This window comes from Rhodococcus (subgen. Prescottella) equi, from assembly GCF_003013675.1.
Classification (GTDB): Bacteria; Actinomycetota; Actinomycetes; order Mycobacteriales; family Mycobacteriaceae; genus Prescottella; species Prescottella equi.
On sequence record NZ_CP027793.1, the window covers coordinates 3,943,156 to 4,404,528 of the forward strand.

The window sequence follows — 461,373 nt, forward strand, 5'->3', positions numbered from 1 at the left end:
TCATCGGCTCCATCATCACCTGGCCACCGGCCTTCGAAACGGCCTCGGCTGTCGCGTCCGCATCGGCCGTTGCCAGGTAGGTCGTCCACACGTCCACGTACGGGTTCCCGGCCTGCCCGGGCATCGCTCCGGCCACCGGCTTCCCGCCGGCGAGGAACATCACGTAGCCGCCGTACTCCTCGGAAGACCCCTCGTGGGTCCATCCGAACAGAGCGTCGTAGAAGGCGGTGGCGCGGTCGATGTCGGACGACTGCAGGTCGATCCAGCAAGGGGCGCCGAGCGGCGCGGATTCACGGGCAGGCATGGCAACTCCTCGTGCGATTCGAGGTCGGTACAGGTGTGGGAGGACACACTCGCCGTCAGACTACGCTGAATTGCATGAAAGCACGGGCAACCGCGATGGCCATCGGAATCGCTTTGGCTGCAACCCTTTCCGGGTGCAGCTCCGACGCGGGAGGTGGTGCTCCGGTAGACCTTCCGGGCGGCACGGCCAAAGCACTCACCGTCGAGGTGAAGAACATGACCTACTCGCCCGCGTCGATCACGATCCAGGCCGGCCAGACCGTGACCTGGGTGTTCGACGACCGCGGCGTCCCGCACGACGTCGTCGGACTGGGAAGCGCCGAGTCCGTCCTGCGCAGCCCGCTGCTGAAGACCGGCACGTGGCAGTTCACGTTCACCGAGCCGGGGACGTACGACTACACGTGCTCTCTGCACCCGGACATGCTCGGTGTGGTCGTGGTGGTCTGACGACCACACCGAGCAGGCGTCGGACTATTCGACGGTGACGGACTTCGCGAGGTTGCGCGGCTTGTCCACGTCCAGCCCGCGGGCGACCGCGACCTCCGCCGCGAAAACCTGCAGCGGAATCGTGGACAGCAGCGGCTGCAGCAGCGTCGGCGCCGCCGGGATCTCGATGAGATGGTCGGCATGCGCCCGCACCGCCTCGTCGCCCTCCTCCGCGATGACGATCGTCGTCGCGCCGCGCGCCTTGATCTCCTGGATGTTCGACACCAGCTTCGAGTGCAGCACCGCACGCCCCTTCGGCGACGGCATCACGACGATGACCGGCAGGCCCTCCTCGATCAACGCGATCGGGCCGTGCTTGAGCTCACCGGCCGCGAAGCCCTCCGCGTGCATGTACGCCAGCTCCTTGAGCTTGAGCGCACCCTCGAGCGCCACCGGGTAGCCCACGTGGCGGCCCAGGAACAGCACCGCCGACGAATCGGCGAACTGCCGGGCCAGCGCACGCACCGGCTCGACCGTCTCGAGGACACGGGACACCAGGCCCGGCATCGCCGCGAGATCGGCGTACTCCCGGGCCACCTCGTCCGGGTACTTCGTGCCGCGCGCCTGCGCCAACGCCAGCCCCACCAGGTAGTTCGCGGTCACCTGGGCGAGGAAGGCCTTGGTGGAGGCCACGGCGATCTCCGGACCGGCCCGCGTGTAGAGGACGGCGTCGGCCTCACGGGGAATCTGCGCACCGTTGGTGTTGCAGACCGCCAGCACCCGGGCCTTCTGGTCCTTCGCGTGCTTGACGGCCTCGAGCGTGTCCGCCGTCTCACCCGACTGCGAGATCGCGACGACGAGCGTGGAGCGATCCAGCACCGGGTCGCGGTAGCGGAACTCGCTCGCGAGCTCGACCTCGACGGGAAGCCGCGTCCAGTGTTCGATCGCGTACTTCGCGAGCAGACCCGAGTGGTACGCGCTGCCGCACGCCACGACGAACACCTTGTCGACGTCGCGCAGCTCCTGATCGGACAGCCGCTGCTCGTCGAGCACGATCGTGCGATCGACGAAGTGGCCACGCAGGGTGTCGGCGACGGCCTGCGGCTGCTCCTGGATCTCTTTGAGCATGAAGTAGTCGTGGCCACCCTTCTCGGCGGCCTGCAGGTCCCAGTCGATCCGGAAGGGACGGCCCTGCTGCTCGTTGCCCGCGAAGTCGCTGATCGAGTAGCCGTCCGCGGTGATCACCACCACCTGGTCCTGGCCGAGCTCGACCGCGTCCCGGGTGTGCTCGATGAACGCCGCGACGTCGGAGCCGACGAAGGTCTCGCCGTCGCCGACACCGACGACGAGCGGAGTCGACCGACGCGCCGCAATGATCATGTCGGGGTGGTCGGCGTGCGTGAACACCAGCGTGAACGCACCCTCGAGCCGGCGCAGCACCGCCAGCGCGCTCTGCAGGAAGTCACCCGCGGTGGGTCCCGACTCGTACGCCTTGGCGACGAGATGGACGGCAACCTCGGAGTCGGTGTCACTGAGCAGATCGACGCCCGCGGCCTCGAGTTCACCGCGCAAAGGAGCGAAGTTCTCGATGATGCCGTTGTGCACGACGGCGAACCGACCGCTGGCATCCCGATGCGGATGCGCATTGCGGTCGGTGGGCTTGCCGTGCGTCGCCCACCGCGTGTGCCCCATGCCGGTGGTGCCGACGAACGAGTCCCGACCGATCTCGTCGAGCTCTGCCTTCAGATTGTCGAGACGTCCTGCCTTGCGCTCGGTCGCCAAGCCCCCCTTGCCGTCCAGGATCGCGACGCCGGCGGAGTCGTAGCCGCGGTATTCCATCCGCTGCAACGCCTTCTCCACGACATCCAGAGCCTGGCGGTGGCCCACGTACCCCACGATTCCGCACATGGTTCACCAGGGTACTTGGGCGACCGTGTGGAGCGAACTCGGTCTGCGATCGGATAACGTCACACCCGTGGCGCAGACACCTAAATCCCTGGTATCCAAGCTGTCCAAGCGTGGCCCGCACAAGGTGCTGCGCGGCGACCTCGCGCTCGCAGGACAGCCCGGCGTCGTCTACACACCCGCCGAGGGATTCAACCTGCCCGCCGTCGCCTTCGGTCACGACTGGATGGTGGGTGCCGACAACTACGCCGGCACCTTCGAACACCTCGCGTCGTGGGGAATCGTCGTCGCCGCACCGGGCACCGAACGTGGGCCGGTTCCCTCGCATCTCGGACTCGCCGCCGATCTCGTCACAGCCCTCGACATCTGCACCGGTGTCCGGCTGGGCTCCGGCCGGATCAGCGTGCAACCGGAACGCCTCGCCGTCGCCGGGCACGGCATGGGGGCCGGGGCCGCCGTCCTCGCGGCGGCGCAGCACACGACGATCAAAGCCGTCGCCGCGCTGTTCCCCTCGCCGACGGCACCGTCCTCGGCGGTCGCCGCGGGCCGGGTCTCCGCCGCGGGACTGATCCTCGCCGGCGCGAAGGACGTCGACTCCCTGAACAGCGACGCCCTCGCTCTCGACGACGCCTGGCGAGGATCGACGCTGCTGCGCGTCGTCGACAAGGCATCCGACTCCGGACTCGTCGAGGGGCGCCGCCTGCTCGGTTTCCTCGGAGTCGGCGGATCGGAGCGGCGGACGCAGCGCGTGACGCGCGCCATGCTGACCGGCTTCCTGCTGCACCGGCTCACCGGCGACAAGGCGTACTCCGCGTTCGCCGACACCGACGCCCACTTCCCCGGCACGCATCCCGCCGTCCGCGAGGACGCCGAGCACGACGGTCACCCTCTCGATCCGCGTGAACTCGCCGCGCACCGCGCGGGCACCCAGGCCGGACGACTGCTCGGCGGCTGATCCCGGCCTCACATCGCGCCGGCCTCGGCGAGCGCGACTCCCTGATCATCGCCTTCGGGGGCCGGTGGGCCCACCTCGGCGAGGGTCGGTTCGACGGCGCCGGCGACGACGGGCGCCGGTGCCGGTGTCCTGCTGCCGCGGACCGGATTGGATCCCGCTCCAGGAACGGTCCCGCCGGAGTCGGATTGCCCTGCCGCCTGTTCCGGGGCCGCCTGTTCGGGGGCCGACGGTTCGGGCCCCGACTGTTCCGGCCCCGGTACGCAGTAGGCGGCCGGCGCGGGCGGCTCGGGTTCGGGTTCGCATTCCGGCTCGGGTTCGCATTCCGGCTCCGGTGCCGGCTCAGCGACCGTCTCGGCAGGAGCAGCAGCCGTGGGTTCGGGACACTGAGGTTCCGGTGCCGGCTCCGGACTCGTCGACGCTGGTTCCGAGGTCGTCGGCCCTGGTTCCGGTGCCGGCGCAGGCGGTTCGGGTTCGGGTGTCCCGGTGCCGCAACTGCACTCGCAATCGCACCCGCACCCGTCCTGTCGCTCCGGGCCCGGCTCCGGGACACTCCCGGTCTCGCATACCGACTCCGACAGCTCGACCACCACGTCACCCACGATGCCGAGTGCCATCTCGGCCACCGCGCCGACGATCGCACCCGCAGCACGGACCGCGCCGTCGATCGCGAGCGAGCCGCCCGTTCCGACCGATACCCCCGTCTCGGCCGCTCTGATCGTGACGCCGGGAGTGGGCATCGACGGCAGGACGCCGGCAGGTGCAGTCGGCGCCGTTCCGGCCGTCCGGGCTGCGGCGACTCCCGTCCCGGCGCACGTCAGGCCGGCCAGACTACTGGTGGGCGATGGCACGGAGGGCGTAGAGGGCTCGGAGACTGTGGCGCACGCCGGGGTCGTGGTGGGTGTCGACGACGGCTGCGGGCACGGCTGTGGCGCAGGCGCCGCGATGCCGGTACAGATCTCTTCGAATCCCGCCGGCGCCCGGAACGCGCTGTCGTCGACAGCGCAGAATGCAGCGTCGAGGTTCCGGAACACCGCGTCGACCGTGGATTCCGTGGCATCGCACAGGTCGACGAATTCCGCTGTGGTGTCGCGGATCCGGGCGAGGAACACTTCCACCGCCCAGTTCGCGGCATCGTCCGCCGCCGTGCCGAAGCTCGCGGCGTTCTCGACGATTCGGTCGACCTCCGCGACGGTGCGGCCACAGGCACGAGTCGGGTCGAGACTCGCGACCCACTCCGCCTTGCGTGCAGCCGCTTCCCGCAGCACACGGTCGGCCTCGGCCAGCGCACATCGCAAGTCGGCCAGGTCCTGCTGCAGGCGGGCCGCCCGCTCGAGGTGTCCGGCGAAATGCGCGTCGACGGCATCGGACGTGTGCCCCTGCCATGCCTCGGCGACGGCGGTACGCACCCGCTCCTGGTCGTCGCACCGCTGGTCGATGTCTGCCGCCACCTGTGTCACGACATCGATGTCGGCGGCCAGGGCGTCGAGTCGGATGTCGTTCTGCTCGAAGTAGCGTGCCTCGATCTCGTCGTAGGCCGGGAACGTGTCCCCCGTGCCCGCCCGCTCGGCCACGAAAGCCGCCCGGGGAACGAAGGTCGCGAAGAACTGCAGCCCGTCAGCGGCGGCCCTCGACAGGGCTTCCATCACAGCGCCCCGAGCGACACGACGTTGCCGGCGTTCGCGGTGTCCCGGCCGTCGTAGGCGTCGACCGTTTCGACGAGTCCTCGCGCAAGGGCCGACGACCCCGTCGAGAACGCGCCGATCGCCCGGGCAAGCCTCAGGTAGCCCTCACGGATCGCGCGTTCCCTGCCCGGATCACCCAAACCGTTGCCGAACCGGCACTGGCCGACCTGCCAGACGAGACCGCTGGATCCCTCCGCACTCGCCTGCAGCGACCGAGCCGCTGCCCGTACCCTCGCGACGTCGATCGAGACCACGTCTGCCATCGGTTCCACCTTCCGCGCTGTCGATCTGGACTCTTATGCCCAGTTCGACGCAGGAGGTGGCCGTACGGTTCCGTCAGACCGACGCCACGTGCCCCGCGAGGGTCTCCGCGATCCTCTGCGCCACATCCAGATCCGCAGCCTCGACCATGACCCGCACCAGCTGCTCGGTGCCGGACGGACGCAACAGGACCCGGCCCGTGTCACCGAGTTCGGTCTCGGCAGTCTCGATCGCCGACAGCACCTGCGGGGCGGCGGCGACGGCAGCCTTGTCCGCGACCCGGACATTGATCAGAACCTGAGGCAGCGAGGTCATCGCCCCCGCGAGCGCTGCGAGGGGCTCACCCGTGCTCGCCATCCGTCCCATCAACCGCAGACCGGTCAGGACCCCGTCCCCCGTGGTTCCGTGGCCCGGGAGCACGACGTGCCCCGACTGCTCGCCGCCGAGGCTGAAGCCCCCCGCGCGCAGTTCCTCGAGCACGTAGCGATCGCCGACCGCGGTGGTCCGCAACTCGATTCCGGCCTCACGCATCGCGATGTGCAGACCGAGGTTGCTCATGACGGTGGCGACGAGAGTGTTCCGCACGAGTTCGCCGGATTCGTGCATGCCGATCGCCAAGACGGTCATGATCGCGTCACCGTCGACGACGGCCCCCGACGCGTCGACGGCCAGGCAGCGGTCGGCATCGCCGTCGTGGGCCAGGCCGAGGTCGGCACCGTGTTCGACGACTGCCCGCTGCAGCCCCTCCAGGTGGGTCGAACCACAGCCGTCGTTGATGTTCACACCGTCGGGTTCACCGTTGATCACGATCACCGTCGCGCCGGCGGCGCGGTACGCCTCGGGGGCGACCGTCGATGCGGCGCCGTGCGCGCAGTCGACGACCACGGTCAGTCCGTCGAGGCGGATGTCGAGCGCATCGGCGAGATGGGCGAGGTACCGACTGGTGGCGTCGAACGCTACGTCGACGCGGCCGATACCGGCGCCGATGGGCCGACGGCGGGGCCCGGCAGCGATCGCGGCCTCGATCCGGTCCTCGATCTCGTCGTCGAGTTTGTGGCCGCCGGCAGCGAAGATCTTGATGCCGTTGTCGGGCATCGGGTTGTGCGACGCCGAGATCATCACCCCGAGCGCGGCGCCGTATTCACCGGTCAGGTACGCAACGGCCGGCGTCGGGAGGATTCCGACGAGCACGACGTCGACACCGGCTGCGGTGAGTCCGGCGGTGACCGCGGCCTCGAGCATTTCACCGCTGGCGCGCGGGTCGCGGCCGACGACCGCGACAGGTCGCTCCGACGCCGGTCCGGGGGGCGCGAGAACCTCCGCTGCTGCGGCGGCAACCTTCAACGCCAACTCGGCGGTCAACTCGGCGTTCGCCAAGCCCCGCACACCGTCCGTGCCGAACATACGACCCATAGATTCCGACCCCTCCAGATCCCGGCGAGCATTCAGGTGAAACACGAAAGCAGGCGTCCGGAAGCGAATGAGCTCTTCGAACGCCTGCTCTCGTGGAAGAACAGGTGCCGGAGCCGGCACGAATGCCGGCTCCGGCGACACATCAGCGCTTGGAGTACTGAGATGCCTTGCGGGCCTTCTTCAGGCCGTACTTCTTGCGCTCGACCGCGCGAGCGTCACGCGTCAGGAAGCCGGCGCGCTTGAGCGCGGGGCGATCCTCGGCGGTGACCTCGATCAGGGCACGGGAGATGGCGAGACGCAGCGCGCCGGCCTGACCCGAGGGGCCGCCACCGGTCAGCAGTGCGGTGATGTCGAACGACTCGGCGCGCTCGACCAGAACCAGCGGAGCCTTGATCAGCTGCTGGTGCACCTTGTTCGGGAAGTAGTCCTCGAGGGTGCGGCCGTTGAGCTTGAACTCACCGGTGCCGGGGGTCAGGCGGACGCGGACGACCGCCTCCTTGCGACGACCGACGGTCTGGACCGGGCGATCGATCACGATCGGAGCCTGCGGAGCAGCCTCGTAGACCTCGGCGGCCTCGGACTCCGAGGTGTACTCGGTGATCTCGTCAGCCGCGACCTCGACGGCCTCGTTGAAGTCTTCGTTGCTCACTGGGCGACCTGCTTGATCTCGAACGGAACCGGCTGCTGCGCGGCGTGGGGATGAGTCGGGCCTGCGTAGACCTTCAGCTTGCCCGCGATGGCGCGGCCCAGCTTGTTCTTGGGGAGCATGCCGGTGACGGCCTTCTCCACGAGGCGATCCGGGTTCTTCTCGAGAACCTCGCCGACCGAACGGGACTTCAGGCCACCCGGATGTCCGGAGTGGTGGTACAGGAACTTGTCCGTACGCTTGTTGCCGCTGATGGCAACCTTGTCGGCGTTGATGATGACGACGAAGTCGCCGCCGTCAACGTGGGGTGCAAAGGTGGGCTTGTGCTTGCCGCGGAGCAGGTTGGCTGCCTGCACGGCAAGGCGACCGAGCACCACGTCAGTGGCGTCGATGACGTGCCAGGTACGGGTCACGTCTCCGGCCTTCGGGGAATACGTAGGCACAGAACTTCCTCGTCTGTTCGTTTCTGCTGCTGGCCTGGCGTGCCTCGTGCAAAGGCACGGGTGGTCCTCGGCGGCCAGTTGAGACCCGGGGACCATTTCTCTCCGCACACGGATGCGCAGCGAGAGATGACACGCCGACGTAGAAGACTACCGGCTCGGGACCGGCAGGGTCAAAAAGCCCTCGCGTCAGCCGAGCGCATCGGCCAGCCGGTCCACCGCCCAGGTGAGGTCGGCCCGAGAGACGACCAGGGGCGGCGCGATCCGAATCGTTCCCTCGTGCGCATCCTTCGCCAGCACACGCCGGGCCAGCAGACGCTCGCAGATCACTCGCGCGGACGGCTGCCCGGGCGCCAACTGCACACCCGCCCACAGTCCGCGTCCTCGCACCTCGGACACCCGGTCCGCGGGCAACGCCGACAGCAACCGGTGCAGGTACTCCCCCAGCTCGCGGCTGCGCTGCTGGTACTCCCCCGTCTCGAGCAGTCGCACCACCGCGCTGCCGACCGCGCACGCGAGGGCGTTGCCGCCGAACGTGCTGCCGTGCTGACCCGGACGGATCACCCCCATGACGTCCCGGTTCGCGACGACCGCCGACACCGGCACGAGCCCACCACCGAGTGCCTTGCCGAGCACGTAGACGTCCGGCACGACCGATTCGTGATCGCACGCGAACGTGAGCCCCGTTCGCCCGAGACCGCTCTGGATCTCGTCGGCAATCATCAGCAGGCGGTGTTCGTCGCACAGCTTCCGGACCGCGGCCAGGAAGCCGTCGGGTGGAACCAGGACTCCGGCCTCGCCCTGGATCGGCTCCACGAGGACCGCGACGGTGTTCTCGGTGATCGCGTCCGCCAGCGCGACGCTGTTGCCGTACTCGACCGAGGGGAACCCCGCAGGAAAGGGGCCGAATCCGTCGCGTGCGTCGGGATCGGTCGAGAATCCGACGATTCCGATGGTGCGGCCGTGGAAGTTGCCGCGGAACGTGATGATCTCCGCACGATCGTGCTCGACGCCCTTGACTTCGTAACCCCACTTACGCGCGAGCTTGAGCGCCGTCTCGACGGCCTCCGCGCCGGTGTTCATGGGCAACACCGCGTCCTTCCGGCACAGCCGCGCGACGTCGGAGCAGAAGTCGGCGAACCGATCGTGCTGGAACGCGCGACTGGTGAGAGTGAGGCGACCGAGCTGCTCGCGGGCCACCGCGACGAGAGCGGGGTGCGCGTGCCCGAAGTTCAACGCCGAATACCCCGCCAGTACGTCGAGGTAGTCGACACCGTCGATGCCCCGCACCCAGGCGCCGGAACCGGATTCGATCACCACCGGGAGGGGGCTGTAGTTGTGGGCGCTGTGCGCGTCGGCTCGGGCGAGCGCGGCGCGTGTCTCCTCGGTCACCGGTACCAGCCCGGCTTCGGTCTCTCGTCCTACCGTCATGATCCGCCTCCCGGTCCGGCGCGACGCGCCACCGCATTCGGATCACGTCAGTATCCGCCGACTGGGCTACGGCGGCAATGGTTCTCGACGGAAAATGCCGGGTACGCACGTGTGCCCCGACGTCTCTCCTACGTCGGGGCACACGATTCAGGCGTAGTGCGGAGGCTACGCCCAGCTGTTGGCAGCGGCGGTGTTCACCTGCTGCATGTCCGCGTTGCCCTGGCCGACGACACGGCCCACGGCGTCGAGGATCTGGTTGAGCTCGTCGGCGGCCGCGTCCCACTTGGCCTGGTGCTCCTGGTACGCGGCGGACGCAGCGCCGTCCCACTCCGCGACCATCGGGGCGATCGAACTCTTGAGATCGCCCAGCTTCCCGTTCATCTCCTTCTGGAGGGCGTCGATTCGAAGCTGGAGCGCCTCGATCTGACCGAACGAATAACGCATCATGTGCTGCTGCTCCTCTGTGACTGTGATCCGGGGATCGAAAATCAGATGTTCAGGCTGCCGGCGACGTTGTTGAGCGACGCCGTGTGGTCCTGCTGCGTCGTATCGAACGTGACGCTGTTGGACTTGATGTTCTCGCCGATCGCCTGGAGCGCATCGTTGAGCTTCTTGGCGCTGCCGTCCCAGCGCTCCATGAGGCTGTGGAACGCGATCGCTGCCGACCCCTCCCATGCCCCGCGAATCCCGTCCACCTCCGACCGGAGGTTCCCGAGGAGCCCGGCGATCTCCTCGCGCACGTCGCCGACGCGACGCGACGTGTCCTCCATGGTCGAGACTGTGGTCTTCATCTGATCGCTCACTCTGACTCCTTCGGAATCGTTTTCGCGTTTCCGCGCCCCGGCCCGGGTCAGCCCCCCGTGAAACAACCACAGCCGGCCTCGGCCTCTACCAGTTCGCGCCTACATATGGTTCGACGCAGCGACAGGTGAATTCGGTTCCATTCGTCCCGAGACTTTTTCGAACGCCTTCGCCGGACACGGATTCACCGCGCGGAAGCGACCGTCACGGCGCGAACCGCCTGCTCGCAATCGTCGGCGATCGCCTCCCACCCGGCGTCGCGGTACTGGCAACCCACGCTCACCTGCACGTCGTCTTCCAACAGCACGTACCAACGCACCCGCGATCCGTCGGCGGGTGCCTCGACGTACGCGGCGGACCGCCGCCCGCCGAACTCGACGTCCGCGGCGAAATCGGAGAATGGTCCCGCGGCCCCACGCTCGCCGATCTTGCGTTCGAGCCCGCGCACCACCGAATCCCAGGCGGTGCCGACGGCGAGTTCGGTGGGCAACACCACGATCCGGCCGTCGCGGCCGTCGTCCGGCACCAGGTCCAGCCGACCGGATCGGTCACCCCGAACCTGCCACGAATCGGGCAGTTCGGTACTCGCCCTGCCGATCTCGACGCGCTGCAGAGGCGCGGCGGCGGGTTGAGACTCCGATCCGCGTGTGTACCGCACGGCGAGCATCGACCCCACCGCGAGCAGCAGTGCCACCGCCGCTAGTGACGCCCCGATGACGACGGACCTACCGGTCGGGCGCACCGGCTCCGGACGCGGCACCTGATCGACCCACGATCGCCGTGCCGGCTCGGACGCATCTGAGCCAGAACCTGAACCTGCACCCGACTGGGAGGACGCGGTGCGGCAGGCGACGAGCGCTGGTTCCGGCACCACCCGCACGTCGCGGCCGGCGTCGGTCGACAGCAGACGGGCGACCGTCTCGGCGGATGGGCCGACGACGCACACGGGCCCGGCGCCCTCGTCCCCACTCACCTCGTCGATCAGTTCGTTCACCACCGCGATCCACGCCGAACCGACCTCGATTCCGGTATCGGGAGCGGCGTCGGTACCGGCGCTGGCACTGGCACTGGCATCGGCCCCGGGTTCGAGATCGAGCACTCCGGTGCTCGGCGCGAACGCGCAGGCCGTGATCTCAGACGTGCCCTGTGGGCCCGGGCGAACGGCAACGGCGGTGGTGGTCGTCTCGGCACACTCGACGACGATCCATGCCCCCGAACTGGTCGGCGCGGGAACCGCGAGCGCGATCGGCAGGGTCTCCACGTCGTTCGCGGATCGTCGCGCAGCGGCGCCGAGCACGCCACAACGGGTCCGTCCCCAGTGCGCCGGATGGAGAATCGTCATCACGTCGACGAATCCGTCTCGCTCCGATACCTTCCTGACAGCCCGCGCGATCACGGATGCGAGCGCCTCGACGGTCGGCCGAACGTGTTGTGCCGAGTCGACGAACTCGTCGTCGATCGCATCCACGCACCCGCGCAGCTCCTCGTCCGCAGACGCGTCGACGCCGGCGGCCGTCCCGACCCACACGGTGTCGACGCCGAGGTGAACCACGACGGACCGTGACGTCACAACGGGGGCAACCATGCGACCTGGACGAGCGAGGTTCCGCGGCGGGTCACGAAGGTGCCGCGACCGGGTGGCATCTCGGACGGACGAACCGCTCCGACGAGGTTGCCTTCGTCGCGGTTCCCGCTCATGACGATGCCGGCGGGTATCAGGTCTCGGATCCGGGCGATGACAGGTTCGTACAGTGCCCGGGACGCACCGCCGGATCGACGCGCGATGATCACGTGCAAACCGAGGTCCTTGGCGTGCGCGAGGTAGTCGATCAGCGGTGTGAGCGGATTCCCGCTGGACGTAGCCACGAGGTCGTAGTCGTCCACCACGACGTAGATCTCCGGACCCGACCACCACGACCGTTCACGCAGCTGTTGCTGCGTGGTGTCCGGGCCCGGCATCCGGCTCGCAAGGATTCCGGCGAGGTCGTTCATCATCGTGGTGAAAGTCGTTGCGGAAGCCGCGTATCCCGCGAGGTGATCGCCTTCCACGACGCCGAGCAACGTTCGGCGATAGTCGCCGATGATCAGCTTCGCCTGCTGCGGAGTGTTCGATTCCATCAGTCCGAGGCAGATTCCGCGCAACAACGTCGTCTTGCCGCACGAGCTGTCGCCGAACACCAGGAAATGTGGTTGCTCGGAGAGGTCGAGACGTACGGGAGCGAGTTCCGCCTCGTCGATGCCGATCGGAACGGACAGGCACGGCCCCTCCTCGGGCCAGCGCCCGGCCGACGCCGACAGCAGATCGGTACGCGGAACCCGTTCCGGCAGCATGCGGACGGGCGGAGCCGACTCACCGGGATGCAGCGCCTCGATCCGCGCCACCGCGTCGGCAACGCCCACGCCGAGGTCCTCGCTCCGGGCCACACCGTCCAGTCGCGGTAGCGCCGCCAGCAGATGCAGCCCGTCGCGCGTCATGCCGCGTCCCGGGCGTCCCGCGGGAACCAGCATCGCCTTCGCCCGCCCGATGTCGGAGTCCGTCGGATCTCCCAGACGCAGTTCGATCCTCGTGCCGAGCTGATCCTTGAGCGCCGGCCTGATGTCGGCCCACCGCGGCGTCGCCAGTACGACGTGGACTCCGAACGAGAGCCCCTGCCCGGCGAGCGCGGCGATCTGCGCCTCGAGCGCCTCGAAGTCCTGGCGGATACTCGGCCAGCCGTCCACGACCAGAAAGACGTCCCCGAACGGATCCCGGGAGAGCCCGTCCGGACCGTCACTGCCGTCCCTGCGTCGACGGCGGAACTCCGCCATCGACTCGATACCCAGTTCGCGGAACCGGCGTTCACGTCTGCGGACCACGGTCGCGATCTCGGCGACCGTGCGCCGCACGAGGTCCACGTCGAGACGGTTCGCCACGGACCCGACGTGCGGCAGCCCGGACAGCCCGGCGAGGGTGCCACCACCGAAGTCGAGGCAGTAGAACTGAACCTCGCGCGGCGAATGCGTCGCGGCCATCGACAGGATCAGCGTCCGCAGCAAGGTCGACTTGCCCGACTGCGGTCCACCGACGACCGCGACATTGCCGGTCGATCCGGCGAGATCGGCGAACAGCACGTCGCGGCGTTGATCGAACGGACGGTCGACGATGCCGATCGGCGCCCGCAGCGCCTCGGCGGCGGGAGCCGGAAGCCCGGACTCGGTGTGCGGCAACAACCGGTCGAGCGTGGGTGAAGTGTCGAGCGGCGGCAGCCACACCTCGTGCGCGGCCGGACCGCAGTTCCGGATCCTGTCGACCAGCACTTCGAGCAGCGACCTCGTGTCGGATTCCGCCTCGGGCGGCGCGTCCGGGATGGCCTGGACGACGGGTGCGTCGGAGGCAGGCAGCGCGACAGGTTCCGCGGTGAACAATCGGGGCCGTAGGTCCTCGGTCGGCGCCGCACTGCCTGTTGTGCCGAGCGTCCGCTCCCGCTCGTACGGCCCGGACACGTACGACGCCTGGAACCGCACGATCTCCGCGGAGTCGCACTTGAGGTAGCCGGCGCCCGGCGTCGCCGGCAGATGGTAGGCGTCCGGGACGCCCAGGACGGTGCGTGATTCGTTGGCCGAGAACGTCTTCAGTCCGATTCGATAGGACAGGTGGCTGTCCAGGCCGCGAAGCTTGCCCTCCTCGAGTCGCTGACTCGCGAGTAGCAGATGCATCTGCAGAGATCGCCCGAGTCGACCGATCGCAACGAAGAGGTCGGCGAACTCGGGTTGCTGACTCAACAACTCGGAGAACTCGTCGACCACGATGAACAGGGCGGGCAGCGGCGCCAGGTCGGCACCTGCGGCGCGGGCCTTCTCGTAATCGGTGACGTTCGCGAAATTGCCTGCCGCCCGCAGCAACTCCTGCCGGCGATTCATCTCGCCCGCGAGCGCATCCCGCATCCGGTCGACCATCGCGATCTCCTCGGAGAGATTCGTGATGACCGCGGCGACGTGTGGGGCCTTGTCCAGCCCCAGGAAGGTGGCGCCGCCCTTGAAGTCGACCAGAACCAGGTTCAGCGCCTCCGGCGAATGGGTCGCGAGGAGGCCCAGCACGAGTGTGCGCAGGAACTCGGATTTGCCCGAACCCGTTGCGCCGATGCACAGTCCGTGCGGACCCATTCCGTTCTGGGCAGCTTCCTTGAGGTCGAGTTCGACAGGGCTGCCGTCCACGCCGACGCCGATCGGCACTCGGAGCCGGTCCCGTCCCTGACGGGGTGTCCAAGCCCGGGCGGGATCGAATCGATCCACGTCGCCGAGTCCGAGGAGTCGACTCCATCCGGCCGCGACCGGACCGTCGCCGTCACCGCTCCCGTCTGCCACGGCGACCGCCGCGAGCCGATAGGGCGCGAGGCGTCGCGCGGCGGACAGAGCCTCACGCGCGGTGAGTGCGTCCGCGACCGCGAAGGTTTCCACGCCCGCGGCGCTGCGGGCTCCGAGCGCACCGTCCTGTATGACCAACTGCAGTCCACGCGTGGCCGTCAGTCGGGGGCAGTAGCCGCTGAGGTCCAGGACGGTCACCGAGTCGAGCCCACCGTCGGTGACCATCGCGATGTCGCCCGCGAGGATGCCGCCGTCGACCACGACCACGAGCTGCGGAACGCCCTGCACCGGTGACGCCGTTCGGGAGAATCGTCCGCGCATCGCCAGCTGCCCGCCCAGGGCGGCATCGAGTTCCAGGACGGAGCCGTAGATCATGCGGGACGGGCCGAGCCCGTCGACGCTGTCGGAGTGCTGCGCGTGCGGAAGCCATTTCACCCAGTCCCACTCGCTGCGGGTGTCGGGTCCACACACCACGGCGACCTGCAGCAGATCCGGACCGTGGAACGTGCACAGCTGCAGCAGCATCGCGCGCGCGAGGTCCCGCGCTGCCGCCTGGTCCCCGTCGATGCCGATCGCCGCGAATCCGCGCAGCGACACCGCGGTAGGCAACTCGGCGACCACCGAGTGAGCCCGAACGAAGCGTCTGAGCGCGACCGCCGAGACGGGTTCGAGATCCTCTACCGGCCCCGTCTCCGGCGGAATGAGACGGGTGGCAAGCCGCTGGCTGCCGCGGCCCACCCGGACGTGGCAGAAGTCCGTGTCGGCGATCCTGCGCTCCCACATCCGCGAGGCGCCCGACAGCGTCCAGAGCATGTCGGGATCGGGATGGCTCCACTCGAGCGCCTCACGCTGTTGTCTGCCCGTGTCGAGAGCGTCGCGCCGCAACTGGTCGAGGTAGCGCAGGTAGTCCTTGCGGTCCTCGTTGGTCTCACCGGCTTTCGCTCCCCCGCCCCGTCCGGATCCGGCAAGCATGCCGAGTGTCGACACGAGCATCATCACCGGGAAGAGCAGCGACATCGGACTCGCCGCCATCCCCGACGTGAACATCAGGGCGACCATTCCCACCATCGCCGCGACCATGACCAGCGGAAGCAGCTTGGTCATCAGATTGCCGGGGGTGGTCCGGGGGATCTCGGGAGGCGTCTGCAGACTCACCTCGCCGCCCGGTGCGCGCGGCGACTCCCGACGCGCCTTGCGCACGAAACGTACAGTGCCCATGCTTCCACCCCTAGAAGACTGCGCATCCCCCGCCCGGCGCGACGCTTCCATCGCACCGGGTAACCCCCCACGGGCTCCGGACTCGCGAACAGGAAACTACCGCACGACCCCGACAGGTGGCGCAGAGGTGTGGTCGAGCCGGTCCGGCGCAGCCGGTACAGTGCGGGTGTTCGCGAAAAGAGCTGTTCGGATGGGGATCCGAATCGCAGATTCCGGGGGGGAACGATCGTGACTGTGCTGCGCGCCGACCAGACGACCGGCGGTACGACAGGCGCCCGACCACGTGGCGGCGCCGACCTGTGCCGGCTGACGATCCTCACACCGCACAGCCAGATCGACCTCGCGCTTCCCAACTCGGTGCCGGTCGAGCTGCTGGTACCCGGGATCGCCGACCTGGTGGAGAAGCACAGTGCCGCCAACGACTTCGACGTCGCCGGCGACCGTCTCCACCCGACCCGATGGGTGCTCTCCAGGGTGGGCAGCCCGCCGCTGTCACCGGCCTCGACCCTCCAGGAACACGGTGTCCTCGACGGCGAACTCCTCGTCTTCGACTCGGTGGAGGCCAGCCCGCCACCGCCACTGTTCGACGACGTCATGTACAACGTCGCAGTCGCCGAGACCGGCCACGCACATCCCTGGACACCGCGGATCGCGCGCCTGACGGGCTCCGCGATCGCCGTCGCCGCCGCCACGGCCGGGGCGTTCGTGCTGCTCCGCACCGAGGGCGCCACCGCGTCGGTGATCGGGGCCGTTGCCGCATTCGCGATGGTCGTGGCGTTCCTCGTCGCCGGAGCGGTGGCCGGCCGGGTGTACGGCGACGCGGGCGCGGCACTCACTCTCGGCGCGGCGGCGCTGCCGATCGCGTTCGCGGCCGGCGCCCTCTTCGTCCCCGGCGACGACCTGCCACCGGACACGCTGCTCGGGCTCGTCATGGTCGGCGCCTGCGCGGTGGTGGCCCTGCGTGCCGCAGGTGTCGGGCACGCCGTGTTCACGACGGCCGCGTCCGTCTCCCTGCTCGGGTCGCTCGCCGCGCTCGTCGCTGTCCTCACCGAGCAGTCGACGCGGTCGGTCGGAGCGATGCTCGTCGGCGGGGCCCTGTTCGGACTCGTCTTCGCACCGCGGATCGCGATGATGCTCGCGAAACTGCCGCTGCCTCCGGTGCCGGCACCGGGCACATCGCTGGACCCCACCGAGGAAGACCCGGACGACGCCCGGAGCCTGCCCTCGTTCGCGACGGTCGAGCGGCGCGCCGAGCACGCCCGGCGCTACCTCACCGGCCTGGTCGCGGGATGGACTCTGCTGACCGTGACCGGGGCCCTGCTGGCGTCGGCTCCGAGCATGTCCGACGGAATATACTGGCCCGGAACGTCTCTGGCTGTTGCTGCGGCCACAGTACTCATGTTCCGAGGACGGACCTACAGTTCCGCCGAACAAGCCGTCCCTCTCATCTCCGGGGGCAGCGCGGTGCTGATGCTGCTGGCGGTCGCGACGGCAGTGGTCGTCCCGAGCGCGGCCCTCCCGCTGTTCGCGACGACCGCACTGCTGGTCGTCGCGGCTCTCGTGCTCGGGGTCGTCGTCCCGCAACGGACGTTCTCTCCGGTGCAGCGCCGCGCCGCCGAGATCGTCGACTACGCGGCCATCTCCGCCGTGGTACCGCTCGCGTGCTGGGTGTCCGGACTCTTCGTCGCCGTTCGCGGGCTGTGATGCGGATGCGCTCCGCCGCGCGCCCGGCGACGATCGTCTCCCTCCTCGCCGTCGCCACGCTTTCTCTCGGCGGAGTCGGGTCCGCGGTGGTCCCGTCGCCGATCGACCCGGGCAGGCTTCCGGGTGCTGCGCGCCCCGCTCCCCTCGCGCCAACCGAGCAGCGCAACGCGTGCGCGGCGGCGACGGTGTCGGCCGACGAACCGAATGTTCCTCTGCCGCAGCGCACGATGAGCTTCGACACGGTGTGGCCGCTCACCCGCGGGGCAGGTCAGACCGTGGCGGTGATCGACACCGGCGTGGCTCGGCATCCCCGTCTACCCGGCCTGATTCCGGGCGGCGACTACGTGTCGACGGGCGACGGTACCGGCGACTGTGACGCACATGGAACCATCGTGGCCGGTCTCATCGCCGCCGCACCCACACCGACGACGGGGTTCGCGGGCGGCGCCCCCGACGCCCGGGTCATGACGATCCGCCAGTCGAGCGCCAACTTCTCGGAAACCCGCCGACGGGACGATCCGAACGACGTCCAGAACACATCCGGATACGGCAACACCCAGACCATGGCGATGGCGATCCGGCAGGCGGTCGACAACGGCGCCACGGTCGTCAACATTTCCGAAGTGGCGTGCCGGTCGGCCTCCGACGGCATCGCCGACCAGTCGCTCGGCGCCGCGGTGCACTACGCGGCCACCGTGAAGAATGCGGTGGTCGTCGCGGCAGCGGGGAACTTCCGCTCCGGCGGCTGCATGGCCCAGAATCCTGGTGCCGACCCACTCGATCCCGGCGCGGACCCGTGGGATTCGGTGGCCACCATCGCGACTCCAGCGTGGTACGACGACTACGTACTCACGGTCGGATCCGTCGACCCGGACGGCGCGGCATCCGAATTCACTCTCGGTGGCCCGTGGGTGGACGTGGCGGCGCCCGGCACCGGCATCGTCTCGCTCTCACCCGACGGCGCCGGCGAGACGCGCAGCTGGTCCAACGGTCAAGGGCAGCAGATGCCCTTCGTCGGAACCAGTTTCGCGGCGCCTCTCGTGTCCGCGACGGTGGCACTCGTGCGTGCCAGGTATCCGCAACTGACCGCGCAGCAGGTGATCGCCCGGATCGAGGCCACCGCGCACGCTCCGGCCGAGGGCTGGAATCCGTTCGTCGGACGCGGTGTCGTCGACCCGGTTGCCGCGGTCACGGCCGATCTGCCCGACGACGCCGCCACGGAACCGGCGTTCGCGTCGGCACAGCTCCCGGCACCGCAGCCGCCGCGACCACCCGACAGTCGGCCCCGCACGGTGGCGCTGGCCGCGACCGGTGGGATCGTCACACTCGCCGTCCTCTGCGTGCTCGCGTCGCTGCCGCTCCGCCGTCGGGCGTCACGACACGACTAGTTGCCCGCAGCCACCGGCGCCGGATCGGTGTCGGCCGACACGCCGTCGTGCGCGACCAGCGCCGCGGACTTGCCGAGAGCGGGACCGGGAGCGAGCAATTCGACGATCCGCCACGGCGCCGGAGCACCTGGAACCTCGAACCCCAGTGCCTTCGCTGCATCGGCGTTCTCGACCCCGTACCGGACGCCCGTGTCGGCGACGAAGAACAGTCCGCCCTTTCGCGCGCTGCCGGACTCGAGGCCCGTCGTCTGCACGAACCCGCCGGCACCCGAACGCAGGTAGGCGAAATCAGCGTGATCGCCGGACCCGTCGGCCTGCGCCAACCGGACCGTGCGGGCATCGTCGGGGATCGGCAGCGAGCGTCCCGCCGCCAGCGTGAGAGCCGCTTCGACGCGGCCGGAGTCGTCGCCCTGGGCTGCGCCCTGCGGAGTCCAGGTCAGGCAGCCGACCGGGTCGGCAGCCGGGTCCGCGAGCCGCGGCGGGACAGCTGGGAAGGTCGACACGTCGAGCACGTCCGCCAAAGGAGCCCTGGCCAGCGCGTCGGGGCTGATCGTCGCCATTTCCGACTGCCCCTGGGAAGCGGCGAACTGGATGAGAAGTGCTGTGGCGGAACTGATCTCCTGCACTCCGTCCCGGAGAACCACGTAGTAGCGGACGTCGTCGCCGCGCATCAGTTCGACGACGGATCCGACGGTCCGCCCGGCGATCTGATAGTTCGGTGCAGATCCCCGGGACTCGATCTGCGGTGGCGTGATCGGGAGCGTCTCCGGAATCGCGTTGAGCAGTCCCCGACCGATCGGGCGGGGCTGCGCGCTTTCGAGTCCGAGTGCGCGGGTCACTGCGCGGTCCCGCAGGTCGATCGGTGCGCGACGGCCGTCGTACACGAGGTAGGTGTCGGCGCCGTGCGAGACGAGCAGCGCACGATCGGATCCGAGCGGTCCGACCCGATCACTCCACGACGGCTCACCGACGACTACCGTGGTTGTGACAGAGCCGGTCCCGTCGGCGGTCACCGTGTCGCACACCGTCCACGGCTGCCCGTCCGGCGAACCGGCGGGGAGCGCCGACGGGGCGCCCGGGATGCCGACCAACGCGCCTCGCGGCCGGGACTCGATCTCCGACTCCGACACCGTCACCGGCTTCGCCGCCTCACCGACGATCAGCCGCGCGGACGCCAGGTTCAGCACGGGATGGAGCGCATCGTTCACCGCGACGAACATTGCGCCCGAGTCCTTTCCGACGACGATCGTCGCGTTGCCGATCTTGTCCTGCGGGCGGAACAGTGCCAGGGCCGCGCATCCGGCCAGCACCAGACACGCCACGACGATCCCCACCCCCAGGGCGCGCGACTGCGACCGCATCGGATCGGACAGCATGCGTACGTCCTTGCGGACGAGCGCATGCTCCATACGGCGGACCAGGAATCGGTATCCGCTCACCTGCCATCGAGTAGTCGGCTGTGCAGCCATGTTTCCTCCCCCACGAGGCGCACGCTTCGGGTCCACACAGTACAGTTCGCTCGAAAGCACTCTTCGGCGGACGACCGATCGCTCCGTCTGGTTCAGGTATCGGGGAGGAACCGTGGACCATTTCCGTGCCGGACGCCGTCCGTACACGGCTGCCGCAGCACTGATGACGACCGTCGTGGTCGCGCAGTCGGTCGGCGGGGCCGTGTGTCTGCTCGCACTGCTCGCGGGGGTTCCGTTGTGGGCCGCGGTCGTCGCAGCCGCCGTGGTCGGCGGCGCACTGTTCACTCGCGTCGGTGGCCGGTTCGCGGTGGCGTGGATCGGGACTGTGCTGGGCCTGATCGACACCCGCAGACCGACGATCGGACGCACCACCGACTTCCACGCCGCGAGCGAGACAGTCGGCCTGCACTGGATCGCCGGCCAGGTCGTCGCTGTCGTCGAACTGCTTCCCCCGTCGGGCCATTGGACCCGGGTGACGCGTGAGCGCGTCGACTCTCCCGACCACCTCCCCGTCGCGGCGCTGGCATCGTGCCTGAATCAGCACGACGTCACGCTCGGCGGAATCGACATCGTGGCCCACGGGAGTCGCGCCGTCACCGGCACTCCGGCCGCCGAGGTGTACGACAACCTGGTCGGGCCGCTTCCCGCCGTCGCCCGCCGCACCGTGTGGGTGGCGCTCCGGTTCGACGCCGCCGCCGACGGCGCATCGGTGGCGCGCCGCGGCGGCGGTGAGGAGGGTGCCGCACGCACCGTCGCCGTCGCCGCACGACGCGTCGTCCGGGCGCTCGGCGACGCCGGCTACGCCTCGCGCATCCTGCCCGCGGCCGACGTGGAGTCGGCGGCCGCGCTCATCTGTCGCGGCGTCCACCCCGACGCGATGGACCAGCAGTGGTCCCATGTCCCGCTCCAGGGCCTGTGCAACACCGGCAACGCGATCGATCCCCGGCATCTCAGCCGCGAACTGCTCACCGCGGTGTGGGCGCACCCCGGCGTCGGGACGACCGTCACGGTGCGCCTGCGTCCCGCCGCAGACAAGGATTCGGTACTCGTCGGTGCCGCGTTCCGGACCACCACCCGTGCGGTGCCGTCCCGAGGTCTGCGGCACCCGGGCCTGATCTCGATGCAGGGCCGGCACCGCGACGCTCTCGTCGCGCAATTGCCGGTCTCGTCCCCGGATCTCGACCACCTCACTCCCCTGCGCGCAACCGACCCGGCCCACCTCGACCGCCTGCACCTGCCGGTGGCCGGTTGCGGGCAACTCGTCGGTTCGGACGCCCAGGGCCACGCCGTCGCCATCCGGCTGTCCGGTCCAGGTGTGCGCGACGTACTGGTCGACGGCGAGCTGTACCTGGCGCAGCAGGTGGTGTTCCGGGCCGTGGGGACCGGTGCGCGGGTACTGGTCCACACCGACAGACCTCATGCGTGGACGACACTGGTAGAGGCGATCGGCGCGCCCAAACGACTTCGGCTCGCTCACGGATCCGCCTGGGCCGAGACCGGATTCGACACTCTCGTCGTCGACGGCCCCCCGGCTCCGCCCGCCCGGCCGGGCGTAACGACCGTCCATGTCCAGCCCACCGCTGCGCCCGCGTCGGCAACGGCCCCAACGGTCGACGTATCGATACTGCAACCCGGCGCGTCCGGTGACCGCGTGATCCTCACGACGGGAGGCCGCAGCATCGACCTGGCGCTCGTGACGATCTCGTCCGAGACCGCCTTCCTCGGACGTCCGCGCCCGTCACGGCTCGTCGGCGCGCACTGAGACTCAGCCCGGATAGGGCACGTGCCCGCGCCGCGTGCGTAGCGCATCCCCCCACCACGCCAACTGTGTGAGCATCCGCCCGGCGGCATCGTTCGCAGCGCCGTCCGCCGGGTCGAAGTGCTTGCGCGCCTGATGGAAACTGACGGCTTCGCGGACCGAGACCATGTGCAGTTCCGCCACCACCTGACGCAGTTGCTCCACTGCCCGCAGCCCTCCCGACATGCCTCCGTACGCGACGAAACCGATGGGCTTGGCGCGCCACTCGTACTTGACGGTGTCGAGTGCGGTCTTGAGCGCCGCCGAATAGCCGTGGTTGTACTCGCTCGTCACGACGACGAAGGCGTCCGCGTTCCCGATACGCTCGGTGAAGTCGTCGACTTCGCGGGTGCGCGAAAGATCCTGTGGGAGCGACGCTTCGGCGAGATCGAGCACCGCCGTGTCGAACTCCCCGCGAGCCCGGGCCCGCTCCACGAACCAGTCGGCGACGACGGGGGCGAACCGCTGGACGCGGACACTACCGACGATCACCTCGAGTCGTAGCGGATGTTCCCATTCCATCGGATCGCTCCCTTCCGGGTTCGATCCTAGAGCGCCCGATCAGAGTCCACAGGTCAGCAGGATCGCCAATTCCTCGTACGCCTGGGCGTCGTCCAGACCGGTCGCGGCAGCCACCTGGCGCTGCTGAATCCGCACCATCGCGGCGGCGGCGACGTCCCCGACGAAGGCGGCGTGCGCGTCCCGCAACTCCCCCGCCGCAACCCCCTCGGTGATGAGTTCCTGGACGCGCCTGGCCGCGAACCGCGTGTTGCGCTCGTACACCTCACGCACTGCTGGATCGGCGGCGAGGTCCTCCATGAACCGCGGCGACGCCGGACGTAGCTGCTCGCCCACCGCTTCGAGGTACCTGCGGATGCGGTCCCGGGCGTCCACCGCACCGGCCACGCTCGCCTCGACCTGTTCGGTGGCTCCGCGAAAGAAATGGACCGTGGCAGCGCGGACCAACTGTTCCTTGCTGTCCGCAAGGCGGTACAGCGTGGACTTCGAGCAGTGCAGCCGCGCCGCCAGGTCGTCGAGCGTGAGATGCGCGAACCCCTCGTCGAGGATCAGGGCCACCAGCGCGTCGAACAGCGCGAGGCGTCTGGCCGTCATCTTCACCGGGGTTGCCATACGCCAGACGGTACTGCAGTATCGCTTTCAGTACTACTTTTCGAAGCTGAGTCAATCCGCGAGGAGACCACCGTGCCCGTCGAACGCCTGCTGCCCACCCAGGAAGCCCACGACCTGATCGACCTCACCCGTGACGTCGCGGACAAGGTGCTGGCGCCGATCGTGGACGAGCACGAGAAGACCGAGACGTTCCCCGACGGCGTCTTCCCCGCACTCGGGCGTGCCGGACTGCTGAGCCTCCCCTACCCCGAGGAGTTCGGCGGCGGCGCGCAGCCCTACGAGGTCTACCTCCAGGTTCTCGAGGAGATCGCGGCACGCTGGGCCGCCGTGGCCGTCGCCACCAGCGTGCACAGCCTGTCGTGCTTCGCGCTCGCGACCCACGGCACCGACGAGCAGAAGTCGAAGTGGCTGCCCGACATGCTCGGCGGCGAGACCATCGGCGCCTACAGCCTGTCCGAACCGCAGGCCGGCTCCGACGCCGCGGCGCTCTCGTGCCGGGCCACCGAGGTGGACGGCGGCTTCCGCATCAACGGCAGCAAGGCGTGGATCACCAACGGTGGCCGTGCCGACTTCTACACCCTGTTCGCCCGCACCAGCGACGACGGGGCTCGCGGCATCTCGTGCTTCCTGGTCCCGAAGGACACCGAGGGACTCGGCTTCGGCAAACCCGAGGAAAAGATGGGACTGCGCGCCGTACCGACGACGGCCGCGCACTACGACGACGCGTTCGTCCCGGCCGAGCGGCTCATCGGCAAGACCGGGCAGGGCCTGCCCATCGCATTCAGCGCCCTCGATTCCGGGCGTCTGGGTATCGCCGCCGTCGCCGTCGGCCTGGCGCAGGGCGCGCTCGTCGATGCCGTCGCATACGCCAAGGAGCGCAAGGCATTCGGCAAGCGCATCATCGACCATCAGGGGCTCGGTTTCGTCCTGGCCGACATGGCCGCCGCGGTCGACTCGGCCCGCGCCACGTACATCGATGCCGCCCGCCGGCGCGACGCCGGACTCCCCTACTCCCGCAACGCGTCCGTCGCGAAGCTTGTCGCGACGGACGCAGCCATGAAGGTCACCACGGACGCTGTCCAGGTGTTCGGCGGATACGGCTACACGCAGGACTTCCCCGTCGAGAGGTACATGCGCGAAGCCAAGATCACCCAGATCTTCGAGGGCACCAATCAGATTCAGCGACTCGTCATCGCCCGCCAACTCGCGGGCTGACGGACGTCAGTCGCCGCAACAGCCGGAGCCGCCCGGATCGATCGCAGTACGCATCTCCCGGGTGGCTTCGTTGCGGGCGGCGAGGTCCTCGTCGGCCGGGTAGTCGACGCGGATCAGCGAAAGCCCGTGTGCCGGAGCGACCGCGACGGCACTCGCCCGCTCGCGCTCGGCGAGCAGCCCCGCCATCCACTCGACTGTGCGGCGGCCCTCGCCGACCGCGAGCGCGGCACCGACCAGACTCCGCACCATCGACCAACAGAAGGCGTCCGCGCTCACGAAGGCAGTGAGTTCGTGACCCGACTGCTCCCAGTCGAAGCGCTGCAGTTCGCGAACCGTCGTCGCACCCTCGCGACGCTTGCAGAACGCCGCGAAATCGTGCAGACCCAGCAACCGCGACGACGCCTCCCGCATCGCGTCGACGTCGACGTCCTTGGGCCACGCGACGGTGTCCCGGGCGCGCAACGGCTCGGCGCCGTACGGCGCCGTGGTCAACCTGTACTCGTAGTGCCGCCGGATGGCCGAGAACCGTGCGTCGAAATGCTCCGGGGCGAATGAAACGGCTTTGACCCGAACGTCTCTGGGCAGGAACCGGGCCAGCCGGCGAACGAGCCGCGACGGCTCCTCGGGAATCATGTCGGCCGGCACGTCGACGTGCGCCACCTGACCACTCGCGTGGACACCCGCGTCGGTGCGTCCGGCCACCGTCAGCAGCACCGGGGTGCGGACGATCGCACTCAGCTTCTCCTCGATCTCGCCGCACACCGTGCGGCGGCCGGGCTGACGCGCCCAGCCCGAGAAGTCCGTGCCGTCGTAAGAGATGTCGAGCCGCAATCGAACGAACCCGCCGTCCCCGGAGGGAGCGGCGGGTTCGTTCGATTCAGCATGTGCCGAAACCAAGAGGACTAGTCCTTCTTGGCCTCGTCGGCGTCTGCTGCAGTCGCGGTCTCGTTCTCGACACCCTCGACCACGGCGTCGGCGTTCTCGACCTCGGCCTCGGTGGCGTCGGCCTCGACGGCCTCCACCACGTTCTCCTCGGCAGCCTGCGAAGCGGCAACGCGGCGAGCGCGATCCGCCTCGGAGGTGACGGTCTTCTCCTTGACGAGCTCGATGATCGCCATCGGAGCGTTGTCACCCTTGCGGGGGACGGTCTTGATGATGCGGGTGTAGCCACCATCGCGGTCGGCGTAGAACGGGCCGATCTCCGCGAACAGGCCGTGCACGACGTCCTTGTTGCGGATGACCTTGAGAACCTCGCGACGGTCGGCGAGGGTTCCACCCTTGGCCTTGGTCACGAGCTTCTCGGCGTACGGACGCAGGGCCTTGGCCTTGGCCTCCGTGGTGGTGATTCGGCCGTGCTCGAAGAGAGCAGTCGCCAGGTTGGCGAAGATCGCCTTCTGGTGCGACGCCGACCCGCCGAAGCGGGCACCCTTCTTGGGCTTGGGCATTGGAGCTCCTCTGAGGCTCGCCCAGCACATTTGCCCATGTGCCGGGTGATACGGGTTACAGCTGTTCGGTCTCGGCGTAGTCCTGGTCGGTGCCGTCAGCGTCGCTGAAGGAACCGGCATCCGTGTCACTCCACGTCCCGGTGGCGGCGTCGTAGCCGGCAACGGTGGTGGGATCGAAGGATGCAGGGCTGTCCTTGAGGGCGAGGCCGAGCGAATGCAGCTTGACCTTCACCTCGTCGATGGACTTCTGTCCGAAATTGCGGATGTCCAGCAGGTCGGACTCGGTACGACCAACCAACTCGCCGACGGTGTGAACACCCTCGCGCTTGAGGCAGTTGTAGGAACGAACCGTCAGGTCCAGATCCTCGATGGGGAGTCCGAAGGAAGCGATGTGATCGGCCTCGGCAGGCGAGGGTCCGATCTCGATACCTTCTGCTTCGACGTTCAGCTCACGGGCCAGGCCGAAGAGCTCAACCAGGGTCTTGCCCGCCGAAGCGAGCGCGTCCCGAGCGGTGATGGAGTTCTTGGTCTCCACGTCGAGAATCAACCGATCGAAGTCGGTGCGCTGCTCGACGCGAGTCGCCTCCACCTTGTAGGTGACCTTGAGCACCGGCGAGTAGATCGAGTCGACCGGGATACGGCCGATCTCGGCGCCGGACGCCTTGTTCTGGACGGCGGGGACATAGCCGCGACCGCGCTCGACGACGAGCTCGATCTCCAGCTTGCCCTTGTCGTTCAGGGTGGCGATGTGCAGATCCGGGTTGTTGACCGTGACGCCCGCCGGCGGAACGATGTCACCCGCAGTCACGACCCCGGGGCCCTGCTTGCGGACGTACATGGTGACCGGCTCGTCCTCTTCGGAGCTCACGACCAGGCCCTTGAGGTTCAGGATGATGTCGGTGACATCCTCCTTCACACCGGGAACGGTGGTGAACTCGTGCAGGACGCCGTCGATGCGGATGCTGGTGACAGCAGCGCCGGGAATCGACGACAGCAGGGTGCGGCGCAGCGAATTGCCGAGGGTGTACCCGAAGCCTGGCTCGAGGGGCTCGATGACGAACTTCGAGCGGTTTTCAGCGATGACCTCTTCGGTCAGCGTGGGTCGCTGAGAAATGAGCATTGGATTTCCTCCTGTACGGGCGTCCGCTATATGACGCCCACGATGGGAAAGGCTTGGGACCCGGGAGCGGCCGTTACCGACCGCTCCCGGGTAACACGCCTTACTTCGAGTAGTACTCGACGATCAGCTGTTCCTGCAGCGGAACCTCGATCTGCGCACGCTCGGGGAGCTGGTGCACCAGGATGCGGAGGCGTCCACCGACGACCTGCAGCCAACCCGGGATCGGGCGATCGCCCTGGGTCTCACGAGCAACCTGGAACGGCAGGGTCGCCAGCGACTTCTCGCGGACATCGATGATGTCGTACTGCGAGACGCGGTAGCTGGGGATGTCGACCTTCTTGTTGTTCACGAGAAGGTGACCGTGCGTGACCAGCTGACGCGCCTGGCGGCGGGTACGGGCGAGGCCGGCGCGGTACACGACGTTGTCGAGACGCGACTCCAGGATCTGGAGCAGGTTCTCACCGGTCTTGCCGGGGCGGTTGACCGCCTCCTGGTAGTAGCGGCGGAACTGCTTCTCCATGACGCCGTAGGTGAAGCGTGCCTTCTGCTTCTCCTGCAGCTGGAGCAGGTACTCGCTCTCCTTGATGCGCGCGCGGCCGTGCTGGCCCGGCGGGTAAGGACGCCGCTCGAATGCCTGGTCGCCTCCGACGAGGTCGACGCGCAGACGACGCGACTTGCGGGTGATGGGTCCGGTATAACGTGCCATGTTCTTTTACCTATCCTTCCCGCTACTTAAACCCGACGCCGCTTGGGCGGACGGCAGCCGTTGTGCGGCTGGGGGGTGACATCGGAGATGGTGCCGACCTCGAGGCCGGCAGCCTGCAGCGAGCGGATCGCGGTCTCGCGGCCCGAGCCCGGGCCCTTCACGAAGACGTCGACCTTCTTGACGCCGTGCTCCTGCGCCTTGCGGGCAGCGTTCTCGGCGGCGAGCTGAGCAGCGAACGGCGTCGACTTGCGCGAGCCCTTGAAGCCCACGTGGCCCGACGACGCCCAGGAGATGACGTTGCCGGCCGGGTCGGTGATCGACACGATCGTGTTGTTGAAGGTGCTCTTGATGTGAGCGGCACCGTGCGGGACGTTCTTCTTGTCCCTGCGACGCGCCTTCTGGGTCTTCTTCGGACCGGTGCTACGTGACTTGGGAGGCATTACTTCTTCTTTCCTGCGACGGTGCGCTTCGGACCCTTACGGGTGCGAGCGTTGGTCTTGGTGCGCTGTCCACGCACGGGCAGACCACGGCGGTGGCGCAGGCCCTGGTAGCAGCCGATCTCGATCTTGCGGCGGATGTCCGCCTGCACCTCGCGGCGCAGGTCACCCTCGACCTTCACCGACTCCTCGATGTACTCGCGGAGCTTGGCGAGATCCTCGTCCGTGAGGTCCTTGCTGCGCAGGTCCGGGTTGACACCCGTGGCAGCCAGGATCTCCTTGGAGGTGGTACGGCCGATGCCGTAGATGTAGGTCAGTGCGATCTCCATGCGCTTTTCGCGGGGAAGATCAACACCTGCGAGACGTGCCATGTGGCATTCCTATCGGTGTGCGGAGGTCTGCTCCCAGTCCGTCCCCTGCGCATAAGACTCTGCGTTCCGATCGCAGTGGGGCCCCGGCCTCCGTGCCGGGGGTGGACCGGTACCTGCCCGTGAACGTGCTGAGCCCGGGTACCGGTTGGTGCTGAGAGGTCTTCTTTTGCTTGTTGCCAAGCAGATCTCGAAGAAGCTGTGCTGCTGGGACTAGCCCTGACGCTGCTTGTGACGCAGGTTCTCGCAGATCACCATGACGCGCCCGTTGCGGCGGATCACCTTGCACTTCTCGCAGATCTTCTTGACGCTAGGCTGAACCTTCACGTGCGTCTGATCTCCTGTTGTCTGTCCACCCGAGGGCAGACATAGTTCTCCCCGGCCGGGTGTGGCCGGGGAAGCTTTTACTTGTAGCGGTAAACGATGCGTCCACGCGACAGGTCGTAGGGCGAAAGCTCCACGACCACGCGGTCCTCGGGAAGGATGCGAATGTAGTGCTGACGCATCTTGCCGCTGATGTGCGCGAGGACCTTGTGGCCGTTCTCCAGCTCAATGCGGAACATCGCATTGGGCAGCGGCTCGACAACTCGTCCCTCGACCTCGATGGCCCCGTCCTTCTTAGCCATGTCCTCCGCGATCCGTTGAGTGGCGTATGGGTGCATCGGTTACCGTCACCGGTATCCGCTACAGCGGTGGCTCCAATTGCCGGCCGAGAACGCCACTCCGACGCGAGGTCGGACACGCAAACAACCGATACGCAGGGCGCACCGTTTTTCCATCCTACCGGCATTTGCCGACCAGGCCAAATGCGACCCCGAGTCGCCTCGGCCTCGACCGAAGGAGTGACCCCCTCACATGCGCGCCCTCGTCCAGCGAGTCACGTCGGCAGCCGTCGCGGTGGACGGCGACGAAGTCGCCCGGATCTCACCAGCCGACGACGGGCAGGGTCTGCTCGTCCTTCTCGGCGTCGGCCACGACGACGATCCTGTCGCCGCCGCGAACCTCGCCCGACGGGTGTGGCGGCTGCGCATCCTCGACGGCGAGAAGTCCGCGTCCGACGTCGACGCGCCGATTCTCGTGGTCAGCCAGTTCACCCTCCTTGCAGACACCCGCAAGAGCCGGCGGCCGTCGTGGTCCGCAGCCGCGCCCCGCGCCGTCGCCGAACCACTCGTCGCCGCATTCGGCGACGCACTGCGCGAGCTCGGCGCCACCGTCGAGGTCGGCCGGTTCGGCGAACACATGCAGGTGAGCCTCGTCAACGACGGACCGGTGACAGTCCTGTTGGAGGGATGACCCCGGGACACGAAAAAGCCGAGCGGGCAGCGACTGCTCGCTGCCCGCTCGGTGCTCTTGCTCGGTGTTCTGTGGGTGAGCTCTGCTCAGTTGTCCCCGGGCCGAAGCGTGAGGATCCTTGGACCGTCCTCGGTCACCGCGACCGTGTGCTCCCAGTGCGCGGCGCGGCTGCCGTCCGTGGTCACCACGGTCCAGTCGTCGCCGAGCACCTCGGTCTCGTACGTGCCGAGCGTGAGCATCGGCTCGATCGCGAGAACCGACCCGATGACGAGGTGCGGACCCTTACCGGGCGCTCCCTCGTTCGGCAGGAACGGATCCATGTGCATCTCGCGGCCGATCGCGTGCCCCCCGTAGCCGTCGACGATCCCGTAGGACCTGCCGTGCAGCTTCTCCGCGGCATGCGTGCCGAGCTCGATGGCGTGGGAGACATCGGTGAGGCGGTTGCCCTCGACCATCGCCGCGATCCCCGCCTCCATCGACAGCCGCGTCGCCTCACTCAGCTGCGCATCCGCCTCACTGAGTTCGCCGACACCGAACGTCCATGCCGAGTCGCCGTGCCAACCGTCGAGGATCGCTCCGCAGTCGATCGACACGAGGTCACCCTCGACCAGGATGTCGTCCGCCGACGGGATGCCGTGCACGACGCGATCGTTGACCGACGAGCAGATCGAGCCGCTGAAACCGTGGTAACCGAGGAACGACGGCACAGCGCCGGCGTCCCGGATCACCGATTCCGCGACCCGGTCCAACTCGAGGGTGCTGACACCGGGCTTGGCCGCGTCCCGCACCGCCACGAGGGCGGCGCCGACGATCGCGCCCGCCGCCGCCATGGCGTCGAGCTCACCCGCCGTGCGGAACGGAACAACCTTGCGCTTGCGGCCGAAAGCCATTACTTCCCCAGCGCGGCCAGGGCGCGGGCGTTGACCTCTTCGACAGCGCCGACGGCGTCGACGGTGACGATCTGGCCGGCGTAGTAATCGAGCAGCGGTGCCGTCTCCTCGCGGTAGACGCGCATGCGGTTACGGATCACGTCTTCGGTGTCGTCGGCGCGACCGCGGGCGAGCATCCGTTCGACGACGACCTCGTCGTCGACGTCGAACGCCAGCACACCGTCGAGCTTGGCGCCGAGCCCCTCGAGGATGCCCTCGAGCGCCTTCGCCTGATCGACCGTGCGCGGGAAACCGTCCAGCAGGAAGCCGTTGGCGGCATCCGGTTCGGCGACGCGGGCCTTCACCATGTTGTTCGTGATCTCGCTCGGGACGAGATCGCCCGCATCGAGGTACTTCTTGGCCTCGAGCCCCAGCGGCGTCTCCTGCCCGATGTTCGCACGGAAGAGATCTCCGGTGGAGATGTGCGGAACACCCAACTTCTCGGACAGAATCGCGGCCTGGGTGCCCTTACCGGCACCGGGAGGACCAAGGAGGACAAGTCTCACTTGAGGAACCCTTCATAGTTTCGCTGCATGAGCTGGCTCTCGATCTGCTTCACGGTATCGAGGCCCACACTGACCATAATCAGCACCGCGGTGCCACCGAACGGCAGGTTCTGCACCCCACCCGAATTGCCGATGTCGAGGAACAGATTCGGCAGGACCGCGATGGTGCCGAGATAGATCGCACCCGGCAGAGTGATACGGCTCAGTACGTAGTTCAAGTAGTCGGCGGTCGGGCGACCCGGACGGATGCCCGGGATGAAGCCGCCGAACTTCTTCATCTCGTCCGCGCGTTCCTCCGGATTGAAGGTGATCGCGACGTAGAAGTAGGTGAAGAAGACGATCATGCCGAAGTAGATCAGGATGTAGACCGGGTTGGCCGGGTTCACCAGGTACTCGTTGATGAACCGCTGCCACCAGCTCGGATCCGTGCTCGTGTTGGCGCCGGTGAGCTGCGCGATGAGGTTCGGCAGGTACAGCAGCGACGACGCGAAGATCACCGGGATGACGCCGGCCTGGTTGACCTTGAGCGGCAGGTACGTGGACGATCCGCCGTACATGCGGCGACCGACCATGCGCTTGGCGTACTGCACCGGGATCCGGCGCTGACCCTGCTCGACGAACACGACGCCCGCGATGATCGCCAGCGCCGCGACACACACGAGTGCGAAGGTGAGGCCGCCACGGCTGTCGAGGATGGCCTTGCCCTCGGACGGGATGCGCGAGGCGATACCGGCGAAGATCAGCAGCGACATGCCGTTGCCGACTCCGCGTTCGGTGATGAGCTCACCGAACCACATGACGAGCGCAGCGCCGGCCGTCATCACCAACACGATGATGATCAACCCGAAGACGCTCTCGTCCGCGATGATCGGTTGGCTACAGCCCTGCAGCAACTGGCCGCGCGCAGCGAGCGCAACGATGCCGGTCGACTGCAGGATCGCGAGCGCGATCGAGAGGTAGCGCGTGTACTGCGTCATCTTCGCCTGGCCCGACTGGCCCTCCTTGCGGAGTTCCTCGAACTTGGGGATGACGACAGTGAGGAGCTGGACGATGATGCTCGCCGTGATGTACGGCATGATGCCGATCGCGAACACCGACAGCTGCAGGAGCGCGCCGCCGGAGAACAGGTTGATCAGCGAGTAGATGCCGGCCGACTCACCGCCGGAGACCTGGTCGATACAGGCACGGACGTTTCCGTAGTCGACGCCCGGGGACGGCAGCGTCGCGCCGAGGCGATACAGGGCGACCAGACCGAGTGTGAAGAGGATCTTCCGCCTCAGGTCTACCGTCCTGAGGGCCGAGACAAAGGCGGAAAGCAAAGATCCTCCTGGGCGCACGACTGGCAGGGAAGCGAACCTATTGGTCCGTCCGGTGGGATTGCAGAACTCTAGAACTCTAACAGTGACACATGAAATTACAGCCCAGTCCCGGGCTGTCCGGCCACCAGTATGCCTCGCCGAGAAGGCCGCTGAACGAAGAATGGCCGCAGCACCACCCCGAGGGACGGTGTTGCGGCCATTCTTGCGATCAGACGAGCGAGATCACAGCTCGGTGGTGGTACCACCGGCAGCGGCGATCTTCTCCTTGGCAGCGCCCGAGAACTTGTTCGCGGTGACCTGGACGGCAACCGCGATCTCGCCCTCGGCGAGCACCTTCACGAGCTGGTTCTTGCGAACCGCGCCCGCGGCGACGAGCTCGGCAACGCCGATCTGTCCACCCTCGGGGAACAGACGGGCGATGTCGCCGACGTTGACGACCTGGTACTCGGTGCGGAACGCATTCTTGAAGCCCTTGAGCTTGGGCAGACGCATGTGAAGCGGCATCTGTCCACCCTCGAAGGCGGCCGAGACGTTCTTGCGAGCCTTGGTGCCCTTGGTACCGCGACCGGCGGTCTTGCCCTTCGAGCCCTCACCGCGACCGACGCGAGTCTTGTCGGTCTTGGCTCCGGCAGCAGGACGCAGGTGGTGCAACTTGATGGTCATGGTTAGACCTCCTCAACCGTGACGAGGTGGCGCACCACGTTGATCAGACCACGGTTCTGCGCGTTGTCCTCGCGGACGACGGACTGACGGATGCCCTTCAGTCCGAGGGTGCGCATGCTGTCCCGCTGGTTCTGCTTGGTGCCGATGGTGCTCTTGACCTGGGTGACCTTGAGCTGTGCCATTACTTCACGCTCCCAGCCTGTGCACGAGCGCGGAGCATGCCGGCAGGGGCAACGTCCTCGAGGGGCAGGCCACGACGGGCTGCAACCTCTTCCGGACGCTGCAGACCCTTGAGGGCGGCAACCGTCGCGTGCACAACATTGATGGCGTTGTCGCTACCCAGCGACTTGGCGAGGATGTCGGAGACACCCGCGCACTCCAGCACGGCACGCACCGCGCCACCGGCGATGACACCGGTACCGGGGCTGGCCGGACGCAGCATGACGACGCCGGCAGCCGCCTCACCCTGGACGGGGTGAGTGATGGTGCTACCGATCAGCGGCACGCGGAAGAAGTTCTTGCGAGCTTCCTCGACGCCCTTCTGGATGGCCGCGGGAACTTCCTTGGCCTTGCCGTAGCCGACACCGACGAGTCCGTTGCCGTCGCCGACGATCACGAGAGCGGTGAAGCTGAAGCGACGACCACCCTTGACGACCTTCGAGACGCGGTTGATGGAGACGACGCGCTCGATGTGGTTCGACTTCTCGGCGGCGTTGTCACGACGGTTGTCCCGACGATCACGGCCACCGCGGTTGTCGCCCTGGTTCGGGCCATTCTGTCCGGCGGGTCCGCTTCCGCCGTCACGCCTTTGACGTCCCGGCATCAGGCATTCCTTCCGTTAGTAATGTTGGTCATCAGAACTTCAACCCGCCTTCGCGTGCGGCGTCCGCCAGGGCCGCGATGCGGCCGCTGTAGGTGTGGCCACCGCGGTCGAAGACCACGGCCTCCACGCCGGCAGCCTTGGCACGCTCGGCGATCAGCTGACCGACCTTGGCACCGCGAGCCTTCTTGTCGCCCTCCAGCGCACGCACGTCGGCCTCGATGGTCGACGCAGCGGCCAGGGTCTTGCCGGCCAGGTCGTCCACCAGCTGCACGTGGATGTGCCGCGACGAACGGTTCACCACGAGACGGGGACGCTCGGGGGTGCCGGAGACCTTCTTGCGGAGACGGAAGTGACGACGCGCCTTCGACAGACGACGCGTGGTGGACACGTCCTTGCCCAGCGGGATCCGCTTGGCTTTCTGATTTGCAGTCTGGCTCATATCACTTACCCGTCTTTCCGACCTTGCGACGGACCTGCTCACCCTCGTAGCGGATGCCCTTGCCCTTGTACGGGTCGGACTTGCGCAGGCGGCGGATGTTGGCCGCGATCTGGCCGACCTTCTGCTTGTCGATGCCGGAGATCGAGAACTTGGTCGGCGACTCGACAGCGAAGGTGATGCCCTCCGGAGCCTCGATCGGGACCGGGTGGCTGTAGCCGAGGGCGAACTCGAGGTCCTGACCCTTCAGCGCCACACGGTAACCGACACCGTGGATCTCCATCTTGGTGGTGTAACCAGCGGTGACACCGGTGATCATGTTCTGCACCAGGGTGCGCGACAGACCGTGCAGCGCACGGCTGCGACGCTCGTCGTCGGGACGGGTGACCAGCAGGGCACCGTCCTCACCCTTGGCGACCGAGATCGGCTCGGACACGGTCAGCGACAGCGAACCCTTGGGTCCCTTGATCGCGACGTCCTGGCCGTCGATGGTCACGTCGACGCCCGCGGGGACGGCGACCGGAATCTTTCCAATACGCGACATAGTGGTGGCCTCTCTTACCAGACGTAGGCGAGGACTTCCCCGCCCACACCCTGATTGGCCGCCTGACGATCGGTGAGCAGACCGGACGACGTGGAGATGATGGCCACGCCGAGGCCGCCCAGGACCTTGGGCAGGTTGGTGGACTTCGCGTACACGCGCAGACCGGGCTTCGAGACTCGGCGCAGGCCGGCGAGGCTGCGCTCGCGGCTCGGGCCGTACTTGAGGTCGACGATCAGCGTCTTGCCGACCTCGGCATCCTCGGTGCGGTAGTCGGCGATGTAGCCCTCGCGCTTGAGGATCTCGGCGATGTTCGCCTTGATCTTCGAGTGCGGCAGCTTCACCTCGTCGTGGTACGCCGAGTTGGCATTACGCAGACGCGTCAAGAAGTCTGCGATCGGATCAGTCATGGTCATGAGTTGACCTGTGCACCTTTCTCGTTGGGGTTCCCATGCAACACCGGAGTCCGGGCCCGCTCCCCCGATCACTCGGAGGAACGGGCCCGGCCCGATCGTGGGCCTACAACGAAGTGGTTCTTTACTTCACCGTTCCCGCGGGTGCGGGACGGAAGTCTTCGTTGGTTCGCTTACCAGGAGCTCTTGTGAACGCCCGGCAGCTCGCCGGCGTGCGCCATCTCGCGAACGCAGATTCGGCACAGGCCGAACTTGCGGAACACGGAGTGCGGACGTCCGCACTTCTGGCAGCGGGTGTACGCGCGCACCGCGAACTTCGGCTTCTTGTTGGCCTTGTTGACCAGTGCCTTCTTAGCCATGGGCTCAGTTCTCCTTGAACGGGAAGCCGAGGTGCTTGAGCAGCGCACGGCCTTCTTCGTTGTTGGTGGCGGTGGTCACGACGGTGATGTCCATACCGCGCGGACGATCGATCTTGTCCACGTCGATCTCGTGGAACATCGACTGCTCGTTGAGGCCGAACGTGTAGTTGCCGTTGCCGTCGAACTGGTTGCCCGACAGGCCGCGGAAGTCGCGGATACGGGGCAGCGCGATGGACACGAGACGGTCCAGGAACTCCCACATGCGGTCGCCGCGCAGCGTCACGCGCGCGCCGATCGGCATGCCCTCACGCAGCTTGAACTGCGCGATGGACTTGCGGGCCTTCCGGATCTCCGGCTTCTGACCGGTGATCAGGGTCAGGTCGGCAACCGCGCCGTTGATCAGCTTGGCGTCACGGGCGGCGTCGCCGACACCCATGTTGACGACAACCTTGACCAGGCCGGGGATCTGCATGACGTTCGCGTAATCGAACTCAGCGTTCAGCGCGTCCTTGATCTCCGCACGGTAGCGGGCCTTCAGGCGCGGCTGGGTCTTGTTCTCGGTGGAGGTCATGTCAGATGTCCTTCCCGTTCTTCCGGGAAATGCGAACGCGCTTGCCGGTCTCCTCGTCGGTGCGGTAGCCGACGCGAGTCGGGTTCCCGTCCGAGTCGACGACCATGACGTTCGAGACGTTGATCGGAGCTTCCTGCGTCACGATGCCGCCCGAGGAGGCGCCACGCTCGTTCGCAGAAACCGCGGTGTGCTTCTTGATGCGGTTGACGCCCTCGACGAGGACCTTGTTGGTCGCGGGGTAGGCCTGGATGACCTTGCCCTTCGCGCCCTTGTCCTTGCCGGCGATGACCAGCACGGTGTCACCCTTGTGCACCTTCATCACAGCACCTCCGGGGCGAGCGAGACGATCTTCATGAACTTCTTCTCGCGCAGCTCACGGCCGACGGGGCCGAAGATGCGAGTGCCGCGAGGATCGTTGTCCGCCTTGATGATGACGGCAGCGTTCTCGTCGAACTTGATGTAGGAACCGTCCGGACGACGACGCTCCTTGGCGGTGCGGACGACGACGGCCTTGACGACGTCACCCTTCTTCACGTTTCCACCCGGGGTTGCGTCCTTGACGGTGGCGACGATGATGTCGCCGATCCCGGCGTAGCGACGAGACGAGCCACCGAGAACGCGGATGCAGAGAATCTCCTTGGCACCCGTGTTGTCGGCGACGCGCAGTCGCGACTCCTGCTGAATCACTTACTTCTCCTTGACCTGGCTTGTTTCGACCTGGTGGTTCACACGCGAATCACCGGGTCGTGCGCGGCAGATTTCCGACCCGACGCGCGCGGTCCGTACCCGCCGATGGTGGGGCCACCACTGCTTTCACAGGGCAACCCCACCATCGTACTGGATACACTCTTCGGCTCTTACTTGGCCTTCTCGAGGACCTCGACCAGACGCCAGCGCTTGGTGGCCGACAACGGACGGGTCTCCATCAGCTGCACGCGATCGCCGATGCCGGCGGTGCCGTTCTCGTCGTGCGCCTTGACCTTGGTGGTCCGACGGATGATCTTGCCGTAGAGCGGGTGCTTCACCCGGTCCTCCAGCTCGACCACGATGGTCTTCTCCATCTTGTCGGAGACCACGTAACCGGTGCGGACCTTGCGGCTGCCGCGATCTTCGGTGCTGTTGGTGCTCACTGCCTTATCCTCGCTCATGCGGCGTCACCTGCGTCCGGACCAGCGGCCAGGCCGAGCTCGCGCTCACGCAGGACGGTGTAGATGCGCGCAATCTCGTGACGGACCGTGCGCAGCCGGCGGTTGTTGTCCAGCTGGCCGGTTGCCATCTGGAAGCGAAGGTTGAACAGTTCTTCCTTCGCCTCGCGGAGCTTGGTGACCAGTTCTTCGTCGGTCAGCTCGCGGAGCTCTGCAGCAGGGCTGGTGGTTGCCATCAGAACTGCTCCTCCCTCGTCACGATCCGGCACTTGCACGGGAGCTTGTGCATCGCGCGGCGCAGGGCCTCGCGGGCGATCTCCTCGTTCGGGTAGCTCATCTCGAACATGACCCGTCCGGGCTTGATGTTCGCGACCCACCACTCCGGCGAACCCTTACCGGAACCCATGCGGGTCTCGGCAGGCTTCTTGGTGAGCGGGCGATCCGGGAAGATGTTGATCCAGATCTTGCCGCCACGCTTGATGTGGCGAGTCATGGCGATACGAGCGGACTCGATCTGCCGGTTGGTGATGTAGGCGGGCTCGAGAGCCTGGATGCCGTACTCACCGAAGGCCACCTGGGTACCGCCCTTGGCGGCACCCGAACGGCTCGGGTGGTGCTGCTTGCGGTGCTTGACCCGGCGCGGGATCAACATGCGTCAGCCCTCCTTCTGCTCGGTAGAAGCGGGAGCATCGGCGGTTGCGGTCGCAGCGCGACCGGCCTCGGTGCTGGTCGCCGTGGTGCCGGCGGCACCGGAGCGACGCGGACGGCTCGGGCGCTCGCGACGCGGGCGCTCGGCCGGGGCGGCGGCGGACAGCTCACGCTTGCCACCGACGATGTCGCCCTTGTAGATCCAGACCTTCACGCCGATGCGACCGAAGGTGGTCTTGGCCTCGTAGAGGCCGTAGTCGATGTCCGCACGCAGCGTGTGCAGCGGAACGCGACCCTCACGGTAGAACTCCGAGCGGCTCATCTCGGCGCCGCCGAGGCGGCCCGAGCACTGCACGCGGATGCCCTTGACGTTCGGCTGACGCATGGCCGACTGGATGGCCTTGCGCATCGCACGACGGAACGCGACACGGTTCGAGAGCTGCTCGGCGACACCCTGTGCCACGAGCTGAGCCTCGGCCTCGGCGTTCTTGACCTCGAGGATGTTCAGCTGGACCTGCTTGCCGGTCAGCTTCTCGAGCTCGGCGCGGATGCGATCGGCCTCGGCGCCACGGCGACCGATGACGATGCCCGGACGCGCGGTGTGGATGTCCACACGCACACGGTCACGGGTGCGCTCGATCTCGACCTTCGCGATGCCCGCGCGCTCCATGCCGGTGGCGAGGAGCTTACGGATCGCGACGTCTTCCTTGACGTACTCCGCGTACTGCTTGTCTGCGTACCAGCGCGACTTCCAGTCGGTCGTGATGCCGAGACGGAAGCCGTGCGGGTTGATCTTCTGGCCCACTACTGACCACTTCCCTTCCGGCGGTTACGACCCGAGGCGGCACCCCGGTTCGCCACACTTTCCACAATGACGGTGATGTGGCTCGAACGCTTGCGGATCCGGAAGGCCCGGCCCTGGGCGCGCGGCTGGAACCGCTTGAGGGTCGCACCCTCGTCCACGAACGCCGTCGAGACGACGAGGGTGGCGGGATCCAGATTCAGGTTGTTCTGCGCGTTGGCAGCGGCGCTGGCGATCACCTTCGCGACCGGCTCAGCCGCGGCCTGCGGTGCGAACTTGAGGATCGCGAGAGCCTCGTCGACCGACTTGCCGCGGACGATGTCCACGACACGGCGCGCCTTCATGGGGGTCACGCGCACGTGGCGCGCGACCGCCTTCGCGGTGGGGTTCTGGGTTTCAGTACTCATCGACGCTTGCTCTTCCGGTCGTCCTTGATGTGGCCCTTGAACGTCCTGGTCGGTGCAAACTCTCCGAGCTTGTGGCCAACCATCGAATCCGAAACGAACACCGGAACGTGCTTGCGTCCGTCGTGGACGGCAAACGTGTGACCGATGAAGTCCGGAATGATCGTGGAACGACGGCTCCAGGTCTTGATGACCTGCTTGGTGCCCTTCTCGTTCTGCACGTCCACCTTCGCAAGGAGGTGGTCATCGACGAACGGGCCCTTCTTCAGGCTGCGTGGCATCCTTCACTCCCTCCTTGACTAGCGCTTCTTGCCGGTACGGCGACGACGGACGATGAGCTTGTCGCTCGCCTTGTTCTTGCGGGTGCGGCCCTCGGGCTTGCCCCAGGGGCTGACCGGGTGGCGACCACCGGAGGTCTTACCCTCACCACCACCGTGCGGGTGGTCGACCGGGTTCATGACGACACCACGGACGGTCGGGCGGACGCCCTTCCAGCGCATGCGGCCGGCCTTGCCCCAGTTGATGTTCGACTGCTCGGCGTTGCCGACCTCGCCGACGGTGGCGCGGCAGCGCACGTCGACGCGACGGATCTCACCGGACGGCATACGCAGCGTGGCGTAGGTGCCTTCCTTGCCCAGCAGCTGGATGCTGGCGCCGGCGGAGCGGGCCATCTTGGCACCGCCGCCCGGACGCAGCTCCACAGCGTGGATCGTGGTACCGGTGGGGATGTTGCGCAGCGGCAGGTTGTTGCCCGGCTTGATGTCGGCGCCTGCGCCGGACTCGATCGGAGCGCCCTGCACCAGGCCCTTGGGGGCGATGATGTAGCGCTTCTCGCCGTCTGCGTAGTGCAGCAGCGCGATGCGAGCGGTGCGGTTGGGGTCGTACTCGATGTGAGCGACCTTGGCCGGCACGCCGTCCTTGTCGTTGCGACGGAAGTCGATCAACCGGTAGGCGCGCTTGTGACCGCCACCCTTGTGACGGGTGGTGATGCGACCGTGGGCGTTACGACCACCGCGACCGTGCAGCGGGCGAATGAGCGACTTCTCGGGCGTCGACCGAGTGATCTCGGCGAAGTCCGAGACGCTCGAGCCGCGGCGGCCCGGGGTAGTCGGCTTGTACTTACGGATTGCCATGAGTCTTCTCGTCCTCTATATCTCGTCAAGTCCCAGACGCTTACGCGACCGGGCCTCCGAAGATCTCGATGGGCTTGCTGTCGGCCGAGAGGGTCACGAGCGCGCGCTTGGTGTCCTTGCGCTTGCCGTAACCGAAGCGGGTCCGCTTGCGCTTGCCCTGACGGTTGGCGGTGTTGACGCTGGTCACGGTGACGCCGAAGACCTTCTCGACGGCAATCTTGATCTGCGTCTTGTTCGAGTCCGGGTGCACCAGGAAGGTGTAGGTGCCTTCCTCGATCAGTCCGTAGGACTTCTCGGAGATGACCGGGGCCAGCAAGATGTCGCGGGGGTCGGCGATGGTGGTCACTTGCTCTCCTCCTCGTTCTTGGCCGGGCCCGCGATGAAGGTGTTCAGAGCCTCGAGGCTGAACACGACGTCATCGCTGTTGAGCACGTCGTAGGTGTTGAGCTGGTCGGGTGCGATGGGGTGCACGCCGTCCAGGTTCTGGACGCTCTTCCACGCGGCGATGTCCTCGCGGCCGACGACCAGCAGGAACTTCTTGCGGTCGGACAGCTCGCCCAGGAACGACTTCGCCGTCTTGGTGGACGGGACCTGCCCGGCGACCAGTTCGGTGATGACGTGGATGCGCTCGTTGCGGGCCCGGTCGGAGAGGGCGCCACGCAGAGCGGCAGCCTTCATCTTCTTGGGGGTGCGCTGCGAGTAGTCGCGCGGCTGCGGGCCGTGGACGGTGCCACCGCCGGCGAACTGCGGCGCACGGGTCGAGCCCTGACGTGCGCGGCCGGTGCCCTTCTGGCGGTACGGCTTCTTGCCACCACCGCGGACCTCGCCGCGGGTCTTGGTGGAGTGCGTGCCCTGACGTGCCGCAGCGAGCTGCGCGACGACGACCTGGTGCATCAGAGCGATGTTCGCGGTCGCGTCGAAGATCTCGGAGGGGAGATCGACGGTGCCGTTGGTCTTGCCACCGGCGGCCTTGACGTCGAGGGTCAGCTTGGTTGCGGTCTCGGTCATGCCGAAGCACCACCCTTCACTGCGGTCTTGACGATCACGAGGCCACCCTTGCGGCCCGGGATCGCACCCTTGATCAGCAGCAGACCGTTCTCGGCATCCACCTTGTGGACCGAGAGGTTCTGCGTCGTGATGCGGTCGGAGCCCATACGGCCCGACATGCGCATGCCCTTGAACACGCGACCGGGGGTGGCACAGCCACCGATGGAACCCGGGCGACGGTGGACAGCCTGTGCGCCGTGGGAGGCGCCCTGGCCGGCGAAGCCGTGACGCTTCATGGTGCCGGCGAAGCCCTTGCCCTTGCTGGTGCCGGTGACGTCGACGTATGCGCCGTCCTCGAACACCTCGGCCGTCAGCTCCTGGCCGACCTCGTACTCCGAGGTGTCGGCGACGCGGAGCTCGACGACGTGGCGACGCGGGGTGACGCCGGCCTTGGCGAACTGGCCCGAGGTGGGCTTGTTCACCTTGCGCGGGTCGATGGCGCCGAACGCCAGCTGCACGGCGCTGTAGCCGTCACGCTCTTCGGTACGGATCTGGGTGACGACGTTCGGCCCGGCCTTGACGACGGTGACCGGAACGACCCGGTTGTTCTCGTCGAAGACCTGGGTCATGCCGAGCTTGGTGCCCAGGATTCCCTTGATCTGATTAGTCATTTGATATCTCCGCTGCGTCTTCCCAAGCTCACTGGATGTTCACGTCGACGCTGGCCGGAAGGTCGATGCGCATGAGCGCGTCGACCGTCTTCGGCGTCGGGTCGAGGATGTCGATCAGCCGCTTGTGAGTACGCATCTCGAAGTGCTCGCGCGAGTCCTTGTACTTGTGCGGCGAGCGGATGACGCAGTACACGTTCTTCTCGGTAGGCAACGGCACCGGGCCGACCACGCGTGCCCCGGTACGGGTCACCGTCTCGACGATCTTGCGCGCTGACGCGTCGATCGCCTCGTGGTCATAGGCCTTGAGCCTGATGCGGATCTTCTGTCCCGCCACGCTTGTGTCCTTTTCTTGCCGCGTTTCGTAGAACCCGAACGAGCCGGGGACTACCTCGTCTGCACAGCCCTCGGCTGAAACACGACACGAACAACACACACTCGCGATCGAGACATCACTCGATCCGCTGCCGCTGTTCATGTGTCATGGTTCTCCGGTCCACGCGGTCGGGCGTGTCGCCCTGTCGCTCATTCCCCGGCCCCGGAAATCCCTTCCCAGGAGCCGCGAGAACCGCACCGGATGCACCCGCGAGGGGCGCAAACTTTGGGTACTGCTTCCGTCTTGCATCGTCGTGACCAGGCACTTCGTCCCGATACTCGACTTTCATCCAGCCCGACTCGGGTCGCAACGGAGCGCGTCCCAGTCAAGGCAACCCGATCAGTATGCCGTAGCCGACCCTCGAGATCAAATCGCAGTCGCTCGGACTTCCGAGGTCAGCGGGCGAATCCGACCAAGCCATCTTACTCGTGAGTAAGATCTCCGCCATGACATCGACCCCCACCGCCACGTACCGAAGCTGGCAGAAGTTGCCCGCCAACGGATTCGGGCGCGCGCTGTTCTCCCTCGGCATGTGTGTGCGAGTGCCGTACTTCGCGACGGTGCTTCCGACCGTCGACCGGCTCGAGCCCGGACACTGCGAGGTGACCGCGCCGAAATGGTGGGGTGTGCACAACCACATCGGCACCTTCCACGCGATCGCGGCCTGCAATCTCGCCGAGGCGGCCATGGGGATGCTCGCGGAGGCGACCGTGCCGGTCGGTCATCGGTGGATCCCCAAGGCGATGAACGTCCGCTACCTCGCGAAGGCACAGTCCCGGCTGCGCGCGACTGCGACCCTCGACCGGATCCCCGACTTCGACACCGTCACCGAGGGAACGGAACTGACCATCCCGGTGTCGATCCGCGACCGCGCCGGCACGGAGGTCGTGCACGCCGACATCACCGTCTGGGTGACGCCCGCCTGACCGAGCGCCTCGCCGTGAGGGCGAGCGAACCCGGACCCGATATATTTGATCCGATCCGATTTTGTTGCACGCATCACACCAGCGGCCCCTGCCGGCCCCGGCCGGGACCCGCGGACGAAGCGGGCACGCGTCCTGCCGAGGAGAAGTCATGGCCCCGCCCGCAGCCCGGTCGACGGGAAATCTCCGACGCCGTCCCCAGTTGTCCGACGACGTCGCGGTGCACGTGCGCAATGTGATCATGTCGGGCGGCGTGCGCCCGGGCGAGTTCATCCGCCTCGACGAGACCGCGGCCGAACTCGGCGTGAGCGTCACCCCCGTCCGCGAGGCTCTGTTGACCTTGCGGGGCGAGGGACTCGTGGAGCTGGTCCCCCACCGCGGCTACGTCGTCGCCCCGCTGAGCCGCGACGACGTCAACGACGTCTTCTGGCTGCAGGGCCGGATCGCCGAGGAGTTGGCCGGACGGGCCGTCGACCACGTCGACGACGAGGCGCTCGCCGAGCTGACCGCGATCAACGATCGGCTGCGGCAGGCCGTCGAACTCGGGGACGCTCTCCGGATCGAGGAACTCGAGTTCGCCTTCCACCGGATCATCAATCGTTTGGCAGGGGCCCGGAAGTTGTCGTGGTTCCTGCTCGGCGCCACTCGCTACACCCCGGTCCATTTCTATTCGGCCGATCGCGAGTGGGGAGACGAGGCCGTGGCCAGCCACGCGCGACTCGTCGCGGCCCTCGCCGCTCGGGACCACGCCGGCGTCGCGGACGAGACCCGCGCCCATTTCGACGACGGCGCGAAGCGTCTGGTTCGACACCTGGAAACGATCGGAATCTGGGACTGATCGCCTGGTCAGGCAGGTCGCCGGCCGGGAACTCGGACGCGGCGGACGAACGGTGCGCCGGTCCGTGGACGGCTTGTGGCGGCCGCCACGCGGGTAACATTCCCCGGCAGCGGCGGGAATACACGTCGACGGAGGACGGCCCCTTGGCCCCCGAATGGCGGAGAGCCATCCAACCCAGGTGAACTAGCGGAGTGTCGATGCCAATATTCCAGGACGCAGCCGTGCTCGTCGACGACGTCCACAAGTCCTTCGGCGAGGTGAAGGCTCTGCAGGGCGTCAGCTTCGAAGCCAAGCGCGGGACGGTTCTGGGCATCCTCGGCCCCAACGGCGCCGGCAAGACGACCACCGTGAAGGTTCTGTCGACGCTGCTGCGACCGGACCGGGGCCGTGCGCTGGTCGCGGGACACGACGTCGTCACGCACGCCGCCGACGTCCGCCGTTCGATCATGATGACGGGCCAGTACGCAGCGCTCGACGAGACGCTGTCGGGCCGGGAGAACATCGAACTGTTCGGGCGTCTGATGGGCCTGGATCGCGCCTCCGCGAAGCAGCGGGCGCAGGATCTGCTCACCGAGTTCGATCTGCTCGACACGGGCAAGCGCCCGGTCCGCGGCTATTCCGGCGGCATGCGCCGGCGCATCGACATCGCGTGCGGACTGGTCGTGCGCCCGGAGGTCGTGTTCCTGGACGAGCCGACGACCGGACTCGATCCGCGCAGCCGCCAGGGTGTGTGGGCGCTCGTCGACACCCTCAAGGAACAGGGCATCACGGTGCTGCTGACCACGCAGTACCTGGAGGAGGCGGACCTGCTCAGCGACAACATCATCGTCATCGACCGCGGCACCGTCATCGCGGAGGGCACCGCCGATCAGCTCAAGGAGCGCACGGGCGGCAGCTACTGCGAGGTCGTCCCCCTGGATCCGCAGAAGTTGCCGTGGGCGATCCACGCGCTCGGCAATCTGGTTCCGCACGAGATCCGCACCGAGATCGCCGAAGGCGCCGATCGCGTGTCCGTGCCGGCCCCCGACGGCGCCGCCACGCTGTCCGAGGCGCTGCGCCGCCTGGACGCGGCGGGCATCGAGCTCGCCGACATCGCGCTGCGCCGGCCGTCCCTCGACGACGTCTTCCTCTCCCTGACCGGTCATTCCGCTCCGGGGGCCGAGCGATGACCTCTGGGGCCAACAGCGCGGCGGAGAGGCTGGCGGTTTCCGCGGCCTCCGAGCGGGCTTCGGTGGCGGTTCCGGCCAAGCGCGTCGGCTCGCACCGGCGTCCGGACCCCAACGGGTTCCAGCAGTGGCTCGCGCTCACCGGCCGCAGCCTCAAGACGATGGTGAAGACCGGCGAGCTCGCGGTCGCGGTGATCGCGCCGCTGATCTTCACCGTCGGCTTCTATCTGCCGCTGCGGTTCGTGATGAAGCTCCAGGGCGTCGACTACGCGCAGTTCCTCATGCCGATCATCGTGTTGCAGGCGATGGCCTTCACGGCCATCTCAGCGTCGCAGGTCGCCTCGGTGGAGTCGCTGCTCGGCCTGACGACGAGACTCAAGACGATGCCCGTCGCGGGACCCGTGCCACTGCTCTCGCGCATGACCCGCGCCCTCGTCCGGTCTGTGATCACCCTCGTGGCGGCGTTGGCGTACGGCTACGCCATCGGTTTCCGGTTCAGCGCGGGCGCGGCGCAGGCAGCGCTGTTCTGCGCGTTGGCGCTGTCCATCAGTGTGGCGCTGTCGCTGGGTGCGGACGCGATCGGCACCCTGGCGAAGTCCCCCGAGGCGACGTCCCAGGCGCTCGCGCTGCCGCAGCTGATCCTCGGCATGCTGTCGTGCGGCTTCGTCCCGGAGACCGGGTTCCCCGAATGGATCCGGCCGTTCGTGCGCAACCAGCCGATCTCGCAGTTCTCGTTCGCGATGCGGGACATGGCCGAGGGCGGGGTCACCGCGTCGTCGCTCTTTCCGGCCGTCGCGTGGTGTGTGGGTCTGGTCGTGGTCTTCGCGCCACTGGCCGTGTGGGCGAGTATGAGGCGCAAATGAGTGAATCCCCGGAACGCACGATGACGTCGAGCCGAGCGGCGCGGGCGTCTGCTTCCTCCATCGATTTCCCGCCGCCCACCGAGGCGTGGCCGGAGTCGTCCCCCAAGGCGTTGTGGGTGCACAGCACCGTCCAGTGCCGACGTCTCCTCAAGCGCTGGTCGCGGGATCCTTCCACGATGATCCAGGCGCTGCTCTATCCGGCCCTCACCCTCGTGATGTTCCGGATCGTCATCGGCAACACCGTGACGGCAGCGACGGGACAACCCGCCGTCTACGGTCAGGTTCCGATGATCATCCTGATCGGTGCCATGTTCGGTTCCATCGTCAGCGCCGTCGGATTGCGGGCCGAACGCAAGAACGGCCTACTGTCGCGCTTCTGGACGCTGCCGATCCATCGGGCCGCCGGTCTGGTGGGCCGCATGATGGCGGAAGCCGTGCGCGTGACCATCACCACGATCGTCATCCTCGTGGTGGGTGTCTTCCTCGGATTCCGGCTGACGCAGGGATTCCTGCCGAGTGTGTTCCTGGTGATCCTGCCGGTGATCTTCGGCATGGGCTTCGCGATGATGGTGACCGCGCTGGCCACCGTGTCGGGCGACGCGCCGCTGGTCGAACTCGTGTCGATCGGCTGCACCCTGTTGATGTTCTTCAACTCGGGTTTCGTGCCGGTCATGGCGTATCCGACCTGGTTGCAGCCGGTGGTGGCGGCGCAGCCGATGTCGTGCGCGATCGATGCGATGCGCGGGCTGGCGATGGGTGGTCCGATCCTCGAACCCGTGCTGCAGACCCTGGCATGGTCGTTCGGCATGATGGCCGTGTTCGTGTATCCGGCGATCAAGGGCTACCGGCGCGCGGCCGCAACCGGCTGAGCGCGTTCGCCTCCGGCTCGGTACGGGCCGTCCGCAATACATCTCACGTTCACCCTCCCCGGAGGGTGAATGTGCGCTTCGTCTGATATTTGTTTCAGTGAGTTCAGAGGGTTGGGTTTCCGTCCGCTGTGCTTCATCCCTCCCCTTTTTCTGTTCTCCAGGAGCATCCGCATGGCTTTTCGGCGGCGCCCGGCAGCGAAATTCCTCGCCGCCGCGGCCGTGGTCCTCTTCGGCGCACTCGGTTTCCCACCGCCCGCCGCGACAGCAGATCCCGGACCGGGCCGGGCCGACCTGCCGGGGGCGTTGACGTCCGCCCCTCCCCCCGGCGCCAACGACTGGAACTGCCGCCCCGGCGCAAGGCACCCACGCCCGGTGATCCTCGTCCACGGCACCGGCATGGACATGGGCAGCTGGGGCGCACTGTCCCCCGCACTGCAACGCGAGGGATACTGCGTCTTCGCCCTGGACTACGGCCTGGCGACGGGCGCGTGGGGTCGCGGTGACATCCGTGCCTCGGCCCGTGAGCTGGCGGGCTTCGTCGATGCGGTGCGGGCCCGGACCGGCGCCGCACAGGTGGACGTCGTCGGCCATTCCCAGGGCGGGACGATGACGCGGCAGTACCTGCGGTTCGAGGGCGGCGCGGATCCGAGCGATCCGTCACGCAACAAGATCCGCAGGCTGGTGATGCTCGGCCCCACGACGCACGGAACGACGTTCGGCGGTCTGCAGGCCTTCGTCGACGCCTTCACGTCGCTTCGACTCACCGACGAGCCGACCAACGAATGGCTCGCCGGTCTGGGTTTCGGGCTCGCCTCGTACCAGCAGATGATCGGATCGAAGTTCCTCGCCGCCCTCAACGCCGGCCACGAAACCGTGCCGGGTGTCGACTACCGGGTCATCGCGTCCCGAAGCGACACGGTCGTCACGCCGCCCGAAGGGTCGTTCCTGGTCCCGGGCCCCGGGTCGTCCGTCCTCAACGAGTGGATCCAGGACAGTTGCCCGGCGGCGAACGTCTCGCACGTGGGACTGCTCGACGATCCGCGTTCGATCTTCCTGGTCAGGCGCGCGCTCGACCCGAGCCTGCCCGGCGCGGTCCCCTGCTGACGGGTCCCCGGCCGCCGTCGACGGCGTGAACACACCGGTGGCCGCTCCTTCCTCGGGAGGAGCGGCCACCGGTGTCCGTTCAGCGACGCAGGTACCGGTCGAGTGCCGGTCCGACCACTTCGAGCGCGGTCGGTGACAGCAGCTGCCGGTGTCCGGCCGCGACCGGTACGACCTCGACCGATCCACCGACGGAATCGCGCCAGCCCGCCGCGCCGTCGGCCTCTCCCATGTCTGCGCTGAAGTACAGCAGATCTCCGTCGAAGTCACCCGGACGGTAGCGGTCGAGGAGACCGAACGAGTGCGCGATGCTCTCGACGATGCGTTCCCAGTCCGCGCCGGTGATGCGGTCGAACGGTGCCGGCAGTCTGCGCAGGATGGTGTCGACGCGCTCGGGATCCAGCTGTCGGAGCGCGACGTCGCCACCGGCGAGTTCGGCCGCGAAATCACCGAGTAGGTCGGCCAGCGAGGGGTCCTCGTACTCGGCGACGCCCGTCTCCGGATCGGCGACATGGCTGTCGAGCATGGCGAGGGTCTGCACCGTCTCGCCCATGTCCCGCAGCTGTACCGCCATGGCGTGGGCGATCGATCCGCCGAGGGACCAGCCGACGAGGTGGTAGGGGCCGCTCGGCTGGATCCGCCGGATCCGGTCGACGTACAGCGCCGCCCATTCCTCGATGCTGGCGGGAAAATCGACGTCCTCGCTCAGGGCGGGCGACTGGATGCCGTAGATCGGACGGTCCTCGTCGACGTACCCGGCCAGACCGGCGAAGCTCCACGACAGGCCGGTGACCGGGTGGAGGCAGAACAGTGGCTCCGACGTTCCCGAGGCCCGCAACGGCAGCACCACACCGAGGCCGGCGGTCTCGTCGTCGCCGCGGTCCGCGTCGGCGTGTGCACCGGATTCGATCCGCGCCGCGATGCTCTCGACCGTGGGCTCGACGAACATCCACTGCAGCGGCAGCGGGACGCCGAGAGCGTCGCGCAGCGCGGCCACGACGGTCACCGCGACGAGCGAGTTGCCGCCGAGGTCGAAGAACTCGTCGTCCAGACCGACGTCGTCGACCCCGAGGGCATCGGCGAAGGCACGGGCCACGGCCTTCTCGACCGGCGTCTCCGGAGCCCGGAACTGCCGCGGCTCGACCGCAGGGGCCGGCAGCGCCTTGCGGTCGATCTTGCCGTTCACGTTCAACGGGAGGGCCTCGAGTTCGACGAACACCGACGGCACCATGTACGACGGCAGGCCGCTCGCGAGGTCGGCCGCAAGTGCGGCGGTGCCGATCGGCGCGGTGCCCGCCGGCACGATGTACGCCACCAGCCGGTCGCCGGATCGGCCGTCGTTACGCACGATGACGGCCGCTTCGGCAACGTCGGGGTGCGCCCGCAACGCGGCCTCGATCTCGCCGAGTTCGATGCGGAATCCGCGCACCTTGACCTGGAAGTCGGCGCGACCGACATAGTCGAGGGTGCCGTCGGTGCGCCATGCGACGACGTCACCGGTGCGGTACATCCGCTCCCCCGCCGGACCGTAGGGGTCGGCGACGAATCGGTCGGCGGTCAGCGCCGGGCGACCGAAGTAGCCGCGCGCCAACTGGGCGCCGGCGAGGTACAGCTCACCGGGCACACCGACGGGGACGGGCCGCAGTCTGTCGTCGAGGACGAGCAGTCGCGTGTTCCATTCGGGGCCGCCGATCGGTACCGCGGAGCCGGTGGTGTCCGCGACGCGCTGCGCCGTGACCGACACCGCGGCCTCGGTGGGCCCGTAGAGGTTGAACAGCTCGGCGGTGCCCGCCGCCACGAAGCGGGCGGCGGTGTCGGCAGGCAGCACCTCGCCGATCGCGAGGACCCGGCGCAGCGACTCGGGCAGCCGGTCTCCGGACTCGACCAGCAGCGCCTGCAGCATCGAGGGCACCGCGTGCAGCGTGGTCACCTTCTCGCGGCGCATCAACGAATCGAGGTAGCCGGGGTCGCGGTGGCCGTCCGCGGTGGCGACGACTAGTCGTCCACCGGACGTCAGCGCCGACCAGAACTCCCACACCGACAGGTCGAACGTCGCCGCGGTCTTGAGCAACGCGGCATCCGAGGCGTCCAGGCCGTATTCGGCGCGCTTCCATTCCAATTGGTTGACGATCGCCGCGTGGCTGACGGCGACGCCCTTGGGCCGACCCGTCGAACCCGACGTGAAGATCACGTAGGCGGTGTTCGCAGGTCGCAGCGGCGACGTGCGTTCGCGATCGGTGATCGGACGGCCGTCGTGCTCCGTGCCGTCGATCAGGTCGACGTGCAGCACGGGCAGGTGTGCAGGCGTCTCGACATCCTCGCGGGAGGTGGCCAGCACGCAGACCGGCTGCGCCGTGTCGAGGATGTAGGCGGTGCGGTCCGCGGGATGGTCCGGGTCGATCGGCACGTAGGCGCCACCGGCCTTGGCGACGGCGTACATGCCGACGATCAGGTCGGCCGAGCGCCGCATTGCCAGCGCGACACGGGATTCCGGTCCGACGCCCATCCCGATCAGGCGACGCGCCAAGCGGTTGACCCGCGCGTCGAACTCCGCGTAGGACAGTCGTTCCCCCTCGGCCACGACGGCCGGGGCGTGGGGGGCGGCCGCGACCTGGGCGTCGAACAGGTCGACCAGTGTGAGGTCGTCGGCGACCGGATGCCGGGTCGAATTCCACCGGTCGAGTACCTGGTCGCGCTCGTCGGCGTCGATCATCTCGAGGTCACCGACCGAGACCGACGCATCGGCGACGACACCGCGCAGGATGCGGGCGTACATCTGCGCGAACCGGTGGGCCGTCGCCTCGGTGAACAGGTCCGTCGCATACGTGAAGTCGACGCTGAAATCGGCCGGTTCGCCGTTCGCGTCCACGTTGTCGACGATCGTGGCGTGCAGATCGAACTTGGCGAGTTCGAAGTCGACGTCGACCGGGGCGACCGCGAGTCCCGGAAGTTCGAGGACCTCGTTCTTCATGTTCTGGAAGGAGAAGCCCACCTGGAAGAGTGGGTGCCGGGCCCGGGAGCGGACCGGGTTGAGGACCTCGACGAGACGCTCGAACGGAACATCGTCGTTCGCGAAGGCGTCGAGGTCGGCTGTGCGCACGCGTTCGAGCAGATCGCCGAACGACTCCGCGAGGTCGACCTCGACCCTCAGGGCGAGGGTGTTGACGAACATGCCGATCAGGTCGTCGAGCGCGGACTCACCGCGGCCCCCCACCGGGGTGCCGACCACGATGTCGCCGCTGCGCGACAGCCGCGCCAGCAACACCGCCAAGGCCGCGTGCATGACCATGAACGAGCTCGCACCGTGCTCGCGGCCCAATTCCACCAGGCCGCGATGTGTTTCGGCGTCGACCGAGGCACCGACGGTGGCGCCGGTGTACGACTGCACGGCCGGCCGCGGCATATCCGTGGGCAGATCGAGCTGATCCGGGATGCCGGCCAGTCTCTCCTTCCAGAAGGCGATCTGCTTCGCGATCACCGAATCCGGATCGTCCTCGGAACCGAGAGTCTCGCGCTGCCAGACGGCGTAGTCCGCGTACTGCACGTCCAGCGGAGCCCATCCGGGCGCGGCATCGGACGCTCGCGCAACGTACGCGGTCATGACGTCTCGAACCAGTGGCCCCATCGACACGCCGTCCGCGGAGATGTGGTGCACCACGAGCGCCAGCACGTACGACGACGGCGACAGTTCCAACAGACGCACCCGCAGCGGCACTTCGGCCGTGACGTCGAACGCGGTCAGCGCGATCGCGCTCAGCCGCTCTGCCAACGAATCGGCGCCCACCTTCTCCGGACCGAAGTCCCAGTCGGCCACCACATCCTCGACGGGGAGCACCGACTGGTACCCGACGCCGTCGTGCTCGGGATACCGGGTGCGCAGCGCGTCGTGCCGCGACACGACGTCGACGACCGCCTGGCGAAGGGCCTCGACGTCGAGGTCTCCGGTGAGCCGGACGGCGATCGGAATGTTGTTCACCGCAGACTCGGGCTCGAGGCGGTTGAGGAACCACATGCGCTGCTGCGCGAGCGACAGCGGGATCCGGCCGTCGTGGGTGCGGGCCACGAGTGCGTGCCGGACCGCTCCGGTGAACGATTCCAGGCGTGCCGCAAGGGCTTCCACGGTGGAAGCATCGAACAACTCGCGGACGGGGACCCGGGTGCCGAGGGCCGCCCCGAGCCGGGCCACGAGCTTGGTCGCGACGAGCGAGTTTCCGCCGAGATCGAAGAAGTCGTCGTCGAGGCCTGCCCGGTCGACTCCCAGGACGTCCACGAACGCCCGCGCGACGAGCTCCTCCGTCGGGGACGCCGGGGCCCGGAAGTCGCGTGCCTCGAAGTTCGGTGCCGGCAGGGCCTGGCGATCGAGCTTGCCGACCGCGGTGAGCGGTACCTCGTCCAGGACGATGATCGACGCGGGCACCATGTACGACGGCAGCAACGACGCCACATGAGCGGCCATCGTGTCGGCGTCGACCCCGTCGGCGAGAACGTACGACACCAACGCGGTCTGCCCGGACGGCATGGGGTGGCCCACGGTCGTCGCGAACGAGACGTCGGGGCAGTCCGTCAATGCGGCGTCGATCTCGCCCAGTTCGATTCGAAAGCCCCGGACCTTGACCTGGAAGTCCGAGCGGCCGACGTACTCGATCGACATGTCGGTGGCGCCCACCGCTTCTCCACTCGGCGACGCGGTCCACCGGACGACGTCACCGGTGCGGTACATCCGTTCTCCCGCAACGCCGTACGGGTTGGCCACGAAGCGGTCCGCCGTCAGCGCGGAGCGACCGTGGTAGCCGCGTGCCAGCGCGCCGCCCGACAGGTACAGCTCACCGGCGACGCCGCGGGGCACCGGACGCAACCGGGTGTCGAGGACGAGGGCTCCCACACCGGGTACGGGCCCGCCCACCGTGACGGGCTTGCCTGCGAACAACTCTCCTCGCGTCGAGATGATCGTGGTCTCGGTGGGACCGTACGCGTTGAAGAACTGCCGGTCGGGCGCCCAGTTCCCGACGAGTTCGGTGGTCGACGCGTCGCCACCCACGGACAGCAGACGCAGATCGTCGAGGCCCTCGGGGTTCATCGATCCGAGAACGGCGGGCGTGATGATCGCGACGGTCACCTTGCGCTCGGCGAGCAGAGCATGCAGCTCCTCTCCGCCGAGGATCGTCGGGGGAACGACGACGAGCTCCGCACCCGCCGCCGCAGCGACGGCCCACTCGAACACGGACGGATCGAAACTCGGCGAGCAGATGTGCAGCACACGATCCGATGCGGTCACCGAGTACAGCTCGACGGACTGATCCACCAGACCCGACAGACCACGGTGCGTCACCACGACGCCCTTCGGCCTGCCCGTCGATCCCGACGTGTAGATCACGTAGGCGGCGTGATCGAGCAGCAGGGGCCGGGTCCGGTCTCCGTCGGTGACGGGTGCCGCGGAATGCCCGGCCTCGACGGCGGACCGTTCGAGGTCGTCGAGCGACCACCACGAGACCGCGTCCGGCAGATCGGTGATCGAGTCGGCTACGGCGATACCCAATGCCGCAGCCGAGTCCGTCACCATGTGTTCGATCCGGTCCTCCGGATACGTCGGGTCCACCGGCACGAAGGCGGCGCCCGTCTTCGCGACCGCCCACACGCACAGCACCATCTCCCAGGAGCGAGGGAACGACAGAGCGACGACGCTCTCCGGTCCGATGCCCCGACCGATCAGCTCACGCGCGATGACACTCGAACGCTCGTCGAGGTCCCCGTACGTCAGTGCGATGTCGCCGCAGCCGAGTGCGGGAGCGTCGGGATCGGCGGCCACGTTGCGGCCGAGAATTTCGGTGAGGGTCTCGAGTCGCGCCACCGGCGGTCCGGCGACGGTGGTGAGGGCCGCGAGTTCGCGATCCGAGAGCAGCGCCGCGTCCCCCACCGGGACCGAGGCGTCGGAGACGAGCGAGTCGAGCAGCCGCACGAATCGTTCGCCGATCGAGACGACGGTCGGTGCGTCGAACAGATCGGTGGCGTAGGTCATTCCGATCGACAGTCCTGCGCGATCAGAATCGGCGTCGACGACGTCCGAGACGGTCACCTGCAGATCGAACTTGGCGAGCGCGATATCGAAGTCGACCCCCGACGCGGTGACCCCGGGCAGTTCCAGGGCCTGTCCCGCCACACCGCTCTGGAACGCGAGCGCCACCTGGAACAACGGGTGCCGTGCCTGTGAGCGTTCGGGATCGAGAATCTCGACGAGCCGCTCGAACGGGAGGTCGGCGTGCTCGAAAGCGGCCAGGTCGGTGGACCGAACCTGCGCGAGAAGATCGGCGAAGGACTGCCCGCCGTCGATCTCGGTGCGCAGGACCAGCGTGTTCACGAACATGCCGATCAGGTCGTCGAGCGCGGCCTCGCCGCGGCCGGCGACCGGGGTACCGATCGCCACGTCCGGGGTACCGCTCAGCCGCGCGAGCAGCACCGACAGCGCCGCGTGCACCACCATGAACGGCGACGCCGCGTGGGCCTGTGCGACGTCCTCGATCCGGGACCGGAGATCGGCATCGATCGAGAACGTATGCGTTGCACCGCCGTTGGATGCGACGGCGGGACGCGGACGGTCCGACGGCAGGTCGAGCTGGTCGGGAAGTCCGGCAAGCGCGGACGTCCAGTAGGCGACCTGTCGCGCGATCACCGAGTCCGGGTCGTCCTCGCTGCCGAGGACCTCGCGCTGCCACAGCGCGTAGTCGGCGTACTGCACGTCGAGCGGCGCCCAACCGGGGGCCTCTCCCCGACTGCGGGCCGCGTAGGCCGTCATCACGTCGCGCGCGAGCGGGCCCATCGAGACCCCGTCGGCCGCGATGTGGTGCAGCACCAGGACGAGTACGTACTCGCGGGAGGACAACGCGAAAGCTCTTGCACGGACCGGGATTTCGGCGGTGAGGTCGAATCCCTCGAGCGCCCACTCCTCGATACGGCCGACCAACGTGCCCTCGTCGGCCTGCTCGATCCCGAGATCGAAGTCGACGGTGTCAGGGCTCAGGATCTGCTGGCTTCCCACTCCGTCGACGTCGGGGAACACCGTGCGCAGCGACTCGTGGCGGGCAAGGACGTCCCGCACCGCCAGCGCCAGCGCCTCGGTATCCACATCGCCCGACAGCCGGATAGCGAGCGGAATGTTGTTCACCGCGGACTCGGGATCGAGCCGATTGAGGAACCACATGCGCTGCTGCGCCAACGACAACGGCACCCGCTCCGGCCGCGGACCCGCGACGAGCGCCTTACGCGCACCCGCACCCGCAAGCAACTGCACCCGCGCGGCAAGGGCCTCCACCGTCGACGCATCGAACAACACCCGCACCGGCACCTGCGCATCGAACGCCGCACCGAGACGCGCAGCGACCTGAGTCGCGACCAGAGAGTTACCGCCGAGCGCGAAGAAATCGTCGTCCAGACCCACCCGATCCACACCGAGCACGTCCGCGAACACACCCGCGACAACCTCCTCCGCCGCAGTCGTCGGAGCCCGGAACACCGTCGCCTCGAACACCGGCTCCGGCAACGCCTTCCGATCCAACTTGCCCGACGCATTCAACGGAAACGCATCGAGCACCACGAACATCTGCGGCACCATGTACGACGCCAGCGACGTCGCCAGCTGCGCCTTGACCGCAGTGGTGTCCAGATCCTGGTCCGCCACCACGTACGCGACCAGCTGATCATTCTTGACCAGCACCACCGACTGCGAGATCCCCGGCACCGCCAGCAGCGCCGTCTCGATCTCACCCAACTCGATCCGCAGACCACGCAACTTCACCTGGAAATCCGTGCGGCCGATGTACTCCAACTCACCCGAACTGGTCCACGTCACCAGGTCGCCCGTGCGATACATCCGCTCACCGCTATCGGAGAACGGGTTCGCCACGAAACGATCCGCCGTCAGATCACTGCGCCCCACATACCCGCGGGCCAACTGGGCACCCGCCAGATACAACTCACCCGGAACACCCACCGGCACCGGATTCAGACGCCCATCGAGCACGAACAGCTGCGTGTTCCACACCGGCGCACCGATCGGCACCGACGCCACATCAGCCGCAGTCACCTCGTGGAACGTCACATCCACCGCAGCCTCCGTCGGGCCATACAAATTGTGCAACGCCGCACCCGGCACCACATCACGCAGCCGCGCCGCCGTCGACGCCGGCAACGCCTCACCCGACGCGAACACGTTCCGCAGCGTCGTGACGTTCTTCGCCGCGGGCTCGGCCACGAACACCGACAACATCGACGGCACGAAATGCGCGACCGTCACACCACACTCGACCATCACCCGCACCAAATACGCCGGATCCCGATGCCCATCCGGCAACGCCACCACCAGCCGCGCACCCACCTGCAACGGCCAGAAGAACTCCCACACCGACACATCGAACGTGAACGGCGTCTTCTGCAACACCACATCCGCCGCAGCAAGCCCATACTCGGCCTGCATCCACACCAGACGATTCACGATCGCCCCATGCCCGACAGCCACACCCTTCGGCCGACCCGTCGAACCCGACGTGAAAATCACATACGCAGTGTTCGAACCACGCAGCGGCCCAATGCGATCCGCATCCGACACCGGGGCAGACGAGAACCCGGACACATCCACGTCGTCGAGAAGGACAACAGGGACAGACCTCTGCCCCGCAACCTCGAAACCGTCTCGCGACGTCGACAACACCACCGCCGGCGCAGCCGTGTCCAGGATGTAGCCGTTGCGCTCCGCGGGCTGATCAGGGTCGATCGGCACATACGCACCACCGGCCGCGAGCACCGCATACATGCCCACCAGCAGATCCACCGACCGCCGCATCCCCAGACCCACCAACGAGTCCGGCCCCACACCCTCCGCAATCAGCAACCGCGCAGTACGCCGCACCCGCGACGCGAACTCCGCATACGACAGCGCCTCACCCTCGAACACCACCGCAACCGCATCCGGCGTCCGCGCCACCTGCGCCTCGAACAGATCCACCAACGTTGCGTCCGGCACCGCCCGCGACGTCGCGTTCCACTCCCCCACCACCAACGACCGCTCGACCTCGTCCAGCAGGTCGATGTCGCCGACGACCCCCGACGGACGAGTGACCACCGAGTGGAGGATTCGCGCGAACCGGTCGCCGAAGATGCGCATGGTCGACGCGTCGAACAGGTCCGTCGCGTAGGTGAGTGCAACGGCATAGCCGGACTCGGCCCCGGACTCGAGAACCGTCACCTGCAGATCGAACTTCGCTGCAGCGGAGTCGAACTCGACCTCCGAAACGGCGAGGTCGCCGAGGGTGAACTCGGCATTCCCGAGGTTCTGGAACGTGAGCATCACCTGGAACAGCGGATGCCGCGCCTGCGAGCGCGCCGGGTCCAGAATCTCCACCAGCCGCTCGAACGGCACGTCCGCATGCCCGAACGCGGCCAGATCCGACGACCACACCTGCCCGAGCAACTCCTCGAACGACGCACCCGGTTGCACGTCCGCACGCAGCACCAGGGTGTTGACGAACATGCCGATCACATCGTCGAGAACAGCCTCACCACGACCCGCGACCGGCGTGCCGATCGCGATGTCCGACGTCCCACTCAACCGCGCCAACAGCACCGACAACGCCGCATGCACCACCATGAACGGCGTGACGGAGTGTTGGCGAGCGAACTCGTCGACAGCTCGGGACAGGTCTGCGTCGAGTGCGAACCGATGCGTGGCACCGTGATTGGTCGCGACCGCGGGGCGCGGGCGGTCGGTCGGCAGATCCAACTGGTCGGGAAGCCCGGCGAGCGCCTGCTTCCAGAACGAGATCTGCTGCGCCAGCACCGAGGTGGGATCGTCCTCGGCACCGAGCACTTCCCGCTGCCACAGCGTGTAGTCCGGGTACTGCACCGCGAGTGGTTCCCAACCGGGGGCGACTCCAGCGGAGCGAGCGGCGTACGCCGCCATGACGTCACGGGTCAACGGGCCGATCGAGAAGCCGTCGGCGGCGATGTGGTGCACGACGAAGACGAGCGCGTGTTCGGTGGGCGACACCGCGAACAACGCGGCCCGCAACGGGATGTCGGCGGTGAGGTCGAAACCTGCCCCCGTCAACGCAGCGACCCGCTCGAGAAGATCGTCGGCAGCGACGGTGTCCACCGGCAGCAGCTCGCCGATCTCGGCGGCCGGCTGCACCACCTGGTACCCGACACCGTCGACAGCGGGGAAGACGGTGCGCAGCGACTCGTGGCGTTCCACCACGTCCGCCACAGCCGCCCGCAGGGCCGGTACGTCGAGAGCTCCGGTCAACCGGATCGCGACCGGGATGTTGTTCACCGTCGAGTCGGGCTCGAACCGGTTCAGGAACCACATCCGCTGCTGCGCGAGCGACAGCGGGATCCGGTCCGGGCGCGGCCCGGCCGTGAGTTCCTTGCGCACAGGACCTGCGGAGTCTGCCCGGATCCGGGCGGCGAGCGCCTCGACGGTCGAGGCCTCGAACACCGCCCGCACCGGAATCTGGGCCCGGCCCGCCGCCGACAGGCGGGCGACCACCTGCGTTGCGATCAGCGAATTGCCGCCGAGCTCGAAGAAGTCGTCGTCGCGGCCCACCTGATCGACACCGAGAAGGTCGGCGAACACCGTCGCGACGAGTTCCTCGTCGCGGCCGACCGGCGCGCGGAACTCACGCGCCTCGAACACCGGCGCGGGCAGCGCCTGGCGGTCGAGTTTGCCGACCGGAGTCAGCGGAATCTCGTCGAGCAGCATCACCGTGGCCGGCACCATGTGCCGAGGGAGCGATCGGCCGACGAACTCCGGGAGCGCGGACGTTTCGAGCGTACGCCCGGGGACGGCGCGGACATACGCGACGAGCACCTTGCCACCGGCACCGGATTCGTGCGCGACGACGGCCGCGAAGTCCACGTCCTCGTGCGCCGCGAGGACCGCTTCGATCTCGCCCAGTTCGATGCGGAATCCACGGATCTTGACCTGGAAGTCGGATCGGCCGACGTATTCGATCTGCTGGGAGGCGTTCCACCGCACCACGTCGCCGGTCCGGTACATGCGAGTGCCGGGCTCACCGAACGGGCAGGCGACGAATCGTTCGGCGGTGAGTGCCGGTCGATCGTGGTAGCCGCGGGCGACGCCGGGCCCCCACACGTACAGCTCGCCGGCGACACCGGCGGGGGTGGGCCGCAGCCGGTCGTCGAGCACCGCCAGCGACATGCCTCGGGTGGGCCCACCGATCGTGATCGGTTGCCCGGGGACCAGCGGATCGGAGATGGCCGTCATGATCGTCGTCTCGGTCGGGCCGTACCCGTTGAAGAATCGACGACGCGGGTCGGCCCACCGCGACACCAGGTCCGGCGGGCACGCCTCGCCGCCGACGACGACGTCGAGGAACGTGTCGAGGCCTGTCGGGTCCACCGATGCCAGCGCTGCGGGCGTGACGAATCCGTGCGTGACCCGTTGCGCTGCAATGAGTGCGGCCAGTTCCTCGCCACCGTAGACCGTGGGCGGGGCGATGACCATCGTCGATCCGGAACCGACCGCGAGGAGCAGTTCCAGGACCGAGGCGTCGAAGCTCGGCGAGGCGAAGTGGAGGGTGCGCGATTGCGGCGTGAGATTGTACCGCTGCACCTGCTCGGCGCAGAAATCCGCGAGACCGGCCTGGGTGACGACCACCCCCTTCGGCCGCCCGGTCGAGCCGGAGGTGTAGATCACGTAGGCCGCGTCGGCATCGGTCAGGCTTCGGGTCCGGTCTGCGAACGAGATCGGCTCCGACGAGTGCTCGGCCAGGACACGGTCGAACTCGTCGTCCAGGATCAGCCATTCGACGGAATCGGGGAGAGAGTCACGAGCCTCCGTGGTGGTCAGGCCGAGCACGACCCCGGAATCCGACACCATGTGGGCGACACGGTCGGCCGGATAGTTCGGGTCGATCGGCACGTAGGCTGCGCCCGACTTCGCGACGCCCCACACCGACGACACCGACTCGATCGAGCGCGGTACGGCGACGGCAACGGCGTCTCCTGGTCCGATGCCGCGTTCGATGAGGACCCGGGCGAGACGAGACGACCAGGCGTCGAGGTCCGCGTAGGTGCGGGAGCGGTCCTGGTAGACGAGGGCTGTCGCCGACGGGTCGCGTTCGACCGCCGACGCCAGCAGCTGCGGCAACGTCCGCGATCCGGAACGAGGGCGGCGCGCAGGTCGTTCCCTGCGCGCCGGACGCGGACGCCGCGCCCTCTTGTTCTCGTTGCCGTCAGTTCCCCGCTCCCGACCCAGCTCACTCATGCGTTCGGAACACCTCGGGTATCGCTCGTCGGCATCTCACAACGCATCACCGTGACTCATTCCTCACATCGACATCGCCCAGGACAAACCATCATTATCGCCTCACACCGACCACGAGTCCGCGTCGGCAGCGACCCGCCGGACGTCCGGGCCGCCGACGGAGCGTCCACCGTCGGTGAGGACCAGCACCTCGAGATCCTCGAGTTCTTCCAGGTCGAGTGCCTCTGCAGGGGCGTTCGCGAGGAAGGCGTGGGTCACCCATTCGTCGGCCAGAACGTCGGTGACGTTACTGTCCGAGACCGCCGTGACCACCGTCACCGCGCCCGCAGTGGAGGCCAGCACCAGCTCGATGACGCCCCAGACGGAGGTCGCCGGTTCCAGGCAGACGGTCCTCGATTCGTACGTGATCCCGTACGCGGAGCGGTCCCGCTCGGCCAACGCCACAGCTCGGCCGTGATCGAGCACGAAGGACCCGTCCACCGCGGCGAAGGCGATATCACCTGCGTCGAGCAGGCGGGTCCGCTCGGAGTACGAGACGGGGCGTCCGGACTGCTCGTCGATCCGCGCCCGCGTGGCCACGTCGTCCACGACGATCCACTCGACGCCGTCGTGCGCGGCCGCCCTGTTCTGGGAGTTCGTGATGCCCAGCTTCGCCGGCAGCGCAGCATCGATCGATTCCCAGGCGTCGTCGTTCGCGTCGATCGGGGTGACCGCTGCCCCCGACTTGAGTACCGCCCACGCGGCGATCACGGCATCGACCGAACGGGCCAGCGCGACCGGGACCCGAGTGCCCGGCCCCACTCCTTCCGCGATCAGGACCCGGGCGAGGCGCGACGACCGTTCGTCCAACTCGCCGTATGTGATCTCGGTGCCGTCGTCCGCGATCGCGGGGGCCTCGGGGTCGGCCTCGACGACCGCCGACAGCACCTGAGGCAGGGTGCTGGTGGCGGGCACGATCGTGTTCGAGGCGTCGGCCTCCTCCCGCTCCGAGTCCGCGAAGCCGGGGAGGAGCGCGCGCTCGGCCTCGGTCACGATCTCGATGTCGCCGACCACCGCGTGGGGGTCGGCGGCGACCGCCTCGAGGATTCGGACGAACCGCTCTCCCAGCGTCACCACCGTCGCCTCGTCGAACAGATCGGTGGCGTAGGTGAGGATCGCCTCGACGGTGCCCGAGTCGGTCGGGATCAGCGTGAACTGCAGGTCGAACTTCGCGGCTCGGTCTGTGTCCGGGACACTGCTCACGGTGAGACCGGGCAGCGCGAGGGTGGCCTGTTCCTGGTTCTGGAACGAGAGCACCGTCTGGAACACCGGATGCCGCGCCGAGGAGCGGTCCGACGACACGGCCTCGACGACCCGCTCGAACGGCAGGTCCGCGTTCGCGAAGGCAGACAGGTCGGCCTCCTTGGCCCGAGCCACCACCTCGGTGAACCTCATCGAGGACGTCAGTTCGGTACGCAGAGCGAGGGTGTTCACGAACATGCCGACCAGGTCGTCGAGCGCGGCCTCGCCGCGTCCCGCGACGGGGGTGCCGACCGTGACGTCCCAGGTGCCGCTCAACCTGGCCAGGAGGACCGCCAGGGCGCTGTGCGCAACCATGAACAGCGAGGCCCCCTCGGCCCGCGCCAGTGACTCGAGGGCCGCGTGGAGCTCTGCGGAGAGCGTGAACTCGGTCTCGGCGCCGCGCATCGACGCGACCGCGGGGCGGGGGCGATCGGTCGGCAGATCGAGCTGATCCGGCGCACCGGCGAGGGCACGTACCCAGTGCGCGAGCTGCCCGGCAGCCACGGTTCCCGGTTCGTCGGCGGACCCGAGCACCTCACGCTGCCACAGCGCGTAGTCCGCGTACTGCACCGGAAGCGGCTGCCACTGCGGCGCCTCGCCCTGCGTCCGAGCCGCGTACGCGGTGACGAGGTCGCGGGCCATCGGCGCCATCGAGACACCGTCGGCACTGATGTGGTGCACGACGAACGCGAACACGTGCGTGGTGTCGTCCAGTCGGAACAGGCCCGCCCGCAACGGCACCGCGCTGCGCACGTCGAAGCCCTTGCCGACGAGTTCCGACACCCGGCCGTACACGTCGGCCGGGTCCACCGAAATGGGTGTGAGATCGAACTCGACGTCTGCTGCAGGAACGATCACCTGGTGCGGACCGTCCGCGTCCTCCGGGTAGAAGGTGCGCAACGACTCGTGGCGCGCCAGCACGTCCCGCAGGGCCGCGTGCAGGGCATCGACGTCGAGTGACCCCGTCAACTGCATCGCGAGCGGAATGTTGTAACTCGTCGATTCCGGTTCCAGGCGGTTGAGGAACCACATGCGCTGCTGCGCCAACGACAACGGCACCCGCTCCGGCCGCGGACCCGCGACGAGCGCCTTACGCGCACCCGCACCCGCAAGCAACTGCACCCGCGCGGCAAGGGCCTCCACCGTCGACGCATCGAACAACACCCGCACCGGCACCTGCGCATCGAACGCCGCACCGAGACGCGCAGCGACCTGAGTCGCGACCAGAGAGTTACCGCCGAGCGCGAAGAAATCGTCGTCCAGACCCACCCGATCCACACCGAGCACGTCCGCGAACACACCCGCGACAACCTCCTCCGCCGCAGTCGTCGGAGCCCGGAACACCGTCGCCTCGAACACCGGCTCCGGCAACGCCTTCCGATCCAACTTGCCCGACGCATTCAACGGAAACGCATCGAGCACCACGAACATCTGCGGCACCATGTACGACGCCAGCGACGTCGCCAGCTGCGCCTTGACCGCAGTGGTGTCCAGATCCTGGTCCGCCACCACGTACGCGACCAGCTGATCATTCTTGACCAGCACCACCGACTGCGAGATCCCCGGCACCGCCAGCAGCGCCGTCTCGATCTCACCCAACTCGATCCGCAGACCACGCAACTTCACCTGGAAGTCCGTGCGGCCGATGTACTCCAACTCACCCGAACTGGTCCACGTCACCAGGTCGCCCGTGCGATACATCCGCTCACCGCTATCGGAGAACGGGTTCGCCACGAAACGATCCGCCGTCAGATCACTGCGCCCCACATACCCGCGGGCCAACTGGGCACCCGCCAGATACAACTCACCCGGAACACCCACCGGCACCGGATTCAGACGCCCATCGAGCACGAACAGCTGCGTGTTCCACACCGGCGCACCGATCGGCACCGACGCCACATCAGCCGCAGTCACCTCGTGGAACGTCACATCCACCGCAGCCTCCGTCGGGCCATACAAATTGTGCAACGCCGCACCCGGCACCACATCCCGCAGCCGCGCCGCCGTCGACGCCGGCAACGCCTCACCCGACGCGAACACCAACCGCAACGAACCCACCCGGCCCACAGCCGGCTCCGCCACGAACACCGACAACATCGACGGCACGAAATGCGCCACCGTCACACCACACTCGGCCATCACCCGCACCAAATACGCCGGATCCCGATGCCCATCCGGCAACGCAACCACCAGACGTGCACCCACCTGCAACGGCCAGAAGAACTCCCACACCGACACATCGAACGTGAACGGCGTCTTCTGCAGAACAACGTCCGACTCCGTCAGCCCGTACTCGGCCTGCATCCACACCAGACGATTCACGATCGCCCCATGCCCGACAGCCACACCCTTCGGCCGACCCGTCGAACCCGACGTGAAAATCACATACGCAGTGTTGCCGGACCGCAGCGAAGCATTCCGCTCGACGTCGGCGATCGGACCGTCGGCGAAGTCCGACACGTCGACCGTGTCGATCTCCACGCTACGCAGGCCCGGCACGTCACCCGCGTCACGCGACGTGGTAAGCAGCAGAACGGGATTCGCAGTCGCGAGGATGTACCGGTTGCGCTCGGCCGGCTGATCGGGGTCGATCGGCACATACGCACCACCGGCCGCGAGCACCGCATACATGCCCACCAGCAGATCCACCGACCGCCGCATCCCCAGACCCACCAACGAGTCCGGCCCCACACCCTCCGCAATCAGCAACCGCGCAGTACGCCGCACCCGCGACGCGAACTCCGCATACGACAGCGCCTCACCCTCGAACACCACCGCAACCGCATCCGGCGTCCGCGCCACCTGCGCCTCGAACAGATCCACCAACGTTGCGTCCGGCACCGCCCGCGACGTCGCGTTCCACTCCCCCACCACCAACGACCGCTCGACCTCGTCCAGCAGGTCGATGTCGCCGACGACCGCCGACGGTGTGGCGGTCACGACCGACAGCACGCGAAGACAGCGGTCACCGAGAATACGAATCGTGTCGGCGTCGAACAGTTCCGTCGCATACGTCAGGTCGATGGTCAGCCCACGGTCGGGCGCGCCTTCCGTGACCGTGACTTGCAGATCGAACTTCGCTGTCGTCGAATCGAACTCGACGTCCGAGACCGCGAGCCCACCGAGTTCGAAGCTGGTGAGGCCGAGGTTCTGGAACGTCAGCATCACCTGGAACAGCGGATGCCGCGCCTGCGAGCGCGCCGGGTCCAGAATCTCCACCAGCCGCTCGAACGGCACGTCCGCATGCGCGAACGCCGCCAGATCGGTCTCCCGCGTCCGTGCCAACAGGTCCTCGAACGAGCCGGCGGCGTCGACCTCGGTCCGCAGCACCAAAGTGTTGACGAACATGCCGATCACATCGTCGAGAACAGCCTCACCACGACCCGCGACCGGCGTGCCGATCGCGATGTCCGACGTCCCACTCAACCGCGCCAGCAGCACCGACAACGCCGCATGCATCACCATGAACGGCGTGACGCCGCGGGTGCGGGCGAGCTCGGCGATCGCCGACTGCAGGTCCGCCGGAACCTCGACTGTGTGGCGGTCGCCGCGGTACCCGGCGACGGCGGGCCGCGGCCGGTCCGTCGGCAGGTCCAGCTGATCCGGCAGCCCCGCAAGGGTCCGCTTCCAGTACGCGACCTGCGTCGACATCGGCGATTCCGGATCGTCCTCCGAGCCGAGGACTTCGCGCTGCCACAGCGTGTAGTCGGCGTACTGCACCACGAGCGGAGCCCATGCGGGCAGCGTGCCCGCCGAGCGGGCGGCATACGCGGTCATCACGTCGCGCGTCAGCGGACCCATCGAGAATCCGTCGGCAGCGATGTGGTGCACGACGAGCACCAGCACGTGCTCGGTGGGCGAGACCGCGAACAGACCCACCCGGACCGGGATATCGGCGGTGAGGTCGAACCCGGCGACCACCATTCGCTCGACGAGCGCCGGCAAGTCGGCCTCCGTGATCGCCTCGGCGGTGACCGTGCCCGCAACCTCGGAGGTCGGGCGGATCGACTGGTAGCCGACACCGTCGACGTCGGGGAACACGGTGCGCAGCGATTCGTGCCGGTCCAGCACGTCACCGATTGCGGCAGAGAGCGATTCGACGTCGAGGTCACCCGACAGCCGGATCGCCAGCGGGATGTTGTTCACCGCCGATTCCGGTTCGAACCGGTTCAGGAACCACATCCGCTGCTGCGCGAGCGACAGCGGGATCCGGTCCGGGCGCGGCGCGGCCACGAGGGCCTTCGTCCGCGCACCGGTGGACGCCGACACCCGTGCAGCGAGGGCCTCGACGGTGGAGGCGTCGAACAGGACGCGGACCGGGACCGTGGTGTCGAGCGCCGCGCCGAGGCGGGCGCATACCTGTGTCGCCAGCAGCGAGTTGCCGCCGAGCTCGAAGAAGTCGTCGTCGCGGCCCACCCGGTCGACGTCGAGGACGTCGGCGAAGACCGCGGCGACGGCTTCCTCGACCGGAGTGCTCGGGGCCCGGAATTCCCGCGCCTCGAACTCGGGTTCGGGCAGTGCCTTGCGGTCCAGCTTGCCGCTGCCGGTCAGTGGCAGGCGGTCGAGAACCACGAACACCGCCGGCACCATGTACGCCGTGAGGGAGCGGGCCGCGAACTCCTTCAGTTCGGCCACCTCGATCGACCGATCCGCGGCCGCGACCACGTACGCGACGAGCTGGTCACGCAGCACGACGACGGCGGTCTGGGCCACCGTGTCGTGCCGGGCGAGAACGGATTCGATCTCACCGAGCTCGATGCGGAAGCCGCGCAGCTTCACCTGGTCGTCGGCGCGGCCGACGTATTCGAGCACCCGGTCCGCGGTGGTGCGCACGACGTCACCGGTCCGGTACAGGCGCGAGCCGGGCATGCCGAACGGGTTGGCGACGAACCGTTCCGCCGAGAGCGCGGGACGGCCGAGGTAGCCGCGGGCGACTCCGGCACCGGCGAGGTACAACTCTCCGGGGACGCCGGCCGGGACGGGCCGCAGGCGGCCGTCGAGGACGTACGCGTCGGCGCCGCGGATGGCCCGACCGATCGTGACGGGCTCGCCGGGGACGAGGGCGCCGGAGATGTTGGACGCGACGGTGGCCTCGGTGGGACCGTACGCGTTGAACATCCGGCGGCCCGGCGCCCATCGTGCGACGAGTTCGGCCGAGCAGGCCTCGCCGCCGACGACCACGGTGCGCAGGGCCTCGAGGCCCGTCGGGTCCACCGAGGCCAGGGCGGCCGGCGTGACGAACGCGTGCGTGACGTGCTGGGTGCGCAGGAGGTCGGCCAACTCGTGACCGCCGTAGATCGACGTCGGGGCGATCACCATCGTCGCGCCCGCACCGAAGGCCATCAGCAGTTCGAGGATCGACGCATCGAAGCTGGGCGACGCGAAATGCAGTGTCCGCGAATCGGAATCGATGCCGTACCGCTCCACCTGCTCGGCCGCGAACGCGGCCAGGCCGGTGTGCGTGACTACGACGCCCTTCGGCACACCCGTGGATCCGGACGTGTAGATGACGTACGCGGCGTCGGTGACGCGCAGCGGTGCGGTGCGGTCCGCGTCGCTCACCGGAGCATCCGGCTGCGCGGCCACTTCGTCCGCCGTCGCGGGGTCGTCGAGCACGATCCACGGCACCGCGGCGGGCAGGGCGCCCTCGTGTTCGGTGCGGGTGATGCCGAGGAGCGCCCGGGAATCGGTGACCATGTGCGCGACGCGGTCGGCCGGATAGTGCGGGTCCACCGGCACGAAGGCCGCGCCGCTCTTCGCGACGGCCCACACGGCCACGACCGACTCGATCGAGCGAGTGAGCGCCACCGCGACCACCGTTTCCGGGCCGGCGCCGCGCGCGATCAGTGCGCGCGCCAGTCGCGACGACTGCTCGTCGAGGTCCCGGTACGCGACGGTCCGCTCGCCCGAGACGAGCGCGGCCCGCGCCGGATCCGCGCTTGCGGCAGCGGACAGGATCTGCGGCAGCAGCATCGGGGCCGGGCCGGCGTCGCCGGACGCGGCGGTGAGCGCGGAGCGCTCCGCCGCATCGAGGACGTCGATGTCACCGACGACGACGGACGCGTCGGCGGCGACGGCCTCGAGCACGCGGACGAAGCGGTCGGCGAACACCCGCATCGTCGACGCGTCGAACAGGTCGGTCGCGTACGTGAGGTCCACGTCCAGTGCGCCGGTCGCGGAGTCGCTCTCGGCGACCGTGACGGCCAGATCGAACTTCGCGACAGCGGCGTCGAAGTCGACTCCCGACACTGTCAGATCACCGAGCGCGAGGTCGGTGCGGTCCATGTTCTGGAACGACAGGGCGACCTGGAACAGGGGGTGACGGGACTGCGAGCGGGCCGGGCTCAGTGCCTCGACCAGGCGCTCGAACGGCACGTCCGCATGGCCGAACGCCTCGAGATCGGTGGCGCGCACACCGGTGAGTAGTTCGGTGAAGGGGCGGTCGCCGCGGACGTCGGCCCGCAACACCAGGGTGTTGACGAACATGCCGACCAGGTCGTCCAGCGCTGCCTCGCCGCGGCCCGCGACGGGGGTGCCGATCGCGATGTCCGACGTGCCGCTCAGACGCGCCAGCAGCACCGACAGGGCCGCGTGCACCACCATGAACGTGGACGCCCCGTGGTCGCGGGCGATCGCGTCGAGTCGCGCCGCCGTCTCGGCCCCGATCGAGAAGCGATGCGAGGCACCACTGTTCGAGGCGATGGCGGGACGCGGGCGATCCGCGGGCAGATCCAGGCGGTCGGGCAGATCGGCCAGGGCGCCCCGCCAGAACTGCATCTGCTGGGCGATGACCGACTCCGGGTCGTCCTCGCTGCCGAGCACCTCGCGCTGCCACAGCGCGTAGTCGGCGTACTGCACCGCGAGCGGCGCCCATGACGGGGCCGCACCGGCCGACCGCGCGGCGTACGCGGTGACGATGTCGCGCGTGAGCGGATTCATCGAGAATCCGTCGGCGCTGATGTGGTGCACCACCACCACCAGCACGTGCTCGGTGGGCGTCACCGCGAGCAGCCGCATCCGGAGGGGGACGGCCGCCGTGACGTCGAAGCCCTGCGAGATCGTCCGCGCGACGGCGTCGGCGACGTCGGACTCGCGCACCGGTTCCGCGGCGAGATCCACCTTCACCCGGTCGGCGGGCAGGATCACCTGGCTCGCGGCGCCGTCGATCTCCGGGAACACGGTGCGCAGCGACTCGTGCCGCTCGATCACGTCGGACACGGCCTCGCGGAGAGCGTCGACGTCCAGCGCGCCGGTCAGCCGGATCGCGACGACGATGTTGTTCGCCGCGGATCCTGTGTCGAAGCGGTTGAGGAACCACATCCGCTGCTGTGCCATCGACAGCGGGAGCGTGTCGGGGCGCTCCTGCGCCACGAGCGGGGCCCGGGTGTCGCCGCCCGCGGCCACGGCCGCGTCGACGAGTGCCGCGAGCTGCGCGACGGTGGGGGCGTCGAAGAAGTCGCGCACATCGATGCGGATGCCCAGGTCGGCGTTGATGCGTGCGACGACGCGGGTGGCGCTGAGCGAGTTGCCACCGAGCGCGAAGTAGTCGTCGTCGACGCCGATGCGCTCGGCACCGAGGACCTCCGCGAACGTCGCGGCGAGTGTCTCCTCGGTGGGGGTGGTCGGTGCCCGGTACTCACTCGCGAGCGACGAGAAGTCCGGGGCCGGAAGGGCCTTGCGGTCCAGTTTGCCGCTGGCGTTCAGCGGGAACTCGGCCAGCGCGACGAACAGCGACGGCACCATGTACTCGGGTAGGCGGGCGCTCACCGCGGCGGCCAACTCGTGCCGGTCCACGTCGGCGCCGCCGTCGGTGACGACGTACGCCACGAGGTGGTCGCCCAGGTCGGCGTCGGCGTGCACCACGACGACGGACTGCGACACTGCCGGGTGGTCCAGCAGCGCCGACTCGATCTCGCCGAGTTCGATGCGCAGACCGCGGAGCTTCACCTGGAAGTCGGTCCGACCGATGTACTCCAGCTCACCGGAGAGGCCCAGCTTGACCAGGTCACCGGTCCGGTACATGCGCGCGCCTGGAGCGCCGTACGGGTCGGCGACGAATCGGTCGGCGGTGAGGTCGGGACGCTGCAGGTAGCCGCGGGCCAACTGCACGCCCGCAAGGTACAGCTCACCCTCGGTGCCGGCCGGGACCCGCCGCAGGCCCTCGTCGAGGACGTACAGGGCGGTGTCGGCGACCGCCGCACCGATCGGGACCGTCGTCTCGTCGTCCGCGGTGACCTCGTGGAACGTGACGTCGACGGCGGCCTCGGTGGGCCCGTACAGGTTGTGCAGCGTGGCGCCGGAGATGTCCCGGAATCGGGCCGCCGTCTGCGGCGGCAGCGCCTCACCCGACGCGAAGACGTTCCGCAGCGTCGCGACGTCCTCCGCGCTCGGCTGTGTCGGGTCCCCCGCCGCTCCGCTCGCCAGCGACGCCACGAACACCGACAACATCGAGGGCACGAAGTGCGCGACGGTGACGCCGCGCTCGGCCATGATCCGCGCGAGGTACGCAGGATCCCGGTGCCCGTCGGGCGCCGCGACCACCAGGCGTGCACCGACCTGCAACGGCCAGAAGAACTCCCACACCGACACATCGAACGTGAACGGCGTCTTCTGCAGCACGACGTCGGAGTCGGTCATGGGGTACATGTGCTGGCGCCAGCGCAGGTTAGCCACGATCGCGCCGTGCCCCACCGCGACGCCTTTGGGTCGGCCGGTGGAGCCGGACGTGAAGATGACGTACGCGAGGTTCTCTGCCGACAGCGGCGCCGACCGGTCCGCATCGGTGACCGGCGTGTCCGAGTGGGCCTCCAGATCCAGGGCGTCGACCGCGACGATCGGGGTGTCGGTGTCCAGGGTCAGCTCGTCCCGAGTGGTCGTGAGAATCACGACGGGACGCGCGATGTCGAGGACGTAGCCGAGGCGGTCGGCGGGATGATCGGGGTCGAGGGGCACGTACGCGCCGCCCGCCTTGACGATCGCGTACATGCCGACGAGCAGCTCGAGCGAGCGCCGGATTCCCAGACCCACCAGGCTGTCCGGTCCCACACCGAGTGAGATCAGGTGGCGCGCGAGACGATTGGCACGCGCGTCCAGGTCCGCGTACGTGAGGGTGGCGCCGGCGTACTCGAGCGCGACCGCGTCGGGGGTGCGGGCGACCTGCTCGTCGAACAGCGATGCGAGTGTTACGGCCGATCCGGCCGGCGCGGCGGTCGCCGAGTCGCCGAGCACCTCTACAGCGTCCGCGAACAGTGTGTTCAGCAGCCCGGGCAGTCCCCCGGTCTCGGGGGCCTCGAGCAACCCGGGCGCCACGGTCGACAGCACGACCGGGACGAGCGCATCGATGCCGAGCACGCCGCCCATCGCGGCATCGAGGTTCTCGATCTCCTGCTTCAGCCGGGCGTACGTGACGGTGGTGTCGCCGACGGTCAACGCGATCCGGTCGGCATCGACCTCGACCACACCGGCGAGAAGCCTGGGCAGGTCCTCGATCGTCAACGCGTCGACTCCGAGCTGCTGGGCCGCCATGTACTTGTCCTTCCCGACATCTGAAAACTTCGATCGCTCGATGCGGGGGAGCCGACGGATCGGCTCCCCCGCATCATCCGAGCGCGATCACTCGTGTCCGCCCTCGATGATCGCCGATGCGGCGACGATCATCTCGGCAACCGCCGACCGGTAGCCGTCCGGGCCCAGCGCCGGCAGGATGCCCGGCAGCAGCCCCGTCAGCGCAACGGTCATCAGCGCCTCACCCTTCAGCGCCGCGCCCATCAGGGCGACGATCGCTTCCAGTTTCGCGTGCAACTGCCCGAACGTGACGTCGGTGCCGTCGTGCGCGACGGCCACCGTCTCCGGCGCGATCTGCGCGGCACCCGCGACCAGTTCGGGCAGGTCGTCGACCGTGAGCTGCTTCTTCGGTTCCAGTGCCGCCCGCTCGGCATCCGTGGTGACGTCGATGGCGCGCAGAACCACCGACGGGTTCTCGGTGACGACATCGAGGATCCGCACGAACCGGTCGGCGAAGACCTCGACGGTCTCCCGATCGAACAGTTCGGTGGCGTACGTGAACGATCCGTCGATCCCGGTGAGGGCACCGGACTGGTCGAACTGTTCCACCGCGGTGACCTGGACGTCGAACTTCGACTGGTCGGCACCGAGATCCAGCGCCGACACCTCCAGGCCGGGCAGGGCGAACGTGCCCGTCTGCATGTTCTGGAACGTGAGCATCACCTGGAACAGCGGCGAGTGGGAACTCGCGCGCCGGACACCCACGGCCTCGACCACCTGCTCGAACGGCACGTCGGCGTTCGCGAAGGCCGCGAGATCCTGCGTTCGTGCGTGCGCGAGCAGATCCGCGAACGACGCGCTCGGCTCGACACGGGTGCGCAGCGCGAGCGTGCCCACGAACATGCCGATCAGGTCGTCGAGGGCGGCGTCACCGCGGCCCGCGACCGGGGTGCCGATCGTGATGTCGTTCGACCCACCGAGCCGCGACAGCAGGATCGCGAGCGCCGCATGGAAGACCATGAACGTCGTCGCGCCCTGCTCGCGGGCCGTCTTCTCGACGCGCGCAGCGAGATCCGCGTCGACCGCGAACGGAACCGCGGCCCCCGCGAGCGACGGACGGGCCGGCCGCGGACGGTCGGTCGGCAGCGCCGAAAGTTCCGGCGCCCCCTTCAGTTCGTCCACCCAGTAGGCGATCTGCCGGGCCACGGCCGAGTCCGGATCCGACTCGTCGCCGAGAACCTCGCGCTGCCACAGCGTGTAGTCGGCGTACTGCACGCCCAACGGCTCCCACTGCGGCACACCGCCGTCGACCCGCGCGACGTACGCGAGCACGACGTCGCGGATCAGGGGGCCCATCGAGAACCCGTCGGCCGCGATGTGGTGTGCGACGAAGGCGAGCACGTGCTCGGTCTGCCCCACCGCGAACAGTGCGGCCCGGACCGGCACTTCGGCCGTGACGTCGAATCCACGTCCCAGGAACTCGATCAACCGATCGGTGACGTCCGCCTCGGACACCGCGATCGGCTGCAACCGCGGCACGGCCCGATCGAGCGGGACCAGCACCTGAGCCGGACCGTCGGCGGTGTCCGGGTACGTCGTGTGCAGCACCTCGTGCCGCGCGATCACGTCTGCCACGGCACTCGCCAGGACCCCGGCGTCGAGCGCGCCGGACAGGCGCACGGCGACCGGAATGTTGTAGGCCGCCGAGGCGGTATCGACCTGGTTGAGGGTCCACATCCGCTGCTGCGCGAGCGAGAGCGGAACGTGCGGCGGGCGCGGCCGCGCGGTGAGCGCTGGGCGTCCGCCCTGGCCGACGAGCGGCGTGACCGCGCCCGCGACGCCCGCGACGGTCGAGTCCTCGAACACCACGCGCACCGGCACCTGCGTGTCGAGCGCCGCACCGAGCCGGGCCACCAACTGGGTGGCCACCAGCGAGTTGCCGCCGAGTTCGAAGAAGTCGTCGTCCAGACCCACCCGTTCGATCCCGAGCACGTCGGCGAAGGCACCGGCGACGATTTCCTCGATCGGCGTGGTCGCGGCCCGGAAGTCGCGGGCCTCGAACACCGGCTCCGGGAGAGCCTTTCGATCGAGCTTGCCGTTCGCGTTGAGCGGCAACGCGTCCAGCACCACGTACGCCGACGGCACCATGTACGACGGAAGCGTCCGCGCCAGAGCGTCGTTCACCGTCGCGGTGTCGATGTCGGCGTCCGCCACCAGGTATGCGACCAGTCGCGTGCCGGTGTGAGCGTCGGTGTGCGCCGTGACAGCGGCCTCGCGGATCCCGGACAGTTCCCGCAGCCCGGCCTCGATCTCGCCGAGTTCGATGCGGAAGCCGCGGACCTTGACCTGGAAGTCGGCCCGCTCGACGTACTCGAGTTCGTCCGAGGCGTTCCAGCGCACCACGTCACCGGTGCGGTACATCCGCTCACCGGTGGCCCACGGGTCGGCCACGAAACGGTCGGCCGTGAGGTCCGCTCTGCCGTGGTACCCGCGGGCCAACTGCACGCCCGCCAGGTACAGCTCGCCCGTCACCCCGGCAGGCACCGGGTTCAGCCGCGAGTCCAGCACATACACCCGGGTGTTCCACTCGGGCACACCGATCGGCACGACGACGGTGTCCGCGTCGGTCACCTCGTGGTGGGTCACCGACACCGCGGCCTCGGTGGGTCCGTACAGGTTGTGCAGCACGGCGGTGTTGTCGGCCCGGAACGCCTGCGCGGTCGCGGCCGGCAGCGCCTCGCCGATCGCGAAGATGCGGCGCAGCGACGGGGGCAGCGTCCCCCCTGCGGTCGTGGTGAGCATCGACAGCATCGACGGGACCACGTGCAGTGTGGTGACCTCCTCGTCGCGGAGGACGCCGAGCAGGTAGCCGGGATCGCGGTGGCCGTCCGGCGACGCGATCACGAGCCGTCCGCCGCTCGTGATCGTCGACCAGAACTCCCACACCGACAGGTCGAATGTCGCGGCCGTCTTGAGCAGCGCGGCGTCCGACGCGTCGAGCCCGTACTCGTCACGCATCCAGAGCAACTGGTTGACGATCGCCCCGTGCGGCACCGCCACACCCTTGGGCCGGCCCGTCGAACCCGACGTGAAGATCACGTACGCGGTGTTCCGCGAATCGAGCGGGCGCAATCGATCGGCGTCGACGACCGGGGTGGCTGCGAACGCGTCGAGGTCGACGGTGTCGATCTCGAGCACGGGCCACGACGCGACGGCGGCGCCGTCCCGCGAAGTCGTCAGCACGCAGACCGGTCGGGCCGCGTCCAGGATGTACCCGGTCCGGTCCGCGGGCTGGTCCGGGTCGACCGGAACGTAGGCGCCGCCCGCCTTCGCGACCGCGTACATGCCGACCAGCAGATCGACCGAACGGCGAATCGACAGGGCCACGAGCGACTCCGGTCCGACGCCGTCCGCGATCAACCGCCGTGCGAGACGGTTCACCCGGGCGTCGAACTCCGCGTACGTGACCCGCTCGGCGCCGCTGACGAGGGCGATCCCGTCCGGGGTGGCCTTCACCTGAGCGTCGAACAGGTCGACCAGGGTGGCCCGCTCGGTCGCGGTCGCGGTGTCGTTGCGTTCCACCAGCAGCCGCGCGCGTTCCTCGAGTCCCAGCAGATCGACGTCGCCGACGGGCAGCGTCGGCTTGACGACGACGGCGGCGAGCAGGCGCGCGAAGCGCTCGGCGAACGAACGGACGGTCGACTCGTCGAACAGGTCGAGGGCGTACGTCATCGACGCCTTCATGCCCGTCGGGTCGCCGCCGTCGTCGTAGTGGTCCTCGACGATCATGTGCAGATCGAATTGCGCCACACCCGATTCGATCTCGGCCGCCTCGACGGTGAGGCCGGGCAACTCGAGCGCGCCGGTGTCGTGGTTCTGGAACGAGAAGCCCACCTGGAACAGCGGGTGCCGCGCCGTCGACCGCGTCGGGTTGAGGTGCTCGACGAGCCGTTCGAACGGCACGTCCGCGTGCGCGAACGCCTCGAGGTCCGTGTCGCGGACCTCCGACACCAGGTCGGCGAACGACCGCGCACCGTCCACGCGGGTGCGGAACACGAGGGTGTTGACGAACATGCCGACCAGCGCGTCGAGTTCGGCCTCGCCGCGACCCGCGATGGGGGTGCCGACCGCGATGTCGTCGCTGCCCGACAGCCGCGACAGCAGCACCGCGAACGCCGAATGCACCGCCATGAACAGCGTCGCGTTCTGCTCACGGGCGAGATCACGCAACGCCCGGTGGGTCGGGGCGTCGATCTCGAACTCCACGAGTCCGCCGCGGAACGACTGCACCGCGGGACGCGGATGATCGGTCGGCAGATTCAGCTGGTCCGGCAGTTCGGCGAGGGTCTCGCTCCAGTACCCGAGCTGCTGAGCGGCGAGCGACTCCGGATCGGTCTCGTGGCCGAGGATCTCCCGCTGCCACAGCGCGTAGTCGGCGTACTGCACCGCGAGGGGCGTCCACCCGGGAGCGTGCCCGGCAGTACGCGCGGCGTACGCGGTCATGACGTCACGGGTGAGCGGGGCGAGGGACACACCGTCCGCGCTGATGTGGTGGACGACCATGCCGAGGACGAAATTGTCTGCGCCCGTGCGGTACAACTCCACCCGGATCGGGACGTCGGAGGTCACGTCGAACCGGGTCTCGGCGAGTGCACGCAACCGGCCGGGTAGGTCGTCCGGAGCCACATCGACGATCCGGAGCGGCGTCCGCGCGTCCGCCGCGGGAAGGATGACCTGCGCGGGGCCGTCGTCGGTCGCCGGGAACACCGTGCGCAGCGACTCGTGCCGCTCCGTCACGTCGGCGAGGGCCAGATCGAGGGCCGCCACATCGAGATTCCCGGACATCCGCAGTGCCAGTGGGATGTTGTACGCGGTCGACTCGGTGTCGAACCGGTTGAGGAACCACATGCGCTGCTGCGCGAGCGAAAGTGGGATCCGCTCGGGACGGGGGCGGGCAGTGAGGGCCTTCCGCGTACCGCCGGCCTGCTGCGTCAGCCGCGCCGCGAGCGCCTCGACCGTGGATGCCTCGAACAACTCCCGCACCGGCACCCGGGTGTCCAGGGCCCGGCTCAGGCGGGAGACCACCTGGGTCGCAACCAGCGAGTTGCCGCCCAGGGCGAAGAAGTCGTCGTCGAGCCCCACCCGGTCGACACCCAGGACCTCGGCGAACACACCGGCCACGATCTCCTGGGTCGACGTCGTCGGAGCCCGGAACGCCCTCGTCTCGAAGACCGGCTCGGGCAGTGCCTTCCGATCCAGCTTGCCCGACGCGTTCAGCGGGAAGGAATCGAGAACGACGAACGTCTGCGGCACCATGTACGACGCGAGCGAGGCGGCCAGTTCGGCCTTGATCCCGTCGACGTCGAGGCCGCCGGTCGCGACCACGTAGGCGACCAGCTGATCGGACTTGACGAGCACCACCGACTGCGTGATCTCCGGCCGCGCCAGCAGCGCCGTCTCGATCTCGCCGAGTTCGATCCGCAGACCGCGCAGCTTCACCTGGAAGTCGGTGCGGCCCAGGTACTCCAGCTCGCCCGCAGGAAGATCCCCCGTCGCTTCGCTCGCCCCGACCGTCCACTTCACCAGGTCACCGGTGCGGTACATCCGCTCGCCGGCGGCGGCGAAGGGGTTCGCCACGAAGCGATCCGCCGTCAGGTCGGCCCGACCGAAGTAGCCCCGCGCCAGCTGGGCTCCCGCGAGATACAGCTCGCCCGCAACACCCGCCGGGACCGGACGCAGGCGCCCGTCGAGCACGTACGCCCGGCTGTTCCACACCGGCGACCCCATCGGGACGCTCGCGCCGACGGTGCCCGCCACCGGGCGCGCCGTCGCGTGCACCGTGAACTCCGTGGGTCCGTACAGGTTGTGCAGTTCCGCACCGTTCACCGCGGCGAACCGGGCCGCGGCCGACGTCGGGAACGCCTCACCGGCCACCTGCACCAGCCGCAGCGAATCGCAGTCGCCGGCGGCCAGCTCCGCGGTGAACGCCGTCAGCATCGACGGCACGAACGACGTCGCCGTCACCGCCTGGGCCTCGATCACCCGCTTCAGGTATGCCGGATCCCGATGCCCGTCCGGGGTCGCGATCACCAGACGACCGCCGACCGCCAACGTGCCGAACAGCTCCCACAGCGACACGTCGAACGTGAACGGCGTCTTCTGCAGCACGACGTCGTCCGCCGACAGCGCGTACTCGGCGCACAGCCACTCGATCTGGTTGACGATCGCGGTGTGACCGACGGCCACGCCCTTCGGCCGGCCCGTCGAGCCGGACGTGAAGATCACGTACGCAGTGTTGCCCGGACGCAGCGGTGCACGACGTTCCGCATCGGTGACCGGAGCGTCCGAGAACCGCGAGACGTCCAGCTCGTCGAGAGCCACGACTCGCTGGGCGGCGGGAAGATCGGCGCCGTCCCGTGAGGTGCTCAGCAGCAGAACCGGATTCGCCGTCTCCAGGATGTAGGCATTGCGTTCGGCGGGCTGGTCCGGGTCGATCGGAACGTATCCGCCGCCCGCGGCGAGCACCGCGTACATCCCCACCAGCAGGTCCGGCGAACGGCGCACGCCGAGCCCGACGAGCGAATCGGGGCCGACACCCTCCGCGATCAGCAGCCGTGCGGTACGGCGCACCCGCGCCGCGAACTCCGCGTACGAGAGCGACTCACCCTCGTAGACGAGTGCCGTGGCATCGGGCGTGCGCGTCACCTGCGCGTCGAAGAGGTCCACCAGCGTGGACGCCGTGACGGGGTGATCGGTCGCGTTCCACTCGTCCAGAACCAGGGACCGCTCGCGGTCGTCGAGCAGATCGATGTCACCGACCACGACGGCCGGGTCCGTGACGACCTCGTCGAGTACCCGGACGAAGCGGGCGGCGAACACCCGCATCGACGCTTCGTCGAACAGATCGGTGGCATACGTGAGGTCGACCGTGTACCCGGCTTCGACCGGCTCGACGGTGACCTGGAGATCGAACTTGGCGACGGCCGCGTCGAAGTCCACCGTGGACACGTGTAGTCCGGCCAGCTCGAGCGAGGCACGATCGAGGTTCTGGAACGCGAGCATCACCTGGAACAGCGGGTGCCGGGCCTGCGAGCGCTCGGGATCGAGGATCTCGACCAGGCGCTCGAACGGGAGGTCGGCGTGTTCGAACGCGGCCAGATCGGTCGACCTGATCCGTGCCAGCAACTCCTCGAACGGTTGTCCGCCGTCCACGTCCGTCCGCAGGACCAGGGTGCCGACGAACATGCCGATCACGTCGTCGAGCGCGGCCTCACCGCGTCCGGCGACCGGGGTACCGATCGCGATGTCGGAGGTGCCACTCAACCGGGCCAGGAGAACCGCCAACGCCCCGTGCACCACCATGAACGGAGTGACACCGCGGGCTCGTGCCACCGCATCGATCGCGGCGTGCAACTCCGGACCGATCGAGAAGCGGTACGACGCACCGTGGTTGGACGCCACCACCGGCCGCGGCCGGTCCGAGGGCAGATCCAACTGCTCGGGAAGGTCGGCGAGCTGCTCGGTCCAGTAACTCACCTGGCGCGAGATGACGGACTCGGAATCGTCCTCGCTGCCGAGGACTTCCCGCTGCCACAGCGTGTAGTCGGCGTACTGCACCGCGAGCGGGGCCCACGCCGGCGCCTCGCCCGCCGAGCGCGCGGCGTACGCGGTCATCACGTCGCGGGCCAGCGGAGCCATCGAGAAGCCGTCGGACGCGATGTGGTGAACCACGATCGCGAGGACATGTTCGTCGTCGGCGAGACGGAACAGCGCGGCGCGCACCGGGACGTCGGCAGCCAGGTCAAAGCCGGCTGTGGCCAGCGACTCGATCCGCCCGATCAGCTCGCCGTCGGGCACGGCTTCGGGCTCGAGCTCGATCGTGACCCTCTCCACCGGCAGGACGGCCTGCGTTCCGACGCCGTCGACGTCGGGGAAGACGGTCCGCAGCGACTCGTGGCGCGCGATCACGTCCCGCACGGCGCGGCGCAGGGCCTCGACGTCCAGGCCACCGGACAACCGGATCGCGAGCGGAATGTTGTTCACGGCCGACTCGGGCTCGAACCGGCTGAGGAACCACATGCGCTGCTGAGCGAGCGACAGCGGGATCCGTTCCGGCCGCACGCGACTCGTCAGCGCGGGCCGGGAACCGGAACCTGCGAGCACCTGCACGCGAGCCGCCAGGGACTCCACCGTCGACGCCTCGAACAGTGCCCGCACCGGCACCTCGGTGTCGAGAGCCGCACCCAGGCGCGACACCACCTGCGTCGCGACGAGCGAGTTGCCGCCCAGGGCGAAGAAATCGTCGTCGAGTCCCACCCGGTCCAGGTCCAGGACGTCGGCGAACACGCCGGCCACGATCTCCTGCGTCGGTGTCGTCGGGGCCCGGAACGCCTTCGTCTCGAACTCCGGCTCCGGCAGCGCCTTCCGGTCCAGCTTGCCCGAGGCATTGAGCGGGAACGCGTCGAGTGCGACGAACACCTGCGGAACCATGTACGACGCCAGCGACGTGGCCAGCGCGGCCTTGATCGTGTCGGCATCGAAGTGCGTGCCCGCGACCACGTACGCGACGAGCTGATCGTCCTTGACGACGACGACTGCTCGCGTGATCTCGGGCAGGGCGAGCAATGCGGTCTCGATCTCCTCGAGCTCGATCCGCAGACCACGCAGCTTCACCTGGAAGTCCGTGCGGCCCAGGTACTCCAGACGGCCGTCGCGGGTCCGGCGGACCAGGTCCCCCGTCCGGTACATCCGCTCGCCGCGGTCGGAGAACGGGTTCGCCACGAAGCGATCCGCGGTCAGATCCGTCCGTGCAGCGTAACCGCGCGCCAATTGCACGCCTGCCAGATAGAGCTCACCCGGAACGCCGACCGGCACCGGGTTCAGGCGTTCGTCCAACACGAACGCTCGCGTGTTCCACACCGGTGTTCCGATGGGCACCACGCCGGACTCGGCCCCGGTGGCCTCGTGCCGGGTGGCTTGCACGGTCGCTTCCGTCGGGCCGTACAGGTTGTGCACCGACGCCCCCGCGACTCGTCGCAGACGCGACACCAGGGCTCCGGTCAGTGCCTCACCACCGCTGAACACTCGGGTCAGCGACATCGCTGCGTCCGCGTCGAGGTGGTCGATCGTCGCCTCGAGAACCGACGGTACGAACTGCGCCACGGTGACTGCCCGATCCCCGATGACCCGGGCGAGCGCGAGCGGATCGCGGTGCGCGTCGCGCGGGGCGACGACGATGGCGGCGCCGGCCTGGAGGGGCCAGAACAGTTCCCACACCGAAGCGTCGAACGTGAACACCGTCTTCAGCAGAACACGATCGGCCGCGCTCAGCGTGTACTCGGCCTGCATCCACGCAAGCTGATTGACGATCGACCGATGCGAGACCGTCACGCCCTTCGGCCGGCCCGTCGAACCCGACGTGAAGACGACGTATGCAGCATTGTCCGGACGCAACGGCGCCGGACGCTCCGCCGCCGTGACCGGGGCATCGGAGTAGCCGGACACGTCGACGGTGTCGAGGTGAACCGTGCGACGCACCGCGGGCAGCCCCTCGTGCTCCCGCGAGGTGGTCAGCAGTAGAACGGGATTCGCCGTCTCCAGGATGTAGCCGTTGCGCCGGGCGGGCTGGTCGGGGTCCACCGGCACGTAAGCGCCACCGGCAACGGTCACCGCGTACAGCGCCACGAGCTGATCGAGCGAACGCCCCATGGCGACCGCGACCAGCGACTCGGGGCCCACACCCTCCGAGATCAGGAACCGCGCCACGCGGCGCACGCGGGCCGCGAACTGCGCATAGGTCAGCGACTCGCCCTCGCACACGACCGCCGTCGCGTCCGGGGTCCGGGACACCTGCGCCTCGAACGACTCCGGCAGCGTCGTGCCGTCGACCACTCGGCCGGTCGCGTTCCAGTCCTCGACGACCCGAGACCGCTCGGCGGCGTCCAACAGCGCGACATCGCCCACGGCAACCGACGGATCCGCCAGCACTGCGGACAGGATCCGGACCAGACGCGTCCCGAACTCTGCCATCGTCGCTGCCTCGAACAGGTCCGTCGCGTAGGTCAATTCGACGGTGAGACCGCCGGCGGTGCCGGCGTCGTCGATCGACTCCATGACGCTGACCTGGATGTCGAATTTCGAGAAGACCTCGTCGAAGTCGACCTCCGAGACCGTCACACCGGGGAGTTCGAAGCTCGTCCGACCGAGGTTCTGGAAGGCGAGCATCACCTGGAAGAGAGGGTTCCGGGCCTGGGAGCGCGCCGGCGCGAGGACCTCGACCAGCCGCTCGAAGGGCACGTCCGAGTGCGCGAACGCGCCCAGGTCGGTCTCCCGCACGGATTCGACGAGCGCCTCGAACGACCGATCGCCGTCCACCTCGGTGCGGAGGACGAGTGTGTTGACGAACATTCCCACGAGGTCGTCGATCGCGGATTCGCCGCGTCCCGCGACGGGGGTACCGATCGAGATGTCCGACGTGCCGCTCAGCCGGGCCGCCAACACCGACAGTGCCGCGTGGAACACCATGAAGGGCGTCGTGTTCGTGCGCTTGGCGAACGCGACGACAGCCCGGTGGATCGACGCGGAGACGGTGAACCGGTGGGTGGCGCCGCGACCGGACGCCACCGCGGGCCGCGGCCGGTCGGCGGGCAGGTCGAGCTGGTCCGGGGCGCCCGCGAGCCGATCGCGCCAGTAGGCGATCTGCTGCGCGAACACCGAATCCGGGTCGTCCTCGGCGCCGAGCACCTCGCGCTGCCACAGCGCGTAGTCGGCGTACTGGACGGGCAACGGTTGCCACGCCGGCACGCTGCCCACGCACCGAGCGGTGTAGGCCACCATGATGTCCCGGGTCAGCGGCCCCATCGAGAAGCCGTCGGCCGCGATGTGGTGCACCACGAGGGCGAGGACGTGCTCGGTGGGGCTCAGTTCGTACAGCTCCGCCCGCAGCGGAACCTCCCGCGTGACGTCGAACGTCCAGCGGGCCAGCTCACCGAGGGCCGCCGGCAGTTCGTCGGCGCCGATCGCGACCGGCTCGAGTGCGACCCGCACCTGCGACGCGGGACGGATCACCTGCGTGCCGACACCGTCGATCTCGGGGTAGACCGTCCGCAGCGATTCGTGTCGGACGATCACGTCGCCGACCGCCGCCCGCAACGCGGTGCGGTCGAGCAGCCCGGACAACCGGACTGCCACCGGAATGTTGTTACCCGCGGACGAGACGTCGAATCGGTTGAGGAACCACATCCGCTGCTGGGCGTACGACAGCGGAATCCGCTCGGGCCGCGACTTCGCGACGAGCGGGCGTCGCCCGCTGCCCACCGACTGCTCGATCCGAGCCGCCAACGCCTGCACGGTCGAGGCTTCGAACAACTCGCGCACCGGAATCCGCGTGTCGAGGCCCTCCCCGATCCGGGCGACGACCCGCGTCGCGACGAGCGAGTTGCCGCCGAGCTCGAAGAAGTCGTCGTCGCGTCCCACTCGCGGGGTGTCGAGCAGTTCCGCGAACACCCCGGCGACGATCTCCTCGATCGGAGTCTCCGGAGCCCGGAACTCGCGCACCTCGAACTCCGGCTCCGGCAACGCCTTTCGGTCCAGTTTGCCGCTGCCGCTGATCGGCAGCTCATCGAGCACGACGACGGCCGCGGGGACCATGTACGCCGGCAGCGCCCGCCCCACCGTGTCCTTCACCTCGGCCGGGTCGATCGACGCGCCCGGCGCGGCCACGAGGTACGCGACGAGCTGCTGGTGCCGAACCACGACGACGGCCTGCGCGACGTCGCTCAGGCGGTGCAGGACGGCCTCGATCTCACCGAGCTCGATCCGGAAGCCGCGCAGCTTCACCTGATCGTCGGCGCGGCCGACGTACTCGAGCACCCGGTCCGCGGTCGTGCGCACGACGTCACCGGTCCGGTACAGGCGCGAGCCGGGCATGCCGAACGGGTTGGCCACGAACCGCTCCGCCGTGAGCCCGGCACGTTCGTGGTAGCCGCGAGCCAGTCCAGCGCCCTCGAGGTACAGCTCACCCACGACGCCGGCCGGAACCGGGCGCAGGCGCGCGTCGAGCACGTAGGTGCCCGCCCCACGGATCGCGCGGCCGATCGTCACCGGCTCGCCCGGCACGAGCGGGTCCGAGATGTTGGAAGCGACGGTCGCCTCCGTCGGACCGTACGCGTTGAACATCTTTCGGCCCCCGGTCGCCCAGCGAGCCACCAGGTCCGCCGAGCAGGCCTCGCCACCGACGACGACCACGCCGAGGGCGTCCAGCGCGGACGGATCCACCGACGCCAATGCCGCCGGGGTCACGAACGCGTGGCTGACGTGACGGGACGCCAGCAGCTCCGTGAGCTCCTGACCGCCGTAGATCGAGGTCGGCGCGATCACCATCGTCGCGGCCGCACCGAAGGCCATCAGCAGTTCCAGGATCGACGCATCGAAGCTCGGGGATGCGAAATGCATTGTCCGCGAACCGGAATCGATGCCGTACCGCTCCACCTGCTCGGCCGCGAACGCGGCCAGGCCGGTGTGCGTGACCACGACTCCCTTCGGCACACCCGTGGAACCGGACGTGTAGATGACGTAGGCGGGATGGCCCGGGGTGAGGGGCCGTACGCGATCGGCGTTCGAGAGCCGCTCCACCGACTGTTCCGCGAGGCCGGCCGCCACGGCGGCATCGTCGAGCACCAGCCAGGGCAGGCCGTCGGGCAGGGCGTCGGCATGCTCCGACGTCGTCACACCGAGCACGGCCCCCGAGTCCGAAACCATGTGCGCCACCCGATCACGCGGGTAGTTCGGGTCGACGGGCACGAACGCGGCACCGGACTTCGCGACCGCCCACACGGCGGTCACCGATTCGACCGACCGCGTCAGTGCCACCGCGATGACGTCCTCGGGCCCGGCACCGCGGGACACCAGCAGCCGCGCCAGTCGAGTGGACCGCTCGTCGAGCTCGCGGTAGGTGAGCTCCTCGACACCGGCGATCAGCGCGAGTGCCTCGGGATCGCTGTCCGCCGCCGCGGCCAGCAGATCGGGCAGCGGCGTCGGCGCGGGCGCATCGAGCCCGGCCGGGCCGGTCAGCTGGGCGATCTCCTCGGCGCCGAGCAGGTCGATGTCCCCGACGACGGTGTCCGGGTCGGCGACCACGGCAGCGAGAATGCGCAGGAACCGGTCTGCGAACGCCTGCACGGTCGACGCGTCGAACAGGTCTGTGGCGTAGGTGAACTCGCCCGCCATCCCGTCCGCGAGGCCACCCTCGCCGATCGATTCCCGGAAGGTGAACTGCAGATCGAACTTCGCGACCTCCGCGTCGAGTTCGACCTTGTCGATCGTGAGGTCGGGCAACTCGAGATGGGTCGTGCCCAGGTTCTCGAACGACAGCATCACCTGGATCAGCGGGTGGCGGGCGGTCGACCGCGCGGGGTTGAGGATCTCGACGAGCCGCTCGAACGGGATGTCGGAGTTCGCGAACGCCCCGAGCGCCACGTCCCGCGCGTGCGAGAGCAGATCGGCGAACCGCGTACCGGATTCGACGTGGGTGCGCAGCACGAGCGTGTTGACGAACATGCCGACCAGGTCGTCGAGCGCCTGCTCGCCGCGTCCGGCCACCGGGGTGCCGATCGCGACGTCGTCGGTCGCGGCGGAACGGGACAGCAACACCGACAGCGCCGCGTGCACCACCATGAACAGCGACGCGTTGCGTTCGTGCGCGATCGCGATCAGTGCGCGGTGCACGTCCGCCGGCACCGTGAAGTCGATCTTCGCGCCGCGATAGGACTGCCGCGCCGGGCGCGGACGGTCCGTCGGCAGGTCGAGATGGTCGGGTAGACCGTCGAGGTGCGCCGACCAGTAGCGCGCCTGCTTCGCGACGATCGAGTCCTCGTCGTCCTCCGAGCCGAGGATCTGCCGCTGCCACAGCGCGTAGTCGGCGTACTGGACGGGCAGGGCCTCCCACACGGGCTGCCCCCAACGAACGCGCGCGTCGTACGACGCCATGACGTCACGGGCCAGCGGGCCCATGGACCAGCCGTCGGCGCTGATGTGGTGGACGACGATCGCGAGGACGTGGTCGAACGGATCGATCCGGAACAGTGTGGCGCGAACCGGGGTCTCCGTCGTGACGTCGAACCCGGCCGACGCGAAAGAGACCATCGCACGGTGCAATTCGTCGACTCCGACGTGCACCGGGGTGAGGTTCGGGACGACGCGCACGGCGTCCACCACCACCTGGTGCGGCCCGTCCGGCGAATCGGGGAACACCGTCCGCAGGGACTCGTGTCGGTCGAGCACGTCCACCAGCGCGACCTGCAGGGCCACGACGTCCAGGTCACCCCGCAAGCGGAGACCGAACGCGAGGTTGTAGGTCGCCGATCGGGGGTCGAGCCGGTTGAGGAACCACATGCGCTGCTGCGCCAACGACAACGGGACCCGGTCCGGGCGTTCCTGCGCGACGAGCGGGGCGCGGTTCCCCGCGCCCGCGTGCTGCTCCACCCGCACCGCGAGCTGCTCGACGGTGGACGACTCGAACAGCACCCGCACCGGCACGGAGGTGTCCAGAGCCGCCCCGAGGCGCGCGACCACCTGCGTAGCGATCAGCGAGTTGCCGCCGAGCGCGAAGAACTCGTCGTCCAGGCCGACCGTCTCGACGCCGAGGACGTCCGCGAGGACGTCCGCCACGATCTCCTCGACCGGGGTCCGCGGAATCCGGAACGATTTCGCCTCGAACACCGGGACGGGCAGCGCGCGCCGGTCGATCTTGCCCGACGTCGTCCGCGGCAGGGCGTCGATCGGCAGGAACATCGTCGGCACCATGTACGACGGCAGACGCAACGAGAGGTGTTCCCGCAGATTCGCGGGATCGAACGGGACGGCGCACTCTGCGGACGCGACGACGTACGCGACGAGCTGATCACCGGCACGCGGGTCGTGGTGCAGCGCCACCACGGCCTGGGACACCGATCCGTGCTCGCGGACAGCCGTCTCCACTTCGCCGAGCTCGATACGCAGTCCGCGCAACTTCACCTGGAAGTCGCTGCGTCCCACGTACTCCAATTCGCCCGCGCCGTCGGCGTCGACGATCCACCGCACGAGGTCACCGGTGCGGTACATCCGCTCGCCCGGCGCCCACGGATCGGCGACGAACCGCTCCGACGTCAGATCGGAGCGGCCGCGGTATCCGCGTGCCAGCTGCGCGCCGGAGACGTACAGTTCCCCGACCACACCGGCGGGCACCGGGTTCAAGCGGGAGTCGAGGACCCGCACCTGGCTGTTCCACACCGGGGCACCGATCGGCACGGCCGCGGACTCGGTCCCGGCGACGGTACGACGGGTTACCTGGACCGCGGTCTCGGTGGGGCCGTACAGATTGTGGATCGCGGCGTCGCAGATGCTCCGGACCCGCGAGACGACCGCCGTGGTGAGCGGCTCACCACCGCAGAACACGTGTGTCAACGACACACACCCCTGGCGTTCGAGGTGGTCCGCGACGGCGTCGAGCACCGTCGGAACGAACTGCACCACCGTGATCGCCTGCTCCGCCAGGATCCTCGCCAGGTACGCGGGATCGCGGTGGCCGTCCGGCGCTGCCACCACGATGCGGGCCCCGGATTCCAACGGCCAGAACAGCTCCCACACCGACGCGTCGAACGTGACCGGGGTCTTGAACAGCACCGAGTCGTCGGCGCCGAGGCGGTACTCGTCCTGCATCGACAGCAGCTGGTTGACGACTGCCGAATGCGAGATCGTCACCCCCTTGGGGCGACCGGTCGATCCCGACGTGAACAGCACGTACGCGGCGTTCTCGGGACGCAGCGGGGCACGCCGGGCCGCGTCCGTCAGCGGCGCCGGCGACAGCGCGGACAGATCCAGCGTGTCGACGTCGACACGCCGCACGTCTTCCGGCAGGTCGATGTCGTCACCGGACGTCGTCAGGACGCACGAGGGGCCCGCGGTACCGAGAATGTGGGTGTTCCGCTCGGCGGGCTGCCGGGGATCGATCGGCACGTACGCGCCACCGGCAGCGAGGACGGCGTACACGGCCGTGAGCAATTCGGGCGACCGTTCCATCGCGACCGCGACCACGCTCTCGGGTCCCACGCCCATCCCGACCAGATGGCGCGCGAGCCGGTTGACGCGGGATGCGAACTCCTCGTAGGTCCACGAACCCGTCGCGAAGACCACTGCCGGCGCCGACGGCGTCGCCGCTGCCTGCCGGTCGAACAGTTCGGGAAGCGTCACGGGGGGAAGGTCGTGGCCGGTCCGGTTCCACTCGTGGACCACCCGGCGCTGCTCCGTCTCGTCGAGAAGGCAGACGTCACCCACGGTCACGGTGGTGTCGGAGACGATCGCATCCAGGATGCGCACGAAGCGCTCCGCGAACGTCGCGACGGTGGACTCGTCGAACAGGTCCGTCGCGTACTCGAAGACCGCGCCGATCGATGCGGGCGCGCCGGACTCGTCGAATCCCTCCGAGATCTGCAGCTGCAGATCGAACTTGGAGACGGGGACGTCGAGTTCGGCGGCTGCGGCACGGACCCCGGCGAAACTCAGGTCGCGCACTCCGGCGACCTCGGCGGACAGCATCGCCTGGAACAGCGGATGGCGTGCCGGCGACCGGGTGGGCTCGAGCGCCTCGACCAGCCACTCGAACGGCACGTCCGCGTTGCCGTACGCCTCGAGATCGGTGGTCTTGACGGCGTCGATCAGGTCGGCGAAGGTGATGCCCGGATCCACCTGGGTCCGGAGCACGAGCGTGTTGACGAACATGCCGATCAACCCGTCGAGCGCCTGGTCCCCACGCCCCGCGACGGGGGTGCCGACGGCGATGTCCGACGTGCCGCTCAACCGCGCCAACAGCATCGCGTACGCCGCGTGCACGACCATGAACAACGTCGCGCCGTGCTCGCGCGCGACGTCCAGCAGTCGGGCGTGGGTCTGCGCGGAGATGTCGAAACGCAGCTTGGCTCCGGCGTTGGAGGCCACCGCCGGGCGCGGCCGGTCGGCCGGGAGATCCAGCTGGTCCGGCAGCCCCGCGAGGGCTTCGGTCCAGTACGCGATCTGCTGTCCGGCAATCGAATTCGGATCCGTCTCGGAGCCGAGCATCTCGTGCTGCCACACCGCGTAGTCGGCATACTGCACGGGCAGCGGCTCCCACGCGGGGGCGGCGCCCTCGGACCGGGCGGCGTACGCGATCATCAGATCGCGGGCGAGCGGGCCGAACGACGAGCCGTCGGCCGCGATGTGGTGCAGCACCATGGCGACCACGTACTCGGCGTCGGAGAGCCGCAGCAACTCGATCCGGAACGGCGGTTCCGAGGTGACATCGAAGCCACGGGAGGCGAGACGGAGCAGCGTCGGCTCGAGATCGTCCGCGGCGGTCGCGACCGGTTCGAGGTCCCGCACGACGTCGCGCGCGGGAAGGACGACCTGTCGGGCGACACCGTCGACCTCGGGGTAGACCGTGCGAAGCGACTCGTGGCGCTCGACCACGTCCGCGAAGGCGGCGGAGAAGGCCTGCGGGTCCACCGCACCCGACAACCGGACCGCGAACGGGAGGTTGTACACGGCGGTCGTGGCGTCGAAGCGGTTGAGGAACCACATCCGCTGCTGCGCGAGGGAGAGCGGGATGCTCGCCGGGCGGGCGACCGAACCGAGGGCCGGTACACCGGTGCCGCGCTGGGCGGTGTCCCCGGCACGCGCGGCCAGCGCCGCGACGGTGGACGCCTCGAACAATTCCCGCACGCCGAGGCGGACGTCGAGGGCGGCGCCCACCCGGGTGACGACCTGCGTCGCGACCAGCGAGTTGCCGCCGAGCTCGAAGAAGTCGTCGTCGAGACCCACCCGCTCGATGCCGAGGACCTCCGCGTACACCGCGGCGACCGTCTTCTCGGCGTCGCTGCGCGGAGCACGGAACTCCTTGTTGCTCAGGAACGTCGGCTCCGGAAGCGCCTTGCGGTCGAGCTTGCCGCTGGTGTTCAGCGGGAAGGCGTCGAGCACGGTCACCGACGCCGGAACCATGTACGCCGGCAGCGACCGGCCGGCGAACTCCGCCAGATCCGCCGGGACGAGGGTGCGCCCGGGTGCGGGCACCACGTACGCCACCAACTGGTCGCCGGTCGCGGTCGATACCACGAGGACGACCGTCTGCGACACGTCCTCGTGCGCGAGCAGGACGGTCTCGATCTCGCCCAGCTCGATCCGCTGACCGCGGAACTTGACCTGGAAGTCGGTGCGCCCGATGTAGTCGAGGTTGCCGTCCGCGCGCCAGCGGACGAGGTCACCGGTGCGGTACATCCGCTCACCCGCTCGGCCGACACCGTCGAGTCCGCCGAACGGGTTGGCGACGAACCGATCCGACGTGATGTCGGGTCGGCCGACGTAGCCGCGGGCCAGCTGGTCGCCCGCGAGATAGAGCTCTCCCGGCTGACCGATCGGGGCGGGACGCAGCCGGTGGTCGAGCACGTAGGCGCGAGTGTTCCACTCGGCCAAACCGATCGGAACGGTGGCGGTGTCCTGCGGACCGGATTCGTAGTAGGTCACCGACACCGCGGCCTCGGTGGGTCCGTACAGGTTGTGCAGACCCGCACCGCACAGCTCCCGGAAGTCGGCTGCGGTCTCGGGCGGCAACGCCTCGCCGATGACGAAGCAGTCCCGCAACGAATCACACGACCCGGCAGGGGCGTTCGCGACGAACACCGTCAGCATCGACGGCACGAAGTCGGTCACGGTCACCGAGTGCTCGGCGATCTTGTTCGCCACGTACACCGGGTCGCGGTGCCCGTCCGGCGTGGCGATCACCATGGAGGCACCGACCCGCAGCGGCATGAAGAAGCCCCACAGCGACACGTCGAACGTGGTCGCCGTCTTCTGCAGGTAGGCGTCCGACTCGGTCATCGGGTACTCGTGCAGCATCCACTCGAGCTGGTTGTCGATCGCGGCGTGCGAGACCGCGACACCCTTGGGACGACCCGTCGAACCCGACGTGTAGATCACGTACGCGGTGTTCTCCGGACGCAGCGGCGCCAACCGGTCGGCGTCCGTGACCGTCCGGGTGTCCAGCGCCGGGAGATCGATCGTGTCGATCTCGATCGACACGATGCCCGCGGGCAGGTCCACGGCGTCCCGCGCGGTGGTGAGCACGCAGGCCGGACCGGCGGATTCGAGGATGTACGCGGTGCGATCGGCCGGGTGGTCCGGGTCGATCGGCACCCACGCGCCACCGGACTTCACGATCGCGTACAGGCCGACGATCAGGTCCAGGGAACGCCGGATGGACAGTCCGACAAGCGATTCGGGACCGACGCCGATTCCGATGAGCGTGCGGGCCAGCGCGTTCGCGCGCGCGTCGAGCTCGGCGTACGTGAGCGTCTCGCCCTCGAAGACGAGCGCGGTCGCGCCGGGAGTGCGCGCCACCTGCTCGTCGAACGCCTCCGCGAGGTTGCGCGGCCGGAACTCGTGCCCCGTGCAGAGCCAGTCGCCGAGCACCGTGCGGCGCTCGACATCGGTGCCGAGCGGCAGTTCCCACACCGGCTGCTCGGACCCCGCCGCCACGTAGCGGTCGAGGAACTCGACGAAGCGCTCGTGGTTGCGGCGGGCCTCGTCGTCGCCGTACAGGTTGGGGTTCGACTCGAAGTCCACGTGCGTCGTGGAACCCGCGATGCCCTGGTAGACGTTGACGCCGAGGTCCTCGATGAGACCCGTCGACAGGATGTGCTGCTCACCGACCGTGTCGCCGAACCGCAGTTCCGTGTGGAACATCATGATGTTCACCCACGGACCGAAGAACGACGCCTGGCCGGCCGCGCCGGTGACGTCACGGCGGATGTCCTCGTGCCGGTACCGCTGATGGCGCAGCGCGCCCGACACCTCGGTCGCGACCAGGCCCAGCAACTGCGAGACGGTGGTGTCGGCGGACACGGTGAGGCGGAGCGGCACCACGTTGGAGGTCATGCCGCCGGAGCGGCGCAGGACCGCGTTCGTGCGCGCCGTGACCGGCAGACTCAGCACCACGTCCTCACGCCCGGTCATCTGGGCGAGGTATGCGGCGAAGGCTGCGATGACGGCCGTCGCGACAGTCGTGTCCTCGCGCTCGAGGAACGCATCCATCCGGGCCGCCGTCCCGTCGGAGAGCGCAGCGCTGTCGATCCGGCTCAGCGGCGCGGGCGGCGCGGCCCGGCCGGCGAGACTCGTGGGCTCCTCGACCCCGGCGACGCGTTCGAGCCAGTAGTCGCGGTCCGACGTGAACCGCGTCGACGAGCGATAGGTGCGGTCGGCGTCGTAGACCTTCTCGAGCGGCGATGCCACGTTCGGCGACGGCTCCACCCCGTCGACGTCGGCCGAGTACAACTCGGCCACCCGGTTCACGAACGTGGTGGCCCCGAAGCCGTCCAGCACGACGTGGTGGGCCCGGTTGTACCAGTAGTAGAGACCGTCCTCGACGTGGAGGACCGCGGCCACGACGAGGCGGTCACGCAGGAGGTCGACGGGCGCGCTGTAGTCGGCGCGCATCCACGCCAGCGCTGCCGCCCGCGGATCGGGCTCGGACCGCAGGTCGACGTACTCGGGGGTGTCGTCGAGCGTGGTGTCGACCAGCTGCCGCGGTTCGGCGTCGACCTCGAGGAGACGCACGTAGCCGGACCCGGTCTCGCCCGCCGCCCGGGCGCTGGCCCGATGGAGTCGGGCGATGTCGAGTTCGCCCCGGAGCTCGACGTACTGCGCGATGTTGGCCGGCACGGACGGATCCACGTGTTGCGCGAACCACATGCCGAGCTGTGCCTGGGACAGCGGGAACGGCTGTGCGTCCCCACCGAACGAGCTGTCACCCTCTAGTCCACCGACGCCTAGCGAGTCCAAACCCAGAGCCTCTCTTCTCACCATCACGCGCCCCCGCCCCCGTGTCGCCGAGCGACACCGGTCGGACACCGAAACACATGACCCTTCTCAGCCGCGCCCGACACGGGTCCGGAACGACAGCCGACAAGGCACACACTCGGGATATATCTGCTGATCGGACCTGTTCCGTTACAGCAGTGCGGCGCCGACGGACGCCGGTCACAGAGTTCAGGGAGAGACGGCCGACCGCGTGGATCGCAATCGCGCAGACTCGCCGAACCCCTGTCTTTCCGAGGGGTCACCTATGGCGGTCTGTCACCGATTCACCTGGGTCGAACACACCCGCATCAATCTACAGGGTCGGTCCGTCAGAACCCATTTCCGCCCAGTTCACCGAGCATTCATTCGGTGACGTCGAGGGCGGCGATCACCTTGGTGGGGCGGACCCGCACCACGAGTTCCCCCTGGACAGCGTTGCGGCGTCCGAACTCCTCCGCCCGCTCCTCCCCCATGTAGCGTCGGGCGATCTCGGTCGCGACCCGCAGCAAGTCGTCCGGATCGGTCGAGATCGCGGCCTCACCCTGGATCTGCACGAACGCATACGGCGGCTCCTCGAGGTCGACACACAGGGTCACGCGAGGATCCCGGGCGAGGTATCTCCCCTTGGCCGTCGACGCCCCCGTGTTGAACACCACATCCTCCCCCTCGAGGACGTACCAGACGGGGGCAACCAGAGGGCGGCCGTCTCCGGAGAGAAAGCCGAGCTTGCCGGTCCGGGTCCCTCGCGTGAGGAACTGCCGGACGTCCGGGTCCTGCAAACTGTCATGCAGACTGCTCACGAACCGAACAGTACGCGGGCGGGCCGCCGGGCGCCCGGCTCTCGTCAGGACAGGACTTCGACCAGCGTCGTCGCCGAGTCGCCGACCATGTACTTCTCGATACCGTCCAGGTGCTTGCGCCAGAAGTCCTGGGCCGCGATCGCGTCGCCGCTGCGCAGGTGAGCGAGCAGCTTCGTGTAGGCGCGATGCGCCGCCCGCGCGGCCGGCTTGTCCTGATTGTCCCCGTGCGACGCGATGAACAGCGCGTTGTGCGCCTCGATGATGTGCACGAGCATGCCCGCGAGCACCGCGAGGGTCTCGTTGCCGGCGAGGTCGACCAGGCTCTGGTGCAGCTGCACGTCGTGGTGCGCGAACGCCGCGGCGTCGTCCACGAGGTCGGCACCCTCGTCGATCAATTCGGCGAGGCGATCGAGTTGCTCCGTATGCCCCGGACCCGCCAGGACCCCCACCGCGGACACCTCGAGCGAGGCGCGGGCGCGATAGACGTCGACCAGCGGGGTCCCCTGGTACTGCAGCAACAGGCCGGTGTACCGCGCGGCGACCGATGCGTCCGGTGCCATGACCCGAGCGCCACCGCGTGCTCCCCGGAGCACCGTGATGATCGACTCCGATTCGAGAATCCGGAAGGCCTCCCGGAGAGTGGGACGAGAGACCCCGAACTGCTCCATGAGCACCGACTCGTTCGGCAACGGATCACCCGCGCCGAGTTCGCCGGTGATGATCCGTCGGCGCAGGTTCGCGGCGACGAGCTCACCCGCCTTGGGCACCCGCACCACAGTCGACTTCGATCCGACCGCCACGTTGTCCCTCTCCTCGGCTCCCGTCCCGGCACGCGCCCGGACTCGGTACCGATGAAGAGTACAAGGCTTTAGTTGTTTCCTCGCCTTCCGACGGCGCAATCGGTCGGTGTCACCCCGCACGACGAGCGCAAGCGATGCTACCGATGGGTAATCTCACACCGTCAACGAGATCCGAATCGGGCGAACCAGTCGAGCAGTGCGGGATCGTCGACGGCGCTGCGATCGACGACGCGGGCCGCGTCGCCGCCCTGGAACAGCCGCTTGAGCGGGACCTCGAGTTTCTTGCCGGTGCGGGTATGGGGAATGCCCGGAGCAGCGACGATCTCGTCCGGCACGTGCCGCGGCGACGCCTTCTCCCGGATCTCCGTGCGGATCCGCTCGCGCAGCGCGTCGTCGAGCTCACATCCGTCGGCGAGGACGACGAACAACGGCATCCAGTAGCCGCCGTCACTTCGCTCGGCACCTATGACGAGGGCCTCCACGACCTCCGGCAGCCGTTCGACGGCCTGATAGATGTCGGCGCTGCCCATCCGGATGCCGTTGCGATTGAGGGTCGAATCCGAGCGCCCGTGCATCGCGACGCCACCGCGGTCGGTGATCGAGATCCAGTCGCCGTGCCGCCACACCCCGGGAAACGTCTCGAAGTAGCTCGCCCGGTACCGGGCGCCGTCCGGGTCGTTCCAGAACCGGACCGGCATCGACGGGAGCGGGCGGGTGATCACGAGTTCGCCCACGCCGTCGCGCACCGGCCGACCGGACTCGTCGAACGCGTCGAGAGCGACGCCGAGGTACGGGGCCGACAACTCCCCCGGCCACACGGCGGTGATGCGGGTCCCGCCGACGAACGCCGACACGACGTCCGTACCGCCGCTGATGGACATGACCGGCACGTGCTCACCCACGTTCTCGGACAGCCACCACGACGAGGACGCCGGCAGCGTGGACCCAGTGATCCCCACCGCCCGGAGCGCGCCCAGGTCGTACTCCGCCGCCGGCACGATCCCGGCCTTCTGACAGCCCAGGACGTAGCCGGGGCTGGTTCCGACCACGGTGACGCCGAGCCGGGCCGCCGACTCCCACAACCGGCCCTGTGCCGGGTAGGCGGGGCTGCCGTCGTAACTGACGACCGTGGCGCCCACCAGGAGTCCGGCCACCTGGAAGTTCCACATCATCCAGCTCGGACTCGTGTACCAGAAGAAGGTGTCGTCTCGCCCGATGTCGCTCTGCAGCGCGATCGCCTTGAGGTGTTCGAGGAGGACACCGCCGTGACCGTGCACGATGCCCTTGGGCAGGCCCGTCGTGCCGGACGAGAAGACGATCCACAGGGGGTGGTCGAACGGCACCGGTACCGGTTCGAGCGCGGCGTCGCCCGCAGTGGCCTGCTCCCACCGGATTGCGCCGGGCACTTCGCCGCCTGCGAGTCGCGGGACCACGACGGTCGCTGCGAGCGAGGGCATGCCGGCGCGCAACTGCTCGATCTCGCCGGTACGCGGATGCTCCTTGCCGCCGAACCGGTAGCCGTCGGCGGCCACCAGCACCGTCGGTTCGAGCTGTCCCAGGCGGTCCAGCGCGGCCGGCGCCGAATAGTCCTGCCCGCACGCGGACCACACGGCACCGATGCTCACGGTCGCGAGGAACGCGACGATCGCCTCCGGCACGTTGGGCAGGTAGCCGACGACACGGTCTCCGGGCCCGACGCCGAGCGAGCGCAGGGTCGCGGCGAGCGCCCCGGTCTGCCGCATCAGCTCGGCCCACGACACCGTCTCCCGGTCGCCGGCCTCGCTCTCGTACACCACGGCGGGCCGGTCGGTTCGGGCGTTGCGCATCACGTGGTCGACGTAGTTGAGCCGGGCCTGCGGGAACCAGACGGCCCCGGGCATCGCGTCGACGGCCAGAGCCGGCCCGGGATCCGACACCGAGCCGACCTCGAAGTACTCCCACACCGACTGCCAGAACGCGCCCACGTCGTCCACCGACCACTGCCACAGCGCCCGGTAGTCCGGGAACGTCCGCCCCGTGCGGCGTTCGACCCGGCGCGCGAAGTCGGTGATGCGGGCGCGGGTGACGTCCTCGTCGGTCGGCACCCACTGCGGCCGGGTACCGACGGTTCCTTCACTGGTCACAGGTCACCTCTCCCCTGTCCGGGCGATGCCCGAGCGGCGCACGATCTCCTCCGCGTGCCGTAGCACCGGACCGTCGACCATCTGCCCGTCGAGGGTGAACACCCCGCGTTCCCTCGACGCTGCCGCGAGAACCCGCTCCGCCCAGCCCAATTGCTTCGCGGTCGGCGTGTAGGCGGTGCGGATGACGTCGATCTGACTCGGGTGGATCGCCACCTTCGCATCGAATCCGACCGCGACGGCATCCTCGCACTCGGCGCCGAGCCCGTCGAGGTCGCCGATGTCGAGGAACACCGAGTCGAGCGCGAACCTGCCGTGTGCCTTCGCCGCGAGCAGGGCGGTCGACCGGACGTGCCGGGCCACGTCCCGATAGGAGCCGTCCGGCTTCCGGCTGGACGTGCCGCCGAGGGCCGCGACGAGGTCCTCGGCTCCCCACATCACGCCGACGGCGTTCTCGGCCTGCACCGCCCCTTCGATCGCGAGCGCCCCGAGCGGCGATTCGACGAGAGCGATCACCGACAGCGGCGCGAGGTCGAGCACCTGGTCGACGGACTCGCACTTGGGCAGCATCACCGCGGTGTACGGCGTGCGGTCCAGTGCGGCGCAGTCGAGTGCGTGGTCGTCGGTACCGTGCGCGTTGACGCGGACGACGGTCCGGTCGGGGTCGAGCGGGACGTCGACGAGTGCGCGACGCGCGGCCTCCTTGTCGGCGGGTGCGACGCCGTCCTCGAGGTCGAGGATCACCACGTCGGCCGCGGCGGCCGCCTTCGCGAAGCGTTCCGGGCGGTCGGCGGGACAGAACAGCCACGCAGACCCGGGAATCGTTCCCGCCCAGATGCTCTCGCCGTTCGACGGTTCACTCATGCCGGCCTCTTCCTGACGAGGGTCTTGCGAACGGCGGTCGCCACGACGTCACCGTGCTGATTGCGGCCGGTGTGCTCGAGCGTGACGATGCCCTCCCCCGGCCGGCTGCGGGATTCGCGCAGGTCGGTCACGACGGTCTCGGCGTACAGCGTGTCGCCGTGGAACAGCGGCTTGGGGAACGCGATCTCGGAGAATCCGAGGTTCGCGACGATGGTGCCCTGTGTCAACTGGGCCACCGACAGACCGACCAGCGTCGAGAGCGTGAACATCGAATTGACCAGCCGCTCACCGAACTGCGTCTCGGCGGCGAACGCGGCGTCGAGGTGCAGCGCCTGCGTGTTCATGGTGAGCGTCGTGAACAGGACGTTGTCCGCCTCGGTGATGGTGCGCCCGGGCCGGTGGGCGTACACGACCCCGGTCTCGAATTCCTCGAACCACAGCCCACGCTGGACGATCTTTCGTGCCGTCACTGGTCAGACCCCCAGTTCCCGTGCGATCAGCATCAACTGGACCTCGGTGGTGCCCTCCCCGATCTCGAGGATCTTGCTGTCGCGGTAGTGCCGGGCCACCGGGTACTCGTTCATGAAACCGTATCCGCCGAAGATCTGGGTGGCATCGCGCGCATTGTCCATCGCGGCCTCGCTCGCGACGAGTTTCGCGATCGACGCCTGCTTCTTGAACGGCTTGCCGGACAGCATGAGTGCGGCCGCGTCGTAGTACGCGGCCCGTGCGGTGTGGGCCCGCGCCTCCATGCGCGCGATCTTGAATTCGATGGCCTGATTGGCCCCGATCGGACGCCCGAACGCTTCGCGTTCCTTCGCGTACCGGACGGACTCGTCGACGCAGCCCTGCGCGGCGCCCACCGCCAGAGCTGCGATCGCGATGCGGCCCTCGTCGAGGATGCGCAGGAAGTTCGCGTAGCCCCGGCCGCGTTCGCCGAGCAGGTTCGCCTCGGACACACGCACGTCCTGGAACGTCAGCGGATGGGTGTCGGAGGCGTTCCAGCCGACCTTGTCGTACGCCGGTTCGGCGGTGAAGCCGGGGGTGGAGGTCGGCACGAGGATCGTGGAGATCTCCTTGCGCCCGTTGTCCTTCGTGCCCGTCACCGCGGTCACCGTGACGAGCTTGGTGATGTCGGTTCCCGAGTTGGTGATGAACTGCTTGTTGCCGTTGATCACCCACTCGCCGTCGGCGAGTTCGGCCTTGGTGCGGGTGCCGCCGGCGTCGCTGCCGGCGCCGGGCTCGGTGAGACCGAACGCGGCCAGCGCCTTGCCGCTCGTGAGCTGCGGCAGCCACTCCTGCTTCTGTTCCTCGTTGCCGAAGCGGTACACCGGCATCGCACCCAGCGACACACCGGCCTCGAGCGTGATCGCGACGGACTGGTCGACCTTGCCGAGTTCCTCGAGCGCGAGGCACAGCGCGAAGTAGTCGCCGCCCATGCCGCCGTACTCCTCGGGGAACGGCAGACCGAACAGGCCCATGTCGGCCATCCCGTCGACCACCGCGTACGGGAACGTGTGGTTCGCATCGTGTTCCGCGGACACCGGAGCGACGACGTTCTGCGCGAAGTCCCGAACGGTCTTGGCAAGCTGCTGGTACTCGTCGGGCAGCGATCCGGTGGACAGATATTCGGTCATGACGCGGCATCCTCCGTTGCGAGTTCGGGTGAGGGCTGTGATTCGGTGGCGGGACTGACCCGCGCGAGGGGTTGATCGACCTTGACCTGATCGCCGACGGCGACGAGAACCTCGACGACGCCGCCGATCGGCGCGGACAGGGTGTGTTCCATCTTCATCGCCTCGACGACCACCACGGCGGTCCCGGCGTCGACGGTGTCGCCGGACGCCGCGGCCACCGCGATGACGGTGCCGGGCATCGGGCTGGTCAGTTCGGCGTCGCCGGCGTGGGCGTCGCCGCCGCGGACATTCGCCTCGCGCAGTTGCGAGACGGTCCACGTGCCGGTGGCGCCGGCGAGCCACAGGGTGTCGGCGTCCTCCGCGACGCGATAGCGATCGCTACGCCCGTCGAGCACGACGGTGAGGACGCCGTCGTCGAGTCGTGCTGCGAGCGTGCACTTCTCGCCGCCCTCGACGTGCACGAGGCCGTCGGCGGGAGTGCCGGCGACCAGTACGTGCTCGGTACGGTCACCGGCGCGCAGGCGCAGCGAGACCGGACGAGTCCCGCCGACCCGCCACCCGCTCGGGACGTCCCACGGATTCGAGGTGTCCCGGGCCCAGAGTGCGAGCCAGTGGTAGGCGGCCGCGGCGACGAGGACGTCGTCGTCGACCGGCGGGGTGTGGAAGTCGGCGACCCGGCGATCGAGCAGACCGGTGTCGAGACGTCCGGCGCGAACGTCGTCGTCGGCGAGCAGGAACCTCGCGAAGGCGATGTTGGTGACCACGCCCAGCACCGAGGTGTCGGCGAGCGCCCGGTCGAGCCGTCGCAACGCCTCGGCCCGATCGTCGCCGTGCGCGATCACCTTCGCCAGCATCGGGTCGTAGTCGCTGCCGACGACGGTCCCGTCCTGCAGCCCCGAGTCGACACGCACGCCGGCACCGGTCGCCTCCGCGAGACCGAGGACCGTGCCGCCGGTCGGCAGGAAGCCACGAGACGGATCCTCGGCGTACACGCGCGCCTCGATCGCGTGTCCGGTGAGTGTGACGTCGTCCTGAGTGAATCCCAGCGGCTCGCCGGCGGCGATCCGAACCTGCCACTCGACGAGGTCGAGTCCGGTCACCAACTCCGTCACCGGGTGTTCCACCTGCAGGCGGGTGTTCATCTCCATGAAGAAGAACTCGTCGGGCCGGTCGGCGGACACGATGAACTCCACGGTGCCGGCGCCCGTGTAGTCGACGCTGCGGGCGGTGTCGCACGCAGCGGCGCCGATCCGTGCCCGGGTCGCGGTGTCGAGCAGCGGCGACGGCGCCTCCTCGATCACCTTCTGGTGCCGGCGTTGCAGGCTGCACTCGCGCTCGCCGAGATGCACGACGTTGCCGTGGCCGTCGGCGAGGATCTGCACCTCGATGTGCCGGGGCCGCAACACGAACCGCTCCAGGAACAGCGTGTCGTCCCCGAAGGCCGAGGCCGCCTCACGGCGTGCGCTCACCAGCGCACCGGGCAGATCCGCGGCATCCTCGACCAACCGCATACCCTTGCCGCCGCCGCCCGCGGACGGCTTGACGAGCACCGGGTAGCCGATGTCGTCGGCGGCCGCGATCAGTTCGGCATCGGACAGTCCCGGCCTCGCGATGCCCGGCACCACCGGGACGTCGAACGCGGCCACCGCGTTCTTCGCGGTGATCTTGTCCCCCATCACCTCGATGGCCCGCGCGGACGGGCCGAGGAAGGCGATACCGGCCGCAGCACAAGCCGCGGCGAACGCCGTGTTCTCGGAGAGGAACCCGTACCCGGGATGGATCGCCTGCGCGCCGGTGCGCTTCGCCGCGTCGAGCACCCGGTCGATGTCGAGGTAGCTCTCACGGGCCGCCGCCGGCCCGATCAGTACGGCGGTGTCGGCCTCGCGGACATGCCGGGCGCCGGCGTCGGCCTCGCTGTAGACGGCGACCGAGCGGATCCCCATCTGCCGGAGAGTGCGGATCACCCGGACCGCGATCTCGCCGCGGTTGGCGACAAGGATCGTCTGGAACTGTGTAGTCATATGTGCCCTCACATCCGGAAGACGCCGTAGGAGACCGGCTCGAGCGGCGCGTTCGCACACGCCGACAACGCCAGGCCGACAACGGTTCTGGTATCGGCAGGATCGATCACGCCGTCGTCCCACAGCCGGGCGGTCGAGTAGTAGGGGTTGCCCTGCGCCTCGTACTGGGCACGAATCGCGTCGGGATCCTTCCCGGACCCGACGGCGCCGAGAACGGACGCGGCCTGCTCACCGCCCATGACGGAGATGCGGGCGTTCGGCCACATCCACAGGAATCGCGGCGAGTAGGCGCGGCCACACATCGAGTAGTTACCCGCACCGTACGAGCCGCCGATCACCACGGTCAGTTTCGGCACCCGGGCGCAGGCGACGGCGGTGACCATCTTGGCGCCGTGCTTGGCGATGCCGCCGGCCTCGTACTCGCGGCCGACCATGAAGCCCGTGATGTTCTGCAGGAACAGCAGCGGGATGCTGCGCTTGTCGCACAGTTCGATGAAGTGGGCGCCCTTCATCGCCGACTCGGCGAACAGCACGCCGTTGTTCGCGACGATGCCGACCGGGTGGCCGTGGATGCGGGCGAACCCGGTGACCAGGGTCTTGCCGTACTCGGCCTTGAACTCCTGGAACCGCGGCGCCCCGTCGCCGTCGCCGTCCACGAGGCGGGTGATGACCTCGCGCACGTCGTACGGCATGCGCGGGTCCGTGGGGACCACGTCGTACAACTCGTCCTGGTCCGCAACGGGCGCAACCGGCTCGGCCACGTCCCACGGCCGGGGCGCGCGCGGACCGAGGGTCGCGACGATGTTCCGGACGATGCGCAGGGCATCACGATCGTCCTCGGCGAGGTGGTCGGTGACGCCCGAGACCTTGGAGTGCAGGTCGCCGCCACCGAGTTCCTCGGCCGTGACCACCTCGCCGGTCGCCGCCTTCACCAGCGGCGGACCGCCGAGGAAGATCGTGCCCTGATTGCGCACGATCACCGCCTCGTCACTCATCGCCGGGACGTACGCACCGCCCGCGGTGCACGAGCCGAGCACCGCGGCGATCTGAGGAATCCCCTTGGCGCTCATGGTCGCCTGGTTGTAGAAGATCCGCCCGAAGTGCTCGCGATCGGGGAACACCTCGTCCTGCATCGGCAGGAACGCGCCACCGGAGTCGACGAGGTAGATGCACGGCAGATTGTTCTGCAGCGCGATCTCCTGCGCCCGCAGGTGCTTCTTCACCGTCATCGGGTAGTAGGTGCCGCCCTTGACGGTGGCATCGTTGGCGACGATCACGCACTCCCGGCCGGAGACTCGGCCGATTCCGCCGATCACCCCGGCACCGGGGCACTCGTCGTCGTACATGCCGTTCGCGGCGAGCGGGGCCAGTTCGAGGAACGGGCTACCCGGGTCGAGCAGGGCGTCGACGCGATCGCGGGGCAGCAGCTTGCCGCGAGCGACGTGGCGCTCCCGGGACTTCTCGCTGCCGCCGAGCGCCGCCGCGGCCAGCCTGCCGCGCAACTCGGACACGAGGGCGAGGTGTTGCTCCCGATGGGAGCTGATGGAAGCGGTTCGAGCGGTTGTCACGTCACCGTCCTCGCAGTTGATGGATACGATGAGATTCGGTTAATCCCGACTAACTGAATTTAGGTTATCCGTGATTAACTGAGTTGTCCAGATCACACGAACGGAAATATGTGACCGATGACCGACGTCGATCGTGAAGCGGGTGTCGTCCCCGGCCGGCGCAGCCGCGCCAAGGCCGACCGACGCCGCGAGCTCCTGCATGCCGCGGCACGGCTGATCGCCGAACGCGGCTTCCCCGGTGTGCGCCTCGAAGACCTCGGGTCCGCGGTGGGAATCAGCGGACCCGCCGTGTACCGACACTTTCCCAACAAGGACGCGCTGCTCGTCGAACTGCTCACCGACATCAGCGAGCGGCTGCTCGCGGGTGGAACAGATGTCGTCGAGCGGGTGCCCGACCCCCACCGGGCCCTCGCGGAACTGGTGGACTTCCACCTCGACTTCGCGTTGGGTGAGCCCGACCTGATCCGGGTACAGGACCGCGACCTGCATTCGCTGCCCGACGAAGCCCGCCACCGGGTGCGTCAGACGCAGCGTCGGTACGTCGAGTTGTGGGTGGGGGTACTGCGGAAGATGGATCCGGGTCTCGACAGCACGCAGGCGCGCATCGCCGCCCACGCGGCGTTCGGCCTGATCAACTCGACTCCCTACAGCGCCGTGTCCCCGACCGCCGATGCGGCGGACGGGGATCTGACCCGCTCGGTGCTGCGCCGAATGACGTTGGCGGCGCTCGCCGCCGAGACCCGCTGAGTCCGTCAGCTCCGCTTGGCCGTGACCGACGTGTACGCGAGCGTGAGGACCGCCGCGACCGCGATGCTGATGATCCACCGCCACCAGTCGATGCCGGGCGTGTCTCCCTTGTCGCTGATCAGTCCCCAGATCCAGTAGCCGATCAGCGCGCCGACGATGCCGATCACGATCGTGATGATCCAGCCCATCGCCTGCTTGCCCGGGACCACCAAGCGCGCGAGGACGCCGATGACCGCGCCGAAGATGATCGTGCCGATGATCTCGCCCATGACAGGCTCCTTTCCTACGCCCCCGTCATGCGCGGAACACACTCCCGCCCTGGCTCGACGGTACTTTCTCCGACGAACCAGGGCGGAAGATCACCGAGATCGTTGTGCGAGCGAGTCCATCACGACTCGTGGATGATGACGCCGCGGATGTTCTTGCCGTTGCGCAGGTCCTCGTAGCCCTGATTGACGTCCTCGAGCGAGTAGCGCGTCGTGACCAGTTCGTCGAGTTTGAGCTCACCCTGGTCGTACATCCGCAACAGGCGGACGATGTCGTACTGCGGATTGGCCGAGCCGAACAGCGTCCCCTTGATGGTCTTCTCGTTGAGGGTCAGGTCGGCACCCGAGACGTGCACGGTCAGCTTGGTCGGATCGGCGAGGCCGGTGATGACCACGGTGCCGCCCTTGCCGATGACTGCGGTCGCTGCCGCCACCACCTCCTCGTCCACCGTGCCCACCAGGATCAGTGCCTGATCGGCTCCCTGGCCCCAGCTGAGTTCGTTCACCTTCACCGCGGCCTCCTCCGCTGACGCGAAGGCGTGCGTCGCCCCGAACTTCAGCGCGGTCTCCCGCTTGAACTCGAGCGGATCGACAACCACCACGTATCGGGCGCCGGCCTGCACCGCACCCTGGACGGCGTTGATACCGAGACCACCGATGCCGTAGATGACGACGATGTCGCCGGCGCGGACGCCACCCGCGTACACCGCCGTCCCCCACCCCGAGGGCACACCGCAGCCGACGAGAACGGCGGTCTCGAGCGGCAGCCACTCGTCGACCTTGACGACCGAGTGCTGCGAGATGGTCGCCCGCTCGGAGAACGTGCCGAGCATGCACATCGCACCGAACTCCTTACCGCCGGAGCGGAATCGGAACGTGCCGTCGGGCATCGAGCCCTCGAGGATCGTGGCTCCCATGTCGCACAGGTTCTGCCGCCCGGTGGCACAGTAGCGGCACGTGCCGCAGTTGGGAATGAAGCTGCACACCACGTGGTCACCGGGCTTGACCTTGGTGACGCCCGGACCGACCTCCTCGATGATGCCGGAACCCTCGTGCCCGCCGACGATGGGATAGCGCGGCGGCAGATCGCCGTCGGTGAGATGCAGGTCCGAATGGCACAGTCCCGCAGCGGTGTACTTGATCAGGACCTCACCGGGGCCGGGCCCGTCCAGGTCCAGTTCCATGATCTCGAACGGCTTCCCGGCGTCGAGCAGCACGGCGGCCTTGGTCTTCATGGGTTCTCCTTCGAAGTGTTCTGTCGGGGATGTCGAAGTCAGAGCGCGACGTTGACGGCCTTGGTCTGGGTGTAGAGGTCGATGGCGGAGGCGCCGAGCTCACGGCCCCAGCCGGACTGCTTGTAGCCACCGAACGGCATCGCGGTGTCGAACCCGTTGTACTGGTTGATCCACACCGAGCCGGCCTTCAGGCGGCGCGCGGTGCGATGCGCCTTGGAGATGTCCCGGGTCCAGATGCCCGCGGCGAGTCCGTAGATCGAGTCGTTGGCGGCGGTGACGATCCCCTCGTCGGCATCGAACGGCATGGCCGCGACGACGGGTCCGAAGATCTCCTCCCGGACGACACTGAAGTCGGGTTCGACGTCGACCAGCACCGTGGGCTCGACGAAGTAGCCCGTCTCGCCCCAGCGCTTGCCGCCGGTCAGGGCGCGGGCGCCGTCGGCGAGACCGTCGCGCAGGTATCCGGTGACCCGGTCGAGCTGTTCCTGCGACACCAGCGGGCCGAGTTCGGTGGTGGGGTCGAGCCCGGGCCCGATCTTGACGTTGCTCGCGGCCTCCGCGACGGCCTCGGTGAAACGCTCGAAGATGGAGTTCTCGACGTACAGTCGCGTACCCGCGACACAGCACTGGCCGTGGTTGAACAGCCACGCGTTGAGCGAACCCTGCACGGCCGCATCGAAATCGGCGTCCGCGAAGACGATGTTGGGACTCTTGCCACCGAGCTCGAGAGTCACCTTCTTCAGGTTGCCCTTCGCCGCCTCGACGATCTTCTTGCCCACCTCGGTGGAGCCGGTGAATGCCACCTTGTCGACGTCGTCGTGCGCCGACAGGGCGGCGCCGGCGTCGCCGAACCCCGTGACGACGTTGACGACACCGGGCGGGAAACCGGCCTCCTCGAAGACCTCGGCCAGCATGAGCGCGGTGAGCGGGGTCTGCTCCGCAGGCTTGAGGATCACCGTGTTGCCGGCCGCGAGTGCGGGCGCGAGCTTCCACGACGCCATCAGCAGCGGGAAGTTCCACGGCACGATGAGCCCGCACACCCCGACGGGTTCGCGGAGGGTGTAGGCGTGGAACTCGCCGCCCGGAACGAACGGCATCGACACGTTGACCGTGCTGCCCTCGATCTTGGTGGCCCAGCCCGCGTAGTAGCGGAACACGTCCGCGGCCCACGCGGTGTCGACGGCCGATGCGATGGCGGCGGACTTGCCGTTGTCGAGCGCCTCGAGCTGCCCGAACTCCGCCGCACGCTCGGTGAGCAGGTCGCCGACCCGCCAGATGAGACGCTCACGCTCGTTGGGCTTCATCGCGGCCCACGGCTCGAAAGCCCGTCGTGCCGCGCGCACCGCGCGGTCGACGTCCTCGGCCTCCCCGTGTGCGACGTCGGCGAGGCGCTCGCCCGTCGCGGGGTCGTACGTGACGAACGTCCGCCCCGACGCAGCGTCGACGAACTCGCCGTCGATGTACAACTGCTTGGTGCCGGCGAGGAACTCACGAACTCGCGGCGAAAGGGTCTGCTCGGCAACGACTGTCATGCCCGAACCTCCTGCAGTTCTGTCTGTGATGTGCAACACAGCCATCGTGCTTCGGGAGGTGGGTCGTCAACTGTTCAAGCTTTGGACAGCTCTGCCGATCGCCCGGTCAGACGGTAATGTCGAGCGCGCGGATACGGCTGTAGAGCGTCGTTCGACTGATCCCGAGTCGAGCCGCGGCATGCACCTTGTTGCCACCGCTCTCGCTGAGGGCCTCGACGATCGCGTCACGCTCGGCCCGCTCGCGCCCACCGAGCCGCGCGATACGGCCCGGCGCGCGGTAGTCCTCCGGCAGATCCTCGACCCGGACGACGCCACCGTCCGGTCGGTCCGGCAGCCCGGCGAGCACGGCACGCAACTCGACGAGATTCCCGGGCCAGGCGTGCTCGGACAGCGCGGCCAGTGCGCTGGGCCCGAGCCTGAGATCCGCGCGCCCGAGCTGATCCGCGAGTGCCGCGACCAGTCCGTCGAGTTCGCGGATCCGATGCCGGAGCGCGGGGACGCTCACCTGATTTCCGCAGCGCGCGAGCAGATCACGCGCAGCCGGCGGCACGGTGTCCACCGGGTCGCTGGTCATGACGATCCGCGGTCCTGCCGGATTCGCGACGAGGGACGCGATGAGCGCGAGCACCGAGTCGGGCGCCAGATGCACGTGCTCGATCAGCACGTGCGAGGGCGCCTGCCCGACGACCTCGAGCAGCCCGGCGGACCACTCGCGCTCCCCCTGCCCCACGATCTGCGCGGCGTCCAGCACGTCGACCGCGCCGTCGGCGAACTGCCGGGCCGCCCACGTCCGTCCGCTGCCGGGTTCGCCTACGAGCGCGAGCGAGCCCGTACCCGATCGCAATTCGTGCAACCGGCGTCGCAGCCGCGACGTCGCGTCCTGCGGTACGGCGGTGCGGCGCACCGGTGCCCGCGTCCGACCGGCGTCGAGCAGGAAGAGGGCACCGCTGTCCGCTCCGGCGACCCGGTCGATCTGCAGGGCCGTGCTCCCGCCGGCCGACAACGCGAAGTGCAGCCGACGCGATTCCCCGGCCGGGACGTCCGCCGCGAGGGCGCGCAGCGCCGCGTGGTCACTCGGCGCGAGCATCTCGACCGCGGCCTTGTTGGTGAGCATGATGTCCTGCCCCATCGCGGCGACCGCCAGTCCGCGCTGCCGGGCGGCGCGCTGGAACGCGTCGACGACGCGGCGATCCGACTCGCGCGCCCCCTCGAGCAGGCGCGCCTCGATGTCGCCGACCGCGCGGGCGACGAACGGCGCGAAGAGCGGGTTCGCGGTCTTCTCGGTGGCGGTGATGTCGAGGATGCCCTCGATCCGCCGGGTCACCGGATGGACGATCGGTTGTCCGTAACAACTGAACTGGCGGAACGACTCCAGGAAGTGCTCGTGACCGTGGACGACCACGCCCTGCCGCACCTCGAGCGGTGTGCCGAGCGCGTTGGTGCCGTAGTTCTCCTCGCTGAGCACGACGCCGGTCAGCAGACCGACACCCTCCATCGCGCCTCGCAGCGCGTCCGAATCGAACACGCGCGCCACCACACGGCAGTCGCGGTCGACCAGGAGAACCCCGCAGCCCGTCCCCGCCAACTGGACCCCGAGTTCGTCGAGCACCGGGCGGGCTGCCCGCAACAGACGCTCGGACGAGTCCGACGGATCGAACAGGGTCGGCTCGGGCACCCTGGCCGGGTCGATGCCGCTGAGCTGCGAACGCTTCCAGGACAGTTCGATCTCCGGCCGTAGACCGTGCACCACCGACTCCTCCGATCAGCCGCGATCGATCAGTTCGAGCGACAGCTCCCGCATCTCGACCTTGCGGATCTTTCCGGTCACCGTCATCGGGAACTCGTCGACGAGATGCACGTACCGCGGGATCTTGTAGTGCGCGAGGCGCCCCGTGCAGAACTCGCGAACCTTGTCGACGTCGAGCGGCTGCGCGCCCTCCCGCATCCGGATCCACACCATCAGTTCCTCACCGTACTTCGCGTCCGGCACGCCGATCACCTGGGCGTCGAGGATGTCGGGATGCGTGTAGAGGAACTCCTCGATCTCCCGTGGATACACGTTCTCGCCGCCCCGGATCACCATGTCCTTGATCCGGCCGGTGATCGCGACGTAACCGTCGGAGTCCATCACCCCGATGTCACCGGTGTGCATCCAGCGGGCGGAATCGATTGCCTCGGAAGTCTTCTCCGGGTTGTTCCAGTAACCCAGCATCACCGAGTACCCGCGCGTACACAGTTCCCCCGCTTCGCCGCGCGGCACCGTCAGTCCCGTCGCCGGGTCGACGATCTTGACCTCGAGGTGTGGGCCGACACGACCGACCGTGGACACCCGCTGATCGATGGAGTCGTCCCGACGGGTCTGCAGCGACACCGGCGACGTCTCGGTCATGCCGTAGCAGATCGACACCTCCGCCATGCCCATGCGCTCGATGACCTGCTTCATCACCTCGACCGGGCACGGCGATCCGGCCATGATGCCGGTGCGCAGGCTCGACAGGTCGTAGCTGTCGAAGTCGGGGTCGGCCAGTTCGGCGATGAACATCGTGGGCACCCCGTACAACGATGTGCACCGCTCCGCCTGCACCGCCGCCAGAGTCGCGGCCGGCTCGAACGCCGGACCGGGAATCACCATCGCCGCTCCGTGGCTGGTGCACGCGAGGTTGCCCATCACCATGCCGAAGCAATGATAGAAGGGCACCGGTATGCACACCCGGTCGTGCTCGGTGTATCCGCACAGCTCGCCGACGAAGTAGCCGTTGTTGAGGATGTTGTGGTGACTGAGCGTCGCGCCCTTCGGGAATCCGGTTGTCCCCGAGGTGTACTGGATGTTGATGGGATCGTCGGCGGAGAGCGCCCCCTGCGCCCGGTCCAGGGCTGCGCGGTCGGCCTCGAGAGCGGCCCGTCCGTCGTCGAGCAGCCGGTCCCACTGCTCCGACCCCAGCAGCAGCACGTGCTCCAGGGCGGCACGTCCGGGGCGGACCTGCTCGATCATCGCCGCGTAGTCGGACGTCTTGAACGCCGGTGCGGCGATCAGCATCCGGATTCCCGCCTGATCGAGGACGTACTCCAGCTCGTGGGAGCGGTACGCGGGGTTGATGTTGACCAGGATCGCACCGATCTTCGCCGTCGCGTACTGCACCATCGTCCACTCGGCGCAGTTGGGCGCCCAGATGCCGACCCGGTCGCCCTTCGTGATGCCGGTGCCGAGCAATCCCGTCGCGAGCGCGTCGACCTCGCGGGCGAGCTCACGATAGGTCCAGCGGCGGCCCGAGCCTCGATCGATCAACGCGTCCCGGTCGCCGTGCGCCGCGACGGTGCGGTCGAAGTTGTCGCCGATGGTGTCGCCCAGCATGGGCGCATCCCACGTGCCCGAGGCGTAGCTCGGCACCGATTGCGACAGCGAAGTCGTGGTCATCGCGTTCCTCTCCGGGCGCCTTCCCGGCACCCACGGGGAAAGCCCGGCAATGCGGGCTCCCCCAACGTACTCGCTCGAGTGTGATGTAGGACATAGTCGACGGTCGGGGGTGCCGACAACTGTTCAGTGTTCGAACACCCCCGACCGGTCAAACGTTCGGAGAACGAACGTTCAGAGGGCGCGGTCCTTCGTCTCGACCAGCGCCCTGGTGCACACGAAGCTGACGACGCCGAGCACCGCGAGCATCAGGCCGATCGCGAAGCTGCCGAAGGACGAGGCCAGCGGCGCCGCGATCAGCGGCGGGATCGCGCCGCCGAGCACGCCGGCGAGGTTGTAGCCCAGCCCGGCACCGGTGTAGCGGTAGCGCGTGTGGAACATCTCCGGCAGGAGAGCCCCGCACGGTCCGTAGGCCATGCCGAAGATCGCGAGCGTGACGCACATGCCGATCACGAACGCGGCGGCCGAGCCGGTGTCGAGAAGCGGGAAGAGCACGAGCGCCCAGACGACGGCGAGAACGCAGGAGATCATGATGACCCGGCGGCGGCCGATCCGGTCCGAGTAGAGCGCCGACACGACGATCGCCGCGCCGAAGACGACGGCCGAGACGATGCCGACGGCGAGCACGAACGGGCGGCTGAACCCGAGGGTCTTGGTGCCGTAGCTGGTGAGGAACGCGGTGCCCATGTAGAAGAGCGCGAACAGCGTCGCGAGGGCGCCGCCCGAGAGCAGGATCTCCTTGGACTGGAATCGCCATGCGTCGAGGAACGGCAGCGTCCGCGGAGCCGACGTGTCGTCAGACGCCTGCTGGGCGCGGAACACCGGAGTCTCCTCGATGGCGAGACGCATGTACAGCCCGATGCCGACGAGGACGATCGAGAACACGAACGGCACGCGCCAGCCCCAGTCGAGGAACGCCTCGTTGGTGTCGCCGAAGATCGCCCCGGTGAGGATGAACGTGCTGCTCGAGAGCACGAACGCGATTGCCGGGCCCAGTTGGGGGAACATCGCGTACAGGCCGCGCTTGCCCGGTGGGGCGTACTCCGCGGTGAGCAGGGTCGCGCCGGCCCATTCGCCGCCGACCGCGAAGCCCTGACCGAACCGGAGCAGCACGAGGATGATCGGCGCCGCGACCCCGATGGTCTCCGCCCCCGGCAGCAACCCGATGAGGAGCGTCGAGATGCCCATCAGCAGCAGCGTCGAGACGAGGGTCTTCTTACGTCCGATGCGGTCGCCGTAGTGCCCGAACAACATTGCGCCCACGGGCCGGGCGATGAACGCCACCGCGAATGTCGCGAAGGACGCGACGGTGCCCGCGGTGGAACCGAGCGCCGGGAAGAACACCGTCGGAAAGACCAGTGCGGCAGCGGTTCCGTAGATGAAGAAGTCGTAGAACTCGATCGTCGTTCCGATGCAACTCGCGACTGCCACTCTGCGCACTCCGGTGCGCGGGGTGATCGTCGAGTCGACCGATGGCGACACAGTCGTCATGGATCCCTCTTCTCGAGCCGTGCGTGACGCCCCGATTGGCGTCAGCGACTGCGAGGAAAGGTAGTGATCCACGTCACTGACCGGCCACCCCCGAAAGGGGGTGGAGTGAGCTGGGTCACCCGCGCGCGGGGCGCGGTGGGGGCATCCGGGCGAGGACGACGGCGAGCGCCGCCGCCCACGACGCGGCCGCCCACAGCGCGTTCAATCCGAGGAGATTGTGGGCGAACGCCCCGAGAGCGGCTCCGATCACCATCGCCGCCCAGAGCAGGAAGTGCCGGACCCACCCCCACCGCTCGCCGCCCGTCAGCGCGGTGACCAGGCGCTGGCCCATCTTCACGAGAGTTCCCGTCATGTAGGTGAGGCTGATACTCACCTCTCCCTCGCGTTCGAAGGTCGCGTTCTCCGCCCCCATCGCCAGGACCATCAGCGCGATCGCGACGGGCGTGCCCCCCACGAGGTGGGCCGTCGCGGCGAGGGCGAGGAGCACCGCGACGAGGGTGAGAACCGCCTGGCGGTGACTGCGTCCGGCGGTCCTGCCCGTGAAGGATCCGGCCATCACCCCGATCACGAACAGGACGACGATGCCGGCACCGGTGAACGCGGTGCCGACCAGCCCCTCGCCGAGGGAGACCGCCAGCTTGGTCGAGTTACCGCTCATGAAGGAGACGAAGTATCCACCGAGCGTGATGAATCCCATCGCGTCCACGAACCCCGCCAGGGCGGACAGGAAAACCGCGACGACCGCGACGCCACGGGGATAGTGCAGCACCATGGTTGGAACATAGTCCGGTGCCCCGCCCACCGGCCGTCCGGCCGCCGGGCGGGGATCGCGTCAGGCCGCGGCGTCCTCGTCCAGCCCGCAGGCGCCGCGCAGCTCGCGCGCGATCTCACCCCACACCGTGGCGTACGACGCGATCTCCGGGGCGGCGATCCACGCCGCGTCGCCGGCCTGCGCCTTCCGCAGCGCCTCGGCGAACAGGTCCTGGTAGCGCGACAGCCGCGGCACGAACGCGGAGACGTCGTCGAGGACGTCCTGCGCCTTCCGGTCCAGCGCCGCGAGCGCCTCGACGTTCGGGTCGCCCTCGACGAGTTCGCGCAGCGGACCGTCGAGTTCCAGGAAGCGCTCGTGGATCTCGGCGATCGAATCCTCGTCGATCGACACGCGCTCGGCGTCGAGCTGATCGCCGAGCTCGGCCACACCCGCATCGGTCAGCGCGAACGCGCCGTCACCGGTCTCCTCCGCCTTGCCCTGCGCCAGGAGGGCGTCACGTGCCGCCTCCGCGGATGCGAGTGCGACGCCCAGCTGCGCGGCGAGGACGTCGGCCGTCACCTGCCCCTTCAGCCGGATCGTCTGCAGCAGTGCCAGTTCGTCGACGTTGCCCGCGAAGGCCATCGTGTTCTCCTCGTGTGTGCGGTGGTTCCGACAGGAAACCTACCGCCCGAGGATCCGCGCCGGGTCACCCACGGTGGCCCGGCACCGGGCACGCGTCGGCGGCCTCGGCCACCACGAGCGGGGCCGACGCCGGCCCGGGACGCGCGCCGCGTTCCCAGTCGGCACCGAGCAGCGGGACCTCGCCGTCCAGCGCGGCGAGTTCGGCGGCGTCGAACACCCGCCCCCGGCTGAGCAGGCGCACCCCCTCCGGCGCCTCGAGGCTGAACCCCGCACCGCGGCCGGGGACGACGTCGAGGACCAACTGCGTGTGTTTCCACGCGTCGAACTGCGGACCCGAGATCCACAGCGGCACGGCGTCGTCGTCCTGCGGGGCGATCGTGCCGAGCTCGCCCACCCCCAGACTCAGATCGAACACCCCGAGCAGGACGTCCCGATCGCCGACGGTGAACTCTCCCATCGGGAAACACATCGGTGCCGAGCCGTCGCAGCAGCCCCCGGACTGGTGCAGCATCAGCGGGCCGTGGACGTCCGCGAGGTGGCGCAGCAACGACGCCGCCGCGCCCGTGACGACCGCGCGGGGCGGGGCCGCGCTCATGCGAAGTCCAGGACGACGCGGCCGTCGATCATGCCGCGATCGAGTTCGTCGAAAACATCGTTGATGTCCTCGATTCGCCGCGCGTGGACGGTGGGATGGATCGAGCCGCGGGAGTAGAAGTCGAGCGCCTCCACCATGTCCTGCCGGGTGCCGACGATCGATCCGCGCAGCGTCAACCCCTTCAGCACGGTGTCGAAGATCGGGGTGGGGAACTCGCCGGGCGGCAGGCCCGTGAACGTGACGGTTCCACCCCGTCGGACCATGCCGATCGCCTGCGCGAACGCGGCCGGACTGACCGCGGTCACCAATACCGCGTCGGTGCCGCCGGTGGCCTGCCGCACCTTCTCCACCGGATCCTCCTCGAATGCGTTGACGAGCAGTTCCGCGCCGTGGCGGGCCGCAAGCGCGAGCTTCGAGTCGGCGACGTCGACCGCGGCGACGCGCAACCCCATCGCGGTGGCGTACTGCACCGCGACGTGCCCGAGCCCGCCGATCCCGGAAATGGTCACCCACTGGCCCGGGATGAGGGCACTGACCTTGAGCCCCTTGTAGACGGTGATTCCGGCGCACAGGACCGGCGCCACCTCGATCGGATCGGCTCCCTTCGGCACTCGGGCGGCGAACCTGGAGTCGACCAGCATGTACTCGGCGAACGAGCCGTCGACGGTGTATCCACCGTTGATCTGTCTCTCGCACAGCGTCTCCCAGCCCGTGCGGCAGTAGCGACACTCGAGGCACGTCGACCACAGCCACGCATTGCCCACGAGATCGCCCACCGTCAGTTCGGTGACGCCCTCCCCCACCTCGACGACCTCGCCGTAGCCCTCGTGCCCCGGAACGAAGGGCAGCGTCGGCTTGACGGGCCAATCTCCCTTGGCGGCATGCAGGTCCGTATGGCAGACGCCGCTGGACCGTACCTTCACGAGCGCCTGATCGCGTCCCGGCTTCGGGATCGGGACGTCCTCGATCGAGAGGGGCTTGCCGAACTCACGAACTACCGCGGCCTTCATCGTCTCGGCCATGCGAAACCTCCGGACTCGGTCGTTCGATCAGAAGAAGCCCTGTGCGCCGGGCGCGTAGCTGACGAGCAGGTTCTTCGTCTGCTGGTAGTGATCGAGCATCATGTGGTGGTTCTCGCGCCCGATGCCGGACTGCTTGTAGCCGCCGAACGCCGCGTGCGCGGGGTACTGGTGATAGGTGTTGGTCCACACCCGGCCCGCCTGGATGTCGCGTCCGGCCCGGTACGCGACGCCGCCGTCCCGCGACCACACGCCGGCGCCGAGACCGTAGAGGGTGTCGTTCGCGATCGCGATGGCCTCGTCGTAGTCGGCGAAGGACGTCACGGACACTACCGGACCGAAGATCTCCTCCTGGAAGATCCGCATGTCGTTGGTGCCGGTGAAGATCGTCGGCTGAACGAAGTACCCCTCGGACAGGTCGCCGCCGAGCTCGGCGCGCTCGCCGCCCGTGACGACCCGGGCGCCCTCGTTCTTCCCGATCTCGATGTACGACAGGATCTTCTCGAGCTGGTCGTTCGACGCCTGCGCACCGATCATCGTGTCGGTGTCGAGCGGGTCACCCTGCCGAACGGCCTTGGTGCGCACCGCGGCGAGCGCGAGGAAGTCGTCGAAGATATCGCGCTGGATCAGTGCGCGCGACGGGCACGTGCACACCTCGCCCTGGTTCAGCGCGAACATCGTGAAACCCTCGAGTGCCTTGTCCTGGAAGCTGTCGTTCGCGGCGAGCACGTCGGAGAAGAACACGTTGGGACTCTTGCCGCCGAGTTCGAGCGTGACGGGGATGAGGTTCTGCGACGCGTACTGCATGATCAGCCGGCCGGTCGTGGTCTCACCGGTGAACGCGATCTTCTTGATCCGCGGGCTCGACGCGAGCGGCTTGCCGGCCTCGGTACCGAAACCGTTGACGATGTTGACGACACCGGGCGGCAGCAGGTCGCCGATGAGCGAGAACAGATACAGCACCGACGCCGGTGTCTGCTCGGCCGGCTTGAGGACCACGGCGTTACCCGCCGCGAGCGCGGGCGCGAGCTTCCACGTCGCCATGAGGATCGGGAAGTTCCACGGAATGATCTGCCCCACCACGCCGAGCGGCTCGTGGAAGTGATAGGCGACGGTGTCCGCGTCGATCTCCGACAGCGCACCCTCCTGCGCGCGGATGGCGCCGGCGAAGTAGCGGAAGTGGTCGACCGCGAGCGGGATGTCGGCGTTCAGGGTCTCCCGGATCGGCTTGCCGTTGTCCCACGACTCGGCGAGCGCGATCTTCTCGAGGTTGGCCTCGATCCGGTCGGCGATCCTGTTCAGAACGAGCGCTCGCTGCGCGACCGGCGTCTTCCCCCATGCCGGCGCCGCGGCGTGTGCGGCGTCGAGGGCGAGTTCGATGTCCTCGGCGGTCGACCGTGCGACCTCGCAGAACGGCTGGCCCGTGATCGGTGTCGGATTCTCGAAGTACTGCCCCTTCACCGGAGCCACCCACTCGCCGCCGATCCAGTTGTCGTAGCGCGTTTCGAAGGACATCAGGGCATCGGGAGAACCAGGGCGGGCGTACACGCTCATCGAAGACTCCTTACTCGGACGGGGCGAACACCCCGATCGGGGTGTGACACAGGACACTAAGCACGCGAACATTGCGATTACGACGTAGAAGTGGTCACAACTGGGCGACGGCGCCACTTCGGAGCAACAGCACACTTCGCCTCCGCGCGACGGAGGATGTCCGATTTCGTCACGAAACCGGCATCCGACTGGCTAGTGTGCGGACCAGAGGTGGAACACGTTCCACCGGATGATTCGTTGCTCTGGAAGGAATGCCGATGCAGTTCAACCTGGCCGATATCTTCGAGACCGTCGCGGACGCCGTGCCCGACCGCATCGCGCTGACGTACGAAGGCCAGCACCTGTCGTACAAGAGCCTGAACGCGGAAGCGAACAAGGTTGCACACTTCCTGGCCGAGGCCGGGGTGGCACCGGGCGAGCACGTGGCGCTCTTCCTGAAGAACAGCATCGAGCACGTGACGTCGCTCCTGGGGATCCTCAAGATCCGCGCGGTCCCGATCAACGTGAACTACCGGTACACCCCGTCCGAGCTCGAGTACATCTTCACCAACTCGGACTCGGTCGCGGTGGTCGTCGAACTTCCCGAGCACCAGCGCACCCTCGCCGGCCTCCTCGACAACTGCCCGTTGGTCCGGACGGTGATCGTCGTCGGCGAACCCGAGCAGGAGCTGCTCACCGCGGCCGAGGCACGGTCCGTGACGGTGCTGCCGTTCAGTGACTCGCAGGCGCACTCGGACGCCACCGACTTCCCCGCCCGGTCTGGTGACGACCTGTACGTCCTCTACACGGGCGGCACCACCGGCTATCCGAAGGGCGTCATGTGGCGCCACGACGACTTCTTCCACAAGCCGCTGTCGGGCGGCAACCCCTACGGCGCGGAAGCCCGCAAGGATCTCGCGGAGATCGCGGCCGCCGCCAAGGAGTTCCCCGACATGACGTTCCTGATCGCGGCGCCGCTCATGCACGGCGCCGCGTCGTACTCGCTGTTCACCTTCTTCACCCTCGGGGCCCGCCTCGTGGTGATGCGCGACTTCGATCCCGTCAAGGTCGTCGAAGGCATCGAGAAGGAGAAGCTGCAGGTGATCCTGATCGTCGGTGACGGCATGGGGCTGCCGCTGGTCGACGAGATGGAACGCCGCAAGGGCGAGGTCGACCTCAGCTCGCTGTTCTCGATCACCTCGGGCGGCGCGATCTGGTCACTGAGCGTGCGCGAGCGGATGCTGGCCGTCAAACCGGAACTGTTGCTGCGCGACAACTTCGGTGCGTCGGAGTCCGGCAACGACGGCGCGTTCACGATCGACGACAACGGCAACCTGCGCATGCCCCCCTCCCCCAACCTGATCCTGGTGAACGAACGTCTCGAGCAGATTCCCGCGGGCTCCGACGAGATCGGGTACATCGCGCGCATCGGCAACGTTCCCCTCGGTTACTACAAGGACGAGGAGAAGACCGCCCGCACCTTCCCCACCCGCGCCGACGGCACCCGCATCTCGGTGCTCGGCGACATGGGCACGATCGAGGCGGACGGCACCATCGTCTTCCTCGGCCGCGGTTCGCAGTGCATCAACACCGGCGGCGAGAAGGTCTTCGCGGAGGAGGTCGAGGCGGCACTGCACGCACATCCGTCGATCTCCGACGCCCTCGTCGTACCGGTGCCGGACGAGCGGATGGGGCAGCGCGTCGCCGCCGTCGTCGCGGTGTACCCCGGCTCCGACGAGCTGACCCTCGACGCCGTCCAGGACCACTGCCGCAAGACACTCGCGGGCTACAAGGTGCCGCGCGCGTTCGTTGTCGTCGACGAGGTCAAGCGCACACCGGCCGGCAAGGCCGACTACCGCTGGGCCACCGACGTCGCCGCATCGGACGCCGTCTCGAGCTGATTCACAGGAGGGTGCTCGCACGCTCCGCCACCATCACGGCGGTGGCGTGCGGGCCCCGGCCCGGGATCGCGGGGAAGATCGACGTGTCGACGATGAACAGTCCGTCGACACCGTGGACGCGGCACTCCTCGTCCACCACCGACGTCGCCGGGTCGGCCCCCATCCGGCAACTGCCCGACAGGTGCAACGACGTGCCGAGGTGATCCGACAACCACTCGTCCGACGTGTCGACGTCGTCGGGATCGACGAGGGCACGCATCGCACCGGTGCGCATCAGGTCGGCGGCATGGAGCACCGCGGCCCGCAGCGCGTCCCGATCCGCCGCCGACTCGAGGTAGCGGTACGACACCGAGGGCGGGGCGCCCGGATCGGCCGAGACCAGTCTGATCTCACCGCGGCTGTGCGGCTTCATCAGCACCACACCCAGGCACGGCCGACCGATCCCGGATCCGGGTATGAGGTCACCGAACGACGCTGTGTACGGGCGCATTTCGATGCCGTCGGCGTTGAGGGTCACCTGCAGGGCAGGCACACTCGTGGTCCTGGGCACCGGCACCCGGTAGCTGTACGGCAGCACCACCTCGGGATGGTCACTGAAACCGGACCCCACCGCCGGCAGGTCCGCGACCACCTCGATGCCGAGATCTCGGAGGTGTCGGGCGTCGCCGACCCCGGACAGCATCAGCAGGTGCGGGGTCGCCACTGCGCCGGCAGTGAGGACGACCGTCGACGCACGGATGGTGTGCAGCCCCTCTTCCGTCGCGATCTCGAGGCCGGCCACGCGGGTGCCGTCGAACAGCACCTTGGTGACCGTTGCGCCGGAGCGCACCGTGAGGTTGGGGCGCCCCAGGTTCGGCAGGAGGTAGGCCGACGCCGGACCCACCCTCACGCCGTCCCGGATGTTGAGCGGCACCGGGCCGACGCCGTGCGAACCGGGCGCATTCTTGTCCGGATCCTCGGCGTGCCCCGCGTCGCGGGCAACGTCCACGAAGGCGCTGCTCACCGGGTGCCAGCGATCACGAGGTTCCCGATGCACCGGGATCGGCCCGTCCGAGCCGTGCCACGGTCCGGTGAAGTCCGCGTCGGATTCGATGCGTTTGTAGTACGGCAGCACCTCGTCGAAGGACCACGACCGCGGCCAGTGATCGAAGTCGTCCGTCTGCGCGCGCACGAAGTACCCACCGTTGACGGCCCCCGAACCACCGAGGACCCGGCCGCGAGCGATCCACCCGGACCGTTCGCTGGTGAGGTTCACCTGGTACGGCCACACCCAACGACTGTCGGGCCCCACCGGCAGCACCCCGGCGTCGACGAGCTCGGGGGGATATTCCGAGGGAATCCGATGTCCGGGAGCGGATTCGACGAGCAGCACCCGACGGCTCGGATCCTCACTGAGCCGTCCGGCGAGAACGCTGCCGCACGAGCCGCCGCCGATGACGACGACATCGGCGGACTCGGACGGATGCGGCTGGTCCCGACTCACCGTCAGCTGCCGATACGGGGAGCGAGTGCTCGCAGGTCCCGGGCACGAACCGCGCCCTGCCACAGGCCCGCGCCGTACGCGACGTCGTCGAGTCGCTTGAATGCCGTGTGCCGCAGCGGGTCCAAACCACCCGGCTCACGATGCTTCACCCAGTCGACGACGCCCTCGGCGACGGCCACCGCCACGGCCAGGCGCCGAATGCGCGGCGAACACAGAACCGCCAGGAACGTCACCGGCCAGTAGTGACGGCACATCGCGGACGCGAGTTGCCATGCGCCACCGGCAAAGCCGCGAGCTGCGAGGATCGCTGCGATCCGTGTCGGCTGGTCGAGCTCACGAAACGTGCGCCGCAGTCGCGTCGCAGTCACGAGCAGGGTCGCGAGGCTGCCGAGCAGGCCGATACGCGTTCCCGTCGCCGCCGCGAGCACGGCGAACAGCGTCCATTTCGACATCGCCAGCGGCGGGACCATGCCGTCGTGCCGTGACGCCAGCGGGGCCGCACCGGTGCCGTAGAAGAGCTTGCGGGAAAACCACTTCCGGAAGGTGACGCGGTGGTCGTGCGCTACCTGAGACACCGGTTCGTACCGCAATCGCCAACCCGACTCCTGCAGACGCCAGCACAGATCGACGTCCTCCGCGACGTGCATGGTCTCGTCGAATCCACCGGCCTCCACCAGGACGTCGCGGCGCACGAGCATCGCGGCGCTCGGCACGTACGCCACCGGGCTGCCGGAGCGGACCGCGGCCTCCTTGCGGCCCAGGTCCAGTGAAGAGCGCGTGTGCTCGTACCGGGCGAGCATCGAACCCTCGGGTTCGAGGGCCACGATGCGCGGCGCCACCAGTGCCACCGCGGGGTCGCTGAAATGCCCGAGCATCAGTTCGAGCCACCCGGTCTTCGGTACGACGTCCGAGTCCAGGAAGGCGACGAAAGGTGTTTGCGCCGCATGCAGTCCCGTGTTGCGGGCAGCGGCCGGGCCGCGCGAGGCGTCGTGCCGCAGCAGCGTCACGTGGGCGGTGCACCCGGACAGATCCGGAAGCTCGAGGGGCGTGGCGGAACCGTCGTCGACGACGATGACGTTCAACCCCCGCAGCGCCGGCACCAGGCGCGCGATGCCGTCGACGTTGTCGCGGATCGGCACGACGACCGTCACGTCACTCGGCGACGGCGTACTCATGGGGCGCGGGTTCCCGACGCCCGAGTCCAGCAGGCGACGCGCCACCACAGCGGTCTGCGAGTCCACGACCTCGAGGTAGCCGTCGCCGATCATCTCGGCCGCCGCCGGTGCCAGCTTGAGCATCCGCATCGGTGACCCGCCGATCAGTACCCGGCCTCCCGAATAGGCGCGTACCTGGGGATCGAGGCGGACCCCGAACCCGTCGGGGAGTCGAGCATTGCGCATCAGACGATGTTAAGGGGCGGTGCAGTCACGAGCAGAACTTGCCGCGAAAAACCAGGACAAACCGCCACACCAGTCACACCAGCCTCCCGTCGGGCCGTGGCGCCCAGTTCTCGATCGCCTTTCCGGCCCGGCGAACGAGGTCTGCGAACAGTCGTTCCCCCTCCTCTGCGGTGGCCCCGGTGGGATCGCCGAGGATGCCGTTGGGGGTCGCCGCGAGCATGCCACCCGACCGCAGTTGCGGCATGAGGTCCGCGATGGGCGCGGTGTTGCCGGGCTCGGCGCGGTCCATCGCCACGTCAGCGGGTGAAAGATGCAGCAGCAGGGATGTTTCGGTGCGTCCGGCGTGCGCGTCGGCACCCGGTACCGCGCACGGCAACCAGGCCGCGTCGCGGCCCTCGTAGCGAAGGAGTTCGACGGCCTTCACCAACGCCGGGCCGTTCCCGCCGTGGCCGTTGACGAACACGACACGCCGGGCCCACCGACACGCCGAGCGGCCGCACTCGACGAGCAGCGCCTCGAGCGCCTCGGTGCCGATCGAGATCGTCCCGGCGAAGCCCTCGTGCTCGCCACTCGCCCCGTACGTGATGGCAGGCGCCTTCACGACGCCGGTGAGCGCGCCGGCGACAGCGCCGGTGAGAGCGGTCGCGATGCGCGTGTCGGTGTCCAGCGGCAGGTGCGGGCCGTGCTGCTCGAACGATCCGACCGGGACCGCGACGGTGAGGTCGTCGCGCGGCACATCGGGCCACGGGGTGCGGGCGAGGTCCATCGGTCGATGGTAGAGCGGCCTCCCGCCGCTCACGGGCCCTGCACCTCGACGACCTCGCCGGCAAATGTCGCCGTCACGTTCCCCTTGGCGACGTCGGCGTCCACGACGTAGACCGTGACCTGCGGCTCGGCGACACCCGACGGCGAGCGAAGGGCGCGGATGGCGACCCGATCGACGTGGCCGCTGGGCAGACCCACGAGGCCGGTAGCGCGCCCGACCAGATCGGCGATGGACTCGCTGTCGAGTAGCGCGAGGTCGACCGTATCTTGGTCCTCGTCCCGCATCGTGGGCGGCGTCCACGGCTCGAATCCGGCAGCGCCCGTGAACATCCACCGCTGCATCCGGGTCGGCTGCCGGGGGATCATCTTCGCAACCACCGCGTCATCGCGGTACAGATCGACATCGTCGGCGACCAAATTGCCGAACTTCGACTCGAAGCGGCGCACGAACTCGCGCATGCCGTCGGCGGTGAACAGAGCGATCGACTCGGCCGAGTGGTCGTCGGCGCTCGATTCGGAGGAGGCGGCAGGGCCATTGGAGCCCCCGGCGGACATCACCTGGACCAGGCCGACCACGATCAACGCCACGACGACCACCGCAGCGAGGACCACAAGGAGGTGGCGCGACCGCGGCGAGCCGGAGTCGGATTCAGTCTCGGACTCACCGCCGGTCCCGTCACCGACAAGATGATCGGGTACCTGCAAGTCCTTGGTCAGCGCCCGAAGCGCGCCGAGCGTCGTCGCGCGCATCGCTGCCGCAGTACGGGACTCGTGCTCTTCGACACCCAGCTGACCGTCCGCATATGCGGCGTCGAGCAGGCTGCACGTCTGCGCGCGATCGACGTCGCGCGCCCGGGTCTTGTCAGATCGAGGGTCCGGCACGCCCAGACCCTACTGCGTGGCGTACTCGATACCCATTGACTCGAACATATATTCGAACTACGCTCGGGTCATGAATCCGGGGGGACTCAACAATTCGGGCATCGCAGTCGCTTCGCTGCGGCCTGGCGACGTGGGATCGCTCGCCGAAGCGGCCCTTGTGCAGGGCATGGCCGACGTGTGCCGTGAGATCGAACGGCTCCAAGCGTTGCGGGTAGCGATGGCCGCCGAAGTCGATGCGCGCGCAGTCTCGTTCGACACCCTCGGATTTCGTAGCGTCAAGCAGTGGCTGGCTGCGAACTCACTGTTGGAAGTGCCGGCCGCGGCACGGATCCTCGCATTGGGCAGGATGCTCGCCCGGCAGCCCGAGATCGCCGACGCCTTCAATGCCGGCGATGTATCGGCCGAGCACGCGGCGTTGATCGGGAAGTTCTGCGAGACCCCGCCGCGCGGCATGCCGAACGAAGCGTTGGATTCGTGCCGGAAAGTGTTGCTGGACAGCGCCACCGGACCCACCGCCACCACCACGACGGTCCGCACCTGCATCTCGCGGTTGGAGCGGATCTTCGAATCCGACGAACTCCCACCCAGCGAAGACACCGAGCGCAACGAGTTCCACGCCTCGAAAACTCTGAACGGACGGGTCTCGGTCAAGGGTGACCTCGACGCCGTCACCGGCGAAATGCTCCTGACGGCACTCTCGGCGTTGACCAAACCGAGGAATCTTCTCGACGACCCCGCCGAGAAACGCCCCCCGGCACGGCAGCGCGCGGACGCGTTCGCCGAAATCCTGCGCCGCTACCTCGACTCCGGCGACGCCCCGATCGAGGGCGGCGAGCGACCCCACCTGTCACTACACGTGAACGCCGCCGATCTCGCCCGCAGCAAGTCGGCTCACGAGTGGGTGAATCCAGACGGCGGGTCGGACCTGTTCGGCGACAAAGACATCGCACGCCTGCCCCACACCGGGCCGCTGTCCATCGCGACCGCACGCCGGATCGCGTGCGACTGTCACCTCACCCCCATCGTCATGGACGACGGCGTCCCCCTGAATCTCGGCCGCAGCAGCCGGACGGTGTCGAAGAAACAGCGTCGAGCGTTGATCGCCCGCGATCACGGCTGCGCTTTTCCCGGCTGCGGCACACCACCCGCCCACTGCGAAGGCCACCACATCAAGCACTGGGCCGACGGCGGCCCCACCGACCTCGACAACCTCGTCCTACTCTGCAGCTACCACCACCAACTCCTCCACCACAGTCACTGGGACGTGAGAATCGGCGCCGACCGGCACCCGTGGTTCACACCACCCAGCACCGTCGACCCCTACAAGAAACCCATCCCAGCCAATAGGCGGGCAGGACCACACGCAGCGTAGGACACTGTGTCGGGGGCGTCGTCGTTGCTACAGCGACACCGCCACCCGATGCCCCTCGATCACCGCGGCATGCGAGCGGCGCGGCGTCACGGCGTCACCGATCCGATACACCTCGAACGGAGTGGAGCCACTGTGTGTCAGTACTTTCCACAACTCGTCACAGGGTTCCTGGTGACTCGCGCACACCAGCCAGTCGAACGCCTCGGTCAGAGTGACACCGGAGAGGTGGTTGTCCAGGGTGACCCGCAGACGGCCCGCCGCATCGGCGACACCGCTCACCGCCACATCGGTCCACTGCTCGATGCCTGCACGGTGCGCTCGCTGCTGCCATCGCTCCATGTCGAGTGTGACACCCAGGTCCTGGCCGACGATCATTCCCGGCGTACAGATGGTCACGGCACAACCGCGAGCAGCCAACGTCTCCGCCACGGACGGCCCCTGATGGAAACCCAGCTCGTCCACCACGAGAACTCGCCCGGCCGGGGTCACACTTTCGTCCAGCACGCCCCGGGCATGGACCACACGAGCGCACTCCCCCGCCCACCACGGGCGAACCGGACGCGCCCCCGTCGCGACCACCACCACGTCCGGGGCCAGCGCCCGCAACTGCTCCGCGCTCATCTCGACACCGGTCTCGATCCGCACCCCGCGACGCACGCATTCACCCTCGAGATTCCGTACGAGATCACCCAGCTCGCCGCGCCCCGCTGCAGACGACGCGACCCGGATCTGACCACCCACGACAGGCGAGCGTTCGAACAGTGTCACCCGATGCCCGCGCTCAGCCGCGGTCGCCGCCGCCGACAGCCCCGCCGGCCCGCCCCCGACCACCGCCACCCGTCTGCCGGTCACCCGCGGATCGGGCAGCGGAACCGATTCCTTTCCGGCACGGGGATTCTCGACGCAACCGAGCCAACGACCCAGCCCCATGCGTCCCACACACTCCTGATTGCACGACAGGCAGGTGCGGATCTCGTCCGCGGCGCCGCGCAGCGCCTTCGTCGCGAAATCGGGGTCGGCGATCTGCCCGCGAGTGATACCGACGAGATCGCACCGCCCGTCGGTGAGCGCGCGTTCGGCCTCGGCCGGTTCTTTCAGCCGGCCCACGCCGATCACCGGCAGCGCCACCGCTGCCCGAATCGCCTCCGAGATGTGCAGCGCGTAGCCGCGGGGAGTCGCCATGGACGGCTCCACCAGGTGCAGCGTCTCGGTCGCCACGCCCATCGTGGTGTTGATGTAGTCGACGGCCCCCGAGGCCTCCACGATCCGGGCCACCGCGACGGCCTCGTCGAGCACTGTCCCGCCGGGCACCTGCTCGTCGCCCGAAAGACGCACACCGAGCACCAGATTCGGACCGATCGCGGCTCGGACGGCGGCAATCACCTCGACGAGGAACCGGGCGCGGTTCTCGAGGGATCCGCCGTAACGATCGCTCCGCCGGTTCGTGGCCGAGGACAGGAACCCCCGGATGAGCGACGACTGCGAGCCCTGCAGTTCGACGCCGTCGAATCCGCCGTCGCGGCAACGGCCGGCGACGACGGCGTAGGCGGCCACCAGCTCCGCGATCTCCGCCGCGTCGACCGCCTTGGGCACCTCCCGGAACAAGGGATCCGGAACGGGGCTCGGCGCCCACAGCGGTCGGCGCGAATACATGCCCGACCCCTGCCCGCCGTTGTGGTTGAGCTGCGCGAGGATCACCGCGCCGTGACCGTGCACAGCGTCGGTGATCGCCCGGTACCCGTCCACCGCCTCCGGGCGATAGCCGTGAATCACTTTCTCGTACGGCCAGTCCGACGGATGGACACACTGTTCCTCGGTGATGATCATCCCCGCTCCGCCGGCGGCACGGGCCGCGTAGTACGCGGCGTGCTGTTCGGTGGGCAGACCCCCGTGCGCGTAGTTCGTCAGGTGCGCGGTGAACACGACCCGATTACGCAGGGTCCGCCCGCCGAGGCGAAGCGGGGACGACAACCGTGGATACAGCATGGATCGGTCGCGTCAGACCTTCGTGTTGCCCTGGTCCAGTGCGACCTGGCTGGCCGTCACCGTCTTGGCGCCGTCACCGGCCAGCCACAGCACCGCATCCGAGATGTCGTCGGGATCGGCGATGGGCTTCTCGGTGAGGATCGGCGCGAAGTTCGGGCCGTAGTGCGGGTACTGCTGGAGGATGACGAGGCTGCCCGGGTCGGTGCCCATGTGCGTGTTGACGCCGTACGGATGGATCGAGTTGACGCGGATCTTGTACTCGCCGAGTTCCTTCGCCGCGGCCTGCGTGAGACCGACGAGACCGAACTTCGACGCCGCGTAGTGCGCCTGGCCGGGCAGCGCCTTGATGCCGGCAACCGAACTGACGACGATGATCGAGCCACCGTTGCCGGCCTCGATCATGGCCGGCACTGCGGCCTTGAGGGTCTTGAAGGCGCCGGTGAGGTTGATGTCGATCAGCGTCTCCCACTGGTCGTCGGACATCTCCCAGAAGCGATTCCAGTTGCAGATACCGGCATTGGCGATCACGATGTCGAGCCGGCCGAACTGTTCCACACCCGCGTCGACGACGGCCTTCAGCGCCGCGCTGTCGCGGACGTCCGCCTCGCGGGCGTAGATCTTGGCGCCCTCGGCCTCGACGAGTCGAACGGTCTCCGCGAAGTCGTCGGCCGTCGCGGCGTCGTAGGTGTTGTGGTCGGTGACGCTCTTGCAGACGTCCACCGCGATGATCGCCGCGCCCTCGCGCGCCAACCGCACCGCGTGCGTGCGTCCCTGCCCACGCGCCGCGCCCGTGATGAAGGCGACCTTGCCGTCGAACTGTCCCACCGTGATCTCCTAACCCGTGACTACCTCGTACTGCGACATGGACATTGCCGCGAGTCTTCCCTCGCGGACCGCTTCGAGGACGGTGCGGGGGGCGACACAGTCGCCGACCCTCACCGCACCCTCGCCCACGGCCGACCACTCGTTCGGCAACGGAAGCGAACAGTCGACCAGTACCGAGCACGGTACGCCGAAGCGGACACCCGTGAAGCGGTTCTGCAGCAGCACTTCTCCCGCTGTCCCGGCCATCGGGAGAACCGCAAGAAGCGCCGTCACACCGGCGTCCCGCAGGCGTTTGTTCGCAGCCACCAGATCTCCCGTCGGCCCGAGTCTCGATCCGACCAACTGGTCGGGCGTCGCGATCGTGACGTCCACCCCGCGGTCCGCCAGCAGCAGTGCGACGGACACCGCCACCGGGCCGCCGACCGGGTCGAACACGACGACCGGCCCCGCATCCACCCTGGAACCGGACAGCACCTCGGCCGCGGTGAGCACGCGCATCGCGGCATCCACGGGGCACGGTGCCGGGCGGGGCCTGCTCCCGGTCGCGACGATCAGCGCCCCGTCTCCGCTCCGCCCGTCCGCGACATCGTCCGGCTCGATCTCGGCGGCCGTCCTGATCTCCACACCCAGTCGACGGCACTCCGCCTCGAGCCAATCGGCGAGCATCGACAGTCGTGTCCGGCCCGGTCCAGCTGCGGCGGTGCGGAGCATCCCACCGAGCCGAGTGGTGCGCTCCGTCAACGTCACCCGCAAGCCCCGCGACGCGAGCACGCGCGCCGCTTCGAGCCCGGCAGGTCCTCCGCCCACGACCTGCGCGGAGGCGGGGCCGGCCACTGCGACCGGTTCCGGATCGACAGTCTCGAATCCGGCCGTCGGGTTACCGATGCACGTCACCACCGGGTTGCGAGGATCCCGGACCAGGCAGGTCTGGTTGCACAGCACGCACGGCCGCGGGGCCGACCCGGCCCGCACCCGCGACACGAGGTCCGGCTCGGCAATCTGGGCGCGCGTCATCTCGACGAGATCCGCGACGCCGTCGTCGAGCGCCCGCTGCGCCTGCGCCGCGTCTACGACGCTGCCCTGCAACACCACCGGAACCCGGCCGCCCGCGGCAGCACGCATCGATCTGCACAGCCCGAGATTGAACCCGGGCGCGGTGTGGCCGTCCGGCCGATAGGCGGCGGTGGAGTACGGCCCGCCCCGGACCACCACGAGCAGGTCCAGCGACTCGGCCAACTCAGCGACGTGGTTCGCCGCGTCGTCCGGGGTGATGCCTGCCCACGGCGCCTGCTCGTCGCAGCTGAGCCGCAGCGACAGGATGCGGTCACCGAGTTCCGCCCGGACCGCAGCGAGCACCTCACGCGTGAGGTGCAGCCGATCGACGCCGTAGCCGTCGGTGCGCCGGTTCGTCAGCCCCGAATGAAACTGGCGCAGAAGAGAGGACGGGCCGGCGTCGAGCTCGACACCGTCTACGCCCGCGGCCACCGCGAGCCGGGCAGCCCGACCGAAACCCTCGACGAGCGCGGCGATCTCGCCGGGCTCCATCTCCATCGGCAGCTCCCGCGACACCGGGTCCGGGAAGCGAGACGGCGCCCACAACGCCGACTGCGACCACGCACTCGACCCCTGCAGCCCGGTGTGCCCGAGACCCGCGAGCACGAGCGTCCCGTGCGGGCGGCACGCGTCCGCCACCGCACGCCAACCCGGCTCGCAGTCCGCGGCCAGCGGGGACCGTTCGTACGGCCAGTCACTCCGGTGAACAGACGCGGTCTCGGTGACGATCAGTCCGGCGCCGCCGCGGGCACGACGTTCGTAGTACGCGACGTGCCGAGCGGACAGTGCGCGGGCGTCGCCCAGATTGGTCTCGTGCGGACCGAAGAGCACCCTGGCCGGGGCGATGCGCCCGGCCAGGGTGAACGGTTCGGTGAGGCTGCCGCGCACGCGCGCGGTGTTCTAGCCGACGCCGAGATCGCGGCGGAAGCCCTCGGGGACCACGAGGTCGTTCGGGCTCAGGTCGTGAATCGACTTGTGGCCCAAGCCGAGAACCGCCGAGTCGATGCCCCCGCGGAGGATGTCGAGGACGTTCTCGACACCTGCCTGGCCGTTGGCCGACAGACCCCAGAGGTAGGCACGCCCGATCATGACGGCGCGGGCGCCGAGGGCGAGCGCCTTGACGACGTCGCTGCCGCGGCGGATGCCGCCGTCGAGCACGACCTCGAGCTGATCACCGACCGCCTCGGCGATCGCCGGCAGCGCCCGGATCGGAGCGGGGGTGCCGTCGAGGTTGTTGCCGCCGTGGTTCGACACCGAGATCGCGGAGCAACCGGCGTCGAGTGCCCGCTTGGCGTCGTCGACCCGCATGACGCCCTTGAGCATGAACGGTCCGCCCCACTGCTCACGCAGCCAGGCGACGTCCTCCCACGTGGGCAGCGGCGTGCCCATCCACTGGCCGTACGCCCCGAAGAACGTGGGCGGCTGCTGGCCCGGCGCCGCCAGGTTCGGCGTCGTCAGGTCCGGGACCTTGCCGGTCTTTGCGAACTCCCACAGCCACTTCGGGCGGGTGATGCCCTCCGGCGCGAACTGGAACATCGCCTTGAGATCCATCTTCTCCGGGATCGACGGGCTGCCCCAGTCGCGGCCGTTGGAGAACGACCAGTCCAGCGTGATGATCAGACCGGTCGCACCCGCGGCGCGAGCCCGCTCCATGCGCTGGAGCAGCGTGTCGCGATCGCCGACCCAGTACATCTGGAAGAAGGTCTGCGGATTGGCTGCCGCGACCTCTTCGATGGACTTGCTCGCGAAGGAGCTGAGGCCGATCGCGGTGCCGCGTGCCGCCGCGGCGCGGGCGACCGCGACCTCGCCGTCCGGATGCACGGCCTGCACACCCGTCGGCGAGATCATCACGGGCATCGAAATGGGCTGGCCCATCACGGTGGTCGACAGATCACGCTCCCCGGACAGCCCGGCCACGTGCGGGGCGAAGCCGAGCTCGGAGAAGGCCGCGATGTTGTCGTCGACGGTCAGCCCCTTCTCGGAGCCGGCAACCAGTGCCGCATACACCGACTTGGGCAGACGCTTCTTCGCGCGCCGTTGCGCCTCGGCAACCGTCTCGAACCACGTGTTCTTGGCCATTGAAAAACCTCTCGTACTGCTCGTGAACTACTTCTATTCCATTCCGGCAAGCGGATTTTCGTCGCAGATCTTCGCCGGAGGACGGGTCAGCAGGGTCAGCGGCACCGGCGCCTGCGGCGTGCGCCGCTCGGCGCGCTTGCCGGTCCGTGAATGGTCCTGGCTCGACTTCGGTACCGTGCGATCGGCCTCGAGCGCGGACGTGCCGTAACCCTGGACGCACTCGGGGTCCGGGCCGTCCATCGGCAGGCCCGTGAAGAACTTGGCCGCCATGCAGCCGCCGCGGCACGAGTCGTAGTGGTCGCACTTGCTGCAGGCTCCACCGGTCTGCGGCGACCGCAGGTCCTGGAACAGCTCCGAGTGCTGCCACACCTGCTGGAAACCACCGTCCGAGACGATGTTTCCGGCCAGGAACTGGTCGTGGATCGCGAACGGGCAGGCATACACGTCGCCGATCGGGTCGATCAGGCACACGACGCGTCCGGCGCCGCACAGGTTCAGCCCCGGCAACGCGTCGCCGTACGCCGAGAGGTGGAAGAACGAGTCGCCCGTCAGTACACCCTCGCCGTTCGCGACCAGCCAGTCGTACAGCTCACGCTGCTGCTCCTGGGTGGGGTGCAGTTCGTCCCACACGTCGGCGCCGCGACCCGACGGCCGCAGGCGCGTGATGCGCAGCGTCGCACCGAACCGGTCGGCGAGCTCCTTGAACTCGTCGAGCTGGCTCACGTTCTCGCGGGTGACTACAACGGAGATCTTGGCATCCTTGAACCCCGCCTCGGCGAGATTCTCCAGCGCACGCACGGCCATCGCGAACGAACCCGGCCCGCGCACAGCGTCGTTCACCTCGGCGGTCGCGCCGTCGAGCGAGATCTGGACGTCGACGTAATCGCTGGCCGCCAGGCGCGCGGCGACCTTCTTGTCGATCTTGACGCCGTTGGTGGAGAACTTGACACCGACCTGGTGCTCGGTCGCGTAGTCGACCAGCTCCCAGAAGTCGGAGCGGACGGTGGGCTCACCGCCGCCGATGTTGACGTAGAAGACCTGCATGCGCTGCAGCTCGTCGATGATCGACTTGCACTGTTCGGTGCTGAGCTCGCGCGGGTCCCGGCGTCCCGAGGACGACAGGCAGTGCACGCACGACAGGTTGCACGCGTAGGTGAGTTCCCACGTGAGGCAGATCGGGGCGTCGAGACCGAGTTCGAACTGGTCTACGAGACGACCGACCTTGGGGACGAGCGGAGCGGCGGGAGACGACGTGGTCGCGGGCGGCTCGAGAACTGAGGTCATGGGCTGAGTCCTCAAATCTGAAGAGTCTGGTTGGGTACAGAACGTGAAGAAGAGGCTGGGATCAGGACGGCACGATCATGTGCGAGTCGGCGAGCGTGCCGAGGGCGCGCAGATACGGCCGCGCCGCATCCTCCTCGATGCCGTGCGCTCGCAGGGCTGCCCCGACGTTCGGGTGCTGGGGCAGCGATTCGACGATCTCGACGATGGTCCGGTTCTTCAGGAACGAGAGCTTGCGCGTCCCGAAGTGGTAGAGCAGCGCCCCGAAAGGTTCGGGGCGCAGCGCCACCTGCGGATGGAGCTTCCATGCCGCGTCGAGATCGATCGTGCCGGCCGACGAGCCGGAGCCGAGGGCCTGTTCGGACACGATCAGTACACGCCGCACATGCCGTCGATGGAAACCTCTTCCACGAGGGACTCCTCGACGAGCGAGCTCTCGTTGGCAGAAATGACACTGTCGCGATCGGACATCGATTCCTCCTCCAAATCGGACCCCAGCAGCGGGATCTGCGGTCATAGTGACTTCTTCACTGTGACTCGACTCACCACTGTAATGGCATCGGGTGCACAATGACTAGTGAAGGAGGTCACAGGAGTGTGCAGTCGTAGAAACCCGTCGTCGCGAATCGGCCGGAGGCCGACCACCACACGCGACCGCATCGCGGCGGTGGGCATCGACCTGTTCGCCACTCGCGGGTTCGACGACACCAGCGTCGACGACATCGCGGAGGCAGCGGGGATCGCGCGTCGCACGTTCTTCCGCTACTTCCCGTCGAAGAACGCGGTGCCGTGGGGAGACTTCGACGCGCATCTGGCCGAGATGCGCACCCTGCTCGCGGAGATGCCCGACGACGAGCCGATCCTGGACAACCTCGTCGCGGCGGTTCTCGAGTTCAACACCTTCCCGCCCGAGGTCACCGACGGCCACCGCCGGCGCATGGAACTGATCTTCGTGGTCCCCGCACTGCAGGCGTACTCCGTCGTGATGTACGAGGGATGGCGCAAGGTGATCGCCGAGTACGTGGCCGGTCGGCTCCACCTCCAGGCCACCGATCAGCTGCCCGGAACCGTCGGCTACCTGATGCTCGGCGTCGCGATGGGCGCCTACGAGACGTGGCTGGCCGACGACTCGGCCGACCTGATCGACCTGCTCACGAAGGGCAGTCGGATGCTCTACACCGGACTGTCCGAACTGCACGAGCCGCTACTGAACGGAACCGCCCCATGACGCTCGACTCGCTCGCACCCTGCGCCCCGGGACTGTGGTCGCACGACCACGTCACCGTCGAACGCGTCCCGAGTGGTCCGATCACCCTGACCCGCAGCGGGGACCGCTTGCACGTCCGGCACGCACTCGGCCCCGAAGCGCTGAGCGAGCGGCTGGTCGCCGAGGTGACCGCGTCGATCGGCGACGCCGACTTCGGACAGACGGAGTTCGAACTCACGATGGTCGGACTGGTGCGCTCCACGGTGCCGGGCGCGCTCGAGTCGTGGACCGTCTACTACCGCAATTCGCTCGAGGAACTACTGGACGGCACCGCGGACTTCGCGCCGATCCACGACAAGGCCGCCGCACTGGTCCGCGGCTCGGTGCTCGACCTCGGCTCGTGCTTCGGCTTCCTACCCCTGCGCCTGGCCCGCGCCGGCGTCCCCGTCACCGCGACCGACATCCTGCCGGGCACGATGACCCTGCTCGACGCCGTCGCACCCCGCCTCGGCATCCCGATCAGCACGCTCGTCTGCGATGCCGCGAACGTCCCGGTACCCGACGACAGCGCCGACACCGTGACCGCGGTCCACCTCCTCGAGCACGTCGACGCCCGCACCGGCGCCGACGTCGTCGCCGAGGCCCTGCGCATCGCGCGCGAACGCGTCGTCGTCGCCGTGCCGTACGAGGACGAGGCCACGGCGTGCCACGGACACGTCCGCACCTTCGATGCCGACGCACTGCGGGAGCTCGGCGCATCGACGGGGCGACCGTTCGACGTCTTCGACCACCACGGCGGCTGGCTCGTCCTCGAGGCCTGACGCCTCGAGGATTCGTGCGCGCGCTCGAGAATGCTCCCGATCAGCGGGAGCCGGAAGAGGCGAATTACCATCGCCCCGGTAGCGTCGCTACGCTGCTACGCTGAAACTAGAACACGTTCTAAACGTTCTACACTGATCCACGAGAGGACCAGAGTTCGCATGACCACTATCGACGTGCCGCACAGCTCTCGATCCGCGGTGCTCACCGTGTCCGGGGTGATCGAGGAAACCCCCGACTCGCGGTCGCTGGTCTTCGACGTCCCCGCGGACATGAAGAGCAAGTTCCAGTACAAGCCCGGCCAGTTCCTGACACTGCGCATCCCGAGCGATCAGACCGGCTCGGTCGCGCGCTGCTACTCCCTGGCCAGCTCGCCGTTCACCGACGACGCCCCCAAGGTCACCGTCAAGCGCACCGCCGACGGCTACGGCTCCAACTGGCTGTGCGACAACCTGAAGGTGGGCGACCAGCTCGAGGTGCTGCCTCCGGCCGGCGTCTTCACCCCGAAGTCCCTCGACCACGACTTCCTGCTCTTCGGCGGCGGCAGCGGCATCACGCCCGTCATGTCGATCCTGAAGTCGGCGCTGACCCAGGGCGGCGGCAAGGTCGTCCTCCTGTACGGCAACCGCGACGTCGAGTCGGTGATCTTCGCCGCCGAGCTGCGTGAGCTCGCCGCCAAGTACCCCGACCGCCTGACGATCATCCACTGGATCGAGACGGTGCAGGGACTGCCCAGCGTGACCCAGCTCGCGACGCTGGTGTCTCCGTACACCTCGTACGAGGCCTTCATGTGTGGCCCCGGCCCGTTCATGGACACCATCCACGAGGCCCTGGCCCAGGCCGGGATGCCGCGCTCGCAGGTCCACGCGGAGGTCTTCAACTCGCTGAGCGGCGACCCGTTCGCGGACGTCGAGCTCGAAGAGGTCACCGCCGAGGAGGCTGCCGACGCCGCCACCGTCGAGATCGAGCTGGACGGCGAGAAGCACAACCTCAGCTGGCCGCGGAAGCAGACGCTCGTCGACGTGATGCTGTCGAAGGGCCTGGATGTGCCCTACTCCTGCCAGGAGGGCGAGTGCGGCTCCTGCGCTTGCACCGTCATCGAGGGCGAGGTCTCCATGGAGCACGCCGGCGTCCTCGACGAGGAGGACATCGCCAACGGCTACATCCTGGGCTGCCAGGCCAAGCCGGTGACCGATCACCTCAAGATCGAGTTCTGACACTCGGCACCCGGTCCCAGGAAGGGCCCGACTCCACCGTCCGGTGGGTCGGGCCCTTCCCGCATCCGTACCCGTCGTGGCCGGAACTGCACGAACCCGTGACGTCAGTGCAATCCGGACAACATTGATCGGCCGGTCAGTCAGCGTGACACTGAGGGTGGAGGACACGATCCTTTCCCTAGGAGGCTGGTCATGAAGGCATCAACTCGTTGGCAGGACTACGCGGCCGTCATCATCGGCGCCTACGCAGCCCTCTCCCCACTGTGGCTCGATACCAACAACGCGGCGGTGTGGTCGCTGATCGTGCTCGGTGTGCTGATCGCGGTCGCCGGACTGCTCCACATGGCTCGACCGGAGATGGTCGCGGCGGACTACGCGATGGGCGTGCTCGGCGTGCTGCTGTTCATCTCCCCGTGGGTGATGAACTTCCACACCATGACCGGGGCAGCCTGGACCGCGTGGGTGGTCGGGGCACTCGCGGTCGTGGTGTCCGTCGTCGGAATGCCGGCGATGAGTTCGCGAATGCACGGGCACGGAGGGGTGGCCGCACACTGATCCACTCCGACCGGAAGGCACCCCCATGCCGCCGCGTCCGCGTCGGCGACGAAGCGTGAAGACCGACGGCGACGCCCGCGAGAAGATCCTCGACGCCGCCGAGACGCTGTTCGCCGCCCACGGCTTCGACGCAACGTCCACGGCCGCGGTCGCGGGGGCGGCGGGGGTGCCCAAAGGCCTGATCTTCTACTACTTCCCCACCAAGGCGGACATCCTGACCGCCCTGCTCGCCGAACGACTCCCGGCCGAACCGCTCGACGACCTCGCGCCGCTGGTCGCTCCCGGCGATCCCGCCACGAGCCTGGTGAACCTCGACAACGCGCTCAACCTGCGCGATCACCACTCGTCGGTGATGCGGGTGATCATCTGGCGCGAGGCCGAATCGCACCCCGACGTCCGCGACTACCTGCGCCGCTTCCGGTCGTACCTGCACGACGCCACGGTGCGGATCCTCGAGGCCAGCGCCGCGGTCCCGGTCCGGCCGGGAACTCTGCGGGCGTGCGCGAATGCGTGGGTGGCCGCGATGTTCTCCGCGGCCGGCAACGACCGGCTGCGCGATCTCGACGACATCCCCCGGCAGCACCGTGAGGAACTCGACCCCGTCGCGCAGGTCGTGGCCGCGGGCATGGCGCGCCTGGGCTGACGCCGACGACCCGCGCCGGACCGTCAGCGCGACGGCGCCGCGAGCAGGAGCCGTCCGGCGTCGAAGTTCGCGGCACTGATCGGCAGCTCGCCGCGAGTCCCACTGAGTAGGACCTCCACGGTGCCCTGGCCGGTGGTGTCCCGCCCGAGGGCGTCGATCCGGCGCAGGGTCTGGGCCGCCACGGCCTCAGCGCTGTCGAACAGCGCCACCCCGTCCGGCAGGTGCGCCGCGATCTCGTCGGCGACGAGCGGGTAGTGCGTGCAGCCCAGCACGACACCGGTGACGTCGTCCGGGGTGCGGGCGGCGGCCGCGGCGATGGCAGCCCGCGCGGCCTCGACGTCCCCGAGGTCGATCGCGTCGGCGAGCCCGTGGCACGCCACCCCCACCACCGAACTGCCGTTCGCGAATTCCTTCACGAGATTGGCCTGGTAGTCACTCGCGGTCGTGGCCGCCGTCGCCCAGATCGCCACCGAGTCGCACACCGCCGCGGCGGGCTTGATCGCGGGCACCGTGCCGATCACGGGAATCGAGTCCCCCAGGTCCGCGCGGACGTGCTCGAGCGCCGTGACGCTCGCGGTGTTGCACGGCAGCACGACGACCTCGGCCCCGCGGTCCACCGCACGACGCGCGGTCCCGACCACCCGGTCGATCACCCAGCGTTCGTCGCGCGGACCCCACGGTGCGCCCTCGGGATCGAGCGACAGCATCAGGTCGAGATCGGGCCGCAATCGACGCAGCCACGCAGACGTCGGCAGCAGTCCCAGACCCGAGTCGATGAGCGCAACGATCACCCGACAAATCTAGCCCGCTCAGGCAGGGGCGGACTCGAGCAGTTCCCCGATCGGCGCCCCGGCCGCGATCTTGGCGCGCATCTTCATCACCGCGCCGGCCGATCCCGCACCCACGACGGCGGTGAGGACGCCGTCCCGCGAGTAGTACACGACGAACTTGCGGCCGTCGTCCTTGACGACGTGGACGTCGTCGGTGGCCGACACCGCGCCCAGCGCCTGGATCTTGAGGCCGTACTGGTCGCTCCAGAAGTACGGAACCTGCGTCGGCGCGTTCGGATCGCCAGTGCCGGTGAGCGCGCCGGCCAGGATCTTCGCCTGGTCACCGGCATTGCTCCAGTGCTCGACGCGCTTGCACTCACCCGTTCCCAGGGTCCACGCCGCGACGTCGCCGATCGCCCACACGTGCGGGTCACCGGTTCGGCCGACCGCGTCGCACACCACACCGTTGTCCAGTTCGATACCGGAATCCTCGAGCCACCCGGTGACCGGCGTCGAACCGATACCGATCGCGACGACGTCCACCTCGAGTTCGGTGCCGTCGGTCAGGACGGCACCGACGACGCGTCCCTCGCCGGTGAGTTCGGCCAGCCCGACACCGGCTCGGACGTCGACGCCGGCCTCGACGTGCAGTCGTCCCACGAGCGCGCCGACCTGCGCACCGAGCACCGACGCGAGCGGCGCCGGCTGCGGCTCGACCAGGACGACCTCCATGCCGAGCGCCCGCATGCTCGCCGCCAGCTCGCATCCGATGAACCCGGCACCGACGACCAGCGCACGCTTGCCCTCGCCGAGATCGGCTCGCAGCGCCCGACTTTCGTCGATCGAGCGCAGGACGTGCACGCCCGCGAGGTCGGGCAGGCCGGGGATGCGGCGCGGGGTCAGGCCGGTCGCGACGATCAGTTCGCCGTACTCGACCTCGCTGCCGTCGGCCAACAGCAGCCGTCGTGCCGCCCGGTCCAGTCCGGTCGCGGCGGAGCCGAGGCGCAGCGCGATCCGGTGCTCGTCGTAGAACTCGCGCGGTCGCAGGGTGGTGTCGTCGTTCTCGCCCCGAACGACCTCCTTCGACAGCGGCGGCCGGTCGTACGGCAGGTGCGCCTCGTCGCCGACAATGACCAGTTCGCCGTCGTACCCGGACTGGCGCAGTTCCTCCGCCGCGCGGACGGCCGCCAGGCCGGCCCCGACGATCACGACCGGACCGTCGACCTTCTCGGTGCTGCTCATCCCTGCCATCCCCTCGGACCACTCCGACCACTCGAACACAACTGGAACATGTTCTACCAAATCGCCGTGATGCGCGACACCCCGTCGCCGGGCGCCGCCATCTCCGGCGCCACCCCACCCCGGTCACTACAGTTGATTTCGACCGGCACCGCATCGGGAGGGCGCCGGAAGAGGAGCGACGATGACCACTGATCCGGGTTCGTTCAGTTCGAGCGCGGGCCGCGCTCCGGTGCAGTTCGGGAGCGGCCCCTCGTCCGACCTCGTCAGCTCGCAGGGGCGGACGATCATCGCGGACGCCGTCGTCGCGAAGATCGCCGGCATCGCGACTCGCGAGATCGACGGTGTCTACGACGTCGGCGGTGGCACCGCACGCGTCGTCGGGGCACTGCGCGACCGTATCCCCGGTGCGCGCGTCAACCACGGCCAGGGCGTCGCCGTCGAGGTCGGCGAGAAGCAGGCCGCGATCGACATCGGCATCGTCGCCGAATACGGCGTCGCGCTGCACGAACTCGCGGCCGGGATCCGCCGCAACGTGATCGCCGCCGTCGAGAACATGACCGGGCTCGAGGTCACCGAGGTGAACATCACCGTCTTCGACGTGGTCTTGTTCGACGAGAACGATTCCGGCTCCGAGGTGGACGCCAAGCCGAGGGTCCAGTGACCGAGGCCGATATCCGAGCACCCGACATCGCAGACCTCGCCGCCGCGGCCGCGCTCGCGGTACCCGGCGTCTCGGGCCTGCACGGTGGCGAGTTCGGGACGGTCGCGACCTATCTGCCGGGGCGGCGGATCACCGGGATCAGCATCGGAGCGGACGCGTGCGCGGTCCACGTGATCCTGCGCTATCCGGCAGACCTGATCGCGACCGCCGATCGCGTTCGCGACGCCGTCCGAGCGGTCGTCGGCGTGCCCGTCGACGTGACCATCGAGGACCTGACGGACGAACTTCCCCACGACGAGACAGGACCACGGACATGAGCAGTACGGGTATGGGACTGATCGCAGGCCTGCTCCTCGCCCTCGCCGGAATCCTCGGCGGTTTCAGCGGATTCGTGTTCGCGGTGCTGCTCGGTGCCGTGGGCATGGCGATCGGCGCGCACCGTGACGGCCACCTCGACCTCGGCGCCCTACTGCGGTCCCGCGGCCGTGGCTGAGACCCCGGAAGACGATCCCGGCACCCGCGGAGGCCTCGTCATCAAGGACCGGGCCTACGAGAAGATCGCGACCACCGCGGCGCTCGGGGTACCCGGCGTCGTCGCTCAGGGCGGCGGGCTGACCCGCTTCACCGGACGCGATCTCCCACGTGCCGACGTCTCCGCCGGCGACGCGTCCGTGGCGCTGAACCTGTATCTCGGAGTCCAGTGGCCCTGCGACGTCGCCGAACTCACCCGCCGGGTCCACCGGGAGGTCGGCAAGCAGATCGAGGACCTGACCGGCCGTCCACTGCAGCGCCTCGAGGTCCTCGTCGCGGGCACCGAGGCCCTTCCCGCCGACGAGTCCGACGGCGGCGCGTGCCCGACGCCCGCGCCTGCCGACATCGTGACCCCGCCGCGGCCGCCGACCGCCGCGCCGGCGGCCGTGCCTGCTGCCGTGGTGACGGCGATCGGACTCCTCGCGCTCGCCGCCGTCGCCGCACGAGAACTGCTGATCGCCCGTGGCGTGATCGGCGGCGCGCCCTGGCTGCGAAACACCTTCGAGTGGATCGGACGCCTGCACTGGCAGCAGTGGCTCGTCCCGGCCGCCATCGCCGCACTTGCCGTCGGGATACTGTGCGTCCTGCTCGCGCTCGCTCCGCGGACCCGCACCCACGTCGCGCTCCGCACGGCCACCGGCGCTCCGACCACGTGGATGCGGCCGGTCGACGTCGCGCGCATGTGCAGCGCGCGGGCCAGCACGGTGCCCGGTGTGGCCGTCGCGCACACGACGGTCGATCGCCGACGGTCCACCGTCCACGTGCGTCCGGACGAGACCGTCGCCGGGGAGGCCGTAGCGGCGCTCGAACAGGCCGTCGCCGACTCCGTGCGCGCGAGCCTCGACGTTCTCGACCGCCCGCTGAAACTCCGGGTGAAGATCCGCACGCGCGACCGGCGGCGGGCATGAAGCGCGGACCGGCGGCACTCAACCGCCTCCTCGTCCTGCTGATCGGTCTCGTCCTGGCCGGCCTCGGTGCGGCGGCGCTCGCGTGGGACCGCGATGTCGCGGCCGTGCGCGACGCGGTCGGCCGACTCGACCGCGACCGCGTCGTCGCCGTCCCCGACGAACCGTGGTGGCACTGGGCGCTCGGCGCGACGATCGGCGTCTGCCTCGTGCTCGGGATTGTCGTCCTGGCCGTCGACCTGAGTCGCCGCAGGGCCGCGCCCACCGGCATGCTCGAGAGCGTCACCGACACCCCCGTGTCCATCGATCTGGGCCCGATCGCGACCGGCGTCGCGGCCGAACTGGCCAGGCTGCCGGGGGTGCGCCGGGCCCGCGGACGTGCACTTTCCGACCGCGGGCTCGCCACGATCCAGGTCACTGTCGAGGCCGACCCGCGCACCGACATCGCGGCCCTGACCGACGCCGCGGACCGCGTCGCCGCGACCACGACAGCCGCCCTGGGCGGCTCGGCGATCGCGGACGTGGCGGTCCGGGTGCTGCTCCACCTCGATCGCACCGACCAACCGCCGGTGCCCGCCCCGCGGCCGCAGCCCGAGTCCGAGGGTGGAGGAGACTGACCCCATGCGTGACACGGACTCCGAACTCTCGACCGACGATGCATGCTTCGAGGGGGACGACTTCTCGGACGCCGACTTCTCCGGCGAGAACTGGCAACACCGCTCCTACGTGGGCTGTCTGTTCCGCGACACCGACCTCTCGGGCCTCGTCACCGAATCGGTGACGTTCACCGACTGCGATTTCACGGGCGCCGACCTCACCGGTTCACAACACAGCGGCTCCGCGTTCCGGAACTGCCACTTCGAGTACACCCGCATGTGGGACAGCTCATTCCGCCACTCGAGTTTCCTCGGATCGGTCATCCGGGACTCCCGCATCCGTCCGCTCACCCTCGAGGAAGTCGACTTCACGCTCGCCTCCCTCGGCGAGATCGACCTGCGCGGCGTCGACCTGTCGGGCTGCAGACTGCGGGAGGCGAATCTCGTCAAAGCGGACCTGCGCAAGGCGATCCTGCGCGGGGCCGACCTCACCGGCGCCCGCACGGGCGACCTCCGTCTCGACGACGCCGATCTCGAGGGCGCCCGCGTCGATCCCTCGCTGTGGACGTCGGCGAAGCTCGGCGGTGCCCGCATCGAGATGAACCAGGCCGTGAGCTACGCGGCCGCACACGGGCTGCGCGTCGCCGGCTACTGAGCCGGCCGAACGAACTCCGGCTGATCGAGCACCCGCAGCCAGCTGCCGTCCGGCTGACGCCGCACGACCTGCGCGCGGGCCCCGGCCCCGTCTCGGGGCGGCGTGGACGTCAACGCGAGATCGCCGCTGACGAGCGTCGGCAGCGGCGGCTCCGGCTCGAAGCGCGGCGCGTGCGCGAGCACCTGAGCCCACAGGTCCCGGATCGCCGCGCGACCCACCGTGACGGAACCCGGCGGAAATGCCATCACAGCGTCCTCCTCGTAGAGGGCGGCGACGCCGTCCGCGTCCCCGGCGTTCGACCGCTTCACGAACAACCTCGTGAGGTCCTCGGGGGTCATCGCCTTCTCGACATCCGCTTTCGTCATCGATCTGTCCTCTCGTAGCTACCGAATCCGTCCGTACCAGCCTCGATCACTACAGACCAGAACTCCAACAGATAGTTCTGCTGATATCTAGAATTCACAGTTATGGAGTTGCGTCAGCTGGAGTACTTCGTCGCGGTCGCCGAGGAAGCCAATTTCACCCGCGCCGCCGCGCGCGTACACGTCAGCCAATCGGGTATCAGCGCACAGATCCGACAGCTCGAGAACGATCTGGGCGCCCCGTTGTTCGACCGCTCGACGCGCGTCGCGGCGCTCACCGTGGCCGGAGAAGCCGCCCTCGCACACGCCCGCGCCGCACTGGCCGCCGCCCGCGCGGTCCGTGACGCCGTCGATGACGTCAACCAACTCGTGCGGGGCCGGCTCGAGGTCGGCATGGTCACCGCCTGCACCGTGACGCCGCTGTTCGACGCCCTGTCCTCGTTCCATCGGGCGCATCCGGGGATCGACGTGAGCCTGAGGGAGGACAACTCCGATCGGCTCGTGGACGACGTCCGCGCCGGCGCCGTCGACCTGGCGCTCGTCGGGGTCGCGGGCGCGGAGCCCGCCGGGCTGCACTCGTTCACCGTCGCGCGCGAGAGACTCGTCGCGGCGGTCCCGGGCAACCATCCGCTGGTCCAGCTGTCGTCGGTGACGCTCGCCGACGTGTGCGCGCATCCACTCGTGACGTTGCCGCCCGGCACCGGCATTCGCACGGTCCTGGACCGGGGGTGTGCGGATCTGAACTGCCGGGCCTCCATCGCCCTGCAGGCCAGCGCCCTCGACGCCGTCGCAGACCTCGCGACGCGCGGGCTGGGCGTGGCGATCCTCAGCGAGTCGATGGCCACGTCGTACCCCGATCTGGCGTCGCGGGTGATCGCCGACGTCGACGTCGAGGCGGTGCTTGCCCTCGTCTGGAGGCCGGAGATCTCGCCTGCTCTGCGCGAGTTGCTCTCGTTCACGAAACGCGCGTTCGCCTGACGGGACGGCGTCCGCGCGAAGCCGGTGCCGCACCGGCACCGAAAACGCCGAAGGGCGCCCACTCCCGAAGGAGTGAGCGCCCCAGGCGTCAGTGAGAACTAGCTCACTTGATGATCTTCGTGACGCGACCGGCGCCGACGGTGCGGCCACCCTCACGGATCGCGAAGCGCAGGCCCTCGTCCATGGCGACCGGCTGGATCAGCACGACGGACATCTCGGTGTTGTCACCGGGCATGACCATCTCGGTGCCCTCGGGGAGGGTCACAACGCCCGTCACGTCAGTCGTACGGAAGTAGAACTGCGGACGGTAGTTGTTGAAGAACGGGGTGTGGCGGCCACCCTCGTCCTTCGACAGGATGTACGCCTGGCCCTCGAACTCCGTGTGGGGAGTCGTGGTGCCCGGCTTGACGACGACCTGGCCGCGCTCGACATCCTCGCGCTTGATGCCACGAACCAGCAGACCGACGTTGTCGCCCGCCTGGCCCTGGTCGAGCAGCTTGCGGAACATCTCGATGCCGGTGACCGTGGTCTTGGTCGACTCGGGGCGGATGCCGACGATCTCGACCTCTTCGTTGACGTTGATCACGCCACGCTCGATGCGGCCGGTGACGACGGTGCCACGACCGGTGATCGTGAAGACGTCCTCGACGGGCATCAGGAACGGCTTGTCGGTCTCACGAACCGGGTCCGGGATGGACTCGTCGACCGCAGCCATCAGATCCTCGATGGACTTGACCCACTTGGCGTCGCCCTCGAGAGCCTTCAGAGCCGAGATCGGGATGACCGGAGCCTCTTCGTCGAACTCCTGGCCGGCCAGCAGCTCGCGGACCTCCATCTCGACGAGCTCGAGGATTTCCTCGTCGTCGACCATGTCGGCCTTGTTCAGGGCGACGAGGATGTAGGGCACGCCGACCTGGCGGGCGAGCAGCACGTGCTCACGCGTCTGGGGCATCGGGCCGTCGGTGGCGGCCACGACCAGGATCGCGCCGTCCATCTGAGCAGCGCCGGTGATCATGTTCTTGATGTAGTCGGCGTGACCCGGGGCATCGACGTGAGCGTAGTGACGCTTCTCCGTCTGGTACTCAACATGCGAGATGTTGATCGTGATGCCGCGAGCCTTCTCCTCGGGAGCCTTGTCGATCTGGTCGAACGCGAAGCTCTCGTTGAGGTCCGGGTACTTGTCAGCGAGCACCTTGGTGATGGCCGCGGTCGTCGTGGTCTTGCCGTGGTCGACGTGACCGATGGTGCCGATGTTCACGTGCGGCTTGGTCCGCTCGAACTTCGCCTTCGCCACTGGATGTCCTCCTGGACTGATTGTGCTTGCGGTATGCAGCAGTGCGGTTGGTTATTACTTTGGTCGTGCTTCGGCCGACGAAACCGAGGTTACTCGCCGGTCGCCTTGGCGATGATTTCCTTCGAGACGTTCGCGGGAACCTCTGCGTAGGAATCGAACACCATGGAGAAGTTCGCGCGACCCTGGGTCTTCGACCGCAGGTCACCGATGTAACCGAACATCTCCGAGAGCGGAACCAGCGCCTTCACGACACGGGCACCACTGCGTTCCTCCATGGCCTGGATCTGGCCACGGCGGGAGTTGAGGTCGCCGATCACTTCACCCATGTAGTCCTCGGGCGTGGTGACCTCGACAGCCATGAGGGGCTCGAGAATGACCGGGCCGGCCTTGCGGGCAGCTTCCTTCAGCGCCTGCGAACCGGCGACCTTGAAGGCCATTTCCGAGGAGTCGACGTCGTGGTACGCGCCGTCGAGCAGGGTCAGCTTCAGGTTCACGAGCGGGTAGCCGGCGAGAACACCGTACTGCATCGCGTCCTGCGCACCGGCGTCGACCGAAGGGATGTACTCGCGCGGAACGCGGCCACCGGAGACCTTGTTCTCGAACTCGTAGCTCGCGCCGTCCTCGCCGACGAAGGGCTCGAGGGCGATGATGACCTTTGCGAACTGGCCCGAACCACCCGTCTGCTTCTTGTGGGTGAACTCGTGCTTCTCGACCGGACGCGTGATCGTCTCGCGGTACGCGACCTGCGGCTTGCCGACGTTGGCCTCGACCTTGAACTCGCGACGCATACGGTCGACGAGGATGTCGAGGTGCAGCTCGCCCATGCCGCCGATGACGGTCTGGCCGGTCTCCTCGTCCAGCTCGACCGAGAAGGTCGGGTCCTCTTCCGCGAGCTTCTGGATCGCGGTGCCCAGCTTCTCCTGGTCGGACTTGGTCTTGGGCTCGATCGAGACCTGGATGACCGGATCCGGGAACGTCATCGACTCGAGGACGATCGGGTTCGCCTGGTCGCACAGGGTGTCACCGGTCGTGGTGTCCTTCAGGCCGATCATCGCGTAGATGTGGCCCGCGACGGCCTCGTCGACCGGGTTCTCCTTGTTGGCGTGCATCTGGAAGAGCTTGCCGATGCGCTCCTTCTTGCCCTTGGTCGCGTTGAGGACCTGGGCACCCGGCTCGATACGACCCGAGTAGACGCGCACGAAGGTGAGCTTGCCGAAGAAGGGGTGCGCCGCAATCTTGAAGGCCAGAGCCGAGAACGGCTCCTCCTTGCTGGGCTTGCGGGTCAGCTCCTCTTCCTCGTTGTTCACGGCGTGGCCGTGGACCTCGCCGATGTCCAGCGGGTTCGGGAGGTAGTCGATGACCGCGTCGAGCATGGGCTGAACGCCCTTGTTCTTGAACGCGGAGCCACACAGCACCGGGTACAGCTCGGAGGCGACCGTCATCTTGCGGATGGCGCCCTTGATCTCCTCGACCGTGAGCTCCTCGCCACCGAAGTACTTCTCCATGAGAGCTTCGTCGGACTCGGCAACGGTCTCGAGCAGCTTCTCGCGGTACTCGGCAGCCTTGTCGGCCAGATCCGCGGGGATCTCCTCGATGGTGGGCTCGGCACCGGTCGGGACGACGCCGCGCCACGTGATGGCCTTCATCTCGACGAGGTCGACGACGCCGTCGAAGTCGTCCTCTGCGCCGATCGGCAGCTGGAGAACCAGCGGCTTCGCGCCGAGGCGGTCGATGATGGTCTGCACGGTGAAGTAGAAGTCCGCGCCCATCTTGTCCATCTTGTTGACGAAGCAGATGCGCGGAACGTCGTACTTGGCAGCCTGGCGCCAGACCTGCTCGGACTGGGGCTCGACGCCCTCCTTGCCGTCGAAGACGGCAACGGCGCCGTCGAGGACACGGAGGGAGCGCTCGACCTCCACCGTGAAGTCGACGTGGCCGGGGGTGTCGATGATGTTGATCTGGTTCTTGTTCCAGAAACAGGTCACAGCAGCGGAGGTGATGGTGATACCACGCTCCTTCTCCTGCTCCATCCAGTCGGTGGTCGACGCACCGTCGTGGGTCTCACCGATCTTGTAGTTCACACCGGTGTAGAAGAGGATGCGCTCGGTGGTGGTGGTCTTGCCGGCATCGATGTGCGCCATGATGCCGATGTTGCGGACCTTGTTCAGGTCGGTCAGCACTTCCTGTGCCACAGGATTCTTCCCCGCTCGTTGATCGTGTCGGCCCTTCTGGGGCCACGTCTCTTTTTCTTGTCAGCCGGCCCGGTGACGGAACCGACACAGTAGTGACAACGCCAGGCCGAGGGTTTTCGTGCCCGTAAGGCTCCCTCGGCCTGGCGTGGTATCACCAGCGGTAGTGCGCGAACGCCTTGTTGGCTTCAGCCATCTTGTGGGTGTCCTCGCGACGCTTCACGGAAGCGCCCAGGCCGTTGCTCGCATCCAGAAGCTCGTTGGCGAGACGCTCGACCATGGTCTTCTCACGACGGGCGCGCGAGAAGGTCACCAGCCAGCGCAGCGCCAGCGTGGTGGAACGGCCCGGACGAACCTCGACCGGCACCTGGTAGGTGGCGCCACCGACACGACGGCTGCGGACCTCGAGGGCGGGCTTGACGTTGTCGAGCGCGCGCTTGAGGGTGACGACCGGATCGGTGCCGGTCTTCTCGCGAGCCTGCTCGAGGGCACCGTAGACGATGCGCTCGGCGGTGGACTTCTTACCGTCCAGCAGGATCTTGTTGACGAGCTGGGTGACCAGCGGCGAACCGTAGACCGGATCCGCGACGAGCGGCCGCTTGGGAGCGGGACCCTTACGAGGCATCAGCCCTTCTCCTTCTTCGCGCCGTAGCGGCTACGCGCCTGCTTGCGGTTCTTGACACCCTGGGTGTCGAGCGAGCCGCGGATGATCTTGTAGCGCACACCCGGGAGGTCCTTCACACGACCGCCGCGGACGAGCACCATCGAGTGCTCCTGCAGGTTGTGGCCCTCACCCGGGATGTAAGCGGTGACCTCGACGGAGCTGGTCAGGCGCACACGGGCGACCTTTCGCAGCGCGGAGTTCGGCTTCTTCGGGGTGGTGGTGTACACGCGAGTGCACACGCCACGGCGCTGCGGGCTGCCCTTCAGGGCCGCGGTCTTGACCTTGGCGGCCTTGTCGCGGCGGCCCTTGCGGACCAGCTGGTTGATGGTTGGCATGTACCGGCTTTCTTTCTTCGGTTCCAGACTGCTCAGTCGAGCAACCCTGGCTGTTCTGAAATCAGGGATCCATCGGTTGGGGCAAGGAAGCAACTGCCCCGCACCCATCCTCGTGCACACGAGGTCGGGCGTGTCGCGTACCCCCACACAGGCAGCCGGATGCTCGCACCTGCAGAAACCGCAGAATTACGTGCACGGCAATGCCCCGCATAGGCACACAGATCGGCCCGATCACGCCGGAGAGGAGCCCTGTGGAGCGACCCCAGCGGTCGGACACGACCCCCAACGATACCCGGCGGCGCTGTTGGAGGTCAAAGTGGGTCGGACATGCTATGCCGCGAGGTCCAGCGTGGACTCGACCAGCGTCGATGCGGCCTCGCACGGATCGGCCCCGTCCCCGCCCGGGTACTGGACCCACCATCCGACCACACCACCGGCCGGGAAGCCGGCCGTGATGCCGCAACTGCCGGGGTCGGCAGGAGTCCGCGCGAGCACTGCGCGCCGGCCGCCGACGGTGACGTCCTCGACCGCGTAGCCGAGCTGTTCGGACGTCCGCTTCTCGACCGCGAGCGTTCCCGTCTCGAACCAGTTGAACGTCACCCGCGCCGGGCCGGTGGCCCCGTTCACGGTCCAGCGGCAGATCGCGCCCAGGAAGCCGCGCTCGATCGTCTCCCCACCGACGATCTCGGCGATCCGGTCCGGCGCGACGACGTCGCACTCGGTGAGCAGGGACGCGTAGTTCGACGAGTCCCCGGCGCCGAAGCCCTGCGGCACGGCGGTGCCCGTCACGGACTCGGCGCATCCGCCCAGGAACAGGATCACCGCCGACGCGAAGCCCACGGTTCGCACGAGGCGGCCGAATCGCGCCACCTCCCCGACTCTCGACATCTCGGCTCCCGGCATCCCGGCTCGCTGCATCTCACTGCCCCCTTGCCACGGTCAGTTCGGCGAGACGGCGGGCCGCGACACACGGATCATCGGTGGGATCGGTTTTGCCGTACGAGATCGACCAGTGCACGAAGTCGTCGCCGAACTGCACCCCCAGTTCGCACAGTCGGCTCGACAGCGACGACTCGAACCCGGGGTGTCCGCCGATCTCGACGTCCACTGCGGGACGCCCGATCATCTCGCTGCCCGCCCGCTCGCGTCCGATCGGGCTGCCGCGATACCAGGAGAAGGCGAAGTGCGGCGCGTTTCGATCCTGGTCGGGCGACGTCTGCCATTCGCAGCCGACGGAGTTCCGGACCACGCCAGCGAAACCGGGGACCCCCACCGCCTCGGCCACCTCCTCGTCGGTGACCGAACCGCATTCACCGAAGAAGGGCCCGGAGCCGGCCGCCCCGGATTCCGTCGCGCGGGACTCGTCGGCCGAGTCACCTGGGCTGCAGCCGGCGCCGACCAGCGCAGCCGTCACGAGAACCACAACCGGCCATCCCAGCCTTCTCGCCGCCAGCCTGCTCGCCGCCATGACGCGGAACTGTACCGGCCTCGCCGCGCCGGCAGCGGTGCTCACACCACCGAATCGGTCGCCCCGAGCGGCGCGAGCGCGGCGTCCAGTTGCGCGGCCCAACTGCTCACGATGTCGGCGCGGCGGCGGGAGTCGTCGGTGAGCACATCGGCCAGGCCGAGTCCGCGGGCGAGGTCGAGGGTGGCCTGGACGAGTCGGCGCACCGCGGGGTCCGAGTCGTCGACACCGAGGCTCTCGACGGCCGTGCGATGCGCGATGCGCCCGAAGCGCTCCTCGAGCGGCAGCACGCGATCCCGCAATTCCGGGTCGGCGGCCGCCGCGGTCCACACCTGGAGGGCGGCCTTGAACAGCGTGCCGGTGTAGTAGTCGACGAGGCGCGCGACGACCGCCTCGGTCCGCCCCTCCCCCGTCGGCAATTCGGTGACTTCGCGGCGTGCCTGCTCCATCCGGCTGTCGAACATGAACTCGAGCGCGGCGGTGATGAGGTCCTCCCGCGTCGGGAAGTGGTGCTGCGCGGCTCCGCGGGACACCCCGGCGCGCTGCGCGACGACTGCGACGGTGGTGGCCGACCAGCCGAACTCGGCCAGGCAGTCGACGGTGGCTTCCAGGAGCCGGTGCCGTGTCAGTCGGCTCCGATCCTGTTGTGGTGCGCGCATCGGCGTGGTCCTCTCCGGTGTCTTCCGGCGTCGTGCGGGGTGCGTAGCCCACCTCGTGAGTGGGCGGTCGCGGACATTCAAGTAAACACTGCGCTAGTTAGGGTAACCTTCGTCACATTCGCATTGCGGAAGGGTCTCGGGCACGTTACTAATTCTTCTTAGGGAAGGTTTACCTACCTTCCGAATCGCATCGATCCAAGGAGACCTCATGTCCTCTGCCGAGCTCATTCCCGTTGCCGACTTCCTCGTCGATTTCGTCGGTGCCGCCGGTGACTTCTTCTCCGGCCTCAGCTTCTTCCTGGGCTCGCTCGACGCGGTCTCGGCGCTCTTCCCGGCTGCCTGAGCCGACCTGCCGGACGGCGCCCGTTCCCGCCAGGGGACGGGCGCCGTCCGCGTCTCAGCCTCCGGCCGCCCACGACGGCTGCCGCTTCTGCAGGAACGCCGTCACACCCTCGATGGCCTCCGGACTGCCGAACAGCCGAGCCGACTGCGCCGCAAGGGATTCCCCGAACGTGTCGAAGTCCGCGAGCACCTTCGCGGTGGTGAGCTTCTTGGATTCCGCCAACCCCTGCGGTGAGCACTTGCGCAGCGTCTCGATCAAGTCCTGCACCGCCTCCCCGGAGTCCTGCACCGCTTCGCTGATCAACCCGATCGCCTCGGCCTCGTGCGGGCCGAACTTCTCACCGGTCAGGAAGTACCGGCCGGCCGCGCGCGAGGTGAGCCTGGGAACGACCGTCAGCGAGATGATCGACGCGGCGAGACCCAACCGAGCCTCCGTCAGCGCAAAGGTGCTGTCCGGCCCCGCGACGACGATGTCACACGCGCCCACGAGCCCCATTCCGCCGGCGCGCACGTGGCCGTCCACCCGCGCGATGACCGGTTTCGGCAGCTCGAGGATCGCCCGCAACAGCTCCGTCATCTGGCGGGTCCGCTCCGCCGCGAGCTCGTCGGGGCTCGCGTCGGCGCCGGCCGCACTCGCTTCCGAGAGATCGGCGCCCGCGCAGAAGGTTCCGCCCGTGTGAGCGAGAACGACGGTGCGCACCCCCTCATCGACCTGTGCGTCGGCGAGCCCTTGGCGCAACTGCCCCACGAGCGTGCTGGATATCGCGTTGCGATTGTGTGGCGAGTCGAGCGTGAGCGTCGCGACACCGTCAGCGACTTCGTAGCGAACTTGTCGATTCGTCATCTGCAGCTTCCTCAGTACGACTTGGGTAGGCCCAGGGAGTGCTGGGCGACGAAGTTGAGGATCATTTCGCGGCTGACCGGCGCGACCCGCCCGATGCGCGCGGCGCCGAGCATCGCCGCGAGGCCGTACTCCTTGGTGAGTCCGCCACCGCCGTGCGTCTGAATGGCCTGGTCGAGCGTCTTGATGGCGGCCTCGGCGGCCGCGTACTTGGCCATGTTCGCGGCCTCGGCGGCCCCGAAGTCGTCGCCGCTGTCGTAGAGCGTCGCGGCCTTCTGCATCATCAGCTTCGCCAACTCCAGCTCGATCTTGCACTGTGCGAGCGGGTGGGCGAGTCCCTGGTGTGCGCCGATCGGCGTCTTCCAGACCGTGCGCTCCTTCGCGAACTTCACCCCGGCCTCGAGGGCCCAGCGTCCCATTCCGATCGCCATCGCCGCACCGAGAATGCGTTCGGGATTGAGGCCCGCGAACAGCTGCATCAGTGCAGCGTCCTCGGAACCGACCAGCGCATCCGCCGGGAGCCGCACGTCGTCGAGGAACAGCGTGAACTGGTGATCGGGCTCGATGATGTCCATCTCCATCGGCTGCGCGACGAAGTTCTCGGCATCGGTGGGAACGATGAAGAGAGCCGGCTTCAACTTGCCGGTCCGGTGGTCCTCGGTCCGCGCGACGACGAGCACGGCGTCGGCCTGGTCGACCCCCGAGATGTAGACCTTGTTGCCGCGCAGGATCCAGTCGTCGCCGTCCCTGCGCGCCGTGGTGGTGATCTGATGCGAGTTGGAGCCGGCGTCGGGTTCGGTGATCCCGAAAGCCATGATCTTCGAACCGTCGGCGAGCGCGGTGAGCCACTCCTGCTTCTGGGCATCGGTGCCGTACTTGCCGATGATCGTGCCGCAGATCGCAGGCGAGACGACCACCAGCAACAGCCCGGCGCCCTGCGCGGCGAGTTCCTCCTGCACGAGGGCCAGTTCGTAGATGCCCGCTCCCCCGCCGCCGTACTCTTCCGGCAGGTTCACACCGAGGAAACCGAGTTTGCCGGCCTCGGTCCACAGTTCCGTGAGCGGTTCGCCCTTGCGCGCCTTGGGCAGCACGTAGTCGACGTAGTTGAAGCGCTGCGCGAGCTTGGACACAGCGGCCCGCAGTTCCTTCTGCTCGTCGGTTTCGATGAAGCTGCTCATGCGGACTCTCCTTCTGCGCCGGCCTCGTTCGACACCGGGGCTTCCACTACTGCGAGAACGGAACCGACGTCCACCTGCTGGCCGACGACGACGGGTAGTTCGGTGAGCACACCGGAGACGGGAGCCTTGACGGTGTGCTCCATCTTCATGGCCTCGAGCCACAGGATCGGCTGTCCGGCCTCCACGAGGTCCCCCTCGGCGGCCCCCAGCCGGATCACCGCGCCGGGCATCGGCGCGAGCAGCGAGCCCTCCGCGACGACGGTCGACGGGTCGACGAAGCGCGGAATCACGGTGAGCGACACCGGTCCGAGCGGCGAGTCGACGCAGACGGTGTCGCCGTAGCGTGCGACGTCGAAGCGTCGCTGCAGACCCGCGACGTCGAGCACGACGTGGTCGGGTGCCGACGAGACCAGCGCCACGTCGTCGAATCCGTCGGCTCGCAGACCGGACCGGGTCAGCAGGTAGCGGACGTCGTGGTCGCCGTGGATTCCGCTGTACCGCTTGACCTGCGGCTGCGACGGTAGGTTCCGCCACCCGCTCGGCAGTCCACCGACGACGGGTGCCGTGCTCCGGTTCGCAGCGGCGTCAGCCAGCGCCGCGGCCAACGCGGACAGCGACTCGGCCCTCTCGTCGGCCAGCGGCCGCGCCAGGGCTTCGAGCCCGTGGGTGTCGAAGAACGCCGTGTCGGTGTCGCCCGCGAGGAAGGCGGTGTGGCGCAGGACGTTGACGAGCAGGTCGCGGTTGGTCCGCAGGCCGTGCAGGCGGGTGCGGGCGAGCGCCGACGCGAGAACCTGGGCGGCCAGCGTCCGCGTGGGCGCGTACGAGATCACCTTCGCCAGCATCGGATCGTAGAAGACGCTCACCACGGAGCCGTCCTCGACTCCCGAGTCGAGGCGCACCCCGGTGCGCGCGAGCAGGTCGAATTCGACAGTGTCGCCGGGAAGTTCGATGCGTTCGACGGTGCCACTCTGCGGCCGCCAGTTGTGTGCGGGGTCCTCGGCGTACAGCCGGACCTCGATCGAGTGACCACGGATCGCCGGCGGTTCGGCCGGCAGTGCCGCCCCGGACGCCACCTGCAACTGCAGCTCGACGAGGTCGAGTCCCGTGGTGCACTCGGTGACCGGGTGCTCCACCTGCAGGCGGGTGTTCATCTCCAGGAAGAAGAAGTCCCCGGCTTCGTCGGCGAGGAATTCGACGGTGCCGGCACCCTCGTAGCCGATCGCGTTCGCCGCCAGGCGGGCCGCCTCGAACAACTTCGCGCGCATGGCGGGAATGCGTTCGACGAGCGGCGACGGCGCCTCCTCGACCACCTTCTGGTGACGACGCTGGATCGAGCATTCCCGCTCGCCGACAGCCCACACCGTGCCGTGCCGGTCGGCCATCACCTGGACCTCGATGTGTCGTCCCGTCTCGAGATAGCGCTCGCAGAACACCGTCGGGTCCCCGAACGCCGACTGCGCCTCGCGGCGGGCCGCCTCGAGTTCGCGGGGCAGCGCCGACAGCTCACGAACCACGCGCATGCCACGTCCGCCGCCACCGGCGGACGCCTTGACGAGCACCGGCAGATCGGCCTCGGTCACGGCGCCGGGATCGAGTTCCGCCAGCACCGGCACCCCGGCCTCGGCCATGATTCGCTTGGACTCGACCTTCGAGCCCATCAACTCGATCGACTTGACGGGTGGACCGATCCAGGTGAGACCCGCGGCCTCCACGGCCTGCGCGAAGTCTGCATTCTCGGAGAGGAATCCGTAGCCGGGATGGACGGCATCGGCTCCCGCCGCGTGTGCCGCGGCGATGAGAGCGTCGGCGCGCAGGTACGTCTCGGACGGTGTCGCGCCCGGCAACCGGACCGCGGCGTCCGCCTCGGCGACGTGCGGACTCGCGGAGTCCGGGTCGGAGAAGACCGCGACGGTGCCGACGCCGGCGCGCCGGCACGTCGCGAACACCCGTCGGGCGATCTCGCCGCGATTGGCTACCAACACGGAAGTGATGTCGGAAGTAGTCACAGTCGGCCTCACATCCGGAAGACACCGAAGTTCTCGGTGCCCTCGATCGGGGCGGTGGCGATGGCCGACAGGCACATCCCCACCACCGTGCGGGTGTCGCGGGGGTCGATGACGCCGTCGTCGTAGAGGCGCCCGGAGAGGAACATCGGCAGCGACTCGGCCTCGATCTGGTTCTCGATCATCGCGCGCATGCCGGCGTCGGCTTCCTCGTCGAACGCTTGCCCGCGGGCCTCCGCCGCGGCGCGGCCGACGATCGAGATGACGCCCGCCAACTGGGCGCCGCCCATCACCGCGGACTTGGAACTGGGCCATGCGAACAGGAAGCGGGGATCGAACGCACGCCCGCACATGCCGTAGTGGCCGGCGCCGTACGACGCTCCGAGCAGGATCGAGATGTGCGGCACCGTCGAGTTGGCGACCGCGTTGATCATCATCGATCCGTGCTTGATCATGCCGCCCTCCTCGTACTCTCTACCCACCATGTATCCGGTGGTGTTGTGCAGGAACAGAAGTGGCGTGTTCGACCGGTTCGCGAGCTGGATGAACTGGGTGGCCTTCTGCGACTCCTCGCTGAACAGCACGCCGCGCGCGTTGGCGAGGATGCCGATCGGGTAGCCGTGCAGTTCGGCCCAACCCGTCACGAGCGACGACCCGTACATCGGTTTGAACTCGTCGAAGTCCGAACCGTCGACGATGCGCGCGATCACCTCGCGTGGATCGAACGGGATCTTCAGATCCGACGGGACGATGCCGATCAGTTCCTCGGGATCCTCGAGTGGCTCGATCACCTCGGCCCGCGGCGCCGGCCCCTCCTTACGCCAGTTGAGCCGGCGGACGATGCTGCGGCCGATCCGGATCGCATCCTGCTCGTCCTGGGCGAAGTAGTCGGCCAGACCCGATGTCCGCGCGTGCATCTCGGCGCCGCCGAGGGCTTCGTCGTCGGACTCCTCACCGGTTGCCATCTTCACCAGCGGCGGTCCGGCAAGGAACACCTTCGACCGTTCCTTGATCATCACGACGTGGTCGGACATGCCCGGGATGTAGGCGCCGCCGGCGGTGGAGTTGCCGAACACGAGCGCGATGGTGGGGATCCCGGCCGCCGACAGCTTCGTCAGGTCGCGGAACATCCGCCCGCCCGGGATGAACACCTCCTTCTGCGTCGGCAGGTCGGCGCCGCCGGACTCGACGAGCGAGATCACCGGCAACCGGTTCTGGACGGCGATGTCGTTGGCGCGGAAGCCCTTCTTGAGCGTCCACGGGTTGGACGTGCCACCCCGCACCGTGGGGTCGTTCGCGACGATGAGGCATTCGACGCCGCTGACGACGCCGATACCGACGATCGTCGACGCGCCCACCGGGAACTCGGTGCCCCATGCGGCGAGGGGGGACAGTTCGAGGAACGGCGAGTCCGGGTCGATCAGCAGCTCGATGCGCTCGCGTGCCAGCAGCTTGCCCCGCTTGTGGTGCCGCTCGACGTACTTCTCACCGCCTCCCGCGAGGGCCTTCGCATGCTCTTCCTCGAGTTCGGCGAGCTTGGCCGTCATCGACTCGGCCGCCGCCGCGTACTCGGCCGACTTCGTGTCCAGAGCCGATTTCAGAATCGTCACGACTGATACCCCAATCGCTTGGCCGCCAACGAGGTCAGGATCTCCGTGGTCCCGCCCCCGATACCCAGAATGCGCATGTCCCGGTACTGCCTCTCCACTTCGCTCTCCGCCATGTACCCCATGCCGCCGAACAACTGCACGGCCTGATTCGCCACCCATTCACCGGCCTCGACGGCCGTGTTCTTCGCGAAGCACACCTCGGCGACGAAGTCCTCGTTCGAGACGAGCGAACGTTCGACGAGCGTGCGGGTGTAGACGCGAGCGACATCGACGCGCCGCGTCATCTCGGTGACCGTGTTCTGCACCGCCTGCCGCGAGATCAGCGGTCGCCCGAAGGTCTCGCGATCGCGGCACCACTGCAACGTCAGGTCCAGGCAGCGCTGCGCACTCGCGTACGCCTGCGCCGCCAGAGCGATGCGTTCGGTCAGGAACGCCTGCGCGATCTGCGCGAACCCCGAGTTCTCCTCACCCACCAGGTTCTCCACCGGAACCCGGGCATCGACGAAGGACAACTCCGCTGTGTCCGACGCGCGCCAGCCCATCTTGTCCAGCTTGCGGGCCACCTCGAAGCCCGGCGTGCCCTTCTCGATCACGAGCAGCGACACCCCGCCCGCGCCGGGGCCGCCGGTCCGCACCGCGGTCACGACGAAATCGGCGCGCACCGCCGACGTGATGAACGTCTTGGCGCCGTTGACGACGTAGTGGTCGCCGTCGCGGATCGCGGTGGTCCGCAGGTGTCCGACGTCGGAGCCGCCGCCCGGTTCCGTGATGGCGAGCGAACCGATCTTCTCGCCGGCCAGGGTGGGGCGCACCCAGCGCTCGATCTGTCGGGGGTCACCGGCCGCGATCAGGTGCGGCAGTGCGATGCCGCACGTGAACAGCGACGCGAACAGGCCACCGGACGCGCCGGCCTGGTGCATCTCCTCGCAGATCACGACCGCGTCCACCAGATCGCCGCCGTCGCCGCCGACCTCCTCGGGGAAGCCCGCGCCGAGCAGTCCGAGCGCCGCGGCCCCACGGTGCAGCTCGCGCGGGATCTCGCCGTCGCGCTCCCAGTCGCCCAGGTGCGGGAGGATCTCCTGCTCGACGAAGCCGCGGACCGTCTTGCGGAGCTGTTGTCGCTCCGGGGTGTCCCACACACTCATGCGTGTCCTTCCTGAAGTTCGTCGGCGTACTCGGGGACCAGGCCGATGGGAATGTCGATGTGCCGCGAGCGCAGCCACTCGCCGAGCCCCTTGGCCTGCGGGTCGAAGCGGGCCTGGGACGCCACGCCGCGGCCGAGGATGCCCTCGATCACGAAGTTGACGGCCCGCAGGTGCGGCAGCACGTGCCGCGTGACCGCGAGCGACTTCGCCTCGGGCAGCATCCTTTTCACCTCGTCGACGGTGAGCGCGTGCACGAGCCACCGCCACTGCTCGTCGGTACGCACCCACACCCCGACGTTTGCGTTGCCACCCTTGTCGCCGCTGCGGGCCGCCGCGACCGTGCCGAGCGGAACCGTGACCGTGTCGTCGCCCGCGAGTGGTTGCGGCAGTGCGGGTTCCGGCACGTCCTCGAGCACTCGGGTAACGGCGCTCGGAGCGATGGCGACACGTGTGCCATCCGGCAGTACCGCGACGTGCGGCACCTCGCCGGCGTCGACGTAGCCGGGGGTGAACACCGCGTACGGCTGACCGTTCGACGGCGGGGCGGTGAGCGTGAAGCCCGGGTAGCTCGCGAGCGCCAGCTCGACGGCCACCGACGAGAACGCCCGTCCCACGACGTTCGGATCGGTGTCCCGCACCGTGCAGCGCAGCAGCGCGCTCGCCGCCTCCTCGGTGTCGGCGTCCGGGTGGTCCGTGCGGGCCAGGGTCCAGTCGAGTTCCTGCGGCTTGTCCACGAGCCACGAGTCCATCTGCCGCCGAACCAGTTCGGCCTTGGCCTCGATGTCGAGTCCGGTGAGCACGAACGTCGCCTCGTTACGGAAACCGGCGAGCGCGTTGAGCGACACCTTGTACTGCGGCGGCGGAGCCTCTCCGGTGACGCCGGAGATGCGGACGCGGTCGGGGCCGTCGCCGGTGAGGACCGCCGAGTCCATGCGCGCGGTGACGTCGGGGTTGGCGTAGCGGCCGCCGGTGATCTCGTACAGCAACTGAGCGGTGACGGTGTCGACGGTCACCGCTCCCCCGGTGCCCGGATGCTTGGTGATGACGGACGAGCCGTCGTCCGCGATCTCGGCGATCGGGAAGCCGGGGCGGCCGAGGTCGGGGATCTCGGTGAACCACGAGTAGTTGCCGCCGGTGGCCTGGGTGCCGCACTCGATGACGTGGCCGGCGACGACGGCGCCCGCGAGACGATCGAAATCGTCTCTCGCCCAGCCGAAGTGCGCCGCCGCGGGTCCCACGATCACCGATGCGTCAGTGACCCGGCCGGTGACGACGACGTCGGCGCCCGCGTTAAGGCACTGCACGATGCCCCACGCCCCGAGGTAGGCGTTCGCCGTCAGCGGCGTCTCCGGTCCGGCCTGCCGGTCGAGCCCGAGTTCGGCTACCCGCGCGATCAGATCGTCGCCCTCGACGTGGGCGATCCGCGCATTCAGTCCCAGTCGGTCGTTCACCTCGCGCAGGGCGTCGGCGAGGCCGCTGGGATTGAGCCCGCCCGCGTTGGTCACGATCTTCACGCCGCGGTCGAGAGCGAGCCCCAGACAGTCCTCGGCCTGCCGCAGAAACGTCTTGGCGTAGCCGCGCGCCGGGTCCTTCATCCGGTCCCGCCCGAGGATCAGCATCGTCAGCTCGGCGAGGTAGTCGCCGGTCAGGTAGTCCAGCTCACCGCCCTCGAGCATCTCGCGCATCGCCGAGATCCGGTCGCCGTAGAAGCCGGAACAGTTGCCGATGCGCACCGTGGACGCCGTCATCGGGCCGCCTCCGTCCGAGTGGGTTCACGGCCCGCGCCGGGCGGTCCGGCGAAGGCCTGGGCGATGTCGAGCCAGCGGCGGGCGTCGTCACCCGTGGTCCGCAGTGCGGTGTCCCGGCGGTGCACCCGCTGCGTGACGAGCAAACAGAAGTCCTCGGCCGGGCCGGTCACGCGCTGAGGGGCGTCGTCCGGACCCCACGCCCACGTCCCACCGTCCGGCGCAACCAACTCCACCCGGAACTCCTCGGTGGGCGGCGTGATCTCGTTGACGCTGTACGCGAAGTCCCGCGTACGCACCCCCAGCCGCGCGATGTGCTCGAGCCGGTCCGTCGACGCCGCCGCCACACCGAGCGCCGCGGCGACGTCGCGGCCGTGCGCCCACGTCTCCATCAGCCGCGCGGTCGCCATCGAGGCCGCACTCATCGGCGGCCCGTACCACGGCAGCTTGGTGCCGGGCGGAACGTCTCGCAGGATCTGTGCGAGTCGCGCACGGCACTCGCGCCAGTCGGCCAACAGTTCCCGGGGCGGACGCTGCGCCTCGGCCTCGGCACCCTCGTCCACGAAGCCGTACGGGTTCTTCCACGCCTCGGCGAGCTGGGCGGTGAAGGCGTCCTCGTCGGTGGCCGCCAGCAGCGCGGCCCGGTCGGTCCAGGCGAGATGGCCGATCTGGTGTGCGACGGTCCAACCCTCCGCCGGCGTGGCCACCGCCCACTTCTCGTCCGGCAGATCGGCGACCAGCGCATCGAGTGCCGCGCCCTCCGCACACAGGTCGTCGACGATCTTGTTCAGGTCAGCCACATACCCCTCCTCGGATGCTGAGATCAGCATCACACCGAGGTGAGTAAAAATCAAGCATGAATGATTGTTTAGCGGTTACGGCAGGTCGGCGCCGGCGTGCAGTACTCGTTCACGCCGTCAGATGCCCTGCCACTCCCCAGGCTCGGCGACCACCGCTGAGCGACCACGCCGCGTCGGGCGCGCGCGTGACGGGGTGCTGGCGTTCTACGGTGAAGTTCGTGACGGGCAACCGCTCCACCATCGCGGCATCGGCCAGCATGTGGCCGACGATCCCCTGCTCGAACATCGAGTAGGCCGTGTGATTGACCGCGTGGACGGCGACCTGCAGCGCCGAGAGTGCGGTGGGGTGCGGGCCGAACTCGGCGAGCGTGTGACCACCGCCGATCGTGGTGCCCACCACCGCGTAGTAGTGCCAGTGCGAAGGATTGTCCGGGTTGTGCGTGACGCCAGGCTCTTCAGCCATGATGCGCCCCTTCCCTGCTCGAGGCTCCTGTCGTGACGATAGAACCGGCCACCGACACGTTCGGAGCGACGCGCCGAGTCGAACTCGGACAACACGAAGAGCCCCCGAGCGAAGGATCGCTCGGGGGCTCGTTCCGCGGCGGATGTCAGTGCATCATGACCGGCTGGACGTCCTCGGTCGTCGCGGCCACACGCTTGCGCGGCAGGAAGAACGCGGGGATCAGGGTGACCAGCACGAGGACGAACGCCACCATGAAGGTCGCGCCGAACGAGTCGGCCGAATCGTTGAGCATCTGCGCGACGCTGCTCGGATCGGTCGGCGGGGCAGCGTCCTTGCTGAGGCCGTGCGACGTCATCTGGTTCGTCAGCACCACCGACATCGTGGCGGTACCGATCGAGCCGGCCGTCTGCTGGACGATGTTCATCAGCGTCGAACCGCGGGCGATCATCTCGTGCTTGAGCGTGACCATGGCGGCCGTCATCAGCGGCATCATCGTGCAGCCCATGCCGAGACCCATCACGAACAGCGAGCCCATCAGCAGCGGGTACGACGACGTCGCGGTCAGCTGCGTGAACGTGAACATGCCCAGCGCGATCAGTGGCAGACCCGTCAGGACGATCTTGCCCGGGCCGATCTTGTCGACCAGTCGGCCGGCGATCGGCATCGTCACCATCGCGCCGATGCCCTGCGGCGCCAGCAGCAGACCCGCGGCCATCGCGGACTCACCGCGCACCTGGATGAAGTAGCTCGGGAAGAGCAGGCCCGCACCCATGAACGCGATGATGAACATCGTGGTGGTGAGCACCGCGACCGTGAGCTGACGGTTCTGGAACAGGTGCAGGTCGATCAGCGGATGGTCCTTGCGGAGGGCGTGGAACACGAATCCGATGATCAGGACCAGACCGATTCCGATCGGGATCAGCACCTCCGGGGACAGCCCCTTGCCGTGCTCCGGGATCGACGAGACGCCGTACAGGAACAGCGCCAGGCCGGGCGACAGCAGCAGCATGCCGACGAAGTCGAACGACTGGGAGGGGCTCGGCTCGTCCTTCGGCAGCAGCTTGAACGCCGCGGCGAGGGCGATGATGCCGATCGGCAGGTTGATGAGGAAGATCCAGTGCCAGCTGGCAGCGTCGATCAGCCAGCCGCCGACGATGGGGCCGGCGATGGGCCCGAGCAGCATCGGGATGCCGAGCACGGCCATGACGCGGCCGACCCGCTCGGGGCCGGCGGCCCGGGTCATGATCGTCATGCCCAGCGGCATCAGCATGCCGCCGCCCAGGCCCTGGATCACGCGGAACACGATCAGCGACGTGATGTCCCAGGCGAAGGCACACAGCACGGAACCGATGACGAACAGCACCAGTGCGCCGATGTAGAGGCGTTTGGTACCGAAACGGTCGGCGGCCCAACCCGTCACGGGGATCACTGTCGCGAGGGCGAGCGTGTAGGCGGTCATCGTCCAGGCGACCACCGCGTAGCTGGTCTCGAACGTCTCCGCGAACGTCGGCAGCGCGACACTGACGACGGTGACGTCGAGGATGGACATGATGGCGCCGAGCACCACCACGGAGGCGATCTTGAGAACCGCGCCGTCGATCTTGTCCGACTCCGGCGCCCCGGGTTGGGGTCCGGCCGTCGAGTTTGGCGTCGTCATGTACAGAATTCCTGACTTCGGGCCCGCAGGGCATCGCCCGCGAGTATCGGTTGAAGGGCCTCGAGCAACCGCCTGCGGTCCGGCTGATCCAACCGGCCCGCGAACGCTCGGAGCTCGTCACGCTTGTCCTCGAGGTGACGGGAGACCAGGCTTCGCCCGGACTCCGTCAGCGAGACCCGTTTGATCCGACGATCCTCCGGGTCCTCACGGCGCAGCACAAGTTCCTGACACACCAACTGGTCGATGTTGCGACCCGCGGCCGCCACCGACATCCGCAGGCACTCCGCGACCTCGTTGATCGCGATCGGCTCGCCGTGCTGCGCCAGCACGAAGAGCGCACGAACCTGCGAGAACGACAGGTCCATCGCGACGAGGGTGTCCATGGACTCGGACTCCCCCATACCCAGGAGACGCATGATGAACTCCTCGAGCACGGTGTAGACGTCGTCCGGAGTCACATCAGCCACGGGCTCGAATAGTAGCGATCATGCAACTATTGCGGAAACGCAATTACCCCCACGGCCGCGCGAATCCGCGACCCTTCAACGACACCACGCCGCGACTACCTGCGGCAACACATTTTCCGGACAGGCAGCGGGCAGGTGACGAGGAACACAGTCAGCTCTGGACGAGAACGGCCTTTCCGAGCACCCGGCCGGCCTCGAGGTCGACGAGGGCCTCGGCCGCCGCGGCCAGCGGGTAGCGCGCCTTGACGACGGGACGCAGTCCCGCACGCACGTGTTTCACGAGCGCCGCGTGCGTCTCCGCCAGCGCCGACGGCTCGTGCCGGAGGAACTCACCCCACGCCGCGCCCACGATGCTGATGTTGCGGAACAGGACGCGATTCACCTTGACCGTCGGGATGCCCCCGCCCGCGAAACCGATGACGACCAGGCGCCCCTCGGGAGCGAGGGCGCGGACCGCGTCGTCGAACGCGTCCCCGCCGACCGGATCGATCACGACGTCCGCTCCGCGGCCACCCGTGAGTTCACGAACCTGCGCGGCCCACCCGTCGGCCAGTCGGACGACGTCGTCGGCGCCGATCTCGCGCAGGAAGTCGTCGGCACCGTCCCGGCGCACGACCGCGATCACCCGGGCCCCGTGGGCCTTCGCCAACTGGATCGCCGACGTCCCCACCCCACCGGCGGCGCCGAGGACCGCGACGGTCTCGCCTGGCTGCAGCCGGGCGCGGCGGCCCAGCCCGAACTCCATCGTCTGATAGTTGATGATCAGCGACGCCGCCTCCTCGAACGTCAACTCGTCCGGGATGGGCAGCACCAGATTCCGATGGACGGCGACCCGCTCGGCGTAGCCACCGAGACTCGACACCGCCAGCACCCGCTGTCCCGGTACGAACCCGCTGTCGTCGGGCGCGCTGAGCACGACACCCGCGACCTCGGTGCCCGGCACGAACGGTGGTTCGGGTCGAATCTGGTACTTGCCGTAGCTGATCAGCAGATCCGGGAAGCAGACGCCGCTGGCCTTGACGTCGATCAGCACCAACCCGTCCGCGTCCGGTTCGGCGATGTCCTGGACCACGATCGCCGACGGCCCTGCCAGGTCCGTGACCACCACTGCGCGCACTTTCCACCTCCGAATCCGCCGGGCGGCATCTCCGGTGGACGCTGCACCCTGTGCGTGACGCTACCCCGGACTCACCCGCCGAACAGTGCGCGACGCCGGCGCCCGAGCGCCACCATCTCCGCGGTGTCCGTCATCTTCACCCGCGGTCGGCCCGACGCCGTGCCGCGGTCACGCTCGGCCCGGTCGATCGCTTCCCAGCCGCGGCGCGAGATCCGTTCGGGCTGACGCCGGGCGAGCAACTTGCCGAGTTCCTTCCGCCCGGCGGTCGGCGCGGCGAGTCGCTTCGCCTCGAAGTCCTCGACGATCCGCGCCACGGTTTCCTTGGCGCACGTCTTGTTGGTTCCGATGACGCCGCTCGGGCCGCGCTTGATCCACCCCGTGACGTACACGCCGTCGACGGGTTCGCCGGCGCCGGCCACCACTCGACCGCGATCGTTGGGGACCACCCCGCGCCGCTCGTCGAACGGCACCCCGGCTATCGGACGTCCCCGGTAGCCGATCGAGCGCAGCACCAGGGCGGCGTCGATGTGCTCGGTGCGTCCGGTGGGATGCGCGGAGAGCCCACCGGAGGCGTCCTCCACCAGCTCGTTCGCGACCACCGTCAGTCCCTCGACCCGCTCGGCGCCGAGAATCTCCGTCGGCGACGTCAGGTACCGGAACACGATCCGCTTGTTGCCGGGCGTCGGGGTGCGACGTGCGTACTCCTGTGCGAGCCGCACCTTCATCGCAACCGCCGGTTCGGTCTCGTCCGCGTCGATCAGCGCCCGGGACCGCGAATCGAGTTCCGCCTCGGCCTCGTCGATCACGACGTCCACTCCCGGCAGGTCACCGAGGGCCAGGAACTCGGGGTTGGAGTACGCCGCTTGCGCGGGACCACGCCGACCCAACAGCACGACCTCGCGGATGTTGCTGCTGCGCAGAGCCTTCAGTGCGTGGTCGGCGATATCGGTCTTCGCCAGGTCGTCGGGGTCCATCGTCAGGATGCGCGCGACGTCGAGCGCGACGTTGCCGTTTCCGACGATCACCGCCCGCTCGCCGAAAAGGTCGAAGGTGCGGTCGGCGTAGTCGGGATGCCCGTTGTACCAGGCCACGAACTCGGTCGCGGCATGACTGCCGGGCAGGTCCTCGCCGGGCACACCCAGCGCGCGGTCGCTCGATGCGCCCACCGCGTAGATCACCGCGTGGTGGTGGGCGAGCAGGTCGGCGTGACTGACATGCTTGCCGACCTCGACGTTGAGGTGGAACTGGAACGCATCGCGGCCGAGCGACCACTCGAACATCTCGGTCACCGTCTTGGTGCCCGGATGATCGGGTGCGACGCCGGCGCGCACCAGACCCCACGGCGTCGGCAGCTTCTCGAACATCTCGACCTCGACGTCGGACCGCTTGAGCAGTTCCTCCGCGGCGTAGCAGGCCGCGGGCCCCGCGCCGACGATCGCGACCCGCAACGTTCCGAGGTCCCGTACCGGGGGCGTCGCGGGTGTCAGCGGAATCCAGTCGGGCTGGAGTGGGTGCCGCGTGTAGTAGTCGGCGTTGATCTCGCGATACCGCTGCAGCGACTCGCTCAACTGGTCCTCGGGGAAGATCGCGTTCACCGGGCAGGCGTCGACGCATGCGCCGCAGTCGATGCAGGCCTGCGGTTCGATGTACAGCATCTCGGTGGTCGCGAACTCCGCTTCCTCCGGCGTCGGGTGGATGCAGTTCACCGGGCACGCCGACACACAACTCGCATCGTTGCAGCACGTCTGGGTGATGACGTAGGCCATGTTCGATTTCCCGTCTCGCGTGTCACACGGGGCGTGACGCACGCCCGGCCCGGTCACCGATGTGACAGCCTTCATGTGACGATGAGTTACAGGTATGGGACTGTACTCGGCACCGGGCAATCGAACAAGCACCTCGGTCGTGTCCGGTGACTACGGAGCCGCCAACTGTCACAATCGCTGGCGACAACCGCCGAACCGAGGGAACACCGTGGCTTCCGAGCAGATCGCCCGCCCAACGCAGAGCGTCACCACACCGGAACCGTTGGCACCGGCGCCCCCGCCCGAGCAGTGCTTCGAGACCTCACGCCCGATCCGTACGGGAGACGTCGACATCGAGAATCGGCTACGCCTCGACGGCGTCGCCCGCTACCTCCAGGACATCGGCTCCGACAACCTCGCAGCGTTCGGATACGACGAAACCGACCCACTGTGGATCGTCCGGCGCACCGTCATCGAGGTGCACCGGCCCGCGGTGTGGCCGGACCGGATGACCCTCCGACGCTGGTGCTCCGCGCATTCGACGCGGTGGTCGGCGATGCGGGTCCGACTCACGAGCACGGCGGACGCGCTGATCGAGACCGAGGGCTTCTGGATCGACATCGGCGCCGACACCGGGATGCCGACCCGGATCAGCGACGGCCTCCTCGAGAGCCTGGGCCGGACCACCGACGAGCATCGCCTCCGCTGGAAGCCGTTGCTGCCGGCGACGCCGCCCGACACCGACGACTGGGACGACCGCGAGCGGACGTTCCACCTGCGCACCACCGACATCGATCCGTTCAACCACGTCAACAACACGACGTACTGGCACGCGGTCGAGGAGTGCCTCGCCGACCGACCCGAACTACGCCGCGCGCCGTACCGGGCGGTGGTCGAACACCTCGGCCCGATCTACGCGCGCGATCACGTGCGGCTCCGCACGGACGGCGACGAGACCTCGCTGTCGGTGTGGTTCCTCGTCGGGAGCGAGGTGCGCGCCGTCGCGCGCGTCGAGATGCTCCCCCGCGAAAAGGTCTGAGTCAGAACACCTTCTTCGCGACCACCGCGATACCCGCGATCAGCAGGGTCACCAGTAGCGCCGTGCCGAATCCGGTGAGCCACCACAGCACACCGAAGACGACCAGCGCCGGTGCCGCGACGATTGCCACGATGGCCGGGCTCTCCTTGACGACCTCGAGCGCAGACTCCGCCTTCACCCGATCGATGTTCTTACCGGCCATGATGCCCTCCGCCTGTCCAATTAGTCCGATTACGGGAACATTCTTCCTGTCCCCAGAATGCCCGAAGGTCCCGCCCCCTGTCGGGAACGGGACCTTCGAGTCGAACTTTCTACGGGTCAGCGGTAATCGCTACCGAATCCGTAGTCGTCCAGAGGAACCGCAGCGCCGGTGCCGGTGCCGAAGCCCTCCGGGCTGTAGTACTGGTCGTCGTAGGACGGAACCGCGTACGCAGCCGCGCGTGCCTCCTCGGTGGGCTGAACCTGGATGTTCCGGTACCGGTTGATGCCGGTGCCGGCCGGGATCAGCTTGCCGATGATCACGTTCTCCTTGAGACCGATCAGCTTGTCCGAGCGGCAGTTGATCGCCGCATCGGTCAGCACGCGGGTGGTCTCCTGGAACGAAGCCGCCGACAGCCACGAATCGGTCGCCAGCGACGCCTTCGTGATACCCATCAGCACCGGACGTCCGGCCGCCGGCTCGCCGCCCTCGGCGACGACGCGACGGTTGGACGCCTCGAACTCCGCACGCTCGACCAGCGAGCCGGGCAGGAACTCCGTCGAGCCCGAGTCGATGATCGTGACGCGACGCAGCATCTGGCGCACGATGACCTCGATGTGCTTGTCGTGGATCGACACACCCTGGCTCCGGTACACCTCCTGGACCTCGTTGACGAGGTGGATCTGCACCTGACGCGGGCCCATGACTCGCAGCACGTCGTGCGGGTCGGCAGCACCCTCGAGCAGCTGCTGACCGACGTCCACGTGGTCACCGTCCGACAGCAGCCGCTCGGAGCCGTCGTCGTGCTTGAACACACGCAGACGCTGACGCTTCGACAGCTTGTCGTACACGACCTCTTCGCCACCGTCGTCCGGGACGACCGTGATCTTGTAGAAGCGGTCGTCGTCGTCCAACTGCACCCGGCCGGAGACCTCGGTGATCGGGGCCTTGCCCTTGGGGACGCGGGCCTCGAACAGCTCCTGGACACGCGGCAGACCACCGGTGATGTCGGCCGCGCCGGCCGCACCACCCTGGTGGAAGGTACGCATCGTCAGCTGGGTACCGGGCTCACCGATCGACTGTGCGGCGACGATACCGACGGCCTCGCCGATGTCGACGAGCTTGCCCGTCGCCATCGAGCGGCCGTAGCACGTGGCACACACACCCGTGGCAGTGGTGCAGGTCAGGACCGAACGGACCTTCACCTGCGTGATACCCGCCGCGAGCAGCGCGTCGATCGCCGGATCGCCCAGGTCGTGTCCACGCTCGACGACGACGTTGCCGTTCTCGTCGATCGCGTCCGCGGCCAGGGTGCGGGCGTACGTCGAGGTCTCGACGTGCGCGTCGCGGATCATCGTGCCGTCCGCTGCCTTCTCCGCGATCGTGGTGAGGATGCCGCGCTCGGTGCCACAGTCGACCTCGCGGACGATGACGTCCTGCGAGACGTCCACCAGACGACGGGTCAGGTAACCCGAGTCGGCGGTGCGGAGAGCGGTATCGGCCAGACCCTTACGAGCACCGTGCGTGTTGATGAAGTACTCGAGGACCGTCAGGCCCTCCTTGAAGGAGGACTTGATCGGACGCGGGATGAACTCACCCTTCGGGTTCGTCACCAGGCCCTTCATACCGGCGAGCGAGCGAACCTGAGTCATGTTGCCGGCGGCGCCGGACTTCACGATCATCGGGATCGGGTTGTCGTCGGGGAAGTGGGCCTCCATGGCCTTACCGACCTCGTCGGTGGCCTCGGACCAGATCTTCACCAGAGCACTGTTGCGCTCGGTGTGGTTGAGAGCACCGCGCTGGTACTTCTTCTCGATCTGGTCGGCCTGCGCCTCGAACTGCTCCATGATCTGAGCCTTCTCCGGCGGCACGAGGACGTCGGAGATCGAGACCGTGACGCCGGACCGGGTGGCCCAGTAGAAGCCGGTGTCCTTCATCTTGTCCACCGTCTGCGCAACCACGATCATCGGGTAACGCTCGGCCAGATCGTTGATGATCGTCGCCTGACGCTTCTTCGGCATCTGCTCGTTGATGAACGGGTAGTCCGCGGGGAGCAGATCGTTGAACATCACGCGGCCGAGCGTGGTCTCGACCATCCAGCCGTCGCCGAAGTTCCAGCCCTCGGGGAACAGCTCCGCCTCGATCTCACGCGGCGGGCGCTGATGCGTCAGACGCACCTTGATCTTCGCCTGCACCGACAGCACGCCACGGTCGACGGCCATCTGAGCCTCGGCCGGCGAGCTGTAGACGCCCTGCTCCGGCTGGCCGTCGGCGGCCGGCTGGTAGGCGCCGATCGCACCCTCGACCTCGCGGGTCAGGTGGAACAGACCCGTGACCATGTCCAGACGCGGCATGGCGAGCGGACGGCCCGATGCCGGCGACAGGATGTTGTTCGACGACAGCATCAGGATGCGAGCCTCGGCCTGCGCCTCTGCCGACAGCGGCAGGTGCACGGCCATCTGGTCACCGTCGAAGTCGGCGTTGAACGCCTCACACACGAGCGGGTGCAGCTGGATGGCCTTGCCCTCGACGAGCTGCGGCTCGAACGCCTGGATGCCGAGACGGTGCAGCGTGGGTGCACGGTTCAGCAGCACCGGGTGCTCGTTGATGACCTCTTCGAGGACGTCCCACACCTGCGGACGCTGACGCTCGACCATGCGCTTCGCGGACTTGATGTTCTGCGCGTGGTTGAGGTCGACCAGACGCTTCATGACGAACGGCTTGAACAGCTCGAGCGCCATCAGCTTCGGCAGACCGCACTGGTGCAGCTTGAGCTGCGGGCCGACGACGATGACGGAACGGCCCGAGTAGTCGACACGCTTACCGAGCAGGTTCTGACGGAAGCGGCCCTGCTTGCCCTTGAGCAGATCGGACAGCGACTTCAGCGGACGGTTGCCCGGGCCCGTGACGGGCCGGCCACGACGACCGTTGTCGAACAGCGCGTCGACGGACTCCTGCAGCATCCGCTTCTCGTTGTTGACGATGATCTCGGGAGCACCGAGGTCGATCAGTCGCTTGAGGCGGTTGTTGCGGTTGATGACGCGGCGGTACAGGTCGTTGAGGTCGGACGTCGCGAAACGACCACCGTCGAGCTGGACCATCGGGCGCAGCTCCGGCGGGATCACCGGAACGGCGTCGAGGACCATGCCCATCGGCGAGTTGCCCGACTGCTGGAACGCCGCGACGACCTTGAGGCGCTTGAGAGCACGCAGCTTCTTCTGGCCCTTGCCGCTGCGGATGGTCTCGCGCAGGGACTCGGCCTCGGCCTCGATGTCGAAGTTCTCCATCAGCTTCTGGATGGACTCCGCGCCCATCGCGCCGGTGAAGTACTCGCCGTAGCGGTCGACCAGCTCGCGGTACAGCGACTCGTCGACGATGAGCTGCTTGACGCTCAGCTTCGTGAACGTGGTCCAGATCTCGTCGAGGCGGTCCAGCTCGCGCTGGGCGCGGTCACGCAGCTGACGCATCTCGCGCTCGCCGCCGTCCTTGACCTTGCGGCGGACGTCGGACTTGGCACCCTCGGCCTCGAGCTCGGCGATGTCCGCTTCGAGCTTCTGCGCGCGGGCCTCGAGATCGGCGTCACGCTGGTCGGCGACGGTCTTCTTCTCGACCTCCATCTCGGCCTCGAGCGTGGAGAGCTCGTTGTGACGCAGCTCCTCGTCGACACCGACGATGACGTAGGCGGCGAAGTAGATGATCTTCTCGAGATCCTTCGGAGCCAGATCCAGCAGGTAGCCGAGACGGCTCGGCACACCCTTGAAGTACCAGATGTGGGTGACCGGAGCAGCGAGCTCGATGTGGCCCATGCGCTCACGACGCACCTTGGCGCGAGTCACCTCGACGCCGCAGCGCTCACAGATGATGCCCTTGAACCGGACACGCTTGTACTTGCCGCAGTAGCACTCCCAGTCCCGGGTGGGGCCGAAGATCTTCTCGCAGAAGAGGCCGTCCTTCTCGGGCTTGAGCGTGCGGTAGTTGATGGTCTCCGGCTTCTTGACCTCGCCGTAGGACCAGTTGCGGATGTCCTCCGCGGTCGCGAGACCGATGCGGAGTTCATCGAAGAAGTTGACGTCGAGCACGTAACTTCCTTTCCCCAGAGGGATTGTGGATCAGCGGGTGAGATCCGCTTCTCCTGACTGCCAATTCAAATGTGCTCTAGCGCCCCCGGGCCGTGGGTGCCGTGGGCGTGCCCACGGCCCGGGGACCGTAAAACTAGTTCGCGAGATCGTCCACGGTCGCGGCCTCGTTCCGGGACAGGTTGATGCCCAGGTTCGCGGCGGCACGCTCGAGGTCCTCGTCGTCGCCGTCGGCCATCGCGATGGCTGCGCCGTCCGAGGACAGCACCTCCACGTTGAGGCACAGCGACTGGAGCTCCTTGAGGAGCACCTTGAAGGACTCGGGGATGCCCGGCTCGGGGATGTTCTCGCCCTTGACGATGGCCTCGTACACCTTCACGCGGCCGACGACGTCGTCCGACTTGATGGTGAGCAGCTCCTGCAGGGTGTAGGCGGCGCCGTACGCCTGCATCGCCCAGCACTCCATCTCACCGAAGCGCTGGCCACCGAACTGGGCCTTACCGCCGAGCGGCTGCTGGGTGATCATCGAGTACGGGCCGGTCGAACGCGCGTGGATCTTGTCGTCGACCAGGTGGTGCAGCTTGATGATGTACATGTAGCCGACCGACACCGGGTACGGGAACGGCTCGCCGGAGCGACCGTCGAACAGCGTCGCCTTGCCGTCCGGTCCGACCATGCGCTCGCCGTCACGGTTGGGCAGCGTCGAGCCGAGCAGACCGGTGAGCTCGTCCTCCTTGGCGCCGTCGAACACCGGGGTGGCGATGTTCGAGTCGGCCGGTGCGGACAGCATCTCCTCGGGCAGCGTCGCAGCCCAGTCCGGGCGCGAACCGTCGCCGGCGATCTGCACGTTCCAGCCGGTCTTGCCGATCCAGCCGAGGTGCGTCTCGAGGACCTGGCCGATGTTCATACGACGCGGAACACCGTGGGTGTTCAGGATGATGTCGACCGGGGTGCCGTCGGGCAGGAACGGCATGTCCTCCTGCGGGAGGATCTTGCCGATGACGCCCTTGTTGCCGTGGCGGCCGGCGAGCTTGTCGCCGTCCTGGATCTTGCGCTTCTGGGCAACGTAGACGCGGACCAGCTCGTTGACGCCCGGAGGCAGGTCGTCGTCGTCCTCGCGCGAGAACACGCGGATACCGATGACCTTGCCGGACTCACCGTGCGGAACCTTCAGCGACGTGTCGCGAACCTCGCGGGCCTTCTCACCGAAGATCGCGCGGAGCAGGCGCTCCTCGGGGGTCAGCTCGGTCTCGCCCTTCGGGGTGACCTTGCCGACCAGGATGTCGCCGTCGCGGACCTCGGCACCGATGCGGACGATGCCGCGCTCGTCGAGATCGGCCAGCACCTCGTCGGAGACGTTCGGGATGTCCCGGGTGATCTCCTCGGCACCGAGCTTGGTGTCGCGGGCATCGATCTCGTGCTCCTCGATGTGGATCGAGGTGAGGACGTCCTCTTCCACGAGGCGCTGCGACAGGATGATCGCGTCCTCGTAGTTGTGGCCCTCCCACGGCATGATCGCCACGAGCAGGTTCTTGCCGAGCGCCATCTCACCGTTCTCGGTGCAGGGGCCGTCGGCCAGCACCTGGCCGGCCTCGACCCGCTGACCCTCGTCCACGATCGGACGCTGGTTGGCGCACGTGCCCTGGTTCGAGCGCGCGAACTTGCGCAGGCGGTACGTGGTGCGGCTGCCGTCGTCGGCCATGACCGTCACGTAGTCGGAGGAGACCTCCTCGACCACACCGGTCTTCTCGGTGACGATGACGTCGCCGGCGTCGACCGCGGCACGCAACTCCATGCCGGTACCGACCAGCGGTGCCTCGCTGCGGACCAGCGGAACCGCCTGACGCTGCATGTTCGCGCCCATCAGGGCACGGTTGGCGTCGTCGTGCTCGAGGAACGGAATCATCGCGGTCGCGACGGAGACCATCTGGCGCGGCGAGACGTCCATGTAGTCGACGTCGGAGGACGAGACGAACTCGACCTCGCCGCCCTTACGACGGACCAGGACGCGGTCCTCGGTGAAGCGGCCGTTCGCGTCGACCGGCGAGTTGGCCTGCGCCACGACGTGGCGGTCCTCCTCGTCCGCGGTCAGGTAGTCCACCTGGTCGGTGAGCTGACCGTTCTCGACCTTGCGGTACGGGGTCTCGATGAAGCCGAACGGGTTGACCCGCGCGTACACCGACAGCGAACCGATCAGACCGATGTTCGGACCCTCGGGGGTCTCGATCGGGCACATACGGCCGTAGTGCGACGGGTGGACGTCTCGCACCTCGAGGCCGGCGCGCTCACGGGACAGACCGCCGGGGCCCAGCGCCGACAGACGACGCTTGTGGGTCAGGCCCGACAGCGGGTTGTTCTGGTCCATGAACTGCGACAGCTGGGAGGTTCCGAAGAACTCCTTGATCGCGGCGACGACCGGGCGGATGTTGATCAGGGTCTGCGGCGTGATCGCCTCGACGTCCTGAGTCGTCATGCGCTCGCGGACGACGCGCTCCATGCGGGACAGGCCCACGCGGATCTGGTTCTGGATCAGCTCGCCCACCGTGCGCAGACGACGGTTGCCGAAGTGGTCGATGTCGTCGACCTCGACGGGAACCTCGACGCCGCCCGGAGCGGTCATCATGGTGTCGCCGGCGTGCAGACGCACCAGGTACTCGATCGTGGTGACGATGTCGTCCTCGGTGAGGGTCGACGCCTCGATCGGCAGGCCGGTGTTCAGGCCCAGCTTCTTGTTGATCTTGTAACGGCCCACGCGAGCGAGGTCGTAGCGCTTGTCCTTGAAGAACAGGTTCTCCAGGAGGGTCTGCGCGCTCTCCTTGGTCGGCGGCTCGCCCGGACGCAGCTTGCGGTAGATGTCGAGCAGGGCCTCGTCGGTGTTCTTGGCCGGATCCTTCTCCAGGGTGGCCATCATGATCTCCGAGAAGCCGAACCGCTCGCGGATCTCCTCGTCGGTCATGCCGAGCGCCTTGAGCAGCGTCGTGACCGGCTGGCGGCGCTTGCGGTCGATGCGGACACCGACGGTGTCGCGCTTGTCGACGTCGAACTCGAGCCACGCGCCACGGCCCGGGATGACCTTGACGCTGTGCAGGGTCTTCTCGGTGCTCTTGTCGATGGACTCGTCGAAGTACACGCCCGGCGAACGGACCAGCTGCGACACGACGACGCGCTCGGTGCCGTTGATGATGAACGTGCCCTTGTCGGTCATCATCGGGAAGTCACCCATGAAGACCGTCTGGCTCTTGATCTCACCGGTGTTGTTGTTGATGAACTCGGCGGTGACGAACAGCGGCGCCGCGTAGGTCATGTCCTTGTCTTTGCACTCGTCGACCGAGGCCTTGACCTCGTCGAAGCGCGGGTCCGAGAAGGACAGCGACATCGACCCGGAGAAGTCCTCGATGGGCGAGAGCTCGGCCAGGATCTCTTCGAGACCACCGGTCACCGCTCCGTCGCGGCGTGCGGCCGCGCGCTCGCGCCAACTCGGCGAGCCGACCAACCATTCGAACGAATCAGTCTGTAGATCGAGGAGCCCTGGGACCTCGAGGGGTTCGCGAATTTTCGCGAACGAAACCCTTCGGGGGGCTCCGGGGATTCCGGCTACTGCCTTGGTCTGGCTAGAGACTGCCAAGATGCGTCCTTCCAGCACCTCACGCGGGCCGCTCTTGCTGGTGCGACCGCCGCTGTATCTGCTTCTTCTGTGGGGCGAATTCGCTGGTTACAACCCGAACGAAGCCTCGCCACAGGAGCAGGAAGTAATCACTTCGCCGCAGTGAGGTCGAGAGGTGGACAGGAGGCAGCCAGCGCAACGTCCAAAAGTACACCCAAACTCAGTAGATGTCGAGCCGGGCAGCAGAAAGGACACCCGTCGGGGTGCTGCGCGCGTGTGAGACGCGTGAATGTTCACGGATAGAGTGACGCGAGATCATCGTCGCGTCAAGCCTGGGTCCCGGCGATTCGATCACGGACCGTCCGAGGGGCAGTGCAAGCGAATCGCCGGCCACAGGAGGCGCTGACCGAATCTGTGGGACGCCGGACTATTGATCCGCGATATCAGACAATAGCCACACGCCGCCCACTTTTTCCATCCGAACGATCAACGGGCCCGACGCGCTGTCCTGCGCTACCCCGTTCGATTCCGCGCTCACTGTCACGTTCGTGATCAGTTCGGCCCGGTCACCGTCGAGCACCTTCACGCCGACGTCGGTCACCTGCACGGTCGTGGCCGTGCCGCCCTGCTTCACCGCGGCCACGGTGGGATCGATCGTCTTGTCGAACTCGCCGCGCATGTTCTCGGTGAGCACCTTGCGGGCCTGCTCCGGGTACGCGTCGATGGTGTCCGGGCTGTACGTGTAGAGCGTGTTCAGTGCGGAGCGCGCCGCCTCCGACACCTCCGCGGTGCCGCCGATGTCGACGTACGCGGTGTTCGCGACGTCCGCGCCCGGCTCGAACGCTGCGACCACGGCGAACGCAGCCAGCACCGCCGCCGCCGCTCCGAGGATCGCGAGAAGTCGGCGACTCGGACCGCCGGCCCGCGTCGGGCCGGTTCCGGTCTGGCCCTCCCCCACCGGGGGCGCCGAGTCCACCGGCCGAGCATCGTCGACGACCGCGACCCCGACCGCCGCCGGACCGCCGAGGTTCGAGTCGCCGTCGACCTCGGCCGCGCGGACCTCACTCCCCGGCCGCCCGCCACCCGTACCGGCGATCTTCGGGCGCCGACCGGACGACGCGGGCTTGGTGGTGCGGCGAATGGGAGGCATGACGCAGAACTCCTTCCGTCGGGCGGCGCGATTCCTACCGCCCGGGATGTGCAGTGAGACGTGGTGCGGCTACCGGCCGCCGGCGTCCGACTCCGGGGCGGGGACGCCCTGATCCGGGTCGGAAGCCGCAGGATCCTGCGGCGGGGCCGCGGGCGATTCCTCGAGCACGGCGGCGTTGCCGAGGTTGACGGACTTCGACGCCCGCCACACTCCGTCGTCGCCCTCCTCCATCGTCAGCCGCATCGTCACCCGCACCTTGCGCGACGTCTCGTTGGGCCAGGACGTGTCGGTTGCCAGAACGACGATCGCGTCGGCCGTGCCGTCGTCGGTGTTGAGCGAGGTCAACGACGCCCCCAACACCTCCGATTCACTGCGCGCCCCGGTCTGCTGGGTCTGCTGCGCCAACTGGTCGCGGGTGGCGTTCAGGTCCTCGACCAGCGCGCCGGTGATGGACGACTCGATGTCGGAGAACGACTTGTCGAGATTCGCGGCGTCGAACGAATTGAGGTTGATCGCGGCCTGCCGCGCATCGGCAAGTGCCGATTCCCGGGCCTCGGCGGCGGGCTTCTCCGACAACGCGGCGTGCGCCCACCCGTAGCCGAACCACACCGCCGCCGCGAGCGCGCCGACGAGGAGCACACCGACCGCAACCGTGGCCGCGACGATGGTGTTGTTGTTCTTGGTGGTCTCCGTCACACGGCAACCTTACTCTCGGGTAACGAATGCTTGCCGAACGCTACCGGACCGGCACGACGCCCAACAGGGTCGAGATCTGCGTCGCGATGGGGTTGAGGTTCAGCTTGTCCGGGTCCGTCTTCGGCGTGCTGTCCCACGGCTGCGGGGTCTCCGGATCGGCGTACACGATCCGCTCGGCGCTGCGCACGCCCGTCGGGTTGCCCTGGGGGACGGTGCACCGCGCGTCCGCGTTGAACGGGAAGTTGTCCACAGTGTCGTCGAAGTTCGGGTTCTCCGCCTTCATCTGCGCGAGGATCTCCTGCGTGCCCTCGTAGCCCTGAGTGCAGGGCACCGGGTTGTTGGTCTCGAGGACCAACCCGAAGTGGATCGTGCCGTCGCCCGGCGCAACCGCCGACGCACCCGCGGACAGCGCCGGCAGGAACTGGAAGATCGGCTGCAGCGCGATGAACGTCGGCGACACCTTCGTCAACGTGGTCGACAGGTTCGTCAGGTCGGTCGTGAGGGCGTCGCCGCTCTCGGCCACGAGCTTGCCGACGGTGTCCGACGCGTCCTTGCCCGTACCGATGAGACGACGCACGTCCGGGTCGCTGGACTTCAACTGCGCCGCGATCTGATCGAGTCCGTCGCTGAACGTGCGGATCGCGCCGGCCTGGTCGGCCTGGGTGTCGAACACCGTCCGCCCATCACTGATGAGCGCGAGGGTCTCCGGCAGCGCCTCGTCGGCCGTCTCGGTGAACCGTCCGAGCGAATCGACGAGAACCTGCAGGTCCCCACCCTTGCCGGTGAAGGCCTTGCCGAGTTCGACGACCGTCGTGTGGAGCGAGTCGGTGGGCACCGACCGGGCGAGCCGGTCGACGCTGCCGATCAGGTCCTCCACCGGGATCGGCGTGGCGGTGTTCTTCTCCAGGATCACCGAACCGTCGGTGAGGAAGGGGCCCTCGTCGGTGTCGGGCAGCAGGTCCACGTACTGCTCACCGATCGCCGACCGATTGGCGACGACAGCCTTCGCCGACGCCGGGATCTGCGGTGCGCTGTCGTCGATCATCAGCGCCACCGATACGCCGTCCTGGGTCAGGGTCAGGTCACCGACCCGACCGACCGGCACACCCCGATACGTCACCTCGGCGTTGGTGAAGATCCCGCCGGAGTTCGCGAACCTGGCATCCACCTGGTACTCCCCGAACCCCAACAAAGTGTCGAGGCGGACGTACTTGGCACCGACGTAACCGATGCCGAGGACGGCCACGACCACGAACGCCACGAGCTGCCACTTGGCCAGACGCGAGACCATCACTCACCCACCCCCAACTGCTTCAGGAAAGCGTCGAACGGGTTGACCGCCGCGGGCGCCGACACCGGCGCGGTGCCCGGCTCCGGCACCGGGTTCGGGACGATCGGCGGCAACGGCAGGATCGACACCGTCGGCCAGCCCGGCCGCGCCCCGTTCCCGTTGTAGTAGGGATTGTCCGGGTTCACCGGAACCGGGGGACCGTACTTCGGCGGGTAGTACACGGGGTCCGGCTTACCGACGCCCAGATTCGACAGGGTGTCGCCGATCTGGAGATCGATGGACAGGAACACGTTGGCCTGACCGCCGTGGATGGACGGGATGATCGAGTCCGGGAACGGGAACGTCGGGACCAACGGTGCCGATGTGATGATGTCGGGTGTCGCGGCACCGAGCTCCTGCAGCGTCGGGCGCAGGGCCCGCAGGTCGGCGATCAGATCGTCCTTGGAACGGTTGATCACGTCGGTCCCGACCTGCCCGAGCCGATCGACCTGGCCCAGCATCTGCACCAGCTGCGGGCGCTGCTCGGACAGGATCTCCACGCCCTCGGGCAGCTCGTCGAGGATCTTCTCGAGCTTCACCGTCTGGTCCGCCACCCGGCCGCTCAGCGTGTCGAGGCCGTCGAGAGCTCGCGTGATCGAGTCGCGCTGCTCCTCGAGACCCGCGATGAGTGTGTTCGCCTGCTCCAGCAGTCCGCGGACCTTGGTCTCGCGACCGTCGAGTGCCTTCTCCAGTTCGGAGACGATGGGCTGCAACTGGGCGACACCGCCACCGTTGAGCAGCAGCGACAGGGCGCCGAGGACCTGTTCGATGTCGGTGGCGTGCCGGGTACGGTCCACCGGGATCGTGTCCCCGCTGGCCAACCGGGCGGTGGACGCGTCCTGCGGCGGCGCCGAGATGGCGATGAACTTCTCGCCGAGCAGGTTCGACTGCTGGACTTCGGCGACCGCGTTCGCCGGCAGATCCACCGAACTGTTGACCAGCGTCTCGACCTGCGCGGTCCAGCCGTCGTCGGCCACCGAGATGTTCTCGACGCGCCCGACGGGGACACCGTCGACCTTGACCGTCGACTGCGGCACCAGGTCCAGTACGTCGTCGAACTCGATCTTCACGTGCATCGGATCGCTGCCGATGTCGGCGCCGCCGGGCAGCGGGATCGAGTAGATGCCGTCCGAGCCGCACGCGCCGACGGTCAACGCGACGACGCATGCGCCGGCCGCGGCTGCGGCCGTCCTCCGAAGATGCTTCACGGCGTGCCCCCCTGCAGTTGCGTTTCGCCGCCGAGGCGCGGGGACGGGGTTCCGGGAACCGTCCCCGGAACCGCACCGCGCTGCAGGTTGTCGCCGCTCAGGATGCCGAGGGGCAGGTTGAGCGTCGGCGTCTTCACGCCGGCGGTCAATTGGTCGGTGACGACCTTGCAGTTGTCGATCAGCGGCTTCATCTGCCGACCCAACGCCTCGAACTCGGGATCCCCCGGCTTGAGCTTGGCGATGTCGATGAGCTTGCAGCCGAGACCGAACGGATCCTGTAGATCGGGCAGGTCGACGCGCATCTGCAGCGTCCCCGACTCGGCGTCGTGGGTGTTGACCAGGTTGCTGATCGCCAGTGGCAGCGTCACCAACGCCTCGGCTAGAGAATCTCGCTGGTCGGCGACCGTCTGGGTGACCGTCGTCAGACCCTCGATGTTGCCCTGCAGCAGTTCCCGGTTGTCCTCCACGAACCGCGCCACGTCCCCCAGCGCCAGTGAGAGCTGGTTCAGCGCGAGACCGAGGTTCTCCTTCTCCCCCGCCAGGTAGCCGCTGAAGTCCGCGAGCTGGGTGTTGAACTGGCGCACCTGTGCGTCGTTCGCAGCAAGGGCGCTGACGAACACCTGCAGGTTCTTGACGGTGTCGAAGATGTCGGTCCGGGAGTCCGACAGCGTCCGGGCCGCCGCCGACAGCTGGTTGAACGTGTTGCCGAGCGCGTCGCCGTTACCGTCCAGATTGGCGGCTGCGGTGTCGACCAGGTTGGACAGCGCGCCGTCCTTGTTGGCGCCGTTCGGGCCCAGCGCCTCGGACAGTTCGGTCACGCTCGCGTACAACTGGTCGACCTCGACGGGCGTCGCGGTGCGCTCGCGCGGGATCGTCGCGTCGTTCGCCATCTTCTCGCCGCCCGTGTAGACGGGGGTGAGCTGGATGTACCGGTCGGACACCACCGACGGCGTCACCTGGGCGGCCTTGGCGTCGGCCGGGATGTCGACGCCCCGGTCGACGGTCATCGTGACCTGGACCTGATCGCCCTGCGGCTCCACCGAGCCCACCGTGCCGACCTTGACGCCGAGCACACGTACGTCGGAGCCCTCGTAGATGCCGACGGACTTGTCGAAGTACGCAGTGATCTTCGTGGTGCCGACGTTCTGGAAGAGCCACCACAGGACGCCCACGGCGACGACCACGACCGCGGCGACCAGCGCCACCGGGATCCACTTGCGGGTTGCTGCCCGCTCCTCACTCATGTCAGTTCCCCTCCATGGTGCGCAGCGGCTCGCGGTACCCGGGGATCTCCGGCAGGCCGGGCGGGGTCAGGTTGGTGACGACCGAGTCGAACCACCGGCCGTTGCCGAGCACGTTGGCGTAGATCCGGTAGAACGGCGCGGCCAACTCGAGCGCCTTGCTCACGTTCTGCTGGTTGGCGTTGAGGATGTCGATGACACCCTGCAACTGCGTGAGCGCGGGCGTGATCTGCGCTTCGTTGTCGGCGACCAGTCCGGTCAGCTCGCGCGAGAGGGTCTGGGTGCTGGTGAGCAACTGCCCGATCGCCTGCTGCCTCGTGTTGAGCTCCTCCAGCAGGAGGCCACCGTTCGCCAGGATCTTCTGGAACTGGTCGTTGCGGTCGGCGAGGATCTGCGACGTCTGCTTGGTCGCGTCGAACAGCTTCTTCAGTTCCTGATCACGCTTGGCCACCGTCTCGGACAGCCGGGCGACGCCGTCGAGCGAACCACGGATCTCGTCCGGGGTGCCGGCGAACGACTGCGACAACACCTCGAAGCTGGACGCCAACTGGGTGGTGTCGATGTCCTCGAGGGTCGTGGCGGCATCACTGAAGGCGTCGATGACGTCGTACGGAGACGTGGTGCGCTCGAGCGGGATGCTGGTACCCGGGTCGAGGACTTCGGTGCCCCGCGGGTCCAGCGCCAGGTACTTCTGACCGAGGATGGTCTTGATCTGGATCGATGCGGTCGTCTGGTCGCCGATCCAGGCGTCCTTGGTCTGGAACGTCACCCGGACCCGGTCGCCGTCGAGTGCGACGTCCGACACCTTGCCGACCTTCACTCCCGCGACCCGCACCTCGTTGCCGGGCTTGAGGCCGGCCGCCTCCGTGAACTCGGCGGTGTACCGGTTACCCGCGCCGACGATGGGCAGGCTGTCGAGGAAGAACGCCGACATCGTCGCGAGGAGGACCACGACGATGCCCAGGGCACCGGTGACGGCCGGATTGCGCTTCTTGGTCATCGGGGCTCACCGTCCGCCCAGCAACGCGGCGCCGCGTTGGTGTAGATCGGCTGGTTGATCGTGGGCAGATCGCTCGGAAGGTTGAGTTGGGGCGCCGTACCGGGACCGGCGACGACGTCGATGCCGCACAGGTAGAACTGGAACCACGACCCGTAGCTGCCGGCGCGACCGAGCTTCTCCATCTTCACCGGCAGGTTCGCGAGCACCTGGTTCACCTCGCCGGACCGCTCGTTGACGTGTCCGGCCAACGTGTTGAGGCCCGCGATCGACCCCTGGATCGACGGCCTGGTCGGCACCAGCAGATCCGCGGTGGCGCTCGTCAGTTCGGACAGGGACTGCACCGACTGGCCGATCACACCGCGATCGGCGGACAGGCCGCTCACGAGACGTTCGGTGTTCACGATCAGCTGGTCCACCTGCTCGTCCCGCTTGTTCACCGTTTCGAGGACCCGGTTGAGATTGGTGACCAGGTCACCGATGACCTTGTCCTTGTCGGCGATCGTGTTCGTCAGCGACGCCGTGTTCGCCACGAGCTCCTCGATGGTGCCGCCCTCCCCCTGGAACACCTGGATGATCTGATAGGACAGCTTGTTCACGTCGTCGGCGCTGAGAGTCTGGAACAGCGGCCGGAACCCGTTGAACAGCGTCGTGAGGTTGACCGCGGGCTTGGTGCGGTCGAGCGGAATGGTCTCCCCCGCGCTCATCTTGAAGCCCTGCTGACCGGTCCCCTGTTCGAGCGCGATGTAGCGCTGACCCACCAGATTGCGGAAGCGGATGGTCGCGGTCGTGCTCGCGGGCAACCAGTCGCGGTCGGTGAGCGCGAAGGTGACCTGCGCCTCACGGTCGTCGACTATCTCGATCTTGGTGACCTGACCGACCCGAACACCCGCGATCCGCACCTCGTCGCCCTTGTTGAGAGACGTCACGTCCGTGAACCGGGCGCTGAACTCGGTACCTCCCCGGGACCCCGAGTTCGCGATCGTCAGCGCCAACGCCCCCGTCGCGAGGATCGTCACGAGCGCGAAGATCACCAGTTTGGTGAGCGGTGCAGCCACCCCTCGCAGCTGTCGCTTCACTTGACGCTCACCTCTTTTCCACGGAGCGCGGGTGCGCCGATCGTCGTCGTCCACGCGGGCACGTCCTCGGGCGCCATCCCCGTCGCCTGGCCGTACACCACGGCGAGGGTCTCGCGCTCGAGCGGCGAACCGGCGAGCGTCGCGGTGGACGCCGGCGTCACCGCGTACTGCGGTGCCGCCACCTCGGGGATGTTCTGGTCACCCGGGTTGCGCGTCGGTACCTGGTACGACCCGTCGTGAATCGATCCGCCCGGGTACTGACCGATGTCGGTCCCCAACGGTGGCGGCTCGTAGCAGCGCGGTCCGCGGGTGTCGATCAGGCGGGGCTCGTCCTGGTTGGGTAGGTACCGGCCGCGCGGGTTGACCAGTTCGATCGTGGCCCGGGCCCCCGGATTCGGGGAGTTCTCGCCGGTGATCGCACCGGTCCGCGCCATCACGTCGGCGAAGTTCGCGAACGTGCAGCCGAACGTCCCGGAGAAGCGAGCGAGGATCTCGAGTGCCTCCCGCGAGTCGGCGGCAATGGAGATCAGCGCGTCACGATTCGTCGTCAACAGATCGGCGGTACTCGATCCCGTCGACGTCACCGACGAGATGAGCGCGTCGATCGACGGGCGCTCCTGCACGATCGTCGCGTTGGTGGTGCGCAGGTTGTCGAGGGCGTCGACGAGCTGCGGCGCCGCGTCCGAATAGGTCTGCGTGAACGTCGCGAAGCTCTGCAGGCCTGCCTGCAGGTCCGGCATTCGGGTGTTGACACCCGCGAAGATCGTGTCGAGCTGGTCCAGCGTCACGCCGAGCTGTTCGCCGCGGCCGTCGAGCGCCTGCGACAGCGCGCCGAGCGTCGAGGCCAGGCTCTCGGGCGGAATCGCCTGCAGCAGCGGCAGCAGCCCGTCGAGCATCTTGCCGAGCTCCACCGCGTTGCCACTCTTGTCCTGGTAGATGGTCCCGCCGGCCTCGATCGGGTTGGGGCTGGGATCGGCCGGAATCACCAGATCGACGTACCGCTCGCCGAACAGCGTCTTCGGCAGCAGCCGGGCAGTGGTGTTCGAGGGGATCAGGTCGGCCTTGTCCGGGTCGATCGCCATGACCGAGGTGACCTTGCCGTTCGAGGTCGACGCCTCGCGCACCTCCCCGACGATCAGCCCCCGCATCTTGACGTCGGCGTTGCGGGGCAGGGCGTTGCCGACCGTGTCGGTGACCAGGTCGACCTTGACCACATGCTTGAACGTCTTGTTGTAGCTCGCGATGGTTCCGCCCAGGAACAGAGCCAGGACCAGGAAGAAGGCAACTCCCAGGACCCGGCGACGCAGCTTCGACGGCGACTCGATCATCCGGCCACCCGCACGGTCGTCGTGGTCCCCCAGATCGCCAGGCTCAGGAAGAAGTCGAGCACGGCGATGGTGACGATGGCCGTACGCACGGCGTGGCCGACGGCGACGCCGACGCCGGCCGGACCACCGCGGGCGTGGAAGCCGTAGTAGCAGTGGATGAGGATCAGTACGAACGCGAAGACCAGAACCTTGCCGAAGGACCACAGCACGTCCTCGGGCGGCAGGAACAGGTTGAAGTAGTGGTCGTACGAGCCCGACGACTGTCCGTTGAAGACCGTCGACACCACTCGGGAGGCGAGATACGCGGCGAGCAGACCGACGATGTAGAGCGGAATCACCGCCACGAACCCCGCGATCATGCGCGTGGTGACGAGGAAGGGCACGCTGGGAACGGCCATCACCTCGAGAGCGTCGATCTCCTCGGAGATCCGCATCGCGCCGAGCTGGGCGGTGAAACCACAACCCACCGTGGCGGAGAGCGCCAGCGCCGCGACGATCGGGGCGATCTCGCGGGTGTTGACGTACGCCGACAGGAAGCCGGTGAGGACGGAGCTGCCCAACTGGTCGAGGGCCGCGAAGCCCTGGAGGCCGACGACGACACCCGTGAAACCGGACATCATGACGATGACGCCGATGGTGCCGCCGATGACCGCGAGGGCACCGCTGCCGAATGTGACCTCGGCGAGCAGGCGCAGCATCTCCTTGCGGTACCGCCGCAGCGTACGGGGCGTCCAGGCGATGGCGCGCGAATAGAACGACATCTGCTCGCCCGCGTTGTCGAGCACGTCGAGCGGTTTACGGGCCCAGCGCCGCGCACGCATCAGGGCATAGTCGCCCCGCCCCCTCGCGATCGTCATCGGGTCATGCCCCCTTCGCCGGAACGATCTGGAGATACACCATGGTCAGGATCAGGTTGGCGAAGAACAGCACCAGGAACGTGATCACGACTGCCTGGTTCACGGCCTCGCCGACGCCCTTCGGGCCGCCCTTGGGCGTCAGCCCCTTGTACGCCGCGATCACACCCGCGATGACGCCGAAGATCGCGGCCTTGACCTCCGCGATGTAGAGGTCGGGCAGCTGGGCCAGCGCGGAGAACGACGCCAGGTAGGCACCGGGGGTGCCGCCTTGGAGGATGACGTTGAAGAAGTAGCCACCGGCGATGCCGACGACGGACACGAGCCCGTTGAGGAGCACCGCGACCAGCACCATCGCGAGCACCCGGGGGACGACGAGCCGCTGCACCGGATTGATGCCGAGCACTTCCATGGCATCGATCTCCTCGCGGATGGTCCGCGAACCGAGATCGGCGGTGACGGCGGACCCCGCGGCACCCGCGATCAGCAAGGCCGTCACGATCGGACTGCCCTGCTGGATCACGGCGAGCACGCTGGCGGCGCCCGTGAACGACTCCGCACCCAACTGCTTGATCAGCGAACCGGTCTGCAGCGACACGACCGCGCCGAACGGAATCGCGACGAGCGCGGTCGGCAGGATCGTCACGCTCGCGATGAACCATGCCTGTTCGATGAATTCCTTGAACTGGAACGGCCGCTTGAACGTGTTCCGAACCACGTCGACGAACAGTTGGACGATGTTGCCGGCCTGCGTCAGCGCTCCGTTGACAGGCTTCATCAGCGACGCTCTCGTGCCCCCCATACGCAGGTCCCCTACCCGCGCTCGAACGTGGTCTGCTCGAAGCCGCCCTCGTCGTATGCCGGGATCACCTGCGTGGCAGCGTCGTCGTTCATGCTTGCAAGGATGCCCTGCTGGGCCTCGATCGGCAGGGTATGGAGGATCTCGCGGACGCGGGCCTGACGGCGGGCGACAGCCTGGCGCACGGGGAGCCCGGGCGTTGCCTGCATCTGCGGCACCACACCGTAGACGTCGTCGGTGCCGCCGTGGTGATGACCGGCATCGACGAGGGCCTGCTCGTGCGCCATCTGCGCCTCGTCCTTCTCCTCGGACATGCCGATCGGGCCGATCTTGCTGCCGTTGAGGAACTGGTGGACCACCGGCTCGTCACTGGTGAGCAGCACCTCGCGAGGCCCGAACATGACGAGCTGCTTGCGGAACAGCATGCCCAGGTTGTCGGGCACCGTGCGCGCGAGGTTGATGTTGTGCGTCACGATCAGGATCGTGGCGTCGATCTGCGCATTGATGTCGATCAGCAACTGGCTGAGGTACGTGGTGCGAACGGGGTCGAGGCCCGAGTCGGGCTCGTCGACGAGGATGATCTGGGGGTCGAGGACCAGCGCGCGAGCGAGCCCGGCACGCTTGCGCATACCGCCCGAGATCTCACCGGGAAGCTTGCCCTCGGCCCCGACGAGGCCGTTGAGCTCGAGCTTCTCCATCACGATCTTGCGGATCTCGGACTCGGACTTCTTGGTGTGCTCACGCAGCGGGAAGGCCACGTTGTCGTACAGGTTCATGGACCCGAACAGCGCGCCGTCCTGGAAGAGGACGCCGAACAGCTTGCGGATCTCGTACAGCTCGCGGGACGAGCATTGGAGGATGTCGGTGCCGTCGATGACGATCGAGCCCTCTTCCGGGCGCAGCAGACCGATCAGCGACTTGAGGAAGACCGACTTACCCGTGCCCGAGGGCCCGAGCAGTGCGCTCACCTCTCCGGCCGGCAGCGTCAGCGACACGTCCTGCCAGATCTTCTGAGAGCCGAAAGACTTTGTGAGCCCTTCGACTGCTACCTCGACTCCCACCATTACCTCCTGCGTAAGGAACGTCCCCCCACCGCGCGATCCACTGTGGGTTGCGTCACTCTATCGCATCGAAGTGTTATCCGTGACACCAAATCCTACTCACGAGTAAGTAAGGATCACAACCCTGTCATCAAGATCCGCCCGACGAGTTTTCCGGTGACGAAAGAGGGCCGCCCCATACGGGAACGGCCCTCTTTCTCGATGCTTCGGACAGAAGCAGCGGAGATACGCGTCTTACTTGACGGTGATCTTCGCGCCGGCAGCCTCGAGCTTCTCCTTGGCGGCGTCGGCAGCGTCCTTGGCGACCTTCTCCAGGATCGGCTTCGGAGCACCCTCGACGAGGTCCTTGGCTTCCTTCAGGCCCAGGCCGGAGACGACCTCACGGACGACCTTGATGACCTGGATCTTCTTGTCGCCGGCCGACTCCAGGATGACGTCGAACTCGTCCTGCTCCTCGGCAGCGTCGGCAGCGGCAGCCGGAGCGCCCGCAGCAGCGACGGCGACCGGAGCAGCAGCGGTGACCTCGAAGGTCTCCTCGAACGCCTTCACGAACTCCGAGAGCTCGAGCAGGGTGAGCTCCTTGAACTGGTCCAGCAACTCTTCGGTGGTGAGCTTCGCCATGGTGGCGTCCTTCCTCTTAAGTCCTGTGTCGCCGATCCGCGACCGGACAGGTGGTGATGGTTGTGATGCGCAGGTGCGGATCAGCTATTCGGCAGCGGCGTCGGCGGGAGCCTCGGCGGCTCCACCCTCCGCAGCCTTCTTCTCCTGCAGCGCGGCGGCCAGACGGGCCACCTGCGAAGCGGGAGCATTGAACAGGCCGGCGGCCTTTGCCAAGTTGCCCTTCATCGCGCCGGCGAGCTTGGCCAACAGGATCTCGCGGGACTCGAGGTCCGCGATCTGGTTGACCTGATCCACGGACAGCGCAGCGCCGTCCATGTACCCGCCCTTGATGACGAGTGCCTTGTTGTCCTTCGCGAAGGCCTTGATGGCCTTCGCAGCGTCGACCGGCTCGCCCTTGATGAATGCAATGGCGGTCGGTCCGACGAACAGGTCGTCAAGACCCTCGACGCCCGCCTCAGCGGCGGCACGCTTGACCAGGGTGTTCTTGGCGACGGAGTAGGTGGCACCCTCTCCGAGAGCGCGTCGCAGCTGCGTCAGACTCGTGACCGACAGACCACGGTATTCCGTGATCACGGCGGCGGTCGAATCCTTGAACTGCTCGGTGATCTCTGCAACTGCAGAAACCTTCTCAGGCTTTGCCATACTTCGCCTCCTCTCGTGACAGTCGTTGTTCCACTTGGGGCCGTGACATGCAAAACGCCCCGGTGCAGGGCACACGGGGCGTACACGAGGAGATCCATCCATTCGGCCGAGGCCGAGCGCAGACAATCATCCCCCACCTCGTCCTCCTGCGTGGGCCGCCGGGCAATCCCGGACCTTCAACCGATCTCATCTCTGATCTCGGTGACCAACGGTCTTTGGTAGAACATGTTTCGGGGCGGAATTCGCATCTAGCACCGAACTCCAACGGAGACAGTACTGGAGGAATGCCCAGGACGCAAAACAGATCGATCGCCTCCCCCGGTTGTGCGACTCAGCTCACGTCGCCGACCGGTTGGTCGGCGAAGAACGTGGGACTCGAACGCCGAAGGCCGGCACAGAGAAACTCTGTACCGGCCTTCGATGTCGATCAGGTCGCGAGGAATCGCGACTTACTCGCCGTCCTCGAGGAGGTTGCGGGTACGGTTCGGGTCCACCGGGATGCCCGGTCCGGTGGTGGTCGAAACCGTGACCTTCTTGACGTAGCGGCCCTTCGCCGACGACGGCTTCGCACGCAGGATCTCGTCCAGCGCCGCACCGTAGTTCTCGACCAGCTTGGCCTCGTCGAACGACGCCTTGCCGATCACGAAGTGCAGGTTGGCCTGCTTGTCGACGCGGAAGTTGATCTTGCCGCCCTTGATGTCGGCGACGGCCTTCGCGACGTCCGGCGTAACGGTGCCGGTCTTCGGGTTCGGCATCAGGCCACGCGGTCCGAGGACGCGGGCGATACGGCCGACCTTGGCCATCTGGTCCGGGGTGGCGATCGCGGCGTCGAAGTCGGTCCAGCCGCCCTGGATGCGCTCGATCAGATCCTCGGCGCCCACTGCGTCTGCACCGGCGGCCTCGGCCTCGGCGGCCTTCTCGCCGACGGCGAAGACGACGACGCGGGCGGTCTTACCGGTGCCGTGCGGCAGGTTGACCGTGCCGCGAACCATCTGGTCCGCCTTGCGGGGGTCGACGCCCAGACGAACGGCGACCTCGACGGTCGCGTCCATCTTGCTCGACGACGTCTCCTTGGCCAGCTTCGCAGCCTGCAGGGGGCTGTAGAGCTTGTCCGCGTCGATCTTCTCAGCGGCGGCGAGGTACGCCTTGCTGCGCTTTGCCATTTCTTCTGTCCTTACTTCTCACCAGGGCCTACCCCGGTGAATGGTTCAGTTGTGGTGACGGGCCTGGCCGGCCCTCCCACAGGGAGGAGAAAACTCTGCGTCGCGGCAGAATTTGCTGAGAATCAGCCCTCGACCGTGATACCCATCGAGCGCGCGGTGCCGGCGATGATCTTCGCCGCGGCCTCGATGTCGTTCGCGTTGAGGTCTTCCTGCTTGGTCTTCGCGATCTCGCGCACCTGGTCCATGGTCACGGTCGCGACCTTGGTCTTGTGCGGCTCGCCGGAGCCCTTCTGCACGCCGGCTGCCTTGAGCAGCAGCTTGGCGGCCGGAGGAGTCTTCAGCTTGAAGTCGAAGGTCCGGTCTTCGTAGACCGAGATCTCGACAGGGATCACGTTGCCGCGCTGGGACTCAGTCGCCGCGTTGTAAGCCTTGCAGAACTCCATGATGTTGACGCCGTGCTGACCGAGCGCCGGACCGACGGGCGGGGCAGGGTTGGCCTGACCAGCCTGGATCTGGAGCTTGATGAGCCCTGCGAGCTTCTTCTTCTTGGGGGGCATCTTCGTTCCTTGTTCTTACTGGGTGTGTTTCTTGCGTACTGCGTGCAAGTTTGTGTGGGTACCCGGTTCGGGGACCGCTAGATCTTCTGGACCTGGTTGAACGACAGTTCGACCGGGGTCTCGCGACCGAAGATCGAGACCAGCACCTTGAGCTTCTGCTGCTCGGCGTTGACCTCGCTGATGCTCGCCGGCAGGGTCGCGAACGGACCGTCCATGACGGTGACCGACTCGCCGACCTCGAAGTCGACCTCGATGACCGGCTTCGCGGCGGCGGCGACGGACACGTCGCCGGCTGCGGCGGCAGCGGTGGCCGGCTTCTTCTGGCCCTGCTGCGGCATGAGGAACTTGACGACCTCGTTGAGCGTCAGCGGCGACGGGCGCGAGGTGGCGCCGACGAAACCGGTGACACCGGGGGTGTTCCGGACCGCGCCCCACGACTCGTCGTTGAGCTCCATGCGGACCAGGATGTAGCCCGGCAGAACCTTGCGATTGACCTGCTTGCGCTGGCCGTTCTTGATCTCGGTGACCTCTTCGGTGGGAACTTCCACCTGGAAGATGTAGTCGCCGACGTCCAGGTTCTGGACACGGGTCTCGAGGTTCGTCTTGACCTTGTTCTCGTAACCGGCGTACGAGTGGATGACGTACCAGTCTCCGGGGGCACGGCGCATCGCAGCCTTGAACTCGGCTACGGGATCGACCTCTTCCTCGGCGACCTCAGGAGCCTGCTCCTCCACGGCACCGTCCTCGGCCTGCTCGATCGCGGCGTCGTCCTCGACAGCCACGTCGTCGGCAGCCACGTCTTCCTCGGTTACCGCCTCGGCCGAAACACGCTCCTCGGCCAGAGCCTCGTCAGAGTCGTTCTCGGGGGTGCTCACTGGAGGCACTCTTCCTCTCGTCAATCACATCGTTCGGAAACGCCGACATGCGTTCCCGGCTAGCCGAACAACCAGGAAATGCCCTTGCCGAACCCTATGTCGAGGAGGCTGATGAAGGTCACCATGAAAGCGACGAACACGAGCACGACACTGGTGTACGTGATCATCTGTTTGCGATTGGGCCAGATGACCTTGCGCAGTTCGGCAACGACTTCCCGCAGGAAGCGGCGAATCCGCTTGAAGATGTTCTCCGAGCGGGGCTTGTCTGCCTTGGAGGTCTTCGCGACGGGCTTCGACTCCGGAGACTTCACGGAGGAGGCGGCGACAGCCTTCTTTGCGGGCTGATCTTCGGTGGAGCTGCGGCGCGCAGCGCGCTTGCCACTGGGCTTGCCCGAGGGAACGACGCCCGCAGACGCTGCAGCCTCCGGAGCCTGGGATCCGCTCTGATCGGATCCGGCCGCGGGGCGAGAGCTCGCGCCGGCTTCGGAATCGCCGACGGCGCCTGGGTCCGTGGACCCGGGAGTGCCGTCGTTGCGCTCGTCGCTCACCGTCGTTCCTCTCAGTAGCCAGTCCGGGTGCAGGGGCGACAGGACTTGAACCTGCAACCTGCGGTTTTGGAGACCGCTGCTCTGCCAATTGAGCTACGCCCCTTTGGACGACCGATCGAACTGGTCGACCTATCCAGGATTACATGACTTGCGCGCCACCCCGTGGGCTGTTGCAACAGCACCGTTAGGCAGCGCGCAGCGCCTGAGTAACCCCAGAAACTCTAGTGTACTTCAAAGCCCCGGAACAAACCCAATCCGTCCGACACTCAGGCCAAACGGACCGTTGCGGTGGCCCGTCCGAAGATCTTACGTCCTTCGGATCGCGCCACGATCGCGACTACTGCGGTCTTGCTTTCGGCGTCCACCGACTTGATCTTGCCGGTGAACTCCACTTCGGCAGCCTTGTCGGCCGCCACGTACACCGGACTGGTGAACCGAACGTTGTATTCGGTCACCGCACCCGGATCGCCGAGCCAGGACGAGACGAATCCGCCACCGAGGCCCATCGTGAGCATCCCGTGCGCCACGACGTCCGGCAGGCCGGCGAGTCGGGCTACGTGGTCACTCCAGTGGATCGGGTTGGGATCGCCCGAGACGCCGGCGTAGTTGACGAGATTTCCGCGGGTCAGAGTGACGACGCGCTCGGGCAGTTCGTCGCCGACGGCGACGTCCTCGAACCTACGGAGCGACATGCATCATCACATCCTTGACCGCGTGCGCGATGTTCTCGTCCACCTCACCACCGGAGCGAGCGACGAGCGTGGTCCAGGTGGTCTGGACCAGTTCGCCGTTCACGTCCGTGATGACGTTCTTGGTGACGATGATGTCACTGCCCGCGACCTGGCGGAACGACTCCAGGTACACGTCGCAGATCAATCGGTCGCCAGCCTTCAGCGGCCTGTGGAACACGAGGCGCTGATCGGTCTGCATGATCTGGCTCAGGTCGTAACCGGTCACGACCTCTTCGAACAGCTTGCGCTGCGCGAGCATCCCTACGATCGAGACGAAGGTCGGAGGGGCGATGAGGCCGTCGTAACCGAGGCCCTTGGCCGCTTCCTCGTCGTGATGAGCGGGGTGATTGTCGAGTACCGCGCGGGCGTACTCGCGAACCTTCTCCCGGCCGATCTCGTAGAAATCGGAGACGCGGTAGTGATGTCCGACCATCGAGGCCGCGTGCGCGGCGGGGTCGGAGATCACCTCGGCCTCTCTCACGACTGTCTCTGTCACAGCGAATACCTGCCTGCCCTGTTGACGCGAACCTCGTTAGGGCAGTCTGACAGTGAACCTAACGCGCGAGCGCCGACTCCGAGAAACTACTTGGACTCGCGGTGCGACTGGTGGGTTCCGCAGTTCGGGCAGAACTTCTTCAGCTCGAGGCGGTCGGGGTCGTTGCGGCGGTTCTTCTTGGTGATGTAGTTACGGTGCTTGCACACCTCACAGGCCAAGGTGATCTTCGGCCGAACGTCAGTCGAGGAGGCCACGGGGACGCCTTCTTTCGCGTGAATCTGATCAGAGAGAGATCAGGGTGGATCATTCGTCTTGTGTAGCGATGGCCGGACTTGAACCGGCGACACAACGATTATGAGTCGTTTGCTCTACCAACTGAGCTACACCGCCTCGGTGTCGAGTGTCGCGCGAAGCCGGCGACACCACAATCCAGCGAGCCCCCTGACGGAATCGAACCGTCGACCTTTTCCTTACCATGGAAACGCTCTGCCGACTGAGCTAAGGGGGCGTGGCTGTCCCGCGCATCTCTGCGCGCTGAAGCCTCCAGAAGATTACACAGACCTTCGCCCGAGACACAAATTGCCTGGTCACGTGACATAACGTGGGCCGTGGTGGCGCACGATTCGGTCGCGCGCCACCACGGGCGGGTCAGGTCAGGCTCGGCGGCATCGCGTCGAGCAGGACGGTCTTCGCCTCCAGGTACGGCTGCAGGCCCTCGAGACCGCCCTCGCGCCCCATTCCGGACTGTTTGAAGCCGCCGAAGGCGATCCCGAAGTCGGTCTTGAAGCTGTTGTGCCCCACGGTGCCGGAACGCAGCTGCCGCGACACCGTCCATGCACGTTCGATGTCGTCTGTGAACACGGATGCGTTCAGGCCGTAGACGGTGTCGTTCGCGATGTCGACCGCGTGGTTCTCGTCGTCGGCCGCGATGACGCTCACGACGGGGCCGAAAACCTCCTCGCGCGCGATGGTCGAGTCGTTGTCGACGTTGCCGAAGACCGTGGGTTCGATGAAGAAGCCGCGCTCGAGGTGAGCAGGCCGACGGCCACCGGTGACGAGCGTGGCGCCCTCCTCGCATCCCTTGGCGATCAGTCCTTCGACCTTCTCGAGCTGACGGGACATCGCGAGCGGACCCATCTCGGTCTCCGCGTCGAACGGATCGCCGACGCGGATCGCGGACATCGCGGCGCCGAGGGCGTCGACGAACTCGTCGTGGCGGTGACGGCTGACGACGATGCGGGTCAGCGACGCGCACACCTGGCCGGTCATGATCCGCGCCGACGTCGCGATGGACTGGGCAGCGGTGGCGAGGTCGTAGTCGTCGAGGATGACGCCCGCGGACTTGCCTCCGAGTTCGAGCGTGCAGCGCGCGATCCGTTCGCCGCACAGGGAGGCGATCCGGCGACCGGCGGCGGTGGACCCGGTGAAGGCGACCTTGTCGATGCCGGGGTTACGGACGAGCAGTTCCGACACCTCGCGGTCGGCCGTGACGACGTTGACGACGCCGGCGGGCAGCCCCGCGGCCTCGGCGATCTCGGCGAACGCGTAGACCGCGCCGGGCGCCTCGGGGGACGCCTTGACGACGACGGTGCAGCCCGCGAGGAGCGCGGGAGCGACCTTGTTGGCGAGCAGGCCGAGGGGGCTGTTCCACGGGATGATCGCGGCGACGACGCCGACCGGTTCACGAACGAGCAGGCCAACGCCCTGACCCGAGCTCGGCCGGTGTTCCTCGACCCACTCGTAGGTGTCGGCGAGCCCCGCGTAGTAGTCGAAGACGTCGCCGGAGCCGGCGGAGGCGTACGAGGAGACGGCGGCGAGGATGCCCATCTCGCTGGTCCAGATCGCCCCGAGTTCGGCGCTGCGCTCACGGATGCCGGCGCCGATCGCCCGCAGGTAGGTGGCGCGCTCGGCGTGGGTCATCCGCGGCCACGGGCCCCGGTCGAAGGCGTCACGGGCGGCGTCGACGGCCTGGGCCATGTCCTGCGCGTCGGCCTCCGCGACGGTGAGGAAGACCTCCTCGGTTGCCGGATTGACGACGTCGAAGGTGGCCGCCGTGTTCGGCTCCACCCAGCGTCCGCCGATGAACAACCGGCCGGGGTGCTGCAACTTCGGTGACGTCTCGTTCGCGTTGATCAGACCTGTCATCGCCGATTCGGCTCCTTCGCATGTCCTGCGCACCCGCCCTGTGACGGACGCCACTCAGGTTCGGACGCTAGACAGCCGGGACCAGGAGAAGACCTGCCGGTCTCGATGAGTGGGATGGATCACATCCGGGGGGGGCGGCGGAGCGCAGCGACCGAGCCCCGAAAGCAGTTCAGCCCCGACCTTTTTCGAGGTCGGGGCTGAACGTGTGGCAGATGTAGGATTCGAACCTACGTAGGCATAAGCCGACGGATTTACAGTCCGCTCCCATTGGCCGCTCGGGCAATCTGCCAGGCTGCGCCCAGAGCTTCTTGCTCGCTCTGACGCATATCGAAGAATACAACGAAGTCCCCCCGGATACGCAAACCGGGTGGATAGAGGGGGTTGCGACCCGATAGCGTCCTAGGTAACCCACCCCTGTCCGGGTGGGGTCGACCGCTATGAATTCAGGAGTGTGCAGTGGCTGATTCGTCCTTCGATGTGGTGAGCAAGGTTGATCGTCAAGAGGTGGACAACGCTCTGCATCAGGCCGCGAAGGAGCTGGGCACCCGGTTCGACTTCCGCAACACGGGGGCGAGCATCGAATGGTCCGGCGAGGAGACCATCACGCTGACCGCCGACACCGAGGAGCGTCTCACCGCCGCCCTCGACGTGTTCAAGGAGAAGCTGATCCGTCGCGACATCTCGCTCAAGGCGTTCGACGCCGGCGAGCCGTCGCAGTCCGGCAAGGTCTACAAGCTGAGCGGCTCGCTGGTCCAGGGCATCAGCAGCGAGAACGCCAAGAAGATCTCGAAGAAGATCCGCGACGAGGGCCCCAAGGGCGTCAAGGCGCAGATCCAGGGCGAGGAGCTGCGCGTGAGCAGCAAGAAGCGCGACGACCTGCAGGCCGTCATCTCACTGCTCAAGGGCGAGGATTTCGGGATCGCCCTGCAGTTCGTCAACTACCGCTGACGTCGCCCCCGCTGTCGAAACACAGGCCGCACACCTTCCCGTCGGGAACGTGTGCGGCCTGTGCCGTCTGAAACCTCAGAGCTCCCGGTAGGTCGGGGGCAGTCCCCCGTCGGAGGGGCCACCGCCGGCCATCTTCTCCAGCCGCGCGATCCGGTCGGCCATGGGCGGGTGGGTGGAGAACATCTTGCCGACCCGGTCGCCGGCGCGGAACGGGTTGGCGATCATCATGTGCGACTGCGCGGCGATCTTCGGCTCCGGCGGCAGCGGCGCGGCCTGCGTGCCCCGCTCGAGCTTCCGCAACGCCGACGCGAGGGCCAACGGGTCGCCCGTCAGCTCCGCACCCGACTGGTCGGCCTGGTACTCCCGCGACCGGGAGACGGCGAGCTTGACGACCGTGGCGGCGATCGGCCCCAGCAGCGAGACCAACAGCAGTGCAATGGGGTTGGCTCCCTGCCCGTCGCGACCGCCACCGAACATGTTGGCGAAGATCGCCATGTTGGCCAGGCCGGAGATGACGGCCGCCATCGCGCCGGCCACCGACGAGATCAGGATGTCGCGGTTGTAGACGTGGGACAGTTCGTGACCCAGCACGGCACGCAGTTCGCGTTCGTCGAGGATGTCGAGGATGCCGCTGGTGCAGCACACCGCGGCGTGACGCGGATTGCGTCCGGTCGCGAATGCGTTGGGCGCCGCCGTGGGGCTGATGTACAGCCGCGGCATCGGCTGGTGTGCGGTCGTCGCGAGCTCACGGACGATCTTGTAGATGACGGGGGCCTGGACCTCGGTGATGGGCTGCGCGTGCATGGCCCGCAACGCGAGCTTGTCGCTGTTGAAGTACGCGTAGGCGTTCGCGCCGACGGCCAGCAGGATCGAGAAGACCAGGATCGTCGGGTTCCTGAACAGCGCGCCGATGAAAATGATCAGCGCCGACATTCCGACCAGCAGTCCGAACGTCTTCGCGCCGTTTGCGTAACCGTGCACGACTCGCCTCTTCCCTGTTCACCACCGTGTGGCTTGCTGACCTGACAACGAACCAGCCCGGGAACAAGGTTCCCGGGCTGGTTCGCAGGCTACTTCAGAAGTTGATCAACCGACGCGTTCGACGGTGTAGTCGACGAGTCGCACGAGCGCGTCGTTCGCGGGCCCCTGCGGCAGCTGCGCCAGCTCGGCCCGGGCGCGGTCGGCATACTCGCCGAGCTTCGCCTTCGCGGCGGCCATGCCCGGTGAGCGCTCGAGCAGCGCGAGGGCCTCCGCGACGTCGGCGTCGTCGGTGACCGGGCCGTCGAGCAGGACGCGCAGCCGGTCGGCGTCGGCGCCTTCCTCACGCAGCGCGTACAGCACGGGGAGCGTGTGGACACCCTCGCGCAGGTCGGTGCCGGGGGTCTTGCCGGACTGCTCGGACGCCGACGAGATGTCGATGATGTCGTCGGCGATCTGGAACGCGGTGCCGACGGCGTCGCCGAGGCGCTCGAGGCGCGCGATCTGGTCGGCGTCGGCGCCCGAGAACGTGCCGCCGAAGCGGCCGCTGGCCGCGATGAGCGAGCCGGTCTTCTCCCAGACGACCTTGAGGTAGTGCTCGACCGGGTCCTGCTTCTCGCGGGCGCCGATGGTCTCGCGCATCTGGCCGGTGACCAGTTCGGCGAACGTCTCGGCGATGATGCGGACGGCCTCCGGGCCGAGCGTGGACACCAGACGCGACGCGTGCGCGAACAGATAGTCACCGGCGAGGATCGCAATGCTGTTGCCCCACCGCGCATTCGCGCTGGGCGCACCGCGGCGCATCGCGGCCTCGTCCATGACGTCGTCGTGGTAGAGCGTGGCCAGGTGCACGAGTTCGACGACGGTCGCCGCGGTGACCACCGCCGGGTCCGAGCCCTCCGGCCCGAGCTGGGCGGTCAGGACGGTGAACAGCGGACGGAACCGCTTGCCCCCGGCCTTCGCGAGATGCAACGCAGCCTCGGTGAGGAAGTCCTCACCGTCGGACAGTTCGCTGACGAGAAGCTCCTCGACGCGGGCGAGCCCGTCGCGCACGGCGTCCGCGAGCTGCTGGTCGCCGAGATCGACTCCCGCGACGACAGTGCTCGACCCCTCAGTGCTCACGATGTCAGTACTCATTCCTGTAGTCGGTAACGCCTCGGCAGGCCCGGAAAACGCAGAAACCACGGTAGTGAACCTAGCGTCAGCAACGCTCGTCACCACACCTGCCCTGGCCGCGTCGCGCTACCTCGGCCTGAGAGGATGGTGGGGTGGTGGCCGAACATTTCCCGACCGCTGGGTCCAGCGATGCCCCGAATCCCTCGGCGGAACTGCCCTCGAGCACGGAAGTCCTGGTCGTCGGTGCAGGTCCGGCCGGTTCCGCGGCGGCGACATGGGCGGCGCGCGCCGGCCGCGACGTCCTGCTCCTCGACGCGGCCACCTTCCCGCGCGACAAGACGTGCGGTGACGGGCTGACGCCCCGCGCGGTCGCCGAACTCGATCATCTCGGTCTCGGGGACTGGGTGCGTGAGCGGACGGTCAACCGCGGTCTGCGGCTCACCGGTTGGGGCCGCGAGCTGGAACTGCCGTGGCCGGGCGGCGCGCTGCCCGCCGTCGGTAGCGCGGTCCCCCGCACCGAACTCGACGATCGTCTGCGGCTGACCGCGGTGGACGCCGGTGCCCGCATGGTGCAGGGCGCGAAAGCCGTCGGCGTCGAGCGAGACGGCGACCGGGTGCGAGCCGTGACGGTGAAGACCGCGTCGGGCACGCACACCGTCACCTGCGAGAAGCTGATCGTCGCCGACGGCGTCCGCTCGACGCTCGGCAAGCAGCTGGGCCGGCAGTGGCACCGCGGCACCGCGTACGGCGTCGCGGCCCGCGCGTACGCGACGTCCGGTCGCAGCGCCGACCCGTGGATCACGTCGCACCTGGAGCTGCGCGACGACACCGGTGCCCTGCAGCCGGGCTACGGCTGGGTGTTCCCGCTCGCGACCGGCGAGGTGAACATCGGCGTCGGCACGCTCGCCACCGCGAAACGTCCGGCACCGGGTGCGCTGCGTCCGCTGCTCGACCTGTACGTCGCGCAGCGCCGCGCGGAATGGCGGTTGGACGGCGACGTGCACTCGGTGGCGTCGGCGCTGCTGCCGATGGGTGGCGCCGTCTCGAACGTCGCCGGGCGCAACTGGGCGCTGATCGGTGACGCCGCCGCGTGCGTGAACCCGCTCAACGGCGAGGGCATCGACTACGGACTCGAGGGCGGACGCCTGGTCGCGCGGCTCCTCGACGACGCCGACCTGACCGACGTGTGGCCCGCGATGCTGCGGGACCGGTACGGCCGCGCGTTCTCGATCGCGCGGCGTCTCGCGGGTCTGCTGACCGTGGCCCGGTTCCTGCCGACGGCCGGGCCCGTCGCGATGCGCTCGCGCGCGATGATGACCGTCGCGGTGCGGGTGATGGGCAACCTCGTCACCGACGAGGACGCCGACGTCGTGGCCCGCGCGTGGCGGACGTCGGGTGCCGGGTCGCTACGTCTGGATGCGCGGCCGCCGTTCTCCTGAAGCGGTGTCGGGCGGCCGCGAACGCGCTCAGCGGGTGGCGCGGTGCAGGGCGACGATGCCACCGGTGAGGTTGCGCCACTGCACGTTCTTCCAACCGGCGGCCTCGATGCGCCCGGCGAGCTGCTCCTGCGTGGGCCACGCCCGGATCGACTCGGCGAGGTAGACGTACGCGTCCGGGTTGCTGCTCACGGCACGGGCCACCCGCGGGAGCGCCTTCATGAGGTACTCCATGTAGACCGTGCGGAACGGCCCGAACACGGGTGTGGAGAACTCGCTGACGACGAGGCGTCCGCCGGGCTTGGTGACGCGGGCGATCTCGCGCAGACCGGCGTCGAAGTCGGAGACATTGCGCAGACCGAACGAGATGGTGGCGGCGTCGAACACGGCGTCGCCGTACGGCAGGTGCATCGCGTCACCCGCGACCATCGGGACGCGGCGGTCGATACCGGCCTGCAGCATCCCCTTGGAGAAGTCGGTGGCCACCACCCAGGCACCGGAGCGGCCGAGTTCGACGGTGGAGACACCGGTGCCGGCCGCGAGGTCGAGGACCCGCTCCCCCGGCTCGAGGTCCAACGCGGCCCGGGTGGCTTTGCGCCAACTGCGGTCCTGACCGAACGAGAGCACCGTGTTCGTCAGGTCGTATCGCTTCGCGACCCCGTCGAACATCGACGCGACCTCGTGCGGCTTCTTCTCGAGCGAGGCCCGCGAGCCGTGTGTATCTGCCACGGCGTCAGACGCTACCAACCGCTCACGCGTCGACATCGGCCGCCGGGTTGTCCTCGCTCGTTCGCGCCGGTCGGCGACCGAGTGACCGTGCCTTGGTCTGCGCCCACGGCAGCAGCATCGCGACGACGGCGATCGTGACGGCGGATCCGACGACGGCGCCCGCGAGCACGTCGTGCGGGTAGTGGACCCCCTGCAGGACCCGAGCGAGGCCGATCAGCGCGGCCAGCGCGATCACCAGGCCGCGCTGCAACGACGACAGGATCCGTTCCGTCGCGAGCACGATGGCGGTGGCGAGACCGAAGGCGATGACGGTGTGGTTGCTCGGGAACGACCAGTCCCCGGGGGCCGGGCAGTCGGCGAGGGTGAGTTCGACGCGGCACGGCCGGTCCTCGCTGACGAAGGTTTTGATCACCTCGCTGAGCACGTACGCCACGACCACACCGAAGCCGCCCATCAGCAGCTCCCCCAGGTGCGGGGAGCGGGTGCGCCACATCTGCACGGCGAGCACCGCGAACAGCGCGACGAGCGCGAGCAGTCCGATCTCGGCGATCAGGCCCACACCGGGTAGATCCGACGTGTGCGGCACGATCGCGCGATAGATCGCCGCACCGACGCCGCGCAGCAGGTACAGGGCCACCACGACGACTGCCGCGGCGACGAGCATCATCCCGGCCCGCTCCGAAGTTCTCCGCATTCGGTCGAGGATAGAAACCCTTCCTGAGTGAACTTCTCAGGAACCCTCGGCGCGGGCCCGTCGGCGCAGCACGAGCAGCGCGGGCAGTGCCACGAACCACGTCACGACGATCACCGATCCGGCCGGCACGATCGCGACGCTCGCGTCCCGGCCCGCGACGCGCACCAGATCCGGTTCGCTGCGTGCGTATTCGACGTCGATGCGCTGGCCGGCGGTGAGGTTGGTCGGGTACAGCACCCCCAGCTTCGGGTTGTGCGTGACGCCGTCGGGGGTGACGAAGCTGACCGCCGACCGCAGCGAACCGGCGGACAGGACCTCGGCGGTGGCGGTGCCCATGTCCGATTCGATGGTCCGGTCGTTGCGCCACGCCGCCAGCACCAGCAGCACCGCGAGCACCGAGATCCCGGCGGCGACGACGACCACCGACACCGCCGCACGGTGCGCGACGCGGGGACTCACAGCTGCGCCCGCACCGCGGCGTGCAGCTCCCGCAGGCCCGAACGTTCGGTGGTGACCTCGAGCACACGAATACCGTCGCCGGGCGCCGTGAGCACAACGGTCAGCTCGGCCAGATCGACCCGGCGGTGCGGCACCCGGTAGGCGGCGCACAGTGCGGCCAGGTCCATGCCGTGCGGGGTGCCGAAGACGCGTTCGAACACGCCCGCGTACTGCGGGTCGCCCTGCTCGAGCAGTTCGAAGATGCCGCCGCCGTCGTCGTTGGCGACGACGATCGTCAGATCCGTGGGCCGCGGCTCGCCCGTACCGATGAGCAGTCCGGACGCGTCGTGCAGGAACGTCAGGTCGCCGAGCAACGCGACGGTGCGCCCCTCCGACTCGTAGGCGAGCGCGGCACCGACCGCGGTCGACACGGTGCCGTCGATACCGGCGACACCACGGTTCGAGAGCACCTTCACCCCGGGCCGCGGGTAACTGACTAGCGCGGCGTCGCGGACCGGGTTGGACGCGCCGAGCAGCAACTGGTCGCCGTCGGACAACGCCTCCATGACGGCGGCCGCGACGTGCAGACCGGTGGCGGTCGGGTGCGCGTCGAGCTGCGAGCGGACAGCCTTGTCGGCGTGCTCGGACAGGTGCCGGCACCGCGCGATCCACGCGGGGTCCGGCTCGCCGGTCACGACGGCGCGGGTACCGGTCGCCAGCACGTTGCCGGAGACGTCGGGCCAACGCGGGCCCGTGGTGAGCGCGTACACCGCGACGGACGGGTCGGCGAGAAGCTTCGACACCGGGCGGTGCAGCGTCGGGCGGCCGGTGATGATCACCTGCCGCGGCTTGAGCTGCGGCAACGCGAGCGGATGCAGCGGGATGCCGTGCAGCGGCGCGGTCGGCTCCGCGACGGTCGGCAGGCCCGCGAGCTCGGGCCGGTACGCGGAGCCGTGCCCCGACACGACGACCGTGTCGGCGGTGATGTCGAGGTCCATCGGGACGTCGAGCGTCGCGTGCACTGTGGTGGTCCAGGCGGCGCCGCCGGGACGGCCCTCGGGCACGAGTCCCCGCGGACGAACGTCCGGCACCAGCGGCTCACGCAGCGGAATGTCGAAGTGGACGGGGCCGGCGTTGCCGGAACGGGTGCCGCGGGCGGCGGCGAGCACCCGGCACACCGCGCTGCGCCACTGGCTGTTCTGCTCGTCGAAGCGGATGCCGCGCTGCGACTCGTCCCCGGCCTCCTCGGCGAGACCGAGGCTGATCGCGGCCCGCACCTGACTGCCGAACAGGCCGAACTGCTCGACAGTCTGGTTGGCGCCGGTGCCGAGCATCTCGTAAGGCCGGTTGGCGCTGAGCACGATCAGCGGGATGCGCGCGTAGTTGGCCTCGAGCACCGCGGGGCCGAGGTTCGCGACGGCGGTGCCCGACGTCATCACCACGGGGACCGGCTGCCCGCTCGCGACAGCGAGACCGATCGCGAGGAATCCGGCGGTGCGCTCGTCGATCCGCAGGTGCAGGCGGAGCCGCCCGGCGGCGTCGGCGGCCTGCAGTGCGAACGCGAGCGGTGCGTTGCGCGAACCCGGGCAGAGCACGACCTCACGTACCCCGCCGCGGATCAGTTCGTCGACGACGGCGGTGGCTTGTGCAGTGGACGGATTCACGCCTTCCAGATTGGCAGACGCGGGTCGGGCGCTGCGCACCCGTGCGCCTTTTCGGTAGCCGGGCACACCGGAAGGGCGCACGGGCGGCTCCGCTGCCACGATGGTCGGATGGTGCGCACAGTCTTCGACCCCACCGAGATGGGTCCCGGTCGCTTCTATCCCGTACTGACCGCGTCGGTGGTGCCGCGTCCGATCGCGTGGGTGTCGACGCTGTCGGCCGACGGGGTGCCGAACCTCGCGCCGTACAGCTTCTTCACGGTGTCGAGCGCCGAGCCGCCGGTCGTGCAGTTCACGTCGGTGGGCCGCAAGGACAGCCTCCGCAACGTCGAGGCCACCGGAGAGTTCGTCGTCAACCTCGCGACCGAGCCGATGCTCGACGCCGTCAACACCAGCTCGGCGCCGTACGAGCCGGGCACCGACGAGTTCGCCGCGCTCGACATCGCGGCCGAACCCAGCGAGCGCGTTCGCCCGCCACGGGTCGCGGACTCCCCCGTCGCGATCGAGTGCCGGCTCCGGGAGGTGATCGAGGTGGGGACTTCGTTCGTCGTGATGGGCGATGTACTGGCGGTGGCGGTACGGCCCGAGGCCCTGGCCGACGACGGTCTGCCCGCGTTCGCCACGATCGCCCCGTTGAGCAGGTTGGGCCGCGACGAGTGGGGTATGCCGCCCGCGGTCCGGCGGATCGCCCGCCCGGGGCAGCCTGGCTGAACCACGCCCCCACTCCTCGTATTAGGGTTGGCTAAACTTTCATCGGATTCGCGGGGACGGAACGCCATGGCCAAACGCTCCAAGTTCGTCAAGCCCGAGCAGCGCGAGATCGTCTCGGCGCACGTGCTCGGCAGCAAGCAGATCAGCCCGAACTTCGTGCGGGTCACGATCGGCGGCGAGGAGCTGCGCGGGTTCGTCCCGATGGGCTTCGACCACTGGTTCCGGATGTTCATCCCCGACCGGGAGGTGAGCGGATTCCGACTTCCCACGTCGGGCGGCAACCTCTGGTACGCACAGTTCAAGCTGATCCCCAAGGACGTCCGGCCGGTGTTGCGCAACTACACCGTGCGCGAGTTCCGGCCCGCGGGAGGGCTTTTCGGGGATGGGCCGGAACTCGACATCGACTTCGCGTCGCACGGCGACCTCGGTCCGGCGTCGGCGTGGGCGAACTCGTGCGCGCCGGGCGACCCGCTGGGGCTGCTCGACGAGGGCCTGATCTACAACCCCACCCCGGACGCCCGCTGGCACCTGCTGGTCGGTGACGAGAGCGCGCTGCCGGCGATCGTCGGCATCCTCCGCTCGGTCGATCCGGCGCTGCCGGTGCGCGCGTACATCGAGATCCCACACGACGACGATCGGCAGGACGTCGCGGTGAGCGACAACGCCGAGCTGCACTGGCTGGTGCGCGACGACCCGTCGGCCAAGCCCGGCGAGCTCGCGCTCGCGACGGTGCGGGCCGCCGATCTGCCCAGCGGCCCGTCGTACACGTTCGTCGCCGGTGAGAGCGATCTCGCGACCGGCTTGCGCCGCCACCTGGTGAACGACCGGCGGGTGCCGAAGTCCGACATCGCGTTCACCGGCTACTGGCGTCACGGTCACGCCGCGTACTAGGCAGCGGAGCTGCCCGTGCGCCTTTTCGGTAGTGGGAACTACCAAAAAGGCGCACGGGCGCGAAGCGCCTAGGCTGCGTGCTTCTGCACCAGATCACCGAGACGCGGGAGAGCCTCGATGACGTGCTTCTTCGCCGACGGACGCAGCGTCGAGTAGACCTTCTTGATCGCGCCCTTGTCGGTGCCCTCGATGCGCTCGTCGGTGACGCCCAGCAGCGCGTCGGCGACGGCGTCGCTGCGCGCGGTCAGGAACGCCGAGAAGCTGCTCTCCCCGCTGGTCCCGAAGTCCTGCCAGAACGGCTCGAGCCGCGCGACGAACGCCGGCAGCAGGCCCTCGACGGCATCCGGCACGATCGACGGTCCGACCTTCTTGACGGCGCCGTACCCGCCCTTGAGCGCCAGTCCGGACGCACCCTTCTTGTCCGAGACCTCCGCGTCGACGAGCGCCTGGACGTCCGCGAGGACCGCGGGCATCCGTGCATCGTCCAGCAGGGTGTCGTTCAGTGCTGCAACCACTTCTTGCCTCCGTATCGACTGGTCCGTATCTGACCGGGCACGAGACTATACGAGGTCGGTGTCCCCGCTGGTGGCGAGGATTTGGTGGCAGCGACGCAGCCGTTCGAGCCACCACTGCGTCCGCTCCGGTGGTGCCGCGAGAGCGCTCAGCCTCGCCGGATCCGGAACGACGGGGCTCGCGTCGAGGCTGCCGTCCGACATCTCCCGCGGGTCGGCGACGTCGGCTGCGAACAGTCCGCCGGTGCCGAGCCCGCACGCGTGGTTCAGGTTCGGCAGCGCCGCGGCCGCGGCGAGCCCGGCGCCCATGCCGACCGCGGTGTCGAGTGCGCTCGACACCACCACGGGCACCCCGTGCCCGGCGAGTTCGTCGGCGAGCGCGAGGAGACGGCGCATCCCGCCGAGCGGCGGCACCTTCACGACGGCGACGTCGGCTCCGCCGGCACGCACCACGCGCAACGGGTCCTCGGCGCGGCGGATGCTCTCGTCGGCCGCGATCGGCACGTCCGACAGCCTGCGGCGGACCTCGACGAGCTCGGGCACCGTCGCGCACGGCTGCTCGGCGTATTCGAGCGGGCCGGCGGCGGTCAAGGCGGTGAGCGCGGTGACGGCGTCGTCGACGCTCCAGCCGCCGTTGGCGTCGACCCGCACGTTCGGGATGAACTCGCGCACCGCGGTCACCCGGGCGACGTCGTCGGCGAGGCTCTGCCCCTTCTCGGCGACCTTGACCTTCGCGGTTCGGGCGCCGGGGAAGCGGGCGAGGATCTGCGGCACCTGCTCGGGCCCGATCGCCGGGACGGTCGCGTTGATCGGCACCCGCGTGCGCAGCGGTGTCGGCGGACCGGCCCACGCGGCCTCGATGCCGGCCCGCAGCCAGTGCGCCGCCTCGGCGTCGTCGTACTCGGGGAACGGCGCGAACTCACCCCACCCGGCGGGCCCCTCGAGCAGGAGCGCCTCGCGAGTGGTGATGCCGCGGAAGCGAACCCGCATCGGCAGGCTCACCACGCGGGCGCCGGCCAGGACGTCGGCGAGCGGGGGGAAGGTCACGGCTGCCCCGGCAGGAGTTCGATCATGAGTGCCTCGCAGTCGGCCAGGACGGTGCCGTCCAGGTCGCGCAGTTCCGCGGTGCAGTAGAGCTTGCGGCCCTCGACGCGGTCGACGCGGCCCTCGAGTACGAGTTCGGTCTCGAGCGGCGTCACCTGGCGGTAGTTGACGTGCAGGTAGGCGGTGCGTGCGATGGGATGCCCGGACGCGTACACGATCATCCCGAGCATGTCGTCGAACAGCAGCCCGATGGTGCCGCCGTGCGCGGCGCTGTTGCCGCCCCGGTGGAACAGGCGGAAGACGCCGCGGGACCGGATCCCGTCGGCCTCGACCTTCTCGAACACCCACGGCAACAGCAGCAGGCTGCCGCGGCCCGGCAGCTGCCGGTTGAAGCCGGCCGGGGACTTGCCTTCCGGCACCCGGTAGGGCTCGAGGAGGTCGCTCAACGCGTTCACCCGGGCGATCGCGTCGTCGACCACGTCGTCGGGGAGGTGCGTCGAGACCGCGAGATCCTGGAGTCGGCGCAGCGACTCGACGAACTCCCCGTAGTTCGCCCCCGCCTGCACCGGCGTGAACACCGGGAAACCGCCGTGGTGTTCGTGGACGTCGTCGACGGATCGCACCCCGTCCCCGGGGAGAACTCCGGACTGCACTGACTCGCTCATGCCCTGCACGTTATCGCCGGAAAGGGGCGGTTCGGGCGTGAGGCACTGCCCGACACACCGACGGCCGGGGCATATCCTTCGGTCCGTGACCTTCAATCCGCAGCTCTGGCGTCCCGTCCCCGGCTTCGAGGACCTCACCGACATCACGTACCACCGTCATGTCTCCGAGGGCATCGTCCGCATCGCGTTCGATCGCCCCGAGGTCCGAAATGCCTTCCGCCCGCACACCGTCGACGAGCTGTACCGCACGCTCGACCACGCCCGCACGACCTCCGACGTGGGCTGCGTGTTGCTCACCGGCAACGGCCCCAGCGAGAAGGACGGCGGTTGGGCGTTCTGCTCGGGCGGCGATCAGCGCATCCGTGGCCGCAGCGGCTACCAGTACGCGTCGGGTGAGACCGCGGAGACCGTCGATCCGGCTCGCGCCGGCCGTCTGCACATCCTCGAGGTGCAGCGCCTGATCCGGTTCATGCCCAAGGTCGTCATCGCCCTGGTCAACGGCTGGGCCGCCGGTGGCGGGCACAGCCTGCACGTCACGTGCGACCTGACGCTCGCCTCCCGCGAGCACGCCCGCTTCAAGCAGACCGACGCCGACGTGGGCAGCTTCGACGGCGGCTACGGCAGCGCGTACCTCGCGAAGATGGTGGGCCAGAAGTTCGCCCGCGAGATCTTCTTCCTCGGCGACACCTACACCGCCGAGGAAATGCACCGGATGGGCGCGGTGAACCGGGTCGTCGACCACGACGAGCTCGAGAACGTCGCGATCGAGTGGGGCACCAAGATCAACGGCAAGTCGCCGCAGGCGCAACGCATGCTCAAGTACGCGTTCAACCTGCAGGACGACGGGCTGGTGGGCCAGCAACTGTTCGCCGGCGAGGCCACCCGTCTGGCGTACATGACCGACGAGGCCGTCGAGGGCCGCGACTCGTTCCTGCAGAAGCGCGACCCGGACTGGTCGCCGTACCCCTGGTATTATTGACCTCCCCTTTGCTCGTGAATCGAGCAAAGGTTCCTACGCCGATCGTCGAGAATCGGCTAGGCGGGTTCCCACTTCGTCGGGGCCCGCGAGCGCAAGCACCCGTCTGACATCCCCTCCATGGGCGTTTAGCCTCTCCGCAAGCCCTGCGGCGAGCATGACGTTGACTGCCGCGTTGTAGTCGCGGTCGAGAGTCGCTCCGCACCTGCATGTCCACGTGCGGATGCGGAGCGGCTTCGGACCATCGACGGAGGTTGCGACCTGTCGCCCAGACTTCTGTTTGAACCGCGGCGGGTTCACCCGGGGCCCGCGTCGTGTTCGTGCAACTGATGCGACGAAAGCGCGATATCCCGCCTGTGCGTCTCGCGCCGACTCCTGAAGCGCGACCGCGCTCACCTCGGACAACCAGTGCCGTTCAGGCGTGTGTTTTGCCTGCGCCGTCACGAGCGATTTCACCTCATCGAGATCAGGGACGAAGCCCCGCGTCTCATACGCGTCCCGGCAGTGGGCGACGAAATCATTGAACACGACACGCGCGCATCCAAAGGTCTTGGCGAGCATCAGCGTTTGCGCAGCGGTCGGGTACGCGCGGTAGCTGTAGCGCTGGTGTTCCGCGACGACAACCACCTCACCGTCGAGCACGCCGAAGCCCTCTCCCCCGTGGTCGGCGCTCTCGTCGACCGCGCACTCCCCGGCGGCTGAACGGTCCCGCACCGGATGCGCCGATTCCGGTGGAGTGCTGGTGCGATCGGGTGTGCAATGGACGAGTGAGCACCGAGGTCGAGTTCGACGTCGACGGCGTGCGCCTGTCCGGGGCACTCACCGACCCGGTCGATTCACTGCCGGTGGTCGTGTTCGCGCACGGCAGTGGGAGCGGACGGTTCAGTCCGCGCAACCGACTGGTCGCCGAGTTGTTGCAGGACGCCGGACTGGGCACGCTGCTGTTCGATCTGCTCGCACCGGACGAGGAGGCCGACCGGCGCCTGGTGTTCGACATCCCGCTGCTCGCGTGTCGGCTGCTCGAGGTGACCGCGCAGCTGCGCGAGCGCACCTCGGCCGTCGCGTACTTCGGGGCGAGCACCGGAGCGGCCGCGGCCCTGCACGCGGCCGCCGAGAAGGGCAACGACATCTCGGCGGTCGTCTCGCGCGGCGGCCGTCCGGACCTGGCCGGTTCACGGCTGTCGATGGTGCGAGCGCCGACGCTGTTGCTGGTGGGCTCGCTCGACACCACGGTGATCGACCTGAACCGTCAGGCGGCGAAGCTGCTCGAGTGCGAGCACGAACTCGTCATCGTGCCCGGCGCGACGCACCTGTTCGAGGAGCCCGGCACCCTGGGCGTCGTCGCCGAACACGCCCGCACCTGGTTCGTCGAGCACGGCCGGTGACCGTGACGGCCGCCGACGAGCTCCGCCGGGTGGCCCGCGAGGACTTCGGCTGGCAGCGGCTGCGCCCCGGCCAGGTGGAGGCGATGACGCCGCTGTTGGAGGGCCGCGACGTGGTGGCCGCGATGCCCACCGGTTACGGCAAGTCGGCGGTGTACCAGGTCACGGCCGCACTCCGCGAGGGGATGACGTTGGTGATCTCGCCGCTCATCGCGCTCGAACACGACCAGGTGTCGGGCATCGAGGCCGCCGACGACGCGCCCGTCGCGCTGGCGGTGAACTCCACTCTCGGGCCACGTCGGACCGCGGAGGCCTGGCGAACCGTCGAACGGGCCGGCGCGGAGTACCTCTTCCTCTCCCCCGAGCAACTCGTCGACGAGGCGACGCTCGAGCGGCTCGCGGCCTCGGACGTCTCGCTGGTCGTGGTCGACGAGGCGCACTGCATCAGCGCGTGGGGCCGCGACTTCCGCCCCGACTACCTGCGGTTGGGCGCCGCGATCGATCGGCTCGGGCATCCGCCGGTGCTCGCCCTGACCGCGACCGCGTCGCCGCCGGTCCGGGAGGAGATAGTCGCGCAGTTGCGGATGCGCGACCCGGTGCTCGTGGTCGGCGGCTTCGACCGGCCGAACATCCGGCTCGAAGTGCACCGCGCGACCACCGCGAAGGACAAGACGCGCGAACTCGTCGGTGCCGTGCGGCAGCTGTCGGGCACCGGCCTGCTCTACGTCTCGACGCGCGCCGCGACGCAGCAGTACGCGCGCTCGCTCGCCGAGACCGGGCTGCGCACCGCGGCGTACCACGGCGGGATGCGTGCGGCCGACCGTGCCCGTGTCCACGAGGGCTTCCTCGCCGACCGGTACGACGTGGTGGTCGCGACATCGGCGTTCGGGCTCGGTATCGACAAGCCCGACGTCCGGTTCGTCGTACACGAGTCCGTGCCGGATTCCCTCGACGACTACTACCAGCAGATCGGACGTGCCGGCCGCGACGGCGCGGACGCTCGCGCGGTGCTCTTCTACCGTCCCGAGGACCTGGCGCTGCGCGCGTTCTTCGCTGCGGGCGACCCGCAAGAGGCCACTCTGCACCGGATCTACCGCGCCCTGTCGGAGCAGCCGATATCGCTGCGCGAGTTGCGGTCCCGGACCGATCTGCGGTCCCGCACCGCAACCAACGCGGTCAATCTCCTCGCCCGCGCGGGGGTCGTCGGGGACGGACCGGATGGCGTCACGCGGACCGGCGTCGGGGAGGACGAGGCGGTCGCCGCGGCCGCCCACGTCGCGGCGGTCGACCGGAGGTGGGATCGTTCCCGGGTCGAGATGATGCGCGGGTACGCGGAGACCCGCGGCTGCCGGCGCGTCTTCCTCCTCGACTACTTCGGCGAGCACCCGGACGGCCCGTGCGGGAACTGCGATCGCTGCGACGACAACCCCCGCTCGACGACGCGACCCGGCGCCGATCCGTTCCCGGTGGACAGCCGCGTCGCCCATCGCACTTTCGGTGCGGGCGTGGTGATCCGCACCGAATCCGACCGCGTCACCGTCCTGTTCGACGAGGTGGGATACCGCACGCTGTCCCTGGAGGCACTCGAGGACACGGAGCTGCTCCGTTCGATCGACTGACGAGGCGACCACCCGACCAGGCACACTGGACCCCATGACCGTCGACCGTGAGCAACCCGCACCGCAACACCGCCGCCCGGACGGCGTCACCGACGAGACCGTCGAGGCCGTCGGGAAGCTGTCGGAGGCCCTCGAGACCGTGGAGCAGGCCCGCGGCCATCTGTATGCGTTCCACCAGCTGATGGGCCGGGCCGATCTGCAGCTCGGGGACGCGGTGGAGAAACTGGCCGAGTCCGGGCACTCGGCGGCGGCCGAACGCCTGCGGACTGCGATGGTGGGCCGGAACGTCATCGAGGGGCGGTGGACGTTCCAGGTGGTCGAGGAGTTCGACGACGGCTACTGGTCCGAGCTGCGCGAGCACGAGAAGGCCGTGCGCGGCGTGCTGCTCGACGGCCGCCGGCACCTGTTCGAGGCCGAGATGAAGGAAGCGCGGCGCACGCAGGGCAGGGCCGGGCACGAGGCGCGGCCCGCACCCGAGCAGTGACGCCCCGATCGAGGAGAGGAACGAAGTGGAGATTCTCAGCAGCAGAACGATTCTGCGCCCCCGCGACTACGAGGTGACGCTGGCGTTCTATCGGGACGTGCTGGGGCTGGCGATCGCCCGTGAGTACCCGGGTGGGACCGTGTTCTTCGCCGGTCAGGGCCTGATCGAGGTGAGTGCGCACGGCGGGACCGGGCTGGACAACCGGTTCTCCGGCGCCCTGTGGCTGCAGGTGCGCAACCTGGCGGACGTCCAGGCGGAACTGATCCGCGCCGAGGTGCCGATCGTGCGGGAGGCGCGGCAGGAGCCGTGGGGTCTGCACGAGATGTGGATCGCCGACCCCGACGACATCCCGATCGTTCTGGTGCAGATTCCCGAGGACCATCCGATCCGGCGGGATCTGCGCTGAACGCACCTGTGCGCCTTTCCGGTAGGGCCGGCTACCGAAAAGGCGCACAGGTGCGGAGCGCCTACTTCGACAGCGCCGCCGCGATCTGGTCGGCCTGCGCCTGGCCCTCGTGCAGCTGGCGCAGCAGCCACAGTCGCAGGATCCGGGCGATGGCGCCCGCGAGGTAGAGGGCACCGCCGATCACGGTCAGCGCGAGGAACGCGGTGGCCAGGATCTGGTACGACGCGATGTCGCGCAGGTCGCTCTGTGTGAGCGACGAGATGTACACGACGAATGCGGCGACGACACCGACGACCATGAGTGCGATGCCGGCGATGCGGGCGGCACCGTCACCACGGGACTGGCCGGTCTTGAGCTTCAGATCGTCGACGTCGGACTTGAACTGGGCGCGACGCTCGTCTGCGAGAGTGGTCATCGTCATCCTCCTAGGTAGCTGTTGGAAAGTTCGTTCTCGATTTCGTCGGGTGCCCCGACGCGGACCACTCGTCCGTGGAGCATGAGCGCTGCGCGATCGGCGATCGGCAGCACTGCGCGGGCGAACTGCTCGGCCACCAGGATCGTCAGGCCCTCGTCGACCAGTTGGCCGACGATGTCGTACATCTGCGAGACGATCCGCGGGGCGAGCCCCATCGACAGTTCGTCGAGCAGCAGCACGGTGGGGTTGGTGCCGAGCGCCCGGGACAGTGCCAGCATCTGCTGCTCACCGCCGGACATCGATCCGGCCAGCTGGTTCTTGCGCTTGCCGAGGATCGGGAACCGGTTGTAGGCGACCTCCTCGAGCTTCGCCAGATCCGATCCGGTTCCCGTTGCGATCCACAGGTTCTCGCGGACCGTGAGGTTCGCGAAGATGCCGCGCCCTTCCGGGATCGAGCACACACCGAGCTTGGCCAGGTCGGACGCCTCGGCGCCGTTGACGCACCGGCCGGCCATGCGCAGCTCGCCCTGGGTGATCGGCAGGATCCCGGAACAGATCTTGAGTGTCGAGGTCTTGCCGCCGCCGTTGGGGCCGAGCAGCGCCATGACGGTACCCGGCGCAACCGCCAGGTCCACACCGTGCAGCACCTCGATGGGACCGTAACCCGCTCGGACACCGTCCAATTCGAGCAGTGGCGTGGGAGCCTCGTGGCGGCCGCCCGACGCCTGCGCCGCGTTCGTGGTCACCGTCGACATCACACCGCCTCCTCTGCCGTACCGATGTACGCGGCGATCACGGCCGGATCGTCGCGAACCTGCTCCGCACTGCCCGACGCCAGCACGGCGCCGTAGTCGAGCACGTGAATCTGCTTGCACAGCTTCATCACGAGCGGGATGTCGTGCTCGACCAGGCAGATCGCGAGGCCGTCCGCCGCGAGCTGCAGCAGCAGTTCCGCGAAGTCCTCGGTCTCCTGCTCCGTCTGACCGGACGCCGGTTCGTCGAGCAGGAGCAGTCGCGGCGACGTCATCAGCGCACGGGCCGCCTCGACGACCCGGGCCCGGCCGGTCGGAATGTCGGAGACGTCCTTGTCCGCGACGTCCGTGAGCTTGGTGAGCTCAAGGATCCGGTCGGTCTCGGCGTCCACGTCGATCCGGCTGCGGGTGTTGGACCGATGGATGTCACCGGCCACCCGGATGTTGTCCCGCACCGACAGCGACAGGAACAGTTCCAGTCGCTGGAACGTGCGGGCCAGGCCGCGGTTCGCGCGCTTGGCGGGCGAGAGCCGGGTGACGTCGTGCCCGTCGAGCAGGACCTTGCCCGACGCCGGCTTCTGCAGTCCGGTGATCGTGTTGAACAGCGTCGTCTTGCCGGCGCCGTTGGGACCGATCAGGCCCGTGATGGCGCCGCTCTCGACGGTGATGCTGACGTCGTCGACGGCGACGTTGCCGCCGAACTTGACGGTGATTCCCCGGGTTTCGAGGATGGGGGTGTCAGGCATGGACGATCGCCTCCTTCGGCGTCGCGGCGGGCGACGGCTCACCGAACTGTGCCGACGCGGTGTGCTCGGTGACGTTCGCCGGAAGCCCCAGTTCGCGGTCGAGTTCGGCCAGGCGGTCCTCCGTCCAGGGCTGGTCGACGCCGATCTCCTCGGGCGGCGTACCGCGCTTGGCGGCGGCCGCCTCCGGCCCCAGTACCGCCTCCGGCATGAACATCTGCCCGACGACCGGGAGCATGAACACCGTGACGATCGTGATCGTGGCGAACCACCAGTTGCCGAGGACACCGGTGAGCGCGAGGACGTACGACAGCGCCACGACGGCAGCGCCGCCGACCAGCACCGGCTTGGCGCTGCGCAGATGGCGGTAGCCCTCGAGGACGTCGTGCACCGTGCCGGACGGATTCTTGCCGACCCCCAGACCGATCAGCGCGGGGCTGACGGCGGCGAGGTGCCCCATGAACGTCCACAGCCCCTCGAGTTCGGGCTGCGCCGCGCCGAGGTTGTTGAACGACACCATGATCACGGCGAAGCCGACGCCGGCCATGAGCCCGCCGAACAGTGCGCCCGTCACGTAGCCGATACCGGCGACGACGGTGAGCATCAGCACGGTGAGGCTGATCATGATCGAGAAGTTCTCGTTGGAGACCGCGCCGATCGCGCTCGACATCAGGATGCCGCCGAGTCCGGCGATGCCGGCCGAGAGCATGAAGACGCTGAGCTTGAGCTTGACGAGGTTCTGTCCGAGCATCGCGGCCGCGGCCGGGCTGTCCTTCATGGCCGCGAGGCGGCGTCCGTACCCGCTGTTGCGGAGCGCGACGACACCGATCGCCAGGATCGTGAAGATGGCGGTGACCGTCATGAGGAACGCCGTCTGGTTGCTCAGGTCGAGCGGGCCGACCTTCAGCGGCGGGATCGACAGGCTGCCACCGGTGAACAGCGAGAACTTGACGCCGAACAGTTCGTGTTCGGTGGTGTCGCGCAGCACCATGTTGCTCAGGAACACACCGAACGCCATGGTTGCGAGGGCCAGGTACAGCCCGCGCAGGCGCAGTGCAGGCAGCGCGACGAGGCCGCCGATGACGGCCGCGACCAGGGTGCCGATGATCAAGCCCCACAGCGTCAACCGGGTCGCGAGTCCGCTGCCCGAGGTGCCGAAGTGGTAGGCGACGATCGTCGAGATGGCGCCGAACGAGACCACCGCGAGGTTCATCTCGCCCGCGTAGCCGGTGAGCAGGGTGAGCGAGAGCGCGATGATCGCGAACGACATGCCCAGGGTGAGCGTGGTGATCGCGGACTCGACCATGAGCAGTCGGATCATGTAGACGATCACCAGCAGCGCGGCGCCCCAGGCGACGGCCTTGCGCACCGTCGGGACGGTGTACCGCTCGCGGGTGCGGACCGCGGCGCCGCGCAGGCGGTCCTGCGGCAGCACGATGAGGACGACGAACAGCGCGATCATCGGCAGCGAGACACGCAGGTTGGACGTCCACGTCCACTCCGAGGGGAAGTAGCCGAGCACGTAGGTGCCGGCCAGGCCGAGAACGATCGCGCCGACGAACGTGCGCGGGATGCTGCGCAGTCGGCCGAACATGGCGGCGGCGAACGCGTCGATCACCAGCAGCGTCAGCAGGTTCGCCTCGAGGGTGCCGCCGCTGATCGGGGTGATCAGGATGCCGGCGACCACTGCGAGCGTGGAGCCGAGGGCCCACGAGAAGGCCGCGATCCGCTCGGGGTTGTGACCGTTGAGCCGCAGCAGATCCGGGTCGTCGACTACGCCGCGCATCGAGACACCCAGGCGGGTGCGGGTGAACAGGAAGCGCAGGCCGACCGCGATCAGCACCGCGGCGACGAGGCAGATGACCTCGTGCATGTGCACGGTGGCGCCGAAGAACGAGAAGCGGCTCTCGTCGCCGAAGAACATCTTGACGGTCCGCGGCTCCTCGGGATGCCAGAACCAGTGGGAGAGCGACACGCCACCGAGGAGGATCGACACCGTGACGACGATCTTGGTGACCTCGGCGGTGTCCCGCAGCCCGCGCATGATCAGCGCGTACAGCAGCAGACCCATGAGCGGACCGGCGACGCCGATCGTCAGGAGCAGCGCCAACGGTGTCGGCAGGTCCCAGCCGTAGCGGAACTGCCAGTAGAGGAACGCACCGAGCATCGCCTGCGCACCGTGCGCGAAGTTGAAGATGCCGGACGTGTTGTAGGTGAGTACCAGCCCGGAGGCGGCGATTGCGTACACCGAGCCCAGGACGAGACCCAGGATCGTGAACGTCACGAAAGTGTCCATCTGGAAACCCTCAGTAAGGATGGGCGCGGCGCCCCGGGGCGGTGGCCCGGGGCGCCGCGTTCATCGGTGGGAGTTGGTGCCGGCCGGTCGATCACCTGTGGGCGTCGACCGGGCGGCGTGGCCGGATCAGGCCTTGGGCGTGATCACGTTGGGGTTGAGGTACTTGGTGGCGACGCGGTCGGCGTTGAGCTCGGTGCCCCACGTCGACGGGTCGGTCTTGACCAGGTACTGCGGGTCGCACTTGAACTCGCCCTTGTCGGCGGGGAACGCCTGCGAGTAGTCGGCGCCCTTCAGCGAGACCATCAGGCCGCACTGAGCGGGGATGTTGGCGCCCGGATCCATCGTGGCGTGCAGACCGCCGCCGTCCCACTCGTGGATCTGCGACAGTTCGTCGATCATGCACTGGCGGGTCAGGTCGGAGCCGCACTCCTTGGCCGCGGTGGCCCACAGCAGGAACGACGACGTCGCCTGCATACCGAGCAGCGCGGTCTTGCCGCCGCCCGCGGTGACGAGATCCTTGTACTGCTTCACGGCCGGATCGTTGTCGTTCTCGAGCATCTGGAAGGCCATGCCGGCGTTCAGGTTGTCGAGCAGACCGCTGTCCTTGTTGAACGCCTGCGCCGAGTTGGCGTACCAGGTGGCCTCACCGAAGATGATCGGGTCGAGACCGGCCTGGTCGACGGCCTTGAAGAAGTTGAACTCGTTCGGGACCGGGGACCGCGAGGTCCACATGCCCTTGGCGCCGCACTGCTTGATCTTCTCCGCGAACGGGACGTAGCTGGCCTCGCCCTCGTAGTTGAGGACGACGCCGCAGTCCTTGAGGTTGAAGCCGGCGGCCTTCGCCATCTGCGAGGTCTTTGCGAGCGACGTGATGATCGCGGGCATCGTCGAACCGATGAGCGTGAAGTCGTTCTTCATGTCGGGGTGCATCTCGCCCATCTGGAACCACGCCGAGGCGTTGGCGATGTCGACGGGGAAGGGCACGCCCTGGTAGGACATCGGACCGTTCGCGGCGTCCGGGGAGACCGTGAAGCCCGGCACGGCTGCCATGTTGCAGGCCACGCGCGTCTGCTCGGCGGTCGCGTCCATGGCGAACCCGTGGCCCACCATCATGAACTCGGAACGGCAGGCGTCCTGCATCACGGCGTTCGCCTGCGTCATGGCGGCGTCGTAGTCGGTGCCGACGATCTTGCGGCCGTTGATGCCGCCCTGCTCGTTGCACCACTTGATCATCGCGGAGACGGCGTCGGACATCTCCTTGTTGAGACCCGGGCTCTTCGCGTAGCCGCGGTCGTCGCCGTAGCCGATCTTGATCTCGGTGTCGGAGACGCCCTGATCGGTGGCGCCCTTCGCGTCGCCGTCGCCGCACGGCGAGGCGAGCGTGCCGAACTCGACGTCCGCGGACGAGGTGGACTTGCTGTTGCCCGAGTCGCCGCTGCCCGGAACGACGGCTTCGCCGCCACGGTCGCCGGAACAGGCCGAGACCAGAGCCGCTGTCGCGGCGAGCGCCACGACCAGCTTGGCTGTCTTGTTTCTCTTCACGGTCGGTGTTTCTCCTTCTCAGTGCCCGTGCGACCGGGCCGGGGTCGAACCAACAGAGCGAAAACCGGGCCGGAGCTGCAGCGATGACACCGCTTGCGGGCCCACCCGGGCCTTTCGCAAAAACTAGGTAAGGCAAATACTTTGCTTAGGTAAAGAAGGAGGGCACGGCGCGCCCCGACCGCCACCGTCGTCCCACCACCGACCTCCGCGAACTTCAGTCACCGGGACGATGAGCTCCCGGTGGCGAGGACCGTAACGAGCGTCACACCCCCGCCCTGGAGCCGGTCCCAGTGAGTGAGACCGATGGGTGAGGCCCGACACACCGACATATCGACGTGAGTGTCGCCACAGTCCCGGGACCGTCGTGCGAGGTGATAGCAGAATGTGGTGATGCGCACCGTCTGTTCGCCGGTTGCTCGCTGTACTTTTGCGCTTTCGATACGCACAATTCGGTTGTGACCGCAGAGCTCGTCGTTCTCTTGGTAGTGGTCGTCACTGCCCTCGCTTTCGATTTCACGAACGGCTTCCACGACACCGGAAACGCGATGGCCACCTCCATCGCCACCGGCGCACTTCGACCGAAGGTCGCAGTGGCACTCTCTGCAACCCTGAACCTGGTCGGTGCCTTCCTCTCCGTCGAGGTCGCGGCCACCGTCGCGAAAGGCGTGGTCAACCTCGGATCCGTCAGCGGCGAGGCACTACTTCTGATCGTGTTCGCCGGCCTCGTGGGCGGTATCCTGTGGAACCTCGCGACGTGGTTGTTCGGCATGCCGTCCAGCTCGTCGCACGCCCTCTTCGGCGGCCTCATCGGTGCCGCGATCGCCTCGATCGGCATGAGCGGCGTCGAGTGGGGCGGCGTGATGGGCAAGGTCATCCTGCCCGCGCTGCTCGCGCCCGTCGTCGCGGCGCTCGTCGCCGCTGTCGGCACCAAGCTGATCTACCGCATCACCCGTGAAGTCCCGGACGACACGAAGGGCAAGGGCTTCCGCATCGGCCAGGTCGGTACGGCGTCCCTCGTCTCGCTGGCGCACGGCACCAACGACGCCCAGAAGACGATGGGCGTGATCTTCCTGGCGCTCGTCGCGCACGGGTCCATCTCCGCGGATGCCGAGATGCCGTTCTGGGTGAAGCTGAGCTGCGCCGTCGCGATCGCCCTGGGCACCTATCTCGGCGGATGGCGCATCATCCGCACGCTGGGCAAGGGTCTGGTCGAGATCGCCGCGCCTCAGGGCATGGCCGCCGAGTCGTCGTCGGCCGCGATCATCCTCACCTCCAGCCATCTCGGCCTGCCGCTGTCGACCACCCACGTCGCGACCGGGTCGATCCTCGGTACCGGACTCGGACGCCGGGGCGCCGAGGTCCGCTGGGGAGTGGCCGGACGGATGGCCGTCGCGTGGCTGATCACCCTGCCGTCCGCCGGCATCGTCGGTGCCGTCTGCTGGGCGTTGGCCCACGTCATCGGCGGTCTCCCGGGCGTGCTCGTCGTCTTCGCCCTGCTCGTGGCCCTGTCGGTCTTCATGTACCTGCGCTCGCGCCGTCAGCCGATCGATCCCACCAACGTCAACGCCGAGTGGGAGGACGGACTCGAGCCCGCGACGGACAAGGCAGCCACGGCACCCGATCGCCAGGCCGACGCCGACACCACCACCCGCAGCCACCACTGAGAGGAGACGACCGATGGATCTATTGACGCAGACCGCCAACTCGCTGTGGCAGGTCGTCCTGGTGGGACTTCTCCTCGGTGCGGGCCTGCCCGCGATCTTCGCGCTGGGACTCAAGTCGCTCTCGGTGGGTGCCCGAACGAACTCCGACGGCACCTCGTCTGCGAGCACCACCGGCAAGGTCGGCGCAGCGGCATGCTTCGCCGTCGTGCTGATCGCGATCATCGCTGGGATACTGATGCTGATGCAGGACTTCCTGGCAAGCAGCTTCGGCATCCACGTCTTCTGAGCGGGGCCCCGACCGACCCCACCCCCGCTCCTTCGTGAAAGTGATCGCACCCGTGAACAGCAAGTATTCGCTCCGCTCGGTACTCGACTGGCTACGCGCCGGCTATCCGGAGGGCATTCCTGCCAAAGATCACTTCGCTCTGCTCGCGGTACTCGGACGGCGCCTCACCGACGAGGAGATCGGGGAGATCGTCGAACTGTCCATCGCGACGGCTCACGAGCATCCCGATCGGCACGTCGACTACGACGCGCTCAAGAGCATCATCGCGGGGGTCATCCACGAAGAACCCACCGAGGAAGACATCAGCCGGGTCACCGAGCGTCTGGTTGCAGGCGGTTGGCCCGTCGTCGGCGACGAGGAAACGGACCGGGAAGCACCGGACGCCCGGAGCTGACGGACCGAGTTCAGGAGCACTGTTGAGCCTGCCTCCGTTTCTCTCCTCGATCATCGACTGGCTGCGCGCCGGGTACCCCAACGGCGTGCCCGAGCAGGACTACGTCCCACTGTTCGCGCTCCTCACCCGCCGACTCTCGGAGGACGAGGTCGACCTGGTGACCGCGGCCCTCGTCGAGGACGGCGACCTTCCCATCTCGAAGACCGACATCCAGGTCCTGATCACCAAGATCACGAACGAGATGCCCCTCGAGTCCGACGTCGATCGGGTGCGCTCGCACCTCGCCGCCGGGGGCTGGCCCCTCGCCGGCCCCTCACCGACCTGACCTGCCGGGCCTGCCCCGGTTCTCCGTGAAACGATCGAGGGGTGAGTTCGCTGCTGCACCCGCTCCCGGTACCCACCGGCGCCGCGCTCGAGTCGGTCCTGCCCCGACTCGAGCGCGCGCTACGCGGTGACGGTCCACCCCTGCTCCCGGTACCGGCGAGTGACGCCCGCGAAACCGCCCGCCTGACGGACGCCCTGCGTCCCGGCGAATCCATCGACGACGTTCCCGACGCCGACGACGTGGCGCTCGTGATGGCGACATCCGGAACCACCGGTGTCCCCAAGGGCGCGTTGCTGACCTCACGGGCCCTGCGCGCGAGCGGCGACGCGACGCATCGACGGCTGGGCGGCCCGGGCGCGTGGTTGCTGGCGCTGCCCGCACACCACATCGCCGGAATGCAGGTGCTGCTCCGCAGCCTCCTCGCGGGCACCACCCCGGTCGTCGTCGACGTGACGGGGGGTTTCGACCCGGCCGCGCTACCCTCGGCGATCGCCTCCATGACGGGCGCGCGCCGCTACACGTCGCTCGTTCCCACCCAACTGGTCAAGGCTCTCGACCACCCGGAGGCCACGGCTGCGCTGGCCGACCTCGACGCCGTCATGCTCGGCGGCGCGGCGACACCTGCTCCCCTGCTCCGTCGAGCCGTGGATGCGGGCGTGCGGGTCGTGCGGACCTACGGCATGAGCGAGACGTGCGGCGGATGCGTCTACGACGGCGTCCCGCTCGACGGTGCGCGGGTGCGGATCGGCGACGACGGCCGGGTCCTGCTCGGCGGCACCATGATCGCCTCGGGTTACCGTGGTCTGCCGGAGCACCCCGCGTTCGCGGAGCCGGGCTGGTTCCGGACGGATGACGCCGGCACTCTCGCCGACGGGGTACTCACCATCCGCGGACGCCTCGACGAGGCGATCTCGACCGGCGGACTGACCGTCGTCCCCCAGGTCGTCGAGTCGGTCCTCGTCGAGCACCCGGCGGTTCGCGAGTGCGCCGTCCTGGGCCTGCCGGACGACCGCCTCGGCCAGCGGGTGGTGGCCGCGATCGTTCCCGAGGCCGGGTTCGTGCCGACAGCCGCAGAGCTGCGAACCCACGTGAGCGCCGCACTCGATCCCACAGCGGCGCCGCGCGAGGTCCGGTTGGTCGATGCGCTGCCGCTGCGAGGGCCGGGGAAGATCGATCGCGAGGCCCTCCGATCGGGCTGGAACCGTTAGGCCTCGAAGCGGTAACGACGGGGCACTGCCGAGCCGACCGAACAGGCCGGATTCTCGCTCAGCGCACACCAAAGGGCGTGGTCCGCACAGGTAATTGAACAAGCAATTGAAAAGTCCACCCCCGCCGCAGACTGAGACGAAATCGTTACGTTTGCGGGAAGAAGCTGGGGCACCGGCGGTTTCCGCAGATCAATTGTCGTTACCGACCGGTAAGAACTGTCCTTAGCTACGGCCGACCTCGGGAATCCCTTACCTCCCCACGAGCTATGTGTTGCAGAAAGCCCACGTAGGCCAGATGCTTTCGCAAGTGATCTTGGATGTCGGGGACAAGGCGCCGCGGTCACTCTTCGGACGGACGTTTCCAACAAGGGGTAGTGAATGAACCTTCGAGCACGAAACCTGCTCGGCCGCAGCGCTGTCGGTCTCGTCACCATGGCCGCCGCGGGTATCGCCGGACCGGCTCTGGCCGGCGCGACGCCCGTTGTCGAGGCGCCGATCGTGAACGCGACCGTGGCGGGCAGCACCATCTCGGTGACCGTGCAGAACCCCAACACCGACTCCACGGTGACGTGCGGGGCAGTGGTCGTGGTCGCGACGAAGATCTCCGAACTCGAAGCCGATCCTGCCAAGCTCTTCGAGCCCGGTTTCGCGGCGTACCGCACGCCCACGGCCGAGCGGGTCGCGGCGGCGAGCACCAAGACCTTCACGACGCCGGATCTGACCAACGGCGCGTATGCGGTCTTCGGCGAGTGCGCCTCGAGCGCCGACCCCTCGGACGCCGAGGTCAGCAAGGCGCCGATCGTCTCCGTTCCGGACAATGCCATGTTCGGCAGCCTCCAGAACGGCGCGTTCCAGGACATCCTCGATTTCGTCACCACGGGCGCGTTCGACAGCCTGATCGACGCGATCTCCGCCGGATCCTCGCAGCCGGTTCGGTAGGGGATCACCCAGTCGTGCGCGGCGGTTCGGACACCAGTCGGGGATGTCCGAGCCGCCGCGCATTGTTTCATCTGCTGAACGGTACGTCCGTACCGGAGTGATGCGTTCGGTTTCGCTTGCCAAAATCGGGTTCACAGTCGATGCTGTGCCGCAGGCGATCTCGATCGATCGGTTCCAACGAACCCTTGATCGGGTGGCCGCTCCCCTACCACCCGAAAGGTCACGACCATGCGTACCAACGCCACCGCTGTCCTCACCCGTGCCGCCGCCGGCCTCGCCGTCGCCGCGGCAGCCGCTCTCGCCGCTCCCGCACTCGCGTCCGCCGAGCCCACGACGCTCGTACCGCCGACGCTGGAGACCGCGGTCGACGGCAACGTCGTGACCGTCACGCTCACCAACCCGAATCTCGACCCGCTCAGCGGTTGCACCGCAGTCGCGATCGACTCCGCGAAGGTACCGGCGCTGATGGACGACCCCACCAAGTTCCTCGAGCCCGGATTCGTGTCCTGGACCAGTGGTGTGGACGGCGCGACCGCCGGATCGACCAAGACGTACACGACGCCGGCTCTGAGCGACGGCATCTACGCGTTCATCGGCGGCTGCGTCTCGGCCGGCGATCCCACGCAGCCTGCGCTCGGCGACCCGTCGCTCGTGACGATCGGCAACCCGTTCGGCAGCCTCGGCGACTTCGATCTCGGCAACCTGACCGGCAGCCTCGGCGACCTGGACCTGGGCGGTCTGCTCGGTGGCCTGCTGAAGTAGCCCCCACTTCCCCGTGGAGCCGGGGCCCGGTGACGTACACCTGTCGTACGCCTGGGCCCCGGCTTCCTCCGTGTGAGGGGCGTGCAAGCACGGTGCAAGAACGCTGCAAGCGGGTGTCGGCACTGTGAGGTCATGAACCTCGACACCTCACCCCCGGCCATCGAGGCCGTCGGGCTCGTCAAGACCTTCGGGCAGCAGCGCGCGGTCGACGGCGTCAGCCTCACCGTGCCGACCGGCGCGGTGTACGGCGTGCTCGGCCCCAACGGCGCCGGCAAGACCACCACGGTCCGCATGCTCGCGACCCTCTTGCGTCCCGACGGCGGCGAAGCCCGCATCTTCGGCCGCGACGTCGTCCGCGAATCGACGGCAGTGCGCTCGCTCGTCGGCGTCACCGGGCAGTACGCCTCGGTCGACGAAGACCTCACCGCCACAGAGAATCTCGTCATCTTCTCCCGACTGCTCGGCCTGAGCCGGCGCGACGCCAAGCGCAAGTCGACCGAACTGCTCGAGGAGTTCGGCCTGACGGAGGCGGCGTCCAAACCACTGAAGAACTTCTCCGGCGGCATGCGCCGTCGTCTGGACCTCGCGGCCAGCCTCATCGCTCGTCCCCCACTGTTGTTCCTCGACGAGCCCACCACCGGTCTCGATCCCCGGACCCGCGCCCAGATGTGGGACACGATCCGACGGCTCGTCGCCGAAGGATCGACGGTCCTGCTCACGACCCAGTACCTGGACGAGGCCGACCAGTTGGCCGATCGGATCGCGGTGATCGACCGAGGCAAGGTCATCGCCGACGGCACCGCGGACGAGTTGAAGGCGTCCGTGGGAACCTCGGCGCTGCAACTGACGCTCGCGGACCGCGACCGCATCGACGAGGCCCGCGCCCTCATCTCCACGGTGCTGGGCCTCGAGGCGACCGTGACTCCCGAGTCGGGCCGCATCACGGCGCCGCTCGCGGACCCGTCGATCACCGGGGACCTGCTCGTCCGGCTGCGTGACCGTTCGATCGCCGTGGACGAGATCACCGTCTCCAAGCCCAGCCTCGACGAGGTCTTCCTCACCATCACCGGTCACGAGACCGCCGAGTCCGAAGGGAGCGCCGCATGACGACCACCCTGACCTCGCCTGCGCGGCAGGCGAACACCCGCACGATCGAGGCCACCGATCGCATCGGGCTACGTGAGGCGATCGCGCACAGCCTCACGCTCGCCCACCGTGGTCTGCTGAAGGTCAAGCACAACCCCGAGCAGCTGTTCGACGTGGTGATCCAGCCGATCATCTTCACGTTCATGTTCACGTACATCTTCGGCGGCGCCATCTCCGGTGACGTGGAGTCGTACCTGCCGATCATCATCCCGGGCATCCTGGTGCAGACCGTAATCACGGCGTCGATCGTGACCGGCACCCAGTTGCGCGAGGACATGGACAAGGGCGTGTTCGATCGCTTCAAGTCGCTGCCGATCGCCCGGATCGCGCCACTGTCGGGGGCGCTGATCGCCGATGTCGTCCGGTACCTCATCGCGACGACCATCACGGTCGTCGTCGGCATCGCGATGGGCTACCGCCCGGGCGGCGGGTTCGTCGGGGTCGTGTGCGCCGCGCTGCTGGTGATGGTGTGCGCGTTCGCGATCAGCTGGATCTTCGCACTGATGGGCGTGCTGATGAGCAAGGCCGCCTCGGTGCAGGGCACGTCGATGATGATCCTGTTCCCGCTCACCTTCATGTCCAACGCCTTCGTGCCCGCGGACACGATGCCGGGCTGGATGCAGGCGTTCGTGAACGTCAACCCCGTATCGCACCTGGTCACGGCCGTCCGTGAACTCGCGAACAGCGGACACTTCGGAATCCACGCGGTGTACGCACTTTTCGGCGCCGCCGTGATCGTCGCGATCATGGCACCGCTGACCGTGCGGATCTACATGCGCAAGGCCTGAGCGGTCACGAACCCGAGTCCAGGAGATCGAGGATCTCCCGGCGCGCGGCGGCGCGGGACGTCCCCTGTGCGGACTCCAGCGCCGCCGCGACGACGTCGCCGCCGAGGACGGTGCGTGCCGCGCCGAGGTGGCGGTCGAGGCGCATCGACGGATAGTCCTGCCGTGCATGCACTCTCGTCGCCAGCGCGAGCAGCCGCAGTCCGCGTTCGGGGACACCGCCGGTGGCGATGTGAAAGCTGCCGACGGCACAGGCCACCGCCCCGGTCTGCGGAAGGTCCGGGTATCCCCGAGAACCGAGGCGCGCCGTCGCGACCGCTTCGAGCCGCAGCGCCAGATCGGTGATGCGCTCGGCCCGCCCCGCGAGTACGTGCGCGTCCACGACGCCGGAGACCACCATCAGCTCGAACGGGTCGGCGGGTAGTTCGCCGTCGAGGTCACCGGCGTACCCGGCCGCCCGGCGATACTCGGCCAGCCCCGAATCGACGGCGCCCGAGGCGAGATCGGCCTCTGCTGTGCTCGCCGACAACGCGGCCTGGTTGTGCACGTCGTGGTCGCTGCTCGGGGCGCCGCTCGACGCACCGGCGTGTGCGGGGGCGAGCGACGCGAGTTCGGCTCGCGCGTCGGCGATCCGGCCCGCACCGATCAGGGCCGCGACCAGGAATCCCCGCACCTGCAGGCTCTCGTCGTACAGGTGCATCTCCCAGAGGATCTCGGCCGAGCGCCGGTAGTACCCGACCGCGTCGCCGTAGCTCGCGGACTGCGCGTACAGGCTGCCCAGGTGCTGGCACACCATCGCCAGACCCCAACTGTCGCTGCGCTCCTCCGCGAGGACGAGCGCCAGTCGGGCGTCGGACTCCGACCCGAAGAGGTCCCCGTTGTTCTCCCGGAGGTTTGCCCGCGCCACCAGCGCGGAACTGCGCGCCCCCGGATCGGGTGAGCGCACCGCCCGCGCGAGCATCCGCGCCAGTCCGCGGCCAGAGGCGGGGACCAGCAGCAGAGTGGCGTACATGCGCGACTGCTCACTGATGTCGGTCCGGGTGGCGAGCAGTCGGCGCAGCCGGGTCCTGGCGATCGCGACCGCCCGCAACCTGCCACCCATCGCCATGTGGGAGGCGGCCAGCACGTAGGCCGACGCCAGGAGGTCACCCGGCACGTCCTCGGGTCCGAAACCGGAAGTGTCGAGTTCGAGAAGGCGCGGCACCCACGTGAACACCTCGGAGTGCGCGCCCCGCATCGACCACATGCCGCCGATCACCGGAAAGACCGTGAAGACCGCGCGAGCGAGTTGCTCCGCGTATGCGTAGCGCAGCACCGCGAGCAGGTTGTCGTGCTCGGCTTCGACTCGGTGCGCGGCAGCCACCTGCCGGCCGCCCATGAAGTCGCCGAACGCTTCTCGGGAGAACCGCTCCGCCCATGCCACCGTCCGGGCCGACACCTCCGCGGATTCGCCGGCGTCCGACTGCTCCTCGCCGAACTCCCGCACCGTCTCGAGCATGTGGTAGCGCAGACCACCCACCTCGGGGTTCTCGCTGACCGACAGCATCGACTGGTTCACCAGCCCCTCGAGCGCGTCGGCGACGTCCACGATCTCACCCCACTGCGCGACCGCCCGCGCGGCGTCGGCCGTGAAACCACCGGGGAATCGGCACAGTCGACGCAGCGCGGCCCGTTCCGGGACCGTGAGCAGATTCCAGCTCCACTCGATCACCGCGTGCAGTGTGCGGTGCCGCTCGGGCGACGTGCGGTCCCCCGAACGCAGCAGCGCGAATCTGTCGACGAGACGGGCATTGATCTCCTCGACGCTCATCGTGCGGACGCGGGCGGCGGCGAGTTCGATCGCCAACGGCAGGCCGTCGAGCGTGCGGCACAGCCGCTCCACCTCGGTGCGGTCCAGGCGCACCGAGGGCCGCACCGCGAGGGCCCGCGCCCGGAACAGCTCGATCGCCGGCGACCCGTCGTCGCCGATAGCCAACGGCGGCAACGGATACACCGACTCCGCGGTGATCGCCATGGGTGCCCGGCTGGTGGCGAGGACCGTCAGGTGCGGACTCGCGGAGATCAGGTCCGACACCACGTCCGCGACATCGTCGATGAGGTGCTCGCAGTTGTCGACGATCAACAGCATGGGCCTGGCGGCCAGTGCGTCGCGCAGCCGTTGACGGGCGTCGTGGATGCGGGTGCGGGTGAGGGCGCCGGGGGTCAGATCGTTCTCGCTCAGCCCGAGCGTGCTGCTGATGGCCGCGATCAGGTCCTCGCCGCTGCGCAACGGCGCGAGCTCGACCAGAGCCACCGGCATCCGCGCCGACACCTCGTTGCCGAGCGCGTGCGCCACCCGTGTCTTCCCGGTGCCGCCGGGGCCGAGAACGGTCACCACCCGCGACGACGCCACGAGCAGTTCGAGGGCGGCCAGGTCGCTCGAGCGTCCCAGCAGCGGGTTGGGCGCGGCCCGGAGCCCGATCGTGGAGGGCAGCAGCCGAGTCGTGGGTTCGGCGTTGCCGTCCCGGGTGCCTCCGACCTCCGCCGGCAGTGCCCGTTCCCCGCCGCGCAGAATCGTCGCGTTGAGATCGATCAGACGGGCCGACGGGTCCACGCCGAGCCGGTCCGCGAGACGGCCGCGCAGTCCCGCGAACACCTCGAGCGCCTCGTTGGGCCGGCCCGACCCGTGCAGGCACTCCATGAGCAGCGCGTGCGCCCCCTCGTCCAGGGGAGACGACCCGGCCGCGGCCCGCGCGATCGGCAACGCGTCCTCGTACCGTCCGGCGGCTACCAGCGCCGCGAGTTCCACTGCGTCGAGCGCACTCCGGTGCGCCGCCGCCTCCGTCGCCAGGTCGTCGGCGAGTTCGCCGGCGGGCAGGTCGGCGCCGGGCTCGCCCCGCCACAACACGCGCGCCTCGTGCACCGCCGCGAGCGCGCCGTGCTGGTCCCCGTCCGCGTGCTGCCGATTCGCCCGGCGTGCCAACAACCGGGCGCGGGCAAGGTCGACCTGCTCCGGCGCGAGCGCCAGTCGGTACCCGGCGGGGCCGGCCTCGACGGCGCCGTCGGGCAGCGCCGAGCGCAATCGGGAGATCTGCGTGTGCAGGGCGTTGGCCGGCGACTTCGGCGGGGTGTCACCCCACACGTCCTCCACGAGCGCGGCCGCGCTGCGACTGTGGCCCGGACGTCGGGCGAGCGCCACCAGCAGGCTGCGGGCCCGCGGGCCGGGCAGCGGCACCAGGACACCGTCTCGGCGTGTGGCGACGTCACCCAGCAGGGCCACCTCCACCGGCGGCCGAGTGGGTGCCGGAGTCTCGGAGTCCCTCGTCACTGATTGCACCGGCGTCCAGCCTATGGGAGCGGCCGACCGCGCGGCCACCCGATTCGGCGGGGGTGAAAGGATCGCCACATGGCTTCTGTCTCCCAGTGGATCGAGGGCGCCCGGCCGCGCACCCTCCCGAACGCGATCGCTCCCGTGTTCGCCGGTACCGGAGCGGCGGCGTCCCTCGACGGCGCGGTGTGGTGGAAGGCGCTGCTCGCGCTGGTGGTCTCGCTCGCGTTGATCGTCGGCGTGAACTTCGCCAACGACTACTCGGACGGCATCCGCGGCACGGACGACGAGCGGGTCGGTCCTCTGCGCCTCGTAGGTTCGGGACTGGCGTCACCGGCATCCGTGAAGGGTGCCGCGATGGGGTGTTTCGCGGTGGCCGCGGTCGCCGGTATCGCGCTCGCCCTCGTGTCGGCGTGGTGGCTGATCCTCGTCGGCGCGGTGTGCATCCTCGGCGCCTGGTACTACACGGGCGGCAAGAAGCCGTACGGCTACAGCGGTTTCGGCGAGATCGCGGTGTTCGTGTTCTTCGGACTGGTCGCGGTACTCGGCACTCAGTTCGTGCAGGCCGGCCGGGTCGATTGGGTGGGATTGCTCGCGGCGATCGCGATCGGCTCGTACTCGAGCGCGGTGCTGGTCGCGAACAACCTCCGCGATATCCCCACCGACACCGAATCCGGGAAGATCACGCTCGCAGTCAAACTCGGCGACGCCCGGACCCGGGCCCTGCACCTGGTGCTGCTCGTCGTGCCGTTCGTGGTGACCCTCGCGCTGGTGCCGCGGACGCCGTGGGCCCTCGTCGGGCTCCTCGCGCTTCCGTTGGCGGTCAAGGCCAACGCCCCCGTGCGCAGCGGTGGCCGCGGCCCCGCACTGATCCCCGCCCTGGCCGTCACAGGACAGTCGATGCTGGTGTGGGCTGCGGCCACCGGTCTCGCGCTGGGCCTCGGCTGAGGGACCACCTACCCGATCGTCACGTCACTTCTTGTCCGGGACCAGGGCACTGAGCACGAAGTTCACCACCGAGATGATGAGCGCGCCCCACACCGCGGTCCAGAAGCCGTCCACGCTCAGTCCCCACTCGGTCTGCGAGCTGATCCACGACGTCAGCAGCAGCATCAGGGCGTTGATCACGAGCGTGAACAGGCCCAGTGTGAGGATGAGCAGCGGCAACGACAGCAGCTGGACGATCGGCTTCACGAAGGCGTTCACGACGGTGAACACCAGCGCGATCCCGAGGACGATCAGGATGTCCGTGCCGGTGCCCTCGCCGGAATCGGCAACGGTGATGCCGCTCACCCACTGCGACGCGAGCCAGATGGCGACCGCGTTGATCACCAGGCGTATCAGGAATGTCATTCGTTCATGCTGGCATGGATCGGGTGCGTCCGAGTAGCGGCGGGGGAAGACGTCACGGTCGACGAACCAGGCTGGCGTTCAGGCGCAGACGCTCGTGCAGCAGATGCTCGATCGCCTCGATCTCGTCGGTGGAGCAGTCCAGCAGGATCTTCACCTCGACGTCCCGTTTGGTGAGGTCGGCGGTCAGGACGATGCCGACGATCCCGGCGCCGGACGCCTTGCCCCGAAAGACGTCGACGCCCTCGTTGTCACCCCCGCTGGTGCCCTCGAGATAGCCGTAGTCGACCGGATAGATCACCTCGGGAAATCGCGGATGCGCACTGCCACAGGGCCGATCGATGCGCAGCGACGCCCCGCCGACGAGTCGGTCCAGTGCCGCGAAGAAGGCCTGCATCGTCTGCTCCATCCCACCAGCCTGCCACGGCCACCGCGGGGCGGCGCCCGAACGCGTCGACCTCCACGGGGCCGGAGCCGTCATCGAAACGTGACCAATGCCGGGAACGGAATATCGGGAAGATCCCGCGCAATCCCGACTAGCATCCCCTCATGACCGCGCGCCGCGCCCATTGGCTGGCGGCCGTCTGTGCGGGAGTGTTGCTGCTGGTGGTCGGCGTGGTCGCCGGCCGATCGGCGATCGGCGACGACGCCTCCGTGCGAGCAGGCCGCGAGTACGGCTCCAACCAGGCCGTCATGTACAACCAGATCAACCACGGCGACCCGAGCGACCACGAGCTGGTCCAGTGGTGCAGCGAGGGTGCCGAACTGTCTGCGACAACGCAGATCTGGTACCGCGGCGGCGTCATCCAGGTCGGCGAACTCGACCGGAAACGCTTCGCGGACGGCTGCTTCGAGAGCTACCGCGACGGCGTCCGCTGACCGCTCGCACCCGCTGCGACCGCCCCGTCCACCGCAGCCTGCATCTCCGCCGCGACCGTGCGCGTGATGTTCATCGGCGTGGTCGGTAGCTCGGCGACCGGGCACGCGACGAAGACGTCGGCCGGCCGGTCCGGGTGGTAGCGGATCCCCAGGGCGAGGAGCGCGGGCTCGGACCCGAGTTTGCGGGCCTTCACCGCGATGTGCCCGACGCCGCTGTTGATCTGTCGGATGCGCGCCGGGTCACCGTCGTTGCACGTGCCCTCGGGGAAGATGGCGAGAACGTCTCCGCGGTGCAGGCGTTCGGCGGAGACGTCCATCATCGCGCGGCCCGCGTCGGCCACTGCCCGCAGTCCGTGATCCTTGCCCCGGAACACCGGTATCGAACCCATCATGTCGATCGCGCGCCGCATCCTCGGGCCGGCGAAGAGTTCGTCCTTCGCGAGCACCCGGGTCCGTCCGATCACCGACCGCAACGGCGTCCGCCACGCCGTGGCCGCGAGCGTGTACTGATCGCGATCGGTGAGGTGGTTGGCGACCACGATCAGCCGGCGCCCACTGGAGAGCAGCTCCTGCAACTGCGCCCGGGCGCCGTCGGCGTAGCCGATCCGCGGCCGGAATCGCGCACTCAGCGCGGCGTACGCGGCACGAGCGAGGAATCGGTTCTGCTGGTGGTCCAGATAGAAGCGGTAGACGTCCTCGTAGTTCTCGAGCGTCACTTCCGGCCGGACCATGGCACACCTCTCGTTCGGATGCCCCCGCCCGATCACCCACGGTACACAACCTACGGAACCGTAGGTTGTGTACCGTGGCCACGCGATCAGTACAGGCGCGCCCGGAAGGCCGTGACCAGCGCGGGCAGAGCAGCCTCGGCTGCATCCGGGTCAGGGTCGATCCCGGCGACCGCCATCATCAGGTCCGTCGCGCCGCTCGCGACGAGCGCCTCGGCGCCGTCCATCGTGCGATCGAGGTCGATCGAACCGTCGGGCGAGCGCTCCACGACGAGGCGGCCGCGGACCTGGAGCGACCGCGGGTCGCGTCCGGCGTCCTCGAAGCTGCGGCGGAGCAGCGCTGTGCCGGCCGCGAGATCCTCCTTCGTGGCGCCCATGATCGGGATCCAGCCGTCGCCCCACGTCGTCACCCGGCGCACGACGGGCTTCGACAGCGAACCCGACACCCAGATCGGAATGCTCCGGCCCGCCGGTGGACGGGGCGAGCAGTAGGCGTCGTCGAACGACAGGCTGGGCGTCGACACTGCCGCCGGGGCGCCGGACCACAGCGCTCGACAGGTCGCGAGGGCATCGTCGAGCAGCGGACCGCGCTTCGCGAAGTCCAGGCCGGCGACCTCGTATTCCTTTTCCTGCCAACCCGTCCCGACACCCAGATCGAAACGACCACCCGAGACGAGGTCGAGCGTCGCGGCCGTCTTCGCGAGCACCGCCCCACCGCGGAGGGCCGCGATCACGATGCCGGTGCCCAGACGCACCCGCTCGGTCCTACCGGCCAGCAGCGCCAGCATGGTCAGCGGCTCGAGCCAGACGGCATCGGGCTCGGTGGGAAATGCCGACCACGTGTAACCCGAAGTGTCCGAGCCCATCACCACGTGATCGGTGACCATGACGCGATCGATGCCGGCGCGATCCGCGGCCACGCAGAACTGCACGAACCGGCCGTAGTCATCCTGCGCGAGGAGTGGGCCGAAGTTGGGGACGTTGATGCTCAGCGTGGGCTTGTCCACGGACACGAGCCACCTTTCAGCGAAGTGGGACAGTGGTTTTCGTTCACGGATTGCGGGGCCGGTTGGTCCAGCCGCCCTCGGGCTTCGGGAACCACCCGCCCGCCGCGAACGTGCCGCCGTCGACGTGGACCGTGGTGCCCGTCGTGTAGCGGCCCAGATCCGACGCCAGGAACAGCGCGGAACCGGCGACGTCGTCCGGCTGCCCGGGTCCACCGAGCGGGGCCCACGTCGGCCACTTGGCCCACTCCTCCTCCGACAGCCACTCGCTGTACGGCACCTGGACCGACTCGATGAGGTCGGGGGCGATCGCGTTCACCCGCACCCCGAGGTGCCCCACCTCGACCGCGAGGCTGCGACTGAACTGCGTCACGGCCGCCTTGTACGCCGCGTACACCGAGTGCCCGGGAATCGCCCGATGCGCCTCCACGGTGGTGAGATTGATGATCGAGCCGCCGCGACCGCGCTCGGCCATCCCCGGCAGGACCGCATGCGTGAGCCGCAGGACGTGATCGAGGTTGATACCGCCGATCTCGGCCCAGAACGCGGGTTCGGTCTCCGCGAACGGGCGGGGCGGGCGCAGGAAGTGGCCCGCATTGTTCACCAGGACGTCCGGAGCGAACTCGACGATCCGCGCGGGCACCGCGGCGTCGAGGACGTCGTACGCGAGGACCTCGATCGCGCCGCCGGCCGCCGGATCGAACTCGAGTCCCCGAGCCGCGTCGGCATCGATGTCGGCGACGAGGACCTGCGCCCCGTGCGCCGCGAACGACCGGGCGATCGCGGCGCCGATGCCGTGCGCACCGCCGGTGACGATCGCCCGCTTGCCCGCGAGCAGCGGGCCGGGGCTGAACGCCGGCCGGGACGACGGTGCTTGCTGGGTGTCTTCTGACGACACGGTTCCTCCTCGATTCGCGGGCGGGCGCTCGGCCCGATGGCCATGATCGACGGCGGATTGCGCTGTGCGTAGGCGCTTTCCCGGCCATCGAGAAACAGCCCGCGCGGGTTCTGCCGACAGCGCGGAGGGCGCACTGTCGTAGCCTCGAATCGAACGACCCTCACACCGGAACGGGAGTACCTCACGATGCTGAACAAGACCGCCACCTCCGCCCTCGCCGCAGCCGGACTCGTCGGCGGCTACACCGTCGCACGGCAGACCGGCAACCGTCAGCTCGGCGGCGTGGTTCTCGCGGCGGTCGGCGGTGTCTGCACCTACAGCTGGGCCAAGAGCTCCGGACCGGGTCGGGCCGCAGCCCTGCTCGGCACGTACGTCGGCGCCTTCGGCGGTTCGCACCCGCTGGCCAAGAAGATCGGCGCGTGGCCGTCCGTCGGCGTCGTCGCGGCCGGCACCGCGATCGCGTCGCAGGTCGTCTCCAAGGGCTGAGAGTGATCCGCCTCGCCGAGCCCGCCGACCTGGCGTATCTCCCCGGGATCGACGTCGCCGCCGGCGCCGTCTTTCGCGACGTGGGCATGGCGGCCGTCGCCGACGACGACCCGCCTCCGCTCACGTGGTTCGAGACGCACCTCGCTGCGGGCCGCGTGTGGGTGTGGGGCAAGCGCAAGCAGCCCCCGGTCGCCTTCTGCCTCGTCGAGGTGGTGGACGGCACCGCGCACATCGCACAGATCTCGGTCCACCCCGACCATGCGCGACGCGGGATCGGCGCCGCCCTGATCGCGCACCTCGACCAGTGGGCACGTGATCGCGGGCTGCCCGAGGTGACGCTGACGACCTACCGGGACGTGCCCTGGAACGCGCCGTACTACGCACGACTGGGATTCGAGGCCGTCGCCGACGAGGACCTCGGGCCGGGACTGCGGGCCGTGCGCGAACTCGAGGTCGAACGCGGCCTCGACCGCTGGCCGCGGGTCGTCATGACCCGCCACGTACCCATCGAGGCACCCGCCGGAACGGACCCCGCGGAGGGCTAGGCCGTCCAGCGGCCGGTCGCGGTGAACTCGGCGAGCACCGCGGCCGGCCCGGCCAGGTCTATGCCCTCCGACGCGACCCAGTCGTCGTCGAAGTAGGTTCCGGCGTACCGCTCTCCGCCGTCGCACAACAGCGTGACCACGCTGCCGCTGCGCCCCCGCTCGAGCATCTCGGCGACCAGACCGAACGCGCCCCACAGATTGGTGCCGGTCGAGCCGCCCACCTTCCGCCCCAGCACGTCGCTCGCGTGACGCATCGCGGCGATGGAACCGGCGTCGGGCACCTTCACCATCCGGTCGATCACCTGGCCGATGAACGACGGTTCGACACGGGGGCGGCCGATGCCCTCGATCCGAGAGCCCCGCTCGAAGGTCGGGGCGGTACCGCAGTCGCCGCTACGCCAGGCGTCGAAGAACACCGAGTTCTCCGGATCCACCACGCACAGCCCGGTGTCGAGCTTGCGGTACCTCAGGAAGCGTCCGATGGTCGCGCCCGTTCCACCGGTGCCCGCACCGACCACGATCCACTCCGGGATCGGGTGATCCTCCTGCTGCAGTTGGGTGAAGATGCTCTCGGCGATGTTGTTGTTCCCGCGCCAGTCGGTCGCACGTTCGGCGTGAGTGAACTGGTCCATGTAGTGGCCGCCGGTCTCGACGGCCAGGCGCTGGGATTCGGCATAGATGCTCGACGGGTCGTCGACGAAGTGGCAGCGTCCGCCCTGCGCCTCGATCAGTGCGATCTTGGCGGGGCTGGTACTCGCGGGCATGACGGCCACGAAATCCAGTCCCAGCAGCTTCGCGAAGTACGCCTCGCTCACCGCCGTCGATCCGGACGACGCCTCGATCACCGTCGTGTTCTCACCGACCCAGCCGTTGCAGATCGAGTACAGGAACAGCGACCGCGCGAGGCGGTGCTTGAGGCTGCCGGTGATGTGGGTGGACTCGTCCTTGAGATAGAGCTGGACGTTCCACTCCGGCGGCAGTGGGTAGCGGAGCAGATGCGTGTCGGCGCTGCGCTGTGCGTCGGCCTCGATCAGACGAACGGCGTTGTCGACCCAGGCCCGCGAGCCCCGACGGTCGAGAACGGCCGTCACCGCCGATCCTCACCCCGGAGCTTGGCGTGCAGGTCGGCCTTGTCGGCTCGGCGCTGCGCGTCGACTGCGGCGATGTCCAGGTTGACCCTCTTGCGAAGCTTCGCGAACAGCACCAGCGACAGCGGCAGCGCGATGAGGACCGCGAACAGCGCAGCCACGATCAGCGGTACGTCGACCCCGATCGCCTTGCCGCCGAACAGGATCACGACCGCGAGCACCACCACGAGGCCGAGCCTCGCCACCGAGTAGAGGGCGACGTCACGGACCAGCGTTCCGGTCGTCACGGCACCGGCGGGTCCGGTGCTGTCGCTGCGGGCCTGATCAGGACGGTTCTGCGCTGCTTCACTCACACGACCAGGGTACCGACCCGACCGGCGCCGTCGTCAGAAGACCAGTGGCAGGACTCCCGGCCCCAGATTGTTGAAGGTCGAGCCCCAGTCCACGACTCCGAACGTCGCCATGAGGTTGCCCCAGTTTCCCGTCACCACGGCGTTGCCGATGGTCGCGCCCTGCTGGAAGGCCCAGTAGACGCTGTCGATGACGTTCGTCCCGAGGAGCGGACCGAGGTTCTCCGCGAGCATGCACATCCCCCTCCCGGCCTGTGTGGAGAACGGGCCGCTACCGACGGTTCCGTGAGACGCGATCCCCGACACCCGCGTCCCGCACTGCCACCCCTGAATGTCGACCTCGTCGCGCTCCGATGCCTCATCCGGATGTCCGATCGGCCCCTTTGGCGGCGAGGCAGACAGGGGCCACCATAGGGGCCGGCGGTGGGGTTCGTACCGGATTGCCGATTCCGGAGACCAGCTTGATACCCATGAGCCCGGGTAGTCCGATTTGTCTATTACCTCCGCTTTACCAACTTTAGATCGTTCGAGTACCTGGGGGGTTGAGTGCCACTATGTCGAAGCCGGTCGACAAACGAACCGGTCCCGAATCTCCCCCCGGCCGACCGTCCTGGTGGGCCCCGAACCTTGGAGGATCGATGAGCGCACCCACCTATAACGGCGCCAAGGAAGCCCTGCTGACCCCGGGCCAGGTCGCCGCACTGTTCCATGTCGACCCCAAGACCGTCACCCGTTGGGCGCACGCAGGCCGGCTCGGATCGCTGCGTACCCCCGGAGGCCACCGGAGGTTCCGGGAGGCCGAGGTGATGGCACTCCTCTCGTCCCTGACCACCGAGGCGCACCACAGCTAGTGCCGGGGTCCGGAACTTCGGACACCAGGTGGATGCCGGGAACACCCGGACACGGCTACCCTCGTAACCAGGAGGTGCACCGTGATCTACCTACTGGCGCTCATCGGTCTGGTGACGCTTGCGGTCCTGTTCTGGAAGGCGTTCGGCCCCACACCCACCACCGCGGTACGCGGGGGCGGCAGGGGCGGTAGGGCTGTCGGTCCCGACGACGACCCCGAGTTCCTGTGGCGCGTGGACCGCGAGAACCACCGCCGCCACTCGGACCGGCCCGGTAGCGATACCCCCACCGATCCCGACGCCTAGGCCACGCGAGAACGCAACAAAAGGAATCGGCCGCTGTCTCACAGCGGCCGATTCCTTTTCGCTTTTTCCACCCCTCGCTTGCCGGGGTCCCGCACCCGAGCGGGGTAGATCAGGTGAGACCCGCGTAGGAGTGCAGACCCGAGACCACCATGTTGATGATGAACAGGTTGAAGAGCATCGCGACGAAGCCGGCGACGTTGATCCAGGCCGCCTTGGTGTCGCGCCAGCCCGACGTGGCGCGGGCGTGCAGGTACGCCGCGTAGATGACCCACGCGATGAACGAGACCGTCTCCTTGGGGTCCCAGCCCCAGAAGCGTCCCCATGCCGCCTCGGCCCAGATCGCACCCAGGATGATGCCGGCACCGAACAACGGGAACGCGACGATCGTCGACTTGTAAGCGAGTCGGTCGAGAGTCTCGGCGTTGGGCAGACGCTGCGCGATCTTGCCGAACGGCCCGTCGCCCTCCTCGCCCGCCGGGAACTTCATGCGGTACAGGAACAGGATGCTCGCGACGCCGGAGACCAGGAAGATGCCGCTGCTGACGCTGATGATCGTGACGTGGATCGGCAGCCAGAACGAGCGCAGGGCGGGTACGACGGGTGCCGCGTCGGCGTAGAGAACGGTCGCCGCGAGGAACATCAGGATCAGGACCGGCACCAGCATGAAGACCCAGAGATCGGCCGTCTTGCGCAGTGCGACGAGACCGGCGACGATCGCCGCCGCACACGCCATCGTCACGAACTCGTACATGTTGCCGAGCGGGAACCGCTCGGTGGCGAACCCGCGCAGCACGATCGACGCGATGTGCAGCACCGCGCCGACGACCAGCAGCGCGTAGCCCATGCCGCCGAACTTCTCGGACCACGTCTTGCCGGGCTTCTCGACCACGCGGCCGGGCACGAGATCCGCCGTGGCGACGGCACCACCGGTGGCGCCCGCCGCGACGAGCTCACGGTCCTGGACCGCGCGGGCGCGCATCGAGGCGTACCGGGCGATGAGCAGCACCGTCGCGAGCGCGTAGATCGCGAAAGCCGACTCGAACGACCAGTCGCTGTAGCGAGCGAGTGTCTCGTTGATCGTCATATTCATCTCCTGCGCGTCGCGCGCTCGTCGTCCAGCAGTCGGGTGCACAGTCGATCGAACTCGTCGCCCCAGCCGGCCTGATCGGTCCGGGCGAGTCCACCGAGCTCTACTACGGTACGTCGTTCACCCTCGGCCAATGTAGCCGACACAGTGTCGGCATCCTTGCCGGGGCCGGTCGCGGGATAGATCCGGACCCACACACGACGTCTCTTGATCACCAGGGAGACCAGCAGGCCCGCCATCATCACGATCGACGACACCAGCACCCACTGCTGCGCGGGGTCGTGCGAGACCTGCAGATTCACGAAGTCGACGGCACCGTCGAACCGCACCTGCGTGCCGTCCGCGAGGGTCTTCGACTCGCCCGGGAACAGGTTCACGCGCTCCTGCTTGACCAGCCGACCCTGGTTGATGAGCTCCTTGTTCAGCGAGAACAGACTCTGCGGGTTGCCGGTGTCGAGACCGGTGTCGCCCTTGTAGATGTCGATCGCGACGGCCGGATCGTTCATCGCCGGATAGCCCGACGACAGCAGATTCCCGTGGAACACCGCGGTCGGGGCGAACAGACCCTCGATGGCGATCTGGTTCTTGCGGCGTTCGTCCTCGTCGGCGTACATGCCGCCGGGGGGGTCGAAGCGCATGGCACCGCTGGACAGGAACGTCGTCGCGTCGTCCGGACGCCACTGCAGCGTCTCGGTGCGGGTCTCGCCGTTCGGGAACGTCACGGTGAACGTCGGCGCGTAGCCGTGGCCCTGCAGGTAGACGCGGTCGCCGGCGACCCGCAGCGGGTGGTTGACCTTGAGCTGCGCGTCCCGCCAGGTGTTCGACTCGAGGTCGTCGCCCGACTGGTAGGAGATGTTCGACGTGAACATCTCGGCCTGGCCGTTGTCGAGGTAGTCCGCGGTGAAGTCCTTCACTCGCACACACAGCGGGGTCATTCCGGTGCCGTCGCGCTCGTTGCCGGCGCGGAAGGAATCGAAGACCGCGGGTGAGGTCGTGCAGAGGCCGGCTCCGTCGTTGGCGATGACGATCACGTTGCCCTCGTAGCTGTTGAGCTTGCCGACGGCCAGCGAGACCAGCAGCGCCACGAGCGAGAGGTGGAAGACCAGGTTGCCCGCCTCGCGCAGGAAGCCCTTCTCCGCGGAGAGGGTGATCTCCTCGGGGTGCTTGGCGCGGGCGCCGCCGACGCGCTGGACGACGCGCCATCCGCGCAGTTGCCCCCGCACCCGCTCGGCGACCGCTTCCGGATCCTCGTCGACGGTCTCGCTGCGGTGGTGCGGCAGCCGGCCGAGGTTGCGCGGCGCCGCCACCGGCTGCGTGCGCAGCGCCTTGGCGTACTCGACGCATCGCGGCAGGATGCAGCCGACCAGCGAGATGAACAGCAGCACGTAGATTGCGGTGAACCAGTAGCTGCCGAACACGTCGAACAGCTCCAGCTTGTCCATGATCGGACCGAGGGTGGGCCGGGCCGCGATGTAGTCGTTGACCTTCCCCTCGTTGAGGCTGCGCTGCGGCAGCAGCGCGCCCGGGATGGCCGCGAGCGCCAGCAGGAACAGCAGCACCAGCGCGGTCCGCATCGACGTCAGCCCGCGCCACGTGTTGCGGGCGAGAGCGGCGGCGCGGCCACCGGCCGACTGCCGCGGCGGGCGAGGCGGATTCGTCGGGGCGTCGGCGGGTGTGCCGCCGTCGCTCACTGTGTCTCGAACCGTCATATCGGCAGGGTCACCTCCGAGATAAATGCGTCACGGACCCAGCCGACGAACTGGTCCCACGCTCCGGTGACCAGCGCGATGCCGACAGCCACCAACATGATTCCGCCGATGATCTGGATGGTCCGGGTGTTTCGACGCAGCCAGCCGACGCCGCGCAGCGCGCGCGCCGAACCGAGCGCGACGATCACGAACGGCAGACCCAGACCGAGGCAGTACGCCACGATCAGCGCGACACCCCGGGCCGCGGTCGCGCCCTCGGTGCCGGACGCGACCGAGATGACGCCCGCGAGCGTCGGGCCCAGGCACGGCGTCCAGCCGAGCGCGAACACACCGCCGAGCAGCGGGGCGCCCGCCAGGCTCGAGATGCGGCGCGGCTCCATCCGCGTGTCCTTCTGCAGCGCGGGGACCAGGCCGATGAACACCAGGCCCATCACGATCGTCACGACACCGCCGACCCGCTGCAGCACGTCGCGGTTGAGGGCGAGCGCCTCGATCGCGCCGAACACCGACACCGTGGCCAGCACGAACACGACCGTGAAGCCCGCGACGAACAGTCCCGCAGCTCCGGCCACCCGCAAGCGTCCGTCGCGCAGCGTCCTGGTGCGGGTGGCGGCTTCCGCTTCCGACACGGCGGGAGCGTCGGCGCCGACGACACCGGCCAGGTACGACAGGTAGCCGGGCACGAGCGGGACGACGCACGGTGATGCGAACGACACGAGGCCCGCGAGCACGCAGGCGCCCAACGCGAGCAGGAGCGGTCCACTCGCCGCCGCCGACTGGAAGCTGTCGCCGACACCTGCGAGGAGGACGGTATCGGCGGTCATCCCTGGTCCTGCGGTTCCTGTGCGATCCGCTCCACGACCGGTTGGAGATCCTCGACCAGCAACTCCTTGAGGAACACCGCGGCCACCCGGTGCTCGCGGTCGAGCACGATCGTGGTGGGGATGACGCTGGTCGGGTAGTTCTTACCGAGGGTGAGGAGCGTCCTCATCTCGGGGTCGTAGATGGACGGGTAGCCCACCTTGTTGTTGACGACGAAGTCCTGCGCCTTGTCCTTGGTGTGGTCCCGCACGTTGATTCCGAGGAACTGGACGCCCATGTCCTTGGTGTTCTCGTAGACCTTCTCGAGATCGTCGGCCTCACCACGGCACGGTCCGCACCACTGGCCCCACACGTTGAGCACGACGACCTGGCCCTCGTAGTCGGTGAGCGACGTGGTCTTGCCGTCCGTCATCAGGTCCTCGCCGGACACCTTGCCGACGGCGCCGCGCTCGGACGGCGGATCGTAGAACAGTTCGGTCTTGCCGCCGGGCGAGACGAAGACGAACGTGCCGCCCTGCGCGACGGCGTCGTCACCGGTCGCGCAGCCCGCGACGGTGGCCGCGACAACCAGCGAGCACGCCGCGGCCGCCAGTCGGAGGGACGGGAACTTCATGCTCCGGTCACCCTCGGGTCCGACGATCCGGCCGGCTCGGAGTAGACGATGTCGACGAGGGTGTCGCCCTCGTAGACCAAGGACGTCAGGGATGCGAGACCGCACTGACGGTTGCGGGGGTCGTGCCAGAGGCGCTCGCCCTGCAGGAAACGCCGCAGCGTCCACACCGGCAGCTGGTGGCTCACGCACACGGCCTCGTGGCCGACCGCGGCGACACGCGCGGTGTTGACCGCGGCGAGCATGCGGTGCGCGATCTGCAGGTAGGGCTCGCCCCACGACGGCGTGAACGGGTCGCGCAGCTTCCACCAGTGCCGCGGGCGGCGCAGCGCACCGTCGCCGACGGCCACCTTGAGGCCCTCGAAGTCGTTGGCGGCCTCGATGAGGTTGGCGTCCGTCGCGATCTGCAGGCCGTGCTTCTCCGCGATCGGCGCAGCGGTCTCCTGTGCGCGCTGCAGCGGCGACGCGACGACGTGGGTGATGTCGTGGTCCGCGAGCGCCGACGCGACGGCACGGGCCTGCGACTCGCCGTTCTCCGACAGCCGGAAGTTCGGGAGGCGTCCGTAGAGGATGCCGCTCGGGTTGTGGACCTCGCCGTGCCGGAGCACGTGAACGATGGTCCGGGTCTCGGAGTTGTCGGAGGTGTCGGCAGCGCTCGCGTTGTCGGCGTCGGTCACGGTGGTGGTCCCTGCGTTTCGGTCGGTCGGCCGGTGTCCGGTCGATCCGGGTCTGGTCAGTTCTGGGCTGCGGCGGCGGCCTTCGCCGCGTGCGGTGCGGCGTCGGCGATCTTCGAGAAGGCGTCGTCGTCGAGGGCCGACGAGACGAACCATGCCTCGAACGCGCTCGGCGGCGCGTAGATGCCGCGCGCGAGCAGAGCATGGAAGAAGTCCGGGAAGCGCCACGTGTCCGCGGCCTTGGCCTCGGCGTAGTTGGTGACGGGGTTCTCGGTGAAGAACACGCTGACCAGCGTCCCTGCGTACTGGACCCGGTGCGGGACGCCCTCGGCGGTGAGCGCGTCACCGAGCAGCGTGCCCAGGGTCTGCGCGTTGCGCTCGAGCGCGGCGTAGACGGCGTCGTCGGCGGCGCGCAGGTTCGCCAGGCCCGCGGCGACGGCGACGGGGTTACCGGAGAGCGTGCCGGCCTGGTAGACGGGGCCGGCGGGGGCGAGCTTGGCCATGACGTCGGCGCGACCGCCGAACGCGGCGGCCGGGAGGCCACCGCTCATCACCTTGCCGAACGTGTAGAGGTCACCGGCGACGCCGTCGCGGCCGTACCAACCGGAACGGCTGACGCGGAACCCGGTCATGACCTCGTCCATGATCAGCAGCGCACCGTGCTCGGAGGTGAGTGCGCGCAGGCCCTCGTTGAAGCCGGGCAGCGGCGCCACCGCGCCCATGTTGCCGGCGGCGGCCTCGGTGATGACGCACGCGATCTCGCCGGGATTCGCGGCGAACGCGGCGCGCACCGCCTCGAGGTCGTTGTAGGGCACGACGATGGTGTCCTCGGCCTGCGCGCCGGTCACACCGGGCGACGTGGGCAGCCCGAACGTGGCCAGGCCCGAACCGGCGTCGGCGAGCAGGGCGTCGACGTGGCCGTGGTAGCAGCCGGAGAACTTGACGATCTTGGACCGGCCGGTGAAGCCGCGGGCCAGCCGCACGGCGCTCATGGTGGCCTCGGTGCCGGAGTTGACCAGGCGGACCTGCTCGACGGGCGCGACGCGGGAGACGATCTCCTCCGCGAGCGCGATCTCGCCCTCGGTGGGGGCACCGAACGACAGACCGGTGGTCGCGGCCTTCTGCACGGCCTCGACGACGGCCGGATGCGCGTGTCCCAGGATCATCGGACCCCACGAGCACACCAGGTCGACGTAGTCGTTGCCGTCGACGTCGGTGAGGGTGTAACCGGACGCCTTCTCGATGAACCGGGGTGCGCCGCCGACCGAACCGAACGCCCGAACGGGGGAGTTCACGCCGCCCGGGATCACCCTGGACGCCCGGTCGAAGAGTTGGGCGGAACGGGCGTCACGAAGATCGGGTCCGAGGCCGGACCCGCTGGAGGCAGCAGTCACGGTTTCCAGTGTCCCAGTTCTGTCGAATTTGCCAACGACAGGGTGTAGGAGGTGGCCGGAATCACATCGGCTCGTTGTGTCCGTTCACGCAGGTCGGGTGCCGGGCAGTTCCCGGGCAGGACCCGCCGGAGCGCATTACCGTCGGGTCATGGCGACCACTGCGGATCATCTGCGAAGCACCCTCGACGGCCGATGGGCGGAGGTGCGCGAGAAGGCCCGGATCGACCTGTCGACGGACGAGTTCCGGCCGCACTACACCCCCGACATCGCGCAGGCTCGGGCGAAGACACTCGAACAGATGCGGGTCCTCGCGACCGGCGGCTTCGTCGACCGAGGCTTCGGCGTCGAGATCGGTAGCGGCGCGGACCCGGGCGCGGCGGTGACCGCCATCGAGATGCTCGCGATGTCGGATCTGTCGCTCATGGTGAAAGCCGGCGTGCAGTGGGGTCTGTTCGGCGGCGCGATCGAGAACCTCGGCACCGAGGACCATCACGCCGAGTTCCTGCGCCCGATGATCGACCTCGAGTTACTGGGCTGCTTCGCGATGACCGAGACCGGGCACGGCAGCGACGTGCAGAGCCTCGAGACCACCGCCACCTACGACGCCGCCACCGACGAGTTCGTGGTCCACTCCCCCACCCCGTCGTCGCGCAAGGACTACATCGGCGGCGCGGCCGAGCACGCCCGCGTGGCGGCGGTGTTCGCGCAGTTGGTGGTCGGGGACGAGTCGCACGGCGTGCACTGCCTGCTGGTGCCGATCCGCGACGCCGACGGCAACGACCTGCCTGGGGTGACGACGTCGGACTGCGGCCTCAAGGGCGGTCTGCCCGGAGTCGACAACGGGCGCATCATGTTCGACCACGTCCGGGTGCCGCGGACCAACCTACTGAACCGGTACGGGTCCGTGGACGCCGACGGCGTGTACTCGTCGCCGATCGAGAACGAGAACCGCCGCTTCTTCACGATGCTCGGCACGCTCGTGCGCGGGCGGATCACGGTGGGGGGCTCGGCGGCCGCAGCGGCGCGGGTCGCCCTCACGATCGCCACCCGGTACGCGTTGCAGCGCAAGCAGTTCAGCGCGCCGAGTGGGGACGACGCGACGCCGGATCCCGAGGTGCCGATCATGGACTACCTGGTCCACCAGCAGCGCCTGCTCCCGCACATCGCCCGCGCCTACGCACTCGGGTTCGCGCAGAACGAACTCGTCGCGAAGATGCACGACATCCAGACCGCCGACGAGGTCGACTCCGCCGAGCAGCGCGAACTCGAGTCGCGGGCCGCGGGGCTCAAGGCCGCGAACACGTGGCACGCCACGCGGGCGATCCAGGAGTGCCGGGAGGCGTGCGGCGGTGCCGGTTATCTCGCCGAGAACCGCCTCACGGCCCTCAAGGCCGACACGGACGTGTTCACCACCTTCGAGGGCGACAACACGGTGCTCACCCAGCTGGTCGCGAAGGAGCTGCTCACCAAGTACGCCGACGAGGTGCGCGGGATGAGCCCCGTCGAGTGGATGGCGTTCGCCGCCAGCGCTTTCGGTGACGCGGTCCGCTCTCGCACGGCAGCGCAGCAGATCATCCAGACGATTCTCGACACCCGCCAGGACAACGAGGAGGACGGCAGCCTCTTCAACCGCGGCACCCAGTTGACGATGTTCGAGGACCGCGAGGAGTATCTGCTCGCGACCGCCGCGCGGCGCCTGCAGGCCGCCCGCAAGCGTGAGGACGACCCCTTCGACGCCTTCAACTTCGTGCAGGACCATGTGCTGCACGCGGCCCGCGCCCACATCGACCGGGTGGTGCTCGAGGCGTTCATCGCGGGCATCGACGAGTGCGAGGACGAGGCCGCGCGCGACCTGCTGAGCGAACTGTGCGACCTGTTCGCGCTCACCGTGATCGACGACGACAAGGCGTGGTTCATGGAGCATCGCCTGCTCTCCGTCGAACGCGCCAAGGCGGTCCGCCGCGGCATCAACGAACGCTGCCGGACGCTGCGCCCGCACGCGGCCACCCTCGTCGACGGCCTCGGTGTGCCCGACGCCCTCGCGGGCGCCGCCATGCTCGACGGTCAGTAGTCGGCCGGCCGGGTTCCCACGACCACGGTGGCGTCCAGCTCGTCGGAATGGACGATCTGCGCGAGAAGTCCTGCGCGCGTGAATATCCCGACCGAGCTGGACGCCTGGTGGATGCTGGTCTCCACCAGCAGACGCCCGCCGGGGCTCAGCCAGCGCGGCGCCGCTTCCGCCACGGCCCGCTGAACGTCCAGGCCGTCGGGGCCGCCGTCCAGCGCCGCACGCGGTTCGTGATCGCGCGCCTCCGGCGGCATCAGCGCGATCGCATCGCTGGGCACGTAGGGGACGTTGGCGACCACGACGTCGACGCGCCCCCGCAGTTCCTCGGGCAGTGCGTCGAACAGGTCTCCCTCGTGCACGTGCCCGCCGACCGGTTCCACGTTGCGGCGCGCGCACCTGACTGCGACGGGATCGAGGTCGGCGGAATGGAGTTCGACACCGGGTGAATCGGCAGCGATCGCGACTCCCACCGCGCCGGACCCGCAGCACAGGTCGACGACGACGTCGCCCTGATCCACCAGTGCCGCAGCCTCTTGCACCAGAAGTTCGGTCCGTCGACGCGGCACGAACACGCGCTGTTCGATGTCGATTCGCCGGCCGCAGAACTCGACCCAACCGAGGACGTGCTCGAGGGGCACACCGGCGGAGCGACGTTCGACCATCCCAGCCAGGTCTCCGGCGCGCGCCGCCTCCGCGACCAGAAGGCGCGCCTCGTCTTCGGCGAACACGCATCCGGCCGCGCGCAGCGTCGCAACGACCGTCGCCAGCGCGAGATGCGGAATGTCGGGTTCAGGAGTTCGCACGAAACGCCTTTCGAGATACCGAAGAGGCTCGTCCGGCGAGACTACCGCGGCTCGCGGCGCTTCTCCCAACGATTCGGCCCAGCCCGACCCGCCTCGACCCACCCCTCCCGTCCCGCGTTTTGCGCACTTATCGCGGGATTCCGGGCGCAGGTTCCCGCGTTTCGCGCACTTATCGCGGGATTCCGGGCGCAGGTTCCCGCGTTTTGCGCACTTATCGCGGGATTCCGGGCGGGGTGAGCTACCGGGCCTGCTGCCCGTCCGGTCAGTCCACGAACGCCAGCACCCGGCACGGCCCGCCGGATCCGCCGCGATGCTTGGGCGCCCCGACCACCACGGTCGCCCCTGCCGGCGGCAGCGCGGACAGGTTCGCGAGGGATTCGATGCCGTACTTGCCCGCGCCGAGGGCCGCCACGTGGGCGCCGTAGGTGCGGCTGCGCGCGGCGTCCAGGCTCAGTGTGTCGACGCCGATCGCCACGATGTCGCGTTCCTCGACGAGGAAGGAGACCGCGTCGGGGTCGAATCCCGGCGAGTGCGGGGTCCCGGTCGCATCCAGGCCCACGTACTTACGCGGGTTGGCGACATGCGCCGCCCAACCGGAGTTCATTGCAACCAGTGATCGGGCGGGCAGCCGCCCGTGTGCGCGCTCCCACGCCTCGATGTCGGCAACCGTCAGCACCGCGTCAGCGTCGGTGCGGGCTCGCTCCGAGATGTCCACGACGGCGATGGGCGCGACGAAGTCCTCGATCGGTAGTTCCTCGACCGTGCGACCGCCCACGATCTTGTGGGCAGGCGCGTCGATGTGGGTTCCGACGTGTTCGCAGTACGAGACGCGGTTGACGTGGAACTCGCCGCGCGCCGGGCCGGACGATCCACCCAGTACACCTGCAACGGAGCCGAGGGGGCTCGGATCGATCACGACGACCGGTGCCATCGTGAAGGACTCGCTCCCCGGCCACACCGGGAAATCGGGAGTGAGAGTGTGCGTCAGATCGACCACCGAGCGCGCCCGGATCGAGATCGCAGGCTCTGCGGGCGTGGCCACAGCGGCGCGCGGAGCCAGTACCCCGCCCAGTGCCGCCAGGCCTGCGGCGCCCAGGAGTCCCCGTCGGGTCACCCTCGGCCCGCCCTCCCCGATCGTCCGGTGCACATGCGTCATCACCTCGGGAGCACACACGACCTACTGCTCCTACGACGTGGTGGGAGCGACGCGGAGCACCTTGTCGCCGGTGCCGTTGTCGGTGGTCACGAGCAGGCTGCCGTCGGGCATCCGGGTGGCCGACCGGAGGCGCCCCTGATCGGTGAGCACGGAGTCCGTCTCCGTCACCGCTGTTCCGTCCGCGGTCAGCTTCAACAGCAGCATCTCCCGGCCCTGCTGGGTGGTCACGGCCAGTGCGCCGTCCCACTCCCCCCATGCGGCGCCGGAGACGAAGGTGCCGCCCGGGGTGGCGAGAGTGGGCGCGCCCGAACTCCACACCGCGGCGACCGCGCCGGGAACACGGACCGGATCGGTCATCGGAACGCTCTCGTCGTAGATGAACGGCGCCCGATCGGGTCGATAGCCGTAATTGTTTCCGGCATCGAGCAGGTTCACTTCGTCGTCCCGGCTGGTGCCCTGCTCGATGCCGTAGATACGCCCGGTGCCCGGCTGCAAGGCCAGGCCCTGCACGTTCCGATGCCCGAGCGTGAAGACCGGACTGTCCGGGAACGGGTTCCCCGCCGCGGGTGAGCCGTCGGCGTCGACGTGCAACACCTTGCCGCCCAGCGAGTTCCGATCCTGCGGGACCGTGGGGCTCGCAGTGTCCCCCGTGCCGATGTAGAGCGTGCCGTCCGGATGCGCGAGGATTCGGCACCCGCCGTGGCGGCCGCCCGCACCGGTCGGAATCCCCGTGAGAACATCCCCGGTGCGGGACAGCGTCGTCCACTCCGGGTCTGCCGTCCACGACACGACGCGGATGTCGGTGCCGGCGTCCGCGCTCCCGAGCGAACCGGCCCCGAGCGAACCCCCGCCCGCTTGCCGGTGTCCCTGACACGTGTAGACGGTGCGACTCGTCGCGAAATCCGAGGCGAGCGCGATACCCATCAGCCCGGTCTCGCCCTCCGCGTACAGGTCCGACAGGTCCGCGGTCATCTCCCCGACGGTGCCGTCCGGACGCTTGACGACGAAGCGTCCGGCACGTTCACCCGTGAGGATCGCGCCGTCGGGCGCGACCACCACGTCCCAGGGCTTCGCGAGGCCGTCCATCACCGTGGTGACCTGAAGTGGCGGCGCCGGTTCGGCACACGCTGTCGGCGCGACCCCGATTCCGATGATCGCTGCCGCGACGGCAGCTCCTGCTCCGAGCGTCGACCTGCGCACGAAAGACCCCTCCCTGTCTGCCGGTGATGTGCCGCTCACCCTACGCGGAGTAACCGACGAGTCGGTCCGAAGCCGGCAGACGATCCGACGGCGGCCGCAACGAGCGGGCGATCAGGCACAGGCGGCCACAGCCATGTCGAGGATGCGCGAGGCCTGCTCGTCGGACGGAACCGTCGTGCCGTTGGCCGCGAGACCCTTGACCGCTTCCTTCAATTCGTCGTCGGTCGCACCCTTCTCGCGGAGCGCGCACGTGTCCTCGGTGATCGCCTTGATCGAGTCGTCGTCGCGATCGGTCGCCAGGTCCGAATACGAGGCACGGAAGGTAGCGACGAACGCCGCCTGCTTGGCACTGTCGACGGCGTCACCGGCCTGGGAGGCCACGCTGGACGCAGCACTCGACGCCGAGCTCGCCATCTCGGAAGCCTTGTCTCCGAGGTCGTCCGACGCCGACGAGGCGGTCGTCGTGGCCGACGCCGTCACCGATGCGTCGGTCGAGTCGTTGTCGTCGTTGCTGCACGCTGTGGCGAAACCGACTGTGGCAGCGGCGATCATGATTGCGGAGGCGATCCTGTTCCTGTTCATGACATCGAGTCTCGCACCGCTGGGGCATTTCTGCCGGGCAACGGACCCCGACGCTCGGTCGACCCGTAACGGTCTGCACCGCAACCAATTCCGAACACGGCCGACCGTTCAGCGGGAGGGCAGCAGGAGCGCCGACGCCGCGACGACAAGGGCGGTGAGCGCGACGACGGTGACGGCTTCGAGGACCGAGCGCCCCAGCAGCATCGTCACGGCGCCGGGCACCACCGACGCGGCCACACCGAGCAGCCAGCCCGGCGTGGACGCCGGATCCTCGTCCGTGGCCGAGTCCTCGGCCCACGACAGCCCACGATTCGCGGCAACCTGCGTTCTCACCGAACTCATCGGCGGCAACCTCCCGAACGGACGACGACGGTCCCTGGTGACCACTGCGGTGCGGGACCCTGCACAGGTTCGGTACCCACTGCCGACCGGTTCCATACCTGTGATGTCGTCCGGACCGGTCTCGGTCAGCGGAAACGCCGCAACCGCAGACTGTTGCCGACGACGAACAGCGACGACAGCGCCATCGCCAGGCCTGCGATCATCGGGTTGAGCAGTCCCGTCGCCGCCAACGGGATCGCCGCGACGTTGTAGGCGAACGCCCAGAACAGGTTTCCCTTGATGGTGGCGAGCGTGCGCCGAGACAACCGGATGGCGTCGGGCACCGACCGCAGGTCGCCGCGCACGAGTGTCAGGTCGCTCGCCTCGATCGCCGCATCGGTGCCCGTACCCATCGCGATCCCGACGTCTGCAGTGGCGAGCGCTGCGGCATCGTTGACGCCGTCGCCGACCATCGCCACGGCGCCGTCCTCGCGCAGTCGGGCGATCGTCGCCGCCTTCCGGTCGGGCAGCACCTCGGCGATCACCCGGTCGATGCCGACCTCACGCGCGACGGCGGTCGCGACGGCCTCGCTGTCGCCGGTCAACAGGACCGGCGTCATCCCGAGACCGCGGATCTCGCGGATCGCCTCTGCGCTGGTGGGCTTGACGGCGTCGGCGACGACCAGCGCGCCCCGTACCCGGCCGTCCCACGACACGATCACCGATGTCCGGCCGTCGGGCAGCCGGCTCTGCACCTCCGCGGGAACGGCGCCCTGGGCACGTCCGACACGGACGTCGTGACCGTCGACGACACCCTCGACGCCGACACCGGGGCGGTTCACGAATCCGGTGACGGTCAGCGGTGCCGGCACCGCGCGCACGATCGCCTGCGCGACCGGATGCTCCGATCCGGATTCGACAGCGGCGGCCAGCGCCAGCACCCTGTCCCGATCCTCCCCCCGTGCCGCGATCACGCCCTCGAACTCCATCCGGCCGGTGGTGACGGTGCCGGTCTTGTCGAGGACGACGGTCTCGATGCGTCGGGTCTGCTCGAGCACCTCGGGGCCCTTGATGAGGATTCCCATCTGGGCGCCGCGCCCGGTGCCGACGAGCAGCGCGGTGGGTGTCGCCAGACCGAGCGCGCACGGGCACGCGACGATCAGGACCGCGACCGCGGCGGTGAACGCCTCGGTGGCCTGATGTCCGAGAAGCAGCCACACCGTGAGGGTCGCCGCCGCGATGGTCAGCACTACCGGCACGAACACCGCCGAGACCCGGTCCGCGAGACGCTGCGCGTGCGCCTTGCCGCTCTGCGCCTCGGTCACCAGTTTCGCGATGTGCGCCAATCGGGTGTCGGATCCGACGCGGTCGGCCCGCACCGTGAGCAGGCCGTCGGTGTCGAGCGTGCCCCCGACGACGGTGTCGCCTTCGCCGACCTCGACGGGTACGGACTCGCCCGTGAGCATCGAGGTGTCGACGGCCGCGCGACCGCGCACGACTTGCCCGTCGGTGGCGATCTTCTCCCCCGGCCGCACCACGAACTCGTCGCCGACCCGCAACGCCGACACCGGAATCCGCTGTTCGACGCCGTCGCGCAGCACCGACACGTCCTTGGCGCCCACCTCGAGCAGGGCGCGCAGCGCGGCTCCGGAACGACGTTTGGCCCGCGACTCGGCGTACCTGCCGGCGAGCAGGAAGGTGGTGACCCCGGCGGCGACCTCGAGGTAGATCTGCCCGGAGGGATCGTGCGCGCCGGGCCGGAACGTGAACGCGTGCGTCATCCCGATGCGCCCGGCGGTACCGGACACCAGCGCCCACGTCGACCATCCGTACGCGGCGAGCGTGCCGAGCGAGACGAGGGTGTCCATCGTCGCCATCCCGTGCCGGGCGGTGACGGCGGCGGCACGGTGGAACGGGTAGCCGCACCAGAACACGACCACGGTGGTGAGGGCGAACGCGATCCACTGCCAGTAGTCGAACTGCAGCGACGGGATCATCGACACCACGACCACCGGAACCGATGCGGCGGCCGCGATCGTGAGCCTGGCCCCGAGGCGGTCGCGACCCTCGTCCGTCTCGACCGGCTCCTCGGGAGCCGCCACCGCGGCCGTGTATCCGGTCTTCTCGACGACGTCGATGAGATCCTGCAACGGCATGCCGTCGGGATACTCGACGTGCGCCTGCTCGGTGGCGTAGTTGACGGTGGCGGTGACCCCGTCGAGTTTGCCGAGCTTGCGCTCGATTCGTGCCGCGCACGACGCGCACGTCATGCCCCCGACGTCGAGTTCGACCGTGCGCGGTGCGGTGGTGGTCACTACAGGACCAGGTCGTAGCCCGCCTCGGTCACTGCCGCGGCGACGGCGATGGTGTCCAGCGGGGACTCGCTCTCCACCACGACCCGGCCGGAGTCGACGTCCACGTCGACGCTCGTGACTCCGGACAGTTCGCTGATCTCCTCGGTGACCGCGGCCGCGCAGTGCTGACAGGTCATGCCCTTGACGAGGTACGTGTGTTCCATCGAAGACCTCCCGAAGTTCAGAATCGCATCGGACTCAGGATCGCACCAGGCGCGCGATGGCGTCGGACGCTTCCTTGACCTTGGCGTCCGCCTCCGGGCCGCCCTTCTTCGCGGCCTCGACGACGCAACCCGCCAGGTGCGCCTCGAGCAGCTTGAGCGAGACCGACTGCAGAGCAGACGTCGCGGCCGACACCTGGGTGAGGACGTCGATGCAGTAGCGGTCGTCCGCGATCATCCGCGAGATGCCCTGCACCTGGCCCTCGATGCGCCGCAGGCGCTTGAGCAGGTCTTCCTGCTGCGGGCTGTATCCGTTCATGTCAGCCATGATACCCCCTACGGGTACTCGCGCGGCGGCGACGGCGTGCGACGTCGCACACCAGCAGTCCCGCCACCAGTACCGCGACGAACGCTGCCGCGATCCAGGGACCCGAATAGTCCGTGGAGGTGAAGGCGGGCCCATCCGGCACGACGGGCGCGAACTCGTGGTCCGTCACGCCGCGCGCCCAGCACCACACCGCGACGGCGAGCAGCGCGAGGACCCCCACCGACTCTGCGACCGGCACCAGGGCAGCCCGGTTCACGACCCGGCACCCTTCGCACGCGCGACAGCCGCGGTCAGAGCGGCTCGCAATCCCTCGTCGTCACGCGCCCACGCCTGCGCGAGGCTGCCGTCCCGCAGGCGCAGGCCGATGCCGGTGCGGCGGCGCGGCACCGCCGACAGCTCGCCGAGGCTGCGCGCGCTCTCCCACGGTTGCGGTTCGTCCGCATACGGATCCGCCTCCGGGAGCACCTCGTCGATCTCGTCGAGTGGCACCTCTTCGGCGCCCTGTCGCAGCAGCGAGTCGGTCAAGAGCACGCTCACGTGCCGCCGCGCCGCGGCCACCTGCACCGAGACGATGCCGGCCAGGATCGCGGCGAACAGTGTCAGCGCGAACCAGTGCACCACCGGCCCGGTCGCCAGTTCGATCACGAGCGCGATCACACAGAAGACGGGGCCGTACGCCACCGTCCGCCAGCGGGCGCCCTCCTCGAGGAACAGCGGCGTCACCGCGTCGCCAGCCTCGGGCACTTCGTTCGGCTCAGGCACTCCGTTCGATTCAGGCACTCCGTTCGATTCAGGCACTGTGCTCGAACCACTCACGCGCACCCTCCCGGTAAACCAGCACAGTCGCCACCGTCAGCAGCACCGGAATCGTCAGCAGCACCGGGGCGACGACACCGATCGCCACCATCGCGACGACGGCCAGCGCGAACACGCCACACAACACCGCGACAACCGTCCGCAGGCGGCGATCTCCCGCGCGCACGGGCGCTGCGAGGAACCCGATGGCGACACCGAACACGACGGACCCGATGCCGATGCCGCGCAGCAACCAGACGAACGAGTCGACGTCGGAATCGAGGCGACCGCGGATCGCGTCGGCGGACGTCGTCGCCGCGAGCAGACCGAGCAGCACCATCACGGCGGCGCACAGCACCCAGATCCAGTAGGCGACCGACACCGGGCGCGGGGAACGTTCGATCACGACCCCATCCTGGGGCAGCGCGCAGGCCGGCGCATCACCGAGGTCGCGCGAGCGGCCGAGGACGTCATGCAGCGAGGACGCCCGGCACGATCAACAACAGCAACGTCGCGATTCCGAACAGTGCGACCAACGCGATCCACACCAGTTCCCGTCGCCCACCGGTCCGATGTTCGACGCGCATTCCAACCCCCTGGAGCCTGACCCGACACCCTGTTCATGTGACTCGATTCACATTACAGCGGAGGGGCTGGAAGATCGAATCGGGCGAACCGCTCAGCGCGCGGGCGGAGCGGGCGGCAGGTTCAGGAAGTATGCGTTGGATTCCTTGCGGTGCATCAGCACGATCGCGCCGATCGCGGCCACCGCCTGCAGGATTCCCGCGCCGCCCATCAGCAGCGCGGCGGTCCCGCTCCCCTGCCCGGCGCCGAACACCGTCGGCAACGCGGAGAAGACCGTGAACACGCCGGCCATGGTGAGCAACATGCGGGCCCAGTTCTTGCCCTTGCGCATCTTGAACGCGAACAGAATCGTCAGCCCGCCGAGTACCAGCGTCAGGATGACACCCGTGGCGACCAGGCCCAGCGTCAGGAGTTGGTCGACCTCCGCGCGCGTCGGCAGCGGATCGATCTGCTGCTTGGCGAACTCGTCCATCAGCTGGTCGACGAACGACGCCCGGTCGCTGTGCACGAACAGCAGTGCCGCGACCAGGTACACCACGCCCAGCGCCGCGACGACGAACCACAGCTGGAACGCCGTCAGGACGTCGGCCGGGACCGGGCGCTTCTCCTGCTGGACCGGCGGCATCGGGTACTGCCCCTGCGGCTGTCCCGGGTACTGGGGCGGGCCCGACGGGTACTGCGGGGTGCCGGGCCACTGGTCGGGCTGACCGGGCTGCTGCGGCGGCGGCCACTGTCCGGTCATGCCAGCCACCCCGCGGCCTCGGCCGCCCAGTAGGTGAGCACGATGTCGGCGCCCGCGCGGCGGATGCTCAGCAGCGACTCGAGCACCGCGGCGTCCCGGTCGATCCAGCCGTTCTGCGCGGCAGCCGTGATCATCGCGTACTCGCCGGAGATCTGGTACGCCGCCACCGGGACGGTCGAGCGGTCGGCGACCTCGCGCAGCACGTCGAGATACGACATCGCGGGCTTGACCATCACCAGGTCGGCGCCCTCGGCGAGGTCGAGGTCCACCTCGAGCAGCGACTCGCGGCGGTTCGCCGGATCCTGCTGATAGGTGCGGCGGTCGCCCTCGAGCGAGGAGCCGACGGCCTCCCGGAACGGGCCGTAGAAGGCCGACGCGTACTTCGCCGAGTACGCCAGCTGCCCGACGTCGGTGTGGCCGGCGGCGTCGAGCCCCGCACGGATCGCGGCGACCTGGCCGTCCATCATGCCGCTGGGGCCGAGCAGGTGGGCGCCGGCGTCGGCCTGCGCCACCGCCATGTCGACGTAGCGAGCCAGCGTCGCGTCGTTGTCGACGCGGCCGTCGGAGGTCAGCACACCGCAGTGCCCGTGCGAGGTGAACTCGTCGAGGCACGTGTCCGCCATCAGAACCGTCGCGTCACCGAGCTCGGCCTTCAACGCGGCCAGACCGCGGTTGAGGATCCCGTCCGGATCGGTGGCACCCGAGCCGTCCGGGTCCTTGTCCTCGTCCCGCGGAACGCCGAAGAGCATGAGCCCGCCCACGCCGGCCGCGACCGCGTCGGTCGCCGCGTTCCGCAGCGAGTCCAGCGTGTGCTGGACGACGCCCGGCATCGACGAGATCGGACGCGGCTCGTCGATGCCGTCGGCCACGAACATCGGGAGCACGAGATGCCGTGGCTCGAGCGACGTCTCGGCGACGAGGCGACGCAACGCGGGCGTGCCCCGCAGACGACGAGGACGGTGAACTGGAAACACGGCTCTCCCGAGGTGGATCAGCGGCGGGCGCGGGACTTCTTACGCGGAGGCGGCAGCGCGCCCTCGGCGCGCAGCCGGGCCGCATGCTCGGCCAGTGCCTCGACGAGCGGTCCCATCTGCGCCGTCTCCGGCTGGACGTCGACGCGCAGACCGAACTCGATCGCGGTCTCCGCGGTCTTGGGCCCGATGCACGCGACGATCGTGCGGGCGTGCGGCTTGCCGGCGATGCCGACCAGGTTGCGCACCGTCGACGACGACGTGAAGCACACCGCGTCGAAGCCACCCGTTTTGATCATCTCGCGGGTCTCGGCCGGCGGCGGTGCCGCCCGGACGGTGCGGTACGCGGTGACGTCGTCGATCTCCCAGCCGCGCTCGCGCAGACCCTCGGCGAGCGTCTCGGTGGCGATGTCGGCGCGGGGCAGCAGGACGCGGTTGACCGGGTCGAACACCTCGTCGTACGGGGGGAAGTCGGCCAGCAGGCCCTCGCTGGACTGCTCACCCGACGGGACCAGTTCGGGGGTGATGCCGAACGAGCGCACCTTCTCGGCCGTGGCCTCACCGACGCACGCGATCTTCACGCCCGAGAACGCGCGGGCGTCCAGACCGAACGCCTCGAACTTCTCCCACACCGCGCGGACCGCGTTGGTGGAGGTGAACACCACCCACTGGTAGCGGCCGTCGACCAGACCCTTGACCGAGCGCTCCATCTGCGCCGGGCTGCGGGGCGGCTCGACCGCGATGGTCGGCACCTCGATCGGGATGGCGCCGTGCGTGACGAGGCGGTCGCTCATGTCGGCGGCCTGCTCCTTGGTGCGCGGCACCAGGACGGTCCAGCCGTACAGTGCGCGCGACTCCCACCACGACATCTTGTTGCGCTGCGAGACCACCTTGCCGACCGTGACGATCAGCGGACCCACCAGCTCGGAACCAGCGTCGTTGAGCGTCGCGAGGGTGGCCTCGACGGTGCGCTGCTGACGGGTGGTGCCGCGGACGGTGATCGCGGCCGGGGTCTGCGGGGCGAGGCCGTGTTCGACCAGCGCGCTCGCCGTCTCGGCCAGGTGCGCGGACGTCGCGTGCAGCACCAGCGGGCCGGGGGCGGCGGCCAGCGCGGCCCAGTCGACCTCGCCGCGGACGTCGGCCTCGGTGTGGCCCGAGCCCAGCGCCATGCCGGCGTAGCTGGGGACGGCGGATCCGGACGGCAGACCGGGCAGCACCTCGAACACGACCTGGGTGCGGGCGACGGCCGAAACCTCGGCGATCACCGAGTCGGTGGTCAACGGGTCACCCGAGACGAGCCGGACCACGTCGTGGCCGTTCTTGGCCTCGGCGACGAGGGTCTTGGCGACCTCGGCGGGCTCGCCCAGCGCAGGGCGGACCTCGGCGATCGGCAGATCGGTCTCCGGGTCGCGGCCGAGCGCGGTGCCGACGAGCGCGGTCACGCCCTTGTCCACGTCGGGATCGGTGAACGCCAGCGCGGCCGACGCGAGCACGTCGTGCGCGCGGACGGTGAGCAGCGCCGGATCACCGGGTCCCGATCCCACAAAGAGGATCCGTCCGGGGCTGTTCTTACGGACTCGGCTCATCGGTAGTTCTCCAGTGCGGTCTCATGTCGATAGGTAATAGAAAGCGTGAAATCGGGCCTCGGGGCAACCAGGTCAAGCATCGGCATCACCGTCCTCGGCAATCGTCATCAGATCGCGTGCACCCAGGTCGAGGAGTTCCCGTGCAACCGCACGCCCCAACTCGTCGGCACGCTCGGGCGACCCCACCAGGGACGCCCGAATCACATCGGAGCCGTCGATCGCGGCGGCGCAGCCGCGGATGGACAGTTCCTCGAAAACTCTGCCGTCGTCGTCGAGCGACTCGACGACCTCGGCGATCGCTCCCACCGGGGCGGTGCAGCCGGCCTCCAGCTCGGCGAGCAGCGCACGTTCGGCGACCACCGCGGCACGGGTGGCGTGATCGTCGAGCTCACCGAGAATCGCGATGAGATCCGGGTTGTCGGAGCGGCACTCGACGGCCAGCGCGCCCTGCGACGGCGCGGGCAACATCTGGACCGGCTCGAGCGTCTCGGTGATGCGCTCGGTCCGGCCGATGCGGGACAGGCCGGCGCGGGCGATCACGATCGCGTCGAGCTCTCCCGACGCGACCTTGCCGAGGCGGGTGTCGATGTTGCCGCGCAGCGGCTCGATCTCGAGCCCCAGGCCCATCGCGCGAAGCTGCGCGCGGCGACGGGGCGCCGACGTGCCGATCCGCGATCCGGGCGGCAGCTCGCCGAGCACCAGGCCGTCGCGGGCGACGAGTGCGTCACGCGGATCCTCACGGGTCGGGACCGCGGCGATCGTCAGATCGTCGGGCTGCGCGGTGGGCAGGTCCTTGTAGGAGTGGACCGCGACGTCGACCTCGCCGGCGACGAGCGCCTCGCGGAGTTCGGCGACGAACACGCCGACACCGATGCGCTGCACCGGTCCGGCGGTGACGTCACCCTTGGTCTTGATGATCACCAGCTCGGCGGGGTGTCCGGCGGCGATCAGCGCATCGCGCACGTGGCCGGCCTGCGTGGTCGCGAGCAGACTGCCTCGCGTGCCGATCCGCAGGGTGCGGGAGTCCGGACCGACGTTCAGGTCGGTGGCCGGCGACGCGGCCGCATCGGTGCTCATGCCTGCGCATCCTTTCCTGTGGTGTCGGGTCCGGAGGCGAAATCGCCCAGATCGATCGGCGCGGCAACCGCCTCCGCCGATCCGGGGCGCAGCTCGAACAGTTCGCGCAGCGCCGCAGCGTACGTGTCGCCGCCGGGGGTGGACGCGAGTTGCTTGACCCGCACGGTCGGGGCGTGCAGCAGCTTGTCGACGACGCGCCGGACGGTGCGCGCGACCTCGTCGCGCTGTGGGTCCTCGAGCCCCGGCAGGCGGGAGTCGAGGCGCAGCAGTTCGGCCTCGACGACCTCCGCCGCGCGCTGACGCAGCGCGGTGACGGTCGGGGTGACCTCGGCGAGGCGCTGCGAGGCCAGGTACTGGGACAGCTCGGAGGCGACGATGGCGCGGGCGGCGTCGGCGTCGGATGCGGCGGCACCGGCAGCCGGATCCCGTTGCAGCGCAGCCATGTCGAGCACGACCACCTCGGGCAGTCCGGCGACGGCGGGTTCGACGTCGCGCGGCAGGCCCAGGTCGCAGATCACGAGCGGGCGGTTCGGCTCGCGCTCCGGCGCCGCGAGGGCGCGGTGCGTGTCGGCGAGCGTGACGACGGAACCGACCGCGCCGGTACAGGTGACCAGGACGTCGGACTGGGCCATCGCGTCGGAGAGGTCGTCGAAGTCCATCGCGACCGCGTCGACGCCGTTGCCCACCGCGGTGGCGGCGAGGTGCTCGGCCCGCTCGCGGGTCCGGTTGACGACGAGGATGCGTCCGATGCCGGCGCGGGTGAGGTGCGCGACCGACAGGCTGCCCATCGCACCGGCGCCGAGGACGACGGCGGTGCGGCCGACGAGTCCGCCGTCGCCGAGGATCCCGGCGGCGCGGTCGAGGGCGACGGACACCACGGACGCGCCCGCGGCGTCGATCCCGGTCTCGGAGTGCACACGCTTGCCGACCCGCAGCGCCTGCTGCGCCAACTCGTGCAGCGCGCGGCCCGCGGCCTGCTGCGCGTCGGCGGCCGCGTAGGCGGTACGGATCTGACCGAGGATCTGCTGCTCGCCGATGACCATCGAATCGAGACCACTGGCGACCGCGAAGAGGTGCTCGGCGGCTGCCTCGCTGTACCGGACGTACGCGTGCTTGTGCAGTTCGGTCAGATCGAGTCCGGAATGCGCGGACAGCAGGTCACCGATCTCGGTGAGCGCGCCGTGGAAGGCGTCGACGACGGCATAGATCTCGATGCGGTTGCACGTCGAGACGATCATCGCCTCGGAGATGTGCGCCGAGGCGAGCATCCTGTCGGTCAGCTTCGGACGGTCGGTGTCGGTCACCGCGATCCGCTCGAGGACGGAGACGGGAGCACTGCGGTGCGAGATCCCGACGAGAAGCACACTCACGGCCTGATCACCGATCCGTTTCTGGTCGAAGCGCCAACCGCCACGGATGCAGCGGAGACCTGCTGGGGAGACTGTTCCTCGTTACGCGCCAGGTTGAAGGAGAGCACCTGCATTTCCATCGCGAGATCCACCCGGCGCATCTCGACGTGATCGGGGATCTCCAGCGTGAGCGGGGAGAAGCTGAGGATGCAGCGCAGACCGGCGCCGACGAGCTGGTCGCACACGTCCTGCGCAGCACTGTCCGGGGTCGCGATGACGCCGATCGTCGCGTCGAGTTCGCGGCAGGCGTCGGCCAGCTCGGCGACGTCGCGGACCGTCAGGCCCCCGATGTCGGCGCCGATCAGGGCGGGATCGCGGTCGAACAGACCCACCATCGAGAATCCGCGGCGATCGAAACCGCCGTACCCGGCCAGCGCCCGCCCCAGGTTGCCGACCCCCACCAGCACCACGCGGTGGCCCCGATCCAGCCCGAGCGCCGATTCGATCCGCGCCCGCAGCCGCGTGACGTCGTAGCCGACTCCACGAACGCCGTTGGGCCCCAGGAACGACAGATCCTTGCGGAGCTTGGCCGATCCGACGCCGGACGCGGTGGCGAGTTCCTCGCTGGAGACGATGATGGCGCCCTCGTCCGCGAGCAGTCCGAGGACCCGCAGGTACGTGGCGAGACGCGTCACCGTAGCCTGGGGGATGTCGCGGTGCTGTGCAGCGGCAGGCGTTCCACGCCGGGAGGCGGACGGAGCAGCCCCGGAAACGCCGCGGGTCACTGCCCCCTGCGTCTCGTGCTGTTCACTCACGTCGATGGTTCCTCGTCCGGTCGGCCGTGTACCCCGGCCTTCACGCGAAGGTCCGGGGCGTTTGTTCACACCACGGTAACCGCTTGTGAAGCCATGCACAAAGTTGCTCGACCGCCCTCACACGTGCTCTCACCTGCAAAGCGACCGAACCCGATGGTCCGGCGTGACCCTTCCCACTCGGCGGCGCGAGCGGCGCCCGAGGCCCGGAATCAGCCTGCCGAGAGGTCCGCGCGCAACCGGTCCTCGTCGACCTCCCAGTAGCTGTGCTCCTTGCCGTCGAGGAGGACGACCGGCAAGCGGTCGCCGTACTCGGCGCGCAGATCAGGGTTCTCGGCCGCGGCCTCGTCGACGTCGACGCAGGTCAGTTCCAGTTCGAAGTCGCGGCAGACGACGTCGAGGACCTCGCGCGCCGGCTGACAGGCACCGCAACCGGCGCGAGTGAGCAGAGTGATCCGATGTCGCGACTGATCCATGCGCACCAGTCTTCCTCGAGGCTCGCGGCGGCATTCGGGGAGCGCCCCACCCCGCGGGTTCCGGACCGTTCCGTTTCGAGACGAACATCACACGCCGCAGACAGCCGGACCATCCAGCGGGATCGGCATCGACACGCGGGCTAGGGTGAGCCAGAGGTGAGCCGGAGCTGTCTTCGACACGGGAGGTGCGAGTGCCTGGACGATCACTGCCGAACGGCGCGAGATTCGGTGTGGGTCTGTCCGGGATTCTGCGCCCGGGCCGCCGCAGGATCCGTAACCTGCTGGGCCCGAGCGAGGCCGAGCTGCGCGCCAACCTCGCGGGCGAGGCGAGCGCCGACGCCGCACTCGCGATACAGGAGGCCGAAGCCGCCGAGGCCGCGGAAGCCGCCGAGGCGGCGGCGTCGCTCGAGTCCGTCGAACCTGAAATCACGCCGGACCTCGAGGTCCTCGAACCTCCCACCGCGCCCGTCGTTCCGCGAGATCTCACCGCCGCGGCATTCTTCGACGTCGACAACACGATGGTGCAGGGCGCGTCGATCATCCACTTCGCGCGCGGTCTCGCCGCCCGTAAGTACCTTCGCACCTCCGACCTGGTCGACTTCGCGTGGAAGCAGGTCAAATTCCGCATCACCGGCAAGGAGAACAGCGACGACGTCGCGGAGGGCCGGGAGAAGGCGCTGTCGTTCGTCGCGGGACGGTCCACCGCCGAACTCGCCCGTCTCGGCGAGGAGATCTACGACGAGGTCATCGCCGACAAGATCTGGGCGGGCACCCGTGCTCTCGCGCAGATGCACCTCGACGCCGGGCAGCAGGTGTGGCTCGTGACCGCCACCCCGGTCGAACTGGCGCAGGTGATCGCCAAGCGCCTCGGGCTGACCGGCGCGTTGGGCACCGTCGCGGAGAGCGAGGACGGCGTCTTCACGGGCCGGCTCGTCGGCGACATCCTGCACGGCCTCGGCAAGGCTCACGCCGTCCGTACCCTCGCGGTGCGTGAGGGTCTCAACCTCAAGCGCTGCACCGCGTACTCGGACAGCTACAACGACGTCCCGATGCTGTCGCTGGTGGGAACCGCCGTCGCGGTCAACCCCGACGCGGACCTGCGGGAGCTCGCGAAGAACCGGGGTTGGGACGTCCGCGACTTCCGCACCGGGCGCAAGGCCGCCAAGATCGGCGTGCCGACCGCACTGCTGCTCGGCGCCGTCGGCGGTGCCGTCGGGGCGATCCTCAGCCGCCGTCGCGAACGCGCGCTGCTGGCGCAACTGGTCGCCGACAGGGCCGCGTCGGAGTCCGGGCGTCAGCCCATGAAGATGTTCCGGCGCTGCGCGAGCAGCCGGTAGAGCGTCTGCTGGATGATCTCCCGGACGTGGTCGGTGACCTCGAAGAGCACCATCGGATCGTCGGCCTCCGCCGCGTCGTAGGTGTCGGTGGGAATCGGCGTCCCGAACTCGATGAACCACTTGGACGGTAGCGGCACCAGCCCGAGCGGACCCAGGTGCGGGAACAGTGGCGTCACCGGGAAGTACGGCATGTTCAGCAGCCTCGCGAGCGGTGCGATGTCGCCGATCTTCGGGTAGATCTCCTCGGATCCGACGATCGAGCAGGGAACGATCGGCACACCGGCGCGCATCGCGGCGGAGACGAATCCGCCCCGGCCGAACCGCTGCAGCTTGTACCGCTCGGAGAACGGCTTGCCGATGCCCTTGAAGCCCTCCGGGAACACCGCTGCCACCTCGCCGCTCCGCAGCAGTCGTTCGGCGTCGGGGTGGCACGCGAGCGTGTGACCGGCCTTGCGGGCGATGTTGCCGACGACCGGCATCTCGAACGCCAGGTCTGCGGCGAGCATCCGCAGTGCGCGGTGCCGGGGGTGATGGTCGTGCACCGCGACCGACGTCATGAGGGCGTCGATCGGCACCACCCCGGCGTGGTTGGCGACGACGAGCGCACCCCCGTCGGCCGGGATGTTCTCCACACCGCGGACCTCGACCCGGAACCACTTCTCGAACAGTGGACGCAGCGCCGGGAGGAACACACCGTCGGCGAAGTGCGGGTCGTACCCGAATTCGTCCACCTCGTAGTCGCCGGCCAGCCGACGGCGCGCGAACTCGGCGGCACCGGCCACCTGACCGGCGACGCGGGCCCGCAGGCCGCTGCCCGGCGCCTCGTCCGCCGGTGGTGTGCCGTGGTCGACGTCCTCCGCGAAGGGCGGTTCGGGGAGCGTGCCGGGATCGGCCGCGGGACGGGACGGGCGTGGGTCCACCGGCCGGTCACGCGTCGACCGTGCGCGCGCGTCCGCGTGCAGTGGGATCACCTTGGCCACCTCGTTCACGACACTCCCCTTCGTTCCGACCCCACGGCATTCCGGCCCCCGGCACTCCGACCCTCGGCTTTCCCGCTGTACCGAGCCGTCACCTGCGCCCGCCGCCCGCCCCGACGACGCCGAGCGCCGTGGCCTCGGCACGGTCGACCCACTCCGGTCGGATCACGGGGGTCAACCCGGTGCCCCGCACGAAGTCGTCGAGCGCCTCGACGGTGGTCCAGCGCGGCTCGAATCCGAGTTCCGCACGCATCCGAGTGGTGTCGAGCCCGCACCCGAAGTGGAAGTAGTCGAGTTGCTCGTGGGTGAAGGACCGCATCTGCGATCCCATCAGAGCCCGCCCGGCGCTGCGGAAGAGCGCGAACGGCATCGGGACCTCGACGCGCCCGGCCCGGCGCACGGCCTGCGACATCATGACGATCCCGTCACCGGCGACGTTGAACGTGCCGGTGGGCCCGGTGACCGTGGCGCGGTGCAGCGCCGCCAGCGCGTCCTCCTCGTGCAGCAACTGCATGCGGGCGTCGCGGCCGAGGATTCTCGGCACGATCGGGGAAGACAGGTATCGCGCCACCCATCCGTGCCGGTGCGGGCCCATGAGCGGCGCGAGCCGCAGGATGGAGACCGCGATGTCCGGACGACGTCGGCCCATCGCCCGCGCGTAGCCCTCGATGTCGATGCAGTCACGGGCCCAGGCGCCCCGCGGTGGGCGGCGCGCCCCCATCTCCTCGGTGAACTTCGCCGGGTCGCCGGGGCTGCCGCCGTACACGGCCGACGCCGACCGCAGCACCACCTTGCGCACGCTGGGCGACTTCTGGCACACCGCGAACAACTGCATGGCGCCGATGACGTTCATGTCCTTCATGGCTGCGCGACTGCCCGACCGCGGGGCCTGCGCGACGGTGGCCGCATGGACCACGGTGTCCACCTCGGCGCCCCTGATCACCTTGCCGATCAACGAGTTCCGGATGTCGGCACGCACGAACTCGGCCCGGCCCATCCGCCGCATCATGTCCTTGCTGGGTGAGACGGCGTCGACCGCGACGACGCGCTCGATGCTCGGATCCTGGACCAGCCGTGACACCAGGAATCCTCCCGGGAACCGGCTCGCGCCGGTCACCAGGACCACCCGGGGAGGCTGCACACCCCGATCGTCAGGACTCACCGCTACCCCCGTCCATTCGCCCCTTCGGGGAGCCTAACGAATCCGCGGGGTGGGGCAAGGGTTCCGCGTGAGCCTTTACGTCCCGGCAACACGCCACCCACCGCGCGGGCCGACGCCCGCCCCCGAACACACGGATGCCCGCCACCACGAGGTGACGGGCATCCGTGTGCAAGTTCTTACTTACCGAGCTTCCGACGCTGGACGCGCGTGCGGCGGAGCAGCTTGCGGTGCTTCTTCTTCGACATACGCTTGCGGCGCTTCTTGATCACTGAACCCATGGTGGGTGTCCCTCACAGTCTTCTCTAGCGTTCAGCGCACGCCGGTCACGTACGCCTGTGTCTGCCTCTGGCGCTGAGGCCTCGTTGCCATGGCCGCTTTCACGACCCCAGCGCCTGACGACACCGGCTGGCTGGTACGACGACTAACGATCGTACCGGGACGGATCGCCTCGGCGAAAACCGAGGCCCATCCTTTTCGGCTCCGACGGGTCAGCCGGCGTCGAAATACGAGGTCTGCAGATAGTCGTGCACAGCTTTCGCGTGGACACGGAACGACCGCCCCACACGGACCGCGGGGAGTTCCCCGCTGTGCACCAGGCGGTACACGGTCATCTTCGAGACCCTCATCAAGGCCGCGACCTCCGCGACCGTGAGGAACTGCGTCCCGCCGAGACCGGACTGCCCTTCCTGTTGTCCCCGGAGGGACCTGTCAGGTTTGTCGATGGATCCCATCTCTTCAATTACCTCCGGCACGTGTCGCGCCGCCGGCTTCCCCTCCGGCGGACCAGACACGCACGTGCTGACACGAGCTTAGCGGGACCAGAGGGATTGATGCGACGGGTGTTGCAAACAAGATCGACAATCGCGGTGGTGGCGGCCCCTCGAGGCCCGCCGCCGGATCCGGCCGGTCAGCTCTGGACGGTGGCCGGCGCGGCGCCCGCGTGCCCGGACCGTTCGACGTCCCGCCGCTTGACGAGCAGCAGGATGGCGATCACCGGATAGGCCAGGATGGGCGCGAGGGTTCCGGGGTAGAACGCCTGGTCCAGCAGGATGGCGGCGCCGCTCAACAGCGCGAAGTCGAAGAGGCCGTGCATCACCGAGTTGAGCGCGTTACTGCCCGAGACACGGCGGATGAGGTAGAAGAAGTAGCCGGCCAGGCTGACGACGACGGCCTGCGGGATCGCGGATGCGCCGCCGTGCCCGAAGACGTTGGACAGATGGACCAGGCCGAAGACGATGCTGGACCACAGCGCGACCTGACCCTCGCGGAGACCGTGCCGGCGCAGCACCGTCACCCCGATGCCGCGGAACATCCCCTCCTCACCCCACCCGACGAACTGGGTGGCGACGAGCAGGACGACCACGAACAGCCACCCCTTCTCGGACAGGGCGCTGTAGTCGATTCCGACGAGGATCGCGACCAACAGGATGGCGGGCACGGCCCACACCCACCGGCTGACGGGCCGGTCGTCCTTCAGGACGGGACGCCACCAGCCGAGTGCCGCGACGACGCCGTAGGTGAAGACGAGGGCGATCCCGAGCGGGATCACCATCGTGAAGAACACCCCTCGGGTGGTCAGGGTGTCGCTCTCGTCGGCCCAGTTGCCGATCAGTCGGCCGCCGAACTGGATGATCGCCAGATAGACGACCACGATCACGGCGAACGCCGCATAGGAGAGGCTACGTCCGGTGCTTCGAGGCGAGGCCTCGCGATTGCGTGTGTCCACGGCGCAACAGTAGAACTCCGGCATGCCTGTTCGCGCGTCGTGGACAGGCGCGCGTCACCGCGGCGGGCCGACGCTCACCGCGCCGGCCCGACCCGCAGATCATTCGGGGGCGACGCCCAGTTCCGCCGACCGGTCGCGCGCTGCCGCGAGGGCCTCGTAGAACGCGGTCCGGAGCCCGCACCGCTCGAGTTCGCGTACCGCGGCCGCGGTGGTACCGCCGGGCGAGGTGACGGCGGCGCGCAAGTCGTTCGCGCTCTCGCCCGACTCCGCGAGCATCGCGGCCGAACCGATCATCGTCTGCACGACGAGTTCGCTCGCCGTCGCGCGGGTCAGGCCGAGGGAGACGCCGGCGTCGATCATGGCCTCGGCCGCGAGGAAGAAGTACGCCGGTCCGGAACCGGATACCGCGGTCACGGCGTCGATCTGCGACTCCGGCACGGTGGTGACGGCGCCCACCGTCGCGAGGATCCCGCGGACCAGGTCGAGGTGCTCGGGCTTGACGTGTCGTCCCGGCGCGATGGCACTGGCACCCTGCCCGACGAGCATCGGGGTGTTCGGCATCACCCGCACGACCGGGAAACCGGCCGGCAGCTTCGACTCGTACCGAGCCGTGGAGATACCCGCGGCGAGCGAGACGATGATCTGTTCACGTTCACCGTCGAGGTCGACCTTCGACAGCGCAGCCAGCACCGAGTCGACGTCGGTGGGCTTGACCGCCACGACGATGACGTCCGCACCCTCGGCCGCGTCCTCCGGGGTCGTCACCCGGATCGAGTAGGCCGCGGCCAGTTCCTCGGCGCGAGGCTCGTACTGCTCGGCGACCACCAGGTCACGGGTCGCGTGACCACCCTGCAACAGCCCAGAGACCAGCGCCTCACCGATCTTGCCGCCACCGATCACCGCAATTCTCGTCATGCGGACAGCTTAGGCACTGCGTGCCCGTGCGCCTTTTCGGTAGCCCCCACTACCGAAAAGGCGCACAGGCGCCGAAGGCGCCTACCGCGGGATCATCGCGAGCTGACGGCTCTGCACGACGACCGCGCCGGTGGAGTCGAGCACCGTGTGGTCCTCCTCGAACCACGTGTCCCCCAACACCGTCGAGCTCGCCATGACGCGCAGCCAGCCCGGCGCGGGACGGCGCCGAAGGTACGTCGTCAGCTGGACGGTGGGCGCCCAGCCGAAGATGCCGCGGTTCATGGTGACCGGCGCACAGATGTCGCCGGTCATGATCGCGAACAGCGCCGCGGTGGCCGGGTCCTGCTCGTCGTCGGCCCACGGCCGCGCCCACATCCGGACCTCGGGTTCGCCCTGCCTGCCGCTGAGGAAATGCGCCGACGCGCCGTCGACCCGCAGATCGCAGCCCTGCGAGACGTGCACGATCTGCGCCATCGGATGGTCGGCGACGAGCGCGTGCGCCTCGGCGGGCGGCTCGGCGGGCAGTTGCGCGAGCGCCTGCTCCTGCGCGTAGTGCGGCTCCCCCGCGTCGGGGACGCCCAGCGTCACCGCGGCGTGCACGGCCGGGCGACCGTTCTGGGACAGCTCGACGTCGACGAGCGAGACCTGACGGCCCCGCTTGCGCACGGTTGCGACGATGTCGACGTCGCCGGGGTCGGGTGCGGCGAGATAGTTGGCGCTCACGGCGAGCGACTGGACGGCCGGATCGACGGGCATGTCCGACGGCGCGGTCGCGGTCAGCTCGCGCCGGGCCGCGGCCGCGCAGACGGCCATCATGCAGCCGCCGTGCACCTTGGGTCCGATGGTCCAGATCGGGTCGATGTGGGCCGAGTACCGGCCGTCGGCACCGGTACCGCTCGGGGTGACGGTGGTCAGGTCCCGGAACGGGTGAGTGGTCACGGCTGGTCCTGTCTGTCGGGGGTGTCGAAGTCGTCGAAGGTGCGGCCCGCGAAGCGAGCCGCACCGATGTCCTGGTGGGCGAGCCGGCGCAGCGCGGCCAGCACGGGTTCGTAGATCGCGGTTCCGAGGACGGCGTACTCGATCGCGGATTCCGCAGAGTCCGTGGGCATGAGGTCCAGGTCGATCTCGGCGATACCGCGGACGTGCCGCGCGTAGGCGTCGAGCCGCTCGTCGGTCATCCGGATGCCGACGTCCTCGGCCGCCGCCAGCGCCCGTTCGAGCTGCGCGACAACGGGATACGCCGGTTCGTACACCTGCCCCAGACGTTCGAGCACGGCGCGGGCCCGCGGGTAGTCGCCGGACCGCTCCTCCCCCTCGGCGGGGTACGGCGGAAGCGCGGCGAGCGCCCGCCCGATCGTCTCGAAGACGGTGTCGGCGGGGTGGTCGACGAGTCCGACGATCGTGCGGATCCTGCCGAGCGGCAGTCCGACGCCGGCGAGCGCCTTGACGAGTGCGAGGCGCCGCACGTGCTGCTCACCGTATTCGGCCTGCGTCGCACTGCTCGCCGCGCCGGGCATCAGCAGTCCCTCGCGCAGGTAGTACTTGACGGTCGCGAGCGGCACGCCGCTGACCGCGACCAGTTCGGACACCCGCACGTCGAGCCTCTCCTGCTTGACACCCGGCCGCACCGGGTCGACCATGAAACCCGATTGGATAGTTGAACTATCCAATCTGGGATCGAGCCTACCCCACCCCCAGGAGCTCCCATGATGGATCCCGTTCTCACGATCGTCGTCGGCGTCACCGTGCTCACCGTGGTGGGTATCGCGTCCGGCGGCGCGTTCCTGCTCCGCATCCTCGCGGGCGACCAGGGCGCCAACGCCCTGCAGAAGAGCTTCTTCCGCGCCGGTCACGCCCACGCGGGGGTGCTGGTCACGCTGGGCATCCTGCTGGCGACGCTCACCGCGGTCGTCGACGCCAGTCCCGGGTGGTCCGCGGCCGGCGCGATCGCGGTCCTCGTCGCCGCGATCTTCATCCCTGCCGGGTTCTTCCTGTCGGTCCTCGGCCGGGATCCGGCGAAGCCCGGACCGATGGTCGCGGCGATCTGGCTGGGCGCGGCCTGCCTGGTGACGGGCCTGGTGATCTCGGGGATCACGGTGATCGGCGCGGGCGTGTCCGCGCTGTAGGAACCGGCCGACGTGGGCAGCAGCCGGCCGGAGTCAGCGCAGGTTCGCGCGGGCGAAGCTGAGGGCCTGGCCGAGCATCGACGCCCGCTCCGGTCGGGTCCGAGCGTTCTGGGTGTTGATCTCGACGACCACCTGTCCGCCGAAGCCACTGTCGCGCAAATGCCGGAACACCTCGACGCACGGCTGACTCCCGTGGCCGGGGATGAGGTGTTCGTCGACCGAGGCACCGCGGCCGTCCGCCAGATGCAGGTGCGAGAGCCCGCTGCCCATCCGGTCGGCCAGCTCGAGTGCATCCATACCCGCGGTCGCGGTGTGCGAGAGGTCGAGCGTGTAGTGCCGGTAACCGGAGTCGGTGGGGTCGTACGACGGGCTGAACGCGGACAGGGCCGCACCCGGGCCGCCGCGCCTGCGCAGACGCTCCGCGCTCCGCTCCTTGCCGCCGAAGAAGCTGTCGGCGCGCATCGGGAACATGTTCTCCACGGCCACGATCGCCCCGGTCTTCTCCTCGAGACGCTCGACCTGTTCGGCGAATCCGTCGGCGTACCGACGCTGCCACCGGAACGGTGGGTGCACCACGACGTTCGACGCGCCCAGCGCCTCCGCGGCCTCCACCGACCGGTCCAGCTTCGCGACCGGGTCCGCACCCCACACCCGTTGGGAGATCAACAAGCACGGCACGTGGACGGCCTGTACGGGCACCGCATACTTGCGGACCAGACGCTTGACGGCGGAGATGTCCTGGCTGACGGATTCGGCCCACACCATGAGCTCGACGCCGTCGTAGCCGACCTCCGCCGCGTAGCGGAAGGCCGCCTCGGTGTTCTCCGGGTAGACGGACGCAGTGGACAGTCCGACGAGGACCTTCCGGTCCGACATGCGCGCCCTCCCCACGATCCCGCTCCGCCCGTGTCCGGTCAGCTCGTGCTGAGCAGGAAGGCCAGGGGCCCGAGTGTCACGAACACACCCGCGACGACGGCGATGACCAGGCTCGCGATGTCGTCGGTACGGCGCAGGATCCGCACCATCGCCACCAGTCCGACGATCACCAGGACCGCGAGGATCAGCGCCACCATCGGCAGCATGTCCCACAGCTTCTCGAAGCCCTTGAACATCAGCGCGCCCGCGACGACCGCGACAGCACCCTGCCCCAGCAGCACCGCCCACTGCTTCGCGGCGCTCGCCTCCTCGGGCAGGTCCTCGGGGTCGGCGGGGCTCTCGTCGTCGAGGTCGGTGTCCGCCGCAGCGGCCTCTGCCTGAGCGGGCGCTGCCGCGTCGTTCCGTCGGAGCAGATCGCCGGCGACGCTCTGGCCCGAGAGCAGCCGCGGCTCCGGGTCCACACTGTGCGCGAGGGGCTGCGCCGGGACGGGCTCGAGGACCGTGGTCGCCGCCGACCGCCAACCGGAGTCGAACTTGTGATCGTCGGCCTTGCGGTCGTCGGCCCTGTGATCGTCGGCCTCGACGGCTCGCGAGATCAGGGTCGGGGTCTCTTCGGCCTTCGCGGCGGCGTCCTTGCCGGCCGCGTCGGTGTTCTCGTCCGCCTTGTCGGCAGCGTCCGCGTCCTTACGGGCTGCGACGGCGTCGGCCGACGAGAAGGCGACAGTGGCGTTCGCGTCCTTCGAGTCCTTCGAGTCCTTGGCGCCCTTCTCGTCCGAGGACTCGGGCTTCTCCGACTCGGGCTTCTTCTTCGGCTCGGCGACCGCGGTCGACTCGACGGCAGGAGTCTCGGGGGCGGGAGCGTCGTCGACAGGGGCCTCCGCCGCCGGCGCCTTCGTCTCTGGAGTCGTCGCCTCGGGAGCCTGCGTGTCGGGAGCCTGCGTGTCGGGGGTCTCCGCGTCGGGCGTCTCCGGCGTCGCGGCACGGACGGCCTGGAACTCGCCGGTCAGCTCCGCGACGGAGATGCCGCCCTTCACACCGCGACGACGGCGTCCGCCGCCACCGGCACCGACGCGCTGGCCGTTGCGGGCCAGCAGTTCTGCAACCGAGATTGCTTGGCTGTCGCCTTCGGGCTCAGTCATCGAGCGCTCACCACCAGTTCTCCACCCATGTCCGTATCGAGCTTGCGAAGAATCAGACCCTCACGCAGTGCCCACGGGCAAATCTCGAGAGTGTCGATCCCCAGCGCGCGCATGCTGGCCTCCGCAACGAGAGCCCCGGCGACGATCTGCTGGGAACGGTCGGAGCTCACGCCCTCCAATTCTGCACGGTCCGCCGTCGTCATCCGTGAGATGAACGCGATCAGCTGCCGCAGCCCGCTCGCGGTGAGGGTGCGCTTGACGCGCGGACCTGCACCGGAAGGCGCTGCGCCGGTGAGGCGGGCGAGGGATCGGAAGGTCTTGGAGGTGCCGACGCGCAGGTCCGCGGCGCCCGCGGCGCGCAACTCCTTCGCGGGGGTGGCCAGTTCGGCGTCGAGCCAGTCGCGCAGCACGGCGACACGGCGCTTGCCCGGGGGATCCTCCTGGAGCCAGTCCCGGGTGAGCCGTCCGGCGCCGAGTTGCAGCGAGAACGCGACGTCGGGATCCTCGTCGCCGCCGCACGTCAGCTCGAGCGAACCACCGCCGATGTCGAGGTTGAGGATGCGCCCGGCGCTCCACCCGTACCAGCGGCGCACCGCGAGGAAGGTCAGCCGCGCCTCGTCGACGCCGGAGAGCACCTCGAGGTTCACGCCGGTCTCGGCGCGCACGCGGGAGAGGACGGCCTCGGAGTTGTTGGCGTCGCGCACGGCCGACGTCGCGAAGGCCATCAGCTCACCGCACCCCGACGACCTGGCGATACCGGCAAAATCGCCCACCGTCTCGACCAACCGGTCGGCACCGACCGCGGTGATGTCCCCGCGGTCGTCCGTGTTCTCCGCAAGCCGTAGAGCGGCTTTCGTCGAACTCATCGGGGTGGGGTGCCCACCACGATGTGCGTCCACCACGAGCAGGTGGACGGTGTTGCTTCCGACGTCGAGTACCCCAAGGCGCACACGGTTACGGTACTGGGTCTACCGTCGGGCACTGTGACAGCAGGCAGCACCGACAGGTCCCACAAGTTGGCTCCCGCGCCGGAAGTAGATCTCGATTTCCCGCGCGAGTGGGTGCAGTTCGTCGATCCGGAGAACGCCGAGCACACCATCAAGGCCGACATGACGTGGCTTCTTTCGCGCTGGACCTGCGTGTTCGGCACCCCCGCATGCCAGGGCACGGTCGCCGATCGCCCCGACGACGGCTGCTGCTCGCACGGCGCTTTCCTGTGTGACGACGAGGACCGCGAGAAGCTCGACAACGCGGTGAGGATGCTCACACCGGACGACTGGCAGTTCATGGAGAAGGGTCTCGGGAAGAAGGGGTACCTCGAGGAGGACGATCTCGAGGACGAGCCCGCGTTGCGCACCCGCAAGTACAAGGGCGCGTGCATCTTCCTCAACCGCCCCGGACATCCCGGCGGCATCGGATGCGCGCTGCACCAGATGGCGCTGCGCAAGGGCATCGAGCCGCTCGAGGTGAAGCCCGAGGTGTGCTGGCAGCTGCCGATCCGCCGCACCCAGGAGTGGGTGGACCGGCCCGACGGCGAGCAGATCCTCGAGACCACGATCACCGAGTACGACCGTCGCGGCTGGGGCGAGGGCGGCGAGGACCTGACGTGGTACTGCTCGGGCTCGCCCGACGCGCACGTCGGCACCCGTCCGGTGTGGCAGTCGTACGCCCCGGAACTGACCGAACTGTTGGGCAAGGCCGCGTACGACGAACTCGCGTCGCTCTGCCGCCGCCGCGAGGGACTGGGCCTCATCGCGGTGCACCCCGCGACCACCGCCGCGCAGGCGAAGGCGCAGCGCGACTGACCGCCCGCGCGGCCGAATGTCACACGCGCTCAGCCCGACTGGACGCGTGTGACATTCGGCCACGGAAAGCTCACTCCTCGAGCTTGTACCCCAGGCCGCGCACCGTGACCAGGTGCTTCGGCTTGCCCGGATCGCCCTCGATCTTGGCGCGCAACCGCTTGACGTGGACGTCGAGGGTCTTGGTGTCGCCCACGTAGTCGGCGCCCCACACCCGGTCGATCAGCTGGCCGCGGGTGAGCACCCGGCCGGAGTTGCGCAGCAGATACTCGAGCAGGTCGAACTCCTTGAGCGGCAACGTGACCGGGTCGCCGTTCACATGCACCAGGTGCCGCTCGACGTCCATCCGGACCGGGCCGGCCGCGAGGACGCCGTCGTCCACGTCGGTGGCGGCCTCGTTGTCCGCTCCGCGGCGCAGCACCGCGCGGATGCGGGCGATGAGTTCGCGAGCCGAGTACGGCTTGGTGACGTAGTCGTCCGCGCCGAGTTCCAGACCGACCACCTTGTCGATCTCGCTGTCGCGGGCGGTGACCATGATGACCGGCACCGACGACTTCGCCCGCAACTGCTTGCAGACATCCGTACCGCTCATGCCGGGCAGCATGACGTCGAGCAGGACGATGTCGGCGCCGGAGCGCTCGAACTCGGCCAGCGCGGACGGACCGTCACCGACGACGGTCGTCTCGAAGCCCTCCTTGCGGAGCAGGAACGCGAGCGGATCGGCCAGCGATTCCTCGTCCTCCACGATCAGCACACTCGTCAACGGTTGGCCTCCAGGCTCGTGGCGGCGGCGCCTCGCGCCGCGGCCTTCTTGTCGATCATCGATGAATCACGGTTCTCGCCCGCCGCGGCGGGCTCGGGTGGAACGGTCTCGAAGTGGGCGGGGATCCGCAGGGTGAACGTGGACCCGGTGCCGGGCCGGCTCCACAGGTCGATGGATCCGTTGTGGTTGGCGGCGACGTGCTTGACGATCGCCAGTCCCAACCCGGTGCCGCCGGTGGCGCGGGAGCGGGCCTTGTCGACGCGGAAGAACCGCTCGAAGACGCGTTCCTGGTCCTCCTTGGCGATGCCGATGCCGCGGTCGGTGACCGCGATCGCGACGTCGTCGCCGCGGACGGTGCGGCTCACCGAGACCGGGGTGCCCTTCGGCGAGTAGGCGATGGCGTTCTCGACCAGGTTCGACAGGGCCGTCACGAGCAAGGTGCGGTCGCCCATCACCTCGAGCCCGCTCGGGGCGTCGGCGTGGACGGTGATGTCGGCGGCCTCGGCGGCCACGCTGGACCGGCGCAGAGCCTCGGCGATGACGTCGTCGACGTCCACCACCTCGAGGTCGGGCAGTTTCTCCGCCCCCTGCAGACGCGACAGCGCGATCAGTTCGGTGACCATGTTGCCCAGGCGGGCGGACTCGCTCAGCACCCGCTGACCGAAGTAGCGGACCGAGTCGGGGTCGTCGGCCGATTCGAGTAGCGCCTCCGCGAGCAGACCCATCGCGCCGACGGGGGTCTTGAGTTCGTGGCTCACGTTGGCGACGAAGTCACGGCGCGTGGCCTCCATGCGGACCTGCTCGGAGTCGTCGTCGGCGAACACCACGACGAAGCGGCGGTCCTCCTCGCTCAGCAGTCGCGCGACGCCGCGCACGGCGATCTTGTCGCGTCCGCGTTGTGGCGTCCGCGCAGTCAGGTCGACCTCGACGGGCTCGCCCTTCGCGAGCACCTCGGTGGCGGCGACCCACGCTCGGTCGTCGAGCATGCGGTTGCGGACCAACCCGAGCTCCTCGGCCCGCGGATTGACCAACACGACGTCGTTGAACTTGTCGACGACCGCGATGCCGCTCTCCGAGGTGAGAACGATCAGGTCGAGCACCTGGGACATCGTCAAGCCCGCCTGGGCCTTCTGCCGCTCGGCGTGACGCCTGCTCAGTCGGGGAACGACGACCCCGCCGACGACGTAACCGACGATCGCGGTCGCGACGGCCAAGATTACGGCCTGAACAACAGTCACACGTGAATCGTACGTTCGCACGGACGACGCACGAAGGCGGGTGTGACCGTTTTCTCGCACGTCACAGGCCCGAGAGCTGGCGTTATCCACCTGTTCACCGTTTGTTTCCCGGTCCTCTCGCGTTTTGCGCACTCATCGCGTTCCGGGCACGGAAAACCCCGCGTTTCGCGCACTTGACGCCGGCCGGGAGGGGCCGTCGTCGCGACAAGTGCGCGAAACGCGGGGTCGAGAGAGAACCGCCGAGGACTGCCTGGAACTACTTGGCGCCCTGGTTCGCGACGGCCGCGGCACCGGCCGCGGCGGCCGCCGGATCGAGGTAGGTGCCACCCGGGTTGAGCGGCTTCAGGTTCTCGTCCAGGTCGTAGCGCAGCGGGATGCCCGTCGGAATGTTCAGACCCGCGATGTCCTCGTCGGAGATGCCGTCGAGATGCTTGACGAGTGCGCGCAGCGAGTTGCCGTGCGCGGTGACCAGGACGGTCTTGCCCGCCTTCAGGTCGGCCGCGATGGTCTCCTCCCAGTACGGGACGAGACGCTTGACGACGTCGAGCAGGCACTCGGTCAGCGGGACCTCGGGCAGGGCGGCGTAGCGCACGTCCTGGTCCTGGCTGTACTCGCTACCGGCCTCGATGGGCGGCGGCGGGGTGTCGTAGCTACGACGCCACAGCATGAACTGGTCCTCGCCGAACTCGGCCTTGGTCTGGGCCTTGTTCTTGCCCTGCAGCGCGCCGTAGTGACGCTCGTTGAGGCGCCAGTCGCGGATGACGGGGATCCAGTGGCGGTCGCAGGCGTCGAGCGCGAGGTTCGCGGTGCTGATCGCGCGACGCAGCAGCGACGTGTAGAGCACGTCCGGGAGCAGGTTGTGCTCGGCGAGCAGTTCACCGGCACGCTTGCCCTCGGCCATGCCCTTGTCGGTGAGGTGCACGTCCACCCAGCCGGTGAACAGGTTCAGCGCGTTCCATTCGCTCTCGCCGTGGCGGAGCAGCACAAGTGTTCCGGTACTCATACCCCCAATCCTGGCATGACGCACTCGGACGCCTGCGACAGCCGTCGGTGCGCACTCCGGTGCCGCGTCAGGACAGGCTGAGGTGTGGTGCGAATCCCAGCGTTCGATCAGCGGAACCGAACTCGTCCAGTAACGCCCGCATGTGCGCGGTGCTGGCATGATCGTCGAGCGCCTGACAGGTCTTCCAGTGCTCGAAGCAGTGGAGGAGGCCGGGGTCGTCGAGGTCGTGGCAGAACTCGTAGGCGATACAGCCCGGCTCGCCGAGCGTCGGCTCTACCAGGTCCAGCATTGCCCGAGCATCCCGGTCGGCGTGGTCGGGCCGGACCGTCACTCGGATGAAGGCGGTCTGCATCTCGACGCGTCCTCTCGTGAACGGACCGGACCGCCCGGCCGCCACACCGTAGGAGGCGCCAGACACCTTGCGGCAGAGAACCTCCCGCCCGACGGGAGATCCAGCACCCGCGCCCCCGCTCGCCCCAGAATGGCTGAAGGGTCCCTTCGTGCGCTGGTAGCGCACAAAGGGACCCTTCAGCTCGTCCGCGGGGGCTCAGCCCAGCCCCACTGTCGAACTCGGTGGTCGATCAGAGGTACTGACCGCACACCGGCCATGCACCGCGGCCCTGACCGGCCAGGACGTTCTCGGCGACGCGGATCTGCTCTTCGCGCGAGTTCTGGTGGGCCATGCCCGAGCCGCCGAACGACTGCCAGGTGCTCGCGGTGAACTGCAGGCCGCCGTAGAAGCCGTTGCCGGTGTTGGCGGCCCAGTTGCCGCTGCTCTCACACTGCGCGACGGCGTCCCAGTTGCCGGAGGCGGCGTTGGCGGTGCCGGTGCTCAGGGCGAAGGGGGCGGCGACGAGGGCCGCGGTCGCGGCGACGGTACCGATGGTGCGCTTGATGTCGAACTTGGCCATGGGGGGTGGATCCTCTCCGTATTGCGGGCGAGGCGGCCTGCGGACGACGACGTCGATCCGGGCTCGGGTTGGGCCTCGCTTCTGCCCCTCGAAGGTCTTGCTCCGTCCGATCCCGCGGGGCAGAGCCGGCGGCGGCGGGTCGGGGTCTTGCTTCCTTGCGGTTGTTGCTTCTCGAGTTCGTTCGTCTCGAGCTGGTTACAACCGTAGGCACCGATTACGGAAAGGTCACGGGTCGATTTTGTGGGACACCCGTACGTGAAATACGCCATGAGCTGGTAAAAGTCGCAGCTCAGCGGTGCAGAATTGCCGTCGAGTACCGGCGTCGTTGCATAACCGTAATGTGACTCAGGTCACTCGGATCTAGTGAACGCGGTCACGAAATCTCGGCCGGATAACGGGCCGGGCCGCCCGCGAGTCGTTACTGCGACCGGGGATCGGGACCCCATCCGGCTCCACTCGGTGCGTCCTGCGCATCCTCGACGAGGTGCTTGAACGGCTCGAGGTTCGCGAGCGATTCGCCCCGCGACACCCGCCAGGCCCACTCGCGCTTGATCGACGACGCGAATCCCAACTCGAGCAGCGTGTTGAAGTCGCCGTCCGCGGCCTCGAGGATCGAGCCCAGCACTCGGTCCAGTTCGGCGCCGGTCACCGCGTGCGCGGACATCCGGCCCACCAGATAGATGTCGCCGATCTTGTCGATCGTGTAGTAGGCCCCGTACAGCCGGCGGTTGCGGCGCAGCAGGTACTTGTAGACGCCTTCGAAGTTCTCGTCCGGCTTGCGACACACGAACGCCTCGACTCGGACGCCGTGGTTGCCGACCGTGAGCAGTGTGGTCGTCTTCAGCTTGTGCTCGCCCGGCAGTTCCACGACGAACTGGTTCTCGCCCCGGCGGCTGTAGTCCAGTTCGCGTTCCTTCAGGGCTGCATCGATGATGCCGCTGACGGCGTCCGCCGTCGGTTCCTGTTCGCTCACGCTCGCACTCCGCTCGTCCGACGCAATTTCCACAACCCGCGTGGCCTACGCTGCCAGAGTTCGCCGCCCTCCGCCCGGTGATACATCGCGGTCGCGGCCCGATAGCTGGCGAGCAGCGCGTCCGCCGTGTGCTCCCACGAGAAGTTCTCGGCGTGCCGCGGCGCGCGGGCCGCCAGTTCGTCGAGTCGGTCCGGCGACGCGACGAGCGACTCGAGCGCCGCCGCCCAGTCGTCGATGCGATGCCCCTGGACGAGCATGCCTGTCAGGCCGTCGCGCACGGCCACACCGAGACCGCCCACGTCGGCAGCGATCACCGGCGTTCCGCACGCCTGTGCCTCGATCGCGACGAGCCCGAACGATTCCGAATAGCTCGGTACCGCAACGAGATCCGACGCGCGATACACGTCGGCGAGCCGGTCGGGCGGCTGGGGCGGCAGGAACGTCACCCGCGCGGTGATGCCGAGCGCCGCGGCCAGCTCGATCAGCGAATCGGGTCGGTCGAGCCCGGTACCGGACGGTCCGCCCACCACCAGTACCCGCAGCGGCAGGTCCGGACGCCGGCCGGCCACCTCGGCCGCGGCGCGCAGCAGCACGTCGGGAGCCTTGAGCGGCTGGATCCGGCCGACGAACGTCACGATGGTCTCGGACGGGTCGAGGCCGAGCGCAGCGCGGGCGGCGAGACGGTCGCCGGGCCGGTAGCGCGTCAGGTCGGCGCCCGGCGCGACGATGTCGATCTTGTCCGCCGAAGCGCCGTACGTGGCGGTGAGCTGCGCGGCCTCGTCGACGGTGTTGGCGGTGAGCCGGTCGGCCTCCGCGACCACCTGCTGCTCACCGATCTGCCGGGCGGCCGGCTCGGGGGTGTCGCCCTCCGCGAGCGATGCGTTCTTCACGGCGGCCAGGGTGTGCGCGGTGTGCACCAGCGGCACCCCCCACCGGTCGCGGGCCAGCCAGCCGACCTGCCCGGACAGCCAGTAGTGCGAGTGCACGAGGTCGTAGTGGCCGGGCTCGTGCCGAACCTCTTCCCGCAGCACACCGGCAGCGAACGCGCACAGCTGCGTGGGCAGTTCGTGCTTGTCGAGACCCTCGTACGGGCCGGCCGCGACGTTGCGCACCCGCACACCCGGCGCCGCGTCCTGCACGACCGGCGTGGCCGACGACGTGGCGCGGGTGAAGATGTCGACCTCGACACCGCGGCGGGCCAGCTGGATGGCGGTCTGCAGCACGTACACGTTCATTCCACCCGCATCGCCGGTGCCCGGCTGGGCCAGCGGCGACGTGTGTACGGACAGAACCGCGACCCGTCTCGGCGTCGCACTGTGCTTGGGTGTCACGCGTCCATACTGCCCTGTCGCTCTGTCAGGAGGTAATTGCGCCCGCGCTGTTCTCGCCGACCGGGACACCCTCCCCGAGGTCCGACAGGAATCCGTCGACCTCGCTCACGAACCGCGCCGGATCCTCGACGAACGGGCCGTGCCCGCAACCCTCCCAGTACGACACACGGGCCTGCGGGATCAGCTCGGCGGCGTGCTCACCTGCAGAGACGTCGACGACAGCGTCGGCGGTGCCGTGCAGCACCAGGGCGGGGACGTCGAGGGCGCGCAGCACGTCGTCGTGGCTCGCAGCCCGCCGGAACAGCGCCGACCGCACCCGCGGCGGGGTGGACAGGCTTGCACCGAACAGCGCCTGCGACAGAGCGCCCCGGGCCGCATCGCCGCCGAGCGGACCGGTCAGCGCCGTCCCGAAACCGCCCAGGGCCCTAACCGCGACGTCGGGGTCCTCGGCCATCGCGGCAGGGATCGCGGCCTTCATCGCCGGTCCCACTGCGCCGCCGCGCTCACCGCGTCCGATGCTCGTGATCGCCCCCACGAACACCACGGCGTCGACCGCTCCCGTCCCGTGCGCGGCGAGATAGTCGCAGATCACCAACCCGCCGTAAGACCAGCCCAGCAGCGCCGCGCCCGCGGAGATCCCCTCCGCGGACAGCACCGCGTCGACGTCGGCGGCCCAGTTCGCGGAGTCGTCGTAGCCCGCAGCGGGGACGTCCGAACAGCCGTGTCCACGCAGGTCGAGGGCGATCACGCGGTACCGCTCCGCCAGCGCGTCGACGACCTGCTCGCCCCAGCAGCGCGACGACTGCGCCCATCCGTGGATCAGGACGAGCGGCCTGGAGGCCGCATTACCGAACGCTCGATAAACGATTGTGGTGCCGTCGGCACTGACGGTTTCGCGAATGGCCATGGCGTCACCCTAAGGGGCCGCGGTCACCGGGCGCTGCGCGCGCGGTGCAGGAGGTAGGCGGTCAGGGCGACGACCAACGCCGTCGCGCCCGCGACCACCACCACCGCGAATCCGGCCCGGGTGCCGAAGCCGTCGATCATCTGCCCGGCGAGCGCCGAACCGACGGCGACCCCTACGCCGAGGCCGGTCACGGTCCAGGTGATGCCCTCGGTGAGTTTGTGCTGCGGGACGACCGCCTCCACGAGGGTCGTCGCGATGATCAGTGTCGGCGCGATCGAGATGCCGGCAAGCGCGAGTGCCGCGGTGAGCATCGGGATCGAGTCGACGAGCAGCAGCGGCCACACCAGGACCGCGACGACGACGGTGGCGAACACGAGCTGGCGCCGCAGCGCCGCACCGGGACGCAGCGCACCGAAGACGATGCCGGCCACCGCGGACCCGCCCGCGAAGAGGGCCAGCGCGATCGTCGCGGCGGCGGGAGCTCCCCGGTCCGTCGCGAAGGCGATGCTCGTGACGTCGACGGCACCGAAGATCGTGCCCATCCCGAGCATCACCGCCACCAGCGCCCAGATCGCCGGGTTCCGGACCACCGAGGCACCGGCATGCGCGTCCCGCTCGGCGACGGCCGGTTCGGTGCCGCGCTGCGCGACGAGGGCCAGCGTGCCGACCACCAGCAGGATCAGCGCCAGCAGCGGACCGGCCTCCGGGAACACCGACACCGACAGACCCACCGAGATCACCGGGCCGGCGATGAAGCAGACCTCGTCGAGGACCGACTCGAAGGCGAACGCGGTGCGCAACTGCGGTTGCCCGCGATACAGCTCCGTCCACCGGGCGCGGACCATCGCCCCGATCGTCGGCATGCAGCCGGCCGGGATCGCGAGCAGGAACACCACGAAATCGGGTGCCCCGATGCGCACACACAGCAGCAGCGTGGCGAGCGCGCTCGCGCTCACCGCGGATGCGGCCGGCAGCACCCGACGCTGCCCGTACCGGTCGACGGCGCGCGACACCAGTGGCGTGATCGCGGCGTAGGACAGGGCGAACACCGCCGAGAGTGCACCGGCCACCGCGTAGTCACCCCGCAACTGCGACAGCATGGTCACGATGCCGATGCCCACCATCGCGATCGGCAGGCGCGCGACGAACCCGGCCGCGGAGAACGCGGCCGACCCGCGGGCGGCGAAGATCTCCCGGTACGTACCGATCATTGCCGGTGTCTCTCCTGAACCATCCGCGACGAGGCGCGCCGCGCCGGCCGGTAACCAGTTGTCGGGAGAAGTCTCGCACCCTTGCCCCCGGGTCCGACCGGGGTGTAAGCATTCTCCGCATGAGCGTTCTGGTCTGCTTCCATGCACATCCCGACGACGAGGTCTTCGTGACCGGCGGCGTGATGCGCCAGGCCGCCGACGCCGGGCACCGGGTCGTGGTGGTGACCGCGACCGACGGAGCGCTCGGCGAGGTGCCGGACGGCCTGCTCGGTGACGGCGAGACGCTGGCGCAGCGTCGTCGCCGCGAACTCGAGGCGTCGACGACCGTGCTGGGCGCGCATCGGGTGGTGATGCTGCACTACGCCGACTCCGGTATGGCCGGGACGCCGGAGAACGCGCACCCGGACGCCTTCTGCAACGTCGACGTCGACACCGCCGCGGCCCGCCTCGCCGAGATCCTTGTCGAGGAGGGCGCGGACGTCCTGACGATCTACGACCCCAACGGCGGCTACGGCCATCCCGACCACGTGCAGGTCCACCATGTCGGCGTCCGGGCGGCCGAGCTCGCGAACGTCGCGCACGTGTACGAGGCCGCGGTCAGCCGCGACCACATCCGACGCATGATGGCGGCGAACCCGGAGTGGAGCGAGGAGGCGACTCCGCCCGACTTCGAGACCTTCGGCCTGTCCGACGACGAGATCACGACGGTCGTCGACGTCACGGCCGCGCTCGCTGCCAAGCGTGCCGCGATGCTCGCGCACGAGACGCAGATCGGCGATTTCGGCCCGTTCCTGCAGATGCCGGAGGAACAGCTGCACGCCGCGTTCGGCCAGGAGTGGTTCCGTCGCCGCGGCGCACCGAGCGGACTGGCCGAGACCGCGCTCCCCCTCTGATAGCGCCAACTGCCTGCGGATTCACCACGGGCCGACCTAGCATCGGCTCATGCCCGGTCTCCTCGCGCGCTACCGACGGACCGGCGCCGACGTGCCGTTCGGGAATCCACTCGCCGCGCACGGCGTGGCGATGGAGGGCTACTTCTGGCGCTTCACCCAACGCGACACCGGCCGGGTGCTGATCGCCCTCGCCGGCATCAACCGCGCCGCCGACGGGCCGTGGGCCACCCTGGGCCTGGGCGCGCATCCGGGCGGATTCCTCAGGACTGCAGCACATCCCGTCGCGTCCGCCGATCCGCACGGGCTGGGCGCGTTCGCGGGCTCGGCGTTCCACGGCACTCGGGACCGTCTGCGCGTGGACCTCGGACCGGGCGCGTGCATCGACGTCCGGATCACCGACCGGTTCGAGTGGCCGCGCCGACGGCTGGGCGGGTCGAGCGTCTTCCACACGGTGCCCGCGCTCAACCAGTACTGGCACCCGTGGCTGCTCGGGGGCCGCGCCGAGGGGTGGGCCGACGTCGACGGCGAACGCTGGGATCTCGACGGCGCCCAGGTGTACGGCGAGAAGAACTGGGGCCGGGGTGGTTTCCCCGAGGCGTGGTGGTGGGGCCAGGCGCAGGGGTTCGACGACCCGCGGGTGTGCGTCGCGTTCGCCGGCGGTGTCGTCACGGCCGGCCCGCTGCGCACCGAGGTGACCGCTGTCGTCGTGGCGTTGCCCGACGGCACCGTGGTCCGGGTCGGGAATCCGGTGCTCTCCCCGGTCCGGGCGCGGGTGGACGACGAGTCGTGGCAGCTCAGCGGTGGTAGCCGCCGGTGGTCGGTGGAGATTCGAGGCGAGGCGCGGCGCGGCGACGCCCACGTCCTGCCGGTGCCGCTGCCCGCGCAGCACCGCAACGTCCCGGGTGCGCTCGAACACCTCGGCGGCAGGTTGTCTGTAACGCTGAGTCACAATGGTCGATGTCGTCTGTCGGGTGCATCACACCTGGCGGGGCTCGAGTGGGGTGGGATCTCTCGGGCGCACGACGAACTCCGACGGCGCGAACGCGCGTGCGGGGACACACAGAACTGAAGAACTCGAGGGGGGATCCTTGCGCAGGCTTCGATCGACACTCGCGGCGACCGCGGTCGCCGCGGCGGCGCTGCTGGTCGGCGCGCCGACGGTGGCGGCGGCACCGGACACGGTGGACATGGGCGACGTGTTCGGGCCGTTCGTGCTCGACACGTTCCGGGACGGCCGGATCGCGCCGCCCGAGCAGTGGCGGCCCCGGCACCCCGTCACCGATCCGTGGTTCCAGGCCCCACCCGTCGCCGACCTCGCCCCCGGAACGCTGCTCAAGGCCCGCCCGGCGACCGTCCAGGTGTACGGCGTGCAACCGGCGCACGTGCGCGGGTACCAACTGATGTACGTCACAACCGATTTCGACGGTTCCCGGGTGGTGAGCACCGGAATCCTCATGATTCCCGAGGACGGCACCGCACCGCAGGACCGCAAGCTCATCGGCTACTCCGAGGCCAACGACAGCCTCGGACCGGGCTGCATGCCGAGCGCGCAGTGGACGGGCACCGACCAGGACGACCCGTCGCTGTTCTCGGCGCTCGGGCCCGTCGCGCAGATGTTCGGCAACGGCTGGGCCGTGATGATGAGCGACACCGCCAACGACGGCGATCCCGCCCCCAACGGGTTCTCGATCGGCCAGTTCTCCGGCGCCGCAACGCTCGACGGCCTGCGCGCCGCGATCGCGCTACCCGAGGCCGAGTTCGAGCGGGACGTCCCGATCGGGATCTACGGCATCGCCGGCGGCGGCGTAGCTGCCGGATTCGCCGCGGAGAAGCAGGCGTCGTACGCGCCGGAACTCGACGTCGTCGGCACGGTGCTGCAAGCCATGGTGATCGACAGCGCCACGTTCGAACGCAAGGCGGACGGCGGGATCGGTGCGGGCTTCGTGTTCGCGAACTCCCTCGGCTACGCGGCCCGCTACCCCGAGATCGACCTCGACAGGGAGCTGACCCCGCTCGGCAAGCAGGTCGCGGACCTCTTCAACCGCACGTGCCAGCAGACCTACCTGCTGATGCCCTTCATGCCGCTGAGCGCGCTGTACACGCACGGGCGCCCCGCCGACAATCCGGCCTTCGCCCGGGCCTACGCCGAGAACCGCATGGGTCAGCAGGCACCGAAGGCGCCGGTGCTGATCACCTCGTGCCGGGACGACTTCCTGGTCCCCTACTCCGACGTCGAGAACCTGATCGCCGCGTACCGCGCGGGCGGCACCGACGTCACGGTGGAGCCGAGTCACTGCGGCGTCACCGACGTCCTGACCGACCCCTACCGGGTGGGCACCGAAATGCTCGGCATGCAGAACGTCGACTGGTTCGTCGGCAAGTTCGAGGAGACGACTCGATGAGGAAACTGCTCACCGGCGCGCTCGCCGCCGCGCTCCTGTTCGTCCCGACGGCGGTGGCAACCGCCGACCCTGCGCTGGACGGAAAGCTCGACGGCTACCTCGACGCCCCGCTGTCGAACGAGAACGCCGAGTCGAACGGCGGCGTCAACCCGTCGTTCTCGACCGACCCCGACGAGCTGGGCGCCCTGCTCGACCGGGCGCGCACGCAGGGTGTCGAGCCGACGCGGTACAAGGCTCTGCTGCAACAGTTCTGGCTCGCAACGGCCACTCGCAAGGCCGGCTTGGATCTGAACAACTGGGACGCGGGTCGGGGCCTGGCGGCGAACGAGCAGAACCTCGCCAACACGTTCCGCTACTACGAGCGCCTGCAACTCGAGAATCCGAACTTCCTGTGGACCGGGCAGGGCGGCATGGCCGGGCCGTCGTTCGCCGCGGGCATCATGGATGTCGACCTCGGGCGCGTCGTGCTCGACGTCCGCGCGGTGCGGGACGCGATCGCCACCGTCGTCGGCGCGCTCGACTCCGCCGCGGCACCGGCCACCGCGAACCTGCCGGAGGACGTGCGCGCGGTCCTCGAGGTGGGTGCCGTCGTCACCGCCGACGACATCGCCCACTTCCAGACGCAGGTCATCGCGATGAGCAAGCACATCTTCATGGACCTGATCCCGCAGCACGAGGCCTACCTCGCCGGTGGCATGACGGCGATCGACGAGTACCGCGACGCCGGCCTGATCGACGAGAACGCCTATCAGGCCTGGCGGAAGGTGGACACCGGCGACCCGGACAAGGTCGTCGAGGGCAACAAGGATCTCCTGTATCGCGAGCAGTATCAGTCGATCGGCGCGCAGTGGGACGCCGCCCGCAACTACCGGGGGGCGGTGGGCCGGGCGTTGACCTACCTCAGCACCGTCGCCGCCGATCCCGCGATCCCGGGCGTCGTCCCGCCGCGCGAGGCCGATCCGCTGGTCCTGACCGCCGGTCATCTCACGGGCACCGCCGCCGACGGCCCGCAGTGGCGTTTGCAGACCCCGCTGCCGGCGTTCAACTGGTCGGACCGCGACGCACGCTGGACGTACATCACCGAGCAGATGCTGCCGAAGTACCGCGCGCTCAGGGACACTCAGCCCGACCTGTGGCGAGCGACGCTGTCCAAGCCGATGGAGCAGCAGATCGGCGACCAGCGGGCGCTGGCGCGGCTGCCGCAGATGCTGCTGTCCATGGCTCGGACCACGCAGGCTCAGTACTTCTGAACCCGCGCGATGCGGAGGGTCACACCCGGACGGTGGCCTTCCGCATCGCCGCCAACGGGTTCGAGTACAGCGAACTCAGCGACACGACGCCGGCAGCATGCTCCTGGACACGGTTGCCGAATCCTGTGATGCGCACGTCGGCGCCGGCGACGCGGGACGCCTCCGACAACGCACGCGCCACCTGCGGTGCGGCCTCGGGGTAGTCGGTGAACGCCTGCCCGCCCAGGATCACCCGGTCCGGATTGAACAGATCGCGGACCATCGCCACCGCCCGACCCAGGACCTGCGCCCGCTCGGTGAGAATCTGCTGCGCCGCAGCCGACCCCGACCGTGCGGCCCGGTAGACCGTCGCCACGGGCGGCAACGGCCCGTCGGCCGCGAGCACCCCGGCTCGTCGCGCCGCGAGCAGCACTCCACGGTCGCTGACCGCCGCCTCGAGGCAGCCGGTCGCACCGCAGTCGCACGGCGCGTCCGACGCCGTCGGCAGGTGCGCGATCGACCCGGGACCGGCCGTGGGGGTGTGCACCTTTCCGTCGAGTGTCAGTGCCAGACCGACGGTTTCACGGGCGTAGAAGTACAGTCCGCCGCCGCGCGCGTCGGCGTTGTCGGCGCGTTGTGGAGTGAGCAGCAACTCGGACGCCGCCATCGCCTCCACGTGCGCCGCCACCGAGACGGGGAGACCGAACCCCGCCCCGACGATGTCACCGACGCGGGCCCCCGACCACCCGAGCCGCGGATGCTCCACCAGTCCGGTCTCGGGTTCGACGCGGCCACCGATCGCGACGCCGACCCACAGCGGCCGGCGGCGGTGCCAGCGCGCCGCGAAGCCCCGCGCACTGGCCGTGATCGTCGCGAGCGCGGCGTCGGACGCGCCACGCGGGGTGGGGATCTCGATTGCACCGAGGATTCGTCCACGCAGGTCGGCGGTGATGACGCTGGTGACGACGGCACCGATGTGGATGCCGACGGTCAGGTGCGATTCGTGGTCCACCTCGAACGGGACGCGGGGCCGCCCGACCGCGCCGGCCGCGACGAGGTCGGGGCGTTCGCGCAGCAGCCCGGCCGCGATCATCGCGGACACATGCCGGTTGACGGTCGCGATGCTCGATCCCGTTGCCCGCGTGGCCTCGTCGCGGGAGATGGGTCCACCGGCGGCGGCCACCCGGAACACCGCGGCGGCGGGGCCGTCGGCGATGCCGAGGGTCGGCGGCACGATGCGCGACCGGGTCGCGGGCCGGGGCGGGGTGCTGCGGACGGTACGGGAACTGGTGGTGCGGGCGGTCACAGATCTTCCGGTGACGGGAGGCGCTGCGGTGAGCATGGCATGTCCTTGCCTCGTCCCCGAGGGGACGGAAGTCGACGCGGTCTGGGAGACGCGCTGCCGACGGCGATCGCTACCGACGAGGGCGTCGGTGGACCGGCACGGATCTACGGTGTGAGCAGCGCGGAACTAGCGGCGAGCGATGCGGCAGGGACAACAGAGTTCCCGCGGGTGCGGCAGCCGGGAACCCAGCGCGGCGGTCACGTAGGTGACCCGCGGTGCGGAGGTGGCGCCGGACGACATGACGATCAAGTTAGCATCCCGCGGGCAACCGGGGCCTCCCCCATCCCGGACGACGTCCGGGTGTCGGCACTACGATCGGGTCATGAGCCTGCCACTGGACACCCGCGTCGCAGTCGTCACCGGAGCCAGCTCCGGCATCGGGGAAGCCACCGCCCGCACCCTCGCCGGCCAGGGATTCCACGTCGTGCTCGGCGCGCGGCGGCTGGATCGGCTCGAGGCGATCGCGGCGGAGATCGGCGGCACCGCCCTCGAACTGGACGTCACCGACGAGGACTCCGTGGACGCGTTCTGCGCCGTCCTCCCCCGCGTGGACGTGCTCGTCAACAATGCCGGCGGCGCGAAGGGCCTCGCCCCGGTCATGGACGCGGACCTCGACGATTGGCGGTGGATGTGGGAGACCAACGTCCTCGGCACGCTGCGCGTGACGAAGGCCCTGCTGCCGAAGCTGATCGCGTCGGGTGACGGGCTGATCGTCACCGTCACGTCGGTGGCGGCGTTCACCGCGTACGACAACGGCGCGGGCTACACGTCGGCCAAGCATGCGCAGGCCGTGCTGCACCGCACGCTGCGCGGCGAACTGCTCGGCAAGCCGGTGCGTCTCACCGAGATCGCCCCCGGCGCCGTGGAGACCGAGTTCTCCCTGGTGCGGTTCGACGGCGACGCCGAGCGCGCCGCGAAGGTCTACGAGGGCATCACCCCGCTGATCGCGGAGGACATCGCCGAGATCGTGGGATTCGTCGCGTCGCGCCCGCCGCACGTGAACCTGGACCAGATCATCGTCAAGCCACGAGACCAGGCCGATACCGGACGATTCCACCGCACCACCGGTTAACCTCGCGGCATGCAGCACCGATTGCAGCCGGGACCGCTCCTCGACGAATCCGGACACCTCGCCGAGGCCGGGTGGGCCGACGCCGAGGTCCGCCGCTACGACCGTGCGGCGGTGGCGGCGCCGTCGTGGCGGATCAAGGAGTGGGACTACTACTGCGTCCTCACCCCGGAGCACGGCTTGGCGCTGACGGTCGCCGACAACGGCTACATGGGGCTGCTGGGCGTCTCCTGGCTCGACCTCCGCAACCGGCGCGAGGTCACCGAGAACGTGATGCTGCCGTTTCCGCTGGGCCGCATGGGCCTGCCCGCGAGCGCCGACACCGGCGACGTCGTGGTGGAGCACAAGAAGATGCGGATCGCCTTCCGGCACGACGCGGGTGGCCGCGTGCTGAGCATCGACCACCCCGGATTCGACGGCGGCCGCGGCCTGCGCGGCGAACTACGTCTCGCCCGGCCCGACACGGCGTCTTCGGGCCGCTCCGCAGGCTCCGCTCCTGCCCGAATGGTGATCGCCACGCCGTTCCCGAAGGCGCCCAAGGCTTTCTACTACAACCAGAAGATGAACTGTCTGCCCGCGACCGGCCAGGTGACGGTCGGCGGCGACACCGTCGTGTTCGAACCGGAGTCCGCGTTCGGAGTCTTCGACTGGGGTCGGGGCGTGTGGACGTACGACAACACGTGGTACTGGGGGTCGGCGTCGGGTGTCGTCGACGGCCGCCCGTTCGGCTTCAACATCGGGTACGGCTTCGGTGACACGTCCGCGGCGAGCGAGAACATGGTGTTCGTCGGCGGCGTCGCGCACAAGCTGGACCGGGTGATGTTCCACCTGCCCGAGGGCACGTACGACGGTGCGCCGTGGAAGTTTTCGAGCAACGACGGCCGGTTCGAGATGGTTTTCGAACCGATCCTCGACCGCGCCGCCGCGGTGGACTTCAAGGTATTGAGGTCGATCCAGCATCAGGTCTTCGGACGGTTCACCGGCCATGTCGTGCTCGACGACGGTAGCCGGATGGAGGTGACCGACCTCCTCGGGTTCGCCGAGGAGGTCCGCAACCGCTGGTGAGCGGGCGCCGTCACCACTCCGTGTAGGTCGCGGGCGGCGGCGGTTCCGCGGCCGGAGCCGGGACGCCGTCGATCCGCGCCCGGTGTTCGCGGTCGGCCTGGCGCACCCGGTACGCGGAGTGCCCGACCAGTGCGACGAACAGTGGTACACAGACGAGCAGAATCGCGGGAATCATGTTCGCGCTCCTCCTAGTTCATGTTCAGCGAGCTCGATGGGGGCGATGCCGGTTCGGGCACGCGGCCGCCCTCACGCATCCCGTCGGACGCCTCGAGGACCGCGCCCTTCAGCACGCTCTCCACGCTCACGTCCTCACCTTTGACGAGGTCGCCCGCGGCCGCGCCGACGCCGCCGGTGGTGAGGTCCACGGCGACTCCGGTCGCGACGCGGCGGCCGGCGTTCTCGACGCCGTCGAGCACCATCCCGCCGGCGCCCTCCCGGCCGAGGAGGCCGGTGACCACACCCTCGGCCGCGGCGCCGAGGGCTTCCTTGCCGAGCGCCCCGAAATCGAGTCCGTCCCGCTGCCCCTGCGCGAGTTGGTACACCTGGATGCCGCCGGCGATCGCCACCTCCCGGACGACGCTCACCGCGACCTCCTGAGCTACCCGGCGCAGCAGTTCCGTGATGATGGTGCGGATCGTGAGCTGCGTGGCGACCTGGGCTGCCGGGATCGCGGCGGTGCTGGCACCGAACGTGGCGACGGCCGACGCGGTGAGCGCCGCGATCTGCGCGGCGAGCGCCACGAGTGCGGCGATGATGGTGAGCTTGGCCTCCTCGACGTCGGCCGCCGTGGACTCACACGCATCGGCGAGTTCCCGGCACAGCCCGACGAGTTGTTCGATCGCGCCGTCGCTCCCACCGACCGTCGCCCAGTGCGAGGTCATCGCCTGGTTCACCGCTCCGGCCACACCCGCGAGCGCCGCCTGCATCGCGTCGTCGCCACCGGCACCGATCCGCTCGACGTCGGTCGCGACGGATTCCCACGCGTCCGACAGCCGGCGCAGCGATGTCTCGTCCGCCTCGGGCCAGTCCTGTCCCGAGGCCAGCGACGCGACGGCCCGTAGCGATCCGGGGATCTCGATGCCCATCAGCGGCCCCCGCCCAGTGTGCGGGAGAAGCCGGTGTCGGTGTTCTCGAACGCCGCGGCCGTGTCCCGCAACCCGCCCGCGATGCCGGTCAGCACGTCGGAGAGGTTGCGCAGCGCGGCGAGGGCGCCCTCCGCGCCGGGCACGTAGTCGGCCGCGAAGGCGGCACCGGTCGCGTCGGAGCCCCAGCTCGCTCCCTCCGCGTCGAGCGCGAGGTCGAGCTGCCGCCGCACGTCCACCAGGTTGTCGGAGACCCGGTCGAAACGTGGTGCGGCCGATCGCACCCGGTCCACCTCGATCCACATGCCGTCAGTCACGGTGCGCCTCCCGCAGGATCGGCGCCCGCCAGTCGTGGCGGTCGTCGGCGTCAGCGGCGTCCTGCGGCGTGGCGGCCGCGAACCCGGTCGCGACCGTGGGCACGAGGTTCCGAATACTCGGTGCCCCGGGGACCAGGTCGGTGAGGTCCGGGAACTCCGCGGCCATCGCCGCCACCGGAGTCATCAGTTCGGTTGCGCGAGTTCGTACCTCGCGTGACGCCGCTTGCGCTGCCGCACTGAACGAATCCGCGAGACGTTCCGGTGTGGATCGCGAGAAGGCCGCCGGATCGAGCCTCGTCGACACCACGGTGCCGGACGCGTCCACGGTCACCCGGACCAACCCGTCCGCCGACGCGCACTCCGCCGTCAGGTTCGCGGCGGCCCCCTGCGCCGCCGCGAGTGCCGCGGTCTGCTCGTGCAACCGCTCGAGCATCGTGTCCACCCGATCACGTAGGACGGTGTTGCCCTCCCGCAGCCGCTGCCGCGACTCCTGCCGCTCGTCTCCTCCGTTGTGAATCATCGATCCCCCTCCGTTCGATCCCCTGCGAACCCCTTCGCACCCCTCTGTCTCCTTGGACGCGGGTGGCGGCGGTTCGGTTCCCCTGCATCCGGAGTCGATCAGCCCGCCGCGACCCGCACCGTGTCGAGCAGCGCCCGGACCTCGGCCGCGACGTCGGCCGGCCCCGCGGGCCGGACCACGACATCGGCGTCGCCCCGGAGGACGTAGCGGCCGTCGCCGTCGAAGTCGAGCCAGTGCAGCGCGACGCCGTCGTCGGTGGGGCGGCTGTCGTAAGCGACGCCCGCGAACGCGGTGATCTCCCCGGTGCCGCTGCGGGGCCGACCCAGCAGGGCGCGCACCTCGTCGCGCAACGCGACTGATCCTGCGGATGTGAGCACCGAGCCCGGACCGGAGTGCAGGTCGGCTCGGCGGAACCGGACGGGCGACCGCGACCCGGCGGGGATGCGCGGCAGTGCCGATGCGATGGCGTCGGGGATCCGCGTCGGCGCGACACCTCGGAGCAGCACGTCGCCGCCCGTGTCGACGTCGGGGCCGGGCAACTGGATCGCGAGCGTGCCCGTGTCACCGCGGATCCCGGCGTGCAACCGCACCGGTGCGGTGTCGGGCCGGCCCGCGAAACCGAGCACCTCGATCCGCTCCCTCGGCTCCGCGAGCGCCACCAGGTGCCGGTGGAGGGCCTCGGTCAGCCGGGGCAGCAACGCCGCCGACGCGTCCCGACGCTGCCGGTCCAGGTCGTCCTGGGTCTCGGCGACCGGGCGGTAGCGCAGCGGATACGGCAGCCGGTCGAGCCCGAGTTGCCGCCACAGGACCTGGAACTCGAGCCCGGTGAACCGCCACTCGCTGCCGGACGCCGGTCGATTCGAATACTCAGCCACGAAGGGGTAGACGCAGCCCGACGTCGTTCGGTTCCCTCAGGTGGCGACCGCGCGCACCAACTGCTCCGCCCACGCGTCGGCCCGATCGGTTTCCCCGTCGACCAGCGGACCCGTGTACCCGTGCACGCGGAACGTCTCCGGGCGTTCGACCGGCACGTACCCGAGTGCGATGAGGCGTTTCATGGCCTTCTTCGCCGCCGAACCGGGCAGTCGAGGCTTGTCGACCTTCGTGTCGAACGTGGCGACCGCGATCGCCCTCGTCGGTCGGGGCAGCGCGGCGATCCACTCACGAAGTCCCCGGTCGGGTTGCGCCGGTGCACCCTGCTGTTGGACGGCGCCGGCCCGGGTCTTCACCGACGGCAGCCCGAAGGCGTGCGTCGGCGCTCCCACCACGAGCAGATCGGCGTCGACCTCGCCCGGTGCGTCCGCTGCAGCAACCAAGTCGACGTCACCGGTGGTCGCCAGCCGGGCAGCGATGGCGGCGCCGATCTGTTGCGTGTTGCCCCACACCGATTCCACGACGATCAGGATCCGCATTGCCGTCACCTCACACTGCCGCGGCGGCGCGCTCGATCACGTCCGCTACCTGCGCGGGCTGCGACACCAGGACCGCATGCGAGGCTCCCGGGATCTCGGTGATCTGCGCGCCTGCCCGTTCGGCCATGAAACGTTCGGACGCCGGCGGGATGACACGGTCCTGGTCGGGGATGACGGCCCAGGTCGGCAGGTTTCGCCAGGACGGGTCCTGTGTCGGTTCGAGGTTCGCCGCCAACGCGATGGATCGCTGATGCGCGAGCATGTCGGCGGCCGTGGAATCGGAGACGTCCTGACAGAACGCCTCGTGAAAGCTGTCCGCAGCGATGTAGCCGTCGAGGTTCTTACCGATCGGGGTGGTCGGGTCGTCGACCACTCCGACCTGCAGCACCGGCGGCAGCAACTGGCTACCGGGGAACGTGATCGGGTTGAGCGCCGCCTGCGCGGGCTCACCCTGGTCGGGGGCGAAGGCGGCAACGTAGACCATGCCGACCACGTTGGGGGCGTGGGTGTTGGTGATGACGACACCGCCGTACGAGTGCCCGACCAGCAGCACCGGACCCGGGATGTCGGCGAGGGCCTTCTCGATCGCGGCCGAGTCGTAGCCGGGCCCGCGCAGCGGGTTCGACGGCACCACGACGTCGTGACCCCGGGCCCGCAGTTCCGCGGCAACGGGGTCCCAACTGGTGGTGTCGGCGAACGCACCGTGCACCAGCACGAGCGTCGGCATCGATTGCGCGGCGGCGGGCGACACCCCCACCGACAGCACCGCTGCGAGCGCGAGTACGCACATCGCCGTCAAGGTCCGAATCCTGCGCATTCTCATGGCGGATCTCCTCGTGTGGGAAGTCTTCGGATACTCCCACGCAGGGTGGACGCGTCAGTTCCGTTCGGCGCAGCCGAGACTCAGCCGTGCCTCACCCGAGACTCACACGAGCGCGGACATCGACGTCCACGTCGGCCAGTCGATCGCCCAGTCGTAGATGTCGCCGTCCGCGGCGGACAGGTCGATCCGGGTGCCGCTGACCTCTACCGGATCTCCGTACATGGCGGTCCCGAAGTATTCCTGGGCGTCCGACAGCGACAGGTTGATGCATCCGTTCGTCACGTTCGAGGCACCCTGCACGCCGACGGTGAGGGGGTTGGCGTGGATGAACTCTCCGTTGTTGGAGATGCGGACGGCCCACCGCTCGCGGACGTTCTCGTAGTACGGCGGATTCGACATCAGGAAGTCCTCGTGCATCTCGGACACGACGTGGATGCCGCTGCGGGTGACGTTGCGGTTCTCGTTGCCCTCGCCGTAGCTGACGGGGATGTCCATGACGGTGACGCCGTCGCGCACCACCTGCATGCGGTGGCTCGGCGCGACGGCCTTGACGATCTGGCTGCGGCCGATCGTGAAGTCCAGCGACACGTCGCCGGCCCCGTAGGCGCCGTCGCCGAAGTCGAGTCCGTAGAGCTGGGCGTCGACGTGGACCGCGGTCCCGGGCGCCCAGTAGTTCTGCGGTCGCCAGTGCACCCGGGCGCCGTTGTCGTCGGGCAGCCACGCCCAGGAACCGATCGTGGGCGGGACCGTGGTGATGTGCAGGGCCTTCTCGACGGCCGCCTTGTCGGCGATCGGGCCGTCGAACTGCAGGATGATCGGCGCTCCCACGCCGACGACCTGTCCGTCACCGATGTTGGTGCGCACCGAGATCTGGGTGTCCGGGTCGATCGTGGTGAAGCTGCCGGTGACGGGCACCGTCTTGCCGTCGGTGCCGAGCGCGGTGCCGGACCACGTGTACTTCGCGTCGTAGCCGAGCGGTTCGGTGACCGTGTACGACGTCCGGTCGGGGCTGAGCAGGCCCTGGACCACCTTGCCGGACGCGTTCGTCAGCGCGACGTCCTGCAAGGTCCCCTGCGTGACGCTCACCGAGATCGGCTGCGCCGGGTTCACGCCCTGCGCGTCGGGCGCCGGATTCTCGACCACCTGCGCGACGGGGCCGGCGGGCACCGGGGTGCCGTCGGCGGCGTCCCCGGTGGGGATGGTGCAACCGGCGAGGAGGGTCAGCCCGAGCAGCGCGGCCACCACCATCAGTAGCCGCGTCCGATTTACCCGAATCCCCTGTTCACGCACGAAAACCACGGTACTCCCAGTGCGACAGTGGCTTTCGTCACACAGAGACGATCGGGCCACGATCCGGGCACGATCGGAACCGCGTCAGATGGTGCACCCGACGGTCACGGGTTCCGGTTCGAGCCGGACGCCGAACTCGCGCTCGACGCCGTCCCGGACCGTGCGGGCCAGTTCCACCAGGTCACCGGTCCGCGCGTGCCCGCGGTTGGTCAGGGCCAGAGTGTGCTTGGTGGACAGGCGGACCCGCGCGTCCTCGCCGGGGTAGCCCTTGCCGAACCCGGCGCGTTCGATGAGCCAGCCGGCGGACAACTTGGTCACCTCGGCCCCGACCGGGCCGGGGAACTGCGGGATCCGCACGTCCGCACCGACCTTCGCCCGGATCGCGTCGAGCACTGTGGGCAGGCTCACGTCGGGAATCACCGGGTTCGTGAAGAACGACCCCGCGCTCCACGTGTCGTGGTCGGCGGCGTCGAGCACCATGCCCTTGCCGCGGCGCAGGCCGAGCACGACGTCGCGCACCTCGGCGGTGGGGCGGCGCTCGCCCTCCTGCGCGCCGAGCGCGGACGCGAGTTCGCGGTAGCCGAGGGGTGCGCTGGTGCCGTCGGGGCGGACCGTCATCTCCACGGCCAGGACGAGGGCGTCGTCACGGTGCTTGAGGACACTGGTGCGGTAGCCGAGCCCCAGCTCGGACGGCTCCACCCAGCGCACGTCGCCGGTGGTGCGGTCGAGCAGTTGCACTCGGCGCAGCAGCGCCCCGACCTCCACGCCGTAGGCGCCGACGTTCTGCACGGGCGTCGCACCGGCCGAGCCCGGGATGCCGGACAGGCATTCGAGCCCGCCCAGGCCGGCCGCGACGGTCTTGGCGACGACGTCGTCCCACACCGCACCGGCCTGCGCGAGCACGGTGTCGTCACCGAGCTCGACGCCGGCATCGGCGACCCGGACGACGACGCCGTCGAAGCCGTCGTCGGAGATCACCAGGTTGGATCCGCCACCGAGGATCAACGTGGGGACCCGGGCATCGTCGAGGACACGGACGACATCGACGAGGGCCCGGGTGGACGGGCAGTCGGCGAGGACGGCGGCGGGGCCGCCGAGGCGCAGGGTGGTCAGCGATGCCAGCGGCACCTGCTCGGACAACTGCGCACCGGCCTGCTCGAGATGTCCCCGGATGAGTGGATCCAACACGTGGAAACGGTAGCGTGCCCGACATGGCCCGACACATCGAGCATTCCGCGCAATACCCCCACCCCGTCGCGACGCTGCACGCCGCGCTCACCGACGAGGGCTACTGGCAGGCCCGGTTGCAGCAGGTCGGCGGGCCCGGGGCAGCGCTCGAGAGCGTGACCGTCGGGGACGGCGCGATCGAGATCGTCCTGCAGCAGGCAGTACCGGCCGAACATCTGCCGTCGATGGTGACCTCGATCCGTCAGGGTGACCTGATCATCCGGCGTACCGAATCGTGGGGTCCGCTACAGGACGGCCGGGCGCACGGCACCTTCTCGGCCGAGGTCGAGGGGGCACCGGGACAGGTGCGCGGCACCGTCACGATCACCGCGGACGGCACCGGATCGCTGCTGGTCATGGCAGGTGAGGTCGAGGTGAGGATCCCGCTGATCGGCGGCAAGATCGAATCCGTCATCGCCGGCCAGGTGCTGGAACTGCTCGACGCCGAAGAGGACTTCACCCGCGACTGGGTGGCGCAGGCCGGGTAGTCGCTTTCTCCGACCGACGGGCCGCCAGCCGGTAATCTGCCGGTCATGGCCCGTCGCGTCGACTACTCCGCCAGATTCGAGCATCCCGTCGAAGTCGTGTACGCCGCTCTCGGCGACGCCGACTACTGGGAGGCGCGGATGGAAGAGATGCGCAAGTACAGCGAGAACCACGTCGAATCGCTCGACGTGACCGACGACGGGATCGATCTGGTGCTGCACCACGTGCTGCCGCGCAAGGATCTGCCGGACATCGCGCAGACGGTGCTCAAGAAGGACCTGATCATCACGCGCAAGGAGAAGTACACGTCGTTCGGCGAGCCCGTGACCGGCACGTACGAGGCCTCGATTCCCGGCGGGCCGGGCAGCCTGACCGGGACGATGGAACTGTTCAGCACCGACACCGGGTGCACGCTGCGCACGACGTCCGAGGCCAAGGTGTTCATCCCGTTCGTCGGCGGCAAGCTCGAGCAGCTGATGCTGGTGAACCTGGTCGACCTGTTCCGCACCGAGGCCGAGGTCACCGCGTCCTGGCTCGCTCGGCAGTAGCCGGCGTGCGCGAAGGGAAACCCGTCGGCGTCATCACCCGCGGCACCACAGGCATCAACCGGTTGCGTCGCAGCGACCGCTGGCTCGTCCACAGTCCGGTCGTCACGCGCACGCTGCGCGACGCCCCCGACCCGCTGGTCGTCGACCTCGGCTACGGCGCGATGCCGGTCACCACGCTGGAGATGGCTGCGCGGCTGCGGACCGTGCGTTCCGACGTCCGCGTCGTCGGGCTCGAAATCGACCCCGCACGGGTGGTCGAGGGGCGCGACGGGGTCACCTTCGCGCGGGGCGGCTTCGAACTCGCCGGTCTGCGCCCGACGTTGATCCGGGCGTTCAACGTGCTGCGGCAGTACCCGGAGGGCGCCGTCGACGACGCCTGGGGACGGCTGCGCAGCGGCCTCGCACCGGGCGGGCTGATCGTCGACGGCACGTGCGACGAACTCGGGCGGCGCTGCGCGTGGGTACTCCTCGATCGGGACGGCCCCCGCTCACTGACCCTCGCGTGGGACCCGTTCGACGTCGATCGCCCCAGCGACATCGCCGAGCGGCTACCCAAGGCGCTCATCCACCGCAACGTCGCGGGCGAGCGGATCCACGACCTACTCGTCACCGCCGACCGGGCGTGGGCGACGGCCGCGGGCCTCGCGCCGTTCGGCCCCCGCATCCGGTGGCGGGAAACCCTGCATCTGCTGTCCGACCTCGGAGTGCCCGTCACACCGCAGCGACGACGGATCCGGGACTGCGTCGTCACCGTGCCGTGGAGCTACGTCCGCCCCGGCGGGTGAGCGGTTCTACTGGCACGCCCCCAGCGCGTGCTCGATGCGCTCGGCGACCTGCTGCGGCCGTCCGATGCACTCGGCCCGTAGCTTCTCGGGGTCGATCCGGCCGATCGCGACGCCGTCGCAGACGACCTCGTCGAACAGGTCCTGGGCGATGCCGCCGGTCGCGAGATCCAGGGCGGTACACAGCGGCGTGGTGATGCCGAACGTCCCCACCACCTCGTAGTCCTGGGCACGCAGTTCCCGGCGGTGCAGCGCGAGCCGGCGGGTCGGTGCGGGCGCCGTGGCCTGGGTCGACAGGTGCACGAAGCTGGGGTGCAGGTGCCCGAGGCCGTGCAGTTCGGCCGCGCTCTGGTGGGAGACGACGGCGGCGCCCTCGAACCACGCACACCACTTGGCGAACTCTTCGAGATCGCTGCGTGGGAACGAGGCCAGGCGGAACAGATCCCGTTCGATACGCAACCAGGACCCCTCGGCCAGGCGGCCGCCGATGTCCTCGGTGGTACAGCCGAGGCGCAGCGCCTGCCCGGTCGTGAAATACCCCGCTTGCCGGAGCGCAAGACGACGGAGATCCTCTCCCGTGTCGGGAGTCGGTTCACGTCGCGGATCTGTCCAGCCCGCCATGCAGTAACCCTACTGCGCCACTGTGGGCCGGATCACAGCTTTTCGGGTCGCTCGTGTCCATACCGAGTCCGAAGCCGTGGCCCTTTCACAGAAACCGTTCAGAGTCTTCCGGGAGAATCACTGTCATGTCGGCACCAGTGAACGCACCCCAGATGCCCACGCCCCCGAAACCCAAGCGGCGCAAGGCGGTCACGATCTCGCTCATCGTGGTCGCAGCCCTCGTGGTCGCGTTGGTCGGCGGAGAGCTGTTCCTCCGCCAGCGCGCCACCAGCTGCATGGAGTCCCAGTTCGAGAGCCAGCTCGGTTCCCCGGTCGACGTCAGCCTCAGCTGGAAGCCGGTGCTGCTGCAGATGACCGGCAAGAACGTTCCGTACGTCGAGATCGACAGCAAGGGCTCGGCGTTCGGGCCGGCGCAGGGCATGGAGGTCCGCGCCCGCGCCAACGACATCAAGATCACCGACTCCGCCGACAGCAGCGGCACGATCGGCAGTTCGTCCGCCGACGTCACCTGGTCCACCGACGGGATCCTGGCGACGCTGCAGGCACAGCCGCTGGGCGGCATGATCACCGCGGTCACCGCCGACCCCACCGCCGGAACCCTGAAGGTCTCGGTGGGCGGTTTCGCGGACATGACGGTGCAGCCGAAGGTGCAGGACGGGAAGATCGACGTCGAGACCGTGAGTGCCGCGATCCTCGGCCTGGGGCTGCCGACAGCACTGGTCGACGGCATCGTCCAGGCCCTCACCGACGGTCTGCAGCAGTACCCGCTCGGCATGGAACCGACGGCGCTGACCGTCACGGACAGCGGCATCGACGTGAACCTGCAGGGTGGCGAGTACGTGATGCCGGCCGCCGACCCCAACGCGCAGAGCGGCTGCAGCCTGCTCTGACGCCGGGTCAGGACTGGTCGGGCAGCCCGTCGAGCACGGCGCGGGTGCCCGACAGTCCCAGCCGGGTGGCGCCCGCGTCGATCAGCGCGAGCGCGGCGTCCGCGGTCCGGATGCCGCCGCTCGCCTTGACGCCGAGCCGTCCGCCGACGGTGTCGGCCATGAGCCGCACCGCGTGCACGCTCGCCCCGCCCGCCGGGTGGAAGCCGGTGGACGTCTTGACGAAGTTCGCGCCGGCCTGTTCGGCCGCGCGGCACGTTTCGACGATCGCGTCGTCGCTCAGCGCGGCCGACTCGACGATGACCTTCAGCACCGGCTCCGGACCCACGGCGTCGCGGACTGCGAGGATGTCGGCGAGGACCGCGTTGTACTCGCCGGCCACCGCGGCGCCCACGTCGATCACCATGTCGATCTCGGTCGCGCCCTGGTCGACCGCGAGCCGCGCCTCGGTGGCCTTGATCAGCGAGTGGTGCTTGCCCGACGGGAAGCCGACGACGGTCGCGAGCACCAGGTCACCGAGGTCCGCCGAGCGCAGCGGCAGCATCGACGGGGACACGCACACCGCAAGCACGCCCAGGTCGTGCGCCTCGGCGACGAGGGCCCGCGCGTCGGCGTCCGACGCCTCCGGCTTGAGCAGTGTGTGGTCGACCATCCCGGCGACGAAGGTGCGGTTACGCGCTGTCTCGGACATGCCCCGAAGCTTGGCACAGCTCGCTAGCATCGGTTCCATGGCAGCCCCCCGCGCCGAGGAGGTCGCCGCGACTTTCGACGCCGCCGCGGTCGATTTCGATCGGGTCGCGCCGCAGGTGTGGGACCCGGCCGGCCAGGCGCTCGCATTCCAGGCGGGTCTGCGGCCCGGTGACGCCGTCCTCGACATCGGCAGCGGCACCGGGGCGTCGGCACTCCCGGCCGCGGCGGCAGTGGGCCCGACGGGCCTCGTACATGCCGTCGACCTGTCCGACGAGATGCTCGAACGCGGCCGGGTGAAGGCGTCGGATCGGGCGTTGCTCAACGTCGAGTTCGTGTGCGCCGACGCCACCACGTGGGAGCCGCCGAGCGCCGTCCCCGACGCCGGGTACGACGCGTTGCTCAGCTCCTACGCGGTGTTCTTTTTGCCCGAGATGGACGCGGCGTTCGCCCGACTGGCCCGCTTGGTGCGGCCCGGCGGCACCGTGGGTGTCACGGCGTGGCGCGAGTCCGCACTGCGCGAGTTCGCTGCCGCTTTCCTCGCGGCGCTCGGCCCGCTCGCGCCCGAGCAGCCGCCGGATCGCCCTCACGTGATGGCGCCGGCCCAGCGGCTCGACTCCCCCGCCAAGCTGCGCGGGTGGCTCGCCGATGCCGGGACCGAGCACGTCGAGGTGCGCGAGCTGTCGAACCTGATCCCGGCGACGGAGGAGTTCTGCTGGAACTTCGTGGTCGGCAGCGGGTTGCGGGCGCTGTTGACCGGTCTGGGCCCCGACGTCGTCGCGCAGGTGCGCCGCGATTTCCTGGGGCAGATCACCGAACGCGGCCTGCACACCGTCGACGCGACGACCCTCGTCGGCACGGCGAAGGTTGTCGGCTTTCCGTGACCTGACAGACTGGGGCGCATGAGTTCGACTGCCTCGACCGACGACCGTCGTTACGTCCTGTCTCTGGGTTGCCCCGACCGCACCGGCATCGTGGCGCGGATTTCCGCGTTCCTCGCCGAGAGCGGCGGCTGGATCGTCGAGGCCGCGTACCACGCCGACGCCGACACCGGCTGGTTCTTCACCCGGCAGGCGGTCCGGGCGTCGTCGATCAGCCTGAGCCTCGAGGAGATGCGCGAGAAGTTCGCTGCCGTCGCCGAGGAGCTCGGCCCCGAGACGGAGTGGACGCTCACCGACACCGGCGAGCGCAAGCGCGTGGTGCTGCTCGTCAGCAAGGAAAGCCACTGCCTGCACGACATCCTTGGCCGCGTCGCCGCCGGTGAGCTGCAGTGCGAGATCGCCGCGGTGATCGGTAACCATCCCGACCTCGAGCGGGTGACGAAGCGGCACGGCGTCGACTTCCACTACGTGTCGTTCCCGAAGGATCCGGCCGAGCGCGGACCGGCGTTCGAGCAGGTCCGCAAGCTCGTCGACGCGCACGATCCGCACGCCGTGGTGCTGGCCCGGTTCATGCAGGTGCTGCCCGCCGAACTGTGCGATCACTGGGCGGGCCGGGCCATCAACATCCACCACAGCTTCCTGCCGTCGTTCGTCGGCGCCCGCCCCTACCACCAGGCGTTCACGCGCGGTGTGAAGCTGATCGGCGCCACCTGCCACTACGTGACCGCCGAACTGGACGCGGGCCCGATCATCGAGCAGGACGTCATACGAGTCGACCACACCGATCAGGTGTCGGACATGGTCCGGCAGGGCCGGGACATCGAGAAGCTGGTGCTGGCCCGAGGCCTGCGGTGGCACCTGGAGGACCGCGTCCAGGTGCACGGCCGCAAGACCGTCGTGTTCAGCTGACGGACCTCAGTTCAGGCTGCGGAGCCGGTCCACTTCGGCATTGAAGTCGGCGACGGCCTCGACCGACGTCATGTGCCCGATCCCGCGGAGCACGATGAGCCGTTCGAGGTGGTCGGCGTCGTCGAGGATCTGCGCGACCCGACGCGCGTGCGACGGCGGGGTGAGCCGGTCCGCGGTACCCACCAGCACCGTGGTCGGCACCGTCAGGTTCTGCAGCCCGTCCTTGATGTCGAGGGCGCTCAGGGCGGCACCCCACCCGCCGCGGGTGCGGGGGTGACATTCGCTGACGATGCGCTCACAGAACGCGACCTCGGCGGGCGTCGAACCCGGCGCCATGGCCACGTACTTGATGGCCCGGGTGGTCATCGGTGACGACGGCATCGGCATCGCCGAACCGAGGACGGCGCGGCCGACGGGCACGGGCACCCGCGGGAACCGTTGCGGCAGCGGGATCACCGTGGTCTCGGCGACGAGGCTGTCGGTGCCGGTGCTCGCGAGCAGCACCGACGCCGCGTACCGGTCCACTTCCTCGGGGTACTTGCCGGCCCACGCGACGATGCTCATACCGCCCATGCTGTGCCCGACGATCTCTGCCTTCCGCCCGTCGCGCACGGTCGCGGCGAGGACTGCGGACAGGTCGTCGGCGAGGACGTCGGGGCTCAGCGGGGTCCGGCCGATATCGCTGCGGCCGTGCCCACGCTGATCGTAGGTGATGACGCGGTACTTCTCGGCGAGCTCGTTGACCTGCGGATTCCAGAAGTCGGCCGAACAGGTCCAGCCGTGGCTGAAGACGATCGGCGGGGCGTCGGGCGACCCGTAGGCCCGCACGTGCAGTTCGGCGCCGTCGGAGCTGACGACGGGGACGATCTCGGGTTCGATGCGCGGGGTCGAGAACAGTTCGGCCTCGGTCTCGGGGCCGCCGCCGACGGGCCCGGCCCCGCGGGACCGGGCCGCGACGGCGACACCCGCCAGCGCACCGAGCCCCGCGATTCCCAGCAACGTCCACAGCTTCCTGTGCGACTTCCGTGCAGCCACTTCCACTCCCCTTGCTTCTAGCCTGCGCGCGTCGAGTCCGTCTCGGGCGCGATCTGTTCGAACTGACTCGCGGCCTTCGCGAGTGCCTTCGAGATCTGTTCCTCCATCGCCTCGGCGAACAGCGCGTGCACCGCGTCGTGCGCGAGTGGGCGCACTTGGTTCACCAGCGCCGCCACTTCCGAGACCTTCGCCTCGTCGAGGTCGAGCGTGCCGCCCTCGGGTGCGAGGTAGCGCGCCGAGACCAGTTCGACGAACCGTCCGGCGACGTCTCCGAGGTCGCGGCGCACCGCCTCGGTCTGTTCGAGGATGTCCGCCAACGGGATGCCGGCGTCGACGAGGACCTGTGCGGCCTCCATCAGGCGCGGATTGGCGACCGAGAACTCCTGGCCGGCCTTCGCGAGCACACCGAGCCGGGTACCGAGCGCGATGTTCTCGTCGGTGGTCTGGTCGCCGAACATGCGGCGCAACTCCGCCATCGTGAGTTTGGCGGCCCGCCGATACTTCTTCCACCGCCCGCCGGGATCGTCGGTTTCGAGGACGTCGCGCACCTGCAGGCCGTACTGCGCGGCGGTGAGCAGTTCGCTGATGGTGGCGAAGGTGTAGCCGCGGTCGAGCATCCGGCCGATCAGATTGAGCCGCGCGAGGTGCGATTCGTTGTACCAGCCCGCGCGGCCCTCCTTGCGGGGCGGCGGCAGCAGGCCCCGATCCTGGTAGACCCGAACGTTCCGCACGCTCATACCGGCCTCGCGCGCGAGGTCGTCGATGCGGTACTCCGTCATGTTCCGCCTTCCCCGTAGGAACCGCGACGACGTCGGCGGTTCCGGCGAGGTCGACGGTGAGGGGAATTCTATCGCGGAGAGCGTGGGCACTAGATGACGTGCGCCCGGCGCAGAAGGGCCTTGGACGGGCCTCCGATCAGCCCGCATTCGTCGAGGAATTCGACGGTCTTGCGGGAGCCCTCACGGATCATCTCGTGGTAGTGGACGTTGCTTCGCGCCGCCCGCTTGGCCTCTTCGACGTCGAGCCCGGCGGCGGCGTACACCTGCTCGTTCACGAGGCACGTGACGATGAAGTACGCCGTGACGCCGAGCACCAGCCGCTGGTACGCAAGCTTGGCGCGGGACAGTGACCGGACACGGCGCACCGTCTCCTCACGCGCGAACTTGATGTGCCGGGCTTCTTCGAGCACATGGATCTTGCTGACCGTGCGGGTGAGCGGCTGGACGCGGGCGTCACGCATGAAGTCGCGCTGCATCATGTCGAGGATCTCCTCGGCGAACAGCGTTCCGCCGTACGCGAGCGAGCCCGACGCGGTCGACTTGAACAGCCGGGCGGTGTTGCGGATCCACCGCTTGGGCCGGTACGACGGGATCCCGAAGCGTTGCGCCGAGCGGGCGAACATCGTGGAGTGCCGGCACTCGTCGGCGATCTCGTTGAGCGCGAACTGGACGTGCGGGGTGGCTGGGTCGTGCGAATAGATGTCGCGCAGCAGCATCTGCATGAGGATCATCTCGAACCAGATGCCGGTGCCGGCGACGCTCGCGGCCTCGTGCTTGGTGAGCGTGATCCGCTGCTCGTCGGTCATCCGGTCCCACAGTTCGGTGCCGTAGAGGCTGCACCACTCGGGGGTCATGCCGTAGAGATCGTCGGGGATGGGCGCCGCCCAGTCGACCTCGACCAGCGGGTCGTACGACTTGCGGGCGGCGGAGGCGAGCAGACGCTCGGCGGTGTCCTGACGGTCGCCCACCCGCATGTGCCGGGACGGAGGTACCTCGACTGCTTCGCGATGGATGATGGACATCGTCAACTCCTGCTCGACTGGTGTTCATGCAGGTCATGCCCAATTTCGGGCATATGTCGACGATAGCATCGTCACAACGAGCATTGTCAAGGTTTATCTGTAACTGTTCGTGAACAGATGCAGCAGCCGACCCGTGGAGGCCAGGCCGGGGCAGCTACCAGCGCGGGCCGCGCTGGATGTCGTCCACCCGCGGGCGGACGTCCACGAGGTACACGCAGATCGCGACGACGGCGATGATGCCGAGCATGTGCACGGCACCGAACAGGAACACCACGAGCAGCGACGCGATGAGGATGCCCAGCCAGATCGGCTTGCTCAGCTTGTCCACGGCGGTGAACGCGTCCTTACGCTGACGCGCCGCATGGAAGATCGCGAAGACCGCGCCGGCGAGAGCCAGGAGCTGCAGCGCGAAAAGGATCAGTCCGGTGACGCCGTGAATGTTGAACACGTTTCCATCCTACGAATCGGGCGGAGATGCGCGCAGGCCCCCGCGCAACGAAGTGCGCGGGGGCCGATCCCCGATGGTGGTACGCGATCGGTGTCCGATCAGTTGGTGGGCTTCTTGGCGGGCGCCTTCTTGGCCGGAGCAGCCTTCTTGGCAGCGGGCGCCGGGGTGGCCTTGGCCGCGGGAGCCTTGGCAGGCGCAGCCTTCTTGGCCGGAGCGGTCGGGGTGGCCGGCTTCGGGGCCGGAGCCTTGTTGGCGGCGGCCTCGACACGCTCGGCGGCGGCCTCGGACGTGGCCTCGGCCCGCTCACCGGCGTCGACGACGCGGCTGGCGACCGAGTCACCGGTCTCGGACAGACGGTTCGCGACGGTGTCACTGGTCTCGGAGAGAACCACGGCGGCCTCGTCGGCGACGTCACTGATGCGTCCGGCCGCGCGTCCGGCGAGCTTGGCGGCCTGCTCACCGAGTTCACGCGTCTGACGCGCCACCGTGCCCAGCGCCTCCTCCGTGAGCTCGACGGCGTCACCGAACACGGCCTCGGCGCGTCCCAACTGCTCCTCGACGGCCGGCTGCTTACGGATACGCTCGACAGCCTCCTCGCCGCGCTCGGCGAGTGCGACGTACAGGTCGGAGGCGACCTTCAGGTACGCCTCGGCGACCTTGCGCAGCTCCTCGGGGGTGAACCGCTCGCGCAACTCGGCGAGCTCCTCGGGCAGCTCGGACGGCAGCGCGGCGAGACGCTCGCGGAGCTGCTCGACGCCCTCCGACACCTCGGTGGGGAGGTTGGCCCAGCGTTCCCGGGCCTCGTCGATGCGGCCGGACACGTCGGTGTTGGTGTTCTCGGCGCGGGCACGCACCTGGGACACGACGTCGGCGACGGCCTGGACCACCAGGTCACCGGTGCCGACGGCAGCGTAGAACGGGGTCTTGATGTTTTCGACGATCTTCGGATCGGTCATTCTCGGATCTCCTGTCGAGGTGGATCTGCGATCTCGTGCTCTTCTTCGTCCGAGGCGTCGGCCTGATCGGCGGATTCGGACTGGTGCGGGTCGTTCTCACGGCGGAACGACTCGTAGATCTCGAGAAGCACCTGCTTCTGCCGTTCGGTGATGGCACCGTCGGCCAGCAGCGCGTCCCGGACCGGGCTGTGCGGGCGTTGCTCGAGGATCCCGGCCTGCACGTACAGGACCTCCGACGACACCCGCAGACCCTTCGCGATCTGAGCGAGGACGTCGGCGGACGGCTTGCGGAGTCCGCGTTCGATCTGACTCAGATAGGGATTGCTGACGCCGGCGAGTTGCGCGAGCTGCCGTAACGAAACCTGTGCGGCCTCACGCTGTGAGCGGATGAAGCTGCCGATGTCCTGAGCGGCCCCTGCGACCACTCGGGCGGCACTGCTCATGTCGTCGGGCTCGTCGACCATCAGTACTCCCTGTTCTGTACGCAAATCCCACGGTAGAACAGGGTGCTAACTATTGCAAGCACTTTGCTAGCACTTGTCGGCACCGAAGGCGAAAGACGCAGATCAGGCGAACATGAGCTGCGAAATCGTGTAGATCGCAAGGCCCGCGAGGGCTCCGACGACGGTGCCGTTGATCCGGATGAACTGCAGATCGCGACCGACCTGCAGTTCGATCTTGCGGCTCGCCTCCTCGGCGTCCCAGCGCTCGACGGTCTCGGTGATGACGGCGGTGATCTCGTCCGTGTAGTTCTCGGCGACGTAGCGCGTGCCCGACAGCAGCCAGCCGTCGACCTTCGCGCGCATCTCGTCGTCGTCGCGCAGGCGTTCGCCGAACGCGACGACGTTCTCGGCGACCTTGCGGCGCAGGGTGCTGTTCGGGTCGTCGACCGACTCCATGACGAGTCGCTTGGCGACCTTCCAGGTGGCCGCGGCGAGTCCGGTGATCTCCTCGCGGCCCATGATCTCGGCCTTGATGGACTCGGCCTTGGCGATGGTGGCGGGGTCGTTCTGCAGGTCGTCGGCGAAGTCGATCAGGAACCGGTTGGCCGCCAGACGCACCTCGTGCTCGGGATTCGAACGCACCTTCCACGTGAACTCGACGAGTTCGCGGTAGATCTTCTCGCCGAGCATCGCGTCGACGAACTTGGGCGACCACGACGGCGAGTCCCGGCTGATGATGCGGTCGATGGTCTCCTGACTGTTCAGCGCCCACTGGTGCGCCCGCTCGGCGAGCAGGTCCAGCAGCGGCAGCTGGCGGTTCTCGCGCAGCAGCTCGGCGAGGACCTTGCCGATCGGCGGACCCCAGTCGGGTTCGGCGATCCGTCGGACGATCGTGTTGTCGATGATCGCGGTGACGTCCTCGTCGTTGAGGACCTCGACCACGCCGCGCAGCAGCGTCGCGGTCTCCGCGGCCACCCGCTGCGCGTGCTCGGGTTCGGCCATCCACGTTCCGACCCGGAGAGGGATCTGTGCGTTCGCGACCTTGGCGGACACCACGTCGGGTGCGAGGAAGTTGTCGCCGACGAAGTTGCTGAGGCTCTCGCCGAGCTGGTCCTTCTTGCGCTTGATGATCGCGGTGTGCGGGATCTTCAGCCCGAGCGGATGCCGGAACAGCGCCGTCACCGCGAACCAGTCGGCGAGCGCACCCACCATGCCGGCCTCCGATGCGGCCCGCACGTAACCGACCCACGCGCCCGCTCCCCGCGTCTCCTGCCACCGGCAGAAGAGGTAGACGACGGTCGCGAACACGAGGAAGCCGGTCGCGACGAGCTTCATCTTCCGTAGGTCGCGACGCTTCTCGGGATCGTCGAAGACGCCCGCGAACGACGACGGCGACGGCGGCTGCGGCTGCGCCGGGCGCGGCCGGGCCGGGGCGGGCGGCTGAGCTGACTGGACGGGCTGCACACCGACATTGTGCCCGGATACCGGGCCCGGCTGCCGAGATAGAGATCACCTCCGGCGCACCCGCCCATTAAGCTGGCCTTCTGGTTCAACCTCGAACGGATGTGGCGAAACGTAGTGCCGAAGCAAAGCGCAGATCTGCAGACAACCGAAGACAGCCGACCCGAGACCGGGAAGCCCGACGGGCGCAAGCGGCGCTGGCGCGAACACAAGATCGCCCGCCGCGAGGAACTCGTCGACGGCACGATCGCGGCCATCCGTGCGCGGGGCCGCGACATCGGCATGGACGACATCGCGTCGGAGATCGGCGTCTCCAAGACGGTGCTGTACCGGTACTTCACCGACAAGAACGACCTCACGAGCGCGACGATGATGCGCTACGTCGAGACCATCCTGGCGCCGCGGATGTACGCGGTCATCGGCGAGGATCTCGACGAGTACGACCTCACGCGCGTCGCGATCTCGGCCTACGTCGAGACGGTCGCGGCCGACCCGGACGTCTACCTGTACGTGATGGCCAACAGCGCGGGCCCGAACCGGGACGTCGTGGCCGATTCCGAGCGGATGATCGCGGAACTGCTCGCGACCGTGCTCGGCGAGCGGCTGCGGAACATGGGCATGGACTCGGGCGGCTCGGTGCCGTGGGCGTACGGCGTCGTCGGCGCGGTGCAGCTCGCGACGCACTGGTGGATCTCCAACAAGTCGATGTCGACGGACGACCTCATCGACTACCTGGTGATGATGACGTGGGGCGGAATCTCCGGTATCGCGGCGTCCAGCGGTTCACCGGCCCGCTTCAAGTCGGTTCCGCATCCGCTGCTGGAGAAGGCGACCGAGTCGGACGGGGCGCCCGGGGACGCCTGACCCCTCTTGTGTTACCAGCGGTAACAGGTATCGTTGTCGTGTGACTCACTTCACGGACGACGCGGACGGGCACGACCACGACGAGCCGGACGGCTACCGCGGGCCGGCCCACGTGGTCGTCGGGCAGCGCCCCCCGGTGATCGTCGACGTCGAACTGTCGGGCAACTTCGAGCCGATCAGCGGTCGGTTCGTGTGGCGGGGACGTGTCCGCGAACTGACGCACGCTCTCGGCGAGGACGCGGCGCCCGTCGGCACCGACCTGACGATCACTACGTCAGAGGGCAGTGGCACCGCCCGCGTGAGCGGGCTGGACCTGTGGGGCAGCCACATGGTCGACGGACTCACCCGGCCACCGTTTCCCGTCATGGAGGACACCGAGGGACTGCTCTAGTGTGACGTGTGGCACGTCGCCACCGAACACATGTTGCAGCAGTCCCTTGTCGCTTCTCGCATCCGGAGGTCCAGTTGGCCGACAAGGTTCCCACGTCCCGCCTCGTCCGGGGTTCGAAGCTCGGGCAGGTCGCGGCGGGCCGCGTGATCCGCAACGCCGGCACGCGCGTGTCGATGGTCGGGCGCTCCGAGGAGGTCCGTGCGCGGATCGCCGAGAATTCGGTGCTGGCGGCCGCCGATCAGCTCGTGACGGTGCTGGGCAGCATGAAGGGCGTCGCGATGAAACTCGGGCAGATGCTCTCGATCCTCGATCTCGATCTGGTGCCGGAGGCTCATCGCGAGGAGTTCCAGCGCAAGCTCGCCGCACTGCGGGACCAGGCTCCCACCGCACCGTTCGAAACCATGCGCCGGGTGATCGAGGCCGACTACGGCCGTCCGACCTCCGACGTGTTCGCCGAGTTCGATCCCACACCCGTCGCGGCCGCGTCCATCGGTCAGGTGTACCGCGCCCGCCTGCACGACGGCCGGGACGTCGCGGTCAAGGTGCAGTATCCGGGTATCGACGCCGCGATCCGCGCCGACATGAAGAATCTGACGATGTTCCTCAAGGTGTGGAAGTCGACGGTTCCGACGCTGTCGACGCCCGCGCTGCTCAACGAATTGCGGCTGAACTTCGAGGGCGAACTCGACTACGAGCGCGAGGCGCGCACGCAGCACGCGATCGCGCAGCTGTACGCGGGCCATCCGTTCGTCGCGGTACCGGACAGCATCCCGGAGCTGAGCACGCGGCGGGTGCTCGTGAGCGAGTTCTTCGAGGGATCTCCGTTCACGAGTATCTGCGCGCTCCCGCAGGACGAGCGAAACCGCATCGGCGAGATCATCTTCCGCTTCTACATCGGGTCGCTGTACCGGTACCACGAGTTCTGCGGCGATCCGCATCCCGGGAACGTGCTGCTCGGCACCGACGGCCGGGTCGCGTTCGTCGACTTCGGACTGTTCAACCGCATGGACGCCGAACACGTCGAGTTCGAGAAGCAGTGCCTGCGCGCCGCGACGGAGGGACGCAGAGACGATCTCTACGCGCTGATGGTGCGCCGCGGTGTCATCGCGCCGGACGCCGACGTCACGCCCGACGAGTGCCTCGAGTACGTGTACGCGGCCGCCGAGTGGAATCTGGTGGACGAGGAGATCGCCATCACCCCGGAGATGGCGAGCACCGGGTTCCTCCTGGCGATCGATCCGCGGGCGTCGGAGTTCTCGGGCATGAAGAGCCAGAACCTGCCGCCCGAGCACCTTTTCTCGCGCCGCGCCGATTTCCTCACCTTCGGCGTCCTGGGTCAGCTCGACGCGAGCGCCAACTGGCACCGCATCGGCCGCGAGTGGGTGTACGGCGACGCGCCTGCCACGGAACTCGGCGTCGCCGAGGAACGCTGGCGTTCGGACCGCTGAATCCACCCTCTGCGGCAGTCGTTGTGGCACAGTTCGGTCCATGCCTGCGGACGCGAGTGACCTGTGGACCACCCCCGCCGTCGAAGCGCTCCGCGCAGGACCGCACACCCGGGTCTCCGAGATCGACCCCCGCGCCACACCGGGGTTCACCGGGAACAAGGCCGACGGCGAGCGCATGCTCGAGGAGCGCGGCGCGGTGCTGTCGTCGCTGCAGGAGAAGCTGTACGCCAACGGCCGCTCGGGAGACAAGCGTTCGGTACTGCTGATCCTGCAGGGCATGGACACCGCCGGGAAGGGCGGCATGGTCCGGCACGTCATCGGCCACGTCGATCCCCAGGGCGTCGACCACGCCGCCTTCGGGGTCCCGACGCCCGAGGAGAAGCGCCATCACTACCTGTGGCGGATCAACAAGGCACTGCCTCGCGGCGGTCAGTTGGGGGTGTTCGACCGCTCGCACTACGAGGACGTGCTGGTGGTGCGGGTGCACAATCTGGTCCCGCCCGACGTGTGGGCCGGTCGCTACGAGGAGATCAACCAGTTCGAACGCGAACTGGTCCACAACGGCACCACCATCGTGAAGGTCGCGATGTTCGTGTCGCTGGACGAACAGAAGCGCCGGCTGGCCGAGCGACTCGAGCGCCGCGACAAGTTCTGGAAGTACAACCCCGGGGACGTCACCGAGCGCAAGTTGTGGCCGCAGTACCAGGAGGCCTACCAGGCGATGCTCGACAAGACGTCGACGGAGCACGCACCGTGGTACGTGGTCCCGTGTGATCGCAAGTGGTACAGCCGCATTGCCGTCACCGAACTACTGATAGACGCACTGCGGCGGCTCGACCTCGACTGGCCTCCGGCCGAGTTCGACATCGAGGTCGAGAAGGAGCGGTTGGCACTGTCGTGACGAGCGCGTGCCGTCAGAGCATGTGCGGGGTGCTGTGGTGCATCTTCTGATCGTGTCGGGTGACGCCGCCGAAGATCGCGGCGGACCCGGACAGCAGGGCCAGTGAGGCCAGTCCCGCGATGACCGCCCACCCGGCGAAGCCTCCGCCCGCCGCGACCAGGAACAGCCCGGCCGCCGCGATGCCCGTCAGGGCCAGTCCGTACCCGGCCCACCCAGCGAAGTCGTTGAGAGTCATTCGCTGTCCCTCCTCCGTGTCGGCATAGAGGTCCGTGCTTCGACGCTACGCCGCCCGAACGCGCTGCGCGAGAAACCGACCGGTCGATGCCGCTCCCGAAAGCCCTCCCGCGGAAGCGATCGCATCCGCGGGAGGTCAGGACGAAGGCGCCCGTCAGAAGGTCGAGGCGTCGATCACGAAGCGGTAGCGCACGTCGCTGGCGACGACGCGGTCGTAGGCCTCGTTGATCCGGTCGGCGGGGATCACCTCGATCTCCGCGCCGATACCGTGCTGCGCGCAGAAATCCAGCATCTCCTGCGTCTGCGCGATGCCACCGACCAGCGACCCGGCCAGGCTGCGACGATTCTTGAGCAGCGAGAAGCCGCGGACACTGATCGGGTTCTCGGGCAGGCCGAGCTCGACCAGCGTGCCGTCGATCGCGAGCATCGACAGGTAGCGGTCCATGTCGAGGTTCACCGACACGGTGTTGAGGATCAGGTCGAACTTCCCGCGCAGCGCCTTGAAGGTCTCCTTGTCGGCGGTCGCGTAGTAGTGGTCGGCGCCGAAGCGCAGGCCGTCGTCCTTCTTGCTCAGCGACTGGCTGAGCACGGTGACCTCGGCGCCCATCGCGTGCGCGATCTTCACGCCGACGTGGCCCAGTCCGCCCATACCGACGATCGCGACCTTCTTGCCGGGGCCGGCGCCCCAGTGCGCGAGCGGCGAGTACAGCGTGATGCCGGCGCACAGCAGCGGCGCCGCGACATCCAGTTCGAGACCGTCCGGGATCGACAGGACGAAGTCCTCGTCCACGACGACGTGCGTGGAATACCCACCAGCCGTGCGCTTTCCGTCCCGCCCGACGGTGTTGTAGGTGTCGACGACGCCGTTCTCGCAGTACTGCTCCTCGCCGGCTTCGCAGCTGGCGCACGTGCGGCAGGAGTCGACGAAGCAGCCGACGCCCACGCGGTCCCCGACGGCGTGCCTGGTGACCTCGGACCCGACCTGCGCGACGACGCCGGCGATCTCGTGGCCCGGAACGACCGGGTAACTGGTGCCGCCCCACTCGTTGCGGGCGGTGTGGATGTCGGAATGGCAGATGCCGGCGTACTTGATCTCGATCAGGACGTCGCGCGGCCCGACCTCGCGGCGTTCGATGGTGGTCTTCTCGAGAGGGGCGTCGGCGGAGTTCGCCGCGTAGGCGGAAGCGGTAAGCATCCCCCATGCCTACCCGTTACCGGCGAGTACGCGCAAAGAACCAGGACTGACCTGCACCGGAGAAATGGACCGTTTCCCCCGAAACGCTCCGCGCGGATCGCGATCCGCCTTACCATCCCCGACAACTGAACATGTGTCCATATCCGCTGGGACCATCCGACGCGAACCGAGGGATCGAATGCGCAAAACCGTTGTCGCATTCGCTGCGGCGATCGCAGCGTGCTCAGCCGTCCTGTCGTCCACGACCGCTTCCGCGGCGCCACCCCCCACGCCGATCACCACGCTGCAGGCCGACGGCACCCACCTCGTCGACGGCTACGGACGCACCGTACTTCTGCACGGCGTCAACAATGTCGACAAGGATGCGCCCTACCTGCCCGCGGGTGAGACGCTCACACCGCAGGACATCGACATCCTGGTCCGGCACGGCTTCAACACGGTCCGTCTGGGCACCTCGTTCGACGCGTTGATGCCGCAACGCGGGCAGATCGACGAGGCGTACCTCGACCGGCTCACCGGCGTGGTCGACGCCCTCACCGCCCGCGGGATCCACGTCCTGCTCGACAACCACCAGGACGGTCTCTCGAAGGCATGGGGTGGCAACGGCTTTCCCGAGTGGGCCATCGAGTCCCGACCGCGCGAGTGGGAACCGAACCCCGGGTTCCCGCTCTACTACCTGATGCCGAGCCTCAACGCGGGCTGGGACGAGGTGTGGGGCAACACGCACGGCGCGCTCGACCATCTCGGCACCGCGCTCGGCGCACTGGCCGAGCGCGTGGAGGGCAAACCGGGCGTGATGGGGATCGAGCTGTTGAACGAGCCGTGGCCCGGGTCGCGGTTCCTCTCGTGCTTCCCGAACGGGTGCCCGGATTTCGACCGCACGTACCAGGCCGCGATGCAGAAACTGACCGACGCCGTTCGCGCACAGAACCCGACGATTCCGGTGTACTGGGAGCCCAACGTCACATGGAACCAGATGATGCCGTCGAATCTGTTCGATCCACCCGTCACACCCGCCCTGACCACCGCCGACGTCGTCTTCGCGCCGCACGACTACTGCATCCCCAGTCAGCTCGCCATCTATCTCGGACTGCCGCAAGCGCTGCGCGGGTTGTGTGTTCCGCAGCAGGACCTCACGTGGTCGAACATCGACGCGATCACCGAGCGCGCGAACGTCCCGACCGTGGTCACCGAGTTCGGCGACGGTGATCCGACGGTTCTGAAGAACACGCTCGCGCGCGCCGACGAACGCTTCATCGGTTGGCAGTACTGGCATTTCGGTGCCGGCAACGCCACCGACCCGTTCCTCGGCGAGGTGGGACGTCAGCTCGTACGCACATATCCACAGGCCACGGCCGGTGAGCCCGGGCGGATGATCTTCGACGCCGACAACGGCGACTTCGCGTACCGCTACACACCGCGGGCGGCGACGCGGCCCACCGAGATCTTCGTGTCGGATCTGCACTACCCGGACGGATACGCGGTGCAGGTCGACGGCGGACAGGTCACGTCCGCGCCCGGCGCCCGTATCGTCACCGTCGTCGCCGACGGCAGCGGACCGGTCACGGTCAAGATCAACCGTCCGGGCTCGGCGGGCGCCGAGGTGCCCGACGGTCCGATCGAGACGAGTTCGTCGGGCAGCTCCGGAAGCTCCTAGGACCTTCCGAACACAGCACACCGGGAGCGGATCCGCAGACGATCCGCTCCCGGTGTGCTGCAAGGGTCGGCGTGCCTACCCCTGCGCGGCACGCCGCCGCAAACGCCGAGCCGCAGCCACGAGGTTGCGCAGCGACGGCTCGAGCTGCCAGTAGTGGCGGGTCTTGAGCCCGCCGTCGGGGTTGGCCCACAGCCGGTCGAGATCCACGGATTCGGCGGCCTCGGTGAGCAGCGCGTCGAGTTCGTCGATGTCGGGGATCCGGGCCGAACGGCTCTCGTACACACCGGGTCCGACGCCGTGCGTGAGCGCCTTCTCCTTGATGGCCTCGAGCACCCAGCTGATCGACCGGGTCGCGACGATAGCCGTGACGTCGGCGTCGAGTCGTTCGATCGCGTCCACGACGGACCGCTGACCGGAGTAGGTCAGGTGCGTGTGGATCTGGGTCGCCGGCTTGGCGCCGCCCGTCGCGAGACGGAAAGCGTCGACGGCCCAGTCCAGGTACTCCTTGCGCCCGGTCTCCCGCAGCGGCAACAGTTCCCGGACGGCCGGCTCGTCGACCTGGATGATCGCGATACCGGCGGCCTCGAGATCGGCGATCTCGTCCCGGATGGCCAGCGCCAACTGGTCGGCGGTCTCGTGCAGCGGCTGGTCCTGGCGCACGAACGAGCGCGCCAGCATCGTGACCGGTCCGGTGAGCATGCCCTTGACCGGCTTGTCGGTCAGGGACTGCGCGTACGTGATCCATTCGACCGTCATCGGCCTCGGACGACGGACGTCGCCGTACAGCACCGGCGGACGGGTGCACCGTGAGCCGTACGCCTGCACCCAACCGTTGTGGGTGAACGCGTAGCCCTCGAGCAGTTCGGCGAAGTACTGCACCATGTCGTTGCGCTCGTGCTCGCCGTGGACGAACACGTCCAGGCCGATGTCCTCCTGCAGCGCGATCGTCTTGGCGATCTCGTCCTGGATCCGCTTGTAGTACTCGTCCCAGTCGAGGCGTCCTTCACCCAGTTCGTAACGGGCCTGGCGGATCTCGTCGGTCTGCGGGAACGAGCCCAGCGTGGTCGCGGGCACGGGCGGCAGGTTCAGGCGTGCCTGCTGCGCGATCCGGCGCTCCTCGTACGGGGCGCGGACGCGATGCTCCGGCTTGATCGCATTGACCCGGGCGCGGACGTCGTGCTTCTGCTTGAAGTGCACCGACGTCGGCTTCTTGCGCCACCGCTCCGACGGCCCCTCGGTGAGGGCCTTCGCGAGCGAGACCACTTCGCCCACCTTCTGTTTCGCGAAGGCGAGCCGGTCGGCGACGTCGCCGGGCATGTCGTACTCCATGAGCACGTCGTACGGGACGTGCAGCAGTGAGCACGACGTCGAGACGACCAGATCGGGGGTGACGTCCTTGATCTGGTTGAGGTACGTCAGGGTGTTGAACCGGTCGACACGCCACACGTTGCGGCCGTCGACGATGCCCGCATAGATGCGCTTGCGGCGAATACCCGGCACCTTCGCCAGTTCCTCGGCGGTGATGCGCCCGTTGATCAGGTCCAGACCCAGCGCCTCGACAGGTGTCGCAGCCAGGATCGGCAGGGCCTCCCCCAGCGACCCGTACGGGCCGGTGACGAGGATGCGCGGGCGCAGCGGCGCGTGGGCGAGCTTGTCGTACGCGCGGCCGAGAGCGGCGAGCTCATCCGCGGTCCGGTCCTCGGTGAAACACGGCTCGTCCAGCTGGACACACGTCGCGCCGGCCTTGGCCAGCTGCGCGAACAGCTTCTCGTACTCGGGCAGCAGCCGGTCGAGGAGGTCGAGGGGCGCGAAACCCTCTGCGGTGGAATCGGGCGCGATCTTCGACAGCAGCAGCAGCGAGAGTGGGCCGAGGACCACCGGGCGCAGCTCGATGCCGCGGGCCTTGGCGCGCTCGAACTCGTCGAGCAGGGTCTCCGAATGCAGCTCGAACGTCGTGTTCTCCGACAGTTCGGGCTGCCGGTAGTGGTAGTTGGTGCCGAAAAAGCGCACCAGCTCGAGCGGCGGGAAGTCGGGCCGGCCGCGAGCCATCGTGAAGTAGAAGTCGAGCGGGTCCAGCTCACCCTCGAGCGGAGCGAACCGCTCGGGGACCGCGCCGAACAGCAGCGCGTTGTCGAGCACGTGGTCGTAGTAGGAGAACGTGTTGCCCGGGACCTGGGTCAACCCGGTGGCAGCCAGCTCGCTCCAGGTCTGCTCCTGCAGTTCCCTTGCGACGGAGACGAGTTCGGCCTTGGAACCGGTGCCGTGCCAGTAGGCCTCGAGAGCTCGCTTGAGTTCACGGCGGGGCCCGATGCGGGGGTATCCGAGGACGCTGGATCCGTACCCGGCGGTGTTTGCGGCGGACATGCGGATCGACCTTTCGTAGGCGGCTACGCCGCCCGTGCGCCTTTCCGGTAGCGGGAGCTACCAAAAAGGCGCACGGGTGCGGAGCGCTTGTTCAGCTTGCCTTCTTCGTGACACGGCCGTTGTCGGCGTATTCGTAGAAGCCGGCGCCCGACTTCTTGCCGACGAGCCCTGCCTCGACCATCCGCAGCAGCAGTGGCGGGGCCGAGTACAGCGGCTCCTTGAACTCCTCGTACATCGAGTCGGCGATCGACTTGACGGTGTCAAGTCCCACCAGATCGGTCAGCGCGAGCGGACCCATCGGGTGCGCACATCCGAGCACCATCGCCTTGTCGACATCTTCCTTGGTGGCGAAGCCCGACTCCACCATGCGGATCGCGGAGAGCAGGTACGGCACGAGCAACGCGTTGACGACGAAGCCGGACCGGTCCGCAGACCGCACGACCTGCTTGCCGAGCAGCTCGCTCGCGAACGCCTCCGCTCGTGCCGACACCGCGGGGCTGGTCTTGAGCGTGGTGACCAGTTCCACGAGCGGGAGGACGGGAACGGGGTTGAAGAAGTGCATGCCGATGACGCGTTCCGGCGCACTCGTCGCAATCCCCAGCTTCATGATCGGGATCGAGGACGTGTTCGATGCGAGCACCGCGTCCGGATCCGTGACGATCGAGTCGAGTTCGGCGAAGATCTCGCTCTTGATCTTCTCGTCCTCGACGACGGCCTCCACTACGAGCTGCCGGTCGGCGAAGTCGCCGAGGTCGGAGGTGAAGCGCAGCCGCCAGGCGGCCTGCTCCCGCTCGCGTTCGGTGATCTTGCCGCTGCTCACGCCACGGTCGAGCGAGCGCAGGATGCGCGAGCGTCCTGCTGCCGCGAGTTCGCGGCTCGGCTCGTACACCAGCACGTCGACGTGTGCACGGGCGCACACCTCGGCGATTCCGGAACCCATGATGCCGGCGCCGATCACGCCGACGCGCTGAATCTTTTCGCTGGTCACGTCAGCTCCTTTTTCGGAAGTGGAGGTCGGGTCCCCGGGAGGGATCGACGTGGAGGACACCCCGCCGATCCCTCCCGAGAGGTCGAGAGGCCTAGTGGAACTGGCCCTCTTCGGTGGAGCCCTTGAGGGCTGCCGTCGAGGTGTTGGGGTCGACGGTGGTGGCGATGCTGTCGAAGTAGCCGGCGCCGACCTCACGCTGGTGCTTGATGGCGGTGAAGCCGCGCTCCTCGGCAGCCTTGAACTCCCGCTCCTGCAGGTCGACGAAGGCGGTCATGCCCTCGCGGGCGTAGCCGTGCGCCAGGTCGAACATGCCGTAGTTGAGCGAGTGGAAGCCGGCCAGGGTGATGAACTGGAACTTGAAGCCCATCGCGCCGAGCTCCTTCTGGAACTTCGCGATGGTCGCGTCGTCCAGGTGCGCCTTCCAGTTGAAGGACGGCGAGCAGTTGTACGCCAGCAGCTGGTCCGGGAACTCGCTGCGGACGGCCTCGGCGAACTTCTTGGCGACCTCGAGGTCCGGCACACCGGTCTCCATCCAGATGAGGTCGGAGTACGGGGCGTAGGCCTTGGCGCGGGCGATGCAGGGCTCGATGCCGTTCTTGACGCCGTAGAAGCCCTCGGCGGTGCGGGTGCCGTCGAGGAACTCGCGGTCACGCTCGTCGACGTCGGAGGTCAGCAGCGTGGCGGCCTCGGCGTCGGTGCGGGCGATGACGACCGTCGGGACGTCGGCGACGTCGGCGGCCAGACGCGCGGAGGTGAGGGTGCGGATGTGCTGCTGGGTCGGGATGAGCACCTTGCCACCGAGGTGGCCGCACTTCTTCTCCGACGCGAGCTGGTCCTCCCAGTGCGAACCGGCGACACCGGCCGCGATCATGGCCTTCTGCAGCTCGTAGACGTTGAGGGCGCCACCGAAGCCGGCCTCACCGTCGGCGACGATCGGAGCGAGCCAGTTGTCGACGGAGGTGTCACCTTCGACCTTGGCGATCTCGTCGGCGCGCAGCAGCGCGTTGTTGATGCGGCGGACGACCTGCGGAACCGAGTTCGCCGGGTACAGCGACTGGTCCGGGTAGGTGTGGCCGGAGAGGTTGGCGTCGCCGGCGACCTGCCAGCCGGAGAGGTAGATGGCCTTGAGGCCCGCGCGGACCTGCTGGACGGCCTGGTTGCCGGTGAGCGCACCGAGCGAGTTGATGTAGTCCTCGTTGTTGACGAGATCCCAGAGGATCTCGGAGCCGCGACGAGCGAGGGTGGCCTCTTCGACCACGGTGCCCTGCAGCTTGACGACCTGCTCGGCCGTGTAGTTGCGCGTGACGCCCTTCCAGCGGGGGTTGGTGTCCCAATCCTTCTGGATCTCTTCTGCGGTCCTCGGGGTGCCGGTGGTCGACATCGAAAGCTCCACTTCTTGTCTGCTGCTTCGACCGGTACGGATGTACTGCTTCACATCGTTGCCAGGCCGTTCGGATGTACGAACCGAGAATGGCACAGCCGAAAACCGCCGTCTACCTGTTGCTAATGCCAATCTTCGCTAGCTTTTCATTTCAATCTGCAAAGCTTGCTAATTTTCATGGAGCCAAGCAGTTGCTTGGGTTACCGATCAGTAGCAATGAAAGTTACCCGCAAGTAGGCCCTCACCTCGGGGTTAGCGCGAAAACCGGACAGGACCCCGAGAGGTGAAGTTGGACACGTCGGACACCCGAAGCGGACGGCGCCCTCACCGAACCGTTCGCAGGCTTGTGAGGGCAATCACAGGAATCGGACAGCGTTCCGCACACCGGAACGGTCGGGAATCGGCGTCACAGATACTTCGGGCCTCGCGGGTAGCCGCGACGGCGGCGCTACTGCCGGCCGAGAATGGCCACGCGCGCGAAGCCGTACCGCGCGTCGAGGGCAGCCGTCGACCCGGACAGGTCGTAGGCATGGGAGCCGAACTCGGCACACTCGATGACCGCGGAACCCGTGACGATCGGCGACAGCCGCGTGACCTCCCACTGGGTGTGGACCAGTGTCGGCATCTCCGCACCGGTCCCCGAGCCGCTCACGACGTCCTCCCGCCACGACTGACACGCGAGCCAGTCGGGGGTGAGCTGTACCTGTTCGCCGTCGCATTCGGCCAGCTCGACGTGGCCCACCACTCCCCTGCCGACGCCGTCGACCGGGGGGATGGAGAAGCCCATCCCGCCGACGCCGTTCACCAGGCTCAGCGCCGTGTGCGGTAGGTCCGGCAGAGAGAACGGGTCGCGGTCGCCCTCCTCGATGGGGGCGCCGACGAGGAAGTCCGACGTGTACGCGCTCTCGTCCTGCTCTCCCGGCAACAGACAGTTGCACGACATCCCGGCGAACAACCGACCGACCGGAACACCCACGGCGTCCGAGTCCGCGGACAGTGGTTCGACGATCCACACCGCCAGTTGGGGCCGATCCGCGACCGCGAAGGGCTCGGGCAGGAGCGCGCGGGCGAATCCCCGGCTCACGTCTGTCGTGAGGACGAGCCAGCGGGCGGCCACGGCTACCGCGTCGGCCCCCGTCGCCGGCCCGGCGGTCTCGTCGTCCGGCGCTGCCGCCACCTCGACGGGGCCGACCGCGTCCGACGGCTCCACGGACCCCGACGCCACGGAACCGGATTCCACGGCGTCACTGGACGGGAGGAGTGTCGAAGCGCGAAGTCCGACGCGAGCTCGGCGCTTGGAGGTGAAGATCATCGTGGCCTCTGGCGGTTCCTGGTCGAATGCCGGGCCGACGCGGGGCCGACCGGCGACACTGCAGCAGAGAACGGCCCACGCCCGGTGCGGAGGGCGAGCGTGAACCGGGGGCTCCCGCCCTGCGGAGGGCGCCCACGTCCGTGCGCTCGGGACGCGCGAGCCCCCACCGCTCGCCCCAAACTGCCTAGCAACCAATGCTTTACACAATCGATCAATGACTGTCGCCAAGCTTTTGCCACCGTCACCGAGATGTCAAGGCTTGTGCCTGAAACGTCATGTTCGGTCTGTTGTTCGTTTCGTCCGTGAACACCTCTCGGCGTGCCGATGCTAAGCCGAGCCTTTGCACGGTTAGCAGGGCGCTCGTACGCTGGCGAGCATGTCCAAGACCTTCGTCGGCGCCCGGCTGCGACAGCTCCGCACCGAGCGTGGCCTGAGCCAGGCCGCCCTCGCCAAGACGCTGGACATCTCGGCCAGCTACCTCAACCAGATCGAGCACGACGTGCGCCCGCTGACCGTGCCGGTGCTGTTGCGGATCAGTGAGGTGTTCGGGGTCGACACCACGTTCTTCTCGTCGCAGGACGACACCCGGTTGATCGCCGAGCTGCGCGAGGTGGCTCTCGACAAGGACATGGGCATCGACGCCGATGCGCAGGAGATCGCGGAGATGGTGTCGTCGCATCCGGGTCTGGCCAAGGCGATGGTGAACATGCACCGCCGCTTCCGGAACACGTCGGCGCAGTTGGCCGCGGCCACCGAGGACCGGTTCAGCGACGGCAGCGGCAGCGGGTCGATCACGATGCCGCACGAGGAAGTGCGCGACTACTTCTATCAGCGGCAGAACTACATCCACGACCTCGACACCGCCGCGGAGGACCTCACCGCGCGCCTGCGCTTCCACCGCGGCGACATCGCCGACGGGATCGCCCGGCGGCTCGAGAACCTGCACGACGTCCAGATCGTCCGCCGCATCGATCTCGGCGAGAACGTGCTGCACCGCTACGACCCGGAGACCCGGGTGCTCGAGATCTCGCCCGCGCTGTCGGGTGGGCAGCAGGTGTTCAAGTTCGCGACCGAGCTCGCCTACCTCGAGTGCGGCGATCTGCTCCGCCGGCTGGTGGACGAGGGCAACTTCACCTCCGACGAGGCCCGCTCGCTCGCGATGCTCGGCCTCGCCAACTACTTCGCGGCGGCCACGGTGCTGCCGTACGGCCAGTTCCACGAGATCGCGGAGGACTTCCGGTACGACATCGAGCGGCTGTCGGCGTTCTACGCGATCAGCTACGAGACGATCTGTCACCGGCTGTCGACGCTGCAGCGCCCGAAGCAGCGGGGCGTGCCGTGGTCGTTCGTCCGAGTCGACCGCGCCGGCAACATGTCGAAGCGTCAGTCCGCCACCGGTTTCCACTTCTCGTCCAGCGGCGGCACGTGCCCGCTGTGGAACGTGTACGAGACGTTCGCGTACCCCGGCAAGATCATGACGCAGATCGCGCAGATGCCGGACGGCCGCAACTACCTGTGGGTGGCGCGCACCGTCGAGCGCCGCGCGCAGCGGTACGGGCAGCCCGGCAAGACGTTCGCGATCGGTCTGGGATGCGAGCTGCGGCACGCGCCGCGGGTGGTCTACGCCGACGGTCTCGATCTCGGTGGCAGCACCGCCACCCCGATCGGTGCCGGCTGCCGTGTGTGCGAGCGGATGAACTGCCCGCAGCGGGCCTTCCCTCCCCTGGGCAAGGAACTCGACATCAACGAGCACCGCAGCTCGGTGTCGCCGTACACGATCCTCTGATCCACCAGCACCTTTCCCGATAGTCGGGTCTCGTCCGTCGAGGCCGCGTGAGCTCCTGTTCATGCGTACGTAATACGCGACACGAACTCGTGATCCACAGACATTCCGGCGCAACAACTTCCGCCTACTGTCTCGAATCACGGATACAGCGTCGTATACGTACCTCTCCGCAGCTCAGCGTCATTCCTCTCGACGGAAAGGCTCGTTCATGCCCACGTTCTCGAAGCGTGCTCTCACCGCCCCGGCCGCACTCGCGGCCCTCGGCCTGGTTCTCACCGCCTGCGGCAGCAAGGCGTCGGACACCTCGGCCGCCGGTACGACGTCCACCGCGTCCTGCGTCGACACGTCGGGCGACACGATCAAGGTCGGTTCGCTCAACTCGCTGTCCGGCACGATGGCGATCAGCGAGGTCACCGTCCGCGACTCCATCGCCCTCGCGGTCGAGGAGATCAACAACGCCGGCGGCGTGCTCGGCAAGAAGATCCAGGTCGTCGCCGAGGACGGCGCGTCCGAGCCGACGGTGTTCGCAGAGAAGGCCGAGAAGCTCATCAGCAGCGACTGTGTCGCAGCCGTTTTCGGTGGTTGGACGTCGTCGAGCCGCAAGGCGATGCTGCCGGTGTTCGAGGACAACAATGCGCTGCTGTACTACCCCGTGCAGTACGAGGGCCTCGAGGACTCCCCCAACATCTTCTACACCGGCGCGACCACCAACCAGCAGATCGTTCCCGCGCTGGACTACCTGAAGGAGAAGGGCGTCAAGTCGCTGTACCTGGTGGGCAGCGACTACGTCTTCCCGCAGACCGCCAACCGGATCATCAAGGCGTACGCGGCCGCCAACGGCATCGAGATCAAGGGCGAGGACTACACGCCGCTCGGTTCCACCGACTTCTCGACGATCGTCAACAAGGTCCGCACCGCCGACGCCGACGCCGTCTTCAACACCCTCAACGGTGATTCGAACGTCGCGTTCTTCCGCGAGTACGCCAATGTGGGTCTGAAAGCCGCTGACATGCCGGTGGTCTCGGTGTCGATCGCCGAGGAGGAGGTGGGCGGCATCGGTGCGCAGAACGTGACCGGTCAGCTCACCGCCTGGAACTACTACCAGACCGTCGACTCGCCCGAGAACAAGAAGTTCGTCGACGCATACAAGGCGAAGTACGGAGCGAACAAGCCGACGTCGGATCCGATGGAGGCCGCCTACACGTCGGTGTACTTGTGGAAGAACACCGTCGAGAAGGCCGATTCGTTCGCGGTGGCCGACGTCCAGGCCGCGGCCGACGGTGTCAGCTTCCAGGCACCGGAGGGCCTGGTGACCATCGACGGCGACAACCACCACATCACCAAGACCGCGCGCATCGGCGAGATCCGCGGCGACGGCCTGATCTACACCGTGTGGGAGTCCGACGGCCCGATCCAGCCGGACCCGTACCTCGAGAGCTACGACTGGGCGAAGGACCTGTCCGGCTCGGGTAGCTAGCTCACGAACAACGACGAGGAAGGGCGGGCACCGATGGATGTCGTTATCGGGCAGCTGTTCACCGGCCTGAGCATCGGGTCGATCCTGTTGTTGGCGGCACTGGGCCTGTCGCTGACCTTCGGCCAGATGGGCGTGATCAACATGGCCCACGGCGAATTCATCATGGCCGGCTCGTACACCGCGTACGTGGTGCAGCAGGTCGTTTCGAGCGCCGGGGCGTCGCTGCTGATCTCCCTGGTGGTGGGCTTCGTGGTGGGCGGCCTGATGGGCGTGCTGCTCGAGGCCACCTTGATCCGGCGGATGTACCACCGGCCGCTGGACACCCTGCTGGTGACTTTCGGTGTGGGACTGGTACTCCAGCAGCTGGCCCGGGACATCTTCGGTGCGCCCGCCGTCAACGTCGTCGCACCCACGTGGCTCACCGGCGGCGTGGAGATCCTCGGCGCCGTGGTGCCGAAGACCCGCATCTTCATCCTGGTGCTCGCGATCGTCGCGGTCGCGGTGCTGTCCTTCGCACTGGCGAAGACCTCGATGGGTCGCCGCATCCGGGCCGTCGTGCAGAACCGCGACCTTGCGGAGACCAGCGGAATCTCGTCGCGCCGAACCGATGTGACGACATTCTTCATCGGCTCCGGTTTGGCCGGCGTCGCCGGTGTCGCGCTCACGCTGATCGGGTCGACGAGCCCGACCATCGGCCAGTCGTACCTGATCGACGCGTTCCTCGTGGTCGTGATCGGTGGCCTGGGCCGGCTGTCGGGTGCCGTGGTCGCGGCCTTCGCGCTCGGCATTCTGAACTCGTTCATCGAGTACTCGACCACGGCGTCGATCGCCAAGGTGATCGTGTTCGTGCTCATCGTCATCTTCCTGCAGGTCCGCCCGCAGGGACTGTTCGTCGCCAAGACAAGGAGCCTGGTATGACCGTGCTCAGTCGCTACCGGGTGTGGGTGGGATTCGCCGTCGCCGCGGTCGTCCTCTTCGGAGTCGCACCGGCCATGCTGTCGGACTTCCGGCTCAATCTCCTGGCCAAGTTCCTGTGCTTCGCGATAGTCGCGGTCGGCATCGGATTAGCTTGGGGCCGTGGAGGAATGCTCACCCTCGGACAGGGTGTGTTCTTCGGCCTCGGCGCCTACATCATGGCGATGCATCTCAAGATCGCCGACGCGGAACTGCGCGGGGACTCGGTGCCGGACTTCATGCAGATCGCCGGCATCCGCGAACTCCCCTCCTACTGGACGCCGTTCGCGGATCCGTTCACGACCATCGCCGCGATCCTGCTCGTTCCCGCGTTCGTCGCGTTCCTGCTCGGCCTCGGCGTGTTCAAGCGCCGGGTCAAGGGCGCGTACTTCGCAATCCTGTCGCAGGCGCTCGCGGCGGCGTTCGCGATCCTGCTCATCGGCCAGCAGTCGATCGGTGGATCCAACGGCCTCAATCGGTTCCGCACGTTCTTCGGCTTCAATCTGTCCGATCCGGCGAACAAGCGGATGTTGTTCTTCATCGCAGCCGCCGTACTGCTGCTCGTCGTCGCCGCGACCCGGCAGTTGATGAACTCCCGCTACGGTGAGCTCCTGGTCGCGGTCCGCGATCAGGAGGAGCGGGTCCGGTTCCTGGGCTACGACCCCGCGAACATCAAGGTCGTGGCCTACACGGTCGCCGCGTTCTTCGCCGGCATCGCGGGCGCACTGTTCGTGCCGATCGTCGGCATCATCTCCCCCGCCGATGTGGGCATCGTCCCCTCGATCGCGTTCCTCATCGGGGTGGCGATCGGTGGCCGCACCACCCTGCTCGGGCCGGTGCTCGGCGCGATCGGTGTCGCGTGGGCACAGACCACCCTGTCGGAGAACTTTCCGTCGGCGTGGACGTACGCGCAGGGCCTGCTGTTCATCGTCGTCATCGGCTTCTTCCCGGCCGGCATCGCGGGGTTGGCCAAGCTCTTCGGACGGCGCCGGCGCGCCGCTCCCCTCGAAAGCGAACCCGAGTCCGCCCGCGAACTGGAGGTCGCACGATGACCGAACCCCAGCCCACCCTCGGCGGCAACGCCGGAATGTCCAGCCAGTACCTCGAGATTCGCGATCTGCGGGTCACATTCGACGGCTTCACCGCCGTTGACGGCGTCGATCTGACGCTGTTCCAGGGCGATCTACGCTTCCTCATCGGGCCCAACGGCGCCGGCAAGACCACGCTGGTGGACGCCGTCACCGGCCTGGTGCCGGCCACCGGTTCGGTCACCAAGTCCGGTGTCGAACTGCTGGGGCAGAAGGTCCACAAGATCGCCCGCTCGGGCGTAGGACGCACCTTCCAGACCGCGTCGGTGTTCGAGGACCTCACGGTCCTGCAGAACCTCGACATCGCCGCCGGCGCCGGACGATCCGCGCTGACACTGCTCCGCCGCCGCAGAAATGTCCTGCCGCAGATCGAGGAAGCCCTCGCTACGATCGGCCTGACCGACCTGCGCGACTGCAAGGCCGGCATCCTGCCGCACGGCCAGAAGCAGTGGCTCGAGATCGGCATGCTGCTGGTGCAGGACGCCGACGTCCTCCTGCTCGACGAGCCCGTGGCCGGCATGAGCCACGAGGAACGCGAAGAGACCGGGAACCTGTTGCGACGCATCGGCGCCGAGCGCACCGTCGTGGTCGTCGAGCACGACATGGACTTCATGCGGGCCTTCGCGACCTCCGTGACGGTGCTGGCCCGCGGCAAGGTCATCGCCGACGGCAGCGTCGAAGAGATTCAGGCCCACCCGATGGTGCAGCAGGTGTACCTCGGCACCGCGGCCGCCGCCGACGTTCTCGAGGAGGCCTGATCATGTTGGAGCTCGTCGACATCCGCACCGGCTACGGCCGCACCGAGATCATCCACGGCGCCACCGTCACCGTGCCCGCCGACGGCGTCGCCGCGGTCATGGGACACAACGGCGCCGGCAAGACCACGCTGCTGCGCGCCGCGGTCGGGCTGGCGAAGACGACGTCGGGCAAGGTCCTGCTGGACGGCCGGGACGTCACCAGGCTGCGGCCGAGCGCCCGTGTCGCCCGCGGCCTCGCGTACGTCCCGCAGGGCCAGCAGTCGTTCGGCCAGCTGACCGCACTCGAGAACATGCAGGTGGTCGCCGACGGCCGCAAGCGCGGCAAGGCGCTCATCGACGAGCAGCTGGCACTGTTCCCGGCACTCGAATCGCTACTCGACCGACGGGCCGGGCTGCTCTCGGGCGGTCAACGTCAGCAGCTGGCGATCGCCCGCGCACTCATCACCGAACCGCGCGTGCTGGTGCTCGACGAGCCGACCGAGGGCATCCAGCCGTCGGTCGTGGCCGAGATCGAATCCGCGATCGTCGAACTCACGCGCCGCGGCAATCTCGGTGTCCTCCTGGTGGAGCAGCACATCGGGTTCGCCCTGCAATCCGCCCAGCGCTACTACGTCCTCGAGTCCGGCCGCGTCACGTCGACCGGTGCCGGCGGCGCCGACGCCGAGTCCGTCGTGCGCTCCGCCATGGCGATCTGACCTGCCGCTCTCACCGGCCTCCGCTGCTCCCTCCCACCGAAGGAGACCTTTCGTGTTCCCCGCTTTCGACACCCTGCTCGTCGCCAATCGCGGCGAGATCGCCTGCCGCATCGTCCGGTCCGCTCGCGAACTCGGGCTCAAGACCGTCGCCGTGTACTCCGACGCCGACGCGTGTGCCGCCCACGTGGAGATGGCCGACGCGGCCGTCCGGCTCGGACCCGCCCCCGCGGCGGAGTCGTATCTGCGCACCGACAAGGTCATCGAGGCGGCCCTCGCCACCGGCGCCGGGGCGATCCACCCCGGCTACGGGTTCCTCTCGGAGAACGAGCAATTCGCCGCGGCGGCGGAGCAGGCCGGTATCGCGTTCGTCGGCCCCACTCCCGATCAGCTCCGGGTGTTCGGCAACAAGCACACCGCCCGCGAGGCGGCACGCGCCGTGGGCGTCCCGCTGGTTCCCGGCAGCGGCCTCCTCGAATCGGTCGAGGAGGCCCTCGCCGAGGCCGAGCGCATCGGCTACCCGGTGATGCTCAAGGCGGTCGGTGGCGGCGGCGGTATCGGCATGCAGGCGTGTTTCACACCGGAGGCGCTGCGCGCGGCGTACGACACGGTGCAGCGGATGGCGGCGGCGAACTTCTCGTCGTCGGGCGTCTTCCTGGAACGTTTCGTCGCCCGCGCGCGTCACATCGAGGTGCAGGTGTTCGGCGACGGCGCCGGTCGCACGGTGAGCCTGGGCACCCGTGACTGCTCGCTGCAGCGCCGCAACCAGAAGGTGGTGGAGGAGGCGCCGGCGTCGGGCCTGCCCGACCACGTCACCGAGCAGTTGCTGCGCTCCTCCCGCGATCTGGCGTCGTCGGTGAACTACCGTTCGGCGGGCACCGTCGAGTTCGTGTTCGACGTGGACCGCGGCGAGGCGTCGTTCCTGGAGATGAACACCCGACTGCAGGTGGAGCATCCCGTCACCGAGGAGGTGACCGGTGTCGACCTGGTGGCGTGGATGCTGCGCCTGGCGGGCGGCGACGCGTCGATGCTGGACGGTCTGCCGGACAGCGGCCCGGCGATCACCGGCCACGCCGTCGAGGCCCGCGTGTACGCCGAGGATCCCGGGCGGGACTATCGGCCCAGCGCCGGGACGCTCACGTCGGTGCAGTTTCCCGCCGCCGCGCGGGTGGAGACGTGGGTCGACACCGGCACCGAGGTGAGTGCCCACTACGACCCGATGCTCGCGAAGATCGTCACCCGCGGCGACACCCGCGAGGAGGCGGTCGCGAAGCTGGGCGGCGCGCTGGCGGAGACCCGCCTCTACGGCGTGCAGACCAATCTCCCTCAGCTGCGGCACATCTGCGCCCAGCCGCTCACCGACCACACGACGTCCGCACTCGCCGACATCCCGGCCACGGGACCGCGCATCGACGTGCTGCGGGCCGGCACCATGACGACCGTGCAGGACCTTCCGGGCCGGATCGGGCTGTGGCAGGTCGGTATTCCGCCGTCGGGCCCGATGGACGACCTGTCGTTCCGGCTCGCCAACACCGCCGTCGGCAATCCGGTCGACGCACCCGGCCTCGAATGCACGCTGCAGGGACCGCGGCTCGAGTTCTCCACGCCGACGGTGGTGTGCGTGACGGGCGCCGACGCACCGGTGACCGTCGACGGACTCGCGGCGGCGATGTGGGAGCCGATCGAGATCGCCGCCGGCTCGGTGCTCGACATCGGCGCCCCCGCCGACACCGGACTGCGCACGTACCTCGCCGTGCGCGGCGGGCTGGACGTCCCGCTGTTCCACGGCAGCGCATCGACGTTCACGCTCGGCGGGTTCGGCGGCGTCACCGGCAGCGCCGTCGCGACCGGCGACGTGCTGGGGATACGCCCCGAGAGCGACACGTCGACCGCGCCGGCGCGTGTCCCGGACGACGTGCGCCCCGAACTGACCCACACGTGGCACCTCGCGGTCACCGAGGGTCCGCAGCCGTCGCCGTCGTACTTCACCGACGCGGACATGACGCAGTTCTACGAGACCACGTGGATCACCGCGAGCCACGCCAACCGCACCGGGATCCGGCTCGACGGACCCAAGCCGACGTGGTCGCGCACCGACGGCGGCGACGCGGGGTTGCACCCGTCGAACCTGCACGACAATCCGTACAGCGTCGGTGCGCTGAACGTCTCGGGCGACACCCCGATCCTGCTGGGCCCGGACGGTCCGAGTCTCGGCGGGTTCGCGTGCCCGCTCACGGTGACGAGCGCGCACCGCTGGAAGATGGGGCAGATCCGTCCCGGCGACGCCGTGCGCTTCGTTCCGGTGCCCGACGCGGACGCCGACTCGCTGCGCCGCTCCGACGCGATGCGGGCGAAGGACGTTCCGGCCGTGCGGGTCTCCCGCGGGGACGGCGGCGTCCTCGGCCGCACCGACGCCGGCGACGACCGCCCGGAGGTGGTGTACCTGCGCGGCGGCGACGACAACATCCTCGTCGAGTACGGTCCGATGGCCCTCGATCTCGGGTTGCGGATGCGGGTGCACGCACTGTCGGAGGCGCTGGTGGACCTGCAGGTCTCGGGGCTGATCGACGTCACCCCGGGCGTCCGGTCGCTGCACCTGCACTTCGACCCGGACGTGTTGCCGCAGTATCGCCTCCTGGGGGTGCTGCAGGAACTCGAGAGCCGACTGCCCGCGACCCACGATCTGGTCGTCCCGAGCCGTACCGTGCGCCTGCCACTCTCGTTCGACGACCCGTCGATCGCCGAGGCGATGGCCCGCTACCGCAGCGGGGTGCGGGACACCGCACCGTGGCTGCCGTCGAACACGGAGTTCATCAGGCGGATCAACGGACTCGGCAGCGTCGACGACGTCCGCAAGGCCGTGTTCGACGCGGAGTACCTGGTACTCGGACTGGGTGACGTGTATCTCGGTGCGCCGCTGGCTGTTCCGCTCGATCCGCGGCACCGGCTGGTGACCACCAAGTACAACCCGGCCCGCACGTGGACGCCGTCGGACGCGGTCGGGATCGGCGGCAAGTACCTGTGCGTGTACGGCATGGAGTCGCCGGGCGGCTATCAGCTGATCGGGCGGACGGTGCCGATCTGGTCGGGCTACCGGCAGCGGGCACCGTTCGAGTCCGGCAAGCCGTGGCTGTTCCGCTTCTTCGACCGGATCGTGTGGGAGCCCGTCACCCCCGAACAGCTCGAGCAGGCTCGGTCCGATTCCCGCGCAGGGCGATTCGACGCCGACGTCAGCGAGGGCACGTTCGCACTGGCCGACCACCTGCGCTTCCTCGAGGAACACGCCGAGTCGATCGCCGAGTTCGAGGAACGTCAGGGGGCGGCGTTCGAGGCCGAGAAGCGGGCGTGGCACGCGGCCGGCGAGTTCGACCGCGTCGACGCCGGGCCGGCCCCCGAGCCCGCGACCGAGGAACTGGACGTCCCACCGGGCGCCGTCGTGGTGGAGGCCCCGATGGTCGGCAACGTGTGGCGGGTGGAACTAGCACCGGGACAGCAGGTATCCGCGGGCGATCCGGCGGTTGTCCTCGAAGCCATGAAACTCGAGATGCCGGTCCCGTGTCCCGCCGCCGGCACGGTGCTCCAGGTGCTCGCGGAGCCGGGCGCCAAGGTGGCGCCCGGGACTCCGCTGGCCGTCATCGGCTGAGCTGCTGCTCGGCGAGCACCTTCACGACCCCCTTGGCGACCTTCCCCCCGGGCGCCAAGGGGAGCTCGTCCACCGTGACGACGTGCTCGGGCGTGTACTCGCGGGTGACGCCCTGCGCGGCCAGCCACGTGGACAGGTCGTCCGCTGTCAGTTCGGTGCCGTCTGCCGTCACCACGACGGCGCACACCTTCTCGCCGAACAGGGCGTCGTGCACACCGACCACCGCCACCATCGTGACCGCCGGATGGGCGCGGACGAACTCCTCGACCTCGACGGCCGAGATGTTCTTGCCACCGCGGATGATGATGTCGGCCTTGCGGCCCACCACCCGTAGGCGTCCGGCCGCGTCGATCTCGACGATGTCCCCGAGCAGCATCCAGCCGTCGTCCGTGTACAGCTCGGCGTTGGCGGCGTCGTCGTCCCAGTAGCCGTGGCACGTCAGGGGGCCGTTGACGCCGGGCTGGCCGCGGCGCTCGGCACCGAGCACCTCGGTACCCGCGTCGTCGAACACCCGGACCCGAGCCTCGTCCACCACGCGCCCGCACGTGCGCAGGCGGGTGTCGGCGTCGTCGTCGACGGTCGTGACGCTCACCGCGCCGGTCTCGTTGGAACCGTAGAACTGGAGTACCGCGGCCCCGGTCCGCTCCTCGAACGCGAGGGCCTCCGAGTACGGCACCGCCTCACCGCCGGTGAACATCGCGCGCAGGGCACCGAGATCGGCGGCCTGTGCCCGCTCGGACCGCAACAGCATCTTGAACTGGGTACTGACGCAGTTCAGGATCGTCACCCGCTCACGCTCGAGCAGGTCGACCATCACGTCGGCGTTGAACCGTTCGACCACCACGTTCGGTGCGCCGAGCAGCGCCGGCAGGAAGTGCGACGTCCACAGCCCGAACCCGAAGGGCGCCGGGACCGCACCGAAGAAGACGTCGTCGCCGGTGATCCTCCCGGCCCGCACGGCCACCTCGGAGAACCCGATCCAGCGGCGCTCGGTCTGGGTCACCAGCTTCGGCAGACCGGTGGTGCCGGACGTGGAGTTGAGCAGCGAAACGTCGTCGACGCCGAAACGTGGGCTGGTGGCGTCGAATCGGCGGTCGGTGACCTCGACCCGTTCGCCGGCGGCGTCCTCGACCTCGACGGAGCCGAGGTCGTCCACGTAGATCACGTGCTCCGGCCCACCGGTCCGCTCGCGCAGTTCCGCGACGAGAGCCGCGGTGTCCTGGCCGCGCAGCGACCGCGTGGTGACCAGCGTCCGGCACCCGGCGCGGGTGCTCAGATGCGCCACTTCCTTGACGCCCGAACGAGACCCGATGCCTACCGCGATCCGTCCCGTGCGGTATGCGGCGCACAGCGCGGCATGGAAGACCATGGTGTCGGGCAGGTACAGCGCGACGGCGGAGTCCTCGCCCACCGCCGCCAGTGCGGACGCGATGCGATCGGTGGTCGCGTCGTAACTGGCCCACGAGATCCGCGAGTCCGGCGTGATGAACGCGATCCGCTCGCCGATCGTGAGGGCCCAGTGCCGCACCAGTTCGCTGACACTCAGGCCGTCGAGCTTGCGGGGATCGGTCGCGAAGTCACCGACAGCGACGTCCAGGGTGGTCGAGAAACGTCCGGTCACCGTCACTGCTCCACTGTCGCTTCCAACATGCCCATCGACTGCTTGTACGCGGTGTCGAGCGACGCCGCGTCGTCCCGCATGTCGACGATCCGGCCGCGCTGCATCACGTAACCGCGCTGGACCACCGCCTTCAGCGCCGCCAAGGCCGGTTCGGCGACCAGCACCGTCACGCCGTCGGCGGCGAGACCGGCCACCAGCGAACGCAGTTCGGCGACGATCTTCGGTGCGAGGCCCGTCATCATCTCGTCGAGCAGCAGTACCTTGGGCGTCGCGAGCAGCGCCCGCCCCAGCACCAGCATCTGCTGTTCGCCGCCGCTGAGCACACCGGCGTAGCTGCCGGATCGCTCGCGCAGCACCGGGAACCGGTCGAACGCCGAGTCGATCGCGTCCTTCTTCAGTCCGAGCAGATCGGCACCCACCTGCAGGTTCTCGCGGACCGACATCTTCATGAACAGCTGCCGGCCCTGCGGAACGTACGCGAAACCCTCCCGGACCCGCTGCAGCGCGGACATCCCGTCGACCCGCCGGCCGTCCATCATCACCTGCCCGGTGCCGCGGACGGATCCGTAGACCGCCCCGAACAGGCTGGACTTGCCGGCGCCGTTGGGACCGACGACGGCGGTCACCGTCGAGGACGGCGCCGTGAACGAGACGCCGTCGACCGCGACGGCCGATCCGTACCGGACCTTCAGGTGCGTCACCTCGAGCGTGGTCATGACACTTCCTCTCCTGCACCGAAGTACACCTCACGCATGGCGTCGCTCGCGAGACACTCGGCGGGCGCGCCGTGGAAGGCGACCGATCCGAAGTCGAGCAGCACGACGGTGGTCGCGAGTTCGGCGATGAGGTCGACGTTGTGGTCGACCAGCACGACGCCGCGCCCCTGGGCCTGAATCTTGCGCACCGCCCCGGCGATCGCGGCGATGCCCGTGTGGTCGGCGCCGGCGAACGGCTCGTCGAGCAGCAGCACCTGCGGATCCGTGGCCATCGCGCGCGCCACCTCGACCAGGCGCTGCCCGCCGAGGCTCAATTCGCCGCAGGCGCTGGCGGTGTCGTCGATCGCGTACTCGTGCGCGACGGCGCGCGCCCGGTCCGCGGTGGCGTCCCAGTTCTCGAACGGCCCCTTGAATGCCCACCACAGCGAGTGCAGCGGCGTGCGCATCCGGCGACCGTACAGTGCGGGCACGATGTTCTCGACGGCGCTCAGTTCCAGCGCCAACTGCGGGTGCTGGAAGGTCCGCGAGAGCCCCTGACGTGCCCGCTTCTCGCTGGGCCCGGTCAGCGTGCGGCCGGCGAGCGTCACGGTGCCGGCGTCCGCCTTCTGCGTCCCGAAGATGCAGTCCACCAGCGTGGTCTTGCCGGCGCCGTTGGGGCCGACCAGACCGACCACCTCGCCGGGGGCGACGGTGAACGAGACGTCGTCGACGGCGCGGACACCGCCGTAGTTCTTGGTGAGGCCCGAGACCTCGAGCAGCACGCTCACGTTCGATCACTTCCTCGTTCGTCGGAACCACCACGACCGGTCACCTTGGCGAATGCCGTTCCCACCCAGCCGATCACGCCGCCCGGCGCAACGATGAGGATCAGCAGCACCGCCACGGCGAGCAGCAATTCGCCGCTGCCCTGGTAGCCGGGCATGTTGAGGGTGACGATCACGACGATCAGCGCACCGAGCGGGGCGCCCCACGCGCTGTTGCGGCCGCCGATGATCGGCATGAAGATCGCGAGGAACACGATGCTGAGGGTGAACGTCTCCGGCGTGACGGCCTGCACGGACACTGTGAACAGCGAGCCGCCGGTCGATGCGATCGCCGCACCGATCGCGAGCGCGATCACCGTCAGGTGTGCCGGGTTGACGCCCGACGAGCGGGCGGCGTTCTTGTTGTCGCGGGCGGCGCGCAGGGTCAGGCCCCACACGGACTTGCGCATGCGGTCGACGACCACCGCGATCGCGCAGACGAACAGGATCGCCATAACCACCAGCGTGTATCGCGGCGGCTGCCACCCGAACAGTGTGACGGCCTCGACGCCGGAGATGCCCGCCGAACCACCGGTGAAGTCGGGCCCGTCGATGAGCCAGTGCTCGAAGGCGATTCCGAACAGCAGGGTGACGGCCGCGAGATAGAAGCCGGACAGCTTCTGCGTCGCGAGCGCCAGGATCACCGCGACCACTGCCGCGACGAGGGCGCCGATCACCCAGCCCCACCACATCGACAGCCCGGTCTTCACCGAGACGAGGGCGACGGCGTACGCGCCGATCGCGGCGTACGCGCTGTAGGCCATCGACAGCGAACCTGCCATGACGAACGGGATGTACATGCCCAGGGCGATCAGCGAGTACGTCGCGGCCAGGAACACCAGGTCCTGCCGGTACAGGCTCGGCCCCATCCACACCAGTACCGCGGCGACGACGACGAGCGTGATGCCCGCCTCGATCGCGATGTTGGTGAGCGACCGGCGGGCCCGCGAGGGACGTGCCGGCGCTGCCGCCTCCGACGGCGGTGACGTGAGAGTCGACATCAGACGCGGACCTTCCTCGAGAGCAGGCCCTCCGGCCGGAAGGCGAAGAACACCAACGCGATCAGCAGGATCGCGGTCTGTGCGGCACTGGCACCGAAGTAGTACGGCGCGAACACCTGCACGAAGCCGAGCAGCAAGCCACCGATCAGCGGCGCCCAGCTGCGTCCGGTCCCGCCGATCACGAGGGCGATGAACGCGGTGAGCGTCCACGACAGTCCGCTCGTGAACTGGACGCCGGCCTTGGGCGCGAACAGCAGTCCGGCGATGGCGGCGATGAGTCCGGCGACTGTGAAGGCCACCAGCCGCACCCGGTTCACCGGCAGGCCGAGGATCCGGGCGGCCTCGGGGTTGTCACCGACCGCGCGCAGCAGCCGACCCGTCTGCGTCGCCTGCAGCCACAGACCCACCACGACGAACACCACAACGGTGCCGACGACGAGGACGATCGACGAGCTGTCGACGGTGGCGCCGGCGACGGTGATCGGTTGGAAGTCGAACAGCTTCTGTCCGGGCAGCGGGGTCCGGCCGAAGATCGTGCCGGCCAGCTGCTGCACCGCGAACAGCACCGCGGTGACCGCGACGAGGGCCGGCAGTTCGCCACGGCCCGAACGCTTCTGGACCTGCTGCACGACGAGCTTCTCGGTGATCACCGACAGCGCCATGCCGACGGCGAGGCCCAGCAGCAGCGCGAGCCACAGCGGCACACCGTGATCGACGACGACGAAGCTGCACGCCATCGCGGCGGCCATCGCGTAGGGGCCCATCGCGAAGTTGAAGAAGTCCGCCCCCACCACCACGAGGTACATGCCGAGGGCGATGAGCGAGAAGAAGGCGCCGATCTCGAGCGCGGCGAGCCAGAGTTGAGGATCAGTCATCTGTTCTCTCCTTCGTCAGCCGCACGGGGGCTGGTAGGACGCCCACGGCCCGGCCGGCTTGTTGTCGGCGCCGAACTCGACGAGCACCAGGCCGCACAGGCTGTCGGGGGCGAGGTGGTCGTCGGGGCCGTACGACAGCGTCAGGCCCTCCTGGCCGAACGTCGCTGGCACGTCGGAGACCTGCTGCAGCGCATCGCGGACCTTGGTCCGGTCGGTGTGGTCGCCGGCGATCTCGAACGCGCGCTCGAGCATCATCACGGCGTCGTAGGCCTGCGCGTCGTACGCGGTGAGCTGGTAGTCGGCGCCCTTGACCGCGCGGATCTTCTCGGTCAGCTCGGCGGTGCGCGGATTGTTCGCGCTGAGGCTGCCCATGTAGACCATGCCGGTGAGCGCGCCCGGGTCGGCCAGCGCCCACGACTTGGGCTGGTTGCCGATCGAGGCGAGCGAGAAGCGTTGCGCGTCCGGGTAGATCTTGGCGAGCGTGTTGTGGGCGAGGATCTCGAAGTGGCCACCGATGCTGGCGACGAGGATCGCGTCGGGCTCGGTGCCGGTGACCCGGGAGGCCTGCGCGGTGAGGTCCGCGGCGTCGACGGGCGCCTTCTCGACGGCGGTGACGGTGGCGCACTTCTCGAGCGCGGGCCGCAGCGTCTTGATGATGCCGTCGATCGAGGCGCTCGCGTCGCCGAGGATGCCGAGTGTCTTGTAGCCCATCTGCTCGAACGCGCCGCAGTACACCTCGGCGTACTGCTTGAGGGAGTTCGGGATCATGAACGAGTAGCCGTTGTCCGGCTTGTTCGCGAAGGCGTCGGACAGCACGACGGGTGCGATGGCCGGGATCTCGGACTGTTGCAGCACCGACTTGGCCTGGATCACCGAACCGGACCCGGTGGCGAGCAGGACCGCGCTCGCGCCGTGGTCGACGAGCTTGCGGATGATCGACGGCGTCTTGGTGGGACTGGACTCGTCGTTCTCGACGACCAGGCGCACCGGCTTGCCGTTGATCCCGCCGTCGGCGTTGACGAGGTCGACCGCGAGCCGGATCGTGCTGCCGGCGATGGTGCTGTACGACGCGCCGGGCCCCGTCGAGTCCTCGTCGAGGCCGATCACGATCTCGTCCGGCGACATCTCCCCCGCGGATCCGCATCCCGCGACGCCGAAAGCTCCCACGGCGGCGGCCACCGCCGCAGCGACGACCCTTCCGATTCTCACAACCGACTCCCGTCTGACGCCGACCTTCAAGCGTTTGGTCAATCAAGCAATTGCTTGATTGACAATTGGCGACAGGAGTATGCCCCGCGTCACACCGCGAAGTCAACGCCGAGGACCGACGACGAGAGGGAACTTCAGTTGCCGCGCAGCAGGCGCAGTTCGCGGATCGCTTCCTTGAGCTCGCGGACGTCGCGCCGCAGATCGTCGAATTCCGAGTCGTCCGCCCCGGGAAGCTCGACGGCAGCGGCCCGGTCGGCGATCTCGGACCGGCGCACGGGCCCGGGCGCAGCCTTGGCGGATGCCGATCCCACCGGCCCGCCCGCCGCGAAACCGTCGAGGAACACCGCGATCAGGTCGTGCCGCAGGCGCTCGGCGTCCTGGGCCAGTGAGGCCCGGTTGAATCGCACCGTCGACCAGACGGATTCCCGGAGCATGCGATGGAAGTGCTGCTGGTCGATGTCGACACGGAACTCGCCCGACCGGACGCCGCGCGAGATCGCGTCGGCCCAGTAGTCGTGGGCCCGGCGGACCGCCACGGAGATCGGACTGTCCTCCGGCTGCGACGACAGCGCGCTCTCGTTCTGATAGATCTCGGTGGCGAAGGGATGGTCCGCCGCGGTCTCGAACGAGACGGCCACCATGTGATCGATTCGCTCCCTGCCGGTTTCACCCGGGACCTGAGCGGCCTCGTAACGCTCGTTGAGGTCGTCGACGAAGGCGATGACGATCTCGAAGACGATCGCGTCCTTGGAGCCGAAGTAGTGGTAGAGGCTGCCCGAGAGGATGCCGACCTCGTCGGCGATGTCCCGCACGGTGGTGCCGGCGACGCCGCGCTCGCTGAACAGCTTGGCCGCATGAAATAGAATTTCTTCTCGCCGGGTCGATGCCACCTGACGACTCCCCCCAGGAACGGTGATGCAGTGTCGATCGATCCCGATCGAACGCTTGCTTGATGCCCGTCAATGCTACACGGCGCCGCCGGCCTGCCCGGTAGATCCGACCTGCGGTGCTAGCGTTTCCTTACCGTGGGGTAACCGAGGGGCGGGGGCAGCGCGATGGCACGAACCGGGACGAGAGAGGCGCTCGAGGAGCGCCTGGAGGGCCGTCGCGTCCTGGTCACCGGCGCGGCCCGCGGGATCGGCGCATCCCTCGCCCGGCGCCTGTATGCGCGCGGTGCCCGGGTCGCGCTACTCGGACTCGAACGCGAACTGCTCGAACAGGTCGCGACGATGTGCGGCGGCGCTCCGTGGCGGGTGTGCGACGTCCGCGACGGCGAGGCGGTGCAGCGGGCCGTCGACGCCCTCGCCGACGACCTCGGCGGGCTGGACGTCGTGGTGGCCAATGCCGGTGTGGCGGCGCAACTTCCCCTGCTCGGCGGCGACCCCGACGTCATGACGCGCACCGTCGAGGTGAACCTGCTCGGGACGTACCACACGGTGCGCGCGGCGGGGCCGCTCGTCGCGCACCCCGGCGGGTACGTGCTGCTGGTCGCGTCGGCCGCGGCGGGAGTGCAGCTGCCGCTCATGGGCGCGTACGCCGCCAGCAAGGCCGCGGTGGAGGCGCTCGGCAACACGTTGCGCCTCGAGACGAAGCACCTCGGGTTGCGGGTGGGTGTCGCATACCTCGCCGAGGTCGACACCGACATGACCGCGATCGGATTCGGAACCGAGGCCGCCGCCCAGATCAAGGGGCTCGGACCGTTCACCCGGGTCGCCCCACGCTCGGTGGGGGTGGACGCATTCGAGCGAGGCATCGCCACGCGCGCCCGGCGGATCTACGCGCCCCGCTGGGTGGCGCCGACGATGCGCCTGCGCATGCTCGTGCAGCGGGCGGTCGAGCTGCGCCCGCAACCGCGGATGGCCGCGGCCCTCGACGCCGCCCGGGCCGAGCACGCCCGACTCACCACGCCACTGCCGGACCGACCCGGGGAGACCGAGTGACCGCACACGACGAGAAGACCGGCAACCACACGGCGCCGCGCGTCCGGCCGGGACGTTTCAAGGAACTCGGGCCGGTGAACTGGGCCGGGTGGCGGGTACTTTCCCTCGGCTCCCGCACGCGCGACGCCAAGCTGTTCAGCACCCTCGGCCGCACCGGAGGGCTGTTCCGCGGCTGGTTGCACTACTCGGGCGTCCTGATGCTGCTGCCCGGCACCAAGCTGTCCCGGTTCGAGATCGAACTCGTGGTGTTGCGGGTCGCCCACCTGCGCGGATCCCGCTACGAATGGCAGCACCACGTGCGGCTCGGCCGGCGTGCCGGCGTCACCCCGCAGATCCTCGACCGCGTCCTCGCCGGCCCCACCGACCCCGACTGGTCGCCGCGGTTCCGGGCGATGCTGGCGGCGACGGACCAGATGGTCGCCACCAAGAACGTCGACGACGCGACGTGGGCCACGCTCGCCGAGCACCTCGACGATCGGCGGCTCGTCGAGTTCTGTCTCCTGGTGACGCAGTACGACGGTTTGGCCACCACCATCGACACCCTGCGAATCCAGCCCGACTTCTGATTCGCCGGCGGTGGCACACTGGTGGCGTGGATCCTGAGCAACTCCGAACCGACTTCTCCCGATTCATGATGACGTACCGGTTCGGCATCACTCAGCTGCTGACCAAGGTGAACATCCTCAAGGACGAGTTCACGCACATCAATCTCTACAGCCCCATCGAGCACGTGACGTCGCGACTCAAGACGCCCGAGAGCATCATCCGCAAGGCGAACCGCATCGGCTGCCCGCTCACCCTCGACGACGTCCGCGAGCAGATCCTCGACATCGCCGGGGTCCGGATCACGTGCAGCTTCATCGCCGACACGTACCGCATCGCGGACATGATCACGAGCCAGCCGGACATCGAGGTCCGCGAGGTCGAGGACTACATCGCCAAGCCCAAGCCGAACGGCTACAAGAGCCTGCACCTGATCGTCGAGGTACCGGTGTACCTGAGCGACCGCGTGCAGCAGGTGCCGATCGAGCTCCAGATCCGCACCATCGCAATGGATTTCTGGGCCAGCCTCGAGCACAAGATCTACTACAAGTTCAATCGCGAGGTGCCGCCGGAACTGCTCGCCGAACTCACCGAGGCCGCGGAGACCGCACACCGGCTGGACATGAAGATGGAGCGGCTCAACGAGGAGTTCGCGAAACTCAAAGCGCAGGAGGGTGTCGCCGACGAGGCCCCCGCGCTCGAACTGCCGCCGCAGTTGCTCGACGCATTGCAGGTGCGCCTGTCCGAATGACGCGGCCCGCCCGCTGCTCATAGTTGTCCCGCGGTTGCAAGTCTCCGGACCGACATGTGACCATTCCGACGATGGGCGGTATTCGATTGCTGCCGTTCCCTGTTCGCCGGTAGCGTCTGCACGTTCGGCCGCGACAGTCGTCCGTGCCACCGATCCGGTAGGAACTGCATGTCCCAAGACGTCCAGGCGACCTCGCGTCCCGACGCCCCCGTACACGACAATCCCAATCACGACCGCCGCTGGCTGGTGCTGTGCATCGTCGCGCTGGCCCAGCTCACCGTCGTGCTCGACGGCACCATCGTGAGCATCGCACTGCCCGACGCCCAGAAGGAACTGGGCATCAGCAACCTGGACCGGCAGTGGGTGGTGACCGCCTACGCGCTCGCCTTCGGCGCGCTGTTGCTGCTCGGCGGCCGCATCGCCGACTTCTGGGGCCGCAAGCGCTCCTTCATGGTCGGGATGGCGGGCTTCGCGATCGCGTCGGCCGTCGGCGGCTTCGCGCAGACCGGCATGCAACTGTTCGCCGCGCGCGCCGGGCAGGGCGTGTTCGCGGCCCTGCTCGCGCCCGCCGCGCTGGCGATCCTCACCACGACGTTCGTCGGAGAGAAGGAGCGTGCCAAGGCGTTCGCGGTGTTCGGTGCGATCTCCGGCGGCGGCGCCGCGATCGGCCTGCTGCTCGGCGGCGTGCTGACGCAGTACGTCGACTGGCGCTGGTGCCTGCTGGTGAACATCCCCGTCGCGATCTTCGCGATCGCGGTGACGCTGCCGATCGTCAAGGAGACCAAGGCGCACGGCGACACCAGCTACGACCTACCGGGTACCGTGCTGGTCGCGGTCGGTCTCGGCTCGCTGGTGTACGGCTTCACCAAGGCCGAGCACGGCTGGCTCGAGACGCAGACGCTGGTGTTCATCGGCATCGGCCTGGTCGCCCTCGTCGCATTCGTGCTGGTGGAGAAGAAGTCGGCGAACCCGCTTCTGCCGCTCAGCGTTCCGTGGCACCGTGACCGCGGCGCCGCGTTCATCGGCTCGGCGCTGGTCGGCGCGGCGCTGCTCGGCGGCACGCTGTACCTGACGTTCTACCTGCAGATCGTGATGGGCCTGAGCCCGGTGATGTCGGGTGTCGGGTCGCTGCCGATGGCGTTCTTCATCGTCATCGCGTCCACCATCGCGGCGCAGCTCACCACCCACATCGGCCCCAAGCCGCTCATGGTCGTCGGACCGATCTTCGCGGCCGTCGGGCTGTTCCTGCTCACCCAGATCGGCGTGGACACGTCCTACTGGACGCACGTGTTCCCGGGCCTGGCGATCTTCGGTTTCGGCCTGGGTCTGCTGATGGTGCCGATGCAGAACCTCGCGCTGCTCGGCGTCCCCAACCACGACGCCGGCGCCGCCAGCGCACTGGCCAACGCGACGCTGCAGGTCGGCGGCGCGCTCGGCACAGCCCTGTTCACCACGGTGTACGCGTCGGCCAAGAGCGCGTTCCAGGCCGACAACCCGGCGCCCACTCCCCCGCCCGGCTTCCCGGCCGACGCGATCCCCACCGACCTCGCCAACGCGACGCCGCCCACGGCCGAGCAGATCGCGGCCATGCCCGCGCCCGCGCAGGACTTCGTCGGCAAGATCATGGACTGGGTGTTCGGCACCGAGGTGTCCGGCTACGCGCACGCGTTCGGCTGGGCCGGTGCGCTCATCCTCGTCATCAGCCCGCTGGTGATCGTCCTGGTCCGCGCCAAGAAGGGCGATCTGCCCACCGAAGGCGCCGTCGGGATGCACTGACCGTTCCTCCCCCATTCCCCCTCGGGAAGCTGAAGGGTCCGTTCGTGCGCTGCCGGCGCATGAACGGACCCTTCAGCTGCTACCGGGGCCGTCAGAGCGCGGCCCGCAGCACGTCCTCGAGCGGGGTGGACGGCCGCCCGATGAGCCGCTGCAGGTCGCCGCTGGTGACGTCGAGGACGCCGGTCGCGACACCGGCGTCGGCGTCGGCGAGGACTGCGGCGACGGCCGCGGGCAGGCCGACGGACTCGAGGACGCCCTGGTACTCCGCGACCGGCAGGTTCCGGTACTCGACGGGCTTGCCGGTGACGTTCGAGATGGCCTGGGCCAGTTCGGGGTACGACACGTGCTCGTCGCCGCCCAGCTCGTACACCTTGCCGGCCTGGTTCTCGTCGGAGGTCAGCACGGCGGCCGCGGCCTCGGCGTAGTCGGCACGGGCCGCACCCGCGACCCGGCCGTCGCCGGCGCTGCCGACCAGGACGCCGCGCTCGGCGGTGCCGGCCAGGTCGTTGGTGTAGTTCTCCCAGTACCAGCCGTTGCGCAGCAGCGCGTGGTCGATGCCGGACTCGGCGAGCAGCCGCTCGGTCACCTGATGCTCCTGCGCGAGCCGGAGCGTGTTGTTGGGCGCGTCCGGGATGGACGTGTACGCGACGAAGCCGACGCCCGCGGCCTTCGCGGCGTCGATGATGTTGGTGTGCTGCGGCACCCGCGCACCCACCTCGCTGCCGGAGATCAGCAGCAACTTGTCGACCCCGGCGAGGGCGGTTTCGAGCGCGGCGCGGTCGGCGTAGTCGGCGGTGCGCACCTGGACGCCCTGGGCCGCGAGGTCGGCGGCCTTCTCCGGGTTGCGGACGACGGCGACGACGTCGGATGCGGGGACACCGCGCCGCAGCAGGGCGTCGACGGCGAGGCGGCCGAGGTGTCCGGTGGCACCGGTGACGGCGATGGTCATGAGAACTCCCAAGGTTGAACCTTCAATGCTTCGTTCGCCCTCCATCATGCACTTCTTTTTCGTAAGTGCAACCGTTTACGTCAGCACTATGTGATTCGCGGGTAGTAATCTGGAGTACGTGAGCAGCCCGGACCAGCACTTCGACGACCCGACTCTCGAGGCCGACGTCTTCGCGCGCGACTGCCATTCGCGGGGCGCGCTGCTCAACGTCACCGGACGCTGGGGCACGCTCGCCCTGGCCGCACTCGCCGAGGGCCCGTACCGATTCGGCGCGCTGCGCCGCCGGGTGGACGGGGTGAGCGAGCGGATGCTGGCGCAGACGTTGCAGCAACTCGAGCGCGACGGCCTGGTGCACCGCGAGGTCCGCGAGACGATCCCGCCGAACGTCGAGTACAGCCTCACCCCACTCGGCGAGGAGATCGCCGAGCGTCTCACCGGCCTGATCGATCTGCTCGAATCGCACATGCCGGACATCTATGCGGCCCAGAATCGGTACGACGCACGCTGACCGAGACGACGACGGGGGTGGCCATGCCGAGCCTGACCAGCAGGGCCATGCCGTTGGCCATCGCAGTGCTGGGGCGCCGCCGTCCGAGCGCCGACGACATCCGCCGGGAGATCGCGGCGCTGCAGGCCCGGCCGAAGCCGTTCGCGCCGCCGTCGTCGCTGGGGCGCACCCTCGACGTCACCGCGTCCACCTCGGCGGCGGGGTGGCCGGTGTTCACCGTGACCCCGCGCGGGATGGCGCCGTCGGCGCGCGTGCTGTACCTCCACGGCGGCGCCTACATCCGGGAGATCACCCGCCACCACTGGAAACTGGTGGCGCAGTTGGCGTCCGCGGGCGCGTCGGTGACGGTGCCGATCTACCCGGTGGCGCCGCGCGGGACGGCCTCGCACGTGGTTCCGGCGTCGGCCGACCTCGCCGAAGGTTTGGCGAAGCACGACGAGCCGCTGGTGATCGCGGGTGATTCGGCGGGCGGCGGGCTCGCGCTCGCGGTGGCCTTGGCGCTGCGCGATCGCGGCACCGCCGCCCCCGCCCACACCGCGCTGATCTCGCCGTGGCTGGACGCGACCGGGGAGCACCCGGAGATCCGCGAGATCGCCCCGCGCGATCCGTGGCTGCACCCGGACAGCCTCACGGTGGCCGCCGACGCCTACCGCGGCGAACTCGATCGGGAGCACCCGTGGGTGAGCCCACTGAACGGCGATCTCACCGGTCTCGGCCCGATGACGCTGTTCACCGGCACCCGCGACATCCTCAACGTCGACGCCCGCCGCTTCCGGCCACTGGCGTCCGAGGCCCGGGTGTCACTCGACTTCCACGAGGCGCGGGAGATGATCCACGTCTACCCGCTGCTCCCGATCCCGGAGGGCAAGAAAGCCCGCACAATTCTGTGCGGGCTTCTCGCGGACTAGCTCTTCGGGCGGCGGACCGTCAGAAGTTGATCATGTGGCCGGCGAGGCCGTGGATGGCCTCCTGCAGCGCCTCGCTGAGCGTGGGGTGCGTGTGCACGTTGCGGGCCAGCTCGTTGACCGTGAGGTCCCACTTCTGGGCCAGGGTCAGCTCGGGCAGCAGCTCCGAGACGTCGGGGCCGATGAGGTGGCCGCCGAGCAGCTCGCCGTACTTCTTGTCGGCGATGAGCTTGACGAAGCCGTTGGGGTCGTTCAGGCCGTGAGCCTTGCCGTTCGCGGTGAACGGGAAGGTGGCGACCTTCACGTCGTAGCCCTCGGCCTTGGCCTGCGCCTCGGTGAGACCGAAGCTGGCGACCTGCGGCTGGCAGAACGTGGCGCGCGGCATCATCCGGTAGTCGCCCAGCTCCATCGTCTCGGCGCCCCCGATGGTCTCGGCGGCGACGACGCCCTGAGCCTCGGCGACGTGCGCGAGCTGCAGCTTGGCGGTGACGTCACCGATGGCGTAGATGCCGTCGACGTTGGTGCGCATGCGCTCGTCGATCGCGATGGCGCCGCGGTCGGTGAGGGCGACGCCGGTGTTCTCGAGGCCGTAGCCCTCGACGCGGGGCGCGAAGCCGACGGACTGCATGACCTTGTCGACGGTGACCGTCTCGATCTCGCCGGACTTGTTGTCCTTGATGGAGACGGTGACGTCGGAGCCGTTGTCGACGATCGACTGGACGGCCGCACCGGTCTTGATCTTGACGCCGAGCTTCTTGTAGTGCTTGGCGATCTCCTTGGAGACGTCCTCGTCCTCGTTGGGCAGGGCGCGGTCCAGGAACTCGACGATGGTGACGTCGACCCCGTAGTTCGAGAGGACGTAGCCGAACTCCATGCCGATGGCGCCGGCGCCGACGATGACGATCGACTTCGGCAGGTCGCGGGTGAGGATCTGCTCCTCGTAGGTGACGACGTTGTCGCTGAGCGAGGTGCCCGGCAGCAGCTTGGTCACCGAACCGGTGGCGATGATGACGTTGTCGAAGGTGACCGTCTCGGTGCCGCCCGAGCTGAGAGCGACCGAGATGGTCTTGGCATCGACGAACGTGCCGCGACCGTCGAACTCGTCGATCTTGTTCTTCTTCATCAGGAAGTGCACGCCCTTGACGCGGCCGTCCGCGACCTTGCGGCTGCGGTCGAACGCTGCGCCGAAGTCGAAGGACACGTCTCCCGACATGCCGAACGCCTTCGCCTCCTTGTGGAAGATGTGCGCCAGTTCGGCATTGCGCAGAAGTGCCTTGGAGGGGATGCAGCCCACGTTCAGGCAGACACCACCCCAGTACTTCTCTTCGATGATGGCGGTCTTGAGGCCCAGCTGTGCCGCGCGGATAGCAGCGACGTACCCACCGGGACCGGCTCCGAGGACAACGACGTCATAGTGTGAGGTCACGAGGCCCTAGCGTAGCCCCGCCTCGATCGGCTGTCCCGGGTTGGTGCTTACTCGCGAGTAAGGTCACGGAACGCGGCCATGACCCCGAACACACCTGCGACCCCAGCCGCCGGTGGCGACTGGGGTCGGAGGTGCGAATGCGTCAGCTGAACGAGATGGCGCTCCCGAGGTCACCGACGGTGCTACCGCCGAAGACGCTTCCCCGGCTGAGGCTGAGGAAGATGTCGAGCAGACCCGACATGGAGCCCGTGACCGCCCCGGAGAACGAACCGAGGTCGATGGCGTCCAGATTCATGGCAATCGCCTTTCTTGCTGCGCTGGGTGATTCGGATCAGGAGAGCTCGGTGACCGAACCGAGGTTCACGATGTTGCCGATGATGAGCTGGATGAGGCCCAGGAGATCCGCGTTCATTGTTACTCCTACTTTCGTGGTGGTGGGTACTGTTCGTGATTGCTGCGTGATTTCTCACGCAGCGGGTCTGGAAGTTCGCCGGCCAGGGGACCCCGCTACCCCGGATTCGTCTACTCCCTGCTCATCCCGCCCGTTCGGCACCAGCTGCGGCGTGACCGTGGTGTGCCATCCGCCTGCCTCCCGGTCGGGAAGACGATCGGGTTTATTCGACCGTGATCGAAAGATAATCTAGGTATCGTCGTCCTGTACGCGTTTTCGTTACACCAACTGGGCAACTGTCCAGGTTGCCGGGAAATTCACCCGCCCCCTCACCCCTCGGACGCCGGGCGGCGACGCGACTCGGCCGACACAGGCCGCTCGTTCCGCTCCGGCGGCAAGCGACTCTCGCCCATCAGTTCGAGATGGGGAAGGGGCCAGGCACCAGTCTCGGCGATGACCGTCTCAGGTCGTGCCGGTCGCATAGTTACGAAGAACCGCAACCGGTTCCGGTCGGTAGGCGACTGGACGTCAGGAAATACAGGCGCATGAGCAGCGCCCGATGTGAACCCGCCGGGGATGTCTGATCGATCCTCGTCAGGCACGGCCCGTTTGCGCCCCCACACTGAACGCGGAAAAGCGGGTGCTGAGCCAACATCGGGGTTAGCTGCGCCGTGATGAGGCGCGGCGGCATCTGGTCGAGGCTGGAGATGGTCCGATCCGAAGGCTCGAGATCCGCGCCTGAAACAACTGCCGCAGCCACATTTGATTACGCCTGGATCGCGAGCCGGTCAGATCCGCACTCCGACCCTGCAGGGCGATGATCCCATGGCGCTCGGCGGACCACCCTCTCGACCGACGCCCGCTGAACCTGCTGGACACCAGAAGATGACCACCAATTCTGTCGTGCATTCGGCTTCATCCAGCTGAGAAGGTGCGGACGCGAACCGATCTCGCATCCGCACCTTCTATCGCGCTAGGTCAGGAATGAAGGATGCCTGCGCCACTGTTCAGGACTGGGAACGCCCCGGCGGACGGGAACTGGACGTCGGTCGGTACGCAGCTGGTGCCTGCTGTCACCGTTCCGGCGAAGGGAACCGAGACATTCGAGTCGAAAGCGTAGAAGTTCCCCGCACGGAACCCGTACTTCCCCTCGTTCTGGGTCGCCGCGGTGCCGTTTCCTCCGTTGCCAGTGGAGAGCTTGGGAGCGACCGTCGACGTCTGGATGACGGTCAAGGTCGGCGGGGTGTAGCTACCACCAGCGGTGACCGAAGGGATGGAGATCTCGATGATGGCGTTCCCCGTCGGGGAGCTCGTCGTCTTGGTTGCGGTTGCGGTGCCGGTGTAGCCCGATCCGCCCGACAGCGAGTGCGACACGTACGTGCTGCCGTCGATCTGGACTCGAATCTTGATGTTCGTGAGCGAGGTCACCGTGTAGGTGGGACGCCCGGGAACAGTCGTGGGGACCGACTGCGCACCAACGGCGACGGCGAACGACTGGTTGGAACCTGATGTTCCGTGGGTGACTGTCGTCGAGAACGGCTGAGCCTGGTCCTGCGCCTGCGTAATCCCGAGGACGGTCGCGCTTCCGTAGCAGGACATGGAGAAGTTGGTAGTGGTCGATCCGATGGTCGCCGACGCCGCAGGGGCGACGCTCAGAGCGATTCCGGCGGACGCCGCCACGGCGCAGAGTGCGATAGGCAGCTTCCGGTTGATCTTGGACATGCGATCTCCTTCGTTCTGGGTTGGTGATCGATCCTTGATGTCGCCGACTTCCGGAGGGTCAAACTTCTGGTCGCCTTCGGCTGAGTCAGCGATTCCTCCACTCGAGGTTGGGTGTTCGGTCGATCATTGACTGGGTCACGGATTCGACCAAAACTGTTCTTCGAGAAACTGTTTCGTGATCTCCAGGTGGAGTGCGACAGACGCTAGACGCCTGGAGCCCACTAACCCAGCGATCGTTTCGAAAATGACAAGGATTCACGCCGTACGCGTCGCAGACGAGAGTTCGTCTACACCGAACCCGCAGGTATGACAGATCGTCCACCCCTCGACGGCCGGATCGGATGGTCACGGAAACAGCGCACACCGCTACCACCCATCACGGATCGTCATCGGCGACAGCGCGGCGATCTCACACACGTCACGGTGTGGTCCTTCGCCCATACCGGTCGGAAGGATCGTTGGTCATCGACCCCGAGCACACCTTGAACCACTCGTCCGTCTCTGCTCAGCGAGCCCGGAGCTGTCCGCGCAGGTTCGATCAGAAAGACAAGCCCCCCATGGAATCCGGCCGCTGAGGCATTCCTCGGGCCGCCTCCTCCGAGCAATCCCCTTCCCACCTGGCCAAACGCAAACAGGCGGTCCGGTACGCGCCTGGAACGTCGTCAGCTGAGATCGCTCCGCAGAGAATGATCGGACGTCCTACGAGACGGCAAATCTGATCAAACACCCGAACACATCGGCACGGTCGGCTTACCGTATGCGCCATGGGGAGAACACCAGGTGTCTCGTCGTCGCACGGAGAGCCACTGAACGCAGTGGATCGCTTCTTGATCGATGCCCTCGTGCAGAACGGCCGCGTCTCCTTCACCACCCTCGCGGCCCAGGTCGGCGTCTCGGGCACCACTGTGTGCCGGCGTCTCGCGGCACTCGAACGGCGCGGGGTGATCCGCGGCTACACCGTGGTGGTCGATCCCGGGACTCTCGGCGAGCCCACCACGGCCCTGTTCAGCATCAAACCGCGGGGGCAGGCACCGGCGAGACGATCGATTGCCGACCGGCTGCGCCGCCTACCGCAGATCACCGCGAGTTTCACCATGTCGGGCGATCGTCCGAACATTGCGGTCGGCCGGTTTACCAGCCCGGAGAAGGCAGAGTCCCTCGCCGCCCGGCTCCGGGACGACCTGAGTGCCCGGGTGAACATCGACTTCGTCCTCAAGACGAGGTTCGGCGACGCCGTCTGGTCACCCGATTCGACGACCGCTCCGGCGCTGCGCGACACCGATCGGACCTTGATCGACCTACTCATGATGGACGGGCGCGCGTCGCTGGACTCCCTCGCCAAGAAGACGCACCTCTCCAAGTCCACGGTGCACAAACGCCTCCAGGTGCTCCAGGAACGCGGGGTGATCCGCGGCTACACCACGCTGGTCGATTCCGGAGCACTGGGGCTGCCCGTCACCGCCGTCTTCGCTATCAAGTCGAACGCCGCGACCGCTGTCGAACCGTCGAAGTTCGGCAAGCTGCACGGCTTCCCCGAGATCGGGGCCTGCTACACACTGTCCGGCCGCAGATCGTCCGTGGCCGTCGGCACGTATCGGGACATCGCCGCCGCCCGCACCGCGGCCGACCGGCTCAGCGAGCAACTGCACACCGTCGTGAACGTCGACTTCGTGCTCGCCACCGACTTCGATCGGCACCAGTGGCCCCGACACCGCGGCGGCGGGCAACAATGTCCCTATGACGAAGCACCCGGTGACCTCCAGCCCGTCCGATGATCCCCACCTCTGGCTCGAGGACGTCACCGGCGACGACGCCCTCGCCTGGGTCCGCGAGCACAACGACAAGACCGTGGCCGACTTCGCCGACACCACCGCGTTCGAGCAGTTGGAGTCGAAGGTTCGCGCGATCCTCGACACCGACGCGCGCATCCCCTACTCGCGCCGCCGCGGGAAGTACCTCTACAACTTCTGGCGCGACGCCGACCATGTGCGCGGGCTGTGGCGGCGGACCACGATGGACCAGTTCCGGCGCGACACCCCCGAATGGGAGATCCTCGTCGACGTCGACGAGCTCGCCGACCGCGAGGGTGAGAACTGGGTGTGGTCGGGCGCGCAGGTGCTGCGCCCCGAGCAGAACCTGGCGCTGATCAGCCTGTCCCGCGGCGGCGCCGACGCCGTCGTGGTGCGCGAGTTCGACCTCGAATCGTTGACGTTCAAGGACGACGCCGACGGCTTCCGCATCGAGGAAGCCAAGACCGACATCGGGTGGATCGACGCCGAGAGTGTTTTCGTCGGAACCGATTTCGGCGACGGCACGCTCACCGACTCCGGCTACCCGCGACTGGCGAAGCGGTGGCGCCGGGGCACCCCGCTGGCCGACGCCGTAACCGTGTTCGAGGGTGAGCAGACCGACGTCGCGATCTCCGCATGGCACGACAGCACCCCCGGGTTCGAGCGCAGCTTCGTCGAACGGGCCGTCGACTTCTACACGTCGCAGCGCTTCCAGCTCCTCGACGACGGTTCGCTGATCCGCATCGACACCCCCGAGGACGCGCGCATCTCCGCGTACCGGGAGTGGCTGCTGGTGCGTCCGCGCTCCCCGTGGACCGTCGGCGACACCACCTACCCCGCCGGGTCGCTGCTGGCCGCGAAGCACGACGACTTCCTCACCGGCTCCTGCGAACTCACCGTGCTGTTCGAGCCCGACGAGCACACGTCGCTCGAGCAGTACTCGTGGACCCGTAACCACCTGCTGATGGTGACGCTCTCCGACGTCCAGTCCCACGTCCACGTCCTCACCCCCGGCGAGAACGGCTGGAAGACAACACCGCTGGAGGGCCTCCCGGAGCTGACGTCGACCGAGATCATCGACACCGATCCGCGCGAGAGCGACGACTTCTTCCTCAACTCCAGCGGCTACCTCACTCCGGCGACCCTGTTCTCCGGCACCGTCGGCGGACCGCTCGAGGCGCTCAAGTCGGCGCCCGCCTTCTTCGACACCGCCGGACTGGCCGTCGCCCAGCACTTCGCCGAGTCCGCCGACGGCACCCGCATCCCCTACTTCGTGGTGCGGCGCGAGGGCGCGCCCGCAGGTCCGACGTTGCTGTACGGCTACGGCGGCTTCGAGAACTCGATGACGCCCGGCTACAGCGGAATCAACGGCACCGCGTGGCTGCAGCGCGGCGGCACCTACGTGGTGGCGAACATCCGCGGCGGCGGCGAGTACGGGCCGCAGTGGCACACGCAGGCAGTGCGCGAGGGCCGGCACAAGGTCTACGAAGACTTCGCCGCGGTGGCCCGCGATCTCGTCGACCGCGGCATCACCACGCCGCAGCAGCTGGGCGCGCAGGGCGGCAGCAACGGTGGCCTGCTGATGGGCGTCATGCTCACCAAGTACCCGGAGTTGTTCGGCGCCATCGTGTGCCAGGTGCCACTGCTCGACATGAAGCGCTACCACCTGCTGCTCGCGGGCGCGTCGTGGATGGCCGAGTACGGCGACCCCGACAACCCCGACGACTGGGCGTTCATCTCCGAGTACTCGCCGTACCAGAACACCAGTGCCACAGCGGCATACCCGCCGATCCTCATCGCCACGTCCACCCGCGACGACCGCGTCCACCCCGGGCACGCCCGGAAGATGGCCGCGCGGCTCGAGGACGAAGGCCACGAGGTCCACTACTACGAGAACATCGAGGGCGGGCACGGCGGCGCCGCGGACAATGCGCAGGCCGCGTTCAAGTCGGCCCTCACCTACACGTTCCTGTGGGACAAGCTGGCCCGGTGACCGCCCGACGTCGTTTCGGCGCGGTCCCGGTTCTCGTCGCCGCCGCGCTGCTCGGCCTCGCACCCGCAGCCGGGGCGGGCGGCGTCCCGAACTCGGCTGCCCTGCAACCGGCGTCGGGCGCGCTCATCACCCGGGTCGAGAACACCACCGACCGTTGGGTCCGAGTGTTCGTGTACTCGCCCGCGATGCAGTCGGAGCAGGAGGTGCAGGTGCTGCTGCCCCGCGACACCTCCGTGCCGCGTCCGAGCCTGTACCTGCTCGACGGTCGGTCCGCCTCCCCCGGTCTGAGCACGTGGACCACGCAGGGTGACGCTGTGACGTTCTTCGAGGACAAGCCGGTGAACGTCGTCCTGACCACCGGTGGCCGCGCCGGGTACTACACCGACTGGGACCGGCCCGACCCCGTCCTCGGCATCAACAAGTGGGAGACGTTCCTGACCCGGGAGCTGCCGCCGCTGATCGACGACCGGTTCGGCGGCAACGGCATCCGCTCGATCGCGGGACTGTCGATGGGCGCACAGTCCGCGATGATGCTGGCGATGCGCTCGCCCGGCCTGTACCGCGGCGTCGCCGCCTACAGCGGGTGCTACGAATCCGCCACACCCCTCGGCCAGGCGCAGATGGCGTCGACCGTGACCATCGAGCGCGGCGGCATCGAGAACATGTGGGGCCGGTTCGACGACCCGAAGTGGGCCGAGCACGACGTCCTCCTGGGCGCCGAGAAGCTCCGCGGCACCACGCTGTACGTCTCCACGGGCACCGGTGTGCCCGGGCCGCACGAGACCCTCGACAACCCCGACCTCGTCGCGCACGTGGTGCGCGGCGGACCGGTGGAGGCCGGTGCCAACTTCTGCACCCGCCGGCTCGACGACCGCCTGCGCGCGCTCGGCATCGCGGCCACCGTCGTCTACAACCCGGTGGGTGTGCACGCGTGGACGTACTGGCGCGACGAACTGGCCAGGTCGTGGCCGACACTCGCGGCCTCCCTGGACATCTGACCCGACAAACGAAGGCGGCCCCTGCGCAGTCTGCGCGGGGGCCGCCTTTCGAAACTCGGGGTGGAGACTAGCTCAGCGAGCTCAGCGAACCGGTGTCCAGCGAGCCGGAGGCTGCGCCGCCGCCGGCGCTGCCCGAGCTGAGGCTGTTGAGCGCAGACACGAGGGACTTGACGGCATCGAGGATGGCGATGATCTCAGACGAACCCATGGGGACTCCTGCAATTGCTGTGTGGTGGTACGCCCCTGATCGAAGCGCTGCGGTCAATATAACGGTGCGGATACAGGAATGCACCGGATTGACGCATTAACACGGGATGAAAATCGAGGGTGAGATCAACCGAGGTCACGGATCCACTCCGCGATTCGATCGACCGTGCTGTCCGGGGTGCTTATCCACCCGTTGTGCCCCAACGGTTCGGGTTGGTGCCACACGGTCACCTCGGAACCCGACAATTTGTTCAAAAGGTTGGCCGACGCGCTGTGCGGTGCCAGTTCGTCGCCCTCGATCGAAATCGACAGCACGGGCAGTTTCAGCCGTCCGATCCGCTCCTCGTAGTCGATGTCCGCGCCTGCCGGCTCGATACGCCCGCTGCGCGCGAACCGCGACCAGTCCGAGATCAGCACCCGCGACTGCCGACCGAAACCGCCGACGTCCAACCGGTCCCCGGGCCAGAACCCGGCGACACTCGCCGTGATCGACATGGCCGCCGAACCCAGCAGCACGCCGGGAGAGCGGGTTCCGGGAAAACCTCGATAATACGGCGAACCGGACGCCACCAGGATCAGCCCGCCCAGCCGCCCTCGGATCCGCGCCGCGTACATCACCCCGAGTTGCCCGCCCATGCTGTGCCCCAACAGGAACGGCGTGCTGGCTTCGAACCGCTCCCGAACCACCTCGAACATCGCCGGCAGGTCCACCGACACCAGTTCCTGGTAGCCGAACGTGCTCGACGCGCTCGGCCGCGGCCGACTGTCCCCCTGCCCGCGCAGCTCGCACGTCGCCGCGCAGAAGCCGTGGTCGACAATCGAATTGGCGAACCTGTCGTAGAACGCGCCGGGGATACCGAGCCCCGGGACGATCACCACGACGGGCGCGCCCTCGGGCCCGGGAAACAGCCGGACCGGCGTCGTCGTCCCGTCGGGCATCTGGATCGGCACGGTCTCCACCACGGTTCGAGCCTATGCCCACGCCGTCCGCGAGACCCGGCATTCGGCGGCGCTGCCTACGCCGAGAGGTCACACACCACCTGTCGGCGTCACACAGCGAATGCGTGCGCACGCGGTGTGTGACGCCCACGAACGGTGTGTGAACTCGACCGCGCCGGGTTCGACGGCGGCGCCCCACACCACACCCCCGAACCGAAAGATCAGGGTGCAGATCGGGGGGAATCCCGATGGTTTCACGGCCCGCCGCGCACCAGACTCGATGTCATGACCTCCAGCGAATTGCCCCGCCCGTTCGTCCGCTCCAGCAGCCAGCGCATGCTCTCCGGCGTGTGCGGCGGCATCGCCGAGTACTTCGGCATCGACGTCAACCTCGTGCGCGTCGCCGCCGTCGTCGGCGCGTTCGTCTCGTTCGGCACCGTCGCGCTGATCTACCTCGCGGCCTGGATGATCATGCCCAGCGAGTGACCGCTGCACGGCGGCGGATGCGAAATGCGAGAAGCCCGGGACACCGTGATGGTGTCCCGGGCTTCTTCGTCTTACCTGAGCTCAGGCGTTCCGATCGTCAGATCAGAAGTCCATGCCGCCCATGCCACCGGTCGGGTCGCCCATCGGAGCAGCGGCCTTCTCCGGCTTGTCGGCGACGACAGCCTCGGTGGTCAGGAACAGAGCCGCGATGGACGCAGCGTTCTGCAGCGCCGAGCGGGTGACCTTGACCGGGTCGTTGATGCCCGCAGCGAGCAGGTCCTCGTACTCACCGGTGGCGGCGTTGAGGCCGCTGCCGGCGGGCAGGTTGCGAACCTTCTCCGCGACGACGCCGGGCTCGAGGCCCGCGTTGAACGCGATCTGCTTGAGCGGCGCCTCGAGAGCAACCTTGACGATGTTGGCACCGGTGGCCTCGTCGCCCTCGAGCTTCAGGTCGTCCAGGACCGGCGAGGACTGCAGCAGAGCCACGCCACCACCGGCGACGATGCCCTCCTCGACCGCAGCCTTGGCGTTGCGGACGGCGTCCTCGATGCGGTGCTTTCGCTCCTTGAGCTCCACCTCGGTGGCAGCGCCGGCCTTGATGACGGCAACGCCACCGGCCAGCTTGGCCAGGCGCTCCTGCAGCTTCTCACGGTCGTAGTCCGAATCCGACGCCTCGATCTCGGCGCGGATCTGGTTGACGCGACCGGCGATGGCGTCGGCGTCGCCGGCACCCTCGACGATGGTGGTCTCGTCCTTGGTGACGACGACCTTGCGGGCGCGGCCCAGCAGCTCGATGCCGGCGGTCTCGAGGGACAGGCCGACCTCTTCGCTGACGACCTCGCCACCGGTGAGGATGGCGATGTCGGCGAGCTGTGCCTTGCGGCGGTCACCGAAGCCCGGAGCCTTGACGGCGACGGACTTGAAGGTGCCACGGATCTTGTTGACGACCAGGGTCGACAGGGCCTCGCCCTCGACGTCCTCGGCGATGATCAGCAGCGGCTTGCCGGCCTGGATGACCTTCTCCAGCAGCGGCAGCAGGTCCTTGACCGTCGAGATCTTGGAGCTGACGAGCAGGATGTACGGATCCTCGAGGACCGCTTCCTGACGCTCGGCGTCGGTCGCGAAGTACAGCGAGATGTAGCCCTTGTCGAAGCGCATACCCTCGGTGAGCTCGAGCTGCAGGCCGAAGGAGTTGGACTCCTCGACGGTGATGACGCCTTCCTTGCCGACCTTGTCCATCGCCTCGGCGATGAGCTCGCCGATCGTGGAGTCGCCCGCCGAGATACCGGCGGTGGCAGCGATCTGCTCCTTGGTCTCGACCTCCTTGGCGGTGTCGAGCAGCTTGGCGGTGACGGCCTCGACGGCCTTCTCGATGCCGCGCTTCAGACCCAGCGGGTTGGCGCCGGCAGCGACGTTGCGCAGGCCCTCGCGGACGAGCGCCTGAGCCAGGACCGTAGCCGTCGTGGTGCCGTCACCAGCGACGTCGTCGGTCTTCTTGGCGACCTCCTTGACCAGCTCGGCGCCGATCTTCTCGTAGGGGTCCTCGAGCTCGATCTCCTTGGCGATGGAAACACCGTCGTTGGTGATCGTGGGGGCGCCCCACTTCTTCTCCAGCACGACGTTGCGACCCTTGGGTCCCAGCGTCACCTTGACGGCGTCAGCGAGGCTGTTCAGGCCACGCTCGAGGCCGCGACGTGCCTCTTCGTCGAACGCGATGATCTTGGCCATTGCGAAGTGATCCTCCGGATTGGGGGTGACACACGGAGGCGATCGCTCGTCGGATCGCCCCATTTACGCTTCCGGCCAGGCTCGGTGCCCGCGACGGACGACCAGGGGTGTCTAGGTACCCGGTCTCACCGTCCCGACCTGGCACTCACGTGTCGCGAGTGCCAAGTGCCTTTTTAGCACTCGTAGGGGGTGAGTGCAACGGCCGGGAGGGGCCTGCACGGTCACGAATGGGGCGCCCGATCGTTACCGACCGAGGCAGGTCTGCCCGGTCTTCAGATTCCAGGCGAACGACAGCGGACCCATGCAGTTGACGCCGCTCTGCTCGGCCGTCGCACCCGAGCCCCAGCCGGCGACCGCGAACGTCGCGAAACCGTCGTCGGCCCACGAGTGGGCGATGCCGCCACCGATCGCCAGCGCGAGCGACTGACCGTTGCCACGCGACGCGCTCAGCGCGGTGCCGTAACCGGTCGCGAGGCTGTTGGACGAGCCCAGATCCTGCGCGACCGACACGGCAGTGCCGCTGTCCATCGCCGCCGAGCGGGCCACGCCCTGCTCGAAGGCCTGCGCGCCACAGCTCGCGAACTCCGACACCTGGATGTCGTTGGGCGACATCGGGGACGTGCACACCACGGGCGCGGCCGACGCGGAACCCGCACCGATCAGCGAAATGCCCGCAGCCAGACCGATTCCCGCGACAGCGGCAACCGCCGTCCGAGTCATCCGTCGACCGAGGTTCGAGATCGCACCGAAGCGGGAAATGGTCGACATGCAGACTCCTTCACGAGCGGGAAAGCAGAGAGCTGAGCGTGCCCGGAACAGTACCCGCAGCGGACCGCGATACCCGGGATTTCGATAGCACGCCGAAGAAGCTCGGCGCGTCACCCGAGCCGATCGAGCAGCGCCGGCAGGTCCGCGACCGAGTCGAGGATGTGGTCGGGCCGATCCACCGCCAGATCGAGCACCGGCTGCCGGAACTTGCCGGTGCGCACCAGCACCCCGGTCATGCCCACCCGCTGCGCCGGCAACACGTCGCTGCGGAAGTCGTCACCCACCATCACAGTCGACGCCGGATCGGCGCCCATCAGTTCGGCCGCGGTGAGGAAACCCGCGAGCGACGGCTTGCCCACCGACACGATCCGCGACCCCGACGCGTCCTCGAGGCCCGGCAGGTACGCGCCCGTGTCCAGTCGCAGCCCGTCCGACTCGGACCACATCAGCGCGCGGTGCATCGCGACCACCGGCACGCCCGAGACCATCAGGTCCAGCACCCGGCTGAGCGCCTCATGGGTGAACTCCGGGCCCGCGCCACCGATCACGACGACGCGCGGGTCGACGTCGTCGAACTCGACGTCCGGCATGTCGGCGCGGATGTCGCCGTGATTGAGCAGCAGCACCGGCTCGCCCGGATACGTCGAGCGCAGGTACTCGGTGGTGAGCCGCGCAGCCGTCACGATCTCCTCCGGCCGGACGTCGAAGCCGGCGGCACCCAGCGCCGCCGCGATCTCGTCGCACGTCCGGGACGTCGTGTTGGTGAGGAACGCGCGGACGCCGCCGCGTCGGCGCACCTCCGCGAGCGCCTCCACGGCGCCCGGCACCGGCTTCCAGGAGGTGACGAGCACCCCGTCGATGTCGAACAGCACGCCCTCGACCCCGGTCATGAATCCGAGGGTAACCAGCGCGACCGGTCCGTGCTGCGCTGCCGGAAAAGTGACCTGCTGCACAACGGACGCTAGGATCGACCGGTACGCGTGACCTCCTGTACCACCTAACCCGAAACCGGAGAGCCGACCGTGACGAACACCCTCGAAGCCAGCATCGAGATCGCCGCCACCCCGCAGGACGTGTGGACGATCGTGTCCGACCTCAAGCGGATGGGCGAGTGGAGCCCGCAGTGCCGCAAGATGCGCGTGTCCGGCGAGGTCCGAGAGGGCACCAAGACGTTCAACATCAACCGCAAGGGCTTCCTGGTGTGGCCGACAACGTCCAAGGTCGTCCGCTTCGAGCCCAACAAGGCCATCGCGTTCCGGGTCAACGAGAACCGCACCATCTGGTCGTACACCCTCGAACCCACCGAGACCGGCACCCGCGTCGTCGAGCGCCGTGAGGCCCCCACCGGCACCAGCCAGGTCTCGCAGTTCCTGATCAAGACCGTCCTCGGCGGCGCCGAGTCCTTCGAGGCCGACATGATCGTCGGGATGAACGCGACCCTCGCGCGTATCAAGAACGAGGCCGAAGCCCTCGCCGTCGGCTCCCGGTAGCACATCGCGACCCACCGGTTCTCGGTGGTCACGTAACCTGTGTCAGCACGAGCGGCACACGCCGCCGTCACACTCGAACAGGTAAGAGGAGCCCGTGGCACGTCGACCGACACCCCCTGGTACCCCCCAGCCCACCGGCGTCGGCCACGTCATCGGCCTCGTCAAGGCGGCCGTCCCGCCGCTGCATCCGGCGGGTCTGCCGTTCGTGCTGACCCCCCTCGCGGTGGCCGCGGTGGGACGCAACCGCAAGTGGGTGCGTCGCGCCGGGCTCGCGTCCGCGGCCGCGTGCGCCACGTTCTTCCGGCACCCGCACCGGGTGCCGCCGAACCGGCCCGGCGTCGTCGTGGCGCCGGCCGACGGTGAGGTGGCGCTCGTCGACACCGCCGTCCCCCCGGCCGAACTCGGCATGGGCGATCAGCCGCTGCCGCGCGTGAGCATTTTCCTGTCGGTCCTCGACGTGCACGTCCAGCGCACACCCGTCGCCGGACTGGTCAGGAAGGTGGTGCACCAGCCCGGCCAGTTCCTGTCCGCGGACCTGGCCGACGCCAGCGAGGTCAACGAGCGCAACAGCATGCTGATCGAGACGCCCGACGGCCACGACGTCGCCGTCGTACAGATCGCCGGCCTGCTCGCCCGCCGCATCGTGTGCGAGGCCAAGGAGGGCGACAAGCTCACCATCGGCGACACGTACGGACTCATCCGGTTCGGCTCCCGCGTCGACACGTACTTCCCCGCCGGCACCACGCTGCTCGTCGAGCGCGGCCAGCGCACCGTGGGCGCCGAGACCGTCCTCGCGCAGCTGTCGTGAGACCGGGCCGCCCCAGCGGACGGAACGCCGTCCGATTACTGCCGAGCATGATCACGATCCTCGCGCTGTGCAGCGGGCTGTCGGCGGTGAAGTTCGCACTCGACGGTGAACTGGGGACCGCGCTCGCGATGATCGGCGCCGCGGCCGTCCTCGATTCGCTCGACGGCCGCATCGCCCGCATGCTCGACGCCACCAGCAAACTCGGCGCCGAACTCGACTCGCTGGCCGACGCCATCTCGTTCGGCGTCGCGCCCGCGCTCGTGCTGTACGTGACGCTGCTCGACGGCAACAACTTCGGCTGGATCATCGCGCTGTTGTTCGCCGTCAGCATCGTGCTGCGCCTGGCCCGGTTCAACACGCTGCTCGACGACGACACGGTGCCCGCCTACACGAAGGACTTCTTCGTCGGCGTGCCCGCACCGGCCGGCGCCCTGATCGCGCTCACACCGCTGGCGGTCTACATCCAGTGGGGTGACGGGTGGTGGTCGTCGATCGGTGTCGTTACCGTGTGGACGCTGCTGTCGGCAGCGCTCATCGTCAGCCGCATCCCCACGCTCGCGATGAAATCGGTGTCGGTGCCCGGCCACATGGCCGCCGCACTCCTGGTACTCGTCGCACTCGCCGCCGCCGCGCTCGTCACGTACCCGTACATCCTGCTGATGGTGCTCGTCGGCGTGTACCTCGTGCACATCCCATTCGCGATCCGCTCGAAGCGGTGGGTCGCCGCCCGCCCCGAGACCTGGGACTTCAAGCCGTCCGAGCGTCGTGCCATCCGCCGCTCCCCCAACGGCAACCGACGCTCCGCCGCCCGCCTGGGCCTGCGCCGCCCCCGCTGAGCCCGGCTTTCCCTGCCCCTCCTCCCTCCCGCGTTTTGCGCACTTATCGCGGGAATCCCGGCCCCCTTCTCGCGTTTTGCGCACTTATCGCGAGGGGCGGGGGCCGAGTTTTCGCGTTGCGCGCACTTGACGCGGGCGGTGGTCAGAAGTGGCGGGCCCGGGCGCTTCGGGCGCGCAGCACGGCGCCGTAGATCTCGTCGATCACGGCGTGGGGGTCCACCATCATCTCCTTGGTGACGAAGTGGATCTGCCAGCCGGCCCGCCGGAGCTTGTTCTGCCGGACCCGGTCCCGCGCTATCGCCGAACCCTGCCCGTGCCACTCCCCGTCGTACTCGACGACCAGGCGTTCCTCCTCGAATCCGAAGTCGACGCGCGCGACGAACTCGCCGTCGGCGTAGATCTGCAGTTGCGGCTCCGGGTCCAGTCCCGCGAAGTGCATCCGCACGCGCAGCTCCGATTCCGGCGGGGACTCCGCTCGCGGATCGCAGAGCGCCAACGCCTCCCGCGCCCGCACGATGCCGTGATCGTGCCGGCCCTCGAGATACGACGCCATGCGCGCCCCGGTCGTCAGCTTCGCGCGCAGGATCCGGTCGGCGTCGGCGACGGCGCGGACGAGTGGCCCCGTCGAGAGCACGTCGAACGTCATGCGTTCGGGACGGGCGATCGCGATCTGCTCCCACGGCTGATGGTCTCCGGCGTCGATCGCGACGCGTCGAACGTTCAATCCCGGACGCCGGTTGACCCGACATCCGGGTAGCGCGATCACGTCCACCGGATCCGACGCCGAGGCAAGGTCGACGCCCCGCACCACCGCGGCCGACCGGCCGGTGAGCACCAAGGTCCCCTCACCGGTGAGCGCGGCGGCCCGGCATCGCAGTTCGTGGCTGACGCGAACCCCGGTCGGGCAGTAGACGCCGCGGAACAGTCGGCGAACGCGGGGGCCGCGCAGGTCCGACGGGCGGAGCGCTCCCTCACGGACGGCATCGCGTCCGACGAACACCTCGGGCAGTTCGGGTCTCTTCCTCCTCATGACGGATCACGGTGCCCCACCGCGCCCACCACTCCTCCTCCGAAACCCGCCCGAACCCCGAGTTATCCACAGCCTCCACGCTTCTCCACAGCCCACCCTCTTCGCGTTTTGCGCACTTATCGCGAGAATCCAGGTCCCCCACGTCGCGATAAGTGCGCAAAACGCGGGAGGGAGGGGTGCGGCAGGTGCGATAAGTGCGCAAAACGCGGGGAGACAGGGGACGCGACGGGCCGCACTAGGCTGGACCGCGTGACCTCACCCGAACTGACGCTCACGATCCGACTCAACACGTCCGCGGCGGACGCCCGACGCGGGGTGGTGCGCCTGCACCCCGAGGCGCTCGCGGCTCTCGGGCTGCGGGAGTGGGACGCGATCTCGCTGATCGGGGCGCGTCGGACGGCGGCGGTCGCCGGGATCGCGCCGGCCGGAACCCCCACCGGGACGGCGCTGCTCGACGACGTCACACTGTCCAACGCCGGGCTGCGCGAGAACGCGACCGTGGTGGTCACACCCGTCGCGGTGTACGGCGCACGCACCGTCACGGTGAGCGGATCGGCGATGGCGCAGCAGTCCATCCCCGACGCGACGCTGCGGCAGGCGCTGCTCGGCAAGGTCCTCACCGTCGGCGACGCCGTGTCGCTGCTGCCCCGCGACCTCGGTCCCGGCACCAGCACGACGTCGGCCACGCAGGCCCTCTCGCGCACCTTCGGCGTCACCTGGACGTCGGAGCTACTGACCGTCACGGGCGTCGACCCCTCGGGCGGACCGGTGAGCGTGCAACCGAACTCGGCCGTGCGCTGGGGTGCGGGTGTCGCGCACGCCACGCCCGCACCGACGACGTCGTCCGCACCGACGGTGGTCGAGCCGCGGGAGGCCGACGTCGTGCCGGTCGAGGACCTCGTCGGCGCCCACGCGCAGGCCGCGAAACTGTCCGAGTGGCTGACGCTCGCCCTCGACGAACCGGAACTGCTGCAGAAGCTCGGTGCGTCACCGCATCTCGGGGTGCTGGTCACCGGGCCGGCCGGCGTCGGCAAGTCGATGCTCGCGCGTTCGGTGCTCGCCAAGCGCCGCGTGGTCGAACTCGACGGTCCGGGAGTCGGTGCGTCCGAGGCACAGTCGCGGCTCGAGCGGGTCACCGCGGCCGTGGACGCCGTCCGCTCCGGTGGCGTGCTGCTCGTCACCGACATCGACGCGCTGCTGCCGGCCACCCGCGAGCCCGTCTCGACGCTGATTCTCGACCAACTGCGCCGCGCCGTGGACACCGAGTCGGTGGCGTTCGTCGCCACCACCGCGCATCCCGAGGACCTCGACGACCGACTGCGCGCGCAGGACCTGTGCGACCGTGAGCTGTCGCTGTCGCTGCCCGACGGCGCCGGACGCCGCCAGTTCCTCGAACTGCTGCTCCGCAAGGTGCCGACCGCCGACCTGGATCTGCCCACGATCGCTTCGCGGACACCAGGATTCGTCGTCGCCGACCTGGCCGCCCTGTGCCGGGAGGCCGCCCTGCGCGCCGCGTCCCGCGCGAGCAGCGACAAGGCGGAACCGAAGCTGACGCAGGACGACCTGGTGGGTGCCCTCGAAGTGATCCGCCCGCTGTCGCGTTCGGGCACGGAGGAACTGGCGATCGGCAGCGTCACCCTCGACGACGTCGGCGACATGGTCGAGACCAAGCAGGCGCTCACCGAGGCGATGCTGTGGCCGCTGCAGCACCCCGATTCCTTCGCGCGCCTCGGCGTCGATCCGCCGCGGGGCGTCCTGCTGTACGGTCCGCCCGGTTGCGGTAAGACGTACCTTGTTCGCGCCCTTGCCAGTTCGGGTCAGCTCAGCGTGCACGCCGTCAAGGGTGCCGAACTCATGGACAAGTGGGTGGGCTCGTCCGAGAAGGCGGTGCGCGAGCTGTTCCAGCGGGCCCGCGACTCGGCGCCGTCGCTGATCTTCCTCGACGAGGTGGACGCCCTCGCGCCGCGCCGCGGGCAGAGCTCCGACTCCGGCGTCTCCGACCGCGTCGTCGCCGCACTGCTCACCGAGCTCGACGGCGTCGAACCCCTGCGCGACGTCGTCGTCCTCGGCGCCACGAACCGGCCGGACCTCATCGACCCCGCGCTGCTACGCCCGGGCCGGCTCGAACGCCTGGTGTTCGTGCCGCCACCGGACGCGGACGCGCGCAAGGAGATTCTGCGGACGTCGGGCAAGTCGGTGCCGCTCGCCGACGACGTGGACCTGGACGCCCTGGCGCAGGATCTCGACGGCTACTCCGCCGCGGACTGCTCGGCGTTGCTGCGCGAGGCCGCGCTCGCGGCGATGCGGCGTGACGTCGACGCCGCCGACGTCACGGCCGCCGACGTCGCCGCCGCACGCGAGAAGGTGCGCCCCTCGCTCGATCCCGACCAGGTGGCGCATCTCGAGGCGTACGCCGAGAACCGCTGACGCGCAGCCGCCCTACTGCCAGCGGGCGAGGAGCTCGTTCGCCCGCACGGCCAGGGCGGCCTGCAGCAGCGGACCGAAGCTGACCCGGCCGACGCCGAGGGCCGCGAAGTCGGCCTTACCGCCGCGCACCGGATCGGCAATTGCGTTGACGGGCAACGGCAGTGCCGACGTGAGCTGCCGGTACACGTCGTCGCTGTGGAACCCCACCGGGTACAGCACGTCGGCCCCGGCCTCGGCTGCGAGGGTGAGCCGGGCGATGGCCCGCTCGACGCGATCCGCCTCGTCACCGACCTGCTTCAGGAACAGGTCGGTGCGCGCGTTGACCACCACGTGCACCCCCGCGGCGTCCGCGGCACTGCGCAGGCCGCCGACGAAGTCCGCGTGCTCCTGCGCCTCGCGCAGCCGGCCGCCCTCGCTGTGCACGGTGTCCTCGATGTTGAGGCCCACCGCGCCGACCTCCACGAGACCGTCGATAAGCTGCTGCGGCTGCAGGCCGTAACCCGCCTCGATGTCGACGGACACCGGCAGGTCCACCGCCGCGGTGATCTGCGCGACGCGCGTCGTGAGCTCGGTGAACGTCATGCCCTCGTTGTCGGGCCGGCCCACCGAGTCGGCGACCGGGTGGCTGCCGACCGTCAGGGCCGCGAATCCGGCCTCGGCGGCGAGGCCGGCCGACCACGCGTCCCACACGGTCGGGAGGATCACGGGGTTCCCGGGCTGGTGCAGTGCGAGCAGATCGCTCGCCTTCTGGGTGATCGCAGTCATGAGCAGTCCTCGCGTCGCGGAGTGGGAAGTCCATCGTGGCACGCCGGCGGGCGTCGACCACTCCTTCCGCTCACCCGTTCCCGGACGCGAGCCGGAGGGACTACCGCCTGCAGGACGCCTTGGCCTGCTCGACCTGATCGTCCGTCAGCGGCGGCGCGGGCAGCGGCGTCCGCTCCGCCCCCTCCGCCCGCAGGCCGTCGAGCACCAGCGCGAGATAGCGGCGCCACGCCTCGGGCGCGACCGGTCGGACGAAGTCGATGACGGACTCGACCATCCGGCTGACCGCGAAGAGATCGTTGACGGTGACGTCCGGTCGCAGCGCACCGGCGTCGCGGGCCCGGGCGATCAGGGCATCGACCACCGGCGTCACCCGCTCGCGCGCGCAGGCGATCTGTTCCCGGCCCTCGTCGCCGGTGAAGAAGACGTCGGCCATACCCCGATTGAGCGCCATCTGCTCGCAGGTGAGGGCGACGAACTCCACCAGCCCCTCCCACGGATCCTCGTATTCGAGCGCGGCGCTCGCACTGTCGGCCAGGTCGTCCATGTGCTGCTGGAACACCCCGTCGACGAGTTCCTGCTTGCAGGTGAAGCGGCGGTAGACGGTGCCGACGCCGACCTCCGCGTGCCGCGCGACGTCGTCGAGAGTGATGTCGATGCCACGGGTCGCGAACAGTTCTGCCGCGGCGTCGAGAATCTTGCGGCGGTTGCGCTCGGCGTCGGCGCGTAGCCGGCGACCTCCTGTGACGGTGCTCACGATTCTCATTCTGCCATCCCCGAAATTGCGACATACCCGGACAAACCGCTCCACGGGAGAAAATCAAGTGGAGATATCTCCTCCACTTAGGCGTACGGTGACCTAAGTGGAGCTTACTCCTCCACTTCATTCCATCTCGGTGACTCGCACCACGACCCACGTCCAGAGGGGTTCCTCATGAGCAGCACCACAATCGATCCGCCGGAGACCGTGCCGGGAGAACAGACGAGAGAGCACCGTCTGCGCTGGTTCGTCCTGGCCGTCATCGGACTGGCCCAACTGATGGTGGTGCTCGACGCCACCATCGTGAACATCGCGCTACCCGCCGCCCAGAAATCACTCGAATTCTCCGACGCCGACCGGCAGTGGGTGGTCACCGCCTACGCGCTGGCATTCGGCAGCCTGCTGCTGCTCGGCGGGCGCCTGAGCGACCTGTTCGGCCGCCGCAACACCTTCGTGATCGGCCTCGTCGGTTTCGCCGCGATGTCGGCAGTCGGCGGCGCTGCAGTGAACTTCCCGATGCTGGTCGCCGCGCGCGCCGGCCAGGGCGTCTTCGGCGCACTGCTCGCCCCGGCAGCGTTGTCCCTGCTGTCGGTCACCTTCACCAGACCCGACGAGCGCGCCAAGGCCTTCGGCGTCTTCGGCGCAATCGCGGGCGCGGGCGGCGCCGTGGGACTGCTGCTCGGCGGCGTGCTCACCGAGTGGGCCTCGTGGCGGTGGAGCCTGTACGTCAACCTCGTCTTCGCGGCCGTCGCCCTCGTCGGCGCGGTACTGATGATGGCGCCGCACAAGGCCGAACACCGGCCCCGGCTCGACATCCCCGGCACGGTCACGGTGTCGGCCGGGCTGTTCAGCATCGTCTACGGCTTCTCCCACGCCGAGTCGCACGGCTGGTCCAACGGCGCCACCATCGCGTGGCTCCTGGCGGGTGCGGTCCTGCTGGCGATCTTCGTCGTCATCGAGACCCGCGTCGCGCATCCGCTCCTGCCGCTGAGGGTGGTGCTCGACCGCACCCGAGGAGGCGCCTACCTGGCCATGTTCATCGCCGGCACCGGCATGTTCGCGGTGTTCCTGTTCCTGACCTACTACATGCAGACGGTCCTGCAGTACAGCCCGGTCGTCACCGGTGTGGCCTACCTGCCGATGGTCGCGGGCATGGTCATCTCGGCCACCACCTCCACCAGCGTGCTGCTGCCCCGGTTCGGTCCCCGGCCGCTGATGGCCACCGGCCTCACCCTCGTGGCGGTCGGCATGGTCCTGCTCGCCCAGCTCACCGTCGCCAGCACGTATGCGCCGCACATCCTGCCCGGCCTGGTGCTGCTCGGCGTCGGCATGGGAATGGTGTTCGCACCCGGCATGCAGGGGGCGGTCACCGGCGTTCGCCCCGAGGACGCCGGTGTGGCCTCCGCGACGGTGAACACCATGCAACAGGTCGGTGGGTCGATCGGCACCGCGCTGCTCAGCACGATCGCGGCGACTGCCGCGACGAGCTACCTGTCCGACGCGGCCCCCACCCCGCAGAGCCAGGCCCTCGCTGCAGTGCACGGCTACACCACCACGTTCTGGTGGTCGGCCGCGATCTTCGCTGCGGGAGCGGTGATCTCGGCGTTCCTGCTACCCGGCGGCAAGCTGCCCGCAGCAGCGGACGCTCCCGAGGGTCAGCTGGTGATGGCGCACTGACGTCACCGAGTTCGCCCGAACGGCGGCGATCACGCTGAGCGTGGTCGCCGCCGGAACGCGTTGCGCGCCAGGTAGCGTCGGGTCGGTGACTCCGACCGTCCGCGCGTCCCTGTCCGCCGTCGCCGCCCTGTTCGCCGGGGTGCTGGCCACGTTCGTGCTCGTCAATCCACCCCAGTGGCGTTCGAGTTTCAATGCGTCCGAAGGGCAGCTGAACAGTTGGAACGCCGCCGTGCCCACCGGAGTGGTGGTCGGATGTGCCCTCGCGGTAGTGACCTGCGCGCTGTTGCTGCGGGCGTCGTCGACGCGTCCCGCCTGGATCGGGGCGGTCGTCGCGACGGCCGTGCTCATCGCAGCCCGGCTGACGGTGTCCGGCGTCGGTGACCTCGAGCAGCTCACGCTGCTGTACTACGCCAAGTGCCTCGCCGGCGGCGTCCTGCTGGGCGCAGCCGTCGCGGCGGTGTGGGCGCGGCCGGTCCCCCGACTCGCGCTCGTCGGCGCGGTCGGCGCGACGTTCGTGGTCGCGCACACCGCGAAGGCGGACTGGGCACCGAGCACGTCGGCCCTCGGCGAGCCGTTCTGGTGGATCCTGATTCCCGCGCTCGTCCTCGCTGCGGTATGCGCGGTGGTCGACGACGCCACACCCGAGCGCATCGACCGGGACACCGCGCTCGGCGTGACCCTCGCCGCCGTCACTTTCGCCCTCGCACACCGACTGCTCGGCGAGTGGGTCGACCGGCAGACCGGTTCGCAGTTGCAGCAGTGGGTCGTCGCCGCGCTGTGCCTCGTACTCGTTGTCGCCCTCGCCGAGTTCTGGGCACGACGTCTCGACGCGCCGTTCCTGCTCGCGGCCACGGCGGTCGCGGCCGTCACACCTTTCGTCGCGACGGTGCTCGGTCAGGAGTACCTCCGACTGCGCCCTTGGGTGTCGGTCGCGATCGGCGTCGTGGCCGTCGCGGTCGGGGTCGCCGTCAGCCTGGCGCGCCGCATGCCGATGATCGGTCTCGCCGTGCTCGCGCTGATCCCGCTGTCGGTCCTCGTCGCACCGGGCACCACCGACAACCCGGGATGGGTCCTCGTCCAGCTCGCAGCCCTCGGGGTCGGCATCGGGCTCGGCCTCGGCTCCACCGTGCCGAGCCGCGCCGCCACCGGCGCACTGGGCCTCGCGGTACCGCTCCTGTCGCTGGTGTTCGCCCGAGTGGTCGGTGTCACCACGTCGTTCGTGATCTACAGCGGCGCGTACGAGCCTCTGCCCGGCGTTCCGTTCGCGCTATCGCAGGATGACTACTCCTACACCGGCAACCGCGTACTGATCAATTCTTCGATGCCGACCATCACCTTCGACCGCACCGCCGCCGTCGCGATGTTGCTCGTCGTCGTGTTCTGCGCGCTCGCGATCCGCGGGCAGCGGAGGCAGCAGTCCGCCACGCTCCCGGAATGACCTCACGGACATCCGTCACAATGCGTCAGTCGACGAGATCCAACTCTCGCAACCGTGCGAAGACGAGCCGGGATCCGGGCGCCGTCTCGGGCATCGCGGCGTATTCGTCTTCGGTGAAGTAGCGGATCTCGGCGACCTCGCTGGTGGGCTTCGGCTCGTCGTCGAGCTCCGCGAGGAAACACGTCATGTGCAGCCGGGTGCCGGGTCGGTGGCCGAACGCGGGCGCCTCGAACACGCCGAGTTCGACGACCGTGCCGTCCACGATCCCCGTGTCGAGCTCCTCCCTGACCTCTCGGTGCAGAGCCTGCTCGGGGGTTTCACCTGGGTCGATCTTGCCGCCCGCCATGTAGAACGCGGTCTTGCCGGCCGATCGGGCCTGCAACATCCGGCGATCGCGGATGTGGGCGAGGGCGGCGGTCCGGATCACGGTGGGATTCTCGTCTGACACCCGTTGGAACGTACTCCCGTCGGGCCGACCCCACCGACCTCGGCCGATTTGCCCGGTTGATACCGATTGAGGCGTCAACTCGAGCACTTAGTAAGATGAACGCCGTAGTCCACTTTGCTAGCTAGTGAAGGGTCTGCCCGACTCTCGGCTCACGCCGATTCGTCACCCCGCCGCACCACAACCCGACGGAGTGCCATTTGCTTGTCATATTGATCGCCCACGCGATAGCCGCCGTTCTGGCTCCGCTCGCCGTGCGATCAATAGGGCGCAACGCGTTCTTCCCGCTCGCACTGGTACCACTCGCGAGCCTCGGCTGGGTGATCGCGAACTGGGGCACCGAACAGGAACTGAACATCCGGTGGGTGCCCGGTCTGTCGATGGACATCGACATGCGGTTCGACTCCCTCGCCGCGATCATGTCGGTGCTCGTCCTCGGCGTCGGCGCGCTGATCCTCGTGTACTGCGCGCGCTACTTCAAGGACGACGAACCCCGCCTCGGCATCTTCGCCGCCGAGATGGTCGCCTTCGCGGGCGCCATGTTCGGCCTCGTGACCAGCGACAACATGCTGATCCTCTACACGTTCTGGGAATTGACGACGGTCCTGTCGTTCCTGCTGGTCGGCCACTACGCCGAGCGCGCCACCAGCCGCCGCGCCGCCACCCAGGCGCTCCTGGTGACCACCGCCGGTGGCCTCGCGATGCTCGTCGGCATCATCATGCTCGGCCAGCTGGTGGGCAGCTACAACCTGTCCGACGTCGTCGCGAACCCCGCGAGCGGCTGGCTCGCGAGCGTCGCGATCGTGTTGGTGCTCATCGGTGCGCTGTCGAAGTCGGCGATCGTGCCGCTGCACTTCTGGCTGCCCGGTGCGATGGCCGCACCCACCCCCGTCAGCGGCTACCTGCACGCCGCGGCGATGGTGAAGGCCGGCATCTACCTGGTCGCGCGGCTGGCCCCGGGCTACGCCGACTCGCCGCCGTGGCGGGTCACCATCATCGTGCTCGGCCTGGCGTCGATGCTGCTCGCCGGCTGGCGCGCGCTCCGCTCGTTCGACCTCAAACTCGTTCTCGCTTTCGGCACCGTCAGCCAGCTCGGCTTCCTCATGGTGCTCGTGGGCGTCGGCTCCCGCGACGCGGCTCTGGCCGGCATGACGATGGTCGTCGCGCACGCGATGTTCAAAGCCGCGCTGTTCATGGCGGTCGGCATCATCGACCACACCACCGGCACCCGCGACATCCGCAAGCTCGCCCGTCTCGGGCCGAGCGCCCCGTGGCTGGCGGTCATCGCAGCACTTGCGGCCGCGTCGATGGCGGGCCTGCCGCCGTTCCTCGGGTTCGTCGGCAAGGAGGCCGCGCTCGAGTCGATCCTGCAGGCCGACGTGCTCGAGCCGTGGGCCCGCACCTCGATCGTGGTGGCGATGGCGCTGGGCTCGATCCTCACGGTCGCCTACAGCATCCGGTTCGTGTGGGGCGCGTTCGGCCGCAAGCGGCTGCGCAACCCCAGCCCGCCGGTGGCGAACATGCACGCCCCGGGTGCGCTGTTCCTCGCTCCGCCTGCCCTGCTCGCCGTGGCGGGTCTGGTGGCCGGACCGCTGTCGCCGCAGCTCGAGAAGCTGCTCACGCCCTACTCGACGACGCTGCCCGCGGGTCCGCACGCCGACTACCACCTGGCCCTGTGGCACGGCGTCAACACCCCGCTGCTGCTCACCGTCGCGATCGTCGTCGTCGGCACCGTGTTGTTCGTCGCGCACCGATGGGCCGTCCAGCGACTGCGCTTCCAGCACCCGCCGCTCGGCAACGCCGACCGGGTGTACGACGCGACGCTGCGTGGCATGGACACCCTGTCGATGCGACTCACCGGTTTCACGCAGCGCGGTTCGCTGCCGCTGACGCAGTCGACGATCCTCGCGACGCTGGTGCTGCTGCCGATCGTCCTGCTCGCGCTGCGCACCGACGTGTGGGCGCATATCCGGCTCTGGGAGTCGCCGCTGCAGCTCACCGTCGGGCTGATGATGATGGCGGCCGCCTTGGCCGCGACGGTGCTGCGCAACCGTCTGGCCGCGGTGATCCTCGTCGGGCTCAGCGGCTACGGCTGCGGTGTCATCTTCGCGCTCCACGGCGCGCCGGATCTGGCGCTCACCCAATTCCTCGTCGAGACCCTGACGTTGGTGATCTTCGTGCTGGTGCTGCGCAAGCTGCCCGCCGAGATCGACGAGCGCCAGGCCATCGGCTTCAAACTGCCGCGGGCCCTGCTCGCGATCGGTGTGGGCGTCGCCGTCACGACGATCGCCGCGTACGCGATGAACGCCCGCAACTCGGTACCGATCCATCTCCAGCTGCCCGAGGCGGCCTACACGCTCGGCAACGGCCGCAATGTGGTGAACGTGCTGCTCGTCGACATCCGCGCGTGGGACACCCTCGGCGAGATCTCGGTGCTGCTGGTCGCCGCGACCGGTGTCGCGAGCCTGGTGTTCCGGCACCGCCGGTTCGGGACGGCGCCGCGCGTGTCCGACGCCCCCGCCGGAATCCTCGAGGCGGCGTCGAACACCGAGACGACGTGGCTGCGCGGCGGCGACCTGATCGACCCCCGGCACCGTTCGCTGGTGCTCGAGGTGACCACCCGCCTGATCTTCCCGACGATGATGGTGCTGTCGGTCTACTTCTTCTTCTCCGGGCACAACGCGCCCGGCGGCGGCTTCGCGGGCGGTCTCACCGCGGGTCTGGCGCTGGTGCTGCGCTACCTCGCCGGTGGCCGCTACGAACTCGGTGAGGCCGTGCCCATCGACGCCGGCAAGATCCTCGGCCTCGGTCTCGCACTCGCCGCCGGCACGGCGCTGACGTCGCTGTTCCTCGGGGCGCCGCCGCTGTCGTCGGCGGTGTTCGAGGTGACGCTGCCGCTGCTCGGCCACATCAAACTCGTCACCGCACTGTTCTTCGACCTGGGGGTGTACCTGATCGTGGTGGGCCTCGTGCTCGACGTGCTCCGCAGTCTCGGAGCCCGACTCGACGCACAGGAGGAGGTGAACGCCCGATGAATGCCGATCTCGCGACGCTTGTCCTCATCGGTGTCCTCACCGCGTCCGGCGTGTACCTGCTCATCGAGCGCAGCATCACGCGCATGCTGCTGGGCCTGCTACTCGTGGGCAACGCCGTCAACCTGCTGATCCTCACCGTCGGCGGACGCTCCGGCAACCCTCCGATCGTGGGCCGCGAGTCGGTGCACGAGGAGATGGCCGACCCGCTGGCACAGGCGATGATCCTGACCGCGATCGTCATCACGATGGGTATCGCGGCGTTCGTGCTGGCCCTCGCCTACCGATCGTTCAAGATCAACACGGCGGACCGCGTCGAGGACGACCCCGAGGACACCAAGGTCTCCAAGCGGCGTACCCCGGCGGAGGCGCCGGACCGCGACCGCTCCGACGACCCGCTCACCGGTGCCCCGTCCAAGGGCGGTGACGCCTTCGACGCCGAGGGCAATCCGATTCCCGTGGAACTGCTCGAGGATCCCGAGGGTTACGAATCCTACGAGGAGCTGCGCGACGGGGACGACGAACTGGAAGCCGAATCACCGGGAGGTAAGCGATGACGCTCTCCCCCGAACTCATCGGCACGCTGGCCCCGCTGCCGGTCCTGATCCCCATGATCGCGGCCGCGGTCACGCTGATCCTCGGTCGGCGCCCCACCGCGCAGCGCTGGATCACCCTGGCCGCCCTCGTCGGCGTCACCGCGGTCTCCGGGATGCTGCTGTACCTCGCCGACCGCCACGGCACCACCGCGATCCAGGTGGGCGGCTGGGACACCCCGATCGGCATCACCCTCGTCGTCGACCGGCTGTCCGCACTGATGCTGCTGGTGTCGTCGATCGTGCTGCTCGCCGTCATGATCTATTCGATCGGTCAGGGCATCCGCGACGGCCACGAACACCAGCCGGTGTCGATCTTCCTGCCGACGTATCTGGCGCTGACGGCGGGCGTGTGCAACGCGTTCCTCGCGGGCGACCTGTTCAACCTGTACGTCGGGTTCGAGGTGCTGCTCGCCGCGAGCTTCGTGCTGCTCACCCTGGGGGCGAGCGCCGACCGCGTCCGGGCCGGCGTCTCGTACGTCATGGTGTCGATGGTGTCGTCGCTGATCTTCCTGTGCGGCATCGCGTTCGCCTACGCCGCGACCGGCACCCTCAACCTCGCGCAGATGGCGCTGCGGTTCGACGACATCCCGGTCGGCACCCGCATGGCGATCTTCGGCGTGCTGCTGGTGGCGTTCGGCATCAAGGCGGCGGTGTTCCCGCTGTCGACGTGGCTACCCGACTCCTACCCCACCGCCCCGGCCCCGGTCACCGCCGTGTTCGCGGGCCTGCTCACCAAGGTCGGCGTGTACGCGATCATCCGCGCCCACACGCTGCTGTTCCCGCAGGGCGAGCTCGACAACGTGCTGATGGTGTGCGGCCTGCTCACGATGATCGTCGGCATCCTCGGTGCGATCGCGCAGACCGACATCAAACGTCTGCTGTCGTTCACCCTGGTCAGCCACATCGGCTACATGATCTTCGGTGTCGCGTTGTCGACACAGTCCGGTCTGTCCGGTGCCGTCTACTACGTGGCGCACCACATCGTCGTGCAGACGACGCTGTTCCTGGTGGTGGGCCTCATCGAGCGGCAGGCCGGGTCGTCGTCGCTGCGCCGCCTCGGTGGCCTCGCCGCGGCCAGCCCGGTGCTCGCGATCGTGTTCCTCGTCCCGGCACTCAACCTCGGCGGCATTCCGCCGTTCTCCGGGTTCATCGGCAAGATCGCGCTGCTCCAGGCCGGTGTCGCGCACCCCAGCGTGCTGTCGTGGCTGCTCGTCGCCGGCGGCACCGTCACCAGCCTGCTGACGCTGTACGTCGTGGCCCGCGTGTGGACCAAGGCGTTCTGGCGGGCCCGCGCCGACGCCCCGGAAGGCGACCTCGCCGACGTCAGCCCGTCCGCGCTCATCGACGAGTCCGAGGAGGACATCGCGTTCGTCGACCGCGAGGACGTCGGCAAGATGCCGGTGTTCATGCTGCTGCCGACGATCGGACTGGTGGGCGTCGGCCTTGCGCTCACGATCTTCGCCGGTCCCATGATCGGGATCAGTGACCGTGCGGCGCAGGACCTGCAGAATCGAGACGTCTACATCACGGCCGTCCTCGGCGAGGGAGGTGCCCAATGACCCGCGAACGCGTACTCCGCGTCGGCATCCTCGCGTGGCTGACGGTGGTGTGGATCCTGCTGTGGGGCACGTTCAGCATCGCGAACCTGCTCGGCGGCGCCGTCGTCGGCCTGCTGATCATGTGGCTGCTTCCGCTGCCGCGGGTGCCCGTCGAGGGGCGCGTGCACCTGTTCTCGATGGTCAAGTTGGTGGGCACGATCATCTTCTACGCCGCGCAGTCGAGTGCGCAGGTGGCGTGGCTGGCCGTGCGGCCCGGTCCGCCGCCGGTCACCGGGGTCCTGCGCTGCAAGCTGGGCATCAAGTCGGACCTGGTGCTGACACTGTGCGTCGACGTCCTCAATCTCATCCCCGGCACGATGGTGCTCGAGGTGGATCAGGCGCGGCGCGCGGTGTACGTGCACGTCCTCGACGTCGGGACCACCAAGGCCGTCGACCAGTTCTACCGGACCACACGGCAGCTCGAACGGCTGTTCATCGCGGCGTTCGAACGCGACTCGGAGTGGCAGCCGGCGCCGTGGCATCTGCGCGACTACGAGTACCACGAAGAGGGCAGGGAGGACCGAGCATGACGGCCGTGATGATCGTCGCCGGAGTGATGCTGGTGGTGGCGGCGCTGCTCACCACCTACCGATTGTTGGCCGGACCGGGCAGCCTCGACCGTCTGGTCGCGATGGACACCCTCATCGCGACGGCGATCTGCGGTCTGGCGGTGTGGGCGGCGTACAGCGGCGACACCACGATCGTGCCCGCCATCGTCGCGCTCGCCCTGGTCGGCTTCGTCGGCTCGGTGAGCGTGGCCCGATTCCGGGTGAGTGACGACTCGTGAACACCTTCCTCGACATCCTTGCCGCGATCTGCATTCTGATCGGATCGTTCCTCGCGCTCACCGCCGCGATCGGCATCGTCCGCTTCCCCGACACCCTGTCCCGCATGCACGCGGCCACCAAGCCGCAGGTCGTCGGTCTGGTGCTGGTGCTGGTGGGCGCGGTGATCCGACTGCACGGCAACGTCGACATCTGGATGCTCGTGCTCATCGGGCTCTTCACGTTGCTGACGGCGCCGGTGATCGCGCACAGCGTCGGCCGCGTCGCCTACCGCGAGCAGCGCGGGCGCGACGGGCTGCTGATGAATCACAACGACGATCCGGGCACCTTCCGCTGATCCCGCGTTTTGCGCACTTGTCGCGCCGACGCCGTCCCTCACCCCCGCGTTTTGCGCACTTAGCGCGCGGTCGGGGCGTCCTGCGGGAGCGATAAGTGCGCAAAACGCGAGGAGGCGGCGGCACGGTAGAAGGTGCGCCAGTAGCCGTAGGCGAAGAGTGCGGGGACGCCGAGGAGTAGCGGCGCGGAAACGATCGGATACTCCGCGATCTCCACGGCGAGGAACCGATAGCTCAGCAGCAACGCGCCCAGCAGCACGGCGCCACCGGCGACGAGACGCACCCGGAACCAGCCCCAGCCGCGTTCGGGGGCGCGCAGCGCGGACTCGAGCGTCAGAGTCAGGACTACGCCGGCGATGAGGTCGACGCCGTAGTGGTAGCCGAAGCCCAAGGTCGCGCTGAGCGTGCAGACCAGCCAGAACGTGCCGCCCCAGCGCAGCCAGCGCGGCCCCTGCCGCGAGTGCAGGAACAGCGCGAGCGCCCACGCCGTGTGCAGGCTGGGCATGCAGTTGCGGGGGGTGGCGTCGTCGAACGGCATGGGCGACGGCGTCAGGTCGACCGGGACCACGGACGGCCAGAAGTCGCCCACCTGGAAGCCGTTGCCGTCGGCGCCGAACGCGAAGATCGGGCCCACCACCGGGAACAGGATGTAGAACACCGGCCCGATCAGCCCGATCAGCAGGAACGTGCGGACCAGGTGGTGCGACGGCCAGCCCTTGCGCAGCTGGTACAGCGCCACGACGATCGCGGCCACGGGCAGCTCGATGTACACCCAGTGCAGCACGGCGTAGCCGACCGAACCGGTGGCGTCGACGATGTTGCCCATCACCCACGACGGGTTGCCGAGCGCGTGGTCGGCGAGCTGGACGTACTGGTCGAGAACCTCAGGACCGGCGAGAACGGTGATGTGCAGCCACACGTCCCCGAACTTGGTGGCGACGATCAGCAGCGCGCCGAGGCCGACGCCCATGAGCGCGTTGCGGCGCTGCTCACCGGACCATTTCCAGCCGGCCCAGACGCCGATCGCGGTCAGCACGATCACCGCGCCGTTGCCGACGGTGAGCGATCCCCCCGCGAGGTAGCGGATCCCGGCGACGACGACGTCGATGACCAGCGCGCTCGACAGCGCCAGCACCCGTTGCCGGTTGGTGAGCCCCACCATCGCGAGGGCGAGCCCGGCCCACGGCACGGACGCCGACTTGGGGGTGCCGACGAAATCGTTGAGGAGGCTCGTCAGGGGTCCCTCGAACCCGCGTGACGACGCGAACACCTGCAGAGCGATCAGGATCGCGATACCGGCCGCGACGACGCCGCCGATCAGATAATTGCGGGTCCGGTCGGAGAGCCGCACCGGCTCCGTCCGCGCACCACCGTCCACCAACACGCCGTTCATAGTAAACGGCGGGTGAATTCGCGCTTACGTGTCCAGTTCGTCGACGAGCGAGCCGACGACGGCGCGCAGGTCGCCACCGGTCGCGGCGGCCACCTTGCGCTGACGCTGGTACGACGCTCCCCGCCTCGGGATGTCGGCGACGCGGGCAAGTTCGTCGGCGCAGCCGAGCCGCACGGCGGTGGGGGTGAGCTTCTCGAGAAGGTCGTCGAGGTCGTCGGTGACGAGCCGCTCGCGGTTGTCGGCACCCAGGATCACCTCGGCGTCGATGCCGTAGCGGGCGGCCCGCCACTTGTTCTCCTGCACATGCCACGGCGGCATCGACGGCAGCGTCTCGCCCGCCTCGAGACGTTCGTCGAGGTGCACGACGAGGCAGTGGATGAGGGCGACCAGCGCGGACAGTTCGGTGCGGGACGAGATCCCGTCGCACACTCGCACCTCGATGGTGCCCCACCGCGGCGCCGGCCGGATGTCCCAGTGCAGTCCGCCGAGGTTCTCGATGACGCCGGTGGTGAGCTGGTCGTCGACGTATCCCTCGAACTGCGTCCAGTTCTCGAACTGGAACGGCAGTCCCGCGGTGGGCAACTGCTGGAACATCAGTGCCCGGTTGCTGGCGTAACCGGTGTCGACGCCCGTCCACATCGGCGACGACGCCGAAAGCGCAAGCAGGTGAGGGTATTTCAGCAGCAGTGCGTTCAGGATCGGGAACACCTTCTCCTTCGAGGAGATCCCGACGTGCACGTGCACACCCCAGATCAACATCTGCCGCCCCCACCATTGGGTGCGCTCGATCAGCTCGTCGTAGTGCGGCGTCCGGGTGATCAACTGGGTGGACCACTGGGCGAACGGATGAGTGCCGGCGCACATGAGGTCGACCCCCAGCGGGTCGGCGGCCCGGCGCACCAGCGACATGGTCTCCGACAGGTCGTCCATCGCCTCGCCGACGTTGTCGCAGATGCCGGTCACGAGCTCGACGGTGTTGCGCAGCAACTCCTTGGTGACCCGGGGCTCGTCGGCCAGTCCACCGACGGCGTCGAACACCTCGGCGGCTGTGTTGGACAGATCACGAGTGGTCCGGTCGACCAGCGCGATCTCCCATTCCACACCGATGGTCGGACGCGGCGAACCTGCGAAGGGGACTCCCACAGAAACGATCCAACCACAGCGTCCTGGAGCCCGCACGGCTCCGCAAAGGCGCTGGCAGACGCGAAACGGCGGGGCCCGCGAGGGCCCCGCCGTTTCGGTGATCTGTGGTGTGGCGTCAGCCGCCGATGACACCGCAGGCGACGCGTCCGCCCGCGTCACCGGTGGACAGCGTCTGCTGGTCCGGCACGGCCGCATTGTCGGGCAGCGCGTAGCGGGTGGGGATGTTGCCGAAGTTGTCGGCGTCCGCGTGGATCATCAGCGCGGTGCCCTTGCCACCGTTCTTCAGGTCCTCGAGGGTGAAGGCGTCGGTGGTGGTGACCAGGTAGCCCTTGCCGTCCTCGCGGACCTCGAGCGACGTGAGGTCGCCGCTGGCCGGATGGCCGGTGTGGCCCTCGACCTGGAAGTGACCACCGGCGGAGAGGAAGTTGCCCGGCTCGCCGCCGGTGGGGGCGACGGAGTTGGGCTCACACTTGCCGACCGAGTGCACATGCAGGCCGTGGAAGCCGGGCGTCAGGCCCTGAGCGTCGACGGTGACCTGGACGAAGCCACCGTTCTCGGCGAGGGTCGCGGTGCCGACCTGGGAGCCCTTGGCATCCTTGAGCGTCACCGAGACGTTGTCGGCAGAACCGGTGGTGGTGGCGTGCTCGGAGCCGCTCTCACCGTGCTCGCCTGCGGGAGCGGGGGCACCGGTCCACACCGGCGGGGTGGTGCCGGGAACGTCGGTGGGCTCCTCGTTGTTCGAGCACGCGGTCAAGCCCAGCGCGGCGATCGCGACCAACGGGGTCACGACACGCCAGGACTTGCTACGGGAGAATTGCGAGGCCATCGAACCGCTCCTTCGAGGTGGTTGAAATCTGCGGATGATCATAACCAGCGGGTGGTACCGGACTACCCGGAGGTGACGATCACGATCACGCCGGGCGACGCGCTCTCGATTCCGGCAAAACGAGGTTCGGCCTTGACGCCGAGCTCGGCGGCGATGGCCTGGGCGGCAGCCTTCTCCGAGGCACTGCTGCCGTAGTAGACGGTGGTGGTCTGGATCTGCCCGTAGCTGTAGTTGCCGGTCTCGGAGACGTTCCAACCGCCGGACGTCAGCTCGTTCGCGGTCTGTGCGGCCAGGCCCGAGACGGTGCTGTTGTTGAACACCCGCACCGGCACGGACTTGTCGACCCGCGCGGACGTGGTGGCCGAGGCAGCGGTGGTCGACGTCGCGGTGCTGGTCGTGGTGGTCGGCTCGGCCGCGGTCGTGGTGGGGGCCGCCGTCGTCGTGCGCGCCGCGGCCGGTGCCGCGGCGGGGGCGGACGTGGTGGTGGTCGGCGAGGCCTCGGTGGCCGTCTCGTCGGAATCGGAGCCACCCAGGGAGGCCGCGCCGAGGCCGGCGAACAGGATCGCGAGGGCGATCAGCACCATCGCGATCGCGCGCAGCGGGGGGCCTGACGACTCTGGATTCGGGGTGGTCACTGTTCCGACCTTAATCGGCCCGTCGGACGCTTCCCGTAACGAGGTGACGACGGCCGCGAGTTGGCGACTACTGGGAGAGGGCTACGTGCTGAGATCGAAGCCCAGGCGACGGGCCGCGCGGGCCTTCTGACGGCTGGCGCGCAGGCGCCGCAGGCGCTTGACCAGCATCGGGTCGGCGGCCAGCGCCTCGGGGCGATCGACGAGCGCGTTGAGGACCTGGTAGTAGCGGGTGGCCGACATCGCGAAGAGTTCCTTGATGGCCTCTTCCTTGGCCCCCGCGTACTTCCACCACTGCCGCTCGAAGGACAGGATGTCGTGCTCGCGGCGAGTCAGACCGTCCTCGCCCACTTCGTTCCCCGACGTGCTGTCGGGCCGCTCAGATTGGTTCCGCGCTGCTGCGCCGTCCATCTCACTCCTCGACTGCTCGATGACTTCCGGTCCGCCCGACGTCAGCGCGACCTCCGCGCCCCGTTGGACCCGGCAGGATCAGGCCGAGCGGTGTGCCCGGACACTGAGACATCGCTCGGGACCGGTCACGAATTACATCTGTGTTCTTCCTGGTCAATTGAACCACGGTGGCGGCGCGGGTGACGGGCTTCCAGGGGGACGCGCCGCGAATATCACGCGCACTATCCTTGGTGACCATGGCAATTCTTCCGATCCGCATCGTCGGCGATCCCGTCCTGCACGAGCCGACCAAGCCCGTGACCGAGTCGCCCGCCGAACTCGCCGATCTGATCCGCGACATGTACGAGACGATGGACGCCGCGAACGGTGTGGGTCTGGCCGCGAACCAGGTGGGCGTCGCCAAGCGCCTGTTCGTGTACGACTGCCCCGACTACGCCGCCGGAAAGGACGCGTCCGGCAAGCCCGTGATGCGCCGCGGCTGCGTGGTCAACCCGGTGCTCGAGACGTCGGAGATTCCGGAGACCATGCCGGACGAGGACGACGACGTCGAGGGCTGCCTGTCGGTTCCCGGTGAGCAGTTCCCCACCGGCCGTGCCGACTGGGCCAAGGTCACCGGCACCGACGAGCACGGCAACCCGGTCGAGATCGAGGGCCACGGTTTCTTCGCGCGGATGCTGCAGCACGAGACCGGTCACCTGGACGGCTTCCTGTACGTGGACGTGCTGATCGGCCGCAACAAGCGCGCGGCGAAGAAGACGATCAAGCGTGAGGGTTGGGGCGTGCCGGGCCTGAGCTGGACGCCGGGCACGGTCGACGACCCGTTCGGTCACGACGAGGACTCCGAGGAAGAGTGAGTCGAGGACCCGTGACGAGTCGCGAGCCGGGTCCGCCGGTGATCGGCGGCCGGGTGGTGGTGCGGTATCGCCTGCCACCCGGGGGCTCGCACCCGCTCACCGACGTGATCGGCACACTCGAGCAGCTCGAGCCGACGGTGGTGATTCGCACCGCCGACGACCGCGTGGTGGAGATCGAGCGCGCCGACATCGTGAGACTCAAGGCGCTGGGACCCAAGCCGCTGCGCCGGTCCGACGGCCGGGTTCGGTGACTGTCGGGATAGCTGACTACCCTCTCCCGTGTGCGTATCGCGACGTGGAATGTGAACTCGGTCCGTGCCCGAACCGACCGGATCGTGGACTGGCTGGCCCGCACCGACACCGATGTGTTGGCGATGCAGGAAACCAAGTGTAAGGACGAGCAGTTCCCGTACGAGCGGTTCACCGAGGCCGGCTACGAGGTGGCACACGTCGGATTGAGCCAGTGGAACGGCGTGGCGATCGCGTCGCGCATCGGGCTCGAGGACGTGCAGGTCGGGTTCGCGGATCAGCCCGGGTTCAACAAGGATCCGGAGGCGGAGGCCACGCGGGAGGCCCGCGCGATCGGTGCGACGGTGGGCGGGGTGCGGGTGTGGAGCCTGTACGTGCCCAACGGCCGTGAGCTGACGGATCCGCACTACGTCTACAAGCTGGAGTGGCTCGCGAAGCTGCGTGCGGACGCGGAGGGCTGGCTGGCCGGCAACCCGGACGCGCAGATCGCGCTGGTGGGCGACTGGAACGTCGCGCCCACCGACGAGGACGTGTGGGATCCGGCGTTCTTCGAGGGCAAGACGCACACGTCGCAGCCGGAGCGGGACGCGTTCGATGCGTTCGCCGAGGCCGGTTTCGCCGATGTGGTGCGCCCGCACGCGCCCGGCCCCGGCGTCTACACCTACTGGGACTACACACAGCTGCGGTTCCCCAAGCGGCAGGGCATGCGCATCGACTACGTGCTGGGCTCCCCCGCGTTCGCGGCGCGGGTCACGGGCGCACACATCGACCGGGACGAGCGCAAGGGCAAGGGCGCGAGCGATCACGCGCCCGTCGTAGTCGACCTGGCCTGATCAGGCCGGCTGCTCGTCGAGCAGGTCCAGGTACTCGGTGTGGGTGCCGAGGAACCGCGTGACGTAGGTGCAGACCGGGCGGATCCGGGCGCCCTCGCTGCGGGCGCGGTCGAGCACGGCCCGCACCAGTACCGCCGCCCAGCCGCGGCCGCTCCGGTCCTCGCGGACGACGGTGTGCAGCAAGGTGAGCACGTCACCGGACGGCCCGGCGCTGTCGCGGCGGTAGCCGAGGATGCCGACGAGGTCGTCACGCACCCACAGTTCGTAGCGCTCATGTGGCGGGCTGTCGACGATACGGACGGCGTCGGCGACAGCACCCGCTGTTCGTGGGGATTCGCTGTTCACGTTCCCCATGAAACCGGCCGAACCGCCGGCACCGGGTCCGTTTCGGGACGGGTGGGGCGGTTCGATGCCGATCCTTGACCGCGGCGTGGCCGCGCGTCGATCAGTTCAGCGAGATCGCGTCGGACGCCTCGGGCGCCTCGGGCGGCGCCATCAGATCCAGGTACTCCGGGTTGGCCTCCACGAACCGCTGCACGTATGTGCACACTGGGCGCACGCGCCAGCCGTAGTCCCGGGCCCGGTCCAGGGAACGCCGCACCATGACGGCGGCGAGCCCGCGGTGACCGAAGTCCTCGACGACGACGGTGTGCATGAACGAGACGACCGGAGTGGGTTTCCGCGCGCCGCGACGACGGGCCGGTGAGGTGTCGTAGTAGCCGACGATTCCCACCAGGTCTCCGTTGAGCCGCAACTCGAAGCGGTTCTGGTCGGTATTGTCGGTCACGTCGGCACTGGGCGAATCGTCGAACACGACACCTCCTCGGGACGCTTTCGATGCAACAATGTGATCCACGCCACTATTAGTACAGGCGTTCGGGGCAACCTGTCAGGCATTTGACCGAATCCGTTCGACCCGAATTCCGGGCCCCTTCAGATCGCATACATAAGCAGCGGAGACGCACCCCGGATGCAGCGCGGAATCCAATACCACCCGACCGGTTCTTCTTGCTGTCGACACAATCGATTCACCCGGCCACCCGATACACATTGGCAAACACACAAGAGCCACCCGGCCGATCCCCTGCACTACCGAACAGCCGCTTCTCGAAAAGCCTTCAGCTGAATACTTTTCGATCCGATCCGTCGACCGTCCCGGTACCCACCCACGTGGATACCGGGACGGTCTAGGTCAGATCGACGTCACGGCGTGACGTCGATTCCCGGCGAGAAGGTCAGCTTGCCCGTCAGGGTAGCCGTACCGGGACCTGCCGGCGGGCATACACCGCCACCGGTGGAGTTGAAATTGACCGTCCCGGAGTTCGAGGCGGTCACCGACGGCTTCGCGTACGGCAGCGGCCCGATGGTGCTCGCCCCCACCGTGATCGAGCAACCACTCGACGGCACCGTGACCACCGCGCCACCGGCGGGGATGATCAGTGAACCCTGGGGTGATGCACCATCGTTGTCGACCTTCAGCTTCCAGGTCCCGCTGGCAGCGACCGTCGCAGGCTGCCCGTTGAGCGTGCAACTCGACAGACTCACGCTGCTGATGTTGATGTCGATCCCGCCAGTGGACGGGTTGACGTTGCCGGGTGCAGCCGGGGTCGTCCCGGTGCCGGACACATTCGTACAGCGCATGGTGTACCCGGGGGTGGTGGTGATGATCCGAAGATCGCTGCTCGTCGCGGTGACCGGCGTGCTCGCGGGAGTGATCGTTGTCGACGCGTACGACAGCCCCGCAGCCGTCAACGTCGCGGCCGCGGCGACGGCCAGAACTGCGCTACCCCGATTGAGAATCTTCGTTGCCATTCGTTTCTCCTTCATGTGAGGTGTAGCCCCGTTCGGATGAACGGTCGAGTGAACAGGCTTCGATGAATCGATTCGATTGCCGTACTACGACAGCTCCCATCCCGCGGCGTTGTAGACAGAGCTGGTTGTGGACAGGGAATTGCCCGAACCACCCGACGGCAGGCCGGCCCGTTGATTGACGGCCCAGTTCAGCGAGCCGAAGAGACCGCATCCGGTGGCTCCGGGCACCGAAAAGTTGGTGGCCTTGTGTGTTGCCTGGGGCCAGACCCCGCCCGGAACGCCAGGAACCGTGTCCGAAATCCATTGCGCAGCACCAGCATCTTGGAGTGCCAGCGAAAGCCGTATCGGATTCGAAGTAGAACCGATATAGCAGTTGTTCCCCAGCAACGAGTTGGAGAGCTTCAACCGAACCGGAAGTTGCACACCGAGGTTGTAGGGATCGACCACAGGCAGCGCCACAGCCTCCACGGTCGCCTGGATGGCAGTCGGGCCGAAGTCCTCGGCCGAACTGGTCCCGAGTGCGCCGCCGGGGACGCTGAGCGACTTCGAATACACACCGAACTTGCCATCATTGGCAGCGGGAACGAAGACCTGGTCCTGCGCGACACCGCCGGCAATCATCAGACTTCCGTCCGGAATCTGGACGTTGAGGCTGCCGACTCGCATCGTGCCATCCCGAATCACGACCGTCATACAGGTACCCACGCCGGTATCGGGGTCGTAAACCTTGTCCAGCTGGCAGGTGTCCCAATTCTTGAAATCGTACTTCGCCCCCGATACCGGGGCGGCCGCGTCCGCCACACCACCCCCCACCAGAGCCAAAGCTGTTGCCGCACCCAGGATCACGGAGCGGGTCATGAGTTTTCTCACGTTGAACCCCCATTCGGGTACACACCCGGCCAGATTCGATTCGAGCAAGACTCGACATCGCCGATCGAGTGCATTTCTCACGGAAGAGCATCGGCTCGATATGCACTGCACCTCGAGCACGATGCATGGCGTTGGGGTGAGTCGGGTGCGCTGCTGGCGTAAGTCCGGAACGAGCGGGGTTGTGCCCGTTCCTGATCTCCCCCGAGATTCCCCATCCTGAGCCGGATCCGATGTCGACCCAACTGCGTGCGCGTAACAGATCGTCACACACACGACGCCTTCGCGTGACAGTTTCGACAATTCCCCCGGCCGCTGCCAAGCAGGCCCCCAGCTGGACGGGCGTTCAATAAATGTTGCACCCCTTGCCATTTCCGAGATCCACGCAGGTCGACAGTCCGAGATACCGGTCGGCCGACATTCGCCTGAGCGCACGACTTCCAGCAAGGGGCCAGCCCTGGCCGTAACGACACCCGACTTTTCGGGTCGCCTTTTCGGTCAACGCCAAAGTTTGTACTGCAGTACAGTTTCGGTGTACCGCAGATAGATTTCGCCGATCCTCCCGAAACCGGCACATGACATCCGCTGTGTGTGTGACGATCTGTTACACGCTCGCAGTCGGACTGCAACAACGTCCGGCTCTGGACGGGGAACATCGGGGGATTCGGATGAGCGCATCTGCGCCCCATCTCGATCCGGGCACGCCCGACTCACCTCGACGCCAGGCGTCGCCAAGGCCCATGCCAGGGCGGCGCCAACCTGTCAGTAGGGCACTCGGGCAGTCACAGCTGGGTTCGACCGAACCTCCTGGCCGAGTCGACATCCATATGGGGGAAGTACATGCGAAAGAACACCACTCGCTCCGCCGTGCTGGCGGCCACCGCCGCGCTGGCCCTGGTCGGCGGCGGCGTCGCGAACGCCGCCGGATCGGCCGAAGGCAGCTCCGGTAGCAGCGGCAGCCTGTCCAGTTCCGAAGGCAGCAGCGGCTCCTCGACCGGCTCGTCGGCCGCGCCCGGCACGCCGTACGAGTTCCAGAACTGGGACACCTGCCGGCTCGATCTGGCCTACGACCCCGATACCGGCCTGGGTACCTGCATGACGGTGATCATCCGGGACGGCAACATGCGCATCGGCAATCTCGACGTCGCGGTCCCCGACGGCAGCCTGATGATCGCCGGCGGCGTGACGGGCGAGCAGGTCTTCGTCCCCGCCGCCGACGACGGCAAGTTCGGCGTGTACGCCAACCCGATCACCGTTCCCGGCGGAGCATTCGGCGCCGCGTCGGCGGAGAACTTCGGCCCCACCGCCATCCAGGCGACCGTGGAGGCCGTCGCCCTGCCCGACGTCGATCCCTACAACCTCGCCGTGCAGCTTCCGGTGCGGCTCAAGCTCTCCAATCCACTTCTCGGCGACAACTGCTACATCGGCTCCGCCGCCACCCCGATCAACCTGTCCCTCGCACTCGTGGGCAGCGCCGGACCGACGGAGTACATCTCGACCAACGGGCCCGAGGTGCCGGGCTACGTCTGGCCCCAGGCACCCCACACCGCCACCGACTTCGCCGTCCCCGGTGCCTCCGGTTGCGGCCCGCTCGGATCCCTGAACTGGGCCGTCAACCTGCGGGCGGGCCTGCCCTCCGCGGGTGCCGCCGGTAACTCCCTGTCCACGACCAGCGCCGTCTACAACGTCGCCGGCTGGGAGTTGGACGAGTACCTGAACACCCCCACACCCTGATCCACCGCTGACCTCGTCCCGGTGCCGGTATCCCGCCGGCACCGGGACGACTCACGTCGTAGATGTCCCAGCCGCACGACTCACACCACCGTCCGTCGCACCCGCCTCGCCTGGGTAGGCTCGAGGCCGTGAACTACCTGCCCCTGACGCCGACCGGCCAGACCCCGATCCGCGCCCTCACCATCGCCGGCACCGACTCCGGCGGCGGTGCCGGCATCCAGGCCGATTCGCGCACCATGGCGATGTGCGGGGTGCACGCATGCGTCGCGGTCGCCGCGGTGACGGTGCAGAACTCGGTGGGCGTCAGCGGTTTTCACGAGATCCCGCCGGAGACGGTCGCCGCGCAGGTGCGCTGCGTGGCCCTGGACATCGGCGTCTCGGCCGCCAAGACCGGCATGCTCGCGTCCACCGCGATCATCGAGGCCGTCGCGCAGGTGTGCACCGAGGTGGGCATCGGCCGCGACGGCTCCATCCCGCTGGTGGTGGACCCGGTGTGCGCGTCCATGCACGGCGATCCGCTGCTGCACGCCGAGGCACTCGACGCCGTCCGGAACACCCTCATCCCCATCGCGTCGCTGGTGACACCGAATCTCGACGAGGTGCGCCTCATCACCGGTATCGAGGTGGTCGACGATGCCACCGCCCGCCTCGCCGCTGAGGCCCTGCACGCCCTCGGCGCGCAGTGGTCGATGGTCAAGGGTGGGCACCTGCGCTCGTCGACGTCGAGCACCGACCTGCTGTTCGACGGCGACACCTTCCACGAGTTCACCAGCCCGCGGATCGACACCGGCAACGATCACGGCGGCGGCGACACCCTGGCCGCGGCGGTGACGTGCGCGCTCGCCAACGGCTACGCGATGCCCGACGCGGTCGCGTTCGGCAAGGAATGGGTCACCAAGTGCCTCGAGGCGTCGTACGACCTCGGCGCCGGGCACGGTCCGGTGTCGCCGCTGTGGCGACTGGATCCGAAAGGCGCCTGATCAGCGCGAATAGTCGCGCAGGGTCATGACGAAACCGACCGCCACCACCGGCACCGCGAGAATGTAGACGGTGATCCGGAACCACGTGGGCCCGTAGTAGCTCACCGCGATCGCGGCCGCCAGCGCCGCGATGATCATCAACACCCCGTAGAAGGGTGTGCGCTGCGGATGCCCGGACTCGGTCATGGTCCCCAGTGTGCGCGCCGGGCGGCGAGGGCGGCAACGGTTTCCCGAAGTCGTCCGAATGGTCCGCTAGGCCGTCACCGCGGTGCCGGCGCCGGGCGCAGCACGTAGACCCGCAGGTCCTCGGGCACCCCACGCTGCGGCGCCGCCAGCAGCCCGCGCCGGTAGCGCCGCGCGACCAGGCCCAGCTCGGCGAGGCGCTCCTCGCCGATCGCGTCGTGCGTGTTGCCGGAGACGACGACGTTGCCGTTCCCGCCGAGCTCCATCATGCGCGCGGCGACGTTGACATCGACGCCGAACCAGTCCGCGCCGATGGGCTGCGGAGCCCCGGTGTGCAGGCCGACGCGCATCCGGGGGCGGTAGCCGGCGTGGTCGAGGGTCGCGAGCGCCGCGCGCGCCGCGAACACCGCCTCGACGGCCCGGTCCGGGTGGTCGAACACCACCATCAAGCCGTCTCCCAAACGTTTGACCACCTGGCCGCCCCGTTCGATCATGGGCGGCTCGATGGTGGCGGCGACCTCCCGCAGCAGCGACAGCGTCGCGCCGTCGCCCACCTGCAGCGACCAGCTGGAGAACCCGACGAGGTCGGTGAACACGATGGTGACCTCGCCGTTCGCGGGGCTGCCCCACGTCTTCTCGAGCACCGCCTGCAGCACCTGCAGCGCCGCCATGCTCACCTCGCGCGACGCCCCCGCCCCGGTGTCGAGCATGCGGGCGGCGGCCCGCGCGCCGCCGGGACCAGCCGTCGAGAGGGGGTCGCCGAATGAGGGATCACCGGGCAGTGAGCGCCTGATCCGCCGCACGGCGTCGACCAACTGGGGTTGCCGGTCTGCGTCGCGTACCCACTTCGCCACCGAACCGGTGACCTTGGCGTAGCCGCCCTCCGTGCCGGAATCCGTGGGGGCCGGTTCCGGTGTGGCGTCGCCCTCCGGGTCGTCACTCACCCCGGCAAGAGTAATCGTGGCCGGGTCGTCTCGCAGAACTGCCGCGTGACGCCGGTTTCGGCGCCTACTTCCCCACATCGGCCCGCGCCGCGCTCCGGGCGTCACCCGCCGGCGGCACCCCGTTCACGCCGTCGGTCGACTGCGCGTAATGCCCGATGCCGTACCCGATCGCTTGCGCATTGAGCGCCAGCGCGGTGCGGTCGATGTTGCCGACGGTGTCCTGCGCGGTATGGTAATTCGGGTCCAGCATCGCGTCGGCCTCACCACCCCACTGCTGCACCTGAGCTGGTGTCTTCTTCTCCTCGGCACCGGTGAACAGGCCGCCCGCCGGGATCCCGGCCGCGATGAACGGGCCGTAGTCCGAGCGCCCGTCGAAGTCCGTTCCCCCTGGCGTCACCCCCAACTGCAACACGATCGCTGCGAACGTGCGCTCGATCCCGGCCGACCCCTCCGGCCCCGGCCCTTCGCCCACGTTGTCGGAGTTGTCGCCGTCGTACACGAAGTAGCCGGCGTTGGGCGAGCCCACCATGTCGAAGTTGAGGTACAGCGCGATGTCGGCGCGCGCCGCGTCGTCGAGACCGTCGACGTATGCCGTCGACCCGTTGAGCCCCTCCTCCTCGGCACCCCAGAAGGCGAACCGCACCGCGTTCGCCGTGTCCGGCTTCGCACCGAGCTGCCGGGCCGTCTCGAGCAGCGACGCGACCCCCGAGCCGTCGTCGTTGATGCCGGGGCCGTCCGGCACCGAGTCCAGATGCGCGCCCGCCATCACCACGTTGCCGGAATCGCCGGTCTTGGTCTGCGCGATCACGTTGCGGGACTTCACCGTTTCGACGGTGGTGTCGAGTGTGAGGGTCACGTCTCCACCCTGTCGCAGCGCGACGCCGTCGGCCTTGCTGACGCCACCGGTGGGGATCCGGGCGTCCGCCTTCGCCCCCAGCGTGCCGCCGGGTAGGCCTTCGTCCTCGTTGTCGGCGACGAGCACGGCCACCGCGCCCCGATCGGCCGCGACCTGCTGCTTCTGCGCGAAGGGGCAGACGCCGCGATCCACCAGCACCACCGCACCCGTGACGTCCAGGCCGTCGTAGTCGGTGGCCTCGCAGCCCGGGGTCTCGTCCGACGGCGCCGGCACCAACCGGGCGGTGAGCCCGCCCTGCGGTGTCGCCGGCGAGTACGTGAGCGCCTCGACCGGCACGTCGCGACCGGCGAACGCGAGCGTCTGGGTATGCGCGTCGAATCGGTCGACGTCGAATTCCGGTGTTTCGACGTCGAATCCGGCGTCCTCGAGCTGTCCGACGACGTAGTCGACGCTCGCGTCGTAGCCGGGGGTGCCGACGGAGCGGTTACCGCCGTTCGCGTCCGCGATCCGCTGCAGTTGCTCGAGATCGCCCATCACCGCGTCGGCGTCGATCGCCGCGGCCAGGCCCGGACCGTCCACGGGTGGGCCGCCCTCGTCGGGATCGCTGCAGCCCGCGAGCAGCAGCGCACCGGAGAGACCCACGACCAACCCCACCCTCACCCGCATGCGGGCAGAGTACCCCGCTCGGGCCGGGACCCTCAGGCCCTCAGCCGCATGGCGAGGAAGGAGAGGATCTCATCCCGCGCCGCGACGGTGGGCTGGCCGGCCTCGTCGATCAGGTGCGCCGTGACGACGCTGTGCGGGCTCGCGATGACGTGCTCGAAGAACGGCGACGTCTCCGGATTGGCGGCGCTGTCGGGCAGCACCCGCGCCTCGAACCGGTCGCCGAGCGCCCGCTCGTACGCTGCGAACCGCTGTGCGCGGCAGAACTTGTCGCCCTGGAACCGGTAGGCCAGCACCGTCAGGTCGTCCTTCTCGAGACGTTTGCGCACCGACGCGAGCTCCTCCGGGCCGCTGTCGATTCCGTCCGGATCGTCGAGCGGCAGCGACGGCTGCGAGAGCACCGGCGCCAGCATCGCGGGCTCGAGCATCATCGACAGCGCGAAGTTGCCCGTGAAACACATGCCGATCGCCCCGACGCCCGGTCCGCCGCACTCGCCGTGCGCGCGACGGGCGAGCGCGCGCAGCCACGCGACGGCCGGAGTGGTGCCGTCGGCGCCGAGCGCCCGGAACTCCGCGCTCACACACGCCCGGCGGAGCACCGCCACCCCCTCCTCGACACCGGGCACGGCGCCGTCCCGGCCGAACAGCGACGGCAGATACACGGTGAAGCCGACGTCACGCACCCACCGCCCGAACCGCGCGACGTGCGGGCTGATCCCCGGCATCTCCGGCATGACGATCACCGCCGGTCCGCTGCCCGCGACGTAGACGGTCTTGGTGACGCCGTTCTCCTCGATGCTGCGGCGCTCGAAGTCGTCGAGCGGATCGTCCTCGTGCAGGCTGCGTTGGGGCACTTGTGTCCTCCGTGACCGATCGATGGTGGTTCGGTCAGTCTGTCCGCGTCCCGGCACGACGGGGAGTGGCGACATCGCCACCTATAGCGGCTACATCGCCACGGAGCTTGCGTCGCCATGGAACTTCCGGCGGTAGTCGGCCGGATTCATCCCCACCTGCTCGACGAACAAACGCCGGAACGTCCCGGCATCCCGGTACCCGACGCGTTCGACGACACGGGCCAGCGGCAGATCCGTGGTTTCGAGCAGGTTCCGCGCCGCCCGCACCCGGGCCCGGCGGAGGAAGTCGAGCGGCGACTCCCCGGTCTCGGCCCGGAAGCGCCGCAGCAACGTCCGGGTGCTCACGTGGAACGCGTCGGCGAGGCGCCCCAGGTCGTAGGGTTCGGCCAGGTGCTCCACGAGCCACGCCGCCACCTGGTCCGCGAACGGTCCGCGGGCCGACGGCAACATGGCGTCGACGACGTACGGCGCCTGACTCGTTCGGTTGTCGGCCACCAGCGTGATCCGCGCCGTGGCGCGGGCGACGTCGTCGCCGAGGTGTTCGCGGACCAGTGCGGTCGCAAGGTCCAGCGCGGCACTGAAGGCGGCCGTCGTCGTGATCGTCCCGTCGGTGACGATCAGCGCCTCGGGGCACACGGTCGTCCGCGGGTAGCGCCGGGCCAGGCGCGACGCGAACAGCCACGACGTGGTCGCCCGCCGTCCGGCCAGCAGATCGGCCTCGCCCAGCAGGAACGCGCCCACACACACCGACGCGATCCGGGTGCCTCGCTCCGCCGCCGCCCGCAGGAACGTCGTCTCCCGCTGCAGAGAACCCAGGCGCGCCGCGACATCCTCGGACGGCACGAGTTCGAAGCCGGGGACGATCAGACGATCGAACCGGTGGTGCCAGCGCGTGACGCCGACCGGAAAGCCGCCGGCCGCCGCAACGGGTTCGGCAGACGCCGCGATCACCGACACCCGGAAGGGATCCTCGGTGGCCGCACCCGTCTCCCGCGCAACACGATTGGCGATGCGGAGCAGATCGGTGAACACGAAGATCTCCGCTGCCAGACAGCCCTCGTACGCCAACACTCCGATCCGCATCGCGGCACCCTCCCGTCGTCCGGGCCGAAGATAGCCGAAGCGCCCGGCCGAAAGAATTCGGCCGGGCGCTTCGAGAGCGGTACTCAGGCGTCGCGCTTGTTCACCACGAACAGGCTCGCACCGAACACGATCGCGACGAACGCCGCGAAGTAGAGCAGGCCGCCCCATGGACCCCAGTGGAAATCGAACCCGCCACCGTTGCCGAGGAAGTAGTTCACGTTGTTGAACGGACCGAACTCGCCGACGTACTTGCCCACCTTGGGGATGATCGTCGCGAGGCTCTCGATCACCAGCGGCCACAGCAGCAGCAGCGAGATGGCACCCGCCGACTGACGGATCAGCGTGCCGACGCCCACCGCCAGCACGGCCAGGAGCGCGTAGTAGATCGGGATACCGAACAGTTCCCGGGCATTGTCACCGCTGCCCATCGACAGCGTCTCACCCGACGTCGCCTGCGCCACGAAGAACGACGCCAGGGCGATGACCAGACCGAGGACCGCCGCAATCGCCGCCAGCAACGCTGCCTTCCCGCCGATCACCTGGGTGCGGCGCGGGATGGCCTGGAACGTGGTGCGGATGACGCCGAACCGGTACTCGGTGGTGACCGCCAGCGCCGACATGATCATCACGAGCATGGCGCCGAACTGGGCGGCACCCGCCTGCGTGTAGGCGACGGTGAACTCGCCCATCGAGTTGTCGCCCGACGACACCAGCGACTTGTAGGCCACACCCATGATCGCCGCGAACCCGACGCTGACCACAACGGCGATGAGGCTGCACCACATCGGCGACTTGGTGGACGTGAGCTTGATGCGCTCGGCATTCAACACGCTCATCGGAGCGCACCTCCCATGTTCTGCGCGGCGTCGGCCGGCTGACCGCCGATCTGCGCCTGGTACTGCACGTCGTGGCCGGTGAGCTTCATGAACGCTTCCTCGAGCGAGCCCTGCTTCGACGCCAGCTCGTGCAGCACGATGCCGTTCGCACCGGCGAGGGCGCCCACGTCGTCCGTGCGCACACCCGCGACCAGCAGCGCCGGCTGATGATCGGTGCCCGGGTCCTCCTGGACCGAGAAACCCTGCGCGGTGAGCACGCTGCGCAGCGCGTCGAGCTGCGGGCTGCGCACCCGCACCGACGCACCCGAGGCGCGGTCGACGAAATCCTTGACGCTGGTGTCGGCGATGAGGCGACCGCGGCCGATCACCACGAGGTGCTCGGCGGTCTGCGCCATCTCCGACAGCAGATGGCTCGAGACGAGGACGGTACGGCCCTCGGCGGCCAGGCTCTGCATGAACTTTCGGATCCAGACGATGCCCTCGGGGTCGAGGCCGTTGACCGGCTCGTCGAACAGCAGCACCTTGGGGTCACCCAGCAGCGCGCCGGCCAGACCGAGCCGCTGCGACATACCGAGCGAGAAGCCGCCGGCCTTCTTGCCGGCAACCTCGCTCAGGCCCACCAGCCGCAGCACCTCGTCGACGCGCGACATCGGCAGCGAGTTGGCCGCGGCCATCCACTGCAGGTGCGCCTTCGCGGAGCGGTTGGGGTGCACCCACTTGGCGTCGAGCAGCGCGCCGACGGTCCGCAACGGCTGCTTGAGCTCGTGGTACGGCACACCCTCGACCAGTGCGGTTCCCGACGTCGGGGTGTCGAGTCCGAGGATCATTCGCATGGTCGTCGACTTGCCGGCACCGTTCGGGCCGAGGAAGCCGGTGACGATTCCCGGCTTCACGGAGAACGTGAGATCGTCCACCGCTCTCGTCGACCCGTAGGTCTTCGTCAGTCCCCTCACTTCAATCATGGGGACCACTCTGCCCGAAACGCCCCTGCCTGCGCATCGGTCCCGGGTCTACTCGCGTGTCATACCCAGGGATGACGCGCACCCCGAGGCGTGTGGGGGATCACCCGGAGTCAGGCCCGGACGGCGCCGTCCGGCATCGTCACGTCGGTCAGGTCCGCGCCGCTGACGTCGGCTGTGCCGAGCCGGGCCCCGGTGAGATCGGCGTGCGCGAGGTACGCGCCGGTGAGCCGCGCCCCCGTCAGATCGGCGTCCTCGAGGTGGGCGCCGGTCATGTACGCGCCCGACAGATCCGCGCCGGTCAGGTTGGCGTGTGCCAGGTACGTCGACGTCAGGAACGACAGCGTGAGCACTGCCCCGTTGAGTTTGGCGTTGGTGAGATACGCCTTGCTGAAGTCCGCGTCCGCGGCCACGGCCCCCGAGAGGTTCGCGCCGTTGAGGTTGGCGCCGCCGAGTTCCGCGAACGTCAGGTCCGCCCCGGAGAGATCGGTGCCCTCCATGTTGGCGCCCGTGAGGTTGGCCCCGGCCAGGTCGGCACCTGACAGATCGAGACCGTGAAGGTCGGGCGCATCGGGCAACTGATCGCGTCGGGCGTTCCACGCCACGACATCCGAGCGGAGCAAATCCAGAAGGTCGGTACTCAACGTCGTCATGGCATGCCCTCCAGGCACTCGAACCAACGGAGCAAGTTGCTGTCGAGCCTAGCCTGAATCCGCGCCGGGCCAGGGATTTCGATCAACCCGTGACCCGCGGCGCGCCGCAACTACATCGGCGACGACGCCTGCGCCCAGAACCGCTTGGGGATACGTCCGGCATGCCGGGCCTCGTAACCGGCCGTGACCGCACCACGCATCGCCGACGCCATGAGTGCCGAATCCTTCGCCCGGGTGACCGCCGTCGCGAGCAGCACCGCGTCGCAGCCCAGTTCCATCGCGAGCGTCGCATCGCTCGCGGTACCGATGCCGGCGTCGAGGATGACGGGGACGTTCGCGGCGTCGACGATCATCTCGATGTTGTGCGGGTTCGAGATGCCCAGACCGGTGCCGATCGGTGAACCGAGTGGCATCACCGCCGCGCAGCCGACGTCCTCGAGGCGCTTCGCGAGCACCGGGTCGTCGGTGGTGTACGGCAGCACCGTGAAGCCGTCGTCCACCAACTGCTCTGCGGCGCTGACCAATTCGATCGCGTCGGGCAGCAGGGTGCGCTCGTCGGCGATCACCTCGAGTTTCACCCAGTCGGTTTCGAGGGCCTCGCGTGCGAGCTGCGCGGTGAGCACGGCCTCCGCGGCGCCGCGGCATCCGGCGGTGTTCGGCAGCGGCGCGATGTCGAGGCGGCGGAGCAGATCGAGCACGCCGGTGCCGCCCGCGGCGTCGACGCGTCGCATCGCCACGGTGGTCAGTTCGGTACCGGACGCCACCAGCGCCTCCTCGAGAACCGCGAGATTCGCGGCGCCCCCGGTGCCCATGATCAGGCGCGAGCCGAACGTGCGGTCGGCGATCGTCAGCTTGCCCATGTCAGCCACCCTGCACCGCCGTGAGGATCTCGATCTCCCAGCCGCGGCCGACCGATTCGGTCCACCGGCCGCGCGGGAACACCGCACCGTCCACCGCGACGGCGATGCCGCGCTGCGGCAACTCCAGCCGCTCGAGCAACTCCGTCACCGTCAGCGGCCCGTCGAACTCGCGGTCCTCACCGTTGACGGTGATCCCGATCAACTCACTCATACAAACCTCACTCAAACCTTCGCGGGTAAAAATCGTTCGGCGGTGGCGCTTTCCGCCTCCGCCAAGGGGTTGCCGTCCAAGATCGCGACCGTCGCGTCCGCGGTGACCGGGGTCATCAGGATCCCGTTGCGTCCGTGCCCGGTCGCCAGCACGACGCGGTCCGACACGCGACCGATGATCGGCAGGTTGTCCGGACTCATCGGACGGAGACCCGCTTTCGCCTCGTACAGCTCGTACTCGCCGATCGCGGGCATCAGCGCCTCGGCGTCGGCGATGAGGTCGCGCACACCCGCGACGGTGACCTGGGTGTCGTGACCCGACTCGTACTGCGTTGCGCCGACGACGATTCCGTCGGCACGCGGGACGAGGTACGACGGCCGCCCGTGCACACTGCCGCGGATGGTGCGCAGCGGTGCCGGCGTCACGCCCGGCCGGGCCCGCAGCCGCAGGATCTCCCCCTTCACCGGGCGTACCGGCAGGTGGGGCCACAGCTGCGCCGAGTTCGATCCCGCCGCCAGCACCACCTGGTCGGTGGTGAGCTCGCCGAGATCCGTGACCGCCTGCTCGATCAGTTCGACGCCGGCTTCGGCCGCCGCCGTCCGCAGCGCGGCCACCAACAGCCGGTTGTCGACGGCCAGTTCGGTGGGGGCCTGCAGCGCTAGCCGGATCCCGCGCCCCAGCGACGGCTCGAGCTCCCGGATCTGCGCGCGATTCAGGATGCGCAGCTCGTGGCCCTGCTCGGCCACCCAGTCGGCGATGGTGTGCAGGTCCGCGGCGTCGGCGGCGTCGAGTGCGACGGTGAGCGAGTCGTCGGAGGTGAACAACTCGACGTCCGCGAGGCGCCCGAGTTCGGCGCCGAAGTCCGGCCACCGCCGTAGCGACGCCGCACCGAGTGCGAGCGCCTTCTCCTCACCGGGCCAGCCCTCCGACAGCGGCGCCAGCATCCCGCCGGCCACCCACGACGCACCGCTCCCCGGCGCCGGGTCGAACAACGTCACCGCCCAGCCGCTCTGCGCGGCACGCCACGCGATCGACAGGCCGATCACTCCGCCTCCCACGACGGAAACCGATCGGGTCACTTCTCTCCACCTCACTCCCTGCGCCGGCATGATCCGGGTCAGGTATGACGGTCGGGGCCGGCAGGCCCCCTCTCAGCCCCGTATCCGTCGGGACTCCCGTGTTGATTCGTCCGCGGTACAGACTACCGTTCCAGGTGTGCATGCTTCCCAGTCCGTCAAGCACCTCACACCGCGCGAACGTCTCGCCGACGCGCGGCTGTACCTGTGCACCGACGCCCGCCGCGACAAGGGCGATCTGGCCCAGTTCGTCGACGCCGCGCTCGCCGGTGGCGTCGACATCGTCCAGCTCCGCGACAAGGGTTCGGCCGGCGAGCGCGAGTTCGGGCCGATGGAGGTCAAGGAGGAGCTCGCCGCGCTCGCGGTGATCGGGGCCGCGGCCCGCCGCCACGGCGCGTTGCTCGCCGTCAACGACCGCGCCGACGTCGCGCTCGCCGCCGGAGCCGACGTCCTGCACCTGGGCCAGAACGACCTGCCGGTGCACTACGCACGGCAGATCGTCGGGCCCGACGTCGTCATCGGCCGCTCCACGAACAACCGCGCGCAGGCCAGCCTCGCCGCGATCGAAGAGGACGTCGACTACTTCTGCACCGGTCCGGTGTGGGCCACCCCCACCAAGCCGGGCCGGGCCGCGTCGGGCATCGAACTGGTTCGCAGCACCGCCGAGGCGCAGCCGTCGCGCCCGTGGTTCGCGATCGGTGGCGTCGACCACGAGCGGCTGCCGGAGATCCTCGAGGCCGGGGCCACCCGCATCGTCGTGGTCCGCGCCATCACCGCGGCCGACGACCCGAAGGCCGCCGCGCGGGCACTGTCCGACGCCCTGCGCGGCTGACCGCCGTCAGCAGCTGCCGGAGATCCCGGACTGCACCGACTGCTCGATGAGCTCACGGGCCTCGGACGGCACGTCCTCCCACGTCGCGGTCGCCGGATCGAGCGTCGGCTCACCGGCCGCCACCGCCTGCTGGTTGTACGCCGCCACCACGGTGCCGCCGTTCGCCTTCAGCATGTCGAGGAACTCGGCGCCCTTCGCATCCCGGTCGAACGGCTGCCCGGTGCTCTCGGCCTGCTGCTGCGTCGCGTCGAGGTAGGCCACCACCTGCGCGCACATCACCGAGACCGCGGTCTCCTGGGCGTCGGCGCCGGCCTCGGCCGTGATGGTGGTCTCGCCCGCGTCGTTCTTGGTGTCCTTCGGGTCCGAGTCGCCACCGTCACTGCAGCCGGTGAGGACCAGCAGGGCGACGGGGACGGCGGCGATCAGATGTCGAATGCGCATGCCCCGAATGGTGGCATCACACCGGTTCGGGCGCGCGCACGGGTGCCGGCTTCTCGAGCGCGGGGCCGGGTGTACCGCGGAAGGCGATGACCGCCGCCGCGGCGAGAACAGCCACGTAGACCAGCAGATAGATGTTCATGAGGACGTCCGTGATCGTCCACCACGGCGGGAACAGGAACAGCCCCACCACCACGTTGTCCTCCTCCCAGCGGTAGGGCCACGCGCCCGCCGCGAGGTAGACGACCGCGGCCGCGAGCCACCACCACCGGTTGGTGGTCGCCCGGTGCACGATGTAGACGAGCAGCGGAACGAACCACACCCAGTGGTGGCTCCACGAGAACGGTGAGACCGCGGCCGCGGTGAGTCCGGCGACGGTCACCGCCAGCAGCGCCTCGTTCTTCCGATGCAACCGGACGACGATCCACATGCTCACCACGACCGCGCACCCCGCCAGCGCCAGCCACAGCGCCACCGGGGCGGGGTCGCCACCGAGGTGCGCGATCACTCCGCGGATCGACTGGTTCGACGGGTGCGAGTCCTCCGCGATGCGAGTGGACTCGAAGAACGTCTCCGTCCAGTACTGCAACGAGTCGTCGGGCAATATCAGCCAGCTGACGGCGACCGTGGCAGCGCCGGTGCCGACCGCGACGACGGCAGCACGCCACTTCCGCAGGACCAGGTAGTAGAGGACGAAATAGGCCGGCGTGAGCTTGATGCCCGCCGCGACTCCCACGCCGATGCCCTTGAGCCGGCTCGCGTCGCCGCGCGAGGCGTCCCACAGCACCAACGCCATGAGCACCAGGTTGATCTGCCCGTAGAACAGCGTGGTCCGAACCGGTTCGAGGAACGTACACGACGCGGCCAGCAGCGCCGACATCCCGACGACGTACGGCGTGATGCGGTAGCCGAGCATGCGCCAGCACAACGCCACGATCGCGACCAGCAGCGCGACGTTGGCCGCCATCCACAGGTACTTGTCGACCCCGCCAGGAAGCAATCCGAAAGGCAGGAACATCAACGTCGAGAACGGCGTGTAGGTGTAGAGCAGGCCGTGGATCACAGGCTCGGTGTACAGCGGAAGATCCGCCATCACGTGGCGGGCGCCGTCGCGGTACACGTCGAGGTCGGCGCCACCCGCGAACAGTCCGATCTTGGGCATCCACGGGGACACAGTCGTGAAGAGCAGCACGACGGATGTCACAGCCCAGAGCGCGAGGATCACCGAAGTCCCTGTCCGACGCGGCATCTCGCGTCCGCGGACAAGAATGTTCCTCAGCACGGCCAGCCCTCCCGATCGCGGTCCCACCCCAGAACCCTCGCAGCCTCGATACCCAGCCTAAGCAATTTCGCCGATTCGGACGAACCGGGAACCCACTCACCGAGACCGCTGCCCGGGTGCCGTGGGCGCACCGGTCGCACGTTACCGGCCGCTGCGCAACACGGCCGGAATCGCACCTGCACGTCCGCGGGCGCCCCGCTGGTTAGACTCCGCCGAGGCCGATCCGATTCCCCGAGATCGCGCCGCCGCGGTCGACACGAAAGGCCCCGAACATGATTCGTTTCCTCATCCGGACGGCGATCTTCCTCGGGTCGGCGGCGATCGGAATCCTGGCTGCCGTGTGGCTGCTGCCGGACGTGCACGTCACCGCCACCGGGTTCGTCCTCGCCGCCATCGTCTTCGCGGTCGCGCAGAGCCTGCTGTCGCCGTTCATCACCAAGGTCGCGGCGCGCAACGCTCCGGCCTTCCTCGGCGGCATCGGCCTGGTCTCGACGTTCGTCGCGCTCGTCATCGCGTCGCTCGTGACCGGACTGTCGATCACCGGATGGCGCACCTGGATCCTCGCGTCGCTCGTCGTGTGGCTCGTCACCGCCCTCGCGACGGTGCTGCTGCCGATGTTCCTCCTCAAGGACGAGATCGCCGACCGCAAGGCGAAGAAGGACGCCGGCGCCTGACGCACCCCTCCCCTCCCCGCCCTCTCCCCGCGCCCCTCTCCCCGCGCCCCTCTCCCCGCGTTTTGCGCACTTATCGCGGAATTCGGGGCCCCGCGAGCGCGATAAGTGCGCAAAACGCGGGAGGGTGTCAGGTGCGTCGCATGGCCCGGCGGGCCTGTTCCTCGGTGAAGTGCGGGACGACGCGGATCTCCTCGAGCGGCACCTGACGCCCCGATGCGCTGCGCACCTCGACGCGGACGGGCTCGCCGTTCGTGTCGTCGGCGAGGTCGAGCGGACCGCCCCCCTCCCCCTGCAGATACCGATCGCCCCACTGCATCAGCGCGAGCACCGCCGGCAGCAGGTCGCGCCCCTTGTCGGTGAGCACGTACTCGTGGCGGGTGCGCTGACCCGGCTCCTTGTAGGGCCGGCGCTCGAACAGTCCTTCGGCGGTCAGCTCCCGTAGCCGTGCGGCCGCGACGGCCTCGGTGATCCCGACGCGCTCGGCGAAGTGATCGAAACGGGTGGTCCCGTAGTACGCCTCGCGCAGGATCAGCATCGCCGACCGCGTCCCCACCACGTCCATCGCCTTGCCGATCGAGCACTGAGTGGGACGCCACGCGTCCCGGTCCGCGAGAAACCCGTCGAGTCGTGCTGCCTCCATGTCCCCAGGCTACGCGCTGACTTGTCAAATCCATAGCCAGGGTCCACACTCCTGGCTATGCAAAAGCAAAGTCAGAAGTTCGGGCGGTGCTGGCCGTCCTCGCCGGAGCTCCGTTCGTCGCCAACCTCGACCTCTTCGTCGTCAACGTCGCCCTCGACGACATCGCCGCCGACTACTCGGGAACGCCGCTCTCCCACCTGAGCTGGGTACTGAGCGGCTACGCGATCGTCTATGCGGCCCTGTTGATTCCGGCCGGACGTTGGGCCGACCGGGTGGGACGACGTCGCGCCTTCCTCGTCGGCCTCGCGCTGTTCACCGTCGCGAGCGCGGCGTGCGCCCTCGCACCGTCGCTGTGGACGCTGGTCGCGTTCCGCCTCGTCCAGGCCGCAGGTGCCGCGATCCTGACGCCGGCCAGTCTCGGACTCGTCATCGCGGCGCTGCCCGAGGCACGCCGCGCGCTCGGTGTCCGCCTGTGGGCCGCGACCGGAGCCGCCGCGGCCGCGCTGGGACCGGTGCTGGGCGGCCTGCTGGTGGCCGCGTCGTGGCGATGGATCTTCCTGATCAACGTTCCGATCGGCGTGATCCTGCTGTGGACGGCTGCGCGTACCGTCCCCGAGTCGAGAGATCCGCATCCCGCACCCGTCGACGGCGCGGGCGCGGTCCTGCTCGCCTTCGGCGTCGGCGCGGTCTCGCTCGCGCTGGTGCAGGGCCCAGAATGGGGTTGGACCCACGCCGCCACGCTCGCCGCCGCGATCCTCGGCGTCCTCGCCCTCGTATGGTTCGCCCGACGCACGATGCGCCACGACAGCCCACTGCTCGATCCCGCGCTGCTGCGCGTGCGCCCGTTCGCATGGTCCAACGTCACCGCGATCGCGTTCAGCGCGTCGTTCGCCGCGGGACTGCTCGCGAACATCCTGTGGATGCAGAACCAGTGGGGCTACTCGGCCCTGCGCACCGGTCTGGCCGTCGCGCCCGGACCGATGCTGGTCCCGCTGTTCGCGGTGATCGGACAGCTGCTGAGCCGTCGGATTCCGTCCGGGACCGTGGCCGCGCTCGGCAGCGCGCTGTGGGGCGCGGGGATCGTCCTCGTGCTCGCCGGCGTCGACGCGACCCCCAACTACGCGGCGGGGATGCTGCCGGGGTGGATCGTCGGGGGCGCGGGCGTCGGGCTGGCGCTGCCGACCATCCTCGCGACGGCCGCCGCGACCCTGCCGCCCGCTCTCGGCGCGACCGGCAGCGCTGTGGTCAACACGGCTCGCCAACTCGGAAGCGTCCTCGGCATCGCAATTCTCGTCGCCCTCCTGGCCTCGTCCGGATTCACCGCGGCGTGGTGGGCGGTCGCGGCTCTCGCCGCCGTCGGCGCGGTCACCGCTCTCGGCATGTCACCCCGCGCCGCCGAGCGGCCGACCACCGCTCCCGCCGTTACGGCGCACTAGCTTTCGTTCTCCCCCGCGTTTTGCGCACTTATCGCGAAGATCGGGGCCACCCGAACGCGATAAGTGCGCAAAACGCGGGGGGGTGGGAGGCGGGGTGCGCGGGGGTGGGCGGGGCGGGCAGAGGTGAACGGCCGTGCAGCGCACGTCACACCACCGGCGTCTGGCACGAGCGTCCGGCAAGGAGCAGAGTCGGAGGTGACACTCACCGAGGATCGGAGGAGACATGCCGGACCGGACCGCACCTGTCACGACACTGACCGAACAGGAATGCCTGGATCTGCTGGCCACCGAGCGCCTCGGACGACTGATCGTGGTCTCCGGCGACCGACCGGACGTCTACCCCGTCAACTACGTGGTCCACGACGGCAAGATCTACTTCCGGTCCGCCGAGGGCGACAAGCTCACCGAACTCACCCTCCGGCCGATGACGACGTTCCAGGTGGACCACGCCGACGCGACGTCCGGGTGGAGCGTCGTGATCCGCGGCATCGCGCGCACCCTCGTCCGGTTCGACGAGATCAACGCCGCCGAGGACCTGGACCTGCAGTCCTGGGTACCAACCGAGAAGTTCAATTTCGTGGAGATCCGGCCGACCGAGAGCCACGGGCGGCGATTCGTCCTCGACCGAGGCTGACCCGGGCGGTCAGTCCAGCCAGCCCAGCACGGTCGACGGCGACAGCGCCAGCACCGACGTCGGCAGTCGGCCGCGCAGCCCGCGGTCGGCCGTCACCACCGCGGTGAGTGTGTCGCCGTCGGACGCCAGCCGGGCCAACTCGTCGTCGCCGCTGCCGGTGGCGGCATGCACCGGCACCCGGACATCGGCGTGGTCGACGGCGCGGGCCTGACCTTCGAGCACCGCCTCGATCCGCGGCAGCCAGCCGAATCCGCCGCCGGGCAGTTCGACGGTGCGCGGGAGTACCTGGGCGATCCGGTCCAGCAGTTCACCGGTCGCGCCCGCACGGTCCCGCCACCACCCGGTCGGTCGTGACCCCAGGACGTTGGCGGTGTCGAGGAGGACGCGGATCTCGTTGGTGCGCAGACTCGGCCACGCGGCCGCGAATCCCGGGTGCAGCGGCATGTGCTCGACGTCCGCCTCCGGCACCCAGCGCAGCTCTGTGCTCTCCCCGTTGGGCACGAGGGCCAGGGTCTTCTCGGCGTCGGCGACCACCGTCGTGTAGGTCCAGCCGCCGTCGACGTTGGCGGTGACCCGTTCGGTCCGGACGCGGACCGCGCCGGTGTCGATCCCGGTCTCCTCCTGTGCCTCGCGGACCGCCGCGTGGATCGTCGTCTCGTGGCTGTCGCGGGCACCGCCCGGAAGCGCCCACGTCCCGCCCTGGTGGCTCCACGCGGCGCGGTGCTGCAGCAGGACCGCCGGTGAACCGTCCTCGAGCGGGGCGCGCAGGAGCAGACCCGCCGCGCCGTGCCGGCCCCAATGCCGCACCCCGTCGGGCGTCGTCGCCCAGCCGTCTCCGTCACCGCGCATGGAGTACCTCTCACCTGCCCTGTCCGCCGAGCCGCTCACCTGTCCCCACAGTATTCCCCGCGGCATCCGAAAACGGCGGAACATCCCCGCGGTGCTGCTTATATGCTCGAAACTGCGGAACGGCGAACCACACCGGACGGCGAACCGAGGTACCAGCCCGTGGCAATGCCGGAAACGACGACGGCAAACGAAGGCGAGGCGACGCCCACCACCACCGCTCGCAGGATCTGGAGCGGCCTGGCGACCAACGGCGCCGGCACTCGCCCGCGCCAGATGACCGGGCACGACCTGCTGCGTTCCACGCCCGCGCGGCTCCTCGCGATCGGGGTGGCGCTGCTGCTCGGCACGCTGGCGGTCGGGTTGATCGCGTCGATGGCCGCGGGCGGCCGCAAGCAGAGCATCGACACCCTGCTGTCGACGACCGAGCCGCTGGCCCGGTCGTCGCAGAATCTGTACGCGTCGCTGTCGGTGGCCGACGCCGCCGCAGCCACCGCGTTCCTGTCCGGCGGTGTCGAACCCAGCGAGGCCCGCGACCGGTACGCGCAGGCGATCGGCACCGCGTCGGCCGAGATGGTCGCGACATCGGACGGGCTGCCGGGCGACGACCCGAGCCGACGGCTGCTCACCGAGATCGCGACGAAGCTACCGGTGTACACGGGACTCGTGGAGACCGCGCGCACGAACAATCGGGTCGGCAATCCGGTCGGCACCGCCTACCTCGCCGAGGCGTCGGCGTTGATGCAGACGGACATCCTCCCGGCCGCGCAGGCGCTGCACACCGAGCGCTCCGCGGCGGCTCTCGCCCCCCAGTCCGGGTTCGGCCGCCCGCCGTGGCTCGCGATCGGTCTGCTCGTCGCGCTCATCGTGGGGCTGGGCGCCACGCAGGTCGTGCTGTCGAGACGGACCAGGCGCACGCTCAATCCCGGCCTGCTGTTCACGACGGCGGCGATGGTGGCCCTGCTGGTGTGGATGCTGATCGCCGGCATCATCTCCGCGACCAGCGCGCACCGCGCGATCCGGGACGGCTCGGAGCCGCTGTCGACGTTCGCGACCGCCCGCATCCTCGCCCAGCAGGCGCGCACGCAGGAGATTCTGCAGTTGGTGCGCCGCGAGGAGAAGGAGGAACACGCGCGGCTGTACGAGGACGACACCGCGGAACTGCAGCAACTGCTGGGCAGCTACACGGGCACCGTGGGCCGGGACGACGTCGACCGGGCGTCGCAGGCGATGGACAACTGGACCACGTCCCATCGGACGATGCTCGACGCGCTCTCGACCGGCGACTGGACGGCGGCCGCGATGACGACCATCGGGTCCGATCCGGAGTCGTCGGCGGCGCAGTTCGACGCCGTCGACGCCGCGCTGGCTTCGGGGGCGGACACCGCGCGGGAGGAACTGCGGGAGGACGTGGCGACGTCGTCCCGGGTGCTGTCCGCGCTGGGGCCGGGCGCCGCGATCCTCACCGCCCTGGCGGTGGTGGGCATCCCGGTGGGTCTGTGGCCCAGGCTGAGGGAGTACCAGTGACCCCCACGACGGCCACCACCCGGACGGTCGTCGCGGCGATCGGAATCACGGCGACGTTGGCCGCCGGATGTTCCTCCCCGCCGGAGCCGTACACGGTGCCGCCGACCGAGACCTACAGCCTGGCCCCGCTGCCGCAGGGCGCCACCGCCGTCGCGTCCACCGCCCTGCCCCCGCCCGTCCAGTGCGGCGATCCCACCGCGAGCCTGCGTCCCTTCCCGGCCGGGCAGATCCCCGACAGCGCCTCGCTCGACGCGATCCGACAGCGCGGCCGATTGGTCGTCGGCCTCGACACCGGCAGCAATCTCCTCAGTTTCCGCAACCCGACGACCGACGAGATCGAGGGATTCGACGTCGACATCGCGCGGGAGATCGCCCGCGATCTGCTCGGCAGCCCGGACAAGGTGGAGTTCCGCGTTCTCAACTACGCCGAGCGCGAGCAGGCCCTCGAGGACGGCCGCGTCGACATCGTCGCCAAGACGATGGCGATCACGTGCGAACGACGGCAGCGGATCGACTTCTCGACGGTGTACTACGACGCCCACCAACGCATCCTGGTGATGGCCGGATCACCGGTCCGGGACGTCTCGGATCTGGCGGGGCGCCGCGTCTGCGTCGGCGAGGGCACGACGTCGCTCGAGCGGGTCGAACGCCAGCAACCGGACGCCGCGGTGGTGACCGTGCCCATGTGGTCCGACTGCCTGGTGATGCTGCAGCAGAACCAGGTCGACGCCATCAGCACCGACGACACGTTGCTGCTGGGCCTGGCCACCCAGGATCCCCACTCGCGCATCGTCGGCCCGAACATGGGCGACGAGCGCTACGGCATCGGGGTGGCGCAAGGCAACGAGGACCTGGTCCGGTTCGTGAACGGCACGCTGGAAAGGATCCGCCGGGACGGCACGTGGGAGAAGATCTACGACAGATGGCTCTCCGGACTGGGTCCGCCTCCGGGCCCGCCCCCGGCCACCTACCGGGACTGACGTGGCAGAAGGACGGAGGATGATGCCGGGAGAGATTGCCGGAGAAGGCAATACCGACGATTCGGGTGAGATCGCCCAGACTCGCGCAGCGCCGCCGCCCGACGACGAACCGATGCCGACCCGCGAGAGCATCCCCACGACGGGCCGGCGGGCACGGACGCAACGCACCCGCACGCTGTCGCGGCGTCGCCTGGCCGACGGGCTGGTCGAGGTCCCGCCGGTTCCCGAACGCGATCCGCAGGACGCCGTCCTCACCGATCCGCATGTGCCCGAGCGCAAGAGGTTCTGCTGGAGATGCAGCAGGCCGGTGGGCCGGACCACCGAGGCGGGACCGGGATCCCCGTCCGGCATCTGCCCGCACTGCGGCGCCCGGTACGAGTTCTCGCCCCTGCTCTCCCCCGGCCAGCTCGTCGCCGGGCAGTACGAGGTCCAGGGCTGCATCGCGCACGGCGGCCTGGGCTGGATCTACCTGGCGATCGACCGCAACGTCGACAACCGCTGGGTGGTGCTGAAAGGACTGTTGCAGCTGGGCGACGCCGAGGCGCAGGCCGTCGCGGCCGCCGAACGCCAGATTCTCGCCGAGGTGCAGCACCCCAGCATCGTCAAGATCTACAACTTCGTCGAGTACCACAAGGAGGGGCATCCACCGGCCGGATATCTCGTCATGGAGTACGTCGGCGGCAATTCGCTGCGCGACATCCTGAAGACGTGCCGGCCGGACCGCCTGCCCCTCGAACAGGCGATCGCCTACATTCTCGAGATCCTTCCGGCGCTCGAATACCTCCACTCACTCGGCTTGGCGTACAACGACCTCAAGCCGGACAACGTCATGGTCACCGACGAGCAGGTCAAGCTCATCGACCTCGGCGCCGTCGCCCCACTCGAGAGCTACGGATACCTTTACGGCACACCCGGTTTCCAGGCCCCCGAGATCACCGAGACCGGCCCCACGGTCGCGTCCGACATCTACACCGTAGGTCGTACCCTCGCTGCCCTCACGCTCGATCTCCCGTCGGAGGACGGCCGCTACGTCGACGGCCTCCCCACCCCCGAACAGGCGCCGCTGCTCGCCGAGAACGAGTCGTACCGGCGACTGTTGTTGCGCGCCATCGAGCCCGATCCGGATCGCCGCTTCCGGTCCGCGTCCGAACTGGCGGCTCAGCTCACCGGGGTGCTGCACGAGATCGTCTCGCGGGATTCCGAACGTGAACACCCGTACCTGTCCACCGTGTTCGGGCGCCAGCGCGCAACGTTCGGTGCCGACGAATTCGTGGAACAGACCGACGTGTTCGCCGACGGCGTCGAGCGGGAACGGAAGCTCAACCCGCGCAACGTCGCCCAGTCGCTCGCCGTCCCGCTCGTCGACACCGACGATCCGGGCGCCGCCCTGGTCAACGCGACGGCGCACAGCGATCCCCAGCTCATGCTCGACGTCCTCGACCGCGCGCGGGACAGCCCGGAGCGGGGCGTACCCGATTCGCTGGAGTTGAAGCTCGCAGAGATCCGCGCACACCTGGATCTCGGTGACGCGGGCAAGGCGCGGCAACTGCTGCGAGCGTTGGCGCCGGCGTATCCCTTCGAGTGGCGGATCGACTGGTACCGCGGCATCGCCGCGCTGCTGTCCGACGAGTTGACCACCGCGTACGCGTCTTTCGATGCGGTCTATTCGGCGATGCCGGGCGAGGTCTCCCCCAAACTGGCGCTCGCCGCCACCGCGGAACTGCTGCTCGAACACCACAGCGAGAGCGGCACCGACCGCTGGCGGCTACCGTCCCGCGAGTACTACCGCACGGTGTGGCGGATCGACCGCAACGTCGTCACCGCCGCGTTCGGGCTGGCCCGCCGGTTGGCTGCGGACGGTGACGTGAACGCGGCCGTCACCGCCCTCGACCAGGTTCCGCCCGGTTCACGCAACTACGGCGCCGCCCGCATGACCGCGGTTCTGACGTACCTGTCGGTCCGGCCCATCGGCGCGATCGACGAGGCGACGCTCCGCGAGTCGGCCCGTCGGGTCGAGGCTCTGCCCCGCACCGAGATCCGCGGCCCGCAGATGCGCACCGTGGTGCTCGGTACCGCGCTCGAGTGGATCCTGTCGGGGAACACCCCCACAACCGCACACGAGCCGCTGCTCGGTGTGCCGTTCACCGAGCGCGGCCTGCGTGCGGGTACCGAAGCCTCCCTACGAGCGATGGCGCGGAGCGCCCCTACACCCACTCACCGCTATACGCTCGTCGACCTGGCGAACGCGGTGCGCCCGCAGAGCCTGTTCTGAGTGCCCCCGGGGTCGAACGGGTGTGGTTGCGGCCCTCCTGGATCCGCGAGCCCAGCCAGGCCAGTGCAGCGAGGATCAGGACGACGGCGACAGGGACCGACACCACGAGCGGGGTGGCCAGCGCGACCGCCACGGTGAGCAGCGGCGCCAACAGCCGGCGCGGCTCGGGCCGGATCTCGGGCGCCGAGTCGAGCATCCAGTTCCGGGACCTGTTGCCGTCGTCCATCGTCAGGCCCTCGTCTCGGTGAGTTCCGCGGCTGTGGGCTTTCCGCCCTTGTCCTTGCCGTGGCCGAGTCCGACGTGCGCCTCGTCGCGCATGCGCTCTACCATGTGCGGGTAGTGCAGCTCGAACGCCGGACGCTCCGAACGGATCCGGGGCAGCTCGGTGAAGTTGTGCCGCGGCGGCGGGCAACTGGTGGCCCACTCGAGCGAATTGCCGTAACCCCACGGATCGTCGACCTCGACGACAGGCCCGTAACGGTAGCTCTTGAAGACGTTCCACAGGAACGGCAGCGTCGACGCACCGAGGATGAACGAGCCGACCGTGGAGATCGTGTTCAGCGTGGTGAAGCCGTCGGTGGGCAGGTAGTCCGCGTAGCGACGCGGCATGCCCGACGCGCCCAGCCAGTGCTGGACCAGGAAGGTGGTGTGGAAACCGATCAGCGTGGTCCAGAAGTGAATTTTCGCGAGACGCTCGTCCATCATGCGGCCGGTCATCTTCGGGAACCAGAAGTAGATACCCGCGTAGGTGGCGAACACGATGGTGCCGAAGAGCACGTAGTGGAAGTGCGCAACCACGAAATACGTGTCGGTGACGTGGAAGTCGAGCGGCGGGCTCGCGAGCAGCACACCGGAGAGGCCGCCGAAGAGGAAGGTCACGAGGAAGCCGACGGAGAACAGCATCGGCGACTCGAACGTCAACTGGCCCTTCCACATCGTGCCGATCCAGTTGAAGAACTTCACACCGGTCGGGACCGCGATCAGGAACGTCATGAAGGAGAAGAACGGCAGCAGCACGGCGCCGGTGGCGTACATGTGGTGAGCCCACACCGCGATCGACAGGGCCGCGATACCCATCGTGGCGTACACCAGGCCGCTGTAGCCGAAGATGGGCTTACGCGCGAAGACCGGGAAGATCTCCGAGACGATGCCGAAGAACGGCAGCGCGATGACGTACACCTCGGGGTGACCGAAGAACCAGAACAGGTGCTGCCACAACATCACTCCGCCCGTCGCCGGGTCGAACAGGTGCGCACCCAGATTCCGGTCCACCCACAGGCCGATCAGCGCGGCGGCCAGCAGCGGGAACACCAGCAGGATCAGCAGTGACGTGATGAAGATGTTCCACACGAAGATCGGCATCCGGAACATGGTCATTCCGGGGGCGCGCAGGCACACGATGGTGGTGATGAAGTTGACCGCACCGAGGATCGTGCCGACGCCGCCGAGCGCCAGGCCGATGATCCACAGGTCCGCGCCGACACCCGGGCTGTGCACACCGTTCGACAGCGGCACGTACGCCGTCCAGCCGAAGTCCGCGGCACCGCCGGGGGTGATGAAGCCGGCCGTCGCGATCAGTCCGCCGAACAGGTAGAACCAGTAGCTCAGCGCGTTCAGTCGCGGGAAGCTCACGTCCGGCGCACCGATCTGCAGCGGGACGATATAGTTCGCGAAACCGAACACGACCGGGGTCGCGTACAGCAGCAGCATGATCGTGCCGTGCATCGTGAACAGCTGGTTGAACTGCTCGTTCGAGAGGAACTGCATCCCCGGCACCGCGAGCTCGGTACGCATCAGCAGCGCCATCAGGCCACCGATGAGGAAGAACGCGAACGCCGTGACCAGGTACATGATCCCGAGCACCTTGGGGTCGGTGGTCGTGATCATCTTGTAGATGAACGAACCTTTCGACCCGGTGCGGGCAGGGGCCGGTCGCGACGCCGTCAGCGTTCGGGGTGGAGACAGTTCGATCTCGGGGTTGGCAACCATGCTGACATGGTCGGACGTCCGAGGGTTCCGTCACGAGGGCCTAAGGTCCCGACAGTTCCCGCCGACGGACACCAATTCTCCCGACCTCGGCGCGGACCGGGCCGCGATGTGCTCGCCGTCCGCGGGCTCGGGCACCTGGGGCTCGGGCACCTGGCCCGCTCACCCTCACGCGAGTGCCACCGCTTTGCGCGCGATCGCGAGTTCCTCGTCGGTGGGGATGACGAGCACCTCGACCGCGGAGTCCTCCGCGCTGATCCGTCGCTCGCCTCGCTGCGGCGACTCGTTGCGAGTGTCGTCGACCACAATACCCAGACGGCCCAGTCCCGCAAGGGCATCGCGCCGGACGTCGACGTTGTTCTCCCCGACCCCACCGGTGAACGTGATGACGTCGACGCCACCGAGTTCGACGAGATACGCGCCGATGTACCGGCGCAGCCGGTGCACGTACACGTCGTATGCGAGCTTCGCGTCCGGGCTGCCGTCCGCGACCATCTTCAGCACCGACCGGAAGTCGTTTTCACCGCAGAGTCCCTTCAACCCGGAGTGCCGGTTGAGCAGGTCGTCGATCTCGTCCACCGTCATGCCCGCATTCCGGTTGAGGTACAGCAGGATTCCCGGATCGAGGTCGCCGCTGCGGGTTCCCATCACCAGGCCCTCGAGCGGTGTCATGCCCATCGAGGTGTCGATCGCCCGGCCGCCACGGATGGCCGACGCCGACGCCCCGTTGCCCAGATGCAGGACGATCTGGTTCAGGTCCGCGAGGTCGCGGCCGAGGAACGCGGCGGTCCGGCCGCTCACGTACTCGTGCGAGGTTCCGTGGAACCCGTAGCGGCGCACCCGATTCGCGCGCGCCACTTCCGTGTCGATCGCGTAGGTCGCCGCGGCCTCGGGCAGTGTGTGGAAAAACGCCGTGTCGAACACCGCGACGTGCGGGACGTCGGGCAGTTGAGCCATCGCCACCTCGATGCCCACGACGTTCGGCGGGTTGTGCAGTGGCGCCAGCGTCGACAGTCGGCGCAGTTCACGCAGGACGCCGTCGTCGACGATCGTCGGTTCGTGGAACACCGCACCCCCGTGGACGACGCGGTGCCCGACGGCCACGATGCCGCGCTCGCGCAGCGGCGGCCCGGTCTCGGCGATCACGTCCTCGGCCGCGTGCAGGCCGGCCGTGTGGTCGGCGATGCGCAGTTCGCGGTCGATCTCCCCACCCGGGTAGCGGTACACGATGCGGCCGGCGGACTCACCGATCCGTTCCACCAGGCCGGTGCCGACCGATTCGCCCGCGACCGGGTGCACCAGCTGGAACTTGATCGACGAAGAACCCGAGTTGATCACCAGCACAACGGGTTCGGTCACGACAGTTCCTCCTGCGCCTGGATCGCGGTGATCGCGACGGTGTTGACGATGTCCTGGACCAACGCGCCGCGCGACAGATCGTTCACCGGCTTGTTCAGTCCCTGCAGCACCGGTCCCACCGCCACCGCACCGGCGCTGCGCTGCACGGCCTTGTAAGTGTTGTTGCCGGTGTTGAGATCCGGGAACACGAACACCGTGGCCCGGCCGGCCACCTCCGAGCCCGGCAGTTTCGCGTCGGCCACCGACGGCTCCACCGCCGCGTCGTACTGAATGGGACCCTCCACCAGCAGGTCCGGGCGCCGCTCGCGAACGAGTGCGGTCGCGGTGCGCACCTTGTCGACGTCGACTCCCGATCCGGAGTCCCCCGTCGAGTACGACAGCATCGCCACGCGGGGGTCGATCCCGAAGCGGGCGGCCGTCGCAGCCGACGAGATCGCGATGTCCGCGAGCTGCTCCGCCGTCGGATCGGGCACGACGGCGCAGTCGCCGTAGGCGAGGACCCGGTCCGACAGGCACATGAGGAAGATGCTCGACACCGTCGACACTCCCGGCTGGGTCTTGATGATCTCGAGCGCCGGACGGATGGTGTGCGCCGTGGTGTGCGCCGCACCGGACACCATGCCGTCGGCAATACCCCTGTGCACCATCATGGTTCCGAAGTACGAGATGTCGGTCATGATCTCTCGGGCCCGGTCGACGGTCATGCCCTTGTGCGCCCGCAGCTCCGCGTACTCGGCGGCGAAGTCCGTCACGTGGTCGGATCGGGCGGGGTCGAGCACCTCCGCCGTCGAGAGATCGACCCCGAGTTCGGCGGCTCGGCCGCGGACCTTGGCCTCGTCACCGAGAATCGTCAGGTCCACCACCTGGCGGCGGAGCAGACGGCCGGCGGCCCGCAGGATGCGGTCGTCCGATCCTTCCGGCAACACGATGTGCTTGCGGTCCGCGCGGGCGCGGTCGATCAGCTGGTACTCGAACATCTGCGGTGTCGTGACCGACGGGATCTGCAGGCGCAGGCGCTCGATCAGCGTCGGGGCGTCCACCCGGCGCTCCACCAGGCTCAGCGCGGTGTCCACCTTGCGCAGCGAGCCCACGGCGACCCTGCCGCGTGTCTGCGCCGCGGTGTGTGCGGTGTCGAAGGTCCCCATCTCCGTGCTCAGGATCGGCAGCCGCGGCTTGAGCCCCGCCATGAGTTTCGCGATGGCCGGGTGCGGGGCGATCCCGCCGTTCATGATGATCCCGGCGAGAGACGGAAATCCTTCGGCATCATGCGCGTTCATCATCGAGAGCAGAACGTCGGACCGGTCACCGGGCACGATCACGACGGCGCCCTCGACGAGCCGCTCGAGGATGTGCTCGGCGGTCATGCCGCCCACCATCACCTTCAGCGCCTCCCGCTGCAGCAGCGCCGTGTCACCGCTGTACAGCTCGCCGTCGACGGCGTCCAGCAGTTCGGCCATCGTCGGCGCCACCAGCAGCGGGATCTCCGGCAGGCTCCACGCCGGTACCCCCAGTGGCTCGAGGGCCGTGGCGTACTCGTCGAGCAGCTCCGGCGCGCACCGGTTCGCGACGATCGCCACGAGGTGCGCGTGCTGCGACGCCAGTTCCACCGCACACATCTGCGCCAGCTGCCGCACCTCGTCGGGGCTGCGGTGCAGGCCGCGCAGGGTCAGCAGTACCGGGGCCTCGAGGTTCGCGGCGATGCGCGCGTTGTAGCCGAGTTCGCTGGGGCTCGCGACGTCGGTGTAGTCGCTGCCGACGACCACCACCGCGTCGCACTCGGCGGCCACCTCGTGGTAGCGCGAGACGATGTCGCTCAGGGCGCCGTCCGGATCGGCGTGCACCTGCTCGTACGTCACGCCGAGGCACTGTTCGTAGCTCAGATCGGCCGTCGTGTGCTCGATCAGAAGTTCCAGGATGTGGTCCGTCTGGTCGGCGGCGCGCGCGATGGGACGGAACACTCCCACCCGCGCCGTCGACGCGCACAGCATCTGCAACACCCCCAGCGCCACCGTCGACTTGCCCGTGTCTCCCTCCGGGGAGGCGATGTAGACGCTCGACACCGTGCCCGAAACAGCCATGAGCGACAGCCTAGTGAGGATCGCGCATAATCGGCGTCCATGAACGACTCGGTCAGTGATTCGGCCTTCCCGGACGTCCGGTGGGGCTCGGACACCAGCTTCCTGCGCCGGCCCGCGACGGCCTTCGCCGCGACCCGGCTGGGGTCGTGGACCATCCGCTCCCTCGCCGGGGTGGACCGGCGGCTGCTCACGCGCAGCAAGGGCCGCTTCACCGTCCTCGGGCCGATCGGGGCGCCCACCGTGCTGCTCAACACCGTCGGCCGCAAGTCCGGGCAACGCCGCACCAGCCCGCTGCTCTACGTCCGCGACACCGACCGACTGGTCGTCGTCGGCAGCAATTTCGGGCAGCAGCACCACCCGGCGTGGACGTCGAACCTGCTCGCGCAGCCCGAGGCCAGTGTGACCATGGCCGGACGCGAGATCCCCGTCCTGGCCACGCCGGTGACCGGCGCCGAGAAGGACCGGCTGTACCGGCGGTTCGTCGAACTGGCCGGCGCCTACGCCGTCTACCGGGGCCGCACCGATCGCGACCTCCGGATGTTCGTACTCACGCGCCGCTGAGCAGCGCCGCTGTGTGGCTGTGTGAGGTCAGACCACCGACGGACGGTCGATGTCGGAGACGTCCGCGCCCGCGGCTTCGAGTCGCTCGAACAGTTCGTCGGTGCTGTACTTCGAGGCGAACTGCAGCTCGGCGTCGGTGATCGGCACGGCCTGCAGCCACGTGGTCACGTCCTCCTCGCGGTCGACGAGGATCTCGAGCGTGGCCCAGATGAACGGCACGACGAGCAGCACGTGCCGGGTGGACCGACCGGGATCCGCCGCGTGAACGGCGTTGGGAACGATGGTGTTCGGGGTGACGTGCAGCGATCCGGACGCCACTTGGAACGCGCACTGCGCCAGCACGTCGGACAGCAGCCGGTAGTCGGCGCGGCCGACGGTGATCAGTTCGGTGCGGATCGGACGGCCGTCGTCGGTGGTGACGTTGGTCGGGAAGCGCACCATGTCGAGCGTCGCGTACGACGCGTAGCCCGGGCCGGGGCAGCCGTCGCCGACCGCGATCGACACCTCCGCCGGCTCCTCGCCGTCGCCGTCCGGATCGACGGGTGCCCGGAACCGCAACACCTGCGGCGACACACCGAAGACCTCACCGATTCGGTGTGCCGCCGCCCGGACTTCTTCACTCGCTTCCATGGGAACGAGCCTAGAGGCCGCTCCCGGCGGAACCGGCGTCAGGCCAGCGCGCGCAGACGCGGCGCGAGATCCCGCTCGAACAGGTCGAGGAAGCGCTTCTGGTCGTGGCCCGGCGCGTGGAAGACCAGGTGGTTGAGGCCCGCATCGAGGTACGGCTTGATCATCTCGACGGCCTCGTCTGGATCCGACGAGACGATCCACCGCTTGGCGACCTGCTCGATCGGCAGCGCGTCGGCGGCGGCCTCCATCTCGATCGGGTCGTCGATGCTGTGCTTCTGCTCCGCGGTCAGCGACAGCGGTGCCCAGAATCGGGTGTTCTCCAGTGCCGCCGCCGGATCGGTGTCGTACGAGATCTTGATCTCGATCATCCGGTCGATGTCCGCGAAGTTGCGGGCCGCCTTCTCGGCGCCCTCCTTCACCGCAGGGATCAGCTTCTCGGTGTACAGGTCCATGCCCTTGCCGGACGTGCAGATGAAGCCCTCGCCCGCGCGGCCCGCGTACCGCGCGACCACGGGGCCGCCGGCCGCGATGTAGACCGGAATGCCGCCCTCCGGCACGTCGTAGATCGACGCGCCCTTGGTGCTGTAGTACTCGCCCTCGAAATCGACGCGGTCGCCGGTCCACAGATCGCGCATCAGCTGCACCGACTCGCGCAGCCGTGCGAACCGCTCCTTGAACTCCGGCCACTCGCCCTTGAAACCGGTGGCGATCTCGTTGAGCGCCTCACCCGTACCCACACCGAGCATGACGCGCCCCGGGTACAGGCAGCCCATCGTCGCGAACGCCTGCGCCACCACTGCCGGGTTGTAGCGGAACGTCGGGGTCATCACCGAGGTACCGAGCTGCAGCCGCTGGGTGCGCTCGCCGACCGCCGTCATCCACGCGATCGAGAACGGGGCATGACCACCGTTGTGCCGCCAGGGCTGGAAGTGGTCGCTGACGGTGACGCTGTCGAGGCCGTGTTCCTCGGCCATCACGCCGAGCTCGACCAGATCGCGCGGCCCGAACTGCTCCGCGGACGCCTTCAACCCCAACTTCAATCCCTGTACCACCGGTTCTCCGATCGTCTGCCCGATTCGCTGTGGCTTCGAGTATGCCCCGCGTCACTGCCGGGGCGCAGACTCCGGTGTCAGTGATGCTCGACGAGATGCGGATCCGGCTTCCAGTCGTAGACCACCGACGTCCGCAACGCGATGTCCTGCAGCGAGCGTCTCCTCCGGTCCACGGCCACCCAGAACAGCCCGAAGCCGAACAGCACGCACAGCACGGCGCGGGCCGCACACCGCGGGAAGCGGACGAGCTGTCCGTTGCGGCTGACCAGGCGCAGCCCCATGGCGACCGCCCCCACGGTGCGGCCACTGGTGGACCAGCACACCGTGAGATACAGCACGGACAGCGCCACGAACGTGGTCGCCGACAGCAGGAACTGCGCCTGCGGGAACCGAAACTCCTGCGGTGAGAACAACAATCGCGTGAAGATCAGCCCCATGTAGATGACGCCCATCAGGAACAGCACCACCCCGATGTCGATCAGCGCGGCCAGGCCACGCGTGACGATGCCCGCCGGCCGGTGCTCCGGATCAGGGCGACGGAGTTCGGTCATGCCTCGTCACCTGCACGACCCTCACGTTCCTCACGACCGAACAGGCGGCCGACGAAGCCGGCGACGGCGTCGTCGGCCGCCATTCCCTGCGAACGGGCGCCCCGCACCGCCTCGGTCGACATCGTGCTGGTCGATTCCCGGATGATCCGCGGCAGGTCGACGCCCTCGATGACCTCGTTGGACAGCCCGACCAGGTCGACCCGCCCGATCACGGCGTCGACGTCGACCGAGGCGGCGATCCGGTCCACGTCCACCTTGGCGGCGATAGCGTTCACGTCCACGCGGTCGACGATCCGCTCGATGTCCACGCGCGCGGCCACGGCGTCGACATCGACGCGGTCGAGGATCGGCGCGATGTCCACGCGGGCGGCGATCGCGTCGACGTCCACGCGGTCGACGATCCGCTCGATGTCCACGCGGTCGACGATCCGCTCGATATCGATGCCCTCCGCGATCGCATCGAGGTCGACGTGCTCGCGGACCACCGCGGTGATGTCCACTTCGGTGAGCGCCGCGGCGACCACCCGGCGCACCACCTCCCGCAGCACGCGGTCGACGACGGCGTCCGCCGCCCGGAGGGTTTCGGCGCCCCGCGACTCGAGGAGGGCCAGACCGGCGTCCACCCCGGGCACTCGGCGAGCGAGATCGAGCGTGGTGCCCGCCGCGTAGCGCAGCGCGTCGCCGAGGAATGCGACGGATCCGGCCACGACGCGGGCCGGATCGGGGGTTCGGTTGCCGTCCATATCGAACATCCAAGACCGAACGGGCGCAAAATGCACCCCCTCGGTCCCGCCGGGGCCCGGAAGCCCCGCGCCGACACGGCGTCCACGGATATGCTGTCGTGAGCTTCATTCAGCCAGAAAGCAATTCAGGCCTTTCGGCCGGAGGTGCGCGATGCGAAGCTCTGGGGCGAGGGACGGTGCCCAGCACCGAATCCTGCACTCACTCACTCTCGTCGGGGTGCTGGTGGCCTCGCTGCTCGGCGCGACGCTCACCGCGCGGGCCGCGCCGTCGAACGTCGCGTACGTGGCCGGGACGGTCCAGGTGAGCGATCGGGTGACCCGGATATCGGTGTACTCACCCTCGATGGACCGGGTGGTCACCAGCGACGTCATCCATCCCACCGGGGGCGGTCCCGCACCCACGTTCTACCTGCTCACCGGAATCACGGGCGGCGAGGACGGCGTGTCCTGGTACAACAACACCGACGTCACGAACTTCTTCGCGGACAAACACGTCAACGTGGTGCTGCCGGTGGGTGGCAAGTACTCGATGTACACCGACTGGGACGCCGACGACCCCGTGCTGGGGCGCAACAAGTGGCAGACGTTCCTCACCAGGGAGTTGCCGCCGGTGATCGACCGCCAGTTCGGGACCACCGGCGTCAACGCGCTCGGCGGAGTGTCCATGGCGGCCGGTCCGGTGCTGGACCTCGCGATCCAGGCACCCGACGTCTACCGCGCCGTCGGCTCGTACAGCGGGTGCGCGGGTACCAGCGACTTCAACGGGCAGGCGATGGTCCGCTCGATGGTCGAGGTGCGTGGCGGCGGCAACGTCAACAACATGTGGGGGCCGGGCGGCGGACCGCAATGGATCGAGCACGACCCGGTGGTGCAGGCAGAACGATTGCGCGGCAAGGTGTTGTTCCTGTCCGCCGCATCCGGGATGCCCGGTGCGATCGATCGCCTCGACCCACTGATCGCGATTCCGCAGGGCCTCGTCGGCGGCCTGCTGGAGTCGATCACGATGCGCTGCACCGCGGTGATGGACGCCCGGCTGCGCTCGCTCGGGATCCCCGCGACGGTCGTCTACCGGGACGTCGGTAGCCACACGTGGGGCGTGTTCGAGGCCGAGATGCGGGACTCGTGGGCAGTGCTCGGTCCGGCGATCGGGGCATGACGGATACTGGATCCGTGAGCACCGACGAGCGGAACCCCGGCTGGACGTACCTCATGGACATGGACGGAGTTCTCGTCCACGAAGAGCACATCATTCCCGGCGCCGACGCCTTCCTCACCGAGCTGCAGGAGGCCGGCACGCCGTTCATCGTGCTGACCAACAACTCGATCCGCACCCCCCGCGATCTGCGGGCGCGCCTGCTGCGCAGCGGACTCGATATCCCCGAGAAGTCGATCTGGACGTCGGCCCTGGCGACGGCGACCTTCCTGAAGAATCAGCGTCCCGGCGGAAGTGCCTACGTGGTGGGCGAATCGGGGCTCACGACCGCGCTGCACGAGATCGGTTACGTGCTCACCGACAACGACCCCGACTACGTCGTGCTCGGCGAGACCCGCACCTACTCGTTCGAGGCGATCACGACCGCGATCCGGCTCGTCGAGCGAGGCGCGCGGTTCATCGCCACCAACCCCGACGCCACCGGCCCGTCCCGCGAGGGTTCCCTCCCCGCAACAGGTTCGGTCGCGGCGCTGATCACCCGCGCGACGGGACGCGAACCGTACTACGTGGGCAAGCCGAATCCGCTCATGATGCGGTCGGCACTGCGAGCGATCGGGGCGCACTCGGAGAACACGCTGATGATCGGCGACCGGATGGACACCGACGTCGTCTCGGGCCTCGAGGCCGGTCTGCAGACCATCCTGGTACTGAGCGGCATCTCCACCCGGCAGACCGTCGAGACGTTCCCGTACCGCCCGACACTCGTGCTCGACTCGGTTGCCGACCTGGTGGGACGCACCGCGAATCCGTTCTGACCCCGGCGTCTCACGTGATCGCCGCATACGCGGCCTCGACCAGCCGGTGCGCCCGGCGGTCGCCCGCGAAGTAGTCGCGTTTGAGGTTCGGCACGAACGCGAACGCGAGCCCGCTGCCGGGATCGCCCAACCCGACAGCGCCACCCGCACCCGGGTGCCCGAACGCATCGGAAGCCACGTCCGGAAGTTCGAAACTCTGGGCGGGGCGCATGAACCCGAGCCCGTACGCACTGTCGGTGAGCAGCACCCGGTCGCGTCCGCGCACCCGAACCCGGATCGCGTCGTCCAGCGTCCGGTGACTCAACGTCACCCCGTGCACCAGATCCCGGTAGAAGCGGGCGAGGGCGCGGGCCGTGGTCACCATCCCGGCGGCCGGCCAACCGCCGCCGAGCAGCACCGGGTCGTTGTACGACGCGGCCGGATTCGCGGTGGCCCGGAAGATCAGCGAACCGGGCTCCGCGTACGCCGCGCCGATCCTGGTCTGGGTGGCGATGTCGGTCAGCTCGGATTTCGGCTCGCCCCGCTTCGGGACGCTGATCCGCGCGGCCCGCGCGATCGTCCCCGCCGGGGCCCCGATCCACAGATCCGAACCGAACTCCTCCTGCACGAACTGCCCCACCGTCGCACCGGTGTGCCGTCTGACCAGTTCGCCGAGCAGCCACCCGAACGTGAGCGCGTGGTAACCGAAGTCGGTGCCGGGCTCCCATTCCGGGTGCTGCCCGGCCAATCGGTCGGCCATCGCGACGGGGTCCGCGGCCTGCGCCACCGTCACCGGCCCGTCGAAGGCCGGTAGTCCCACCTGATGGGTCAACAGGTGTTCGAGGGTGGCGCCGCCCTTGCCGTGGCGGGCGAACTCCGGCCACCAGTCGGCGACGGGGTCGTCGAGGCTCGCGTAGCCGCGCTCGACGAGCAGCAGTGCCGCCGCCGACGTCACCGCCTTGGTGCACGAGAACACCACGCACGGGGTGTCCCACGACCACCTGCGCCCGGTCCGCCGATCGGCGACGCCGCCCCACAGATCGACAACGGGCCGGCCGTCGGCGTACACGGCCACTGCGGCGCCCAGGTTCTGCCCCTCCGCGAAGCTCTCCTCGAATACCTCGCGAACACCGCTGAACGCCGAATCACATTGACCCTGAACAGATGCCATGAACACCTCTAATCGGGCATCCCCCGGAGCGGCCCCGATGCCAGGCTATTGCGCGCGGCGGACCCGCGCATCCGGTTCGGCGTCAGCGCAGCGACGTCGGCACGCCCGCCACCATCAGCACCACCGACTCCGACTCGGCCGCGACCGCGGAGTTGACCTTCCCGAGCAGGTCCCGGAATCGTCGGCCCGCGGGTGTCGGCGGCACCACGCCGCTGCCCACCTCGTTGCTGACCGCGACGACGGGCATCGTCGCCCGGCGCAGCGCACCCAGCAGGTCCGTGATGTCGGCGTCGACGGCAGTCCAGTCGCCGCCGGTCCACACACCGTGGTAGTCCAGGCGCGCGGTCAGCCAGGTGCCGAGGCAGTCCAGCAGCACCGGCTCCCGGGCGTTTCGCAGCGTCGGCACGACATCCGAGGTCTCGACCGTTGTCCACCCCGGCGGCCGGCGGGCCCGGTGCAGCGCGATCCGCTGCGCCCACTCCCGGTCGCCCTCCCGGACACCCCCGGTCGCCAGGTAGGTGACGCGGGGTTCGGCGGCCAGCAGCGCCTCGGCGTACGTCGACTTGCCGGCACGCGCCCCGCCGAGGACCAGCGTGCGCGACGCATGCCCGGATCGCACGACGGGTTCGCCGACCGGTACGGTCGTTCCGTCGTCCACGACGCGAGCACCCCACGGCGCCAGTCGATCCGACAGTTCGGGCGTCGGCGGGTTGTAGTGGCTCAGGTGCACCGCGACGACGTCGGAGGTATCCGTGACCGCACCGGCCTCGCGCAACGCGGCGAGGGTGCGCGGGAACGTCGTCAGATCGTGGTGCCCGGCACCGAGATCGGTGCGCGTGCCGAAGGTCTCCTCCAGGAACACCGCATCGAAGCGGGCATCCCGGACCGCCTCCAGCGTCGACCCCGGCAGCGGCCCGGTGTCGGTGGCCCACAGCACGCGGTCGCCGTGAGGACCGGTGATGTCGTAGAGCACGCTGTCCCCGTCGCGGAACACCCGATGCGCGGCCGCGAGGACCCGGATCGTGTAGCCGTCCAGCACGATTCGGTCGCCGGGGACGACAGGGACGAACCGCACCGGATCGTCCGGCCCCACCCAGTCGCGGCACAGGTCGAGCGCATCGGCCGGGCCGACCACGTCGAGTGGGCGGTCGCGGCGCACCCACGAGCGGAACAGCAGCGCCGCCGGATTCAGGTGATCGGGGTGGGCGTGCGTGAGCAGGAGGTGTCGCACGTCGGCCAGCGAGCGTCCGGCGCGCACGGCGGCGCGGGGGACGTCCGGGCCGCAGTCGAGCAGGATCGCGTCGTCGATCAGGCCCGCGGTCTGCCCGCGGATCTCGCCGCGCTCGGCGGCGACGTGGCACGACGCGCACACGCAGAAGGGGTTGGGCCACCCGTCGGCACTGCCGGTGCCCAGCAGTACGACCTCGATGGTCCAACCCCTTCCGTGCGTGTCAGCGCAGCGCCTGCGCCAGGTCCTCCAGCAGATCCTCCGGATCCTCGAGGCCCACCGACAGGCGCACGACGCCGTCGGACAGGCCGATCGCGGCACGCCCCTCCGGCCCCATCGCGCGGTGCGTGGTGGTGGCCGGATGGGTGATGAGCGACTTGGAGTCGCCGAGGTTGTTCGAGATGTCGATGACGCGCAGCTTGTTCAGCAGCTCGAAGGCACGCTTCTTGCCCTCACCGTCGGCCGAATCGAGCTCGAACGTGACGACCGTGCCACCACCGCTCATCTGCGACGTCGCCAGCTCGTACTGCGGGTGCGACTCGAGGAACGGGTACTTCACCCAGCGGACCGCCGGGTCGGACTCCAGGAACCGTGCGATGCGCAGTGCGCTGTCCACCGAGTGACCCACGCGCAGTGGCATCGTCTCGAGGCCCTTGAGCAGGGTGTGCGCGTTGAACGGGCTCAGCGCCGGGCCGGTGTGCCGGATCAGCTGCTGCACCGGGCCGTCGATGTAGTCCTTCGGGCCCAGGATCGCGCCGCCGAGGACGCGGCCCTGACCGTCGATGTGCTTGGTACCCGAGTACACGACGACGTCGGCGCCCAGGTCGATGCTGCGCTGCAGCATCGGCGTCGCGAAGACGTTGTCGAGGACCACCTTGGCGCCCGCAGCGTGCGCCATCTCCGACACCTTGCGGACGTCGACGAGGGTCTGCATCGGGTTGGACGGCGTCTCGAAGAACACGGCCGTGGTCGGCACCGACAGCGCCCGCTCCCACTGGTCGAGGTCCTCACCGTCGACGAAGACAGTCTCGACGCCCCACCGCGGGAGGATCTCGTTGCACACCACGAAGCACGAACCGAAGAGACTGCGGGCCGCGACGAGGCGGTCACCCTGGCCGAGCAGCGCGGCCAGCGCGGTGAACACCGCGGACATGCCCGACGCGGTTGCGTAGCAGCCCTCGGCGCCGTCGAGCAGCCGCAGCCGCTCCTCGAACATCTTGACCGTGGGGTTGCCGTAGCGGGAGTAGACGAAGTGGTCGACCTCGCCGGTGAACGCCTGCTCCGCGGCCTCCGCGGACTCGTACACGAAGCCCGAGTTGAGGTAGATCGCCTCGGACGTCTCCTCGAAACCGGAGCGCAGTGTGCCGCCGCGGACGCCGAGGGTGGCCGGGCGGACGGACTCGGGAAGCTGCTTGCGGAAGGAGCCGCCCTGCGGGATCGCGCTCACGACTGCGTCCAGGGCAGGCCGACGGCCCGCCACCCGGAAGTGCCACGGCGGCCGTCCGGGCCGAGTCCACCCTCGAAGCCGTCGAGCACGTTGTACGACGGCCCGATCCCGGCGGCGGTCGCGGCCTCGGCGGCACCGATGGACCGCTGGCCGGAGCGACACAGGAAGATCACCGGTCGCGCGTCGGCGGTGCCGACAGTTCCGTCCTGGGCGCCGCCGACGATCCCGGCCTCGACGAGCTGGTCGACGAAGGACTCGTTGCGCGCACCCGTGGGGTAGCTCACCCATTCGATGAGCACGGTCCGGCGGTCGATGGCCGACGTGTCGGGGACCCCGACGTATCGCCATTCCGCGTCGGTCCGCACATCCACGAGCACGGCTTCCGGATGCTCGCGCAGCAGCTCCCAGGCTTGCTGCGGCGTTATGTCACCTGCGTAGCTCACCGCTCCAGCTTTCCACAGAGTCCGATCGGGGCTAGCACGCGGATCGTGCGAAACCCGTGAACCGGGCCGTCGGGCGCGTCAGTCGCAGACGAGCCAGCGGTCGTCGCCCAGCACGAACGTCCATGTGGAGGTCGTCGCGCCCTTGTCGTCCTTCGCGGAGATCCGGACGTCGGCGGTCGCGGAGTCGCCGTCGACGACGGCGTTGTCGAGCGCCTCGACGACCACCTCGCCCTCGCGCCCGGCGATCGGTGACCGGTCCTCGGCGAAACCGTCGCACACCATGCGGTCGAGTGCCTCGGCGTCGTCGTTGTTGCTCGCGCGGACGAAGTCGGTGGCCGACGCGTTGAGCCGGTCGGCGTCGGACCGGCTCTCGTCGGCGGGCCGCAGCAGCGCCGAGACGACAATTCCGATCATCAGGATCGCAACTATTGACACCGCGAGGATGAACGGCTTGGCCGTGGTCCGCGAGGGATCGTCGACAGGGGCGTGCTCGTCGCTCATACCTGCAAGTTTCGCGTGTCCGCACCCGCGGCGTGCACCCGGGTCCCACACAACGCGGGGCACAAATCTCGTTTGTGCCCCCTCAACCTCCAGCGCAGTACCGGCGGTGCGCCGACCCCCCGACCATGAGGTGCGAGCAGTCGTCGGGTTCTAGCATGAAGGCGGGGACACCGTGAACTCCCGGGAATTCACACCCGCCCCCGCTCCGCGACACCCCAAGTAAGGCGGGGCTCAGTTTAAGCTGGAGCCTCACGCATTCGTGTCGCAAGCACACGTACGTCCGTCCAATCGAAAAGGTAGTTCGCCTCAGATGACTGACCAGACTCGTCCACTGCGCGTGGCCATCGTCGGTGCCGGCCCCGCCGGAATCTATGCCGCCGATGCGCTCATGAAGTCCGACACCGAGGTGAGCATCGACCTGTTCGAGCGGATGCCGGCCCCGTTCGGGCTCATCCGATACGGCGTCGCACCCGACCACCCGCGGATCAAGGGCATCATCACCGCCCTCCACAAGGTGCTCGACAAGGATGCGGTCCGCCTGCTCGGCAACATCGACTACGGCACCGACATCACCCTCGAGGACCTGCGCCGCTTCTACGACGCGGTGATCTTCTCGACCGGCGCCAACGCCGACCGCGCCCTGAACATCCCGGGCATCGATCTGGACGGCTCGTACGGCGCCGCGGACTTCGTGTCCTGGTACGACGGCCACCCGGACGTCCCGCGCACCTGGCCGCTCGAGGCCGAGAAGGTCGCGGTCCTCGGTGTCGGCAACGTCGCGCTCGACATCGCCCGCGTGCTCGCCAAGACGGGCGACGAACTGCTCCCCACCGAGATCCCCGCGAACGTCTACGAGGGCCTCAAGAACAACAAGGCCGTCGAGGTCCACGTGTTCGGCCGCCGTGGCCCGGCACAGGCCAAGTTCACGCCGCTGGAGCTGCGCGAACTCGACCACTCCCCCACGATCGAGGTCATCGTCGATCCCGAGGACATCGACTACGACGAGGGCTCCGAGATCGCTCGACGCAGCTCCAAGCAGGTCGACATGGTCGCCAACACGCTGCAGGACTGGGCCATCCGCGACCAGGGCGACCGCCCGCACAAGCTGTTCCTGCACTTCTTCGAGTCCCCGCACGAGGTGCTCGGAGAGAACGGCAAGGTCGTCGGTCTGCGCACCGAGCGCACCGAACTCGACGGCACCGGCAACGTCCGCGGCACCGGCAAGTTCAACGACTGGGACGTCCAGGCCGTGTACCGCGCCGTCGGCTACCTGTCGCAGAACATCCCGTCGATCCCGTTCGACGACCAGGCCGGCACGGTGCCCAACGAGGCCGGACGCGTCATCGGCGACGACGGCAAGCACATGGACGGCACCTACGTCACCGGCTGGATCAAGCGCGGCCCCGTCGGCCTGATCGGCCACACCAAGGGCGACGCCAACGAGACCATCGCGTGCCTGCTCGAGGACGCCCCGAACTTCGCGGGTGCAGCCGAGCCGGCCGAGGACGCCATCATCGAGTTCCTCGAAGGCAAGGGTGTCCCGTACACCACGTGGCAGGGCTGGTACCGCCTCGACGCCCACGAGCGTTCCCTCGGCGAGCCCGAGGGCCGCGAGCGCATCAAGGTCGTCGAGCGCGAGGACATGCTCCGCGCCAGCGAGCCGCACAAGGCCTGATTTTCCGTTCCCCAGCTGAAGGGTCCCTTCGTGCGCTGTCAGCGTACGAAGGGACCCTTCAGCTTTTCGCGGGGCATGATGAACACGTGTTTGACGCGCACGTGCACATCATCGACCCGCGGTTCCCGCTGGTGGAGAACAACGGGTACCTGCCCGATCCGTTCACGATCGACGACTACCGCGCCCGGATGGCCGGGTTCGGGGTGGACGGCGGTGCGGTGGTGACGGCGTCGTACCAGGGCACGCTCGGCGGCCCGCAGTTGCTGGCGGCGCTGCGCGAACTCGGCGAGGGCTGGGTGGGTGTCACCCATCTCGATCCCGACGCCACCGACGAGGACATCCTCGAACTCGACCGGGCCGGGGTGCGCGGCATCCGGTTCAACCTCCGGCGCAGTGCCACCGACGTGCAGGTCCTCACGACGCAGGCCCTGCGCGCGTACGAGCTGGCCGGCTGGCACGCCGAGTTCTACGTGGACGCGACGCTGCTGCTGTCGCTCGAACCGGTGTTCGCGAAGCTGCCGGCCGTCAGCATCGACCATCTGGGGATGTCGACACGCGGGCTGCGGTACCTGCTCAACCTCGTCGACCGCGGCGCCAAGGTGAAGGCCACCGGCTTCGGGCGGACCTCGATCGACGACGTCGGCGACGTCCTCCGGCAGATCCACGCGGTCAACCCGAAGGCGCTGATGTTCGGCACCGACCTGCCCGGCACCCGCGCCCGCCGCGCCTTCGAGGCCGCCGACATCGACATCATCGCCGACGCCGTCGGGGACGATCTCGAGGCGGTGCTCGGCGGCAACGCACGCGAGTGGTACCGCTGCCCGGCCTGACTCACAGCGCCAGTACCGCGCCCAGCCACAGCCCGACGGCGAGCAGCGCCCCGAACAGCTCGACGAGGATCGACAGCCCCACGGCCTTCGTGGCGTGCACCGTCGAGGTCCACGCGTCGCGGTGGGTGCGGTGCCGAGCTGCCTCGGCGACGTAGGTTCCGAGCAGGAAACCGAGCAGCAGCCCGACGACCGGGACGACGAAGAACCCGACGATCCCCACCAGGCCGCCGAAGATCACCGACCGGCCCGGAACACCGGCGTCGCGCATGCGCCTTCCCGGCCACGCGTACTTCACCACACCCGACGCCACGAGCAGCAACATCGCGACCGCGAACACGGCCCATCCGGCGGCGGAGGCGTCGAGGATCGCCCACATCAGCAGGGCTCCGGCGATCAGCAGCGTGCCCGGCAGGATCGGCACCACGATGCCGACCAGCCCCACCAGCATCACCAGCCCGAGCAGGACCAGGACCCCGGTGCTCACGCCGGCCCGCTCACTCCGGTACGACGACGCGCACCCGCGAGGCCGCCTCGCGGGCCCGCTCACGGGCCGTGTCGACGTCGGGTCCGGTGGACACCGCGACCCCCATCCGGCGGCGGGTGAACGCCTCGGGCTTGCCGAAAAGCCGCAGATCGGTCTCCGGTACCGCCAGCGCGTCGGCGACGCCCTCGAATGCCACGCCGATCGCTTCGACACCGCCGTAGATCACCGCGGACGCGCCGGGTGCGGCGAGCGTGGTGTCGACCGGCAGGCCGAGGATCGCGCGGGCGTGCAGTTCGAACTCGGAGAACCGCTGCGAGCGCAGCGTCACCAGACCGGTGTCGTGGGGGCGCGGGCTCACCTCGGAGAAGTAGACGTCGTCACCCTTGACGAACAGCTCGACGCCGAAGATGCCGCGGCCGCCGAGCGCGGTGGTGACCTTCTCGGCCACGTCGCGCGCGGCCGCGAGCGCGGCGGGGCTCATCGCCTGCGGTTGCCACGACTCGATGTAGTCGCCGGAGTCCTGCAGGTGCCCGATGGGCTCGCAGAAGTGGGTGCCGTCGACGGCGCGGACGGTGAGCAGGGTGATCTCGTAGTCGAAGTCGACGAAACCCTCGACGATCACGCGCCCCTTGTTCACGCGGCCACCCGAAAGGGCGTATTCCCATGACTTTTCGAGGTCGTCGGCGCTGCGGGCCACGGACTGCCCCTTGCCCGACGACGACATCACCGGCTTGATCACGCACGGGAAGCCGATCCGCTCGGTGGCGGCGCGCACCTCGTCGAGGGAGTCGGCGAACGCGTACGGCGACGTCGGCAGACCCAGTTCCTCGGCGGCGAGACGGCGGATGCCCTCGCGGTTCATCGTCAGCTGCGTCGCGCGGGCGGTGGGGATGACGACGGCCAGACCGCGCTCCTCGACCTCCGCGAGGGCCTCCGTCGCGATGGCCTCGATCTCGGGCACCACGAAGTGCGGGCGCTCGTCCTCGACCAGCCGCAACAGTTGCTCGCGGTCACCCATGTCGACGGTGTGCGCGCGGTGCGCCACCTGGTGCCCCGGCGCATCGGCGTAGCGGTCGACGGCGATCACCTCGACACCCAGCCGCTGCAGCGCGATGATCACTTCCTTGCCCAGTTCGCCGGAGCCGAGGAGCATCACGCGGGTCGCGCTCGGGCTCAGCGGGGTGCCGATGCGGGCGGGGACGTCAGAAGGAATCTCGAGGGGCATGGCTCGGACTATATGCGGTCGACGCTGGGCATACTGTCGCGATGACCCTGGGACTCGACACCCGCCTGACGCTGCTCGCGGCGGGGCTGATCTTCCTGCTGGCCCTGCTCCTCGGTGTGTGGAAGTACCGGCAGATGGCGACGTCGCCCGATCATCTCGCGCACCCGTACGTCGACATCGCGCACCGCTCGGCACTGATGTATTCGTTTGCCACGCTGCTGGTGTCGGTCTTCGTCGAGCTCAGCGACTGGCCGACGGCCGTGAACGCGACGTGCGCGGGGATCCTGGTGTTCTTCTTCGTCGCGGCCATCGGCAGCTACATCGCACACGGCGCCCGCCGCGACACCACCAACCAGTTCGAGCGCCCCGACGCCGCGCTGCGTGTGGCGATGATCGCACTCGTCGTCGGCGAGGTGGGCGCGTTCGGGGTGCTGCTCGCGGGCTTCGTCGCGGCGCAGCTGCTGTAGCCGGTCAGTCGTGCGCCTCGACGTGCGCCAGGAAGTCGAGCACCGCCGCGTTGAACACCTCGGGTCGCTGCTCGGCGCACGCGTGTCCGGCGTCCGGGACGTACATCAGTTCGGCGTCGGGGATCGACCGCGCGATCAGCTCGGTGTGCCGGCGCGGGATCGCGTCGCGTTCCCCCACGATCACGAGCGTGGGGACCCCGATCGTGGAGAGCGCGTCGACCGGGATGTGCGGATGCCGAACCATCAGCTCGAGCAGTTCCCGATGCCGCCGGACCTTCGCCGACAGCGGCGCGATCGCCCCCGCTGCCAGCCACGCGAGCGTCGCGGGAACCCGGAACCGGGCACCGAGCCCGTGCGGATCGAGGTTGGCGCCGTTGACGATCAGCGAACGCACCCGACGCGGGTCGCGCAGCGCCAGGGTGAGCGCGGTGTTCCCGCCGTCGCTGTACCCGAGGATGTGCGCGCTCTCGATACCGAGGGCGTCGAGCACCGCTTCCACGTCCTCGGACAGGCGTGCGAAATCGAGGGGCCCGTCGCCGCGGGTGGACTCGCCGTGCGCACGCGTGTCGAGCGCGAGCACCCGGTAGCGCTCGGCGAAGACGGGCACCTGCGCCGCGAAGTACCCGAGGTTCTCACTGTTGCCGTGCAGCAGCACCAGCGGTTCCCCGGCGCCGCGCTCCTCGTAGTGCAGCCGCGCGCCGGCGGCATCGACGAATCCCACCCGCTCAGCTCGGCGGCTGGTGGATCGAGAGCACGTTGCCGTGCGGATCGTGGAACCACGCGACCCGGGTGCCGTCGGGCGCGGTCCACGCGGCGTGATCGTCCTGGTCCATGCCCTGATAGCGCAGGAAGTCGACGCCCTTCGCGCGGAGCTCGTCGACGGTCGCGGACAGATCCGCCGTGCGCCAGCCGAGGACGGTGTAGCCGGTGTCGGCCTTCGACTGCACGAGGGTGACGCGCAGTTCCGTTCCGCCGCCCCCGTCGACGACGAGTGCGAACGGGGTTCGCTCGGTGACCGTCAGACCCAGGGTGTCGACGTAGAACATCGACGACACGTCCAGATCGGTACTGGCCAGGAACGCGACGAGTTCTCCGGGGAAGGCCATGTCGTCAACTGTGCGCCTCGACGGCGGTCGGCGACAAGTCACCGCAGCTCCGTGACCCGGACCACAACCGGCGTACGGGACGGGTTACCGTCACAGGAACGGAGGTTCGACCATCACTCAGGAGGAATTACGTGACTACCGCAGGAGCTGAGCGGAAGGGCCCGTTGACGGGCATCCGCGTCGTCGAATTCGCCGGAATCGGACCGGGCCCGCACGCCGCGACGCTGCTCGCGGACCTGGGCGCCGACGTGGTGCGGGTCCAGCGCGCGGGAATGCTGCCGGCGGAGGGCCAGGTGGGTGATCAGACCGCGCGCAACCGCCGCGTCGTCGAGGCCGACCTGAAGAATCCTGCCGACGTCGAGAAGGTCGTCGAGCTGCTGGGGCGCGCCGACATCCTGATCGAGGGCTTCCGTCCGGGCGTCATGGAGCGCATGGGCCTGGGCCCCGACGTCGTCCTGGAACGCTGCCCGCGTCTGGTCTACGGCCGCATGACGGGCTGGGGCCAGGACGGTCCGCTCGCGCAGTCTGCGGGCCATGACCTCAACTACATCTCGCTGACGGGCGTCCTGCACGCGGTGGGACGCAAGGGCGAGCGCCCGGTGCCGCCGCTGAACATGGTCGGCGACTTCGGTGGCGGCTCCATGTTCCTGCTGTTCGGTCTCCTCGCGGCGCTCGTCGAGCGTCAGACGTCGGGCAAGGGGCAGGTCATCGATGCGGCGATGGTCGACGGCACCCTCGCGTTGTCGCACATCATCTGGAACTTCCGCCGCATCGGCATGTGGTCGGACGAGCGCGGCGTGAACTTCCTCGACGGCGGCGCCCCGTACTACGACACCTACGAGACCTCCGACGGCAAGTACATGGCGGTCGGCGCGATCGAGCCGCAGTTCTACGCCGAACTGCTGAAGGGCCTCGAGCTGGATCCGGCGGCCCTGCCCGGCCAGCAGGACGCGAGCCGCTGGCCCGAACTGCGCCAGATCCTCACCGACAAGTTCCTGAGCAAGACCCGCGACGAGTGGACCAAGATCTTCGACGGGACCGATGCCTGCACGACGCCGGTTCTCACGTTCACCGAGGCACCGAACGATCCGCACATCGCGGCCCGCGGCAGCATCATCGAACTCGAAGGGGTCACCCAGCACGCCCCGGCACCCCGCTTCTCGCGGACCCCCACGACCACGCCGCAGCCGCCCGCACGGGTGGCCACGGATGTCGACACTCTCTGGCGCTGAGCACCTTTCACGACTCGGAGGCTCATCTCCGCCGATCGACCTTCGCCACCGACGACCGTCACCACGGGCCGGACACCTCGAGTGTCCGGCCCGTCGGCGTTTCTGCAACTCGTTCTCGGATCGGGACGGACCCTGGCAGCCCTACCACCTCCGTGGCGTCCCACTTCTTTTCTCCCGCTAATTACTCTCGAGTAACCCTCCGGCACAGTCGATTTCACAACAAACAATCCGGACGGTCGTTCAAGTTGCGCCTTGATCGATCAAGCGTAAATTTCGCTTATGCCGGGTTTCGAATGCGTGTTAGGTGAAACACGTTCCACTCCCCAATCGAGAACGTTCGCATTCCGAATCCAGGAGTCTCATCCATGACGAACCGATGGCGCTGAACAGCGCTCACGACGGCGGCCGCGGCTGCCGGCAGCCTGCTCTTCTTCACGGGAAGTGCCACGGCGGAACCCGCGCAGAACCCGCCGACCGGATCACCCGTCCTGCTCGCCGACGACCCCGGGCCGTCCGAGTTCGCGACCCGTGTCGATCTGACCATGCCGACCCAGATCAAGACCGGTATCGAGATCGACCTCAAGTCACAGACATTCGGCGTCGACGCCAACAAGGGTGTCAACGGCGGCATGGTCCAGTTCCTGGTCGACGGGGTCGAGACGGGGGCGCAGATCAAGGCCGGCAGCACCGGACTCGCCACCCTCAAGCACACGTTCACGACCGCCGGGCCGCACACCGTCTCCGTCCAGTACCTCGGCGGCGGCAAGATCACCGGCGTCACCGAGACCGCCGCGGCGAGCAGCACCCAGGGGACCATCACGGCCGTCGAGCAGGACGTGGCCACGGTCGTCGAGATCCTGCCGAACGACACCCCCGTCGAGACCGGCGTCCAGGCCACTCTCAAGGCCAAGGTATCCCTGCAGTCCGGCGGGATTCTGCCGATCCGCACCAACGGCAAGGTGAGCTTCTACGACGGCGGCGACCTGCTCGGCACGGCAACGTCGATCCTGACGGACGGCACCGCCAGCATCAAGGCGACCTTCCTGCACTCCGGCACCCGGACCGTCACCGCGCGGTTCTCCGGCAACACCGGGTTCGCCCCGTCCACCTCGGCGGACACCCCGCTGGAGGTGCAGCACAAGGATCTGGCCACCAGCACCACCCTGCTGGCACCCAACAGCGGCCGGGCCGGTCAGCCGGTCACGCTCACCGCGACCGTCACGGCGCAGCTGCCGGCCGACGGAACCGTCCAGTTCCTCTCGGGCAGCACGCCGCTCGGCGCACCGGTGCCGGTCGTCGACGGTGTCGCCACGGCCGCACACATCTTCGAGGAAGCCGGCGAACACTCGGTCACGGCGGTGTTCACGGGCACCGGCTTCGTCACGTCGACGTCTGCGCCTGCACCGCTGAGCATCTCGGCGGCCCAGCCCGGGGACACCACCACCACGGTCACCGCCCCGGCAGCCACGATCCCGGGTATCCCGGTGACCCTGACCGCGAACGTCGCCCCGGCGCCCTACGGAGGCACCGTGCAGTTCTACGTCGGCGACACTCCCGTCGGCGATCCGGTCTCGGTCGTGAACGGCTTCGCCTCGATCGGTCACTCCTTCACCGACGCCGGCACGTTCCAGGTCACTGCGCGCTACAGCGGCCACATCGCGGCCAACCCGTCGACGTCGGCAGCAGCCGCCGTCACGGTCGTCGGCCCCGGCGGCGGCACCGGCTCGGTGGAGCTGCCGTCGTTCGGATCGCTCACGCTGCCGTTCGGCTCCTGACCGAACGGTCCCACTCCCTCCCCTACTTCGAATGTCAAGGAACGCAGCATGACCGAAAATTCGACCAGGCGATATCTCACCCCGTTGTGCGCGACCGGCCTCGCAGCCGGCCTCGTGCTGTCGGGATCCCCGGCATCGGCCGCCACCACGACCACCCCGTTCGACGCCCAGTGCCGCGCCGCGGCAATTCTCACCGTCGACAAGGTCGCACAGCACGTGTTCACCGTCGACGGCCCCGCCCGGGTCGATCCGGGTGAGACGTTCACCTACCGAATCCAGCCGGCGCCGTCCGCCTTCCCGGACAAGGAGAGCATCGCCACCACGACGAACGTCTCCCGCATGAAGATGGACTACCAGCTTCCGGACAACGCAACGTTCGTCGGCGCAGAGGTGGTCCCGGGCAGCGGCATCGGCATCTCCGGCACCCCCGCGAACGTGCTGCGGATCAACGAGAGCGGCGAACCCGACCCGGCCGGCACGATCCTGCGCCTGTCCGGCGACAACGAGGTGATCGGCAACAGCCCCAAGGCCGACAAGAAGAGCCAGGGCGGCATCATCGCCGAGAAGACGAAGAACTATCTGGACGGCACGCCCAGTTCCGACGGCTCGACGTGGTTCCAGTTGCCGGCGATCGACGTCACCCTCACCGCGGGCGCCGGTGGCGAGATCACCCCGAAGCTGCGGACCGGCGGCAGCGCAGCGAACCTGGGCGACGAGGGCAACTACAACACCTTCCTCGCTCTCGCGGTGGCTCTGGGCGGCAATCAGTGGGCACCCACGCGCTGTGTCCCCAAGGACGCCAAGGACGACTCCGCGCCGCTGAACCGTGGTGGCGGCCCGCTCGCCACGATTGCGGTCGGCGAGCAGACCGGCAACGTCACGACCACGCAGGTGACAGCTCCCGAGACGGCCGACGCCGGTGAGGCGGTGCAACTCTCGGCCACGGTCACCCCGAACCCGAACGGCGGCAACGTCGCGTTCCTCGTCGACAGTGTCGTGGTCGGTGAGGCTCCGGTGATCGACGGCACGGCGACCCTGTCCCACGTCTTCACCGGTGGATCGCACAACGTGGCCGCCCGGTACGTCGGTAACGGCACCTTCCGTCCGTCGCTGTCCGCGGATGCCACGATCGTGGTCGCCGGCGGTGGATCCGGGAGTGCGGTCGGCTCCCTCGAACTGCCCTCGCCGGGCTCGCTGACGGCACTGTTCGGCTCCTGATCGACTGACCGGCACGGTGGTGGGTGGGGGCCTCGGCGGCCATGCCCACCACCGTCGTCACACCACCAGGGCCGGTTCCACGGCCTCGGTGCCGACACCCAGCGCCGAGTACGCCGCCGCCACTCCGGCCACCGCCCGTCGGAGTTCGTCCACCGGGCGTGCGTAGGGCAGCCGGATGAAGCGCTCGAAGGCACCCTCGACACCGAAGCGCGGGCCGGCCGCGAGCACCACGCCGTGACTCGGCGCGGTCGCAGCCAGCGCCGTCGACACCGCTGCGGGCATCCGCAGCCACAGCGACATGCCGCCGGACCCGACGGTCGGCACCCAGTCCGGCAGCCGCGCCGACAACTCGTCGAGCATCGCGGCGCGCTGTACCCGCAGCAGTGCGCGGCGCTCCGCGATCGGTTCGTCGCCCAGCGCCAGCAGGTGGGCCGCGGCCAGCTGGTCCATCACCGGGGTGCCGAGGTCGAGGGCCGAGCGCGAGCCGGCGAGCCGGGCGATCAGCTCCGGATTCGCCCGAATCCACCCCACCCGCATGCCACCCCAGTGGGACTTGGAGATCGAGCCGACCGTCACCACGTCGGCACCGGACGTGTCGCGGGCCAGGGCGGCCACCGGCGGCGGCGGGGGCCCGTCGAGCCAGACGTCCACCATCGTCTCGTCCACCACCAGCGTCATCCGGGTCTCGCGGGCGATGCGCGCCAGTTCCGCCCGCCCCAGCTCGTCGAGGCACAGCCCGGTCGGGTTGTGGAAGTCCGGCAGCAGGTACGCCATCCGAGCGGCGGTCTGTCGCGCGGCCCCACGAATCGCGTCGAGGTCCCAGCCACGCGACGTACCGCCCTCGGGACGCACGGGCACCGGGACCGGGCGTGCCCCGACCCGCCTGATCGCTTCCAGCGCGTTGGGGTAGGTCGGGTGATCGACGAGAACCCGCTCGCCCGGCGCGGTGAGCACCCCGAGCAGCAGCCGTAGCGCATGCTGCGCACCCGACGTGATCATGATCTGGTCGGTGGACGTCTCCAGACCGCGCGCACGGTACCGGGCCGCGACGGCCTCCCGGAGCACCGCGATGCCCACCGGCTCCATGCCGTGCGTCGACAGGAACGGGGGAAGCTCGTGCAGCGCAGCGCCGTAGGCTTCCTCGACCTCCGCGACGGGCGCCACCATGGCCGCGTAGCTGAGATCGACGAGCGGTTCGTCGGACGGCGGAAGGTGGCGTGGTCGCTGTTGCGCCGCAGCACGGTTCACCGAATCAGGCAATGCAACGGTGGTCCGCGACCCCTGCCGGCTCAGCACGTAGCCCTCGTCGCGCAGCACCGCGTACGCCGAGGTGACGGTGGTGCGGCTCAACTCGAGCTCGGCCGCGAGTTCCCGTTCGCTCGGCAGCGCCGACCCCAACGGAACCCGACCGTCGTGCACCAACAGCCGGATCCCGTCGGCGAGCGCACGGTACGCCGGACGGGACGCCCTCCGTCCCCCGTTGTCGTGCCAGGCCCCGAGATCACGAGCCAGCGACCGCGCGCTCAGTGCATGCATCATCATGCAGTCCAGCGTGCCCGTTCTGGCCCTTCATTTCAAAGCCAATCGTTTCCCAGACTGGTCGACATGAGCACCCTGATCACCTTCCTTGCCATCGCCGCTCTCGCCGCTTTCGTCTACCGCTACATGCCGAAGGAACGGCAGGGATCGCCGTTTCACCTCGAACAATTCCGGCCTGCAGCACCTTTGGCGGGAATCTTCGACGACGGCGCCTCCCCGGCCACAGCGGAGCGGCGCGCCGAGGCGGATTCGGCCCGACCGGGGGCCGAGCAGTCCAGCAACCGCGCACTGGACTGCTCGGGCTCAGACCGTGCGCCCCAGGATCCGGCGGACACCGGGAGCGATATCGTGGCGACGTGAGCGAGACCGGAACGGACGCGGTACTGGACGGTCTGCGTGACGTCCTGGTCGGCCGCCTCTCCGACATCGGACGCCGGTTCTCGGCCCTGCTGGCCGACACCGTGCCGCACACCGCGCTGGTGATCTTCACTCGCGAATGCACGGGCCGTCCCCGCAAGGTCGCCGGCGATCCCGCGATCGTCGACCGGGTGACGATCGCCGAATTGGATTCCCTGCGAGCAGATCTCGATCACGGCCGGACGTTCCGCGGTCGCGCCGAGATCGCGGGACGTCCGCGCGAGGTGTACGCGATCCTCGACCGCACCGACACACTGCTCGTGATCGTCCCGTCGGGCACGCTGTCACGGACCGCGCCGCTCGAGTCCGTCCGGTCGATGTTCGGCATCGTCGCCACCGGCATCCAGTTGCAGGTGCAGGGCGCGAGCCCCGCGTATCTCGCTGAATCCCGCGCCGCTTCGGCCGAACGCGCCCGCACCGTCGCCGAACTCACCGAGGTGCATGCCACGACGCTCGAGACGCTGCTGGCGACGCTGCGGTCCGGCGACCTCGACGACACCCGGGCCCGGGCGGCGGCACGGGAGGCGGCGTCGGGCGCGCTCATCCGGTTGCGGACGACGGTCGACACGCACCGCGAGTTGGCCGAGGAATCCGTCGTCACCGCCTTCGCCCGTCTGCGCGGCGAACTCCGCGGACTGCTCCGGCCCCGGGACCTCGAACTGGATCTCGTCGAGCCCGCGGTCGACGGCCGCGCCGTGCCCGGCGAGGTGGCGCACGGCGCCCGCGCGGTGGTGCGGGGCGCCGTCCTGTCGCTGTCCACGCAGAACGGACTCAGCCGGATCCGTGTGGCCTGGACCTGCTCGGAATCCGAACTGGTGGTGGACATCCGCGACGACGGGCGCGGACTGGCCGACGCCACGGACCTCGAGCGTCAGCTCCGTCCGCGGGTGGAGACCCTCGACGGCACACTGACGACCGAGTCGACGCCGGGCTGGGGTTCACGGGTCGTCGCGACCCTGCCGCTGCGCACCCGGACCACCGCGCCTCCGACGCACCACGCCCTCACCGACCTGGGCCCGCGAGAACTCGAGGTGCTCGGGCATCTGGTCGCCGGCCGCCGCAACCGGGCCATCGCCGAACGCCTCGGGGTCAGCGAGAGCACCGTGAAGTTCCACGTCGCCGGTGTTCTGCGCAAACTCGACGTCGCCACGCGCGCCGAGGCGGCCGCCCTGGCCGGCGAGGCCGGCATCCGGCCCGTCCCCTGACCGTTCGGCCAGGTCCACCTCCCCGATCGACCAGTCCCGATACCGGCTGCCGGTGACTAGCCTCGTAGTCGGATGCGCACGCCAGCATGGGTGTGCCCGCGCGTTCACGTCGACCGAATTGGAGTGGAGAAACCATGCCGCAGCAGGTACGGGGCGTCATCGCCCGCTCGAAGGACGCCCCCGTCGAACTGGTGACCATCAACATCCCCGACCCCGGGCCGGGCGAGGCCGTCGTCGCGATCGCGGCGTGCGGCGTCTGCCACACCGACCTGACCTACCGTGACGGCGGCATCAACGACGAGTTCCCGTTCCTCCTGGGGCACGAGGCCGCGGGAATCGTCGAGGCCGTCGGTGAGGGCGTCGACACCGTCGAGGTCGGCGATTTCGTCGTCCTCAACTGGCGCGCGGTGTGCGGAAAGTGTCGCGCCTGCAAGCGTGGTCGTCCGCAGTACTGCTTCGACACCCACAACGCGAAGCAGAAGATGACGCTCGAGGACGGCACCGAACTGACCCCGGCACTGGGCATCGGCGCGTTCGCCGACAAGACCCTCGTCGCGGCCGGCCAGTGCACCAAGGTCGACCCCACCGCCGATCCGGCGGTCGTCGGACTGCTCGGCTGCGGCGTCATGGCCGGCATGGGTGCCGCGATGAACACCGGCAACGTCACCCGCGGCGACTCCGTCGCGGTCATCGGCTGCGGCGGCGTCGGTGACGCCGCCGTCATGGGCTCGCGCCTGGCCGGCGCCAACAAGATCATCGCGATCGATCGGGACCCGAAGAAACTCGAGTGGGCCGTCGAGCTCGGCGCCACCCACACCATCGACGCGTCGAAGGTCGACGACGTGGTCGAGGCGATCCAGGACCTCACCGACGGCTTCGGCACCGACGTCGTGATCGACGCCGTGGGCCGCCCGGAAACCTGGAAGCAGGCGTTCTACGCCCGCGACCTGGCCGGCACCGTCGTCCTCGTGGGCGTCCCCACCCCGGACATGACCCTCGAGATGCCGCTGGTCGACTTCTTCTCGCGCGGCGGCTCGCTCAAGTCGTCGTGGTACGGCGACTGCCTGCCCGAGCGCGACTTCCCGATGCTCGTCGACCTGTACCAGCAGGGTCGGCTGCCGCTCGAGAAGTTCGTGACCGAGCGGATCAAGCTCGAGGACGTCGAGCAGGCCTTCGAGACCATGCACCGCGGCGAGGTGCTGCGCTCGGTGGTGGTCCTGTGAGCGGGGTCCTCAGGGTCGACCGCGTCGTCACGTCGGGCACGTTCGAGCTCGACGGCGGCAGCTGGGACGTCGACAACAACATCTGGCTCGTCGGCGACGACGACGAGGTGCTGGTGATCGACGCCGCGCACACCGCGCAGCCGATCATCGACGCCGTCGGCGGCCGCAAGGTGGTCGGCATCGTGTGCACGCACGGGCACAACGACCACGTCACCGTCGCCCCGGAGCTGTCCGAGAAGCTCGATGCGCCGATCTACCTGAACCCGGCCGACGACGTGCTGTGGCAGATGACCCATCCGGGTGTCCGCCACCTCGCGCTCGAGGACGGTCAGCGGATCGCGGTGGCGGGCACGGATATCCAGGCGATCCACACCCCGGGCCACTCCCCCGGGTCGACCTGCCTGTACCTGCCGGAGGCGGGTGAGCTGTTCTCCGGCGACACCTTGTTCTCGGGTGGACCCGGCGCCACCGGACGCTCGTTCTCGGACTTCCCGACGATCATCGGCTCGATCCGCGACAAGCTGTTCGCACTACCCGCGGAAACCCGCGTCCACACCGGTCACGGCGACGACACCGCCCTGGGCACCGAGGCACCGCACCTCGAGGAGTGGATCGCCCGCGGTCACTGACCGCCCCCCGACAGCTGAAGGGTCCCTTCATGCGCTCGCAGCGTATGAAGGGACCCTTCAGCTTGCAGGTGCGCCAGCGCTCCCGCCTCCACGGCGAACGCCCGCGCCTGCAGCACCGTCACCTCGCCCCCGACGAGGGCGAGTCGCCAGCCGACGCGGGCGGCGACGAGTTCACGCGAGAGCACCGCCTCCGCACCCGCCGTCCAGCCCGCCGACATCCGTAGCCAGCCGACCCTGCGCCCTGACCGCCCCGCAACCAGCGCCCGCGCCCGCGGTTCGGCGGCGCCGCCGAACCGCGGGCGCGGGCCGACGTGGACGCCAGCGTTCGATCGGGGGTCGTGCAGCGGATCCGCGACCCGGTCGGGAAGTCGATCGCGTCTCCGACGATTACACGGCAGTTGAACCTTGTAACCGAATCCTTTTCGTGCCCAGCAATTCCCAGGACGTTCGCGAGCGGACTCACCCCGCCGGAAGGCGTCACCACATTCTCACCCGCCCGTAACGCATCCGTCACGGATGCTATGTTTCCTGACATGCAACAGTGATTCACTCAATGAAACATAGTCGGATTACCGAGGAGTTCACATGGCGCTCGACCCCGCAGATCTGACCGTGATGTGCCTACCCGAGGCCGGCGCGTCGGATCGCCCGGATCTCGCGACCCTCGCCCGGACCACCGACACCCGTTTCGTCCTGGCGGTGTTCACCAACCTGGCCGGCAAGCCGTGCGCCAAGCTGGTCCCCGTCGAGGCGGTGGAGGAACTGCAGGAGGACGGCGTCGGCTTCGCCGGCTACGCCGCCGGAGCGATGGGTCAGGTGCCCGCGGATCCCGACCTCGTCGCCGTCCCCGACGCCGCGTCGTTCACCCCGATCCCGTTCGTGCGCCCCGGCCTCGCGCTGGTGCACTGCGACCCGCACGTGCAGGGCGAGCCGTGGCCCTTCGCCCCGCGCGTGATCCTGAAGAAGGTGCTGGGACAGGCCGGCGACCTCGGCCTCGAGGTCAACATCGGCACCGAGATCGAGTACTTCCTCGTCGACCGCGACGGGGACGGTGGCCTCCGCACCGCCGATGCCCTCGACACCTCCCGGCGCCCCTGCTACGACGCTCGCGACGTCACCCGCATGTACGAGCACCTCACTGCGATCTCCGCCGCGATGAACCAGTTGGGTTGGGGCAACTACGCCAACGACCACGAGGACGGCAACGGTCAGTTCGAGCAGAACTTCCGGTACGCCGACGCCCTCACCACCGCCGACCGCGTCGTCACGTTGCGCTATCTCATCTCCGTACTCGCGGAACAGCGCGGTATGACGGCGACGTTCATGCCCAAGCCCTTCGCCGACCGGACCGGCAGCGGCATGCACATGCACCTGTCGCTGTGGCGAGACGGCGCACCGGTCTTCCCCGACCACACGGACCCGCGCGGACTGGGTCTCTCGCCCACCGCTTACGCGTTCATCGGCGGCATCCTCGAGCATGCCGGCGGATTGCAGGGTGTGCTCGCCCCGACGGTCAACTCCTACAAACGAACCGGGGCCACCTCGACGAGCAGCGGTGCGACGTGGTCGCCGCGAAGGCCGACGTACGGCGGCAACGACCGCACCCACTACCTGCGGGTGCCGGACGCCAGCCGCGTCGAGTTGCGCGGCGGCGACGGTTCCGCCAACCCGTATCTCGCGTCGGCGGTGACCGTCGCGGCGGGGCTGGACGGCATCCGCCGCGGCACCGACCCCGGCGAACCCGGCGGTGGCATCTGCCCCGACGACCTGCCGATGACCCTGCTGCACGCGATGGATGCGCTCGGGAAGGACGCCGTGGTCGCCGGCGCCCTCGACGCCGCGGGGCCCGGCGTGGCCGACTACTTCACCGCCCTCAAGCGGGACGAGTTCTTCGAATGGCACAGCACGGTCACGCCGTGGGAGGTCGACAGCTACCTCACCGCATTCTGACCGCCACCGCGAACAAAGGGAGACAACACATGTGCGGAATCGTCGGGCTTCATCTCCGGGAGCCCTCACTGTATCCGCGGCTCGGTGAACTACTCACCGGGATGCTCGGCCAGATGGTCGACCGCGGACCGGACTCTGCGGGCATGGCCATCTACGGCGACCCGGTCTGGTCACCGGCCGGGCACGCGACGGTGTCGCTGCTCGGCGCCGACGCCACCGCGCAGTCGTTGGCCGCCGCAGTCGGGAGCACACTGGGCGTCGTCGTCACCGGCGTCGACATCGGCCCGAACACGTTGCTGCACGCACCGGTTCCGGCGTCGGCGCTCGCCGACGCCGCACTCGGCGAAGCGCCCGGTGCGATCCTCATCGGATTCGGCGACGACGTCACGGTACTCAAGGGCATGGGCGACCCGGTGGACCTCGCACACCGCTTCGGGCTGCCCGCCGCGTCGGGCCGGCAGGGCGTCGCGCACACGCGCATGGCCACCGAATCCGCCGTCACCGCAGCGGGTTCGCATCCGTTCGCCGTCGGACCGGACCAGTGTCTGGTGCACAACGGATCGTTCTCGAATCACCTGAGCGTCAAACGTGAACTCGAGGCCGAGGGCGTCGCGTTCGACAGCGAGAACGACACCGAGGTGGGCGCACGCTTCGTCGCGAAGCAGCTCGCGGAGGGTGTCGACCTGGAGAAGGCCCTGCGCCTGCTCGGCGAGCGGTTCGACGGCTTCTACACGCTGCTCGTGTCCACGCGGGACTCGTTCGCGGTGGTGCGCGACCCCATCGCGTGCAAGCCCGCGATCATCGCCGAGCACACCGGCTACGTCGCGATGGCGTCCGAGTACCGCGCGCTGGCCGGCCTGCCCGGCATCGAGAGCGCCCGCATCTTCGAACCCGAACCGGAAGAGGTTTACGTATGGCACCGCTGACCGCCACCCCCACCACCACGTACGACGTCTCCGACGTCGGGACCCGCGGGCTCAACGCCGCACTGCAGTCCACCGCGGCACCGGCAACGGTGACGGTGGTGGAACCGGCCGGTGCGCATGCCCTCGCGTGCGGCCTGGACGCCCCGATCGACGTACGCATCGACGGGCACGTCGGCTACTACGCGGCCGGCATGAACCAGCGTGCGACCGTGACGATCGACGGCAATGCCGGTGTCGGCGTGGCCGAGAACATGATGTCGGGCACCGTCCGCGTCACCGGCGACGCATCGCAGTCGGCGGGCGCGACCGCGCACGGCGGCCTGCTCGTGATCGAGGGCAATGCCGCAGCGCGCTGCGGCATCTCGATGAAGGGCGTCGACATCGTCGTCGGCGGCAGCATCGGCCACATGAGCGCGTTCATGGGCCAGGCCGGACGGCTCGTCGTGCTCGGTGACACCGGCGAGGCGCTGGGTGATTCGCTGTACGAGACCCGTATCTACGTGCGCGGAACCGTTGCCTCCCTCGGGGCCGACTGCATCGAGAAGGAGATGCGCGACGAACACCGGGCCGAACTTCGGGAACTGCTCGACGCCGCGGGTTTCGACGCCGACCCCACCGAGTTCACCCGTTACGGCTCGGCCCGCAAGCTCTACAACTTCCACGTCGACAACACCTCGTCCTACTGACGCGCGCCATTTCCAGGAGGCCCCATGACCACGCACACCCCCGGGCTGCGCGAATCCGCGACGTTCGACCGCGACGTCATCCACGAGATCCAGCGCGCCGCCGAGACCGGCATCTACGACATCCGAGGATGGGGCGCCAAACGAAAGCTCCCACACTTCGACGACCTGTTGTTCCTGGGCGCGTCGATGTCCCGCTACCCACTCGAGGGTTATCGCGAGCGTTGCGACACCGACGTCGTCCTCGGTGACCGCCACGCGAAGTACCCACTGCACCTCGATATTCCGATCACCATCGCGGGCATGAGCTTCGGCGCGCTGTCCGGTCGGGCGAAGGAGGCCCTGGGCCGCGGCGCGAGCGAGGTGGGCACCTCCACCACGACCGGGGACGGCGGCATGACGACCGAGGAGCGCGGGCAGTCCAAGCACCTCGTCTACCAGTATCTGCCGTCGCGGTACGGCATGAACCCCGACGACCTGCGCAAGGCCGATGCGATCGAGATCGTGCTGGGCCAGGGCGCCAAGCCCGGCGGTGGCGGAATGCTGCTGGGCCAGAAGATCACCGACCGTGTCGCCGGGATGCGCACGTTGCCCGTCGGCGTCGACCAGCGCAGCGCGTGCCGACACCCGGACTGGACCGGCCCGGACGACCTCGCCATCAAGATCATCGAACTGCGCGAGATCACCGGGTGGGAGAAGCCGATCTACGTGAAGGTGGGCGCCACCCGCACGTACTACGACGTCAAGCTCGCCGTGAAGGCCGGAGCCGACGTGATCGTCGTCGACGGCATGCAGGGGGGCACCGCCGCGACGCAGGACGTGTTCATCGAGCACGTGGGCATCCCCACGCTCGCCGCGATCCCGCAGGCCGCGCAGGCGCTGCAGGAGTTGGGTGTGCACCGGACACCGGGCGGGGTGCAACTCGTCGTGTCGGGCGGCATCCGCTCGGGCGCCGACGTCGCGAAGGCCATGGCTCTGGGCGCGGATGCCGTCGCGATCGGCACCGCAGCGCTGATCGCGTTGGGCGACAACCACCCCCGCTTCCAGCAGCAGTACGAGGCGCTCGGCTCGGCGGCCGGCTTCTACGACGATTTCCAGGCCGGACTCGACCCCGCAGGCATCACGACACAGGATCCGGAACTGCAGAAGAACCTCGACCCGGTCGACGGCGGACGCCGCCTCGCGAACTACCTACGCGTGCTGACGATGGAGGCACAGACCCTCGCCCGCGCGTGCGGCAAGTCCCACCTGCGCAACCTCGAACCACAGGACCTCGTCGCACTCACCGTCGAGGCGTCGGCGATGGCGCAGGTGCCGCTCGCGGGCACGAACTGGATTCCCGGCCGAATCTGATGCGGGACAGGGCGAGGCCGGGCCCCCGCGTCGCGGGGACCCGGCCTTCGTACCCGGCGGCCGGTCAGGCCTGCGGGTCCGTGGGCGGGGTCTGCCCCTCACCCGACGATCCGAGGAACGCCAGCAGCTTGTTGATGATGCCGAGGAAGCCATCGAGTTCGGCCGACATGTTTTCTCCAATCTGTGTGGTGTTCAATGCATGTACCCCACGAAGGGGCACATCGATCTTGTACCCGGAGGCGGTGAAGATCTAAACCCTCATCTCCACAAAAACTTTCGTGTTCCACGCAGGCCCAGGTGAGAGCGATGCCGCAGCCCGAGCGGCGGCCGGAGACACGCCCGGGAGCCCCCACCCTCCGGGTCAGGTCCACTGCCAGTGGACCGAACGCTACTGTGAGGCAATGAGCCCGTCCAAGCGCCCCGTCCACCACGACACCGCGCAACGCGAAGTGCCCGTCGACACCCCCACTGGCGTCGACCTCGAGCGCGTCATCGCGACCCAGGTCCGCAAACTCCGCCTGGCGAGCGGACTCTCGGTGGGGGACATGGCCACGAAGGTCGGCATCTCCAAGGCGATGCTGTCCAAGATCGAGAACGCGCAGACGTCGTGCAGCCTGTCCACCCTCGCGCGCCTCGCTGCCGGCCTCGACGTGCCGGTGACGTCACTGTTCCGTGGTGCCGATTCCACGCGCGACGCCGTGTTCGTCGAGGCCGGCAGCGGCGCGGTGATCGTCGGACGCGGCACCCGCGTCGGCCACCACTACGAGCTGCTCGGCGCGCTGCGGGGACAGCACAAGCGGCTCGAACCGGTGCTCGTCACCCTCACCGACGCGAGCGAGGTGTTCCCGCTCTTCCAGCATCCGGGCACCGAGCTGATCTACATGCTCGAGGGCGAGATGATCTACGGCCACGGCGAGAGCGAGTACCGACTGAAGCCCGGAGACTCGCTGCTTCTCGACGGTGAGGGCCTGCACGGGCCCAACGATCTGGTGCAGTTGCCGATCCGCTTCCTCGCGGTGACCGCCTATCCGGACAACCATCAGGAGTGAGGGGTTGCCTGCGGATCCCCGGACGCAACCCGAACTTTCATTTGAGTTGAAATTTCATAGAAGGTAAGCCTATGCTCACCGCGCATCGTCGCCCGTGTGGAAAGGCCCCTCCATGAGATCTGCTCGATCACGAACCGCTCGCCGGTCCGTCCTGCTGTCCGGCCTGGTAGCCGCGGCTCTCGTCGTCGCCGGCTGCGGTTCGAGCGAGCCCACCACGGAGTCCGCCGACAGCGACTTCGAAACCGTGACGATCGAGCACGCCCTCGGCACGGCCGTCATCACCGCCGAACCCGAACGCATCGTCACGCTGGGCCAGGGCTCCGCGGAGACCGCGATCGCCCTCGGCACCGTGCCGGTGGGCATCGAGGCCTACGAATGGGGCAGCGACGAGACCGGATACCTGCCGTGGATCCACGACGCGATCACCGACCGAGGCGCGCAATTGCCCGTCCAGTTCACCGGCGGCAGCGAGATCGACATCGAGGCCGTCGCAAAGCTCGACCCGGACCTCATCCTCGCACCGTGGTCGGGTGTCACCCAGCAGCAGTACGACGCCCTGAGCGCCCTGGCCCCCACCGTCGCGTACGCCGAGAAGGCGTGGACGACCACATGGGAGGACCAGATCAGGGTGATCGGGAAGGCGATGGGCAAGGCCCCCGAGGCCGATCAGGAGATCGCGAAGGTCAAGGCGCAGTTCGCCGATGCCACGGCGGCACACCCCGAGTACGCGGACGTGTCGTTCTCGTTCGTCTACAACACCGGCCCCGGCACACTGGGCGTGTTCTTCCCGGACGAGCAGCGCGTCGCGATGGTGCGCGGCCTCGGATTGCAGGTCGACCCGATCGTGAACACCCTGCCCGAGACCGAGGGCACCGACTCCGCGCTGATCGGTCTGGAGAACGCGCACCTGCTGAAGGACTCCGACCTGCTGTTCACGTTCTACTCCGACGACGCGAACCGCGCGGAGATCGAGGCTCAGCCCGTCTACCGTCAGATCCCCGCAATCGCACGCGGCTCTGTGGTGGCGCCCGAGGATCAGTCGTTCGTCACCGGGTCCTCGATGATCAATCCGCTCACCGTGCCGTGGTCGCTCGAGCGCTACGTCCCGATGATCGACGGGGCTGTCGCCCAGCTCGGCAACTGATCACTCGTCGTCTCCGCCGGATGCTCCGCCGGCGCGCGCCTGCCCGTCGCGTTCGGCCTTGAAGCGGTTCCACTCGCTGCGGAGCATCCGGTTGTCGATGATCCAGCCCATGTAGTCGCGCATGTTCAGCACCCGCTCGTACGCGGGCCCGTCGGGATCGGTGTGCGCGAGCGCCTCGGCCGCCAGCCGCCGCTGATTCTCCAGATACGCGTGCTCGTTCTCGAGAAAGCCACCCCACACATCCGAATCCATTGCGTAGTAGTGGGTTCGGTCCCGTGGTTTCCGGACCAGCTTGACGAATCCGCGGTCGATCAGCCGGCGCACGTACGTCGACACCGAACCGCGGCTCGCACCCAGTTCGGTGGCCAGTTCCTCGGCCGTCACGCCGGGAGTGTCGTCGATGAGCAGGTACCCGGCGATCCGTCCCTCGATGCGCGAAGCGCCCGCCGACTGCCAGTAGTCGGCGAACCGCTCGACGAACCAGCGCGAGAAGTCCGCACCGGTCGCGGGGCCGCCGCCGTCGGTGTTCGTGCGCTCGCTCATGTACCGCCTCGAAATCCCGTCTCCCGAAACTCTTGCCGACGAACATTATGCCGACGGCAGAGCGGGCGACGCGACATGGCGACGCGGCCGCAGCCCGTCGGATGACGGACGGCGGCCGCGTGGACCGTTCGAGAATCTACGTGCGCTGCTCGGTGGTCGCGACCCGCGTCGCGAGCGCCTCGGCGGCGTCCGCGACGGCAACCGGATCCACCGGCCCCGAACCTGTCACCGTGACGGCCATCGTCTCGGTCACGTACGCGGTCTCGCCGTGCTCGGTGACGTCGAGACCCTCGTGCTCGTCCTCCGGGCGTACCCGCAGACCGATGGTGACCTGGATTGCCTTCGCGATGAGCCAGGTGACCGTGAACGAGTAGGCCAGCACCACGACGACCGCGAGCGCCTGCTTGCCCAGCAGCCCCAGGCCGCCGCCGTAGAACAGACCCGCGACACCGTTGGGGGCGTCCTCCGTCGCGAGCAGGCCGATCAGCAGCGTGCCCAGGATGCCGCCGACCAGGTGGATGCCGACTACATCCAGGGCGTCGTCGTAGCCGAGACGGAACTTGAGCGACACCGCGAAGCAGCACAGTGCACCCGCGGCGGCGCCGATGACGAGCGCACCGATCGGCGACACCGCACCACACGCCGGCGTGATCGCAACCAACGCGGCGATGAGTCCGGACGCCGCGCCGAGCGAGGTCGGGCGTCCCTCCCGCACTCGCTCCACCAGCAGCCACCCGCAGATGCCGGCGCACGCAGCGGCCACGGTGTTGAGCACGACGACGGACGCGGCATTGTCGGCGGCGAGCGCGGAGCCACCGTTGAAGCCGAACCAGCCGAACAGCAGGATGCCCGCACCCAGCAGCGTCAGAGGAAGGTTGTGCGGCCGAGGCATGTTCGGGAAAGCGTGCCGCTTGCCGAGCACCAGGACCATCGCCAACGCGGCGATACCGGCGTTGATGTGGACGGCGGTGCCGCCCGCGAAGTCGATGGCTCCCAACTTGTTCGCGATCCAGCCGCCGACCACGCTGCCGTCGTCGGAGTCGAACGCGAACACCCAGTGGGCCACGGGGAAATACACGAGCGTGACCCACAGGCCGGCGAAGAGCATCCACGCTCCGAACTTGATGCGGTCGGCCAGCGCACCCGAGATGAGCGCGACCGTGATGGCCGCGAACAACATCTGGAATCCCGCCACCAGCGCCGGCGGCAGGCCAGGCTCCGCGGACGGCTCGAGCAGTTGCCCGAGTCCGACGAACTCGAGTGGGTCGCCGAGAATACCCAAGCCGCCCAACGAGTTACCGAGAACCGTCGAGTAGCCGAACAGCACCCACAGCACACCGACGACGGCGAACGATCCGAACGTCATCATCATCATGTTGAGGGAGTTGCGGATGCTGACCATGCCGCCGTAGAACAGCGCGAGACCCGGGATCATCAACGCCACGAACGTGAATGCCGCCAATAACCATGCGGTGTCGGCGGCCGCGAGAGCCTGTTCCATATCTGCCCACCTTGCGTCGGCCCGTCTTACACGGGGAATCGAGGTCACCCGAGAGTGAACGGCGGCTGTAAGGCCTGCAAGTAGCTGCGGTGAACAGTGCGTAACGGGGTCCGCACAGGATCTGCGGGTTGCCATTGTTTCATTCCATGCAACACTGTCTCTCATCAAGAAACCTTGCGACTGGAGGTCGGAGATGACAGAAAAGGCGACGGAGCGCGCACGGATCGTGATCGTCGGAGGCGGGCTCGAGGGCCTGGCCATCGCGTGGCAACTCGCCGACCGCGGCGAGACCGACGTGCTCGTCCTCGAGCGGGACACCCTGTGCGGGGGCATGACGGGCAAGTCCAGCGGAATCGTGCGCTGCCACTACGGCGTTCCGTCGCTGGCCGCGATGGCGTGGTACGGCGTCGAGGTGTTCGGCCGGGCCGACGAGATCTTCGGCACCGACATCGGATTCCGACAGACCGGATACGTCGTCGGCGTGGGTGAGAACAACGTCGAACCCCTGCGCGCCAACATCGAGATGCACCGCACGCTCGGCGTTCCCGTCGACCTGGTCGACGCCGACGCGGTCCGCGCGCTGTGGCCCGGAATCCACCTCGACGACTTCGCAGGCTTCGCCTACGAGCCGCTCGGCGGTCACGGCGACGCCTACATGACCGGTATGGCGTACGGTGCCCGAGCCCGCGCGCTCGGCGTACGGATTCGTCAGTCCACCAACGTTGTTCGCCTGATCTCCGACGACTTCGGAGCCGTCCGCGGCGTCCTGTGCGCCGACGGAACCGAGATTCTGTGCGATACCGTCGTACTCGCGACCGGGGTGTGGAGTCCTGCCCTCGCCGCAACCGCGGGCGTCCACCTGCCCATCCGGGCCCAGCGCGAGCAACTGGTGCTGGTGGATCAGGGTGCGCCCACCCCCGACGTCCCGACATTCTCGGATCTGGTGAATTTGCAGTACATCCGACGCGAACCCAACGGTCACCTGCTGGTCGGCAACAGCGATCACTCGAATCCCGAGATCGCCGATCCGGACGCCTATCCCAACCGCGCGACCGAGGACTTCGTCGAGACCGCGATCGGCAGACTCGACCGCATCCTGCCCGACATGCCGGATCCGCGACTCGCGTCGTCGTACGCGGGCTGTTACGACATCACTCCCGACTACAACCCGATCATCGGGCCCTCGCCCGCCGCAGGCCTGTTCCTGGCCGTCGGCTTCAGCGGCCACGGCTTCAAGATCTCGCCGGCCGTGGGGCGTCTGGCGGCCGATCTACTGCTCGACGGGATCAGCAGCGACCCCGCCGTCGACGGGAACGACTTCCGCTACAGCCGCTTCGGCGAGGGCAAACCACTCGTGAGCCTGCACCCGTACGCCGGGGCCGGCGAGATGCGCTGACCTCTCGGACGAATCAGCGCAGCGTCGCGAGAACGCCTCGGCCACCGCCCCATTCGCCCAGCAGCGCGGGCCCGGTGGGCTCGCCGCCGACCGGCCGATGGTGCACGACCACGGTGGTCCCACCCGCCTCGATCACGGTGTCGGTGCCGTCCGCGGAGACCCGCACGTCGGACACGACGGGGACCGGGGCATCTGCGACGCCCGTCCCCCACGCGTGCGCGGAATTGTCGATCTTCCGGGGCTCGGCGTCGTCGACGTGCACGAACTGGTCCGCCTCGTGTCGGCCGCCGTGGACGGCATCGAGCAGTTGCTGCACGAACACCGGGTCGGTGGTCGCGTCGTAGACGTACCGGCGGCCGAGCACCGAGTGCTCCATCTCCCCGGCCGGGCGGGCGCCGGGCAGCGGCGCCGCGCGGTACGTCAACGGCACCTGCCAGAGCGTGCCGTCGGCGTCGCGCACCAGATGCACCTCGATGCCGACCTCGCCGTCCGGATCGTCGAACCGGTACGCGCCGATCGGCTCGATCGCCGGCGACGCACCGTCGTAGTACGGGGACGACGGGAGCCAGGCCGCGATCAGCTCCGGCTTGGTGGGTGACAGCTGTGCCGCGTAGAGGAGGGCCATGTCCCCGATGGTAACCGGCGTGCGCCTCCGCATCCCGAAACGCCGAATGTCACATGCGTTCAGTCGAACTGAACGCATGTGACATTCGGTCACACACGAGCGGGTGAGGTCAGGCCAGGATGTCGTGGCGGACGATGGTCTCGTCGCGGCCCGGGCCGACGCCGATGCACGAGATCCGCGCGCCCGACAGCTCCTCGAGCCGCAGCACGTAGTTCTGCGCGTTGACCGGCAGCTCCTCGAAGGTGCGGCAGTGCGAGATGTCCTCCCACCAGCCCGGCATCTCCTCGTAGATCGGCTTCGCGTGGTGGACGTCGGTCTGCGTCATCGGCATCTCGTCGACACGCACGCCGTCCACGTCGTAGCCGACGCAGATCGGGATGGTGTCCAGGCTCGACAGCACGTCGAGCTTGGTGAGGAAGTAGTCGGTGATGCCGTTGACGCGGGTCGCGTAGCGGGCGATCACGGCGTCGAACCAGCCGGTGCGGCGGGCGCGGCCGGTGGTGACGCCCACCTCGCCGCCCTGCTTGGCCAGGTACTCGCCGTGGTTGTCGAACAGCTCCGTCGGGAACGGTCCCGAGCCGACACGCGTCGTGTACGCCTTGAGGATGCCGAGCACCGTCTCGATCTTGGTGGGGCCGATGCCCGAACCGACCGACGCGCCGCCGGACGTCGGGTTCGACGACGTCACGTACGGATAGGTGCCGTGGTCGACGTCGAGCAGAGTGCCCTGCGAGCCCTCGAGCAGCACGGTCTCGCCGCGCTCGAGCGCCAGGTTGAGCTGCAGGCGGGTGTCGGCGATCCGGTGCTTGAAACCGGCGGCCTGCGTCAGCACCTCGTCGACCACCTGGTGCGGGTCGAGAGCCTTGCGGTTGTAGATCTTGACGAGCACCTGGTTCTTGAACTCCAGGGCGGCCTCGACCTTCTGGGTGAGGATCTTCTCGTCCAGGACGTCGGCCACGCGGACACCGACACGCGCGATCTTGTCCTGGTAGCAGGGGCCGATACCGCGGCCCGTGGTGCCGATCTTCTTGGCGCCGAGGAAGCGCTCGGTGACCTTGTCGATGGCCACGTGGTACGGCATGATCAGGTGCGCATCGGCGCTGATCAGCAGCCCGCTGGTGTCGACGTTGCGCTCCTCGAGGCCCGCCAGCTCCTGCAGCAGCACACCCGGGTCCACCACGACGCCGTTGCCGATCACGTTGGTGACGCCCGGGGTGAGGATGCCCGACGGAATCAGATGCAGCGCGAACTTGTCGCCGTTCGGCAGCACCACGGTGTGTCCGGCATTGTTGCCGCCCTGGTACCGCACGACCCACTGCAGGCGTCCGCCCAGTAGATCGGTAGCTTTGCCCTTACCCTCGTCGCCCCACTGGGCACCGATGAGGACGATTGCCGGCATTTCGCTGTCTCCTACGGTCGACGTACAGCCATGTACGACTGCATGGTCCTGCCGTGCTGTAGGCAGTGGCCGGACGCACAGTCTAGCCGAGACCGACCGTCGTCCAGCCCCCGAGGTGTCCCGACGCGCACCGAAACCACTTCCGACCACCCAGACTGTTTGCAGCGGCCGCGTCGGTTCGGGTAGACATCGAAATGCCCTTGCGTGCGGTGGTCGCGTCGTGCTCGCCCACCCTCCGCAACGCCACGATCCGAACCGCCGCGTCGGAGACAAGCAAGGAGTGTCATGGTTCCCGTAGTGCTCAAGTGCGGCAACGCGCCGCTACCGCTGGCGCTGCGGTCGCTCGACGTCCTGAGCGTCCCGGCCCTGCCCGACAAGGACGACTTCGACGAGGCGTTCGCCAAGATCGAGACGTCCGAGAAGCCGCGACTGATCGTCGTCGGCGACGACGCCGCGTTCGCGGCCGCGCTGACCCGGCTGATGCGGACCGATCGGCTGCACGTCGAACTGGCCTACGTGCCCGAGGAACGAACCGACGCCACCCACGCCTACGGACTGCGCACCGGCTCCAAGGCCGCGACGATCGCCGTGTCCGGTGTCGCCCGTTCCACGCCGCTGATCCGCGACGACGCCGGCATCGCGCTCGTCGGCGAGGCCCTCGTCTACGGCTCCGAGCACGCGGGCGAGCTGGTCGGCGAGGCCTACGTCGACGACGAGCGCCTGTTCTCCGGCACCGTGCCCGGCATGCGGATCGTGCCCACCCCCGAACTGCCGGGCCTGCGTGCCACCGTCGACAAGCGCCGCTGGTTCGGTGGCCACCGGTGGCTGACCGGACGCGCCGTCCAGCTCGGCTCACCGGCCGCAGTGCTCACCCGCGACGGCGTCCGCACCCCGCGCGCGGTCAAGCGTTCGACGTTCTACCGGCACGACCAGGACTGGCTGCTCGTCTGCGCCGCCTGAGCCCCGTCCGCCTGGATACTGGGGTCATGTACTCCGACGCGCGTCCCCGCGCCAGCCTCGTCCGCCCGAGCCCGGTGTTCCTGGGCATCGTGGCGATCGCCGCCGTCGGCGGTGTCCTCGCGTGGCGGGCGACCGGCAACGAGATGTCGGGCCGCATCGGGGTGTTCCTGCTCGTCGTCGCCGGCTGGGTCGTCACTCTCTGCCTGCACGAGTTCGCGCACGCCTTCGTGGCGTGGCGGAACGGCGACCACGACGTCGTGATGCGCGGCTATCTGACGCTCGACCCGCGCAAGTACACCCAGCCGCTGCTGTCGATCGGCCTGCCGGTGGTGTTCCTCGCGCTCGGTGGCATAGGTCTGCCCGGCGGCGCGGTGTACCTGCAGACCGGACTGATGCCGCCGCGGACGCAGACCCGCGTCAGCCTCGCCGGCCCGGCGGTGAACGCGGTGGCCGCGATCGTGCTGCTGGCGGTCATACGGCTGTTCGGCCTCGACGGCGACCATCAGGTGTTCTGGTGGGGACTGAGCTTCCTGGCATTCCTGCAGGTGATGGCGACCGTACTGAATCTGCTGCCGGTGCCCGGGCTGGACGGCTACGGCGCCCTCGAACCGCACCTGCAGCCGAGCACGCGGGCCTCGCTCGACAAGGTCAAGCCGTTCGGGTTGCTCCTGCTGATCGCCCTGCTGTTCGTCCCGCAGATCAACACCGTCTTCTTCGACGCGATCTACTGGTTGTTCGAACTGTCCGGTGTACCCGACGTCTTCGCGATGTTCGGCAACTACCTCATGCAGTTCTGGCGCAGCTGAGTCGCCACATCACGGACGCGACCGCACCGACCCCGATCGGTTCCCGATCGGGGTCGGCCGGTCACATGGCATGACCCAGACGCCCCCGCCCGAGCCGGAGGAGCAACAGCGCGAGTGTGTGGCCCTCCGGTCCCAGGTCGTCGAAACGCGACAACACCCTCATTTCTCGGGTGTGCACCAAGCGGGTGCCGCCGCCGAGCATGCGTACCTCACCGATCAGGCGGGAGAGTTCGGTGCGCTGCTGAATCGCCGCGAGAATCTGTGCGTCCAGGCGGTCGATCTCGCTGCGAAGCTGCTCGATGTCGACGTCCGATCGACGGTCTGCCGAGGGGGTGGCCGACATGTTCGTTGCCTGTGCGCTGGTCATGCCGTAAACGCTAGGTACACGTCCGCGTAGGCACGTAGGTAGTTCACTACCCGATCTCGCCCGGCGCACATCACCGCAGGTAGGACACCCATCCGCGGCCGTCGTCCGAGCGCAGCGCCGCCGCGTGCCGCTTGCGCAGCACCTCGCACACCGGTCCCGGCACACCCTCCCCGACGGTCCGCCCGTCCACCTCCACCACCGGCGCCACCCCGGCCGACGTCCCGGTCGCGAACACCTCGTCGGCGATGTAGAGCTCGGTGAGGTCGACGGCCCGTTCCACGACGGGGATGCCCTCCTCCGCGGCGAGGGTGAGCACCGAGCGCCGGTTGATGCCGTCGAGGATGTCGCACGAGACGTCGGGGGTGATCAGGGTGCCGCCGCGCACCAGGAAGATGTTGGCCGCACTCAGCTCGCACACGTGCCCCGCGCCGTCGAGGAAGATCGCGTCGTCGTAGCCGGCGTCGATCGCGCCCTGCTTGGCCAGCACCGAGTTCACGTACGCGCCGTTGACCTTGGCCCGCGACGGGATCGCGAAGTCGGGGATCCGCCGCCACGTGCTCGTCCCCAATCGCATCCCGTCCTGCGGCACGATCGGCACCGCGTCGTAGACGAACATCGACACGACGGTGCGGCAGCCGCGCACCCGGGTGCCCGGGATCGACTCGTCGACGTGCACGGTGGCGCGGACGAAGACGTCGGAGGTGGGCGCGTTCGCCGCGACCAGTTCCCCGGCCACCGCCACGAACCGGTCGAAGCTCCACTCGTCGGCGAAGCGGTCGATGCCGATGATCCGGCAGGACTCGACGAGCCGCCGGTAGTGGTCCCGCAACCGGAACGCCGAGCGCACGCCGGCGTCCACGTGGACCGGGAACACCGTGTAGACACTGAGCCCGTAGAGGACCGCCGAGGTCGCGACACCGAGGGTGGCCTCGGCGGCCGGGACGAGTCGATCACCGAAATACACGTGGGGATGCGGATCAGCCATGCCCCGAGATCGTAGGGAACGGCGCTCGGACGCGACAGCGAGTTTCGGCGTGGGGGTCCACTGCTCGTGCCCCGGCGCGCAAACACCGCTGCGGCCGTCGGGAACGGGCGCCCACGCTACGTCGAGTTGAGTCGCAGCACCTCCCGGGCCGCGGTCGCCAGCGCCGCGCGCAGGTTCGCCGGGGCCAGCACCTCGACGCCGGGCGCGAGGGTGAACAGCTGGTCGGCCGCGACGTCCTCGGCCTCGAGCCTCAGATCGACCGTCACCCAGCCCTGTTCGTCCGGATCGGAGGCCGGCACCTTGGCGGCCTCCTCGCCCACCACCGCGGGCAGCCGACGCCACGCGTACGGGGAGAGCCGCACCCGGCACGGAAAGCGCAGCAACGCCCGGTCGAACTCCGCGGTCGACGCCGACCACCAGGCGGCGAGGTCGAACGACTCCGGCCGGCGCGCGCGTTCGTCCAGCATCTGCGCGGCGTCGATCCGCGACACCCGGTACGAGAGCGTGCGATCACGATGCCGGGCAACGAGATACCAGACGCCGGCCTTGGCGACCAGGCCCAGCGGGTCGAGCGTGCGCGACGTCTCCCGCGCGCCCTTGCGATAGCGGATCCGCAGGCGTCGACCCTCCAGCACCGCCGCCGCGACAGCCGCCAACTCGCCCGTGTCCGACGTCCTCGCGAACCAGCCCGGCGCGTCGACGTGCAGGCGCTCGCGCCACAGCAACGCACCCGTCCGCAGCGGAAGTGGCAGCGCGCCCAGCAGTTTCGACTCCGCGCGGGCCGTGACGTCCGCCAGACCCAGATCGTCGGCGAGCCCGGGGATACCCAGCAGCATCAGCGCCGACGTCTCCGCCCCGGTCATCCCGCTGAGCTTGGACTGCCAGCCGTCGAGCAGGCGGATGCCACCGCCCGGGCCGCTCTCGGTCCACACCGGCACACCGGCGGCCTGCAGCGCCGCGACGTCGCGGTAGACCGTGCGGACCGAGACGTCGAGCTGCTGCGCCAGCCGTGCCGCAGTGGCGCCGGGACTGCCCTGCAGACGCAGCATCAGGTCGAGGAGCCGGCTCGAGCGCATGCCCGCAGCCTACGGAAAATTACTGACACAAGATGTCAGTGATGCGGTCGCACACTGATGACATGGCAACCTGGCAGGAGTTCACCGAAGCGGCGCCGGCACTGGCCGACGCCGTCCGCGCGCGGCTCACCGCGCACAGACACCACGTCCTGGCGACGCTGCGCGCCGACGGCTCGCCGCGCGTGAGCGGCACCGAGGTCGAGACCTTCCGCGGTCTACTGGTCCTCGGATCGATGCCGGGCGCGCGGAAGGTCCGGGATCTGCACCGGGATCCGCGGTACGCGCTGCACTCGAATCCCGGCCACCACACCATGGAGGGCGGCGACGCCAAGATCTCCGGCCGGGCCCGCGAGCTGACCGGCGAAGAGAAGCGAGCGATCCTCGACTCCTATCCGGAGAATCCCGGCGACGACGCACAGATCTTCGAGCTCGGCATCGACGACGTCGTGCTCACCACCGTCTCGGACGACCGCCTGCACGTCGACCTCTGGCGTCCCGGCGCCGACGTCGTGAGGACCAGCCGGTGAGCGCGCCGGATCTCACCGGGAAGGTCGCGCTGGTCGCCGGGGCGACGCGCGGCGCGGGGCGGGCCATCGCCGTCGAACTGGCCCGCGCGGGCGCCACCGTCTACGCGACCGGACGCAGCAGCCGGGTCGACGGCCGGTCCGAGATCGGCCGACCCGAGACCATCGAGGAGACCGGCGAGCTCATCGCGGCCGCCGGCGGGAACGGCGTCGCGCTGCGCGTCGACCACCTCGAACCCGATCAGGTGCTCGCCCTGGTCGAACGCATCGACGCCGACCACGGCCGCCTCGACATCCTCGTCAACGACATCTTCGGCGGCGACCGCTACGCCCAGTTCGGCACCACACTGTGGGAGCACGACCTGGACGGCGGTCTGCGGATGCTGCGGATGGGAATCGACACCCACGTGATCACGAGTCACTTCGCGCTCCCGCTGCTCATCCGCCGGCCGGGAGGACTGGTCGTCGAGATGACCGACGGCACCGCCGAGTACAACGTCGCCTACCGGCACCAGGTCGGGTTCTTCTACGACCTCGTCAAAGCGGCCGTCCAGCGGATGACCACCGCGCAGGCGTACGAGCTGGCCCCGCACGGCGGCGCGGCCGTCGCGGTGACGCCGGGCTGGCTGCGGTCGGAGAACATGCTCGACGCCTTCGGCGTCACCGAGGACAACTGGCGCGACGCCCTCGATCAGGTGCCGCACTTCGCGATCTCGGAGACACCGACGTTCGTCGGCCGGGCGGTGACCGCGCTGGCCGGGGACCCGGATGTCGGCGAGTTCAGCGGCCGGGTCGTCTCGAGCGGGCAACTGGCGCAGCGGTACGGCGTCACCGACGTCGACGGCTCCCGGCCCGACTGTTGGCGGTACCTCGTCGAGGTGCAGGACCCCGACCTGCCGGCGAACACCGACGGCTACCGCTGAGCGACCGCCGGTCCGCAGGCCGTCACCACGTCAGGTCCTCCTGGCACCGCGATCCCTCGACACACGATTCGACCTGAACGGTGGCGTGGCCGAGGCCGTGCGCATCGAGCACGGTCTTGGCCGCCGCCAGCACCCGCTGCGAATCGGAATCGGTCGTGAGGTGCACCGTCGCGACGTCCATGCCGGTGGTCAGCGTCCACACGTGCAGGTCGTGCACGTCGGAGACGCCGGGGACGGCACGCAGATCGGCCCGGACGGCGTCGACGTCGACGTTGGCGGGTGAGGCCTGCGTGAGGATCCGCAGCGCCGATCCGGCCAGCTTGAGCGCGCGGGGGACCACCCACAGCGAGATCAGGACACCGACGACGATGTCGGCGTAGCTCCAGTCGAACAGCACCAGCGCGGCGCCGGCGATCAGGACCCCGACGCTGCCGACGGCGTCGGCGAGCACCTCGAGGTACGCGCCGCGGACGGCGAGCGAGTCCTTGGCGTCGCCGCGCAGCATCAGCATCACGACGATGTTGGCGGCGAGTCCCGCGGCGGCCGTCAACATGAGCGGGACGCCGGGGATCTCCGGCGCGTGGCCGATGCGGCCGATGGCCTCGTACATGACGAACGCGGCGACGCCGAGCAGCAGGACGGCGTTCGCCATCGCGGTGAGCACCTCGGCGCGATGCCACCCGAACGTGCGGGCCGCCGCCTTGGAACCCTGCTTCGCCAGCAGCAGCGCGACCAGCCCCATCGACATGCCGACGACGTCGGTGAGCATGTGGCCGGCGTCCGCGAGCAGGGACAGGGAGCCGATGGCGAGCGCGACGACCGTCTCGAGGACCAGGAAGCCGACGAGGATGGCCAGGGCGATCACCATCTTGCGGATGCGGGTGGGCGTGGGCCCTACCCCGTTCGCGGCGGCGGTGTTGCCGTGGCTGTGCCCGTGACCGGCTCCCATGATGGACCTCCTCGTCGGTTCGGCCCATCATATGCATGTATTCGCATATATGAAAAGGCTGTCAGAGGTCCGGCCGGTAGGCGGGTCTGGGCACGGTCGGCGGCAACGTCGCGATCGCCGAGATCCGTTCGAGCCCCGCGACCCGCAACAGGTCGACGATGAGCGAACGGATCTGCGCGAACACCACCGTCGCGGAAATGCCCGCACCCTCGACCAGTTCGGGTTTCAGGCCCGACGCCGCCGTCCGCAGCACCCGCGCGGCCTCCGCCTGGTCCGGCTGCTCCCCCGGTTCCGCGAGAATCATCCGGCGCAGCACGTCGAGGGCCTGAGAGAGCTTCTCGATCTCGTCGACCAGGCGCGGGTCGAGAATCTCGTCGTCGCGCACCAGCGTGAGCGATCGGCGCGACAGGACGCGGATGTTACGCATCGCGTTGTCGATCGGGTCGGCGGTCGCGGTGAGCCTGGCGAGCCGGGCCCGGCTGCCCCAGTAGAGCGGGGAGATCCGGCTGATCTCCTTGCCGCCGGACAGGTTGCTGCGAAGGGAATCGATCGCCGGCTGCGTCTCCCGGGCCTTGCGCAGGGCCTTCTCGATCGGCTTGGCATCGTTCGCGATGAGCCCGTCGGCCACCAGTTGCAGGACCTCGCTCGCGGTCGCGAGGATGCCGGCGGCGTCGCGTCGGGCTCGCCGCACCGGATGCGTCGGCACCACCGCGACGACCGCGATACCCACGAGCCCTCCGACGAGGGCGTCGACCATCCGCTCGAACCCGGCGGCGTCACCGGGCGGAAGCAGCGTCGCGACGAGCACCGCCGACGTGCCGGCCTGCATCGAGAAGATCGGGCCGGACCCGATCAGCACGGCGGTACCCATCGCGAGCGTGACGACCAGCGTGATCTGCCACGCGCCGGTACCGATCAGCGAGATCAGCAGGTCACCGATACCGATCCCGACGGTGACACCACACACCAGTTCCACCGACCGGCGCATCCGCGCACCGAGCGACAGTCCCAGCGAGACGACGGCGGCGATCGGCGCGAAGAACGGTCTCGTGTGCCCCACGACCTCGGTCGCGAACCACCACGCGAAACCGGCCGCCAGACCGCACTGCAGGATCGGCAACGCCGACGCGCGCAGACGACGGACGTTCGCCGCTGCGCGCGCTCGGCCCGCCGCCGGGCTGGGAACGAAGCGGCTAGCCGAGACCAAGTGCTTCGGCTGCCCGCGGATCGCTGTCCTCGAGCAGGTCCAGGCAACGGGCGTACTCGTCGTTCTCACCGATGGCCTGCGCGGCCTTCGCGAGGACGGCGACACAGCGCAGGAAACCGCGATTGGGCTCGTGGCTGTAGGGAACGGCACCGAAGCCCTTCCACCCGTTGCGGCGCAACTGGTCGAGTCCACGGTGGTAGCCGGTACGCGCGTACGCGTACGCCGTGATGGTCTGCCCCTGCTCGAGCGCCGCCTCCGCGAGATACGCCCACGCGATGGACGCGGTGGGGTGCTCGGCGGCGACCTTCGCCGGGTCCTCGTGGTTGAGCAGCGCCGATTCCGCGTCCTCGTCGCCGGGGAGCAGGGTGGGCTGTGGTCCGAGAAGATCACCGAATGACGTCATGGCGTCCATTGTGCCGCCATCGGCCGGAAGGCCGATAGGCTGCCCACCAGTTGATCTCGCTCCCGGACCGAGAGGCGTCACGTGCCCGACCAGAACGACAATCCGACCAGCCCGGCCGCCGGTCCGCAGCGCATCCGGCCGACGGCGCCGAGCACGAAGAAGGATCGGCGGCGCGGGGGCAACCGCGGTTGGATCGTCGCGTCGACGTTGGCGGTGGTCGGCGTCCTGGCCGCGCTCGGCGTGACCGGGTTCGTCATCGCCCGCACCGGCGCCCAGGACCCTGACGAGTCCCGCGTCCGGAACGCCGTCGACACCTTCGCGCAGGCCCTCGACTCCGGCAACCTGGGCGCCCTGCAGTCGTCGACGCGCGGCACGCTGGCGGACTTCTACCGCGACATCCCGCCCACCGACTTCGCCGGCGTGCACCGCGACGTGGTCGCGCACGGCGGTGTCCCGGTGGTCACGAGCGTCGACACCGTCCAGATCACCGGGGACACCGCGATCGCTCAGGTCACCGCGCACACCGAGGCCGATCCGTCCGATGCGTCGCCGCGCACACTCGACCTCGAGCGAGTCGACGGCACCTGGAAGGTGTGCGACCGCGAGTAGCGCACCGCCCCCGAAACGCGTTTTGCGCACTTATCGCGGGTTTCCCGTCCCGGGAACCGCGATAAGTGCGCAAAACGCGAAAAGGGTGACTAGCCGGCGGAGACGGAGCGTCCCGCGGACTTGAGGTCGTTGCAGGCCTCGATGACGCGGGCGGTCATACCGGCCTCGGCCTTCTTGAGGTAGCTGCGCGGGTCGTAGACCTTCTTGTTGCCGACCTCGCCGTCGATCTTCAGGACGCCGTCGTAGTTCGAGAACATGTGGCCGACGATCGGACGTGAGAACGCGTACTGCGTGTCGGTGTCGACGTTCATCTTCACGACGCCGTAGCGCAGCGAGTCCTCGATCTCCGACTTCAGCGAGCCCGAACCGCCGTGGAAGACGAAGTCGAACGGCTTCGAGCCCGCGGACAGACCCAGCTTGGCGACGGCCGTCTCCTGGCCCTCCTTGAGCACCTCGGGCTTGAGGACGACGTTGCCCGGCTTGTAGACGCCGTGGACGTTGCCGAACGTCGCGGCCAGCAGGTACTTGCCGTTCTCGCCGACACCGAGCGCGTCGACCGTCTTCTCGAAGTCCTCACGCGACGTGTACAGCTTGTCGTTGATCTCGGCCTCGACGCCGTCCTCTTCACCGCCGACGACGCCGATCTCGACCTCGAGGATGATGTTCGCGGCCTTCGACAGCTTCAGCAGCTCCTGCGCGATCTCGAGGTTCTCGTCGATCGGCACGGCCGAGCCGTCCCACATGTGCGACTGGAACAGCGGGTTCCGACCGTTGTTCACGCGCTCCTGGGAGATCGCGAGCAGCGGGCGCACGAAGGTGTCCAGCTTGTCCTTGGGGCAGTGGTCGGTGTGCAGCGCGATCGTCACGTCGTACTTGGCGGCGACGACGTGCGCGAACTCGGCGAGCGCGACCGCACCCGTCACCATGTCCTTGACGCCCAGGCCCGAGCCGAACTCCGCGCCACCGGTCGAGAACTGGATGATGCCGTCACTGCCTGCGTCCGCGAAACCCTTGATCGCGGCGTTGATCGTCTCCGACGACGTGCAGTTGATGGCGGGGAAGGCGAAGGAGTGCTCCTTGGCGCGGCCGAGCATCTCGGCGTAGACCTCGGGAGTTGCGATAGGCACGGCGGCTGTCCTCCATGTGACGGTTGATGGCGCGGCCGACTGTGACGGCGCGCCGGTTCTCTATGCAGTATGGCAACCCGTACGCGCCCCCGCCTCCCTTGGTGTCCGGACCGTGTCGGCTCACCCGGCCCGGTGGACTCAGCGGTCTCTCAGCGGCCGCCGGTAGTCTGGTGCGCGTGAATGTGCTGGCAGCCTCGGAGCCCGTGACCACGAATCTGGCATTGCTGCCGGGATTCCTCGATCCAGTGAATCTGCTGAACTCGTTCGGCACCTGGATGCTGATCGGCCTCCTACTGGTCGTCTTCATCGAGTCGGGTCTGCTGTTCCCGCTCCTGCCGGGCGACTCGCTCCTGTTCACCGCCGGTCTGATCGCGGCGTCGAAGTCGGCGGAGGTGGAACCGTTCGCACCGCTGTGGGTGCTGATGGTGACCATCCCGATCGCCGCGGTCCTCGGCGACCAGGTGGGCTACCTGATCGGCGCGAAGGGCGGCTCGGCCCTGTTCAAGTCGAACGACGCGAAGGTCTTCAAGAAGAGCTACATCGACGAGGCGCACGCCTTCTTCGAGAAGCACGGCCCGGCCACCATCTTCCTGGCCCGCTTCGTGCCGATCGTGCGCACCTACGCGCCGCTCGTCGCGGGCGCGTCGAAGATGAAGTACTCGACGTTCATCACCTACAACGTCATCGGTGGCATCGTGTGGGGCGCCGGCGTCACGCTCCTCGGTTTCTGGCTCGGCCAGATCCAGTTCATCGCCGACAACATCGACTACATCTTCATCGGCATCGTCCTGGTGTCGGTGGTCCCCATCATCGTCGAGGTGGGTAAGCGCTACTTCGGTTCCCGCAAGGCGCCGAAGACCTCTGTCGAGGGCGTCGAGCCCATCGAGCCCGTGCGGACCCCGAACGACCCCACCGCTTGACGATGACCATTGCGGCCGGCTCCTTCGGCCCGCTCGAATCGGCCGGTCCCGCACTGGTCTGGATCATCGTTCTCACGTTCGTCTTCCTGGAGTGCGCACTGATCATCGGGCTGTTCCTGCCCGGTGACTCGCTGCTGGTGACGGCGGGCATCGTGCTCGCGACGCACGAGGCGGGCGCGCAGCACACGTGGGCGCTGTCGGCCGGCGCGATGGGCGCCGCGATCGCCGGCAACCAGGTGGGCTACGCGATCGGAAAGCGCAGCGGCCACCATCTCGTGGCCCGTCGCAACGGCAAGTACGTCAATGCGGCGAACCTGCACAAGGTGAACGTGCTCCTCGACCGGCACGGCTTCTGGGCGGTCCTGGTCGCCCGCTGGATTCCCTGGGTCCGGACGCTGTGCCCGATGGTTGCGGGTGCCGCGAACATGGACCACCGGCGCTACACGATCGCCAGCAGCATCGGTGCGGTCGTGTGGGCGCCGGTGCTGCTGATGATCGGTTTCTACTGCGGTTCCCTGCTCGAACGGGTGCCGTGGCTGATGCCGCTCGTACTCGGGCTCCTGGTGACGCTGCTCGTGATGGGCACCGCCGCGGGAGTGTGGAGCTATCGCCGCGAGATGGCGAAGCCGGCCGAGGACGTCGAGGTCGACGACGTCCACAACTGACGCTCGGTCACCGACGCTTCGGGTATCCGGCCGCCGACACCAGGTACGCCGATTCCATCAGCAGCCAGCCGCCCAACTGCACCGACAGGTCCCGTTCGGCGATGTCCGACGGATGCACCGACCCGTCGGAGAACGTCGCGATCCCCGAACCGAGGCCGGGTAGCTGCGCGGGAATGCTCCAGTCCTTGCCGAACAGTGGCAGCTCCTCGACCTGGAGCCGGTTCTCCCACGCCGCCTCCGCCGAGCCGAGCACCAACTGCGCGGCGAGTTGCCGGGCGCGGACGTCCTCCGGGGCATCGCCGGGCAGCATGAGCGCCACCAGCGCCAGGTATCGGGCGAGCAGCCCGTTGAACAGGCCGCCGTCGCCACCTCCCCCGTCGCGGATCACCCCGCCGCGCGTCAGTCGCTCGTCGATCGCGTCGACCAGACGGTGCACCCTCGACAGGTGCCGGGGTGCGCCCATCCGGACCGCCAGCTCCGTCTCGAGGCTGAGCACCGTGCCCTGGCAGTACGAGTAGATGTTGCGTTCGATCGTGCCGTCGGACCGGATGCCGTCGAAGATCAGTCCCGTCTCCGGATCGCGGAGCGTCTCGTCGATCCAGTCCGCGATCGCCTGCGCCCGCCACAACCGGCCGAGCCGGGCGAGTACCAGTCCGGCCGGCCCGTTCGCCGGGGTGTTGAAGAAATCGGAGTTCCTACGCCACGGGATCCCACCGCCGGAATCGGGTGACCAGGCATCGAACAGTTGCGACTCGAGTGTCGACAGCGCTTTGCGGCTGTCGATCAACTGCATCCGCTGCGCACGTTCGAGCGCGAGCGCGAGCCACGCCATGTCGTCGTAGTAGTTGTTGGTCCAGCCCGAGATGTTCCGGAAGCGGTGACCGCGAATGAGCCGCGCGAGCCGACGCCGGCGGCGTGCGGTGGGGTTTCGTTCCGCGGCGTCGACGGTGCAGTTGATGAGGTTCGCCTGCCACCAGTAGTGCCAGTTGACGAACATCCGTTCGCGCCGCACCGCGGGCCACGCCACCACCGCGAGCGCGGTCCCCGGCATCCCCCACACGCGGCGAATGTGCCGGGTCATGACCGCCTCCTCGGCGGCGTCCGCCCGGGCAGACCATTCGCGCTGCATGCCCCGATCTTGCCTGGGCGCCGGTACTTTTGCTACCGGACTCGCTGGTATGTGCTGCGCGGTCCGGTCACCACGCCCGGCCGAGATCCGCGTGCTGACGGATCCAGGTGTGCATCGCGATTCCCGCCGCGACTCCGGCGTTGATGCTGCGGGTGGATCCGAACTGAGCGATCGACACCGTCATCGACGCGACCGCGTGCCCCTGCTCGGTGACGCCGGGCCCCTCCTGCCCGAAAAGCAGTAGGCAGTCCCGCGGCAACTCGACCGTCTCGATCGGTACCGACCCCGGCGTGTTGTCGACCGCGACGACCGTCAGCCCGTTCTCCCGCGCGAACGCGGCCAACTCGTCGAGATCGGTGTGGTGGACCAGGTGCTGGTAGCGGTCGGTGACCATGGCGCCGCGCCGATTCCAGCGTCGACGCCCGACGATGTGGACCGCGGCGGCCGCGAACGCGTTCGCGGTGCGCACCACCGTGCCGATGTTCGAGTCGTGCGCGAAGTTCTCGATCGCCACGTGCAGCGGGTGCCGTCGGGAGTCGATGTCGGCGACGATCGCTTCCCGCGTCCAGTAGCGGTACGCGTCGACGACGTTGCGGCGGTCGCCGTCGACGAGCAACTGCGGGTCGTAGCGCTCGTCGATCGGCATCGGCGTCTCGTGCTCGTCCGCCCACGGGCCTACGCCGTGCGGGTGCTCGCCCCACTCGGTGGGACCCGCCGCGTCTGCGTCGTCGGCGAGCGGGGAGTGCATCTTCGGTTCCTCGGTGGTCAAAACGTCTCGTTCGAATCGGGGGCGACGGTGAACCCGTGCCCGGTCTCGTCGTTGGTGCACGTCACCGACGACGCCGTCGTCGCGCAGGTGTACCCGAGCTTCGCGAGCGGGGTACCCGGCGCGAGGACCGGTTCGGTGCCGGAGCCGGACGTGTAGAGCTGCCCGCCCGAGCACATGAATGCGCCGCGTCCGGTGTCCTCGACGCGGATCCCGTTCCCCCAGCTGACCATGCAGTCCTCGGGCCGCGGCGGCACCGGTGTGGTGACGCCCTCGCAGCCGGCCTCGGTGCGGCCCGGCAGCCGCACGATCCCGCACGTGAAGGTGCCGTCGGGCGAGGAGAAGAAGTACGACTCGTTGCGCTGGAACTGCACGTCGGTGAGCGTCGTGGTGGCCGCCGCGGTGGTCGTGGGCGCCGTCGTGGTGGTCGTCGGGGCCGTCGTCGTCGTGGTGGTGGGCGCGGCCACGGGTGTCGTGGTCGTCGGCGCTGCGACGGTAGTGGTGGATTCGGCGGCCGGTGTCTGCGCCGAACTTCCGCACCCGGCAAGCGCCGGCACGGCGGTCAGCGCCGCGGCCACTCCCAGCCACGACAGAAATCCCCGACGCACACCCACTCCTGACCGATTTCTCGACGCCATCCGCCGTCACCGAACTCTAGTCGTCCACACCGGCACTCGATTCAGGCGCGGCTGAGTACCTTGTTCGACAGCCGCGCCAGCCACGAGGGCGAGATCCCCGATGCCGCGGCGAGGACCCGGGCCTGAGCGCCGACAGGGAAGTGCACCTTCGGGAACCGTCCCCGATTCCGGGTGGCGTCGAACACAGCCCGCGCGACGTGCTCCGGGGTGAGCCGCACGCCCAGCGACCGGGTGCTGCCGATGGACATCCCGCGGATCATCCCGGTCCGCACGAACAGCGGCCAC

The 461,373-nt window shown here is 68.8% G+C and carries 440 protein-coding genes, 4 tRNA genes and 1 riboswitch (2 of these 445 cut by a window edge); of the genes, 146 read left to right on the forward strand and 298 right to left on the reverse strand.

What is annotated here, in order from left to right; translation table 11 throughout:
- Positions 1-304 carry the 5' end (the start) of a VOC family protein gene (locus C7H75_RS18420; RefSeq protein ID WP_013416873.1) on the reverse strand. Its footprint begins 473 nt before the window's first position, so 304 of the gene's 777 nt are visible here — the first part of the coding sequence; its start codon is at positions 302-304; its stop codon lies off the left edge, out of view.
- A 74-nt stretch (positions 305-378) separates the two neighbouring features.
- Between C7H75_RS18420 and C7H75_RS18425 the strand changes: the two genes are divergently transcribed.
- On the forward strand, positions 379-750 hold the full coding sequence (locus tag C7H75_RS18425; protein ID WP_084843790.1) for a cupredoxin domain-containing protein: 372 nt from the start codon (positions 379-381) through the stop codon (positions 748-750).
- Between the two features lie 24 nt (positions 751-774).
- Here C7H75_RS18425 and glmS read toward each other — a convergent pair whose 3' ends face one another.
- A complete protein-coding gene (glmS, locus tag C7H75_RS18430) occupies positions 775-2,637 on the reverse strand; it encodes a glutamine--fructose-6-phosphate transaminase (isomerizing) (protein ID WP_005518432.1) in 1,863 nt (620 codons plus the stop codon).
- Positions 2,638-2,704: 67 nt separating this feature from the next.
- Here glmS and C7H75_RS18435 point away from each other — a divergent pair, with 67 nt between their 5' ends.
- Positions 2,705-3,589, forward strand: a complete 885-nt coding sequence (locus C7H75_RS18435) for a dienelactone hydrolase family protein (protein ID WP_064057805.1) — start codon at positions 2,705-2,707, stop codon at positions 3,587-3,589.
- 8 nt (positions 3,590-3,597) lie between these two features.
- Here C7H75_RS18435 and C7H75_RS18440 read toward each other — a convergent pair whose 3' ends face one another.
- The 10 genes from C7H75_RS18440 to eccCa form a co-directional block, all read right to left on the reverse strand.
- Positions 3,598-5,232: a hypothetical protein gene (locus C7H75_RS18440; protein WP_106851676.1), complete on the reverse strand. Its 1,635-nt coding sequence runs from the start codon at positions 5,230-5,232 to the stop codon at positions 3,598-3,600.
- Positions 5,232-5,534, reverse strand: coding sequence for a hypothetical protein (locus C7H75_RS18445; RefSeq protein WP_005518427.1), 303 nt, complete (start codon positions 5,532-5,534; stop codon positions 5,232-5,234). The genes C7H75_RS18440 and C7H75_RS18445 overlap by 1 nt, the downstream gene beginning before the upstream one ends.
- A gap of 73 nt (positions 5,535-5,607) precedes the next feature.
- A complete protein-coding gene (glmM, locus tag C7H75_RS18450) occupies positions 5,608-6,945 on the reverse strand; it encodes a phosphoglucosamine mutase (protein WP_081120698.1) in 1,338 nt (445 codons plus the stop codon).
- 142 nt (positions 6,946-7,087) lie between these two features.
- Positions 7,088-7,594, reverse strand: a complete 507-nt coding sequence (rpsI, locus tag C7H75_RS18455; protein WP_005518424.1) for a 30S ribosomal protein S9 — start codon at positions 7,592-7,594, stop codon at positions 7,088-7,090.
- Positions 7,591-8,034: a 50S ribosomal protein L13 gene (gene rplM / locus C7H75_RS18460; protein ID WP_022597326.1), complete on the reverse strand. Its 444-nt coding sequence runs from the start codon at positions 8,032-8,034 to the stop codon at positions 7,591-7,593. Before rplM ends, rpsI begins: the two co-directional genes overlap by 4 nt.
- Before the next feature lie 186 nt (positions 8,035-8,220).
- Positions 8,221-9,462, reverse strand: a complete 1,242-nt coding sequence (rocD, locus tag C7H75_RS18465; RefSeq protein ID WP_064057808.1) for an ornithine--oxo-acid transaminase — start codon at positions 9,460-9,462, stop codon at positions 8,221-8,223.
- A 165-nt stretch (positions 9,463-9,627) separates the two neighbouring features.
- Complete coding sequence (locus tag C7H75_RS18470; protein ID WP_005518421.1) at positions 9,628-9,909, reverse strand: WXG100 family type VII secretion target; 282 nt, start codon at positions 9,907-9,909, stop codon at positions 9,628-9,630.
- A gap of 41 nt (positions 9,910-9,950) precedes the next feature.
- A complete protein-coding gene (locus tag C7H75_RS18475) occupies positions 9,951-10,265 on the reverse strand; it encodes a WXG100 family type VII secretion target (RefSeq protein ID WP_005518419.1) in 315 nt (104 codons plus the stop codon).
- Between the two features lie 182 nt (positions 10,266-10,447).
- Positions 10,448-11,833, reverse strand: a complete 1,386-nt coding sequence (locus C7H75_RS18480) for a type VII secretion-associated protein (protein ID WP_233281793.1) — start codon at positions 11,831-11,833, stop codon at positions 10,448-10,450.
- Positions 11,830-15,825: a type VII secretion protein EccCa gene (gene eccCa / locus C7H75_RS18485; RefSeq protein ID WP_106851678.1), complete on the reverse strand. Its 3,996-nt coding sequence runs from the start codon at positions 15,823-15,825 to the stop codon at positions 11,830-11,832. The genes C7H75_RS18480 and eccCa overlap by 4 nt, the downstream gene beginning before the upstream one ends.
- A gap of 228 nt (positions 15,826-16,053) precedes the next feature.
- Between eccCa and eccD the strand changes: the two genes are divergently transcribed.
- Both eccD and mycP read left to right on the forward strand, forming a co-directional pair.
- Positions 16,054-17,529: a type VII secretion integral membrane protein EccD gene (gene eccD / locus C7H75_RS18490; protein ID WP_084865319.1), complete on the forward strand. Its 1,476-nt coding sequence runs from the start codon at positions 16,054-16,056 to the stop codon at positions 17,527-17,529.
- Complete coding sequence (gene mycP, locus C7H75_RS18495; protein WP_081182789.1) at positions 17,529-18,917, forward strand: type VII secretion-associated serine protease mycosin; 1,389 nt, start codon at positions 17,529-17,531, stop codon at positions 18,915-18,917. Before eccD ends, mycP begins: the two co-directional genes overlap by 1 nt.
- On the opposite strand, the gene eccB is transcribed toward mycP, so the two are convergent.
- On the reverse strand, positions 18,914-20,386 hold the full coding sequence (gene eccB, locus C7H75_RS18500) for a type VII secretion protein EccB (RefSeq protein ID WP_106851679.1): 1,473 nt from the start codon (positions 20,384-20,386) through the stop codon (positions 18,914-18,916). The two genes, mycP and eccB, sit on opposite strands and share 4 nt — an antisense overlap.
- A 112-nt stretch (positions 20,387-20,498) precedes the next feature.
- On the opposite strand from eccB, the gene eccE reads away from it, so the two are divergent.
- Positions 20,499-22,148 (forward strand): type VII secretion protein EccE, encoded by a 1,650-nt coding sequence (gene eccE / locus C7H75_RS18505; RefSeq protein WP_106851680.1) that lies wholly within the window; start codon positions 20,499-20,501, stop codon positions 22,146-22,148.
- A gap of 3 nt (positions 22,149-22,151) precedes the next feature.
- Here the strand turns inward: eccE and C7H75_RS18510 are convergent, their stop codons facing one another.
- Together C7H75_RS18510 and C7H75_RS18515 are read right to left on the reverse strand one after the other, a co-directional pair.
- Entirely contained in the window at positions 22,152-22,706 is a 555-nt protein-coding gene (locus C7H75_RS18510; RefSeq protein WP_064057814.1) for an NADPH-dependent FMN reductase, read from the reverse strand.
- Between the two features lie 39 nt (positions 22,707-22,745).
- Positions 22,746-23,315, reverse strand: coding sequence for a TetR/AcrR family transcriptional regulator (locus C7H75_RS18515; protein WP_013416887.1), 570 nt, complete (start codon positions 23,313-23,315; stop codon positions 22,746-22,748).
- Between the two features lie 72 nt (positions 23,316-23,387).
- On the opposite strand from C7H75_RS18515, the gene C7H75_RS18520 reads away from it, so the two are divergent.
- Positions 23,388-24,530, forward strand: a complete 1,143-nt coding sequence (locus C7H75_RS18520) for an acyl-CoA dehydrogenase family protein (protein WP_106851681.1) — start codon at positions 23,388-23,390, stop codon at positions 24,528-24,530.
- Positions 24,531-24,536: 6 nt separating this feature from the next.
- Here the strand turns inward: C7H75_RS18520 and truA are convergent, their stop codons facing one another.
- The 8 genes from truA to infA form a co-directional block, all read right to left on the reverse strand.
- Positions 24,537-25,427, reverse strand: a complete 891-nt coding sequence (truA, locus tag C7H75_RS18525; RefSeq protein WP_081120717.1) for a tRNA pseudouridine(38-40) synthase TruA — start codon at positions 25,425-25,427, stop codon at positions 24,537-24,539.
- A 5-nt stretch (positions 25,428-25,432) separates the two neighbouring features.
- Positions 25,433-25,975 (reverse strand): 50S ribosomal protein L17, encoded by a 543-nt coding sequence (gene rplQ / locus C7H75_RS18530; RefSeq protein WP_005518406.1) that lies wholly within the window; start codon positions 25,973-25,975, stop codon positions 25,433-25,435.
- 55 nt (positions 25,976-26,030) lie between these two features.
- Positions 26,031-27,095, reverse strand: a complete 1,065-nt coding sequence (locus C7H75_RS18535; protein WP_005518405.1) for a DNA-directed RNA polymerase subunit alpha — start codon at positions 27,093-27,095, stop codon at positions 26,031-26,033.
- A 100-nt stretch (positions 27,096-27,195) separates the two neighbouring features.
- Entirely contained in the window at positions 27,196-27,801 is a 606-nt protein-coding gene (rpsD, locus tag C7H75_RS18540) for a 30S ribosomal protein S4 (RefSeq protein ID WP_005518404.1), read from the reverse strand.
- A 26-nt stretch (positions 27,802-27,827) separates the two neighbouring features.
- The gene (rpsK, locus tag C7H75_RS18545) at positions 27,828-28,241 is read right to left on the reverse strand and encodes a 30S ribosomal protein S11 (RefSeq protein WP_005239680.1); all 414 of its coding nucleotides are present in this window, start codon (positions 28,239-28,241) and stop codon (positions 27,828-27,830) included.
- Positions 28,241-28,609 (reverse strand): 30S ribosomal protein S13, encoded by a 369-nt coding sequence (rpsM, locus tag C7H75_RS18550; RefSeq protein ID WP_005518403.1) that lies wholly within the window; start codon positions 28,607-28,609, stop codon positions 28,241-28,243. The genes rpsK and rpsM overlap by 1 nt, the downstream gene beginning before the upstream one ends.
- Positions 28,610-28,819: 210 nt before the next feature.
- Positions 28,820-28,933, reverse strand: a complete 114-nt coding sequence (gene rpmJ, locus C7H75_RS18555) for a 50S ribosomal protein L36 (protein WP_003938068.1) — start codon at positions 28,931-28,933, stop codon at positions 28,820-28,822.
- Positions 28,934-29,010: 77 nt separating this feature from the next.
- Entirely contained in the window at positions 29,011-29,232 is a 222-nt protein-coding gene (infA, locus tag C7H75_RS18560) for a translation initiation factor IF-1 (protein ID WP_003418601.1), read from the reverse strand.
- 229 nt (positions 29,233-29,461) lie between these two features.
- Between infA and dtd the strand changes: the two genes are divergently transcribed.
- Positions 29,462-29,899, forward strand: coding sequence for a D-aminoacyl-tRNA deacylase (gene dtd, locus C7H75_RS18565; protein ID WP_005518401.1), 438 nt, complete (start codon positions 29,462-29,464; stop codon positions 29,897-29,899).
- 86 nt (positions 29,900-29,985) lie between these two features.
- On the opposite strand, the gene map is transcribed toward dtd, so the two are convergent.
- The 24 genes from map to rpsJ form a co-directional block, all read right to left on the reverse strand.
- On the reverse strand, positions 29,986-30,789 hold the full coding sequence (map, locus tag C7H75_RS18570) for a type I methionyl aminopeptidase (protein WP_005518398.1): 804 nt from the start codon (positions 30,787-30,789) through the stop codon (positions 29,986-29,988).
- Positions 30,789-31,334: an adenylate kinase gene (locus C7H75_RS18575; RefSeq protein ID WP_005518397.1), complete on the reverse strand. Its 546-nt coding sequence runs from the start codon at positions 31,332-31,334 to the stop codon at positions 30,789-30,791. The genes map and C7H75_RS18575 overlap by 1 nt, the downstream gene beginning before the upstream one ends.
- Entirely contained in the window at positions 31,331-32,653 is a 1,323-nt protein-coding gene (gene secY / locus C7H75_RS18580) for a preprotein translocase subunit SecY (protein ID WP_005518396.1), read from the reverse strand. The genes C7H75_RS18575 and secY overlap by 4 nt, the downstream gene beginning before the upstream one ends.
- A 222-nt stretch (positions 32,654-32,875) precedes the next feature.
- Positions 32,876-33,316: a 50S ribosomal protein L15 gene (gene rplO, locus C7H75_RS18585; RefSeq protein ID WP_005518395.1), complete on the reverse strand. Its 441-nt coding sequence runs from the start codon at positions 33,314-33,316 to the stop codon at positions 32,876-32,878.
- A 2-nt stretch (positions 33,317-33,318) separates the two neighbouring features.
- Entirely contained in the window at positions 33,319-33,498 is a 180-nt protein-coding gene (gene rpmD / locus C7H75_RS18590; protein WP_005518394.1) for a 50S ribosomal protein L30, read from the reverse strand.
- Positions 33,498-34,139 (reverse strand): 30S ribosomal protein S5, encoded by a 642-nt coding sequence (gene rpsE / locus C7H75_RS18595; RefSeq protein ID WP_005518393.1) that lies wholly within the window; start codon positions 34,137-34,139, stop codon positions 33,498-33,500. The genes rpmD and rpsE overlap by 1 nt, the downstream gene beginning before the upstream one ends.
- A 31-nt stretch (positions 34,140-34,170) precedes the next feature.
- Positions 34,171-34,578, reverse strand: a complete 408-nt coding sequence (gene rplR, locus C7H75_RS18600; RefSeq protein WP_005518392.1) for a 50S ribosomal protein L18 — start codon at positions 34,576-34,578, stop codon at positions 34,171-34,173.
- 1 nt (position 34,579) lies between these two features.
- Complete coding sequence (gene rplF, locus C7H75_RS18605; RefSeq protein ID WP_005518391.1) at positions 34,580-35,119, reverse strand: 50S ribosomal protein L6; 540 nt, start codon at positions 35,117-35,119, stop codon at positions 34,580-34,582.
- 14 nt (positions 35,120-35,133) lie between these two features.
- Positions 35,134-35,532, reverse strand: a complete 399-nt coding sequence (gene rpsH, locus C7H75_RS18610; protein ID WP_005518386.1) for a 30S ribosomal protein S8 — start codon at positions 35,530-35,532, stop codon at positions 35,134-35,136.
- 170 nt (positions 35,533-35,702) lie between these two features.
- Positions 35,703-35,888: a type Z 30S ribosomal protein S14 gene (locus tag C7H75_RS18615; RefSeq protein ID WP_005518383.1), complete on the reverse strand. Its 186-nt coding sequence runs from the start codon at positions 35,886-35,888 to the stop codon at positions 35,703-35,705.
- A gap of 4 nt (positions 35,889-35,892) precedes the next feature.
- Positions 35,893-36,459, reverse strand: coding sequence for a 50S ribosomal protein L5 (gene rplE / locus C7H75_RS18620; protein WP_005518382.1), 567 nt, complete (start codon positions 36,457-36,459; stop codon positions 35,893-35,895).
- 1 nt (position 36,460) lies between these two features.
- Entirely contained in the window at positions 36,461-36,778 is a 318-nt protein-coding gene (gene rplX, locus C7H75_RS18625) for a 50S ribosomal protein L24 (RefSeq protein ID WP_005518380.1), read from the reverse strand.
- The gene (gene rplN / locus C7H75_RS18630; RefSeq protein ID WP_005518379.1) at positions 36,778-37,146 is read right to left on the reverse strand and encodes a 50S ribosomal protein L14; all 369 of its coding nucleotides are present in this window, start codon (positions 37,144-37,146) and stop codon (positions 36,778-36,780) included. Before rplN ends, rplX begins: the two co-directional genes overlap by 1 nt.
- Before the next feature lie 170 nt (positions 37,147-37,316).
- Positions 37,317-37,607, reverse strand: coding sequence for a 30S ribosomal protein S17 (gene rpsQ / locus C7H75_RS18635; protein WP_005518378.1), 291 nt, complete (start codon positions 37,605-37,607; stop codon positions 37,317-37,319).
- On the reverse strand, positions 37,604-37,840 hold the full coding sequence (gene rpmC / locus C7H75_RS18640; protein ID WP_005518377.1) for a 50S ribosomal protein L29: 237 nt from the start codon (positions 37,838-37,840) through the stop codon (positions 37,604-37,606). The genes rpsQ and rpmC overlap by 4 nt, the downstream gene beginning before the upstream one ends.
- Positions 37,840-38,256 (reverse strand): 50S ribosomal protein L16, encoded by a 417-nt coding sequence (gene rplP, locus C7H75_RS18645; protein ID WP_005518375.1) that lies wholly within the window; start codon positions 38,254-38,256, stop codon positions 37,840-37,842. The genes rpmC and rplP overlap by 1 nt, the downstream gene beginning before the upstream one ends.
- Before the next feature lie 3 nt (positions 38,257-38,259).
- Positions 38,260-39,057 carry a 30S ribosomal protein S3 gene (rpsC, locus tag C7H75_RS18650; RefSeq protein WP_005518374.1) on the reverse strand — a complete coding sequence of 266 codons (798 nt, stop codon included), beginning with the start codon at positions 39,055-39,057 and terminating at the stop codon, positions 38,260-38,262.
- Positions 39,057-39,461, reverse strand: a complete 405-nt coding sequence (gene rplV / locus C7H75_RS18655) for a 50S ribosomal protein L22 (RefSeq protein WP_005518372.1) — start codon at positions 39,459-39,461, stop codon at positions 39,057-39,059. Before rplV ends, rpsC begins: the two co-directional genes overlap by 1 nt.
- Positions 39,458-39,739: a 30S ribosomal protein S19 gene (gene rpsS / locus C7H75_RS18660; protein WP_005518370.1), complete on the reverse strand. Its 282-nt coding sequence runs from the start codon at positions 39,737-39,739 to the stop codon at positions 39,458-39,460. The genes rplV and rpsS overlap by 4 nt, the downstream gene beginning before the upstream one ends.
- A gap of 18 nt (positions 39,740-39,757) precedes the next feature.
- Positions 39,758-40,591, reverse strand: a complete 834-nt coding sequence (gene rplB, locus C7H75_RS18665) for a 50S ribosomal protein L2 (RefSeq protein WP_005518369.1) — start codon at positions 40,589-40,591, stop codon at positions 39,758-39,760.
- Positions 40,592-40,631: 40 nt separating this feature from the next.
- A complete protein-coding gene (gene rplW, locus C7H75_RS18670; protein ID WP_005518367.1) occupies positions 40,632-40,937 on the reverse strand; it encodes a 50S ribosomal protein L23 in 306 nt (101 codons plus the stop codon).
- Positions 40,934-41,599, reverse strand: a complete 666-nt coding sequence (rplD, locus tag C7H75_RS18675; RefSeq protein ID WP_005518365.1) for a 50S ribosomal protein L4 — start codon at positions 41,597-41,599, stop codon at positions 40,934-40,936. Before rplD ends, rplW begins: the two co-directional genes overlap by 4 nt.
- Positions 41,596-42,249 (reverse strand): 50S ribosomal protein L3, encoded by a 654-nt coding sequence (gene rplC, locus C7H75_RS18680; protein WP_005518362.1) that lies wholly within the window; start codon positions 42,247-42,249, stop codon positions 41,596-41,598. The genes rplD and rplC overlap by 4 nt, the downstream gene beginning before the upstream one ends.
- A gap of 28 nt (positions 42,250-42,277) precedes the next feature.
- Positions 42,278-42,583, reverse strand: a complete 306-nt coding sequence (gene rpsJ / locus C7H75_RS18685; RefSeq protein WP_003938093.1) for a 30S ribosomal protein S10 — start codon at positions 42,581-42,583, stop codon at positions 42,278-42,280.
- A gap of 485 nt (positions 42,584-43,068) precedes the next feature.
- On the opposite strand from rpsJ, the gene C7H75_RS18690 reads away from it, so the two are divergent.
- The 6 genes from C7H75_RS18690 to C7H75_RS18715 all read left to right on the forward strand — a co-directional run bounded on the left by C7H75_RS18690 (position 43,069) and on the right by C7H75_RS18715 (position 48,385).
- A complete protein-coding gene (locus tag C7H75_RS18690; RefSeq protein ID WP_013416892.1) occupies positions 43,069-43,548 on the forward strand; it encodes a hotdog fold domain-containing protein in 480 nt (159 codons plus the stop codon).
- A 148-nt stretch (positions 43,549-43,696) separates the two neighbouring features.
- Positions 43,697-44,383 carry a GntR family transcriptional regulator gene (locus tag C7H75_RS18695; RefSeq protein WP_084847500.1) on the forward strand — a complete coding sequence of 229 codons (687 nt, stop codon included), beginning with the start codon at positions 43,697-43,699 and terminating at the stop codon, positions 44,381-44,383.
- Positions 44,384-44,580: 197 nt separating this feature from the next.
- Entirely contained in the window at positions 44,581-45,552 is a 972-nt protein-coding gene (locus C7H75_RS18700; protein ID WP_005518359.1) for a daunorubicin resistance protein DrrA family ABC transporter ATP-binding protein, read from the forward strand.
- Complete coding sequence (locus C7H75_RS18705) at positions 45,549-46,412, forward strand: ABC transporter permease (RefSeq protein ID WP_106851682.1); 864 nt, start codon at positions 45,549-45,551, stop codon at positions 46,410-46,412. The genes C7H75_RS18700 and C7H75_RS18705 overlap by 4 nt, the downstream gene beginning before the upstream one ends.
- Positions 46,409-47,281 (forward strand): ABC transporter permease, encoded by an 873-nt coding sequence (locus C7H75_RS18710; protein ID WP_005518353.1) that lies wholly within the window; start codon positions 46,409-46,411, stop codon positions 47,279-47,281. Before C7H75_RS18705 ends, C7H75_RS18710 begins: the two co-directional genes overlap by 4 nt.
- 171 nt (positions 47,282-47,452) lie before the next feature.
- Positions 47,453-48,385 (forward strand): esterase/lipase family protein, encoded by a 933-nt coding sequence (locus C7H75_RS18715; protein ID WP_106851683.1) that lies wholly within the window; start codon positions 47,453-47,455, stop codon positions 48,383-48,385.
- 79 nt (positions 48,386-48,464) lie between these two features.
- On the opposite strand, the gene C7H75_RS18720 is transcribed toward C7H75_RS18715, so the two are convergent.
- From C7H75_RS18720 to C7H75_RS18770, 11 genes are all read right to left on the reverse strand, one after another.
- Positions 48,465-60,539 (reverse strand): non-ribosomal peptide synthetase, encoded by a 12,075-nt coding sequence (locus C7H75_RS18720; protein WP_449421212.1) that lies wholly within the window; start codon positions 60,537-60,539, stop codon positions 48,465-48,467.
- Between the two features lie 219 nt (positions 60,540-60,758).
- Complete coding sequence (locus C7H75_RS18725; protein ID WP_233281794.1) at positions 60,759-71,462, reverse strand: non-ribosomal peptide synthetase; 10,704 nt, start codon at positions 71,460-71,462, stop codon at positions 60,759-60,761.
- Between the two features lie 87 nt (positions 71,463-71,549).
- Complete coding sequence (locus C7H75_RS18730) at positions 71,550-92,306, reverse strand: non-ribosomal peptide synthetase (RefSeq protein WP_106852041.1); 20,757 nt, start codon at positions 92,304-92,306, stop codon at positions 71,550-71,552.
- A gap of 356 nt (positions 92,307-92,662) precedes the next feature.
- Positions 92,663-93,079: a PPOX class F420-dependent oxidoreductase gene (locus C7H75_RS18735; protein WP_013416897.1), complete on the reverse strand. Its 417-nt coding sequence runs from the start codon at positions 93,077-93,079 to the stop codon at positions 92,663-92,665.
- A 65-nt stretch (positions 93,080-93,144) separates the two neighbouring features.
- Positions 93,145-93,900, reverse strand: coding sequence for a FadR/GntR family transcriptional regulator (locus C7H75_RS18740; RefSeq protein WP_005518344.1), 756 nt, complete (start codon positions 93,898-93,900; stop codon positions 93,145-93,147).
- Positions 93,901-94,061: 161 nt separating this feature from the next.
- Positions 94,062-96,023: an acetoacetate--CoA ligase gene (locus tag C7H75_RS18745; protein WP_106851685.1), complete on the reverse strand. Its 1,962-nt coding sequence runs from the start codon at positions 96,021-96,023 to the stop codon at positions 94,062-94,064.
- Between the two features lie 3 nt (positions 96,024-96,026).
- Positions 96,027-96,884, reverse strand: coding sequence for an HpcH/HpaI aldolase/citrate lyase family protein (locus C7H75_RS18750; RefSeq protein ID WP_084956101.1), 858 nt, complete (start codon positions 96,882-96,884; stop codon positions 96,027-96,029).
- On the reverse strand, positions 96,881-97,354 hold the full coding sequence (locus tag C7H75_RS18755) for a MaoC family dehydratase (RefSeq protein WP_005518341.1): 474 nt from the start codon (positions 97,352-97,354) through the stop codon (positions 96,881-96,883). The genes C7H75_RS18750 and C7H75_RS18755 overlap by 4 nt, the downstream gene beginning before the upstream one ends.
- A 3-nt stretch (positions 97,355-97,357) precedes the next feature.
- Positions 97,358-98,521, reverse strand: a complete 1,164-nt coding sequence (locus tag C7H75_RS18760; protein WP_084956104.1) for an acyl-CoA dehydrogenase family protein — start codon at positions 98,519-98,521, stop codon at positions 97,358-97,360.
- Positions 98,518-100,542 carry an acetyl/propionyl/methylcrotonyl-CoA carboxylase subunit alpha gene (locus C7H75_RS18765; RefSeq protein ID WP_106851686.1) on the reverse strand — a complete coding sequence of 675 codons (2,025 nt, stop codon included), beginning with the start codon at positions 100,540-100,542 and terminating at the stop codon, positions 98,518-98,520. Before C7H75_RS18765 ends, C7H75_RS18760 begins: the two co-directional genes overlap by 4 nt.
- Before the next feature lie 8 nt (positions 100,543-100,550).
- Positions 100,551-102,110 (reverse strand): carboxyl transferase domain-containing protein, encoded by a 1,560-nt coding sequence (locus C7H75_RS18770; protein ID WP_005518338.1) that lies wholly within the window; start codon positions 102,108-102,110, stop codon positions 100,551-100,553.
- Positions 102,111-102,227: 117 nt separating this feature from the next.
- Between C7H75_RS18770 and C7H75_RS18775 the strand changes: the two genes are divergently transcribed.
- Positions 102,228-102,857, forward strand: a complete 630-nt coding sequence (locus tag C7H75_RS18775; RefSeq protein WP_064077183.1) for an SACE_7040 family transcriptional regulator — start codon at positions 102,228-102,230, stop codon at positions 102,855-102,857.
- A gap of 5 nt (positions 102,858-102,862) precedes the next feature.
- Here the strand turns inward: C7H75_RS18775 and C7H75_RS18780 are convergent, their stop codons facing one another.
- The 11 genes from C7H75_RS18780 to exaC form a co-directional block, all read right to left on the reverse strand.
- On the reverse strand, positions 102,863-103,126 hold the full coding sequence (locus C7H75_RS18780) for a GlsB/YeaQ/YmgE family stress response membrane protein (protein ID WP_005518336.1): 264 nt from the start codon (positions 103,124-103,126) through the stop codon (positions 102,863-102,865).
- Positions 103,127-103,245: 119 nt separating this feature from the next.
- Positions 103,246-104,358, reverse strand: coding sequence for an NDMA-dependent alcohol dehydrogenase (locus tag C7H75_RS18785; RefSeq protein ID WP_005518335.1), 1,113 nt, complete (start codon positions 104,356-104,358; stop codon positions 103,246-103,248).
- 38 nt (positions 104,359-104,396) lie between these two features.
- Complete coding sequence (locus tag C7H75_RS18790; RefSeq protein ID WP_005518334.1) at positions 104,397-105,890, reverse strand: aldehyde dehydrogenase family protein; 1,494 nt, start codon at positions 105,888-105,890, stop codon at positions 104,397-104,399.
- Positions 105,891-105,996: 106 nt separating this feature from the next.
- Positions 105,997-107,637, reverse strand: coding sequence for a sigma-54-dependent Fis family transcriptional regulator (locus C7H75_RS18795; RefSeq protein WP_005518332.1), 1,641 nt, complete (start codon positions 107,635-107,637; stop codon positions 105,997-105,999).
- A 15-nt stretch (positions 107,638-107,652) separates the two neighbouring features.
- Positions 107,653-109,305, reverse strand: a complete 1,653-nt coding sequence (locus C7H75_RS18800; protein ID WP_106851687.1) for an AMP-binding protein — start codon at positions 109,303-109,305, stop codon at positions 107,653-107,655.
- Between the two features lie 171 nt (positions 109,306-109,476).
- The gene (locus tag C7H75_RS18805) at positions 109,477-110,793 is read right to left on the reverse strand and encodes an MFS transporter (RefSeq protein WP_064058339.1); all 1,317 of its coding nucleotides are present in this window, start codon (positions 110,791-110,793) and stop codon (positions 109,477-109,479) included.
- A gap of 115 nt (positions 110,794-110,908) precedes the next feature.
- Positions 110,909-111,565: a YoaK family protein gene (locus C7H75_RS18810; protein ID WP_106851688.1), complete on the reverse strand. Its 657-nt coding sequence runs from the start codon at positions 111,563-111,565 to the stop codon at positions 110,909-110,911.
- A gap of 60 nt (positions 111,566-111,625) precedes the next feature.
- Positions 111,626-112,186 carry a hypothetical protein gene (locus tag C7H75_RS18815; protein ID WP_022597385.1) on the reverse strand — a complete coding sequence of 187 codons (561 nt, stop codon included), beginning with the start codon at positions 112,184-112,186 and terminating at the stop codon, positions 111,626-111,628.
- Between the two features lie 64 nt (positions 112,187-112,250).
- Positions 112,251-112,781 carry a DUF779 domain-containing protein gene (locus C7H75_RS18820; protein ID WP_064078578.1) on the reverse strand — a complete coding sequence of 177 codons (531 nt, stop codon included), beginning with the start codon at positions 112,779-112,781 and terminating at the stop codon, positions 112,251-112,253.
- Positions 112,778-113,803: an alcohol dehydrogenase AdhP gene (adhP, locus tag C7H75_RS18825; protein ID WP_005518325.1), complete on the reverse strand. Its 1,026-nt coding sequence runs from the start codon at positions 113,801-113,803 to the stop codon at positions 112,778-112,780. The genes C7H75_RS18820 and adhP overlap by 4 nt, the downstream gene beginning before the upstream one ends.
- Positions 113,804-113,830: 27 nt before the next feature.
- Positions 113,831-115,354, reverse strand: a complete 1,524-nt coding sequence (gene exaC / locus C7H75_RS18830; RefSeq protein ID WP_005518324.1) for an acetaldehyde dehydrogenase ExaC — start codon at positions 115,352-115,354, stop codon at positions 113,831-113,833.
- A gap of 257 nt (positions 115,355-115,611) precedes the next feature.
- Between exaC and C7H75_RS18835 the strand changes: the two genes are divergently transcribed.
- Positions 115,612-117,234 carry an acyl-CoA synthetase gene (locus tag C7H75_RS18835; RefSeq protein ID WP_037086075.1) on the forward strand — a complete coding sequence of 541 codons (1,623 nt, stop codon included), beginning with the start codon at positions 115,612-115,614 and terminating at the stop codon, positions 117,232-117,234.
- Between the two features lies 1 nt (position 117,235).
- Here C7H75_RS18835 and mftG read toward each other — a convergent pair whose 3' ends face one another.
- The 4 genes from mftG to C7H75_RS18855 all read right to left on the reverse strand — a co-directional run bounded on the left by mftG (position 117,236) and on the right by C7H75_RS18855 (position 121,764).
- Positions 117,236-118,717: a mycofactocin dehydrogenase MftG gene (mftG, locus tag C7H75_RS18840; RefSeq protein ID WP_084847536.1), complete on the reverse strand. Its 1,482-nt coding sequence runs from the start codon at positions 118,715-118,717 to the stop codon at positions 117,236-117,238.
- Between the two features lie 2 nt (positions 118,718-118,719).
- Positions 118,720-120,117, reverse strand: coding sequence for a mycofactocin biosynthesis glycosyltransferase MftF (mftF, locus tag C7H75_RS18845; RefSeq protein ID WP_005518319.1), 1,398 nt, complete (start codon positions 120,115-120,117; stop codon positions 118,720-118,722).
- A gap of 73 nt (positions 120,118-120,190) precedes the next feature.
- The gene (gene mftE / locus C7H75_RS18850) at positions 120,191-120,883 is read right to left on the reverse strand and encodes a mycofactocin biosynthesis peptidyl-dipeptidase MftE (RefSeq protein ID WP_084847537.1); all 693 of its coding nucleotides are present in this window, start codon (positions 120,881-120,883) and stop codon (positions 120,191-120,193) included.
- A 29-nt stretch (positions 120,884-120,912) separates the two neighbouring features.
- Positions 120,913-121,764 (reverse strand): DUF1707 SHOCT-like domain-containing protein, encoded by an 852-nt coding sequence (locus C7H75_RS18855; RefSeq protein WP_084847538.1) that lies wholly within the window; start codon positions 121,762-121,764, stop codon positions 120,913-120,915.
- A gap of 70 nt (positions 121,765-121,834) precedes the next feature.
- Here C7H75_RS18855 and C7H75_RS18860 point away from each other — a divergent pair, with 70 nt between their 5' ends.
- A complete protein-coding gene (locus tag C7H75_RS18860; protein WP_106851689.1) occupies positions 121,835-123,136 on the forward strand; it encodes an HNH endonuclease signature motif containing protein in 1,302 nt (433 codons plus the stop codon).
- A 27-nt stretch (positions 123,137-123,163) separates the two neighbouring features.
- Here the strand turns inward: C7H75_RS18860 and C7H75_RS18865 are convergent, their stop codons facing one another.
- From C7H75_RS18865 to mftA, 7 genes are all read right to left on the reverse strand, one after another.
- Positions 123,164-125,122 (reverse strand): mycofactocin system FadH/OYE family oxidoreductase 2, encoded by a 1,959-nt coding sequence (locus C7H75_RS18865; protein ID WP_084847540.1) that lies wholly within the window; start codon positions 125,120-125,122, stop codon positions 123,164-123,166.
- A 12-nt stretch (positions 125,123-125,134) separates the two neighbouring features.
- Entirely contained in the window at positions 125,135-125,947 is an 813-nt protein-coding gene (locus C7H75_RS18870; RefSeq protein WP_005518310.1) for a mycofactocin-coupled SDR family oxidoreductase, read from the reverse strand.
- Between the two features lie 9 nt (positions 125,948-125,956).
- Positions 125,957-127,888 carry a mycofactocin system FadH/OYE family oxidoreductase 1 gene (locus C7H75_RS18875; protein WP_106851690.1) on the reverse strand — a complete coding sequence of 644 codons (1,932 nt, stop codon included), beginning with the start codon at positions 127,886-127,888 and terminating at the stop codon, positions 125,957-125,959.
- Between the two features lie 12 nt (positions 127,889-127,900).
- Positions 127,901-129,079: a pre-mycofactocin synthase MftD gene (mftD, locus tag C7H75_RS18880; RefSeq protein WP_005518307.1), complete on the reverse strand. Its 1,179-nt coding sequence runs from the start codon at positions 129,077-129,079 to the stop codon at positions 127,901-127,903.
- 33 nt (positions 129,080-129,112) lie between these two features.
- Entirely contained in the window at positions 129,113-130,363 is a 1,251-nt protein-coding gene (gene mftC / locus C7H75_RS18885; protein ID WP_005518306.1) for a mycofactocin radical SAM maturase, read from the reverse strand.
- Between the two features lie 61 nt (positions 130,364-130,424).
- Complete coding sequence (gene mftB / locus C7H75_RS18890) at positions 130,425-130,745, reverse strand: mycofactocin biosynthesis chaperone MftB (RefSeq protein WP_022597407.1); 321 nt, start codon at positions 130,743-130,745, stop codon at positions 130,425-130,427.
- Entirely contained in the window at positions 130,730-130,831 is a 102-nt protein-coding gene (mftA, locus tag C7H75_RS18895; RefSeq protein WP_103143061.1) for a mycofactocin precursor MftA, read from the reverse strand. Before mftA ends, mftB begins: the two co-directional genes overlap by 16 nt.
- Before the next feature lie 124 nt (positions 130,832-130,955).
- On the opposite strand from mftA, the gene mftR reads away from it, so the two are divergent.
- The 5 genes from mftR (at position 130,956) to C7H75_RS18920 (ending at position 134,801) form a co-directional block, all read left to right on the forward strand.
- Complete coding sequence (mftR, locus tag C7H75_RS18900) at positions 130,956-131,588, forward strand: mycofactocin system transcriptional regulator MftR (RefSeq protein ID WP_106852042.1); 633 nt, start codon at positions 130,956-130,958, stop codon at positions 131,586-131,588.
- Positions 131,585-132,388 carry a mycofactocin oligosaccharide methyltransferase MftM gene (gene mftM, locus C7H75_RS18905; protein ID WP_005518303.1) on the forward strand — a complete coding sequence of 268 codons (804 nt, stop codon included), beginning with the start codon at positions 131,585-131,587 and terminating at the stop codon, positions 132,386-132,388. Before mftR ends, mftM begins: the two co-directional genes overlap by 4 nt.
- Positions 132,389-132,547: 159 nt before the next feature.
- Positions 132,548-133,603: a ferredoxin--NADP reductase gene (locus C7H75_RS18910; protein ID WP_005518302.1), complete on the forward strand. Its 1,056-nt coding sequence runs from the start codon at positions 132,548-132,550 to the stop codon at positions 133,601-133,603.
- Between the two features lie 192 nt (positions 133,604-133,795).
- Positions 133,796-134,158, forward strand: a complete 363-nt coding sequence (locus C7H75_RS18915) for an SPW repeat protein (RefSeq protein WP_013416921.1) — start codon at positions 133,796-133,798, stop codon at positions 134,156-134,158.
- 25 nt (positions 134,159-134,183) lie between these two features.
- Positions 134,184-134,801: a TetR/AcrR family transcriptional regulator gene (locus C7H75_RS18920; protein WP_005518300.1), complete on the forward strand. Its 618-nt coding sequence runs from the start codon at positions 134,184-134,186 to the stop codon at positions 134,799-134,801.
- Positions 134,802-134,824: 23 nt separating this feature from the next.
- Here C7H75_RS18920 and C7H75_RS18925 read toward each other — a convergent pair whose 3' ends face one another.
- Together C7H75_RS18925 and C7H75_RS18930 are read right to left on the reverse strand one after the other, a co-directional pair.
- Entirely contained in the window at positions 134,825-135,592 is a 768-nt protein-coding gene (locus C7H75_RS18925) for a glutamate racemase (protein WP_005518299.1), read from the reverse strand.
- Positions 135,593-135,610: 18 nt separating this feature from the next.
- Positions 135,611-136,822, reverse strand: a complete 1,212-nt coding sequence (locus C7H75_RS18930) for an NAD(P)/FAD-dependent oxidoreductase (RefSeq protein ID WP_080559339.1) — start codon at positions 136,820-136,822, stop codon at positions 135,611-135,613.
- 172 nt (positions 136,823-136,994) lie between these two features.
- Here C7H75_RS18930 and C7H75_RS18935 point away from each other — a divergent pair, with 172 nt between their 5' ends.
- Genes C7H75_RS18935 through C7H75_RS18960 form a run of 6 tightly spaced genes read left to right on the forward strand, consistent with a single transcriptional unit; the run spans position 136,995 to position 140,161 of the window.
- The gene (locus C7H75_RS18935) at positions 136,995-137,474 is read left to right on the forward strand and encodes an Asp23/Gls24 family envelope stress response protein (protein WP_022597412.1); all 480 of its coding nucleotides are present in this window, start codon (positions 136,995-136,997) and stop codon (positions 137,472-137,474) included.
- Entirely contained in the window at positions 137,471-137,791 is a 321-nt protein-coding gene (locus tag C7H75_RS18940) for an Asp23/Gls24 family envelope stress response protein (protein WP_005518284.1), read from the forward strand. Before C7H75_RS18935 ends, C7H75_RS18940 begins: the two co-directional genes overlap by 4 nt.
- Complete coding sequence (locus C7H75_RS18945) at positions 137,788-137,967, forward strand: hypothetical protein (protein WP_005518282.1); 180 nt, start codon at positions 137,788-137,790, stop codon at positions 137,965-137,967. Before C7H75_RS18940 ends, C7H75_RS18945 begins: the two co-directional genes overlap by 4 nt.
- The gene (locus C7H75_RS18950) at positions 137,960-138,913 is read left to right on the forward strand and encodes a DUF6286 domain-containing Asp23/Gls24 family envelope stress response protein (RefSeq protein ID WP_022597416.1); all 954 of its coding nucleotides are present in this window, start codon (positions 137,960-137,962) and stop codon (positions 138,911-138,913) included. The genes C7H75_RS18945 and C7H75_RS18950 overlap by 8 nt, the downstream gene beginning before the upstream one ends.
- Complete coding sequence (locus C7H75_RS18955; protein ID WP_013416926.1) at positions 138,910-139,527, forward strand: hypothetical protein; 618 nt, start codon at positions 138,910-138,912, stop codon at positions 139,525-139,527. The genes C7H75_RS18950 and C7H75_RS18955 overlap by 4 nt, the downstream gene beginning before the upstream one ends.
- Before the next feature lie 4 nt (positions 139,528-139,531).
- Positions 139,532-140,161, forward strand: coding sequence for a pentapeptide repeat-containing protein (locus tag C7H75_RS18960; RefSeq protein ID WP_106851691.1), 630 nt, complete (start codon positions 139,532-139,534; stop codon positions 140,159-140,161).
- Here the strand turns inward: C7H75_RS18960 and C7H75_RS18965 are convergent.
- Positions 140,155-140,526 carry a YybH family protein gene (locus C7H75_RS18965; RefSeq protein WP_106851692.1) on the reverse strand — a complete coding sequence of 124 codons (372 nt, stop codon included), beginning with the start codon at positions 140,524-140,526 and terminating at the stop codon, positions 140,155-140,157. The genes C7H75_RS18960 and C7H75_RS18965 overlap by 7 nt on opposite strands.
- 102 nt (positions 140,527-140,628) lie before the next feature.
- Here C7H75_RS18965 and C7H75_RS18970 point away from each other — a divergent pair, with 102 nt between their 5' ends.
- On the forward strand, positions 140,629-141,501 hold the full coding sequence (locus tag C7H75_RS18970; protein ID WP_106851693.1) for a LysR family transcriptional regulator: 873 nt from the start codon (positions 140,629-140,631) through the stop codon (positions 141,499-141,501).
- A 103-nt stretch (positions 141,502-141,604) separates the two neighbouring features.
- Here the strand turns inward: C7H75_RS18970 and tuf are convergent, their stop codons facing one another.
- From tuf to C7H75_RS19005, 7 genes are all read right to left on the reverse strand, one after another.
- The gene (gene tuf, locus C7H75_RS18975) at positions 141,605-142,795 is read right to left on the reverse strand and encodes an elongation factor Tu (protein WP_005518275.1); all 1,191 of its coding nucleotides are present in this window, start codon (positions 142,793-142,795) and stop codon (positions 141,605-141,607) included.
- An 89-nt stretch (positions 142,796-142,884) separates the two neighbouring features.
- Positions 142,885-144,987 carry an elongation factor G gene (fusA, locus tag C7H75_RS18980; RefSeq protein ID WP_005518274.1) on the reverse strand — a complete coding sequence of 701 codons (2,103 nt, stop codon included), beginning with the start codon at positions 144,985-144,987 and terminating at the stop codon, positions 142,885-142,887.
- Between the two features lie 151 nt (positions 144,988-145,138).
- A complete protein-coding gene (gene rpsG / locus C7H75_RS18985; RefSeq protein ID WP_005518273.1) occupies positions 145,139-145,609 on the reverse strand; it encodes a 30S ribosomal protein S7 in 471 nt (156 codons plus the stop codon).
- Positions 145,609-145,983 carry a 30S ribosomal protein S12 gene (rpsL, locus tag C7H75_RS18990; protein WP_003937662.1) on the reverse strand — a complete coding sequence of 125 codons (375 nt, stop codon included), beginning with the start codon at positions 145,981-145,983 and terminating at the stop codon, positions 145,609-145,611. Before rpsL ends, rpsG begins: the two co-directional genes overlap by 1 nt.
- A 330-nt stretch (positions 145,984-146,313) precedes the next feature.
- The gene (locus C7H75_RS18995) at positions 146,314-146,871 is read right to left on the reverse strand and encodes a DUF3558 domain-containing protein (RefSeq protein WP_106852043.1); all 558 of its coding nucleotides are present in this window, start codon (positions 146,869-146,871) and stop codon (positions 146,314-146,316) included.
- Between the two features lie 31 nt (positions 146,872-146,902).
- On the reverse strand, positions 146,903-147,451 hold the full coding sequence (locus tag C7H75_RS19000; protein ID WP_084956315.1) for a DUF3558 domain-containing protein: 549 nt from the start codon (positions 147,449-147,451) through the stop codon (positions 146,903-146,905).
- Positions 147,452-147,492: 41 nt separating this feature from the next.
- A complete protein-coding gene (locus C7H75_RS19005; protein ID WP_005518270.1) occupies positions 147,493-148,107 on the reverse strand; it encodes a TetR/AcrR family transcriptional regulator in 615 nt (204 codons plus the stop codon).
- Between the two features lie 208 nt (positions 148,108-148,315).
- On the opposite strand from C7H75_RS19005, the gene C7H75_RS26350 reads away from it, so the two are divergent.
- Positions 148,316-148,450 carry a hypothetical protein gene (locus C7H75_RS26350; RefSeq protein WP_005518268.1) on the forward strand — a complete coding sequence of 45 codons (135 nt, stop codon included), beginning with the start codon at positions 148,316-148,318 and terminating at the stop codon, positions 148,448-148,450.
- Positions 148,451-148,504: 54 nt separating this feature from the next.
- Here the strand turns inward: C7H75_RS26350 and C7H75_RS19010 are convergent, their stop codons facing one another.
- From C7H75_RS19010 to C7H75_RS19065, 12 genes are all read right to left on the reverse strand, one after another.
- Positions 148,505-149,293 carry an enoyl-CoA hydratase family protein gene (locus tag C7H75_RS19010; protein WP_084956137.1) on the reverse strand — a complete coding sequence of 263 codons (789 nt, stop codon included), beginning with the start codon at positions 149,291-149,293 and terminating at the stop codon, positions 148,505-148,507.
- A gap of 11 nt (positions 149,294-149,304) precedes the next feature.
- Positions 149,305-150,468, reverse strand: coding sequence for an acyl-CoA dehydrogenase family protein (locus tag C7H75_RS19015; protein ID WP_013416933.1), 1,164 nt, complete (start codon positions 150,466-150,468; stop codon positions 149,305-149,307).
- Positions 150,465-152,459 carry an acetyl/propionyl/methylcrotonyl-CoA carboxylase subunit alpha gene (locus tag C7H75_RS19020; RefSeq protein ID WP_233281929.1) on the reverse strand — a complete coding sequence of 665 codons (1,995 nt, stop codon included), beginning with the start codon at positions 152,457-152,459 and terminating at the stop codon, positions 150,465-150,467. Before C7H75_RS19020 ends, C7H75_RS19015 begins: the two co-directional genes overlap by 4 nt.
- Before the next feature lie 23 nt (positions 152,460-152,482).
- Positions 152,483-154,081 carry an acyl-CoA carboxylase subunit beta gene (locus C7H75_RS19025; RefSeq protein ID WP_064058355.1) on the reverse strand — a complete coding sequence of 533 codons (1,599 nt, stop codon included), beginning with the start codon at positions 154,079-154,081 and terminating at the stop codon, positions 152,483-152,485.
- A complete protein-coding gene (locus tag C7H75_RS19030) occupies positions 154,078-155,226 on the reverse strand; it encodes an acyl-CoA dehydrogenase family protein (protein WP_041674410.1) in 1,149 nt (382 codons plus the stop codon). Before C7H75_RS19030 ends, C7H75_RS19025 begins: the two co-directional genes overlap by 4 nt.
- Positions 155,223-156,974 (reverse strand): acyclic terpene utilization AtuA family protein, encoded by a 1,752-nt coding sequence (locus C7H75_RS19035; protein ID WP_084962758.1) that lies wholly within the window; start codon positions 156,972-156,974, stop codon positions 155,223-155,225. The genes C7H75_RS19030 and C7H75_RS19035 overlap by 4 nt, the downstream gene beginning before the upstream one ends.
- Positions 156,971-157,771, reverse strand: coding sequence for a TIGR03084 family metal-binding protein (locus C7H75_RS19040; protein ID WP_022597435.1), 801 nt, complete (start codon positions 157,769-157,771; stop codon positions 156,971-156,973). Before C7H75_RS19040 ends, C7H75_RS19035 begins: the two co-directional genes overlap by 4 nt.
- 109 nt (positions 157,772-157,880) lie before the next feature.
- Positions 157,881-158,234, reverse strand: a complete 354-nt coding sequence (locus tag C7H75_RS19045) for a hypothetical protein (RefSeq protein ID WP_005518257.1) — start codon at positions 158,232-158,234, stop codon at positions 157,881-157,883.
- A 145-nt stretch (positions 158,235-158,379) separates the two neighbouring features.
- The gene (locus C7H75_RS19050; RefSeq protein ID WP_005518255.1) at positions 158,380-159,891 is read right to left on the reverse strand and encodes a DHA2 family efflux MFS transporter permease subunit; all 1,512 of its coding nucleotides are present in this window, start codon (positions 159,889-159,891) and stop codon (positions 158,380-158,382) included.
- Complete coding sequence (locus C7H75_RS19055; protein ID WP_037084951.1) at positions 159,888-160,358, reverse strand: MarR family winged helix-turn-helix transcriptional regulator; 471 nt, start codon at positions 160,356-160,358, stop codon at positions 159,888-159,890. The genes C7H75_RS19050 and C7H75_RS19055 overlap by 4 nt, the downstream gene beginning before the upstream one ends.
- A gap of 151 nt (positions 160,359-160,509) precedes the next feature.
- The gene (locus C7H75_RS19060) at positions 160,510-161,475 is read right to left on the reverse strand and encodes an NADPH:quinone oxidoreductase family protein (RefSeq protein WP_044991340.1); all 966 of its coding nucleotides are present in this window, start codon (positions 161,473-161,475) and stop codon (positions 160,510-160,512) included.
- A gap of 71 nt (positions 161,476-161,546) precedes the next feature.
- Positions 161,547-163,241, reverse strand: a complete 1,695-nt coding sequence (locus tag C7H75_RS19065) for an FAD-dependent oxidoreductase (RefSeq protein ID WP_106851695.1) — start codon at positions 163,239-163,241, stop codon at positions 161,547-161,549.
- 208 nt (positions 163,242-163,449) lie between these two features.
- On the opposite strand from C7H75_RS19065, the gene C7H75_RS19070 reads away from it, so the two are divergent.
- Complete coding sequence (locus C7H75_RS19070) at positions 163,450-164,259, forward strand: acyl-[acyl-carrier-protein] thioesterase (protein ID WP_044991384.1); 810 nt, start codon at positions 163,450-163,452, stop codon at positions 164,257-164,259.
- A gap of 1 nt (position 164,260) precedes the next feature.
- On the opposite strand, the gene C7H75_RS19075 is transcribed toward C7H75_RS19070, so the two are convergent.
- The 28 genes from C7H75_RS19075 to C7H75_RS19210 form a co-directional block, all read right to left on the reverse strand.
- A complete protein-coding gene (locus C7H75_RS19075) occupies positions 164,261-164,461 on the reverse strand; it encodes a hypothetical protein (RefSeq protein WP_005518249.1) in 201 nt (66 codons plus the stop codon).
- 116 nt (positions 164,462-164,577) lie between these two features.
- On the reverse strand, positions 164,578-168,537 hold the full coding sequence (locus C7H75_RS19080; protein ID WP_005518248.1) for a DNA-directed RNA polymerase subunit beta': 3,960 nt from the start codon (positions 168,535-168,537) through the stop codon (positions 164,578-164,580).
- Positions 168,538-168,670: 133 nt separating this feature from the next.
- Entirely contained in the window at positions 168,671-172,177 is a 3,507-nt protein-coding gene (rpoB, locus tag C7H75_RS19085) for a DNA-directed RNA polymerase subunit beta (RefSeq protein ID WP_022597440.1), read from the reverse strand.
- 388 nt (positions 172,178-172,565) lie between these two features.
- Entirely contained in the window at positions 172,566-173,288 is a 723-nt protein-coding gene (locus C7H75_RS19090) for a hypothetical protein (RefSeq protein WP_022597441.1), read from the reverse strand.
- Between the two features lie 69 nt (positions 173,289-173,357).
- The gene (locus C7H75_RS19095) at positions 173,358-173,984 is read right to left on the reverse strand and encodes a hypothetical protein (protein ID WP_022597442.1); all 627 of its coding nucleotides are present in this window, start codon (positions 173,982-173,984) and stop codon (positions 173,358-173,360) included.
- A gap of 40 nt (positions 173,985-174,024) precedes the next feature.
- On the reverse strand, positions 174,025-175,275 hold the full coding sequence (locus C7H75_RS19100) for an MCE family protein (protein WP_084986527.1): 1,251 nt from the start codon (positions 175,273-175,275) through the stop codon (positions 174,025-174,027).
- A complete protein-coding gene (locus tag C7H75_RS19105) occupies positions 175,275-176,522 on the reverse strand; it encodes an MCE family protein (protein WP_005518241.1) in 1,248 nt (415 codons plus the stop codon). Before C7H75_RS19105 ends, C7H75_RS19100 begins: the two co-directional genes overlap by 1 nt.
- Positions 176,519-177,766, reverse strand: a complete 1,248-nt coding sequence (locus tag C7H75_RS19110) for an MCE family protein (protein ID WP_106851696.1) — start codon at positions 177,764-177,766, stop codon at positions 176,519-176,521. The genes C7H75_RS19105 and C7H75_RS19110 overlap by 4 nt, the downstream gene beginning before the upstream one ends.
- Before the next feature lies 1 nt (position 177,767).
- The gene (locus tag C7H75_RS19115; protein ID WP_005518239.1) at positions 177,768-178,763 is read right to left on the reverse strand and encodes an MCE family protein; all 996 of its coding nucleotides are present in this window, start codon (positions 178,761-178,763) and stop codon (positions 177,768-177,770) included.
- On the reverse strand, positions 178,760-179,827 hold the full coding sequence (locus C7H75_RS19120; protein ID WP_037086055.1) for an MCE family protein: 1,068 nt from the start codon (positions 179,825-179,827) through the stop codon (positions 178,760-178,762). The genes C7H75_RS19115 and C7H75_RS19120 overlap by 4 nt, the downstream gene beginning before the upstream one ends.
- A gap of 8 nt (positions 179,828-179,835) precedes the next feature.
- Entirely contained in the window at positions 179,836-181,167 is a 1,332-nt protein-coding gene (locus tag C7H75_RS19125) for an MCE family protein (RefSeq protein WP_106851697.1), read from the reverse strand.
- Positions 181,164-182,024: an MlaE family ABC transporter permease gene (locus C7H75_RS19130; RefSeq protein WP_005518236.1), complete on the reverse strand. Its 861-nt coding sequence runs from the start codon at positions 182,022-182,024 to the stop codon at positions 181,164-181,166. The genes C7H75_RS19125 and C7H75_RS19130 overlap by 4 nt, the downstream gene beginning before the upstream one ends.
- Before the next feature lie 4 nt (positions 182,025-182,028).
- Positions 182,029-182,823 carry an MlaE family ABC transporter permease gene (locus tag C7H75_RS19135; RefSeq protein WP_005518234.1) on the reverse strand — a complete coding sequence of 265 codons (795 nt, stop codon included), beginning with the start codon at positions 182,821-182,823 and terminating at the stop codon, positions 182,029-182,031.
- 11 nt (positions 182,824-182,834) lie between these two features.
- On the reverse strand, positions 182,835-183,884 hold the full coding sequence (locus tag C7H75_RS19140; RefSeq protein WP_005518233.1) for an ABC transporter ATP-binding protein: 1,050 nt from the start codon (positions 183,882-183,884) through the stop codon (positions 182,835-182,837).
- A gap of 231 nt (positions 183,885-184,115) precedes the next feature.
- Complete coding sequence (gene rplL, locus C7H75_RS19145; RefSeq protein WP_005518232.1) at positions 184,116-184,502, reverse strand: 50S ribosomal protein L7/L12; 387 nt, start codon at positions 184,500-184,502, stop codon at positions 184,116-184,118.
- 84 nt (positions 184,503-184,586) lie between these two features.
- The gene (gene rplJ / locus C7H75_RS19150) at positions 184,587-185,144 is read right to left on the reverse strand and encodes a 50S ribosomal protein L10 (protein ID WP_005518230.1); all 558 of its coding nucleotides are present in this window, start codon (positions 185,142-185,144) and stop codon (positions 184,587-184,589) included.
- A 449-nt stretch (positions 185,145-185,593) separates the two neighbouring features.
- Positions 185,594-186,307, reverse strand: coding sequence for a 50S ribosomal protein L1 (gene rplA, locus C7H75_RS19155; RefSeq protein ID WP_005518228.1), 714 nt, complete (start codon positions 186,305-186,307; stop codon positions 185,594-185,596).
- A 122-nt stretch (positions 186,308-186,429) separates the two neighbouring features.
- Positions 186,430-186,864, reverse strand: coding sequence for a 50S ribosomal protein L11 (rplK, locus tag C7H75_RS19160; protein WP_005518227.1), 435 nt, complete (start codon positions 186,862-186,864; stop codon positions 186,430-186,432).
- 77 nt (positions 186,865-186,941) lie between these two features.
- Positions 186,942-187,739 (reverse strand): transcription termination/antitermination protein NusG, encoded by a 798-nt coding sequence (gene nusG, locus C7H75_RS19165; RefSeq protein WP_013416950.1) that lies wholly within the window; start codon positions 187,737-187,739, stop codon positions 186,942-186,944.
- Between the two features lie 59 nt (positions 187,740-187,798).
- On the reverse strand, positions 187,799-188,287 hold the full coding sequence (gene secE / locus C7H75_RS19170; RefSeq protein ID WP_005518223.1) for a preprotein translocase subunit SecE: 489 nt from the start codon (positions 188,285-188,287) through the stop codon (positions 187,799-187,801).
- Between the two features lie 30 nt (positions 188,288-188,317).
- Positions 188,318-188,390: transfer RNA gene (locus tag C7H75_RS19175), tRNA-Trp, on the reverse strand.
- Positions 188,391-188,553: 163 nt separating this feature from the next.
- Positions 188,554-188,979 (reverse strand): (3R)-hydroxyacyl-ACP dehydratase subunit HadB, encoded by a 426-nt coding sequence (gene hadB / locus C7H75_RS19180; protein WP_005518222.1) that lies wholly within the window; start codon positions 188,977-188,979, stop codon positions 188,554-188,556.
- A complete protein-coding gene (gene hadA / locus C7H75_RS19185) occupies positions 188,966-189,451 on the reverse strand; it encodes a (3R)-hydroxyacyl-ACP dehydratase subunit HadA (RefSeq protein WP_174525753.1) in 486 nt (161 codons plus the stop codon). Before hadA ends, hadB begins: the two co-directional genes overlap by 14 nt.
- Before the next feature lie 149 nt (positions 189,452-189,600).
- Entirely contained in the window at positions 189,601-189,768 is a 168-nt protein-coding gene (gene rpmG / locus C7H75_RS19190; RefSeq protein WP_003941903.1) for a 50S ribosomal protein L33, read from the reverse strand.
- 63 nt (positions 189,769-189,831) lie between these two features.
- A tRNA-Met gene (locus C7H75_RS19195) sits at positions 189,832-189,904 on the reverse strand.
- 45 nt (positions 189,905-189,949) lie between these two features.
- Positions 189,950-190,022, reverse strand: a tRNA-Thr gene (locus tag C7H75_RS19200).
- 140 nt (positions 190,023-190,162) lie between these two features.
- On the reverse strand, positions 190,163-191,659 hold the full coding sequence (locus C7H75_RS19205) for an aldehyde dehydrogenase (protein ID WP_005518215.1): 1,497 nt from the start codon (positions 191,657-191,659) through the stop codon (positions 190,163-190,165).
- A 206-nt stretch (positions 191,660-191,865) separates the two neighbouring features.
- Positions 191,866-191,948: transfer RNA gene (locus C7H75_RS19210), tRNA-Tyr, on the reverse strand.
- Positions 191,949-192,115: 167 nt separating this feature from the next.
- Between C7H75_RS19210 and C7H75_RS19215 the strand changes: the two genes are divergently transcribed.
- On the forward strand, positions 192,116-192,607 hold the full coding sequence (locus C7H75_RS19215) for a YajQ family cyclic di-GMP-binding protein (protein WP_013416952.1): 492 nt from the start codon (positions 192,116-192,118) through the stop codon (positions 192,605-192,607).
- Between the two features lie 75 nt (positions 192,608-192,682).
- On the opposite strand, the gene htpX is transcribed toward C7H75_RS19215, so the two are convergent.
- Positions 192,683-193,588, reverse strand: a complete 906-nt coding sequence (htpX, locus tag C7H75_RS19220) for a zinc metalloprotease HtpX (protein ID WP_081184554.1) — start codon at positions 193,586-193,588, stop codon at positions 192,683-192,685.
- Positions 193,589-193,693: 105 nt separating this feature from the next.
- Entirely contained in the window at positions 193,694-194,722 is a 1,029-nt protein-coding gene (locus C7H75_RS19225; protein ID WP_044991342.1) for a polyprenyl synthetase family protein, read from the reverse strand.
- Between the two features lie 131 nt (positions 194,723-194,853).
- Between C7H75_RS19225 and C7H75_RS19230 the strand changes: the two genes are divergently transcribed.
- Positions 194,854-196,140, forward strand: a complete 1,287-nt coding sequence (locus C7H75_RS19230; protein WP_005518210.1) for a geranylgeranyl reductase family protein — start codon at positions 194,854-194,856, stop codon at positions 196,138-196,140.
- 27 nt (positions 196,141-196,167) lie between these two features.
- Here C7H75_RS19230 and C7H75_RS19235 read toward each other — a convergent pair whose 3' ends face one another.
- From C7H75_RS19235 to menD, 4 genes are read right to left on the reverse strand one after another with little or no spacing between them, the layout of a single operon-like run.
- On the reverse strand, positions 196,168-196,866 hold the full coding sequence (locus C7H75_RS19235) for a demethylmenaquinone methyltransferase (protein ID WP_037084947.1): 699 nt from the start codon (positions 196,864-196,866) through the stop codon (positions 196,168-196,170).
- Positions 196,867-196,888: 22 nt separating this feature from the next.
- The gene (locus C7H75_RS19240; RefSeq protein WP_226347459.1) at positions 196,889-197,560 is read right to left on the reverse strand and encodes a phosphatase PAP2 family protein; all 672 of its coding nucleotides are present in this window, start codon (positions 197,558-197,560) and stop codon (positions 196,889-196,891) included.
- A gap of 36 nt (positions 197,561-197,596) precedes the next feature.
- Positions 197,597-198,019, reverse strand: coding sequence for a DUF3592 domain-containing protein (locus C7H75_RS19245; protein ID WP_037084945.1), 423 nt, complete (start codon positions 198,017-198,019; stop codon positions 197,597-197,599).
- Complete coding sequence (gene menD, locus C7H75_RS19250) at positions 198,016-199,662, reverse strand: 2-succinyl-5-enolpyruvyl-6-hydroxy-3-cyclohexene-1-carboxylic-acid synthase (protein WP_106852044.1); 1,647 nt, start codon at positions 199,660-199,662, stop codon at positions 198,016-198,018. The genes C7H75_RS19245 and menD overlap by 4 nt, the downstream gene beginning before the upstream one ends.
- Before the next feature lie 111 nt (positions 199,663-199,773).
- On the opposite strand from menD, the gene C7H75_RS19255 reads away from it, so the two are divergent.
- Positions 199,774-200,370, forward strand: a complete 597-nt coding sequence (locus C7H75_RS19255; protein ID WP_084956316.1) for a flavin reductase family protein — start codon at positions 199,774-199,776, stop codon at positions 200,368-200,370.
- A gap of 66 nt (positions 200,371-200,436) precedes the next feature.
- Positions 200,437-201,261 (forward strand): siderophore-interacting protein, encoded by an 825-nt coding sequence (locus tag C7H75_RS19260; RefSeq protein ID WP_106851698.1) that lies wholly within the window; start codon positions 200,437-200,439, stop codon positions 201,259-201,261.
- Positions 201,262-201,329: 68 nt separating this feature from the next.
- Here C7H75_RS19260 and C7H75_RS19265 read toward each other — a convergent pair whose 3' ends face one another.
- From C7H75_RS19265 to C7H75_RS19275, 3 genes are read right to left on the reverse strand one after another with little or no spacing between them, the layout of a single operon-like run.
- On the reverse strand, positions 201,330-201,776 hold the full coding sequence (locus C7H75_RS19265; protein WP_005518196.1) for a DUF6918 family protein: 447 nt from the start codon (positions 201,774-201,776) through the stop codon (positions 201,330-201,332).
- Between the two features lie 45 nt (positions 201,777-201,821).
- Positions 201,822-202,820, reverse strand: coding sequence for an o-succinylbenzoate synthase (locus C7H75_RS19270; protein ID WP_022597464.1), 999 nt, complete (start codon positions 202,818-202,820; stop codon positions 201,822-201,824).
- Complete coding sequence (locus C7H75_RS19275; protein ID WP_005518193.1) at positions 202,817-203,482, reverse strand: PaaI family thioesterase; 666 nt, start codon at positions 203,480-203,482, stop codon at positions 202,817-202,819. Before C7H75_RS19275 ends, C7H75_RS19270 begins: the two co-directional genes overlap by 4 nt.
- 85 nt (positions 203,483-203,567) lie before the next feature.
- Here C7H75_RS19275 and C7H75_RS19280 point away from each other — a divergent pair, with 85 nt between their 5' ends.
- On the forward strand, positions 203,568-204,461 hold the full coding sequence (locus C7H75_RS19280; RefSeq protein ID WP_005518191.1) for a 1,4-dihydroxy-2-naphthoyl-CoA synthase: 894 nt from the start codon (positions 203,568-203,570) through the stop codon (positions 204,459-204,461).
- 33 nt (positions 204,462-204,494) lie between these two features.
- Here C7H75_RS19280 and C7H75_RS19285 read toward each other — a convergent pair whose 3' ends face one another.
- Positions 204,495-205,019 carry a helix-turn-helix domain-containing protein gene (locus C7H75_RS19285; protein ID WP_390892362.1) on the reverse strand — a complete coding sequence of 175 codons (525 nt, stop codon included), beginning with the start codon at positions 205,017-205,019 and terminating at the stop codon, positions 204,495-204,497.
- 206 nt (positions 205,020-205,225) lie between these two features.
- Here C7H75_RS19285 and C7H75_RS19290 point away from each other — a divergent pair, with 206 nt between their 5' ends.
- From C7H75_RS19290 to C7H75_RS19305, 4 genes are read left to right on the forward strand one after another with little or no spacing between them, the layout of a single operon-like run.
- Positions 205,226-205,843: a dienelactone hydrolase family protein gene (locus tag C7H75_RS19290; RefSeq protein ID WP_013416963.1), complete on the forward strand. Its 618-nt coding sequence runs from the start codon at positions 205,226-205,228 to the stop codon at positions 205,841-205,843.
- A complete protein-coding gene (locus C7H75_RS19295) occupies positions 205,840-207,459 on the forward strand; it encodes a RecQ family ATP-dependent DNA helicase (RefSeq protein ID WP_233281796.1) in 1,620 nt (539 codons plus the stop codon). Before C7H75_RS19290 ends, C7H75_RS19295 begins: the two co-directional genes overlap by 4 nt.
- A gap of 34 nt (positions 207,460-207,493) precedes the next feature.
- Entirely contained in the window at positions 207,494-207,943 is a 450-nt protein-coding gene (locus C7H75_RS19300) for a hypothetical protein (protein ID WP_005518184.1), read from the forward strand.
- Positions 207,944-207,968: 25 nt separating this feature from the next.
- Complete coding sequence (locus tag C7H75_RS19305) at positions 207,969-208,349, forward strand: VOC family protein (RefSeq protein ID WP_005518183.1); 381 nt, start codon at positions 207,969-207,971, stop codon at positions 208,347-208,349.
- 61 nt (positions 208,350-208,410) lie between these two features.
- Here C7H75_RS19305 and C7H75_RS19310 read toward each other — a convergent pair whose 3' ends face one another.
- The 5 genes from C7H75_RS19310 to C7H75_RS19330 form a co-directional block, all read right to left on the reverse strand.
- The gene (locus C7H75_RS19310; protein WP_106852047.1) at positions 208,411-208,764 is read right to left on the reverse strand and encodes a hypothetical protein; all 354 of its coding nucleotides are present in this window, start codon (positions 208,762-208,764) and stop codon (positions 208,411-208,413) included.
- A 2-nt stretch (positions 208,765-208,766) separates the two neighbouring features.
- Complete coding sequence (locus C7H75_RS19315; RefSeq protein ID WP_106851699.1) at positions 208,767-209,519, reverse strand: ABC transporter ATP-binding protein; 753 nt, start codon at positions 209,517-209,519, stop codon at positions 208,767-208,769.
- Entirely contained in the window at positions 209,519-210,262 is a 744-nt protein-coding gene (locus C7H75_RS19320) for an ABC transporter ATP-binding protein (RefSeq protein ID WP_013416967.1), read from the reverse strand. The genes C7H75_RS19315 and C7H75_RS19320 overlap by 1 nt, the downstream gene beginning before the upstream one ends.
- Positions 210,255-212,555 carry an ABC transporter permease gene (locus tag C7H75_RS19325; protein WP_013416968.1) on the reverse strand — a complete coding sequence of 767 codons (2,301 nt, stop codon included), beginning with the start codon at positions 212,553-212,555 and terminating at the stop codon, positions 210,255-210,257. Before C7H75_RS19325 ends, C7H75_RS19320 begins: the two co-directional genes overlap by 8 nt.
- 126 nt (positions 212,556-212,681) lie before the next feature.
- On the reverse strand, positions 212,682-214,097 hold the full coding sequence (locus C7H75_RS19330; RefSeq protein WP_013416969.1) for an ABC transporter substrate-binding protein: 1,416 nt from the start codon (positions 214,095-214,097) through the stop codon (positions 212,682-212,684).
- Between the two features lie 455 nt (positions 214,098-214,552).
- Here C7H75_RS19330 and C7H75_RS19335 point away from each other — a divergent pair, with 455 nt between their 5' ends.
- The 9 genes from C7H75_RS19335 to C7H75_RS19375 all read left to right on the forward strand — a co-directional run bounded on the left by C7H75_RS19335 (position 214,553) and on the right by C7H75_RS19375 (position 221,609).
- Positions 214,553-215,761 carry an inorganic phosphate transporter gene (locus tag C7H75_RS19335; RefSeq protein WP_106851700.1) on the forward strand — a complete coding sequence of 403 codons (1,209 nt, stop codon included), beginning with the start codon at positions 214,553-214,555 and terminating at the stop codon, positions 215,759-215,761.
- 13 nt (positions 215,762-215,774) lie between these two features.
- Entirely contained in the window at positions 215,775-216,047 is a 273-nt protein-coding gene (locus C7H75_RS19340) for a hypothetical protein (RefSeq protein ID WP_084843743.1), read from the forward strand.
- Positions 216,048-216,087: 40 nt separating this feature from the next.
- Positions 216,088-216,441 carry a DUF3349 domain-containing protein gene (locus C7H75_RS19345; protein WP_005518170.1) on the forward strand — a complete coding sequence of 118 codons (354 nt, stop codon included), beginning with the start codon at positions 216,088-216,090 and terminating at the stop codon, positions 216,439-216,441.
- A 22-nt stretch (positions 216,442-216,463) separates the two neighbouring features.
- The gene (locus C7H75_RS19350; protein WP_005518168.1) at positions 216,464-216,766 is read left to right on the forward strand and encodes a DUF3349 domain-containing protein; all 303 of its coding nucleotides are present in this window, start codon (positions 216,464-216,466) and stop codon (positions 216,764-216,766) included.
- A gap of 41 nt (positions 216,767-216,807) precedes the next feature.
- Positions 216,808-217,974, forward strand: a complete 1,167-nt coding sequence (gene menE / locus C7H75_RS19355) for an o-succinylbenzoate--CoA ligase (protein WP_106851701.1) — start codon at positions 216,808-216,810, stop codon at positions 217,972-217,974.
- Positions 217,975-218,352: 378 nt separating this feature from the next.
- Complete coding sequence (locus C7H75_RS19360; RefSeq protein ID WP_106851702.1) at positions 218,353-218,913, forward strand: hypothetical protein; 561 nt, start codon at positions 218,353-218,355, stop codon at positions 218,911-218,913.
- 228 nt (positions 218,914-219,141) lie between these two features.
- Positions 219,142-219,675: a hypothetical protein gene (locus tag C7H75_RS19365; RefSeq protein ID WP_005518163.1), complete on the forward strand. Its 534-nt coding sequence runs from the start codon at positions 219,142-219,144 to the stop codon at positions 219,673-219,675.
- A gap of 132 nt (positions 219,676-219,807) precedes the next feature.
- Positions 219,808-220,782 carry a daunorubicin resistance protein DrrA family ABC transporter ATP-binding protein gene (locus tag C7H75_RS19370; protein WP_013416971.1) on the forward strand — a complete coding sequence of 325 codons (975 nt, stop codon included), beginning with the start codon at positions 219,808-219,810 and terminating at the stop codon, positions 220,780-220,782.
- Positions 220,779-221,609, forward strand: a complete 831-nt coding sequence (locus C7H75_RS19375; protein WP_106851703.1) for an ABC transporter permease — start codon at positions 220,779-220,781, stop codon at positions 221,607-221,609. Before C7H75_RS19370 ends, C7H75_RS19375 begins: the two co-directional genes overlap by 4 nt.
- 4 nt (positions 221,610-221,613) lie before the next feature.
- Here the strand turns inward: C7H75_RS19375 and C7H75_RS19380 are convergent, their stop codons facing one another.
- Entirely contained in the window at positions 221,614-224,913 is a 3,300-nt protein-coding gene (locus C7H75_RS19380; RefSeq protein ID WP_233281797.1) for an ATP-binding protein, read from the reverse strand.
- Positions 224,914-224,991: 78 nt separating this feature from the next.
- Here C7H75_RS19380 and C7H75_RS19385 point away from each other — a divergent pair, with 78 nt between their 5' ends.
- Positions 224,992-225,861 carry a 1,4-dihydroxy-2-naphthoate polyprenyltransferase gene (locus C7H75_RS19385; protein WP_084866113.1) on the forward strand — a complete coding sequence of 290 codons (870 nt, stop codon included), beginning with the start codon at positions 224,992-224,994 and terminating at the stop codon, positions 225,859-225,861.
- Positions 225,862-225,885: 24 nt separating this feature from the next.
- Here C7H75_RS19385 and C7H75_RS19390 read toward each other — a convergent pair whose 3' ends face one another.
- Positions 225,886-226,266: a phage holin family protein gene (locus C7H75_RS19390; protein ID WP_005518152.1), complete on the reverse strand. Its 381-nt coding sequence runs from the start codon at positions 226,264-226,266 to the stop codon at positions 225,886-225,888.
- Between the two features lie 52 nt (positions 226,267-226,318).
- Entirely contained in the window at positions 226,319-226,672 is a 354-nt protein-coding gene (locus tag C7H75_RS19395; RefSeq protein ID WP_106851705.1) for an inorganic pyrophosphatase, read from the reverse strand.
- 140 nt (positions 226,673-226,812) lie between these two features.
- Here C7H75_RS19395 and C7H75_RS19400 point away from each other — a divergent pair, with 140 nt between their 5' ends.
- On the forward strand, positions 226,813-227,142 hold the full coding sequence (locus C7H75_RS19400) for a succinate dehydrogenase (protein ID WP_106851706.1): 330 nt from the start codon (positions 226,813-226,815) through the stop codon (positions 227,140-227,142).
- Here the strand turns inward: C7H75_RS19400 and C7H75_RS19405 are convergent.
- The 3 genes from C7H75_RS19405 to C7H75_RS19415 form a co-directional block, all read right to left on the reverse strand.
- Positions 227,121-227,873: a lysophospholipid acyltransferase family protein gene (locus tag C7H75_RS19405; RefSeq protein WP_022597493.1), complete on the reverse strand. Its 753-nt coding sequence runs from the start codon at positions 227,871-227,873 to the stop codon at positions 227,121-227,123. The genes C7H75_RS19400 and C7H75_RS19405 overlap by 22 nt on opposite strands.
- Before the next feature lie 86 nt (positions 227,874-227,959).
- Entirely contained in the window at positions 227,960-228,877 is a 918-nt protein-coding gene (locus C7H75_RS19410) for a TIGR03619 family F420-dependent LLM class oxidoreductase (RefSeq protein WP_084956321.1), read from the reverse strand.
- Positions 228,878-228,920: 43 nt separating this feature from the next.
- Complete coding sequence (locus C7H75_RS19415) at positions 228,921-229,772, reverse strand: SDR family NAD(P)-dependent oxidoreductase (protein WP_081121019.1); 852 nt, start codon at positions 229,770-229,772, stop codon at positions 228,921-228,923.
- Between the two features lie 186 nt (positions 229,773-229,958).
- On the opposite strand from C7H75_RS19415, the gene C7H75_RS19420 reads away from it, so the two are divergent.
- Both C7H75_RS19420 and C7H75_RS19425 read left to right on the forward strand, forming a co-directional pair.
- On the forward strand, positions 229,959-230,258 hold the full coding sequence (locus C7H75_RS19420; RefSeq protein ID WP_005518144.1) for a hypothetical protein: 300 nt from the start codon (positions 229,959-229,961) through the stop codon (positions 230,256-230,258).
- A 2-nt stretch (positions 230,259-230,260) separates the two neighbouring features.
- The gene (locus C7H75_RS19425) at positions 230,261-230,803 is read left to right on the forward strand and encodes a GNAT family N-acetyltransferase (RefSeq protein WP_106851707.1); all 543 of its coding nucleotides are present in this window, start codon (positions 230,261-230,263) and stop codon (positions 230,801-230,803) included.
- Here C7H75_RS19425 and cds1 read toward each other — a convergent pair.
- Genes cds1 through C7H75_RS19440 form a run of 3 tightly spaced genes read right to left on the reverse strand, consistent with a single transcriptional unit; the run spans position 230,800 to position 232,475 of the window.
- Entirely contained in the window at positions 230,800-231,894 is a 1,095-nt protein-coding gene (gene cds1, locus C7H75_RS19430; RefSeq protein WP_005518142.1) for an L-cysteine desulfhydrase Cds1, read from the reverse strand. The genes C7H75_RS19425 and cds1 overlap by 4 nt on opposite strands.
- Positions 231,891-232,244, reverse strand: a complete 354-nt coding sequence (locus C7H75_RS19435; protein WP_022597497.1) for a DUF4229 domain-containing protein — start codon at positions 232,242-232,244, stop codon at positions 231,891-231,893. The genes cds1 and C7H75_RS19435 overlap by 4 nt, the downstream gene beginning before the upstream one ends.
- Positions 232,245-232,277: 33 nt before the next feature.
- Positions 232,278-232,475, reverse strand: a complete 198-nt coding sequence (locus C7H75_RS19440; RefSeq protein WP_022597499.1) for a hypothetical protein — start codon at positions 232,473-232,475, stop codon at positions 232,278-232,280.
- Between the two features lie 404 nt (positions 232,476-232,879).
- Between C7H75_RS19440 and C7H75_RS19445 the strand changes: the two genes are divergently transcribed.
- Both C7H75_RS19445 and C7H75_RS19450 read left to right on the forward strand, forming a co-directional pair.
- Complete coding sequence (locus tag C7H75_RS19445) at positions 232,880-233,092, forward strand: BldC family transcriptional regulator (protein WP_005518137.1); 213 nt, start codon at positions 232,880-232,882, stop codon at positions 233,090-233,092.
- 81 nt (positions 233,093-233,173) lie between these two features.
- Complete coding sequence (locus tag C7H75_RS19450; RefSeq protein ID WP_106851708.1) at positions 233,174-233,395, forward strand: hypothetical protein; 222 nt, start codon at positions 233,174-233,176, stop codon at positions 233,393-233,395.
- Between the two features lie 109 nt (positions 233,396-233,504).
- Here the strand turns inward: C7H75_RS19450 and ccsB are convergent, their stop codons facing one another.
- The 6 genes from ccsB to hemL are packed head-to-tail and all read right to left on the reverse strand — an operon-like array spanning position 233,505 to position 239,691.
- Positions 233,505-234,479 carry a c-type cytochrome biogenesis protein CcsB gene (gene ccsB, locus C7H75_RS19455; RefSeq protein WP_106851709.1) on the reverse strand — a complete coding sequence of 325 codons (975 nt, stop codon included), beginning with the start codon at positions 234,477-234,479 and terminating at the stop codon, positions 233,505-233,507.
- Positions 234,480-234,481: 2 nt separating this feature from the next.
- Positions 234,482-236,173: a cytochrome c biogenesis protein ResB gene (locus C7H75_RS19460; protein WP_041674418.1), complete on the reverse strand. Its 1,692-nt coding sequence runs from the start codon at positions 236,171-236,173 to the stop codon at positions 234,482-234,484.
- Between the two features lie 14 nt (positions 236,174-236,187).
- Positions 236,188-237,015 (reverse strand): cytochrome c biogenesis CcdA family protein, encoded by an 828-nt coding sequence (locus C7H75_RS19465; RefSeq protein ID WP_005518133.1) that lies wholly within the window; start codon positions 237,013-237,015, stop codon positions 236,188-236,190.
- Positions 237,012-237,626, reverse strand: coding sequence for a TlpA disulfide reductase family protein (locus tag C7H75_RS19470; protein WP_005518132.1), 615 nt, complete (start codon positions 237,624-237,626; stop codon positions 237,012-237,014). Before C7H75_RS19470 ends, C7H75_RS19465 begins: the two co-directional genes overlap by 4 nt.
- Positions 237,623-238,300 carry a histidine phosphatase family protein gene (locus tag C7H75_RS19475; RefSeq protein ID WP_005518131.1) on the reverse strand — a complete coding sequence of 226 codons (678 nt, stop codon included), beginning with the start codon at positions 238,298-238,300 and terminating at the stop codon, positions 237,623-237,625. Before C7H75_RS19475 ends, C7H75_RS19470 begins: the two co-directional genes overlap by 4 nt.
- A 56-nt stretch (positions 238,301-238,356) precedes the next feature.
- The gene (gene hemL / locus C7H75_RS19480) at positions 238,357-239,691 is read right to left on the reverse strand and encodes a glutamate-1-semialdehyde 2,1-aminomutase (RefSeq protein WP_005518130.1); all 1,335 of its coding nucleotides are present in this window, start codon (positions 239,689-239,691) and stop codon (positions 238,357-238,359) included.
- A gap of 148 nt (positions 239,692-239,839) precedes the next feature.
- On the opposite strand from hemL, the gene C7H75_RS19485 reads away from it, so the two are divergent.
- Positions 239,840-241,762 carry an acyl-CoA dehydrogenase family protein gene (locus C7H75_RS19485; protein ID WP_013416987.1) on the forward strand — a complete coding sequence of 641 codons (1,923 nt, stop codon included), beginning with the start codon at positions 239,840-239,842 and terminating at the stop codon, positions 241,760-241,762.
- Here the strand turns inward: C7H75_RS19485 and C7H75_RS19490 are convergent.
- From C7H75_RS19490 to C7H75_RS19575, 18 genes are all read right to left on the reverse strand, one after another.
- Positions 241,756-242,562, reverse strand: a complete 807-nt coding sequence (locus tag C7H75_RS19490; protein WP_106851710.1) for a putative protein N(5)-glutamine methyltransferase — start codon at positions 242,560-242,562, stop codon at positions 241,756-241,758. The two genes, C7H75_RS19485 and C7H75_RS19490, sit on opposite strands and share 7 nt — an antisense overlap.
- A gap of 262 nt (positions 242,563-242,824) precedes the next feature.
- Positions 242,825-243,736, reverse strand: coding sequence for a cyclase family protein (locus C7H75_RS19495; protein WP_084956181.1), 912 nt, complete (start codon positions 243,734-243,736; stop codon positions 242,825-242,827).
- Between the two features lie 12 nt (positions 243,737-243,748).
- On the reverse strand, positions 243,749-244,918 hold the full coding sequence (locus C7H75_RS19500; RefSeq protein ID WP_106851711.1) for a PQQ-dependent sugar dehydrogenase: 1,170 nt from the start codon (positions 244,916-244,918) through the stop codon (positions 243,749-243,751).
- Positions 244,919-245,029: 111 nt separating this feature from the next.
- A complete protein-coding gene (locus tag C7H75_RS19505; protein ID WP_106851712.1) occupies positions 245,030-245,500 on the reverse strand; it encodes a hypothetical protein in 471 nt (156 codons plus the stop codon).
- 108 nt (positions 245,501-245,608) lie between these two features.
- The gene (locus tag C7H75_RS19510) at positions 245,609-245,842 is read right to left on the reverse strand and encodes a hypothetical protein (protein ID WP_005518121.1); all 234 of its coding nucleotides are present in this window, start codon (positions 245,840-245,842) and stop codon (positions 245,609-245,611) included.
- 125 nt (positions 245,843-245,967) lie between these two features.
- Entirely contained in the window at positions 245,968-248,136 is a 2,169-nt protein-coding gene (locus C7H75_RS19515; RefSeq protein WP_106851714.1) for a heavy metal translocating P-type ATPase, read from the reverse strand.
- Positions 248,136-248,339 (reverse strand): heavy-metal-associated domain-containing protein, encoded by a 204-nt coding sequence (locus tag C7H75_RS19520; RefSeq protein WP_081121024.1) that lies wholly within the window; start codon positions 248,337-248,339, stop codon positions 248,136-248,138. Before C7H75_RS19520 ends, C7H75_RS19515 begins: the two co-directional genes overlap by 1 nt.
- Before the next feature lie 34 nt (positions 248,340-248,373).
- Positions 248,374-248,655, reverse strand: coding sequence for a metal-sensitive transcriptional regulator (locus C7H75_RS19525; protein ID WP_013416995.1), 282 nt, complete (start codon positions 248,653-248,655; stop codon positions 248,374-248,376).
- A gap of 1 nt (position 248,656) precedes the next feature.
- The gene (locus C7H75_RS19530; protein ID WP_013416996.1) at positions 248,657-248,920 is read right to left on the reverse strand and encodes a hypothetical protein; all 264 of its coding nucleotides are present in this window, start codon (positions 248,918-248,920) and stop codon (positions 248,657-248,659) included.
- Positions 248,917-249,426 carry a transport-regulating membrane protein Mce1N gene (gene mce1N, locus C7H75_RS19535; RefSeq protein WP_232244775.1) on the reverse strand — a complete coding sequence of 170 codons (510 nt, stop codon included), beginning with the start codon at positions 249,424-249,426 and terminating at the stop codon, positions 248,917-248,919. Before mce1N ends, C7H75_RS19530 begins: the two co-directional genes overlap by 4 nt.
- Positions 249,427-249,454: 28 nt before the next feature.
- Positions 249,455-249,865: a hypothetical protein gene (locus C7H75_RS19540; protein ID WP_005518103.1), complete on the reverse strand. Its 411-nt coding sequence runs from the start codon at positions 249,863-249,865 to the stop codon at positions 249,455-249,457.
- A gap of 273 nt (positions 249,866-250,138) precedes the next feature.
- A complete protein-coding gene (locus C7H75_RS19545) occupies positions 250,139-250,786 on the reverse strand; it encodes a hypothetical protein (RefSeq protein WP_022597511.1) in 648 nt (215 codons plus the stop codon).
- Complete coding sequence (hemB, locus tag C7H75_RS19550; RefSeq protein WP_005518101.1) at positions 250,783-251,760, reverse strand: porphobilinogen synthase; 978 nt, start codon at positions 251,758-251,760, stop codon at positions 250,783-250,785. The genes C7H75_RS19545 and hemB overlap by 4 nt, the downstream gene beginning before the upstream one ends.
- A 17-nt stretch (positions 251,761-251,777) precedes the next feature.
- A complete protein-coding gene (locus C7H75_RS19555) occupies positions 251,778-253,343 on the reverse strand; it encodes a bifunctional uroporphyrinogen-III C-methyltransferase/uroporphyrinogen-III synthase (RefSeq protein WP_005518100.1) in 1,566 nt (521 codons plus the stop codon).
- A 72-nt stretch (positions 253,344-253,415) separates the two neighbouring features.
- Positions 253,416-254,420 (reverse strand): hydroxymethylbilane synthase, encoded by a 1,005-nt coding sequence (gene hemC, locus C7H75_RS19560; RefSeq protein ID WP_005518099.1) that lies wholly within the window; start codon positions 254,418-254,420, stop codon positions 253,416-253,418.
- Positions 254,417-255,790, reverse strand: a complete 1,374-nt coding sequence (locus tag C7H75_RS19565; protein WP_005518098.1) for a glutamyl-tRNA reductase — start codon at positions 255,788-255,790, stop codon at positions 254,417-254,419. The genes hemC and C7H75_RS19565 overlap by 4 nt, the downstream gene beginning before the upstream one ends.
- Positions 255,787-256,584, reverse strand: coding sequence for a redox-sensing transcriptional repressor Rex (locus tag C7H75_RS19570; protein ID WP_175280045.1), 798 nt, complete (start codon positions 256,582-256,584; stop codon positions 255,787-255,789). Before C7H75_RS19570 ends, C7H75_RS19565 begins: the two co-directional genes overlap by 4 nt.
- A 209-nt stretch (positions 256,585-256,793) precedes the next feature.
- Positions 256,794-257,057: a glutaredoxin family protein gene (locus C7H75_RS19575; protein WP_022597515.1), complete on the reverse strand. Its 264-nt coding sequence runs from the start codon at positions 257,055-257,057 to the stop codon at positions 256,794-256,796.
- 191 nt (positions 257,058-257,248) lie between these two features.
- Between C7H75_RS19575 and C7H75_RS19580 the strand changes: the two genes are divergently transcribed.
- Positions 257,249-258,394, forward strand: coding sequence for an HAD family hydrolase (locus tag C7H75_RS19580; RefSeq protein ID WP_037084938.1), 1,146 nt, complete (start codon positions 257,249-257,251; stop codon positions 258,392-258,394).
- Here C7H75_RS19580 and C7H75_RS19585 read toward each other — a convergent pair.
- The 8 genes from C7H75_RS19585 to C7H75_RS19620 all read right to left on the reverse strand — a co-directional run bounded on the left by C7H75_RS19585 (position 258,352) and on the right by C7H75_RS19620 (position 264,769).
- Positions 258,352-259,383, reverse strand: coding sequence for a lysophospholipid acyltransferase family protein (locus C7H75_RS19585; protein WP_022597519.1), 1,032 nt, complete (start codon positions 259,381-259,383; stop codon positions 258,352-258,354). The two genes, C7H75_RS19580 and C7H75_RS19585, sit on opposite strands and share 43 nt — an antisense overlap.
- Before the next feature lie 79 nt (positions 259,384-259,462).
- Positions 259,463-260,512: an NAD-dependent epimerase/dehydratase family protein gene (locus C7H75_RS19590; RefSeq protein ID WP_037084934.1), complete on the reverse strand. Its 1,050-nt coding sequence runs from the start codon at positions 260,510-260,512 to the stop codon at positions 259,463-259,465.
- Between the two features lie 197 nt (positions 260,513-260,709).
- Positions 260,710-260,811 (reverse strand): 30S ribosomal protein bS22, encoded by a 102-nt coding sequence (locus C7H75_RS19595; protein ID WP_003402602.1) that lies wholly within the window; start codon positions 260,809-260,811, stop codon positions 260,710-260,712.
- A gap of 210 nt (positions 260,812-261,021) precedes the next feature.
- Complete coding sequence (locus tag C7H75_RS19600) at positions 261,022-261,264, reverse strand: helix-turn-helix domain-containing protein (RefSeq protein ID WP_005518088.1); 243 nt, start codon at positions 261,262-261,264, stop codon at positions 261,022-261,024.
- 176 nt (positions 261,265-261,440) lie between these two features.
- Positions 261,441-262,259: a CPBP family intramembrane glutamic endopeptidase gene (locus tag C7H75_RS19605; protein ID WP_233281798.1), complete on the reverse strand. Its 819-nt coding sequence runs from the start codon at positions 262,257-262,259 to the stop codon at positions 261,441-261,443.
- Between the two features lie 99 nt (positions 262,260-262,358).
- Positions 262,359-263,174: a pyrroline-5-carboxylate reductase gene (proC, locus tag C7H75_RS19610; RefSeq protein WP_005518084.1), complete on the reverse strand. Its 816-nt coding sequence runs from the start codon at positions 263,172-263,174 to the stop codon at positions 262,359-262,361.
- A gap of 81 nt (positions 263,175-263,255) precedes the next feature.
- Positions 263,256-264,113, reverse strand: a complete 858-nt coding sequence (locus C7H75_RS19615; RefSeq protein WP_022597525.1) for a thioesterase family protein — start codon at positions 264,111-264,113, stop codon at positions 263,256-263,258.
- On the reverse strand, positions 264,110-264,769 hold the full coding sequence (locus tag C7H75_RS19620; protein ID WP_044991387.1) for a MerR family transcriptional regulator: 660 nt from the start codon (positions 264,767-264,769) through the stop codon (positions 264,110-264,112). Before C7H75_RS19620 ends, C7H75_RS19615 begins: the two co-directional genes overlap by 4 nt.
- A 114-nt stretch (positions 264,770-264,883) precedes the next feature.
- Here C7H75_RS19620 and C7H75_RS19625 point away from each other — a divergent pair, with 114 nt between their 5' ends.
- Positions 264,884-265,300: a hypothetical protein gene (locus C7H75_RS19625; protein ID WP_172504602.1), complete on the forward strand. Its 417-nt coding sequence runs from the start codon at positions 264,884-264,886 to the stop codon at positions 265,298-265,300.
- 33 nt (positions 265,301-265,333) lie between these two features.
- On the opposite strand, the gene C7H75_RS19630 is transcribed toward C7H75_RS19625, so the two are convergent.
- From C7H75_RS19630 to C7H75_RS19640, 3 genes are read right to left on the reverse strand one after another with little or no spacing between them, the layout of a single operon-like run.
- Complete coding sequence (locus tag C7H75_RS19630) at positions 265,334-266,176, reverse strand: sugar phosphate isomerase/epimerase family protein (RefSeq protein WP_005518077.1); 843 nt, start codon at positions 266,174-266,176, stop codon at positions 265,334-265,336.
- A 38-nt stretch (positions 266,177-266,214) separates the two neighbouring features.
- A complete protein-coding gene (locus C7H75_RS19635; protein ID WP_022597531.1) occupies positions 266,215-267,315 on the reverse strand; it encodes an Rv0497 family membrane protein in 1,101 nt (366 codons plus the stop codon).
- A complete protein-coding gene (locus C7H75_RS19640; protein WP_106851717.1) occupies positions 267,312-268,265 on the reverse strand; it encodes a Ppx/GppA family phosphatase in 954 nt (317 codons plus the stop codon). Before C7H75_RS19640 ends, C7H75_RS19635 begins: the two co-directional genes overlap by 4 nt.
- A gap of 66 nt (positions 268,266-268,331) precedes the next feature.
- Here C7H75_RS19640 and C7H75_RS19645 point away from each other — a divergent pair, with 66 nt between their 5' ends.
- Positions 268,332-269,120 carry a DUF3109 family protein gene (locus C7H75_RS19645; RefSeq protein WP_037086048.1) on the forward strand — a complete coding sequence of 263 codons (789 nt, stop codon included), beginning with the start codon at positions 268,332-268,334 and terminating at the stop codon, positions 269,118-269,120.
- A gap of 70 nt (positions 269,121-269,190) precedes the next feature.
- Here C7H75_RS19645 and C7H75_RS19650 read toward each other — a convergent pair whose 3' ends face one another.
- From C7H75_RS19650 to C7H75_RS19690, 9 genes are all read right to left on the reverse strand, one after another.
- Positions 269,191-269,880: a response regulator gene (locus C7H75_RS19650; protein ID WP_005518073.1), complete on the reverse strand. Its 690-nt coding sequence runs from the start codon at positions 269,878-269,880 to the stop codon at positions 269,191-269,193.
- Entirely contained in the window at positions 269,877-271,118 is a 1,242-nt protein-coding gene (locus C7H75_RS19655; RefSeq protein WP_005518071.1) for a sensor histidine kinase, read from the reverse strand. The genes C7H75_RS19650 and C7H75_RS19655 overlap by 4 nt, the downstream gene beginning before the upstream one ends.
- 256 nt (positions 271,119-271,374) lie before the next feature.
- Entirely contained in the window at positions 271,375-272,130 is a 756-nt protein-coding gene (locus tag C7H75_RS19660) for a phosphoglyceromutase (RefSeq protein WP_172504603.1), read from the reverse strand.
- 58 nt (positions 272,131-272,188) lie between these two features.
- Positions 272,189-272,473 (reverse strand): putative quinol monooxygenase, encoded by a 285-nt coding sequence (locus tag C7H75_RS19665; protein WP_041674420.1) that lies wholly within the window; start codon positions 272,471-272,473, stop codon positions 272,189-272,191.
- A gap of 229 nt (positions 272,474-272,702) precedes the next feature.
- Positions 272,703-273,032 (reverse strand): transglycosylase family protein, encoded by a 330-nt coding sequence (locus C7H75_RS19670; protein WP_005518053.1) that lies wholly within the window; start codon positions 273,030-273,032, stop codon positions 272,703-272,705.
- A gap of 418 nt (positions 273,033-273,450) precedes the next feature.
- Positions 273,451-274,005, reverse strand: a complete 555-nt coding sequence (locus tag C7H75_RS19675) for a type III secretion system chaperone family protein (protein WP_022597549.1) — start codon at positions 274,003-274,005, stop codon at positions 273,451-273,453.
- The gene (gene mshA / locus C7H75_RS19680; protein ID WP_013417014.1) at positions 274,002-275,336 is read right to left on the reverse strand and encodes a D-inositol-3-phosphate glycosyltransferase; all 1,335 of its coding nucleotides are present in this window, start codon (positions 275,334-275,336) and stop codon (positions 274,002-274,004) included. Before mshA ends, C7H75_RS19675 begins: the two co-directional genes overlap by 4 nt.
- Positions 275,337-275,361: 25 nt before the next feature.
- Positions 275,362-276,243, reverse strand: a complete 882-nt coding sequence (locus C7H75_RS19685) for an alpha/beta fold hydrolase (RefSeq protein ID WP_106851718.1) — start codon at positions 276,241-276,243, stop codon at positions 275,362-275,364.
- A 23-nt stretch (positions 276,244-276,266) separates the two neighbouring features.
- Entirely contained in the window at positions 276,267-277,454 is a 1,188-nt protein-coding gene (locus tag C7H75_RS19690) for an MFS transporter (protein ID WP_106851719.1), read from the reverse strand.
- A gap of 119 nt (positions 277,455-277,573) precedes the next feature.
- On the opposite strand from C7H75_RS19690, the gene C7H75_RS19695 reads away from it, so the two are divergent.
- From C7H75_RS19695 to C7H75_RS19710, 4 genes are read left to right on the forward strand one after another with little or no spacing between them, the layout of a single operon-like run.
- Positions 277,574-278,347 (forward strand): PIG-L family deacetylase, encoded by a 774-nt coding sequence (locus C7H75_RS19695; protein ID WP_022597555.1) that lies wholly within the window; start codon positions 277,574-277,576, stop codon positions 278,345-278,347.
- Between the two features lie 49 nt (positions 278,348-278,396).
- On the forward strand, positions 278,397-279,416 hold the full coding sequence (locus tag C7H75_RS19700) for a tocopherol cyclase family protein (protein WP_084846340.1): 1,020 nt from the start codon (positions 278,397-278,399) through the stop codon (positions 279,414-279,416).
- A 19-nt stretch (positions 279,417-279,435) separates the two neighbouring features.
- Entirely contained in the window at positions 279,436-280,749 is a 1,314-nt protein-coding gene (locus C7H75_RS19705) for a lipase family protein (protein ID WP_106851720.1), read from the forward strand.
- On the forward strand, positions 280,746-281,999 hold the full coding sequence (locus C7H75_RS19710; protein WP_106851721.1) for a Tat pathway signal protein: 1,254 nt from the start codon (positions 280,746-280,748) through the stop codon (positions 281,997-281,999). Before C7H75_RS19705 ends, C7H75_RS19710 begins: the two co-directional genes overlap by 4 nt.
- Before the next feature lie 19 nt (positions 282,000-282,018).
- Here the strand turns inward: C7H75_RS19710 and C7H75_RS19715 are convergent, their stop codons facing one another.
- On the reverse strand, positions 282,019-283,320 hold the full coding sequence (locus C7H75_RS19715; protein WP_005518044.1) for an ROK family protein: 1,302 nt from the start codon (positions 283,318-283,320) through the stop codon (positions 282,019-282,021).
- A gap of 325 nt (positions 283,321-283,645) precedes the next feature.
- On the opposite strand from C7H75_RS19715, the gene C7H75_RS19720 reads away from it, so the two are divergent.
- A complete protein-coding gene (locus tag C7H75_RS19720) occupies positions 283,646-284,395 on the forward strand; it encodes an SDR family NAD(P)-dependent oxidoreductase (RefSeq protein WP_005518042.1) in 750 nt (249 codons plus the stop codon).
- A 9-nt stretch (positions 284,396-284,404) separates the two neighbouring features.
- Positions 284,405-285,457, forward strand: coding sequence for a DUF2804 domain-containing protein (locus C7H75_RS19725; RefSeq protein ID WP_106851722.1), 1,053 nt, complete (start codon positions 284,405-284,407; stop codon positions 285,455-285,457).
- 10 nt (positions 285,458-285,467) lie between these two features.
- On the opposite strand, the gene C7H75_RS26020 is transcribed toward C7H75_RS19725, so the two are convergent.
- From C7H75_RS26020 to C7H75_RS19765, 9 genes are all read right to left on the reverse strand, one after another.
- Complete coding sequence (locus C7H75_RS26020) at positions 285,468-285,632, reverse strand: hypothetical protein (protein ID WP_022597566.1); 165 nt, start codon at positions 285,630-285,632, stop codon at positions 285,468-285,470.
- 13 nt (positions 285,633-285,645) lie between these two features.
- Positions 285,646-286,542 (reverse strand): WXG100-like domain-containing protein, encoded by an 897-nt coding sequence (locus tag C7H75_RS19730; protein WP_081184452.1) that lies wholly within the window; start codon positions 286,540-286,542, stop codon positions 285,646-285,648.
- Positions 286,542-286,856: a WXG100 family type VII secretion target gene (locus C7H75_RS19735; RefSeq protein ID WP_022597570.1), complete on the reverse strand. Its 315-nt coding sequence runs from the start codon at positions 286,854-286,856 to the stop codon at positions 286,542-286,544. Before C7H75_RS19735 ends, C7H75_RS19730 begins: the two co-directional genes overlap by 1 nt.
- A complete protein-coding gene (locus C7H75_RS19740) occupies positions 286,849-287,376 on the reverse strand; it encodes a YbaB/EbfC family nucleoid-associated protein (RefSeq protein ID WP_081184449.1) in 528 nt (175 codons plus the stop codon). The genes C7H75_RS19735 and C7H75_RS19740 overlap by 8 nt, the downstream gene beginning before the upstream one ends.
- Positions 287,377-287,474: 98 nt before the next feature.
- A complete protein-coding gene (locus C7H75_RS19745) occupies positions 287,475-288,251 on the reverse strand; it encodes an ESX secretion-associated protein EspG (RefSeq protein ID WP_081121050.1) in 777 nt (258 codons plus the stop codon).
- Between the two features lie 36 nt (positions 288,252-288,287).
- A complete protein-coding gene (locus tag C7H75_RS19750) occupies positions 288,288-288,788 on the reverse strand; it encodes a flavodoxin family protein (RefSeq protein WP_064058435.1) in 501 nt (166 codons plus the stop codon).
- A gap of 10 nt (positions 288,789-288,798) precedes the next feature.
- Positions 288,799-289,611, reverse strand: a complete 813-nt coding sequence (locus tag C7H75_RS19755) for an alpha/beta fold hydrolase (RefSeq protein ID WP_044991351.1) — start codon at positions 289,609-289,611, stop codon at positions 288,799-288,801.
- Positions 289,612-289,713: 102 nt separating this feature from the next.
- Positions 289,714-290,901 (reverse strand): L,D-transpeptidase, encoded by a 1,188-nt coding sequence (locus C7H75_RS19760; RefSeq protein WP_080668429.1) that lies wholly within the window; start codon positions 290,899-290,901, stop codon positions 289,714-289,716.
- Positions 290,902-290,985: 84 nt separating this feature from the next.
- On the reverse strand, positions 290,986-292,089 hold the full coding sequence (locus C7H75_RS19765; protein WP_022597581.1) for a UDP-N-acetylmuramate dehydrogenase: 1,104 nt from the start codon (positions 292,087-292,089) through the stop codon (positions 290,986-290,988).
- Between the two features lie 23 nt (positions 292,090-292,112).
- Here C7H75_RS19765 and C7H75_RS19770 point away from each other — a divergent pair, with 23 nt between their 5' ends.
- Genes C7H75_RS19770 through C7H75_RS19780 form a run of 3 tightly spaced genes read left to right on the forward strand, consistent with a single transcriptional unit; the run spans position 292,113 to position 293,947 of the window.
- Positions 292,113-292,616: a DUF2505 domain-containing protein gene (locus C7H75_RS19770; RefSeq protein ID WP_022597583.1), complete on the forward strand. Its 504-nt coding sequence runs from the start codon at positions 292,113-292,115 to the stop codon at positions 292,614-292,616.
- A 45-nt stretch (positions 292,617-292,661) separates the two neighbouring features.
- A complete protein-coding gene (locus C7H75_RS19775) occupies positions 292,662-293,162 on the forward strand; it encodes a DUF2505 domain-containing protein (RefSeq protein ID WP_022597585.1) in 501 nt (166 codons plus the stop codon).
- Positions 293,163-293,167: 5 nt separating this feature from the next.
- Positions 293,168-293,947 carry an O-methyltransferase gene (locus tag C7H75_RS19780; RefSeq protein ID WP_106851723.1) on the forward strand — a complete coding sequence of 260 codons (780 nt, stop codon included), beginning with the start codon at positions 293,168-293,170 and terminating at the stop codon, positions 293,945-293,947.
- A 6-nt stretch (positions 293,948-293,953) separates the two neighbouring features.
- Here the strand turns inward: C7H75_RS19780 and C7H75_RS19785 are convergent, their stop codons facing one another.
- Entirely contained in the window at positions 293,954-294,565 is a 612-nt protein-coding gene (locus C7H75_RS19785) for a type IV toxin-antitoxin system AbiEi family antitoxin domain-containing protein (protein ID WP_005518024.1), read from the reverse strand.
- A 152-nt stretch (positions 294,566-294,717) separates the two neighbouring features.
- Between C7H75_RS19785 and C7H75_RS19790 the strand changes: the two genes are divergently transcribed.
- A complete protein-coding gene (locus C7H75_RS19790; protein WP_005518023.1) occupies positions 294,718-295,455 on the forward strand; it encodes an LmeA family phospholipid-binding protein in 738 nt (245 codons plus the stop codon).
- A 7-nt stretch (positions 295,456-295,462) separates the two neighbouring features.
- On the opposite strand, the gene deoC is transcribed toward C7H75_RS19790, so the two are convergent.
- Positions 295,463-296,143 (reverse strand): deoxyribose-phosphate aldolase, encoded by a 681-nt coding sequence (gene deoC, locus C7H75_RS19795; protein ID WP_022597591.1) that lies wholly within the window; start codon positions 296,141-296,143, stop codon positions 295,463-295,465.
- A 37-nt stretch (positions 296,144-296,180) separates the two neighbouring features.
- Between deoC and C7H75_RS19800 the strand changes: the two genes are divergently transcribed.
- Entirely contained in the window at positions 296,181-297,023 is an 843-nt protein-coding gene (locus C7H75_RS19800; protein WP_022597593.1) for a class I SAM-dependent methyltransferase, read from the forward strand.
- 18 nt (positions 297,024-297,041) lie between these two features.
- On the forward strand, positions 297,042-297,929 hold the full coding sequence (gene purU, locus C7H75_RS19805; RefSeq protein WP_106851724.1) for a formyltetrahydrofolate deformylase: 888 nt from the start codon (positions 297,042-297,044) through the stop codon (positions 297,927-297,929).
- A 6-nt stretch (positions 297,930-297,935) separates the two neighbouring features.
- On the opposite strand, the gene C7H75_RS19810 is transcribed toward purU, so the two are convergent.
- The 7 genes from C7H75_RS19810 to C7H75_RS19840 form a co-directional block, all read right to left on the reverse strand.
- On the reverse strand, positions 297,936-298,970 hold the full coding sequence (locus tag C7H75_RS19810) for an alpha/beta fold hydrolase (protein WP_005518019.1): 1,035 nt from the start codon (positions 298,968-298,970) through the stop codon (positions 297,936-297,938).
- Between the two features lie 11 nt (positions 298,971-298,981).
- On the reverse strand, positions 298,982-299,743 hold the full coding sequence (locus tag C7H75_RS19815) for a MerR family transcriptional regulator (protein WP_106851725.1): 762 nt from the start codon (positions 299,741-299,743) through the stop codon (positions 298,982-298,984).
- Positions 299,744-299,832: 89 nt separating this feature from the next.
- Positions 299,833-300,765: an AurF N-oxygenase family protein gene (locus C7H75_RS19820; RefSeq protein WP_005518017.1), complete on the reverse strand. Its 933-nt coding sequence runs from the start codon at positions 300,763-300,765 to the stop codon at positions 299,833-299,835.
- 154 nt (positions 300,766-300,919) lie between these two features.
- Complete coding sequence (locus C7H75_RS19825; protein ID WP_005518016.1) at positions 300,920-301,213, reverse strand: DUF2516 family protein; 294 nt, start codon at positions 301,211-301,213, stop codon at positions 300,920-300,922.
- A 98-nt stretch (positions 301,214-301,311) separates the two neighbouring features.
- Positions 301,312-302,169, reverse strand: a complete 858-nt coding sequence (locus tag C7H75_RS19830; protein WP_005518015.1) for a hypothetical protein — start codon at positions 302,167-302,169, stop codon at positions 301,312-301,314.
- The gene (locus C7H75_RS19835) at positions 302,166-302,633 is read right to left on the reverse strand and encodes a helix-turn-helix domain-containing protein (RefSeq protein WP_005518014.1); all 468 of its coding nucleotides are present in this window, start codon (positions 302,631-302,633) and stop codon (positions 302,166-302,168) included. Before C7H75_RS19835 ends, C7H75_RS19830 begins: the two co-directional genes overlap by 4 nt.
- 102 nt (positions 302,634-302,735) lie before the next feature.
- The gene (locus C7H75_RS19840) at positions 302,736-303,947 is read right to left on the reverse strand and encodes a DUF445 domain-containing protein (protein ID WP_172504604.1); all 1,212 of its coding nucleotides are present in this window, start codon (positions 303,945-303,947) and stop codon (positions 302,736-302,738) included.
- A gap of 228 nt (positions 303,948-304,175) precedes the next feature.
- Here C7H75_RS19840 and C7H75_RS19845 point away from each other — a divergent pair, with 228 nt between their 5' ends.
- From C7H75_RS19845 to C7H75_RS19860, 4 genes are all read left to right on the forward strand, one after another.
- Positions 304,176-304,937, forward strand: a complete 762-nt coding sequence (locus C7H75_RS19845; RefSeq protein ID WP_005518012.1) for a TetR/AcrR family transcriptional regulator — start codon at positions 304,176-304,178, stop codon at positions 304,935-304,937.
- 40 nt (positions 304,938-304,977) lie between these two features.
- Positions 304,978-305,328: a DUF4873 domain-containing protein gene (locus C7H75_RS19850; RefSeq protein ID WP_005518011.1), complete on the forward strand. Its 351-nt coding sequence runs from the start codon at positions 304,978-304,980 to the stop codon at positions 305,326-305,328.
- A 74-nt stretch (positions 305,329-305,402) separates the two neighbouring features.
- Positions 305,403-306,776: an ABC1 kinase family protein gene (locus C7H75_RS19855; protein WP_022597603.1), complete on the forward strand. Its 1,374-nt coding sequence runs from the start codon at positions 305,403-305,405 to the stop codon at positions 306,774-306,776.
- Between the two features lie 40 nt (positions 306,777-306,816).
- On the forward strand, positions 306,817-307,677 hold the full coding sequence (locus C7H75_RS19860) for a polyphosphate kinase 2 family protein (RefSeq protein ID WP_005518009.1): 861 nt from the start codon (positions 306,817-306,819) through the stop codon (positions 307,675-307,677).
- A gap of 13 nt (positions 307,678-307,690) precedes the next feature.
- On the opposite strand, the gene C7H75_RS19865 is transcribed toward C7H75_RS19860, so the two are convergent.
- The gene (locus tag C7H75_RS19865; protein WP_005518008.1) at positions 307,691-307,912 is read right to left on the reverse strand and encodes a hypothetical protein; all 222 of its coding nucleotides are present in this window, start codon (positions 307,910-307,912) and stop codon (positions 307,691-307,693) included.
- A 153-nt stretch (positions 307,913-308,065) separates the two neighbouring features.
- A complete protein-coding gene (locus C7H75_RS19870; protein WP_064058396.1) occupies positions 308,066-309,106 on the reverse strand; it encodes an NAD(P)-dependent alcohol dehydrogenase in 1,041 nt (346 codons plus the stop codon).
- A gap of 178 nt (positions 309,107-309,284) precedes the next feature.
- On the opposite strand from C7H75_RS19870, the gene C7H75_RS19875 reads away from it, so the two are divergent.
- On the forward strand, positions 309,285-310,763 hold the full coding sequence (locus tag C7H75_RS19875; protein WP_106851726.1) for an endoglycoceramidase I: 1,479 nt from the start codon (positions 309,285-309,287) through the stop codon (positions 310,761-310,763).
- A 75-nt stretch (positions 310,764-310,838) separates the two neighbouring features.
- Here C7H75_RS19875 and metE read toward each other — a convergent pair whose 3' ends face one another.
- From metE to C7H75_RS19900, 4 genes are all read right to left on the reverse strand, one after another.
- Positions 310,839-313,127 carry a 5-methyltetrahydropteroyltriglutamate--homocysteine S-methyltransferase gene (metE, locus tag C7H75_RS19880; protein WP_106851727.1) on the reverse strand — a complete coding sequence of 763 codons (2,289 nt, stop codon included), beginning with the start codon at positions 313,125-313,127 and terminating at the stop codon, positions 310,839-310,841.
- Positions 313,128-313,218: 91 nt separating this feature from the next.
- Entirely contained in the window at positions 313,219-314,115 is an 897-nt protein-coding gene (locus C7H75_RS19885; protein ID WP_005518004.1) for a 3-hydroxybutyryl-CoA dehydrogenase, read from the reverse strand.
- Positions 314,116-314,206: 91 nt separating this feature from the next.
- A complete protein-coding gene (gene aceA, locus C7H75_RS19890) occupies positions 314,207-315,496 on the reverse strand; it encodes an isocitrate lyase (RefSeq protein WP_005518003.1) in 1,290 nt (429 codons plus the stop codon).
- Positions 315,497-315,944: 448 nt separating this feature from the next.
- Positions 315,945-316,736, reverse strand: a complete 792-nt coding sequence (locus tag C7H75_RS19900) for a hypothetical protein (RefSeq protein WP_106852048.1) — start codon at positions 316,734-316,736, stop codon at positions 315,945-315,947.
- A 448-nt stretch (positions 316,737-317,184) separates the two neighbouring features.
- Here C7H75_RS19900 and ramB point away from each other — a divergent pair, with 448 nt between their 5' ends.
- From ramB to uca, 7 genes are all read left to right on the forward strand, one after another.
- Positions 317,185-318,594, forward strand: coding sequence for an acetate metabolism transcriptional regulator RamB (gene ramB / locus C7H75_RS19905; protein WP_005518001.1), 1,410 nt, complete (start codon positions 317,185-317,187; stop codon positions 318,592-318,594).
- 208 nt (positions 318,595-318,802) lie between these two features.
- Entirely contained in the window at positions 318,803-320,071 is a 1,269-nt protein-coding gene (urtA, locus tag C7H75_RS19910) for an urea ABC transporter substrate-binding protein (protein ID WP_013417041.1), read from the forward strand.
- A gap of 33 nt (positions 320,072-320,104) precedes the next feature.
- The gene (gene urtB, locus C7H75_RS19915; protein WP_005517999.1) at positions 320,105-320,989 is read left to right on the forward strand and encodes an urea ABC transporter permease subunit UrtB; all 885 of its coding nucleotides are present in this window, start codon (positions 320,105-320,107) and stop codon (positions 320,987-320,989) included.
- Complete coding sequence (gene urtC / locus C7H75_RS19920; RefSeq protein WP_005517998.1) at positions 320,986-322,077, forward strand: urea ABC transporter permease subunit UrtC; 1,092 nt, start codon at positions 320,986-320,988, stop codon at positions 322,075-322,077. Before urtB ends, urtC begins: the two co-directional genes overlap by 4 nt.
- A complete protein-coding gene (gene urtD, locus C7H75_RS19925) occupies positions 322,074-322,871 on the forward strand; it encodes an urea ABC transporter ATP-binding protein UrtD (RefSeq protein WP_005517997.1) in 798 nt (265 codons plus the stop codon). The genes urtC and urtD overlap by 4 nt, the downstream gene beginning before the upstream one ends.
- Before the next feature lie 2 nt (positions 322,872-322,873).
- On the forward strand, positions 322,874-323,566 hold the full coding sequence (gene urtE, locus C7H75_RS19930) for an urea ABC transporter ATP-binding subunit UrtE (protein WP_069856840.1): 693 nt from the start codon (positions 322,874-322,876) through the stop codon (positions 323,564-323,566).
- A 52-nt stretch (positions 323,567-323,618) separates the two neighbouring features.
- Positions 323,619-327,206, forward strand: coding sequence for an urea carboxylase (gene uca, locus C7H75_RS19935; RefSeq protein WP_081206423.1), 3,588 nt, complete (start codon positions 323,619-323,621; stop codon positions 327,204-327,206).
- Here uca and C7H75_RS19940 read toward each other — a convergent pair.
- The 7 genes from C7H75_RS19940 to C7H75_RS19970 all read right to left on the reverse strand — a co-directional run bounded on the left by C7H75_RS19940 (position 327,196) and on the right by C7H75_RS19970 (position 334,321).
- The gene (locus C7H75_RS19940) at positions 327,196-328,833 is read right to left on the reverse strand and encodes a class I adenylate-forming enzyme family protein (protein ID WP_081187170.1); all 1,638 of its coding nucleotides are present in this window, start codon (positions 328,831-328,833) and stop codon (positions 327,196-327,198) included. The two genes, uca and C7H75_RS19940, sit on opposite strands and share 11 nt — an antisense overlap.
- Positions 328,830-329,543: an ABC transporter ATP-binding protein gene (locus C7H75_RS19945; protein ID WP_005517992.1), complete on the reverse strand. Its 714-nt coding sequence runs from the start codon at positions 329,541-329,543 to the stop codon at positions 328,830-328,832. Before C7H75_RS19945 ends, C7H75_RS19940 begins: the two co-directional genes overlap by 4 nt.
- A complete protein-coding gene (locus C7H75_RS19950) occupies positions 329,540-330,310 on the reverse strand; it encodes an ABC transporter ATP-binding protein (RefSeq protein ID WP_081187169.1) in 771 nt (256 codons plus the stop codon). The genes C7H75_RS19945 and C7H75_RS19950 overlap by 4 nt, the downstream gene beginning before the upstream one ends.
- The gene (locus C7H75_RS19955) at positions 330,307-331,347 is read right to left on the reverse strand and encodes a branched-chain amino acid ABC transporter permease (protein WP_081121062.1); all 1,041 of its coding nucleotides are present in this window, start codon (positions 331,345-331,347) and stop codon (positions 330,307-330,309) included. The genes C7H75_RS19950 and C7H75_RS19955 overlap by 4 nt, the downstream gene beginning before the upstream one ends.
- Positions 331,347-332,222 (reverse strand): branched-chain amino acid ABC transporter permease, encoded by an 876-nt coding sequence (locus C7H75_RS19960; protein ID WP_013417050.1) that lies wholly within the window; start codon positions 332,220-332,222, stop codon positions 331,347-331,349. The genes C7H75_RS19955 and C7H75_RS19960 overlap by 1 nt, the downstream gene beginning before the upstream one ends.
- Positions 332,223-332,237: 15 nt before the next feature.
- Positions 332,238-333,431 carry an ABC transporter substrate-binding protein gene (locus C7H75_RS19965; RefSeq protein ID WP_013417051.1) on the reverse strand — a complete coding sequence of 398 codons (1,194 nt, stop codon included), beginning with the start codon at positions 333,429-333,431 and terminating at the stop codon, positions 332,238-332,240.
- Positions 333,432-333,565: 134 nt separating this feature from the next.
- Entirely contained in the window at positions 333,566-334,321 is a 756-nt protein-coding gene (locus C7H75_RS19970) for a TetR/AcrR family transcriptional regulator (protein ID WP_005517987.1), read from the reverse strand.
- A 165-nt stretch (positions 334,322-334,486) separates the two neighbouring features.
- Between C7H75_RS19970 and C7H75_RS19975 the strand changes: the two genes are divergently transcribed.
- From C7H75_RS19975 to C7H75_RS19990, 4 genes are all read left to right on the forward strand, one after another.
- Positions 334,487-335,371 carry an SDR family NAD(P)-dependent oxidoreductase gene (locus C7H75_RS19975; RefSeq protein WP_084980038.1) on the forward strand — a complete coding sequence of 295 codons (885 nt, stop codon included), beginning with the start codon at positions 334,487-334,489 and terminating at the stop codon, positions 335,369-335,371.
- On the forward strand, positions 335,368-335,937 hold the full coding sequence (locus C7H75_RS19980; RefSeq protein ID WP_084846324.1) for a carboxymuconolactone decarboxylase family protein: 570 nt from the start codon (positions 335,368-335,370) through the stop codon (positions 335,935-335,937). The genes C7H75_RS19975 and C7H75_RS19980 overlap by 4 nt, the downstream gene beginning before the upstream one ends.
- Positions 335,938-335,963: 26 nt before the next feature.
- On the forward strand, positions 335,964-336,665 hold the full coding sequence (locus C7H75_RS19985) for a GTP pyrophosphokinase (protein WP_005517982.1): 702 nt from the start codon (positions 335,964-335,966) through the stop codon (positions 336,663-336,665).
- A gap of 168 nt (positions 336,666-336,833) precedes the next feature.
- A complete protein-coding gene (locus C7H75_RS19990) occupies positions 336,834-338,441 on the forward strand; it encodes an MFS transporter (protein ID WP_106851729.1) in 1,608 nt (535 codons plus the stop codon).
- A 91-nt stretch (positions 338,442-338,532) separates the two neighbouring features.
- On the opposite strand, the gene C7H75_RS19995 is transcribed toward C7H75_RS19990, so the two are convergent.
- Positions 338,533-339,390 carry an SDR family oxidoreductase gene (locus tag C7H75_RS19995; protein WP_106851730.1) on the reverse strand — a complete coding sequence of 286 codons (858 nt, stop codon included), beginning with the start codon at positions 339,388-339,390 and terminating at the stop codon, positions 338,533-338,535.
- 118 nt (positions 339,391-339,508) lie between these two features.
- Between C7H75_RS19995 and C7H75_RS20000 the strand changes: the two genes are divergently transcribed.
- Positions 339,509-339,898: a winged helix-turn-helix transcriptional regulator gene (locus C7H75_RS20000; protein WP_064077257.1), complete on the forward strand. Its 390-nt coding sequence runs from the start codon at positions 339,509-339,511 to the stop codon at positions 339,896-339,898.
- Positions 339,899-339,921: 23 nt separating this feature from the next.
- The gene (locus tag C7H75_RS20005; protein WP_064077337.1) at positions 339,922-340,806 is read left to right on the forward strand and encodes an alpha/beta hydrolase fold domain-containing protein; all 885 of its coding nucleotides are present in this window, start codon (positions 339,922-339,924) and stop codon (positions 340,804-340,806) included.
- A gap of 19 nt (positions 340,807-340,825) precedes the next feature.
- On the opposite strand, the gene lpdA is transcribed toward C7H75_RS20005, so the two are convergent.
- The 3 genes from lpdA to C7H75_RS20015 form a co-directional block, all read right to left on the reverse strand.
- On the reverse strand, positions 340,826-342,229 hold the full coding sequence (gene lpdA, locus C7H75_RS20010; RefSeq protein WP_005517976.1) for a dihydrolipoyl dehydrogenase: 1,404 nt from the start codon (positions 342,227-342,229) through the stop codon (positions 340,826-340,828).
- A 142-nt stretch (positions 342,230-342,371) separates the two neighbouring features.
- The gene (locus C7H75_RS25755; protein ID WP_005517973.1) at positions 342,372-342,524 is read right to left on the reverse strand and encodes a hypothetical protein; all 153 of its coding nucleotides are present in this window, start codon (positions 342,522-342,524) and stop codon (positions 342,372-342,374) included.
- A 1,074-nt stretch (positions 342,525-343,598) separates the two neighbouring features.
- Positions 343,599-344,342, reverse strand: coding sequence for a hypothetical protein (locus C7H75_RS20015; protein ID WP_022597640.1), 744 nt, complete (start codon positions 344,340-344,342; stop codon positions 343,599-343,601).
- 764 nt (positions 344,343-345,106) lie between these two features.
- Here C7H75_RS20015 and C7H75_RS20020 point away from each other — a divergent pair.
- Genes C7H75_RS20020 through C7H75_RS20030 form a run of 3 tightly spaced genes read left to right on the forward strand, consistent with a single transcriptional unit; the run spans position 345,107 to position 349,123 of the window.
- Positions 345,107-346,117 (forward strand): Lrp/AsnC family transcriptional regulator, encoded by a 1,011-nt coding sequence (locus tag C7H75_RS20020; protein ID WP_233281799.1) that lies wholly within the window; start codon positions 345,107-345,109, stop codon positions 346,115-346,117.
- Complete coding sequence (locus C7H75_RS20025; protein WP_106851731.1) at positions 346,080-348,125, forward strand: prolyl oligopeptidase family serine peptidase; 2,046 nt, start codon at positions 346,080-346,082, stop codon at positions 348,123-348,125. The genes C7H75_RS20020 and C7H75_RS20025 overlap by 38 nt, the downstream gene beginning before the upstream one ends.
- The gene (locus C7H75_RS20030) at positions 348,122-349,123 is read left to right on the forward strand and encodes an alpha/beta hydrolase (RefSeq protein WP_081184400.1); all 1,002 of its coding nucleotides are present in this window, start codon (positions 348,122-348,124) and stop codon (positions 349,121-349,123) included. The genes C7H75_RS20025 and C7H75_RS20030 overlap by 4 nt, the downstream gene beginning before the upstream one ends.
- 67 nt (positions 349,124-349,190) lie before the next feature.
- Here C7H75_RS20030 and C7H75_RS25760 read toward each other — a convergent pair whose 3' ends face one another.
- Together C7H75_RS25760 and C7H75_RS20035 are read right to left on the reverse strand one after the other, a co-directional pair.
- Positions 349,191-349,331, reverse strand: coding sequence for a hypothetical protein (locus tag C7H75_RS25760; protein ID WP_005517953.1), 141 nt, complete (start codon positions 349,329-349,331; stop codon positions 349,191-349,193).
- 125 nt (positions 349,332-349,456) lie between these two features.
- Positions 349,457-350,290, reverse strand: a complete 834-nt coding sequence (locus C7H75_RS20035; protein WP_081184398.1) for an alpha/beta hydrolase family protein — start codon at positions 350,288-350,290, stop codon at positions 349,457-349,459.
- Positions 350,291-350,554: 264 nt separating this feature from the next.
- Here C7H75_RS20035 and C7H75_RS20040 point away from each other — a divergent pair, with 264 nt between their 5' ends.
- The gene (locus tag C7H75_RS20040) at positions 350,555-350,755 is read left to right on the forward strand and encodes a PspC domain-containing protein (protein ID WP_005517949.1); all 201 of its coding nucleotides are present in this window, start codon (positions 350,555-350,557) and stop codon (positions 350,753-350,755) included.
- A 102-nt stretch (positions 350,756-350,857) separates the two neighbouring features.
- Here the strand turns inward: C7H75_RS20040 and groL are convergent, their stop codons facing one another.
- The 3 genes from groL to C7H75_RS20055 all read right to left on the reverse strand — a co-directional run bounded on the left by groL (position 350,858) and on the right by C7H75_RS20055 (position 354,141).
- Positions 350,858-352,483 carry a chaperonin GroEL gene (gene groL / locus C7H75_RS20045; protein ID WP_005517947.1) on the reverse strand — a complete coding sequence of 542 codons (1,626 nt, stop codon included), beginning with the start codon at positions 352,481-352,483 and terminating at the stop codon, positions 350,858-350,860.
- Positions 352,484-352,726: 243 nt separating this feature from the next.
- A complete protein-coding gene (locus C7H75_RS20050) occupies positions 352,727-353,251 on the reverse strand; it encodes a DUF6764 family protein (RefSeq protein ID WP_013417066.1) in 525 nt (174 codons plus the stop codon).
- Between the two features lie 110 nt (positions 353,252-353,361).
- Positions 353,362-354,141 carry an HAD-IIA family hydrolase gene (locus C7H75_RS20055; RefSeq protein ID WP_041674837.1) on the reverse strand — a complete coding sequence of 260 codons (780 nt, stop codon included), beginning with the start codon at positions 354,139-354,141 and terminating at the stop codon, positions 353,362-353,364.
- Between the two features lie 132 nt (positions 354,142-354,273).
- Here C7H75_RS20055 and C7H75_RS20060 point away from each other — a divergent pair, with 132 nt between their 5' ends.
- From C7H75_RS20060 to pssA, 3 genes are all read left to right on the forward strand, one after another.
- Positions 354,274-354,741, forward strand: coding sequence for an SRPBCC family protein (locus C7H75_RS20060; RefSeq protein WP_005517939.1), 468 nt, complete (start codon positions 354,274-354,276; stop codon positions 354,739-354,741).
- Positions 354,742-354,835: 94 nt separating this feature from the next.
- Positions 354,836-355,549 (forward strand): phosphatidylserine decarboxylase, encoded by a 714-nt coding sequence (locus C7H75_RS20065; RefSeq protein WP_005517938.1) that lies wholly within the window; start codon positions 354,836-354,838, stop codon positions 355,547-355,549.
- A gap of 47 nt (positions 355,550-355,596) precedes the next feature.
- Positions 355,597-356,385: a CDP-diacylglycerol--serine O-phosphatidyltransferase gene (gene pssA, locus C7H75_RS20070; RefSeq protein WP_005517937.1), complete on the forward strand. Its 789-nt coding sequence runs from the start codon at positions 355,597-355,599 to the stop codon at positions 356,383-356,385.
- Positions 356,386-356,527: 142 nt separating this feature from the next.
- Here pssA and C7H75_RS20075 read toward each other — a convergent pair whose 3' ends face one another.
- Entirely contained in the window at positions 356,528-357,415 is an 888-nt protein-coding gene (locus C7H75_RS20075) for an endonuclease domain-containing protein (RefSeq protein ID WP_084846315.1), read from the reverse strand.
- A 249-nt stretch (positions 357,416-357,664) separates the two neighbouring features.
- Between C7H75_RS20075 and C7H75_RS20080 the strand changes: the two genes are divergently transcribed.
- Positions 357,665-359,842 carry an AAA family ATPase gene (locus C7H75_RS20080; RefSeq protein ID WP_106851732.1) on the forward strand — a complete coding sequence of 726 codons (2,178 nt, stop codon included), beginning with the start codon at positions 357,665-357,667 and terminating at the stop codon, positions 359,840-359,842.
- Between the two features lie 12 nt (positions 359,843-359,854).
- Here the strand turns inward: C7H75_RS20080 and C7H75_RS20085 are convergent, their stop codons facing one another.
- Both C7H75_RS20085 and C7H75_RS20090 read right to left on the reverse strand, forming a co-directional pair.
- Entirely contained in the window at positions 359,855-360,607 is a 753-nt protein-coding gene (locus C7H75_RS20085) for an isocitrate lyase/PEP mutase family protein (protein ID WP_064079545.1), read from the reverse strand.
- A 100-nt stretch (positions 360,608-360,707) separates the two neighbouring features.
- Entirely contained in the window at positions 360,708-361,370 is a 663-nt protein-coding gene (locus C7H75_RS20090) for a TetR/AcrR family transcriptional regulator (RefSeq protein ID WP_064058413.1), read from the reverse strand.
- Between the two features lie 168 nt (positions 361,371-361,538).
- On the opposite strand from C7H75_RS20090, the gene C7H75_RS20095 reads away from it, so the two are divergent.
- On the forward strand, positions 361,539-363,041 hold the full coding sequence (locus tag C7H75_RS20095; RefSeq protein ID WP_081121071.1) for an MFS transporter: 1,503 nt from the start codon (positions 361,539-361,541) through the stop codon (positions 363,039-363,041).
- An 85-nt stretch (positions 363,042-363,126) separates the two neighbouring features.
- Complete coding sequence (locus tag C7H75_RS20100; RefSeq protein ID WP_106851733.1) at positions 363,127-364,479, forward strand: hypothetical protein; 1,353 nt, start codon at positions 363,127-363,129, stop codon at positions 364,477-364,479.
- A 25-nt stretch (positions 364,480-364,504) separates the two neighbouring features.
- Here the strand turns inward: C7H75_RS20100 and C7H75_RS20105 are convergent, their stop codons facing one another.
- Positions 364,505-364,927 carry an NUDIX hydrolase gene (locus C7H75_RS20105; RefSeq protein ID WP_005517929.1) on the reverse strand — a complete coding sequence of 141 codons (423 nt, stop codon included), beginning with the start codon at positions 364,925-364,927 and terminating at the stop codon, positions 364,505-364,507.
- Positions 364,928-365,124: 197 nt separating this feature from the next.
- Between C7H75_RS20105 and C7H75_RS20110 the strand changes: the two genes are divergently transcribed.
- The 6 genes from C7H75_RS20110 to mnhG are packed head-to-tail and all read left to right on the forward strand — an operon-like array spanning position 365,125 to position 371,272.
- Positions 365,125-367,959 carry a Na+/H+ antiporter subunit A gene (locus C7H75_RS20110; RefSeq protein ID WP_106851734.1) on the forward strand — a complete coding sequence of 945 codons (2,835 nt, stop codon included), beginning with the start codon at positions 365,125-365,127 and terminating at the stop codon, positions 367,957-367,959.
- Positions 367,956-368,513 carry a Na(+)/H(+) antiporter subunit C gene (locus C7H75_RS20115; RefSeq protein WP_005517927.1) on the forward strand — a complete coding sequence of 186 codons (558 nt, stop codon included), beginning with the start codon at positions 367,956-367,958 and terminating at the stop codon, positions 368,511-368,513. The genes C7H75_RS20110 and C7H75_RS20115 overlap by 4 nt, the downstream gene beginning before the upstream one ends.
- On the forward strand, positions 368,510-370,111 hold the full coding sequence (locus C7H75_RS20120) for a Na+/H+ antiporter subunit D (protein ID WP_106851735.1): 1,602 nt from the start codon (positions 368,510-368,512) through the stop codon (positions 370,109-370,111). The genes C7H75_RS20115 and C7H75_RS20120 overlap by 4 nt, the downstream gene beginning before the upstream one ends.
- A complete protein-coding gene (locus tag C7H75_RS20125) occupies positions 370,108-370,680 on the forward strand; it encodes a Na+/H+ antiporter subunit E (protein ID WP_005517924.1) in 573 nt (190 codons plus the stop codon). Before C7H75_RS20120 ends, C7H75_RS20125 begins: the two co-directional genes overlap by 4 nt.
- Complete coding sequence (locus C7H75_RS20130; protein ID WP_005517923.1) at positions 370,677-370,937, forward strand: monovalent cation/H+ antiporter complex subunit F; 261 nt, start codon at positions 370,677-370,679, stop codon at positions 370,935-370,937. Before C7H75_RS20125 ends, C7H75_RS20130 begins: the two co-directional genes overlap by 4 nt.
- Positions 370,934-371,272 (forward strand): monovalent cation/H(+) antiporter subunit G, encoded by a 339-nt coding sequence (mnhG, locus tag C7H75_RS20135; protein WP_005517922.1) that lies wholly within the window; start codon positions 370,934-370,936, stop codon positions 371,270-371,272. Before C7H75_RS20130 ends, mnhG begins: the two co-directional genes overlap by 4 nt.
- A gap of 59 nt (positions 371,273-371,331) precedes the next feature.
- On the opposite strand, the gene C7H75_RS20140 is transcribed toward mnhG, so the two are convergent.
- The 5 genes from C7H75_RS20140 to napA all read right to left on the reverse strand — a co-directional run bounded on the left by C7H75_RS20140 (position 371,332) and on the right by napA (position 375,675).
- The gene (locus tag C7H75_RS20140) at positions 371,332-372,663 is read right to left on the reverse strand and encodes a phosphatase PAP2 family protein (RefSeq protein ID WP_081121074.1); all 1,332 of its coding nucleotides are present in this window, start codon (positions 372,661-372,663) and stop codon (positions 371,332-371,334) included.
- Positions 372,664-372,687: 24 nt separating this feature from the next.
- A complete protein-coding gene (locus tag C7H75_RS20145) occupies positions 372,688-373,806 on the reverse strand; it encodes a glutamate--cysteine ligase (protein ID WP_005517916.1) in 1,119 nt (372 codons plus the stop codon).
- A 115-nt stretch (positions 373,807-373,921) separates the two neighbouring features.
- Entirely contained in the window at positions 373,922-374,632 is a 711-nt protein-coding gene (sodC, locus tag C7H75_RS20150) for a superoxide dismutase[Cu-Zn] (RefSeq protein ID WP_005517911.1), read from the reverse strand.
- A 62-nt stretch (positions 374,633-374,694) separates the two neighbouring features.
- Positions 374,695-375,267: a LytR C-terminal domain-containing protein gene (locus tag C7H75_RS20155; RefSeq protein WP_005517909.1), complete on the reverse strand. Its 573-nt coding sequence runs from the start codon at positions 375,265-375,267 to the stop codon at positions 374,695-374,697.
- A gap of 81 nt (positions 375,268-375,348) precedes the next feature.
- The gene (gene napA / locus C7H75_RS20160) at positions 375,349-375,675 is read right to left on the reverse strand and encodes a nucleoid-associated protein NapA (RefSeq protein WP_005517908.1); all 327 of its coding nucleotides are present in this window, start codon (positions 375,673-375,675) and stop codon (positions 375,349-375,351) included.
- Between the two features lie 236 nt (positions 375,676-375,911).
- Here napA and C7H75_RS20165 point away from each other — a divergent pair, with 236 nt between their 5' ends.
- Genes C7H75_RS20165 through C7H75_RS20175 form a run of 3 tightly spaced genes read left to right on the forward strand, consistent with a single transcriptional unit; the run spans position 375,912 to position 377,611 of the window.
- Positions 375,912-376,529 (forward strand): peptide deformylase, encoded by a 618-nt coding sequence (locus tag C7H75_RS20165; RefSeq protein ID WP_106851736.1) that lies wholly within the window; start codon positions 375,912-375,914, stop codon positions 376,527-376,529.
- A gap of 11 nt (positions 376,530-376,540) precedes the next feature.
- Entirely contained in the window at positions 376,541-376,780 is a 240-nt protein-coding gene (locus C7H75_RS20170; RefSeq protein ID WP_106851737.1) for a putative acetyltransferase, read from the forward strand.
- A 30-nt stretch (positions 376,781-376,810) separates the two neighbouring features.
- Positions 376,811-377,611 (forward strand): exodeoxyribonuclease III, encoded by an 801-nt coding sequence (locus C7H75_RS20175; protein ID WP_037084925.1) that lies wholly within the window; start codon positions 376,811-376,813, stop codon positions 377,609-377,611.
- Here the strand turns inward: C7H75_RS20175 and C7H75_RS20180 are convergent, their stop codons facing one another.
- On the reverse strand, positions 377,612-377,965 hold the full coding sequence (locus tag C7H75_RS20180) for a GNAT family N-acetyltransferase (protein ID WP_081121076.1): 354 nt from the start codon (positions 377,963-377,965) through the stop codon (positions 377,612-377,614).
- A 91-nt stretch (positions 377,966-378,056) separates the two neighbouring features.
- Positions 378,057-378,425, reverse strand: coding sequence for a GNAT family N-acetyltransferase (locus tag C7H75_RS20185; RefSeq protein ID WP_005517901.1), 369 nt, complete (start codon positions 378,423-378,425; stop codon positions 378,057-378,059).
- A 480-nt stretch (positions 378,426-378,905) separates the two neighbouring features.
- On the opposite strand from C7H75_RS20185, the gene C7H75_RS20190 reads away from it, so the two are divergent.
- Positions 378,906-379,442, forward strand: coding sequence for a hypothetical protein (locus tag C7H75_RS20190; protein ID WP_233281800.1), 537 nt, complete (start codon positions 378,906-378,908; stop codon positions 379,440-379,442).
- Positions 379,443-379,507: 65 nt separating this feature from the next.
- Here the strand turns inward: C7H75_RS20190 and C7H75_RS20195 are convergent, their stop codons facing one another.
- The gene (locus tag C7H75_RS20195) at positions 379,508-380,281 is read right to left on the reverse strand and encodes a hypothetical protein (RefSeq protein WP_233281801.1); all 774 of its coding nucleotides are present in this window, start codon (positions 380,279-380,281) and stop codon (positions 379,508-379,510) included.
- 849 nt (positions 380,282-381,130) lie between these two features.
- Here C7H75_RS20195 and C7H75_RS20200 point away from each other — a divergent pair.
- Both C7H75_RS20200 and thiD read left to right on the forward strand, forming a co-directional pair.
- A complete protein-coding gene (locus C7H75_RS20200) occupies positions 381,131-382,024 on the forward strand; it encodes a hypothetical protein (protein ID WP_106851739.1) in 894 nt (297 codons plus the stop codon).
- 128 nt (positions 382,025-382,152) lie between these two features.
- On the forward strand, positions 382,153-383,004 hold the full coding sequence (thiD, locus tag C7H75_RS20205) for a bifunctional hydroxymethylpyrimidine kinase/phosphomethylpyrimidine kinase (protein WP_106851740.1): 852 nt from the start codon (positions 382,153-382,155) through the stop codon (positions 383,002-383,004).
- Here the strand turns inward: thiD and C7H75_RS20210 are convergent, their stop codons facing one another.
- From C7H75_RS20210 to thiO, 11 genes are all read right to left on the reverse strand, one after another.
- Positions 383,005-383,190 carry a hypothetical protein gene (locus C7H75_RS20210; RefSeq protein WP_005517890.1) on the reverse strand — a complete coding sequence of 62 codons (186 nt, stop codon included), beginning with the start codon at positions 383,188-383,190 and terminating at the stop codon, positions 383,005-383,007.
- Positions 383,191-383,264: 74 nt separating this feature from the next.
- Positions 383,265-384,131, reverse strand: a complete 867-nt coding sequence (locus C7H75_RS20215; protein WP_175271861.1) for an adenylate/guanylate cyclase domain-containing protein — start codon at positions 384,129-384,131, stop codon at positions 383,265-383,267.
- Positions 384,132-384,195: 64 nt separating this feature from the next.
- A complete protein-coding gene (locus C7H75_RS20220; protein ID WP_106851741.1) occupies positions 384,196-385,653 on the reverse strand; it encodes a M28 family metallopeptidase in 1,458 nt (485 codons plus the stop codon).
- Between the two features lie 32 nt (positions 385,654-385,685).
- Positions 385,686-386,504 carry a dienelactone hydrolase family protein gene (locus C7H75_RS20225; RefSeq protein WP_060934508.1) on the reverse strand — a complete coding sequence of 273 codons (819 nt, stop codon included), beginning with the start codon at positions 386,502-386,504 and terminating at the stop codon, positions 385,686-385,688.
- 90 nt (positions 386,505-386,594) lie between these two features.
- Positions 386,595-387,587 carry a GlxA family transcriptional regulator gene (locus C7H75_RS20230; RefSeq protein WP_022597708.1) on the reverse strand — a complete coding sequence of 331 codons (993 nt, stop codon included), beginning with the start codon at positions 387,585-387,587 and terminating at the stop codon, positions 386,595-386,597.
- Between the two features lie 83 nt (positions 387,588-387,670).
- Positions 387,671-388,423, reverse strand: coding sequence for an ABC transporter permease (locus C7H75_RS20235; RefSeq protein WP_005517885.1), 753 nt, complete (start codon positions 388,421-388,423; stop codon positions 387,671-387,673).
- Positions 388,420-389,385, reverse strand: coding sequence for an ABC transporter ATP-binding protein (locus C7H75_RS20240; RefSeq protein WP_005517884.1), 966 nt, complete (start codon positions 389,383-389,385; stop codon positions 388,420-388,422). The genes C7H75_RS20235 and C7H75_RS20240 overlap by 4 nt, the downstream gene beginning before the upstream one ends.
- A gap of 110 nt (positions 389,386-389,495) precedes the next feature.
- On the reverse strand, positions 389,496-390,035 hold the full coding sequence (locus C7H75_RS20245; RefSeq protein WP_005517883.1) for a pentapeptide repeat-containing protein: 540 nt from the start codon (positions 390,033-390,035) through the stop codon (positions 389,496-389,498).
- A gap of 110 nt (positions 390,036-390,145) precedes the next feature.
- Complete coding sequence (locus C7H75_RS20250; protein WP_272818764.1) at positions 390,146-390,895, reverse strand: thiazole synthase; 750 nt, start codon at positions 390,893-390,895, stop codon at positions 390,146-390,148.
- A gap of 1 nt (position 390,896) precedes the next feature.
- A complete protein-coding gene (gene thiS / locus C7H75_RS20255; protein WP_005517880.1) occupies positions 390,897-391,106 on the reverse strand; it encodes a sulfur carrier protein ThiS in 210 nt (69 codons plus the stop codon).
- An 11-nt stretch (positions 391,107-391,117) separates the two neighbouring features.
- Positions 391,118-392,215, reverse strand: coding sequence for a glycine oxidase ThiO (thiO, locus tag C7H75_RS20260; RefSeq protein WP_159025989.1), 1,098 nt, complete (start codon positions 392,213-392,215; stop codon positions 391,118-391,120).
- Positions 392,184-392,295: riboswitch (TPP riboswitch) on the reverse strand. It overlaps the preceding gene by 32 nt.
- Positions 392,296-392,321: 26 nt before the next feature.
- On the opposite strand from thiO, the gene thiE reads away from it, so the two are divergent.
- The gene (gene thiE / locus C7H75_RS20265; RefSeq protein ID WP_005517878.1) at positions 392,322-393,014 is read left to right on the forward strand and encodes a thiamine phosphate synthase; all 693 of its coding nucleotides are present in this window, start codon (positions 392,322-392,324) and stop codon (positions 393,012-393,014) included.
- Positions 393,015-393,020: 6 nt separating this feature from the next.
- On the opposite strand, the gene C7H75_RS20270 is transcribed toward thiE, so the two are convergent.
- On the reverse strand, positions 393,021-393,455 hold the full coding sequence (locus C7H75_RS20270; RefSeq protein ID WP_005517876.1) for a hypothetical protein: 435 nt from the start codon (positions 393,453-393,455) through the stop codon (positions 393,021-393,023).
- 16 nt (positions 393,456-393,471) lie between these two features.
- Positions 393,472-394,677 carry a glycosyltransferase 87 family protein gene (locus C7H75_RS20275; protein WP_022597713.1) on the reverse strand — a complete coding sequence of 402 codons (1,206 nt, stop codon included), beginning with the start codon at positions 394,675-394,677 and terminating at the stop codon, positions 393,472-393,474.
- A 329-nt stretch (positions 394,678-395,006) separates the two neighbouring features.
- Here C7H75_RS20275 and C7H75_RS20280 point away from each other — a divergent pair, with 329 nt between their 5' ends.
- Positions 395,007-395,408 (forward strand): phage holin family protein, encoded by a 402-nt coding sequence (locus C7H75_RS20280; protein WP_005517873.1) that lies wholly within the window; start codon positions 395,007-395,009, stop codon positions 395,406-395,408.
- A gap of 127 nt (positions 395,409-395,535) precedes the next feature.
- Here the strand turns inward: C7H75_RS20280 and C7H75_RS20285 are convergent, their stop codons facing one another.
- A complete protein-coding gene (locus C7H75_RS20285; RefSeq protein ID WP_005517872.1) occupies positions 395,536-396,048 on the reverse strand; it encodes a winged helix-turn-helix transcriptional regulator in 513 nt (170 codons plus the stop codon).
- Between the two features lie 86 nt (positions 396,049-396,134).
- Between C7H75_RS20285 and C7H75_RS20290 the strand changes: the two genes are divergently transcribed.
- A complete protein-coding gene (locus C7H75_RS20290) occupies positions 396,135-397,484 on the forward strand; it encodes an MFS transporter (RefSeq protein WP_106851743.1) in 1,350 nt (449 codons plus the stop codon).
- 223 nt (positions 397,485-397,707) lie between these two features.
- A complete protein-coding gene (locus tag C7H75_RS20295) occupies positions 397,708-398,118 on the forward strand; it encodes a pyridoxamine 5'-phosphate oxidase family protein (RefSeq protein WP_081187150.1) in 411 nt (136 codons plus the stop codon).
- 9 nt (positions 398,119-398,127) lie between these two features.
- Here C7H75_RS20295 and C7H75_RS20300 read toward each other — a convergent pair whose 3' ends face one another.
- Positions 398,128-398,967 (reverse strand): NUDIX hydrolase, encoded by an 840-nt coding sequence (locus C7H75_RS20300; protein WP_013417102.1) that lies wholly within the window; start codon positions 398,965-398,967, stop codon positions 398,128-398,130.
- A gap of 165 nt (positions 398,968-399,132) precedes the next feature.
- Between C7H75_RS20300 and C7H75_RS20305 the strand changes: the two genes are divergently transcribed.
- The 4 genes from C7H75_RS20305 (at position 399,133) to C7H75_RS26355 (ending at position 403,991) form a co-directional block, all read left to right on the forward strand.
- Complete coding sequence (locus C7H75_RS20305) at positions 399,133-400,491, forward strand: GlnX family signal transduction membrane protein (RefSeq protein ID WP_005517865.1); 1,359 nt, start codon at positions 399,133-399,135, stop codon at positions 400,489-400,491.
- Positions 400,488-401,471: a glutamate ABC transporter substrate-binding protein gene (locus C7H75_RS20310; protein ID WP_022597725.1), complete on the forward strand. Its 984-nt coding sequence runs from the start codon at positions 400,488-400,490 to the stop codon at positions 401,469-401,471. Before C7H75_RS20305 ends, C7H75_RS20310 begins: the two co-directional genes overlap by 4 nt.
- Before the next feature lie 19 nt (positions 401,472-401,490).
- Positions 401,491-403,743 carry a serine/threonine-protein kinase gene (locus tag C7H75_RS20315; protein ID WP_022597726.1) on the forward strand — a complete coding sequence of 751 codons (2,253 nt, stop codon included), beginning with the start codon at positions 401,491-401,493 and terminating at the stop codon, positions 403,741-403,743.
- Between the two features lie 113 nt (positions 403,744-403,856).
- Positions 403,857-403,991, forward strand: a complete 135-nt coding sequence (locus C7H75_RS26355) for a hypothetical protein (protein ID WP_255221266.1) — start codon at positions 403,857-403,859, stop codon at positions 403,989-403,991.
- On the opposite strand, the gene ctaD is transcribed toward C7H75_RS26355, so the two are convergent.
- The 3 genes from ctaD to pta all read right to left on the reverse strand — a co-directional run bounded on the left by ctaD (position 403,972) and on the right by pta (position 409,166).
- Positions 403,972-405,732: an aa3-type cytochrome oxidase subunit I gene (gene ctaD, locus C7H75_RS20325; protein ID WP_022597728.1), complete on the reverse strand. Its 1,761-nt coding sequence runs from the start codon at positions 405,730-405,732 to the stop codon at positions 403,972-403,974. The genes C7H75_RS26355 and ctaD overlap by 20 nt on opposite strands.
- Before the next feature lie 165 nt (positions 405,733-405,897).
- The gene (locus tag C7H75_RS20330) at positions 405,898-407,088 is read right to left on the reverse strand and encodes an acetate/propionate family kinase (protein WP_022597729.1); all 1,191 of its coding nucleotides are present in this window, start codon (positions 407,086-407,088) and stop codon (positions 405,898-405,900) included.
- Positions 407,085-409,166 (reverse strand): phosphate acetyltransferase, encoded by a 2,082-nt coding sequence (gene pta / locus C7H75_RS20335; RefSeq protein WP_022597730.1) that lies wholly within the window; start codon positions 409,164-409,166, stop codon positions 407,085-407,087. The genes C7H75_RS20330 and pta overlap by 4 nt, the downstream gene beginning before the upstream one ends.
- A gap of 39 nt (positions 409,167-409,205) precedes the next feature.
- On the opposite strand from pta, the gene C7H75_RS20340 reads away from it, so the two are divergent.
- Positions 409,206-409,727 (forward strand): nitroreductase/quinone reductase family protein, encoded by a 522-nt coding sequence (locus C7H75_RS20340; RefSeq protein ID WP_022597731.1) that lies wholly within the window; start codon positions 409,206-409,208, stop codon positions 409,725-409,727.
- Between the two features lie 27 nt (positions 409,728-409,754).
- On the opposite strand, the gene C7H75_RS20345 is transcribed toward C7H75_RS20340, so the two are convergent.
- The 4 genes from C7H75_RS20345 to C7H75_RS20360 form a co-directional block, all read right to left on the reverse strand.
- Positions 409,755-410,357, reverse strand: coding sequence for a suppressor of fused domain protein (locus C7H75_RS20345; protein ID WP_022597732.1), 603 nt, complete (start codon positions 410,355-410,357; stop codon positions 409,755-409,757).
- A 38-nt stretch (positions 410,358-410,395) separates the two neighbouring features.
- Positions 410,396-411,409 (reverse strand): glucose-6-phosphate dehydrogenase (coenzyme-F420), encoded by a 1,014-nt coding sequence (fgd, locus tag C7H75_RS20350; protein ID WP_005517853.1) that lies wholly within the window; start codon positions 411,407-411,409, stop codon positions 410,396-410,398.
- 77 nt (positions 411,410-411,486) lie between these two features.
- Positions 411,487-411,960, reverse strand: coding sequence for an RDD family protein (locus C7H75_RS20355; RefSeq protein WP_022597737.1), 474 nt, complete (start codon positions 411,958-411,960; stop codon positions 411,487-411,489).
- Positions 411,957-412,703, reverse strand: a complete 747-nt coding sequence (locus tag C7H75_RS20360; protein WP_022597739.1) for a hypothetical protein — start codon at positions 412,701-412,703, stop codon at positions 411,957-411,959. Before C7H75_RS20360 ends, C7H75_RS20355 begins: the two co-directional genes overlap by 4 nt.
- Before the next feature lie 151 nt (positions 412,704-412,854).
- Between C7H75_RS20360 and C7H75_RS20365 the strand changes: the two genes are divergently transcribed.
- Positions 412,855-413,859 (forward strand): alpha/beta hydrolase, encoded by a 1,005-nt coding sequence (locus C7H75_RS20365; RefSeq protein ID WP_022597741.1) that lies wholly within the window; start codon positions 412,855-412,857, stop codon positions 413,857-413,859.
- Complete coding sequence (locus C7H75_RS20370) at positions 413,856-414,671, forward strand: HAD-IIA family hydrolase (RefSeq protein ID WP_005517846.1); 816 nt, start codon at positions 413,856-413,858, stop codon at positions 414,669-414,671. Before C7H75_RS20365 ends, C7H75_RS20370 begins: the two co-directional genes overlap by 4 nt.
- A gap of 10 nt (positions 414,672-414,681) precedes the next feature.
- Here C7H75_RS20370 and C7H75_RS20375 read toward each other — a convergent pair whose 3' ends face one another.
- The 5 genes from C7H75_RS20375 to C7H75_RS20395 all read right to left on the reverse strand — a co-directional run bounded on the left by C7H75_RS20375 (position 414,682) and on the right by C7H75_RS20395 (position 419,440).
- Positions 414,682-415,821 (reverse strand): serine hydrolase domain-containing protein, encoded by a 1,140-nt coding sequence (locus tag C7H75_RS20375; protein WP_022597745.1) that lies wholly within the window; start codon positions 415,819-415,821, stop codon positions 414,682-414,684.
- An 82-nt stretch (positions 415,822-415,903) separates the two neighbouring features.
- Positions 415,904-417,250 (reverse strand): bifunctional adenosylcobinamide kinase/adenosylcobinamide-phosphate guanylyltransferase, encoded by a 1,347-nt coding sequence (locus tag C7H75_RS20380; protein ID WP_044991405.1) that lies wholly within the window; start codon positions 417,248-417,250, stop codon positions 415,904-415,906.
- A gap of 22 nt (positions 417,251-417,272) precedes the next feature.
- A complete protein-coding gene (locus C7H75_RS20385; RefSeq protein ID WP_022597748.1) occupies positions 417,273-418,496 on the reverse strand; it encodes an O-succinylhomoserine sulfhydrylase in 1,224 nt (407 codons plus the stop codon).
- A complete protein-coding gene (locus C7H75_RS20390; RefSeq protein WP_005517842.1) occupies positions 418,493-418,939 on the reverse strand; it encodes a rhodanese-like domain-containing protein in 447 nt (148 codons plus the stop codon). Before C7H75_RS20390 ends, C7H75_RS20385 begins: the two co-directional genes overlap by 4 nt.
- Before the next feature lie 78 nt (positions 418,940-419,017).
- Positions 419,018-419,440, reverse strand: coding sequence for an Rv0361 family membrane protein (locus C7H75_RS20395; protein ID WP_005517838.1), 423 nt, complete (start codon positions 419,438-419,440; stop codon positions 419,018-419,020).
- A gap of 310 nt (positions 419,441-419,750) precedes the next feature.
- Here C7H75_RS20395 and C7H75_RS20400 point away from each other — a divergent pair, with 310 nt between their 5' ends.
- Entirely contained in the window at positions 419,751-421,115 is a 1,365-nt protein-coding gene (locus tag C7H75_RS20400) for an FAD-dependent oxidoreductase (protein WP_005517822.1), read from the forward strand.
- Positions 421,116-421,201: 86 nt separating this feature from the next.
- Positions 421,202-421,945, forward strand: a complete 744-nt coding sequence (locus C7H75_RS20405; protein WP_106851745.1) for an amidohydrolase family protein — start codon at positions 421,202-421,204, stop codon at positions 421,943-421,945.
- Position 421,946: 1 nt separating this feature from the next.
- Here C7H75_RS20405 and C7H75_RS20410 read toward each other — a convergent pair whose 3' ends face one another.
- Entirely contained in the window at positions 421,947-422,429 is a 483-nt protein-coding gene (locus C7H75_RS20410; RefSeq protein ID WP_106851746.1) for a DUF456 domain-containing protein, read from the reverse strand.
- Between the two features lie 10 nt (positions 422,430-422,439).
- A complete protein-coding gene (gene purT, locus C7H75_RS20415) occupies positions 422,440-423,654 on the reverse strand; it encodes a formate-dependent phosphoribosylglycinamide formyltransferase (RefSeq protein ID WP_069855928.1) in 1,215 nt (404 codons plus the stop codon).
- A 41-nt stretch (positions 423,655-423,695) separates the two neighbouring features.
- Here purT and C7H75_RS20420 point away from each other — a divergent pair, with 41 nt between their 5' ends.
- Complete coding sequence (locus C7H75_RS20420; protein WP_022597752.1) at positions 423,696-424,121, forward strand: hypothetical protein; 426 nt, start codon at positions 423,696-423,698, stop codon at positions 424,119-424,121.
- 4 nt (positions 424,122-424,125) lie between these two features.
- Here C7H75_RS20420 and C7H75_RS20425 read toward each other — a convergent pair whose 3' ends face one another.
- On the reverse strand, positions 424,126-424,842 hold the full coding sequence (locus C7H75_RS20425; RefSeq protein WP_069855929.1) for an alpha/beta fold hydrolase: 717 nt from the start codon (positions 424,840-424,842) through the stop codon (positions 424,126-424,128).
- Positions 424,843-424,846: 4 nt separating this feature from the next.
- A complete protein-coding gene (locus tag C7H75_RS20430; protein ID WP_005517814.1) occupies positions 424,847-425,227 on the reverse strand; it encodes a VOC family protein in 381 nt (126 codons plus the stop codon).
- Between the two features lie 131 nt (positions 425,228-425,358).
- Between C7H75_RS20430 and C7H75_RS20435 the strand changes: the two genes are divergently transcribed.
- The 3 genes from C7H75_RS20435 to C7H75_RS20445 all read left to right on the forward strand — a co-directional run bounded on the left by C7H75_RS20435 (position 425,359) and on the right by C7H75_RS20445 (position 429,452).
- Positions 425,359-426,459 (forward strand): CaiB/BaiF CoA transferase family protein, encoded by a 1,101-nt coding sequence (locus C7H75_RS20435; protein ID WP_044991398.1) that lies wholly within the window; start codon positions 425,359-425,361, stop codon positions 426,457-426,459.
- Between the two features lie 542 nt (positions 426,460-427,001).
- Positions 427,002-428,234, forward strand: coding sequence for an Ig-like domain-containing protein (locus tag C7H75_RS20440; RefSeq protein WP_233281802.1), 1,233 nt, complete (start codon positions 427,002-427,004; stop codon positions 428,232-428,234).
- A 48-nt stretch (positions 428,235-428,282) separates the two neighbouring features.
- Positions 428,283-429,452 carry an Ig-like domain-containing protein gene (locus tag C7H75_RS20445; RefSeq protein ID WP_064057635.1) on the forward strand — a complete coding sequence of 390 codons (1,170 nt, stop codon included), beginning with the start codon at positions 428,283-428,285 and terminating at the stop codon, positions 429,450-429,452.
- A gap of 57 nt (positions 429,453-429,509) precedes the next feature.
- Here C7H75_RS20445 and yczR read toward each other — a convergent pair whose 3' ends face one another.
- A complete protein-coding gene (gene yczR / locus C7H75_RS20450; protein WP_005517807.1) occupies positions 429,510-430,994 on the reverse strand; it encodes a MocR-like transcription factor YczR in 1,485 nt (494 codons plus the stop codon).
- Between the two features lie 63 nt (positions 430,995-431,057).
- Here yczR and C7H75_RS20455 point away from each other — a divergent pair, with 63 nt between their 5' ends.
- The 11 genes from C7H75_RS20455 to C7H75_RS20505 all read left to right on the forward strand — a co-directional run bounded on the left by C7H75_RS20455 (position 431,058) and on the right by C7H75_RS20505 (position 441,570).
- On the forward strand, positions 431,058-431,351 hold the full coding sequence (locus C7H75_RS20455; protein WP_022597766.1) for a hypothetical protein: 294 nt from the start codon (positions 431,058-431,060) through the stop codon (positions 431,349-431,351).
- Entirely contained in the window at positions 431,348-432,613 is a 1,266-nt protein-coding gene (locus tag C7H75_RS20460; protein WP_106851747.1) for a helix-turn-helix transcriptional regulator, read from the forward strand. Before C7H75_RS20455 ends, C7H75_RS20460 begins: the two co-directional genes overlap by 4 nt.
- 134 nt (positions 432,614-432,747) lie before the next feature.
- A complete protein-coding gene (locus tag C7H75_RS20465; protein ID WP_005517799.1) occupies positions 432,748-433,836 on the forward strand; it encodes an S-(hydroxymethyl)mycothiol dehydrogenase in 1,089 nt (362 codons plus the stop codon).
- Positions 433,833-434,465, forward strand: coding sequence for an MBL fold metallo-hydrolase (locus tag C7H75_RS20470; protein ID WP_064057637.1), 633 nt, complete (start codon positions 433,833-433,835; stop codon positions 434,463-434,465). Before C7H75_RS20465 ends, C7H75_RS20470 begins: the two co-directional genes overlap by 4 nt.
- 29 nt (positions 434,466-434,494) lie before the next feature.
- A complete protein-coding gene (locus C7H75_RS26090) occupies positions 434,495-434,689 on the forward strand; it encodes a hypothetical protein (protein WP_217451364.1) in 195 nt (64 codons plus the stop codon).
- A gap of 361 nt (positions 434,690-435,050) precedes the next feature.
- Entirely contained in the window at positions 435,051-436,415 is a 1,365-nt protein-coding gene (glnT, locus tag C7H75_RS20480; protein WP_106851749.1) for a type III glutamate--ammonia ligase, read from the forward strand.
- 29 nt (positions 436,416-436,444) lie between these two features.
- Entirely contained in the window at positions 436,445-437,341 is an 897-nt protein-coding gene (locus tag C7H75_RS20485; protein WP_013417125.1) for a class II glutamine amidotransferase, read from the forward strand.
- The gene (locus tag C7H75_RS20490) at positions 437,329-438,027 is read left to right on the forward strand and encodes a GltB/FmdC/FwdC-like GXGXG domain-containing protein (RefSeq protein ID WP_081205864.1); all 699 of its coding nucleotides are present in this window, start codon (positions 437,329-437,331) and stop codon (positions 438,025-438,027) included. Before C7H75_RS20485 ends, C7H75_RS20490 begins: the two co-directional genes overlap by 13 nt.
- A 24-nt stretch (positions 438,028-438,051) precedes the next feature.
- Positions 438,052-439,377 carry an FMN-binding glutamate synthase family protein gene (locus tag C7H75_RS20495; protein ID WP_022597778.1) on the forward strand — a complete coding sequence of 442 codons (1,326 nt, stop codon included), beginning with the start codon at positions 438,052-438,054 and terminating at the stop codon, positions 439,375-439,377.
- A 401-nt stretch (positions 439,378-439,778) separates the two neighbouring features.
- Positions 439,779-440,426 carry a helix-turn-helix domain-containing protein gene (locus C7H75_RS20500; RefSeq protein WP_081205865.1) on the forward strand — a complete coding sequence of 216 codons (648 nt, stop codon included), beginning with the start codon at positions 439,779-439,781 and terminating at the stop codon, positions 440,424-440,426.
- 112 nt (positions 440,427-440,538) lie between these two features.
- Positions 440,539-441,570 (forward strand): iron-siderophore ABC transporter substrate-binding protein, encoded by a 1,032-nt coding sequence (locus tag C7H75_RS20505; protein ID WP_064057640.1) that lies wholly within the window; start codon positions 440,539-440,541, stop codon positions 441,568-441,570.
- Here the strand turns inward: C7H75_RS20505 and C7H75_RS20510 are convergent, their stop codons facing one another.
- Positions 441,571-442,113 (reverse strand): GbsR/MarR family transcriptional regulator, encoded by a 543-nt coding sequence (locus tag C7H75_RS20510; protein WP_013417130.1) that lies wholly within the window; start codon positions 442,111-442,113, stop codon positions 441,571-441,573.
- A 136-nt stretch (positions 442,114-442,249) separates the two neighbouring features.
- Entirely contained in the window at positions 442,250-443,614 is a 1,365-nt protein-coding gene (locus C7H75_RS20515; RefSeq protein WP_022597784.1) for an ammonium transporter, read from the reverse strand.
- Between the two features lie 193 nt (positions 443,615-443,807).
- On the opposite strand from C7H75_RS20515, the gene C7H75_RS20520 reads away from it, so the two are divergent.
- Positions 443,808-445,010, forward strand: coding sequence for an NAD(P)/FAD-dependent oxidoreductase (locus C7H75_RS20520; RefSeq protein ID WP_013417132.1), 1,203 nt, complete (start codon positions 443,808-443,810; stop codon positions 445,008-445,010).
- A 13-nt stretch (positions 445,011-445,023) separates the two neighbouring features.
- Here C7H75_RS20520 and C7H75_RS20525 read toward each other — a convergent pair whose 3' ends face one another.
- Positions 445,024-445,635 (reverse strand): CG0192-related protein, encoded by a 612-nt coding sequence (locus C7H75_RS20525; RefSeq protein ID WP_175280047.1) that lies wholly within the window; start codon positions 445,633-445,635, stop codon positions 445,024-445,026.
- 109 nt (positions 445,636-445,744) lie between these two features.
- Entirely contained in the window at positions 445,745-447,034 is a 1,290-nt protein-coding gene (locus tag C7H75_RS20530) for an adenylosuccinate synthase (protein WP_005517780.1), read from the reverse strand.
- Positions 447,035-447,319: 285 nt separating this feature from the next.
- On the opposite strand from C7H75_RS20530, the gene C7H75_RS20535 reads away from it, so the two are divergent.
- Positions 447,320-447,994, forward strand: coding sequence for a hypothetical protein (locus C7H75_RS20535; protein ID WP_005517777.1), 675 nt, complete (start codon positions 447,320-447,322; stop codon positions 447,992-447,994).
- 26 nt (positions 447,995-448,020) lie between these two features.
- On the forward strand, positions 448,021-448,800 hold the full coding sequence (locus C7H75_RS20540; protein ID WP_013417135.1) for a site-2 protease family protein: 780 nt from the start codon (positions 448,021-448,023) through the stop codon (positions 448,798-448,800).
- Positions 448,801-448,861: 61 nt separating this feature from the next.
- Here C7H75_RS20540 and C7H75_RS20545 read toward each other — a convergent pair whose 3' ends face one another.
- From C7H75_RS20545 to C7H75_RS20555, 3 genes are all read right to left on the reverse strand, one after another.
- Positions 448,862-449,167, reverse strand: coding sequence for a chorismate mutase (locus C7H75_RS20545; RefSeq protein WP_005517775.1), 306 nt, complete (start codon positions 449,165-449,167; stop codon positions 448,862-448,864).
- A gap of 70 nt (positions 449,168-449,237) precedes the next feature.
- Complete coding sequence (locus tag C7H75_RS20550; RefSeq protein ID WP_013417136.1) at positions 449,238-450,152, reverse strand: aminotransferase class IV; 915 nt, start codon at positions 450,150-450,152, stop codon at positions 449,238-449,240.
- Between the two features lie 116 nt (positions 450,153-450,268).
- A complete protein-coding gene (locus tag C7H75_RS20555; protein ID WP_013417137.1) occupies positions 450,269-451,228 on the reverse strand; it encodes a helix-turn-helix transcriptional regulator in 960 nt (319 codons plus the stop codon).
- A 62-nt stretch (positions 451,229-451,290) separates the two neighbouring features.
- Between C7H75_RS20555 and C7H75_RS20560 the strand changes: the two genes are divergently transcribed.
- Together C7H75_RS20560 and C7H75_RS20565 are read left to right on the forward strand one after the other, a co-directional pair.
- The gene (locus C7H75_RS20560; RefSeq protein WP_013417138.1) at positions 451,291-451,755 is read left to right on the forward strand and encodes a pyridoxamine 5'-phosphate oxidase family protein; all 465 of its coding nucleotides are present in this window, start codon (positions 451,291-451,293) and stop codon (positions 451,753-451,755) included.
- Positions 451,752-452,675, forward strand: a complete 924-nt coding sequence (locus C7H75_RS20565) for an SDR family oxidoreductase (protein ID WP_022597803.1) — start codon at positions 451,752-451,754, stop codon at positions 452,673-452,675. The genes C7H75_RS20560 and C7H75_RS20565 overlap by 4 nt, the downstream gene beginning before the upstream one ends.
- Positions 452,676-452,697: 22 nt before the next feature.
- Here C7H75_RS20565 and C7H75_RS20570 read toward each other — a convergent pair whose 3' ends face one another.
- The 3 genes from C7H75_RS20570 to C7H75_RS20580 form a co-directional block, all read right to left on the reverse strand.
- Positions 452,698-453,624, reverse strand: a complete 927-nt coding sequence (locus C7H75_RS20570) for a cation diffusion facilitator family transporter (protein ID WP_005517770.1) — start codon at positions 453,622-453,624, stop codon at positions 452,698-452,700.
- Between the two features lie 61 nt (positions 453,625-453,685).
- On the reverse strand, positions 453,686-454,759 hold the full coding sequence (locus tag C7H75_RS20575; protein ID WP_372440037.1) for an FUSC family protein: 1,074 nt from the start codon (positions 454,757-454,759) through the stop codon (positions 453,686-453,688).
- Positions 454,760-454,817: 58 nt separating this feature from the next.
- A complete protein-coding gene (locus C7H75_RS20580; RefSeq protein ID WP_022597808.1) occupies positions 454,818-455,234 on the reverse strand; it encodes a DUF3151 domain-containing protein in 417 nt (138 codons plus the stop codon).
- An 81-nt stretch (positions 455,235-455,315) separates the two neighbouring features.
- Here C7H75_RS20580 and C7H75_RS20585 point away from each other — a divergent pair, with 81 nt between their 5' ends.
- Positions 455,316-455,843 (forward strand): Rv0361 family membrane protein, encoded by a 528-nt coding sequence (locus tag C7H75_RS20585; RefSeq protein WP_106851751.1) that lies wholly within the window; start codon positions 455,316-455,318, stop codon positions 455,841-455,843.
- Between the two features lie 89 nt (positions 455,844-455,932).
- Here the strand turns inward: C7H75_RS20585 and fbaA are convergent, their stop codons facing one another.
- Entirely contained in the window at positions 455,933-456,970 is a 1,038-nt protein-coding gene (gene fbaA / locus C7H75_RS20590; protein WP_064057645.1) for a class II fructose-bisphosphate aldolase, read from the reverse strand.
- Between the two features lie 176 nt (positions 456,971-457,146).
- On the opposite strand from fbaA, the gene C7H75_RS20595 reads away from it, so the two are divergent.
- Both C7H75_RS20595 and C7H75_RS20600 read left to right on the forward strand, forming a co-directional pair.
- On the forward strand, positions 457,147-457,890 hold the full coding sequence (locus C7H75_RS20595; RefSeq protein ID WP_175274640.1) for a VTT domain-containing protein: 744 nt from the start codon (positions 457,147-457,149) through the stop codon (positions 457,888-457,890).
- A 2-nt stretch (positions 457,891-457,892) separates the two neighbouring features.
- Complete coding sequence (locus tag C7H75_RS20600) at positions 457,893-458,555, forward strand: DedA family protein (protein ID WP_081184291.1); 663 nt, start codon at positions 457,893-457,895, stop codon at positions 458,553-458,555.
- Between the two features lie 7 nt (positions 458,556-458,562).
- On the opposite strand, the gene C7H75_RS20605 is transcribed toward C7H75_RS20600, so the two are convergent.
- From C7H75_RS20605 to C7H75_RS20620, 4 genes are all read right to left on the reverse strand, one after another.
- The gene (locus C7H75_RS20605; protein ID WP_022597810.1) at positions 458,563-459,684 is read right to left on the reverse strand and encodes a glycoside hydrolase family 76 protein; all 1,122 of its coding nucleotides are present in this window, start codon (positions 459,682-459,684) and stop codon (positions 458,563-458,565) included.
- Positions 459,685-459,751: 67 nt separating this feature from the next.
- Positions 459,752-460,432: a TrmH family RNA methyltransferase gene (locus tag C7H75_RS20610; protein ID WP_081184625.1), complete on the reverse strand. Its 681-nt coding sequence runs from the start codon at positions 460,430-460,432 to the stop codon at positions 459,752-459,754.
- Positions 460,433-460,449: 17 nt separating this feature from the next.
- Entirely contained in the window at positions 460,450-461,064 is a 615-nt protein-coding gene (locus C7H75_RS20615) for a DUF6636 domain-containing protein (RefSeq protein WP_175271991.1), read from the reverse strand.
- Between the two features lie 65 nt (positions 461,065-461,129).
- On the reverse strand, positions 461,130-461,373 hold the 3' portion of the coding sequence (locus C7H75_RS20620) for an SDR family oxidoreductase (protein WP_084847616.1). Its footprint extends 548 nt past the window's final position; only the last 244 of its 792 coding nucleotides appear in the window; the start codon falls outside the window, past its right edge; it ends in the stop codon at positions 461,130-461,132.

What these genes read in the sequence shown, in the direction of transcription:
- C7H75_RS18810 (WP_106851688.1), bottom strand. Translation starts at nt 111,565, where the DNA reads ATGGTGCTGCACTATCCCCGTGGCGTCGCGGTCGTCGCGGTTTTCCTG.
- hadB (WP_005518222.1), bottom strand. Translation starts at nt 188,979, where the DNA reads ATGTCGCTCCGTAGGTTCGAGGACGTCGCCGTCGGCGACGAACTGCCC.
- sodC (WP_005517911.1), bottom strand. Translation starts at nt 374,632, where the DNA reads ATGGCCTCGCAATTCTCCCGTAGCAAGTCCTGGCGTGTCGTGACCCCG.
- C7H75_RS18800 (WP_106851687.1), bottom strand. Translation starts at nt 109,305, where the DNA reads ATGACCACGACTTCGCTGTCGCAATCGGTGCCGAGCTACGCCTCGGGC.
- C7H75_RS20015 (WP_022597640.1), bottom strand. Translation starts at nt 344,342, where the DNA reads ATGTCCAAGATCAACCGGAAGCTGCCTATCGCACTCTGCGCCGTGGCG.
- C7H75_RS18910 (WP_005518302.1), top strand. Translation starts at nt 132,548, where the DNA reads ATGACCACTATCGACGTGCCGCACAGCTCTCGATCCGCGGTGCTCACC.
- C7H75_RS20250 (WP_272818764.1), bottom strand. Translation starts at nt 390,895, where the DNA reads ATGGGCAAGCTGACGATCGCCGACCGCACGTTCGGCTCGCGCCTGATC.
- rpsQ (WP_005518378.1), bottom strand. Translation starts at nt 37,607, where the DNA reads ATGAGCGAGGATAAGGCAGTGAGCACCAACAGCACCGAAGATCGCGGC.
- rplA (WP_005518228.1), bottom strand. Translation starts at nt 186,307, where the DNA reads ATGGCAAAGCGCAGCAAGGCGTACCTCGCCGCCGCTGAGAAGATCGAC.
- C7H75_RS20230 (WP_022597708.1), bottom strand. Translation starts at nt 387,587, where the DNA reads ATGCGGATCGGAGTGTTGGCGTACGAGGGCTGTCTGGCAGCGGAGATC.
- C7H75_RS20040 (WP_005517949.1), top strand. Translation starts at nt 350,555, where the DNA reads ATGACCTCCAGCGAATTGCCCCGCCCGTTCGTCCGCTCCAGCAGCCAG.
- C7H75_RS19015 (WP_013416933.1), bottom strand. Translation starts at nt 150,468, where the DNA reads ATGAGCAGCTTCATCGAAACCGACGAGCAGAAGGAACTGCGGGCCGCT.
- C7H75_RS19555 (WP_005518100.1), bottom strand. Translation starts at nt 253,343, where the DNA reads ATGAGCCGAGTCCGTAAGAACAGCCCCGGACGGATCCTCTTTGTGGGA.
- C7H75_RS19700 (WP_084846340.1), top strand. Translation starts at nt 278,397, where the DNA reads ATGCCCGGTCTCCTCGCGCGCTACCGACGGACCGGCGCCGACGTGCCG.
- C7H75_RS20220 (WP_106851741.1), bottom strand. Translation starts at nt 385,653, where the DNA reads ATGCGGGTGAGGGTGGGGTTGGTCGTGGGTCTCTCCGGTGCGCTGCTG.
- rplE (WP_005518382.1), bottom strand. Translation starts at nt 36,459, where the DNA reads ATGACCTCCACCGAGAACAAGACCCAGCCGCGCCTGAAGGCCCGCTAC.
- C7H75_RS19115 (WP_005518239.1), bottom strand. Translation starts at nt 178,763, where the DNA reads ATGACCAAGAAGCGCAATCCGGCCGTCACCGGTGCCCTGGGCATCGTC.
- C7H75_RS19990 (WP_106851729.1), top strand. Translation starts at nt 336,834, where the DNA reads ATGTCCCAAGACGTCCAGGCGACCTCGCGTCCCGACGCCCCCGTACAC.
- C7H75_RS19775 (WP_022597585.1), top strand. Translation starts at nt 292,662, where the DNA reads ATGGCCCGTCGCGTCGACTACTCCGCCAGATTCGAGCATCCCGTCGAA.
- C7H75_RS19520 (WP_081121024.1), bottom strand. Translation starts at nt 248,339, where the DNA reads ATGGAACACACGTACCTCGTCAAGGGCATGACCTGTCAGCACTGCGCG.
- C7H75_RS19000 (WP_084956315.1), bottom strand. Translation starts at nt 147,451, where the DNA reads ATGGCGGCGAGCAGGCTGGCGGCGAGAAGGCTGGGATGGCCGGTTGTG.
- C7H75_RS19860 (WP_005518009.1), top strand. Translation starts at nt 306,817, where the DNA reads ATGCCTGCGGACGCGAGTGACCTGTGGACCACCCCCGCCGTCGAAGCG.
- rpsM (WP_005518403.1), bottom strand. Translation starts at nt 28,609, where the DNA reads ATGGCACGTCTCGCAGGTGTTGATCTTCCCCGCGAAAAGCGCATGGAG.
- C7H75_RS19510 (WP_005518121.1), bottom strand. Translation starts at nt 245,842, where the DNA reads ATGAGTTCGGTGAGAACGCAGGTTGCCGCGAATCGTGGGCTGTCGTGG.
- C7H75_RS18790 (WP_005518334.1), bottom strand. Translation starts at nt 105,890, where the DNA reads ATGACAGTCGTTGCCGAGCAGACCCTTTCGCCGCGAGTTCGTGAGTTC.
- C7H75_RS20210 (WP_005517890.1), bottom strand. Translation starts at nt 383,190, where the DNA reads ATGACCGAGTCCGGGCATCCGCAGCGCACACCCTTCTACGGGGTGTTG.
- C7H75_RS19790 (WP_005518023.1), top strand. Translation starts at nt 294,718, where the DNA reads ATGCCCACGCCCCCGAAACCCAAGCGGCGCAAGGCGGTCACGATCTCG.
- C7H75_RS18820 (WP_064078578.1), bottom strand. Translation starts at nt 112,781, where the DNA reads ATGAGCGCGGCCCCGCCCCGCGCGGTCGTCACGGGCGCGGCGGCGTCG.
- C7H75_RS19320 (WP_013416967.1), bottom strand. Translation starts at nt 210,262, where the DNA reads ATGCCTGACACCCCCATCCTCGAAACCCGGGGAATCACCGTCAAGTTC.
- C7H75_RS20295 (WP_081187150.1), top strand. Translation starts at nt 397,708, where the DNA reads ATGCCGGACCGGACCGCACCTGTCACGACACTGACCGAACAGGAATGC.
- C7H75_RS19375 (WP_106851703.1), top strand. Translation starts at nt 220,779, where the DNA reads ATGACGACCACCCTGACCTCGCCTGCGCGGCAGGCGAACACCCGCACG.
- C7H75_RS19240 (WP_226347459.1), bottom strand. Translation starts at nt 197,560, where the DNA reads ATGCGGAGAACTTCGGAGCGGGCCGGGATGATGCTCGTCGCCGCGGCA.
- adhP (WP_005518325.1), bottom strand. Translation starts at nt 113,803, where the DNA reads ATGGCCGAGACGATGAAGGCCGCGGTAGTTCGTGAGTTCGGCAAGCCC.
- aceA (WP_005518003.1), bottom strand. Translation starts at nt 315,496, where the DNA reads ATGTCGACCACCGGCACCCCGAGGACCGCAGAAGAGATCCAGAAGGAT.
- rplD (WP_005518365.1), bottom strand. Translation starts at nt 41,599, where the DNA reads ATGACCGAGACCGCAACCAAGCTGACCCTCGACGTCAAGGCCGCCGGT.
- C7H75_RS19710 (WP_106851721.1), top strand. Translation starts at nt 280,746, where the DNA reads ATGAGGAAACTGCTCACCGGCGCGCTCGCCGCCGCGCTCCTGTTCGTC.
- C7H75_RS19130 (WP_005518236.1), bottom strand. Translation starts at nt 182,024, where the DNA reads ATGACGATCGCGAGGGGGCGGGGCGACTATGCCCTGATGCGTGCGCGG.
- C7H75_RS19595 (WP_003402602.1), bottom strand. Translation starts at nt 260,811, where the DNA reads ATGGGTTCAGTGATCAAGAAGCGCCGCAAGCGTATGTCGAAGAAGAAG.
- metE (WP_106851727.1), bottom strand. Translation starts at nt 313,127, where the DNA reads ATGTCCGCCGCAAACACCGCCGGGTACGGATCCAGCGTCCTCGGATAC.
- C7H75_RS20535 (WP_005517777.1), top strand. Translation starts at nt 447,320, where the DNA reads ATGGTTCCCGTAGTGCTCAAGTGCGGCAACGCGCCGCTACCGCTGGCG.
- C7H75_RS19110 (WP_106851696.1), bottom strand. Translation starts at nt 177,766, where the DNA reads ATGAGTGAGGAGCGGGCAGCAACCCGCAAGTGGATCCCGGTGGCGCTG.
- C7H75_RS19670 (WP_005518053.1), bottom strand. Translation starts at nt 273,032, where the DNA reads ATGGCCAAGTTCGACATCAAGCGCACCATCGGTACCGTCGCCGCGACC.
- C7H75_RS20465 (WP_005517799.1), top strand. Translation starts at nt 432,748, where the DNA reads ATGCCGCAGCAGGTACGGGGCGTCATCGCCCGCTCGAAGGACGCCCCC.
- C7H75_RS20400 (WP_005517822.1), top strand. Translation starts at nt 419,751, where the DNA reads ATGACTGACCAGACTCGTCCACTGCGCGTGGCCATCGTCGGTGCCGGC.
- urtB (WP_005517999.1), top strand. Translation starts at nt 320,105, where the DNA reads ATGGATGTCGTTATCGGGCAGCTGTTCACCGGCCTGAGCATCGGGTCG.
- rplO (WP_005518395.1), bottom strand. Translation starts at nt 33,316, where the DNA reads ATGACCATCAAGTTGCACCACCTGCGTCCTGCTGCCGGAGCCAAGACC.
- glmM (WP_081120698.1), bottom strand. Translation starts at nt 6,945, where the DNA reads ATGGGTCGTATGTTCGGCACGGACGGTGTGCGGGGCTTGGCGAACGCC.
- rocD (WP_064057808.1), bottom strand. Translation starts at nt 9,462, where the DNA reads ATGACGGTAGGACGAGAGACCGAAGCCGGGCTGGTACCGGTGACCGAG.
- C7H75_RS20395 (WP_005517838.1), bottom strand. Translation starts at nt 419,440, where the DNA reads ATGAGCGACGAGCACGCCCCTGTCGACGATCCCTCGCGGACCACGGCC.
- rplK (WP_005518227.1), bottom strand. Translation starts at nt 186,864, where the DNA reads ATGCCCCCCAAGAAGAAGAAGCTCGCAGGGCTCATCAAGCTCCAGATC.
- C7H75_RS19395 (WP_106851705.1), bottom strand. Translation starts at nt 226,672, where the DNA reads ATGGAGCAGACGATGCAGGCCTTCTTCGCGGCACTGGACCGACTCGTC.
- C7H75_RS19005 (WP_005518270.1), bottom strand. Translation starts at nt 148,107, where the DNA reads ATGCGCGCACCACAACAGGATCGGAGCCGACTGACACGGCACCGGCTC.
- C7H75_RS19685 (WP_106851718.1), bottom strand. Translation starts at nt 276,243, where the DNA reads ATGGCCATTCGCGAAACCGTCAGTGCCGACGGCACCACAATCGTTTAT.
- C7H75_RS18425 (WP_084843790.1), top strand. Translation starts at nt 379, where the DNA reads ATGAAAGCACGGGCAACCGCGATGGCCATCGGAATCGCTTTGGCTGCA.
- C7H75_RS19090 (WP_022597441.1), bottom strand. Translation starts at nt 173,288, where the DNA reads ATGCCTCCCATTCGCCGCACCACCAAGCCCGCGTCGTCCGGTCGGCGC.
- C7H75_RS19545 (WP_022597511.1), bottom strand. Translation starts at nt 250,786, where the DNA reads ATGACCGGACAGTGGCCGCCGCCGCAGCAGCCCGGTCAGCCCGACCAG.
- C7H75_RS18955 (WP_013416926.1), top strand. Translation starts at nt 138,910, where the DNA reads ATGAAGCGCGGACCGGCGGCACTCAACCGCCTCCTCGTCCTGCTGATC.
- C7H75_RS18935 (WP_022597412.1), top strand. Translation starts at nt 136,995, where the DNA reads ATGACCACTGATCCGGGTTCGTTCAGTTCGAGCGCGGGCCGCGCTCCG.
- C7H75_RS20085 (WP_064079545.1), bottom strand. Translation starts at nt 360,607, where the DNA reads ATGACTGCGATCACCCAGAAGGCGAGCGATCTGCTCGCACTGCACCAG.
- C7H75_RS20130 (WP_005517923.1), top strand. Translation starts at nt 370,677, where the DNA reads ATGACGGCCGTGATGATCGTCGCCGGAGTGATGCTGGTGGTGGCGGCG.
- C7H75_RS20420 (WP_022597752.1), top strand. Translation starts at nt 423,696, where the DNA reads ATGACCCTGGGACTCGACACCCGCCTGACGCTGCTCGCGGCGGGGCTG.
- C7H75_RS19625 (WP_172504602.1), top strand. Translation starts at nt 264,884, where the DNA reads ATGGATCCCGTTCTCACGATCGTCGTCGGCGTCACCGTGCTCACCGTG.
- C7H75_RS20270 (WP_005517876.1), bottom strand. Translation starts at nt 393,455, where the DNA reads ATGCGCATTCGACATCTGATCGCCGCCGTCCCCGTCGCCCTGCTGGTC.
- C7H75_RS19440 (WP_022597499.1), bottom strand. Translation starts at nt 232,475, where the DNA reads ATGCTCGCGGAGAACCTCGGTCCGCTCCTCGGGACGAACGTCATCGAC.
- C7H75_RS20600 (WP_081184291.1), top strand. Translation starts at nt 457,893, where the DNA reads ATGACCATTGCGGCCGGCTCCTTCGGCCCGCTCGAATCGGCCGGTCCC.
- C7H75_RS20050 (WP_013417066.1), bottom strand. Translation starts at nt 353,251, where the DNA reads ATGTCGACCATTTCCCGCTTCGGTGCGATCTCGAACCTCGGTCGACGG.
- C7H75_RS19050 (WP_005518255.1), bottom strand. Translation starts at nt 159,891, where the DNA reads ATGACGACGCCAAACTCGACGGCCGGACCCCAACCCGGGGCGCCGGAG.
- C7H75_RS26090 (WP_217451364.1), top strand. Translation starts at nt 434,495, where the DNA reads ATGCGCTCGCAGCGTATGAAGGGACCCTTCAGCTTGCAGGTGCGCCAG.
- C7H75_RS19835 (WP_005518014.1), bottom strand. Translation starts at nt 302,633, where the DNA reads ATGGTCGACGAGCCCGACGACATGAGCAGTGCCGCCCGAGTGGTCGCA.
- C7H75_RS20515 (WP_022597784.1), bottom strand. Translation starts at nt 443,614, where the DNA reads ATGGAACAGGCTCTCGCGGCCGCCGACACCGCATGGTTATTGGCGGCA.
- C7H75_RS19830 (WP_005518015.1), bottom strand. Translation starts at nt 302,169, where the DNA reads ATGACCGATCCGAAGATCGTCGAAAACATCAAGACCCCGTTCTACGCT.
- C7H75_RS20375 (WP_022597745.1), bottom strand. Translation starts at nt 415,821, where the DNA reads ATGGCATCTGTTCAGGGTCAATGTGATTCGGCGTTCAGCGGTGTTCGC.
- map (WP_005518398.1), bottom strand. Translation starts at nt 30,789, where the DNA reads ATGGCTTTCGGCCGCAAGCGCAAGGTTGTTCCGTTCCGCACGGCGGGT.
- rplC (WP_005518362.1), bottom strand. Translation starts at nt 42,249, where the DNA reads ATGACTAATCAGATCAAGGGAATCCTGGGCACCAAGCTCGGCATGACC.
- C7H75_RS19695 (WP_022597555.1), top strand. Translation starts at nt 277,574, where the DNA reads ATGAGCGTTCTGGTCTGCTTCCATGCACATCCCGACGACGAGGTCTTC.
- C7H75_RS19690 (WP_106851719.1), bottom strand. Translation starts at nt 277,454, where the DNA reads ATGATCGGTACGTACCGGGAGATCTTCGCCGCCCGCGGGTCGGCCGCG.
- C7H75_RS19635 (WP_022597531.1), bottom strand. Translation starts at nt 267,315, where the DNA reads ATGACTGAGCCCGAAGGCGACAGCCAAGCAATCTCGGTTGCAGAACTG.
- C7H75_RS19630 (WP_005518077.1), bottom strand. Translation starts at nt 266,176, where the DNA reads ATGTCGGACCGGAAGGTCCTCGTCGGACTGTCCACTGCGTCCGTCTAC.
- rplL (WP_005518232.1), bottom strand. Translation starts at nt 184,502, where the DNA reads ATGGCGAAGCTCACCACCGAAGAGTTGCTGGACCAGTTCAAGGAGCTC.
- C7H75_RS19945 (WP_005517992.1), bottom strand. Translation starts at nt 329,543, where the DNA reads ATGACCACGCTCGAGGTGACGCACCTGAAGGTCCGGTACGGATCGGCC.
- C7H75_RS20605 (WP_022597810.1), bottom strand. Translation starts at nt 459,684, where the DNA reads ATGCAGCGCGAATGGTCTGCCCGGGCGGACGCCGCCGAGGAGGCGGTC.
- C7H75_RS20505 (WP_064057640.1), top strand. Translation starts at nt 440,539, where the DNA reads ATGAGATCTGCTCGATCACGAACCGCTCGCCGGTCCGTCCTGCTGTCC.
- C7H75_RS20485 (WP_013417125.1), top strand. Translation starts at nt 436,445, where the DNA reads ATGTGCGGAATCGTCGGGCTTCATCTCCGGGAGCCCTCACTGTATCCG.
- C7H75_RS19385 (WP_084866113.1), top strand. Translation starts at nt 224,992, where the DNA reads ATGGCTTCTGTCTCCCAGTGGATCGAGGGCGCCCGGCCGCGCACCCTC.
- C7H75_RS20445 (WP_064057635.1), top strand. Translation starts at nt 428,283, where the DNA reads ATGACCGAAAATTCGACCAGGCGATATCTCACCCCGTTGTGCGCGACC.
- C7H75_RS20580 (WP_022597808.1), bottom strand. Translation starts at nt 455,234, where the DNA reads ATGACGTCATTCGGTGATCTTCTCGGACCACAGCCCACCCTGCTCCCC.
- C7H75_RS20020 (WP_233281799.1), top strand. Translation starts at nt 345,107, where the DNA reads ATGGGGAGAACACCAGGTGTCTCGTCGTCGCACGGAGAGCCACTGAAC.
- C7H75_RS19260 (WP_106851698.1), top strand. Translation starts at nt 200,437, where the DNA reads ATGGCCAAACGCTCCAAGTTCGTCAAGCCCGAGCAGCGCGAGATCGTC.
- C7H75_RS20055 (WP_041674837.1), bottom strand. Translation starts at nt 354,141, where the DNA reads ATGACCGGGGTCGAGGGCGTGCTGTTCGACATCGACGGGGTGCTCGTC.
- C7H75_RS19445 (WP_005518137.1), top strand. Translation starts at nt 232,880, where the DNA reads ATGAGCGCACCCACCTATAACGGCGCCAAGGAAGCCCTGCTGACCCCG.
- C7H75_RS20545 (WP_005517775.1), bottom strand. Translation starts at nt 449,167, where the DNA reads ATGACCAGCGCACAGGCAACGAACATGTCGGCCACCCCCTCGGCAGAC.
- C7H75_RS20525 (WP_175280047.1), bottom strand. Translation starts at nt 445,635, where the DNA reads ATGGCCCTCCTCTACGCGGCACAGCTGTCACCCACCAAGCCGGAGCTG.
- C7H75_RS18760 (WP_084956104.1), bottom strand. Translation starts at nt 98,521, where the DNA reads ATGACCGAATATCTGTCCACCGGATCGCTGCCCGACGAGTACCAGCAG.
- C7H75_RS20555 (WP_013417137.1), bottom strand. Translation starts at nt 451,228, where the DNA reads ATGCGCTCGAGCCGGCTCCTCGACCTGATGCTGCGTCTGCAGGGCAGT.
- C7H75_RS19575 (WP_022597515.1), bottom strand. Translation starts at nt 257,057, where the DNA reads ATGGATCAGTCGCGACATCGGATCACTCTGCTCACTCGCGCCGGTTGC.
- pssA (WP_005517937.1), top strand. Translation starts at nt 355,597, where the DNA reads ATGATCACGATCCTCGCGCTGTGCAGCGGGCTGTCGGCGGTGAAGTTC.
- C7H75_RS19360 (WP_106851702.1), top strand. Translation starts at nt 218,353, where the DNA reads ATGAACCTTCGAGCACGAAACCTGCTCGGCCGCAGCGCTGTCGGTCTC.
- C7H75_RS19505 (WP_106851712.1), bottom strand. Translation starts at nt 245,500, where the DNA reads ATGAACAGGAACAGGATCGCCTCCGCAATCATGATCGCCGCTGCCACA.
- C7H75_RS19125 (WP_106851697.1), bottom strand. Translation starts at nt 181,167, where the DNA reads ATGATCGAGTCGCCGTCGAAGCTGCGTCGCCGGGTCCTGGGAGTTGCC.
- C7H75_RS19465 (WP_005518133.1), bottom strand. Translation starts at nt 237,015, where the DNA reads ATGACCGCCGATACCGTCCTCCTCGCAGGTGTCGGCGACAGCTTCCAG.
- rplV (WP_005518372.1), bottom strand. Translation starts at nt 39,461, where the DNA reads ATGAGTACTGAAACCCAGAACCCCACCGCGAAGGCGGTCGCGCGCCAC.
- glmS (WP_005518432.1), bottom strand. Translation starts at nt 2,637, where the DNA reads ATGTGCGGAATCGTGGGGTACGTGGGCCACCGCCAGGCTCTGGATGTC.
- C7H75_RS19485 (WP_013416987.1), top strand. Translation starts at nt 239,840, where the DNA reads ATGGCGACCACTGCGGATCATCTGCGAAGCACCCTCGACGGCCGATGG.
- urtC (WP_005517998.1), top strand. Translation starts at nt 320,986, where the DNA reads ATGACCGTGCTCAGTCGCTACCGGGTGTGGGTGGGATTCGCCGTCGCC.
- C7H75_RS20530 (WP_005517780.1), bottom strand. Translation starts at nt 447,034, where the DNA reads ATGCCGGCAATCGTCCTCATCGGTGCCCAGTGGGGCGACGAGGGTAAG.
- rplJ (WP_005518230.1), bottom strand. Translation starts at nt 185,144, where the DNA reads ATGGCAAAGCCTGAGAAGGTTTCTGCAGTTGCAGAGATCACCGAGCAG.
- C7H75_RS19035 (WP_084962758.1), bottom strand. Translation starts at nt 156,974, where the DNA reads ATGACGGCGTCCACGGTGCGCATCGGCAACTGTTCCGGCTTCTACGGC.
- C7H75_RS19815 (WP_106851725.1), bottom strand. Translation starts at nt 299,743, where the DNA reads ATGACGGAGTACCGCATCGACGACCTCGCGCGCGAGGCCGGTATGAGC.
- C7H75_RS19720 (WP_005518042.1), top strand. Translation starts at nt 283,646, where the DNA reads ATGAGCCTGCCACTGGACACCCGCGTCGCAGTCGTCACCGGAGCCAGC.
- C7H75_RS19820 (WP_005518017.1), bottom strand. Translation starts at nt 300,765, where the DNA reads ATGTCCATCATCCATCGCGAAGCAGTCGAGGTACCTCCGTCCCGGCAC.
- C7H75_RS20500 (WP_081205865.1), top strand. Translation starts at nt 439,779, where the DNA reads ATGAGCCCGTCCAAGCGCCCCGTCCACCACGACACCGCGCAACGCGAA.
- rpsS (WP_005518370.1), bottom strand. Translation starts at nt 39,739, where the DNA reads ATGCCACGCAGCCTGAAGAAGGGCCCGTTCGTCGATGACCACCTCCTT.
- C7H75_RS19715 (WP_005518044.1), bottom strand. Translation starts at nt 283,320, where the DNA reads ATGCTCACCGCAGCGCCTCCCGTCACCGGAAGATCTGTGACCGCCCGC.
- mftF (WP_005518319.1), bottom strand. Translation starts at nt 120,117, where the DNA reads ATGCGCAATGCTCGACTCCCCGACGGGTTCGGGGTCCGCCTCGATCCC.
- urtA (WP_013417041.1), top strand. Translation starts at nt 318,803, where the DNA reads ATGCCCACGTTCTCGAAGCGTGCTCTCACCGCCCCGGCCGCACTCGCG.
- C7H75_RS19865 (WP_005518008.1), bottom strand. Translation starts at nt 307,912, where the DNA reads ATGACTCTCAACGACTTCGCTGGGTGGGCCGGGTACGGACTGGCCCTG.
- C7H75_RS25755 (WP_005517973.1), bottom strand. Translation starts at nt 342,524, where the DNA reads ATGAATCTGGACGCCATCGACCTCGGTTCGTTCTCCGGGGCGGTCACG.
- C7H75_RS19300 (WP_005518184.1), top strand. Translation starts at nt 207,494, where the DNA reads ATGACCGTCGACCGTGAGCAACCCGCACCGCAACACCGCCGCCCGGAC.
- glnT (WP_106851749.1), top strand. Translation starts at nt 435,051, where the DNA reads ATGGCGCTCGACCCCGCAGATCTGACCGTGATGTGCCTACCCGAGGCC.
- C7H75_RS19960 (WP_013417050.1), bottom strand. Translation starts at nt 332,222, where the DNA reads ATGACTGATCCTCAACTCTGGCTCGCCGCGCTCGAGATCGGCGCCTTC.
- rplF (WP_005518391.1), bottom strand. Translation starts at nt 35,119, where the DNA reads ATGTCGCGTATTGGAAAGATTCCGGTCGCCGTCCCCGCGGGCGTCGAC.
- C7H75_RS20305 (WP_005517865.1), top strand. Translation starts at nt 399,133, where the DNA reads ATGCCGGAAACGACGACGGCAAACGAAGGCGAGGCGACGCCCACCACC.
- C7H75_RS20285 (WP_005517872.1), bottom strand. Translation starts at nt 396,048, where the DNA reads ATGGAGGCAGCACGACTCGACGGGTTTCTCGCGGACCGGGACGCGTGG.
- hadA (WP_174525753.1), bottom strand. Translation starts at nt 189,451, where the DNA reads ATGGTCGGACATCACTACCGCGTCTCCGATTTCTACGAGATCGGCCGG.
- C7H75_RS19600 (WP_005518088.1), bottom strand. Translation starts at nt 261,264, where the DNA reads ATGGGATCCATCGACAAACCTGACAGGTCCCTCCGGGGACAACAGGAA.
- C7H75_RS18930 (WP_080559339.1), bottom strand. Translation starts at nt 136,822, where the DNA reads ATGGCAGGGATGAGCAGCACCGAGAAGGTCGACGGTCCGGTCGTGATC.
- C7H75_RS19420 (WP_005518144.1), top strand. Translation starts at nt 229,959, where the DNA reads ATGCTGAACAAGACCGCCACCTCCGCCCTCGCCGCAGCCGGACTCGTC.
- infA (WP_003418601.1), bottom strand. Translation starts at nt 29,232, where the DNA reads ATGGCTAAGAAGGACGGGGCCATCGAGGTCGAGGGACGAGTTGTCGAG.
- C7H75_RS20180 (WP_081121076.1), bottom strand. Translation starts at nt 377,965, where the DNA reads ATGGGGAACGTGAACAGCGAATCCCCACGAACAGCGGGTGCTGTCGCC.
- purT (WP_069855928.1), bottom strand. Translation starts at nt 423,654, where the DNA reads ATGCCCCTCGAGATTCCTTCTGACGTCCCCGCCCGCATCGGCACCCCG.
- C7H75_RS19400 (WP_106851706.1), top strand. Translation starts at nt 226,813, where the DNA reads ATGACCGCGCGCCGCGCCCATTGGCTGGCGGCCGTCTGTGCGGGAGTG.
- C7H75_RS19770 (WP_022597583.1), top strand. Translation starts at nt 292,113, where the DNA reads ATGGCCCGACACATCGAGCATTCCGCGCAATACCCCCACCCCGTCGCG.
- C7H75_RS19840 (WP_172504604.1), bottom strand. Translation starts at nt 303,947, where the DNA reads ATGAAGCTCGTCGCGACCGGCTTCCTCGTGTTCGCGACCGTCGTCTAC.
- C7H75_RS18860 (WP_106851689.1), top strand. Translation starts at nt 121,835, where the DNA reads ATGAATCCGGGGGGACTCAACAATTCGGGCATCGCAGTCGCTTCGCTG.
- C7H75_RS19285 (WP_390892362.1), bottom strand. Translation starts at nt 205,019, where the DNA reads ATGCTCGCCAAGACCTTTGGATGCGCGCGTGTCGTGTTCAATGATTTC.
- C7H75_RS18960 (WP_106851691.1), top strand. Translation starts at nt 139,532, where the DNA reads ATGCGTGACACGGACTCCGAACTCTCGACCGACGATGCATGCTTCGAG.
- C7H75_RS18945 (WP_005518282.1), top strand. Translation starts at nt 137,788, where the DNA reads ATGAGCAGTACGGGTATGGGACTGATCGCAGGCCTGCTCCTCGCCCTC.
- C7H75_RS18705 (WP_106851682.1), top strand. Translation starts at nt 45,549, where the DNA reads ATGACCTCTGGGGCCAACAGCGCGGCGGAGAGGCTGGCGGTTTCCGCG.
- proC (WP_005518084.1), bottom strand. Translation starts at nt 263,174, where the DNA reads ATGACGAGAATTGCGGTGATCGGTGGCGGCAAGATCGGTGAGGCGCTG.
- C7H75_RS20140 (WP_081121074.1), bottom strand. Translation starts at nt 372,663, where the DNA reads ATGAACGGCGTGTTGGTGGACGGTGGTGCGCGGACGGAGCCGGTGCGG.
- C7H75_RS20300 (WP_013417102.1), bottom strand. Translation starts at nt 398,967, where the DNA reads ATGCGCGGTGACGGAGACGGCTGGGCGACGACGCCCGACGGGGTGCGG.
- rpmC (WP_005518377.1), bottom strand. Translation starts at nt 37,840, where the DNA reads ATGGCAACCACCAGCCCTGCTGCAGAGCTCCGCGAGCTGACCGACGAA.
- C7H75_RS18695 (WP_084847500.1), top strand. Translation starts at nt 43,697, where the DNA reads ATGGCCCCGCCCGCAGCCCGGTCGACGGGAAATCTCCGACGCCGTCCC.
- rpsE (WP_005518393.1), bottom strand. Translation starts at nt 34,139, where the DNA reads ATGCCGGGACGTCAAAGGCGTGACGGCGGAAGCGGACCCGCCGGACAG.
- ccsB (WP_106851709.1), bottom strand. Translation starts at nt 234,479, where the DNA reads ATGACGATCAACGAGACACTCGCTCGCTACAGCGACTGGTCGTTCGAG.
- C7H75_RS20195 (WP_233281801.1), bottom strand. Translation starts at nt 380,281, where the DNA reads ATGACCCGCTCCGTGATCCTGGGTGCGGCAACAGCTTTGGCTCTGGTG.
- C7H75_RS20200 (WP_106851739.1), top strand. Translation starts at nt 381,131, where the DNA reads ATGCGAAAGAACACCACTCGCTCCGCCGTGCTGGCGGCCACCGCCGCG.
- C7H75_RS19725 (WP_106851722.1), top strand. Translation starts at nt 284,405, where the DNA reads ATGCAGCACCGATTGCAGCCGGGACCGCTCCTCGACGAATCCGGACAC.
- C7H75_RS20090 (WP_064058413.1), bottom strand. Translation starts at nt 361,370, where the DNA reads ATGAGAATCGTGAGCACCGTCACAGGAGGTCGCCGGCTACGCGCCGAC.
- pta (WP_022597730.1), bottom strand. Translation starts at nt 409,166, where the DNA reads ATGGCTGTTTCGGGCACGGTGTCGAGCGTCTACATCGCCTCCCCGGAG.
- rplP (WP_005518375.1), bottom strand. Translation starts at nt 38,256, where the DNA reads ATGTTGATCCCGCGCCGGGTCAAGCACCGCAAGCAGCACCACCCGAGC.
- C7H75_RS19205 (WP_005518215.1), bottom strand. Translation starts at nt 191,659, where the DNA reads ATGACAGGTCTGATCAACGCGAACGAGACGTCACCGAAGTTGCAGCAC.
- C7H75_RS19470 (WP_005518132.1), bottom strand. Translation starts at nt 237,626, where the DNA reads ATGAAGTTCCCGTCCCTCCGACTGGCGGCCGCGGCGTGCTCGCTGGTT.
- C7H75_RS19405 (WP_022597493.1), bottom strand. Translation starts at nt 227,873, where the DNA reads ATGGTCCGGCCGGAAGTGACGCTCGAGAACTACGAGGACGTCTACCGC.
- C7H75_RS18715 (WP_106851683.1), top strand. Translation starts at nt 47,453, where the DNA reads ATGGCTTTTCGGCGGCGCCCGGCAGCGAAATTCCTCGCCGCCGCGGCC.
- urtD (WP_005517997.1), top strand. Translation starts at nt 322,074, where the DNA reads ATGACCGAACCCCAGCCCACCCTCGGCGGCAACGCCGGAATGTCCAGC.
- C7H75_RS19075 (WP_005518249.1), bottom strand. Translation starts at nt 164,461, where the DNA reads ATGGCCGGTAAGAACATCGATCGGGTGAAGGCGGAGTCTGCGCTCGAG.
- C7H75_RS20560 (WP_013417138.1), top strand. Translation starts at nt 451,291, where the DNA reads ATGGCAACCTGGCAGGAGTTCACCGAAGCGGCGCCGGCACTGGCCGAC.
- C7H75_RS20540 (WP_013417135.1), top strand. Translation starts at nt 448,021, where the DNA reads ATGTACTCCGACGCGCGTCCCCGCGCCAGCCTCGTCCGCCCGAGCCCG.
- C7H75_RS20440 (WP_233281802.1), top strand. Translation starts at nt 427,002, where the DNA reads ATGCCGACCCAGATCAAGACCGGTATCGAGATCGACCTCAAGTCACAG.
- C7H75_RS20125 (WP_005517924.1), top strand. Translation starts at nt 370,108, where the DNA reads ATGACCCGCGAACGCGTACTCCGCGTCGGCATCCTCGCGTGGCTGACG.
- C7H75_RS20455 (WP_022597766.1), top strand. Translation starts at nt 431,058, where the DNA reads ATGAGCACCCTGATCACCTTCCTTGCCATCGCCGCTCTCGCCGCTTTC.
- C7H75_RS18445 (WP_005518427.1), bottom strand. Translation starts at nt 5,534, where the DNA reads ATGGCAGACGTGGTCTCGATCGACGTCGCGAGGGTACGGGCAGCGGCT.
- C7H75_RS18805 (WP_064058339.1), bottom strand. Translation starts at nt 110,793, where the DNA reads ATGACGACTGTGTCGCCATCGGTCGACTCGACGATCACCCCGCGCACC.
- C7H75_RS20365 (WP_022597741.1), top strand. Translation starts at nt 412,855, where the DNA reads ATGCGAAGCTCTGGGGCGAGGGACGGTGCCCAGCACCGAATCCTGCAC.
- C7H75_RS20570 (WP_005517770.1), bottom strand. Translation starts at nt 453,624, where the DNA reads ATGGGAGCCGGTCACGGGCACAGCCACGGCAACACCGCCGCCGCGAAC.
- hemC (WP_005518099.1), bottom strand. Translation starts at nt 254,420, where the DNA reads ATGAGCACCGATGCGGCCGCGTCGCCGGCCACCGACCTGAACGTCGGT.
- C7H75_RS18970 (WP_106851693.1), top strand. Translation starts at nt 140,629, where the DNA reads ATGGAGTTGCGTCAGCTGGAGTACTTCGTCGCGGTCGCCGAGGAAGCC.
- C7H75_RS18710 (WP_005518353.1), top strand. Translation starts at nt 46,409, where the DNA reads ATGAGTGAATCCCCGGAACGCACGATGACGTCGAGCCGAGCGGCGCGG.
- C7H75_RS20510 (WP_013417130.1), bottom strand. Translation starts at nt 442,113, where the DNA reads ATGAGCGAGCGCACGAACACCGACGGCGGCGGCCCCGCGACCGGTGCG.
- C7H75_RS18780 (WP_005518336.1), bottom strand. Translation starts at nt 103,126, where the DNA reads ATGGGCGAGATCATCGGCACGATCATCTTCGGCGCGGTCATCGGCGTC.
- C7H75_RS26020 (WP_022597566.1), bottom strand. Translation starts at nt 285,632, where the DNA reads ATGATTCCCGCGATTCTGCTCGTCTGTGTACCACTGTTCGTCGCACTG.
- C7H75_RS18510 (WP_064057814.1), bottom strand. Translation starts at nt 22,706, where the DNA reads ATGGAATGGGAACATCCGCTACGACTCGAGGTGATCGTCGGTAGTGTC.
- C7H75_RS18865 (WP_084847540.1), bottom strand. Translation starts at nt 125,122, where the DNA reads ATGCTGTATCCACGGTTGTCGTCCCCGCTTCGCCTCGGCGGGCGGACC.
- C7H75_RS20495 (WP_022597778.1), top strand. Translation starts at nt 438,052, where the DNA reads ATGACCACGCACACCCCCGGGCTGCGCGAATCCGCGACGTTCGACCGC.
- C7H75_RS19135 (WP_005518234.1), bottom strand. Translation starts at nt 182,823, where the DNA reads ATGGGGGGCACGAGAGCGTCGCTGATGAAGCCTGTCAACGGAGCGCTG.
- C7H75_RS19010 (WP_084956137.1), bottom strand. Translation starts at nt 149,293, where the DNA reads ATGACGAATCGACAAGTTCGCTACGAAGTCGCTGACGGTGTCGCGACG.
- C7H75_RS20240 (WP_005517884.1), bottom strand. Translation starts at nt 389,385, where the DNA reads ATGATTGAAGTGAGGGGACTGACGAAGACCTACGGGTCGACGAGAGCG.
- C7H75_RS20005 (WP_064077337.1), top strand. Translation starts at nt 339,922, where the DNA reads ATGCCGAGCCTGACCAGCAGGGCCATGCCGTTGGCCATCGCAGTGCTG.
- eccCa (WP_106851678.1), bottom strand. Translation starts at nt 15,825, where the DNA reads ATGGGCACTGTACGTTTCGTGCGCAAGGCGCGTCGGGAGTCGCCGCGC.
- C7H75_RS19525 (WP_013416995.1), bottom strand. Translation starts at nt 248,655, where the DNA reads ATGAACGGATACAGCCCGCAGCAGGAAGACCTGCTCAAGCGCCTGCGG.
- C7H75_RS19955 (WP_081121062.1), bottom strand. Translation starts at nt 331,347, where the DNA reads ATGTCGACTCTCACGTCACCGCCGTCGGAGGCGGCAGCGCCGGCACGT.
- C7H75_RS20430 (WP_005517814.1), bottom strand. Translation starts at nt 425,227, where the DNA reads ATGGCCTTCCCCGGAGAACTCGTCGCGTTCCTGGCCAGTACCGATCTG.
- C7H75_RS19875 (WP_106851726.1), top strand. Translation starts at nt 309,285, where the DNA reads ATGCGCAAAACCGTTGTCGCATTCGCTGCGGCGATCGCAGCGTGCTCA.
- C7H75_RS18690 (WP_013416892.1), top strand. Translation starts at nt 43,069, where the DNA reads ATGACATCGACCCCCACCGCCACGTACCGAAGCTGGCAGAAGTTGCCC.
- C7H75_RS19275 (WP_005518193.1), bottom strand. Translation starts at nt 203,482, where the DNA reads ATGAGCGAGTCAGTGCAGTCCGGAGTTCTCCCCGGGGACGGGGTGCGA.
- C7H75_RS18775 (WP_064077183.1), top strand. Translation starts at nt 102,228, where the DNA reads ATGACCGACGTCGATCGTGAAGCGGGTGTCGTCCCCGGCCGGCGCAGC.
- C7H75_RS18965 (WP_106851692.1), bottom strand. Translation starts at nt 140,526, where the DNA reads ATGACGAAAGCGGATGTCGAGAAGGCGATGACCCCCGAGGACCTCACG.
- C7H75_RS19100 (WP_084986527.1), bottom strand. Translation starts at nt 175,275, where the DNA reads ATGGTCTCGCGTCTGGCCAAGTGGCAGCTCGTGGCGTTCGTGGTCGTG.
- C7H75_RS20520 (WP_013417132.1), top strand. Translation starts at nt 443,808, where the DNA reads ATGACAGAAAAGGCGACGGAGCGCGCACGGATCGTGATCGTCGGAGGC.
- C7H75_RS18440 (WP_106851676.1), bottom strand. Translation starts at nt 5,232, where the DNA reads ATGGAAGCCCTGTCGAGGGCCGCCGCTGACGGGCTGCAGTTCTTCGCG.
- rplB (WP_005518369.1), bottom strand. Translation starts at nt 40,591, where the DNA reads ATGGCAATCCGTAAGTACAAGCCGACTACCCCGGGCCGCCGCGGCTCG.
- C7H75_RS19845 (WP_005518012.1), top strand. Translation starts at nt 304,176, where the DNA reads ATGTGGCGAAACGTAGTGCCGAAGCAAAGCGCAGATCTGCAGACAACC.
- urtE (WP_069856840.1), top strand. Translation starts at nt 322,874, where the DNA reads ATGTTGGAGCTCGTCGACATCCGCACCGGCTACGGCCGCACCGAGATC.
- ramB (WP_005518001.1), top strand. Translation starts at nt 317,185, where the DNA reads ATGTCCAAGACCTTCGTCGGCGCCCGGCTGCGACAGCTCCGCACCGAG.
- C7H75_RS20490 (WP_081205864.1), top strand. Translation starts at nt 437,329, where the DNA reads ATGGCACCGCTGACCGCCACCCCCACCACCACGTACGACGTCTCCGAC.
- C7H75_RS20245 (WP_005517883.1), bottom strand. Translation starts at nt 390,035, where the DNA reads ATGACGACGTTGAGTACCGACCTTCTGGATTTGCTCCGCTCGGATGTC.
- C7H75_RS20345 (WP_022597732.1), bottom strand. Translation starts at nt 410,357, where the DNA reads ATGGAAGCGAGTGAAGAAGTCCGGGCGGCGGCACACCGAATCGGTGAG.
- C7H75_RS20280 (WP_005517873.1), top strand. Translation starts at nt 395,007, where the DNA reads ATGATTCGTTTCCTCATCCGGACGGCGATCTTCCTCGGGTCGGCGGCG.
- rpsL (WP_003937662.1), bottom strand. Translation starts at nt 145,983, where the DNA reads ATGCCAACCATCAACCAGCTGGTCCGCAAGGGCCGCCGCGACAAGGCC.
- mftM (WP_005518303.1), top strand. Translation starts at nt 131,585, where the DNA reads ATGACGCTCGACTCGCTCGCACCCTGCGCCCCGGGACTGTGGTCGCAC.
- C7H75_RS19995 (WP_106851730.1), bottom strand. Translation starts at nt 339,390, where the DNA reads ATGACCATCGCCGTCACCGGTGCCACCGGACACCTCGGCCGCCTCGCC.
- C7H75_RS18915 (WP_013416921.1), top strand. Translation starts at nt 133,796, where the DNA reads ATGAAGGCATCAACTCGTTGGCAGGACTACGCGGCCGTCATCATCGGC.
- C7H75_RS20315 (WP_022597726.1), top strand. Translation starts at nt 401,491, where the DNA reads ATGATGCCGGGAGAGATTGCCGGAGAAGGCAATACCGACGATTCGGGT.
- C7H75_RS18815 (WP_022597385.1), bottom strand. Translation starts at nt 112,186, where the DNA reads ATGGCCTTCGCGGGCAACGTCGACGAACTGGCACTGCTGCAGACGATC.
- rplX (WP_005518380.1), bottom strand. Translation starts at nt 36,778, where the DNA reads ATGAAGGTGCACAAGGGTGACACCGTGCTGGTCATCGCCGGCAAGGAC.
- C7H75_RS18730 (WP_106852041.1), bottom strand. Translation starts at nt 92,306, where the DNA reads ATGGTGAGAAGAGAGGCTCTGGGTTTGGACTCGCTAGGCGTCGGTGGA.
- rplR (WP_005518392.1), bottom strand. Translation starts at nt 34,578, where the DNA reads ATGAGCCAGACTGCAAATCAGAAAGCCAAGCGGATCCCGCTGGGCAAG.
- C7H75_RS20120 (WP_106851735.1), top strand. Translation starts at nt 368,510, where the DNA reads ATGACGCTCTCCCCCGAACTCATCGGCACGCTGGCCCCGCTGCCGGTC.
- C7H75_RS19325 (WP_013416968.1), bottom strand. Translation starts at nt 212,555, where the DNA reads ATGGACACTTTCGTGACGTTCACGATCCTGGGTCTCGTCCTGGGCTCG.
- rpsH (WP_005518386.1), bottom strand. Translation starts at nt 35,532, where the DNA reads ATGACCATGACTGATCCGATCGCAGACTTCTTGACGCGTCTGCGTAAT.
- rpsG (WP_005518273.1), bottom strand. Translation starts at nt 145,609, where the DNA reads ATGCCTCGTAAGGGTCCCGCTCCCAAGCGGCCGCTCGTCGCGGATCCG.
- C7H75_RS20360 (WP_022597739.1), bottom strand. Translation starts at nt 412,703, where the DNA reads ATGGACGGCAACCGAACCCCCGATCCGGCCCGCGTCGTGGCCGGATCC.
- C7H75_RS18700 (WP_005518359.1), top strand. Translation starts at nt 44,581, where the DNA reads ATGCCAATATTCCAGGACGCAGCCGTGCTCGTCGACGACGTCCACAAG.
- mycP (WP_081182789.1), top strand. Translation starts at nt 17,529, where the DNA reads ATGCGGATGCGCTCCGCCGCGCGCCCGGCGACGATCGTCTCCCTCCTC.
- rplQ (WP_005518406.1), bottom strand. Translation starts at nt 25,975, where the DNA reads ATGCCCAAGCCCAAGAAGGGTGCCCGCTTCGGCGGGTCGGCGTCGCAC.
- C7H75_RS19045 (WP_005518257.1), bottom strand. Translation starts at nt 158,234, where the DNA reads ATGGCTGAAGAGCCTGGCGTCACGCACAACCCGGACAATCCTTCGCAC.
- C7H75_RS19800 (WP_022597593.1), top strand. Translation starts at nt 296,181, where the DNA reads ATGGCAGCCCCCCGCGCCGAGGAGGTCGCCGCGACTTTCGACGCCGCC.
- purU (WP_106851724.1), top strand. Translation starts at nt 297,042, where the DNA reads ATGAGTTCGACTGCCTCGACCGACGACCGTCGTTACGTCCTGTCTCTG.
- C7H75_RS20340 (WP_022597731.1), top strand. Translation starts at nt 409,206, where the DNA reads ATGAACGACTCGGTCAGTGATTCGGCCTTCCCGGACGTCCGGTGGGGC.
- C7H75_RS20610 (WP_081184625.1), bottom strand. Translation starts at nt 460,432, where the DNA reads ATGCACTCCCCGCTCGCCGACGACGCAGACGCGGCGGGTCCCACCGAG.
- C7H75_RS19390 (WP_005518152.1), bottom strand. Translation starts at nt 226,266, where the DNA reads ATGACATTCCTGATACGCCTGGTGATCAACGCGGTCGCCATCTGGCTC.
- C7H75_RS20115 (WP_005517927.1), top strand. Translation starts at nt 367,956, where the DNA reads ATGAATGCCGATCTCGCGACGCTTGTCCTCATCGGTGTCCTCACCGCG.
- groL (WP_005517947.1), bottom strand. Translation starts at nt 352,483, where the DNA reads ATGGCCAAGATCATCGCGTTCGACGAAGAGGCACGTCGCGGCCTCGAG.
- C7H75_RS19340 (WP_084843743.1), top strand. Translation starts at nt 215,775, where the DNA reads ATGGATCTATTGACGCAGACCGCCAACTCGCTGTGGCAGGTCGTCCTG.
- C7H75_RS18515 (WP_013416887.1), bottom strand. Translation starts at nt 23,315, where the DNA reads ATGGCAACCCCGGTGAAGATGACGGCCAGACGCCTCGCGCTGTTCGAC.
- C7H75_RS20355 (WP_022597737.1), bottom strand. Translation starts at nt 411,960, where the DNA reads ATGACCGAACTCCGTCGCCCTGATCCGGAGCACCGGCCGGCGGGCATC.
- rpsD (WP_005518404.1), bottom strand. Translation starts at nt 27,801, where the DNA reads ATGGCACGTTATACCGGACCCATCACCCGCAAGTCGCGTCGTCTGCGC.
- C7H75_RS19225 (WP_044991342.1), bottom strand. Translation starts at nt 194,722, where the DNA reads ATGAGTACTGACATCGTGAGCACTGAGGGGTCGAGCACTGTCGTCGCG.
- C7H75_RS20550 (WP_013417136.1), bottom strand. Translation starts at nt 450,152, where the DNA reads ATGGCTGATCCGCATCCCCACGTGTATTTCGGTGATCGACTCGTCCCG.
- C7H75_RS20025 (WP_106851731.1), top strand. Translation starts at nt 346,080, where the DNA reads ATGACGAAGCACCCGGTGACCTCCAGCCCGTCCGATGATCCCCACCTC.
- C7H75_RS19065 (WP_106851695.1), bottom strand. Translation starts at nt 163,241, where the DNA reads ATGGCCTACGTCATCACCCAGACGTGCTGCAACGATGCGAGTTGTGTG.
- C7H75_RS18750 (WP_084956101.1), bottom strand. Translation starts at nt 96,884, where the DNA reads ATGAGTGAACCGTCGAACGGCGAGAGCATCTGGGCGGGAACGATTCCC.
- C7H75_RS18835 (WP_037086075.1), top strand. Translation starts at nt 115,612, where the DNA reads ATGCAGTTCAACCTGGCCGATATCTTCGAGACCGTCGCGGACGCCGTG.
- C7H75_RS18535 (WP_005518405.1), bottom strand. Translation starts at nt 27,095, where the DNA reads ATGCTCATTTCTCAGCGACCCACGCTGACCGAAGAGGTCATCGCTGAA.
- dtd (WP_005518401.1), top strand. Translation starts at nt 29,462, where the DNA reads ATGCGCGCCCTCGTCCAGCGAGTCACGTCGGCAGCCGTCGCGGTGGAC.
- C7H75_RS20095 (WP_081121071.1), top strand. Translation starts at nt 361,539, where the DNA reads ATGAGCAGCACCACAATCGATCCGCCGGAGACCGTGCCGGGAGAACAG.
- C7H75_RS20370 (WP_005517846.1), top strand. Translation starts at nt 413,856, where the DNA reads ATGACGGATACTGGATCCGTGAGCACCGACGAGCGGAACCCCGGCTGG.
- C7H75_RS19750 (WP_064058435.1), bottom strand. Translation starts at nt 288,788, where the DNA reads ATGCGGATCCTGATCGTCGTGGAATCGGTGTGGGGCAACACGCAACAG.
- deoC (WP_022597591.1), bottom strand. Translation starts at nt 296,143, where the DNA reads ATGTCCGAGACAGCGCGTAACCGCACCTTCGTCGCCGGGATGGTCGAC.
- C7H75_RS19870 (WP_064058396.1), bottom strand. Translation starts at nt 309,106, where the DNA reads ATGCTTACCGCTTCCGCCTACGCGGCGAACTCCGCCGACGCCCCTCTC.
- yczR (WP_005517807.1), bottom strand. Translation starts at nt 430,994, where the DNA reads ATGATGATGCATGCACTGAGCGCGCGGTCGCTGGCTCGTGATCTCGGG.
- thiO (WP_159025989.1), bottom strand. Translation starts at nt 392,215, where the DNA reads ATGCCGGCGCAGGGAGTGAGGTGGAGAGAAGTGACCCGATCGGTTTCC.
- C7H75_RS18765 (WP_106851686.1), bottom strand. Translation starts at nt 100,542, where the DNA reads ATGACTACACAGTTCCAGACGATCCTTGTCGCCAACCGCGGCGAGATC.
- C7H75_RS19140 (WP_005518233.1), bottom strand. Translation starts at nt 183,884, where the DNA reads ATGGTGGGAGTCGAGGTAGCAGTCGAAGGGCTCACAAAGTCTTTCGGC.
- mftE (WP_084847537.1), bottom strand. Translation starts at nt 120,883, where the DNA reads ATGGACCTCGCCCGCACCCCGTGGCCCGATGTGCCGCGCGACGACCTC.
- C7H75_RS18725 (WP_233281794.1), bottom strand. Translation starts at nt 71,462, where the DNA reads ATGGCGGCCCAGCAGCTCGGAGTCGACGCGTTGACGATCGAGGACCTG.
- rpmD (WP_005518394.1), bottom strand. Translation starts at nt 33,498, where the DNA reads ATGGCACAGCTCAAGGTCACCCAGGTCAAGAGCACCATCGGCACCAAG.
- C7H75_RS25760 (WP_005517953.1), bottom strand. Translation starts at nt 349,331, where the DNA reads ATGGGTTCGTCTGAGATCATCGCCATCCTCGATGCCGTCAAGTCCCTC.
- C7H75_RS20235 (WP_005517885.1), bottom strand. Translation starts at nt 388,423, where the DNA reads ATGAGCGTGTTGAATGCCGAGCGCATCAAGCTCACGTCCACCAAGTCG.
- C7H75_RS18920 (WP_005518300.1), top strand. Translation starts at nt 134,184, where the DNA reads ATGCCGCCGCGTCCGCGTCGGCGACGAAGCGTGAAGACCGACGGCGAC.
- thiS (WP_005517880.1), bottom strand. Translation starts at nt 391,106, where the DNA reads ATGAGTGAGTTGATCGGGATCACCGTCAACGGTGAGGACCGCGAGTTC.
- eccB (WP_106851679.1), bottom strand. Translation starts at nt 20,386, where the DNA reads ATGGCTGCACAGCCGACTACTCGATGGCAGGTGAGCGGATACCGATTC.
- C7H75_RS18995 (WP_106852043.1), bottom strand. Translation starts at nt 146,871, where the DNA reads ATGTCGAGAGTCGGGGAGGTGGCGCGATTCGGCCGCCTCGTGCGAACC.
- mftD (WP_005518307.1), bottom strand. Translation starts at nt 129,079, where the DNA reads ATGGCCAAGAACACGTGGTTCGAGACGGTTGCCGAGGCGCAACGGCGC.
- rpsK (WP_005239680.1), bottom strand. Translation starts at nt 28,241, where the DNA reads ATGCCTCCCAAGTCACGTAGCACCGGTCCGAAGAAGACCCAGAAGGCG.
- C7H75_RS20075 (WP_084846315.1), bottom strand. Translation starts at nt 357,415, where the DNA reads ATGAGGAGGAAGAGACCCGAACTGCCCGAGGTGTTCGTCGGACGCGAT.
- C7H75_RS19755 (WP_044991351.1), bottom strand. Translation starts at nt 289,611, where the DNA reads ATGAGAATGCGCAGGATTCGGACCTTGACGGCGATGTGCGTACTCGCG.
- ctaD (WP_022597728.1), bottom strand. Translation starts at nt 405,732, where the DNA reads ATGGTTGCCAACCCCGAGATCGAACTGTCTCCACCCCGAACGCTGACG.
- C7H75_RS19665 (WP_041674420.1), bottom strand. Translation starts at nt 272,473, where the DNA reads ATGCAGACCGCCTTCATCCGAGTGACGGTCCGGCCCGACCACGCCGAC.
- C7H75_RS19315 (WP_106851699.1), bottom strand. Translation starts at nt 209,519, where the DNA reads ATGTCGACGGTGACCACGAACGCGGCGCAGGCGTCGGGCGGCCGCCAC.
- C7H75_RS19365 (WP_005518163.1), top strand. Translation starts at nt 219,142, where the DNA reads ATGCGTACCAACGCCACCGCTGTCCTCACCCGTGCCGCCGCCGGCCTC.
- C7H75_RS19370 (WP_013416971.1), top strand. Translation starts at nt 219,808, where the DNA reads ATGAACCTCGACACCTCACCCCCGGCCATCGAGGCCGTCGGGCTCGTC.
- C7H75_RS26350 (WP_005518268.1), top strand. Translation starts at nt 148,316, where the DNA reads ATGTCCTCTGCCGAGCTCATTCCCGTTGCCGACTTCCTCGTCGATTTC.
- mftA (WP_103143061.1), bottom strand. Translation starts at nt 130,831, where the DNA reads ATGTCCGATCGCGACAGTGTCATTTCTGCCAACGAGAGCTCGCTCGTC.
- C7H75_RS18470 (WP_005518421.1), bottom strand. Translation starts at nt 9,909, where the DNA reads ATGATGCGTTATTCGTTCGGTCAGATCGAGGCGCTCCAGCTTCGAATC.
- mftC (WP_005518306.1), bottom strand. Translation starts at nt 130,363, where the DNA reads ATGACCTCAGTTCTCGAGCCGCCCGCGACCACGTCGTCTCCCGCCGCT.
- C7H75_RS18615 (WP_005518383.1), bottom strand. Translation starts at nt 35,888, where the DNA reads ATGGCTAAGAAGGCACTGGTCAACAAGGCCAACAAGAAGCCGAAGTTC.
- C7H75_RS19975 (WP_084980038.1), top strand. Translation starts at nt 334,487, where the DNA reads ATGGCACGAACCGGGACGAGAGAGGCGCTCGAGGAGCGCCTGGAGGGC.
- C7H75_RS20165 (WP_106851736.1), top strand. Translation starts at nt 375,912, where the DNA reads ATGGCAATTCTTCCGATCCGCATCGTCGGCGATCCCGTCCTGCACGAG.
- C7H75_RS19785 (WP_005518024.1), bottom strand. Translation starts at nt 294,565, where the DNA reads ATGGCGGGCTGGACAGATCCGCGACGTGAACCGACTCCCGACACGGGA.
- napA (WP_005517908.1), bottom strand. Translation starts at nt 375,675, where the DNA reads ATGGACGGCGCAGCAGCGCGGAACCAATCTGAGCGGCCCGACAGCACG.
- C7H75_RS19730 (WP_081184452.1), bottom strand. Translation starts at nt 286,542, where the DNA reads ATGGGCATCGAGATCCCCGGATCGCTACGGGCCGTCGCGTCGCTGGCC.
- C7H75_RS19740 (WP_081184449.1), bottom strand. Translation starts at nt 287,376, where the DNA reads ATGATTCACAACGGAGGAGACGAGCGGCAGGAGTCGCGGCAGCGGCTG.
- C7H75_RS18785 (WP_005518335.1), bottom strand. Translation starts at nt 104,358, where the DNA reads ATGAAGACCAAGGCCGCCGTGCTGCTCGACGCCGGGAAGCCGTTCGAG.
- C7H75_RS19030 (WP_041674410.1), bottom strand. Translation starts at nt 155,226, where the DNA reads ATGAGTGTGTGGGACACCCCGGAGCGACAACAGCTCCGCAAGACGGTC.
- exaC (WP_005518324.1), bottom strand. Translation starts at nt 115,354, where the DNA reads ATGAGCGTGTACGCCCGCCCTGGTTCTCCCGATGCCCTGATGTCCTTC.
- C7H75_RS19310 (WP_106852047.1), bottom strand. Translation starts at nt 208,764, where the DNA reads ATGACCACTCTCGCAGACGAGCGTCGCGCCCAGTTCAAGTCCGACGTC.